The organism is Chryseobacterium sp. Leaf180 (genome assembly GCF_001424585.1).
Lineage (GTDB): Bacteria > Bacteroidota > Bacteroidia > Flavobacteriales > Weeksellaceae > Chryseobacterium.
In genome coordinates this window covers 1-461,373 of the sequence record NZ_LMPJ01000001.1, presented here as the reverse complement: position 1 = coordinate 461,373, position 461,373 = coordinate 1, and the positions used below count along the sequence as shown (strand labels likewise).

The 461,373-nt window shown below is 38.4% G+C and carries 410 protein-coding genes, 5 tRNA genes, 1 other RNA gene and 3 pseudogenes (1 of these 419 only partly in view); 142 read left to right on the top strand and 277 right to left on the bottom strand.

Features of this window, described 5'->3' with window-relative positions:
- Positions 1-527, bottom strand: the start of a protein-coding gene (locus ASG01_RS02075; RefSeq protein WP_055859202.1) for a BamA/TamA family outer membrane protein. The gene continues 2,074 nt to the left of window position 1, outside the view; the window shows 527 of its 2,601 coding nt (coding positions 1-527); its start codon is at positions 525-527; its stop codon lies beyond the left edge, outside the window.
- Between ASG01_RS02075 and ASG01_RS02070 the strand changes: the two genes are divergently transcribed.
- A complete protein-coding gene (locus ASG01_RS02070) occupies positions 513-1,238 on the top strand; it encodes a TrmH family RNA methyltransferase (RefSeq protein WP_055859199.1) in 726 nt (241 codons plus the stop codon). The two genes, ASG01_RS02075 and ASG01_RS02070, sit on opposite strands and share 15 nt — an antisense overlap.
- Before the next feature lie 47 nt (positions 1,239-1,285).
- Here ASG01_RS02070 and ASG01_RS02065 read toward each other — a convergent pair whose 3' ends face one another.
- The 5 genes from ASG01_RS02065 to porQ all read right to left on the bottom strand — a co-directional run bounded on the left by ASG01_RS02065 (position 1,286) and on the right by porQ (position 4,321).
- Positions 1,286-1,783 carry a hypothetical protein gene (locus ASG01_RS02065; RefSeq protein WP_055859197.1) on the bottom strand — a complete coding sequence of 166 codons (498 nt, stop codon included), beginning with the start codon at positions 1,781-1,783 and terminating at the stop codon, positions 1,286-1,288.
- 3 nt (positions 1,784-1,786) lie between these two features.
- Entirely contained in the window at positions 1,787-2,095 is a 309-nt protein-coding gene (locus tag ASG01_RS02060; protein WP_055859194.1) for a hypothetical protein, read from the bottom strand.
- A 74-nt stretch (positions 2,096-2,169) separates the two neighbouring features.
- Entirely contained in the window at positions 2,170-2,520 is a 351-nt protein-coding gene (locus ASG01_RS02055) for a YtxH domain-containing protein (RefSeq protein WP_055859190.1), read from the bottom strand.
- A 90-nt stretch (positions 2,521-2,610) separates the two neighbouring features.
- Positions 2,611-3,282 carry a (d)CMP kinase gene (cmk, locus tag ASG01_RS02050; protein ID WP_055859187.1) on the bottom strand — a complete coding sequence of 224 codons (672 nt, stop codon included), beginning with the start codon at positions 3,280-3,282 and terminating at the stop codon, positions 2,611-2,613.
- Positions 3,283-3,328: 46 nt separating this feature from the next.
- Positions 3,329-4,321, bottom strand: coding sequence for a type IX secretion system protein PorQ (gene porQ / locus ASG01_RS02045; protein ID WP_055859184.1), 993 nt, complete (start codon positions 4,319-4,321; stop codon positions 3,329-3,331).
- A gap of 168 nt (positions 4,322-4,489) precedes the next feature.
- Between porQ and pyrH the strand changes: the two genes are divergently transcribed.
- Together pyrH and frr are read left to right on the top strand one after the other, a co-directional pair.
- Positions 4,490-5,197, top strand: a complete 708-nt coding sequence (pyrH, locus tag ASG01_RS02040; protein WP_055862062.1) for a UMP kinase — start codon at positions 4,490-4,492, stop codon at positions 5,195-5,197.
- An 80-nt stretch (positions 5,198-5,277) separates the two neighbouring features.
- Complete coding sequence (frr, locus tag ASG01_RS02035) at positions 5,278-5,832, top strand: ribosome recycling factor (protein WP_055859181.1); 555 nt, start codon at positions 5,278-5,280, stop codon at positions 5,830-5,832.
- A 58-nt stretch (positions 5,833-5,890) separates the two neighbouring features.
- On the opposite strand, the gene ASG01_RS02030 is transcribed toward frr, so the two are convergent.
- The 3 genes from ASG01_RS02030 to ASG01_RS02020 all read right to left on the bottom strand — a co-directional run bounded on the left by ASG01_RS02030 (position 5,891) and on the right by ASG01_RS02020 (position 8,930).
- Positions 5,891-6,523, bottom strand: coding sequence for a hypothetical protein (locus ASG01_RS02030; RefSeq protein ID WP_055859178.1), 633 nt, complete (start codon positions 6,521-6,523; stop codon positions 5,891-5,893).
- A gap of 73 nt (positions 6,524-6,596) precedes the next feature.
- Complete coding sequence (locus ASG01_RS02025; RefSeq protein WP_055859176.1) at positions 6,597-7,391, bottom strand: hypothetical protein; 795 nt, start codon at positions 7,389-7,391, stop codon at positions 6,597-6,599.
- A gap of 84 nt (positions 7,392-7,475) precedes the next feature.
- Positions 7,476-8,930, bottom strand: coding sequence for an LptF/LptG family permease (locus tag ASG01_RS02020; protein ID WP_055859173.1), 1,455 nt, complete (start codon positions 8,928-8,930; stop codon positions 7,476-7,478).
- 192 nt (positions 8,931-9,122) lie between these two features.
- Here ASG01_RS02020 and ASG01_RS02015 point away from each other — a divergent pair, with 192 nt between their 5' ends.
- Positions 9,123-11,669 carry a M4 family metallopeptidase gene (locus ASG01_RS02015; RefSeq protein WP_055859169.1) on the top strand — a complete coding sequence of 849 codons (2,547 nt, stop codon included), beginning with the start codon at positions 9,123-9,125 and terminating at the stop codon, positions 11,667-11,669.
- Between the two features lie 170 nt (positions 11,670-11,839).
- On the opposite strand, the gene ASG01_RS02010 is transcribed toward ASG01_RS02015, so the two are convergent.
- Both ASG01_RS02010 and ASG01_RS02005 read right to left on the bottom strand, forming a co-directional pair.
- On the bottom strand, positions 11,840-12,487 hold the full coding sequence (locus tag ASG01_RS02010; RefSeq protein ID WP_055862059.1) for a LolA family protein: 648 nt from the start codon (positions 12,485-12,487) through the stop codon (positions 11,840-11,842).
- A gap of 140 nt (positions 12,488-12,627) precedes the next feature.
- On the bottom strand, positions 12,628-15,120 hold the full coding sequence (locus ASG01_RS02005) for an FtsK/SpoIIIE family DNA translocase (RefSeq protein WP_055859167.1): 2,493 nt from the start codon (positions 15,118-15,120) through the stop codon (positions 12,628-12,630).
- A gap of 245 nt (positions 15,121-15,365) precedes the next feature.
- On the opposite strand from ASG01_RS02005, the gene ccsA reads away from it, so the two are divergent.
- Positions 15,366-18,710, top strand: coding sequence for a cytochrome c biogenesis protein CcsA (gene ccsA / locus ASG01_RS02000; RefSeq protein ID WP_055859164.1), 3,345 nt, complete (start codon positions 15,366-15,368; stop codon positions 18,708-18,710).
- A gap of 86 nt (positions 18,711-18,796) precedes the next feature.
- On the opposite strand, the gene ASG01_RS01995 is transcribed toward ccsA, so the two are convergent.
- Positions 18,797-18,994, bottom strand: coding sequence for a hypothetical protein (locus tag ASG01_RS01995; protein WP_055859161.1), 198 nt, complete (start codon positions 18,992-18,994; stop codon positions 18,797-18,799).
- A 133-nt stretch (positions 18,995-19,127) separates the two neighbouring features.
- Between ASG01_RS01995 and ASG01_RS01990 the strand changes: the two genes are divergently transcribed.
- The 22 genes from ASG01_RS01990 (at position 19,128) to hisIE (ending at position 40,483) form a co-directional block, all read left to right on the top strand.
- Positions 19,128-20,678: an aldehyde dehydrogenase family protein gene (locus tag ASG01_RS01990; RefSeq protein WP_055859158.1), complete on the top strand. Its 1,551-nt coding sequence runs from the start codon at positions 19,128-19,130 to the stop codon at positions 20,676-20,678.
- 78 nt (positions 20,679-20,756) lie between these two features.
- Entirely contained in the window at positions 20,757-22,082 is a 1,326-nt protein-coding gene (lat, locus tag ASG01_RS01985; protein WP_055862056.1) for an L-lysine 6-transaminase, read from the top strand.
- A gap of 62 nt (positions 22,083-22,144) precedes the next feature.
- Positions 22,145-22,375: a DUF2007 domain-containing protein gene (locus ASG01_RS01980; protein ID WP_055859155.1), complete on the top strand. Its 231-nt coding sequence runs from the start codon at positions 22,145-22,147 to the stop codon at positions 22,373-22,375.
- A 139-nt stretch (positions 22,376-22,514) separates the two neighbouring features.
- Positions 22,515-23,030, top strand: coding sequence for a GNAT family N-acetyltransferase (locus ASG01_RS01975; protein ID WP_055862053.1), 516 nt, complete (start codon positions 22,515-22,517; stop codon positions 23,028-23,030).
- Positions 23,031-23,091: 61 nt separating this feature from the next.
- A complete protein-coding gene (locus ASG01_RS01970; protein WP_055859152.1) occupies positions 23,092-23,556 on the top strand; it encodes a hypothetical protein in 465 nt (154 codons plus the stop codon).
- A 1-nt stretch (position 23,557) separates the two neighbouring features.
- Positions 23,558-24,745 carry an efflux RND transporter periplasmic adaptor subunit gene (locus tag ASG01_RS01965; protein ID WP_055859150.1) on the top strand — a complete coding sequence of 396 codons (1,188 nt, stop codon included), beginning with the start codon at positions 23,558-23,560 and terminating at the stop codon, positions 24,743-24,745.
- On the top strand, positions 24,745-27,891 hold the full coding sequence (locus ASG01_RS01960; protein WP_055859147.1) for an efflux RND transporter permease subunit: 3,147 nt from the start codon (positions 24,745-24,747) through the stop codon (positions 27,889-27,891). The genes ASG01_RS01965 and ASG01_RS01960 overlap by 1 nt, the downstream gene beginning before the upstream one ends.
- A gap of 24 nt (positions 27,892-27,915) precedes the next feature.
- On the top strand, positions 27,916-29,331 hold the full coding sequence (locus ASG01_RS01955) for an efflux transporter outer membrane subunit (RefSeq protein ID WP_055859144.1): 1,416 nt from the start codon (positions 27,916-27,918) through the stop codon (positions 29,329-29,331).
- A gap of 183 nt (positions 29,332-29,514) precedes the next feature.
- Positions 29,515-29,588, top strand: a tRNA-Ala gene (locus ASG01_RS01950).
- Between the two features lie 30 nt (positions 29,589-29,618).
- A complete protein-coding gene (locus tag ASG01_RS01945; RefSeq protein WP_055859141.1) occupies positions 29,619-29,990 on the top strand; it encodes a hypothetical protein in 372 nt (123 codons plus the stop codon).
- 48 nt (positions 29,991-30,038) lie between these two features.
- Entirely contained in the window at positions 30,039-30,656 is a 618-nt protein-coding gene (locus ASG01_RS01940; protein WP_410492789.1) for a C40 family peptidase, read from the top strand.
- Between the two features lie 96 nt (positions 30,657-30,752).
- Positions 30,753-31,565: a 2,3,4,5-tetrahydropyridine-2,6-dicarboxylate N-succinyltransferase gene (locus tag ASG01_RS01935; protein ID WP_055859136.1), complete on the top strand. Its 813-nt coding sequence runs from the start codon at positions 30,753-30,755 to the stop codon at positions 31,563-31,565.
- A 7-nt stretch (positions 31,566-31,572) separates the two neighbouring features.
- Positions 31,573-32,247 carry a glycosyltransferase family 32 protein gene (locus tag ASG01_RS01930; protein WP_055859133.1) on the top strand — a complete coding sequence of 225 codons (675 nt, stop codon included), beginning with the start codon at positions 31,573-31,575 and terminating at the stop codon, positions 32,245-32,247.
- A complete protein-coding gene (locus tag ASG01_RS01925) occupies positions 32,231-33,331 on the top strand; it encodes a glycosyltransferase family 4 protein (protein WP_055862050.1) in 1,101 nt (366 codons plus the stop codon). Before ASG01_RS01930 ends, ASG01_RS01925 begins: the two co-directional genes overlap by 17 nt.
- A gap of 247 nt (positions 33,332-33,578) precedes the next feature.
- Positions 33,579-34,436, top strand: a complete 858-nt coding sequence (gene hisG / locus ASG01_RS01920; RefSeq protein WP_055859130.1) for an ATP phosphoribosyltransferase — start codon at positions 33,579-33,581, stop codon at positions 34,434-34,436.
- A gap of 13 nt (positions 34,437-34,449) precedes the next feature.
- Positions 34,450-35,733, top strand: coding sequence for a histidinol dehydrogenase (gene hisD / locus ASG01_RS01915; protein ID WP_055859127.1), 1,284 nt, complete (start codon positions 34,450-34,452; stop codon positions 35,731-35,733).
- Complete coding sequence (gene hisC, locus ASG01_RS01910; RefSeq protein ID WP_055859124.1) at positions 35,730-36,755, top strand: histidinol-phosphate transaminase; 1,026 nt, start codon at positions 35,730-35,732, stop codon at positions 36,753-36,755. The genes hisD and hisC overlap by 4 nt, the downstream gene beginning before the upstream one ends.
- Before the next feature lies 1 nt (position 36,756).
- Positions 36,757-37,851 (top strand): bifunctional histidinol-phosphatase/imidazoleglycerol-phosphate dehydratase HisB, encoded by a 1,095-nt coding sequence (gene hisB, locus ASG01_RS01905; RefSeq protein ID WP_055859121.1) that lies wholly within the window; start codon positions 36,757-36,759, stop codon positions 37,849-37,851.
- On the top strand, positions 37,851-38,429 hold the full coding sequence (gene hisH / locus ASG01_RS01900; RefSeq protein ID WP_185097213.1) for an imidazole glycerol phosphate synthase subunit HisH: 579 nt from the start codon (positions 37,851-37,853) through the stop codon (positions 38,427-38,429). The genes hisB and hisH overlap by 1 nt, the downstream gene beginning before the upstream one ends.
- A 2-nt stretch (positions 38,430-38,431) precedes the next feature.
- Positions 38,432-39,154 carry a 1-(5-phosphoribosyl)-5-[(5-phosphoribosylamino)methylideneamino]imidazole-4-carboxamide isomerase gene (gene hisA, locus ASG01_RS01895; RefSeq protein WP_055859115.1) on the top strand — a complete coding sequence of 241 codons (723 nt, stop codon included), beginning with the start codon at positions 38,432-38,434 and terminating at the stop codon, positions 39,152-39,154.
- Positions 39,147-39,902: an imidazole glycerol phosphate synthase subunit HisF gene (gene hisF, locus ASG01_RS01890; RefSeq protein ID WP_055859113.1), complete on the top strand. Its 756-nt coding sequence runs from the start codon at positions 39,147-39,149 to the stop codon at positions 39,900-39,902. The genes hisA and hisF overlap by 8 nt, the downstream gene beginning before the upstream one ends.
- Positions 39,896-40,483, top strand: coding sequence for a bifunctional phosphoribosyl-AMP cyclohydrolase/phosphoribosyl-ATP diphosphatase HisIE (hisIE, locus tag ASG01_RS01885; RefSeq protein WP_055859109.1), 588 nt, complete (start codon positions 39,896-39,898; stop codon positions 40,481-40,483). The genes hisF and hisIE overlap by 7 nt, the downstream gene beginning before the upstream one ends.
- A gap of 35 nt (positions 40,484-40,518) precedes the next feature.
- Here hisIE and ASG01_RS01880 read toward each other — a convergent pair whose 3' ends face one another.
- From ASG01_RS01880 to ASG01_RS01835, 11 genes are all read right to left on the bottom strand, one after another.
- Positions 40,519-41,427: a M28 family metallopeptidase gene (locus tag ASG01_RS01880; RefSeq protein ID WP_055859106.1), complete on the bottom strand. Its 909-nt coding sequence runs from the start codon at positions 41,425-41,427 to the stop codon at positions 40,519-40,521.
- A gap of 8 nt (positions 41,428-41,435) precedes the next feature.
- A complete protein-coding gene (locus ASG01_RS01875) occupies positions 41,436-42,611 on the bottom strand; it encodes a M28 family peptidase (protein ID WP_055859104.1) in 1,176 nt (391 codons plus the stop codon).
- Between the two features lie 105 nt (positions 42,612-42,716).
- A complete protein-coding gene (rplT, locus tag ASG01_RS01870; RefSeq protein ID WP_055859101.1) occupies positions 42,717-43,061 on the bottom strand; it encodes a 50S ribosomal protein L20 in 345 nt (114 codons plus the stop codon).
- Positions 43,062-43,182: 121 nt separating this feature from the next.
- Entirely contained in the window at positions 43,183-43,380 is a 198-nt protein-coding gene (gene rpmI / locus ASG01_RS01865) for a 50S ribosomal protein L35 (RefSeq protein WP_055859098.1), read from the bottom strand.
- A gap of 316 nt (positions 43,381-43,696) precedes the next feature.
- Positions 43,697-44,197: a translation initiation factor IF-3 gene (gene infC, locus ASG01_RS01860; RefSeq protein WP_055859094.1), complete on the bottom strand. Its 501-nt coding sequence runs from the start codon at positions 44,195-44,197 to the stop codon at positions 43,697-43,699.
- A 142-nt stretch (positions 44,198-44,339) separates the two neighbouring features.
- Entirely contained in the window at positions 44,340-46,268 is a 1,929-nt protein-coding gene (gene thrS / locus ASG01_RS01855; RefSeq protein WP_055859091.1) for a threonine--tRNA ligase, read from the bottom strand.
- A gap of 133 nt (positions 46,269-46,401) precedes the next feature.
- On the bottom strand, positions 46,402-46,578 hold the full coding sequence (locus tag ASG01_RS16080; RefSeq protein WP_185097212.1) for a hypothetical protein: 177 nt from the start codon (positions 46,576-46,578) through the stop codon (positions 46,402-46,404).
- Between the two features lie 3 nt (positions 46,579-46,581).
- Positions 46,582-47,193 (bottom strand): DUF4230 domain-containing protein, encoded by a 612-nt coding sequence (locus tag ASG01_RS01850; protein WP_055859088.1) that lies wholly within the window; start codon positions 47,191-47,193, stop codon positions 46,582-46,584.
- A gap of 2 nt (positions 47,194-47,195) precedes the next feature.
- Positions 47,196-47,762, bottom strand: coding sequence for a thioredoxin family protein (locus ASG01_RS01845; protein ID WP_055859085.1), 567 nt, complete (start codon positions 47,760-47,762; stop codon positions 47,196-47,198).
- 1 nt (position 47,763) lies between these two features.
- Positions 47,764-48,231 carry a nucleoside triphosphate pyrophosphohydrolase family protein gene (locus ASG01_RS01840; RefSeq protein WP_055859082.1) on the bottom strand — a complete coding sequence of 156 codons (468 nt, stop codon included), beginning with the start codon at positions 48,229-48,231 and terminating at the stop codon, positions 47,764-47,766.
- A 137-nt stretch (positions 48,232-48,368) separates the two neighbouring features.
- The gene (locus tag ASG01_RS01835) at positions 48,369-49,508 is read right to left on the bottom strand and encodes an acyl-CoA dehydrogenase family protein (protein ID WP_055859079.1); all 1,140 of its coding nucleotides are present in this window, start codon (positions 49,506-49,508) and stop codon (positions 48,369-48,371) included.
- A gap of 190 nt (positions 49,509-49,698) precedes the next feature.
- On the opposite strand from ASG01_RS01835, the gene ASG01_RS01830 reads away from it, so the two are divergent.
- The 5 genes from ASG01_RS01830 (at position 49,699) to purF (ending at position 55,322) form a co-directional block, all read left to right on the top strand.
- Positions 49,699-51,594, top strand: coding sequence for an endonuclease (locus ASG01_RS01830; RefSeq protein WP_055859076.1), 1,896 nt, complete (start codon positions 49,699-49,701; stop codon positions 51,592-51,594).
- 87 nt (positions 51,595-51,681) lie between these two features.
- Positions 51,682-52,287, top strand: a complete 606-nt coding sequence (locus ASG01_RS01825; protein ID WP_055859073.1) for a SatD family protein — start codon at positions 51,682-51,684, stop codon at positions 52,285-52,287.
- Between the two features lie 7 nt (positions 52,288-52,294).
- Positions 52,295-52,990 (top strand): DUF3307 domain-containing protein, encoded by a 696-nt coding sequence (locus ASG01_RS01820; protein ID WP_055859070.1) that lies wholly within the window; start codon positions 52,295-52,297, stop codon positions 52,988-52,990.
- A gap of 55 nt (positions 52,991-53,045) precedes the next feature.
- Positions 53,046-53,768, top strand: coding sequence for a phosphoribosylaminoimidazolesuccinocarboxamide synthase (gene purC, locus ASG01_RS01815; RefSeq protein WP_055862047.1), 723 nt, complete (start codon positions 53,046-53,048; stop codon positions 53,766-53,768).
- Positions 53,769-53,822: 54 nt separating this feature from the next.
- The gene (gene purF / locus ASG01_RS01810) at positions 53,823-55,322 is read left to right on the top strand and encodes an amidophosphoribosyltransferase (protein WP_055862044.1); all 1,500 of its coding nucleotides are present in this window, start codon (positions 53,823-53,825) and stop codon (positions 55,320-55,322) included.
- Positions 55,323-55,397: 75 nt separating this feature from the next.
- Here the strand turns inward: purF and ASG01_RS01805 are convergent, their stop codons facing one another.
- Together ASG01_RS01805 and aroB are read right to left on the bottom strand one after the other, a co-directional pair.
- Positions 55,398-56,051, bottom strand: coding sequence for a porin family protein (locus ASG01_RS01805; protein WP_055859069.1), 654 nt, complete (start codon positions 56,049-56,051; stop codon positions 55,398-55,400).
- A gap of 227 nt (positions 56,052-56,278) precedes the next feature.
- Positions 56,279-57,325, bottom strand: a complete 1,047-nt coding sequence (gene aroB / locus ASG01_RS01800) for a 3-dehydroquinate synthase (protein ID WP_055859066.1) — start codon at positions 57,323-57,325, stop codon at positions 56,279-56,281.
- Positions 57,326-57,425: 100 nt separating this feature from the next.
- Here aroB and ASG01_RS01795 point away from each other — a divergent pair, with 100 nt between their 5' ends.
- Entirely contained in the window at positions 57,426-58,595 is a 1,170-nt protein-coding gene (locus tag ASG01_RS01795; protein WP_055859064.1) for a pseudouridine synthase, read from the top strand.
- A 34-nt stretch (positions 58,596-58,629) separates the two neighbouring features.
- Here ASG01_RS01795 and pncA read toward each other — a convergent pair whose 3' ends face one another.
- Complete coding sequence (gene pncA, locus ASG01_RS01790; protein ID WP_055859061.1) at positions 58,630-59,235, bottom strand: bifunctional nicotinamidase/pyrazinamidase; 606 nt, start codon at positions 59,233-59,235, stop codon at positions 58,630-58,632.
- A gap of 86 nt (positions 59,236-59,321) precedes the next feature.
- Between pncA and ASG01_RS01785 the strand changes: the two genes are divergently transcribed.
- Genes ASG01_RS01785 through ASG01_RS01770 form a run of 4 tightly spaced genes read left to right on the top strand, consistent with a single transcriptional unit; the run spans position 59,322 to position 61,325 of the window.
- Positions 59,322-59,921, top strand: coding sequence for a hypothetical protein (locus ASG01_RS01785; RefSeq protein WP_055859058.1), 600 nt, complete (start codon positions 59,322-59,324; stop codon positions 59,919-59,921).
- Positions 59,899-60,357 carry a DUF1569 domain-containing protein gene (locus ASG01_RS01780; protein WP_082498274.1) on the top strand — a complete coding sequence of 153 codons (459 nt, stop codon included), beginning with the start codon at positions 59,899-59,901 and terminating at the stop codon, positions 60,355-60,357. The genes ASG01_RS01785 and ASG01_RS01780 overlap by 23 nt, the downstream gene beginning before the upstream one ends.
- Positions 60,354-60,731, top strand: a complete 378-nt coding sequence (ytxJ, locus tag ASG01_RS01775) for a bacillithiol system redox-active protein YtxJ (RefSeq protein WP_055859055.1) — start codon at positions 60,354-60,356, stop codon at positions 60,729-60,731. The genes ASG01_RS01780 and ytxJ overlap by 4 nt, the downstream gene beginning before the upstream one ends.
- 3 nt (positions 60,732-60,734) lie before the next feature.
- A complete protein-coding gene (locus tag ASG01_RS01770) occupies positions 60,735-61,325 on the top strand; it encodes a Crp/Fnr family transcriptional regulator (RefSeq protein ID WP_055859052.1) in 591 nt (196 codons plus the stop codon).
- A 16-nt stretch (positions 61,326-61,341) separates the two neighbouring features.
- Here ASG01_RS01770 and ASG01_RS01765 read toward each other — a convergent pair whose 3' ends face one another.
- Both ASG01_RS01765 and ASG01_RS01760 read right to left on the bottom strand, forming a co-directional pair.
- Positions 61,342-61,683: a hypothetical protein gene (locus ASG01_RS01765; RefSeq protein ID WP_055859049.1), complete on the bottom strand. Its 342-nt coding sequence runs from the start codon at positions 61,681-61,683 to the stop codon at positions 61,342-61,344.
- A 42-nt stretch (positions 61,684-61,725) separates the two neighbouring features.
- A complete protein-coding gene (locus ASG01_RS01760; protein ID WP_055859048.1) occupies positions 61,726-62,232 on the bottom strand; it encodes a pyridoxamine 5'-phosphate oxidase family protein in 507 nt (168 codons plus the stop codon).
- Positions 62,233-62,447: 215 nt separating this feature from the next.
- Here ASG01_RS01760 and ASG01_RS01755 point away from each other — a divergent pair, with 215 nt between their 5' ends.
- Complete coding sequence (locus tag ASG01_RS01755; RefSeq protein WP_055859045.1) at positions 62,448-62,948, top strand: CinA family protein; 501 nt, start codon at positions 62,448-62,450, stop codon at positions 62,946-62,948.
- A 345-nt stretch (positions 62,949-63,293) separates the two neighbouring features.
- Positions 63,294-63,635, top strand: coding sequence for a helix-turn-helix transcriptional regulator (locus tag ASG01_RS01750; protein ID WP_055859041.1), 342 nt, complete (start codon positions 63,294-63,296; stop codon positions 63,633-63,635).
- Here the strand turns inward: ASG01_RS01750 and pdeM are convergent.
- The 8 genes from pdeM to ASG01_RS01710 form a co-directional block, all read right to left on the bottom strand.
- Positions 63,623-64,267 (bottom strand): ligase-associated DNA damage response endonuclease PdeM, encoded by a 645-nt coding sequence (gene pdeM / locus ASG01_RS01745; RefSeq protein ID WP_055859038.1) that lies wholly within the window; start codon positions 64,265-64,267, stop codon positions 63,623-63,625. The two genes, ASG01_RS01750 and pdeM, sit on opposite strands and share 13 nt — an antisense overlap.
- 21 nt (positions 64,268-64,288) lie before the next feature.
- Positions 64,289-66,700: a ligase-associated DNA damage response DEXH box helicase gene (locus ASG01_RS01740; RefSeq protein WP_055862038.1), complete on the bottom strand. Its 2,412-nt coding sequence runs from the start codon at positions 66,698-66,700 to the stop codon at positions 64,289-64,291.
- A gap of 86 nt (positions 66,701-66,786) precedes the next feature.
- The gene (locus ASG01_RS01735; RefSeq protein ID WP_055859035.1) at positions 66,787-68,367 is read right to left on the bottom strand and encodes an ATP-dependent DNA ligase; all 1,581 of its coding nucleotides are present in this window, start codon (positions 68,365-68,367) and stop codon (positions 66,787-66,789) included.
- Positions 68,364-69,383 carry a ligase-associated DNA damage response exonuclease gene (locus tag ASG01_RS01730; RefSeq protein ID WP_055859032.1) on the bottom strand — a complete coding sequence of 340 codons (1,020 nt, stop codon included), beginning with the start codon at positions 69,381-69,383 and terminating at the stop codon, positions 68,364-68,366. The genes ASG01_RS01735 and ASG01_RS01730 overlap by 4 nt, the downstream gene beginning before the upstream one ends.
- Positions 69,384-69,448: 65 nt before the next feature.
- The gene (locus tag ASG01_RS01725) at positions 69,449-69,844 is read right to left on the bottom strand and encodes a DoxX family membrane protein (protein WP_055859029.1); all 396 of its coding nucleotides are present in this window, start codon (positions 69,842-69,844) and stop codon (positions 69,449-69,451) included.
- On the bottom strand, positions 69,831-70,685 hold the full coding sequence (locus ASG01_RS01720; RefSeq protein ID WP_055859026.1) for an NAD(P)-dependent oxidoreductase: 855 nt from the start codon (positions 70,683-70,685) through the stop codon (positions 69,831-69,833). Before ASG01_RS01720 ends, ASG01_RS01725 begins: the two co-directional genes overlap by 14 nt.
- Positions 70,686-70,807: 122 nt before the next feature.
- The gene (locus ASG01_RS01715; protein WP_055859023.1) at positions 70,808-71,818 is read right to left on the bottom strand and encodes an SDR family NAD(P)-dependent oxidoreductase; all 1,011 of its coding nucleotides are present in this window, start codon (positions 71,816-71,818) and stop codon (positions 70,808-70,810) included.
- A gap of 276 nt (positions 71,819-72,094) precedes the next feature.
- Positions 72,095-72,171 (bottom strand) — tRNA-Asp (locus ASG01_RS01710).
- Between the two features lie 257 nt (positions 72,172-72,428).
- On the opposite strand from ASG01_RS01710, the gene ASG01_RS01705 reads away from it, so the two are divergent.
- Positions 72,429-72,929: a hypothetical protein gene (locus ASG01_RS01705; RefSeq protein WP_055859020.1), complete on the top strand. Its 501-nt coding sequence runs from the start codon at positions 72,429-72,431 to the stop codon at positions 72,927-72,929.
- Between the two features lies 1 nt (position 72,930).
- On the opposite strand, the gene ASG01_RS01700 is transcribed toward ASG01_RS01705, so the two are convergent.
- Positions 72,931-73,974 (bottom strand): threonine aldolase family protein, encoded by a 1,044-nt coding sequence (locus tag ASG01_RS01700; RefSeq protein WP_055859017.1) that lies wholly within the window; start codon positions 73,972-73,974, stop codon positions 72,931-72,933.
- An 82-nt stretch (positions 73,975-74,056) separates the two neighbouring features.
- Here ASG01_RS01700 and ASG01_RS01695 point away from each other — a divergent pair, with 82 nt between their 5' ends.
- The 4 genes from ASG01_RS01695 (at position 74,057) to ASG01_RS01680 (ending at position 77,254) form a co-directional block, all read left to right on the top strand.
- Complete coding sequence (locus ASG01_RS01695) at positions 74,057-74,710, top strand: metal-dependent transcriptional regulator (protein WP_055859013.1); 654 nt, start codon at positions 74,057-74,059, stop codon at positions 74,708-74,710.
- A gap of 70 nt (positions 74,711-74,780) precedes the next feature.
- A complete protein-coding gene (locus ASG01_RS01690) occupies positions 74,781-75,572 on the top strand; it encodes a S1/P1 nuclease (RefSeq protein ID WP_055862035.1) in 792 nt (263 codons plus the stop codon).
- 138 nt (positions 75,573-75,710) lie between these two features.
- Positions 75,711-76,577 carry an RNA polymerase sigma factor RpoD/SigA gene (locus ASG01_RS01685; protein ID WP_055859010.1) on the top strand — a complete coding sequence of 289 codons (867 nt, stop codon included), beginning with the start codon at positions 75,711-75,713 and terminating at the stop codon, positions 76,575-76,577.
- 86 nt (positions 76,578-76,663) lie between these two features.
- Entirely contained in the window at positions 76,664-77,254 is a 591-nt protein-coding gene (locus tag ASG01_RS01680; RefSeq protein ID WP_055859006.1) for a hypothetical protein, read from the top strand.
- Between the two features lie 34 nt (positions 77,255-77,288).
- Here ASG01_RS01680 and ASG01_RS01675 read toward each other — a convergent pair whose 3' ends face one another.
- The 5 genes from ASG01_RS01675 to ASG01_RS01655 all read right to left on the bottom strand — a co-directional run bounded on the left by ASG01_RS01675 (position 77,289) and on the right by ASG01_RS01655 (position 85,970).
- The gene (locus ASG01_RS01675; protein WP_055859004.1) at positions 77,289-79,493 is read right to left on the bottom strand and encodes a TonB-dependent receptor plug domain-containing protein; all 2,205 of its coding nucleotides are present in this window, start codon (positions 79,491-79,493) and stop codon (positions 77,289-77,291) included.
- 42 nt (positions 79,494-79,535) lie between these two features.
- The gene (gene kdsA, locus ASG01_RS01670; RefSeq protein ID WP_055859000.1) at positions 79,536-80,345 is read right to left on the bottom strand and encodes a 3-deoxy-8-phosphooctulonate synthase; all 810 of its coding nucleotides are present in this window, start codon (positions 80,343-80,345) and stop codon (positions 79,536-79,538) included.
- Positions 80,342-80,902 (bottom strand): DUF1697 domain-containing protein, encoded by a 561-nt coding sequence (locus ASG01_RS01665; protein WP_055858995.1) that lies wholly within the window; start codon positions 80,900-80,902, stop codon positions 80,342-80,344. Before ASG01_RS01665 ends, kdsA begins: the two co-directional genes overlap by 4 nt.
- A complete protein-coding gene (locus ASG01_RS01660; RefSeq protein WP_055858992.1) occupies positions 80,899-82,383 on the bottom strand; it encodes a hypothetical protein in 1,485 nt (494 codons plus the stop codon). The genes ASG01_RS01665 and ASG01_RS01660 overlap by 4 nt, the downstream gene beginning before the upstream one ends.
- Before the next feature lie 101 nt (positions 82,384-82,484).
- On the bottom strand, positions 82,485-85,970 hold the full coding sequence (locus ASG01_RS01655) for a DUF2723 domain-containing protein (RefSeq protein WP_055858989.1): 3,486 nt from the start codon (positions 85,968-85,970) through the stop codon (positions 82,485-82,487).
- 223 nt (positions 85,971-86,193) lie between these two features.
- Here ASG01_RS01655 and ASG01_RS01650 point away from each other — a divergent pair, with 223 nt between their 5' ends.
- The 5 genes from ASG01_RS01650 to ASG01_RS01630 all read left to right on the top strand — a co-directional run bounded on the left by ASG01_RS01650 (position 86,194) and on the right by ASG01_RS01630 (position 92,392).
- A complete protein-coding gene (locus tag ASG01_RS01650) occupies positions 86,194-87,231 on the top strand; it encodes a PLP-dependent cysteine synthase family protein (protein WP_055858986.1) in 1,038 nt (345 codons plus the stop codon).
- Positions 87,232-87,316: 85 nt separating this feature from the next.
- Entirely contained in the window at positions 87,317-88,579 is a 1,263-nt protein-coding gene (locus tag ASG01_RS01645) for an aminotransferase class I/II-fold pyridoxal phosphate-dependent enzyme (protein WP_055858983.1), read from the top strand.
- Between the two features lie 217 nt (positions 88,580-88,796).
- Complete coding sequence (locus ASG01_RS01640; protein ID WP_055858980.1) at positions 88,797-89,264, top strand: glucosaminidase domain-containing protein; 468 nt, start codon at positions 88,797-88,799, stop codon at positions 89,262-89,264.
- A gap of 120 nt (positions 89,265-89,384) precedes the next feature.
- Positions 89,385-90,734: a hypothetical protein gene (locus tag ASG01_RS01635; protein WP_055858977.1), complete on the top strand. Its 1,350-nt coding sequence runs from the start codon at positions 89,385-89,387 to the stop codon at positions 90,732-90,734.
- Positions 90,731-92,392 carry an MBOAT family O-acyltransferase gene (locus ASG01_RS01630; RefSeq protein ID WP_055858973.1) on the top strand — a complete coding sequence of 554 codons (1,662 nt, stop codon included), beginning with the start codon at positions 90,731-90,733 and terminating at the stop codon, positions 92,390-92,392. Before ASG01_RS01635 ends, ASG01_RS01630 begins: the two co-directional genes overlap by 4 nt.
- Here the strand turns inward: ASG01_RS01630 and ASG01_RS01625 are convergent.
- Entirely contained in the window at positions 92,389-93,714 is a 1,326-nt protein-coding gene (locus tag ASG01_RS01625) for a GDSL-type esterase/lipase family protein (RefSeq protein WP_055858970.1), read from the bottom strand. The genes ASG01_RS01630 and ASG01_RS01625 overlap by 4 nt on opposite strands.
- Before the next feature lie 91 nt (positions 93,715-93,805).
- Here ASG01_RS01625 and ASG01_RS01620 point away from each other — a divergent pair, with 91 nt between their 5' ends.
- Positions 93,806-95,995: a B12-binding domain-containing radical SAM protein gene (locus ASG01_RS01620; protein WP_055862033.1), complete on the top strand. Its 2,190-nt coding sequence runs from the start codon at positions 93,806-93,808 to the stop codon at positions 95,993-95,995.
- Here the strand turns inward: ASG01_RS01620 and ASG01_RS01615 are convergent, their stop codons facing one another.
- From ASG01_RS01615 to atpD, 3 genes are all read right to left on the bottom strand, one after another.
- Positions 95,996-96,817 (bottom strand): hypothetical protein, encoded by an 822-nt coding sequence (locus ASG01_RS01615; RefSeq protein ID WP_055858967.1) that lies wholly within the window; start codon positions 96,815-96,817, stop codon positions 95,996-95,998.
- 80 nt (positions 96,818-96,897) lie between these two features.
- Positions 96,898-97,179 carry a FoF1 ATP synthase subunit delta/epsilon gene (locus ASG01_RS01610; protein ID WP_055858964.1) on the bottom strand — a complete coding sequence of 94 codons (282 nt, stop codon included), beginning with the start codon at positions 97,177-97,179 and terminating at the stop codon, positions 96,898-96,900.
- Between the two features lie 70 nt (positions 97,180-97,249).
- A complete protein-coding gene (gene atpD, locus ASG01_RS01605) occupies positions 97,250-98,758 on the bottom strand; it encodes a F0F1 ATP synthase subunit beta (RefSeq protein ID WP_055858960.1) in 1,509 nt (502 codons plus the stop codon).
- A 201-nt stretch (positions 98,759-98,959) separates the two neighbouring features.
- Here atpD and ASG01_RS01600 point away from each other — a divergent pair, with 201 nt between their 5' ends.
- Positions 98,960-99,880 carry a bifunctional riboflavin kinase/FAD synthetase gene (locus ASG01_RS01600; RefSeq protein ID WP_055858955.1) on the top strand — a complete coding sequence of 307 codons (921 nt, stop codon included), beginning with the start codon at positions 98,960-98,962 and terminating at the stop codon, positions 99,878-99,880.
- A 214-nt stretch (positions 99,881-100,094) separates the two neighbouring features.
- Here ASG01_RS01600 and ASG01_RS01595 read toward each other — a convergent pair whose 3' ends face one another.
- Together ASG01_RS01595 and ASG01_RS01590 are read right to left on the bottom strand one after the other, a co-directional pair.
- Positions 100,095-100,481, bottom strand: a complete 387-nt coding sequence (locus tag ASG01_RS01595; RefSeq protein WP_131725312.1) for a hypothetical protein — start codon at positions 100,479-100,481, stop codon at positions 100,095-100,097.
- An 85-nt stretch (positions 100,482-100,566) separates the two neighbouring features.
- On the bottom strand, positions 100,567-100,920 hold the full coding sequence (locus tag ASG01_RS01590; protein WP_055858949.1) for an MmcQ/YjbR family DNA-binding protein: 354 nt from the start codon (positions 100,918-100,920) through the stop codon (positions 100,567-100,569).
- An 81-nt stretch (positions 100,921-101,001) separates the two neighbouring features.
- Between ASG01_RS01590 and ASG01_RS01585 the strand changes: the two genes are divergently transcribed.
- Positions 101,002-101,658, top strand: coding sequence for an NAD(P)H-binding protein (locus ASG01_RS01585; protein WP_055858945.1), 657 nt, complete (start codon positions 101,002-101,004; stop codon positions 101,656-101,658).
- A gap of 67 nt (positions 101,659-101,725) precedes the next feature.
- Here the strand turns inward: ASG01_RS01585 and ASG01_RS01580 are convergent, their stop codons facing one another.
- From ASG01_RS01580 to ASG01_RS01540, 8 genes are all read right to left on the bottom strand, one after another.
- Positions 101,726-102,304, bottom strand: a complete 579-nt coding sequence (locus tag ASG01_RS01580; protein ID WP_055858941.1) for a glutathione peroxidase — start codon at positions 102,302-102,304, stop codon at positions 101,726-101,728.
- Positions 102,305-102,315: 11 nt separating this feature from the next.
- Positions 102,316-102,978 (bottom strand): hypothetical protein, encoded by a 663-nt coding sequence (locus tag ASG01_RS01575; RefSeq protein WP_055858937.1) that lies wholly within the window; start codon positions 102,976-102,978, stop codon positions 102,316-102,318.
- Between the two features lie 29 nt (positions 102,979-103,007).
- The gene (kdsB, locus tag ASG01_RS01570) at positions 103,008-103,736 is read right to left on the bottom strand and encodes a 3-deoxy-manno-octulosonate cytidylyltransferase (protein WP_055858933.1); all 729 of its coding nucleotides are present in this window, start codon (positions 103,734-103,736) and stop codon (positions 103,008-103,010) included.
- Between the two features lie 8 nt (positions 103,737-103,744).
- Positions 103,745-104,998, bottom strand: a complete 1,254-nt coding sequence (locus ASG01_RS01565; RefSeq protein ID WP_055858930.1) for a pyridoxal phosphate-dependent aminotransferase — start codon at positions 104,996-104,998, stop codon at positions 103,745-103,747.
- Between the two features lie 81 nt (positions 104,999-105,079).
- Complete coding sequence (locus ASG01_RS01560; RefSeq protein WP_055862029.1) at positions 105,080-106,795, bottom strand: phospho-sugar mutase; 1,716 nt, start codon at positions 106,793-106,795, stop codon at positions 105,080-105,082.
- Positions 106,796-106,831: 36 nt separating this feature from the next.
- On the bottom strand, positions 106,832-107,545 hold the full coding sequence (locus ASG01_RS01555) for a head GIN domain-containing protein (protein WP_055858926.1): 714 nt from the start codon (positions 107,543-107,545) through the stop codon (positions 106,832-106,834).
- A gap of 294 nt (positions 107,546-107,839) precedes the next feature.
- Positions 107,840-108,790, bottom strand: coding sequence for a glycosyltransferase family 2 protein (locus ASG01_RS01545; protein WP_055858919.1), 951 nt, complete (start codon positions 108,788-108,790; stop codon positions 107,840-107,842).
- Between the two features lie 17 nt (positions 108,791-108,807).
- A complete protein-coding gene (locus ASG01_RS01540) occupies positions 108,808-109,389 on the bottom strand; it encodes a DUF4199 domain-containing protein (RefSeq protein WP_055858916.1) in 582 nt (193 codons plus the stop codon).
- 132 nt (positions 109,390-109,521) lie between these two features.
- Between ASG01_RS01540 and ffs the strand changes: the two genes are divergently transcribed.
- Positions 109,522-109,619, top strand: an RNA gene (ffs, locus tag ASG01_RS15650) — signal recognition particle sRNA small type.
- Positions 109,620-109,685: 66 nt separating this feature from the next.
- Here ffs and ASG01_RS01535 read toward each other — a convergent pair.
- The 7 genes from ASG01_RS01535 to gyrA form a co-directional block, all read right to left on the bottom strand.
- Positions 109,686-110,372: a metal-dependent hydrolase gene (locus ASG01_RS01535; RefSeq protein WP_055862026.1), complete on the bottom strand. Its 687-nt coding sequence runs from the start codon at positions 110,370-110,372 to the stop codon at positions 109,686-109,688.
- Positions 110,373-110,712: 340 nt separating this feature from the next.
- On the bottom strand, positions 110,713-111,642 hold the full coding sequence (menA, locus tag ASG01_RS01525; RefSeq protein ID WP_055858910.1) for a 1,4-dihydroxy-2-naphthoate octaprenyltransferase: 930 nt from the start codon (positions 111,640-111,642) through the stop codon (positions 110,713-110,715).
- A gap of 6 nt (positions 111,643-111,648) precedes the next feature.
- A complete protein-coding gene (locus ASG01_RS01520) occupies positions 111,649-113,130 on the bottom strand; it encodes a PH domain-containing protein (RefSeq protein ID WP_055858907.1) in 1,482 nt (493 codons plus the stop codon).
- On the bottom strand, positions 113,117-113,665 hold the full coding sequence (locus ASG01_RS01515; RefSeq protein ID WP_055858903.1) for a PH domain-containing protein: 549 nt from the start codon (positions 113,663-113,665) through the stop codon (positions 113,117-113,119). The genes ASG01_RS01520 and ASG01_RS01515 overlap by 14 nt, the downstream gene beginning before the upstream one ends.
- A complete protein-coding gene (locus ASG01_RS01510; protein WP_055858900.1) occupies positions 113,666-114,502 on the bottom strand; it encodes a 1,4-dihydroxy-2-naphthoyl-CoA synthase in 837 nt (278 codons plus the stop codon).
- A gap of 154 nt (positions 114,503-114,656) precedes the next feature.
- Positions 114,657-115,688 (bottom strand): tetratricopeptide repeat protein, encoded by a 1,032-nt coding sequence (locus ASG01_RS01505; RefSeq protein WP_055858899.1) that lies wholly within the window; start codon positions 115,686-115,688, stop codon positions 114,657-114,659.
- A 17-nt stretch (positions 115,689-115,705) separates the two neighbouring features.
- The gene (gyrA, locus tag ASG01_RS01500) at positions 115,706-118,297 is read right to left on the bottom strand and encodes a DNA gyrase subunit A (RefSeq protein ID WP_055858896.1); all 2,592 of its coding nucleotides are present in this window, start codon (positions 118,295-118,297) and stop codon (positions 115,706-115,708) included.
- 149 nt (positions 118,298-118,446) lie between these two features.
- Here gyrA and ASG01_RS01495 point away from each other — a divergent pair, with 149 nt between their 5' ends.
- Positions 118,447-118,764 (top strand): DUF4286 family protein, encoded by a 318-nt coding sequence (locus tag ASG01_RS01495; protein WP_055858893.1) that lies wholly within the window; start codon positions 118,447-118,449, stop codon positions 118,762-118,764.
- Positions 118,765-118,797: 33 nt separating this feature from the next.
- Here the strand turns inward: ASG01_RS01495 and ASG01_RS15950 are convergent, their stop codons facing one another.
- The 6 genes from ASG01_RS15950 to ASG01_RS01470 all read right to left on the bottom strand — a co-directional run bounded on the left by ASG01_RS15950 (position 118,798) and on the right by ASG01_RS01470 (position 125,181).
- Positions 118,798-118,935 (bottom strand): hypothetical protein, encoded by a 138-nt coding sequence (locus ASG01_RS15950; protein ID WP_157844170.1) that lies wholly within the window; start codon positions 118,933-118,935, stop codon positions 118,798-118,800.
- 82 nt (positions 118,936-119,017) lie between these two features.
- A complete protein-coding gene (locus tag ASG01_RS01490) occupies positions 119,018-119,512 on the bottom strand; it encodes a GNAT family N-acetyltransferase (protein WP_055858891.1) in 495 nt (164 codons plus the stop codon).
- Between the two features lie 2 nt (positions 119,513-119,514).
- Entirely contained in the window at positions 119,515-120,027 is a 513-nt protein-coding gene (locus ASG01_RS01485) for a DUF421 domain-containing protein (protein WP_055862024.1), read from the bottom strand.
- Between the two features lie 92 nt (positions 120,028-120,119).
- Positions 120,120-120,524 (bottom strand): hypothetical protein, encoded by a 405-nt coding sequence (locus ASG01_RS01480; RefSeq protein ID WP_055858888.1) that lies wholly within the window; start codon positions 120,522-120,524, stop codon positions 120,120-120,122.
- Between the two features lie 253 nt (positions 120,525-120,777).
- Positions 120,778-123,606 (bottom strand): excinuclease ABC subunit UvrA, encoded by a 2,829-nt coding sequence (gene uvrA / locus ASG01_RS01475; protein ID WP_055858884.1) that lies wholly within the window; start codon positions 123,604-123,606, stop codon positions 120,778-120,780.
- Positions 123,607-123,771: 165 nt separating this feature from the next.
- Positions 123,772-125,181, bottom strand: a complete 1,410-nt coding sequence (locus ASG01_RS01470; RefSeq protein WP_055858881.1) for an APC family permease — start codon at positions 125,179-125,181, stop codon at positions 123,772-123,774.
- A 128-nt stretch (positions 125,182-125,309) separates the two neighbouring features.
- On the opposite strand from ASG01_RS01470, the gene ASG01_RS01465 reads away from it, so the two are divergent.
- Positions 125,310-125,816 (top strand): DUF4920 domain-containing protein, encoded by a 507-nt coding sequence (locus tag ASG01_RS01465; protein WP_082498273.1) that lies wholly within the window; start codon positions 125,310-125,312, stop codon positions 125,814-125,816.
- A 45-nt stretch (positions 125,817-125,861) separates the two neighbouring features.
- On the opposite strand, the gene ASG01_RS01460 is transcribed toward ASG01_RS01465, so the two are convergent.
- Positions 125,862-126,962: a M14 family zinc carboxypeptidase gene (locus ASG01_RS01460; protein WP_055862019.1), complete on the bottom strand. Its 1,101-nt coding sequence runs from the start codon at positions 126,960-126,962 to the stop codon at positions 125,862-125,864.
- Positions 126,963-127,502: 540 nt separating this feature from the next.
- On the opposite strand from ASG01_RS01460, the gene ASG01_RS01455 reads away from it, so the two are divergent.
- The gene (locus ASG01_RS01455; protein WP_055858878.1) at positions 127,503-127,994 is read left to right on the top strand and encodes a helix-turn-helix domain-containing protein; all 492 of its coding nucleotides are present in this window, start codon (positions 127,503-127,505) and stop codon (positions 127,992-127,994) included.
- A 158-nt stretch (positions 127,995-128,152) separates the two neighbouring features.
- Here ASG01_RS01455 and ASG01_RS01450 read toward each other — a convergent pair whose 3' ends face one another.
- The 31 genes from ASG01_RS01450 to ASG01_RS01300 form a co-directional block, all read right to left on the bottom strand.
- Complete coding sequence (locus ASG01_RS01450) at positions 128,153-129,166, bottom strand: T9SS type A sorting domain-containing protein (protein WP_055858875.1); 1,014 nt, start codon at positions 129,164-129,166, stop codon at positions 128,153-128,155.
- A gap of 138 nt (positions 129,167-129,304) precedes the next feature.
- The gene (locus ASG01_RS01445) at positions 129,305-130,474 is read right to left on the bottom strand and encodes a proline dehydrogenase family protein (RefSeq protein ID WP_055858869.1); all 1,170 of its coding nucleotides are present in this window, start codon (positions 130,472-130,474) and stop codon (positions 129,305-129,307) included.
- 63 nt (positions 130,475-130,537) lie between these two features.
- Entirely contained in the window at positions 130,538-131,473 is a 936-nt protein-coding gene (locus ASG01_RS01440; RefSeq protein WP_055858867.1) for a UbiA family prenyltransferase, read from the bottom strand.
- A 5-nt stretch (positions 131,474-131,478) separates the two neighbouring features.
- On the bottom strand, positions 131,479-132,405 hold the full coding sequence (locus ASG01_RS01435; protein WP_055858865.1) for a mevalonate kinase: 927 nt from the start codon (positions 132,403-132,405) through the stop codon (positions 131,479-131,481).
- 77 nt (positions 132,406-132,482) lie between these two features.
- Entirely contained in the window at positions 132,483-133,961 is a 1,479-nt protein-coding gene (locus tag ASG01_RS01430) for an MFS transporter (protein WP_055858863.1), read from the bottom strand.
- Positions 133,962-134,062: 101 nt separating this feature from the next.
- Positions 134,063-134,272 carry a hypothetical protein gene (locus ASG01_RS01425; RefSeq protein ID WP_055858860.1) on the bottom strand — a complete coding sequence of 70 codons (210 nt, stop codon included), beginning with the start codon at positions 134,270-134,272 and terminating at the stop codon, positions 134,063-134,065.
- A gap of 7 nt (positions 134,273-134,279) precedes the next feature.
- A complete protein-coding gene (locus ASG01_RS01420; protein ID WP_055858858.1) occupies positions 134,280-135,461 on the bottom strand; it encodes an acetyl-CoA C-acyltransferase in 1,182 nt (393 codons plus the stop codon).
- Positions 135,462-135,498: 37 nt separating this feature from the next.
- On the bottom strand, positions 135,499-135,900 hold the full coding sequence (locus tag ASG01_RS01415) for a hypothetical protein (RefSeq protein WP_055858855.1): 402 nt from the start codon (positions 135,898-135,900) through the stop codon (positions 135,499-135,501).
- Entirely contained in the window at positions 135,897-136,277 is a 381-nt protein-coding gene (locus ASG01_RS01410; RefSeq protein ID WP_055858850.1) for a hypothetical protein, read from the bottom strand. The genes ASG01_RS01415 and ASG01_RS01410 overlap by 4 nt, the downstream gene beginning before the upstream one ends.
- Before the next feature lie 335 nt (positions 136,278-136,612).
- Positions 136,613-137,935, bottom strand: a complete 1,323-nt coding sequence (locus ASG01_RS01405) for a nucleoside permease (RefSeq protein WP_055858847.1) — start codon at positions 137,933-137,935, stop codon at positions 136,613-136,615.
- A 16-nt stretch (positions 137,936-137,951) separates the two neighbouring features.
- Complete coding sequence (locus tag ASG01_RS01400) at positions 137,952-138,554, bottom strand: bifunctional nuclease family protein (protein ID WP_055858844.1); 603 nt, start codon at positions 138,552-138,554, stop codon at positions 137,952-137,954.
- Positions 138,555-138,732: 178 nt separating this feature from the next.
- On the bottom strand, positions 138,733-139,680 hold the full coding sequence (locus tag ASG01_RS01395; protein ID WP_055858841.1) for an electron transfer flavoprotein subunit alpha/FixB family protein: 948 nt from the start codon (positions 139,678-139,680) through the stop codon (positions 138,733-138,735).
- A 38-nt stretch (positions 139,681-139,718) separates the two neighbouring features.
- A complete protein-coding gene (locus ASG01_RS01390; protein ID WP_055858837.1) occupies positions 139,719-140,465 on the bottom strand; it encodes an electron transfer flavoprotein subunit beta/FixA family protein in 747 nt (248 codons plus the stop codon).
- Between the two features lie 138 nt (positions 140,466-140,603).
- On the bottom strand, positions 140,604-141,308 hold the full coding sequence (locus ASG01_RS01385) for an SDR family oxidoreductase (RefSeq protein ID WP_055858834.1): 705 nt from the start codon (positions 141,306-141,308) through the stop codon (positions 140,604-140,606).
- A gap of 76 nt (positions 141,309-141,384) precedes the next feature.
- Complete coding sequence (locus tag ASG01_RS01380) at positions 141,385-142,329, bottom strand: T9SS type A sorting domain-containing protein (protein ID WP_055858829.1); 945 nt, start codon at positions 142,327-142,329, stop codon at positions 141,385-141,387.
- Positions 142,330-142,421: 92 nt separating this feature from the next.
- Positions 142,422-143,810, bottom strand: coding sequence for a dipeptidase (locus ASG01_RS01375; protein WP_055858827.1), 1,389 nt, complete (start codon positions 143,808-143,810; stop codon positions 142,422-142,424).
- A gap of 119 nt (positions 143,811-143,929) precedes the next feature.
- Entirely contained in the window at positions 143,930-144,208 is a 279-nt protein-coding gene (locus ASG01_RS01370) for a hypothetical protein (protein WP_055858824.1), read from the bottom strand.
- Positions 144,209-144,262: 54 nt separating this feature from the next.
- A complete protein-coding gene (locus ASG01_RS01365; RefSeq protein WP_055858821.1) occupies positions 144,263-145,411 on the bottom strand; it encodes a class I SAM-dependent methyltransferase in 1,149 nt (382 codons plus the stop codon).
- The gene (locus ASG01_RS01360; protein WP_055858818.1) at positions 145,412-146,563 is read right to left on the bottom strand and encodes a methylmalonyl-CoA mutase family protein; all 1,152 of its coding nucleotides are present in this window, start codon (positions 146,561-146,563) and stop codon (positions 145,412-145,414) included.
- Between the two features lie 27 nt (positions 146,564-146,590).
- Complete coding sequence (locus ASG01_RS01355; protein ID WP_055858816.1) at positions 146,591-146,947, bottom strand: FtsB family cell division protein; 357 nt, start codon at positions 146,945-146,947, stop codon at positions 146,591-146,593.
- A gap of 3 nt (positions 146,948-146,950) precedes the next feature.
- Positions 146,951-147,565: a uridine kinase gene (gene udk / locus ASG01_RS01350; protein ID WP_055862016.1), complete on the bottom strand. Its 615-nt coding sequence runs from the start codon at positions 147,563-147,565 to the stop codon at positions 146,951-146,953.
- A gap of 99 nt (positions 147,566-147,664) precedes the next feature.
- On the bottom strand, positions 147,665-147,976 hold the full coding sequence (locus ASG01_RS01345) for an ATP-dependent Clp protease adaptor ClpS (RefSeq protein ID WP_055858815.1): 312 nt from the start codon (positions 147,974-147,976) through the stop codon (positions 147,665-147,667).
- The gene (locus ASG01_RS01340; protein ID WP_055858811.1) at positions 147,976-149,334 is read right to left on the bottom strand and encodes a hemolysin family protein; all 1,359 of its coding nucleotides are present in this window, start codon (positions 149,332-149,334) and stop codon (positions 147,976-147,978) included. The genes ASG01_RS01345 and ASG01_RS01340 overlap by 1 nt, the downstream gene beginning before the upstream one ends.
- A gap of 96 nt (positions 149,335-149,430) precedes the next feature.
- A complete protein-coding gene (gene atpG / locus ASG01_RS01335) occupies positions 149,431-150,300 on the bottom strand; it encodes an ATP synthase F1 subunit gamma (protein WP_055858808.1) in 870 nt (289 codons plus the stop codon).
- An 84-nt stretch (positions 150,301-150,384) separates the two neighbouring features.
- On the bottom strand, positions 150,385-151,962 hold the full coding sequence (gene atpA / locus ASG01_RS01330) for a F0F1 ATP synthase subunit alpha (RefSeq protein WP_055858805.1): 1,578 nt from the start codon (positions 151,960-151,962) through the stop codon (positions 150,385-150,387).
- A 33-nt stretch (positions 151,963-151,995) separates the two neighbouring features.
- Positions 151,996-152,478 (bottom strand): hypothetical protein, encoded by a 483-nt coding sequence (locus ASG01_RS01325; protein WP_055858802.1) that lies wholly within the window; start codon positions 152,476-152,478, stop codon positions 151,996-151,998.
- Positions 152,479-152,493: 15 nt separating this feature from the next.
- Positions 152,494-153,033: an ATP synthase F1 subunit delta gene (atpH, locus tag ASG01_RS01320; RefSeq protein WP_055858800.1), complete on the bottom strand. Its 540-nt coding sequence runs from the start codon at positions 153,031-153,033 to the stop codon at positions 152,494-152,496.
- A 2-nt stretch (positions 153,034-153,035) separates the two neighbouring features.
- Complete coding sequence (locus ASG01_RS01315; protein ID WP_055858798.1) at positions 153,036-153,530, bottom strand: F0F1 ATP synthase subunit B; 495 nt, start codon at positions 153,528-153,530, stop codon at positions 153,036-153,038.
- Between the two features lie 107 nt (positions 153,531-153,637).
- The gene (locus tag ASG01_RS01310; RefSeq protein ID WP_055858794.1) at positions 153,638-153,856 is read right to left on the bottom strand and encodes an ATP synthase F0 subunit C; all 219 of its coding nucleotides are present in this window, start codon (positions 153,854-153,856) and stop codon (positions 153,638-153,640) included.
- A gap of 39 nt (positions 153,857-153,895) precedes the next feature.
- The gene (gene atpB, locus ASG01_RS01305; RefSeq protein ID WP_055858791.1) at positions 153,896-155,047 is read right to left on the bottom strand and encodes a F0F1 ATP synthase subunit A; all 1,152 of its coding nucleotides are present in this window, start codon (positions 155,045-155,047) and stop codon (positions 153,896-153,898) included.
- Between the two features lie 82 nt (positions 155,048-155,129).
- On the bottom strand, positions 155,130-155,399 hold the full coding sequence (locus ASG01_RS01300; RefSeq protein ID WP_055858788.1) for a hypothetical protein: 270 nt from the start codon (positions 155,397-155,399) through the stop codon (positions 155,130-155,132).
- Between the two features lie 105 nt (positions 155,400-155,504).
- Between ASG01_RS01300 and ffh the strand changes: the two genes are divergently transcribed.
- Positions 155,505-156,866, top strand: coding sequence for a signal recognition particle protein (gene ffh, locus ASG01_RS01295; protein WP_055858785.1), 1,362 nt, complete (start codon positions 155,505-155,507; stop codon positions 156,864-156,866).
- A gap of 75 nt (positions 156,867-156,941) precedes the next feature.
- On the opposite strand, the gene ASG01_RS01290 is transcribed toward ffh, so the two are convergent.
- The 4 genes from ASG01_RS01290 to ASG01_RS01275 form a co-directional block, all read right to left on the bottom strand.
- Positions 156,942-157,565 carry an outer membrane protein gene (locus ASG01_RS01290; protein WP_055858782.1) on the bottom strand — a complete coding sequence of 208 codons (624 nt, stop codon included), beginning with the start codon at positions 157,563-157,565 and terminating at the stop codon, positions 156,942-156,944.
- 312 nt (positions 157,566-157,877) lie between these two features.
- Positions 157,878-158,378, bottom strand: coding sequence for a hypothetical protein (locus ASG01_RS01285; protein ID WP_055858779.1), 501 nt, complete (start codon positions 158,376-158,378; stop codon positions 157,878-157,880).
- Positions 158,379-158,498: 120 nt separating this feature from the next.
- A complete protein-coding gene (locus tag ASG01_RS01280) occupies positions 158,499-159,173 on the bottom strand; it encodes a porin family protein (RefSeq protein WP_055858776.1) in 675 nt (224 codons plus the stop codon).
- A gap of 89 nt (positions 159,174-159,262) precedes the next feature.
- Entirely contained in the window at positions 159,263-160,228 is a 966-nt protein-coding gene (locus tag ASG01_RS01275; protein ID WP_055858771.1) for a PhoH family protein, read from the bottom strand.
- Positions 160,229-160,355: 127 nt separating this feature from the next.
- Here ASG01_RS01275 and ASG01_RS01270 point away from each other — a divergent pair, with 127 nt between their 5' ends.
- The 5 genes from ASG01_RS01270 to rplI all read left to right on the top strand — a co-directional run bounded on the left by ASG01_RS01270 (position 160,356) and on the right by rplI (position 164,070).
- Positions 160,356-161,183, top strand: a complete 828-nt coding sequence (locus ASG01_RS01270; protein ID WP_055858768.1) for an S-adenosyl-l-methionine hydroxide adenosyltransferase family protein — start codon at positions 160,356-160,358, stop codon at positions 161,181-161,183.
- Between the two features lie 61 nt (positions 161,184-161,244).
- Positions 161,245-162,561 carry a dihydrolipoamide acetyltransferase family protein gene (locus ASG01_RS01265; RefSeq protein ID WP_055858765.1) on the top strand — a complete coding sequence of 439 codons (1,317 nt, stop codon included), beginning with the start codon at positions 161,245-161,247 and terminating at the stop codon, positions 162,559-162,561.
- Positions 162,562-162,711: 150 nt separating this feature from the next.
- Positions 162,712-163,053 (top strand): 30S ribosomal protein S6, encoded by a 342-nt coding sequence (rpsF, locus tag ASG01_RS01260; RefSeq protein WP_055858762.1) that lies wholly within the window; start codon positions 162,712-162,714, stop codon positions 163,051-163,053.
- A 30-nt stretch (positions 163,054-163,083) separates the two neighbouring features.
- Complete coding sequence (gene rpsR, locus ASG01_RS01255) at positions 163,084-163,386, top strand: 30S ribosomal protein S18 (protein ID WP_055858759.1); 303 nt, start codon at positions 163,084-163,086, stop codon at positions 163,384-163,386.
- A gap of 156 nt (positions 163,387-163,542) precedes the next feature.
- Positions 163,543-164,070: a 50S ribosomal protein L9 gene (gene rplI, locus ASG01_RS01250; RefSeq protein WP_055858756.1), complete on the top strand. Its 528-nt coding sequence runs from the start codon at positions 163,543-163,545 to the stop codon at positions 164,068-164,070.
- A 64-nt stretch (positions 164,071-164,134) separates the two neighbouring features.
- On the opposite strand, the gene ASG01_RS01245 is transcribed toward rplI, so the two are convergent.
- Positions 164,135-164,722 carry a thioredoxin family protein gene (locus ASG01_RS01245; RefSeq protein WP_055858754.1) on the bottom strand — a complete coding sequence of 196 codons (588 nt, stop codon included), beginning with the start codon at positions 164,720-164,722 and terminating at the stop codon, positions 164,135-164,137.
- A 78-nt stretch (positions 164,723-164,800) separates the two neighbouring features.
- Between ASG01_RS01245 and ASG01_RS01240 the strand changes: the two genes are divergently transcribed.
- Genes ASG01_RS01240 through ASG01_RS01230 form a run of 3 tightly spaced genes read left to right on the top strand, consistent with a single transcriptional unit; the run spans position 164,801 to position 167,231 of the window.
- Positions 164,801-165,685 (top strand): lysophospholipid acyltransferase family protein, encoded by an 885-nt coding sequence (locus ASG01_RS01240; RefSeq protein WP_055858751.1) that lies wholly within the window; start codon positions 164,801-164,803, stop codon positions 165,683-165,685.
- On the top strand, positions 165,669-166,664 hold the full coding sequence (locus ASG01_RS01235; protein WP_238584492.1) for a glycosyltransferase family 2 protein: 996 nt from the start codon (positions 165,669-165,671) through the stop codon (positions 166,662-166,664). Before ASG01_RS01240 ends, ASG01_RS01235 begins: the two co-directional genes overlap by 17 nt.
- Positions 166,665-166,676: 12 nt before the next feature.
- Positions 166,677-167,231 (top strand): 3'-5' exonuclease, encoded by a 555-nt coding sequence (locus ASG01_RS01230; RefSeq protein WP_055858745.1) that lies wholly within the window; start codon positions 166,677-166,679, stop codon positions 167,229-167,231.
- Positions 167,232-167,234: 3 nt separating this feature from the next.
- Here ASG01_RS01230 and apaG read toward each other — a convergent pair whose 3' ends face one another.
- The 7 genes from apaG to glgB form a co-directional block, all read right to left on the bottom strand.
- Positions 167,235-167,621 (bottom strand): Co2+/Mg2+ efflux protein ApaG, encoded by a 387-nt coding sequence (gene apaG, locus ASG01_RS01225; RefSeq protein ID WP_055858742.1) that lies wholly within the window; start codon positions 167,619-167,621, stop codon positions 167,235-167,237.
- Positions 167,622-167,701: 80 nt separating this feature from the next.
- The gene (gene odhB / locus ASG01_RS01220) at positions 167,702-168,955 is read right to left on the bottom strand and encodes a 2-oxoglutarate dehydrogenase complex dihydrolipoyllysine-residue succinyltransferase (RefSeq protein WP_055858737.1); all 1,254 of its coding nucleotides are present in this window, start codon (positions 168,953-168,955) and stop codon (positions 167,702-167,704) included.
- Between the two features lie 37 nt (positions 168,956-168,992).
- Positions 168,993-171,809: a 2-oxoglutarate dehydrogenase E1 component gene (locus ASG01_RS01215; RefSeq protein ID WP_055858734.1), complete on the bottom strand. Its 2,817-nt coding sequence runs from the start codon at positions 171,807-171,809 to the stop codon at positions 168,993-168,995.
- 125 nt (positions 171,810-171,934) lie between these two features.
- Positions 171,935-172,975, bottom strand: a complete 1,041-nt coding sequence (locus tag ASG01_RS01210; protein WP_055858731.1) for a hypothetical protein — start codon at positions 172,973-172,975, stop codon at positions 171,935-171,937.
- Between the two features lie 69 nt (positions 172,976-173,044).
- A complete protein-coding gene (locus ASG01_RS01205) occupies positions 173,045-174,313 on the bottom strand; it encodes a glucose-1-phosphate adenylyltransferase (protein ID WP_055858728.1) in 1,269 nt (422 codons plus the stop codon).
- Positions 174,314-174,358: 45 nt separating this feature from the next.
- Positions 174,359-175,765, bottom strand: a complete 1,407-nt coding sequence (locus ASG01_RS01200) for a glycogen synthase (RefSeq protein WP_055858725.1) — start codon at positions 175,763-175,765, stop codon at positions 174,359-174,361.
- The gene (gene glgB / locus ASG01_RS01195) at positions 175,762-177,735 is read right to left on the bottom strand and encodes a 1,4-alpha-glucan branching protein GlgB (protein WP_055858722.1); all 1,974 of its coding nucleotides are present in this window, start codon (positions 177,733-177,735) and stop codon (positions 175,762-175,764) included. The genes ASG01_RS01200 and glgB overlap by 4 nt, the downstream gene beginning before the upstream one ends.
- A 190-nt stretch (positions 177,736-177,925) precedes the next feature.
- On the opposite strand from glgB, the gene ASG01_RS01190 reads away from it, so the two are divergent.
- From ASG01_RS01190 to ASG01_RS01155, 8 genes are all read left to right on the top strand, one after another.
- Positions 177,926-179,044 carry an alpha/beta hydrolase-fold protein gene (locus ASG01_RS01190; RefSeq protein WP_055858719.1) on the top strand — a complete coding sequence of 373 codons (1,119 nt, stop codon included), beginning with the start codon at positions 177,926-177,928 and terminating at the stop codon, positions 179,042-179,044.
- A 6-nt stretch (positions 179,045-179,050) separates the two neighbouring features.
- Complete coding sequence (locus ASG01_RS01185) at positions 179,051-180,463, top strand: M17 family metallopeptidase (protein ID WP_055858715.1); 1,413 nt, start codon at positions 179,051-179,053, stop codon at positions 180,461-180,463.
- 141 nt (positions 180,464-180,604) lie between these two features.
- A complete protein-coding gene (locus ASG01_RS01180; protein WP_055858711.1) occupies positions 180,605-181,816 on the top strand; it encodes an acetyl-CoA carboxylase biotin carboxylase subunit family protein in 1,212 nt (403 codons plus the stop codon).
- A gap of 21 nt (positions 181,817-181,837) precedes the next feature.
- Positions 181,838-182,551 (top strand): alpha/beta hydrolase-fold protein, encoded by a 714-nt coding sequence (locus tag ASG01_RS01175; RefSeq protein ID WP_055858708.1) that lies wholly within the window; start codon positions 181,838-181,840, stop codon positions 182,549-182,551.
- A gap of 31 nt (positions 182,552-182,582) precedes the next feature.
- Complete coding sequence (locus ASG01_RS01170) at positions 182,583-183,542, top strand: RimK family alpha-L-glutamate ligase (protein WP_055858706.1); 960 nt, start codon at positions 182,583-182,585, stop codon at positions 183,540-183,542.
- A gap of 18 nt (positions 183,543-183,560) precedes the next feature.
- Positions 183,561-184,679: a carboxylate-amine ligase gene (locus ASG01_RS01165; protein ID WP_055858703.1), complete on the top strand. Its 1,119-nt coding sequence runs from the start codon at positions 183,561-183,563 to the stop codon at positions 184,677-184,679.
- A 30-nt stretch (positions 184,680-184,709) separates the two neighbouring features.
- Positions 184,710-185,537 carry a type 1 glutamine amidotransferase gene (locus ASG01_RS01160; RefSeq protein ID WP_055858700.1) on the top strand — a complete coding sequence of 276 codons (828 nt, stop codon included), beginning with the start codon at positions 184,710-184,712 and terminating at the stop codon, positions 185,535-185,537.
- Positions 185,538-185,556: 19 nt separating this feature from the next.
- Positions 185,557-186,738 carry a hypothetical protein gene (locus ASG01_RS01155; RefSeq protein ID WP_055858698.1) on the top strand — a complete coding sequence of 394 codons (1,182 nt, stop codon included), beginning with the start codon at positions 185,557-185,559 and terminating at the stop codon, positions 186,736-186,738.
- 48 nt (positions 186,739-186,786) lie between these two features.
- On the opposite strand, the gene cphA is transcribed toward ASG01_RS01155, so the two are convergent.
- The gene (gene cphA, locus ASG01_RS01150; RefSeq protein WP_055858695.1) at positions 186,787-189,417 is read right to left on the bottom strand and encodes a cyanophycin synthetase; all 2,631 of its coding nucleotides are present in this window, start codon (positions 189,415-189,417) and stop codon (positions 186,787-186,789) included.
- Between the two features lie 196 nt (positions 189,418-189,613).
- On the opposite strand from cphA, the gene ASG01_RS01145 reads away from it, so the two are divergent.
- The 3 genes from ASG01_RS01145 (at position 189,614) to ASG01_RS01135 (ending at position 191,704) form a co-directional block, all read left to right on the top strand.
- Entirely contained in the window at positions 189,614-190,498 is an 885-nt protein-coding gene (locus ASG01_RS01145; RefSeq protein ID WP_055858691.1) for a cyanophycinase, read from the top strand.
- Positions 190,499-190,519: 21 nt separating this feature from the next.
- A complete protein-coding gene (locus ASG01_RS01140; protein ID WP_055858688.1) occupies positions 190,520-191,362 on the top strand; it encodes an isoaspartyl peptidase/L-asparaginase in 843 nt (280 codons plus the stop codon).
- A 99-nt stretch (positions 191,363-191,461) separates the two neighbouring features.
- The gene (locus tag ASG01_RS01135; RefSeq protein ID WP_055858685.1) at positions 191,462-191,704 is read left to right on the top strand and encodes a YtxH domain-containing protein; all 243 of its coding nucleotides are present in this window, start codon (positions 191,462-191,464) and stop codon (positions 191,702-191,704) included.
- A 29-nt stretch (positions 191,705-191,733) separates the two neighbouring features.
- On the opposite strand, the pseudogene ASG01_RS01130 reads toward ASG01_RS01135, so the two are convergent.
- The 4 genes and pseudogenes from ASG01_RS01130 to ASG01_RS01115 all read right to left on the bottom strand — a co-directional run bounded on the left by ASG01_RS01130 (position 191,734) and on the right by ASG01_RS01115 (position 194,868).
- Positions 191,734-192,528, bottom strand: a pseudogene (locus ASG01_RS01130) (class I SAM-dependent methyltransferase).
- Positions 192,529-192,546: 18 nt separating this feature from the next.
- Positions 192,547-193,926 carry a histidine--tRNA ligase gene (gene hisS, locus ASG01_RS01125; RefSeq protein WP_055858682.1) on the bottom strand — a complete coding sequence of 460 codons (1,380 nt, stop codon included), beginning with the start codon at positions 193,924-193,926 and terminating at the stop codon, positions 192,547-192,549.
- A 114-nt stretch (positions 193,927-194,040) separates the two neighbouring features.
- Positions 194,041-194,499 carry an HRDC domain-containing protein gene (locus ASG01_RS01120; RefSeq protein WP_055858680.1) on the bottom strand — a complete coding sequence of 153 codons (459 nt, stop codon included), beginning with the start codon at positions 194,497-194,499 and terminating at the stop codon, positions 194,041-194,043.
- A 36-nt stretch (positions 194,500-194,535) separates the two neighbouring features.
- On the bottom strand, positions 194,536-194,868 hold the full coding sequence (locus tag ASG01_RS01115; RefSeq protein WP_055858677.1) for a single-stranded DNA-binding protein: 333 nt from the start codon (positions 194,866-194,868) through the stop codon (positions 194,536-194,538).
- Positions 194,869-195,040: 172 nt separating this feature from the next.
- Here ASG01_RS01115 and ASG01_RS01110 point away from each other — a divergent pair, with 172 nt between their 5' ends.
- The 6 genes from ASG01_RS01110 to ASG01_RS01085 all read left to right on the top strand — a co-directional run bounded on the left by ASG01_RS01110 (position 195,041) and on the right by ASG01_RS01085 (position 198,536).
- On the top strand, positions 195,041-195,637 hold the full coding sequence (locus tag ASG01_RS01110; RefSeq protein ID WP_055858674.1) for an HPP family protein: 597 nt from the start codon (positions 195,041-195,043) through the stop codon (positions 195,635-195,637).
- Positions 195,638-195,640: 3 nt separating this feature from the next.
- Positions 195,641-195,988 carry a hypothetical protein gene (locus tag ASG01_RS01105; RefSeq protein ID WP_055858671.1) on the top strand — a complete coding sequence of 116 codons (348 nt, stop codon included), beginning with the start codon at positions 195,641-195,643 and terminating at the stop codon, positions 195,986-195,988.
- A 1-nt stretch (position 195,989) separates the two neighbouring features.
- On the top strand, positions 195,990-196,898 hold the full coding sequence (locus ASG01_RS01100; RefSeq protein WP_055858668.1) for a TIGR01777 family oxidoreductase: 909 nt from the start codon (positions 195,990-195,992) through the stop codon (positions 196,896-196,898).
- 2 nt (positions 196,899-196,900) lie between these two features.
- Positions 196,901-197,479 (top strand): hypothetical protein, encoded by a 579-nt coding sequence (locus ASG01_RS01095; protein ID WP_055858666.1) that lies wholly within the window; start codon positions 196,901-196,903, stop codon positions 197,477-197,479.
- A gap of 2 nt (positions 197,480-197,481) precedes the next feature.
- Positions 197,482-197,994 (top strand): hypothetical protein, encoded by a 513-nt coding sequence (locus ASG01_RS01090; RefSeq protein ID WP_055858662.1) that lies wholly within the window; start codon positions 197,482-197,484, stop codon positions 197,992-197,994.
- A gap of 95 nt (positions 197,995-198,089) precedes the next feature.
- Entirely contained in the window at positions 198,090-198,536 is a 447-nt protein-coding gene (locus tag ASG01_RS01085; protein WP_055858661.1) for a KTSC domain-containing protein, read from the top strand.
- A 70-nt stretch (positions 198,537-198,606) separates the two neighbouring features.
- Here the strand turns inward: ASG01_RS01085 and ASG01_RS01080 are convergent, their stop codons facing one another.
- The 4 genes from ASG01_RS01080 to ASG01_RS01065 all read right to left on the bottom strand — a co-directional run bounded on the left by ASG01_RS01080 (position 198,607) and on the right by ASG01_RS01065 (position 204,934).
- A complete protein-coding gene (locus ASG01_RS01080) occupies positions 198,607-201,792 on the bottom strand; it encodes an efflux RND transporter permease subunit (RefSeq protein ID WP_055858658.1) in 3,186 nt (1,061 codons plus the stop codon).
- Between the two features lie 4 nt (positions 201,793-201,796).
- Entirely contained in the window at positions 201,797-202,858 is a 1,062-nt protein-coding gene (locus ASG01_RS01075; protein ID WP_055858655.1) for an efflux RND transporter periplasmic adaptor subunit, read from the bottom strand.
- Between the two features lie 44 nt (positions 202,859-202,902).
- Complete coding sequence (locus ASG01_RS01070; RefSeq protein ID WP_055858652.1) at positions 202,903-204,255, bottom strand: TolC family protein; 1,353 nt, start codon at positions 204,253-204,255, stop codon at positions 202,903-202,905.
- A gap of 85 nt (positions 204,256-204,340) precedes the next feature.
- Positions 204,341-204,934: a TetR/AcrR family transcriptional regulator gene (locus ASG01_RS01065; RefSeq protein WP_055858649.1), complete on the bottom strand. Its 594-nt coding sequence runs from the start codon at positions 204,932-204,934 to the stop codon at positions 204,341-204,343.
- A gap of 166 nt (positions 204,935-205,100) precedes the next feature.
- On the opposite strand from ASG01_RS01065, the gene ASG01_RS01060 reads away from it, so the two are divergent.
- Positions 205,101-209,021, top strand: coding sequence for a T9SS type B sorting domain-containing protein (locus tag ASG01_RS01060; protein WP_055858646.1), 3,921 nt, complete (start codon positions 205,101-205,103; stop codon positions 209,019-209,021).
- 41 nt (positions 209,022-209,062) lie between these two features.
- On the opposite strand, the gene ASG01_RS01055 is transcribed toward ASG01_RS01060, so the two are convergent.
- The 5 genes from ASG01_RS01055 to recQ all read right to left on the bottom strand — a co-directional run bounded on the left by ASG01_RS01055 (position 209,063) and on the right by recQ (position 215,274).
- A complete protein-coding gene (locus ASG01_RS01055) occupies positions 209,063-209,887 on the bottom strand; it encodes a S1 RNA-binding domain-containing protein (RefSeq protein ID WP_055858644.1) in 825 nt (274 codons plus the stop codon).
- Positions 209,888-210,016: 129 nt separating this feature from the next.
- Entirely contained in the window at positions 210,017-211,420 is a 1,404-nt protein-coding gene (lpdA, locus tag ASG01_RS01050; protein WP_055858641.1) for a dihydrolipoyl dehydrogenase, read from the bottom strand.
- A gap of 126 nt (positions 211,421-211,546) precedes the next feature.
- Complete coding sequence (locus tag ASG01_RS01045) at positions 211,547-211,900, bottom strand: hypothetical protein (protein WP_055858639.1); 354 nt, start codon at positions 211,898-211,900, stop codon at positions 211,547-211,549.
- An 11-nt stretch (positions 211,901-211,911) separates the two neighbouring features.
- Entirely contained in the window at positions 211,912-213,000 is a 1,089-nt protein-coding gene (locus ASG01_RS01040; protein ID WP_055858637.1) for a glycosyltransferase, read from the bottom strand.
- Between the two features lie 69 nt (positions 213,001-213,069).
- Entirely contained in the window at positions 213,070-215,274 is a 2,205-nt protein-coding gene (gene recQ / locus ASG01_RS01035) for a DNA helicase RecQ (protein WP_055858633.1), read from the bottom strand.
- Between the two features lie 157 nt (positions 215,275-215,431).
- On the opposite strand from recQ, the gene ASG01_RS01030 reads away from it, so the two are divergent.
- The 4 genes from ASG01_RS01030 (at position 215,432) to ASG01_RS01015 (ending at position 220,980) form a co-directional block, all read left to right on the top strand.
- The gene (locus ASG01_RS01030; RefSeq protein WP_055858630.1) at positions 215,432-216,391 is read left to right on the top strand and encodes an SIS domain-containing protein; all 960 of its coding nucleotides are present in this window, start codon (positions 215,432-215,434) and stop codon (positions 216,389-216,391) included.
- 92 nt (positions 216,392-216,483) lie between these two features.
- Positions 216,484-217,302 (top strand): twin-arginine translocase subunit TatC, encoded by an 819-nt coding sequence (tatC, locus tag ASG01_RS01025; RefSeq protein WP_185097211.1) that lies wholly within the window; start codon positions 216,484-216,486, stop codon positions 217,300-217,302.
- 124 nt (positions 217,303-217,426) lie between these two features.
- Complete coding sequence (locus tag ASG01_RS01020) at positions 217,427-219,055, top strand: M1 family metallopeptidase (protein WP_055858627.1); 1,629 nt, start codon at positions 217,427-217,429, stop codon at positions 219,053-219,055.
- Positions 219,056-219,123: 68 nt separating this feature from the next.
- Positions 219,124-220,980, top strand: coding sequence for a PDZ domain-containing protein (locus tag ASG01_RS01015; RefSeq protein ID WP_055858624.1), 1,857 nt, complete (start codon positions 219,124-219,126; stop codon positions 220,978-220,980).
- Positions 220,981-221,045: 65 nt separating this feature from the next.
- On the opposite strand, the gene ASG01_RS01010 is transcribed toward ASG01_RS01015, so the two are convergent.
- From ASG01_RS01010 to ASG01_RS00995, 4 genes are read right to left on the bottom strand one after another with little or no spacing between them, the layout of a single operon-like run.
- Positions 221,046-221,945, bottom strand: coding sequence for a GLPGLI family protein (locus ASG01_RS01010; RefSeq protein WP_055858621.1), 900 nt, complete (start codon positions 221,943-221,945; stop codon positions 221,046-221,048).
- Positions 221,946-221,947: 2 nt separating this feature from the next.
- Entirely contained in the window at positions 221,948-222,769 is an 822-nt protein-coding gene (locus ASG01_RS01005; protein ID WP_055858618.1) for a GLPGLI family protein, read from the bottom strand.
- Between the two features lie 9 nt (positions 222,770-222,778).
- Complete coding sequence (locus tag ASG01_RS01000) at positions 222,779-224,518, bottom strand: M56 family metallopeptidase (protein ID WP_055858615.1); 1,740 nt, start codon at positions 224,516-224,518, stop codon at positions 222,779-222,781.
- A 1-nt stretch (position 224,519) separates the two neighbouring features.
- Positions 224,520-224,885: a BlaI/MecI/CopY family transcriptional regulator gene (locus ASG01_RS00995; protein WP_055858612.1), complete on the bottom strand. Its 366-nt coding sequence runs from the start codon at positions 224,883-224,885 to the stop codon at positions 224,520-224,522.
- 294 nt (positions 224,886-225,179) lie between these two features.
- Between ASG01_RS00995 and ASG01_RS00990 the strand changes: the two genes are divergently transcribed.
- The gene (locus ASG01_RS00990) at positions 225,180-225,752 is read left to right on the top strand and encodes a hypothetical protein (protein WP_055858609.1); all 573 of its coding nucleotides are present in this window, start codon (positions 225,180-225,182) and stop codon (positions 225,750-225,752) included.
- A 97-nt stretch (positions 225,753-225,849) separates the two neighbouring features.
- On the opposite strand, the gene ASG01_RS00985 is transcribed toward ASG01_RS00990, so the two are convergent.
- From ASG01_RS00985 to ASG01_RS00975, 3 genes are all read right to left on the bottom strand, one after another.
- Positions 225,850-225,925: transfer RNA gene (locus ASG01_RS00985), tRNA-Met, on the bottom strand.
- A gap of 38 nt (positions 225,926-225,963) precedes the next feature.
- Positions 225,964-226,036: transfer RNA gene (locus ASG01_RS00980), tRNA-Met, on the bottom strand.
- Positions 226,037-226,076: 40 nt separating this feature from the next.
- Positions 226,077-226,149 (bottom strand) — tRNA-Met (locus ASG01_RS00975).
- A gap of 101 nt (positions 226,150-226,250) precedes the next feature.
- Between ASG01_RS00975 and ASG01_RS00970 the strand changes: the two genes are divergently transcribed.
- Genes ASG01_RS00970 through prmC form a run of 3 tightly spaced genes read left to right on the top strand, consistent with a single transcriptional unit; the run spans position 226,251 to position 228,496 of the window.
- On the top strand, positions 226,251-226,868 hold the full coding sequence (locus ASG01_RS00970; RefSeq protein ID WP_055858608.1) for an L-threonylcarbamoyladenylate synthase: 618 nt from the start codon (positions 226,251-226,253) through the stop codon (positions 226,866-226,868).
- Positions 226,869-226,889: 21 nt separating this feature from the next.
- Positions 226,890-227,648 (top strand): YaaA family protein, encoded by a 759-nt coding sequence (locus ASG01_RS00965; protein ID WP_055858605.1) that lies wholly within the window; start codon positions 226,890-226,892, stop codon positions 227,646-227,648.
- Entirely contained in the window at positions 227,648-228,496 is an 849-nt protein-coding gene (gene prmC / locus ASG01_RS00960; RefSeq protein WP_055858602.1) for a peptide chain release factor N(5)-glutamine methyltransferase, read from the top strand. The genes ASG01_RS00965 and prmC overlap by 1 nt, the downstream gene beginning before the upstream one ends.
- A gap of 3 nt (positions 228,497-228,499) precedes the next feature.
- Here prmC and ASG01_RS00955 read toward each other — a convergent pair whose 3' ends face one another.
- From ASG01_RS00955 to ASG01_RS00940, 4 genes are read right to left on the bottom strand one after another with little or no spacing between them, the layout of a single operon-like run.
- Positions 228,500-229,153, bottom strand: a complete 654-nt coding sequence (locus tag ASG01_RS00955; protein ID WP_055858599.1) for a rhomboid family intramembrane serine protease — start codon at positions 229,151-229,153, stop codon at positions 228,500-228,502.
- A 9-nt stretch (positions 229,154-229,162) separates the two neighbouring features.
- The gene (locus ASG01_RS00950) at positions 229,163-231,745 is read right to left on the bottom strand and encodes a DNA gyrase/topoisomerase IV subunit A (RefSeq protein ID WP_055858596.1); all 2,583 of its coding nucleotides are present in this window, start codon (positions 231,743-231,745) and stop codon (positions 229,163-229,165) included.
- Complete coding sequence (locus ASG01_RS00945) at positions 231,742-232,227, bottom strand: hypothetical protein (protein WP_055858585.1); 486 nt, start codon at positions 232,225-232,227, stop codon at positions 231,742-231,744. The genes ASG01_RS00950 and ASG01_RS00945 overlap by 4 nt, the downstream gene beginning before the upstream one ends.
- Positions 232,228-232,243: 16 nt before the next feature.
- Positions 232,244-234,130: a DNA topoisomerase IV subunit B gene (locus ASG01_RS00940; protein ID WP_055858582.1), complete on the bottom strand. Its 1,887-nt coding sequence runs from the start codon at positions 234,128-234,130 to the stop codon at positions 232,244-232,246.
- Between the two features lie 480 nt (positions 234,131-234,610).
- Here ASG01_RS00940 and ASG01_RS00935 point away from each other — a divergent pair, with 480 nt between their 5' ends.
- The gene (locus ASG01_RS00935; protein WP_055858579.1) at positions 234,611-235,759 is read left to right on the top strand and encodes a methionine aminotransferase; all 1,149 of its coding nucleotides are present in this window, start codon (positions 234,611-234,613) and stop codon (positions 235,757-235,759) included.
- A gap of 31 nt (positions 235,760-235,790) precedes the next feature.
- Here the strand turns inward: ASG01_RS00935 and ASG01_RS16285 are convergent, their stop codons facing one another.
- The 24 genes from ASG01_RS16285 to ASG01_RS00825 form a co-directional block, all read right to left on the bottom strand.
- Positions 235,791-235,922 carry a hypothetical protein gene (locus tag ASG01_RS16285; RefSeq protein ID WP_262483853.1) on the bottom strand — a complete coding sequence of 44 codons (132 nt, stop codon included), beginning with the start codon at positions 235,920-235,922 and terminating at the stop codon, positions 235,791-235,793.
- A 175-nt stretch (positions 235,923-236,097) separates the two neighbouring features.
- Positions 236,098-236,691, bottom strand: a complete 594-nt coding sequence (locus tag ASG01_RS00925; RefSeq protein ID WP_055858574.1) for a hypothetical protein — start codon at positions 236,689-236,691, stop codon at positions 236,098-236,100.
- A 73-nt stretch (positions 236,692-236,764) separates the two neighbouring features.
- Positions 236,765-237,856, bottom strand: a complete 1,092-nt coding sequence (ychF, locus tag ASG01_RS00920) for a redox-regulated ATPase YchF (protein ID WP_055862010.1) — start codon at positions 237,854-237,856, stop codon at positions 236,765-236,767.
- A gap of 146 nt (positions 237,857-238,002) precedes the next feature.
- A complete protein-coding gene (locus tag ASG01_RS00915; RefSeq protein ID WP_055858571.1) occupies positions 238,003-238,554 on the bottom strand; it encodes a ferritin in 552 nt (183 codons plus the stop codon).
- Between the two features lie 149 nt (positions 238,555-238,703).
- Positions 238,704-240,284: a glycoside hydrolase family 10 protein gene (locus ASG01_RS00910; protein WP_055858568.1), complete on the bottom strand. Its 1,581-nt coding sequence runs from the start codon at positions 240,282-240,284 to the stop codon at positions 238,704-238,706.
- Between the two features lie 71 nt (positions 240,285-240,355).
- On the bottom strand, positions 240,356-241,465 hold the full coding sequence (locus ASG01_RS00905; protein WP_055858567.1) for a M23 family metallopeptidase: 1,110 nt from the start codon (positions 241,463-241,465) through the stop codon (positions 240,356-240,358).
- A 97-nt stretch (positions 241,466-241,562) separates the two neighbouring features.
- Positions 241,563-243,368, bottom strand: coding sequence for a translational GTPase TypA (gene typA / locus ASG01_RS00900; protein WP_055858564.1), 1,806 nt, complete (start codon positions 243,366-243,368; stop codon positions 241,563-241,565).
- 210 nt (positions 243,369-243,578) lie between these two features.
- A complete protein-coding gene (locus ASG01_RS00895; protein ID WP_055858561.1) occupies positions 243,579-244,127 on the bottom strand; it encodes a type 1 glutamine amidotransferase domain-containing protein in 549 nt (182 codons plus the stop codon).
- Between the two features lie 110 nt (positions 244,128-244,237).
- Positions 244,238-245,968, bottom strand: a complete 1,731-nt coding sequence (locus ASG01_RS00890) for a sensor histidine kinase (RefSeq protein WP_055858559.1) — start codon at positions 245,966-245,968, stop codon at positions 244,238-244,240.
- A complete protein-coding gene (locus ASG01_RS00885; protein ID WP_055858556.1) occupies positions 245,968-247,092 on the bottom strand; it encodes a histidine kinase in 1,125 nt (374 codons plus the stop codon). The genes ASG01_RS00890 and ASG01_RS00885 overlap by 1 nt, the downstream gene beginning before the upstream one ends.
- 11 nt (positions 247,093-247,103) lie before the next feature.
- Complete coding sequence (locus tag ASG01_RS00880) at positions 247,104-248,183, bottom strand: porin (RefSeq protein WP_055858554.1); 1,080 nt, start codon at positions 248,181-248,183, stop codon at positions 247,104-247,106.
- A gap of 67 nt (positions 248,184-248,250) precedes the next feature.
- Positions 248,251-248,808 carry a K(+)-transporting ATPase subunit C gene (locus tag ASG01_RS00875; RefSeq protein WP_055858551.1) on the bottom strand — a complete coding sequence of 186 codons (558 nt, stop codon included), beginning with the start codon at positions 248,806-248,808 and terminating at the stop codon, positions 248,251-248,253.
- 14 nt (positions 248,809-248,822) lie between these two features.
- Complete coding sequence (gene kdpB, locus ASG01_RS00870) at positions 248,823-250,832, bottom strand: potassium-transporting ATPase subunit KdpB (RefSeq protein ID WP_185097210.1); 2,010 nt, start codon at positions 250,830-250,832, stop codon at positions 248,823-248,825.
- A gap of 13 nt (positions 250,833-250,845) precedes the next feature.
- Complete coding sequence (gene kdpA / locus ASG01_RS00865; RefSeq protein ID WP_055858544.1) at positions 250,846-252,537, bottom strand: potassium-transporting ATPase subunit KdpA; 1,692 nt, start codon at positions 252,535-252,537, stop codon at positions 250,846-250,848.
- A 138-nt stretch (positions 252,538-252,675) separates the two neighbouring features.
- On the bottom strand, positions 252,676-252,753 hold the full coding sequence (locus ASG01_RS16360; protein ID WP_117613401.1) for a potassium-transporting ATPase subunit F: 78 nt from the start codon (positions 252,751-252,753) through the stop codon (positions 252,676-252,678).
- Positions 252,754-252,858: 105 nt separating this feature from the next.
- Complete coding sequence (locus ASG01_RS15945; RefSeq protein WP_157844169.1) at positions 252,859-252,996, bottom strand: hypothetical protein; 138 nt, start codon at positions 252,994-252,996, stop codon at positions 252,859-252,861.
- 14 nt (positions 252,997-253,010) lie between these two features.
- The gene (locus ASG01_RS00860; protein ID WP_055858543.1) at positions 253,011-253,370 is read right to left on the bottom strand and encodes a hypothetical protein; all 360 of its coding nucleotides are present in this window, start codon (positions 253,368-253,370) and stop codon (positions 253,011-253,013) included.
- Positions 253,371-253,525: 155 nt separating this feature from the next.
- Positions 253,526-254,878: a sigma-54-dependent transcriptional regulator gene (locus ASG01_RS00855; RefSeq protein ID WP_055858540.1), complete on the bottom strand. Its 1,353-nt coding sequence runs from the start codon at positions 254,876-254,878 to the stop codon at positions 253,526-253,528.
- 156 nt (positions 254,879-255,034) lie between these two features.
- Entirely contained in the window at positions 255,035-255,967 is a 933-nt protein-coding gene (locus tag ASG01_RS00850) for a hypothetical protein (RefSeq protein ID WP_055858538.1), read from the bottom strand.
- A 133-nt stretch (positions 255,968-256,100) separates the two neighbouring features.
- Positions 256,101-257,276, bottom strand: coding sequence for a DUF3570 domain-containing protein (locus ASG01_RS00845; RefSeq protein ID WP_055858534.1), 1,176 nt, complete (start codon positions 257,274-257,276; stop codon positions 256,101-256,103).
- Between the two features lie 16 nt (positions 257,277-257,292).
- A complete protein-coding gene (locus ASG01_RS00840) occupies positions 257,293-257,517 on the bottom strand; it encodes a DUF4266 domain-containing protein (RefSeq protein ID WP_055858531.1) in 225 nt (74 codons plus the stop codon).
- A 51-nt stretch (positions 257,518-257,568) separates the two neighbouring features.
- A complete protein-coding gene (locus tag ASG01_RS00835; RefSeq protein WP_055858529.1) occupies positions 257,569-258,495 on the bottom strand; it encodes an FAD:protein FMN transferase in 927 nt (308 codons plus the stop codon).
- Positions 258,496-258,498: 3 nt separating this feature from the next.
- On the bottom strand, positions 258,499-258,945 hold the full coding sequence (locus tag ASG01_RS00830; protein WP_055858526.1) for a thioredoxin family protein: 447 nt from the start codon (positions 258,943-258,945) through the stop codon (positions 258,499-258,501).
- A 60-nt stretch (positions 258,946-259,005) separates the two neighbouring features.
- On the bottom strand, positions 259,006-259,395 hold the full coding sequence (locus ASG01_RS00825) for a hypothetical protein (protein ID WP_238584491.1): 390 nt from the start codon (positions 259,393-259,395) through the stop codon (positions 259,006-259,008).
- A gap of 256 nt (positions 259,396-259,651) precedes the next feature.
- Between ASG01_RS00825 and ASG01_RS00820 the strand changes: the two are divergent.
- Positions 259,652-261,675 (top strand): annotated as a pseudogene (locus ASG01_RS00820) (BCCT family transporter).
- 16 nt (positions 261,676-261,691) lie between these two features.
- Here the strand turns inward: ASG01_RS00820 and ASG01_RS16160 are convergent.
- The 7 genes from ASG01_RS16160 to nhaA form a co-directional block, all read right to left on the bottom strand.
- Positions 261,692-261,847, bottom strand: a complete 156-nt coding sequence (locus ASG01_RS16160; RefSeq protein WP_410492787.1) for a DUF1622 domain-containing protein — start codon at positions 261,845-261,847, stop codon at positions 261,692-261,694.
- The gene (locus tag ASG01_RS16355; protein WP_410492786.1) at positions 261,835-262,053 is read right to left on the bottom strand and encodes a hypothetical protein; all 219 of its coding nucleotides are present in this window, start codon (positions 262,051-262,053) and stop codon (positions 261,835-261,837) included. The genes ASG01_RS16160 and ASG01_RS16355 overlap by 13 nt, the downstream gene beginning before the upstream one ends.
- Before the next feature lie 57 nt (positions 262,054-262,110).
- Positions 262,111-262,995 (bottom strand): GLPGLI family protein, encoded by an 885-nt coding sequence (locus tag ASG01_RS00810; protein WP_055858522.1) that lies wholly within the window; start codon positions 262,993-262,995, stop codon positions 262,111-262,113.
- A gap of 48 nt (positions 262,996-263,043) precedes the next feature.
- Positions 263,044-263,397, bottom strand: a complete 354-nt coding sequence (locus ASG01_RS00805) for a VOC family protein (protein WP_055858519.1) — start codon at positions 263,395-263,397, stop codon at positions 263,044-263,046.
- Between the two features lie 99 nt (positions 263,398-263,496).
- Positions 263,497-264,234: an SDR family oxidoreductase gene (locus ASG01_RS00800; protein ID WP_055858512.1), complete on the bottom strand. Its 738-nt coding sequence runs from the start codon at positions 264,232-264,234 to the stop codon at positions 263,497-263,499.
- Positions 264,235-264,292: 58 nt separating this feature from the next.
- Entirely contained in the window at positions 264,293-264,688 is a 396-nt protein-coding gene (locus ASG01_RS00795) for a VOC family protein (RefSeq protein ID WP_055858509.1), read from the bottom strand.
- Between the two features lie 155 nt (positions 264,689-264,843).
- Entirely contained in the window at positions 264,844-266,025 is a 1,182-nt protein-coding gene (gene nhaA, locus ASG01_RS00790) for a Na+/H+ antiporter NhaA (protein ID WP_185097209.1), read from the bottom strand.
- 984 nt (positions 266,026-267,009) lie between these two features.
- Between nhaA and ASG01_RS00780 the strand changes: the two genes are divergently transcribed.
- A complete protein-coding gene (locus ASG01_RS00780) occupies positions 267,010-267,552 on the top strand; it encodes a hypothetical protein (RefSeq protein WP_055858503.1) in 543 nt (180 codons plus the stop codon).
- A gap of 632 nt (positions 267,553-268,184) precedes the next feature.
- Here the strand turns inward: ASG01_RS00780 and ASG01_RS00775 are convergent.
- On the bottom strand, positions 268,185-268,703 hold the full coding sequence (locus tag ASG01_RS00775) for a hypothetical protein (RefSeq protein WP_131725310.1): 519 nt from the start codon (positions 268,701-268,703) through the stop codon (positions 268,185-268,187).
- Between the two features lie 337 nt (positions 268,704-269,040).
- Between ASG01_RS00775 and ASG01_RS15940 the strand changes: the two genes are divergently transcribed.
- On the top strand, positions 269,041-269,202 hold the full coding sequence (locus ASG01_RS15940; protein ID WP_157844167.1) for a hypothetical protein: 162 nt from the start codon (positions 269,041-269,043) through the stop codon (positions 269,200-269,202).
- 3 nt (positions 269,203-269,205) lie between these two features.
- Positions 269,206-269,346: a transposase gene (locus tag ASG01_RS16280; protein ID WP_082498306.1), complete on the top strand. Its 141-nt coding sequence runs from the start codon at positions 269,206-269,208 to the stop codon at positions 269,344-269,346.
- Positions 269,347-269,620: 274 nt separating this feature from the next.
- Here ASG01_RS16280 and ASG01_RS00765 read toward each other — a convergent pair whose 3' ends face one another.
- The 12 genes from ASG01_RS00765 to ASG01_RS00710 all read right to left on the bottom strand — a co-directional run bounded on the left by ASG01_RS00765 (position 269,621) and on the right by ASG01_RS00710 (position 281,091).
- Positions 269,621-271,093: a serine hydrolase gene (locus tag ASG01_RS00765; RefSeq protein ID WP_055858494.1), complete on the bottom strand. Its 1,473-nt coding sequence runs from the start codon at positions 271,091-271,093 to the stop codon at positions 269,621-269,623.
- Between the two features lie 170 nt (positions 271,094-271,263).
- On the bottom strand, positions 271,264-271,782 hold the full coding sequence (locus tag ASG01_RS00760; protein WP_131725309.1) for a hypothetical protein: 519 nt from the start codon (positions 271,780-271,782) through the stop codon (positions 271,264-271,266).
- Between the two features lie 171 nt (positions 271,783-271,953).
- Positions 271,954-272,490, bottom strand: coding sequence for a hypothetical protein (locus tag ASG01_RS00755; RefSeq protein WP_055858488.1), 537 nt, complete (start codon positions 272,488-272,490; stop codon positions 271,954-271,956).
- 197 nt (positions 272,491-272,687) lie between these two features.
- Positions 272,688-273,254 carry a hypothetical protein gene (locus ASG01_RS00745; protein WP_131725308.1) on the bottom strand — a complete coding sequence of 189 codons (567 nt, stop codon included), beginning with the start codon at positions 273,252-273,254 and terminating at the stop codon, positions 272,688-272,690.
- A gap of 219 nt (positions 273,255-273,473) precedes the next feature.
- Entirely contained in the window at positions 273,474-274,007 is a 534-nt protein-coding gene (locus tag ASG01_RS00740; protein ID WP_055858479.1) for a MepB family protein, read from the bottom strand.
- A gap of 198 nt (positions 274,008-274,205) precedes the next feature.
- Positions 274,206-274,601, bottom strand: coding sequence for a hypothetical protein (locus tag ASG01_RS00735; RefSeq protein WP_131725307.1), 396 nt, complete (start codon positions 274,599-274,601; stop codon positions 274,206-274,208).
- Positions 274,598-274,876, bottom strand: coding sequence for a hypothetical protein (locus ASG01_RS00730; RefSeq protein WP_055858472.1), 279 nt, complete (start codon positions 274,874-274,876; stop codon positions 274,598-274,600). Before ASG01_RS00730 ends, ASG01_RS00735 begins: the two co-directional genes overlap by 4 nt.
- A 173-nt stretch (positions 274,877-275,049) precedes the next feature.
- On the bottom strand, positions 275,050-276,600 hold the full coding sequence (locus tag ASG01_RS00725) for a HEAT repeat domain-containing protein (RefSeq protein WP_055858468.1): 1,551 nt from the start codon (positions 276,598-276,600) through the stop codon (positions 275,050-275,052).
- Between the two features lie 169 nt (positions 276,601-276,769).
- Complete coding sequence (locus ASG01_RS00720) at positions 276,770-277,303, bottom strand: SMI1/KNR4 family protein (RefSeq protein ID WP_055862000.1); 534 nt, start codon at positions 277,301-277,303, stop codon at positions 276,770-276,772.
- A gap of 154 nt (positions 277,304-277,457) precedes the next feature.
- Positions 277,458-278,057 (bottom strand): hypothetical protein, encoded by a 600-nt coding sequence (locus ASG01_RS00715; RefSeq protein WP_055858466.1) that lies wholly within the window; start codon positions 278,055-278,057, stop codon positions 277,458-277,460.
- Between the two features lie 187 nt (positions 278,058-278,244).
- Entirely contained in the window at positions 278,245-278,487 is a 243-nt protein-coding gene (locus ASG01_RS16150) for a tyrosine-type recombinase/integrase (RefSeq protein WP_262483859.1), read from the bottom strand.
- Between the two features lie 150 nt (positions 278,488-278,637).
- Positions 278,638-281,091, bottom strand: a complete 2,454-nt coding sequence (locus ASG01_RS00710) for a fibronectin type III domain-containing protein (RefSeq protein WP_055858461.1) — start codon at positions 281,089-281,091, stop codon at positions 278,638-278,640.
- Positions 281,092-281,371: 280 nt separating this feature from the next.
- Here ASG01_RS00710 and ASG01_RS00705 point away from each other — a divergent pair, with 280 nt between their 5' ends.
- The gene (locus tag ASG01_RS00705; protein WP_055858458.1) at positions 281,372-282,388 is read left to right on the top strand and encodes a sodium:calcium antiporter; all 1,017 of its coding nucleotides are present in this window, start codon (positions 281,372-281,374) and stop codon (positions 282,386-282,388) included.
- A 28-nt stretch (positions 282,389-282,416) separates the two neighbouring features.
- On the opposite strand, the gene ASG01_RS00700 is transcribed toward ASG01_RS00705, so the two are convergent.
- The gene (locus ASG01_RS00700; protein ID WP_055858455.1) at positions 282,417-283,325 is read right to left on the bottom strand and encodes an NAD(P)/FAD-dependent oxidoreductase; all 909 of its coding nucleotides are present in this window, start codon (positions 283,323-283,325) and stop codon (positions 282,417-282,419) included.
- Between the two features lie 81 nt (positions 283,326-283,406).
- Here ASG01_RS00700 and ASG01_RS00695 point away from each other — a divergent pair, with 81 nt between their 5' ends.
- Positions 283,407-283,799, top strand: coding sequence for a Fur family transcriptional regulator (locus ASG01_RS00695; protein WP_055858451.1), 393 nt, complete (start codon positions 283,407-283,409; stop codon positions 283,797-283,799).
- Positions 283,800-284,023: 224 nt separating this feature from the next.
- On the opposite strand, the gene ASG01_RS00690 is transcribed toward ASG01_RS00695, so the two are convergent.
- The 16 genes from ASG01_RS00690 to ASG01_RS00615 form a co-directional block, all read right to left on the bottom strand.
- Positions 284,024-284,719, bottom strand: coding sequence for a 2'-5' RNA ligase family protein (locus tag ASG01_RS00690; RefSeq protein WP_082498270.1), 696 nt, complete (start codon positions 284,717-284,719; stop codon positions 284,024-284,026).
- A gap of 58 nt (positions 284,720-284,777) precedes the next feature.
- Positions 284,778-285,053, bottom strand: a complete 276-nt coding sequence (locus tag ASG01_RS15630; protein WP_082498269.1) for a DUF1294 domain-containing protein — start codon at positions 285,051-285,053, stop codon at positions 284,778-284,780.
- A 204-nt stretch (positions 285,054-285,257) separates the two neighbouring features.
- Positions 285,258-285,797, bottom strand: a complete 540-nt coding sequence (locus ASG01_RS00680; protein ID WP_131725306.1) for a hypothetical protein — start codon at positions 285,795-285,797, stop codon at positions 285,258-285,260.
- An 18-nt stretch (positions 285,798-285,815) separates the two neighbouring features.
- A complete protein-coding gene (locus ASG01_RS00675) occupies positions 285,816-286,421 on the bottom strand; it encodes a LytR/AlgR family response regulator transcription factor (RefSeq protein ID WP_055858441.1) in 606 nt (201 codons plus the stop codon).
- Complete coding sequence (locus tag ASG01_RS00670) at positions 286,421-287,647, bottom strand: McrC family protein (RefSeq protein WP_055858438.1); 1,227 nt, start codon at positions 287,645-287,647, stop codon at positions 286,421-286,423. Before ASG01_RS00670 ends, ASG01_RS00675 begins: the two co-directional genes overlap by 1 nt.
- Positions 287,640-290,168, bottom strand: a complete 2,529-nt coding sequence (locus ASG01_RS00665; RefSeq protein WP_082498305.1) for an McrB family protein — start codon at positions 290,166-290,168, stop codon at positions 287,640-287,642. The genes ASG01_RS00670 and ASG01_RS00665 overlap by 8 nt, the downstream gene beginning before the upstream one ends.
- A 279-nt stretch (positions 290,169-290,447) precedes the next feature.
- Positions 290,448-293,624 carry a type I restriction endonuclease subunit R gene (locus tag ASG01_RS00660; RefSeq protein ID WP_055858432.1) on the bottom strand — a complete coding sequence of 1,059 codons (3,177 nt, stop codon included), beginning with the start codon at positions 293,622-293,624 and terminating at the stop codon, positions 290,448-290,450.
- A 4-nt stretch (positions 293,625-293,628) separates the two neighbouring features.
- Positions 293,629-295,782 carry a DUF262 domain-containing protein gene (locus ASG01_RS00655; protein WP_055858429.1) on the bottom strand — a complete coding sequence of 718 codons (2,154 nt, stop codon included), beginning with the start codon at positions 295,780-295,782 and terminating at the stop codon, positions 293,629-293,631.
- Positions 295,763-297,640, bottom strand: a complete 1,878-nt coding sequence (locus ASG01_RS00650) for a DUF262 domain-containing protein (protein WP_131725305.1) — start codon at positions 297,638-297,640, stop codon at positions 295,763-295,765. Before ASG01_RS00650 ends, ASG01_RS00655 begins: the two co-directional genes overlap by 20 nt.
- Positions 297,641-297,642: 2 nt before the next feature.
- Positions 297,643-298,944, bottom strand: coding sequence for a restriction endonuclease subunit S (locus tag ASG01_RS15935; RefSeq protein ID WP_055858423.1), 1,302 nt, complete (start codon positions 298,942-298,944; stop codon positions 297,643-297,645).
- Positions 298,941-300,548: a type I restriction-modification system subunit M gene (locus tag ASG01_RS00640; RefSeq protein ID WP_055858420.1), complete on the bottom strand. Its 1,608-nt coding sequence runs from the start codon at positions 300,546-300,548 to the stop codon at positions 298,941-298,943. Before ASG01_RS00640 ends, ASG01_RS15935 begins: the two co-directional genes overlap by 4 nt.
- 119 nt (positions 300,549-300,667) lie before the next feature.
- Positions 300,668-301,561, bottom strand: a complete 894-nt coding sequence (locus ASG01_RS00635) for an exonuclease domain-containing protein (RefSeq protein WP_055858415.1) — start codon at positions 301,559-301,561, stop codon at positions 300,668-300,670.
- A 312-nt stretch (positions 301,562-301,873) separates the two neighbouring features.
- Positions 301,874-302,914, bottom strand: a complete 1,041-nt coding sequence (locus ASG01_RS00630) for an alpha/beta hydrolase (protein ID WP_055861994.1) — start codon at positions 302,912-302,914, stop codon at positions 301,874-301,876.
- A 4-nt stretch (positions 302,915-302,918) separates the two neighbouring features.
- A complete protein-coding gene (locus tag ASG01_RS00625; protein ID WP_055858412.1) occupies positions 302,919-303,422 on the bottom strand; it encodes a cupin domain-containing protein in 504 nt (167 codons plus the stop codon).
- 12 nt (positions 303,423-303,434) lie between these two features.
- Positions 303,435-303,902 (bottom strand): cyclophilin-like fold protein, encoded by a 468-nt coding sequence (locus ASG01_RS00620; RefSeq protein ID WP_055858409.1) that lies wholly within the window; start codon positions 303,900-303,902, stop codon positions 303,435-303,437.
- Between the two features lies 1 nt (position 303,903).
- Positions 303,904-304,473 carry a sugar O-acetyltransferase gene (locus tag ASG01_RS00615; RefSeq protein WP_055858405.1) on the bottom strand — a complete coding sequence of 190 codons (570 nt, stop codon included), beginning with the start codon at positions 304,471-304,473 and terminating at the stop codon, positions 303,904-303,906.
- Between the two features lie 119 nt (positions 304,474-304,592).
- On the opposite strand from ASG01_RS00615, the gene ASG01_RS00610 reads away from it, so the two are divergent.
- Entirely contained in the window at positions 304,593-305,411 is an 819-nt protein-coding gene (locus tag ASG01_RS00610; protein ID WP_238584489.1) for an AraC family transcriptional regulator, read from the top strand.
- A gap of 1,908 nt (positions 305,412-307,319) precedes the next feature.
- Here ASG01_RS00610 and ASG01_RS00605 read toward each other — a convergent pair.
- On the bottom strand, positions 307,320-308,387 hold the full coding sequence (locus ASG01_RS00605) for an SDR family oxidoreductase (RefSeq protein ID WP_055861992.1): 1,068 nt from the start codon (positions 308,385-308,387) through the stop codon (positions 307,320-307,322).
- A 221-nt stretch (positions 308,388-308,608) separates the two neighbouring features.
- Here ASG01_RS00605 and ASG01_RS00600 point away from each other — a divergent pair, with 221 nt between their 5' ends.
- The 6 genes from ASG01_RS00600 to ASG01_RS00575 all read left to right on the top strand — a co-directional run bounded on the left by ASG01_RS00600 (position 308,609) and on the right by ASG01_RS00575 (position 315,484).
- The gene (locus tag ASG01_RS00600) at positions 308,609-309,550 is read left to right on the top strand and encodes a helix-turn-helix domain-containing protein (protein WP_055858397.1); all 942 of its coding nucleotides are present in this window, start codon (positions 308,609-308,611) and stop codon (positions 309,548-309,550) included.
- Positions 309,551-309,632: 82 nt separating this feature from the next.
- Positions 309,633-310,391, top strand: a complete 759-nt coding sequence (locus tag ASG01_RS00595; protein ID WP_055858394.1) for an SDR family NAD(P)-dependent oxidoreductase — start codon at positions 309,633-309,635, stop codon at positions 310,389-310,391.
- A 406-nt stretch (positions 310,392-310,797) separates the two neighbouring features.
- On the top strand, positions 310,798-311,478 hold the full coding sequence (locus tag ASG01_RS00590) for a response regulator transcription factor (RefSeq protein WP_055858390.1): 681 nt from the start codon (positions 310,798-310,800) through the stop codon (positions 311,476-311,478).
- A gap of 208 nt (positions 311,479-311,686) precedes the next feature.
- Complete coding sequence (locus tag ASG01_RS00585; RefSeq protein ID WP_055858387.1) at positions 311,687-312,043, top strand: four helix bundle protein; 357 nt, start codon at positions 311,687-311,689, stop codon at positions 312,041-312,043.
- A gap of 126 nt (positions 312,044-312,169) precedes the next feature.
- The gene (locus ASG01_RS00580; protein ID WP_055858383.1) at positions 312,170-313,453 is read left to right on the top strand and encodes a sensor histidine kinase; all 1,284 of its coding nucleotides are present in this window, start codon (positions 312,170-312,172) and stop codon (positions 313,451-313,453) included.
- A gap of 60 nt (positions 313,454-313,513) precedes the next feature.
- Entirely contained in the window at positions 313,514-315,484 is a 1,971-nt protein-coding gene (locus tag ASG01_RS00575) for an LTA synthase family protein (protein WP_055858379.1), read from the top strand.
- Positions 315,485-316,198: 714 nt separating this feature from the next.
- Here the strand turns inward: ASG01_RS00575 and ASG01_RS00570 are convergent.
- Entirely contained in the window at positions 316,199-317,809 is a 1,611-nt protein-coding gene (locus ASG01_RS00570) for a Na+/H+ antiporter (protein ID WP_055858376.1), read from the bottom strand.
- A gap of 394 nt (positions 317,810-318,203) precedes the next feature.
- Between ASG01_RS00570 and ASG01_RS00565 the strand changes: the two genes are divergently transcribed.
- From ASG01_RS00565 to ASG01_RS00550, 4 genes are all read left to right on the top strand, one after another.
- On the top strand, positions 318,204-318,677 hold the full coding sequence (locus tag ASG01_RS00565) for a Dps family protein (RefSeq protein WP_055858373.1): 474 nt from the start codon (positions 318,204-318,206) through the stop codon (positions 318,675-318,677).
- A gap of 98 nt (positions 318,678-318,775) precedes the next feature.
- Complete coding sequence (locus ASG01_RS00560) at positions 318,776-319,471, top strand: LytR/AlgR family response regulator transcription factor (protein WP_055858370.1); 696 nt, start codon at positions 318,776-318,778, stop codon at positions 319,469-319,471.
- A gap of 351 nt (positions 319,472-319,822) precedes the next feature.
- A complete protein-coding gene (locus ASG01_RS00555; protein ID WP_055858369.1) occupies positions 319,823-322,039 on the top strand; it encodes a hybrid sensor histidine kinase/response regulator in 2,217 nt (738 codons plus the stop codon).
- Positions 322,040-322,050: 11 nt separating this feature from the next.
- The gene (locus ASG01_RS00550; protein ID WP_055858365.1) at positions 322,051-323,109 is read left to right on the top strand and encodes an NADH:flavin oxidoreductase/NADH oxidase; all 1,059 of its coding nucleotides are present in this window, start codon (positions 322,051-322,053) and stop codon (positions 323,107-323,109) included.
- 261 nt (positions 323,110-323,370) lie between these two features.
- Here ASG01_RS00550 and ASG01_RS00545 read toward each other — a convergent pair whose 3' ends face one another.
- The 10 genes from ASG01_RS00545 to ASG01_RS00500 all read right to left on the bottom strand — a co-directional run bounded on the left by ASG01_RS00545 (position 323,371) and on the right by ASG01_RS00500 (position 331,378).
- The gene (locus ASG01_RS00545; protein WP_055858361.1) at positions 323,371-324,069 is read right to left on the bottom strand and encodes a hypothetical protein; all 699 of its coding nucleotides are present in this window, start codon (positions 324,067-324,069) and stop codon (positions 323,371-323,373) included.
- 84 nt (positions 324,070-324,153) lie between these two features.
- The gene (locus ASG01_RS00540; protein ID WP_055858356.1) at positions 324,154-324,975 is read right to left on the bottom strand and encodes an alpha/beta fold hydrolase; all 822 of its coding nucleotides are present in this window, start codon (positions 324,973-324,975) and stop codon (positions 324,154-324,156) included.
- 543 nt (positions 324,976-325,518) lie between these two features.
- On the bottom strand, positions 325,519-326,034 hold the full coding sequence (locus tag ASG01_RS00535) for a DsbA family protein (protein ID WP_055858353.1): 516 nt from the start codon (positions 326,032-326,034) through the stop codon (positions 325,519-325,521).
- Positions 326,035-326,037: 3 nt separating this feature from the next.
- Positions 326,038-326,499, bottom strand: a complete 462-nt coding sequence (locus tag ASG01_RS00530; RefSeq protein ID WP_055858351.1) for a redoxin domain-containing protein — start codon at positions 326,497-326,499, stop codon at positions 326,038-326,040.
- A gap of 4 nt (positions 326,500-326,503) precedes the next feature.
- Positions 326,504-327,208 (bottom strand): YoaK family protein, encoded by a 705-nt coding sequence (locus tag ASG01_RS00525; protein ID WP_055858348.1) that lies wholly within the window; start codon positions 327,206-327,208, stop codon positions 326,504-326,506.
- Positions 327,209-327,233: 25 nt separating this feature from the next.
- The gene (locus ASG01_RS00520) at positions 327,234-327,968 is read right to left on the bottom strand and encodes a M17 family peptidase N-terminal domain-containing protein (RefSeq protein ID WP_055858345.1); all 735 of its coding nucleotides are present in this window, start codon (positions 327,966-327,968) and stop codon (positions 327,234-327,236) included.
- Positions 327,969-328,013: 45 nt separating this feature from the next.
- Positions 328,014-329,054, bottom strand: coding sequence for a cupin domain-containing protein (locus ASG01_RS00515; RefSeq protein ID WP_055858342.1), 1,041 nt, complete (start codon positions 329,052-329,054; stop codon positions 328,014-328,016).
- Between the two features lie 293 nt (positions 329,055-329,347).
- A complete protein-coding gene (locus ASG01_RS00510; protein ID WP_055858338.1) occupies positions 329,348-330,316 on the bottom strand; it encodes an NAD(P)H-quinone oxidoreductase in 969 nt (322 codons plus the stop codon).
- Positions 330,317-330,337: 21 nt separating this feature from the next.
- Positions 330,338-330,769 carry a lipocalin-like domain-containing protein gene (locus tag ASG01_RS00505; protein WP_157844166.1) on the bottom strand — a complete coding sequence of 144 codons (432 nt, stop codon included), beginning with the start codon at positions 330,767-330,769 and terminating at the stop codon, positions 330,338-330,340.
- A 51-nt stretch (positions 330,770-330,820) separates the two neighbouring features.
- A complete protein-coding gene (locus tag ASG01_RS00500; protein ID WP_055858330.1) occupies positions 330,821-331,378 on the bottom strand; it encodes a hypothetical protein in 558 nt (185 codons plus the stop codon).
- Between the two features lie 452 nt (positions 331,379-331,830).
- Between ASG01_RS00500 and ASG01_RS00495 the strand changes: the two genes are divergently transcribed.
- The 22 genes from ASG01_RS00495 to ASG01_RS00395 all read left to right on the top strand — a co-directional run bounded on the left by ASG01_RS00495 (position 331,831) and on the right by ASG01_RS00395 (position 355,532).
- Positions 331,831-334,320 (top strand): ATP-dependent Clp protease ATP-binding subunit, encoded by a 2,490-nt coding sequence (locus ASG01_RS00495; protein ID WP_055858326.1) that lies wholly within the window; start codon positions 331,831-331,833, stop codon positions 334,318-334,320.
- Between the two features lie 9 nt (positions 334,321-334,329).
- A complete protein-coding gene (locus tag ASG01_RS00490) occupies positions 334,330-335,169 on the top strand; it encodes a transglycosylase SLT domain-containing protein (protein ID WP_055858323.1) in 840 nt (279 codons plus the stop codon).
- A 12-nt stretch (positions 335,170-335,181) separates the two neighbouring features.
- Entirely contained in the window at positions 335,182-335,622 is a 441-nt protein-coding gene (locus ASG01_RS00485; RefSeq protein ID WP_055858320.1) for a GPW/gp25 family protein, read from the top strand.
- Between the two features lie 10 nt (positions 335,623-335,632).
- A complete protein-coding gene (locus ASG01_RS00480) occupies positions 335,633-337,510 on the top strand; it encodes a type VI secretion system baseplate subunit TssF (protein WP_055858315.1) in 1,878 nt (625 codons plus the stop codon).
- 10 nt (positions 337,511-337,520) lie between these two features.
- Complete coding sequence (locus tag ASG01_RS00475; RefSeq protein ID WP_055858312.1) at positions 337,521-338,465, top strand: type VI secretion system baseplate subunit TssG; 945 nt, start codon at positions 337,521-337,523, stop codon at positions 338,463-338,465.
- A gap of 35 nt (positions 338,466-338,500) precedes the next feature.
- Entirely contained in the window at positions 338,501-339,418 is a 918-nt protein-coding gene (locus tag ASG01_RS00470; protein WP_055858309.1) for a TssN family type VI secretion system protein, read from the top strand.
- Positions 339,415-340,560 carry a hypothetical protein gene (locus ASG01_RS00465; protein WP_055858306.1) on the top strand — a complete coding sequence of 382 codons (1,146 nt, stop codon included), beginning with the start codon at positions 339,415-339,417 and terminating at the stop codon, positions 340,558-340,560. Before ASG01_RS00470 ends, ASG01_RS00465 begins: the two co-directional genes overlap by 4 nt.
- A gap of 196 nt (positions 340,561-340,756) precedes the next feature.
- Complete coding sequence (locus ASG01_RS00460; protein ID WP_055858302.1) at positions 340,757-341,791, top strand: hypothetical protein; 1,035 nt, start codon at positions 340,757-340,759, stop codon at positions 341,789-341,791.
- A complete protein-coding gene (locus tag ASG01_RS00455; RefSeq protein ID WP_082498268.1) occupies positions 341,781-342,509 on the top strand; it encodes a DUF4280 domain-containing protein in 729 nt (242 codons plus the stop codon). The genes ASG01_RS00460 and ASG01_RS00455 overlap by 11 nt, the downstream gene beginning before the upstream one ends.
- An 18-nt stretch (positions 342,510-342,527) precedes the next feature.
- The gene (locus ASG01_RS00450; RefSeq protein WP_055858300.1) at positions 342,528-344,927 is read left to right on the top strand and encodes a peptidoglycan-binding domain-containing protein; all 2,400 of its coding nucleotides are present in this window, start codon (positions 342,528-342,530) and stop codon (positions 344,925-344,927) included.
- Positions 344,914-345,795: a hypothetical protein gene (locus ASG01_RS00445; RefSeq protein ID WP_131725304.1), complete on the top strand. Its 882-nt coding sequence runs from the start codon at positions 344,914-344,916 to the stop codon at positions 345,793-345,795. The genes ASG01_RS00450 and ASG01_RS00445 overlap by 14 nt, the downstream gene beginning before the upstream one ends.
- A gap of 196 nt (positions 345,796-345,991) precedes the next feature.
- The gene (locus ASG01_RS00440) at positions 345,992-346,732 is read left to right on the top strand and encodes a hypothetical protein (RefSeq protein WP_055858293.1); all 741 of its coding nucleotides are present in this window, start codon (positions 345,992-345,994) and stop codon (positions 346,730-346,732) included.
- A gap of 2 nt (positions 346,733-346,734) precedes the next feature.
- A complete protein-coding gene (locus ASG01_RS00435; protein ID WP_055858290.1) occupies positions 346,735-347,316 on the top strand; it encodes a hypothetical protein in 582 nt (193 codons plus the stop codon).
- 34 nt (positions 347,317-347,350) lie between these two features.
- Positions 347,351-348,034, top strand: a complete 684-nt coding sequence (locus tag ASG01_RS00430) for a hypothetical protein (RefSeq protein ID WP_055858287.1) — start codon at positions 347,351-347,353, stop codon at positions 348,032-348,034.
- 1 nt (position 348,035) lies between these two features.
- The gene (locus ASG01_RS00425; RefSeq protein ID WP_055858283.1) at positions 348,036-348,629 is read left to right on the top strand and encodes a hypothetical protein; all 594 of its coding nucleotides are present in this window, start codon (positions 348,036-348,038) and stop codon (positions 348,627-348,629) included.
- Between the two features lie 38 nt (positions 348,630-348,667).
- Entirely contained in the window at positions 348,668-349,678 is a 1,011-nt protein-coding gene (locus tag ASG01_RS00420; protein WP_082498267.1) for a DUF3828 domain-containing protein, read from the top strand.
- A 414-nt stretch (positions 349,679-350,092) separates the two neighbouring features.
- Complete coding sequence (locus ASG01_RS00415) at positions 350,093-351,001, top strand: hypothetical protein (protein ID WP_055858276.1); 909 nt, start codon at positions 350,093-350,095, stop codon at positions 350,999-351,001.
- Positions 351,002-351,279: 278 nt separating this feature from the next.
- A complete protein-coding gene (locus ASG01_RS00410) occupies positions 351,280-352,326 on the top strand; it encodes an SH3 domain-containing protein (RefSeq protein ID WP_082498266.1) in 1,047 nt (348 codons plus the stop codon).
- 112 nt (positions 352,327-352,438) lie between these two features.
- Positions 352,439-353,611: a hypothetical protein gene (locus ASG01_RS00405; protein ID WP_055858270.1), complete on the top strand. Its 1,173-nt coding sequence runs from the start codon at positions 352,439-352,441 to the stop codon at positions 353,609-353,611.
- Positions 353,612-353,707: 96 nt separating this feature from the next.
- A complete protein-coding gene (locus ASG01_RS15880) occupies positions 353,708-353,899 on the top strand; it encodes a hypothetical protein (RefSeq protein WP_131725302.1) in 192 nt (63 codons plus the stop codon).
- Between the two features lie 232 nt (positions 353,900-354,131).
- On the top strand, positions 354,132-354,746 hold the full coding sequence (locus ASG01_RS00400) for an SH3 domain-containing protein (protein WP_055858266.1): 615 nt from the start codon (positions 354,132-354,134) through the stop codon (positions 354,744-354,746).
- A gap of 135 nt (positions 354,747-354,881) precedes the next feature.
- Complete coding sequence (locus ASG01_RS00395; protein ID WP_131725301.1) at positions 354,882-355,532, top strand: hypothetical protein; 651 nt, start codon at positions 354,882-354,884, stop codon at positions 355,530-355,532.
- A gap of 840 nt (positions 355,533-356,372) precedes the next feature.
- Here ASG01_RS00395 and ASG01_RS00390 read toward each other — a convergent pair.
- The 17 genes from ASG01_RS00390 to ASG01_RS00310 all read right to left on the bottom strand — a co-directional run bounded on the left by ASG01_RS00390 (position 356,373) and on the right by ASG01_RS00310 (position 374,850).
- A complete protein-coding gene (locus ASG01_RS00390; RefSeq protein ID WP_055858261.1) occupies positions 356,373-356,834 on the bottom strand; it encodes a hypothetical protein in 462 nt (153 codons plus the stop codon).
- A gap of 56 nt (positions 356,835-356,890) precedes the next feature.
- Positions 356,891-357,580: a hypothetical protein gene (locus tag ASG01_RS00385; protein WP_055858258.1), complete on the bottom strand. Its 690-nt coding sequence runs from the start codon at positions 357,578-357,580 to the stop codon at positions 356,891-356,893.
- Positions 357,577-358,911, bottom strand: a complete 1,335-nt coding sequence (locus ASG01_RS00380; RefSeq protein WP_055858257.1) for a hypothetical protein — start codon at positions 358,909-358,911, stop codon at positions 357,577-357,579. The genes ASG01_RS00385 and ASG01_RS00380 overlap by 4 nt, the downstream gene beginning before the upstream one ends.
- A gap of 259 nt (positions 358,912-359,170) precedes the next feature.
- Positions 359,171-360,430 (bottom strand): hypothetical protein, encoded by a 1,260-nt coding sequence (locus ASG01_RS00375; protein WP_131725300.1) that lies wholly within the window; start codon positions 360,428-360,430, stop codon positions 359,171-359,173.
- An 87-nt stretch (positions 360,431-360,517) separates the two neighbouring features.
- Positions 360,518-361,180: a hypothetical protein gene (locus ASG01_RS00370; protein ID WP_055858249.1), complete on the bottom strand. Its 663-nt coding sequence runs from the start codon at positions 361,178-361,180 to the stop codon at positions 360,518-360,520.
- Between the two features lie 23 nt (positions 361,181-361,203).
- Positions 361,204-362,595: a hypothetical protein gene (locus ASG01_RS00365; protein WP_055858245.1), complete on the bottom strand. Its 1,392-nt coding sequence runs from the start codon at positions 362,593-362,595 to the stop codon at positions 361,204-361,206.
- An 11-nt stretch (positions 362,596-362,606) separates the two neighbouring features.
- Positions 362,607-364,568, bottom strand: coding sequence for a type VI secretion system Vgr family protein (locus ASG01_RS00360; protein WP_055858242.1), 1,962 nt, complete (start codon positions 364,566-364,568; stop codon positions 362,607-362,609).
- Between the two features lie 159 nt (positions 364,569-364,727).
- Positions 364,728-365,135, bottom strand: coding sequence for a type VI secretion system tube protein TssD (gene tssD / locus ASG01_RS00355; protein WP_055858239.1), 408 nt, complete (start codon positions 365,133-365,135; stop codon positions 364,728-364,730).
- Positions 365,136-365,262: 127 nt separating this feature from the next.
- Positions 365,263-365,706 carry a hypothetical protein gene (locus ASG01_RS00350; protein WP_055858232.1) on the bottom strand — a complete coding sequence of 148 codons (444 nt, stop codon included), beginning with the start codon at positions 365,704-365,706 and terminating at the stop codon, positions 365,263-365,265.
- A 75-nt stretch (positions 365,707-365,781) separates the two neighbouring features.
- The gene (locus tag ASG01_RS00345) at positions 365,782-367,137 is read right to left on the bottom strand and encodes a DUF5458 family protein (protein ID WP_055858229.1); all 1,356 of its coding nucleotides are present in this window, start codon (positions 367,135-367,137) and stop codon (positions 365,782-365,784) included.
- Between the two features lie 8 nt (positions 367,138-367,145).
- Positions 367,146-367,592, bottom strand: coding sequence for a type VI secretion system contractile sheath small subunit (locus ASG01_RS00340; RefSeq protein ID WP_055858226.1), 447 nt, complete (start codon positions 367,590-367,592; stop codon positions 367,146-367,148).
- A gap of 56 nt (positions 367,593-367,648) precedes the next feature.
- On the bottom strand, positions 367,649-370,024 hold the full coding sequence (gene tssR / locus ASG01_RS00335; protein WP_055858221.1) for a type VI secretion system protein TssR domain-containing protein: 2,376 nt from the start codon (positions 370,022-370,024) through the stop codon (positions 367,649-367,651).
- A 16-nt stretch (positions 370,025-370,040) separates the two neighbouring features.
- Positions 370,041-370,961 (bottom strand): PKD domain-containing protein, encoded by a 921-nt coding sequence (locus tag ASG01_RS00330; RefSeq protein ID WP_055858218.1) that lies wholly within the window; start codon positions 370,959-370,961, stop codon positions 370,041-370,043.
- 11 nt (positions 370,962-370,972) lie between these two features.
- The gene (gene tssO / locus ASG01_RS00325) at positions 370,973-371,497 is read right to left on the bottom strand and encodes a type VI secretion system TssO (RefSeq protein ID WP_055858213.1); all 525 of its coding nucleotides are present in this window, start codon (positions 371,495-371,497) and stop codon (positions 370,973-370,975) included.
- Positions 371,498-371,507: 10 nt separating this feature from the next.
- Positions 371,508-372,041, bottom strand: a complete 534-nt coding sequence (gene tssO / locus ASG01_RS00320; RefSeq protein WP_055858210.1) for a type VI secretion system TssO — start codon at positions 372,039-372,041, stop codon at positions 371,508-371,510.
- A gap of 5 nt (positions 372,042-372,046) precedes the next feature.
- Complete coding sequence (locus ASG01_RS00315; RefSeq protein WP_055858207.1) at positions 372,047-372,718, bottom strand: LuxR C-terminal-related transcriptional regulator; 672 nt, start codon at positions 372,716-372,718, stop codon at positions 372,047-372,049.
- A 599-nt stretch (positions 372,719-373,317) separates the two neighbouring features.
- A complete protein-coding gene (locus ASG01_RS00310; protein WP_055858204.1) occupies positions 373,318-374,850 on the bottom strand; it encodes a SulP family inorganic anion transporter in 1,533 nt (510 codons plus the stop codon).
- A gap of 355 nt (positions 374,851-375,205) precedes the next feature.
- Between ASG01_RS00310 and ASG01_RS00305 the strand changes: the two genes are divergently transcribed.
- Complete coding sequence (locus tag ASG01_RS00305; RefSeq protein WP_055858200.1) at positions 375,206-375,586, top strand: hypothetical protein; 381 nt, start codon at positions 375,206-375,208, stop codon at positions 375,584-375,586.
- 14 nt (positions 375,587-375,600) lie between these two features.
- Here ASG01_RS00305 and ASG01_RS00300 read toward each other — a convergent pair whose 3' ends face one another.
- Complete coding sequence (locus ASG01_RS00300; RefSeq protein WP_055858195.1) at positions 375,601-377,640, bottom strand: ATP-binding protein; 2,040 nt, start codon at positions 377,638-377,640, stop codon at positions 375,601-375,603.
- A gap of 286 nt (positions 377,641-377,926) precedes the next feature.
- Between ASG01_RS00300 and ASG01_RS00295 the strand changes: the two genes are divergently transcribed.
- The gene (locus ASG01_RS00295) at positions 377,927-378,283 is read left to right on the top strand and encodes a response regulator transcription factor (RefSeq protein WP_055858192.1); all 357 of its coding nucleotides are present in this window, start codon (positions 377,927-377,929) and stop codon (positions 378,281-378,283) included.
- Positions 378,284-378,297: 14 nt separating this feature from the next.
- Here the strand turns inward: ASG01_RS00295 and ASG01_RS00290 are convergent, their stop codons facing one another.
- Positions 378,298-378,837, bottom strand: coding sequence for a GNAT family N-acetyltransferase (locus tag ASG01_RS00290; RefSeq protein ID WP_055858189.1), 540 nt, complete (start codon positions 378,835-378,837; stop codon positions 378,298-378,300).
- Positions 378,838-378,967: 130 nt separating this feature from the next.
- Here ASG01_RS00290 and ASG01_RS00285 point away from each other — a divergent pair, with 130 nt between their 5' ends.
- The 3 genes from ASG01_RS00285 (at position 378,968) to ASG01_RS00275 (ending at position 382,395) form a co-directional block, all read left to right on the top strand.
- On the top strand, positions 378,968-379,168 hold the full coding sequence (locus ASG01_RS00285; RefSeq protein WP_055858186.1) for a DUF2945 domain-containing protein: 201 nt from the start codon (positions 378,968-378,970) through the stop codon (positions 379,166-379,168).
- Positions 379,169-379,695: 527 nt separating this feature from the next.
- Positions 379,696-381,819, top strand: coding sequence for a Tex family protein (locus ASG01_RS00280; protein WP_055858183.1), 2,124 nt, complete (start codon positions 379,696-379,698; stop codon positions 381,817-381,819).
- A gap of 9 nt (positions 381,820-381,828) precedes the next feature.
- Positions 381,829-382,395 (top strand): RDD family protein, encoded by a 567-nt coding sequence (locus ASG01_RS00275; protein ID WP_055858179.1) that lies wholly within the window; start codon positions 381,829-381,831, stop codon positions 382,393-382,395.
- Between the two features lie 49 nt (positions 382,396-382,444).
- On the opposite strand, the gene ASG01_RS00270 is transcribed toward ASG01_RS00275, so the two are convergent.
- From ASG01_RS00270 to ASG01_RS15930, 6 genes are all read right to left on the bottom strand, one after another.
- The gene (locus ASG01_RS00270; protein WP_055858175.1) at positions 382,445-383,278 is read right to left on the bottom strand and encodes a GLPGLI family protein; all 834 of its coding nucleotides are present in this window, start codon (positions 383,276-383,278) and stop codon (positions 382,445-382,447) included.
- Positions 383,279-383,281: 3 nt separating this feature from the next.
- A complete protein-coding gene (locus ASG01_RS00265; RefSeq protein ID WP_055858172.1) occupies positions 383,282-384,424 on the bottom strand; it encodes a hypothetical protein in 1,143 nt (380 codons plus the stop codon).
- A gap of 228 nt (positions 384,425-384,652) precedes the next feature.
- Positions 384,653-384,829, bottom strand: a complete 177-nt coding sequence (locus ASG01_RS00260; protein ID WP_055858170.1) for a histone H1 — start codon at positions 384,827-384,829, stop codon at positions 384,653-384,655.
- Between the two features lie 147 nt (positions 384,830-384,976).
- Positions 384,977-385,804, bottom strand: a complete 828-nt coding sequence (locus tag ASG01_RS00255) for a Cof-type HAD-IIB family hydrolase (RefSeq protein ID WP_238584488.1) — start codon at positions 385,802-385,804, stop codon at positions 384,977-384,979.
- Positions 385,805-385,938: 134 nt separating this feature from the next.
- Complete coding sequence (locus tag ASG01_RS15620) at positions 385,939-387,195, bottom strand: DUF892 family protein (RefSeq protein WP_117613371.1); 1,257 nt, start codon at positions 387,193-387,195, stop codon at positions 385,939-385,941.
- On the bottom strand, positions 387,188-387,325 hold the full coding sequence (locus tag ASG01_RS15930) for a hypothetical protein (protein WP_157844165.1): 138 nt from the start codon (positions 387,323-387,325) through the stop codon (positions 387,188-387,190). The genes ASG01_RS15620 and ASG01_RS15930 overlap by 8 nt, the downstream gene beginning before the upstream one ends.
- Before the next feature lie 380 nt (positions 387,326-387,705).
- Here ASG01_RS15930 and ASG01_RS00240 point away from each other — a divergent pair, with 380 nt between their 5' ends.
- Positions 387,706-387,906, top strand: a complete 201-nt coding sequence (locus tag ASG01_RS00240; protein WP_055858164.1) for a hypothetical protein — start codon at positions 387,706-387,708, stop codon at positions 387,904-387,906.
- 20 nt (positions 387,907-387,926) lie between these two features.
- Entirely contained in the window at positions 387,927-388,778 is an 852-nt protein-coding gene (locus ASG01_RS00235; RefSeq protein ID WP_055858160.1) for a cyanophycinase, read from the top strand.
- Between the two features lie 12 nt (positions 388,779-388,790).
- Here ASG01_RS00235 and ASG01_RS00230 read toward each other — a convergent pair whose 3' ends face one another.
- The 8 genes from ASG01_RS00230 to ASG01_RS00195 form a co-directional block, all read right to left on the bottom strand.
- A complete protein-coding gene (locus tag ASG01_RS00230; RefSeq protein ID WP_055858157.1) occupies positions 388,791-389,840 on the bottom strand; it encodes a UDP-glucose--hexose-1-phosphate uridylyltransferase in 1,050 nt (349 codons plus the stop codon).
- Positions 389,827-391,008: a galactokinase gene (galK, locus tag ASG01_RS00225; protein WP_055858152.1), complete on the bottom strand. Its 1,182-nt coding sequence runs from the start codon at positions 391,006-391,008 to the stop codon at positions 389,827-389,829. Before galK ends, ASG01_RS00230 begins: the two co-directional genes overlap by 14 nt.
- A gap of 25 nt (positions 391,009-391,033) precedes the next feature.
- Positions 391,034-393,067 carry an alpha-glucuronidase gene (locus ASG01_RS00220; RefSeq protein ID WP_055858147.1) on the bottom strand — a complete coding sequence of 678 codons (2,034 nt, stop codon included), beginning with the start codon at positions 393,065-393,067 and terminating at the stop codon, positions 391,034-391,036.
- A gap of 117 nt (positions 393,068-393,184) precedes the next feature.
- Complete coding sequence (locus ASG01_RS00215; protein WP_055858143.1) at positions 393,185-394,159, bottom strand: glycoside hydrolase family 43 protein; 975 nt, start codon at positions 394,157-394,159, stop codon at positions 393,185-393,187.
- Between the two features lie 43 nt (positions 394,160-394,202).
- Positions 394,203-395,321, bottom strand: coding sequence for an endo-1,4-beta-xylanase (locus tag ASG01_RS00210; RefSeq protein ID WP_055858139.1), 1,119 nt, complete (start codon positions 395,319-395,321; stop codon positions 394,203-394,205).
- A 130-nt stretch (positions 395,322-395,451) separates the two neighbouring features.
- A complete protein-coding gene (locus ASG01_RS00205; RefSeq protein ID WP_055858136.1) occupies positions 395,452-396,906 on the bottom strand; it encodes an MFS transporter in 1,455 nt (484 codons plus the stop codon).
- A 34-nt stretch (positions 396,907-396,940) separates the two neighbouring features.
- Positions 396,941-398,857: a sialate O-acetylesterase gene (locus ASG01_RS00200; protein ID WP_082498264.1), complete on the bottom strand. Its 1,917-nt coding sequence runs from the start codon at positions 398,855-398,857 to the stop codon at positions 396,941-396,943.
- 151 nt (positions 398,858-399,008) lie between these two features.
- Positions 399,009-401,378: a glycoside hydrolase family 127 protein gene (locus ASG01_RS00195; protein WP_055858133.1), complete on the bottom strand. Its 2,370-nt coding sequence runs from the start codon at positions 401,376-401,378 to the stop codon at positions 399,009-399,011.
- A 536-nt stretch (positions 401,379-401,914) separates the two neighbouring features.
- On the opposite strand from ASG01_RS00195, the gene ASG01_RS00190 reads away from it, so the two are divergent.
- Positions 401,915-402,601 carry an NUDIX hydrolase gene (locus ASG01_RS00190; protein ID WP_055858128.1) on the top strand — a complete coding sequence of 229 codons (687 nt, stop codon included), beginning with the start codon at positions 401,915-401,917 and terminating at the stop codon, positions 402,599-402,601.
- Between the two features lie 68 nt (positions 402,602-402,669).
- Here the strand turns inward: ASG01_RS00190 and ASG01_RS00185 are convergent, their stop codons facing one another.
- The 31 genes from ASG01_RS00185 to ASG01_RS00030 form a co-directional block, all read right to left on the bottom strand.
- Positions 402,670-404,397 (bottom strand): sodium:solute symporter family transporter, encoded by a 1,728-nt coding sequence (locus ASG01_RS00185; RefSeq protein ID WP_055858125.1) that lies wholly within the window; start codon positions 404,395-404,397, stop codon positions 402,670-402,672.
- A gap of 2 nt (positions 404,398-404,399) precedes the next feature.
- Positions 404,400-405,557: an aldose epimerase family protein gene (locus ASG01_RS00180; protein WP_055861978.1), complete on the bottom strand. Its 1,158-nt coding sequence runs from the start codon at positions 405,555-405,557 to the stop codon at positions 404,400-404,402.
- A gap of 20 nt (positions 405,558-405,577) precedes the next feature.
- Positions 405,578-407,074: an L-arabinose isomerase gene (araA, locus tag ASG01_RS00175; protein ID WP_055858121.1), complete on the bottom strand. Its 1,497-nt coding sequence runs from the start codon at positions 407,072-407,074 to the stop codon at positions 405,578-405,580.
- A gap of 41 nt (positions 407,075-407,115) precedes the next feature.
- Positions 407,116-407,814, bottom strand: coding sequence for an L-ribulose-5-phosphate 4-epimerase (locus ASG01_RS00170; RefSeq protein ID WP_055858118.1), 699 nt, complete (start codon positions 407,812-407,814; stop codon positions 407,116-407,118).
- A 268-nt stretch (positions 407,815-408,082) separates the two neighbouring features.
- Positions 408,083-409,780 (bottom strand): ribulokinase, encoded by a 1,698-nt coding sequence (locus ASG01_RS00165; protein ID WP_055858115.1) that lies wholly within the window; start codon positions 409,778-409,780, stop codon positions 408,083-408,085.
- Positions 409,781-409,988: 208 nt separating this feature from the next.
- Entirely contained in the window at positions 409,989-411,971 is a 1,983-nt protein-coding gene (locus tag ASG01_RS00160) for an alpha-L-arabinofuranosidase C-terminal domain-containing protein (protein WP_055858111.1), read from the bottom strand.
- A 102-nt stretch (positions 411,972-412,073) separates the two neighbouring features.
- Positions 412,074-414,695: a beta-glucosidase gene (locus ASG01_RS00155; RefSeq protein ID WP_055861975.1), complete on the bottom strand. Its 2,622-nt coding sequence runs from the start codon at positions 414,693-414,695 to the stop codon at positions 412,074-412,076.
- Positions 414,696-414,880: 185 nt separating this feature from the next.
- Complete coding sequence (locus tag ASG01_RS00150; protein ID WP_055858108.1) at positions 414,881-417,625, bottom strand: T9SS type A sorting domain-containing protein; 2,745 nt, start codon at positions 417,623-417,625, stop codon at positions 414,881-414,883.
- A 74-nt stretch (positions 417,626-417,699) separates the two neighbouring features.
- Positions 417,700-420,228, bottom strand: coding sequence for a glycosyl hydrolase 115 family protein (locus tag ASG01_RS00145; RefSeq protein WP_055858104.1), 2,529 nt, complete (start codon positions 420,226-420,228; stop codon positions 417,700-417,702).
- Positions 420,229-420,495: 267 nt separating this feature from the next.
- The gene (locus ASG01_RS00135; protein ID WP_055858098.1) at positions 420,496-422,439 is read right to left on the bottom strand and encodes a glycoside hydrolase family 97 protein; all 1,944 of its coding nucleotides are present in this window, start codon (positions 422,437-422,439) and stop codon (positions 420,496-420,498) included.
- A 6-nt stretch (positions 422,440-422,445) separates the two neighbouring features.
- On the bottom strand, positions 422,446-423,810 hold the full coding sequence (locus tag ASG01_RS00130; protein ID WP_055858094.1) for a glycoside hydrolase family 43 protein: 1,365 nt from the start codon (positions 423,808-423,810) through the stop codon (positions 422,446-422,448).
- A 6-nt stretch (positions 423,811-423,816) separates the two neighbouring features.
- Positions 423,817-425,220, bottom strand: a complete 1,404-nt coding sequence (locus ASG01_RS00125) for a glycoside hydrolase family 43 protein (protein ID WP_082498263.1) — start codon at positions 425,218-425,220, stop codon at positions 423,817-423,819.
- A 15-nt stretch (positions 425,221-425,235) separates the two neighbouring features.
- Positions 425,236-427,818 carry a TIM-barrel domain-containing protein gene (locus tag ASG01_RS00120; RefSeq protein WP_055858088.1) on the bottom strand — a complete coding sequence of 861 codons (2,583 nt, stop codon included), beginning with the start codon at positions 427,816-427,818 and terminating at the stop codon, positions 425,236-425,238.
- Between the two features lie 22 nt (positions 427,819-427,840).
- Entirely contained in the window at positions 427,841-429,847 is a 2,007-nt protein-coding gene (locus ASG01_RS00115; protein ID WP_055858084.1) for an NPCBM/NEW2 domain-containing protein, read from the bottom strand.
- Between the two features lie 49 nt (positions 429,848-429,896).
- On the bottom strand, positions 429,897-431,273 hold the full coding sequence (locus tag ASG01_RS00110) for a glycoside hydrolase family 43 protein (protein WP_238584487.1): 1,377 nt from the start codon (positions 431,271-431,273) through the stop codon (positions 429,897-429,899).
- An 89-nt stretch (positions 431,274-431,362) separates the two neighbouring features.
- Positions 431,363-433,291 (bottom strand): alpha/beta hydrolase-fold protein, encoded by a 1,929-nt coding sequence (locus ASG01_RS00105; RefSeq protein WP_055858077.1) that lies wholly within the window; start codon positions 433,289-433,291, stop codon positions 431,363-431,365.
- A gap of 330 nt (positions 433,292-433,621) precedes the next feature.
- Positions 433,622-435,235 carry a glycoside hydrolase 43 family protein gene (locus ASG01_RS00100; protein WP_082498262.1) on the bottom strand — a complete coding sequence of 538 codons (1,614 nt, stop codon included), beginning with the start codon at positions 435,233-435,235 and terminating at the stop codon, positions 433,622-433,624.
- A gap of 187 nt (positions 435,236-435,422) precedes the next feature.
- Entirely contained in the window at positions 435,423-437,141 is a 1,719-nt protein-coding gene (locus ASG01_RS00095) for a glycoside hydrolase family 43 protein (RefSeq protein ID WP_082498261.1), read from the bottom strand.
- A gap of 14 nt (positions 437,142-437,155) precedes the next feature.
- Positions 437,156-439,621 carry a glycosyl hydrolase family 95 catalytic domain-containing protein gene (locus ASG01_RS00090; RefSeq protein ID WP_055858074.1) on the bottom strand — a complete coding sequence of 822 codons (2,466 nt, stop codon included), beginning with the start codon at positions 439,619-439,621 and terminating at the stop codon, positions 437,156-437,158.
- 17 nt (positions 439,622-439,638) lie between these two features.
- On the bottom strand, positions 439,639-440,931 hold the full coding sequence (locus ASG01_RS00085; RefSeq protein WP_055858071.1) for an MFS transporter: 1,293 nt from the start codon (positions 440,929-440,931) through the stop codon (positions 439,639-439,641).
- Positions 440,932-441,567, bottom strand: coding sequence for a bifunctional 4-hydroxy-2-oxoglutarate aldolase/2-dehydro-3-deoxy-phosphogluconate aldolase (locus tag ASG01_RS00080; protein ID WP_055858066.1), 636 nt, complete (start codon positions 441,565-441,567; stop codon positions 440,932-440,934).
- A gap of 36 nt (positions 441,568-441,603) precedes the next feature.
- Positions 441,604-442,596: a sugar kinase gene (locus tag ASG01_RS00075; protein ID WP_055858061.1), complete on the bottom strand. Its 993-nt coding sequence runs from the start codon at positions 442,594-442,596 to the stop codon at positions 441,604-441,606.
- Positions 442,597-442,730: 134 nt separating this feature from the next.
- Positions 442,731-444,149 (bottom strand): glucuronate isomerase, encoded by a 1,419-nt coding sequence (gene uxaC / locus ASG01_RS00070; RefSeq protein WP_055858059.1) that lies wholly within the window; start codon positions 444,147-444,149, stop codon positions 442,731-442,733.
- A gap of 53 nt (positions 444,150-444,202) precedes the next feature.
- On the bottom strand, positions 444,203-445,018 hold the full coding sequence (locus ASG01_RS00065; RefSeq protein ID WP_055858057.1) for an SDR family oxidoreductase: 816 nt from the start codon (positions 445,016-445,018) through the stop codon (positions 444,203-444,205).
- Positions 445,019-445,058: 40 nt separating this feature from the next.
- Entirely contained in the window at positions 445,059-446,237 is a 1,179-nt protein-coding gene (gene uxuA, locus ASG01_RS00060) for a mannonate dehydratase (protein WP_055858054.1), read from the bottom strand.
- Positions 446,238-446,330: 93 nt separating this feature from the next.
- Positions 446,331-448,274 carry a RagB/SusD family nutrient uptake outer membrane protein gene (locus ASG01_RS00055; RefSeq protein ID WP_055858051.1) on the bottom strand — a complete coding sequence of 648 codons (1,944 nt, stop codon included), beginning with the start codon at positions 448,272-448,274 and terminating at the stop codon, positions 446,331-446,333.
- A gap of 11 nt (positions 448,275-448,285) precedes the next feature.
- Positions 448,286-451,162, bottom strand: coding sequence for a SusC/RagA family TonB-linked outer membrane protein (locus tag ASG01_RS00050; RefSeq protein ID WP_055858049.1), 2,877 nt, complete (start codon positions 451,160-451,162; stop codon positions 448,286-448,288).
- Between the two features lie 76 nt (positions 451,163-451,238).
- Positions 451,239-452,567, bottom strand: coding sequence for a xylose isomerase (xylA, locus tag ASG01_RS00045; RefSeq protein WP_055858045.1), 1,329 nt, complete (start codon positions 452,565-452,567; stop codon positions 451,239-451,241).
- A gap of 110 nt (positions 452,568-452,677) precedes the next feature.
- Complete coding sequence (locus tag ASG01_RS00040) at positions 452,678-454,162, bottom strand: xylulokinase (protein WP_055858041.1); 1,485 nt, start codon at positions 454,160-454,162, stop codon at positions 452,678-452,680.
- A gap of 23 nt (positions 454,163-454,185) precedes the next feature.
- Positions 454,186-454,908 (bottom strand): NUDIX hydrolase, encoded by a 723-nt coding sequence (locus ASG01_RS00035; RefSeq protein ID WP_055858038.1) that lies wholly within the window; start codon positions 454,906-454,908, stop codon positions 454,186-454,188.
- 552 nt (positions 454,909-455,460) lie between these two features.
- Positions 455,461-456,225, bottom strand: a complete 765-nt coding sequence (locus tag ASG01_RS00030; RefSeq protein WP_055858033.1) for a hypothetical protein — start codon at positions 456,223-456,225, stop codon at positions 455,461-455,463.
- Between the two features lie 522 nt (positions 456,226-456,747).
- Here ASG01_RS00030 and dapB point away from each other — a divergent pair.
- Together dapB and ASG01_RS00020 are read left to right on the top strand one after the other, a co-directional pair.
- Positions 456,748-457,548, top strand: a complete 801-nt coding sequence (gene dapB, locus ASG01_RS00025; protein ID WP_055861967.1) for a 4-hydroxy-tetrahydrodipicolinate reductase — start codon at positions 456,748-456,750, stop codon at positions 457,546-457,548.
- A gap of 268 nt (positions 457,549-457,816) precedes the next feature.
- Positions 457,817-458,878 carry a hypothetical protein gene (locus ASG01_RS00020; protein ID WP_131725299.1) on the top strand — a complete coding sequence of 354 codons (1,062 nt, stop codon included), beginning with the start codon at positions 457,817-457,819 and terminating at the stop codon, positions 458,876-458,878.
- Positions 458,879-459,322: 444 nt separating this feature from the next.
- Here ASG01_RS00020 and ASG01_RS16145 read toward each other — a convergent pair.
- On the bottom strand, positions 459,323-460,069 hold a 747-nt coding region (locus tag ASG01_RS16145; protein ID WP_055861964.1), incomplete at its 3' end, for an alpha-ketoglutarate-dependent dioxygenase AlkB family protein.
- A gap of 106 nt (positions 460,070-460,175) precedes the next feature.
- Positions 460,176-460,940 carry an XRE family transcriptional regulator gene (locus ASG01_RS00010; RefSeq protein WP_055858025.1) on the bottom strand — a complete coding sequence of 255 codons (765 nt, stop codon included), beginning with the start codon at positions 460,938-460,940 and terminating at the stop codon, positions 460,176-460,178.
- Positions 460,941-461,001: 61 nt separating this feature from the next.
- On the opposite strand from ASG01_RS00010, the pseudogene ASG01_RS00005 reads away from it, so the two are divergent.
- Positions 461,002-461,373: pseudogene (locus ASG01_RS00005) on the top strand (DNA polymerase IV); the annotation flags it as partial.

Sequence of the window (461,373 nt, the reverse complement as noted above, 5' to 3'; positions counted from 1 at the left end):
TCGAGGTCTTTTTTATATTTCACATCAGCGTCCCAAAAACCTCTGTAGGTAAGTCTTTTCTTAACAGATTCGGCGCTTTTTATCGTTCTGCTTTCATCCCAGATTACTGGCGGCGTTCCGAAATTATGATACAGTCTGTCTATGAAAAGTCTTTTGCCAACACTTTCGGGCATATTGTATTTAACGAAGAGTGAATCACGCAGTTTCTGGTTACGCATTTCTCTCGGAAAGGTCATATATTCATTAAAAACAGTATCGTATTTTGGGTTTGCTGCATTGTAGAAAAACAAGCCTAAAGGCAGAAAAAGAAGATCTTTTTTGTTGGGTTTTTGCTGAACATAATCTTTAAGCTCTGCATCGAAAGATTCTTTCTTATCGCTAAATTCAAAACTGTTTTTAGTAAGCAGATATTCGCCTTCGGGCACCTTTTTCGTGGTGCTGCAGGCGTAGAGTATGACAGCAATTGTTGCAAGTGCGAGAATTTTATAATATTTTTGGGAAGAATTCTTAAAATGCTTACAGCTCATACAATAAAAGTTTTACAGTCTTTAGATAAAAAGAAGTTCAGGCAAAAATACAATTTGTTTTTGGTAGAAGGCAACAAAATCATTTCTGAGCTTGCCAATTCTCCGTATAAAGTGAAAGAAATTTTTTCACTCAACCCAGAAGATATTACTGTAAAAGATGTTCAGGTTCATCAGATTTCGGAAGCTGAATTGAAGAAAATAAGTATGCTCCAAAACCCGAAAGATTCTGTGGCGGTTTGTTTTTTAAAAAATGAAAGCGATTTTTCTGAAAATAATCTGCAGTTGGTTTTAGACGGAATTCAGGATCCGGGAAATCTCGGAACAATCATCCGTCTTGCTGATTGGTTCGGCATTGAACAGATTGTTTGCAGCAATGATACGGTCGATTTTTACAATCCGAAAGTGATCATGGCGACAATGGGCTCATTTACCAGAGTGAATATCGTTTATAAGGATTTGCAGGAGTTTTTCTCAAAAACAGAAAATCTGAATATCGGAACCGATATGGATGGGGAAAGTATTTACGAATTTAAAAGAAGAGATAAAATGAATATCATTCTCGGTAATGAAGGTAATGGAATCCGCGATTTTACCGAAAGTGTTTTAAATCATAAAATCACGATCCCAAGATTTGGGAAATCTCAGTCGACAGAGAGTCTGAATGTTGCAGTGGCTGCAGGAATAGTTTTGGGACAGCTTTTTTCAAAATAAAAAATCAGAAACTTCTGACGTTTTTAGCCAGAAGATCCTGATAGAATTTATATAAGCTGCTCCATACTCGAAAGGCTTTTTGACCTTTGGTAATTTTCCAGCCGTTTTCTAAGAAATTTCAGCGCGCTCGGAACTAAGTAAATTATTACCGCACCCAAGACTTTTTTCTTCCAGTTTGAACTTTTAAAGTTCTTCTTGGCATAGCTGGCAACAATTCCTGTCACTGCTAATTTTACGATGCCGTCGATCGCATTTCCGTTAAAAGCAGAATTTGCAATTCCCATCGCAGCGTCTTTATTCAAAAACATCCCTTTCAGCTGCGAGGTAAACTGTTTTGCAATTACATCTTTTCTGATCACGGTTTTCTCTTCTCCATCGGGTTCTTTCACGTCCTTCAGATACTGATCGGTAAGTCCGTTTGTAAATGCGCTTAGACTTTCTTTAGTATTTTTAAACGTCAAAAGACCTTCTAAATCACTGATCTCGGTGCGCAACAGGTTTTTCTTTCTCCGCAATTCTTCAAGGCTGTCATATTTTCTTCCCATAATCTAGTGGTTTATAAATTTCACAACTTTATCAGCAATCATATTTATAATACTTTTTTTCATGATGATTAAAATGATCATGATTAAAAGATAAAAACCAGCAACAATAAAGAAGCCGTAAGCCGTCGCTCCAAGAAGTTTTCCTATAAAATAAGCGACACCAATATTGAAAAGTATAATAAAAAATGTAAATGCAACAAGCATCAGCACAAGATAAGTGATAATTCCTGCTGATAACGAAGCTTTTTCCGTGGCGAGAATCTTTACCAAATCCAGCCTTTTGGAAGCATATTCTTTTAAAGTTTCTATCATGTCGAGATTTTAAAAGTTACAAAAAAAGGAACTTTAATGGCTCAAAGTTCCTTTTCAATTTATATTAAATTTGATTATGGTTTTAGATCGTTAAGACCTTTTTCCACATCTTCTGCGATGTCGCTGGTTTTAGACACGATTTGATCTTTGTATTTATCGTATCCGTCTTTTACTGTGTTAGCTACATTTCCTGCAGTATCTCTGAAGGTAGACGAAATATTGTCATACTGACCTTTTACTTTTTCTGAAACTTCAGAATACTTGTCTTTAGCCTGATCTTTCAGATCGTTTGCTTTGTCTTTAATTTTTTTTCTGGTCTCTTTACCTTCTTCCGGAGCGTAAAGCATACCAAGTATAACACCTGCTGCTGCACCGGCTAGCAAACCTGCCAAAACACCTGCTGTATTGTTTTCTTTTCTAGACATTTCTCGTTTTTTTAATAGTTAATGTTTAAAATAATTTGTTTTTAAGGTTACAATTAACATACCAAAAAGCACATAAATGCCGAATTTGTCTCACTTTTTAATGAATGAAAGAATCTTTTCTATCGTCTCATTTTTATTAAGAGATGTGTTATCGATCTCAATCGCGTTGTCGGCTTTCTTTAAAGGGGCAATTTCACGTTCGCTGTCGATTTTGTCGCGTGTTATCAGATTTTCCTTCACGGTTTCAAGATCTGTTGTCATGCCAAGGCAGATCATTTCCATATAGCGGCGTCTGCTCCGTTCGTCAATACTTGCCGTCAGGAAAAATTTATAATCTGCATTTGGTAAAACCACGGTCCCAATGTCGCGCCCGTCCATGATGATTCCGCCTTTTAAGGCTAAACTTTGCTGGGTTTCTAGAAGAAAATCCCGCACTTCTTTCTGTTTGGCGATAAAGCTTACATGGTCAGCAACTTCTTTCGTTCGGATTTCTTTGGATACATTGATGTGATTCAGATATAAAACCAGCTCGCCTTCGTCGTTTCTAAACTCCAGATTAATCAATTTAAATGAAGCAAATAATTCTTCCAGATTGATCTTCTGATCATCATCTATACAGTTTTGAATCGCAAACCATGTAATGCCGCGGTAGAGTGCTCCGGTATCAAGATGTACGATGCCCAGACGCTTGGCAATGATTTTTGAGATGGAACTTTTTCCTGTGGAAGAAAATCCGTCGATGGCAATGACAGGTTTATTCATGCTGCAAATGTCACGAATTTTTGTTTAAAATAAAAGCTCAAATAAATTATTCGCCCCGTCGGCTGGTAAGATCTACCGAAACTCCGATCTGGTTTACGTTTGCCGAATTGTGATAGCGAACGTGTGCATAATCGAGTTTAAATCTTGAAAGTTTAATTCCGAAACCGGCAGAAAGTCCGGAAAAGTTTCGCTGGTCGATCACCGCAAGTTCACTTCCTCGTCTCACATTATATCCGAAACGCACATTAAAGCTGCGCTCAGGAAAAAGTTCGGCTCCGATCGAGAAATGATCAGCAATTTTTCTTCCGATATTTACTTCCTGACCGTTTACATTTAGATCTGAAGAAATATTTGGCTGTTGAAGGTCGTGTGCCGTAACTGTTACTGCCAAAGGGAAGTTTTTCAGAATTCGGGTGTAACCCAAATCAATTCTAAAGGGAAGATTTTCCCGCGTTCCGTTAAAGGATTTAAACTGATATCCGAAATTTCTGAAAACTACAGAAAGTGCTTCTTTGTTTTTCTTGTGATGGTAGGTGACTCCGGCTGTTCCGCTGATCGCTGACGAAGAATAGGTGTCGATTTTTGAAGTAATGAAATTAATTCCCCCACCAATCGTCCAGTTTTCTTCAAACTGATAGGCATAACCTGCACCCACAGAAACATCGGAGGCAGTAAACTCTCCCATTTCGAAACCACTGTCATCAGTTCTTGGGATATTTCCGTAATTCATGTAACGACCGTTGATGGTTACCATGTGGCCGTTATCCAAATCTTTGGCGTAAGCAACTGTACCGTATTTAGAGTCTGCAAGATACATTGCGGCATTCAGAGAAAGCTGACCGTCAGAATCTTTATTAAGAAGGGAAGGATTGGCAATTGCAAAAGCCACATCACTGTCTCTGATGCTCATCGCATCGCCACCCAGCGCCGCCTGTCTGGCAGAAACCGGAATATTGAGAAAAGGATAAACACTGGTGCCGGTTTGGGCAAAAGAAAAAAATCCTGAAAGAAACAGCGAAATAATTAAAGCTTTCTTCAAAATGGTTATTAATTAATGCAAAAATAATTCTTTTTCGTACGTATCAAAATTTTTACAGGATTATTTTAGAGGTAAAATATTTTCTTTTTTCAACCTCTATAATGTTTATATTTGCACAACCATTTTTCTGAGGAAATCTGGGCTTTTTTAAACAATCTACTACCGGAAATGAAATATAAAAGAATCCTACTAAAACTGAGCGGTGAGGCGCTGATGGGCAACAGACAATACGGAATTGATACAGACCGTCTTACAGAATACGCACTCGAGATCAAAAACGTAATTGATATGGGCTGCGAAGTTGCTATTGTTATAGGAGGAGGAAACATATTTCGCGGCGTAGCTGGCGCTGCAAAAGGTATGGACCGCGTACAGGGCGACTATATGGGAATGCTCGCAACCGTCATCAACGGGATGGCTTTGCAGGGCGCTTTGGAAGATGTTGGTGTTTTGACGAGACTTCAGTCTGCAATTGAGATGGATAAAGTGGCTGAACCTTTTATTAAAAGAAAAGCTGTACGCCATCTTGAAAAAGGCAGAGTGGTAATCTTTGGGGCCGGAACAGGAAATCCTTATTTTACAACGGATACGGCAGCGACTTTGAGAGCAATTGAAATTGATGCTGATGTCATTCTTAAAGGAACTCGTGTAGACGGAATTTACGACAGCGATCCTGAGAAAAATGCAGACGCAGTGAAATACAACTCACTTTCTTTCGACGAAGTGTATGCTAAAAACCTGAAAGTGATGGATATGACCGCGTTTACTTTGAGCCACGAAAACAGACTTCCTATCATCGTTTTTGATATGAATAAAGACGGAAATCTCGTGAAAATTGTGGAGGGAGAAGATGTTGGAACTTTAGTTAATATATAATATTTAAAAATTGTAAGACGGCTTTATTTAGACCAAATCTTACAGAAAGGATGTGCAACCTATCAAATTTTCAATATATAATGGAAGAATTAGATCTTATTATAGAATCTGTACAGCATGATATGCAGGCCGCAATTAAACATTTGGAACACGCTTTCCAGAAAATCAGAGCGGGCCGTGCGTCTACAACGATGGTTCAGGACGTGATGGTAGAATATTACGGTGCGCCTACGCCAATTAATCAGGTAGCGAATGTTTCGGTTCCAGATGCGATGACCATCGCGATTCAGCCTTGGGACAGAACAGCGATCGGAGCTATAGAAAAAGCCATCATCAATTCAAATCTTGGTTTTGCACCCTCTAATAATGGTGAAAACATCATTCTGAATGTTCCGCCATTAACGGAAGAACGCAGAAGAGATTTGGCAAAACAGGCAAAATCTGAAACTGAGCAAACCAAAATCGTTGTGCGAAATGCAAGACAGGAAGGTATTAAAGAATTAAAGAAACTCGAAGGTGTTTCTGAAGATGCTATAAAAGGTGCAGAAGCTGAAATTCAGGAGCTTACCGATAAATACGTGAAAAACTGCGACGAGCATTTGAAAACGAAGGAGGCAGAAATCATGAAAGTTTAATCTATCAGAAAAATATAAAAAAAGTGATCAAACAAATTGTCTGATCACTTTTTTTGTTTCAAAAACATCCGATCGTCTGTTTTTTATTTTGACTTTTAAGCTTCTCAAAGTTTTTCAGATATTCTGAAACGTCGCATTTTGAAAGTTTTTTATTTGGGACATTTTCACTTTTTGGGTTGTCTTTTTTAGCTGAAAAAATAGTGTATTTTTTTTCGAAACATTCAAACGTAGAATTGTTATTCAGATAAAATCTTTTCTCAGTAATATCGTCTTTGGTTTCCGGCTTTTCTGAAGTACCACCGTCAAAACTCCAACCAGTTTCTGTCACGAAAATAAAAAACGGTTTGCCTTCTGCAACGTAATATTCTTCCACAGAAGTAAAATGACTGTCGCCACTGTCAAATTTTAAAAGTTTTAAAACGCCTTTCTCTGAATAATAAATGGCGGTCCCTGAACGTTCCTCACATTCAAATTTTACTGCAGCAGAATCGAGTTTTTTCAGTTTCAGTTCATTTTGAATAACCGCATATTCTGCCCGAATTCCTTCAACCGTTTTCAGATCATTTTTCTTTTCCGGAGTTGTGCAGTCAGCGTTTGTTTCAAAATCACTTTTCTGTGTTACTTTTTTCTCATTTGACTGCTTACAGGAAAAAAGTAATAGCATTAAAACAGCGGTGAAAATATTTTTCATAATTAAGTTTAAAATTTCTTCAGCAATAATTATACAAAAAAAGCCGCTCAACAGCGACTTTACATTTATAAATTTATTTGCAGCTCTCGTTGTAGTCCACGATCACCTCATCTACAATCCCGGGCATATCAGACATCACATTGTCGACCTGCTTTTTTATGAAAGATCCCAGACCACTTCTTTGTTTCGTGTCGGTTTTCAGCGTGACATAAGAGCCTTTGGTGATTTTTGTTTTTACAACCGGGCAGTCTGCCGTGATGATTTTCGTTTCATTTATGTTCAGTTCTTTCAGCTTACTGCCTTTTTTGGTGTAGATGTAAGAAGGGTTTTTTCGCATTCTGTCGGTCTCTGCATCGGCTTCATCAATCTGACTTTGTCCGGCTGCAAATGTCGTCGGATAACCGTAAAGTTTATATACTTTAATTTTTCCGTCGGTCACCACTTCCGCAAACTGGTTGCTTTTTGTAAGATTATTAAAAGCTTTGATGTTTCCGCTTAAACCGCCGGTCGCCGTGTTGAAACCTTCTTTCGCGTTGGTATATTTTACAACCTGAAAACGTCTTGCGCGGTTGCTCTCATCATACGCTACATATTCTGTAAGATCGTCGCTGTCGTACGTTTTGAATTTCTGTTTTTTCTTCGATTTGTCGATATCTGTAGAAGCAACAAATTTCACTTTTTTCTGATTTTGCCACGGATCTCTGTCGCTGCCGACCAAACGGACAATTCCTTCCGTTTTCTTCCCGGATTTATCTACGATATAGCCAAATTTTTCTTCAGTTCTCAGCGCATAATCATTGGTGTCATCCTGTGCGTAAACAGTGTTCACTGCAAGACAGAAAATCCCGGCGAGTAGAAGTTTTTTCATAAAATATTTTGTTTAAAGTTTTAAATTATAGAAAGCCAAATTAATGATTTATCTGAAACTATTTTAAACTAATATTTTCACAATTTACTGATACCGTTTGTGCTCTTTGTCTTTTACAAAAAGTTTGGTAACAGGCTTCAGGAAAGCTTTGTATTTTTCAGAATCAAAAAGCTGAGAATCGGTGAGCGCCTTGTACGTCATCAAAACGCCAAACGGAAATAAGATAATATTCGGAAACCAAGCAGCCAGATACGGATTCATATTTCCTGCCCACGCAACGTTTTCAAATCCGACATTTATGATGTAAAATACGATGAAAATAACGATCGCGACAATTACCGGAACGCCCATTCCGCCTTTTCTGATGATCGATCCGAGACTCGCACCAATCATAAAGAATATAATACATGTAAACGAATAGGTGAGAATTCTCTGCTGATAAATGATAATTTTGCTGAAATATTTTACACTCGGGTCGAGTTCGTTTTTCTTAGTGTCAAGACTCGTTTTCAGATTCTCGATTTTGTTATACGCGTTGTAGAGAATCTCGAGTTTTTTGTCAGTTTTTACCGTATCAAATTTAAACTGATTCTTTGCAACCGTTTTTTTCTTGCCTTTGTCGAGATATACGATGCTGGTGCTCGTTTGGTTAATGAGATCTGCGCTAAGGGTTTCAACGGTTTTCGTATTATTTTTCTGCGTTTCGCTGATCGTCGTATTTAACTCACCATACGTCTGAAAACGGTAATCGTCTGTGATCTGTTCTTTTTCAATAGCTTTATCAATAATTTCGCTGACATCAAAATGCGAAACAAGAGAATCAAATTTCACAGCCTGATCAGGTTGCTTTACGCGCACATTATCGCTTCTTCCGGCAATCGCATCTTCGAAAACATAGCCGTTGTATAAAACCAAACGCAGATAATTTGGATTTGCTGCCTGTACAAATTTTCCTTTTTCAGCAACAATTGACTGTTGGTTCTCAAATGTGCTTGCTTTTTTGTGAATAAAGACACCTTCGATATTTTCGTCATTTTCTCCTGTGATTTTATCAAATTTCACCATATAACCAGGAATCTGATCAATGAACTGTCCTGGTGTAAAATTGAGCGCAGGCTTTGTCTGCGCAATATTGAAAAGCATATTTTTCGCTTTCTTCTGAAAATCGGGGATAATATTATTTGAAAAGAAAAAAAGCAAAATTGACAGTAAAGCCGTGATTCCCAAAAGCGGCATCATTACCCGCGTGAGTGAAATTCCGGCAGCTTTCATAGCGGCAAGCTCGTACCGCTCGCCAAATTCGCCAAAAGACATGATGCTCGCAAGCAAGATCGTCAGCGGCAAAACCATGCTTATAACATTTACACCAAGATAAAACAGAAGTTTTAAAATCTGAAATGTGGTAAGACCTTTACCTAAAAACTGCCCGAGCTGAATCCAGACAATATTCACAATAAAGATAAAAAACAGCACGCTGAATATAAATAGAAAAGGCCCAAAAAAGGTCTTTATGATGTAGCGGTCTAAGATTTTAAACATGAGGCAAATTTATAAAAAAACGAATGATGATGTTCAAGAAATTATTTTGTATTGATTACTGTTTAAAAATTTGAATTTCAGCATAATTAGCCCCAGTTTTTAAAAAATTTTTAATCTTACCAATATTATTGTTGCAAATTATTCATTTAATGATATATTTGCTAATCTTAAAATATAATACCGTTTCCTTTAATGAAAAAAATAGTTTGCACACTTTTCACTGCTGTTTCGCTAATGACATTCGCACAGCAGGAAAGCACTCTGCAGGAACTTAAGAGAAATTTCGGCGCTGAAATTTCTCTTAACCAAAACACTTCAGTACCCAATTTTATCAGATTTACTTCGAAACCGCTTCATCTTAATGCTGCAGACAGCAAAGCAAAGGCGGAAAAGTTTATAGCAGATAACTACAAAATCTTTAAACTTTCCTCACCTCAGGATTTGATCTTTCTACAGGAATTTACCGACAATTACGGATTGAAAAATGTGGTTTTTGCTCAGAAACACAAAGACATTGCGGTGTACGACGGTGTTTTGAAATTTCATTTTAACAGCAATGGCGATTTAAACTCAGTTAACGGAAACATTATTCCTGATATTGCAGATTCCGGGATTGCCGAGATTTCTAAAAGCAAGGCAGCAGATCTAGCCAAACAAATCGTAAAGGAACAGAATTTAGCTTTCAACAAAACGCTTCCGTTAGAAAACAATGAGCCGACGCTTTTCATTTTTCCTAAAGGATTGGCTCAGGATAAAGAAATTGAAACTTTTCTTGCATACGAAGTTGAAGTAACGAATAAAAACGACGTCAGAGAATTTGTCTTTATTGATGCACACACCGGAAAACTTGTTGAGCAGTTTACCGGAATTCATAATATTATCGACAGAAAGCTTTACGAAACAAATACAAACGCAACCAATCTGAAATGGTCTGAAGGAAACGCATTCCCCGGAATATTAACGATATGGCAGCAAAATGAAGTGGTAACTTCTGAGCATGTTTATAATTTCTTTAAAAATGCTTTCAATTACATATCGTATGACAATGCTGATCATGCGATGATTACCATTAATAACAACCCAAATATCAACTGCCCGAACGCAAACTGGAATGGTACAACTGCCAACTATTGCAACGGAACTGCAGCGGATGATGTTGTCGCTCATGAATGGGGACACGCCTATACATCGTACACGAGCAAACTTTTGTATCAGTACCAGTCGGGAGCGTTGAACGAATCGTATTCAGATGTTTGGGGTGAAACGATTGACCTTTTAAACAATTATCAGGATACAGGAGAAAATCTTGCTGTGCGTACAACTACAGCCTGTACCGGAACTCAAAGATGGAAAATAGGCGAGGACGCAACAGCTTTTGGTGCGCCAATCCGTGATATGTGGAACCCTAACTGTAACGGAGATCCTGCAAACATGCTGGATGCAAATTATCATTGCGCTTCTACAGACAGCGGTGGTGTGCATATCAACTCAGGAGTTGGTAACAGATTATATTCTCTTTTGGTAGACGGCGGAACGTACGGCGGATATACAATAACACCTATTGGTTTTGTAAAAGCAGCACACCTTTGGTGGAGAGCGCAAAACGTGTATCTCACAGCAACAAGCGGCTACGAAACTTTTGCAAATGCTCTTGAAGCGTCTTTTGCAGATTTAGTGGGAACAAACCTTCAGGGATTATCAACGACAACGACGCCAGCGGGACTTTCAGGACAAAGTTTTTCAGCAGGTGAACTTCAGAATCTTCAGAACGCCCTGCTTGCTGTGAAATTAAGATCTTCCCCTAATAATCAGTGTGGTTTTACACCACTTTTGGCTGCGACTCCTGCACTTTGTAATGTAGCAACAGCCGCACCTTTGTTACAGGAAAACTGGGAAAACGGTTTAGGAAACTGGACGGTTTCAAATGTTGGCGCAACGGCAACATGGACGGCAAGAAACTGGGTAATCGATACAACTTTACCAAAAGGCAGAACTGGAAAAGCGATTTTCGGAACTGATCCTTCTTTAGGAAACTGTTCTTCAAACTTCCAGAATGGTATTATAAGACTTGAGAGCCCATTGATTACTTTCCCGGCTTATTCTGCTGGCGGTTATGAGATGGCATTCAATCATTTGGTAGCGACAGAAGAAGATTATGATGGTGGAAATATTAAATACAGCTTAAACGGTGGCGCTTGGACGATCGTTCCAAGTACAGCTTTCACTGCAAATCCTTATAATCTTACACTGGCTATTACAGGGAATGATAACCCAATTAAAGGTCAGGAAGCATTTTCCGGCGCTGATGAGGGCGGACTCGAAGGTTCTTGGGGACAAAGTATCATTAATCTTACTGCGCTCGGAGTAACGCCAAGTTCAAATATCAAATTCAGATTTGAAATGGGAACCGATGGTTGTGGCGGATTAGATGGCTGGTACATCGACGAAATCTATGTGTACAACTGCAGCAACGTTCTCGGTACTCAGGAAACGGAAAAAATGACAGGACTTTCAGTTTATCCAAATCCAACCTCAGGAATTGTAACCATCAGCAACGGTAAAAATATCGATCTTAAAAATGCTGAAGTCTATAATGTTACCGGCCAGCTGGTTTCCAGCATTACTTTAGGCCGTTCAGGAAGCAATAAAATCGATCTTACACAGCTCGTGAAAGGCAATTACATACTGAAAGTGAACTCAAAAGATAAAACGCAGAGTTTCAAAATTATCAAAAAATAAAAAGCACGCCTGCTTTCACCCAAAAGCCCGCCACCTTTTTCAAAAAGCAGGCGGGCTTTTTCATGAATCGACGAAAGCTATTTATTAAAACTTAAAATCGCTTCAATAAAAAAAGAAATCCGACTCACAGATGAGCCGGATTTCTTTTTAACTTTAAAAGTAATAAAACATTACAATTCTGTTACCAGATAGTTTTTGAATTTACTTTTATCGAAAACAAACATCCCAGGATCGAGCTGCTGATTTTCTTTATATTCTTTGATATCGATAATCGAAAGATCTTTATTAGTTCCATGCTGCTCCAGTTTCAGCATTTGCTTTTTAGTAGAATCAACGAAAATGTATACGTATTTTATTCCGTTTGATTTCACCGGAGTCAATTTGATGAAATCTGCATTCACACCATCAATAGTCTTTTTTCCGGCATATGAAACGTTGTAATCTTTGCGGTACGAAGTCAGATAATTAATTGGTGAAAACATCTGGCTTCCTGAGTTTGGCTTGGCAACCGTTACTTCAGATTCTTCAGCATTAATGTTGTATATTTTATTTCCGTCGAAAATCTGTTCCGTCCCCATGATTTTCAGTTTGTACTTATCGCCTGCAGCGTAGTAAATTCCGGGTTCTGTTTTACTGATATTTCCGTTGGCACCGCTTGCGAAAGCAAATTTAAAATAGGTATTGTTTTTTGATTTATAGTTTGCGGTAATGTCATCCAGAATCTTTTTTGCTTTGGCATCGATTTTCTGTGCATCAGCAAAATTAACTGCTCCGAGAACTATTGCCGACAAAGCGATTTTTGTGAATGTATTTTTCATGTTTAAAATTCTTCTTTTTAGACTTAAAAATCTATAGATGGTTAAAATCCTTTTAATAATCTTCGCGAAAGCAAATTTCAAAAACCATTCCAAGAAAAGCCAAATTTGTCTTAAATAAAGGGTTTCTGCTTGTTTTAAATCTACAAATCTTCCAGAAACTGCTCCAGAGAATGCAGATCGCTTATTAAAACTTCACGGGCTTTTGCGCCATTAAATCCGCCAACAATTCCGCTCGCTTCCAGCTGATCCATGATTCTTCCGGCACGGTTGTAACCCAGTTTAAGCTGTCGCTGCAACATTGAAGTTGAGCCTTGCTGGGTAGAAACCACAATTCTCGCTGCATCTTCAAACAGTGCATCTTTTTCGTTGGCATTGAAACTTCCAACGGTACTTATTCCCTCGTCAGAAACATATTCCGGAAGCATAAAAGCAGAAGCGTAACCTTTCTGCTCGCCTATAAATTCTGCCAGTCTTTCGACTTCTGGTGTATCAACAAACGCGCACTGAAGGCGAAGAATTTCATTTCCGTTAAAATAAAGCATATCACCTTTCCCGATCAGCTGATCAGCGCCTGTAGAATCTAAAATCGTTCGCGAATCTACACTTGAAATCACCCTGAATGCTGCTCTTGCAGGGAAATTCGCTTTGATCATCCCTGTAATTACATTTACGGAAGGTCTTTGCGTCGCCACAATTAAATGAATTCCTACCGCACGTGCCAACTGTGCTAATCTTGCGATCGGAAGTTCAACTTCTTTACCGGCGGTCATGATGAGATCGGCAAATTCGTCAACCACAAGCACGATGTAAGGTAAAAAACGGTGACCGTTATCTGGATTCAGTTTTCGCTCGCTGAATTTTTTGTTGTATTCCTTTAAATTTTTACAGAAAGCATTTTTAAGCAAATCATAACGCTGATCCATCTCGATGCAAAGCGAATTCAGCGTGTTGATAACTTTATTGGTATCGGTAATAATCGCCTCTTCAGAATCCGGAAGTTTAGCCAGATAATGTCTTTCGATTTTTGAATAAAGAGAAAGTTCCACCTTTTTCGGGTCGACCATCACAAATTTAAGTTCGCTCGGATGTTTTTTGTAGAGTAGGGAAGTGAGAATCGCGTTAATGCCGACGGATTTTCCCTGTCCGGTCGCACCGGCCATTAGCAAATGCGGCATTTTTGAAAGGTCGGCCATGAAAACTTCGTTGGAAATCGTTTTCCCGAAAACCACCGGCAAATCCATATCTGTATTCTGGAATTTCTGCGAAGCAATCACCGATCTCATCGAAACCATTGTTGGATTTTTTCGTGGAACTTCAATTCCTATGGTACCTTTTCCCGGCATTGGTGCTATAATTCTGATGCCAAGTGCTGAAAGATTTAAGGCGATATCATCCTGAAGTTTTTTAATGGAAGAAACCCGTATTCCTGCTTCCGGAACGATTTCATATAAAGTTACTGTCGGCCCGATCGTGGCTTTAATCTCAGAAATTCCTACATTAAAATTTTTGAGAAGTCCGACAATTTTATTTTTATTTTCCTCTAATTCTTCTTTGTTAATCGATATTTCTTCGTTCCCATAATCTTTCAAAAGATCAATGGTCGGCATCTGAAATTTCGCCAGATCAAGTTTATGATCGTACAAACCGTGTTTTTCAACAAGTTCTTTACTTTGTCTGTCAGAATCGTCTAAAATTTCTTCAGCAGCAATTTCCACTTTAAAACTGATATCTTCAACTGCAGCAGGTGACTCAAAAGCCATTGCAGGCGCAACCGCAGGCATCACAGGTTTTAGCGGCAGAGAAAGTGGCTGAGAAACATCTTCCACCGTGATTTTATTTTCGTTGAAAGAAGTCTGGTTCGGCGTCACGATTTTTCCTGCCGCGGGATCTTCTTTAATTTCTGCAGTTTTGTTTGGCTTTAAAGGAAAGTAGGTTTTCCTTTCTTCATATAAAATTTCGTCTGATAAAATTTCTTCTTCAAGCTCTTCATCGGCTTCAAATTTCCCATCCGAACTTGGCATCATCGCGCGAACCCGCCCAACCGTATTTTCATTGATTTCGTTAAATCTTGCTTTAACAGAACTTGGTCTCAAATTAAATTCAAGAATAAAATACAAAGCAATGCTTACCACCAAAACCACCCAAAGGCCGACGTCGCCGATGATAGAGTTTAAAGAATCCATAATTTGATAACCGTAAACGCCGCTTAAGACGCCGCCCGTTCCCTGACCTTTCGTTACTGCACCAAATAAAACCGGAAGCCAGCAAATGAAAAATAATGAGTGACCGAAAGTTTTCCAGGGCTTGAAAATTCGCTTTTTAAGAATCATCGTTCCGAAAACCACGAAGAGAAACGCGACGATAAAAGACGCCACGCCAATGCTTTCAAAAATAAAAATATTCCCGAGCCAGTCGCCCAGTTTTCCGAAGACGTTTGAAGATTTTATCTGCTTGTCGAGCATTGTTCCGGCCTGGCTTTGATCGGCTTTCCAGTTCATGAGAAAAGAGATAAACGACAGCGCGAGAACGCCCGACAGCACAATAAAAAGTAGCCCGAAAAATATGCGGGGTTTTGAAAGTATTTTACTTTTTTCCGGCTGCTCGGCTTTAGCCTTGGTAGTTTTCTTTTCCATAATAACGATGTGCGCAAATTTAGTTTTTTTTTATTCTTGTGCTCTTATATTTTGCGAAAATAGGAAGTTAAGAATACCTCGTTTTTGAGCAAAAAAATTGATTTTCAATGAGATTATGATCAAAGAAAAATTTTAATTAAGAATGATTCAAAATATTAAACTCCTATTGCAAGATGACAAAAAACATCTTTTTTTATCGGGCATTCGTTTTTTGATCCTTATTTTTGCAAGCATAGTAAAAATATATGAAAAGGATTCAGGATATTCTCATTTCTACGCGTACGATGGCCGTGTTGCTGCTCTCTTATGCGTTTTCGATGGCGTATGCCACATTTTTGGAGAACGACTACGGAACGCCGACTGCAAAAGCACTGATCTACGAGGCCTGGTGGTTTGAGATGATCATGGTTTTATTGATCATTAATTTCATCGGAAACATCGGCAGATACAGACTTTGGAAAAAAGAAAAATGGCCGGTTTTGGTTTTTCACCTTTCATTTATTTTGATTTTTCTTGGCGGAGCGATTACGCGTTACATCAGTTTTGAAGGCACGATGCACATCCGCGAAGGTGAGAGCTCGAGAGAGATTGTTACGGATAAACATTTCTTTAAAATTCAGATTGAAGAAAACGGTGATGTTTTGAATTATCAGGACGTGCCGTATATTATGTCGCCGCTTCACAAAAATTTTTCGGCTAAATATGATTTTCACGATAAACCGATTACAGTAAAAACTTTAGACTACGTTCAGCGCAAAAAAGACAGTCTGGTGGCTGATGCAAACGGCGCTGAATATCTTCATTTAGTTTCCACGGGCGATACAGGAAGACAGAATATTTTCATTAAATCCGGGGAAACAAAATCAATCAACGGAACTTTGGTAACTTTCAACAGAGCAATAGACGGCGCGGTAGAATTTAAAAATGAAAACGGAAAAATTTTCATTAAAACTCCAGTTGATGCCAATTATATGACTATGGCAACGCAGGCGACAGGAACGACTGCAAAAGATATTTTCCAACCTTTGGTTTTGCGTAGTTTATACAGCATTAATGAGCTTAAACTGGTTGTTCCGGAAGGTTTGCGGAAAGGAAAACTTACTGCTTTTGAAGGCGACCGGCAGAAAGATAAAAATGTTCCGGATGCGATGACGATTGAAATCGACGGACCAAAAACGAAACAGGTGGTCGAACTTTCTGTGGAAAAAGGAAATCCGAATGCGTACAAGCAGGTAACGATGGATGGTTTAAACATCATGGTCGGCTTCGGTCCAAAGATTTACAATACGCCATTTGCATTAAAACTCGATGATTTCGTGATGGAAACTTATCCTGGAAGTTCATCGCCGAGTGCGTACGAAAGTCATGTGAAAGTGATCGACGGCGGCAAGCAGATTCCGCATAAAATTTATATGAATAATGTCTTAAACTACGACGGATACAGGTTTTATCAGGCAAGTTTCGACCCAGACAGAATGGGAACAGTTCTTTCTGTAAATCACGATTTCTGGGGAACTTCGATCTCGTACATCGGTTATACATTTTTGTTTTTAGGAATGTTTATCATTTTCTTCTGGAAGGGCACGCACTTCTGGAAACTCAATAAAATGCTGAAAGAAATCAATCTGAAAAGATCGATGATGGTTTTGGTGTTTTTATTCAGTTTAAATCTTGGCGCACAGAAAATCGAAATGCACGGTAACACCGACGGCAGCGCAGAACATGTGCACAAAGAAGGTGATGATCACAGCCACGAACCGATGCCTGCAACTGCACAGCCACAAGGCAGACCGCAGCAAAACAGTCTTGCAGCACCGCTTTCGAAGATGAGAATTATTTCTCCCGATGAAATTATTGCGCAGAATAAAATCAGTAAAGAACATGCCGATAAGTTTGGATATCTCTTGGTGCAGAACTATGAAGGCCGAATTGTTCCGATCAACACGCAGGCACTGGAAGTTCTTAGAAAATTATACAAGAGAGATAAATTTAAAGGTAGCGACGGCAAATATCTTACGGCTGAGCAGTGGTTTTTGTCTATTAATACCGATACACCGAGCTGGACAATGGTTCCGCTTATCAAAGTGGGTGCAGAAGGCGGAAAAAAACTTGCTCAAAAAGCAGGCGCTAATGAAGAAGGTTATACAACTTTGATGAGTCTTTTCCCGGCAGATGCGAACGGAAATCTGACCTATATTTTAGATGAAGAATACAATACTGCTTTCCGGAAAAAACCGGCGGAGCAGACAGAGTATGATAAGCAGGTCATTAAACTGAACGAGAGAGTTCAGATTTTCAATGAATTTTTCAGCGGACAGTTTATGAGAATTGTTCCTGTGAAAAATGACCCAAATCACACCTGGAATTCTTGGCTTGATCAAAAAATGGAACCGGATATGGAATCTCAGAAAGTGATGGGACCATATTTCGCAGAAGTGATACAGGCGCAGCAAAGCGGAAACTGGTCGAAAGCAGATGCCGAACTGAAAAAGCTTTCAGATTACCAGCAGAAATGGGGAAAAGCCGTTGTACCTTCTGAGAATAAAGTTGATCTGGAAGTTTTTATGAACAAAGCTGATCTTAATTTTAAACTTCTCATTTTCTACACACTTGTTGGAGGTTTACTTTTGATTTTAGGTTTTGTTGAATTATTTAAACCGAACAGAATTTTAAATAAAGTTATAAAAGCCATCATTTACATCGGCGCGGTTGGATACATTTTCCACTTTTTAGGTCTGGTTGGGAGATGGTATATTTCCGGTCATGCACCCTGGAGCAACGGTTACGAAGCGACGATATTTATTTCGTGGGTGGGAATTTCTGCAGGTCTGATGTTCTACTTTGGATTTGGAAATACGAGCAAGTTACAATTAGCTAATCAAGCTTTAGCAGCAACACTAAGATTTTCTGGAAATAAAAATCATTCCAACGCATTAATTCCTGCAGCAGGATTTATGGTGGCTGTGGTTATCATGGGATTTGCGCACGGTGCATCTTCTTTAGATCCGCAGATTACGCCGCTCGTTCCGGTTTTGAAATCGTACTGGTTGATCGTTCACGTAGCGATTATCACATCGAGTTACGGTTTCTTCGCGCTGTCAATGATCATCGCAGTGATTTCGCTTGTATTTTACATTATTACTGATAAAACCAGTTTTAAAATTCACAACGATTCTACATTAAAAGAGTTGGCAATAATCTCAGAAATGTCAACCACAATCGGACTTTACGCACTTACCGTAGGAACTTTCCTCGGCGGAATCTGGGCGAATGAATCCTGGGGAAGATACTGGAGCTGGGATCCGAAAGAAACATGGGCATTTATCTCGGTGATGGTTTACGCGTTTGTTTTGCACATGAGACTCGTTCCCGGTTTGCGCAACAGATGGGCATTTCACGTGGCTTCAATGTTCGCTTTTTGCTCGATGGTAATGACATATTTCGGGGTAAATTACTACCTTAGCGGACTTCACTCTTACGCGGCGGGAGATCCGGTTCCGGTTCCGGCTTGGGTATATATCGGTTTGTCTGTGATGCTTTTGCTTGCAATTGTTTCTTATTTAAAATTCAGAACATTAAAAAAGATTTAATTCAAATTCACATAAAAGAAAATCCGCATCAATAAAATGATGCGGATTTTTTTTGTCTTAAATCTAAGTTGAATCTAAATTAAATTTTAATTGAAAAGATTGCTGAAATAATTGCTGATCACGTTCCAGAAATTTTTACCCAAAAAATAAATAAGGGTAGTGGTAATGATACCTTTGACAGTAAAAAATATAATTCCGCCGATCCCAAATTTCTTCAGAAGCTGTTTCCATCTCGATTTTTTCACCTCAGAATTTTCTTCCGGTTGCGGCGTCTTCTCCATCATTATTTTACTTTCGGATGCAACACAAATATAAGAATGTTTAGATTCATTCCAGATAAAAATAATATTAAATCGCTAAAATTTCATCAGTCTAATAAATATTTTTACCTTTAGAGAAATCGAAAAGTATCAATATATGTCAAAACAAATGAAGGATTTCGGTATCGAGAAATCCTTAGAAAATCTTGGAATAAAAGCCGAAAACAAAGGAACTTCTACTGGCGGAAAATTTTTTGCCTCGGGAGATACAATCGAAAGTTACTCGCCGTCTGACGGTCGTCTTATCGGGAAAGTACAGACGTCTGCAGCGCAGGATTATGATCAGGTAATCGAAACTGCTCAGAAAGCATTCTTGGAATTCAGAAGCATACCGGCGCCGAAAAGAGGCGAAATTGTGAGACAGCTTGGGATGAAACTTAGAGTATATAAAGATGATCTCGGTAAACTTGTTTCGTACGAAATGGGAAAATCTTTGCAGGAAGGTCTTGGCGAAGTACAGGAAATGATTGACATCTGCGATTTTGCTGTGGGACTTTCGCGTCAGCTTCATGGGTTTACCATGCATTCTGAGCGGCCAGGACACAGAATGTACGAGCAGTATCATCCACTGGGAATTGTCGGAGTTATCACCGCTTTCAATTTCCCTGTTGCTGTTTGGGCATGGAATTCTGCACTTGCCTTCATTTGTGGGAATGTTACGATTTGGAAACCTTCAGAGAAAACGCCTTTCTGCGCCATCGCATGTCAGAATATTATGATGGAAGTATTGCGCGAAAACGATCTTCCGGAAGGTATTTCCAGTATCTTGGTTGCAGATCATGTCATCGGACAGAAACTTGTAGAAGATAAAAGGGTTTCTTTAATTTCATTTACAGGTTCTACACGCGTGGGACGCATGGTTTCCTCTAAAGTTGCGGAGCGTTTCGGTAAATCTATCTTAGAATTGGGTGGTAACAATGCCATTATTATATCGAAAGATGCTGATCTTGATATGTCGATCATCGGTGCTGTTTTTGGCGCGGTAGGCACGGCCGGTCAACGCTGTACTTCGACTCGCCGACTGATTATTCATGAAGATGTGTATGACGAAGTGAAAAACCGTTTGGTAAAAGCGTACGGACAGCTGAAAATCGGAAATCCTCTTGACGAAAATAATCACGTCGGTCCGCTTATCGATGTTGATGCTGTTAATCAGTATAAAAAATCAATTGAAGAATGTAAAAAAGAAGGCGGAAAATTTGTCGTAGAAGGCGGCGTTTTGGAAGGCGATAATTACGAATCAGGCTGCTATGTAAAACCATGCATTGCCGAGGTTGAAAATTCATTTAAAATCGTACAGCACGAAACTTTTGCACCCATTCTTTATTTGATTAAATACAAAACTTTAGAAGAAGCAATCGAAATTCAGAATGATGTCCCGCAAGGTTTATCGTCTGCAATTATGACACAGAATCTGCGTGAAGCTGAGCTTTTCCTTTCTCACAGCGGCTCAGATTGCGGTATCGCAAATGTAAATATCGGAACATCCGGTGCGGAAATCGGCGGTGCTTTTGGTGGTGAAAAAGAAACTGGCGGCGGAAGAGAATCTGGTTCTGATGTCTGGAAATATTACATGAGAAGACAGACCAACACGATCAATTACACGGCAAGTCTGCCTTTGGCTCAGGGAATTAAATTCGATCTTTAAAAAACTTGGTGTTCTTATAATTTAGGAAAATAATTTTATTCCTGAATTTTTAAGATGCTCCATCACAAAATAAAAAAAATGGAAAATACGTTAGATTCAAAGATAAATAAAGTAAAGGATACGATCGGGAAACACGTTCTGGCAGACGGTTTTGATTTCGTGATGGATATCGAAAACTCACATGGCTCGTGGATTCACGATTCGGTTTCCGGGAAAAATTTCCTGGATATGTTTTCGATGTTTGGTTCAGCTTCGATCGGATACAATCATCCGCATCTGGTGGAAAACTCTGACTGGCTCGGAAAAATGGCGGTGAATAAACCGACGCTTGCTGATGTTTATTCTAAAGAATATGCTGAGTTTATGGAAACTTTTGAGCGTGTTGTCATGCCGAAAGAATTGCAGTACGCATTTTTCATCGAAGGCGGCGCGCTGGCAGTTGAAAACGCCATGAAAGCCTGTTTCGATTGGAAAACGAGAAAAAATTTCGAGAAAGGCGTAAATCTGGAAGCAGGAATCTGTATTCACTTTAAACAGGCTTTTCACGGGAGAAGTGGTTACACATTAAGCTTAACCAATACAACAGATCCTAGAAAGTATCAGTATTTCCCGCTTTTTGACTGGCCGAGAATTATTAATCCTAAACTTACATTCCCGATCACTGCAGAAAATCTTCGTGAAACGGAAAATAACGAAAGTTTGGCACTTTTAAATATTACAGAAGCCATTATTGCCAACCCAAATAAAGTTGCCTGCATCATCATAGAGCCAATTCAGGCGGAAGGTGGCGACAACCATTTCCGGGACGAATTTTTTGTGCAGCTGCGAAAAATCTGTGATGAACATGAAGTACTTTTGATTTTTGACGAAGTGCAAACAGGAATCGGAATTACCGGAAAAATGTGGGCATACGAACATTTGCCAATTGTTCCGGACATTATTTCTTTCGGAAAGAAAACGCAGGTTTGCGGAGTTTTGGCCAACCGTGAAAAATTCGATGAGATCGAAGACAACGTTTTCAAAGAAAGTTCCAGAATCAATTCAACTTTTGGCGGAAATTTCACCGATATGATGCGTTTTAAACTCATCATGGAAGTGATTGAAAAAGAAAATCTGCTTGCAAATGCCGAGAAAGTTGGAAAATATCTTTTGAAGGGTCTGCAGGAATTAGAAGCCAAATATCCTGAGAAACTTTCTAATGCACGAGGCAAAGGTTTGATGTGTGCTATTGATGTCCCGTCTGGTGAGCAGCGTGAGCATTTGAGAAATGCTGTTTACAGTGACGGTTTGATATTGCTGGTTTGCGGTGAAAAATCGATCCGTTTCCGTCCGCATCTTACGGTGACTGAAGAAGAAATTCAGATGGCCTTAGACCGAATAGAAGCGAATATTAACAAGATTTAAAATAAATCGGTTTGCATTTCTGTAAAAAGTTTTGTACATTTAATTACTCAAAATGAAACATTATGGAAAGACAAACGCGTGTGTCAGTATTTGAAAGTGATAATCAGTCGGAGATTCAACTTATAAAATCCAAACTTGATGAAGGAGAAGTAGTAAGTGAGGTAGAAAATAACTATCTTACATTTACGACAACGCCGACGGCAACTTCACTGAAATTAATGGTAGATCTTCAGGACGAGAAAAAAGCTTTTGATATTATCGATTCTTATCTGCAGCAGGCAAATAAAGATTAGCACATACAAATTTTATTTTACTATTTATCAACCGAAAATTAATGAACTTAATTTTCGGTTTTTTTGTTAAAAACTTTTTTGGCTGACGATTTGCTTGGAAATTTTTAAAATTACTGAGAGAAAGGCAGCGATTATTTTTATGAAAACAAACGAATTACAGTTTCGGCTGGCAAGAAATGAAGATCATGCTGCGATCTGGAAAATTATTCAGCAGGCCATCGACAGGAGAAAACAGGAAGGCAGCGAACAGTGGCAATCGGGTTATCCGAATGAAGGTACGATAACTGAAGATATCACTTCAAATCACGGATTCGTACTGACTTCAGATGGCGAAATTGCAGCTTACACCGCTTTAATTTTTAATGATGAACCGGCTTACGCTGACATCGATGGAAAATGGCTTACAGACGGAGATTTTTTTGTCATTCACAGAGTGGCAGTTTCAGAAAAGTTTGCCGGGAAAGGTTTGGTGAAAATTCTTTTTGATCAGATCGAAAATTATGTGAAATCTCAAAATGTGCCCAGCATTAAGGTTGATACAAATTTTGACAATCCTGCAATGATCAGCATTATCGTGAAAAAAGGCTATCGTTATTGCGGTGAAGTGATGCTTGCTGGCGGAATGAGAAAGGCATACGAGAAAGTTTTAAAATAATTTAAGAATGTTTGTTTGTTTTGTTCCGAACTAATTTTATACTTTTGCTGAAAATTATTTTATGCAGGGAAACTTAGAGGTTGATGAAAAACTGTTCTGCGAAACGGCGAAGTTTTACGGAGAGCTTTTTGCATTGCCGCCACTTGCATCAAAAATTTACTCGTATCTGATTTTCGATTTTGAGCGGAAAGGTATTGCCTTCGACGAATTTGTGCAGGTTTTCTGTGCTAGTAAAAGTTCGGTTTCTACAAATTTGGCTTTACTTCAAAAAGCGCAGTTGGTTATTGATATCAACCGTATTGATGAGCGCAAAAGATATTTTTACGCTAATGAAAACTATAAGAAAATCAGGTTTGATAAAATCATGCAGCGGATGCACACCGAGCTGAAAATTATGGATGATCTTAAAGATTTCAGAAACAGAATTCAGAAAAAAGATGATGAACATGACGGAAAGACCGATGTCTATCAATCGCTTTTGAAAAAAAGCATAATCAATATTCAGGAATTAATTAACAAACTATAAAATGACAAAAAAGCTTATTCTCTTTACTGCAGCGGCACTTACGATAGCTTCCTGCAAAAAAAAGGAAGAACCGAAGCAGGAAGGTCCCAAGCCTTATCCGGTGGTGACTGTCGAAACACAAAATGTGGTCGGATACAATACATTTCCGGCAAGCATTCAAGGTCGGGTAAATAACGATGTTCGGGCAAAAATACAGGGATATATTACGCAGGTTTTGGTGGATGAAGGACAATATGTGACGAAAGGTCAGCCATTGTTCCGTCTGGAAACCAATATTCTAAATCAAACTGCTGCAGCAGCAAAAGCATCTGTAAGTGCGGCGCAAAGCAATATTGTTGCGGCTCAGGCAGCAGTAAAAGCAGCTCAGGTTGAAGTAAATAAACTTCGTCCTCTTGTCGAAAAAAATATCATCAGCAATATTCAGTTACAGACAGCTCAGGCAAATCTTGCCAAGGCTCAGGCGCAGCTTCAGCAGGCTGTTGCAGCACGTGAGCAGGCTTCAGCAGATTATAAAGGTGTAGAAGCAAATATTGATTATTCGGTTATCCGCGCGCCAATTTCCGGTGTGATTGGTAAATTACCATTAAAAGTAGGAAGTTTGGTTGGACCAAGCGATCAGAGTGCGTTGACGACCATTTCAGATACTTCTGAGATTTTCGCATATTTTTCAATGAATGAAAAAGAATATTTTGATTTCCTTGAAAAAGCACCAGGATCATCTATGTCAGAAAAAATAAAAAATCTTCCTATGGTTGAACTTCAGCTTGCGAATGGAAGTATTTATCCTGAGAAAGGTAAAATCGAAACGGTAACCGGATCGATTGATGCAACAACAGGAACAATTCAGTTTAGAGTTGAATTTAAAAATCCACAAAAAATATTAAGCAACGGTAACAGCGGAACAATCAGATATCCAAAGAGATTTGATAATGTTTTGGTCGTTCCGGAAAGTGCTACTTACGAGCAGCAGGGAATTGTTTACGTGTATAAAGTTGATAAAGATACTGCGAGAAATGTCGTGGTAAATGTGATTGACCGTATTGATAATCTTGCACTCATTGAAAAAGGTGTGAAAAAAGGGGACAGAATCGTGGCGGCAGGAATTTCCGGTCTGAAATCGGGCGCTGCAGTAAAACCGCAGCCTGTGAAGATGGACAGTCTTGTGCAATCTATTAAACCGAAATTCTAATGATTAAAAATTTTATTAACCGACCGGTTCTTTCGACGGTGATTTCCATAATGATCGTCATCCTCGGCGTTTTGGGTCTCATCGCGCTTCCGGTTACACAATATCCCGACATTGCGCCGCCTACGGTCAGCGTAACGGCAAACTACACCGGAGCAAACGCAGAAACCGTGATGAAAAGTGTCGTAGTTCCTCTGGAAGAGCAGATCAATGGTGTGGAAGGGATGGATTATATCACTTCTACTACAGGGAACGACGGTTCGGCAAATATTCAGGTGTTTTTTAAGCAGGGAATTGATCCGGATATCGCATCTGTAAACGTTCAGAACCGTGTGACTAGAGCGACGCCACTTTTGCCGAGTGAGGTAACCAGATCTGGAGTTGTAACGCAGAAACAGCAGACGAGTGCACTGATGTACATGTCTTTTTACTCTGAAAATAAAGATTTAGACGATGTTTATCTTCAGAATTATCTGAATATTAACGTAATTCCGAATCTTAAAAGGATAAACGGTGTCGGTGATGCGAACGTCTTTGGCGGAAAAAATTATTCGATGCGTGTTTGGCTCGATCCTGCGAAGATGGCAGCGTACGATCTTACACCAGATGATGTTACTGCAGCGATCAACGAGCAGAGTAGAGAAGCGGCCGCCGGATCGATCGGGCAAAATAGTGGAAGTTCTTTTGAATACATTATTAAATATGTCGGAAAATTTAATGAGAAAGAACAGTATGACAATATTATCATCAAATCGCTTCCCGGAGGACAGAATTTGATGCTGAAAGATGTTGCAAAAGTTGAATTGGCAGGTTTATCTTACAGCGGAGTCGGTGAAAACGGAAATTATCCTGCGATCAGTATGGGGATTTTCCAGACGCCGGGTTCCAATGCTCAGGAGATTATCAAAAACATTAAATCGTATCTGAAAACTTCAGAAAAAGATTTTCCGGAAGGTGTTAAATATACTTTCAACTTTGATACGAATGAGTTTTTGGATGCTTCTATCGAAAAAGTTGTGCATACTTTGATTGAAGCATTTATTCTTGTTTTTATCGTAGTATATATCTTCCTGCAGGATTTCAGATCGACGTTAATTCCGGCGATTGCAGTTCCCGTTTCTATTGTAGGAGCATTTTTCTTCCTGAATCTTCTCGGTTATTCATTAAACCTACTGACGCTTTTTGCATTGGTATTGGCGATTGGTATTGTCGTCGATGATGCGATTGTCGTCGTCGAGGCCGTTCACGCCAAGATGGAAAACGGTATTTCTGATGCTAAAAAAGCGACTGTGGAAGCAATGGACGAAATTACCGGTGCGATCATCTCGATCACTCTGGTAATGGCCGCAGTTTTCATTCCGGTGACATTTATTACAGGTCCGACAGGAGTTTTCTATCAGCAATTTGGTATTACGCTGATTATCGCGATTATTATTTCTGCGGTAAACGCTTTGACTTTAAGTCCGGTTTTGTGTTCCCTGTTTTTAAAGCCACATGATGCACATCACGAAGATTATAAAAACAAAAATTTCATTCAGAAATTCTTTTACAAATTTAATATCGCTTTCCAGACTACAACGCAACGCTATGGTCGTGGATTTACATTTTTACTGAAACATAAATGGGTGACGCTGGTAATTTTTGCCGTGACAGGTTTGATTCTTTTCTGGGCCAGTACGACTATGAAGAAAGGATTTGTACCGACAGAAGACCGCGGAATTATCTTTACCGATGTTCAGCTTCCACCGGGAGCGTCGATGGAAAGAACTTATAATGCTTTAAAAACTCTTCAGGCAAATGCGATGAAAATTCCGGGCGTTTTGAACGTGACGATCAGTACCGGACGGGGATTTCTTTCCGGAAACGGAAGCAGTAACGGTTTGGCTTTTATTAAATTAAAACCATTTGACGAACGTAAAAATGATAATTTAACCTCAGAAGATATCACGAAACAGCTTTTTGGAATTTCATCTAAAATTCCGGATGCTAAAATTGTCTTCTTCCAGCCACCAAGTGTACCAGGTTTTGGTAGCAGTGCCGGTTTTGAGATGGTTCTTCTGGATAAATCAGGTGGAGATTATTCTGCTTTAGATAATACAGCAAGCGGATTTATCGCAAAACTGACCGAAAGACCCGAAGTTGAATTCGCGCAGACTTCTTTTAATACGAAGTTTCCGCAATATCAGATGGTGATTAATGTACCGCTGGCAAAACAGCTTGGCGTTTCCATTTCATCGATTTTAAGTACGATGCAGGGTTATATCGGTGGAGTTTATGCAGCCGATTTCACCAAATACGGAAAACAGTTCCGGGTAATGGTGCAGGCGCTTCCGGAAAACCGCATGAATATTAACAATCTTAATGAGCTGTACGTAAAAACTTCGACCGGAGCTATGACACCGATTTCGCAGCTGGTAACGTTGACGAAAGCCTACGGACCGCAATCTGTAAGCCGTTATAACTTGTTTACCTCAGTAAAAATTACGGGTGGAAACTCTGCCGGTTACAGTTCCGGTGATGCAATTACGGCGGTACAGGAAGTAGCTAAACAGTCTTTAAGTCAGAATTACGATATTGAATTTACAGGTTTGACGAGGGAAGAATTAAATGCAGGATCTCAGACTTTAATGATTTTTGCTTTGAGTCTCGTATTCGTCTATTTTATCCTTTCTGCACAGTATGAAAGTTATATTTTGCCGCTGGTAATTGTTGTTTCATTGCCTTTGGGAGTGATGGGAGCATATTTCGGACAGAAAATAATGGGACTTGAAAATAATATTTATTTCCAGATCGCTTTGATTATGTTGGTCGGATTATTGGCTAAAAATGCGATTTTGATTGTTGAATTTGCCGTACAGCGCAGACATCACGGTGAAAGTATTCCTGCAGCGGCAATTAATGCGGCTAAAGCACGACTCCGACCGATTCTGATGACTTCACTCGCATTTATCTTCGGACTTTTGCCTTTGGTTTTAGCAAGCGGAATTGGTGCCGTCGGTAACCGATCTATCGCAACAGGGGCAGCTATCGGTTTGTTGATCGGAACTATTTTAGGAGTTTTTGTAATTCCTGTTTTGTTTGTAATATTCCAGAGTCTTCAGGAAAAAGTGAAACCTATTAAACAAAAAGAAGTCAATTTAGCAGAATAAAATCTTCAAAAGACTTTAGAGAAAATGAAAAAATTATCATTTAATATAAAAAGCGTTGCTTTTATGATCCTCACATTGGCAGTGATTACTTCCTGCTCGGTAAGGAAAGACTATGAGCGACCAAAAAATGTCGTAGAGGAAAATCTTTACCGAACCGACAGGCTGCCGAAAGACAGTACCGGTTTTGGCAATCTTTCCTGGAAAACTATTTTTACCGATCCGGTTTTGCAGAAACATATTGATAAAGCTTTAAATAACAATATTGATATCAGAATTGCGCTACAGAATATTGCTTCTGCAGAGGCGTATCTACGTCAAAGCAAAGCAGCGTATCAGCCGACACTTTCTGTCGGTCCGGGATATACTTTTCAGACGCAGTCGATTAATACGCAGTTTGGGCAGATCATTGGTGCAAGAAGGTATGTAAACCAGTTTGATATTACGGCGAGTGCTGCGTGGGAAGCTGATATCTGGGGAAAACTGAGATCTCAGGAAAGAGCGCAGCTGGCGACTTACCTCGGGACTGTTGCCGCACACCGCGCTGTGAAAAGCAGTTTGGTTTCTTCCATTGCATCATCATATTTTCAGATTCTGACGCTTGATGATCAGAAAAGAATTATTGAAGAGACAATTAAAGTTCGCGAGAACAATTTAGAAATTACAAAAGCGTTAAAACAGGCCGGAACTTTGACCGAAGTAGCTGTACAGCAAAGTGCAGCTTTGGTTTACAACGCGCAGTCGATGCTGATTGACATTGAAACACAGATTCAGCAGCTGGAAAACACGATTAGTTTGCTGATGGGAGAATCTTCGCAAAGTATTGAACGTTCAACGCTTCAAAATCAGGTAATTCCCAAAACAATATCGACTGGATTGCCGGCAAATCTTCTGGCTAACCGTCCGGATGTGATGGAAGCAGAATACCGTTTGATCAATGCTTTTGAACTTACAAATGCGGCTAAAGCACAGTTTTATCCGACTTTGAGGCTTACTGGAAGCGGAGGTCTGCAGTCAGTTGACATTGATCATTTGTTTAGCGTAAATTCATTATTTGCATCTGTAGTCGGCGGTTTGGTTCAGCCGATATTAAACCGCAGACAAATCCGTACAAACTACGAAGTCAGCCAGGCTAACAAAGAAATTGCCTATCTTGAATTCCGGCGAACTGTTTTGACAGCAGGTAAGGAGGTTTCTGATGCATTGCGCGTTTTCTCGGTACAGGATCAGTTTATTGATTTAAAAACAAAAGAATTAAATGCCTATTCAAAATCTGTAGAATTTTCTCAGGAATTGGTAAATTACGGTTTAGCAAATTATCTGGAAGTTTTAAACGCTAATGTAAACGCTTTAAATGCCGAACTTAATATTTCAAATGCAGAATATACCAAGCTGAAAGCTGCCGTAGATTTATACGAAGCTCTAGGCGGAGGCTGGAGATAAGCACCAATAAATATTTAAAAGAACGCATTCCTCAGGTTTGCGTTCTTTTTTTATCATATTTAAAAATAAAATTGCTGATTGTTAGCGATTTTAGATAAATATTAAATATTACTTTACAAAATATTTGCAAATTTGGTTTTATTACTTACTTTTGTACCGCTTCGAGTCAAAAAGGAGTTAAAAGGGGAATTAGCTCATCTGGCTAGAGCGTTAGACTGGCAGTCTAAAGGTGACGGGTTCGATCCCCGTATTCTCCACGAAGATTAATAACCATGTTTTTTTAAGTTATGAAAAGAATTGTACTGCTTTTAATGACCACTTTCTTTTTGATCGGATGTAATACTGATGATGATACCATCTACGATTATATCGGAACATGGTCTGGAACCTATCAGGGAAGTGCCGAAAAGGGAAATTTCAATTTTGTGGTTGCCAATGACGGCAAAGTGACAGGAACGATGCACTCTGATACCAACAACGAGAATTATTATTTCACAGGAAGACTTGAAAGAAGCGGACAGCTGAATACAGAACTTGGCTATCCGCAAAAAGGAACTTTCAGCGGACAGCTTGCTGATAAAAAAGGAACCGGCGACTGGAAAAATCAATTGCCAAACCCGGCGAGAAGCGGCACTTGGACTGCTGAAAAAAATAAATAATATCAACCTGCTTCGGCAGGTTTTTTTGTTTTTATGCGCGAGATCAAAATGAAGTCTGTTATATTTGCATCGTCTAAATTTCTAAATACGATGATCTACTGCAAATCATTTTCTGTAAAAAATTTACTGAAAACTTTTACTTTAGCAGCTGTTATTTCAGTCACCACAATTTCATGTGGAAGCAGCAAAAGTGTTTCATCATCAAAGAAAAATTTGCCGGCAAAAGGCATTGCTAAAGACAATCTCCGTTCTTTAGATTCAGATTTTTCAGGTTCGATTTCAAATAATATCACTGAGCTTTTAAAAGATGCTGACAAATATTTGGGAGCACCCTACAAATTTGGTGGTGATACTTCTGCAGGTTTCGACTGCTCTGGTTTTGCGTTAAAAGTTTTCAATGAAAATGATATTAAACTGCCACGGAGATCTTCCGATCAGGCGAATACCGGTGATGATATTCGTGTGAAAGAAATAAAACCCGGGGATCTTTTATTTTTTGCGACTTCCGGCGGAACAAAAGTTTCTCACGTAGGCATCGTACATTCCGTGGAAAGATCCGGCGAAATAAAATTTGTTCACGCATCAACCAGCAAAGGCGTTATTATTTCTTCTCTTCACGAAAATTACTGGAACAAAGCCTTTCTTCACGCAAAACGTGTTTTATAAATGATAATATTTACGCTGTTTTAAGATGATCTGAATTAAATCTTACTTCTTAAAATTTGTATATTTGACAACAAAATTTTAGCGAAAAAAAAACTCATGACATTACAGGAAACGATAGAAAATATTTGGGAAAATAGAGAATTGCTTCAGAACGAAGACAGCAAAAAAACAATCAGAGAAGCGATCTCAATGATTGATAAAGGTGAACTGCGATGCGCAGAGCCTACAGAAAACGGCTGGCAGGTGAACGAATGGGTGAAGAAAGCCGTGGTTATGTATTTCCCTATTCAGAAAATGGAAACGATTGAAGTTGGACCGTTTGAGTTTCATGATAAAATGCCATTGAAAAGAAATTATGCTGAAAAAGGTGTGCGGGTTGTGCCACATGCAGTTGCAAGAGAAGGTGCTTATATTGCTCCAGGTGTGATTTTGATGCCATCTTACGTAAATATTGGTGCTTACGTAGACTCAGGAACGATGGTTGATACTTGGGCTACTGTTGGGAGCTGTGCGCAGATTGGTAAAAATGTCCATTTAAGTGGTGGTGTCGGTATTGGTGGCGTGTTAGAACCGCTTCAGGCAGCTCCGGTGATTATCGAGGATGACTGTTTTATAGGTTCTCGTTGCATTGTTGTAGAAGGCGTACACGTTGAAAAAGAAGCCGTTTTGGGCGCAAATGTTGTGCTTACCGCATCCACTAAAATTATTGATGTTACAGGTGATTCGCCAGTTGAAATTAAAGGCAGAGTTCCTGCAAGATCGGTTGTGATTCCTGGAAGTTACACGAAGCAGTATCCGGCAGGTGAATATCAGGTTCCTTGCGCGCTGATTATCGGACAAAGAAAAGAATCTACCGACAAAAAAACGTCTCTTAACGATGCTTTAAGAGAAAATAATGTAGCGGTCTAAATACTTTATGGCGATTCCAAAACAGATTTTTCAGACCTTCAAAGATGATAATCTTCCGTGGCTTACCAAATTTCATATTGGCAGAATGCGGAAGAAAAATCCTGAGTATGCATATCATTTTTATACCGATGCGCGAATTCAGGAGTTTTTGGCTGAAGAATTTCCTGCGGAATATTTAAAATCATATAACAGACTGACGATCGGCGCAGCGAAAGCAGATTTTTTCCGTTATGCAATTTTATATAAAAAAGGTGGCGTTTATCTGGATATCGACAGTGGAATTATCAAGCCATTGCGCAGTTTTATCTTTGAAGATGATCATGCATTGGTTACTGACGAAATTCCTCCAACATATTATGTTCAGTGGGGATTGGTGTATGAAGCTGGACATCCTTTTCTCGGAAAAACCTTGGAAAATGTGATGGCTAATATAGCTGAAAATCCGCATCCGCATAATGTACACAAGACAACCGGTCCGACCGTTTACACAGATTCTATTAAACAATGTTTAGCTGAAAATCCTGAAATTCCGCACCGTTTCATGAAGCCACATTATGATGGCTGCATGCAATTCAAGTATAAAATGGGCAAATTTTTTCTGTATTCTGATAAATCTGAACACTGGAAACGCAAGCAGTTGACGCAAAACATTATAAAACCCAATGATGAAAATCGCATTTGATGCCAAACGGTTTTTTCACAATACTTCCGGATTGGGAAATTACTCGCGCGATCTTGTCAGGATCTTATGTGAATATTATCCTGATAACGAATATTTACTTTTAAATAAAAATTATTCGGAGCGTGGCGGTGAAATTCTAGCGCGTTCAAATGTACATTATCATCCGACATCAAAAGGAAATTTTGCCCGCCAGCTTAAATTGGGTATCGATGCGCAGAATCTTGATGCCGATATTTTCCATGGACTTTCCGGTGAATTGCCATTGAAATGGAACAGCAAACCGATCAGGAAAGTGGTCACAATTCACGATCTGATTTTCATGCGTTATCCTGCATATTATTCTTTTTTTGACCGCAAGATTCACCTATGGAAATTTAAAAAAGCGGCGCATTTAGCAGATAAAATTATTGCGATTTCTGAGCAGACAAAGCAGGATATTATTCAATATCTAAAGGTTTCTGATGATAAAATAGAAGTTATATATCAAGGCTGTCAGCACGCTTTTAAGGAAAATCAATCCGAAAATTTCATTCAGAAAACAAAAGAAAAATTTGCTTTACCGGAAAGATTTATTTTAAATGTCGGAACGATTGAAGCCCGAAAAAATCTTTTAAATATTGTAAAGGCGATCCATAACACAGAAATTCCGCTTGTAGTGGTTGGCAGAAAAACAAAATATTATAAAAAAGTTCACGATTTCATCAAGAAAAATAAAATGGAACCGCAGGTTTTTTTTCTTGAAAATGTTTCGGTGGATGAACTTGCGGTTATCTATAAGCTTGCCGATATTTTTGTTTATCCAAGCTTTTTTGAAGGTTTTGGAATTCCGGTTATTGAAGCTTTATTTTCTAAAACGGTAGTTATTACGAGCAATACAAGCTGTCTTCCGGAAGCTGGCGGAGAAAATTCTGTGTATATAAATCCGGAATCTGTAGAAGATTTACATTCAAAAATAAAATATTTGTGGGCAAGCTTATCTGAACGTGAACGCCGTGCAGAAAAGGGTTTCGAATTTGTTCAAAAATTCACAGACGAGCGTATTGCTAATGAACTGATAAACTTTTATAAAAAAATAATTTCATAAATATTTGGAAGTTTAAAAAGAAGTATTACATTTGTACCACAATATTTCAACAATGACAACTAATTTTTTCACAGTACATCATCTTCATCATCGCTGCTAAGACGGAATGATTGATCGATGACTATGTTAAAAATCAAAATATTATCAACCGTCTGAGTATACAGACGGTTTTTTTTGTTTCTAAATTCTACCCACAAAATTTAATCAAAGACGACTGTAGGTTTGCTCAGACACTAACAAAAGTGAAATGAATAAACTGAAAATAGCCATACAGAAAAGTGGCAGGCTTTACGAAGAATCTCTTCAGCTACTGAAAGACTGCGGAATTAATATCAGCGACGGAAAAGATCAGCTTAAAGTGGCTGCACAAAATTTTCCTTTAGAAGTTCTGTTTCTTCGAAACTCGGATATTCCTCAATATCTGGAAGATGGTGTCGCTGACATCGCGATCGTCGGAGAAAATCTTCTACTTGAAACAGAAAAAAATGTAGAGACTGTTTATCAGTTGGGCTTTTCAAAATGCAGGGTTTCTCTCGCGGTTCCCAAGGAGATCGAAGACAACGGTTTGCAGTATTTTAACGGAAAAAAGATTGCCACTTCATATCCCAATACACTTCAGAAGTTTTTAAAGGAAAATAATATTCGGGCAGAAATTCATACCATTTCCGGTTCGGTAGAGATTGCTCCGAACATCGGTTTGGCCGACGGAATCTGCGATATCGTGAGTTCGGGAAGTACTCTGTTCAAAAACGGATTGCGTGAAACGGTTACGCTTCTCACATCGGAAGCTGTTTTAGCTAAAACTTCGAAATTGAACGATGAAAAAGAAGAACTTCTCGAACGTTTACTGTTCAGAATCAAAGCAGTTTTGAGGGCGAAAAATTCAAAATATATTCTGATGAATGTTCCGAACGAAAAGATTGATCTGATCTCAAAAATTCTTCCTGTTTTGAAAAGTCCGACTGTCATTCCTCTGGCAGAAAAAGGGTGGAGCAGCATTCATTCGGTGATCGATCAGGACCGTTTCTGGGAAGTTATTGACGAATTAAAACAAAATGGCGCTCAGGATATTCTGATTATTCCGATTGATAAAATGGTGATTTAAAAAAGCTTTGAAAATGAAAATATATAAAAATCCATCAAAGGAAATCTATCAGTACTTAATACAAAGGCCAACTTTACAGAGAGAAAATCTTGATCAAATTATAGAAGAAATTTTCTCTGAAGTAAAGAAAAACGGTGATCAGGCTCTTATAGAGTACAACAGAAAATATGACGGCGCTGAGATTTCTCAACTCAAGGTTTCAAAAGAAGAAATAGACCTAGCTGAAAAAACAGTTCCTGAAGAATTGAAGATTGCAATTCAGCAGGCAAAAAATAATATCGAAATCTTTCATGCTGCTCAGATTCCGGCAATTAAAAAAATCGAAACGACAAAAGGGGTCGTTTGCTGGAGAGAAAACCGGGCGATAGAAAAGGTTGGAATTTACATTCCCGGAGGTACCGCACCACTTTTTTCGACGGTTTTAATGTTGGCAGTTCCGGCAAAACTAGCCGGCTGCGGTGAAATTGTTCTTTGCACACCGCCCGATAAAAACGGAAAAATAAATGATGCGATTTTGTACGCAGCGAAACTGTGCGGAGTAACCGAAATTTTCAAATGCGGCGGTGCGCAGGCGATTGCAGCGATGACTTTTGGCACTGAAAGTATTCCGAATGTGTATAAAATTTTTGGTCCTGGAAATCAATATGTGGTTGCCGCTAAAGATTTCGCCCAAAAGTTTAATGTAGCGATTGATATGCCAGCCGGACCGAGCGAAGTTCTCGTCATCGCCGATGAACAAGCGGTTCCCAGCTATTGCGCTGCAGATCTTCTTTCGCAGGCCGAACACGGAAGCGACAGTCAGGTGATTTTTATTGCAACAGATGAAAACGTTCTGAATGAGACATTTTCTGAAATCAAAAGTCAGGTTGAAATGCTTCCGAGAAAAGAAACTGTGGTTTTAGCGTTGCAAAACAGTCGATTTATATTGGTAGAAACGGTAAATGAAGCTATTGATTTCAGCAATAGTTATGCACCGGAACATTTGATTTTGGCGGTAAAAGATGCTGAAAATTTTATTTCAAAAATAAAAAATGCCGGTTCAGTTTTTCTTGGGAATTTCAGCTGTGAAAGTGCGGGTGATTATGCCAGTGGAACAAACCATACGCTTCCCACGAACGGATTTGCTAAAAATTACAGCGGCGCTTCTCTTGACAGTTTTGTGAAGAAAATTACGTTTCAGAATCTTTCTGCTGAAGGTTTAAAAAATTTAGGAAAAGCAATCGAAATCATGGCTAATGCAGAGGGTTTACAGGCCCACAAGAATGCCGTCAGCATTAGATTAAAAGATTTACAATGAGAAGTTTTGATATAGAAAAACTGGTACGGAAGAATATCCTGAATCTAAAACCCTATGTGAGTTTTCGTGATGAAAGCAAATTGCAGAATGCTGTTTATCTGGATGCGAATGAAAGTCCGTTTGGCAAATTAAACCGTTATCCGGATTCTACCCAAAAAGATTTAAAGCAGAAACTATCACTGTTTAAAAATATTTCTGTTGATCAGATTGCTTTGGGAAACGGCAGTGATGAACTGATTGATTTAATTATAAAAATTTTCTGTGAACCGAAAGTGGACACGATCATGGTGATGAATCCTTCGTTTTCGATGTACAGTTTTTATGCTGAAATCAATGAGACTCACGTGATAAAACTTGATCTTGATGAAAATTTTCAGATTAAAAAAGAGTTGTTTTTAAAAATTTCACAGGAGAATGGTACAAAGATCTTTTTCATTTGTTCACCAAATAATCCGACTGGAAATACAATAGAAAATATTGAATTTTATCTCGAAAATTTTAACGGAATTGTGGTTGTGGATGAAGCATATATAGAATTTTCAAATCAGCCTTCTGCTATTAATTTACTGAGAAAATATTCAAATTTAATTGTAATGCAGACATTTTCGAAAGCGTGGGGAATGGCTGGCGCGCGGGTTGGAACAGCGTATGCAAGCAGTGAAATCATTCAGCTGATTAATAAGATTAAGCCGCCTTACAACGTGAATACGATGAGTCAGGAGGAAGTCTCTGAAGCGCTAGATAATGTCCAAAATTTTCAATCAAATGTCAGGGAAATTTTAGCTGAAAAAGAATGGTTAGAAAGAGAATTAAAAAATATGAAAGCCATAAGTAAGATTTATCCGTCGGAAGCAAATTTCTTTTTGACTGAATTTAATGATGCTGAAAATGTGTATCAGAATTTAATTAATAGTCAAATTCTTACCAGCAAAAGAAGTCCGCAAATTAAAAACTGCATCAGAATTACAGTGGGAACGCGGGCAGAAAATGAAAAATTGCTGGCCGTTTTAAAAAACATTTAAAATGAAAAAAGTATTATTTATAGACCGGGACGGCACGCTGATCCTGGAACCGGCGACAGATTATCAGGTTGACTCGCTAGAAAAACTTGAGTTTTATCCGGGAGTTTTTCAGAACTTATCGAAGATCGCGAAGGAAATGGATTTTGAACTGGTAATGGTGACCAATCAGGATGGGTTGGGAACGGATAGTTTTCCGTATAAAGATTTTATCGCGCCGCATGAAAAAATGCTGCAGGCTTTTAAAAATGAAGGAATTGTTTTCAGTGATATTCTCATCGATAAAAGTTTTGAAAATGAAAATCTTGAAACACGTAAACCACGAACGGGTATGCTAGGAAAGTATATTTACGGCGATTACGATTTGCAGAATTCGTTTGTGATTGGCGACCGTAAAACCGATGTTTTGCTAGCAAAAAATTTAGGTTCGAAAAGTATTTTTTTAAATAAAGAAAAAACTGCTGACGCGGATTTTATTACCGAAAGCTGGAGCGAAATTTATTCATTTTTAAAAAATATTCCACGAAAAGGAAATGTATTAAGGAAAACAAATGAAACAGAAATAGAGATCGAACTGAATCTTGACGGAAGTGGAATTTCGGAAATTTCAACTGGACTGCATTTTTTTGATCACATGCTCGAGCAGATTTCAAAACATGGAAATTTTGATCTGAATATTAAGGTTAATGGAGATTTGCAGGTCGATGAGCACCACACGATTGAAGATACGGGAATCGTTTTGGGTGAAGCATTTATCAAAGCTTTAGGCTCAAAAAAAGGAATTGAACGCTATGGATTTCTGTTACCAATGGACGACTGTCTTTCTCAGGTAGCGATAGATTTTGGCGGAAGATCATGGCTTGTTTGGGAAGCTGATTTTAAAAGAGAAAAAATAGGTGATATGCCAACGGAGATGTTTTATCACTTTTTCAAATCATTTTCTGACGCTGCAAAATGCAATCTCAATATAAAATCTGAAGGCTCAAATGAGCATCACAAAATAGAATCAATCTTTAAAGCCTTCGCAAAAGCTTTGAAAATGGCAGTTGCGCAAACCGACCAAAATTTTAATTTACCATCTACAAAAGGAATTCTCTGATGATTGCAATCGTAAAATACAATGGCGGAAATGTACAGTCGGTACAGAATGCATTAAAAAAAGTAAATGTTGAATCTGTGGTAACGGACGAATTTGATGTGATAAAAAATGCCGAAAAAGTGATTTTTCCGGGAGTTGGTGAAGCTTCTTCGACCATGAAAAATCTGAAAGAAAAGAAACTTGATCTGCTGATTCCCAGCCTGAAACAGCCGGTTTTGGGAATCTGTCTTGGGATGCAGCTGATGTGCACACATTCTGAGGAAGGTGATACAGCCGGACTCGGTATTTTTGACGTGGAGGTGAGGAAATTTCCGAATGAAGATATTGTTCCGCACATGGGTTGGAATTCTGTTTCAGATACGAAATCTATTATGAAAGAAGAATCATTTAAAGATGGTGATCTTTATTTTGTGCACAGTTATTATTGTGAAATTTCAGAATATACAACAGCAACCTGCGATTATATTTTGCCGTTCAGTGCGGCTTTGCAGAAAGATAATTTCTACGGAATGCAGTTTCACCCTGAAAAATCGGGCAATGCCGGACTTCTGTTATTAGAAAATTTTTTAAAAATTTAAATATGAAAATTATTCCAGCCATAGATATTATAGACGGAAAATGTGTGCGACTTTCAAAAGGAGATTACGGTACGAAAAAGATTTATCATGAAAATCCGGTGGAAGTTGCGAAAGAATTTGAAAATTACGGAATTAAATATCTGCATCTGGTGGATCTCGACGGCGCAAAATCGAAACAGATTGTTAACCATAAAATTCTTGAAAATATTGCAAAAGAAACGTCACTAAAAATTGATTTCGGTGGCGGACTTAAAACTGAAAATGATGTGAAAAAGGCTTTTGAATATGGAGCTGCGCAAATCACCATTGGAAGTCTTGCTGTGCAAAATCCTGTAATCTGCTATGAATTGATTAAAACTTTTGGTTCAGAAAAAATTATTCTCGGAGCCGACTGTGAAAACAGAAAAATAAAAACCGCTGGCTGGCTTGCTGAAAGTGATTGGGATGTTGTCGATTTTATCAGCTTTTATCAGAAAAAAAATATTAAAAATGTCATCTGCACCGATATTTCAAAAGACGGAATGCTTGCCGGAGCTGCAAGTGATCTTTACCGGGAAATTTTAGATCAAACGGACGTTACTCTTATTGCAAGTGGCGGAATTTCCAGTATGGATGATGTTTATGAGATGAAATCGATTGGATGTGCCGGAACCATTATTGGGAAAGCGATTTACGAGGGAAATATAAGTTTAGATCAGCTTAAAAATTTTATTGAAAATGCTTAAAAAAAGAATAATACCGTGTCTTGATATAAAGGACGGCAGAACGGTAAAGGGCGTAAATTTTGAAGGCTTGAGGAATGCCGGGGATCCCGTTGAACTGGCAAAAAAGTATGAAACTGAAGGCGCAGACGAGCTGGTTTTTCTTGATATTACAGCAACTTTAGACGACCGGAAAATATTTACTCATCTTGTTTCAAAAATCGCAAGGGAAATCAGTATTCCGTTCACTGTTGGCGGGGGAATTTCATCCGTTGATGACGTGCGGAGACTTTTGGAAGTTGGTGCTGATAAGGTAAGCATAAATTCTTCCGTCGTAAAAGATCCTGAGCTTATTTCTCTGCTGGCAAAAGAGTTTGGAAGTCAGTGCGTTGTTGTCGCGGTTGATACTAAATTAATTGACAATGAAGATTTTGTTTTTGTAAAAGGCGGAAGAGAAAACACCAATATTAAAACACTGGACTGGGTGAAAAAAGCAGAAAATCTTGGTGCCGGAGAAATTTTGTTAACTTCGATGGATGGCGACGGAACGAAGAAGGGATTTGATATTCGCATTACAAAACTTGTATCAGATTTAGTTAATATTCCTGTTATTGCCTCTGGTGGTGCAGGAATTATCATGGATTTTGAGGAAGTTTTTACTGCAACCAAAGCGACCGGCGCTTTGGCAGCGAGCATTTTTCACTTTGGTGAAGTGAAGATTTCAGAATTAAAGAAAGAATTATTAACAAAAAATATTGCAGTACGATGCTGATTGATTTTAATAAAAACAAAGACGGTCTGGTTCCTGTGATTGTTCAGGACGACCGAAGTCTGCAGGTTCTAATGCTTGGATACATGAATGAAGAAGCATTTCTGAAAACGCAGGATGAGAAAATTATTACGTTCTACAGCCGTTCAAAAAACCGCTTGTGGACAAAAGGTGAGGAATCCGGGAATTTTTTAACGGTGAAAAATATCGCTGTTGATTGCGACCAAGACACGATTCTAATAAAAGCCGTTCCAAAAAAAAATGTCTGCCACACCGGAAGTTTCAGCTGTTTTGGCGGGAAAGAAAACAAAGGATATCTGTACGAACTTGAAGATAAAATCCACAAAAGAATCGACGGAAAAATTTCAGATTCTTACACGTATTCGCTCTATCAAAAGGGCATTAACAAAGTTGCCCAAAAAGTAGGAGAGGAAGCTGTAGAACTCGTGATTGAAGCAAAAGATAATAATCAGAATCTGTTTAAAAATGAAGCGGCAGATTTGCTTTACCATTTTTTAATTTTATTGAAAGCTAAAAATTTTACTTTGGAGGAAATTGAAGAAATTCTTCACGAAAGAGCATAAAAAAACCTGCGCAATGCAGGTTTCTATTTTTTAAATTACTTGCCAGCTCCGGCAAAGTGCTGTAGTGCGCCGAGCGATGCTTTACCAATGTTGAATATGTATTGTATATCAGTATTAGCAAATGTATCGTCTTTCGTATGTGGCAATTCACTGCGTAGATATTCGAAAAATCCGGTGATGACATCGCCTTTCTTTTCGAAAGAAATATAGTCGCTATGCTCCGCAGGATCGACTGCAGCTTTCAAAGGCGAATAAAATGCAACATATTTCATCAGATCTTTCGTTGCCTGCGTAGAAGCAGCATTGTTTTTAGAAGTTCCTCCCTGATCTTCATCGCAGAAAACCGTATCGTTGAACATTCCTTTTTTACCACCAACCTGATCGAGATTGAATACCATTTTAATATCGATCTTTCGTTCTTTTCCATTGAAAACAACATCATTTACATAATGTCGGCTTCCCCATAAACCCTGTTCTTCTCCGGAAAAATGTATAAATTTAATGGAGTAATCCGTCGGAATATCTTTCATAATGCGCGCAGCTTCCAGAATAATCGTTGTACCACTTCCATTGTCATTTACTCCCGGACCATTAATACTGTCGAAATGTCCGCAGATAATCACATATTTGTCCGGATAGATAGTGCCTTTTTTGGTAATAATCAGATTTTTAGAATTAGTTCTGCCAACAGAAAATGGATCTTCCATCATTTGATCGTCGCTGTAGCCATAAGCTAAATATTTATCTTTAAGCCATTTCAGAGCGTTCTCATTTTCTGGTGAACCCGTAGTTTTGACACCCAGTTTTTCAAATTCGCGTAGATTTTTGGTGATGTTATCTTTTGAAATCTGATCAACACGACCCTGATATTTCTGCACGAAGACCTGAGAAGAAATTGAGTTTGCTAAAAAGATGAAAAAAATGGTGATTATAAGTTTCTTCAAAGTTAATTTTATTTTTTTACAACAAATTTTCTGCTCACCGTCTGATTTCTAAGATTAATATTGGCAATGTAAACGCCTTCAGTTAAACTGGAAATATCGATGCTTTTTTGGTTTTCAACACCGAAAATAGTTCTCCCACTTGCATCAGAAACAGAAACTGAAAAATCTTTAGCATCTTTCGGAAGTTTTAAGTTTAAAACATCTTTTGCAGGATTTGGATAAATTTCAATCTGATATAATTCAGAAGATGAAGTTTCAGAAGTTGAAAGATTTTGTGTGGATGCTACCGCAAAGTGCTGCAATGCACCAACAGCCGCTTTACCGACATTAAAAACATAAACCGGATCAACATTAACAAAAGTATCATTGGGTGAATGCTCGTTATAACTTCTTGTAGTTTCGTAAAAACCGGTAATAATGTCGCCTTTGTTTTCAAACGGAACATAATCTGACGAAAATGCATTGGAAAGCGTCGTCTGAAGCGGAGAGTAGAGACTTGTGCAAACCGCAAGCTGATTGGTAAATGTCTGCGAAAGCGCATTGTTTGTGGCAACCTGTCCGCCCTGGTCACTTTCACATTTGATGTTGTTATTTACATTTCCGAGCTGCCCGCCGACCTGATCGATATTGATGACCAACCGGATATCAAACTGCCTGATATTATTCTGGAAAACTACATTATTCACATAATGGGTGCTCCCCAAAAGTCCCTGCTCTTCACCTGAAAAATGAATAAATTTGATAGAATATTCAGTCGGGATATTTTTTAAAATTCTTGCTGCTTCCAGCAAAATCGAAGTTCCGCTTCCGTTATCACTCACGCCCGGCCCGTTGATCGTGTCGTAATGACCACAGATGATGACGTAAGTATTTGGATAAACAGTTCCCGTTTTGGTAATAATAAGATTTTTCGAAGTGGAACTTGCAAAAGTAAAAGTATCTTCTGTGATCTGACTGTTTGTATAGCCAAGCGCTATATATTTATTTTTAAGCCAGTTCAGGGCATCTGTATTGGCTGCACTGCCGGTGGTTTTTACGCCTAAATTTCCAAATTCCTGCAACAGTCCTGTGATATTACTTTGGGTAACCAGATTGGCTCTGTTCTGATAAGCCTGAATAAAACTTTGCGCCGAAACGCTGCAAAGACTTCCGGAAAAGAGTAGAAGTGTAAGTATTTTTTTCACTTTTAGATAAAGATTTTAGATGATATCTTAGGGTATCAAAGTTATACAATAAAAAAATCCCGAGCAATAAAGCGCGGGATTTTATATTGATAACAAAATTTTACATTATTTTACTTGATCTACAACTGCTTTGAAAGCTTCAGGATAATTCATTGCAAGATCTGCAAGAACTTTTCTGTTCAGCTCAATGTTGTTCTTTTTTAGAGCTCCCATAAACTGAGAGTAAGACATTCCGTGCTCTCTTGCACCAGCGTTGATACGCATGATCCAAAGAGATCTGAAGTTTCTCTTTTTCTCTTTTCTACCACGGTAAGCATATTGCATTGCTTTTTGTACCGCGTTTTTAGCAACAGTCCAAACGTTCTTTCTTCTTCCGAAGAAACCTTTGGCTTGTTTCATAAGTTTTTTTCTACGTGCTCTGGAAGCTACGGAGTTTACTGATCTTGGCATAATTTAAATTGTTTTTTTGAGATGTGCGGCAACCTGTTTCATTGCACTTAGCTGCTCCATATCAGGGTTAAATTGTTGAATTTTTTGTGAATTCCTATAAACCGAAAAAGATTTATAAAAACTAACGGAGTGCTAATTGACGTTTAACACCTTTTTCGTCCACTTTCGCAACGTAAGAAGTCGTCGTAAGATTTCTCTTCTGCTTCGTTTCTTTTTTCGTCAAGATGTGGCTTTTATAAGCATTCTTTCTTTTGATCTTTCCTGTTCCGGTAAGAGCAAAACGCTTCTTAGCACCAGATTTCGTTTTTAATTTTGGCATTGTCTTGCTTTTTATGTTTTGTTATCAATATCATTAATTCTCAGCTAAAAGTTTTCGACTCATAACTTTTTTGGGCGTATCCCTTGCTCGCTCATTCCGCTTCACTTCATTCCTCACTCAGGTCGGGCTCTTCATTACAAGTCCTCGCGCCGCGCTGTTTCCATCGCTGCTGCGGGCTTTTTATTACGATCCCTCACGCAATAATTGCGGTTGCAAAATTACTGAAAATTATCATACAAAAAGAGACTTTCATAAGAAAATCTCTTTTGTCTATGTCAACATCCGAAAAATAAACTTTCAGATGGTTTCTCTGAACTTATTTAACCGATTTTTTTGGGCTCATCATCATAATCATCCGCTTTCCTTCAAGTTTAGGAAGCTGATCTACTTTTCCAACATGCTCCAGTTCCTGAGCAAGTTTAAGAAGTAAAATTTCTCCCTGATCTTTAAAGATGATCGAACGACCTTTAAAAAACACGTAGGTTTTCAGTTTAGACCCTTCTTCCAAAAACTTCTCAGCATGCTTTTTCTTAAACTCATAATCGTGTTCGTCAGTCTGAGGCCCAAAACGGATCTCTTTCACAACCACTTTTATCTGCTTAGCTTTAAGCTCCTTTGTTTTTTTCTTTTGCTCGTACAAGAATTTTTTATAATCTAAAATTCTTGCGATAAAAGGTTCAGCTTTATCTGAAATTACCACCAAATCCAATTCCTGCTCTTTTGCAATCTGTCTTGCTTTATCGATCGGAAAGATTCCCGGTTCTACGTTATCGCCCACCAAACGAAGTTCTCTTACACGAATCTTCTCATTGATCATGTGTGCATCCTCTTGTACAGGACGTCTTTGTGGGCCTCTGTTGTTAAATCTTTGTGCTATCGCTTTATATTTTATTGGTTAATATCACTTACTGAAGATTAAAAATCAAACTATGATTCAATCCTGATCTTAATTTTACTCTTTAAATCTTTTCTATTGCAGACTCTTTCTTAAAATAAGAAATAAAATCCTCAAGACTCATGGCGCCTAAATCGCCTTCTCCACGTCTGCGTACAGAAATTGTGCCATCATTTTCCTCATTTTCTCCTACCACAATCATGAAAGGAATTTTCTTCAACTCAGCATCACGGATTTTTTTGCCTGTTTTTTCGTTCCTGTCGTCTATCAATCCGCTAATATCGTGATTTTCTAAAACTTGTGAAACTTTTTTAGCATAATCCACATATTTTTCACTGATCGGCAAAATCGTAAACTGATCCGGTGCCAGCCAAAGTGGGAAATCACCTGCAGTATTTTCGAGCAAAATAGCGATGAAGCGTTCCATTGAACCAAAAGGTGCTCTGTGAATCATCACCGGCCTGTGTTTTTCATTATCGCTTCCGATGTATGTTAAGTCGAATCTTTCCGGCAAATTATAATCCACCTGAATAGTTCCTAACTGCCATTTTCTGCCTAATGCATCTTTTACCATGAAATCGAGTTTCGGACCATAGAAAGCCGCTTCACCGTATTCTGTAATGGTGTTCAAACCTTTTTCTTTGGCTGCAGTTACAATTGCATTTTCAGCTTTTTCCCAGTTTTCATCTGTGCCGATGTATTTTTCTTTATTATCAGGATCTCTCAGAGAAATCTGCGCTGTAAAATCTCCAAAACCTAATGATCCGAAAACATACAATACAAGATCGATCGTCTTTTTAAATTCATCCATCAGCTGATCCGGCGTACAGAATAAATGCGCATCATCCTGAGTAAATCCGCGAACCCGTGTCAAACCGTGAAGTTCGCCGCTTTGTTCGTAGCGGTAAACCGTACCAAATTCAGCATATCTTTTAGGCAAATCACGGTAACTCCATTGCGAAGTTTTATAAATTTCACAGTGATGCGGGCAGTTCATCGGTTTCAGCATAAATTCTTCCCCTTCATTCGGGGTTTTTATCGGCTGAAAACTGTCTGCACCATATTTGTCCCAGTGACCAGACGTCACATATAATTCTTTAGCACCAATGTGCGGTGTCATTACAAATTCATAACCTCCTTTCTTTTGAGCATCAGACAGGAAATTTTCAAGTTTTTTTCTTAAAGCGGTACCCTTTGGAAGCCAAAGTGGCAATCCGGCACCCACTTTTTCTGAGAAAGCAAAAATGCCTAATTCTTTACCTAATTTTCTGTGATCTCTTCTTTTTGCTTCTTCAAGCAATTCAAGATATTCTGTCAGTTCTTTTTGCTTCGGAAAAGAAATTCCATAAACTCTTGTCAGTTGAGGGTTTTTCTCGTTTCCTCTCCAGTAAGCGCCTGCTGCATTGAGAACTTTAAAAGCTTTTACGATTGAAGTATTAGGAATATGGCCGCCGCGACAAAGATCTGTAAAGTTATCGTGCGTCACAAAAGTGATTTCGCCATCGTTTAAATTTGAAATCAATTCTACCTTATACGGATTGTCAGCATAAGTTTTTAAAGCTTCATCCTTAGAAACGGAATACAGCGAAAAAATCGAACCTTTTTTAGCATTCTCCAAAACCTTTTTCTCGATTTTTTCGAAGTCTTTTTCAGATAACGATTCAGTACCAAAATCTACATCATAATAAAAACCACTCTCAATTGCAGGACCGATAGTCAGCTTAGCATCCGGATAAAACTCTAAAATCGCCTGCGCCAAAAGATGAGCAGAAGAGTGCCAGAAGGCTTTTTTACCAAGATCATCATTCCAGGTCAATAGCTGTACGGTGGCATCTGCTGTAATCGGCGTGGTTGTTTCAACCTGTGTGCCGTTTAAGACTGCGGAAATGGTATTTCTGGCCAATCCCTCGCTTATAGATTTTGCCACATCCAAAGGAGTAGTAGCTCCTTCAAATTCTCTGACGCTGTTGTCTGGAAGTGTAATTTTTATCATTGTTGAGTACCAAAATTTAAGATGCAAAAATACGCATTTTATCTGGTTTTCGAAAATACGGTTTGTTTAATGTTAAAAAGGGTTTTAAAGCAATTAAATAAATTATGTAAGCACAAAAAAAACCAAGTAAAAATTACTTGGTGTTATCTGTTTTTCCGGATTTGTTTTCGGATGATTTCTGTACATCTTTTTTATCGATATCTGGTGGATTTTGTTTTTCAGAAGATGCCGGCACGTCCCGGAAATCTTCATTCTGCTTTTTCGTTTCTGCGTTGTTAGCAGATTCATTCTGATTTTTATCTTCGCTCATAATCTATAATTTTAAAATTCCCAAAGTTCCCGTGTTATCTACAATCTCGTACTTCAAAGCTTTTGCCAAAACAAATATTGAGTTTAGATTCGTCATCAGTTGCTGCTTTCCTTCTGTTTTCAGTTTATCCTGATTCACTGATTTTATTCCTGCATTTTTTGCCCGCTGAGTAGCATTTTTTATATCTTTTTCAGAGATTCTATTGATAAAAGAATCATCCATGGCCTGAATTTCTACGCTTGGTGTAACTTTTATTACTGGATTGGGAAGTTCGCGAATGATGAGTTTTTTGTTGATAGTATCAACATCTATTTTCATCTTATTTAAATCGTACGAAACCTGTGCATTGGTTTTTGTAAAAGTTATAATGTTCGTACTAGAAACCTCACTTCCAAAAACTTTATAAGCGATTTTGGTTTTCTGCATTGCTGAAAGATCCTGTTCCAAAACCACCATTTTATTCAGTTTAGAAATCTGGTTGGTGAGAATGTAATAATCTGTGCTTTCTGTTTTCTCATTTATTTTAAAATCGAAACACGATCTGAAACTGAAAAATACAGTTATCATCAGAATAATTCCGAACAAAAAACCTAATAATCCTTTTGCGTTTTTCAAGTCTATTTTTTAAATATTTCTTTAATTACCGAGCTGTCATCTTTCTTTAAAATGTCTACAAGATCTCGCTCAATGTAGCCGGTAGTCGGCATTTCTATGATTCTACCAATTTCCTTGCCATATTTTTCAACGATCATCGTAGGTACTTTATGCACGTTATAACGCACTTCATCGCCCGTCGGAGATTCTTTTTTTCGGTTTACTGCGATGATTGTCAGATTATCCATCGGATAATTAATGGCTTCCAAAATCTTCATAAAACGCGGAAAATCACGGTGACTGTCTTCGCACCACGTTCCCATGAAAACTGTCAGTTTGTACGTGAAGAGTTTTGCTTTTTTAAGCTGTTCGATTGCTTTCATATCCAAAGCATAATCGTCGTGTTCTTTTACGTACCAGTTTGCGTAAGGCTCTTTCAAAAACTGATCGGCGAGCTGATGGCCGAGAAGCATTTTTCCGTCTTCGGTGCTTTCAACTTCTCTGTTGACAACAGTTTTCTGTGCCATAAAGTTTGCAACTGACAATATGATCAGCGATGCTGTAGCAGCTTTTTTAAATATATTTTTCATTCTAATTTTCTAAAATAGTTTTCAAATCGGCAGGCGAGTAGTACTTATTTTTCAAAACTTTGTGGTCTGCTTTTCTGTATACATTATATTTTTCACCAGATTTTTCGTAGAAAGATTCCACGCCTTTTTCATCATAAAATTTCACAGTTTCTGCCGCCTGTTCTTCATTATCACAGGCTTTAGACATATTTGAACGCTGTACCTCATTAAAAAGTGTCACAAATTTTTCGCCTAAACCAAATTCTAAAACAGCGCCGCTCAAAACATATTGCAAGTCACAAAGCGCATCTGCGATTTCGGTTAAATTTTTATCTTCAATCGCCTGCTTCAGTTCGTTCAGTTCTTCCTGCAAAAGCTCCACTCGCAAACTGCATCTTTCAGGAGAAGGAATTTGTGGCGTATCTAAAATTGGTGCTTTAAATGTTGTGTGAAATTCTGCGACCTGATTGAGGCTGTCTATTTTTTCCATGAAATCTTAAATTTAAGCAAATATAACGATTGATGACAGAAAAGAAAAACAATAGCGTTTTTGAATTTCGAATGCAATATTTTTAAAACGAAAAAAAACGCACCGAAATGCGTTTTTAATATTTTTTAAGAGGAAAATTATTTAGTAATATCTCTTCCGATTACCAGTCTCTGGATTTCTGAAGTTCCTTCACCAATGGTACACAATTTCGAATCTCTGTAATATTTTTCAGCAGGGAAATCTTTCGTGTAACCATAACCACCGAAAATCTGAACTGCATTGTTTGCAATTCTTACACAAGCTTCAGAAGCGTACAATTTTGCCATTGCACCTTCTTTTGTCATTTTCTGCTTCGCGTTTTTCAGTGTAGAAGCTCTCTGAATCAATAACTCTGCAGCGTCAATTTCAGTTGCCATATCTGCCAACATAAAGTTGATCGCCTGGAAATCTGCAATCGATTTTCCGAACTGTTTTCTTTCTTTCGCATATTTCAAAGCTGCTTTGTAGGCACCTTTTGCAATTCCTAAACTCAATGCAGCAATAGAAATTCTACCGCCGTCAAGAATTTTCATGGCCTGCTTGAAACCTTCTCCTACTTCGCCCAAACGGTTTGCATCTGAAACACGAACGTTATCAAAAATTAATTCGGCAGTTTCTGAAGCTCTCATTCCAAGCTTATTTTCTTTTTTGCCTGACGTAAAACCAGCCATTCCTTTTTCTAAAACAAAAGCTGTAGAATTATTTTTAGCACCGATTTCTCCAGTTCTAGTCATTACGACTGCAATGTCACCAGAAATTGCATGCGTGATGAAGTTTTTTGCTCCGTTAATAATCCACTCATCGCCGTCTTTCACCGCAGTTGTAGACATTCCGCCTGAATCTGAACCTGTATTATGCTCAGTCAAACCCCACGCACCGATTACCTGACCTGAAGCCAGTTGTGGAAGCCATCTCTGTCTTTGCTCTTCATTTGCAAATTCATAAATATGATTGGTACATAGTGAATTGTGTGCTGCTAAAGAAAGCCCGATTGAAGGATCTACCTGTGAAATCTCGTCTAGAATCGTCACATATTCATGATAACCAAGACCAGAGCCGCCATACTGCTCAGGAACGACAATGCCCATAAAACCCATCTCACCAAGCTGATGAAAAAGCTCTTTCGGGAAGGTCTGGCTCTCATCCCAATCCATAATGTTTGGTCTGATATTTTTTTCAGCAAACTCGCGCGCCGTCTCTGCAATCATCTTAATATTATCAACCGTTTCAGTGTTCATAAGGAATATTATAGTTAAGCTGTAAAGATAATCAATTTACAGAAAAACGGAAATAAAATATAAAAAACCGATAATCATTTTGCAGTTGTACGTTTATGAAACTGAGCAGAGCATTCATTTAACCATTTTTTAATATAAAATGAAATGCAGATACGCCGTTATTCTTAGCTTTGTATTACACAAATTCAGTATGAAAAAATATCTACTCTCTGCCGTTTTCGCTTCTGCAATTGCAAATGCTCAGATTCCTACAGGATATTATGACGGAACTTCAGGGCTTTCAGGCTATGCTTTAAAAGAAAAAGTACATCAGATTATTGCTGCGAAAAATATCAACTGGAATTATGGCGATCTTCCGAATTTTTATAATCAAACCGATTTGGATAAATATTATGATCACGGCGTTTCAAACACGACATTTCTGCTTGATATTTATTCTGAAATTCCAACAGGGCCTGATGCGTACGAATATACTTCTGCAAATTTGATTGCTGGCGCAGGAGCAGAAGGTTTGGGCTACAACCGCGAGCACATGATGCCGCAAAGTACTTTCAGCACAAGTTCCGCGATCAGTGATTATCCCATGTATTCAGATCTACACTTTATCATTCCCGCGGATGCGAGAATCAATACGCTTCGCAACAATTATCCTTACGGAGTCGCTGGTTCTACAATTTATTACACTTTTACCAACGGTTCAAAAATTGGAAATGCGGCGATCCCGAATTATCCGTACCTCGGCAGAGTGTATGAACCGATTGATGAATTTAAAGGTGATGTTGCGCGTACGCTGCTTTATTTTGCCGTTCGTTATCAGGGAAAACTTTCTTCCTTTAATACAGCATATACAACTTCAAGTACCATAACTCCGGCGACCGATCAGTGTCCGCTTGACGGAACCGAAGAGCGCGCGGTGGATTTAAATTATATCGCTATGCTGAAACAATGGAACACGCTCGATCCGGTTTCGCAGAGAGAGATAGACCGAAATAATGCAGTCTACAATCTTCAGAAAAACAGAAATCCTTTCGTTGATCATCCGGAATGGATTAATATAATCTGGTCTGAAACCCCTGATAATATCGCTCCCGATGCACCAACTTCTTTAGTTTCAACACAGCAAGGCGCTTATTTTGTGAATTTGCAGTGGAGTGCAAGTATAAGCAGCGATGTCTTAGGATACCGAATTTATGTAAACGGTTCTACAACGCCGAGTGCGGTTACAAAAAATAATTCTGTGACGATCGATCATCTTTTGCCTGGAACAAATTATACCTTTGCCGTAAAAGCTTTCGATAAAGCTTATCTGGAATCGGTTTCTAATCAGGAAATCACAGTTGCGACTACCGCATCTGGGAATTTTGCAAAAGATCTGATGATCACAAAATATATTGAAGGAACTGGTTTCAACAAAGCCATAGAAATCACCAATAAAACCGGTCACGCGGTTAATCTTAATAATTACAGACTGAATATTCAGTTTCAAAACACAACTTCCGGAAGTTTTTACAACGGCAATACGTACGAACTCGAAGGCAGCATCGAAAACAACGAATCTTTTGTGATTTTAAATCCGAATTCTGCATTGGCATGTTACACAAATTCTACTTCTAAATTTGTCACGGCTTCTGACCCGATGATTTTTTCCGGAACACAATACGTAGAGCTTGCATATAATAAAACCATTGCGGTCGATGTGATCGGAAGTAAATTCGTTAGCAATACCAATGCAGATGTCAGTCTTTATCGCAAAAATACAGTTACCCAACCATCATCAACTTTTTCGCTGACAGAATGGGATTCTTATCCGGTAAATTTCTGCCAGAATGCAGGTTCGCTGGCAGTAGAAAATATCGGTAATTCTGACAGTTCATTAAAAATTTATCCAAATCCGGTTCATGACGTTTTAAATATTCAGGCAGAAAATAATTTGGGCAAAATTGAAATTCTAGATTTTTCAGGAAGAGTATTAAAAAGTTTTAATGAAAAAAAGGTTAAAAATTTACAGATTAATGTTTCTGATCTTTCTCCTGGAGACTATATTTTAAAAGTTGACGGATCAAGTTTTAAATTTATTAAAATATAAAAAAGGAAGAATTTTATCATTTAAAATTGATCTTACAATTCGTTTCTGCATATTTTATTTGTAAGTTATTATCCTTATATTTGCAGAATGATAGCGGTCATCACGGGTGATATTATTAATTCTGAATCTGCAGACACCAAAGTCTGGATTACTAAGCTAAAAAATCTGCTCAGCACGTGGGGAACTTCGCCACAAACCTGGGAAATTTACCGCGGAGACGAGTTTCAGATCAAGTGCAATATCAACGAAGTTTTTTCGCATGCCCTCGCTATTAAATCGCTCCTCAAAACACAGGAAAACCTCGACGTACGCCTTGCCATCGGTATTGGTGACGAAAATTATTCTTCAGAAAAAATCACAGAATCCAACGGGACAGCTTACATCAACTCAGGAAGACTGCTTGATGATCTGAAAGCAAACGGCTGCACAATCGCAGTAAAAACGCTTAACGAAAGTACGGACCGAGATCTGAATATTGTCCTGAAATGGGCTTCCAAAGAATTTGACCGCTGGTCTGTAGCCACTTCAGAAATTGTTTTTGAGATGCTCACCAATGAAGAAAAAACGCAGGAAAATCTGGCAAAAAAATTCAATATTTCTCAGTCGTCGGTGAGTCAGCGCCTGAAGCGCGCCAGCTACGATCTGATTGTAGAAACCGACCAGTATTTCAGAAAAAAAATCTCACAGCTATAATTACAGGATGATATTTTTACCTCTCATACTTGCGCATCTGATCGGAGATTTTGTTCTTCAGCCGCAGTCATGGGTCGCAGATAAAGAGACTAAAAAGCTGAAAAGTAAGTATCTGTATTTCCATATCATCATTCATCTTGTCTTAAATTTAATTTTTCTCTGGAATTTTGATTTCTGGTGGATTGCTTGTGTGGTTGCATTTTCGCATTTTATTATTGATGCGTGCAAACTTAGTTTTCAAACTTCTTCGACTAAGAAAAACTGGTTTTTTATTGATCAATTGTTGCATTTTGTAGTGATCATCGGGTTAAGTTTTTTAATTGAAAAACCAGATTTTACTTCTTATTTTACTACAGGAAATTTTAAAATGCTGGCTGCAGTTGTTTTTCTTACAACGCCCGCTTCTATCTTTATCAAAATATTGTTATCATCCTGGAGCCCGATTCCACAGGATGAGAACTCGGTTCAAACAGAATCGCTTACTGATGCCGGAAAATATATTGGTATCCTTGAGCGTTTAATGGTTTTCACGTTTATCGCAGTCAATCACTGGGAAGGAGTGGGATTTATGGTCGCAGCGAAATCGGTTTTCAGATTCAGCGATTTGGCGCAGGCAAAACAGAGAAAGCTTACAGAATATGTTCTGATAGGAACTTTGCTTAGTTTTGGATTCGCTGTTTTTGCTGGAATTTTAATTAAATAAAATCTAATAAATAAATCTTCAGACAGTAAAAATGTCTTTAAAAAAAGTAAAAATTATGAGTCAGAAAAAAGAAATGTTGTACGAAGGGAAAGCAAAACAAGTTTTTGCAACCGATCATCCTGAAGAAGTTGTGGTACGTTTTAAGGACGATGCAACGGCTTTCAATGCGCAGAAAAGAGGTTCTGTAGATTTGAAAGGAGAGATGAATAACGCCATCACAACCCTTATTTTCGAATATTTGAACGAAAAAGGAGTAAAGACACATTTCATTAATAAAATTGACGAAAGAGAGCAGCTAGTAAAAAAAGTAGACATTATTCCTCTGGAAATGGTCGTGAGAAATTACTCTGCAGGAAGCATGGCTCAGCGTCTTGGCGTAGAAGAAGGCATCAAATCTCCGGTTACGATTTTTGATATCTGCTACAAAAAGGATGAGTTGGGAGATCCGTTGATTAATGATCACCACGCAGTATTCCTGGGAGCAGCGACGTATGAAGAGCTTCAGGAAATGTATGCTTTGACGGATGAAATCAATAAAATCCTGATCGATCTTTTTGATCAGATGAATATAATCTTGGTTGATTTTAAAATCGAACTGGGAAAAACAGCAGATGGAGAAATTATTTTAGCTGATGAAATTTCACCTGATACGTGTAGACTTTGGGACAAAGACACGATGAAAAAACTGGACAAAGACCGTTTCAGAAGGGATCTTGGCGAGGTGACAGAAGCCTACGTGGAGATTTACAACCGTCTGAAAAAGGTTTTAAATAAATAATTTAAGAACTCAGATCTGGAAGCTGAAATTGTGCTTCTAATCAAAATGAATAAAATGAAAAGTTTAGACATTCAGAAAAACGAATATTTAAAGCAGTTTGAAACCGAAATCTACGGCCGCAATCTTTTCCGTACGAAGGAAGAAGAGCGTCTGGATGCGCCAAATGAAGAGTGTGGGATTTTCGGGATGTATTCGGATAACGATCTTGATACGTTTTCGCTGTCGCAGTTCGGCCTGTTTGCGCTTCAGCACAGAGGTCAGGAAGCGTGCGGAATTTCAGTGCTCAAGAATGGTAAAATTACCAATATGAAGGATGAAGGATTGGTTTTGGATGTCTACAAAGAAATCAACGATCCGGAAACTTTCATGGGTAATTCGGCGATCGGACACACAAGATACACGACTGCAGGAGATAAAAAGAAGTATAATTTTCAGCCGTTTTTCGCAAAAAATGAATACGATCAAATCATTCTTTCCATCGCCCACAACGGAAATCTGACCAACGCCAAAGAACTTAAGAGAGAGCTTGAGGCGGAAGGTGTGGTTTTCCGAGCAACGTCAGACTCTGAGGTGATTTTAAGACTGATTCAGAAAAATCTTGATCTTGGTTTAAGAGGCGCGATCAAAGCGACGATGGAGAAAATCGAAGGTGCATATTCTGTTGTGGGGATGACGAGAAATAAGTTTTTCGCCTTCCGTGATTTTAACGGAATCCGTCCGCTTGTTTTAGGAGCAATTGACGAAAGGTCGTACGTTGTAGCTTCCGAATCTGTAGCTTTAGATGCAGTCGGTGCGCAATATGTACGCGATGTTTTGCCGGGAGAAATCATTTACACCAGTGAAAATGAGCCTGGAAAACTGCAATCTTACATGGCAAATGAACAAAAAGGAAAACAGAGAATCTGTTCTTTTGAATATATTTATTTTGCGCGTCCAGATTCGACTTTAGAAAATATAAATGTTTACGAAATTCGTGAGAAATCTGGTGAAAAAATCTGGGAACAGGCGCCTGTAGATGCAGATATTGTAATTGGTGTTCCGGATTCCGGAGTTCCTGCAGCAATAGGTTTTTCTAAAGCTTCCGGCATTCCTTTCCGTCCGGTTTTAATTAAAAACAGATATATTGGAAGAAGTTTTATCGTTCCTACACAAGAAATGCGTGAGCGCGTTGTCAATTTAAAACTTAACCCGATTATCTCTGAAATTAAAGGAAAAAGAGTCGTGATTATAGATGATTCTATCGTACGTGGAACGACTTCGAAACGTCTGGTGAAAATTTTAAAGGAAGCCGGCGTGAAAGAAATTCATTTCCGTAGTGTATCACCACCGATTATTGCTCCGTGTTATCTGGGAATTGATACGCCTTCAAAAGACGATTTGATTTCTGCCAACATGACGACCGAGCAGTTAAGAGATTATCTAGGTGTAGATTCTCTGGAATTTTTAAGCACTGATAATTTAAAAGAAATTTTAGGCTCTTCCAACCACTGCTTTGGATGTTTTACAGAAGAATATCCTGTAGCAAAAGGAGAAGAAGTCGATTTATTTAATTGATTTTAAATTCTATCAAAATAAAAAAGGTCAGATTCATACGAATCTGACCTTTTTACTGAAATTAAAATGTGTATCTTAGAATTTGTAAGCCAAACCTACCTGGAATACATTGTTTCTGATTGCATCACGGTTTGCCGGTCTGTCTTTAGCTAAATCTGTAACACCAGCTACATATCTTGCAGTTACACCGATGTTATCTGTGAAATAATAACCTGCACCAATACCGATACCGAAGTTAAAAGTATTTAATGAATCTTTGTAGTTATCAGATTCAGTAATTGTGTTGTTGTTTGTTTCGTTTTTAGTTTTGTTTTTAGCGCTTACTAAGAATCCGAATTCAGGACCTGCTTCTAAATAAAAGTTAGGTATAAAGTTGTACTGGAACATTACCGGTACAGCGATATAATCTAGATTTCTTGCGAAAGAATATCTGTTACCCAAAATTACCTGGTCATACTTATCTCCATACTGAGTATATAAAACCTCTGGCTGGATGCTGAAAGATTCTGCTACAGGAATTGTTGCGAATACACCAGCGTTAAAACCGATTTTTGATCCTTGATCTTCCAATCCAGCATCGTTAGTGATTGATGAAACATTCATCCCAGCTTTGATACCAAATCTTACATCAGACATTCCCATTGAAGAGTTTGAAGTCGTTGTCGGAGTTGTCTGTGCAAATGCAATTGCTGAAGACATTACTGCGATTCCTAAAATTAACTTTTTCATAATTCTAAATTTTTAATATTTACTATTCTTGTTTTTAAGTCTATATCCCACGATTTTCATCGGGACGATTTTCCTACGTTCAAATTATTTGCCAAAACCATTTCTGAATCGCTTTTTGGGAGAATATCATGTTTTCAAATTTTACTTAAACGTTCAAATTCTTAAAAATCAACTTATTAATAAATTTAAATTTGTTATGCGGTAAATAATAGAAATTTTTTATTTTTCTAAAAACCGCTGTTTTTGACATATGTTTTTAATGAATCGATGACAGTTTGTGTAGATATTGACTGATCAAACAGGCAAGATCCGATCTCTGAGATAATCGAAAACCGTATTTCACCATCCTCATTTTTCTTGTCATTCCGCATTAATGCCAACAATTCTTCGTCAGAAAAACCGGTCAAATCGAGCATCGGAAAATGCTTCGCGATATTTAAAATGATGTTTTCGCAGGTTTCTTCATCAATTAAATTTTCAGATAGAGAAATGTACGTTTCGCAAATCATTCCAGCAGCGACGGCTTCACCGTGCAGAATTGGGGTTTCTTTAGCTAGAAATAAACTTTCAATCGCGTGACCGACAGTATGCCCGAAATTCAGTGTTTTTCTTAAGTTTTCTTCGTGAAAATCTTTTTCTACGATTTTATGCTTGATCTTTACAGAGTTTTGAATGTGATCTGCAATGCTTTCGGCATCAATTGATTGTAATGAAATAAGATCTTCCCAGTGATTTTTATCGGCGATTAAGCCATGTTTTAGCATTTCGGCAAAACCGCTTTTTAATTCGCGTAAAGGCAAAGTTTCCAAAAATTTTGGATAGATAAAAGTTTGTTCGGCTGCGGTAAAAGTTCCGACCATGTTTTTGTGATGAGCAAGATCAATCCCTGTTTTGCCACCGACAGAAGCATCGCACATTGCCAAAAGAGTAGTGGGAACATTGATGAAGCGAATTCCACGCTTGAAAGTCGATGCAACAAATCCGCCTAAATCTGAAATCACACCGCCACCGAGATTCATCATTAAAGCTTTTCGGTCGGCCTGCATTTCGGTGAGGATTTCCCAAAGCTGAACGGCGGTTTCAATATTTTTCATTTCTTCCCCGGCTTCAATTTCAATTATCTCAAACTGAAAATCACCGGAAATATTTCCCAGCAAAGTCGGGAGGCAATATTCATGGGTGTTTTCGTCGACAAGAATGTATATTTTGCTGAAAACAGTATTGCTTAAATAGTCATTAAGCTGACTGAAATCCTGATCCAAAAAACTAATCATATATATAAGGTATAATGTTGCGGGCTTCAGAGAATGACAAAGTTATGATTCTAAATGTTTATCTTCTGGGTAAATCACTATCTTTGCAAAAATATTTAGCATGAGCAGTAGAGATCGAAACAATTCAGAAAGGCCAAAAAGAACCGGAGCTTCGTCGAGAAACTCAGGAAGTTCTCGTACGCCAAGATCGGGAAACTCATCAGATTCTAAACCTTTTAAAAAGCCATTCTCAAAAGACAGCAGCTCGCGACCTTTCAAAAAATCAGAATTCAGGCCTTACGGAAATGATTCTGGTGAACAAAAAGAAGGTGCAAATGAGGGCGAGAAAAAATCTTACGTAACCAACCCAAGCGAGGAAAGAAAATCTCAGGGCCGCGGAACTGGCGGCAACAAACGTGGTGGAAACAACGCCGGGAAATCTTTCGATGTACGAAATAAATATGAGCGCGGAAGCTTGAAATACGGAAGAAAACCCGGCGCTGAAGGTGACCGAGATGATGACCGTGCACGTTCTTTCGTTCAAAAAAGGAGGTTAAAGAAAGTCGAAAAAGACATTCATAAAGACACAATCCGTCTTAATAAATATATTGCGAACTCAGGGATTTGCAGCAGGCGAGAAGCTGACGATTTGATTACGCAGGGACTCGTTGAAGTAAACGGAAAGGTGGTAAACGAAATGGGTTACCAGGTTCAGAAAAGTGATAAAGTTGTTTTCGACGGACAAAACATCACTCCGGAAAAACCTGTGTATATTCTTTTAAATAAGCCGAAAGGTTATATTTCAACCACAAAAGATGATAAAGCAAGAAAAACTGTAATGGATTTGGTTGCGAATGCGTCGCCTTACCGCGTTTTTCCTGTTGGAAGATTAGACCGATCAACAACTGGTGTAATTTTGCTTACAAATGACGGTCACATGACAAAAAAACTGACGCATCCTTCATTTGATGCCAAGAAGATTTATCATGTTACTTTAGATAAAAAACTGACAAACGAAGACATGAAACTGATCGTTGAGGGCATTCGTCTGGAAGAAGGTGTTGCCACGGTTGATCAGATTTCTTTCATCGAGGGAAAACCGAAAAATGAAATCGGAATTGAAATTCACATTGGCTGGAACCGTGTTATCAGACGTATTTTCCAAAGATTGGGTTATGAAGTGGAAGCTTTAGACCGTGTAATGTTTGCCGGGATGACCAAGAAAAACATCAAGCGTGGACACTGGAGAATTCTCACAGAACTTGAAGTGAATAACTTAAAAATGCTTTAAAATAAAAGAGACGCACATAAAGCGTCTCTTTTATTTATGCTAAAACGGTTACCCCTTTTTCAATCATGTCGTAAATCGCATTTTTCCCGTTCTCGGGTTTCGCATTTACCGCACGCGTTCCGTTGAAATGCAGGCAGGTAATATATCCGTTTGAAACGGCATCCTGACAGGTAAATTTTACACAGTAATCGGTAGCAAGACCAACAATCTCTAGTAACTGAATCTCGTGAAACTTTAAAAAATCATCGAGTCCGGTTTTCATAAAATGATTATTATCCTGAAATGCGCTGTAACTGTCGACCACTTCATTTTTACCTTTTTGGATAATGTGCGTCACTTTTGAGCGGTCAAGATCTGGATGGAATTCTGCACCCTTAGTTCCCTGAATACAATGATCCGGCCACATAAACTGCGGAATTTCATTCAAAATAATCGTTTCACCGACCTGTCTGCCATTATTGCTTGCAAAACTTTTATGGTGTGCCGGATGCCAATCTTGTGTCAGAACGATCTGATCGTACTGATTTTCTTTTGTCAGAAGATTGATATAGGGAATGATTTCGTTGGCTCCAGGCACAGCCAATGCGCCGCCTTCGCAAAAATCATTTTGAACATCGACTATTATTAATGCTTTTTTCATAAGTTATTCGTTCTAATTTTCGATAAATTTACCAAAACCAAAAGTCAAAAATTCATCCAAACAAAAAATATCTGACATATAGACACATGAAAGAATTTGAATATATAACCGGAGTATTTGATCTCAGGAAAAAGAAACTGATTATCACAGACGGTGAAATTCTGATGAAAGTAGGTAAAAACAATATTCAGACTATTAAAAAAGATGATCTGGAAAGTGTAAGATATGGAGTCGAATTTATAAAAGGTCTTGAATTATATATCGGCAGGGAATATCTTTTTTACTTTAAACCGAAACAGGGTAAACAAATTAAAGTTAATTTCAAATCTTTCTACCGCTATAAATTGAAGGAGAAACATCAGCTTTATAATGATATTATCAACACCCTTTGGGATGTTCATTTATACAATCTTACCGATGCTATTATAAATAAAGTTCTTAGTGGAGAAGTTGTTACGATTTCAGGGGTTTCTATCTCTATGTCCGGAATTTCTATCGGAAAGGAAATTATCAATTATAAAGATCTTCAGATAAAATACTTTTACGATTATCTTGCAGTTTCTTCAGTGTCAAAACCAGATATTTGCAGGCTTATGTACTTTTCAAAAGATGAAAATGCAGTTGTTGCTGGTGATATCCTGAGTTACTTAATTAAAAAATCAAATGAAGAAAAGTCTGCACAATGATGGTGACGTTAAAGAAATTTTAGACAGAATTAATTTTTTATCTATAAACCATAAATCAAAATGGGGAAGAATGAACGTCGCGCAGATGCTGGAACACTGCAGTTTGATTCTGAAAATTGCGACGGGCGAAATCTGTATAAAAAGTTCCAATTTTGTGATTTGCACGCTCGGTGCTGCTGCAAAATACGAAATGCAGATTTTCAACAGCGGAATTCCACACAATATGCCTACTTTTAAAAAACTTATCGTTAATTTTGATTGTGATTTTGAAAGTTCAAAACAACATTTAATACAGTCGATTAAGGATTATTTAGAAATTTTCAAATCGCAGAAACTTCCGCACAGTCATCCGCTTTTCGGAAAAATGACGGTAGAGAGTTGGGGATTTTTTGAATATAAACATCTTGATCATCACCTAAAACAGTTTAATATATGAGCATTTTTGATAAAATATTTGGCGGAAAAGAAGAGGAGATTCAGACAAAATCTTTCTGGAATAAAATAAATACAGAAGAAGATCTGCAGCAGGCAATCGCCGAATCCAAGAATCAGAAAGTGGCAATTTTCAAACATTCTACAAGCTGTTTTATCAGTAAAACAGTTTTAAGGAATTTTGAAAAAGAAATTGAAAACGCTGATAAAGTGGATGCGAAACTTTATTTTCTTGATCTTCTCGCTCACCGTTCAATTTCAAATAAAATCGCAGAGATTCTTGGCGTACGTCATGAAAGTCCACAGCTTATTGTGCTGGACAACGGCGATGTGAAAGATCATGCTTCGCATCAGGCAATCAGTTTAAATCTTATTTAAAAAATGAGTTTTCTGAATTTTTATCTTTCGAAAATCCTGGAAATTCCGGAAGACCGTCTCAATCTCTGCGGCGTGCAGTACGAAACGCGCGATATTTCAAAACATGATTTTCTTTTGCAGGCCGGGGAAGTCTGCAAATATACTTTCTATGTGCAGAAAGGTTTACTGAGAATGTATTCGATCGATAAAAACGGAAAAGAGCACATCATTCAGTTTGCGCCTGAAAACTGGCTGATTTCTGACCGAAGCAGTCTTCATTTTCACGAAAAATCGGTGTATTATATTGAAGCTGTGGAAGACTCTGAAATTCTTTTTTTACCTGAAGATTTTTTCAATAAACTGCTGAATGAATTTCCAAACAGCATTGAAAAAAATAATCTTATTTTGCAGAAACATGTAAAAAGCCTGCAGGACAGAATCAATTCTTTACTCGGAGAAACCGCGGAAGAGCGCTATTTAAAGTTTATAAAAATGTATCCTGATCTCATGATGCGAGTTCCACAGTGGATGATTGCATCATATTTGGGCATAACTCCGGAAAGTCTAAGCAGAGTGCGTAAAGAACTTGCGAAGAAAAAGTTTATTGCAGATTAAATAAAAAACACTGAATTCAGAAATTCAGTGTTGCAATGATTTTGTTTAAATATTCCTGTTCTTTTATAACTTTAATGTAAGAGTTTTTTGCATTTTCAAAATGCATTTCTGTACTTCGCAAATTTTCATTAAAGATATTTGCTGTTGAAGAATAGGGAATATTCGAAATGTATTCAGTAATAAAAGAATCAATTATCTTTCTTCTGATTTCGCAAACGGTACTTATTTTCAAACGTTGCAGAGAATTCAGAATAAAAGATTTCTCCTCTTTAAAACTGATAATCTGATCTTCCGATACTGAGCTTTGATTGATTACAAAACTTTCCTGAAACGTTACATTGTTGTCATCTTCATTCATCTCGCTTTCAGTTTTACAGTTAGATCAGATTATCATTCTTTTTTACACTTGCGCCAATCCTTCTACACCGTCAGAATTATCTGTTTTCTTTCCGGTAACGGCTGCCGCAACAAAGCTTAAAAGCGTAACTAATTTACCGGCTTTTGTATCCCAGTAATACGTTTCTCTCGGCTCTACACGAATAATAGACACTTTAGGATCGTCTTTTCCGTCGAACCAGGCGTTCGCCATCGGAGACCACTTTTCTTCAATGGTTGAGCGGTCTTTGTAGATCGTCGCTTCACCATAGATTGAAAGATATTGGGACTTTCCATTGTTCATGAAAAAAAGCTGAACTCTTTTATCTTCTTTTATTTCAAAATTCTTATTACTTGCTTCACTGCTTATGAACCAAAGATTTCCCTGCTCATCGGTTTCCTGAAGACTCATAGGTCTTGCATTGATTGGAAGACTGTCCAATTCTGTACAGAACATACAGATTCTGGCATCTTCAGACAGTTCTTTAATTTTTTTCACAGCGTCCTGTTGTGATAAATTTTCTGTTGACATAATAATATATTGTTTGGATTTATTTTTTTGATCGAAGACTTTAGTTTAAATCTTAAAAATTTAACTTCAAAAATCTCACCAAAAAATCAACAATTCAAAACAATATGATAAATATTTTTTGTTTTAACCTGATAATCTGGGATATGGCATGAATAGTGATCGTTACAAAATTATAAGCAACAGTCATGTTGCGTAAACTTTACACCACAAGTCACATGGAATTTCAAAAAAAACTTTTAGACTTTATAAGTCAAACGATGATCACCTCAAAGGAAACAATTTCTGTAGCCGAAAGTGTAACATCAGGTTTGCTGCAGCTTGCTTTCTCTCAAATGCCGAATGCTTCTTCATTTTACAGTGGCGGACTGACTGCCTTTACGCTTGAGCAGAAAGTAAATCTTTTAAAAGTAAATGAAAATGCGGCAAAGAAATCAAACTGTGTAAGCGAAGATATTTCCGGTGAAATGGCTTTGAACGTCGCAAAAATTTTTAAAACCGATTGGTCAGTTGCCGTTACGGGTTATTGCTCTCCAGTAAAAGAGTCGATTGACAAAATTTTTTCTTACTTTTCTTTTTCCTACAAAGGTGAAGTGATTTTATCTAAAAAACTCGAACTGCATCCGCGTACGGAATCACTCGATGCGCAAATGTATTTCAGCGAATTCATTTTAGGATGTTTAAAAAGTGAAATGAGAAGAGCAATAATTTTAAGATAACTCTACTATTGTTTAAAAATTAATGACTGGCTTTTGCCGGTCATTTTTTTTGCAAATAATTTTAAACGTGAAGGTTACGATTCTTTTATGTTCATAAAAAGGGGGACTAAAAGGAAAAAATATAATAAAAATTAAAACCTGTGACTACGATCATAAATTTCACTGATTTAAAAATACTATTTTTGAGATGTTAAGCAATATAACTATAGATGTTGTGGTGGAAAATTGATTTAGTAGAAATAAAATATAATATATTTGTTACGAATTTTTAATTTTTAGTCTTATAATTTTAGTGAATATTGTGCAATTCTGATTTTATATTAAACCTTACAAAATAAAACTAAAATGAAGTACAATACTGCTGAATACAGCCAAAACCTCACCGGAGACGAGGAAGAAGTGATGAGGCTTGCCCGCGAAAATTCTCCGCGTTTGCTAAGCAAATTCAAATCGACTTATCCTGAGTTTTTCAAGAAACTGGATACCATCTATCCTGGTCTTCAAAATTCTGAGTTAACTTTCTGTATCTATTTACGTTTGGGAATGTCTACAAAAGAGATCGCAACATGCACTTTTGTTACTCCTAAAGCGATTCAGAACAGAAAAAACAGAATCAGAAAGAAACTGAATATTCCTTCCCGTGGCGACATTTATCAGTGGTTCAGAGAAGTGAATCAAATCTCATGAATCTCTGACGGAGTAAACACGTAATAGCGGCCTTTCTTTGGAATACTTCGCGTGTCTAAACCAGTGAATTCACTGAAAGCGGGCAGAAGCAGCTGCTTTTCTGTGTGCACAAAACAAGGAAGCTTAATCCGCGAAACCGCAGTGCGAAGCATATAACCTGGATGAATATGTCCCGTTATCTGAAAAATTTCCTTTGATTTATCAAAATCATGTACAAACAGGATTTTATTAATTTCTAGCTTATCACACCGTATATCCAGACACAATTTGTCTTCAAGTTTTTTGGATATACGGTCGTGATTACCTTCTACAAGACAAAACTGAATATCGGAAAATTCTTTTTTCCAGGAACAGAATTCGTCTACTTCAGAATTGGATCCTGCATGAAGCAGATCGCCGACAATAACAAATTTTTCCGGTTTAAATATCTGAATAAGATTTGCCAATCTGTCAAGATCCGCAGACATCATATGACTTGCGATTGCAATACCGTTTTTCCTGAAATGCGCCGCTTTTCCGATGTGTAAATCTGAAAAAATCAGCGTTTTTTCGCTTTTCCAAAATGCCGCCCGCTGATTGGTCAGTTCAAATTCTTCTCCTCCCGCATGAATGATTTTACTCGCTATCTGCACTTATTAATTCTCATTTTTACATTAAACTTCATCGACAATATTTCTCCCGGATTGTTGCAGAAGTCTTTTGATTCTTGCGTCCAAACCTTCACTGGAGAGCGTTTGCCGTAAACTGTCAATTTTTATCGGGAAACTAAGTGGTGTAAAATGCTTGGCTTCCTTCAAAATAATTTTAGATTTTTCAATTCTTTTAAAAGCCTGTACCAGACGCTGCTCCTGAAGCTGCATATTAAAAACTTCAGTATAAGCCTGTCTCACAAGAAAATGGTTGGGATCGTGATCCTCCAAAACCTTAAAAATCAATCCTGCCGAGCTCTGAAGCGATTTATTGGTTCGCTGTCTACCCGGCATATTCTGAATCACCATTCCGGAAATTACTGCAATATCGCGAAACTTTCTGCTTGCCATTTCTGCTGAATTAATGCTGGAAATAACATCACTCATCAGATTTTCACGCGAAAGAATTTTTTCTAAATTATCTGCAGACAAAGGTATGGCTTTGTCGCTGAATAATTCAAAACCATAATCATTCATCGCCATTGAAAATGAGATTGGCGCCAGTTTAGAAATCCGATAAGCGATAAGCGCTGCCATTACCTCGTGAACCAATCTACCTTCAAACGGATACATGAATACGTGAAAACCTTCGCGGTTTTTTATCATTTCAACCAAAAATTCATCAGCGCTTGGAATGTGCGACCGCGCTTCCTGATTAACCAGAAGCGGATGCAAAAAAGTCAATTCTTTTTCAGTAGATTTTGGATTGAGCGCACCGGAGAGTTTTTCGCGCAAGAACTGACCGAGATTTGAACTCAGAGGCAACCTTCCGCCGAGATAACTTGGTGCATATGCTTTCCCTTTAGACATGCGTACAAAAACCGTCATATCTTTCACCATCGCAACTTCCAAAACGCGGCCGGCAAGAATAAATTTATCGTCTTTTTTTAGTTTTGAAATAAAATATTCTTCCACCATTCCGATATATCCGCCGGAAATAAATTTCACTTTTAGCATCGCATCACTTACTATAGCACCCATATTCATCCGGTGAAGCATGGCGATTTTTCTGGAAGTTACTTTATGCAAACCATCTTCCATCACAACGACTTTGTGATATTCTTCGTAGCTTTTCAGCGCGCTGCCGCCAATGGTGAGAAATTCGATAATGCTTTTCCATTCTTGCGCAGTCATTTCCTGGAAAGAATATACTTTTTTTACGCGTTCGTAAACTTCATTCGGAAAAAAGCCGTCGCCGACTGCTAAAGTCATAACAAACTGTACAAGAACGTCGAAACATAAAACCTGGGGTTCACGTGGTTCGTTGACTTTTTGTTTTACGGCTTCTTTTAAAGCGGCAACTTCGATTAACTCTAATGAATGTGTGGGAACGCAGTAGATTTTGGAAGTTTCAAAAGGAGAGTGGCCACTTCTTCCGGCACGCTGCAGAAAACGTGCGACTCCTTTCGCAGAACCGATTTGAATCACTGTATCAACAGGTTTAAAATCGATTCCGAGATCAAGCGATGAAGTAGAAACGACCGCTTTCAGTTTACCTGAACTTAAATTTTCTTCAATCCAGATTCTTAAATGTGCATCGATCGAACTGTGGTGAATTGCAATTTGTCCGGCAAAATCAGGATAAGCATTCAGTAAAAGTTGATACCACATTTCGCTTTGGCTACGTGTGTTTGTAAAAACGATTGTCGATTTTGATTCTAAAATAATCGGAACGACTTTATCGGCTAATTTCTGTCCGAGATGTCCAGCCCACGGAAGAATTTCCACTTCATCGGGAAAAACGGAGAGAATCTCAATTTTTTTCTGCTCTTTCGCCGTTATTTTTGTTTTCTTTTCATCATAAGGAATTAAAACATCCATCGCTTCCTCCAGATTTCCAATGGTGGCAGAAATTCCCCAGATGCGCATTTTCGGAATATAAAATTTCAACTGAGAAATGCACAGTTCGACAATAACACCACGTTTAGAACCGAGAAGTTCGTGCCATTCATCTACTGCGATGCATTTTAAACCTGTAAAAAACCGCTGATTGTTTTTCTGCGCCAATAAAAGCTGAAGACTTTCTGGGGTTACGACCAAAATTTCAGGCATATTTTTCACCTGCTTTAATCTTTCTTTCGGATCAGTATCACCATTTCTTACGCCAACTGCCCAATCGAGACCAATCTCATCAATCGCTTCCTGCATTGCTTTTGCAATGTCTTTTGCCAGGGATCGGAGAGGTGTGATCCAGATCATTTTCAGACCTTTTTTATACTGCTCGGGATGTGTAAGAAAATCAGAAATAAGAGCTAAAAAAACTGAAAAAGTTTTCCCAAAACCAGTTGGCGCCACGACCATACCGCTATATCCGTTTCCAAACTTCTGCCAAGTATCGACCTGAAATTTAAACGGAGTATTTCCTTTTTCCTTCATCCAGTTTTGAATGATTTTATAGCCTTCGGTATGTTCGTAGTTGCTCAAATTTAGTTTTTATTGGAAATTCAGATGAGATTTAAAATTTACTGTATCAGCTTTTTAATTTCTTCAATATCATCAATATCATTCACTGTCTTGTCTTTACGCCATCTCAAAATCCTGGGAAAACGCAATGCCACACCGCTTTTATGACGGTTGCTGAAACCGATTCCTTCAAATGCAATTTCAAAAACCAGTTCAGGTTTTACCGTTCTTACCGGACCAAATTTTTCAAGCGCATTTTTGTTGACAAACTTGCTGACTTCCATGATTTCTTTATCGGTAAGACCTGAATACGCTTTGGCAATTGTAACCAGTTTATCGCCACTTTTCACGGCAAAACTATAATCTGTATAATACGCACTTCGTCTGCCACTGCCTTTTTGAGCATAAATGAGAACGGCATCGATCGTCAGCGGATTGATTTTCCATTTCCACCAATCGCCTTTTTTTCTTCCCGAATGATAATGTGAGTTTTTACTTTTCAGCATCAAACCTTCACTGTTGATTTCGCGTGAATTTTCTCTTATTAAATCAAGATTTTTCCATTCATCAAACTCGATGATTTGGGAGAGATGTATTTTTTCTGATGGATTATTGAGCAAAAGTTCTTCAAGCATCGCACGTCGCGCAGACATAGGTTTTTCACGGAGATCGTTTCCTTCAAGCTCCAGAAGATCATAAGCAAAAAGCTCGATCGGAATTTCGCCGAGCATTTTCTTCGTTAAAGTTTTACGGTTTAGACGCTTCTGGAGTTCATTAAAGTTTAAAACATTACCTTCATGAACCGCCAGAATTTCACCGTCAATCACAAAATTTCCAGTCATTTTCTGTACATCTTCCAGTATTTCCGGGAACTGTTCTGTAATAAGTTCTTCACCGCGGGACCAGATAAAAACCTCGTCGTTTCTCCGGATTACCTGACCACGAATGCCGTCCCATTTGTACTCAATCTGCCAAGAATCAGGCTCTCCAAGTTCTTCAAGATCTTTTTCCAGCGGATAGGCGAGGCAAAAAGGGTAGGGTCGCGAATTGTCTGTATTAACTTTTTCAGCAGAAATAAGTTCCTGGAAAGTCACTTCAGAAGGCAGCCACTTTCCCATCATGCTGTGCATCAGCGAACTCGCCTCATGCCCGGAAAATTTAACCAAAGCATTAATCAGCGTTTTTGAAGAAACACCGATTCTGAAACTTCCGCCAAGTAATTTATTGAAAATTAACCGTTCGGTATAATCCAAACCATCCCAAGAATCCAAAACAAAATCTTTTTTTTCTTGGTCAGATTTTATTTTAAGATTGATGATTTCATTCATCCATTCTGAAAGCGATTTTTCGATCTTGTGGGTTGGTGCAGGAAGAATCAGCGATAAAGTTTCGCCTAAATCTCCCACCGCGGAATAACTTTCCTGAAAAAGCCAAAACGGGATATCCACAATTTCTAGTGCCCATTCTTTAATATAATTTGAATTGATGTTGCGTTTCGGTCTCTTGCCCGTAAATAAAGCAATAAACCAGACTTTATCTTCATCCGGTGCGCGTTCAAGATAATCGATAATGGCATCAATCCTCGCATTTGTCTTGTTGGTGCTTTCTACGGCGTTGATCAGCTCGGCAAAATGTCTCATTCTTCAGTAGTTTTCGCGGTTTCTTTTTCAGTTTCCTCTTCATCACCAAACTGCGTTTCGACAACGTCTGCTTTAATCCCGATTTCATTTAAATATTTTGAAAAAACTTCGGTCTGACCGTGCGTTACATGAACGAGTTCAGCTTCTGTCGCTTTTATGGCCTTTAAAAGCCCATTCCAGTCAGCGTGGTCGCTCATCGGAAAACCTGCATCCGCACTTCGCCAACGCCGCGCACCGCGCACCTGCATCCAACCAGAGCAAATCGCAGTTGCTGCATTTGGAATTTTTTTTATAACATTTGAATCTAAAAGCGCCGGCGGAACGATGACAATTTCGCCCTGCGTATGTTTGATGCTTTCCCGAAAATCCGGCATTTCGTAATCGGGAAGTTTAATGCCTACTTCTTCAAAAGCTTTATTAAGTTTTCCGATCGAGTAGTGAACATGAATTTTAGAAATGCCTTCGACTGCTTTCATCACACGCTGCGCCTTCCCTAAAGAATAGCCAATAAATACTGAGGTTTTTCCGTTTTCAATATTTTTCAGAACCCAGTTCTGCATTCTTTTATTGAGATCTTCGACCTCGAGCCAGTTGTAAATAGGCAGTCCGAACGTACTTTCGGTAACAAACTCATTACATTTTACCACTTCAAAAGGCGTACTTAATCCATCATACTGCACTTTATAATCTCCGGAAATTACACTTACATAACCTCTATATTCCAATCTGATCTGCGCAGAACCAATAATATGACCCGCAGGATGCATCGATAATTTTACGCCGTTGATGTCTAAAACTTCACCATATTGTAGAGTCTGACACTCAATATCGGGCGAAATTCTTTGGTGCAGTATCGGTTTTGTGAAATGATGACAGAGGTATTTTTTCATTCCCCACCGCGCGTGATCGGCATGACCATGCGTAATGACGGCGAGATCGACAGGCCGCCACGGATCAATGTAAAATTTTCCCTGCGGACAGTAAATTCCCTTATTAGTAAATGTAATTAGTTTCAATAGCTGTGGTTTGGACGTTTTAGCATTCAAAAATCCAACCAAATAAACTTTGAAAACGAGTGAGATTAAATATCAGAAATTTTAACCAAAGGCTTTACCTGATTTATAAAAATGAGCAGTGCAAAAAGGTACAGACAGTGCAGAATCTGCGAACTTACCGTATCCCAGTTTTCAATGCTGCAGCTGCCGACAATCAGAATTGACATCAAGGTGATCGCAGCAAAAATTACTTCCTGACTTCTGTAGCCAATCAGCAGAAGAATTCCGATAATCGCTTCGAAAAAGGGTAGTGCGTAACTGAAAGGCAAAGTAATAATCTCTGGAATCATCGATTTTTCCATAGTTTTCATCATCCAACCGCTGAATTCCTGCAGTTTCGGAAGCCTTACCAATCCGTGAAATGCGAGAGAAACAGCAATAGGTAGCCGCGCAAAAAAGAATAAAGTTTTAAGATTTTTCATTCGTTTTTTTTAAATAATTAATAATTCCGATTACATCTTCTTTACCAAAACCTGCTTCGTGTGCGCTTTGATAGGTTTTTTGTAAAACTTTAGAAAGAGGAAAATCTGCACCGGCATCAACTGCAAGTTTTACATCTTTAAGCATTAAATCCAATGCAAAAGCAGGATTAAATTTTTGCTGAATTAAAAGGGGAGTTTTTACTTTGGTAGCACCATTTCCGGTCGCGCTTTCGTTGATAATTTCGAGCATATCAAGACGGTCAAGACCGAGTTTATCAGAAAATAAAATGGTTTCGGCCAAGCCCTGATAGATTGTTGAAAGAAAGTAATTAATCGCCAGTTTTGCAGAAATTCCTTTACCGTTTTCGCCTGTATGAACGATTTGTTTCCCTAATTTTTCGAGGTATGGCGTTGCGCGATGCAATTCTTCACCGCTTCCGCCAACCATTATGATTAGTGTAGCGTCTGCTGCTGGTTTTGTGCTTCCGGCAACAGGCGCGTCGAGAAATCCTGCTTCTTTTACAATAACCGCTGAAGCAATATATTTTGAAGTCTCCAGCGAAATCGTACTCATGTCGATAAACAGTTTTTCTGAAATATCTTCCTTTAAAATCTGCGCGTATACTTCGCGAACTGCCTGATCGTCAGTAAGCATCGTAAAAATAATATCTGAAGATTTCACCAATTCCGGAATGTTTTTGGCGACAACAGATTCCTTACTGAAATCATCTGTCTTTTCTATAGACCGATTATAAACTGTCAGTGGAAATCCTGCTTTTTCTAAATTTTTAGCCATCGGATAACCCATATTTCCAAGTCCGATAAATCCTAATTTCTCCATTTTATATTTATAATTTATTTCAGCAAAACAAAAAACCTACCACTTAAGCACGAAAATATTCCCGCCGAAATTTTCATAAAAAAAAACGGCTTAATGCCGTTTAATGATTGAAGTAATTTTTTTTAATTTTCAGAATCTTTCGATTTTGACTTTCCGGAGGTGAAATACATGTAGGATAAGCCTAAGACCAAACCGGCAGCCATTGCCATTTTTGTACGCTTTTGCGGAACAGGCAAAATCGTTTCACCATAAATACGGCGCGGTTCAGATGACGGTTCGAAAACATTGCCGGGATCTGCAGGAGCATTTTTTAATTTCATTAAAACGCGCATTCCTGCGGATGCTGTATTGATAACGGTTTTAGGGAATATTTTATACATTCCTGTAAGAAGTTTAGACGTAAAATCCGGGAAGAATTCTTTTTTTGGATTTTTAGCAAGCTGAAGAATTTTTTCTGCAGTATCTCGCGGATCTGCAGCAAAAGGCGGAATTTTAAAATCCAAACCGGAATACTTTGCTGAATGTGTATTTCCTGTAGACCGCTGAATCTGTGGATATAAATTTGAAATATGAATATTTTTAAACTCAGAAATCTCACCCTGAAGACATTCCATCATACCACGAATTCCGAATTTTGAAGCAGAGTAGACCGCGCTGTAAGGCGCCGGCATAAATCCGCCAATAGAAATATTGTTAATTAAAATTCCTTCATTCTGTCTTTTAAAAAGTGGCAAAACGCTGTACGCACCGTGCATATAACCGAAAAGATTTGTTTTTACAACCTGCTCGTGCAGTTCTAAAGGGATTTCGTCAAATTTTCCGCTCGCCATAACGCCAGCATTATTAATGAAAATGTCTATTCGGCCAAATTCTTCAACGGCTTTCTCAATCAAATTATCCATTTCAGTTCCGACAGATACATCGGTAGGAACCGCTAAAGCTTTTACACCCAATTCTTCACAAATTCTTACGGTATCGTTCAAAGCTTCTTCACCGCGTGCAGCGATGACAATATTACATCCTTCGAGAGCAAAAGCTTCTACGGTTGCACGACCAACGCCACTGGAACCTCCGGTAATCACTACCGTTTTTCCTCTTAACGTATGATCTTCATTATTTTTCTGTGAGTTCATATCAAAAAGTTTATTGATTTAGTATCATAAAAGACATCTATAATTGCACCAAATCAAGTTTTTGATATAAATTTATTAATAATTTTGAAGTAGATGAATAGACTGTGATTTTTGGATTGATAAGAGTTTAAAAGGGTTTAATAAAACGTAACAAATATCCGATTTAACATAATATAAATTATAGGATATTTTTATAAAACTCTTTCAGAAGGATCTGATCACTTTGTAAAAGTAAAAATGCTCTAAAACTAAAAGTCTTAAAGCATTTTTATTATTTGGCGATCCGGACGGGACTCGAACCCGCGACCTCCGCCGTGACAGGGCGGCATTCTAACCAGCTGAACTACCGGATCTAAAACCGAAATAAACATTTTACCGTTCATTTCTCCTGCAAATATATAGTATTCATCGGCTATAACAAACTTTTCGTGATGATTTTGTTTTCAAAAATCGCAAGCCTATGGTTTTCAAAGCAATTATTTTTCACGGAGATTACATTAAATTTCTACATGTTAGATTTTATTTGAGAGCATAAAATTCATTTCTAATTTGTTTTACTCGCTGATTAATGACTAATTTTAGCCAGAATTATCCATAACAAATATTTAAAATGAAAAAATTATTCATTCCTTTTATCTTGGTTTTAGGCTTAATAAGCTGCAATAAACAGGAAAAAAAAGTACTAGTTCCGGAAAATAAAGACACAACTTCTGTCAAAGATATGTCGCCACAGGATCTGGAAATCAAATCGATGTGTTACGTCGGAAACACCGGTAAAGACAGTGTTTTTGTTAGTCTTGATGATAATCTCGGAACGGTTACCGGTAAAATATTTTATAAAAATAACGAAAAAGACAGCTCAAAAGGTGACGTCGTTGGTTTTAAATCTGGTGATACTTTGAAACTCACGTATGAATTTAAGTCGGAAGGCACGACCAGCAAACGCGATATCTTCTTTCTCCAAAAAGATGATAAACTCATTGAAGGAATTGGAAATGTGAAAGAAGAAAACGGCCAGACGATGTATGCAGACGAGAAAAAAATTGTCTACAAAGACGGCGGCACGCTAGAAAAAGCAGACTGTCTAATCGTGATGCGCGCTTTAAAATAAGTCAGCTTTTCTCCATAAAATATTGCTGAAAAGTTTCAATAAAATCGTTTACAGCTGCGTCGGGTGTATTCCAAGAAGTAATGATTCGGATGGCAGATTTTTCTTCGCTGATTTTTTTCCAGACGTAAAATTCAAATTTTTCGGCTAATTTCTCAATCAGATCATTTTTCAGAACCGGGAAAATCTGGTTTGTAAATGTATCAGATAAAAACTCGGTCTGGTTTTCCAGCATCGAGTTTTTTATTTTCATCGCCTGAAGATTGGCATGTTTTGCCAGTTCAAAATAAAGATCATCCTGCATTAAACCAAGAAACTGTATTCCCAGCAGCCTACCCTTCGCCAGTAACGCTCCTTTCTGTTTGATATTAAAAGCAAAATCCTGCTTTAAATTTTCATTTAAAATGATGATTGCTTCGCCCAGTAACGCTCCATTTTTTGTGCCGCCGAGATAAAAAACATCGACTAACTGCGCCAAATCTGAAAACTCAAGATCATTTTTTTCTGAAGTCAATGCCTGACCAAGCCGCGCACCGTCCAAAAATAAATACAGCCAATTTTTTCGGCAAAAATTAGAAATTTCTGTCAGTTCCTGTTTGGTGTAAACCGTTCCGACTTCCGTAGAATTTGAAAGATAAACGAGTTTAGGCATCACCTGATGCGGAATATTTTGATGAGCATCGAGCACATTTTGAATATCCGAAACCCAAAGTTTTCCGTCACCAGAATCGACACTTATAATTTTATGCCCAGTTGCTTCAATTGCGCCGGTTTCATTATTTAAAATATGTCCGGAAGACGCCGAAATTGCACACTGATAAGGCTTTAAAAGTGAAGAAATAACGATGAGATTTGCCTGTGTTCCGCCAGAAACAAAATAAATGTCTGCCAATTGATCATTCAGTTTTTTGCGAATTAAATGCTTCGCTTCAACAGAATATTGATCTTCACCGTAACCAGCTTGCTGAATATCATTCGTTTCTGTAAGCAGTTTTAAAATATTGGGATGGCAGCCTTCTGCGTAATCATTTTTAAAGGAAAATTTCATCTGGTAAAAATAAAAAACAAAAGATTCTGCAGAAAATTTTATTTTAAATTTTGTTAGATTTGTAATTAAAAGAATCTAACTTTTGAAAAATACGCTTACAGAAGAAAATTATCTGAAGGCACTTTTCCATCTGGTGGACCCAAACGGAAACGTGACGATCAATGAGCTCAGCAAGTTTCTTGATGTGAAAATGCCGAGTGTGAATAATATGATGAAGAAGTTTTCAGAGAAAAACTGGGTTATTTACGAATCGTACAAACCTTTGAAAATTACTGAAAATGGTCACCGTGAAGCAGCCTTGATCGTAAGAAAGCACCGTTTAACCGAAATGTTTCTGGTGAAAAAAATGAATTTCGGTTGGGAAAATGTCCACGAAATCGCGGAACAGCTTGAGCATGTACATTCAAAACTGTTTTTTGACAAAATGGATGAAATTTTAGATTATCCGAAATTTGATCCTCACGGTGAACCTATTCCTGATAAAGACGGAAATATTATTGCTCAGGATTTAAGAAAACTCAGCACCTGCAAAACCGGTGAAACTGTCATTTTCAAAGCCGTTACGCTTTCGGATGATGCGCTTCTCAATTATCTCACAGAGCGCAATCTCCTACTCGATACTGAGCTGAAAATCGTAAAAATTGAAGAATTTGACCGTTCGCTTCAAATAGAAATTAACGGTAAGAAAGAAATTTTAAGCAAAAAAGCAGCAGAAAAAATTCTGGTAAAAAGCTGATAAAAGTTTAAGTTTAATTTACATAAGATTGTCTTCTGAAGTTTATCTTTGCACACAGAAAAATAAAAAAATGAACAATATTCAGTCGAAAATTCTCTTTGCTTTTTGCTTCATCGCGTCGGTCTATTCGTATGCATGGGGACTTACAGGGCACAGAATTATTGCAGAAATTGCAGAGAACCATCTTTCCGGAAAAGCCCGCAGAGAAATCAAGAAACTTCTCGGACATGAAAAAATGGCATATTGGGCCAACTGGCCGGATTTCATAAAGTCTGATACGACGGGCGTTTACAAAGAAACTTCAGCGTGGCATTATGTAAATATTGATCCGTCTAAAGATTTTCCTTCTTTCGAAAAAAATCTTAATGCGCAGGCCGGGAGCAATCTTTACAGCCAGATAAAAACGCTTTCTGCACAGATCAAAAATCCGGCAACGGCAGAAAAAGACAAAAAAATTGCTTTGATTTTCCTGATTCACATGATGGGAGATTTGTCGCAGCCAATGCATACAGGAAGATCTGAAGATTTGGGAGGAAACAAAATTCAGTTGACGTATTTTGGTGAGAAAACGAACCTTCATTCTCTTTGGGACGGTAAACTGGTTGATTCTCAGAAATACAGCTATACAGAATATGCAAATCTTCTGGACATTAAAACAAAAAATGAAGTTTCTCAAATTCAGTCAGGAACTTTGGAAAACTGGCTTTTTGATTCTCATCAGATTGCCAATAAAATCTACGCTCAGACGCCTGCAGACTCTAAACTTTCTTACGATTATCAGTATAAATTTAATGCAATCATGGAAAGGCAGCTACTCTACGGCGGTCTCCGTCTGGCAAAACTGCTGAACGATATATTGTAAATTTCATTATGAAAATCATATAAAAACAGGACTTCGGTTCTGTTTTTTTTGTCCTTTAAAAATAAATTAATAAGACTGTAACCTTTTCGCCGTTGTGAACGTATATTAATATGTAACTCTTTTTGAGACAAAATAAGAATGAGACAATTAAAAATAACAAAGCAGGTTACCAACAGGGAAACTGCATCTTTAGACAAGTATTTGCAGGAAATTGGTAAAGTTGAACTGATTACGGCAGATGAAGAGGTAGATTTAGCTCAGAAAATCCGTGCGGGTGACCGTGCCGCTTTAGAAAAACTGATTAAAGCTAACCTTCGTTTTGTGGTTTCGGTTTCGAAACAGTATCAGAATCAAGGTCTTTCTCTTCCCGATTTGATCAACGAAGGAAATCTTGGTTTGATGAAAGCTGCAAAAAGATATGACGAAACGAGAGGTTTCAAATTTATTTCTTATGCGGTTTGGTGGATTCGTCAGTCGATTTTACAGGCTTTGGCAGAACAGTCGAGAATTGTAAGATTGCCATTGAACAAAATTGGTTCAATCAACAAAATCAACAAAGCGTACGCACACCTTGAGCAAGAAAATGAAAGACCACCTTCTCCGGAAGAATTGGCTGAAGTTTTGGATATGAGTGAAGAAGACATCAAAGAATCAATGAAAAACTCCGGAAGACACCTGTCGATGGATGCTCCATTGGTAGAAGGTGAAGATTCTAACTTATATGACGTTTTGCGTTCTGGGGAATCGCCAAGCCCGGATAAAGATCTGATGTTGGAATCTCTTCAGATTGAAATTGAAAGAGCATTGAACACTTTGACGCCAAGAGAGGCTGATTTGGTAAGACTGTATTTCGGACTGAACGGAAAACATCCCATGACTTTGGAAGAAATTGGTGAAACTTTTGATCTTACTAGAGAAAGAGTTCGTCAGATCAAAGAAAAAGCAATTAAAAGACTGAAACACAATACCAGAAGTAAGATTTTGAAGTCTTATTTGGGTAAATAATTTCAGATTAATTTGAATAAGAGAGCTTGATTTTTTCAGGCTCTTTTTTTTGTATTTTTATTTTTAAAACTTAAAGTTTAGCATAAATGAAAATTACAGTCGTTATCATCTCATTTTTATTTGTTTCGAGCTGTCGTCAGAAAGATAAAGTGACGGCTACGAAAATAGTAGAAACCGCTTCTAAAGGCACATCATCTGACTTTCCAATTAAAAGATTAAGAAATACCCAAGACATTGTCAACGGAATGTATTCTGAAATTTCCGAGAAAAATAAGCAATTAAAAGATCTTGATGAGAAAATTGTGCAGATTCACGATGACAGTAAAATTATGAATGATCTCTATAATGAAATGATTAATAACTCTAAAGATTATTATCTGGAGGCATATAGAAAAATTTCGAACTTACATGATCCTGTTGCAAAAAAAGAAGTCTTAAAAATAATGGGTGCAAGCTCTGAGAAGTTTGAAAATAAAATTTCAAAACTTAAGAAGCTCAAAGATCAAATGAGATTCAACAATCATAAGATTTATGCATATTATAACCTTCTTAAAGTAAGAAAAACGCTTCCCGAAATCGAAAAATATCAAAATGCGCATCCTTTGAAAACTGACAGTCTTGAAAAATTCATTATAAAACAGAATAAACTTTTGAATGAACTTAAAACCTTGAAGTAAGACAAAAAAAAGAAACCCAAATCGGGTTTCTTTTTTATTTAATTTTAAATTCTAATCTCACATTAAAAAACCGTCCTGTAAGCCGCACCGGAACCGGATACATCAGATTGGTATTAGCATCGGTTATCCACTGATTTGCGACGGTGTTATTGATGTTAAAGGCATTAAAAACCTGCACGCCCAAAATAATTTCTTCAAAATTACTCCAGAATCCGTAGGTCTGTTTTTTCTCTTTCGAATCGATAAAAACTTTCGAAAGTCCGATATCTACTCTTTTATACGATGGCAAGGTTTTCTGATACTGATAAGGGTCTGTGAAAATCGGCGCACCATTTGGCAATCCCATTGCATAGGTCAGCGTAAGATTGACGCGCATTGAAGGGAATTTAGGCATATAATCTTGGTAAAACATCGAGAATCTTAAACGCTGATCTGTAGGTCTTGGAATATCACCCCGACCGTCAATGTTCTCAAAAACCCGAGCGTAACTGGCACTTAACCATGAATCAATACCGGGAACAAATTCGCCAAAAAGTCTCGCATCTATGCCATACGCATATCCCGTTGCATTATTTTTCCCGGAATATCTGATTCTCACATTATCCATGTAATACGGAATGAGGTTATCCAGCTTTTTATAATACAGTTCAGTTGTCAGTTTAAAGGGACGGTTATCAAAAGTAAATTCATAATCATTCGCCAGAATCGCCTGTATCGACCGCTGAGATTTGATATTTGGATTGAAATTTCCCTGAAGATCTTTAATTTCTTTATAAAAAGGTGCCTGATAATAAATTCCACCTGAAAGCTTGAAAAGCATGTCGGTATTCCAATTTGGTTTTATCGCAAACTGCGCACGTGGAGAAAAAATGGTTTCATTATTAAAACTCCAATGCGCGACTCTCGCTCCGGCGTTGACAAAAACTTTGCTTTCACCCCAGAAAAATTTCTGCGAATACTGTGCGTAAGCAGACATTCTGGTCGGTTGAATATGATTATTTCCCTGAATGCTGTAAAATAGATCGAGATCGGAAACATCCGGAAAACGCGGATCATCCGGTGGTCGCGGTACGCTGTAACCTGATGAATCGACTAATTTATATTCATTCGTCAGATCGCGCAGATTTTCTTTTTCATATTTAAATCCAACCTCGATATCCGTATTTACATTCGGCGAAAAACGAGTTCTAAACTGTGTTCCATACGTTCTTACAAAAAGATCATTTCGTGCATGCTCGATCTGTCCGCCCACATCGTAGGACGTAATTGGTTCACCTGTAATCGGATTAAAAGTCTGTAAAATATAGCTTGAAGCGACTGTATAATATTCTCTTTCACGGTTCTGATAAGAGAAACTGTCGAGTGTGAAACGCCATTTATCTGAAGGTTTGTAGTTCATCGAAAAAGTTCCCATCATGTTTTTGTACATGTCGTTTTCTTTTCCGTTGTAAAAAACATTCAGGTTTATCGGTCTTTGAACGGTTCCAAAATCTACACTTCGCTCTTTCGGAATCATTTCATAGTCATTTTTCGAATAATATCCGATAAATGAAAACGTGAATTTATCGCTCAGATGGTAATTTAGATAGGTCTGAAAATCGTAATATACCGGATTAAAATCCGTGTCTTCATTCAGTGTATTTAAAACAAGATTCGTATTCCTGAATCTACCTGAAAATAAAGCGGTCAGTTTTTTGTTTTTCGTTGCCAAACCTGCAGAAAGCCTTCCACCAATTAAACTTGCTTCTCCGGAAACTTCAGATTTTTCAGGTTCGCGGTAGTAAATATTTAAAGCCGAAGACATTTTATCGCCATATCTTGGCTCAAAACCTCCGGCAGAAAAATTGACCGTAGAAACCATATCGGGATTGATGATACTTAAACCTTCCTGCTGAGAATTTCTGATCAGAAAAGGACGGTAAATCTCAATATCATTGATGTAAATAAGATTTTCGTCGTAGTTTCCGCCACGCACCATATATTGCGAAGAAAGCTCTGTATTTGAGTTTACAGACGGCAAAGTTTTTAAAATTCCTTCGATTCCTCCGGAAATACTCGCTACATTCTGCGCATCCTTGGCAGAAATTTTTACGGTCGTGAGATCATTGGTCTGTCCCACTGCTTTTTTCTGGAAGACCACTTCTTCAATATCAGAGGTTCTTGCTGTATCTCTTTTTTTTTGCTGAGAAAACAGGAACGTGGGAACCGCAAGAATAAGCGGGAGAACTATTTTTTTCAAAAGAACTGTTTTAGAATTCTAAATTTAAGTATTTTTTAACAATTACAATATAGATTCACGAACTCTCGTGAGTTTTTGTAACAAATCTTCTAAAAGATCGAGTCTCAGCATGTTTGCACCATCAGAAAGTGCTATTTCCGGTGTTGGATGTGTCTCAATAAAAATTCCGTCTGCGCCAACTGCGATTCCCGCTTTTGCAACAGTTTCGATCAGTTCGGGTCTTCCACCGGTAACGCCTGAACTTTGATTTGGCTGTTGAAGAGAATGTGTCACGTCTAAAATCACAGGCGCATAATCGCGCATGGTCGGAATTCCGCGGTAATCTACAATAAGATCGGTGTATCCAAATGAATTTCCACGCTCGATAATAGCTACTTTTTCATTGTTTGAATCGGTGATTTTCTGAACTGCAAATTTCATCGATTCAGGAGACATAAATTGCCCTTTCTTCAGCGTTACACATTTTCCTGTTGCCGCTGCGGCCACCAAAAGGTCGGTCTGACGAACCAAAAATGCAGGAATCTGCAGAACATCCACATACTGTGCAGCCAGCGCTGCGTGGTCGTTTTCATGAATATCTGTCGTCGTCGGAATATTGAACTTCTCTCCCACTTTTCTTAAAATTTCAAGCGATTTCTCTTCGCCAATCGTTGTGAAAGAATCTACTCGGCTTCGGTTAGCTTTTTTAAAACTTCCTTTAAAAATATACGGAATATTAAATTTGTCCGTCAGCGAAATCACTTTTTCCGCAATACGCATTGCCATATCTTCGCCTTCGATAATGCACGGACCGGCGATTAAAAAAAAGTTTTTAGAATCTTTGTGCTTTATATTTTCTAAATGCTGAATCATTTTTTATCAGATTTTTTATTATTAAAATGGATTGAAATTTTATTTAAAATTTTTTCAAATGTATTGATATTTCTGCTGGTAAACTGATCTCTCAGATTTTTCCTGCCTAAAATTTTCCCGAATTCTGAGTTTAATGTATTGCCTTTTGCAATCTGCCAGTAAAAATTATTGGCAACAATTTGCGCTTTTTCAGAATCATCATGCGATGTCTTTTCAAACTCGTTTAGGAGAATTTTCTCGATTCCGTCATTGCCCACAAACGCATACTGATGAAGTTCTGCGTTTTTGTCAAAAGAATTATTTTTGAGAATTGCATTGATCTCTTCGTCAGATTTAATGAATAGAAAAGCTTCATAATCAAAATAGTCTGACAAGGCTTTTTCAAGAATTTTTTTTAAAATTTCTGGATTATCGTCTGAAGAAAAAATAATATTCCCGGAAGCCAAAACCGATGAAACGTCAGACATTCCGGCGTCAGAAAAAACGGTGCAGACTTCGGCCATTTTCATGGATGTTCCTTTCACGTTGACGCCGCGAAGAAATGCGCAATATCTCATTTTTTGATGTATAAATTATAATCGGTTCCTGAAGGTTTCAGCCGGTAAATTTTCTCCAGAATTTTATTTTCGCTTTTCAGATGATCTTTAATTCTAAATTCTTTTAAAAGACGATAATTTTTCCTGTAGAATTCGCCATTTACTCCATCAAAAAGATTTTCGTAGGACAAAAGATATTTTGGCTGACGGTTTTTTACTGTATTAATCCAGTAATTCTTTTTGTCTTTTTTAATTTCCTGCTGAATTTTCTGATCAACCAAACCTACTTCATCAATTGTTTTTAAACCAGAAAAATAAGGAACATAACCCGCAGGTTCGAGCAGAATCCATTGGTTTTTATCTTTTTCAAAATGATTTAAAAACAAACCAATCGAGCGTCTGTAATTCCATTCGCCGTTTCCTGTCGCGATAGAATGAACCGTCTGAAAAGCTAGCATCGGAACGATATAAAACATAATCAGCGAAGCAAGCCACCAGTTTCTCCGCGTCTTTTGTTCAATGACAAAAACTAAAACAGGAACGAAAAGTAAAATCTGCGGGACCCAGTAATACCAGTCGAAAAGACTTTTTTGCGACATGAAAATTATCTGCTTCGTCCACGCGAAAACAAAGAGAATACAAAGGAAATAATTTCTGCTCTTTTTCTGACGAATGAGATAAATAAAACAGAGAATTTCGAAGAACGCGATGACAAAAAACAGTGGATTAAAATCACCGGGAAGTTTGACCATCGACCAAAAATTACTGAAATTCAGCCTGAAATAATCCCAGTTCTGACTTGCCGTAAAATTGCTGTCGTAACGAAGTTTTTTAGCCACAATCGTATTGTTGACAATTTCACCGAAATAAAACCAGTTGAAAGCAATTGTAGCTGCCAAACCTAAAATTCCTCCGAAAATATAATTCCAGCGGATTTTTTTTGTCCAGAAAACATCGATCAGAAAAACGATTCCAAGAAAAATAACGGTATCGATTCTGGTAAATAAAATGAGAATTGGCAGAATAATAAGCGCCCATTTTTTCTCTTTTTGAAAGCCAAAATAAAGCAAAGCCATTTCCAGAAAGAAAAGAATACCGTATTCCATTCCCAGAACAGAAATTTTTATGGAAGGTGGCAAAATTCCAAAAAGAAAAATGAAAATTGCCTGGTGCCAGAAATCTTTTAAAATAAGTTTTGCCAAAAGCCAGCTTCCTAATGAAAATAGAATGGTATTGAAAACGAGAATCGGAATGATAAAATACGCTTTCCCAAAAATTAAATTAAAAATGAAAGAAACAAAAACATAAAGATGCGTGGTGGAAGCCGAAATTTTTGTCTCGCCATTGAAGCCGATCACACCGTAATCTAAAAGATTCTGCGCCACACGCCACGTGATAAAAGCGTCTTCCTGAATGTGATGCGTGAGCAAAAAAAGCAGCTTCACACAAATGCCCAGCACGACGGCCAGCAGGGGAAGATTCCGGTTTTGAAAAATGGTCATTGTTGTTTTTTGTTCAACAAATATAATAGGAAAATTCAGGATTATCAACATAAAAAAAACGGAGCCGAAACTCCGTTTTTTTATTGATTTAAAATAAATTCCTACTGTGTCACGCGCATGATGGCACGTGTAATCTGATCTTCTTTTTCTTTTGAATAGGTTGAATCATAAGGCTCCATTATATCAAAAAGATACTGATAGAAAGGCGTGATTTTCTGTACATTTTCAGACTCAGAAATTGCTTTTTCTTTTCCAATCTGCTGAAGTTCTTTGATGAAATCATTAAACTTCCTGTCGATCGGCTCAATGGATTTTACCAGATAAGCGTATCCTTTCTGCTCCTGCCCGATTTTATTGTACGCATCGGTAACCGAGGTCACCACAAGCGAATATTCCATCGGTTTTGAACGCATCTGGCGACCGACAAAACGCTGATCTTCTTTGCTGAGACCTGTGTAATAATCGTATTCTTTGAAAATTTCTTTCTTTAATTTTTCGGCCAGCTGCAGACCTTTCTGTTCCTCGCCTGCGATGATGTATGCAGAAACCATCGAGCTTAAAGAACGCGGATCGTTGTATTTTTCAACAGGAATTTCTTTCGCGGCAAGATTCAGAATCTCAATCGCCTTCGCTTTCTGCCCAGATAAAGCTAATGCTGAAGCAGCTCTGCTCGCCGCTGATCGGTAAGAAATAATATTTGAAGTCGCCGTTTCGTCGTAATGATTTTTTAAATCTTTGAAATTCCCCCAACGGTAATTTTTCACTACGTTATATAAAGATTCAGCGTCTACTCTGCCCAGATCTCCGTCGCTGTTTTTCGGCGTGTAAATCGGCACCAAACGGTAACTGAAACCGTCGAACTGCAGATAATCATCAAGATAGAAAATATTTTCGCTGTCGTAGATTCCACCTGAAGAGAAGTTTATAGATCTTTTCCAGTCGAAATTGGCAAAAATATCAAACAGCATCAGGTTGTTTTTGTAGAGTGTGCTTGCTTTGTAAGAAACTTTTAAATTATCAACTGCATTCGGTAAATCGGAAGCTTTAATAATACCGGCTTTTACTGCGTTTTCTTTATTTACCGGAATCATAAAGTTACGTGTCGGAAGGAAATTATATTTCTCATAACGCGCTTCACCAAAGATCATTTTTTTAATCTCATCTTTCGCAGGAGATTCCATTTTTAAGAAATTCAATGCATCTTTAACCGTCATCGAATCCTGTTTTATATACTTCTCAAGATTTTTATAATCATTGGGATTCATTCCTGCATCGCGAAGATTAGAAATCACACTTTCCATCTCGCCCGGCTGCATCAGATAAATCTGATCATTGACACCGTCGCGGTAATCTTCATGTGTAAGCTGGCTCGGAACCGCCGCTGCATTGTAGGTTCTGCGTTTTACCTGATCGATATTCCAAGGAGTAGAAAGCAGCGTGAAGTTTACAACTCTTACATCATCACGGAAGCGCTCGGTTTCCTGCAATCCCCAAACCGGATAGGTGTCATTATCGCCGTACACAAATAAAATATCATCTTTAGGAAGCGATTTTAAAACTGAATAAGAATAATCGTACGCCGCATACTTTTCACTTCTGTCGTGCACATTATAATTCTGGAAGCCCATCATAAAAGGTACGCCAAGAAGTAAAATTCCGACACCGATGTTGGCTGCTGAAGATTTAACTTTAGTCTGTAAAAACCAGAGAATGGCTCCGGCTCCAAGTCCGATCCAAATGGCGAATGCGTAGAAAGACCCAACCAGTGCGTAATCTCTTTCGCGTGGCTCAAACGGTTTCATTCCGGTGTAAAATACGATGCCAACGCTGGTCAGAATAAATAAAGACAAAACGCTGTAGAATCTTCCGAAATCTTTATTCAGCTGAAACAGGAATCCGATTAAACCTAAAATAAACGGTAAAAAGAAAAATGCTACTGTGCTTTCGTTTTTAAATTTTGCGGGAAGCGTATTCTGATCAGGCAGACGTAGATTGTCGATAAAAGAAATCCCGGAGATCCAGTTTCCTTTGGTATCTTCATACGAACCTTCAAGGTCATTCTGTCTTCCTGCGAAATTCCACATCAGATATCTCAAGAAATAATATCCGTTTTGAAATTCAATAAAATACGAAAGATTCTGTCCCAGAGAAGGTCGCTGAACTTTAATAATATCATATTTCTTTACATTTAAATAATCTTCAGCCTTAATGCTTCCATCCTCGTATTTTGCGCGAAGTTCTTCAAAAATCTGTTTTGCTTCCGGGCTGTTTGCAGCATCTTCATTATAATAGTTAAACTGAAAATCCGGTGCGCCATACATGGAAATATAATTGGCCATCACGTCTTTGTCCTCACTGAACATTCTTGGCATAAAACTCACGTGAGATTTGTTAAAAACGTAATTGAAGCGGTCGCTGGTTTTTATATAACGCTTAGTTTTCTCGTCTTTTTCGTAAACTGCGTCTGTTATTTCGGTTTGATATCCACCATCTTCATTTTTCTCAATTCCGTTGGCATCAAGAAAAGCCGTGTAGTTTTGTCCGTAAATCGTTGGCCAGTCACCGTATTGAACTCTGTTATAATAATCGCGCATACCAATTGCAGTATCCGGATTATTCAAATTCATCGGTGGATTTGCGTTGGCTCTGATTGGAATCACCATCCAGCAAGAAAATCCAATAATCATATAAACTACAGACAAAGCTGCGGTCTGAAAAATATTTCTTTTTGAATTTCTGGCGTATTTTATGGCGAAATAGCAAAGAGCAACCATAATAATAAATCCTGCAATCGTACCTGAGTGGAAAGGTAGAGACAATCCATTAACAAAGAAAATTTCCAGCTTCCCAAACATCGTCATTATCACAGGAAAAATGATTTTGAATACAAATGCTAATATTAAAAGTGTAATTAAATTAGCGATCAAAAAACTCTTCCATGTGAAAGAATATTTTCTTGCGTAATAAACTAAACAAACCGCTGGAAGTGCCAACATACACATCATATGAACGCCTACCGAAAGCCCAATAATAAAGAAAATCAAGATAATCCATCGCTCATTGTCAGGTTGCAGATATTCGTTTTCCCACTTGGTAACGAGCCACAGAATAAGTGCGATGAAGAGCGACGCCATTGAATAAACTTCCCCTTCCACCGCCGAAAACCAGAAAGAATCTGAAAAAGTAAAACACAAAGCACCTATTGCTCCGGCAAAAAGAATGGTAATTTCCTGTGCGGTATTTATTTCATCAAAATCTTTATTGAAAAGTCTTCGAAGGAAATGCGTGATCGTCCAGAATAAAAAAAGAATAGTAAAGGCACTGAAAGTAGCCGACATTCCGTTGATCACGATCGAATACAAATGATCATTTCCAAATGCAAACATGGCCGCGACTGCTCCTACAATCTGAAAAAGTGCTGCACCTGGCGCATGTGTCACTTCAAGTTTTACAGCAGATGAGATGTATTCTCCGCAATCCCAAAAGCTGAGATTGGGCTCTATTGTCGAGAGATAAGTAATGAGTGCAATGGCAAAAATAACCCATCCGAGCGAGGTGTTCCACTGCCTGAAAGTCCAATTTTTCATAGATTTTAAATCAATATGCGCGAAATTAAGGTTTTTACTTCATTTTAAATTCATTTTAACAAAATTTAAAGGCTTGGCGTGCTTTTTGAAAGCCTTTCGCCGCTCGAAAATACAGAGTTATACAGTGATATTCTCGCCTACTCTTGATAAATTATTAAAGTTTTAAAAATTATTTATTTTTTTGTATTTTCGCTGTCAGATTTTTATTGAAAAATAATAAATAATGGGTAATGTTTACGATAATATTCTTGGCTTAATAGGAAGCACGCCGATGGTAAAAATCAATACCGTCACGAAAGATATTCCTGCAACTGTTTATGCCAAGTTAGAATCATATAATCCTGGACATTCGACGAAAGATAGAATTGCATCTCACATTATAGATAATGCTGAGAAGAGAGGCTTGTTGAAAGAAGGTTCTGTGGTCGTAGAAACCACTTCCGGAAATACAGGCTTTTCGCTGGCCATGGTTTGTATAATTAAAGGTTATAAATGTATTCTCGCGGTAAGCGATAAAACAAAACCTGAAAAGATCGCCTATTTAAAGGCGCTTGGCGCTACGGTATATGTTTGTCCGGCAAATGTTCCGGCAGCAGATCCACGTTCTTATTATGAGGTGGCAAAAAGAATCGCTGCAGAGACGCCAAATTCACTGTACATCAATCAGTACTATAATGAGCTGAACATTGATGCACATTACAAGACAACCGGCCCGGAAATCTGGGAACAGACAGAAGGTAAAATTACGCATCTCTTTGCCTGTACAGGAACTGGTGGTACACTTTCTGGTTCTGCTAAATATTTAAAAGAAAAAAATCCAGACATTAAAATTATCGGTGTTGATGCTGACGGTTCCATTCTGAAGAGTTTTCATGAAACAGGTGAGATTCATAAAGAAGATGTACATCCTTACCAGATAGAAGGCATGGGAAAAAACTTAATTCCCTCTGCACTGCTTTTTGATAAAGTGGATGAATTTGTTCGCGTCAATGATGAAATGTCGGCATACCGCACCCGGGAAATTGCTTTGAAAGAAGCTATCATGGGTGGTTATACAACCGGCGCAGTAACGCAGGGATTAATACAGTACGCGCAGTCGCATGAGTTTATGGTAAACGATCTTGTGGTGATGATTTATCCTGATCACGGTTCAAGATATATCACAAAAGTTTACAGTGACAAGTGGATGGAGGAACAGGGTTTCATCAACAACTGTTTTCACAATTACGACGAAGTTTTTAAAACTGAGTTTATAAAGTAAAAGATAATAAACAACTATTATAAAAGCCTTTTCTTCGTGAAAGGTTTTTTTCTTATCATTAATTAATTACATAATTTTCCTACACATGTTAGATATATTTGATCGAATCAGACAAAATCCCGGCCCACTCGGTCAGTTTGCCGATTACGCAGAAGGATATTTTGTTTTTCCGAAGCTGGAAGGACCAATCGGGCCAAGAATGAAATTTCAGGGTAAAGAAGTTATTTTCTGGAGTGCTAATGACTACTTGGGGCTTTGCAACCATCCGGAAGTTTTGGAAGCTGATGCAAAAGCTGCCGCAGAATTCGGAATGTTTTATCCGATGGGCGCAAGAGCAATGTCAGGAGAAACTGCACAGCACCAGCAACTGGAAAAAGAGCTTGCAGAATTCACTCATAAGGAAGCTGCTTATCTACTGAATTTCGGTTATCAGGGAATGGTTTCTGCGATCGATGCATTGGTGACAAGACATGACGTTATTGTTTACGATGCCGATTCTCACGCGTGTATCGTGGATGGAGTTCGTCTTCACATGGGGAAAAGTTTTACTTTTAAACATAACGATATTGAGAGTTTAGAAAAAAACTTAGCAAGAGCTACTAAAGTTGCTGAAGAGCATGGCGGCGGAATTCTTGTCATTACCGAAGGTGTTTTCGGAATGCGCGGTATGCAGGGCAAGCTGAAAGAGATTTGTGATTTAAAATCTAAATTCAATTTCAGACTTTTAGTAGACGACGCACACGGCTTCGGAACTTTGGGTAAAACTGGAGCCGGAGCGGGTGAAGAGCAGGGTTGCCAGGATCAGATTGATGTTTATTTTTCTACGTTTGCCAAATCTATGGCTGGTTTTGGAGCTTTTCTTTCTGGAGACGAAACAATCATCCGTTATTTAAAATATAATCTGCGTTCACAGATATTTGCTAAATCGTTGACAATGCCAATGGTAATAGGTGGTTTGAAGCGTCTTGAGTTATTAAGAACGCGTCCGGAGATTAAAGATAAACTTTGGGAAAACGTGTATAAACTTCAAAACGGACTGAAAGATCTCGGTTTCAACCTTGGAAATACAAACACTTGCGTTACGCCGGTTTTCATTGAAGGTACTACGATTGAAGCAACACTATTAGCAAAAGATTTAAGAGAAAACTATGGTGTTTTTACATCAGTTGTCGTTTATCCAGTAATACCGAAAGGGATGATTTTACTAAGATTAATTCCGACTGCATCGCACACAGATTCAGAGATTAACGAAACTTTAGCAGCATTTGAGGGCATTAAATCTAAACTGAAGTCTGGTGAATACCGTGAAATGGAAAAATCAATGAATATTGAGTATAAGCAGATGTAAATTATGAATTTGCAATAAAATAATAAAAACCGTTACAGTTATTGTAACGGTTTTCTTTTTTAATACCCAAAAATTGAATTATTTATAAATGCAAAATTTTAACTATTTTTAACTATTTGAAAGCATGAGAGCATGATTGGGCGTTATATTCTGTTAAAAATTAGGTGGGTAGAAATGCCCCCTATATATTTGCCCCATCAATTCAGAAAAAACAATTATGAAACACAGCTTTAGGTACTTAAGAATTGTTATTTTGAGTGTAATGTTTAGTTTTACCTCGATTTTATCAAATGCGCAGACGCATTCTTATTTAGAACAGAATAAAAAAATTGCCAATGAGCTTTCCAGCAAATACGGCATCCCAAGCTCAGTGATCCTTGCGATTGCATTCGTAGAGAGCGGCGGTGGAACGAGCAAAAGTTCCAAAACCTACAACAACCACTTTGGTATCGTAGGAAAAAACAATCCAACTTCCAAATACAAAAGTTTTGCCAGCGTGAAAGAAAGCTATGAAGGTTTCTGCAAACTGGTTGTAAACAAAGGATATTATGCAGGGCTTAAAGGCAGCAGCGATGTATCAAAATGGGTTAAATCAATTGCTTCCGCAGGATATTCTACACAGCCAAGAGAATGGATGAGAAGAATTAATCTGATTATGTCTAAATACAAAATGAAGAACGACTGATTTTTCACAGTTGTAAAGTACAGATAAGCACCTTTTCCGGGTGCTTATTTTTTTTAAAATTCATCCTTGTGGGGATTAGCAAAACTGATTAAATTTGCAGCACGTATTCCCTCAAAATTTATGAACCATAATAGAAATTGGCGGGTAGTGACTCTACTCTCCGTCTGCTTCGCCGTCTACATACTGTTTTCGGTACTCGCCTATGCTTTTCATTTTGACTGGAAGCCGTTTAAAAATATCAATCTGATCTCGGAAATTATCAAGCCTGAGCTTATAAATAAAAAGGAAGAAAATTCTAATTTCGCTGATTCCGAAACGAAACAGAATATCAAGAAAAACTTTGAGCTTTATAAAAAAGCCGATTTAATAACCAATTTTTCTGCCGAAACAAACGAAGCATCACTCGTACATCTTGTCGAAAAGCTTGATTCTTTAATTAAAAATAAAAAAGGTAAGATCAGAATTGCTTACTTCGGTGACAGTATGATCGAAGGTGATCTGCTTACTAAAAAACTGCGTCAGTTACTTCAGCAGAAATACGGCGGCAATGGTGTCGGATTTCTTCCAATGCAAAGCAAAGTGGCGCCGATCAGAGAAACGTCTGAGATTAAGGCTTCTGGTTGGTCTGTGACAAATTTCATGGATAAAGGTGCAACTAATATGTACATTTCCGGTTTCAGCTTTAAAGGTGCAGGAAATACCAGTTTTACAGACAAAACACTTCCGCACAATACTTTTACCAGTAAATATTTAATTTTTGGCAGAAATTCTGGCGGTGCGACTGTACGATATGACAGCCAGAATATTGCTCTGGAGAATTCCGGAAACGTAAACCGACAGCTGCTTTCAAAAGATTCACTTCGTACAGTCAGTTTGAAAAGCAATTCGCCCACTACTCCATTCTACGGCATCAGCATCGAATCTGATCACGGAATTATTCTAGACAATTATTCTTTCCGCGGAATTACCGGTGTTGAGTTTAAAAAAATTGATGAAAACTTTTTACAGGAAATTCAGCAGAAAGATCAGTATGACCTCGTGATTATGCAGTACGGCGTGAATCTTCTTTTCCGGCCAGATGATACGGAATATTCTTATTACGTAAAATTGATGACGCCTGTTTTGGAGAAATTTAAAAAAGCTTTTCCGAACAGCGATTTAATGATGGTAAGTACTGCCGACCGTGCTTTCCGATACAATGGAGAATTTCAGTCCGCAAAAGGCGTGAAAAATCTGGTGGAAACACAGGCAAAAATGGCTTTTGATAATGGTTTTTCTTTCTTTAATCTTTTTGAAACCATGGGTGGCGAAAACTCGATCGTAAAATGGGCTTCCATGGAGCCGCCGCTTGCCAATAAAGATTATGTTCACCCAAACGGCAGAGGCACCGACATTCTCGCAAAACATATTTTTGATGCGATAATCGCTGATTATAAAAAATTCACCTCAAAAAAAACAGTTGCACAATGATTCAGATAGAAAATCTGCTTGCCTCCATCGACTGGAACGCTTTTTTGCAGCAGTTTGTGTATGACAGCAAAAATCCGCTGCTTTTTAACAACGGTTTTTTCGTGTATTTTTTCACGCTGTTCATCATTCTGTTTTACATTCTGCGGAATCACATCACGGCACGAAGATATGTTTTTACATTTTTTTCGCTGTATTTTTTTTATAAAGCGAGCGGGTGGTTTGTAGGTCTGGTTATTTTTTCTGCAGTAATAAACTATATTCTTTCTAACTGGATTTTTAAAAGTTCGGATAAAAGCAAACGTTTATTTCTTCTGATTTTAAGCATCATCTTTAATCTGGGATTGCTTTTTTACTTCAAATACACCAATTTTTTCCTCTCCCTTTACAATGATTTTGCAGCAGCAAAAGTGCATCCTTTAAATATCATTCTGCCAATCGGCATCTCATTTTTCACTTTTGAAAATCTGAGTTACACCATTGATGTATACCGCGGAGATTTCAAACCCGCAAAAAAGTTCACAGATTATCTTCTTTTCCTTTCATTTTTCCCCAAACTTATGATGGGACCGATTGTGCGTGCGCACGATTTTGTTCCGCAAATCAACAAGCCGTACTTCCTGTCTGAAAGAGATTTTGCAATGGGTTTTTATCTCATTATTTCAGGTTTAATTAAGAAACTCATCATCTCAGATTATATTACGCTCAATCTTGTCAATTATATTTTTGATAATCCTTCGCTGCATGTCGGACTCGAAAATCTTTTTGCCGTTTACGGTTACGCAATGGTCATTTACTGCGATTTCAGTGGTTACAGCGACATCGCAATTGGTATTGCGCTGTGGCTTGGTGTGAAAATTCCGGCAAACTTTCACTCACCGTATCAGAGTAAAAATATTACAGAATTCTGGCGAAGATGGCACATTTCCCTTTCTTCCTGGCTCAAAGATTATCTGTACATTCCTCTTGGCGGAAACAGAAAATTTTCGGTAGCCTCAATAATTTTTGTTTTGGCTTTTCTCGGCGGAGCGTATTTTATGTCGGTTAAATTGTTCAACTTAAGTACATTATATGCAGCGCTCGTTTCAGGATCATTACTTTTAATATTCCTTTTACCGGCTTTAATAACGAAAAATTCAAAAGGAATTGCTGCGAATTTCAATCTTTTAACGACGATGCTTCTCGGAGGATTCTGGCATGGCGCCAGCTGGAACTTTATTATTTGGGGAGCGATTCACGGCGTCGGTTTAGGATTGCACAAAATCTGGATGCTGACAACTGGAAAAACACTTTCAGGCATTAATAATACTTTTGTTTATCGGGTTTTCATGGGAATCATTACGTTCCACTTTGTTTGTTTTGGGTGGATATTTTTCCGTGCGGAGAATTTTGATGCTGCGATTTCTATGCTTCGTCAGATTTTCTTCAATTTTGATGTCAATGCTTTTCAGCCTTTCTATGAAAATTACCGCGAAGTAATCTGGATGATTGCTTTGGCAATGGCCATTCATCTCATCCCGGAATCTCTTGCTGAAAAAACCATCTTAAGATTGAAAAGAGTTCCGCTGCTTGCCTACATGATCGTATTTTTTGGATTTCTGATTGCTTACGGCTACTTCAAATCTGCCGAACAGGTTTTACCTATTTATCTACAGTTTTAATTATTGTTTGACGAAACATTTTCAAACGCTTTCCAGATCTGCTCCGCCTGAAACTCATAACCCGGTTTCAAATAATGAACGCCGTCGCCACTCGCCTCCTTTCGGGACTGCGCGCGTTTAAAATATCCTTTGCCGCCAGTCGCACTGTACAGATCGAAAAAGGCGGCATTATTCTGCTCTGCACTTTCCTTGATCCAGGAAATGAATTCTACAACACGCGCATTTTTAGGTAAATTGTCTGGAGGAGCGATCAGCAAAACCGGAAGCGCCGGATTTCCCGCTCTGAATTTTACAATCAGGGCTGAAATATTGTTTTGGAGCTCTTCCTTAGTTGTTTTTCCAAAAGCTTCATTGGTTCCCAAAGCAATTACCAAAAGATCTGTCGGAATCGTTTTAAGCTGTTCGGTCTGCAAAGGAAACTTGAGAAAATCCGCATACGTCGCGCCATTCACACCTACAGAATTTAAAACAACTCCTTTCTGAGTATTTTTTAAAAACTGAAAACCGTAAAAAAGATTTCCGCCGGAAGCATTGCTTTTAATTAAAAAAACCTGCTGCGGCGTTGGAAAAGATATTTCAGTTTTAAAATCCGTAAACTTTGCATCAAAAAGTTTCTGAATATTTTTTTCAAATTCCGGGTTGTAGGTAAAGCTGTTTCGCTCGACCAAAAACGAACTTCCGGCTTTTGGCTGCAAAATCCGGTCGCCGTTTAACTGTCGTAGTTTTGTAGTTGTGCTGTAATTTTTTGCGACAATTTCATGAAATGTTTCACCTTCAGTTGCCTGATAATTAATTCTTTCAGACTTTTTCTGTACAAAATTTTTCAGAGAATTTGTTTCAGCATACACTTCTAAAGGCTGTCCGTTCATTTTTTGGTCATTAAAAATAATCACCTTATCAAAACTGTCTTCAGGATTTTTAAGCTGAATTTCAAGAAAAGAATCTGCGTTATTACCAATCACAAAACCACTTGCGCCCAGCTGCAAAAATCTGTTCTGTTCATGAACCAATCTGTAGGTTTCCCAGGTTTGATTGGTCGCAGAAATAACATCTTCGGCACCGTTTGTATTTGCAATCTGCGAAGGAAAAACCAATCCGCGTCCCGCATTTCCATACTTATCCTGAAGTTTTTTTCTCAGATATGCCGTGAGATAATCTGCCTGAATATGCGAATCGCCAAGAAACAAAATCTGCGTCACCTTTTTCTGATTTAAACTTTCGTTAAATGGTTTTAAAGAAGCAGAATTCTCAATATTTTGCGCGGAAATCTGGCTGTTAAGTAGTAGAAAAAGCAATGCGGCAGTCAATTTGGAAATTTTCATACCGTGAAATTATTAAAATTTTGCGAGAGAATACAAAGCTGCAAAACGATTGGCGATAATTTATATAATCTTAACTTTGCAAAAATTTTTCTTGAAAGATCTTCTGCTCATCACTCCACCTTTTACGCAACTCAATACGCCCTATCCGGCCACAGCATACATCAAAGGTTTTTTGAATACCAAAAGTATCTCAAGTTACCAGATGGATTTGGGCATCGAGGTGATCTTGAAACTGTTTTCATCAGAAGGTTTACACAAAGTTTTTGAGGTTCAGACAGATTTTTCTAAAATTTCAGAAAATTCACAGCGGATTTTTGCGCTGAGAAATGAATACGTAAAAACGATAGATCAAGTTATTTCTTTTCTCCAGGGAAAAAATCCGACGTTGGCACGACAGATCTGCTCAATGAATTTTTTACCAGAAGGTTCGAGATTTAATCAGCTTGATGATCTTGATTTTGCGTTCGGAAATATGGGAATGCAGGATAAAGCTAAACACTTAGCAACATTATACTTAGAAGATTTATCTGATTATATTGTTGAAATTGTTGATGGCGACTTTGGATTCAGCAGATATGCTGAAAGATTGGGGAAAAGTGCCAATTCTTTTGACGAACTATATTCAAAACTCAATTCTTCACAGACTTTTATAGACGGTTTTACTTTGGAAATTCTGGAGACAAAACTTCACGAAATACAACCAAAACTGATCTGTTTTTCCGTTCCTTTTCCCGGAAATTTGTACTCTGCTTTTCGCTGTGCAAAACTCATAAAAGAGAAGTTTCCAACCATAAAAACCGCTATGGGTGGCGGTTTTCCCAATACTGAATTAAGAGAAATTAGAGACCTGCGGGTCTTTGAATTTTTTGATTTTATTACGCTCGATGACGGCGAAGTTCCGCTGGAAGAACTTTCTTTTAATATTTTAAATTCTCTAAAAGAACGAAAATACAAGCGTACATTTCTTCTGGAAAATGAGCATGTCGTTTATAAAAATGATTCCACAAAACCAGATTACAAACAGTCACAAATCGGCACGCCGGATTATTCTGATTTGAAACTCGGTGAATATATTTCGGTGATTGAAATCGCCAATCCGATGCACAGTTTGTGGAGCGACGGCCGTTGGAATAAACTGACGATGGCGCACGGCTGCTATTGGGGGAAATGCACATTCTGCGACATTTCGCTGGATTACATCAGGATTTACGAACCTGTTTCAGCAAGAATTTTAGTAGACCGAATGCAAGAACTCATTGCGACAACGGGCGAAACCGGATTTCATTTCGTGGATGAAGCTGCTCCGCCCGCCTTGATGCGTGAAGTTGCTTTGGAAATTTTAAGGCGAAATCTCGTTGTAACCTGGTGGACGAATATTCGTTTTGAAAAGAGTTTTACACGCGATCTTTCTTTTTTACTGAAACTTTCAGGCTGCGTCGCAGTTTCTGGCGGATTGGAAGTTGCGAGTGACCGTTTGCTGAAACTTATTGACAAAGGCGTTTCTGTTGATCAGGTGGCAAAAGTAACACGTAATTTTACCGAAGCGGGAATTATGGTTCATGCATATTTAATGTACGGTTATCCTACGCAGACCATTCAGGAAACGGTAGATTCGCTTGAAATGGTTCGACAGCTTTTTGAAATGGGAATTTTGCAAAGTGGCTTCTGGCATCAGTTTGCGATGACAGCGCATTCTCCGGTTGGAAAAAATCCGGAAGAATTTGGCGTGATTCCTATGCAAAATGAAATTCTTTTTGCCAATAATGATATTGATTTTACCGATAAAACAGGAATTGATCACAGCAAATTCAGTTTTGGTTTAAAAAAATCGCTCTTCAATTACATGCACGGTATTAATTTTGAATTGCCGCTGCAGGATTGGTTTGATTTTAAAATCCCGAAAACCACCGTTCATCCGGATTATATTCACGACTGCCTTTTGGATGAGGAAGAATTTATTTTTAAAGGAAATCTTAAAATCATTTTCTTAACACAAAACTTCATTGTTGAGAATTACCTGAAAACAAAAAAACAGAATTCCTGGCCATACACGCGACTTACCTTTCATCTGAAAACAAACATTGTAAAAATTGAGCTGGAAAAGGAAAAAGCAGAATGGTTACAAAAAATAATCTCAGAGAATACATTTGAAAATCCGAAACGCGTCACACTTCAGCAAATTAAAAATGATTTTGAGAATAGTTTCGATGATTTCGAATTGTTCTGGTTTTCAAAACCTATTCAGCAGCTAAAGGAAAACGGCGTGATTCTCAGTTTATAGCTATTTTTCGATGCCGTCGCGCATCACTTCACCCACGATTACTTTATCCTGAATTTTAATAAAAGTTGGATCCATAATCGCCATACGTTCGGCAATTGCTTTATAAGTCGGAAATTTTAAAAGCGCTGCCTGACCCGACATTTGTCTGTAGAGTGTAAACGTTTTTCCGCCGGCAGATTTGATCTGTTTGGTTGTCGTGATGTATTTTCCGATGAATTTACTTTTGACATCGTAAATTTCGATATCCATAAAAGACTTGTCTGAAACCGTATCTTCGGAGCCAAAACTTACCGGCAGATTGGTAAAATATCCGACGGGAACGCCGTTGCTTAAAATTTCGCCTACACTGTTGACCGTGATATTCAAACGGTCAATTTTACTTCTCGTCGTATAGGCTTCTTTAGTTTTGCTGTCAAGTTTACGTTTGGGTTCTTTTTGAAATAAATCATCCAGATTCTTGATGTTGATGCCTCGCTCATCGATAATTTTCAAACTTTTAATACAGGTGTACACGGCAGATTTTTCTTCACCCGAAAATGCGGAAGGCGAAATGTAATCCAGTTCTAGAATTTTATCGCGGTTGTAGACCCGGTTTATTTTGATGTAACTATCGCGGACAGAATCGACGATGCTTTTATCGATAAATTCAACGGAGAAAATGGGCGTTTCTTTGAGATCTAAAAATGTGTACTGCTTCGCGTGATGCGAAACTTTTGCCACGTGTACGCCATCGATACTTACGATGCCGCGTTTCGTTTTAATATCCTGCGCGATGAAAAATAAGGTGAAAAATGTAAATAAAATGATTAAGATTTTCTGCATGAATCAGTTTTTTACAGGCATAAAAAAAGTGTAACCAAAGTTACACTTTTCTGAAAAATATATTTAGCTTGATATTTTAATTATTCGCAAAGGATAATTCCTTTCTCATGATTAAATTCTACCACACCGCTTTTGATTGGGTAAGAAAAAACGGAATCTTTTTCGTTTTCTTTGCTGAAATTCTTTGCGAAAGGCTCTGAAACTGAGTTGGTGTACAACTTCACTTTTCCGCCAACAAGAGAAGAAACGATGCCCGCGTGATTTTTCATGATGTGAAATTCACCATTTTTACCAGGCAACAAAACCGAATTTACTTCGCCTTCAAAAACTACATGTTCTGGTGTTAAAATTTTTATATTCATTTTAATTTAGATTTGAAGATTTCAGATAACTAAGAAATCTAATGTCTCGTATCTAAGATCTTAGTTCTAATTAAGCGTTATCTGCCAACATTTTCTGTCCGGCTTCGATTGCTTCTTCGATGGTTCCTTTTAGGTTGAAAGCTGCTTCCGGCAGGTGATCAAGTTCACCATCCATAATCATGTTGAAACCTTTAATTGTATCTTTAATATCAACCAAAGATCCAGGAATACCTGTGAACTGCTCAGCAACGTGGAAAGGCTGAGATAAGAATCTCTGAACTTTTCTCGCTCTGTACACTATAGATTTATCTTCTTCTGAAAGTTCTTCCATACCTAAAATCGCAATAATATCCTGAAGCGCTTTATATCTCTGAAGAATTTCTTTCACTCTCTGTGCACAGTCGTAATGTTCGTTTCCTAAAATTTCAGGATTCAAAATTCTTGATGTTGAAGATAGTGGATCTACTGCCGGGTAAATACCCAATGAAGCAATTTTTCTGTCCAATACAGTTGTCGCATCTAAGTGAGCAAATGTAGTTGCCGGAGCCGGGTCAGTTAAGTCATCCGCAGGTACGTAAACTGCCTGTACTGAAGTAATTGAACCATTTTTAGTTGAAGTAATTCTTTCCTGCATGGCCCCCATTTCAGATGCCAAAGTTGGTTGGTAACCTACTGCAGATGGCATACGGCCAAGAAGGGCAGATACCTCAGAACCAGCCTGTGTAAAACGGAAAATGTTATCAACAAAGAAAAGTACGTCTCTACCTTGTCCTGTTTCACCACCGTCTCTGTAGTATTCAGCTAATGTTAGCCCGGAAAGCGCTACTCTTGCTCTTGCTCCTGGCGGCTCGTTCATCTGTCCGAAAACGAAAGCTGCTTTAGATTCTTTCATCACCTCGAGGTCAACTTTAGAAAGATCCCAACCTCCGTTTTCCATAGAGTGCATAAATTCGTCACCGTATTTAATAATACCAGACTCAAGCATTTCTCTCAAAAGGTCATTTCCTTCTCTCGTTCTTTCACCTACACCGGCAAAAACAGAAAGACCACCATGTCCTTTTGCAATATTGTTAATCAACTCCTGAATCAAAACTGTTTTACCAACACCTGCACCACCAAACAATCCGATTTTACCTCCTTTTGCGTAAGGCTCAACTAAATCGATTACTTTAATACCTGTGAATAAAACTTCTGCAGAAGTTGAAAGTTGATCAAATTTCGGAGCTGGTCTGTGAATTGGTAGACCACCTTCCTTAGAAATATTTTGAAGCCCATCGATAGCATCACCAACCACGTTGAAAAGTCTTCCGTTTACAGCATCACCAATTGGCATCATGATCGGATTACCGTATCCCACCACTTCTTGTCCTCTCTGAAGACCATCTGTAGCATCCATTGCGATACATCTTACTGTATCTTCACCAATATGTTGTTCTACCTCTAAGACTACTTTTTCACCGTTCCCTTTGATAATCTCTAACGCATCATAAATACTGGGAATTGCTTCCACATTATTAAAAACGACGTCGATTACAGGACCAATAATTTGAGAAATTTTTCCTTTAATTTGGTTTGCCATTGCTAAATTTTTTCTTGGTGCAAATATAATGATTATAAGCAAACACACAATCCAGTAAAAAAAGATTTTTATCATACTTTTCACCCAGGTTTTCAATCATAATTTTGGATAAGATTTAATTATTTTAATCTTTTAGCAACTGAAATTTTAGGAGAAAAATATTGCGACATTATTTTTATATTTGCACTCAAATTTTTTCAGTTGAAGATCTTCTCAGATTTGCAGAAATATCAGTCAGAAAAACCCTTGGCACTTTCCCTCGGGATGTTCGACGGTGTGCATCTCGGTCACAAAAGCATCATCGACGAACTGATCACAATTGCAGACGAAAAAAATCTTTCTGCCGCCATTCTGACCTTCTGGCCGCATCCACGCTTTGTTTTTAATCCTGACGAAGATTTAAAGCTTCTCAACACACTGTACGAAAAGCAGGAATTGATCGACAAATACGCCATCGATTTTCTTTTTCTACAGGAGTTTGATGAAGATTTCAGAAATCTTACCGGAGAAGAATTTGTCCGTGAGATTCTCGTTAAAAAATTAAACGTCAAATATCTGATTGTCGGTTACGACCATGTTTTCGGTAAAAACAAGAGTGGAAATTTCGAACTTCTTCAGAAGCTTTCTTCAGAACTTGGTTTTGAAGTTGAACAGATGGAAGCCATTAACATTCACGAAAATAATATCAGCTCTACAAAAATCAGGAAAGCACTTTTGGAAGGCAACATTCAATTGGCTAACGAAATGCTCGGTTATGCTTACTCAGTACGCGGAAAAGTGGTTCACGGCAAAAAAATCGGTCGTACGATCGGATATCCGACGGCTAATATAGAGACCGAATCTCTGAAACTTCTTCCAAAAAAAGGTGCGTACATCGTCGAAGTTTTTGTTAAAAATAAATTTCACAAAGGAATGCTAAGCATTGGGACAAATCCAACGGTGAACGGCGAAAAACTTTCTGTAGAAGTATATATTTTAAATTTTAAGGAAGATATTTATGATGAAAATATTACGGTAAAATTCCGCGATTTTCTTCATGAAGAAATTAAATTTGAAGGCCTTGAAAAGCTCATTGAAAAACTTGACGAGGATAAAATGCTGACTGAGAATTTTAAATTTTAATTAAAATTTTTATACAAAAATAATCTGTAACAAATCATCGATTTTAGCAAACAAAATTCCGCTGCTAATAAAAGACAGCAAAATTTTAAATCTTTTATTTTTCTTCAACAAGACTTTCCTTCCTCTTAAATCGTTGTAATGTTCGGTAAGAATTGTTTTTAATCCCAAAACGAGAATTAAAACAATGATGATGATCAGTATTATTTTAATCTTTTCAGTTTTTTATAATCGTCCATGTTCCTGAGGCATTTCCCTGTTTCCAGACTCCGGTTTTTGTCTGCAGATTTCCGTTTAGAATAAATCCTGAACTTGCTGACTGCACAGAATTCAGAACGCCGCTTTCGCCTACTCTTCCATACAAAGTATCAAAACTGTTTCCTACAGGGCGACTCACTTCCACACTTCCAGACTTGTACACGGTCAGCTGAAAAGTGCTCACTTCGCTGTTATTGGTGTATGTGCCAGACCATTTGCCCTGAAAAGGCGAAGTGTAGTTTTCAGACTCATTTCTGTAACGGTTCTGCTCTATAATTCTTTCACATGAAACTGCCATTGCAAAAAGAAAACATAGTAAAAACCGGCAAATTATTCTCGAGAACATACGATTAAATTTTCACAAAGAAAAAGAATTATAAAAAGTGACGAAACATAAACCTTAAAAATTTTGATAAATATTTTATATTAAACTATTTACCCTCAATCTCTTCCCTCACCTTTTTCGTCAGCGATCTGAAAACCAACTCATAAGAATGATCAATCATTTTTAAAATTAAATCTTTTTTTAAACCTTCGAGCAAAACAGAATTCCAGTGGGTTTTATTCATGTGAAAAGCACCTTCGATCTGGGAATGTTTCTCGCGAAGTTCCAGACTCCATTCGGGATCGGTTTTCACGGCGATGCTCAGTGGCTGTTTATCCAGAGACATCAGCAAAAACATCTTTAAACCGACTTTCATCACCAGCGTTTCCTGGTCAAAAGGAAAAGTTTCGGTTACGCCTTTCTTTGCAAGACAATATTCTAAAATTTCGTTGGCATCCATTTCGCAGCAATTTTATAAGTCTAAACTTTTACCTAAGTTTTAAATGACCTTATCAAAAATATAAATTTCAATTTAAATAAAATGAAAGCTTTAATTATCGGAGCGACCGGCGCCACAGGAAAAGATCTCGTAAGTCAGCTTTTAGAAGACGCAGAATTTACCGAAGTTCATGTCTTTGTGCGAAAACCTGTACAAAATTCACATCATAAACTGAACGTACATTTGATCGATTTCGAAAAAACTGAAACCTGGAAAAATCTGGTAAAGGGCGATGTTGCTTTTTCCTGTCTCGGAACGACGCTGAAAGATGCCGGAAGCAAAGAAGCGCAATACAGGGTCGATCACGATTATCAGCTGGATTTTGCGAAGGCTGCGAAAGAAAACGGCGTTGAAGATTATATTTTGGTTTCTTCTTACGGCGCAGATCCTAATTCGAAGATCTTTTATTCGCGGATGAAAGGCGAACTCGAAACTAACGTAAAAAATCTCCATTTTGAAAAAATCACCATCTTAAAACCCGGAATGCTCGAGCGTAGAAATTCTAAAAGAACAGGTGAAGTTTTAGGAAGCCGCATTTTGAAATTTGCCAATAAAATAGGTTTGTTTGAGAGTCAGAAACCTTTGCCCACCTGTATTTTAGCAAAAGCAATGATTAACGCTGCAAAGATAAAAAGCAACGGATATTCGAGCATAAAACTCGGAAATATTTTCGCTTTTGCTGAAAAAACAGATCATTGAAATCAAACATTTATAAATAAAAACTCCGCTAAGATTACTCTAAGCGGAGTTTTTATGTGACATAAAATTATTTCAAATGTTTTGTAATAGAATCTGATGTCGGCTTTGTTGTACTTACATAAGAATCGATAAGTTTTCCATTTTCGTCAATTAAAAACTTTGTGAAATTCCAAAGAATCGTCGTGTTTTTCACACCGTTTTCACTTTTTTCTGTTAGATACTTAAAAATCGGTGCAGTATCGTCACCTTTCACAGAAACTTTAGACGCTAAAGGAAAAGTTACACCATAATTTTTCTGACAAAAAGCGCCGATTTCAGCGTTCGATCCCGGCTCCTGTCCGCCAAAATTATTAGCAGGAAATCCTACTACCACAAGTTTGTCTTTATATTCTTTCGAAAGTTTTTCAAGATCTGCATATTGTGGCGTAAACCCACACTCTGACGCTGTGTTTACAATTAAGATTTTTTTTCCTTTGTAATCTGCAAAATTAATTTCTTTACCTTCTTCCAACGCAGGAACTTTGAAGTCGTAGATTGATTTCGTCATGGCTTTTTTACTTTTTTCGGTTGTCGATCCTGTTTTTTTCTGTGCACAGCTGTTGAAAAACGCTGCGAAAGAAAGCATAACGATGAACATTTTTTTCATAATGAATATTTTTAAAATTTAAATGTGTTGTCGGGAAACACTTTATTTACCTCAATTTTATTGATCAAAATAACGTAATCTCCGTCCTTTTTCGGGCTCGCTGCCTCGATGCGGAAAGGCATTTGCAAATTCCCTACCTTTTTGTAATCGCTGTACAGCAAAGTTTCATCTTTTTTTATTTCTTTGATCAGCATATACGTTTTCGTATCAAAAAAATAATAGTTTTTGTTAACGTTCTTAGTCAGCTCAACCTTGTGGCAGTACAGATTCCCGATTTTTTCTTTGCCTAAATATTTTGCTTCAAAACCTTTGTTTTCCCAATCAATAAAATCGTTATCAAAACTTTCAGAAATATATTCCGGGTAAACCTGAAGTTTGTTGGTGGCATAATTCATCGCGTAACCTTTTTTGCCGTCGTAGCCTTCAATAGCTGTTTCTTTATTGGCAATGGTAAGAACGGTTTTGGTAAGATTGGGGCGCTGTTGAAATATTTTTACAGGATATTCATCATTCACTCCCAAAATCACTTTCCCCTGAAGCATCACCGAATTCAGAAGTTTCCAGTTGGTCAAACCACCCGAAAGTTCGATATTTGTATCAATAATTTCTTTAGCCGTCTGCGAAAAAAGAAGATGCGAAAAACACATCGCAAAAATCATCAGTAGTCTCTTCATTAAATCTTATTTTTCTGGTCTAATATTATTTATTCGCCAATCAACTGTCTTGCTTTATCCAAATCTTCCGGCGTATCAATTCCTACTCCTACAAAATAGGTTTCAATCATCTTAATTTTCATGCCGTATTCAAGATAGCGGATGCACTCAATTTTTTCTGAAATCTCAAGCGGTTTCATTTCCAGCTGAGAAAATTTCAGCAAAGCATCTTTCCTGAAAGCATACACACCTATGTGTTTATAATAATCAATATTTGCCGAATTTTCCCGATGATAAGGAATGACCGAGCGGCTGAAATACAACGCAAAATCCTGATTATCCGTAATCACTTTTACGTTATTCGGGTTTTTTATTTCCTCCTTTTCATTCAGCTTAATTTTCAGTGAAGCGAGAGAAATTTCTTTTTTAGAATCTTCTTTAAAAGCCAAGATCAACTGCTGTAGCGGTTCAAGTTTTAAAAACGGTTCGTCGCCCTGCACATTGATCACGATGTCGCAGGCAATGTTTTTTACCGCTTCTGCAATTCTGTCGCTTCCCGTTTCGTGCTGGCCGGTCATTACTGCTTTACCGCCGTTTTCAGCAATTTCATTAAAGATAATTTCAGAATCGGTCGCCACAAAAACTTCATCGAAAAGATGTGTTTCCACGACATTTTGATACGTTGTGGTAATCACCGTTTTGTCGCCCAGCATCTGCATCAGTTTTCCGGGAAAACGGCTGGCTTCATATCTTGCAGGAATTACGGCTATGATTTTCACTATACTTATTATTTTAGTTTGCTCAACGCCTGTTCAAGTTTAGGCATCATATTTTTAATCTCATCGACCGGCAATCCGCCGACTGATGCTCGGAACCAAGGCTCAGATTTGTCTTCGCCGAAAGCCGAAAATGGTACAAGCGCCACGCCCGCTTCATTAATCAGGTAAAAAACGAGATCTGATGAAGTTATAATTTTTTCGCCGTCAGGTTTTGTTTTTCCAATGTAATCGAGTTTTATGGTCAAATACATCGCACCCATCGGCTCTATGCTGTCCACCGACAAACCGTTGTTCTTCAAATCCTGAATTCCCTGATGAAGAACTTTCAAGCTTTCTTCCAATTTATGTTTAAAATCATTCACAAAAGAATTTACATTTTCAGGATCTGCATAAAATTTAGCGGTTGCTTCCTGCTCTGGTTTTGGTGCCCAGGCTCCGACGTGCGTGAGAAGCGCTTTCATTTTATCCATGATATGTGTGGGACCAAATCCCCAACCGACACGAACTCCCGTTGCCGCAAGACATTTTGAAATTCCGTCGATATAAACGGTGAATTCTTTCATTTCAGGATAAAGCGAAACCGGATCTACATGCACATTTCCAAACGTAAGATTAGAATAAATCTGGTCATACATCAGATACAAAGGCTTTTTATCTTCGCTTCGGCCTTTGTTTTCTTCCAAAATAATTTCGCAGATTTCCCGAAGCTGAGTTTCTGTAAACATCGTTCCCGTCGGATTTAAAGGTGAACAAAGTGATAGCATTACAGCGTCTTTCAAATGAGGTTTGATCTGCTCTGCCGTCGGAAGAAAATTATTTTCCGGAGTAGTTTTAATTTCAACCGCATCTGCTGAAGTCAGGTAACAATAATGGTTGTTATTCCAAGAAGGAATCGGGTAAATTACTTTATCGCCGGCATCTACAATTGTTTTATAAACAGCATAAATAAGGGGTCGCGAACCGGCAGTCACCAAAATGTCATTCGCAGAATAATCCAAATTCCAGCGGGATTTTAAATCTTCAGAAACGGCATTCCGCAGAGTAGCCAGACCATTTGCCGGCGGATAATTGGTTAAATTATTTTGATATGCCAACTCAATTTCCTCTTTCAGTTTTTCAGGAATCGGATACAGATTTGAATCTAAATCTCCAATAGTTAAATTGGCAATCTGAGCACCTTTCGCCTTCAGATCATTCACTTCATTTCCTATTTTTACAATTTCCGAACCGATAAGATTGGCTGCTAATTTTGAAACTTTCACTTTTTTACTTTAAATAGATTTATCAATACTTTTCAGTTTCCAGAAAATTCAATTTTCAGAATTTTTTCTTCATTTTTAATGTTATCCCAGCTCAAGATCTCTGCGCACGGCTTCAATTTTCTGCTCCAGTTTTGCCAGCGTCGGCTCAAAATCTTCTTTTGAACTCAACTGAGTTTTGACTGAGACGTAAAATTTAATCTTCGGCTCTGTACCTGAAGGTCTTACGCAAACTTTCGTTCCATCTGCGGTATAGTAAATCAATACGTTAGATTTAGGAATATCATCCATCACCGCTTTTCTGTTTTCGGCAACGATGAAGTTGGTCTGTTCTTTAAAATCTTTCACTTCAGCTACAGACGATCCTGCGATCTCTTTTGGCGGATTTTCACGGAAGCGCTTCATCATATTTTCGATTTCTACGGCACCTTCGCGGCCTTTCCTCACGATATTAATCAAACCTTCGTAGTACATTCCGGTTTCCTGATAAATTTCGATCAGATATTCGTACATCGTTTTGCCGTTTGCTTTGCACCATGCAGCGATTTCACAAGCCAAAACGATGCTTCCGCAAGAATCTTTATCGCGTACAAAATCTCCGGTCATGAAACCGAAACTTTCTTCGCCACCGCAGACAAATTTTTCTTCACCTTCAAAATCACGGATCATTTTTCCGATCCATTTAAAGCCGGTAAGCCCCACTTTGCAGTCAACATCGAATTTCTGAGCAATATCAAAGAAAATATCAGACGTCACAATTGTAGAACCGATGAATTCTTTTCCGGTTATTTTTCCCTGTTTTTTCCACTGCTCAAGAATATAATACGTGAGAATCGTATTGCATTGGTTTCCGTTTAAAAGCTGAATTTCTCCGGCAAGATTTCTTACCGCAATTCCCAATCTGTCACCGTCAGGATCTGTTCCGATGACGATATCTGCGTTGGTAATTTTAGCTAAATCCATTGCCATTTCTAGCGCTGCAGGCTCTTCCGGATTGGGCGATGCCACGGTAGGGAAATTTCCGCTCGGGATCATCTGCTCTTTTACCAAATCGATTTTTTTGAATCCTGCTTTTTCCAAAGCTTTGGGAACCGTCGCATACGTGGTACCGTGAATTGATGTAAAAACAATATTTAAATTACCTTTTCCGACATCCAGATAAGTAGAATTTGCGATACATGCATCGATATAAACATCATCCTGCTCGTCGCCAATCCATTCAATTAAATCATCATTTCCACTGAATTTAATTTCATCAAATTTCACAGAATACACTTCTCTGATAATCGCTTCATCATGTGGCGGAACGATCTGTGCACCGTCGTTCCAGTAGACTTTATAACCGTTGTACTCCGGTGGATTGTGAGAAGCAGTCAAAACGATTCCACCATGACACTTTTTGTCGCGCACCGTGAAAGAAAGTTCAGGTGTTGGGCGGTGATTTTTAAAAAGTAAAACTTTGATGCCGTTTGCCGTAAAAACATCAGCAACAATTTTCCCGAATTCTTTTGAATTATTTCTCACGTCGTATGCAATCGCCACGCTGATCTGCTCATCCGGAAACTGCGAAATCATATAATTTGCAAGACCTTGCGTCGCCTGGCCAAGTGTATATTTATTAAGACGGTTTGTACCAACGCCCATTACGCCGCGCATTCCGCCGGTACCAAATTCTAAAGGACGGTAAAAAGAATCTTCAAGATCCGGCGAATTGCTTTCTATTAAAAGTTGCACGGCATCTCTAGTTTCTTTGTCAAAAGATTCTTGAAGCCACAGTTTGGCCTTTTCTAAAGTGGACAGTTCCAGCATATGAATATTGTGTTTGTTTATTTGAAATTATTGAAGTTTTTTATTCTCAACGCGCGTCGTTTTTTCAGCTTTGAAAGCCCGAATCGGATCGTTGTAATAAATCAGTTTTGCCGTGTTTTTCACCGATCCTTTGAGGGAATCTTTTACATTTACTTCTGCGTAATTTCCGTTTACCGATTCTATTTTCAGGTCTTGAATTTTCCAGTATGGCGCGATGAGACTTGCAGTGTCTGAGATTTTAATGAAAGCATCTTTCGTTTCGCCCAGAAAATTCGCACGGCTGCTGTTTCGCATTTCCACTTCTGCTCTACGCGTGTTCAGCGAACCCATGAAAGTCGCAGTATTCTGAAGATTCAGTTTAAAATTATCTGTTGTAATCTCGCTCGAAATATTCATCTCTACAGAATCTGAAAGCGAAATTTTCTCAAGATTGTATTTGGAATAAATCGTAACATTGTAGAAATCGACACCTTTAGTTTTTCTTTTTTCGGAGATGGAAAGTGTTTTGTCATCGACTTCAATATCCAGATTATCAGCGATATTCGGATACGTTTCCACTTCTACAAAATTCTTATCGCCACGAGCGTAGAACACACGGAATTTCCCCTGAAGATCAAGATTAACAAACTGATCGACAGGAATTTCTTTCTTTTCTAAATTTCCTTCAGGCAGAACTTTTCCGCATGAAATGAACAATGCAAAAGCGGAAAAAACGAAGAGAATATTTTTTTTAAAATTCATTTAAACAATTCATTTAACGTAAAATAAATAAATGGCGAGATAATTAAAAAGTCTACTGTCAGTAACGCAAATGACAGTTTAAATTTTCTGTTGCCAATTACTTTTTTTTCATAATAAAAATTAAAAATCATTAGTAAAAATAGAAACAGAAACCAAACAATTTCATGCAGAAAAGCTTTGATGAACGATTCCCATCTTCTGAAAGCCCTTTCAATAACTACTGCAAATAATAAAGGGAAGAGTATATTTCCTAAAACCAAAATTGAAGAAAATAGCCACTTCTTTCCCATTAATTTATATTATCTCGTCGATATTATAATTTTTGTGTTCTCTGTTCGTTCGGATGATCATTTCACCTAAAAATCCGGCGACAAAAAGCAAAGTTCCCATCAGCATCATCGTCAGTGCAATAAAAAACCACGGATTATTGGTAATTAAATGACCATAAATTCCACGAGCGACATCAATTAATTTTGAAATTCCGAGCCAGAAAGCTGAGAGAAAACCAACGATAAACATCAGCGTTCCTACCGCACCGAAAAAGTGCATCGGTCTGCCGCCAAAACGGCTAACAAACCAAAGCGTCACCAAATCTAAAAATCCGCGGATAAACCTTTCTGTTCCGAATTTTGAAACACCGTAAGGTCGCGCCATGTGCGGAACTTCTTTCTCTGTAATTCGCCGGAAACCCGCATTGGCAGCCAAAACCGGAATATAGCGGTGCATATCGCCATACACATCAATCGATTTTACCACCTGTTTTTTGTAGGCTTTCAAACCGCAGTTAAAATCGTGAAGATGAACTCCCGAGACTTTTCTCGCCGCGGCGTTGAAGAGTTTTGACGGAATATTTTTGGTCATTACATTATCAAAACGCTTCTTTTTCCAGCCAGAAACGATGTCGTAATTTTCCTCTGTTATCATTTTATAAAGCTCCGGTATTTCTTCCGGAAAATCCTGAAGATCGGCGTCCATTGTGATAATTACATCGCCATTCGTCCGCTCAAAGGCGGCATGCAAAGCCTGCGATTTGCCGTAATTTCTGGAAAATTTAATGCCTTTAATCTGCGGATGCTGCACTTTCAGATTTTCTATAATGCTCCACGAGAGATCGGTACTTCCGTCGTCTATAAACCAGACTTCGTACGAAAGTGAATTGGCGGTGCAGACATCATCAATCCGCGTATATAGCTCCTCCAGAGATTCTTCTTCGTTGAGCAACGGGATTACTATCGATAAATTCATGTCAAAGTTTAATAAAATTATTGATGCACACTTCTTGTGCGGAAGAATGCACCGAAAAATAAAGACAAAACTAAGTAAAATATAAGAATTGCGGCAAAATATCCTGAAAAATGACTGGCCGTCAGCATATCTTTATCTTTAATTTTATCGGGGGCGAAACTTTGTTTTCTTTCCTGATATTTTTTCTCAAGATCGGCAATATCTTCAGGCTCTTTCAGCATTCTCTTCGCTTTAGAATATTCGCTGTCGAGCTCGGTGCGCTGTCTGTTGACGTACTGATAGTTAAGTAGCTTTTTAGCATCCTTATCTACAAAGTTTAAAAACAGAAAAATACTGACAATAGAAAAAATTCCGCCGATAAACATCGGGACAAATGCTTTCTGAAATGCTTCTTTAAATTTTACGGTTTGGTTTTTATTCCAGAACATTTTCACAGACCAAAATGCTGCGCCTGCGTAAAGAATCGGTAAGATGAACGCGTTGGCTTTAAGAGAAGTTTCAAAATATTCTACACCGGAGAAAAAAAAGTATACGGTAAAGAAAATCAGCATGGTAGCGGCGAAAAGCAGCATTCCTAATGTAAAAGGGCTTTTTGTCATGATTGAGTTGGTAAAAAAATTCTTTAGAAAAAAGAGCGCTCGCAGTCAGATTATTAGCTTCATGAAAGGCTCAAAATACTATTTTTTTTATAATTAAATTTTCAATTTTAGTTTTAATTCCTATATTTGCAACGGCAAGTCCTACACAACCAGCTCCTAAAAACCCTCCAGGGTGGGAACGCAGCAAAGGTAATTGGTCGTAGCGGTGTGATGTAGGTAGCTTGCCATTTTTTATTTTTTAAAATGTAAGAGATTAAGCAGATTTTTATAAATTACTTAATCTCTTATTTTTTTGTTTAAATTTCAAAAGATTCGCCTGCTTTAGGTAAAACCAATTCAATATTTTTTACTGCAAAATGATTTTTCGCTTCTTCATGATCGATTGCGATCGCAGGGAAAGTATCAAAATGACAACCAATCACCTTCTTCGTTTTTAATAATTCTGAAGCTGCAAAAGCTGCCTTTCTCGCGCACATTGTGTAATGCCCGCCAATCGGAAGAATACTTACATCTAAATCTCCATACAGTGCCGGAAAAATCTGCATATCTGCCATCACGCCTGTATCTCCCGCCAGATAAACGTTTTTTCCTTCAGGAAGTCTGAAAACATAACCGACTGGCACGCCGCCGTAAGATCCATCAGGGAACGAACTTGTATGATGCGCAGGAACCATAGAAATTTTGAGATCATCGACTTTTGCCGAACCACCAAGATTGACATCGTCTTTATTTTTTGCTTTTTTAAAATACGCACAGATTTCTGGTTGCCCGATTAATGTGGCCTCAGGATGATTTTCCAAAACATCATCTACATCTGCAATATGATCTTCGTGTGCGTGCGTGAGCAGAATATAATCGATTTTCTGCGACTTAATATCAAATTTAGACTCTGCAGCCTGCATTTTGTAAAACGGGTCGCAAAGAATTGTTTTGTCTTTGTAAGTGAACAGAAAACAGTTCTGTCCAAGAAATTGTACTTTCATAATATTTATTTTTTTGGTTTTAATAATTAATACTTCTGTCAACTTTTACCGACATTCCACCGTTGTAATAATAAATTAGGTATAATATGTAAAAGATATTCAGGATTTGAAATATGACGGTAATACGATATGGTTTACTTTTCTGTTTTAAAACTGAGATTGAAAAAATCAAATCAGCGATTAAAATTATTCCTAAAATTATTGGCACGATGCTGATTTCAGATAAATACAAATCTTCAAAAATCAGTTCTTTTGCTAAAATAACAAAGTAACCAACTGCAAATGCAACAGAGATCCAGGGAATAATTTTGGAAAACTTAAAGTATTTCATTCAAAATAATCAGCTGAAAAAATTTAGGCCAACGACAGTCAAAACTGCAATCATTAAAGTTAAAATTCCGACCTGTCGCAGGAACGGATCGAGCTCGCGCGGCTCTTTTACCGACATTATTTTTCTTCGGAGTTTTGCCATCGGAATCAGCAGAATCATGACAATAAAAACATAATATTTCTGCATCGAGACGAAGTTATTTACGCCAAGAAAAATTAAAATTAAAATTAAAGGAAACTGCAAAAGCGTAATCTGGTAAAGCATTGCTTTTCGGAAACCAAGTCTCAGCGCCAGACTTCTCTTCCCGGAAAGCCGGTCAGATTCTATATCGCGCATATTGTTTAGGTTAAGAACAGCAACACTCATCATTCCAATCGCGGATGCAGGAAGCAAAATATCCCAGTCGAAGCTTTTGGTAAAAAGAAAATAACTACCGCAAACCGACACCAAACCGAAGAAAGCAAATACGAAAATGTCGCCTAAACCCATATATCCGTACGGTTTTTTCCCGATTGTGTAGCCAATCGCGGCCAGAATACTCGCAACTCCCAAGCCAACAAAAATGAAAAATTCTTTGGTGTAATCTGGGATAAAAGCGAGATATAAAAGTGCAAATGTGGCCGCCAAAGATAAAAAGGCAAACAGGATCACCGCATTTTTCATTTGTTTTTCGGTAATTCTTCCGGAAGCCACAGCGCGTTTTTCAGCTTCGTCCAAGCGTTTAAGATCGGTACCTTTCACACCATCACCATAATCATTTGCATAATTTGAAAGAATCTGATATAATAATGTGACCAGCAAAGCAAGGACAAAAATCTTCCAGTCCCAGAATTTTCCGTCTTCCGAAAGTCGCCATTTGGCAAGAAAAGATCCCATGATGATTCCGCTCAGAGAAAGCGGTAAAGTGCGCAGCCTCGCGGCTTTTATCCAGTCTGACATATCAGTTTAAATATCTTTTGAAGTTTCAATTTTGAAAAGGGCAAAATTCATCAGTTTTTTCACTTTAAAAAAATCGAGCGCAGACAAACCATAGTTTCCTGCAGAGGTGTAAAAGGTGATTTTGCCGAGATTTGTTTTCCGTTGCCAAAAATACTGAGAAATTTTCACAGTCTGCAATTTCTCAATCTCAAAAGTATGCGTATCGACATCCCAAAGTCCAGATTTTTTTTCGATGAAACGCTCTCCTACTTTCATTGTCAGTTTTTTAAACATTCCGAAAAGTATCGCTTCAGCAAAAATTAATATCAGAATAAATGCTAAAATATTTTCTTTAATAAATTCAGAAAAAAGATAAATCGCAAAAACGGATGGAAAAACAACGAAAATTACGGTATTTAATAAAAGCCAACGGATGTTCGGTTTTAAAATTTCGGTAAAAACAGGTTTTTCTTTCCAGAGCGAAACGAGAATTTGATTTTTCATTTCGTCTGAAATACCGGGAATTTTCGCTGATTTTTTCTCATGTTCATTGCTGCCGATCTGCAACAGTTTTAGAGAAGAGATTTTTAATTTTTTCTGCAGCCAATTTTGCGTTTCGGCTACAACCTGAACTTTTCTTTTGTTGACAATAAAATTCTTGGTACTGAAAAGTCCGTGCTCAAGAGAAAAGCTCCGTTTGTTTTCAACAATTTTAAAACCAAAATACTGAATGATGTTCCGAACCGAATTTACCGTAATTCCAATGATAAATAAAATAATAACAGCAACGGCAACTGCGACCAAAGAGTATTTCAGAATGTCTTCGCGGAAATCTCCGTAATCAAAACGGTCGGCATAATCGCTTTCACGTAAAAAGTTTTCAAGCTTTGAAATGACGTAAATAATGACACTCAGAAAAGCAAAAAAGCTTTGAATATAATTGGCTGTAAAACCGTATCTCAGAAGATTAAAAAACGGGATTTTTTCATTTAACAAATCAAATCTCTCCGCTGGAATATTCTCTTCTGAAATGCCAACTATTTTACTTTCTGTTAAATACAATTTTAAATCGAGCGCATTTTGCCTGCTCAAAGCAGGAATGACAACTTCTTTTTCACTACTTCCGGGGCTGTCGATTTCGAGTTTAAAAATGTTGAAAATACGGTGGGTAAAAGGCTGTGAAATTATGACTTCCTGTACTTTATCGGTTTTAATCCGGGTGACCGATTTATTAAAAATTCCTTTTTTAATGATAAATTCATCCGTTTCATCATCAATCTGATACGTAAAATTATAATATCTTAAAAATGCGGAAACCAACAACAAAACAAAACCTAAAATCACCGCAGTTGCGACAAAAAGCAGATTGAATTTATCTTTCTTAAGCCAGAGAAAAACCAGAAAAAACCACGAGTTTTTGATAACGTCTGCAGCGTTGTAAAGAAAAAGCAGCACAATTCCGATTTTCGACTGCCGCTGCGGACTGAAAAACGAATTATTCTTGTTCAACAGCTGCGTTTTTAGTTTGGGAAACTTTTTGTCCGATAAATTGATTGATGAGCTCTGCTTCGATTTCCGGCAAGCCTTTAATGGTAATATCGCCGCCGTGGCTTCCGGCTGTAAAAACTGAAACCGATTTTAATTTTAGAATTTTCGAAAGCCAGCCCTGCTCTACTTTGATGTGCTGAATCCGGTTGAAAGGAATGATGATGATGCTTCGCTTGATCAAACCTTGCTGGTACATCAAATCGTGTCCGCGCACGGCATATTTCCGGAATTTAAAACCGAGAATTATGTTTATTAAAGAAAATACAAAGATTACCGATAGTGTTGCAATGACTGACCATTTCAATTCATCGGGCAAAACATCTCTTGTCAGGAAAATTCCAGACAAAACGGCACCAAGAAAAATCACAAACAATATGGAAAGATTAAAAAGCAGAATTTTCAAATAGTCTTTGGAAACCGGCTGCAGCTCTACTGATTCGAAATCGGGAGTTTCAAAATCGAAAATCTGGCTGTTGTGAAAGTTTTTTTCTATCATTTAAGAAATCCATTGATCTTTACCGAAATCGGGCTTCCTTTTTTCAAGAAAAGCATTTCTGCCTTCTTTTGCTTCTTCAGTCATGTAGGCGAGTCGTGTTGCTTCGCCTGCAAAAATCTGCTGTCCAACCATTCCGTCATCGGTAAGATTCATCGCAAATTTCAGCATTCTGATCGACGTTGGAGATTTTGCCAGAATTTCCTGTGCCCATTCGTAGGCTGTATCTTCGAGCTCAGCGTGAGGAATTACGGCATTTACCATTCCCATTTCGAGCGCTTCCTGCGCAGAATAATTTCGGCCCAAAAAGAAAATTTCCCTTGCTTTTTTCTGTCCGACCATTTTAGCTAAATAAGCCGAACCGTAACCGCCGTCGAAACTTGTTACATCAGCATCAGTCTGTTTAAAAATTGCGTGTTCTTTGCTGGCCAGCGTCAGATCACAAACCACATGAAGCGAGTGACCGCCGCCCACGGCCCAACCCGGAACTACGGCAATAACGGCTTTCGGCATGAACCGGATGAGACGCTGCACTTCTAGAATATTCAAACGGTGTCTGCCGTCATCGCCTACGTAACCCTGATGGCCACGAACTTTCTGATCGCCGCCGCTGCAAAATGCCCAGCCACCATCTTTCTCACTCGGACCTTCACCGGAAAGCAAAACAACGCCAATTGATGAATCTTCATATGCATCGTAAAAGGCATCGTAGAGCTCAGACGTTGTTTTCGGTCTGAATGCGTTGCGCACTTCTGGTCTGTTGAAGGCGATTCTTGCAACGCCGTTGCACTTTTTGTAGGTGATATCTTCGTATTCTTTTGCCGTTTTCCAGTCGATCATTTTATGAGTAATTTTTCTCAAATATACGGATTTGCCTTAAAAATTTAAGAGCGAATGGAAGCTAATTTTCCTAAAATGTTTTGTCTTAAATTTAATTTTTAACCGTAAAAAAACCGGAACATTTCTGCTCCGGTTGGTCTGAATTTAACCTGAATTATTTTGGCTGTTTTGCTGCAAGTTCAGTTTCCTTTCCCTGCATTTCTTTCATTTTCGCCTGATTTTTTGTGATGCTGTAAATTTCCTTTAAAGTCGTTACCGCATTAATATCAGTCGGCATTTCCTGATACCACTTTTCAGCATAAGGCAAAGCTTTGTTGAAACGTTCTTTTCTCGCTTCAATCATTGTTGTCGCTTTATCAGGATCAGTTTTTCTCAACGCATTGATATCTTTCACCGTTTTTTCTTCGTCGCCTAGAACGGTATAAACAATATTCTGATATGCATTAGAATTCTTAGGATTTAGCTGGATTGCTTTCTGGAAAGATGTTATTGCCTGATCTGCCATCGCAGGATCTTTTGACTGCATCACACCAAGATTGTACCAGCTCTCAGCATTATTGGGGTTTTTAGTCACCTCTTCCTTCAGACTTGCCATGAACTTTTCATTATTGCCCGCCTGATAATATGCAGTACCCAAATAACTTTTCAATTTAGCATTGTTTGGATATTTTGCCAAACCTTTTTCTATCAAGGCTACGGCTTCGTCGTTTTTCTTTGCATTCAGATATAAAGTCGCAAGTGTCTCATACAAATCCGGCTCAATACTTGGTGTCTGCTCAGATTTAAAATCGGTGTAATCTTTCGACTTGCCTTTCATCAAATCCCATGTAGCCTTATCCAAAGGTGTAACTTCTCCTGTTTTTACATTTTTTGCAGTGTAATTGGTTTGAACTCCTGTATAACCAGAATTAATCAATTCGCTGTAAATTTTTACTGCTTCATCTACGTTATTCGACAGAGCATAATTTAAACCTGCGTAATAAAGATAGATTTTATCATCCTGCCCGCTGGTTTTTAATAAATTATAAACCTCCATAAATTTTGGAGCCGCTGAAGTGTAATTTTTTGCGTTGTAAGCATCCATAGCATCCTTATTTGCTGCCTGAAGCTTTGCATTTACATCATCTTTCTGTGCGAAAATGAATGTAGATGCCATCAATGATATACCTAAAATAAGCTTTTTCATAAATGTAATTTTAAAATTTAATTATCGTTTTCTTCTTGTTCTTCATTATCTGATGAATTTTCGGCTGAACTATCATTCTGTTCGCTTTCATCTGTACTTTCCTGAGGAATTACTGCTATCTCCGTATCGCCTAAAATTTCTTCCTCATCAACCACATCTTTATCCATCTCCACTTTAGCTATTGCTGCGATCTCATCACTTTTCTTCAGATTGATCATTTTTACACCCTGCGTATTTCTTCCCATCACGCGCATCTCATTCATATTCATACGAATGGCCACGCCGGATTTGTTGATGATCATCAGACCATCTTCATCTGTGACATTCTGAATCGCAATCAAATGTCCTGTTTTTTCGGTTATATTTAAAGTAATAACACCTTTACCGCCACGGTTTGTTTCACGGTAATCAAGAACAGCTGTTCGTTTTCCGTATCCCTTTTCTGAAACTACCAAAACCGTATCATTCTCAAGATCATTTACAACGATCATTCCAATCGCTTCATCATCATCTTCCATGCTGATTCCACGAACACCGATCGAACCTCTGCCCACTTCTCTTACTTTTTCTTCCGGAAAACGGATACATTTTCCGTTCTTGGTAGCGATCATGATTTGTGAAGTTCCGTTGGTAAGATAAGCACCTAAAAGCTGGTCATTATCACGAATTTCGATGGCATTTACACCATTTACACGAGGTCTTGAATAAGCTTCAAGAGATGTTTTTTTGATGGTTCCGTTTTTGGTCACCATCACGACGCTCATCTGATTAACGTAATCAACATCTTTTAAATTATTCGTTCTGATATACGCTTTAATCTTATCATCCGGCTCGATATTGATCAGATTCTGTACGGCTCTTCCCTTTGCCGTTTTAGATCCTTCAGGAATTTCAAATACCCGCAGCCAATAACATTTTCCTTTCTCGGTAAAGAAAAGCATATACTGGTGATTGGTTGCAGAAACAATATATTCCAGGAAGTCTGAATCTCTCGTAGTCGCAGCTTTATTTCCAACGCCACCTCTGCTTTGAATTTTATATTCTGAGAGCAACGTTCTTTTCACATAACCTGCGTGAGAAATCGTAAGTACAACCGCCTCGTTCGGGATGATGTCTTCAATAGACATTTCACCTCCAGAATAATCAATTTCTGTACGTCTTTCGTCGCCGTATTTTTCTTTTATCTCTGCTAATTCTTCTTTAATAATCAGGAATCTTCTCGGCTCATTGGCCAAAATATCTTCGAGATTATTAATTTCTTTCATAATGGCATCGTACTCCTCGCGGATTTTATCGAGCTCCATTCCGGTAAGTCTCGCCAAACGGAGATCTAAGATCGCCTGAGCCTGAATATCTGAAAGTTCAAATTCCTGAATCAAACCTTCTTTTGCAGCCTGCGGATTGGCGCTGTGACGGATAATAGAAATCGCTTTGTCGAGAGAATCCTGAGTGCCGATCACTTTCATGAAACCTTCTAAAATATGCGCTCTCTCACGGGCTTTTTTCAGCTCGTATTCTGTACGACGCACGATCACTACATGTCTGTGCTCTACAAAGTGATGTATAATATCTTTCAGATTCAGCTGCTCTGGTCTTCCGTGTACCAATGCAATATTATTGACACTGAAAGAAGTCTGGAGTGAAGTATATTTATATAAAAGATTAAGGACAACATTAGGAATTGCATCATTTTTCAGCTCGTAAACGATTCGCATTCCGTTTCTGTCAGACTCATCGCGGATCTCGTAGATTCCCGGAATTTTTTCGTCCTTTACTAGTTCAGCAGTTCTGGCAATCATCTCCGCCTTGTTAACCTGATACGGAATCTCCGTTACGATGATCGCATTTCTGTTGTGTACTTCTTCGAAATTAACTTTTGCACGCAAAACCACGCGGCCACGGCCTGTATGAAAAGCATCGCGTACACCGTCGTATCCGTAAATAATTCCACCTGTAGGAAAATCGGGGGCAATGATGTGTTGCATCAATTCATCGATGGTAATTTCGCGGTTATCAATATACGCAGTGATGGCATCAATGGCTTCAGAAAGATTGTGGGGAGCCATATTTGTTGCCATACCGACGGCAATACCAGAAGTACCGTTTACCAATAGATTCGGAACTTTAGTTGGCATCACCGTTGGCTCCGTTAAACTGTCGTCGAAGTTATTCTGAAAATCAACCGTTTCCTTATCTAGATCAGCGAGAATTTCGTCTGATATTTTCTTTAATCTGGCTTCGGTATAACGCATGGCTGCAGGCGGATCACCGTCCATAGAACCGAAATTCCCCTGCCCGTCTACCTGTGGATAACGTAAACTCCAGGTTTGGGCCATTCTTACCATCGCATCGTACACAGAAGAATCTCCGTGAGGGTGATATTTACCCAAAACATCTCCAACGATTCTTGCCGATTTCAGATACTTTCTGTTAGAAAAAACGCCCAGACCGTACATACCGTAAAGTACGCGCCTGTGTACGGGTTTCAGGCCATCTCGCACGTCTGGTAAAGCTCTGGAAACAATTACCGACATCGAGTAATCGATGTAAGACGATTTCATTTCATCAACGATGTTGATGGGAATCAGTCTTTCTCCTTCTTTTTGCATATAAATTTTTATTGTAATGATTTTCAGCTTTTTAAATAAATCGCCGAAAACATTCTATTTTCAATAATTAATAACGGGCTAATTTACGAAATTTTTGCCGAATTTTGTGCAAATAGAGAATCCTAAAAATTCATAAAATAATAATAAAAATGAGCGCACTAAGCATAACATTTCACTTTACAGAAGCCAAAATACACGAGTGGAATAATAATCTGCTTCATTCTCTTGAAAGCCTTATTAAAGACAGCCTACATATTAAAAATTTTATGATTTCTGAAGTACACACCGAGTATCTGAATGAAGGGAAAAACTACAATGTTCTGCTTTTCTTTGCCGATCTTTCTGACAGAGAAAACTTCATGAGTGGGAAACTCGCGTCGCTGGATCAGGAAATTGAGCAGCAGTTTGGAAATGAAATTATGCTTTTTGTAACGCCACTCAACAAAATCAGCTCAAGTTTCAAATAGAAAAAACTCAGAAAAATCTGAGTTTTTTGTTTATTATCTTGGTGGCCTTGGTGGCGCAGGTCTTCCGGCAGCTCCCGGCGGCATAGGTCTTTTTGGTGGTCTTGGCGGTACACACGACGCCAAAAATGCGGAAACTAAGACAAGCGCAATGCCTTTTTTAATCAATTTCATACAAGTTTTTTTAAATTTTAATAATTCAAGAGCAACAATCCTAATGCCATTGAGTTCCTGGAAAAAATTATAATCTAAAAATTTAAATAATATTAGGACTTCGTCTTTCGAGCATTACCAAATCTTTCCATTCGCCGTGCAGTTTACCAACCTTTTCTCTTATACCAACCTGCCGAAATCCGTTTTTTAAATGAAATTTTACAGATGATTCATTTTCCGGAAAAATATTGGACTGCAACGTCCAGAAACCATGATTTTCGCTGTCAGCAATCAATTTTTTCATCAGCATATTTCCGAGGCCTTTATTTAAAAACTGTTTATCAAGATAGATGCTTACTTCGGCAACGCCGCTGAAACATTCTCTTTTGCTGACAGGTTTTAATGCGCACCAGCCAATTACATTATTGTTTCCATCTTCCAAAACCCAGCGGCAGTCATTTATAAAAGATGTTTCCCAGACTTCTTTTGGCGGTAGAATGGTATCGAAAGTCGCGATTCCGCTGTCTATTCCCTGCTGAAAAATTTCCAGAACACGAGTTTCGTCTTCTGGCCGCATTTCCCGGATTTCGTAATTCATTTTTAATGATATTTTCTTTTATTTTTTCTTTTAATTCTCGAATATTGGGTCTGTCCGCTGTCATGATCCTGAGAAACCACGCTGATATTTCCATCTACTTCCAAAATGGCTAATTTTACATCTTTGCAGGTTTCCAAACCGTGCTCACGTACTGATTCATCGAGTTCATCGGTACTAATTTTCACACGGTTCAGTGCAGCATGATCAACAACACCGTCTTTCACAAGAATCACCGGATCTTCTTCCATAAATTTGCCAAACCGCTTGTATCGAAACATAAACCTTTTGAGTGTAAAATTGGCCACGAAAAGTACGAGCGCTGCTACAATTCCGCCCTCGAGAGAAGTATTTTGTCCAACCATTGCATTCTGCACTGCATTTGAAATCAGCAGCAACAAAACAACATCGCCTGCATTGAGCTGTGAAAGCTGATTTTTGCCGAAAAGCCGTATCGCAACAATCATAAATAGATAAACGCAGACCGACCGCAAAACAACATCTAAAATAGCATTCACAAGCTCGAAATTAATGATCAAAAGTAATTAAATAATGGCAACAAAAAAACTGCTTTTGCAAGCAGTTTCTGTATAAATATGGCTAAAAGCATTTACCTGTCGGTAATCGCAACAGTTACAGGCATCACGTACGATGAAGCCAGCAAATTGCTGCTGAGTTTTTCTTTGTCTAATCTATACTGTAAATGAGAAAGTACGTTTTCAATTTCTTTGCTCACCACCTTGCAGTCGCCTTTTGAGCGCACATTCACGATTTTACCTTTTTCTGATATATCGAATTTTACTTCAGAATTAATAATTCCAGGTGTATAATCTGAATTGGTAAAATCAAAATTATCAATTAAAAGATTTCTGATCTCTGTGAAAGCATCCTTTTTATTTAACTGAACTTCGGGAATCACATTGCTCTGTGAAGTCTGTGCATTTACATTTCCGAAAAAGGCCGCTGCGGCAAAAAGAAATAAAGAAGCGGATAAGATTTGTATTCTGTGTTTCATAACATTTGATTTTTAAGTATTTACGCTGTGTAAATGTTTCTAAATCAAATATACGAATTTACTTCATACAAAGTTCATATTCAGTTAACATTTGGTTAACATTAAAATATATCTTATTGATTTATAATATATTAAATTTCATTAACAGTAGTTCTAAAAGTATATATTTATCTAAAAGGAGAACTTTTATAAATCTTTTCCCGAAAATTTTTGCAAAAAAAAGAATCTGCTTTTACAGATTCTATACTTTCGTTTACATCTCTTTTTTCAGATACTTTCCTGTCAGAGATTTTTTAGATTTAATAATTTCCTCAGGTGTTCCTTTGGCGATGATTTCTCCACCATGTTTTCCGCCTTCCGGACCGACGTCGATGATGTGGTCAGCAAGTTTTATGACATCCATATTGTGCTCAATAATAATGAATGAATTACCCAGTTCAACCAGTTTATTTATTGCATCCATTAAGACTTTTACGTCTTCAAAGTGCAGTCCAGTTGTAGGTTCATCGAGAATATAGAGTGTATTTCCGGTTTGCCTTTTTGCCAGTTCGGTAGCGAGTTTTATACGCTGCGCTTCACCGCCAGAAAGCGTAGTCGACTGCTGTCCCATCGTGATATAACCCAATCCAACATCCTGTAAAGTTTTCACACGTGAAAAAATCTTCGGAATCGGCTGGAAGAAATCCACAGCTTCATCAATCGTCATTTCCAAAACATCAGAAATCGATTTTCCTTTATAGCGAACTTCCAGCGTTTCTCTGTTGAATCGTTTTCCGTTGCATGTTTCGCAGTGAACATAAACGTCTGGTAAAAAATTCATTTCTATCACTTTTAAACCGCCACCTTGGCATGTTTCGCATCGTCCTCCCTTTACATTAAAAGAAAATCTTCCAGGTTTGTAACCGCGAATTTTACTTTCTGGTAATTCTGAAAACAGATTTCTGATGTCGGTAAACATTCCCGTATAAGTCGCGGGATTTGAACGCGGCGTTCTTCCGATCGGCGTTTGATCAACATCCACGATTTTATCAATATGCTCCAGACCTTCAATTTTTTTGAAAGGCAAAGGTTCCTGCACCGCGCGGTAAAAATGTTTATTGAGAATCGGATATAATGTTCCGTTGATGAGTGAAGATTTCCCGCTTCCTGAAATTCCGGTCACCACGACGAGTTTTCCCAGCGGAATATCCAGCGTGACATTTTTAAGATTATTTCCTGTCGCGCCTTTCAGGATAATATTTTTTCCGTTTCCTTTTCTACGCTCGGCCGGAATTTCAATTTTTCTTTTTCCGTTAATATAATCTGCGGTAATGGTGTCAGCTTTCAGAAGATCTTTCGGTTTTCCCTGCCACAGAATCTCTCCGCCAAATTTTCCCGCGCGCGGACCGATGTCCAAAACCTCGTCGGCCTCCATGATCATATCTTTGTCATGCTCTACCACCAGCACAGAATTTCCGATGTCGCGAAGATTCTTTAATGATTTTATCAGTCTTTCGTTGTCTCTTTGGTGCAAACCGATACTTGGTTCATCAAGAATATAAAGAACATTCACCAACTGAGAACCAATCTGAGTGGCGAGACGAATTCGCTGCGATTCTCCACCCGAAAGTGTTTTTGAACTTCTGCTTAAACTTAAATATTCTAAACCGACATCCAATAAAAACTGAAGTCTGGTTTCGATTTCCTTTAAAATTTCGTGTGCAATAATTGCTTTTTTCTCTGAAAATGTACCGCGAACTTCAACAAGCCATTCTTTAAAATCTGAAAGGCTCAGGCCGTTTACTTCAGCAATGTTTTTTCCGTCGATTTTAAAACTCAAACTTCCAGGCTGAAGACGTGCACCTTTACAATCGGGACAGGTTTCTTCCGTCGTAAAATGTCTTTCCAGAAGAACACTTTCATAAGAATCTTTGTCTTCAATAATTTCTTCCATGAAAGGAATTAAACCGTCGAAACTTATTTTTATTTTCTTTGAAATTCCGGCGTATTTCAGGTCTTTATTAAATTCTTTATTGCAGCCGTTGTACATATAATCGAGCGCTTCTGCCGGCACATCTTTCATCGGTGTTGCCAGGCCAAGCCCGAAAATCTCCAAAATATTTTTGATCTGTGTAAGAATCCATTTATTTGATTTCAGATCTTCCAAAGGCAGCAAACCACCTTGGTTAATCGACAGTTTCGGGTTTTCAACAAAATAATCGGTGTTGATTTTTTTAATGGTTCCTAAACCTTTACAGCTGGGGCAACTTCCCTTTGGTGAGTTGAATGAAAACGTATTTGGTTCCGGAAGCGCCAACGAGTGTCCGGTTTCGGCATCCATCAAATTTTTGGAGAAATATTCAATTTCAGTTCCGCCGAGTTGCTGAATTCCGATTGTACCCTCGCCCATTTCCATGGCGGTTTTCAAAGATTTTTCCATGCGGTTTTCTGAGGCAGATTCTCCGATGATCCAGCGGTCGATAACGATGTCGATATCGTGGGTTTTGTATCGGTCGAGTTTCAGATCGTATTCGATATCCGTCAGCTCGCCGTCTATTCTCGCCTGTCCGTAACCTTTTTTCGCCATCTGCACAAAAAGCTCATGATAATGACCTTTTCTTGATCTGATAACCGGCGCAGTAAGCATTATTTTTTCGCCGCCGTAATTTTTTTTGATCGCTTCTAAAATCTGCTCTTCTGTGTAGCTGACCAGTTTTCGTCCGGTCGTAAGTGAATACGCATCACTCACGCGCGCAAAAAGAAGCCGCAGATAATCGTATAATTCGGTAACTGTTCCTACAGTTGAACGCGGATTTTTGTTTGTAGTTTTCTGCTCAATGGCAATTACTGGTGACAGACCCTCAATTTTATCAACATCGGGACGCTCAAGTCCGCCAAGAAACTGACGCGCATACGCAGAAAAAGTTTCGATATAGCGGCGCTGGCCTTCAGCAAAAATAGTATCGAATGCGAGGGATGATTTTCCGCTTCCGGAAAGTCCGGTGATGACAACGAGCTCGTTGCGCGGAATTTTGACATTAATATCTTTCAGGTTGTGCTCGCGGGCACCGTAAACTTCTATATATTCTGTGGATTTACTCATATTTTAAAGCAATTCTATGACGAAATTGCATTCTGTAAAAATACGGAATTTTCTTAAATTTTACCTGATCTGATAGCCCCGATTGCAACGGCATCCTTTTTCTTGCATTGAGAAAGCTAAGGAAGAAAAAGATACAGTGGAAAGCGGGAATTGCTCCTAAAAAAATTATGCAGATTTTTTTCTGTTGATAAAATAATACACGGGAAGTCCCAGCAATACGATAATGAAGCCCGGCCATGTGTACTGTTGTTTGTAGATGAGCAGCAAAATACAGAATGCGGCACCGATGACCAAATAAATAATTGGCGTAACAGGATAAAGCCAGGTTTTGTATGGTCTTTCGAGTTTTGGCTGTTTGATGCGCAGATAAATGACGCCGAAAACAGTAATCATGTAAAACAATACGATGACGAATGAAATCATATCAAGCAGATTGCCGTACTGCCCGCTCAGGCAAAGCAGTGAGGCCCAGATTCCCTGCATCCAAAGTGCGTTGGAAGGAACACTGTTTTTGTTATTTTCACTTGCAGATTTGAAGAACAAACCGTCTTTTGCCATCGTCTGGAAAACGCGCGCACCGGCGAGGATGAGACCATTATTGCAGCCAAATGTGGAAACCATGACGAGAACGGCGATAATTACAGTTCCGGCATTCCCGAAAATATTCTGTGAAGCGGCGACTGCTACCCGATCGTTTGCAGCAAAAGCGATAGCATCTCTGTCAATAGCATTAAGGTAGACAAAATTGACTGCGATGTATATAATCATCACAGCAGAAGTGCCAAGAATCATTGATTTTACAACGTTTTTTTTTGGATTTTCAATTTCACCGGATACGAAGGTTACACTTTCCCAGGCGACTGAACTGAAAACTGACCCGACCATTGCCGCAGCGATTCCGCCCAAGAGTGTCATGCCGCCGATAGGTTCCCAACCTGTTTTTAAAAGATTTCCTGCAGAATCTTTATCTAAATTATTAAAAGCTTCCTGACCGAAACTAAAATTTTCTGCCAGATGAGAAACATCAACTAAAATAAAACCTGCCGCGATCAATCCAAGCAACGCAAGAATTTTTGAACCCGTAAAAAGGTTCTGTAATAACTTCCCGCTTTCTACGCCACGCGTATTTATATAAGTCAGCAAAAGAATGATAATAATCGCGAGCATCTGAATCCACGTGATCTGAAATTCTCCGCTTTGAAAAATAGGTTCGGCATTATTTAACGAAGGAACCAAATACGCTGTAAATTTTCCAAAAGCCATGGCAACTGCGGCAATTGTCCCGGTTTGAATGACGGTGAACAATCCCCAACCGTAGAGAAAACCCATTTTTTTACCGAAAATTTCAGTGAGATAGGTGTATTGTCCGCCTGCTTTTGGGAAGAGCGCTGAAAGTTCGCCATAACTGATCGCGGCAGAAACAGTCATAATTCCTGTGATGATCCAAACAACAATCATCCAATAACCGGAGCCAAGATTCCGCATCATGTCTGCGCTCACGATAAAAATTCCGCTGCCGATCATTGAGCCCATTACGAGCATGGTCGCATCCCAAAGTTTTAGTTTTTTCTGCATATTCAGTTATTGCTTTCAAATATAGAAAATAATGCAGAGTAATCGTATTTAAAGATGATTCTTGCGAAGTTTTTATGATCATTTTGCCATTCCGAATAAATGTTTAATTTTGATAAAAATTATTTCAAATGAATTTTAAAGCATTCTTTTTCACTGCCGCTCTGGCAACTGCAAGTTTAATTTCTGCGCAGGAAGGTAAAAAAATGGGTCCTCCGGAAGGAAATGCGCTGGTTGGCGACACATACGGAGCTGTTGTAACAACGCCGGAATCAAAGGCAATCTCTGTAGAGAAGCTTTCAAAAAAATTAAAGAAAGACAATAAAAAAGTGGAGAACGTGGCCATCACCGGAAAAGTGACCGATGTTTGCGACAAAAAAGGTTGCTGGCTAACAATAGAAACCGAAGATCAGTCTAAATTTTTCGTGAAAATGAAAGATTATGGGTTTTTTGTTCCGACTGCTCTGAAAGGTAAAAATGTAGTTTTGGAAGGAACTGCCGAGCGAAAAGTGATTTCTGTAGATGAACAGAAACATTACGCAGAAGATGCTAAGAAATCTGCTCAGGAAATTGCAGCGATCACCAAACCACAGGAAGAAATACGATTTTTTGCCGATGGTATAAAAGTGGTAAAATAGTTTTAATTGTTATAACGGAAAGCGAAACGAGAGTTTCGCTTTTTTTTATTCTATTTTAAATGAGACTGGTTGGTCGAGCTTCGGATATTTGGTTTCACAAATAAATTTTTTTCCTATACAGTCTATTTCCTCCCATCCTTTTTTATTTTTCACATTGCCGACTTCGACAACGAAAGGGATAAATGAAATTTCCTCGTCGCCCGGTTTTATTTCTTCTTTAAACTGAACCGCGATATCCAACACGCAGTGATGATTTGTGTTGAGTTTTACATTCCTATATATAATGTCATAGTGTGTTTCTCTATTTTCCGGAATTTCAAAATACTTTTCCCACCCTTCTGTGCTGGTATTTAAATCTGCAATTGCTTTTAATGCATAGTAGAATGCAATTGTATAAAACTTGCGAGTTTCTCTTCTTAAATAATCGTTTTCAAAATGTCCACCTTCAAACAGTATCGTCGGCAAACCTTCCCTGATAAAATTGTCGCCCGTAGCATTAGGATAAAATTCATCGGTGTATCGTGCGATACGATTTGGCAGAATATCTTTCATGTTATCAAAAACAGAAGAAATCACCGCCATACTTTGTTTGCGGTTATCTGTAACCGATCTTTCAACACTTTCAGACGGTGCAAGGAAAGATAGAGTAGCGGGGTGGGTGCCGTCTGTCGTGAAAATAGTCCGCTGCTCATGAAGATTTAGTGCATAATGATAATTGTTTTCCTTTACCATTTTTTTTAGAAATTTCAACTCTGCGCCAGCTTCTGCATGGAAATCCCTGTTTAAATCTAAATACTGAGCATTCAAACGTGTCCATTTTTCAGAACCGTCAGGATTTAGCATAAAAATAAAATCAAGGGTAATTTTTTGACTTAGATCTTTTGATAATTCTGGATAGCGTTTCGACGTATGGAGAAAATCGAGCATTGCGTGTGTCGCGTTCGATTCATTACCATGCATTTGTGACCAAGCTATAATCTTAGTGTTTCCCATTCCCAATTTAAATCGATAAATAGGTTGTCCCAAAAAAGATTTCCCTATTTCTAAAAGTTGGTCAGCAAATTCCGCTTCTAAATATTCAAAAAGCTCCACCGGCCAAATATATCGGTTTTCAAATACAGGATTATGTGTATACAAATGTTCCATCATCTATTTCATCAAATTATAGTTTACAAAAATACTCCAAAACACTTACAATTTAACTGTTTACAAAAGTAAATCTATCAAACAACTTACAATGACGTTTTGTCTGTTGAAAAAATTGTGGATTGCATATAATTTAATTAAATATATCTAAATAACTATAATTGAGCAATATATATAATTTATATAAAGTAGTTAATTAAATTTAGTTTAAGTAAATATTTTAAAGAATTGTCTATCTATGAGCATTTACTATAAACAAATTTTGAAAGAGAAATATAGATCACTGTGTTATTTTTTTGAGAAAATGACGTCAATTTATCTTTATTAGAAATATAACGCCATTATATTCGTATAAAGGTGATGTATAGAATAGATTACAAATGTAATAGAACTAATAATTTTTAAAATTAATTACTATATGTTTATAATAATATGTTTAGCAATATGTTACTAGTACAGATACATTTGTAATTGACATTATTCTAGTATTTTTACAATTGTGTATTGTTATAATGTGGAGATTAATTACATTTGTTCATTATGAATATCAACGAGAGAATTACAAAAGTAATCCAGTATTCGACATTCACATCTTCGGAATTTGCTGATGAGATTGATGTACAGCGCTCGTCTGTTTCACATATTACATCAGGGCGAAATAAACCGTCGTTAGAATTTATTACAAAAATAAAATCTCGGTTTCCCGAGATTGAATGGGATTGGTTAATTACAGGAATTGGTGAAATGCTGATAACTAAGAAGTTGTCTGCTGATGAAATTACTGAAGAAGTTCAAAAGCCTACATCACTACCCGATCTCTTTAGTATTATCAATGAAGAAATTGAGCACGAAATTCCTACAATCGCTGAGAGTGTTTCTGAAAATCGTCCTGAGGAAAAAAAAGAAATCAAGAAAGAAAATATGGGAATCTCAGAAGCTACACAAATTGAAAATATTGTCGGGGCAAAATCCAATATCAAAAGAATTGTTATCTTTTATAACGACGGAAAATTTGAAAGTTTTGAACCATAAAAAATGTTTCACAGATTATTCATAGTTTTCTCGGACTGATATTTGATTTTATTAAATTATCAAATGGATCTGTCGTGAGAATTATACTATCATACACTCCTAATAAAAAAATCCCAAAAGTTTAAAACTTTTGGGATTTACCATTAAATGATTTAAAACTATTTTTTAAGCAGTTTAGTCATTTTTGTGACTTCACTATTCTTAATGAGCAGATAATAATTACCTGAAGGAAGATCGCTCACATTGTATCTATCAGCAGGCTTCATACTTCGGACTAACTTTCCGGAAACATCCATAATCTCAACCGTGCTAATCTTTAAATTTTCGACATTACTGATCTGGAAGTAATCTTGTACCGGATTCGGATAAACCTGTACTCTATTATCATACTGTTGCACTTCACCAGTTGATAAGTTGGATGTATACGTAATTATAAAAGGCATATCCATATTAACGGGCGAAGCGCCCGACGTTCCCAGGTCAACCAAAGGTATCCATGTTCCTGCTACCGCATCATTTTGTTTAGCATTAAATGCGGCTAATCCTCTGCTTCCCGGTATGGTAACTGCAGGTAAAAAGCCCGCATTTGCCTGGACAACATTTTGAAGTTGATATTTAATCCAATATGTTCCTGAAGTCAATGTTACCGGTGTCGAAGCCGTAGTTTTCCAAATTCTTCTGGTTGTACCTGGAACATTGGCAGTAGTAGGCACCTGACTGTTAAAAATTCTGTACATTAAAGCATCAACGCTGGCACTGAATCTGTTCGTTGTGTCATTTCCAAAAACGCTTGTCGCACCGGAAACTGATGGATCTGAACTAAAAATATTTACGCGAACCGTAGTAAAAGGTGAAGTTGTTCCTGTATATCCGGTTTGATAGGAAAAAAAATCAATTGAGGTAATCTGCCAGGTTTGACCTGCCGGTACGACAAAATTATCAGCTAAAAAAAAATTAGCTGTTGCTGAACTGCTCATGCCACCATATCCTGCATTCGTATTAGATTCAGCCGTATTTCCAGTATCATTTTGAAGTTCAGACCAGGTGTAACCTGAAGGCGCGACAGTACCGACTTTTGCCGTCGTCCCGGTACTTAATCCACCGTTATTGTACGTTTGGGCGGCTGCTACTAAAGATAAGGTAACAGCTGCAGTAAGTAAAAGTTTTTTCATAATATTGATGTATTGATTAGATAATAAATATACGCAATTTTATTATATCAAATACCAAAACCGAAAAAACCTTGTTGATCGAATAATTTTTAAGTAAAAAGATCTGACTATGATTTAGTCAGATCTCTTTTTTTAGATTTATTTATTTTTCCGACGGTCCAGTTCTTTCTGAATCAATCTTAATTCCCGCCCGGTTTGTCCTGCGACCGAAGTATTTTCACGAGCTCTCCTGGTAAGGTACGGAACAACATCTTTTACGGGTCCATAAGGAAGATATTTCGTGGCATTGTAGCCTTTGTCGCTCAGATAAAATGTTATATTATCACTCATACCATACAACTGGCCAAAAAATACGTGTTCAGAATTGTTCTCTAAAGATCTCTGCTTCATTTTATCCATCACGAGTTCAGAAGAAATCTCATTGTGTGTTCCGAAATATCCACTGACAATATTAAGATGATTCATAATGAAATCAATACCTGCATTGTAATTATTATCAGTCGCATCTTTTGTTGGCTGAATAGGATCTGCATAACCTTTCGCAGAAGCGCGCGCACGCTCTTTTTCCATATACGCTCCACGCACGATTTTATAACCGATAAAATATCCCTTTTCTTTTGCACGGGCAGCATGAGCTTCCATATATTCCAATCTTCCTGTTCTGTACATTTGAATGGTATTCCAAACGATAGGTTTTTCACGGTTGTATTTTTCCATCATCGTTTCGCAAAGATGATCTGCTGCATCCTGCATCCAGGTTTCTTCGGCGTCAATCATTACTTTTTTGTCATGATCAAAACACATTTTGCAAACGTCTTCAAATCTTTGCACTACCCTTTTCCATTCTTCTTTTTGGCTTGTCGTCAACTCGCTGCCCTTTCCTACCGCTTCATACAAATCGATTCGTCCAAAAGCTGTAGGTTTAAAAACAATAAAAGGAAGCGCCGGATTTCCAACAGAAAACTGCACAATATCCTGAATTTCGTGGCAAACTGCATCAAACGTAGCTTCATCTTCTTTGCCTTCAATTGAATAATCAAAAATACTTCCTACGCCTCTTTTGTAAAGCTGTGTGACAACTTTTAGGCTTTCTTCACGTGTTTCGCCACCCACAAACTGTTCAAAAAGTGTTTTTTTGACTATGGTATTGACAAACGGAAAATTGTTATGAACAGAAAAATTAAGAACAGACGTTCCAATATTTGTAAGGGCGGGCTGTTCAATCATTTTAAACATCCAAAACGCTTTCTTCAGCTGCGCATCGGTTTTGTCGGCAAATGCGACTTTTGTATCATTAAAAATGGACATTTTCAGTAATAAATTTAAAGTGTAAAGTTACAATTTAGAACGCTTTTCGGGAGTATTTATTTTCTATAAATTTCCTTCAATTCCGCTGAGAAGCATAGAGATAATTCCGACAAAAATCCAGAGTCTTAAAATATTTAAAACCGCAAATTTCGAGTTTCTAGTATATTTGAAAATAAAATAAATACTCAGCAATAGCATCGCGATTCCTATAACAAAATAGTAAAACATCACGCCGGAAATTTCAGTTTTTAAAATAATTCTTACCGAGATTAAAATTGTTAAAACTATAATCGTTATTAAAATCGACTGAGATTTTGCTGCATTTAAAGTATTTGGAATTGTATTGTAGCCAAAGGTTTTGTCTATTTTTCGGGTGAGCGTGTCTTTTGTGATATCAATTGCCAGCAGATTTAAGAAAAGAAAAACAGCAAGCAAAAAAATTTTTTCGGAAAAAGTCTGATAATAAACCAGCATGCCAAAAAACGGATAAAGCGTAAGACTGACAAACGTGAGATTATTAATGATGAAAATACGGCTCAGTTTATGGCTGTAAAACCACATGATAAACTGATAAATCAGAAAGAATATTATTACGCGATAGGAAATTAAACTCGCAATTCCCAAGCTTAAAATAGTTAGTGCAAGATATGCGTAGAGATAATATTTTTGTTTAATGAACCGCTGAAACCGGGTGCGGAAGGGTTTTACAAGATGATCTTTTTCAAAATCATAGAAATGATTGATGATGCCACCCGCAAAAATAGTGAGAATGGTGCATAAAATAATACCGTGAACTTTAAAATCGAAAACGAAATTTCTTAAGTTTTCCTCTTTGTTAAAAAGAAAAAAAGTAGATACGTATAATGCAAAAACAAGAAGAATGGCAACGAAAAAGCGCGCTCCCAATAAAAAACCTATCAGCTGAAAAATCCTGTAAAAGAAAGATTTCGGCGCAGTTTTGTTCTCACCAAAAGTTTCTTTGTCAGGAAATTCGATCATAAAATTTAGAAACGGTAAATGACTTCTTTGTGAAAACCTTTGAGCATTTCCTCTGCTTTGTCGTAATCTTTTGTAAAGCCCAGAATGTAGCCTCCGCCTCCGCTTCCGCAAAGTTTCAGATAATAAGCATTAGAATCGAGACCTTTTTTCCAGACATTAAAAATACTTTCCGGAATCATCGGACGGAAATGTTCGAATGCCCAGTTTGAAAGTTTTTTCAGATTTTTGAAAAACGGATTCATATCCTTTTTTAAGAAGGCTTCAATACAAGCATTATTGTAACGGATAAATTCTTCTTTTAAAGTTTTTCTAAAACCCTCAGTCTTCATTTTTTCGAAAAAAATCTGCACCATCGGTCCTGTTTCTCCCGTCATTCCGGAATCTATCAAAAAGATCGCCCCTTTTCCGGCAACACTTATAGGAATTGAAACTTTATCTACGCTTTCACGGTTTTCAATCAAAATTGGTAGATTCATGTAGCAGATCAAAGGATCAATACCTGAACTTTTTCCGTGAAAATAACTTTCCATGCTCCCAAAAACTGATCTGAGATTTTTTAATTCATCTTTAGAAATGGTTTCAGGATTTCTTTTTGATACCGAATATTTTTCAAATATTGCTGCAACCAATGCGCCGGAACTTCCTACGCCATAACCTTGCGGTATATTACTGTCGAAAAATAAACCTTCAGAAATATCCATCTTAAAAGCGTTAACATCAATTTTGAAACCTTCAGGAAGTTGTAAATTTTTAAGATAATCGGAATAATTAATCAGATGCTGATTGGATTTTTTCTCAAAATCAGAAACAAGATCAGAGAATTTTAAGGTTCCTTTATAGAAACTGTACGGCAACGTCAAACCCTGAGAATCCTCAATGATTCCATATTCGCCAAACAGCAAAATTTTAGCATAAAATAAAGGATTCGTCATTTGTGATGTATTGTGTTCTGCAAAGATAAACTATTCGCATCAACATTAGCAAATGCTGCGCCTAAGCATGATTTAAATCAAATTTTTGTGCGTAAAAAACGAATTAAAATCGCTCCTATTGTGAAAAAACCAGACATTGCGATAAATGCGTACTGCATATTACCGAATTTCTGAATGAAAATACTGAATATCACCATACCGCAAATGATCGCGAGTTTCTCTAAAACATCATAAAAACTGAAGAACGTCGTATTCTCCATCGAGTTTTCAGGTAAAAGTTTTGAGTAGGTTGATCTTGACATTGCCTGCAGACCGCCCATTACCAAACCAATCATCGCCGCCAAACCATAGAACAATTCTTGAATATATGGATTTTCTTTATTAAGCAGAAACGCACACAAACAGCATCCTATCCAGATTACAACAGCAATCGTAATAACATTTCTGTTACCAATTTTTTTTGATAATCTCGAAAAAATAAATGCACCGACGACCGCAATCAGCTGAATAATTAAAATTGTAACTATTAATTTATATTTTTCATCACTTTTAGGGAAAACGACTGTGCTACCAAAAGGTGTTGCCATCAGGAAAATCGTCTGCATGCCTACACTGTAAAAGAAAAAACTTGACAGGAAAAATTTAAGACTGCGGTCAGCAAAAAGTTTCTTACCCACGCTGAAAAGTTCTCTGAAACTTTCCTTTAAAATATCTGTATAAAAACTGATGTTATCTTTTAAAACTTCAAAAAAACCACCTTGCTCTTCGTGAGGTTTAAAGATATTTTTATAATTTAAAAGGACAAGATCTTTCGGTAATTTATCTTTCACATCGCCGAATTGAGGTAAATGTTTAAATGTATATTGCGAGAAACCAAACCACCAGGCACCTGTGAGAAGGAAACTGATTCTTATGTAAATATTCTGCTGATATGCGCCTTTTGCCACAACCTGCACCAAAATCAGACAGATAATTAACAGAACAACTGATCCTAAATAACCGTAGATAAATCCTTTTGCAGAGAGCGCATCCTGTTTATCAGGAGTCGCAATATCAGGCAAAAACGAATTGTAAAAAACCAAACTTCCCCAGAAACCGACACTCGCCGTAATGCTGAAAAGAAGCCCGAGGAAAACATTGTTCATTCCTGTAAACATCGCCAATCCCATACATGAAGTTGCGCCAAGATAGCAGAAAAACTGCAGAAATGATTTTTTGTTTCCTATGGTATCAGCCAGAGATGATAAAAACGGAGAAAGCAAAACGACAAGAAAAAATGAAATCGCATACGATGCACTAAGAATAGCATCCGGCTCGTAGGTTTCGCCAAAAATTCTGATTAAATGCCGTACCGGAATTTCCTGCACTTCCCCCGCAGAAGCCACGTACTCCTTTTTATTAAAAGCAGTTGTGAGAATCGTATAATAAATCGGGAAAATCGCTGAAGTGATAACCAGAGAATATACAGAATTTGCCCAGTCGTAAACGGCCCAGGCTTTCATGATTTTCGGATTATTTTTTATGATCGCTGGCTGTGGTGTTTCGGTTTGAGACATTCTTAAAGCTATTAGTTGCACAAAAATAGAAAAACCATTAAGATTAAACTAAAAAAAGTATAATTCTTAATGGTTTTGAAATGTATTGATAGAAAGCTTCTTTACTGATTTAAAAATTCTTTAAACTTTTTGAATTTAAAAATTTTATAAATGATAAACAGGATTGCCAAAATCTGCAGAAAACTTCCAAGAGTAAAAACTATATTGGCGTTCACTGTTCCAAAGGTGATGTGAGTGATTTTCAGCCAAGCACCAAAAATATCAATCACGAAACCTGCAAGAAAAAGAATCAATCCGTATTTTGCTTTCATATTTTAATTACTGCATGTTTTCAATTACAATCGCCGAAGCACCGCCACCGCCATTGCAGATCGCTGCAGCACCGTATTTGGCATTATTTTGTTTTAAAACATTAATCAAAGTCACGATAATTCTCGATCCTGAACTTCCCAGCGGATGACCAAGCGCCACTGCTCCACCATTCACATTCACTTTTGAAGAATCTAAACCTAAAATTTTATTATTTGCCAGACCTACGACAGAAAAAGCTTCGTTAAATTCGAAGAAATCGATATCAGAAGTCTGCAAACCTGCTTTTTTCAAAGCTATTGGAAGTGCTTTTGACGGCGCTGTTGTAAAGTTTTCAGGCTCCTGAGCAGCATCTGCATAAGAAATAATTTTCGCTAAAGGTTTTAAACCCAATTCTTCCATTTTTTCTTTTGAAACCAAAATCAAAGCAGAAGCACCGTCATTTAACGTTGAAGCATTCGCCGCAGTTACAGTTCCTTGCTCTTTTTTAAATACTGTCGGAAGCGTAGGAATTTTATCAAATTTCACCGCTTTATATTCTTCATCTTCACCAAAAACTACAGGCTCGCCCTTTCTCTGAGGAATATTTACCGGAACTACTTCGTCAGCAAATTTACCGTCGCTCCAAGCTTTTGCAGATCTTTCGTATGACTGAATTGCGAATGCATCCTGATCTTCTCGGGAAAAATCGTAAGCTACAGCACACTTTTCTGCGCAAACTCCCATATGAACTTTATTGTAAACGTCTGTCAAACCGTCGAGAATCATTCCGTCCTGCATTTTTACGTCACCCAATTTAGCCGCATTTCTTGCATTGTAATAATGCGGAACCATCGACATGTTTTCCATTCCGCCTGCGACAATGATGTCTGCATCACCAGCCTTGATTGCCTGTGCAGCCATGCTCACCGCCTTCATTCCGGAAGCGCAGACTTTATTTATCGTTGTCGCTGGAGTCTCGTTTGAAAGTCCGGCAGCGATAGCCACCTGTCTTGCAGGCGCCTGACCTTCGCCAGCCTGCAAAACATTTCCCATGTAGATTTCCTCAACCTTATTTGGGTCTAAATTTATTTTTTCTAATGCTCCTTTGACTGCTGCTGCTCCAAGCTGTGTTGCGGGAACCGTTGCCAGACTTCCCATAAAACTGCCGATTGGCGTACGTACTGCGGAGACAATGAATACTTCTTTCATATCAATTAACTATTATTTTTATCTTAAATTCTAAATTTTATTCTGTTTTCTGAAGCACAAAATCTTCAGATTTATTATAGAGATCAGTTTTTACCCGAATGAGGTCGTGATCGGTTTCTATAATACTGTATCTAACAACATCGCCGATCCTCAACATATTTTTGCTGTCCGATTTAGATGTGACAGTCGCTGTAAAATGACAGTCATCCTCAAATTTCAGCTTGTATTTTATATACGTTTTGCTGTTATTTAAATATTCTTTCAGCAAATCTTTAGAGATCAGCATATTCCAAACTCTACCCGGAATATCCTGCTTTACAAATTTACCTTCTTTTATTTTATAGCACTTCGGTGGATTGTCAGGTAAGAGAAAACCTTCCTGCGCATTAATACCAACGTAGAAAATCAAACAATAAAATGTAAAAAGTTTTCTAATCATTTCTTAAAACTGGCTATTAATAAAATAATGGTGCCTGCAAATTCGACAATCCATCCCCACTGGAATTTCACCGTTCCCGCCATAGCTTTCGTCCAGGATTTAGAAGGAAGAAAACTGAAATAACTGCTCGTCTGGTATTTCACGGCAGCCATGGTAAACAGGAAAAAAAAGATGAGTACAAATCCAAGAGATTTTACAAGCGCAGAATGATCTCCAAAAATACCATAAACAGCCACCAGACAAAGCATCCAGCAGAAAACTGCGAGATAATTATTGAGTTTCCAGTAATTCCAGTTACCGATTACAGGCACATGTACCAGCGGCAGAAAACTTCCGAGAAGCACAATGGCTATACCTAAAAGCTGAAGATCTTTCATAATTCTTAAAGTACCAAATTACAAAAAAAAACACACTTAGTATCAGTATGTTTCATTCGAAATAATAATCATTGAAATATCAATAATTATTAATACCGTGTTGTATTCACTGTAAATTATTAAATTAAATCGCAATTGTTTTAAAAAATAAAAATAAATAATCGAAAATTATAATATCAATTACAAACCAAATTAATAACGTACAAAATAGAATTTTGAAAAACTGAATCACAAGTATTGTTATACATAACCAGATATGCTGTAGATTATTGATAATTTTTAAAAAAAAATTGCATGCTTTGGTGCGATGCAATTTTAAATGAGTTTAAAATATTTTAATGAGTGACTGTTACGATTTTCTTTGGATCATGTTTGTGTTTGAAAAAGATAGCGAAAAGAACCGTAATCACCAAAGCATATAAAGCAAAATACAGCCAGATCTCGTGCCACATTTTGTTTCCGGAAGCATCGGTAAAATATTGTGAAATCATCCATCCGCTTACCGAACTTCCTAAGATGGCTCCAAAACCGTTTGTCATCATCATGAAAACGCCTTGAGCGGATGAACGTATCTTATTGTCTGTAGTTGTTTCCACAAAAAGTGATCCTGAAATATTGAAGAAATCGAAAGCCATTCCGTAAATAATATTTGAGAAGATAATCAAAATCAACCCTAAACCTTCAGGAGCTCCAAAAGAGAAAAATCCGAACCGGAGAACCCAGGCAAACATGCTGATGAGCATTACATTTTTGATTCCGTAACGGCGTAAAAAGAAGGGAATGGCAAGAATAAATAAGGTTTCAGAAATCTGGGAAATGGAAATAATCATCGTAGAATACTGCACCACCGCAGAATCTTTATACTGCGCAAAGTTTCCAAAATCTTTTAAAAAAGCGTCTCCGTACATATTGGTCAACTGAAGTGCCGCTCCCAAGAACATAGAAAAAACGAAAAATAAAGCCATTTTCTTTTCCGCGAAGAGTTTGAAAGCATCCAAACCAAGCTTCTGAACCAAAGTTGCATCTTTGCTGATCAATCTTGGCGGCGGACATTTAGGCAAAAAGAAAGAATAAATACCGAGGAAAATAGCTACAGCTCCAGCCAGATAAAACTGGTTAGCATTAACCGAATTTCCAAAAATACCGGCGATTTGCCGGCCTACTTTTTCACCAAATTCTGAAAAAGTCTGTTCATCACTGAAAATATTGGTACACCACATGGCGACGATAAAACCAATCGTTCCCCAAACTCTGATCGGCGGAAAAACTTTCACAACATCATATTTGCTGTCATTCAAAAGTTTATACGAAATCGAGTTTGAAAGTGATAAAGTCGGCATGTAAAAACACATTCCAACCAGTAAAATCCAGAAAAAATCGGTCGGGTCGTTGGTTTTAGCCAATAAAAAAAGGCTGATTCCGTATAGAATATGAAGGCTTCCGTAGAGTTTTTCGGCATTGATCCACTTATCAGCAATGATTCCCATCAGAGCTGGCATAAAGATCGAAGCCAATCCTAATGTGGAAAATACAGCACCAAACTCGGCACCACTCCACTGTTTATAGGCAAAACCGTACGTTCCTAATGTTGTAAGCCAAGCTCCCCAAACAAAAAACTGGAGAAAACTGAGCAGTGTAAGGCGAAGTTTTAAATTCATCAAATATCAGTGGTAATTAATCAATATTTTTTTTACGCTTTTTCAGCTCTTCCTGAATTTCCAGCGCGGTATCAAAATCTTCTTCCTTTACTGCATTCTCAAGAAATTTCTGCAATTCTTCGGTAGAAACGTGATGCAGATTTTCGGAACCAGATTCTGTTTCCGAGAAAACATCGTCCTCTTCTTTTGAATTGTCGTCGATTTCGAGCAAAATTCCTGCTTCATTCAAAACCTGTTGTGTCGTATAAATTGGTGCATCGAAACGAACTGCCATCGCCACAGCATCTGAAGTACGCGCATCAAGAATAATTTCTTCCTGCGAAATTTTATTTTTTAAATTGATGTTAGAAAAGAAAACACCGTCTACGATCTGATAAATTACCACCGAAATCAATTCGAAATTGGCGGAGGTAATAAATTTACTGAAAAGATCGTGCGTGAGCGGTCTTGGCGGATGAATATCCTTTTCGAGACCTAAAGAGATCGATTGCGCTTCAAAATTTCCTATCACTACCGGTAGTTTTATATGCGTTTCTTCATGTTCCAAAAGTAATGCATAAGCTCCAGATTGGGTCTGGCTGTACGATATTCCGCGTATGATAAGCTGTCTGTAATCCATAGCTACAAATATAATTGAATTTTTTTTTCAGGTTTCAATTTTTTAAACAAAATAAAAGCCCGGATGCCGAGCTTTTATTATTTATCGTTAGTTTTCAAAAGTGAAAAGCTAATTTTCTCTAAAATTAATTTAATTATCTTAAAAATTTACTGACAGAGAAAACTTACTATTTACTATATTATCCTTTTAAGGCTTTGATTTTTTCGGTTAAAGCAGGAATAATCTGAAAAGCATCACCTACAACACCATAATCTGCCGATTTGAAAAAAGGAGATTCCGGATCGCTGTTTACAACCACAATTGTTTTAGATGAATTCACACCTGCCAAATGCTGAATTGCTCCTGAAATCCCGACAGCGATGTACAAATTTGGTGAAATTGCTTTTCCTGTCTGTCCAACGTGCTCTGTGTGAGGTCTCCAGCCGATATCCGAAACCGGTTTTGAACAAGCTGTTGCTGCACCCAAAACCCCGGCAAGATCTTCAATCATTCCCCAGTTTTCAGGACCTTTCATCCCACGACCTGCAGAAACTACTATTTCAGCTTCTTTTAAATCTAATTTTCCTGAACTCTGTTCGTGCGAAATCACTTTCGTGTCTTCATTAGAGATTGTCAGCTCTTTTACTTCTTCAGTACCTGAAGCGGCATTTTCCTTCACACCAAAAGCATTCTGAGAAACTGTGATGATCACACCTTCGCCTTCAGCTTTAGCATGCATAAAACCTTTTCCTGAAAAAGCTCTTCTTTTAACCTGCAAAGGAGACTGGCTTTCTGGAGCCTCCAAAACATTAGTGATCAAAGAAAAATTCTTCATCACTGCCAACATTGGTGCTACAGAAGAAGCGTCAGTTGTGTGAGGAAAAACGATAATTTTACCATCAATAACTTCGCTCAAAGCCTGTGCATAAGCTTTAGCGGAGAAATTCTTTAAACCACCATCTTTGATGTTGATCACTTTCGACGCACCATATTTGTAAAGAGCATCAGAAGCATCTGTAGGATTTATGGAAATTGCCGTTACGGTGTCACCGTTTTGATCTGCAACTGCTTTCGCATAAGAAACTGCTTCGAAAGCTGCTTTCTTGTACACTCCATTTATATTTTCTGCGTATACGAATACTGCCATGATTTAAAAATTTAAAATTTAATATTTGCGATTTAAAATTAGATTACTTTCGCTTCTTCATGAAGCAATCTTACAAGCTCATCTAAATTATCCGGAGAAACCATTTTTACAGCCGCTCTAGGTGGAACACTGTCATAAGAAACGCCCTCAACTTTTACTTCAGAAGAAGTGGGTTCAGAAACCTGCAATGGCTTTGTACGGGCAGACATGATACCACGCATATTTGGAATAATCAAATCTTTTTCGTCTACTAAACCTTTTTGTCCGGCAATTACCGCAGGAATTTTCACGGAGATTGTCTCTTTTCCACCTTCAATCTCGCGTATCGCTGTTGCTTCGCTTCCGTTAATATCCAAACCAACCGCTGCGTTTACGAAAGGAAGATCAAGAAGCTGCGCTACCATTCCGGGAACAGAACCGCCATTGTAATCGATAGATTCTTTTCCACAAAGAATCAAATCATATCCACCGTTTTTAGCAACTTCTGCAATTTCTTTGGCCGTAGAAAAACTGTCTTTTGGATCAAGATTTACTCTGATGGCATCGTTCGCACCGATTGCCAAAGCTTTTCTCACTACCGGTTCTGTAATTGCATCACCCACATTCAGAACCGTAACAGTTGCGCCTTGTGAAGTCTGAAGCTGAATTGCCTTAGTTAAGGCAAATTCATCCAGCGGATTAATTACCCACTGAATTCCGTTTTTGTCGAAAGCAGATTTGTCTGCTGTAAAATTAATTTTCGAAGTAGTATCCGGAACACTACTGATACAAACTAATATTTTCATTTTTTAAGTATATTTTAGACAATCATCCGGTCCCTGCAACCGGTAAATGTTATTTTAATGTGATGTAAATATAAAAAAAATATATATTATGCATGCATAATATATATTTAATTATTATTCAGAACATTATATCTGAAATTACTTAGGTTGCGATGCCCGAAACTCTATTTTACTTGGCAAAACACGCGGATTGGTTTTTAAAAGATCGAGTATCAGATTTCCCATATCTTCCGGCTGAATTTTCCAGCTGTCTTTGTCATTCGGAACATGATCGTTAAAATTTGTTGCCACAGATCCAGGCATGATAACAGTAGATTTAATGTTGTATTTTCTTAAATCGATCATAGCAGCCTGTGTAAAACCTACAACTCCGAATTTCGACGCGTTGTAGCCGGCTCCGTTCTCAAAGAAATTCGCTCCCGCAAGACTTGCAACGGTAATATAATAACCTTCTGATTTTTTTAATTCTTCAACTGATGCCTTAAGAGTATAGAAAACGCCAGTCAGATTGGTTTCAATCATTGAGTTCCACTCTTCAACCGACATTTGATCAATCGGTTTGAAGTGTCCTAAACCGGCATTTGCAATAATATAATCTAATCTTCCGAATTTGTCTACAATCTGCTTAACCGCGTTTTCCTCGTCTTCAAATTTTCGGACGTCAGAAACGATTCCCAAAACATTTTCACTGATTTTTTTCAAATCATTTTCTGCATTTCTAACATCTTCTTCTTTGCGACCAGAAAATGCGACAGAAATTCCATTTTCAAGTAAAATTTTAGCAGTGCCAAAACCAATTCCTTTGGTTCCGCCTGTAATGTAGGCAACTTTATTTTCAAACATAATAGAATATTTTTTTTGGCTAAAAAGCAAAAAACGCTCCGAAAGAGAGCGTTTTTAAATTAAATATATGCTGAAATTAATCCTTAATAATCTTTTGCGTATAAAGCTTACCATCGTTAGCTTTAATCTTAAGAATATATGTTCCTTTAGTGAAATCTGATACATTCACTTCATTTACATTTTTTGAATTGCTGACACTGGTTACTATTCTTCCAGCCATATCAAAAATTTCGATGCTTTCTGATTTCAAATTGCTTCCTAACTTAAATTTTAGAACATCCTTCACAGGATTTGGATAAATCTGCACATCTCGTGAATTGATAACCTCAGTTACACCAAGTGTTGCATTTTGCCCAGTTATAGTCATTACCCATTTAGCAGAAGGAAACCCAGCTAAAGCACCTGTTCCCGTTGCAATTGGAGTCAGAATCTGGCATGTCTCTGAAGATAAGTAAGATAGACCTGTCTGAGTTCCTGGTTGAGTACCCATATAAAATCTTTCGAATGGAGATGCTGTCGTACCAGCTTTACCTGTATTTCCATCATGAAAGACTTCAACAACAAAATTGGATCCAGCTGGAATAACTTGATTAACAGAAGTACCTGTATTAACCATTGCAGCATTATTAGCTGAAGAGACATTTACAGTTGTCAAAGGATTTGTTCCTGAAACTGAGATCAACGCAGTCGGTGTTGTACTTGCTGTCGTATAAACCCAAACTTCTACAGGAAAAGTACCACCAATATCCGTACTTGACCCCGATATAGTTCTGGCTGCTAATTGTACACCGAAAGCTATGTTGGTTATTTTGTAATTATAAGTAATTCCGTAATCTGACAATTTAAATAATCTCATATATGAGTTATCTCCTGTATAATAATCAGTACTAGTAGAAGAACTTGCACATGCAACTGAACCAGTAGCAACAACAGTATTAGGTACTGAATTTTGAGTTATTACTTGTGAATTTATCACACTTAATGAACTTAAGACTGCTAAAGACAATAGAATTTTTTTCATAATATTTAATTTAAATAATTTTAGTAAAAATAATAAATTAATATTTAACAATCTAGCTATGAGGTATTTCAAAAGTGTTTTTTAACACTAATCTAATGATTATTTCTAGCATAGTTTTCAAAAAACTGTGGAATACTTTCAATTCCTTTATAGAAATTAAATAAACCATAATGCTCGTTTGGTGAATGAATCGCATCAGAATCAAGACCAAATCCCATTAAAACTGATTTTGCTCCCAAAACCTGTTCAAACATCGCAGTGATCGGAATACTGCCTCCACCTCGATAAGGTAAAACTTCTTTTCCAAAAGCACTTTCCATCGCATTCTTGGCGGCAGAAAATTCTTTTGTATCCGTTGGAAGAACGTAAGGCATTCCGCCGTGATGTGGCGTAATCTTCACTTTTACATTATCCGGAGCAATTTTTTCAAAATATGTAGTGAATTTTTCTGTAATTTGTTCCGGAGTCTGATATGGAACCAAACGCATCGAGATCTTAGCAAAAGCTTTAGATGGAATCACAGTTTTCGCACCTTCGCCTGTGTAACCACCCCAAATTCCGTTGCAGTCAAGCGTTGGTCTGATCGAAGTTCTTTCCAAAGTCGTAAAACCTTTTTCACCTTCGACATCATTTAAACCAATTGATTTTTTAAACTCTTCAGGATTATCTTTCAGCTTATTCATCTCTGCACGTTCTTCTGTAGAAACAGCTTCGACATTATCATAAAAACCGTCAATTGTGATTCTTCCGTCATCATCGATCAGTTTCGCGATCATTCGGCTCAAAACATGAATCGGATTTGGAACCGCTCCACCGTATAAACCGGAATGTAAATCTCTGTTCGGACCTTCTACTTCAACTTCCACATAGCTTAAACCACGTAAACCTGTAGTAACCGTCGGCTGCTCATTGCTGTAAATATGTGTATCAGAAATCAAAATGCAGTCACATTTCAGTTTTTCAGTATTTTCTTTCACCCAATCTCCAAGGCTTACCGATCCAACTTCCTCTTCGCCTTCAAAAATAAATTTAATATTACAAGGCAAAGAATTCGTCTGCATCATCGCTTCAAAAGCTTTAATCTGCATAAAAAACTGGCCTTTATCATCTGCCGAACCTCTTGCGAAGATTGCGCCTTCTGGGTGAATCTCAGTCTTTTCGATATATGGCTCAAAAGGTGGCTTCTTCCAAAGCTCTAAAGGGTCTGGCGGCTGCACATCATAATGTCCGTATACCAAAACCGTCGGAAGATCTTTGCCAATTATCTTTTCACCATAAACGATCGGATAGCCTTTTGTCTGGCAAACTTCTACCTGATCTGCGCCTGCTTTCTGAAGAAAATCAGCAACTTTATCAGCGCAAGTAAGCACCTCATTTTTGTACGCAGGATCTGCTGAGATCGACGCTATTTTTAAAAGTTCAAAAAGTTCATCTACAAAACGCTGTTTGTTTTCCGAGATGTATTGTAATGTGTCTTGCATGTTCTTTATTTATTTTTAGCTTGAAAAAGTAAGACAAATTACTCCAAATATTTAAAAGCAGCAAAAAGTCTCAACAAAAAATCCCGCTCGAGGCAGGATTTAAAATATCTTTTTATTAATTAATGAGCCGGCGTCGTTGGCTTCTTCTGATCAGAAGCAGGTTTTACAGCTGCTGTGTCAGTTCTTGGCGCAACTGCTTTTGCAGAATCTGCAGTTTGAACTTCCATTTTGTGCGTCGCAGCATTCAGATCTTCTGCGTGGCCGCTGGTCTGCTCATCGTCAGAATACCTTTCCACACCCTCCTCAAGCTTGATCACACCATGGTTTCCACCCGCCTGAATCTTTTTGCAGCTTACCGCAACAGCAGCGATGGCTAAACATATAATTAATTTTTTCATTCCTAAATTTTTGATTGTCCAAAAGTAAGAAATCCTGCATTTTTCAGCAACATTTTACATAGATTTTAGTATGATTTTTCCCTTTTTAGACTGTGTGAAAATTAAATACGCTTCTCCTCCATCCAAAATGCCGTATTTTTTCCTGATTTCTTCCGGTTTCAAAGGATAATTTTTTGAGATGACATTGTATTTTTCTTTTTTTAAAATCTCTTTTGCCGAAACCGTTTTCATATGCAAAATCCTTCCCGGGAAATGATCAATGCGATTCTTTGAAGTGTAAATATGCGTATTTGGATGCAGTTTCTTCAGCTTAAATTTTTCAGAGATCAGATTAAAAATTCCTGCTTTTAATATTGAATTATTGGGAAGATAAATATATTCATCCGGTTCACCATATTCTGCTTCTGCGTTTTTTTCTTCACCCGATGTAAAAGAAAAATCATCTTCTTCACTTTCGAGATTAATGCAGTTGCAGATAATTTTACCGCTTTTGATCTTATTTAAATAAATCACGACTTCTTTTACATCGTTTTTTACCGCAATAATTTCAATTTTAAAAATATTCTTTATTTCAGAAACAAGATATGTTAGGTCGATAAGAGGCGAAAGTTTAATAATTACCTGTTCAGAAATATCTAAAAGCTTTTTTTGTATTTCAAGAATATTCGGTGACAGATCTTCCAGTAGAAAAACTTTGTTTTTGCTTTCATCTCGCCGCGCCGGATCGAGATAAATGACATCAAAAGTTTCTTTATTTTCTTCCAAAAAATTTTCAAGCCTTTTATTGACGAACGTTGCTTTTCTTTCTAAAACATTCCAGTTGTGCCCTACAGTTTCTATAAGATCGCTGTTTTTCTCAACTAAAACAGCTTTTTCAAAGTTCTGGGATAAGTAAAAAGCGTCAATTCCGAAGCCACAAGTCAGATCCAAAAACTTTTCTCCAGAAAGATTCTGAGCTTTGTAAGCTGCCGTTTTTTCTGAAGAAGACTGTTCGAGATTCAGCTGTGGCGGAAAAACAATGCCTTCTTTCAGCAAAAACGGAAACTTTCTCTGGGCGACCTGTTTTCCTTTAATTTGCTGCGCAATTTCCTGTATAGAAACATTTGGAAACGGCGATTTTTTTAATAATAAAGAATGCAAATCTGCATGAAGATTTGCATTGATAAAATTTTTTACTACAGGATTTAAAATATATTGATTCACTTATTCAAACATTTCTGCCCAATGCACCGCTTTGATTATTTTCTCATCATAAAGCTCTGAAATATTTTTTTTCACATCCAGTTTAGGATATAGATTGACGCCAATAAGTTTGATCTTTCCCTCTTCAACCCACCTCTGTTCCTCAGTTGCGTGATTATAAATCATCTTTTGAATGTTTCCATTCTCAATATTTTTCAGATAACCTCCATTTTCTTCAATCTTTAGAAATTCCTGCCAAGATTTTTGTGCGATCTGTTCGGTAATGTCCTCCACAAAATAACTTCCATTGGCCGCATCTTCAAAAACGTTAATGATGCTTTCATAGGCGAGAACGATCTGCTGTTTAAAAGAGATTTCAGCTGTATTCGCAGAAGTTATGCCAATCGAATAATCATTACTAAAAACAGCATCTGCACCACCAATCATGGCTGCCGCAAGCTCAAGTGTTGACCGGATAAGATTATTTTCGCTGTCGTTTACAGACTTATTTCTGAATGAAGTTTCAGCAAAAATATATGGAACAAGATCTAAATGATATTCTTTTGACAGCTGATTAAACAAAATTTTCAGAGCGCGGATTTTCGCGATTTCAAAGAAATAATTTGCTCCTATTGCCACACGAAAAATAAGTTTATCTAAAATCTCCCCGCCGTAAATTTCACACAATTCCTTGGTTTTTGCCAGAGCAAAAGCCATCTGCTGGATGATAGACGCGCCGGCGTTTTGATGTAAAGAAATATTTACACAGATCGATTTCTCAAAGTTTTTTGCCTGTAATTCTTTTACCAACTGATCCTCAATCTGAGATTCATCCGCAGAAAAAACATCGATGAGAGAAAAATAACGGTTGGTATCTTCAAGTGAAATATGTTCTGCCAACTTCAGATCATCGACAAAAATTGATTTTTCACTGAGATTTTCAACATTTTCTGTCAGCAAAAAAGCATAAACATCGTCCTCAAGACTTTCGTGATAATGAGAAACCAAATGTGTACTTTCCTCAGATCTTGGCAAAACGGGAAGTTTTTTCTTTAAAGAATCGTAGAAAGGTTTTACCTTAATTCCTTCCAGATTTGGCTTGCTTAAAACTGAATAAATATCATCAGTTTTCAGCTGTTTTTTAACTAAATTTTCCCACGTTTCAATTGCCATACATCAGTTTATTTTTGAAAATCTGTTTTACTTTTTTGCGATATTACTGCTGTCTACAACCAAGATAAAAATTTCTTCATTCGGTTTCTTCATAAAATAATTTTCGCGCGCATATTTTTCTTTCTCCGATTTATTATTCATCAGCTTTTTATAGAAAGCATCATTTTTCTCGTACTCGGCTTTGTAATACCCGAGCTGTTCTTCGTATTTATTGATTTCTCCGTTCAGTTCATGAATGACAAGAAACGATGTTTTGTCGAAAAAAATCATCCACACCAAAAACAAAAAGATCGTCACGGTATATTTATTCAGCACATATTTCTGCAGAAACTTTACGGTTTCAGATTTGGGCTGAATGTTTTTGATTAAATTTTTTTCTTCCATCTTTTAATGCTTTTTTAAAGAATTCCGGATCACCGTGGTAAGGAAATCAATGGCAACAGAATTCTGTCTCATATTTGGAATAATCAGGTCTGCTTCATTTTTTGAAGGCTCAATAAACTCCTGATGCATTGGTTTCAACGTGGTCTGATATCTGTGAAGAACTTCATCCAAATCACGGCCTCTTTCCTGTGTATCTCGACGGATTCTTCTGATCAGTCTTTCGTCTGAATCTGCATGAACAAAGACTTTCAGGTCAAACTCTTTCAACAGTTCTTTATTGGTCAGCACAAGAATCCCTTCTACGACAAGCACATTTTTCGGCTCCACAATCACGTGATCTCCAGTTCGCGAATGCGTCACAAAACTATAAACAGGCTGATCAATCGATTCATTATTTTTCAGCGCTTTGACGTGCTTCAGCATCAGTTCAAAATCGATCGATTTCGGATGATCGTAGTTTAAAGCTTCACGTTCTGTAAGCGTAAGATTGTGATTGTCATGATAATAATTGTCCTGCGAAAGAATGTTCATTCCTTCAATATCAAGCTGCTGAATAATTTTATCAACAACCGTAGTTTTGCCTGAGCCTGTGCCACCGGCAATTCCTATTACGAGCATCTGAAAAGTTTTCTGCAAATATAAAGGTTTTTGACGCAACATTTAAGCAGAAAATTATGCTGACTTTTCATAAAAAATCCGGCGCCGGCCGGATTATATTTAAACGATTTCGCTGGTTAGACTTCGCGCAATCAATTTTTCGTGCATAGGTTTCAGAAGATCCATCGAACCGGTTTTCACCGTACATTTTCCCTTGTAATGTACCAGCATCGTACATTGCTCGGCCTGCAGAAGATCATGATTACAGATCTCAATGAGCGCATTGATCACTTCGTCAAACGTATGAATATCGTCGTTGTGAAGAATGAGTTTATAGACATCATCCACTTCATCCAAAACAAGAACATCTTCTTCATACTTTCTTTTCGGATCTTCGTAATCTCTGATGGAATTTTGAATAAAAGTCGCCATTAATCGTCAGTGAATTTATCTAAAAGATCGTCGACAATGCTTGGACCTTTGTACGTAAGCTCGACAAGTTCAACGCTTTTATTATTCATTTTTAAAATCTTAAAATGATAATTTTCAAGGTCAAATTCCTGGTTTTCCTCCGGAATATCTTCTAAAGCATGTAAAATAAATCCAGCAAGTGTGTTGTATTCACTTTCCTCAGAAAGTGTAAGCTTTTTAGGTAGAGAATCATTGATTTCATCCAAAGGCTGCGTAGCCTTCACCCAAAAAATATTATCTGCGATTTTATCTACAAGCTTCTCTTCATCATCTTCTTCATCCTGAATTTCTCCTACAAGTTCTTCTAAAATATCTTCTAGAGTAATAATTCCTTCAGTCCCGCCAAATTCGTCGATTACGATCGCTAAATGTTGCTTTTTCTGCTGGAAAATTTTCAGTAAATCTGAAATTTTCTTGCTTCCGACCACGAAGAAAGATTCACGCATCAATTCACGAAGATCTTCATGACTCAAAACGCCTTTTCTCTTCACAAACTCACGGATGATTTCCTTGGTATAAAAAACACCGATAATATTGTCGATTGAATTTTCGTAAACCGGAATACGCGAATAGCCGCTTTCCATGATTTTATTGATGATTTCATTTAAATCTTCAGCAAAATCGATCGATGTAATATTCTGTCTCGGAACCATAATCTGTTTTGCAGAATGGTCTGTAAAATCGAAAGCATTTTTAATGATCTCGTAATTCTCTTCTTCAATTTCTCCGCTGTCGGCAGATTGTTTCACCAAAAGCTGCAGTTCTTCAGTTGAATGAATTTCCTGCTCTGAAGCCGGGTGAATTTTTATTAATCTTAAAAAACCGTTAGACATTAAATTCATCAACCAGATAAATGGTTTGAAAACGGTGTAAAATACGCGTAAAGGCACTGCTGTAGCCATTGTAGTAGCTTCAGATTTCCTGATGGCAATTGATTTTGGAATCAATTCACCAAAAACGATGTGCATCACGGTAATTATCAAGAAACTGATGACTACAGAAATGGTAGTGACAGTTGCTTCACTAAAATCGATGCTTAAAGATTTAAACAGATTATCAATTACATGATGCATCGCACTTTCACCAACCCAACCTAAAGCAAGTGAGGCTAATGTAATCCCCAACTGTGTAGCTGAAAGATATTCGTCTAAGTGTTTGATAATGTGCTCTGCCTGCTTTGCCATGGCGTGGCCATCGGCAGCTTTTAGCTGAATTTGAGAATAACGAACTTTAACAATTGAAAATTCTGCGGCTACGAAAAAGCCATTTAATAATACAAGTACCAAGGCTAAAAGTAACCTGACTATGTCCGAGTCCATTTAATATAATATAATTTGTCGTACAAAGATAGCTAAAATAAAAAGAACAAAAAAAGCATCGTGGTAAACGATGCTTCAATATTTATGTTTGATTTTTTACGAACCTTTCAATGCCTCAGCACCGGAAACGATCTCCAAAATCTCATTGGTAATCGCTGCCTGTCGGGCTTTGTTGTAGAAAATAACCAAATCATTTTTAAGTGCCTGAGCGTTATCTGTTGCTTTATGCATCGCCGTCATTCTCGCGCCATGCTCTGATGCTACAGAATCTAAAACCGCCTTGAAAACCTGAGTTTTAATTGATTTTGGAATTAAATTATCCAGAATCTCTGCTCTGTTTGGTTCAAAAATATAATCGGTTTCTACAGGTTTTTCTTTAGTCTCAGTTTGAGCCATAGATATCGGCAAGACTTTTTCTGCCATTACTTCCTGCGTGGCAGCGTTGATAAATTTGTTATAAATAACATACACTTCGTCAAAATCGCCTTCACGGAAACCAGTCATTACCGTTTCTGCAACATTGGCAACTGCTTCAAAGCTGAGTTTATCAAAAATTCCGCTCTCGTTAGAAAACACTTTGCGTGATCTTCTTACAGCGTCATAGGCTTTTTTACCAATTGTAAGGACTTCGATCTGATACTGAGCGTTTTTTTGAAACTGCAGATTCAGTTCTTTTGCAACGTTTGAGTTGAAAGCACCGGCCAAACCTCTGTTTGAAGTTACGGCGATGAAAAGTATTTTTTTCACCTCTCTCTTCTGCGCGTAGATCGAAACCTGATCCGGATCTGAGCTGGAGTTTACATTTTCAATAATCTCCTGAAGCTTTTCAGAGTATGGTCTCAGCATTACGATGGCATCCTGTGCTTTTTTAAGTTTTGCAGCAGAAACCATTTTCATCGCACGCGTGATCTGCATCGTAGATGATATTGAAGTGATTCTTCCTCGTATTTCTTTTAAGTTTGCCATATGCTTTAGTTGTTGGTTGTCGGTTGTTGGTTGCTAGTTTTAGAAAATTCTGTCAACTATCAACCAACAATCATCAACTAATTTTTAGTTATATTTAGAAGCCAAATCATTCGCAGCCTGCTTCAATACGCCAGTGATAGAGTCATCGATTTTACCGCTTTTCAAAGCAGCCATGGTTTCAGGATGTTTTGATCTTAGGAATGAAATATATTCTACCTGAAATTCTTTAACCTTATTTAAAGGAACATTTCTCATTAAGTTTTCAGTACCAGCATATATCATCGCTACCTGACTGTCTACAGGAAGTGGAGAATTTACCGGCTGCTTAAGCAATTCTACGTTTCTTTCACCTTTAGAGATAACAGCAACGGTAGAAGCATCGAGATCAGAACCGAATTTAGCAAACGCTTCCAGTTCTTTATACTGAGCCTGGTCTAATTTAAGTGTACCGGAAACTTTTTTCATCGATTTGATCTGAGCATTACCTCCAACACGCGACACAGAAATACCTACGTTGATTGCCGGACGTACACCAGAATTAAATAAATCAGATTCAAGGAAGATCTGTCCGTCAGTAATTGAAATTACGTTCGTTGGAATATACGCAGAAACGTCACCTGCCTGCGTTTCGATAATCGGAAGTGCAGTTAAAGATCCTCCACCTTTTACAATTGGTCTAAGTGATTCTGGTAAATCATTCATCTGAGAAGCGATTGTATCGTCAGCAATTACTTTTGCCGCTCTTTCCAATAATCTTGAGTGCAGATAAAAAACGTCTCCAGGATAAGCTTCACGGCCCGGTGGTCTTCTCAAAAGCAGAGAAAGCTCACGGTAAGCAACAGCCTGTTTAGATAAATCATCATAAATGATCAGAGCCGGTCTACCAGTGTCTCTGAAGAACTCACCAATAGAAGCACCTGCCATTGCAGAATACACCTGCATTGGAACCGGATCTGAAGCGTTCGCAGCAACAATTACGGTGTAAGCTAGCGCCCCTTTATCTGATAAAGTTTTTACAATCTGAGCAACTGTAGAAGCTTTCTGCCCGATCGCTACATATATACAATATACTGGCTGACCAGCATCATAAAATTCTCTCTGGTTGATGATTGTATCAATAGCAACAGTCGTTTTACCGGTCTGTCTGTCACCAATGATCAACTCTCTCTGGCCTCTTCCTACAGGAATCATTGAATCAATTGCAACGATACCCGTTTGTAAAGGTTCAGTTACCGGCTGTCTGTAGATTACGCCTGGAGCTTTTCTTTCCAATGGCATTTCGTACAATTCACCTTCAATCGGTCCTTTACCATCGATAGGATTTCCAAGAGTATCAACTACTCTACCCAACATACCTTCTCCTACTTTAATAGACGAAATTCTATTGGTTCTTCTTACAGTATCTCCTTCTCTTACCAGTTTACTTTCCCCCAAAAGAGCCACACCTACGTTGTCTTCTTCCAAGTTGAGTACGATACCTTCAACATCGCTGGCAAATTTTACCAACTCACCGTACTGTACATTTTCTAACCCGTAAACACGGGCAATACCATCACCGATGGTTAAAACCGTACCTACTTCTTCCACGTTTGACTGCGTGTCGAAATTGGCCAACTGTTGTTTTAAGATCGCAGATACTTCTGCCGGATTTATTTCTGCCATTATATGGATGTTTTTTTCTTAATTAAATAATTTTTATCTTCCGAAACCTACACCGACATTAATTCCTCTCCTCGGGGTAGCCGGAGCCGTCTGATTTTGATTTACTATAACTGTAGTATTTACAGGTTTTGGCTCAATATGATAACGGGATTTAAATTCTGAAATCTTTTCAAAGTTAACTTCACAATTTTTTGGATTCAAAACTTCTTCGGTAATCAAATCTTTTATAATTCCTGCCCTGAAATTCATCGATGTAGAATTTAATCTGATCACATCTTCACTTCCAACAAACTGCAGTTTGAAATGCGCATCTGAACTGTCATCAGTAAGAGCATCCAAATAAAACATTTTTTTATCTTCCAAATTATAAAAAGTATTGCTCGAGCTAAGATTTTTGGAAGTAAACTTCATGCATTTAGTATCATCAACCATTACATAATCACCTTTAAGCTTTATTTTCTGACATGTAGCAGAAAAAGAGATCAAAACGATTAAAAGCAAATATATTTTATTCATCTAATTTGTCTTAAATCAGTTTAAATGAAAATCTTTCTTAATGTTATTCAGCTTCGATTTTACTGATGCATCGATCTGCTGATCACCTACTCTCAAGATATATCCGCCCAAAAGATCCGGGTTGATGTTTCTTTTCAAATCAAATTTTGAATTGTGATTAACAAGATTGGTAGACTTTAAAATCTGATCAATATTGCTGTCTGAAATCTCTGTCGCAGTTGTAAGCGTGATTCTCTGAATACCGTTGATATCTTCAACTTTCTTGATGAATTCCTGTGCAATGTTCTTCAAATGAGCTTCACGACCTTGCTTGATCACGAGTCTGATCAGATTTTGAGAAACCGGTGATAGACTTTTAAAAATCATCACGGCAACTTCTTCTTTCTTCTTGGCATCGATATACGGCGTCGCGAAGAATTTATTCAAATCCTGAGACTCAGACATCAGCTTTGCCACATCTTTCATTTCAGAAAACACAGCATTGGTTTGCCCGGATTCGTTTGTGAAATCCAGTAAACCCTGTGCGTATCTTTTAGCTACTTTGGAGGTAAGCATTCTTAGTTAAGATTTGATTTGTTTAAATAATTTTGAACCAGTTCGTTCTGAGCCTCAGAGTTATCAAGATTTTTCTGAAGGATAGATTCTGCGATATTTACAGAAAGCGCTCCGATCTGCGTTCTGATATCAGACATTGCCGCATTTTTTTCAGTTTGAATCGTCTGTTTAGCAGATTCAATCATTTTGTCGCCTTCCGCTTTTGCAGCATCTTTCGCTTCACCTACGATTCTGTCTTTAATCTCTCTTGCTTCTTTCAAGATTGCATCTCTTTCAATTTTGGCTTCGCGGATGATTCTTTCGTTATCAGATTTAAGGTCTTCCATTTCTTTTTTAGCCAGTTTTGCCTGATTCAAAGCGTCGACAATAGAAGCTTCTCTGTCATTCACTGCGTTTACAATTGGTTTCCAGGCAAATTTAGCAAGGATAAACAACAGGATCACAAAAGTAAGTGTCATCCAAAACAAAAGGCCAATTCCAGGTTCTATAATTCCCATATCTGTAATTCTTTTTTTTAAATGTAATATTATGGATAAGTTTTAAAAAAATCCTCAGCAGCAGCCAACCGCTTCACTGCTGAGAATAGTTCTCTTCTGAGGATAGATTACTTGATGAAAGCACCAAAGATAATCGCGATAAGACCAGCACCTTCAATAAGACCAGCAGCAATAAGCATTGCTCCCTGAATCTTACCAGCTTGCTCAGGTTGTCTAGCGATCGCATCCATAGCGTGACCACCGATTTTACCAATACCCATACCTACGCCAAGTACTGCCAAACCGATTCCTACGTAAATTAATCCTGCTCCAGTTGTGATGTCCATAATAATTAAATATTTAGTTAAAATAATTTTTTTGTTTGATTAGATAACAACCGTATCATGTCCTACGCTGTCGTCATCGTTGTGTGCATGATCGTGATCGTGATCAGCAACCGCAATTCCGATAAATAATGCAGAAAGTACGGTGAAAATATACGCCTGTAAAGCCGCTACCAAAAGCTCCAGTACTGAAACAAATAAAGCCAGTGGTACAGATGCAAAACCTAAAAAAGGTGATTTGAAAATAAAAATCAATGAGATAATTGCCAGGATCATAATGTGACCTGCTGTAACGTTTGCAAAAAGTCGCATCATCAACGCAAAAGGCTTGGTGAAGATTCCAATAATCTCAATCGGAACCATAATCGGATACAGCAAGATCGGAACCGGCGGCATGAAAATATGTTTCCAGTAATCTTTGTTTGCACTGAAAATGGTAATCAATAAAGTAATGATCGCTAAAACTGCTGTGATCGCGATGTTTCCTGTTAGGTTTGCTCCAAAAGGAAAGAATGGAACCAACCCGAAAAGGTTATTAATCCAGATAAAGAAAAATGCTGTTAATAAATACGGCATATATCTTTTATATTTTACTGATCCGATATTTGGGATCGCCACTTCGTCTCTGATGAAGACAATAACCGGCTCCATAAATTTCCCAACACCTTTTGGCAGCTGAGATTTTTTATAATTCCTTGCCATTCCCAGGAAAATCACCAACATAAAAACCACAGAGATTAACATTGAAGCGGCATTTTTTGTAATTGATAGATCAAAGAAAACCTGATCTGCTTTTTGTTTTCCTGCGATCATCGCGAAAAGCGTTGCTTTTTCTACACCTTTTGTAGAAACCAACTGTCCGTCGTGCAATGTGTAGCCGTCGTGCTCGTGACCGTGAGCGATATCTTTAGAAAGGAAAGTATGCCAGCCTGTATTATCTTTAATAATAATCGGCAACGGGATAGACGTGTGATGCTCTTCTCCATTTTCATCTTTGGTAGTCCACAAATGCCATTCGTTAGAATCGCCGATGTGCTCCATAATCATTTTGGTAGCGTTGAATTTTTTACCATCCTCCAACTTTTCTACCGCTTCTGCAGTTTTCACGCCTTCAGATTCGTGCTGAGCAAATGCCATAGCACTCGTAAACACAAATAAAAACGCGAAAAATAACGAAGAAAATTTTCTGTTCATATCTCTTTTTTAACCGTGTGCAAATATATTGATTTTATTAAATCCCACCAATATTAAAAATTGATATTTATCATCAAATAAATCATGATTTATTAATTCTTCGGATGACCGGAAAATAGATGGCCAAAGAAGAAATTATAAACAGTAAAACCAGCAGGAAAAAGTGAAGTTTTGTTTTTTCTAAAATTAATATGGATGCTACAATCCATACCAAATCTTTAAAAATATTCACGACGAGAAACTTCATCGCTGCCTCGGATTTGCCAAGCAAAAACCTTTTAAATATATAAAACGTCACCACATTGAGAATGGCTACACCTGCGATAATACTGAAAAACGCTGCTGCATTCATTATGCAAAAGTATATTAATATGCAGACAAAACAAAACTACCGCTATCTCGCGTTTCCTTATTACTAAAAAATCCTTATTTTTGCACATTATAATTTACAAATACTATGTTCAACAGTTTACAGGATAAATTAGACAAAGCACTTCACAATCTTTCCGGCAGAGGAAAGATCACCGAAATCAACGTGGCGGAAACCGTAAAAGAGATCCGCAGAGCATTGGTAGATGCCGATGTGAATTATAAAGTTGCAAAAGATCTTACAAAAAGAGTTCAGGACAAAGCTTTAGGTGAAAATGTTCTTACTTCACTTACTCCGGGACAATTGATGACTAAGATTGTTCACGACGAGTTGGTGGATTTGATGGGCGGTTCTCAGGAAGGCATTAATCTTTCAGGTAAACCTTCTGTGATTCTGATTGCCGGACTTCAGGGATCCGGTAAAACAACATTCTCCGGGAAACTTGCGAATTATCTTAAAACAAAAAAAACAAAAAAACCTTTATTAGTAGCCTGTGACGTTTACCGTCCGGCGGCTATTGATCAGCTTAAAGTTCTTGGCGGACAAATCGGTGTTCCAGTTTTTACAGAAGACGGTTCATTAGACCCTGTCAGCATTGCGCAGAAAGCTATTGAATTTGCAAAAGCTAATGGGCATGATGTGGTTATTGTGGATACAGCAGGTCGTTTGGCAATCGACGAACAGATGATGAACGAGATTAAAAACGTTCATGCGACCATCAAACCAAATGAAACTTTGTTCGTTGTAGATTCAATGACAGGTCAGGATGCTGTGAATACGGCGAAAGTATTTAATGATACTTTGAATTTTGACGGAGTTGTTTTAACTAAATTAGACGGTGATACCCGTGGTGGAGCTGCTTTAACTATTCGTTCGGTAGTTGAAAAGCCTATCAAATTTATCTCAACTGGAGAAAAAATGGAAGCTTTAGATCTTTTCTACCCGGAAAGGATGGCCGACAGAATTCTTGGAATGGGTGACGTTGTTTCCTTAGTAGAAAGAGCTCAGGAGCAATTTGATGAAGAGGAAGCAAAAAAACTTCACAAAAAAATTGCTAAAAACGAATTTGGTTTTGATGATTTCTTAAAGCAGATCAACCAGATCAAAAAAATGGGTAACATGAAAGACCTTATGGGTATGATCCCTGGCGTTGGAAAAGCCATTAAAGATGTTGAGATCAGTGATGATGCCTTTAAACATATTGAAGCGATTATTCATTCGATGACACCAGAAGAAAGGAGAACACCATCCATTATCAATACGCAGAGAAAAAACAGAATTGCGAAAGGTGCCGGAAGAAAAATTGAAGATGTAAATGCTCTGATGAAACAGTTTGACCAAATGGGAAAAATGATGAAAATGATGCAGGGACCTCAAGGAAAACAGATGATGCAGATGATGAGCAAAATGCCAAATATGCCGGGAATGGGCGGAATGTTTGGTAAATAATTTAGAAACCGATAAAATAAAATCCGACTCAAAATTTTGAGTCGGATTTTTTATATAAAATAATTTTAGCAAAAACTATTTATCTGATTTCTGGCTTTTTCCTTTGATGAAATAAGAAATACCTGCATTTACACCGAAAGTATTTACATTGGTTTTCACTTCAGTTCCGAAATATGTTTCTTTGTTAGCAAACTGATCGTAAGAAACGCCAAGATTAATTCCTAAAGAAGTTGTAGCCATGTATGTTACACCTCCTTTCACTTTCCATGCAAGACCGTCTGTTGTAAAAGATTGAGAAATATTGTTAAAAGTTTCTTTTGTAGTGATTGAAGCATAACCAATACCAGCACCCAAATAAGGAACAAGTTTACTGCTGTTAGCAAAATAATAAGTTGCAGTTGGCATTACAGAGAAATTTGAAAGAGTTGACTTATCACCTTCTTCTTTCGTCGTGATGCTTGTAAATCCTAAATCAATACCTACAGCTAATTTATCAATCACAAAATAACCTACAGAAGGCGTCACAGAAAAAGTACTGATCTTCGCACCTTCAAATGATTGACCCTCAGCTTTATATTTTGTCTGTACACTGTTAAAACCCAAACCGGTATTTCCACTGATTACCCAGTCACCTTTTGTCATTTGTGCATTTGAAAGTCCGAAAAGCGCAATTGCACCTGCTGCTAATAATTTTTTCATGAATAATAATTTTTTTTACTTTATCAGCGGCAAAAATAACACAGTGAAATCATTGCTGGAAATTTCTGTTGGTGATTAATATCAGCGGTAAACATTAGGATTTTATATATATACATCGCACTTCGCAGGAATGAAAAACTCCTATAATTATATCTTTAAAATTCGGATTAATCACAATTATTAGAGGTGAAAAGTCTATTTTTTTAAAATTTTTAAATAGATTAAGTCTTTATTTGATTAAAAGAAAAAAGTGACTCTTTCGAATCACTCTTAAATTTAAAAATGTAATATAAAGCTTTTTAATCTGGATTATTATTTACCTAAGAAAAAATTCACACCCAGATTCACAGCGCCAAAATTATTTCTGATTCTTTCTCTTCCAAAATCTCGTCTGCTTCCAATGTTCTGGATTCCCAAGAAAATCTCTGCTTTAGAAGCCTGATAGCCCACTTTTGGATAAGCATATAGACCGCTGTCCAATCCGTTACTTGTTGAGATCGCGCCACCCAAATCTAAACCTACAAACAATGGCACTGTAGCAAATTTGTATTTAGCAGAAGCCGCCACAGGAATAAATCCAAAATCATTAAAACGGTCTTTACCGATAAAATGTGAGTAACCTGTAGCCACACCAACATCAAGACCTTTTATGATATTCCACATGTAAGCTCCATCAATGCCTAATGTGAAAGATGAATAATCGCTGGCATCACCCAGCGGTGCACCGATATGTCCGCCAATTTTCAATCCCTGTTGTGCATTGGAAAAAACTCCAAATAATGTAAATGCACATGCAAAAAGTAAATTTCTCATAGTTTATTTTTTTTAAAAATTAGAATTGCCTTTAAGTAACAAATAAAATGCCATCAGAATTTCGCGTATAAAAAAAAGCAGGAAAAATTCCTGCTTTAATGTTTTTGAAAGTTCCAATTTCTAGTTTCCACCAAACTTAAATCCGATACCAACCTGTACAAAACTGTTCTTTACAGTTTCGTTGCTTGTTTTGCTAAGATTAGAAACCCCAAGATTGTATCTCGCGTCGAAGAAAAGTCCGTTTTCCAGAGTATACTCTGCTCCGATAAAAGGCGCAAGATTTAAAGAATTAATCTCATCTTTAATGTCTACTTTACCAGCCTGAGAACCGCTTACGTTTTGTCCGCTTCCGTCGGAAACACTTCCGGATACATCAAATTCACCTTCTGCAGTTGCAATGATTCCAACATTTAAACCCAATGCCAAAGCGAAGTTTTCAGTTGCAAAATATTTAGCACCTACGGGAATCTGTACTGTACCGAATGTATATTCAGTTTTTGCACTTGCAGTAACAACCGCACCGTTTATAACAGTAGTGAAAGTTTCATCCTGCTTACCACCAAGTTGAGAATAAAGTACTTCAGCCATGATCCCTACTTTATCGCTGAATTTATATTCAACAAAACCTCCTGCATAGAAAGATGATTTAGGATCTAAGTTCATTTTCATTCCATCAGTCTCTGCTTTAAGCATCGATAATGAATAACCTGCTTTAGGACCAAATCTAAATTCCTGAGCGTTTAAAGCTGAAAAACCAGACAATGCCAAGGCTCCAACCAATAATAATTTTTTCATAGTAAAAGTTTTTTTAACAAATTTTAAGACTCCAAAAATATCACTTTTTCTGGATTAACCAAATTATTTCTAAAAAAAACTTAAAATCTTTATGAATTTGTTTCCCGGGTGCGTTTATCTTCTTCGTTATAAGCGAGAATAATTTTTTTCACAACCGGATGTCTCACTACATCTTCTTCCGTTAGATACACAAAACCAATTTCGTTCACACCTTTCAAAATACGCATCGCTTCTTTCAAACCTGAATGCTGTTTTGGCGGAAGATCAATCTGTGTAGGATCGCCTGTGATAATGAATTTTGCATTCATTCCCATTCGGGTTAAAAACATTTTCATTTGCGCATGTGTTGTGTTTTGAGCTTCATCAAGAATTACAAAAGCGTCATCTAACGTTCGGCCACGCATAAAAGCCAAAGGCGCCACTTCAATCACTTTTTTCTCGATAAAACCTTCCAGCTTCTCATGCGGAATCATATCGCGCAGCGCATCATACAAAGGCTGCAGATAAGGATCGAGTTTTTCTTTAAGGTCTCCGGGTAAGAAACCAAGGCTCTCTCCTGCTTCTACTGCAGGTCTGGTCAGTACAATTCTCTTCACTTCTTTATCACGCAAAGCACGTGCAGCAAGAGCAACACTGGTGTACGTCTTTCCCGTTCCGGCTGGGCCAATGGCAAAAACCATATCTTTTTTCTCGCTTTCTTTCACCAGTTTTTTCAGATTGGTGGTTTTGGCTTTTATTATTTTTCCGTTAACGCCTTTTACGATGATATCCTGATCGAAAACAAGCTGCTTCTCGTTTTCGTCTTTTAAATTCAGAATATTTTCTACGTCTTTAAGACTGATAGCGTTATTTTTAGAAATAAAACTGGTAATATCTTCGAGTTTTGCTTTAAAAATATCGAGAGCTTCCTGATTTCCCATGGCAAAAATATAATGATCTCTACCTGTGATTTTTAATGTTGGAAAGCTGGATTTTATGAGATTGAAAAACTGATTATTTACGCCGTAAAAGCTTTTGGCATCGATGTGCCCAAGATCATATGTCAATTCGAACATGCAAAATAGTTTATTATTTAGATTTTAAATGTAGATGTTTTTTTTCAAATACATGTCAAATTCTTCACCAAAACTGTGAAGTCTCTTATTTTTATTTTAAATAAATTTGCAGCGATTCTCAACACAAATGCCAGTAATAACGCTCACCTCAGATTTTGGAAACCTAGACTACCGTGTCGCGGCGATGAAGGGTAAAGTAATTTCTCTCAACCCAGATCTGAACAGTGTAGATATCACCCACGATGTACAGGCATTTAATCTCATACAGGCATCATACATTGTGCGGAATGCTTACAGATATTTCCCGAAAGGCACGATTCACATTATTTCTGTCGATAGTTTTTTTCATAAATCAAGAAAAAATATATTGTATAAAGCTGACGGATCGTACTTTATCGCGGCTGATAACGGCATTTTAAGTCTGATTTTTTTTGATATTAAACCGGAAGCCATTTATGAAATCACGCTCAACAACCGTTTTGATGATGTTGTAGCATTTACTTCAACTGATGTTTTTGTGCCGGTTGCAGTACATTTGGCGAATGGCGGATTGCCGGAGGTAATCGGCAGAAAAATAGACACCGTAAAAGAACTTCTTTTTCCCAAGTCAGTTTTTAATGAAAATGAAAAAATGATTATAGGAGAAGTAATGTATATCGACAATTACGGCAATATTATTTCGAATATCAGCAGGGATTTTATAGAAAATTGTGGTAAAGGTTTCGAGAAGTTCACCATCAAATTCCGGAATTTAAGTCTATCTAAAATTTATTCAAGTCATACCGAAGTGGTAGAAAATTGGAGCCGCGAAACCGAATACCACGGCCAGTCTGCAGCCATTTTTAATGACAGCAATCTTCTCGAACTCACGATCTATAAAGGAAGTAAGACCAACGGTGCCAATACCCTTTTTGGGATGAATGTGGGCGAAAATATCTATGTTGAATTTCACTGATTATCTATTCCGTAAAAAAACCGTTTTTTTTTATATATTTGTCAAAATCTAATTTTCGACAATGGCAGAATATAAATTATTGCTTCCTTCGATGGGTGAAGGCGTGATGGAAGCTACAGTGATCACTTGGTTGTACAATGAAGGTGACAGCGTGAATGAAGACGACTCGGTAGTGGAAATCGCCACCGATAAAGTAGATTCTGATGTACCGACGCCGGTTTCAGGGAAAATTGTAAAAATCTTAAAGCAAAAAGACGAAGTTGCGAAAGTAGGTGAAGCGATTGCTATTCTGGAAGTTGCAGGCGAAGGAGAATCTGCTCCTGCCGAAGAAACCAAAACCGAAACTTCAGCGCCGGATGCGGAAACAGTTCAGACTCTTGAGCAACCTTTAAAAACGGAAAATACTCAACAGGAATTCTCTGGAGATCTTTATCTTTCGCCGCTTGTGAAATCTATTGCCCAGCAGGAAAACATCTCAGAATCTGAGTTGAAAACCATCAAAGGCAGCGGTATGGAAGGCCGAATTACGAAAGAAGATATTCTGGCTCATGTTTCAAACAGAGGATCTCATCCACAAGCTCAGGCGCAGCCACAAAAAGAAAGCCAGCCTGCTGCACCATCAACTTCTGCTTCAGTTTCTGCTCCGGCAACAACGGTTACTGCAGGAAAAGGCGAAGAAATAATCCCAATGGACCGAATGAGAAAAATCATTGCGGAAAATATGGTGAAAGCCAAGCAGACTGCTCCACACGTAACTTCTTTCATTGAAACTGATGTGACGAACGTAGTAAAATGGAGAAACAAGCACAAAGATATTTTCGAAAAGAGAGAAGGTGAAAAACTTACTTTCATGCCGATCTTCGTGAAAGCTGTTGTAAAAGCAATTCAGGATTATCCGATGATTAATGTTTCGCTTAGCGGAGATAACATTATCAAAAAGAAAAATATCAACATTGGTATGGCAACAGCTTTACCTGATGGAAATCTGATCGTACCGGTGATCAAAAATGCAGATCAGTTATCACTTTCAGGTTTGGCAAAAGCGATCAACGATTTGGCTTTCCGTGCAAGAAATAAAAAACTCAGACCTGAAGATACACAGGGCGCAACATACACGATTTCTAATGTTGGAAGTTTTGGAAACCTGATGGGAACACCAATTATTCCACAGCCTCAGGTTGCTATTCTGGCAATTGGAGCGATTGTGAAAAAACCTGCTGTTTTAGAAACGAAAGACGGCGATGTGATCGCGATCAGAAACCTGATGTTCATGTCTCACTCTTACGATCACAGAGTTGTAGACGGTTCTTTGGGCGGAATGATGCTTAAACATATCCACGATTATTTGCAAAATTGGGATTTGAATACTGAGATTTAAGATCAATAAGTTTTAATATCTAAAACCTCCGACATTTTTCGGAGGTTTTTATTTGATTTAAATTTAAGACAATATGTGTATATATATTGTATATTAGAATAATAATCAATACTTTTGCACCTCGAAATAATTAATAAATTCATTTACATTATGAACAATTACGAAACTGTTTTCATTTTAACTCCCGTTCTATCTGAATCTCAGGTGGAGGAAGCAGTGAACAAGTATGTAGATCTTTTGAAAGAAAAGAACTGTGAAATTGTCACTAGAGAAAATTGGGGATTAAAAAAACTAGCTTATCCGATTCAGTTGAAAAAGAACGGATTCTACACTTTAATCGAATGGCAAGGTGAAGGTACTGTGGTAGCTGATCTTGAATTGGCTTTCAAGCGTGACGAGAGAGTAATCCGTTACCTTACAACAAAACTAGACAAGCATGCGATCGATTACGCTGTGACTAGAAGAGCTAAACTAAAAGCTTCAAGAGCTTAATTCTAACCCAAATTTTAAAAAAGACAAGACATGGCAATAGATGATATGGCTAAACAAGCCTCAGCCGGCGGAGAATCTGAAGTAAAATTTCTTACTCCACTTGATATTAATACAAAAACTGATAAAAAATACTGTAGATTCAAAAAATACGGAATCAAGCATGTAGATTATAAGGATGCAGACTTCTTGCTACAGTTCGTGAACGAGCAGGGTAAAATTTTACCAAGAAGATATACTGGTACATCTTTGAAATATCAGAGAAAAGTTTCTGCGGCGATCAAAAGAGCAAGACACCTTGCAATGATGCCTTACGTAGCAGATTTATTGAAATAAAAAAATTGCAATTAGCCATTAGCTTTTGGCTTTTGGCTTTTTGTTGCTGAATACTTATTTAATTCTAACTTGATTTTAGATTTCAGATTTCAGACACAAGGCTTTTCAGTCTAATCTTATTTCTACCTTCTAAATATCTAAAAAAGGACAACAACAATGGAAATTATTCTAAAAAAAGACGTAGAAAATTTAGGTCTTGAATTTGACACAGTAAACGTAAAACCAGGCTATGCAAGAAACTTCTTGTTGCCACAGGGTTATGCGCTTCTTGCGACACCAAAAAACAAAGCATCTCTTGAAGCTACTTTAGAGTCAAGAAAAGAAGAAGAAGCTAAATTGGTAGCTGACGCTAACGGTAAAGTTGATCAGTTGAAGAAAACAAAAATCACTATTCCTGCAAAAGTAGGTTCTGGTGACAGACTTTTCGGATCTATCAACAATGCAGATCTTTCTGAAGCTTTATCTAAAGCAGGTGTACAGATCGACAAGAAATACATCAAAATTCCTGGTAATACAATCAAGAGAACTGGTACTGCATCAGCAATTATCAGACTTCACAGAAACGTAGAGCACAACTTCGATTTTGATATCGTAGACGAAGCTCCGCCAGCACCACCGGCGCCAAAAGCAGCTCCGAAAGCTAAAGTAGAAGATACTGAAACTGCTTCTGAAGAGCAGGCTTAATTTTTCCAGCTAAATAAAAAACCACTTCAATCTGAAGTGGTTTTTTGTTTTCTCGTGTTATTTTTTAAGACTTGCCGGTTCCCCATTTAGTCAGAAACTCACTCACGCGGTCTTTGCTATAGCCTTTACCTTCCTCTAAAATCTCGCTCGACTGAACGTGAAGAATCTCCCCTTTGCTGTCTAAAATAATGAAAACCGGATAACCAAATTTTTCACCGGGATTTCCGTATTTCGCGAAAACTTTTTCGTTCTTGTTTTCCGGAGAATAATTCAGGTGATAATATTCGTAATTTTTATCAACGATCGCTTTCAGTTTAGGATCATTCATCACGAAGTTATTAAAACGCAGACACCAGATACACCAGTTTCCACCCGCCTGAATCATAATGTTCTTATTCTCTTTCTTAGCCTTTGCCATCAGCATTTCCAGGTCTTTTTCAGCATTTGCTTTAGGATTATAAGGTTTGGCAAACTTTGCTTTCTCTTCAGCAGCGGCTTTTTTCTGTTCGTCAGTCGCTTTACTGTCTACTGCTACAGCAGTTGACTTTTGTGAATCTGTCTTGGCTACGGTATTCTCAGTTTTTTGAGCGCATGCTAATGTGCTCAAAACCGCAAATCCTATGATCGCCAGTTGTTGTGAAATCTTTTTCATTAGATAAATGTATAAAAAAATCTTTTATTCTTCATCAAAAATTAATACCTAATTTATTTATCACTAAATTTGTGCTTCATGAATTTTCTGATTAAAATACTTTATCTTATTTCGAGATTGCCGCTCAGCATACTCTATATTTTTTCAGATGTTCTATTTTTTCTGAATCATTATATTATAGGATACCGGAAGAAAATCATTACCCAGAATCTCCGCAATTCTTTCCCCGAAAAGTCCAATGCTGAAATCGATGCCATCCGGAAAAAGTTTTATCTAAATTTTTCTGATTATCTGGCAGAAACAGTAAAATCTTTCACGCTCTCTGAAAATGAAACGAAGTTCCGTTTTCAGCATATCAACCAAAAAGTCTTTCACGATGCAAAGTCTGAAGGCAAAAACATCATTCTTCTCGCGGGTCACGTTTTCAACTGGGAATGGATGAATGCGCTGGCGACAATTGTTCCGCAAAATCATACGCATCCCGTTTACCGTAAAGTGAACAGCAGCTTCTGGGAAAATCAGATGAAGAAAATCCGCAGTAAATTCGGTAATGAAGCGCTGGAAGCAAACGAAGTTATTTTAAATATTTTCAGAAATAAAAACAACGGTGATTCGATTTATCTATTTGTTGCAGATCAGACGCCGCACGTCGCGCATGTGAATTATGGTTTGGAATTTTTAAATCAGAAAACTCCGGCTTTTATCGGTTATGATAAACTGGCAACGCGGATGGATATGATTTTTATTTACTGTGAAATGAAAAAGGTGAAACGCGGATTTTATCAGATAAATTATCACAGAATCGTACCTGAAGGAGAAAAATTTATTGAAAATGAAGTCGTGAAAAAATTCCACAGATTACTGGAAAACACCATCAATAAACGTCCTGACAATTATCTTTGGTCGCATAGAAAATGGAAATATCAGGATTCCATAAAAAACTTTGATGCGCAGAAACTCTGATATGCAGGAAAAACTCGCGATCGCAATTCTCAACTGGAACGGTAAAAACTGGCTCGAAAAGTTTCTGCCAAATGTTCTGATGAAATCACAAGATCATTCTGTTTTTGTGATCGATAACGCATCGACTGATGGTTCTGTAGCTTTTTTAAATGAGAAGTTTCCCTCTGTAAAAGTTATTCTGAACGATAAAAACTATGGCTTTGCAGAAGGTTATAACGTCGGTTTAAAGACTATTCACGCAGAAATTTACTGTCTACTGAATTCTGATGTGGAAGTCACTGAAAACTGGACTGTACCGGTAATTGCACTACTCGACTCCGATAAAAATATTGCAGCGGTACAGCCTAAAATTCTATCTTACGAAAACAGAGATTATTTTGAATTTGCAGGAGCTGCCGGTGGTTTAATCGACAATCTTGGCTATCCTTTTTGCCGAGGCAGAATTTTCGATGATGTAGAAAAAGATGCAGGACAGTACAACGATGAAATTGAGATTTTCTGGGCTTCCGGGTGTTGTTTTTTTATCAAGTCAAATGATTTTTGGAATCAGAAAGGTTTTGATGAAAGATTTTTTGCGCATCAGGAAGAAATTGATCTTTGCTGGAGGTTGATCAACGTAGGAAAAAAGATTTTTTACACAGGAAAATCGACCGTCTATCACGTTGGTGGTGGTACTTTAAATAAACAAAATCCGAAAAAGACATTTCTCAACATCAGAAATAATCTCTCGATGATGGTTAAGAATCTACCATTCCCGATGATGATTTTCATTATATTTTTAAGAATGATTCTCGACGGTGCGGCAGCAGTTTTTTTCGGTTTCAAATACGGATTTCCACACTTTTTAGCGGTGATCAGTGCACATTTTTCTTTTTATTCGCAAATTCCGGAATCGGTAAGAAGAAGACAGAAGCATCAGATCAGTGATTATTATGCTGATAGATGGCTGGTTTTTAAACAGTTTTTAAATAAAAAATAATCTGAGATTTGTATGGATTTTTGTGCAATCGACTTTGAAACGGCTACACACGAACGTAATTCTGCATGTGAATTGGGAATCTGTGTCGTAGAAAATTCGCAAGTCATAAAAACAAAAACCTGGTTGATTAAACCACCAAGTTTCCCCTATTTCAATCCACGAAACATTGATGTTCACGGTATTTTGCCTCAGGACGTGAAAGATGCGCCCACATTTGACGACATATGGTACGAAGCTGAAGAAATGATGTACGGCTCGCTAATGATGGCGCATAACGCTAGTTTTGATGCGGGAGTTTTGAGAAGCTGTCTTGATTATTACGGACTTTTCACACCCAAACTAAATTATCTGTGCAGTATTCAGCTGGCCAAAAAATCCTGGAATTATCTGCCAAGATACGGCTTAAAGCATCTCGCAGAATATCATCAGATCAAATTTAATCATCACCTTGCTGGCGACGATGCAGAAGTTTGTGCAAAGATCTCTTTATTAGCTTTTGAAAGATTATTAATCACAGAGAATGATGAAATTTCTTTAAATTTTGCCTCTAAACTTAAAAAACTATAAAAATCAGTTACTTAGAACTTGAGATAAAAGATTAAATTTTGGAATATCTATTTCAAACGAATTTTTATCTTCTTCGTTTTCAACCAGATATTTACCGCTCATACTTCCTACGCCAGATCGCAACATCACATTAGAAAAATAAGCAAAGTTTTCGCCAGGTAAAATTTCCGGTGTAAGACCGATTATACCATCGCCCACCACTTCTGTAAATCCGAATCCAACATCAAAAATCAGCCACTTTCTCTTTAAAATTTTAATAGGAAAAATGCTGTTGTTTTCGATCAGAATATTATACTTGAATACATGACGGTTTTCAGCAGGAAAGCTGTTTTTTACGTCGTACTCAGGTTCTACGGAAACTTTGATATTTTCAGTGATTTTCGAAAACATGTCGTTGATTTTTAGATTTAATACAAAAATCTCGCCTTTTGAAAGGCGAGATTATATAATATGAAATATTTGTCAGAATCTTAAAGCTCCAATCCTCTTTTTTCATCACCGCCCATCAGGAATTCAACGGGATTGTCGATTCCTTCTTTTACAGCAACCAGAAACCCTACAGACTCTTTTCCGTCTATAATTCTATGGTCGTAAGACATCGCTACATACATCATAGGTCTGATAACAACCTGTCCGTCAACGGCAACCGGCCTCTGGATGATATTGTGCATTCCTAAAATTGCAGACTGTGGGGGATTGATAATCGGCGTAGAGAGCATCGATCCGAAAGTTCCGCCGTTGGTAATGGTGAAAGTTCCGCCAGTCATTTCGTCTACCGTAATTTTTCCGTCTCTTACTTTTGTAGCCAAATCTTTAATATTGGCTTCAATACTTCTGAAAGACATATTTTCAGCATTTCTTAAAACCGGAACCATCAATCCTTTTGGTCCTGAAACCGCAACTGAAATATCGCAGAAATCATAATTAACTTTGAAATCTCCGTCGATAGAAGCGTTCACATCAGGATACATCTGCAATGCTCTGGTCACCGCTTTTGTAAAGAACGACATGAAACCTAGTCCAACCCCGTGTTTCTGTGCAAATTCGTCTTTATACTGTTTTCTCAATCTGAAAATTTCAGACATATCAACTTCATTGAAAGTTGTAAGCATCGCCGTTTCGTTTTTAACAGAAACCAAACGCTGTGCAATTTTTCTTCTTAAAACAGAAAGTTTTGTAGTCGTTGTAGATCTTGAACCTGTTGCAGATAAAGAGCTTCCGCCCATTGCAGGCTTAGCTGCTAATTCAGCATCAGATTTAGAGATTCTGCCGTCTCTGCCAGAACCTAAAATCTGTGAAGCTTCGATCCCTTTTTCATCAAGAATTTTCTTGGCTGCTGGAGAAGGAGCGCCAGTCGCGTAAGATGTTGCAGCTGGTTTTGGAGCTTCCTCTTTTTTAGGCTCCTCTTTTTTCGGGTCTTCTGCTTTCGGAGTTTCCTCTTTTTTCTCTGCAGGTGCAGCAGCTTCGCCACCCGAAGGTTTTGCAGCATCTCTGTCAATTAAACAAACAACCTGGCCCACCTGCACCACGTCGCCTTCTTCAGCTTTTAAAGTGATCACACCGCTTTCTTCAGCTGGCAGTTCGAGCGTCGCTTTGTCTGAATCTACTTCAGCAATTGGCTGATCTTTTTCTACGTAATCACCATCTTTTACAAGCCAAGTTGCAATTTCAACTTCTGTAATTGATTCGCCCGGCGAAGGAACTTTCATTTCTAAAATTGACATATGAGTATTTTTTATTTTTTATTGGAAATTAATTTTATTAGGCTGTAACAGGTCTTTTTGACGGAGCATCATCTCTGTCAAAAACTCTGTTGATTACTAAGTTTTGGTTTTTCTCAAACATTTTGTGACTTCCCGGAGCCGGAGCACCACTCGCCACTGGAGAAATTACCTGAATTCCTGTCTCTCTGAAGTTTCTTAAAATATAAGACCATGCACCCATATTTTCCGGCTCTTCCTGAGCCCAGATAATCGATTTTACATTGCCGTATTTAGAGAAAATATTTTCTATCGCATCCTTCTGCAAAGGATAAAGCTGCTCGAAACGCACCAGAGCCACGTTATCGCAGTTCAGTTCTTCTTTCTTGGCCAAAAGCTCGAAATATAATTTACCTGAACACATCACCAACTTCTCAATTTTTGAAGCTTCAGCATTCGGATCATCTAAAATCGGCTGGAAAGTTCCTGTTGAAAAATCTTCCAAAGGAGAAATGACTTTAGGACTTCTTAAAAGAGATTTCGGACTCATCACGATCAATGGTTTTCTGAAATTCCACTTAAGCTGTCTTCTCAGTAAATGGAAATAGTTGGCAGGTGACGTAATGTTTGCCACAACCATATTTTCATTGGCACAAAGCGTTAAAAATCGCTCCAATCTTGCCGACGAGTGCTCTGCTCCCTGACCTTCAGAACCATGTGGTAAAAGCATTACCAAACCATCCTGAATTTTCCATTTCTCTTCTGCAGCTGCCAGGTATTGGTCAACAATAATCTGTGCGCCGTTTACGAAATCACCAAACTGCGCCTCCCAAATTGTCAGAGTATTCGGTGAAGCCATTGCGTAGCCATAATCGAAACCTAAAACACCATACTCAGAAAGATGCGAATTATACACATCAAATCTACTTTCTGAAACATGTCTTAAAGGAATATATTCTTCTTCTGTATCTTCGGTTTTTACAACTGCATGTCTGTGCGAAAAAGTTCCACGCTCAACATCTTCACCAGAAATTCTTACGTTGTAACCTTCATTTAAAAGTGTCGCATACGCAAGCCATTCGCCCAAAGCCCAGTCGAGAGCATTTGCATTAATCGCTTTCACACGGTTTTCAAACAACCTTGTTATTTTATTAAGGAACTTTTTATCAGATGGCAAAGTAGACATTTCCACCGCCAGCTTTTTCAGTTTTTCAAGGTCAAATTTTGTATCAACAGAATCCTGAACGGCACCTCTTTTTGCCAACGGATAATCGGTCCAGTCATCAGACATAAACAGATCCATCGCATTTTTTTCAATCTCTTTTGAAGCATCAAAATCTTTATCAAGAAGCGATTTAAATTCCGTTTCCATTTTCTTCAAAACATCATCAGAAATTACGCCCTCTGTGATCAATTTATCTTTGTAAATCTCTCTCGGATTTGGATGTTTTGAAATGGCTTTATATAAATTAGGCTGCGTAAATCTCGGTTCATCACCTTCGTTGTGACCGTATTTTCTGTAACCTAAAAGGTCGATATAAACATCTTTTCCAAATTTCGCACGGTAATCTGCCGCGAAATGAATCGCATGAACAACCGCTTCAACATCATCTGCATTCACATGCATAACCGGACTTTCAGTCACTTTAGCAATGTCTGTACAGTAGGTTGATGATCTTGCATCAGCATAATTTGTGGTGAAAGAAACTTGATTGTTTACAACTATATGTACCGTTCCACCAGTTTTATATCCTTCAAGATTCATCATCTGGGCGACTTCATAGGCAATTCCCTGACCTGCAATCGCGCCGTCTCCATGAATAATAATCGGTAAAACTTTCGAGAACTCACCTTTGTATTTGTCATCCACTTTCGCACGGCAAATCCCGACAACCAAAGCGGCAACTGTTTCCAAGTGTGATGGATTTGGCGTTAAATTGATCGAAACTTCTTCACCTGAGGCAGTCTGCACTTTTTTAGAAGAACCTAAATGATATTTTACGTCACCCGAAAATACGTCTTCTTCAAATTCTTTCCCTTCAAACTCTGAGAAAATCTGCTTGTAAGATTTCCCGAAAATATTTGATAAAACATTCAGTCGGCCACGGTGAGCCATTCCCAAAACCACTTCGTCAACGCCAAGCTGAGAAGATTTTGAGATCAATTGATCCAACGCAGGAATTAAAGTTTCACCACCTTCCAATGAGAATCTTTTCTGACCAACAAATTTCGTGTGAAGATAATTTTCGAAAGCAACAGCTTGATTTAATTTAAGTAAAATCTCTGTCTTTTCTTCCGTTTTAAGAATCGCATGGTTTTCATTAACCTGAATCCACTGTTTGATAAATTCTCTCTCCTTGATATTTGTGATATACATATACTCAACCCCAATAGAATCGCAGTAAATGTTTTCTAAATGGGTGATTAAATCTTTCAGCGTAGCCGGACCCTTCATCCCTGTTTCTGCTGCGCTGTTGAAAGTCGTATTCAGATCTTCTTTTGAAAGACCGAAATTTTCGATATCTAGCGACGGCTCATAATGTCTTCTCTGACGAACCGGATTTGTTTTTGTGAATAAGTGACCGCGTGTTCTGTACGCCTCGATCAGATTTACCACTTTAAATTCTTTTTTGATGTGCTCCGGAACTTCACCTCCGGCCACTGCCTGCGAGATTTGCTGTACCGCCGGCGCAGTGTTTCCAGACGCTTTTACCATCTGAATATCCTCATCGTCGCCATAATTCTCTAAGGCAAAATCAAAACCCTGGAAAAATGCTTTCCAAGAAGGCTCCAGTGAATCCGGATATTTTAAATATTGTTGGTATAAATCCTCAATTAACTGAGAATGGGCTGCGTTTAGGAATGAAAATCTGTCCATTATTACAGTTTATCTTTTATTTAATATTATTATTCGAATGAATCCTCAAATTTAATAAAAAAAAACCGAGTAGCCTGCCCGCATAATCGTTAAAAAGTATTAAGACCGCATGACGAATCTCATGTTTAGCGATAAACTGATAATGAGAGTTTTAGATTTACGAGATCAGCTTCAGTTGGTGCCTCCAAAAAGGTCTCATAGATGTCGCCGTAACGCATTTCTTCTTTTCGCGCTTTTTCCATGAGACGCTGTACCGCTTTTAATCGCCCGGAATAGTTGCCTCTGTAATACATCACGTAATTTTCTGTCGGACTTACCGACCGGAAGCTGAAATTATTATCCGAAATTCCTATTTTTTTTGATAACGGAATTCCCAGAAAGTAAGAAACTTCTCTGTCTTTAAAATTATCAGGATCAGTAATCAAAACCGGATATCCGATTTCGTCATTTTTCTTACCAAGATCCATTGTCGTAAAATTGTAAACCTTATTGTAATTGATGAGAACGTTTCTGTAAAGCGCATCTTTTTTGTTTGAAGTGCTGACATTGATTCCTAAAATCATCTGCGCATCTTCCTTCTCGACCATTAAGCTGTCGTATTTTATGGACGCTAAAAGATTGTCTTTCTGTACTTTATTACCTAAAACATTGCTCAGGTTACCCATGCTTTTATCGATATTTTCCGCAAAACGGTCTTCTGTCCAGAAGTTTTTTGCCCGCGCCCATACCGATAATTTAGGTGTATGAATAAACCATTGTATCTTGGTTTTCGTGGTTGAAACGGGAATAAATTTAACATCAACAAGCGTTGGATTTTCGTTTTCGTGTTCGAAAAGCTGATATCGTAATGTTTTATTTTCATTCGCGTACCTTATGTACATTTCGCCGCTTTCATCCTTCAAAGGATCAGCGTAACTGATCGCGCTGCCTTTTCCTTCATAAGGCGTGTAAAAATCGATTAGAACCGTTTTCGAACTGCTGAAAAAGTTATTCCACCGCGTGAAATTCTGAAAATTACTGAACTGGTTATATACTTTATCAACGGGGTAAGCGATTTCTTTTTCTACCGTAAATTCTTTGCTTTCTTCAACCAAATAGTACATCGCTGCAGCGTAAGCACCGAGCAGAATCAACACAATGAAAGCAGTAATTTTAAAAAATCGCATGCGGCAAAATTAAGCTAAATAAAAAAAGTGACCAATATAACTGGTCACTGTATATTAGGTTTAAAAATCTTATCCGATGTGTGTTCCGGCCATTATTACTGAGCCTTTTTTCACAACAACAATTCCATCCTGTACAGAATGCGTTCCATAATCACCATCCGGAATATGTCTTCCTCCAATGATACGCACATTATCACCAATGCTGCAGTTTTTATCCAAAATTGCACGTTCGATGTAACAGTATTTCCCGATTCCCATGTTTGGAATTCCCTTGCTGTCGTTATCTACAATCTCGGTGGTTTTCTGATAAAAATCAGACCCCATTACGTAAGAACTTACCACTGTACTTCCTTTATCGATTCTTGTTCTGTTTCCGATTACTGAATTTTCAACCTTATCAGCCAAAATAATACAGCCGTCACCAAAAACCGCTTTGCTAACATAAGAACCGTTTATTTTCGACGGTGGAAGCATTCGTGCTCTTGTGTAAATGGGTGACGAAGAAAACAGATTAAACTGTGGGAAATCCTGGCAAAGATCAAGATTGGCTTCGTAAAAAGATTCAATCGTTCCGATATCTGTCCAGTAACCTTCATACTGATAGCTTAAAGTGGTGTATTTACCAATAGAACTTGGAATAATATCTTTACCGAAATCATCGCCGGCGCCATCTTCAAACATCTTTTTCAGAATGCTTTTTGTGAAGATATAAATCCCCATAGATGCCAGATATTCTTTTCCTTTGTATTTATTGTCATCAGAAACTTCAGACTGTAATCCATTTAAAGAATCATAATCAGGTTTTTCTACGAAAGAAGTAATATTTCCTTCGTCATCGGATTTTAGAATACCAAAACCGGTTGCGTCTTTGGCATTTACAGGAATTGTCGCAATCGTTACATCACCTCCCCGGTCGATATGAAACTGCAGCATTTCCTGAAAATCCATCTGATACAATTGATCTCCTGAAAGAATTAAAATATATTCATAATCATACTTTTCAAGATGCTTCATCGACTGTCGTACGGCATCAGCAGTTCCCTGAAACCAGCTGTCGCTGTCTACATTCTGCTCTGCCGCAAGAATATCTACAAAGCCTTTGCTGAACGTATCAAAGTGAAAAGAGTTTTTTATATGTGAATTTAATGAGGCAGAATTAAACTGCGTGAGGACAAGAATTTTATTAAGTCCGGAATTCAGACAGTTTGAGATCGGAATATCTACCAATCTGTATTTTCCCGCGATCGGTACCGCAGGTTTTGATCTTGAATACGTTAAAGGAAAGAGTCTTGTACCCCGGCCTCCGCCTAAAACGATTGAGATAACATTTCGATTCATCTTTATATTTTATGATTTTTGAGTTTGTAATTCATTGCGAACTGCTTAGTTTTTATATAAATCAATGTAGATTTGCGCAGATTTTTCCCAGGCAAAATCAAAATTCATATTTGCCAAAACCAGATTTTTCATAAGAGTTTTGTTTCCATAGATCGCTGTCGCCCTTTCCATCGAATGTATCACGTCATCCGTTCCGGCATTTGTGAAATTTAACCCTGCTCCTCCAGTCGAAATATCCTGAACGGTATCGCGCAGTCCGCCGATATATCTCACGACAGGAATTGTACCGTAGCGCATCGCATACATCTGGTTTAAACCACAAGGTTCAACCCGTGATGGCATCAACAAAAAATCTGCCGAAGCATAGATTTTATGGGAAAGATGTTCTTTATAACCCAAATCAAGCGCAAAATTAATATAAACATTATCGAGTTCACGCAGACGGTTTTCGAGCTGTGGATTTCCTGAGCCTAAAATGATGATATTTAAAGAGCCTGAACTTTCTGTAATACTCCTCCAAACCACGTCTGGTAGAAGATCTGCGCCTTTCTCGGTGGCAAATCTTCCTATGAATGCAAAAAGCGGCAAATCTGGGTTTAGATTATACTCTTTACAAAGACTTTCCTTATTCTTCTTCTTAGTTTTTACTGCATTTTTTTTATTGAAATTAAAATCAAGCATCGGATCGGTTTCCGGATTCCAGACTTCAGTGTCTATGCCGTTGATGATGCCGAAAGATTTTGAAAATTCCTGACGGACGAGATTTTCCAAACCATGAAAGCTTGTAAATAATTCATCCAGATAACCACCGGAAACTGCCGTGAAAGCATGACAGCATTTAATCATCGACGCCAGCGGATTGATAAGACCGCTCCAGTCGAGAAGTCCCCATTTATAACCATCAAAATCCGGCATATAACGTACCATTTCCCAACTCATCATTCCCTGATATTCGCCATTGTGAATCGTACCGATGGTTTTTACGCCTTTTAAAAATGAAAATTCCGCACAGTTTTCGACCATAAACGGAACCAATCCGGTGTGATAATCGTGACAGTGAAGCACGTCTGGACGAATCTGCATTGCGCTTAACCAGTGTAAAATTCCATGCTGAAAACCTAAGAACTGATAACTTTCGTCCTGATAACCGTAAGGATTATCGCGATCTAAAAGCCCTGGAATTCTCACCAGGAAAAGTTCAAAACCAAGTTCTTTAGATTTTTCTTTTAAAACCTGAACCTGCAGCATATTTTGACCCTGATGAATAAATCCGTCAAAAACCACATCAAAATCGTGCTCGTGCACAAATGGTTTGTTGTACCAAGGCATCACGACTTTTGCGTAGATTCCCTCGATCTTATTCTGATATTTCGGCAGCGCGCCCACAACATCGGCAAGTCCGCCCACTTTGGCGACAGGGTAACATTCTGTGCTGAGGTGATAAATTGTCATTTATATAATTTCTTTAATTTAAATATTCTGTTTTTGGCTGATTTTTTCTTTGAAGCCGAATAAGTTTTCATCTTCAGAACAATTCCGGAAAGTGGCGGCAGATTAACCGATATCGATTTTGAATATCCCATCCAGCTTTCACTATCTTCTTTGAAAATCGTCGGAACGACTCCGCCTCCGGCAAATTTTTTGTCATCAGAATTAAAAATCACCTTCCATTTCGAAGATCTTTTCACCCCAATTTTATAATCGATAGCTTCCGGTTTCATATTTAATATGATCATTAAAACATCGCCTGCCACTATTCCTTTCCTTAAATAAACGAAAACTGATTTTTCAGCATCATCAGCTTCCACCCACTGAAATCCGTAAGGATTAAACTGATTTTCGTACAGCGCTGTTTCTGTTTTATATAAACGGTTTAAGGATTTTACCAGATTCTGCAAACCGCTGTGAACATTGTGTTCCAGAAGATTCCAGTCAATACTTTTCCTGAAATTCCATTCAGAAGTCTGCCCGATTTCGTCGCCCATGAAGAGAAGTTTAGCACCGGGATGCGTAAACATATAGACAAACAACGTGCGCAGATTGGCAAATTTCTGCCACTCGTCGCCCACCATTTTATAAATGAGACTCGCTTTTCCGTGCACCACTTCATCGTGAGAAAGCGGCATCATGTAGTTTTCATTATTAACATACATCGACGCAAACGTGATTTTGTGATGTACGTTTTTTCGGTCAGAGTAATCAGTTTTAAAATATTTGAGCGTATCGTGCATCCAGCCCATCATCCATTTCATCCCAAAACCGATTCCGCCGTCGTGAACGGGTTTTGTCAGCATCGGAAAATCCGAACTTTCTTCGGCAATTGTCATGATGCTGTCGCCGAATTCTCCGTAAACGGCCGTATTCATTTCCTGAAGGAAAGATTTTGCTTCAAGATTTACGTTTCCGCCAAAGATATTGGGTTCCCATTCGCCTTCGTTTCTCGCATAATCGAGATGAAGCATCGATGTCACCGCATCTACGCGAAGGCCGTCTGCGTGATATCTTTCGAGCCAAAACATCGCGTTAGAAATCAAAAAAGAGTGCACTTCATTTTTTCCGTAATCGAAAATGTATGATTTCCACTCCGGATGAAAACCACGCTTTGGATCGGGATGTTCGTAAAGACTTGTTCCGTCAAAAAGATGCAGTCCGTTGGCGTCACCCGGAAAATGCGAAGGAACCCAATCGAGAATCACACCGATATTATTTCTGTGCAGTTCGTCAATCAGAAACATCAGATCCTGCGGCGAACCGAAACGAGAAGTTGCAGCAAAGAATCCGGTAATCTGATAACCCCAACTCGGCTCATAAGGATATTCCATCACCGGCATAAACTCGACGTGTGTAAAGCCCATTTCGAGAATATAGGGAACCAGTTTTTTGGCAATTTCTGTATAATTTAAAAACTTTTCAGGATTATTTTCGTCCCGAATCCAAGAAGCTAGATGAATCTCATACACTGAAAGCGGTGCAGAAAGACTGTTTTTCTGTTGGCGGTTCTGCATCCACGATTTGTCTTTCCATTCATACCAGGTTGTCGAAATCTGCGATGCCGCCTGAAGATTCTGTTCCCAGCTTACGGCAAAAGGATCGCTTTTTTCTAAAACTTTTCCGTCCGCTGTTTCGATCTCATATTTGTATAGATTTCCCCACTGAAGATTCGGGATAAAGCCTTCCCAGATTCCAGAGCCGTCCCACCTTGGGAACAATTCGTACTGCGAGGATTTCCAGTCATTAAAATCTCCGATGACCGAAACTTTTTTCGCGTGAGGCGCCCAGACTGAAAAAGAAAAACCCTTCTCACTGCCATTTTCAGCAGCATGCGATCCCATCTTATCATACAATTTAAAATGTTTGCCTTCCCTAAACAGGTAAACATCATGCTCTGTAAGCAGCGAAAACGGCTGAACCAAATTTTTCATAAGTGCAGACCAGTGGTCAGAATTTTTTTGTGTTTTAAAAATAAGTTGTCGCAGATATAAATGTGAAAATCCCGCAACGGTTATAAATGTATGAATATTAACTTGTAAAACGCATGGTTTTTGTTAATTTTGCGTAATACTTAACAAAAAATTTTTACCAATTTTAATGCCTATACGGCAAGCAAACAATATGAAATTTACCGTAAAAACTGCTGAAGATGATGCACGACCTGTCTACATTACGGGAAATTTTAATGCCTGGAATCCAAAAAACGCTGATTTTCAGCTGGAAAAAACCGACGGAGAAACTTTTCAAATAGAAATCGCCGACGAAGTTCTCCCAGATCTTATCGAATACAAATTCACGAAAGGCGGCTGGGAAAATGTGGAACTAGACATCGCAGGAAATATCACCCCGAACAGAAAAATGCAGAAAAATGCAGAACCAATTTTTGATTTCGTTGAAAGATGGCGTCTGAACTGGGGACCTTTCAAAGAAGAATTTTTTCCGATTACCGAGATTATTGCGGAAGAATTTTATATTCCACAACTTGACAGGCACCGAAAAATATGGGCACTTCTACCCTATGATTATCATACATCAGACAAGAAATATCCTGTGCTGTATCTGCACGATGCGCAAAATCTTTTTCAGGACGGAAGTGATTTTGGCAACTGGGAAATTGACCGGAAACTGGCACTTCTTGCAGAATACGGTCGTGGCGACATTATTGTAATTGCAGTGGAACATGGCAGCGAAGACCGAATCCGGGAGTACATTTTTGACAATGATCACGTAGCAAACGGTTCTGAAGGTAAAAAATACATCCGATTTCTAACCGACACTCTCAAACCTTACGTTGATCTTCATTTCAGAACAAAAAAAGACCGAGAAAATACAGGAATTGGCGGAAGTTCGCTTGGTGCTTTAATCAGCATTTACAGCGGTTTTCTTTATCCCGAAGTTTATTCAAAACTATTGATTTTCTCACCATCACTTTGGGTCGAACCGGATAATAATTTTCCAATGATGAGTTTCCGAAATCCATTTAAAACTAAAATATATCTCTACGGAGGCGAAAAGGAAGGCGCAAAAATGGTTAAAAGAATCGGCGTTTTTGAAAATTATCTGAAAGAATGGGAACGCATGAACAGGTTTTCGTTTGAAGTTCGCACGCACATTAACCCAGACGGTACACACAATGAGCATTACTGGTCGCAGGAATTTCCGCGCGCGATCGAATGGCTTTTTTACAACAACACCGAAAATCCTGTGGAAGTAAAACCAACACAAACCATCAATCAATAAATATATATGAATCAACCTGAAACGCAATACAGCCAGTTTCCTCAGACTTTCCATGTTTTTTCTGAGGAAAGCTGGAACAGTAATAAACAGAAATTCGGTGAACCAATAAGCGGTTTCTTTTCCGGAAAGAAAAGTGAATTTTTTGTCGATATAAAAGAAGGAAGCGTTAATTTTCTCATTGGAATCGGAAAAAAAAATATTCCTGATCATGAACTGCAGCGCATCGCGATGAAGTTTTCGCATCACTACCGAAAAAATATTCTTGCAGATAAAACTGTTTTTAATGCCGAAGATTTAAGCGAAAATCAGTTTGGCAGTTTCTATAAAGGATTATTTCTTGGAACATATGAATATCCTTTTAAAAAAGATCATCCGGTCTTAAAAAGCGAATTTTCACTTTATTATAAAGCCGAGAACATTTCGGAAACAGCAACTCATCAGGAAGCTTCTGCATTGCTCGATGCACAGTCGCTCTGCCAGGAATGGCTCAACAAACCTGCAAATTTTAAAAACCCGGATATTCTTTCAAACTTTCTGAAAGATTTTTCAGCGGAAAATAATTTAAAACATACAGTTTTCAACAGACAGAAATGCGAAGAGCTTGGTTTGAGCGCTTATCTCGCCGTGAATCAGGGTAGTCATTATGAAGCGGCATTTACGATTCTGGAATATAATTCTGAAAATAAAAACGCAAAAACCATTGGACTTATCGGGAAATGCGTGACATTTGATACCGGCGGGATTTCCATTAAAGGTTCGGAAAATATGCATTATATGAAGTCTGACATGGGCGGTGCAACAGCGGTTTTGGGTGCACTTGCATATGCTTCAAAAATGAAATTTCCGGTAAATATTGTTGCGATTTTACCTATTACAGACAATGCAGTTTCAGAAAAATCGTATCTGCCGAGCGATGTAGTAAAAGCATACAACGGCAAAACGATTGAAGTTTTAAATACGGATGCCGAAGGCAGAATGACGATGGCAGATGCACTTGCATATCTGTCAAAAAATCATGAAACTGAAGTTTTAATCGACCTTGCAACGCTTACAGGAAGCGCTGTGCGGATGTTTGGCGACACGTGTGCTGCCATGTTTTCAAATAACAGTTCTTTGCGCGATTCTATTATTTTTTCCGGTGACAAGACCGGGCAACGTGTATGGAATTTACCGCTATGGGACATCTGGAAAGAAGACTTTACTTCTAATGTTGCAGACTTCAAAAACATCTCTTCAAAACCGATTGGCGACTGCATCGTGGCTGCGAAATTTTTAGAGCAGTTTATCGGTGATCATCCAAACTGGGCGCACCTTGATATTGCTGGTGTAGCCTTCGGAAATGTTGATTATTCAAAAGAAAAAGCGGCGACCGGATATGGCGTTCAGCTTTTGATTGATTTAATGCAAAATTATCTGTAAAAATTAGTTTTTTCCGAAATTTCTCTGTATCATTGATAGTCAATTTCATTTAATGAACCATGTGGATGCAATTTGATGTGAATTTATTAATCTTAATGTTTATCATTTAAGACTAATCCACCAAAAACTAAAAATCATTGTATGGAGGGGAAAACGCTAGTCTGCCTGTCATGTTACTTCAAAGGCTATGATTTTATGGATGAAAGTAAAAAACTGGGCAACAGAATTATTCTCATCACATCTGAAAATCTAAAAGATAAAAACTGGCCTTGGCACGCTATCGATGAAGTATATTACATGCCTGAAGTAAAATCTTCGGTCTGGAATCTCGATCATCTTACGCAGGGATTTTCTCACCTGATGAGGTCACAGAAAATTGACGCAGTCATTGCGCTCGACGATTATGATGTTGAAAAAGCAGCGATGATTCGTGAGGTTTTCCGTATTCCCGGCATGGGACAGACAACACACAGATATTTTCGTGATAAACTGGCGATGCGTCAGAAAGCATTGGATGAAGGAATTCTCGTTCCAGAATTTACTGCGATATTTAATGATGAAGCTGTTAACGATTTTGCTGAACGCATTTTTCCTCCCTGGGTTTTAAAACCGCGTTCTGAAGCCTCTGCTTCAGGAATTAAAAAGTTAACTAACAAAGAACATCTTTGGGAAGCCATTCATAAACTTGGTGAGGAAAGACATCTATTTCTTCTTGAAAGCTTCAAACCAGGAGATGTATATCATGTAGACAGTCTCACTTTTAGAGAAAAAATCGTCTTCACCTCTGCATCAAGATATCTGGCTCCGCCAATGCAGGTTTCGCATGAAGGTGGCGTTTTCAGAACAAAAACTTTAAGCCGGAATTCTGATGAATACAAAGCTTTAGACAAGGCCAATAAGCAGGTGATCGAAAGATTTAAACTTGTAAACGGCGCAACACACACCGAATTTATCCGAAGTAAAGATGACGGAAAATTTTATTTCCTTGAAACTTCTTCGCGTGTTGGCGGTGCTCATATTCCTGACCTTATTGAGGCCAGCAGCAACATTAATATCTGGCGCGAATGGGCTAAAATCGAAGATGCCATTCTAAGAAATACTGCATATAAAATTCCAAAATCGACGGCCTATTTTGCTGGGTTGATCATTGCGTTAATTAAACATAAATCGCCAGAAAACAGTCTGTTTGAATGTGAGGAAGCCGTCAAATTTCTTCCGATAGATTATCATGCAGGAATTGTCTATAAATCCAAAGATGAAAAAATAGTCGAAAAACGGCTGAATGAAGCAGCAGAAATTATTCAGAATGAACTGTTAAGCATCATTCCGCCAACAGAAAAACCAACATCCTAAATCACTTTTAAAAACGAAAATATGCCGCAGATTCAGCATACAGATTACTATTCGCACATCTTACAGACGAGTTTGAAAGTGGAAATCACCGGCCATTACGGTCATCCGATCATCATGTTTCCGACCTCGCAGGGATCGTATACTCAAAATCACGATTTTCACCTGAACAGCAGCATCGACTGGTTTGTAAATAGCGGAAAAGTGAAACTTTATAATATCGAAACGATAGATGGCTGGAGTTTTTACGATAATAGTATTTCGCCTCAACAGCGCATCAGAAATTACGAGAAATATGTACAGTTTCTCATTCGCGAGTTTATTCCGTACATTCAGAAAATACATCAGACTGAGCGCGTGGCCGTAGCAGGAGCGAGTTTTGGAGGTTATCATGCAGCTAATTTTGCTTTTAGATTTCCTGGTGTGGTTTCGCATCTTTTTGCGCTTTCCGGTGCGTTCAGCATCCGTAATTTTATGGATGGCTACAGTGACGATCTGGTTTATTTTAATTGTCCGCGCGAATTTGTGAAAAACGATGCTCCCTGGAAATACAATCATATGCACATCGTTCTGAGCACTTCAGATGAAGATATCTGCCGGGACAAAAATCTTGAAATGGCTCAGATTCTTACTTCCAGAGGAATCAATTTCTGGTACGACGAGCAGAAATGGATTAATCATGACTGGCCTCTCTGGCGTATGGTTTTCCCGAAATTTATAGGTGAATTTTTCTCTTAAAACTATATTAAACAACTGATAAAAATAAATTATGGCAAAGAAAGTAGGTATTTTATTTGGTATGGAAGACACGTTTCCGTGGGCTTTTATCGATAAAGTAAATGAATTGGGAAAAGGTGAGATCATAGCTGAACCGGTGACAATCGACAAGCTTGAGCAAGGTGCAGATTATGGCTATGCTGTGATTATTGATAGAATTTCGCAGGATGTTCCTTTCTACAGAGCATATCTTAAGAATGCTGCGCTGAACGGAACGTATGTGATTAATAATCCTTTCTGGTGGAGCGCTGACGAAAAGTTTTTTAATAATGCTCTAATGAGCAAACTCGGGATTCCTTTGCCAAAAACGGTTTTGCTTCCTTCACACGAGCGTCCGACAGACACCAGTGAAAAATCATTCAGAAACCTCAAATTTCCGCACGACTGGGATTATATTTTTGAATATGTAGGATTTCCTGCTTATATGAAACCTCACGATGGCGGAGGCTGGAAGAGTGTTTACCGCGTTGATTCTCCGGAAGATCTCTGGAATAAATTAGGCGAAACGGGTCAACTTGTAATGATGGTTCAGGAAGAAATTATTTTTGAAGATTATTACAGAGTGTACTGTTTAGGTCAGAAATATGTACACATCATGCCTTACGAGCCAAGAAACGAACCGCATTTACGCTACGCTACAACACATAAAACATCGGGCAATGAGCAGAAAAAACTTCTGAAAACCATTACCGATTATACTTTAAAGATGAATAAAGCTTTAGGTTACGATTTCAATACGGTAGAATTTGCAGTGCGTGACGGTATTCCTTATGCGATTGATTTCTGTAATCCAGCTCCTGATGCCGACAAAAATGCTGTTGGAGAAGAAAATTTCGCATGGATTGTAGAGCATTCAGCAAAACTGGCCATCGAAAAAGCGAAAGAATACGTTCCGGGAAAACAGAATATCTCTTGGGGAACTTTCGTAAAAGATTCTTTAAAAAAGGTTTAACCTATTAAGAAACACAAAATGCACACCTTTACCATCGGGATTGAAGAAGAATATCAGATCATAGACGTCGAAAGCCGCGATCTTATTTCCCATGTTTCCAAAATTATTGAAGGCGGAAAAGCGATTCTCAGCGAAAATCTCAAATACGAGATGCACGAATCGATGATCGAGATGGAAACCGGAATCTGCCAGAATATTCAGGAAGCCAAAGCGGAACTTACCCAGCTTCGGAAACATCTCATCAATACAGCGCACGAGCAGGGCTTACGTGTTTGTGGCGGAGGAACGCATCCGTTTTCGAATTGGGAGCACAATACGATTACCGACGGCGAGCGTTATAATAAAATCGTGGACGATATGGGCGATGTCGCCCGTGGAAACCTCATTTTCGGACTGCATGTACATATCGGAATCCCAAACCGTGAGGAAGGTGTACGCATTCAGAACGTGATGCGGTATTTTCTTCCACACGTTTACGCTTTATCAGTGAATTCTCCTTTTTGGATCGGCCGTAAAACAGGTTTTAAATCTTACAGACAGGAGATTTTTGTTAAATTTCCGCGTACGGGAATTCCCAGTTTTTTCAATTCTCTTGCCGAGTTTGACAGCTACGTGGATCTTCTGGTAAAAACCGGAACCATCGATAATGCAAAAAAAATCTGGTGGGATTTACGCGTACATCCGTTCTACCCTACCATCGAATTCAGGATTTGCGATATGCCGTTAAGGTTAGACGAAACCGTTTGTTTGGCTGCTATTATGCAGTGTCTCGTGGCCAAAATTTATAAACTTCATCAGCAGAATTTAAGTTTCAGAAGTTATCGTCGACTGCTTTTAAATGAAAATAAATGGCGTGCTTCGCGGGACGGAATTCACTCACATCTTATCGATTTTGGTAAAGAAGAATCTGTACCTTATGCTGATTTATTGAAGGAACTTTTAGAGTTTATCGATGATGTTGTGGATGATCTTGGCTGCCGAAATGAGGTAGAATATGCCTGGAAAATTATTGATCACGGAACCGGCGCCGACCGTCAGTTAAAGGTGTATGAAGAGACCGGCGATTTGACGAAAGTGGTCGATTACATGATCAAAGAAACAGAATACGGAATCACACACATGGACAGTGATTTTTAATATGCATAAATTTGCGGCAAACAAAGTCAGATGAAATCTATTAAAATTGCCCTGCTAGACATGAATGATAACCGTGTCAATCAGGGTTTTAAAAATATCAAAGAAATTGCAGAAACATTTTGCAGTGGCTGTGACGTGCCTGTTTCAGTAGAAAGTTTTGATGTCCGGTTTAAAAATGAAATGCCTGAAGTTGAGGATTACGATATTTTCATTTCATCCGGCGGGCCGGGAGATCCACATCCCGTTGGTGAAGTTTGGGAAAAAAGGTTCGCTGATTTTTTAGATAAAATTTACAGTCTCAACGAAAACAGTGTAGCAAAAAAACATGTTTTTTTGATCTGCCATTCATTTCAGATGGCGGCAATTCACTGGAAATTGGGTGATGTTACCTTGAGAAAATCATATTCCTTCGGCATCATGCCTGTACACAAAACTGAGGAAGGTGAAAATGATTTTATTTTTAAAAATCTACCCGAGCCGTTTTTCGCCGTTGATTCGCGTGCATATCAATTTATTCATCCAGATTTTGACCGTTTTGAAAAATTAAACATGCAAGTTCTTGCCATCGAAAAACTTCGTCCGTATGTAGATCTCGAACGAGCCGTGATGGCGGTAAAATTTTCCGAAGAAATTTACGGCACACAGTTTCATCCGGAAGCAAATCCTGAAGGAATGCTTGAAAACCTGAAAGACGAAAAAAATAAACTTGCCATGATTGAGAGTTTTGGGATGGAAAAATATCTGGAAACTGTTACACGAATTCATGATGATGATAAAATAAGACTGACGCAGGCGCATATTTTACCGAAATTTCTCCAGCGCGCGAAAGATCAGATTTTGGAAATGCAGGCAGTTTAGCAAAAATTAAAAATTACAGATGATAAAAAAATACCGCGACGAATTTAATGTGCAGTTTTCTCAGGAAAAATATGCGCTGATGAAAAGCAAACTGAAAGAAAAATCAGGAAGTGAGCCTGGATTCCGGTTGTCTGAAAGTCCGATTTTTTTATCTCAAGAATTTAAGAAAAAACTTACTGACGCGAGCGACAGTATTATCGATCAGATAAAAAATATTCCGGATGAGCTTCTTTTAAAGTCAATTCCAGAAAATTGTTTTGTCCCGAATGACAGCAAACATGCTCATTTTTTCACGATCGATTTTGGAATCTGTAAATCTGTAAACGGAGAGATTGAACCACGACTTATTGAGTTACAGGCATTTCCCTCGCTATATGCTTTTCAAAATGTATACGAAGAAACTTTCTGCGACGTTTATCCTTTTTTAACTGAAATTAAAAATGATATTTCGCCTCAAGAATATCAAAATCATCTTTCTGAATTAATTATCGGCGATGAAAATCCTGAAAATGTTATACTTCTGGAGATTTACCCCGAAAAACAGAAGACCGCAATTGACTTTGCATTAACGGAAAAACTTTTAGGAATCAAAACCGTCTGCCTTACCAAAGTAATAAAAGAAGGAAAAAAATTATTTTACGAAAATGACGGCCGGAAAATCGATATCAGAAGAATTTACAACCGCGTGATTTTTGATGAACTTGATAAAATTCCAAATCTGAAAACCGAATTTGATTTTAAAGATGAGGTTGATGTGAAATGGATTACGCATCCGAATTGGTTTTTTAAGATTTCGAAATATCTTTTACCTCTGCTAAAGCACAGTTTTGTGCCAAAAAGTTATTTTCTGAATGAATTTCCGGAAGATGAAAATCTGGAAAATTTTGTTTTGAAGCCGCTGTTTTCTTTTGCGGGAAGCGGCGTTGATCTTCACCCCACATTAGAGAAAACTAAAGCAATACAGGATCCTGAAAATTTTATTCTTCAGAAAAAAGTACGGTACGAACCAGTTTTTAAAGACATCAACGGTGAATTCTCGATGGCAGAAATTCGGCTTTTATATATCTGGAAAGAAAATGATGAGCGCCCAATTCTTCTGCAAAATCTCGCCAGAATGACTAAAGCGGCGATGGTAAATGTTGATTTTAATAAAAAAGACGCGATTTGGATTGGCAGTTCGCACGCATTTTTTACACCATAAAAAAAACTCCGGCAGTTCCGGAGTTTTTTGTTTTACTTTCTTTATCAGTTAATTCATTTTATCGTCTTCCATCAATTCTCTAGTCTGATATTCCTGAACCAAATCGATTGCATTTGATATCACATCACTCAGTGCTGTAATAAAAGTACCTTCTTCGGCCATTCCCATCGCATGTTTAAGTGCTTCAATTTCCTTAGGAATGATTTCATAACTCACATCTCTTCCGGAAGCCTGCATTCCTTCTATAATCAAGCTATTAATTTCTTCTTCAGTTCTACCACGAAGGTGTTTTTCATTTCGGATAATAATGTGGTCAAACATTCTTCCTGCGATTTTTCCGCAGAGTTTAATATCTTCATCGCGGCGGTCACCAACTCCGGAAATAATACCTATTTTCTTCGTCGATTCAACATTTTTCAGGTAATCTTCAATCGCTTCATAACCTGCAGGATTATGAGCAAAATCAATTAAAACTTTAAAGTTTTTAAAATTAAAAATATTTAATCTTCCCGGCGTCAGCTGTGCACTTGGGATAAATGTTCGGAGTGAATTTGAAATATCTTCTATGCCAAAACCATACAGGTAACATGCGAGACTTGCGGCCAGCACGTTATCAATCATAAATCTTGCTTTTCCTTCCATCGTGATTGGGAAATCTTTCGCTTTTCCGATTCTGATTTTCCAGTCGCCTTTTTTAATTGTCACAAATCCTTCCTCATATACGCAGGTAATCTTTCCTTCGCGAGCAAATTTTTTGATATACGGATTGTTTTCATCCAAACTGAAAATCGCGACATTGCTTGGCAAATCATTGATGATGCGCATCGAATATTCGTCTTCGGCATTCAAAATGCTCCAACCGTTTTTCTTTACGCTGTCAAGAACTACACGTTTAACTTTTGTAAGGTCTTTCAGATTGTGAATATCATTCATTCCCAAATGATCTTCTTTAATATTCGTCAAAACGCCAATGTCACATTGTGAAAAACCCAGACCGGAACGGAGAATTCCTCCACGGGCTGTTTCTAAAACAGCAAATTCTACGGTTGGATCTTTAAGAATAAATTCAGCAGAAACCGGTCCTGTCGTATCACCACGCGTAAGCATTGTGTTTTGAATATAAATTCCGTCTGAAGTTGTAAAACCTACACGGTAGCCGTTATTTTTTACGATATGAGAAATCAATCTTGTCGTTGTCGTCTTACCGTTGGTTCCAGTAACCGCGATAATCGGAATGGTGAACGGTTTTCCTTGTGGATACAACATATCAACAACCGGTGCGGCAACGTTTCTCGGTAAACCTTCGCTTGGCGCCAAATGCATTCTAAAACCGGGTGCAGCATTCACTTCGATAATTGCGCCACCGCTTTCCTTTAAAGGCTGTGTTAGATTTTCAGCCATAATATCAATTCCACAAACATCAAGACCGATGATTTTTGAGATTCGCTCAGCCATTGTCACGTTTTCCGGATGAACCATGTCTGTGACGTCGATTGATGTACCGCCAGTGGAAAGATTCGCGGTCGATTTAAGATAAACTACTTCACCTTTTTGCGGAACAGATTCCAGTGTATAATGCAACTTTTCAAGAAGTTCCGTTGTGTCTTTATCAACACCAATTTCCGTTAAAACATTTTCGTGCCCATAACCTCTTCTTGGGTCAGAATTTTCTTTTTCAATTAAAGCCCGAATGGTCATTTCGCCATCACCTACCACATGTGCGGGAACCCGTCTGGCAGCCGCTACCATTTTATTATTGATCACCAAGATTCTGAAATCGTACCCTGTGATATATTTTTCAACGATAACTTTAGGCGAATAAATTTGTGCATATGTAAGACCGGTTTTCGCAGATTCCCAATCGTTAATATTAATAGAAGAACCTTTACCGTGATTTCCATCCAAAGGTTTGATTACAATAGGATAACCGATTTTCTGAATTACATTTTCGAGACCAAGTTCGTCAATAATAAGTTCACCTTTAGGCACAGGAATCGCGCTGTCGTGCAGCATTCTCTTCGTCAATTCTTTATTACAGGCAATATCAACTGCAATGCTGCTGGTATTTCCCGTTATTGTTGCCTGAAATCGCTGCTGATTCACACCATATCCAAGCTGTACAAGTGAGTTACTACCCAATCGGATCCATGGAATTCTTCTCGACAAAGCTTCTTTTACGATACTTCCAGTTGAAGGACCAAGCCGGACTTTTTCGCGGATTTCCTTTAAAGTCTGAATACACGCATCAATATCGTAATCGTGGCCATCGATAAGAGCCTGCGCTATTTCAACCGCCTGTTCGGCAGCATAAATTCCGGCATTCTCTTCAACATAATGGAAAACGACATTGTAAACTCCTGGAGATTTTGTTTCTCTTGTACGTCCAAAACCCGCTTCCATTCCTGCGAGAGACTGTATTTCTAAAGCGATGTGCTCGATCACATGTCCCATCCAGGTTCCGGTTTCTATGCGGTGAAAAAATCCACCTTCTACACCTTCGCTGCAACGGTGTGTGATGAGTGAGGGAAGCAGTTTTTCGATTCTCTCACGGAAACCTTCAATTTTATTGGTCGGAAAATTCTCCATTTCTTCAAGATCCAAACGCATCTGTATCAAATTTTTTCGTCTGATACTCCAGATATTGGGACCTCTCAACGCCTGAATCTTTTCAATTTTCATAGTTTATTCTGAGTATTTAGTAGTGGTAAAATTCCTTGTTTAATCAAAGATAATGCAAAAACAGAGAAAAATATGCGGCACTATTAAAGATTTGCTAAAAAAATAAGATAATATTTTTAGCACAAGAGAGTTAATATAATTTTAAAAAAGCCGATCTTCTTTTCTGTACATTAATAATTCTTTAAATTTGCAAGCTATGAGACCTGTTGGAAAATTAATCATCATCGGTGGCGCTGTGAATAAAGGCAGCTTCGCTGAAACAGAGTACGATCAAAATATCGAAAAAAATCTTAATTTTTTTGAAAGAGGTATTTTGCGTAAAATCATCACAGAATCTAAGCACAAAGAAGATTCTATCATCGAAGTCATCACTACGGCTTCACAGATTCCGCAAATTGTGGGTACAGAATATAAGAAAGCTTTTGAATTTTTGGGTGCTAAAAATGTCAATGTTCTTGATATTCACAACCGCGATGAAGCCAATTCTGATGCCATTGTGGCACGTGCAAATGCGGCCGATGTCGTTATGTTTACTGGTGGAGATCAGCTCAGACTTACCTCTATTCTTGGCGGAACGCGTTTTCACGACACGATTCTTTTAAAATACCAAGAGCAGGATTTTATTTATTCCGGGACTTCTGCTGGTGCCGCAGCTGCGTCTGAAAACATGATTTATCAGGGAAGCAGTTCTGAAGCTTTGCTGAAAGGTGAAATCAAAACTACGCAAGGTCTTGGACTCATCGATAATGTAATTATCGATACGCACTTTGTACAGCGCGGAAGAATTGGTAGACTTTTTCAGGCAGTTGTAAGCAATCCCCGAACTTTAGGAATTGGCTTGGGTGAAGATACAGGACTATTCATTCACAACGAAATTATGACCGCGGTAGGTTCCGGTCTTGTAATTATTGTCGACGGAAGATTTATAAAAGACACCAATCTTACCAATATTAATCTTGGTGAACCGATTTCTATTGATAATCTGACGGTTCATGTGATGTCAATGAATGATCATTACGATCTTCAGAGCCGAAAACTGACCATCGAAAACTCACAGTTTAACCCAATTCCACAAGAATAATTTTTTACACCAAATCAAACTATGAAAATTATCATTCACGGCGGTTTTTTCTCAGAAAGTGACCAAAATAAAGAAACTAAAGTTGCGAAACAGGAAGCTTTAAAAGAAATTATCGAAAAATCTTTTTCATTTTTAAATGAGAATTCAGCTTTTGACACTGTTGCTTACGCCGTTTCTTTACTGGAAGACAATCCTTTATTTAATGCAGGAATCGGTTCACAAATTCAAAGCGATGGTGTTATCCGAATGAGCGCAGCGATTATGGATGGCGAAAGTCTGAAAATGAGTGGCGTAATTAATATTGAAAATGTTAAAAATCCAATTATGGTTGCTAAAAACCTGATTGGGGAAGACGACCGGGTTTTAGGCGGAATCGGTGCTAAAAGATATGCTGACGAAAATGGTTTCGAAGATTTTTCAACTGAAATTCCGCAGCGAAGAGCTGAGTACGAGGAAAAATTGAAAACCGGCGGAAAAGGAACAGTAGGTTGCGTGGCTTTAGATTCTTCCGGAAGACTTGCTGTCGCTACTTCTACAGGCGGAAAAGGTTTTGAAATCCCCGGAAGAATTTCCGATTCTGCGACTGTCGCCGGAAATTTTGCGAATGAATTTTGTGCGGTAAGCTGCACCGGCGTTGGGGAAGATATTGTAACAAACGCTACGTCTGCAAAAATTGTGACGCGCGTCACAGACGGACTTTCCATTGAATCTGCATTTGAAAAAACTTTTAGCGAAATTAAAAAAAACGACGGTTTTGTAGGCGCAATCGGAATTGATAACCGAGGAAATATTTTCCATCAGGATTCCTATCCGACAATGGTTTACGCTTTACATGATGGCGACAAAACGGAACTATTCAAATAAAAATTTAACAATTTTTATCATATCTTCTAATTTTTCTGGCACGTATTTTACATAGTTAGAGTTATAATAATTTAATTCAACTTTTAAAAATCAGAAATCATGGGAAATAAGACAAATGGTATTTTAGCCTTATTAGGAATCGGAGCTTTAGCGTATTACAGATACAAAAAATCGACTCCGGAAGAAAAACAGGCAGTGAAAGATAAGATCAATACTGCAAAAGATAACCTGAATAAATGGAGCGGAGATTTGAAAAATAAGGCAAATGATTTTTCTTCTCAGGCACAAAACAAATTTGAAGAAGCGAAGTCTAAAGTGGAAGAATCTGCTTCAGGTATCTAAGCTAATCAGAATAAAAAAAAAGTCATCGGTTACGATGACTTTTTTGCTTTCAGGGGATACACCATTGGCATCTTGTCACCAAATTTTTTAATACGCCACTTCCCTTTTTCAAATTCTTCAATTTCATTAAAGCAGGAATACGGCGAATAATTAAATTCCTGAAAATTTTGCAGAATTAGATTTTTATCTAAAAGACTTTGCAAAACCTCGGAAAGTGGATGATTCCATGTGACATAAGTTTCATAAATTTCTGCTTTCCGATCAGCATAGGTTCCGTTTTCTGTTTCAGAAATTTCTTCATCATTGAAATATGAATATTTTATATCTTTAAAATCATCATCATACATCTAGACAAAAGGATGAAATTCTGCCATCACAAAAATTCCCTTCGGTTTCAGAAAATGACTTACAACTTCTGCCCAACGATCTAGGTCCGGAAGCCAGCCAATTGTACCGTAACTGGTAAAAACAATATCAAATTTTTCGTCTAAAACATTTGGCAGTTCGTAAATATCTGAACAGATAAATTTCGCTTCTACTCCGCATTTTTGAGCAAGGTCATTGGCTGCATCAATAGCTTTATCTGAAAGATCAACGCCTGTCGCATCAGCTCACATTCGTGAAAACGAAATTGTGTCCTGCCCAAAATGACACTGCAGATGCAAAACTTTTTTTCCCTTTACATCACCTAAAAGGTCAAGTTCAATCGAGTTCAGCGAATTTTTGCCTTTAATAAAATCTTCCACCGCATAAAATTCTGACTGCAAATGCGGTTCTACTTTTGAATTCCAGGCTTTTTTGTTTATTTCAATATAGTTTTTCATCGCAGTATTTTTTAGATTTTACACTGATTGTAGATTTAAAAACTCTTGCACAGAAACTGTTTTTTGTTCTCCAGCTTTAAGATTTTTCAATGTTACTGTTCCGTTTTTCAATTCTTCTTCACCCAGAAAAACTAGGTTTTGAATTCCTTTTTTCTCTGCATAGGTAAACTGCTTATTGATTTTTGCATTTTCAGGAAAAAGCTCAGCGGAAATTCCGTTCTGTCTTAATTTGGCAATTATTTTTAAAGCTTCAATCGTTTCATTTCCTCCAAAATTGGCAAACAGATAATCAACTTTTGAAGTGGCATCTTCAGGGAAAAGATTTAGCTCTTCCATTACTAAGTAAATTCTGTCAAGACCAAAAGAAATTCCGATTCCTGGAATATTTTTCACACCGAAAACTTCTGTGAGGTTATCATATCGTCCGCCGCCGCCAATTGATCCCATCTGCGCATCGTTTGCTTTAACTTCGAAAATCGCACCCGTGTAATAATCGAGTCCGCGTGCTAACGTGATATCAAAAACTAAATTTTTCGCATCAATTCCCAGATTTTGACAATTTGTAATGACAAATTCCAATTCTTCAACTCCTTTCGAACCGATTTCGTTTCCGGTGAATTTTTCCTTTAACTGATGAAGATTTTCCAGAGCGTCTGCGGACTGATTAAAAAGAAAATCAAGTTTATCAATCGATTCCTGCGCGATTTCTTTTTCTAAAAGTTCGTTTACAACGCCGTCTTTTCCAATTTTATCTAACTTGTCTAAAGCGACTGTAAAATCGATGAGTTTGTCGGTAATTCGTGCATATTCTGCAAGTCCGGAAAGTATTTTTCTGTTGTTTAAATGAATTGTAACTGCAACTTTTAATTCTGCAAAAGATTTTAAATACAGCTGAACAAGTTCAACTTCCTGCCATAGACTCTGGCTTCCCACAACATCAGCATCACACTGATAAAATTCTCTGAATCGGCCTTTCTGCGGTCGGTCTGCTCTCCAAACCGGCTGAATCTGATAACGTTTATAAGGAAAAGTAAGTTTGCCATGATTCATCGCGACAAATCTTGCAAAAGGAACTGTGAGATCGTAGCGAAGCGCTTTGTCGGTTAAATTTTCTGAGCTGAATGGTTTTTCTAAAGCCTTCTGAAAATCCTGAGTCATCGAAACTTTTTTTTCGTCTTTTGCTTCGTTGATACTTGAATTTAAAATTTTAAAGATCAAGCGGTCACCTTCTTCTCCGTATTTTCCGGTCAATGTTGAAAGATTTTCAAAACTTGGCGTTTCCAGAGGCTGAAACCCGAAAAGTTCAAAATTTTTCTGAAGAATATTGATAATGTATTTTCTGCGCGAAACTTCGTGTGAAGTAAAATCTCTGGTTCCTTTGGCTAAACTGGGCTTCATTGCTGTTTCTATTATTTTTAATCGCAGCAAAAATAATATTTAAATACGACCTAAACTAAAAAACCGAAGAATACAATTCTCCGGCCTCCTCATCATCACCTGTGTTTTCATTTTTTATACTGAATCCAAAATCAAAAGAATTTCTTCACCGTAGTTTTCTATTTTGTGTTTTCCAAAACCTTTTATATCGCACAATTCTTCTTTTTTCAGCGGTTTAAATTTCGCCACAGAGAAAAGTTCTTTGTTGGTTGCTATAAAATACGTCGGTAGATTCTGTTCCCGTGCTTTCTCTGAACGCCAGATTTTCAGTGCGTCTAAAATTTTAATTTCATTCTCTGTCAGAACTTCATCATCAGCAGAATATTTTGGAGTCTTAGAATCTTTTACTGTATTTTTAGAAACAGAATTTTTGATTTCGTTGTAATACATGAAAACTGACCATACTTTTTCGTCCGCTAAAAAAGCAGTCTCAACGTTGATAATGTCATGCTTATTTAGAAAATCATCAATACTTTTTTGATCTTCTTTCACCAAATCATCATCGATCCGCACTTTGAAAATTTTGATTTTCATTTTTGTGTTTTTAGATTAGATTAAATCATCAGAATTCTATTTGCTTCCTAATAAAAGCAGTTCATCCACACGAATCTCTGTGATATTTCTTTTTACTCCATCTTTATCATCGTACGATCTGTACGTAAGTTTTCCTTCAATCGCAATCTCTTTCCCTTTTGGCACATACTTCTGAAAAATCTCTGCTGTTTTTCCAAAGGCAATCAAATTGTGCCATTGCGTTTCTTCCACTTTTTCGCCTTTTGCATTTGTATAGTGATCATTTGTGGCCAGAGATACAGTACATTTTTGTGTTCCGCTTTCAAAGGTGATCATTTCTACTTCTTTTCCTGTAAACCCGATCAGGGTTACTTTGTTTCTTAGTGACATAATTTTAAATTTTAATTGTTTTACTTCTTAATCAAAGACGCTCACATTTCTCTTTGATTTCTGTAGCAAAGTTGCTGTCTGCGAATCATCAAAATCGGTAGTAAAACAATTAAATACATTTGTAGTCGTTTGCAAACGAATATTTTGTATATTTATTTATCATTAATTATTTGTGAAAAGAAATTTTAAGAGAACGTTACGCGTTTCAAAATACATCATTTACCGCGAAACTCTTGTAGACTACAGAGAGCATTTTTTCTCATTTCTCGGTGCATTTTTTGGCATCGGAATTATTGCATTTATTCAATCGCATTATCTTTTTGAAAACGAAAACATTTTTTTGATCGGTTCTTTCGGAGCTTCCAGCGTTTTAATTTATGGCGCGATCCAGAGTCCGCTCGCGCAACCGAGAAATCTAATTGGAGGACACGTAATTTCTGCTTTTGCAGGAGTTTTGGTAGCAACCCTTTTACCTGATATTATCTGGCTAAAAGCTCCGTTGGCAGTTTCATTAAGCATCGTTTTAATGCAAATCACAAAAACTTTACATCCGCCAGGCGGCGCAACTGCACTTATAGCGGTTACATCCTCCGGAAAAATCGCAGATTTGGGTTTTTGGTACATTCTCTCGCCAGTACTTTCGGGCTGTCTCATTTTATTGACTGTTGCTTTGATTTTTAATAATTTAACCAAAAACAGACAGTATCCGGCAAAATTTTTCTGGCGAAATAAAATTAGAGCAAGAAAGATTCACAAAATAAAAAGCTAAACCATGGAATGTCTGGAATGTGGCGACAAAATCATCGGAAGATCTGATAAAAAATTCTGTAACGACGCCTGCAGAAATGCTTTCAACAACAAGCAAAACAAAGATTCCAGTAATCTGATGCGCAACGTAAACAACAAACTGCGCCGCAATTATCGCATTCTTTCTGAGGTAAATACCGAAGGAAAAACGAAAATCTCAATAGCAAAACTTAGTGGCTTAGGTTTTGATTTTAATTTTCTCACGCAGATCAAAGTGTACAAAAACGGATCTGAATACCGGTTTATTTACGATCAAGGCTATAAAGTTTTAGATGCCGATTACGTTCTGCTGGTAAAAAACACAAATTCTTAAAATGAAAGAAACTATTCTCATCACTGGCGCGAACGGAAGCGTCGCCAAAAATCTATCAAAACTTCTTCAAAATGATTACGAAATACGTTTTCTGACAAGAACCAAAAAAAATGCAAACGAATTTGAGTGGAATATTGAAAAGAAAACCATCGATGTCGCTGCTTTAAAAAATGTATCTCACATCATCCACCTCGCCGGAGCCAATGTTGCCGAAAAAAAATGGACTGATGAGCGAAAAAAAGAAATCTTTACCAGCCGCATCGATTCCGCAAAGCTGATTCTTGATACTTTAAAGCAAAATAATTTTAAAATAAAATCGTTTATATCTGCATCGGCGTCAGGTATTTACGGCTCCTTCACATCTGAAAAGATTTTCGATGAAAGCGGACCTTATGGAAATGATTTTCTGGCAGAAGTCGTAAAAGCCTGGGAAGCTGCAGCAGATGATTTCAAAAAAGGAAATATCGCAGAGCGCGTCGTGAAAGTTCGCACGCCAATTGTGCTTGCAGAAGATGAAGGCGCTCTAAAAAAGATGTCAGTTCCTGTTAAGATGGGCTTTGGATCGCCGATCGGAAGCGGAAAACAGTACATGCCTTGGGTTCACATCAACGATCTCAGCAGAATGTATAAATTTGCCGTTGAAAGCGAGATTGACGGAGCATACAACGTGGCTTCACCGGAACACGTGAACAGCAAACAGTTTACAAAAGCGATTGCAAAGGTTTTGGATAAGCCTATGTTTATGCCGAATGTGCCAGCTTTTATGCTGAAATTAATTTTCGGCGAACTCTCCGTGGTTTTGCTGGAAGGCTCAAGAATTTCCTCCGAAAAACTGCAGAAAGAAGGTTTTAAGCTTGAGTTTCCAAACTTGGATTCTGCATTGCGCGATCTACTTTTAAAAAAGAATTAAAAATGAAAAAAACAATATACACTCTGGTTTTTCTGACGATTTTCTGCGTTTCTTTAAACGCTCAAAAGACAGAACCCATCTCAAAAAAAGATCAGCAGATTGCAACAGCCATTGCGAAAAATTATAAAAAGAAAAACTACAAAAAATTTGACGGCAAAATCGTTTTGCGTGATAATGTCCTGCAGTTTAACGATAAAAATATTTTTTTCGAAAACGGAGATCAGCTGACTTTGGACATTCTGCATCAGGGTTTGGTTTATCCGCAGTTGCTGACCGATTTTCAGATGGAAAAATTCATTGAAGAAACGACCGACCGTACGCAGAAAAGATTTTTGAAACTTCAGAAAGATCCACGTGCGGGTTTTGATGTGAATAATATTACAGCGAAGATTTCAGAACTGAAACTTCCAAATTCTAAAGATTCTATACGTCGGTATAAACTGGTAACGCGTAACAAAAGTTTTTCAAATTCTGTGACGTATTATTTTGAACTGGCGAACAGCAAAGCGACAAAAAATACAGTTTTATCAGATTTTCTAAAAGATGCAAAACTGACTTTTGTGATGCAGGAAAAAGTTTAAGGTTGAAAATCGCCGAACTTTTTAATGAAATCTGTGAGTTTAAGCAAATTGAGAAAAGCGAAAATTATCCGGATAAAAACATCAGAGATTTACTTAAACTTATTCAAGAAGAATTTAAAAATCATTTTTCTGGAGTTGAAGGTCAAGATTTGAAAGTCAGAATTCCAGGATATTTCGGACATCTTCCCAACGTTTTATATGTCTGTATTTTACCGGAAAGGCAAATGGTTTCGAACGGAATTTACGCAGCAATCTGCTTTGATGTGAAAGGTCGCGGCGCTTTGGTCGGCTGTGTCGGTTCGAAAAAAATTTCACAAAATATTAAAACTGTGATCAGAAAAACTAAAAATGCTTCTTTGAAAATAGATGTTGATGGTGCAAGCGAAGCCACGAAGTACAACAATAATTTTGTAAATCCTGCCGAATTTTTCTATCCTTTATCAGGTGAAAATAATCTTATTCAGCATTTAGAAGAATCTTTACAAATTGCTTTCTCCCTTCTAGATGAAAACTGAAAATCATAAAATTTCTTAATAATAAATTAATAATGAATATGTTATGGTTTTTCAGGATTTTAAACGTACTTTTGCGCCCGTAAAATATTAGTTATATGAAAAGAATTGGTGAACACAGAAAACTGCTGGGTGTAGATAAAACGGCAACGTTGAAGGATCTTAAAACCATCTACAGAAACGCCATGAAAGAAACACATCCTGATAAATTTATCGATGATGAGGAAGGGAAAAAAGAAGCGGAGATCAAGAGTAAATCAATTATTGAGGCGTATCATTTTTTGGTAAGCATCAACGGAGAAACTCAGGAAAAATATAAAGAAGAATACACAGAGACCATCACCAAATCGAATATTGCTGATTTTTATCTTGAAAAATCAATTTTAAAAGTACAGCATTTGAACGGAAATATGTACGAGTATATAGGCGTTCCGAGAAACACATATATCAAAATGGTAAACTCGGATTCTCCAAGCCGTTTTGCAAGAAGACATATCTACGGAAATTTCATCTACAGAAAATCCGGTGAGGTAATGGCAGATTAATTTTTGCTGAAACCTAAATAAAAAAAGCGCATTCTTTTCAGGATGCGCTTTTCTTTTATTTGATTTAAATTTAATTATGCTTCGGCGTGTAACCGTCTTCGCTTAATTCTTTATGTTTATAATCAGCGTGCATTTCTGCTTCGTAATCTATTTTTTCGCCTTTGTTCACTCGTCTGATTAATGAATCAAAAAGAGAATAAACAACAGGAACGATAATCAAAGTCAGGAATAATGACGAAGTCAAACCACCGATAATCACCCATGCAAGTCCGTTATTCATTTCTGCTCCGGCACCTTTTGCCAATGCAATCGGCAACATCCCAAAGATCATTGCAATCGTCGTCATCAAAATCGGACGGAGACGAGCGTGATTAGCCTGAATAAGAGCATCATGCGTAGTCGCACCGGCAGCTTTTCTCATATTTGCAAAATCGACAATCATAATCGCATTTTTCGCGACAAGACCAATAAGCATGATCATCCCCAGCATAGTGAAGATATTTAATGAATTTCCGGTGATCGCAAGAATGACCATAACACCGATCAATGCCAAAGGAATTGAAAATAAAACTACGAACGGATACACAAAACTGTCGTAAAGCGAAACCATCACGAGATATACGAGAACTATCGCTGCCAAAAGTGCAATTCCTAACGTTCCTGTTCCTTCACTTTGATTTTCGATATCACCGCCCCAAAGATAATTTACACCTGCAGGTTTCGTTTTTTCGTTGTCTAAAAACTGATCAGACCATTCTTTTGCCACGTCACCGGAAGGCCGACCGACAACTTTAGATAAAACCTTCACGGCAGCTGTTTTGTCTCTTCTCTGAAGCAAACTCGGGCCAGAACTCATATCTACATTTGCAAACTGGCTGAGACGGATCTGCTGCCCCTGCGCGTTTGTAAAAATCAGATTCCTTACGTCGTCGATTGATTTTCGGTCGTTGTCAGCAAATCTGATGTTAATATCATATTCGTATTCTCCCGCACGGAATTTACCGTCTGTATTTCCGTTAAAAGCAGTCTGCATCGTTTGGCCAAACTGTGAAAGATTTAAACCTAAAGCCGCCATTTTATCACGGTCAACATTCACACGCACTTCAGGATTTCCGGTGTCGGTCGAAAGCTCTGCATCCACAGATCCTGGAACTTTTTTAAGTAAAGCTAAAATTCTGTTCGCTTCTTTTGTAGCAGTTTCGTTATCCGGAGCCGTTACGGTCATTTCAATTGGCGCGTTATCGGCACCCATCAAACCAATCGGAGCGGTTTTAAATTCAACTCCCGTAAATTTCTTCTGAAGATCACGTTTAAACTTCGCGGCAATAATATCGGTACTTTCTGATCTTTCAGATTTGTCAACGAGTTTCACCTGAACTTCTGCCAGATAAACGGTCGCCTGAGAAGCTCCAAAACCTGATGACTGCTGACCAACGGTGGAAATCATATCAACCACATCTTTATCTGAACGCAGAAATTTTTCGACATTTAAAGTCACCTGATTCGTTTTTTCAATCGTTGCATCTTTGGGAAGTTCGATCTGAACTAAAAACTGCCCACGGTCCATTTTCGGGAAAAATTCTCCACCGATGAATCCGAATATTACTAATAAGAATGAAGATATAAGAACTAAAAACGTTACCAAAACCGTTGAAATTTTTCTCCATCTTGTTTTCAGACACCACTCTAAGATTCCGGTAATGTATTTTGTGAATTTATCCAGTTGCTTTTCAAACCAGAGAATAAATTTTTCGAATGGATTTTTCCCGGTTAAATGAACCAGTTTTCCAAATCTCGAAGAAAGCCAAGGAATAATCGTAAATGATGCAAGCAAGGAAAGCAAGGTTGCCATAACTACCGTCACACAAAACTGCGAAAGAATGTCTGAAACCAAACCTGAACTCATTGCAATGGGTAGGAAAACCACCACGATTACCAAGGTGATTGCCGTTACAGTAAAGCCAATCTCAGAAGCACCGTCGTAAGCCGCACGAATTCTGCTTTTTCCCATCTCCATGTGTCGGTACACGTTTTCGAGTACCACAATCGCGTCATCCACGAGAATCCCGACAACGAGCGAAAGCCCGAGTAAACTCATTAGGTTTAACGTATAACCCATCAGATACATTCCGATGAAAGTCGCCACTAATGAAACCGGAATGGAAACCATTACGATAAACGCATTTCGAATGTTGTGAAGAAATAAAAGCATCACAATTGCAACGAGAATCACCGCTAAAACAAGGTCAAAAATTACGTGATCAGCAGCTTCCAAAGTAAAATCTGTACTATCGTCTACGGTTTTAATTTCGATTCCCTGTACTTTGAAGTTTTCTTTTACCTGGGCCATGGTTTTCTGAACACTCTCAGAAACGGCAACCGCATTTGCATCAGACTGTTTTTTAACCTGAATTAAAATCGTCGGAATCTGATTAAATCTTGCCAGTTTTTCAACATCCTGTTGTGTATCCAAAACTGTTGCGATATCAGAAAGCCTTACCTGCGCACCATTTTTTGAGGAAATAACCAAATTATTCATTTCCTGCACCGAACCGTATTTCCCGGAAAGTCTGATGGTTGCTTTCGACGTTCTCGATTTTAAACTTCCCGTAGGAAAATCAAGGTTTGAAGAAAGAATCGCCTGCTGCACATCGCCAATCGACAAACCGTAACCTTGAAGTTTGGTTTCGTCGATATTTACCTGAATTTCTCTTTCCTGTCCGCCCACAAGATCAACCTGCGCTACTCCATTTACACGTGAAAAAATCGGCTCAATTTTCTTGTCTAAAAGATCATAAAGCTGCTTGCTGTTCAGTTTATTACTCGAAACACTCATCGTCATGATCGGAAGATCGTCTAATGAGAATTTATTAAGCGAAGGTGCTTCTGCATCATCAGGAAGTTCAGAAAGAACCGCATTTACTTTTCTCTGAGCATCATTTAACGCATAATTTACATCTGCCCCTGTATTCAGCTGGACCATAATCACTGAAAGACTTTCGTATGAGGATGATTCTACTTTTTTTACGTTTTCTAAGGCACCAACGGCATCTTCGATTTTTCTGGTCACTGAAGTTTCAACTTCACTCGGCGAAGCTCCCGGATAAATCGTGGAAATCGTTACTACATTCGTTTCAAATTTCGGAATGAGCTCGTAGCCCATCATCGAGTAACTTAAAATACCGCCCAGCGTAAGAATCGTAAAGAGTACGATGACCAGCGACGGTCTTTTTATTGATATTTCTGCTAACTTCATTTTTCTACTTTACGATATTGATTTTCGAACCATTATCAAGGTTGATCTGTCCGCTGGTAATCACCTGTTCGCCACCATTCAGACCACTTACGATCTGAACTTTGTCGCCATATACTTTTCCGGTTTTTACATTAATAAGTTTGGCAGTTCCGTTTTGAACAATAAATAACTGTGCAGAGCTTACGCCATTCACAAAAGCTTCTGCAGGAATTGTAAGCATATTCTGATTTTCGGCACCGTTATTTGTTTTAAATGTTGCAGTCGCGTACATTCCGGCTTTCAAATTTCCTTTGTTTACAACTTCAATTTCAACCGGGAAATTTAATGAAGCATCACTTTTCGGAGCGATAAATGTTATTCTACCCGAGATTGTATCGCCTTCCAAAGCATTTACAGTAATCGAAACATCCTGGCCAAGCTGAAGTCTTCCGATCTGGCTTTCATCTACCAAAACAGATAGTTTCAGCGTGTTAATATTTACAATTTCAAATAATGGCGTTCCCGGAGCGACAACAGTTCCCGGCTCTACCATTCTCTTATTAACCGTTCCGCTGATTCCTGCTCTGATGCTCGTATCATTTACACGAACTCCTTGAGCTCTGACAGCAGCCTGCGCGTTTTTCAGCTGAAGTCTTGAATTGTCAAGCTGCTGTTTTGTAACGCCACCGGTTTTAAAGGCATTTTCGTAACGCTGATTATCGATCACCGCATTTTGCAATGAGTTTCTGGCCTGCGTCACGTCAACTTCAATCGCATCTCTTTTGATAGTTGCTAAAGTCTGTCCCGCAGAAACACGCGAACCTTCTTTCACCAAAACATTGATCACGCGGCCGGCAATATCCGCCGACTGATTCATTTCCTGTTTGGGTATAAAAGTTCCGTTTGCGGTGTAATCTGTATTCACATTGGTACGCGAAGCCGTCACTACGTTTACGTTTATTTTGTCAACCTGCTGTGCTACTTCTTTCACTTCGGTTTCCTGTTTTTTCTTATTATCTATAATTTTGTACGCGGCCAAACCGACCAGCAAAGCAGCTACGATGATGTATATGATTGTTTTTTTCATTAGTCCTGATATTATTTTCTACAGTTTTTATTTTAAAATTGATGTTACTGATTTTGTAATGAGGGCAGTTCACCACGCGCTTTAAGGAGTTTTACTTCTGCCTGTTTATAGTCGAGAAGTGCAGTTGTATAATTCTGCTTGGCATTGGTAAGCGCATTTTCTGAGTCTAAAACTTCAGTAAGCGTCGCCAAACCATATTGATAGTTTGCCTGTGTATTTTTCTGCACTTTCTCGGCGAGCGTCACATTACTTTCCATGCTTTCGATGTTGATCAAAGCATTTTCCATGTTTGTAATGGCATTTTTGTATTCTAAACTCAAGCTCAGCTGCGTATTCTGAATATCCTGATCAAGATCCAGAATATCAATCTCTGCCTGCTGAATCTTAGATTTTGTAGATCCGCCAGTAAAAATCGGAATATTTACATTTAAGCCAATTGCCGAATAATCACTCCACAGAACGCCGTTGTTTAATCCGTTGGTAAGCGGAAATTTTGTTCCCTGCCCAGCCCAGCCGTAGTTTGCCTGCAATCCTACTGTCGGATACAAGTATGCCTCAGTCGCCTTCTTATTATACACGAGAAGTTCTCTGTTTTTTTCCAAAACTTTAACTTCGGTTCTTGCATTAAGGTTAACATTTCCGGCAATAAGTTCAGGTTTCGGCTGTATATTACGGTCTTCGAGCACTATTGGCGTTTCGATCGGAATTCCCATATAAAATTTAAGCGAATTTTTGGAAAGCTCAACCGCATTCACAATCTGCTGGCGGTTTGCGCTGATATTAGTCAGCTGCACATTGGTTCGGTCGAGATCGATGCCTTTTGCCAAACCGTTGTCAACCAGACTTTTTATCACGTCGCGCACTTTTTCGGTGTTTCCGTAGCTTACAGTCAGGGTTTTTAAATTTTCTTCCTGCACGTATACCTGATAATAGGCCGTCGCAACGTTTTCTATAATCTGCTCGTTGGTAAGCTGGGCATTGAGAACATAAAATTCACGGGTAGATTTTGCCGCCTTCAAACCGGTAAAAACACGCTGATCGAAGATCGCCTGATTTACGGTGACTACGGCCTGCGAAATCCACGGTTGTCCCAGCTGCGCACGGATTCTCTGTCCGCCAAACTCAAGAAGAGATTCCTGTATAACCGGATTGTACGTTAAACCCGCTGAAGCATTGATCTGCGGCAGCGCGTTGGCTCTCGCTTCTGCGATTTTGTACTCCGCTTTTTTGATCTGAAGAGCGGCTTTCTTGGCTTCCGCTTTATTTTCCAAAGCCAGTTTTATGGCTTCGTGAAGGGAGATCTGCTGCTGCGAAAAGGCAGAAGTCGATCCGAAAATCATGAATGCTGCGGCCAAACCTATTTTTAGCTTTTTTGCCGTCATGCGTTTTGTGTTCATATAAAAGTTTGATTATTTGTAAAATTTTGCGGGAAACCGTCTTGCAGACTGACGCCCGACTACTGAAAATACTTTAATTCTCAAATTATTTTTTGAAAAGCATATTGAGGATGATATCTTTTCTGTCAGAGATCAGCCGGTCAAATTCTTTATCATCGATCATCATATTTTCCATCAGAAGCGGACGTACCGCACTCGGGAAAATCAGCAGCGAAATCATATTGAAAATAAACTGCACAGGTTCCATTTTTTCAATATTCCCACTGTCCATTTCAGTCTGAATATCTTTAAGAATCTGTTCTTTCTGACTACGCTCGATCTCACTTTTATGGCAAATACCTTTATTGATTTGCGAAACGATATACGTTTCGAGATAAGGATATTGTAAACTGGTTGAAAGACTTCCTTCAATAAAAAGGCTGATTTTTTCTTTAAAAGGCAGATCAGAATTCATGATTATTTCAGATTTCTCTTTCTCAACGCGGTCGGCTTCATCGAAAATAATCTGTACAAGATTATCGCGAGATCTAAAATAATAATTGATCAAAGTTCTGTTAAGTCCCGCTGCATCGGCTATTTCTTGCGTAGTCGCATCAAATTTCCCCTGCACGAAGAACAGATTTTTTGCAGTTTCTTTGATAAGTTCCTGCGTCTGATCTTTTTTTTCCTGTTTTGACATTTTTGTTAAACAATTTTGTGCAAATATAAAGCGTATTTTATTTTTGACAAAATTGTTAAACAAAATAATTAAAAGATTTCATATGACATGCATCAGTTTCACATGAAAAAGAATTATTTAGCAGATAACTGGATGATTTTAATATATTTGCGCAAACTAAATACTGATGAAAAATTCTATATTCTTTTTGTTTCTTTTTTTCTCAACATTGTTATATTCACAGCAAAAACTTTCAGGACAGAATAATTTTCTTTTTTATGAAAACATAGGGCAAATAGTTGATCAGCAAGGAAAGGAAAACAAGAATGTAAAATATCTTTTTCATTCACCCGGTCTAAATGTTCAGCTTCGCAATCAGGGATTTTCATACGATGTCTATGAAATCAAGAAAGCTAAAAATCCTAATTTTAAAAAAGACACTGCAAATCAAATTCCTCAACCTCCAACATTTTCCGCAGACGAATTTCTTTATGAAAATCTTTTTCACAGGATAGACATTGAGCTAATAGGCTCTAATAAGAATTCAAAGATAATTGCTGAAGGAAAATCCAAAGATTTCGAAAATTATTATAATATTTCAGAAAAGCCTAAAGGAATAACAAATGTTCACCGATACCAAACAATTACTTATAAAAACATTTACAATAACATTGATCTGGTGTTTTTTAAACCACAAGACAGTCTGAAACCAATTGAATATAATTTCATTGTTAATCCTGGCGGAAAAATTTCAGATATAAAAATGAAATTTTCTGGCGCAGAAGTCAAAATAAAGGATAAGAAACTTTTAATGTCTGTGCGGTTTGGTGAGATGGAAGAAAGTATTCCGCACAGCTGGATTCAAGATAAGAGTTTCAAAAAAGATTTACAGGTGGAATTTAAAGATCTCGGAGACAATATTTTTGGTTTCAAATCACCTGTAAATACAGCAGATAAAAAAATAATTATAGATCCTGTCCCTACGAGGATTTGGGGAAGCTACGTTGGTGGGGCTGCCAATGATTATGGCAGGTTAAAAGCAGATATACAAAGCACGGTGTATACATATGGTTCTACATCTAGTGCTACAAATTTTGCTACGGCGGGAACTTATCAACAGAATGTTGCAGGTCAGACAGATGCATTTTTAATGAAAGTAACCAAATTTGGTCAAAAATTGTGGGGCACATATTATGGATTTAACTACACTGATTATTTCTCAGATGTTACTTTTGACGAAAATTTTAATATTTATGCTGGTGGGATTGTAGAAAGATCTTCATTCGGAAATAATTCAAATATAATTGTAGTAAGATTTGATAATAACGGTTTATTGCAATTTCAAAAGGAGTTTTTATCTTCCAGAAAGGAAGAGTTTCAAACAATCTCGTATAACGATGGTCATGTCTATTTAGGTGGAAATACTTCAAGCGAGGACTTTCCTACAGTTAATGCTATGCAGCCAACAAAGGCCACTGCATTAGGATTGACAGATGGTGTTTTAGCTTCTGTAAATGCATTGAATGGTAACGTAGATTGGGCTACTTATATCGGTTTTGCTGACGGCTCATCTGGTATTTATGAAATTTTTGATTCGTCAACAAATCTTCAGATTATTGGAGCAACTCGATCTGTTAACTTTCCTATGATTAATGCATTTCAACCGATTAAACTGGGATTAAACGACGGAATTTATCTTGTCATGCCGAAAACGGGCAATGGTTTTTTGCGCACAAGTTATTTCGGAAACGAAGGTCAGGAAAGAATCTTCAAAGCAAGAATTAATAATAACACTTTAATTTTAGGCGGTGAATATTCTACTTCAGCAGCATCTGTTAAGCCCGGAATCTGGAGGATAAATCTTTCCAACAATTCAATCTCAAAAACATATTTTAATTTTGATATGGATATTCAGCCTTTTGCGTATCCAGATACTTTTGGAAATGTTTTTTTCTGCGGATTACACAGTAATAGTAACGGTCAGGCAATAGTATCGACACCTGGAGCTTACCAGGAAACACCTACGGCTTATACAACTTCATTTTTAATTAAGATAAATCAAAACGATGTTAAAGAATGGGGGACATATTATCAAGGTAATGGCGCAACACAACTTGCTGAAGTCACAAAAGATGCCGAAAATTATATTTATATGACCGGACAATCAAGTGGTAACACTACAGGTATCGCTACTCCCGGGACTTTTCAGCAGACCATGGGCGGACAAAATGATATGTTTATCGCCAAGTTTCAGGATTGTACTTCATCAGGCACAGTTTCCTCAAATTCACCTGTCTGTATAAACTCAAATATACAACTCAATGCATCTGGTGGTTTAAATTACAGCTGGACTGGCCCGAATGGATTCACATCAAATCTACAAAATCCAATCATCTCTAATGTCTCATCAGCAAACGCAGGTCAGTATACTTGTTCTATTACAGGATCTGGCGCTTGCGATGGAAGTTTTACTTTAAATGTGATTGTAGGTGACAATATTGCTCCTGTTGCAAATATTACACAGCTGCCCGATGTTACAGGATACTGTTCTGCAACAGTCACCACCATTCCTACCGCGACCGATAATTGTGCTGGCCTGATAATGGCGACGACAGTTGATCCTCTATCCTACTTCATCCCCGGATCTTACACCATCCACTGGGTGTATAATGATGGAAATGGTAATACTTTGCAGCAAAATCAGACCGTTTTAATTTCTGCTGCGTCACTTCCAACGACAAACAGTTCAACGCAGACTTTTTGCAAAACCGATTTACCAACAGTTGCAAATCTTCAAATCGCCGGACAAAATATTAAAGTATATAATGCAGCAGGGATACTTCTGCCGCCTGCAACATTTTTGATCACCGGAAATTACTACGCAACACAAACAATAAACGGATGTGAGAGCACGCAGATTATTATTCAGGTTGTTGTAAATGAAACACCGCTGCCGACTGCGAACGCGACTCAGGATTTTTGTCAGTCAGCTAATCCAACTTTGGCTAATTTGGTAATAAACGGTACTGGAATTATTTTTTACAATGCGGCAGGAATTGTTTTACCACTTAATACACCTCTTGTAAATAATCAGACTTATTTTGCAAGTCAGACAGTGAATGGCTGCAAATCTGAAAAACTTCCGGTCTTGGTGACGCTTTCGCAAAATAATGTGCCTGCAGGAAATTACCGCGCCACATTCTGTAATACTACAGTCGGTAGTACAATGGTTGTGAATCTGAATTCTTATCAAAGCAATATCATCAATAATCCTTCAAATTACATATTCACCTTCACTGATCAAAATGGAAACGTGATTACTAATTCTTCCGCATTTACCATCAATACAGGGAGTAATATTATCAATGTAAAAGTAGCGACTGCTGACGGCTGTTTTAAAAATGTTATTCTGGAACTTGTCTTAAATCCAAAGCCGATTATAAACTTACCTGAAGATTTTTCTATCTGTAAAGGGAAAAATATTACTTTAGATGCCGGCACGGGTTTTACATCATATTTGTGGAGCAATGGTGCGGCTACACAGAGTATTTCGGTATCCATGGCTGGCACGTACACAGTTAAGGTTACGAATAGTTTTGGTTGCGAAAATACAGACAGTGTCACAATATCATACTTAGTTTTGGGCGAAATCGCATCCATAAATATCAATTCTTCAGCAGCAACAGTTCTGATGTCGGTTCCCGGAGATTACGAGTATTCTTTGGATAATAATACATGGCAAACATCAAATATTTTTCCGAATCTTTCCATGGGTCAGTACACCGTTTACGTGAGAACAAAACAGGGTTGTATCATCGGTGAAAGTGGATTTTCAATATTTAATATTCCAAATATGATATCGCCAAACAACGACGGCATCAATGACAAATGGCGCATTGCAGGTCTGGAAAACTATCCGGGAACTATTATTTATATAGTAGACAGAAAAGGCTTTACTGTTTTTAAGCAAACGACGACAAAAGCCGTTTTCCATTGGGATGGCGCATACAATAAGACACCGTTGGCAACAGGAAATTACTGGTATTCAATTAAAATTCCCGATGGCAGAATTTATACAGGTTGGTTACTGATCAAAAACAGAGAATAACAAAAAAGAGCAGAAATTATTTCTGCTCTTCTTAATTTATATTAAACCAACCGAATCTTATCTGCCATAATCTCTACAATTTTATCTTTATAAAGACCGCCGAGCGCTTTCTTGAAATTTTTCTTGCTCATCTGTAGAGCTTCCCTTATTTCTTCCGGTGAAGATTTGTCTGAAAGATGCAGCAGACCAAAGTTTTCTTCCAGCTTGGTTATAATTTTCTGTCTAAATTCGTCGATGTTCTCGAAACCTTCCGGCTGAAGCGAAACATCAATTTTCCCGTCCTCGCGAATCGCCTTGATGTACCCTTCTTCCTCAGACAGCGGATATACTTTTTTATAAACATCCGACGCGTAAATCAGGCCAATGTATTTCTTATTAATAACCACATTCCACCCCAGTTCGCTCTCGTTCATCATAATCAAATCCACCTTATCTCCTTTCTGGAAAGGCAAATCTTCATACTGCGGATTTCTCTTGAACTTTGTTGTTCCTGTAATTAACTCCAAATCATCATCAATGTATAAATATACCAGATAACGCTTTCCTTCGATGATTTTTGTCTTCTGCTGTTTATATGGAATAAAGAGATCTTTAATAATTCCCCAATCCATAAAAGCGCCGCTCGGAAGACTTTGAACGCAGGTCATTACCGCAAATTCTCCCACTTCAGCCAGCGGAATTTCTGTAGTTGCCTTCAGTTTATGATCATCCTGATATACGAAAACTTCCATTTCATCACCGATTTCCTTTTCATCGCGCACGAAAACTTTAGGCAAAAAAGCTTTTTCGCCGTTATCGGATTCAAGAATCCATCCTGAATTATTTTTTTCTGAAATCTTTAAAGTCTGCGTTTTTCCGGGTTGCATTTATGATATTTTAAGCGGCAAAGATAACAAATTTAAATCTTGACGTTTAGGATGTTTTAAAATTAAAAAAGAGAGACAAACTGCCTCTCTTTCTATTTAAATATTGAAATATCTTATACTAAATCAATCTTACATATGAATTGGTCTCTTTCCGGTTGCGTCCAAAGCTGCTTCTTTTATAGCTTCAGCATACGTAGGATGTGCGTGCGAACTTCTCGCAATATCTTCAGCACTCGCCCGGAATTCCATAGCAATCACGCCTTCTGCAATAAGATCTGCCGCTCTCGCTCCAATAATGTGAACGCCTAAAACTTCATCTGTTTTTTCGTCGGCTAAAATTTTCACCAAACCATCGATATCACCGCTGGCACGGCTCCTACCCAACGCTCTCATTGGAAAAGAACCTATTTTATACGTTGCGCCTTCTTCCTTCAGCTGCTCCTCAGTTTTGCCAACTCCGGCTACTTCAGGCCAAGTGTAGACAACACCAGGAATAAGATTATAATTCACGTGAGGTTTTTGTCCGGCCAAAACTTCAGCCACAAAAACGCCTTCTTCTTCCGCTTTGTGAGCGAGCATTGCGCCTTTTACAACATCACCAATTGCATAAATATTCGAAACATTAGTCTGCAAATGATCGTTGGTTTTCACTCTTCCTCTTTCATCAAGTTCAACACCTGCTTTTTCAAGTCCGAGACCGTCAGTGAATGGTTTTCTGCCAACTGAAACTAGACAATAATCGCCTTCAACAGTTACTTCTTCGCCTTTTTTGTCTTTCGCTGTAATTTTTACTGAATCGCCGTTTCTTTCTACTGCCGAAACAGCAGTTGAAAGCATGAATTTCATTCCCTGCTTTTTCAAAACTTTCAGCAGTTCTTTGCTTAAAGCACCATCCATCCCAGGAATAATTTTATCCATAAACTCAACGACAGTTACCTGAGCGCCCAATCTTAGATAAACAGAACCAAGCTCCAAACCAATTACTCCACCGCCAATTACGACCATGTGTTTCGGAATTTCCTTTAAATTCAAGGCTTCTGTGGAAGTAATAATTCTTTCTTTATCTAAATTAATAAAAGGCAGAGAAGCTGGCTTTGAACCGGTTGAGATGATGATATATTTTGATTCGATCGTTTCAGAAGTACCGTCATTTTTAGCAATATTCACCTGAGTTGCAGATTCGAAACTTCCCAATCCTTCAAAAACCGTGATTTTATTTTTGTTCATCAGATAGCTGATGCCGTCTGTATTTTGTTTGATCACCTCGTTTTTACGCTCGATCATACGGCCAAGATCTGCCTGCGGCTCGTTAATGATAATTCCGTGAGATGCGAAGTTATGTTTGGCGTTTTCAAAATGTTCAGAACTATCTAAAAGTGCCTTTGACGGAATACAACCTACATTCAGACAAGTTCCGCCCAAAGTAGAATATTTTTCAATAATAGCTGTTTTAAAACCCAACTGTGCCGCACGGATTGCCGCTACATAGCCACCAGGGCCGGAACCGATAACGGTAACATCGAATTGATTCATTATATTTGTAATTTTTTATTGAATACTAATGCTTACAAATTTACTGATTAATTGCCACTCATGAAAGTGAGTTTTATCAAGTTTCATAACAAGTTCACATTCCAAAATGTTTTAATTTTTTAGAGTTTAATTTTCTAAAAAGTCAAGTTTTCCTTCAGAGAAAACTGCTTCATTATCGAAATAATTTCCCCCGCAAATGTACCATGTAAGGCTTTCTAAATATTCAACTGCATCTTCCGGCTTCAAATCGGCGACTTCTTTTTTGGCAATAATTCCTTTAAACCACCGGTTCTGTTCAAAATTATTTTCAGACAGAAATTCATATTTTAACCAAATCCGCTGGCAGAGTTTGCATTGAATAATCGATACTTCGGCATTTCTTCCGTCGGTGGTATCTTTTCCAACAACTGAAGTTCGGTATTCAGATGGAAACAAATCGTGCTGTTCACAGGCGCAGCCAAGTTTCGGGAGTTTTTTCATAAATTTTTTCTCTATTTTTTATTTGCGAGATCCAGCAAAACTCTTTCGTATTTATCTAAAATAATTTCTTTTGAAAAACGGTCTTTTATACTGTTTTGAATGTTTTCCTCATCAAATTTATGCTGTAATAGATGAACAATCATTTTCGAAAAACCTTCAGAATCTTCAATATTGGAAATCTCACCGTTAATTCCGATCTGAATAATTTCTCTGATGCCGCCCGGGCAGTCATTTGCCAGCGAAAATGTTCCGCAGGCACCGGCTTCCAGCAAAACATTAGGGAAACCTTCGTAGCGCGAAGACAACACAAAAAGATCTGCAAACTTCAAAAACCGGTACGGATTTTCCTGTCGGCCATGAAAAATCACATTGTCCAGATCAAGCATCGATTTCATCTGTTTCAGCATTTCAGCATCTTTTCCGTCACCCAAAATATGAAGCAGAATATTTTTATCTTTTAAATGACTGAAAACTTTTAAAAGCTGGTCAAAACCTTTACGGGACGAGAGATTTCCGATCGCTACGACATTTTTATAGTGTGAAGGAAAAGATTCGGGTTTAGAAATATTCTTAAGTTTTGCATTAATAAACTGAAAATCTACCGGATTGTTGATCTTAAAAATTTTCTCTTTTTTGATGTTGAATTTATCCGTTAGATCATTTTTCATGTCGTCGCTCTGCGCGATAATCTGATCATAATTATTGTAAAATTTATAGAAAAACCGGATTTCTTTGCGCTTCACGTGCTCAGAAACCACGTTTGTTTCTCTCGCGATAAATTTAATATTCGGAAAAACTTTGATGAATAAAGAGAGATATGCATTTACTTCTCCAAACCCTGAAAATACGATATCCGGTTTTCTTTGGTAGATAACTTTTAAAATCGGCTGCAACGAATTTCTGATTCTTTTGGTATTGATATCGATAATTTCGACATCTTTTTTCAGATATTCCAGATATCCGCCCTGTTTCCTGAGCAAAAGAATTTTCGGCTCGAAAATCGCTCGCGAAAGATGATTCGCAATAGTCGTCACTATTCTTTCTGCTCCGCCAGTTTCCAGATCCGGAAGGATAAATAGGATCGAAATTTTCTTTTTCATATTTTAAAAAAAATGCTAAAATATTACTTTTAGCACTTTGTATTTTAGATTAAAAAAAGGTTGAAACCTTTAATTTGCCACATCGCTGATAAATTTTATCCGCAGCATCCTCACTTCCTCATCAGAAAGTTCATCGCCAAATTCATCGAGTAAAACTTTCATACTGTCGCTCTCAGATTCGTTCATAAATTCCATAAACTCGTCTACCGTATCTTCATCAAAATTATCTTCGATGTAATAATTAATATTAAGTTTAGTTCCCTGATAAACAATACGTTCCATTTCTTTCAACAGATCCGTCATGGAAAGATTTTTTGCGCGTGCTATGTCTTCAAGATCAATTTTTTTATCAGTGCTCTGAATGATAAAAACTTTATGACTCGATTTATTGGCAACCTGCTTCAAAACCATATCCTGAGTACGCTCGATGTTATTTTCCTCTACATATTTTGCGATAAAATCTGCAAATTCTTTTCCGTATTTCTTGGCTTTTCCTTCACCAACACCATATATCTTAGCAATTTCATCGACACTTACCGGATACTGTACTGTCATATCTTCAAGACTCGGATCCATAAAAACCGTATATGGTGGAATTCGATGTTTTTTAGCCACTTTTTTCCGAAGTTCTTTCAGCAAAGCGTATAGATTTTGATCTAATCCTCCGCTGCTCTGCATTTGCACCTGATCGCTTTCTGCTTTGGTCTGCGAAAGATCAAACTGGCGGTCTTCAGCGATGAGAAACGGTTCTTTCAAATCTCCTTTTAGAGCAGCTTTTCCTTTTTCAGAAATTTTTAAAACGCCGTATGTTTCAATATCTTTTAAGAGAAAATTCTGCACAGTAGCCTGTCTCAAAACGGTTTTCCAATAGTTTTCAGATTCATTTTTACCCAAACCAAAATGCGAACTCTGATCAAGTTTGTATGATTTAGTTACCGCATTTTCTTTTCCGACGATTACGGAAATCAAATCTTTCGATTTAAATTTTTCGTTATTTTCATCGATAAGTTTCAAAGCTTTCATTAAATCGTCAGTAGCTTCTTTCAGTGTCGGAGGATTGGTAGAATTGTCGCACATAGATGCGCCATCACCTTTTACAGGATCAAAAACTTCCCCAAAATAATAAAGAATGTACTGTCGTCGGCTCATCGTTGTTTCTGCGTAACCGACCACTTCATTCAGCAACTGCAAACCAATTTCACGCTCAGAAACAGGTTTCTGCGCCAGAAATTTTTCGAGTTTTTCAATATCTTTTGGATCGTAAAATGCCAGACAATGTCCTTCGCCACCATCCCGCCCTGCGCGACCGGTTTCCTGATAATAACTTTCAAGTGATTTCGGAAAATCGTAGTGAATCACAAAACGTACATCAGGTTTATCGATTCCCATCCCAAAAGCGATTGTAGCAACAATCACATCGGCATCTTCCATCAGAAATTTATCCTGATTCATCACGCGCACTTTTTGGTCTAAACCTGCGTGATACGGCAAAGCATTAATTCCGTTTACCTGGAGCAACTGTGCAAACTCCTCCACTTTTCTACGGCTGAGACAGTATACAATTCCAGATTTACCTTTATGTTTATTGATAAATTTTACAATTTCTTTATCAACATTTACTTTAGGGCGAACCTCATAATATAAATTCGGCCGATTAAAACTCTCTTTAAAAACAATCGCATTCGTCATGCCCAGCGTCTTCTGAATATCATCCTGAACCTTCGGTGTGGCCGTTGCGGTAAGCGCAATTACAGGAACATCCGCGATTCTGTCGATGATAAATTTAAGATTTCGGTATTCTGGCCGGAAATCGTGTCCCCATTCTGAAATACAGTGCGCCTCGTCTATTGCAAAAAATGAAATTTTAACTTCTTTAAAAAAATCAAGATAATCTTCTTTAATAAGAGATTCGGGAGCTACATACAGAAGCTTCGTTTTTCCGCTGCGTATATCGTCAAAGACCTGTTTGGTCTGAGTTTTGTTAAGAGAAGAATTTAAAACATGCGCGACGCCGCTCTCAGACGAAAGCCCGTTTACGGCATCTACCTGATTTTTCATCAAGGCTATCAGAGGAGAAACCACAATAGCGGTACCTTCTGAGATCAGTGCCGGAAGCTGATAGCAAAGCGATTTGCCACCGCCTGTTGGCATCAGTACAAAGATATCTTTGCCTTCCTGCAGATTTTCGATGATCTGCTCCTGTTGACCTTTGAAGGTCGAAAAACCGAAGTGTTTTTTTAATTCACCCGATAAATTGGCTTTTTTTGCACCCATCTAATTTTGTATTGCTAAATTTGCATCTATACCAAAGTTATAACATTTTTGTTTAAAAAGAAAGTCTGACGATTTTTAATTCACAAAACTTTCCTAATCAAAGATGCCGTAAAATTATCTTCAAAACAATATCTTAAGCTAAAAAAGAGTGAATTATATGAGCGGTGAAAACATTATCTCTGTCGCAAAACAAACATTATCAATAGAAATTTCAGAACTAAAAAGATTGCAGGACAGGATCGGCATCGATTTCGAAAAGGCGGTGCAGATCATTCACAATGGTGAAGGAAAACTCATTGTCGTAGGAATTGGAAAATCTGCGCACGTAGCAAATAAGATTGTTGCCACTCTCAATTCTACCGGTACGCCTTCGCAGTTTCTTCATGCGTCAGAAGCGATTCATGGTGATCTTGGTGTGATTCAGAAAAAAGATATTGTACTTTGCATTTCAAACTCGGGAAGTTCACCGGAAATTGTAAACATTGTTCCCTATCTGAAAGAATACAGTTCTGCTCTCATCGCGATGACAGGAAATTTTACCAGCAAACTTGCCGAAGCTGCAGATGTGATTTTAAATGCAGAAATTGAGGTGGAAGCCTGCCCGAATAATCTCGCACCGACCAGCTCGACGACTGTACAGATGGCGCTTGGTGATGCCTTGGCAGTCTGTTTAATGAGTCTGAAAGATTTTAAAGACCGCGATTTTGTGCGTTTTCATCCGGGTGGAAGTCTAGGTAAAAATTTAACCGCGAAAGTTGAACAGTTCTTATCATCCAAAAAACCACATGTTTCGCCTGAAGCTTCGGTAAAAGAAGTAATCATTTCGATAAGCAGCTCAAGCCACGGAATAACAATCGTAACAGAAGGTACTGAAATTATCGGTGTGATTACCGACGGTGATCTTCGGAGAATGCTTTTAAATACGACAGATTTCAGCGAAATTTGTGCGCGCGATATCATGTCATTAAATCCAAAAACAATCGAGAAAACTGCGCTGGCAAAAGAAGCCATGAAAATTCTGAAATATTATAATATCGGTCAACTGATTGTGACTGAAAATGCAGAATATTTCGGCATTATCGATCTTCATAAGTTGCTTGATGAAGGAATCAACTAAATATTTATATCTAAAGAACATCATAATAAGCGGTTACGGAATGCCGAAATCCGTGCTTTTTTCATACATTTGAAAACATTAAATAAAAACCGGTGAGTGAAGGTAAAGACATGTCCTTTTTTGGGCATATTGGCGAACTGAGAGGACATCTGATCCGATCGATAATCGCTATTGTAATCGCATCTTTTGCGGTGGGATATAACATTAACTGGATTATGGATCATGTTTTTTTTGGTCCGACACGTAATGATTTTCCGACTTTTAAAATTGTCAACCATTTTTCGAGAATGCTTTTAGGCTCAGACAGTATCGAGCTTCCAAAAGAATTTCCGGTGCGTGTGCAGCGTCTGTATCAGCAGTTTAACGTGATGATTGCGGTTTCAATTTTTGGTGGTTTGGTGATTGCATTTCCTTTCATCGTCTGGGAACTTTGGAGATTCATCGGACCGGCATTACATCCAAATGAAAGAAAAAATTCGATTTTTATTATTAATTCGGTTTGGATATTATTTGTAATGGGCGTAATGTGCGGCTATTTCCTGATCTTACCTTTTGCCGTCAACTTTGGAGTCATCTTTAAAATTTCAGATATTATTATTCCGCTCTACGATTTGAGTGATTATACAGCACTTTTCCTCCAGGTTGTCATCGGTATGGGAGTAGTTTTTCTCTTTCCGATTCTTATTTATTTCCTCACGATTGTCGGTATTCTGAATCCAAAATTCATGAAAAAATACAGACGTCACGCAGTTGTTTTGATTATGGTCGTTGCGGCAATCATTACGCCTGCAGATGTTTTAAGTATGATTATGGCGGCACTTCCACTTTTGATTTTGTATGAAGTGAGTATCATTATGTGTCATTATACTTTCAAAAAACTACAGAAAAGAGAAGCCGGACTTCAGGTTTAAAACTTTATTTTTAAATTATACCGTTTCGGCGCCGAAAATCTTCGATTTTCGCGCCGAAACTTTTTATCACATTTAAATTCAGATCGCGGTTTTTATCTTATTTTTGAGAAAATTAATCGCGGCCATGAAAAAACTTACGTACGCCATCATTCTCTGTTCCGGACTCGCTTTCGGGCAATTTTTTGAGAAAAATAAAACTTTCACCAAACAAGATTCACTGAAAGGTTCCGATACCCAATTCAGGAATTTCTGGGATGTAAAACGCTACGATCTTTCTGTAGAACCCGATTTTAAATCAAAAAGCATCAGCGGACACAATCTGATTACGTTTACTTTGACGAAAGATGTTATCGATCCTGTTTTTCAGATCGATCTCCAGCAACCGATGAAAGCGGACAAGGTAGAATGCAGTTTCCCGTTAAAAGGTGATTTTAAGAGAGACGGAGATTTCATATTTATTTCTGCCAAAAAAAGTTTTAAAAAAGGAGAAAAACATACGATTGACGTTACATACAGCGGAAATCCGGTGATTGCAAAACGTGCTCCCTGGGACGGCGGCTGGGTTTTCACCAAAGATGAGAAGGGAAATCCCTGGATGAGCGTGGCGGACGAAGGCATTGGCGCTTCGGTCTGGCTTCCCACAAAAGATATCTGGAGCGATGAGCCGGATGAAGGCATTACGATGAAAATCAGTACGCCACAGGATTTGGTTGGTGTCGGAAACGGTCGGCTCACCGAAAAAAAAACAGAAAACGGAAAAAATACTTTTACGTGGGAAATTAAAAATCCGATCAACGCCTACTCTATCATTCCGAATATTGGCAAATATGTCAATTTTAAAGATTCTTACATGGGCGAAAAAGGAAAACTGGACCTTGATTATTGGGTAATCGATTACAATTTGGATAAAGCAAAAAAACAGTTTCAACAGGTACAGCCTATGATGAAAGCCTTTGAATACTGGTTTGGACCGTATCCATTTTATGAAGATTCTTATAAACTGGTGGAATCGCCTTATCTGGGAATGGAGCATCAGAGCAATGTCGCGTACGGAAACGGATATGAAAATGGATATATGGGACAGGATTATTCCGGAACGGGCGTTGGTCTGAACTGGGATTATATTATCATTCACGAAAGTGGACACGAGTGGTTTGCAAATAATATTACGGCGAAAGACCAAGCTGATATGTGGGTTCACGAAGGTTTTACGATGTATTCTGAAGTGCTTTTTACGGAACATTTTATGGATAAAAAATCGGCGGATATTTATGCGCAGGGAATTCAGAACGGCATTCAGAATGACATTCCGATTATCGGGAAATATGGCGTGAGAAATGAAGGCAGCGGCGATATGTACCCAAAAGGGGCGAGTTTGCTGCACACGATACGCCAGGTGATTAATAATGATGAAAAATTCAGACAGATTTTACGGGGTCTAAATAAAGATTTTTATCATCAGACGGTGACGACACAGCAGGTTGAAAAGTACATCTCTGAGAAAGCCGGAATTGATTTCTCAACCGTTTTCGATCAATATTTGAGAACTGTAAAAGTTCCTGTTTTGGAATATTCTCAAAAAGGAAACGAACTTAAATTCAAATACAGCAACACGGTTCAGAATCTGAAACTTCCGGTACGAATCGGCGATCAGACAATTAATCCAACAGCAGAATGGCAGACGCTAAAACTGAAAAGCAGCGTTCCGGTTGAGTTTAACAGGAATTATTATATCATGTTTAAGAAAGTTTAACATCAAATCAGAAATTTAAGCTGTAACAAAACCTAAAAACCATCAACTACTTAACTAAAATAAACCTAATGAAAAAAATACTTTTCAGCATTGGTATTCTTTCGGCTGTGTATGTTCAGGCGCAGTCGATGAAGACGACGATCGATCTTACCTCCGTGAAAGATGATAAAATTCCGGTGAAAATTGCAGTTCCAAAAATGAAAAATGGCGATGCAAAATTTCATTTTCCGAAAACTGTTCCGGGAACATACTCAGTAGACGACTACGGAAGATTTATTGAAGGCATCAGATTTTTAGATGCAAAAGGGAAAGAACTTGCTTTCACAAAGGTGAACGACAATACCTACAGCCTGAAAAATGTGCAGAATCTTGCTGAAGTTTCGTATTTCGTAAATGACAGTTTTGATGACGAAATGAATGCTGAAAAGCACAAAGCAGTATTTTCGCCCTCTGGAACCGATATTGAAGAAGGGAAAGTGTATCTCATCAATACACATGGTTTTGTCGGCTATTTCGACAGTATGCAGGATGTTCCGTATCAGTTAATTATCAAAAAACCAAAAGATTTTTACGGCACGACCGCTTTGGTAGATCAGGATAAATCTGAAGATACCGACACATTTACGCTCGCCAATTACGCGAAACTCACCGATTCTCCGCTGATGTACTCCAAACCGGATTTTATTACGTTCAATGCAGGCGGAATGGATCTCGTTTTAGGCGTTTATTCACCGACAGGAAAATATAAAGCGGCTGATTTTAAAGAAAATTTAGAGAAAATGGTGATTGCTCAGAAGAAATTTTTGGGTGATATGAATACCAATAAAAAATACGCGATCATGCTTTATCTTGCAGGTACCGACGGGCCGCAGATCAAAGGTTTCGGAGCGCTCGAGCATCACGAATCGACAAGTGTGGTTTTGCCTGAAATGATGCCGAAAGAAGCCATCGATGAGACTTTAACTGACGTTGTTTCACATGAGTTTTTCCATACGGTAAATCCGCTGAAAACGCATTCTGAAGAGATTCATTATTTTGATTATGCCGATCCGAAAATGTCTCAACACCTTTGGATGTATGAAGGCGGAACAGAATATTTTGCCAATCTTTTCCAGATTCAGGAAGGTTTGATTACCAAAGAGCAGTTTTTACAGAGAATTTCAGATAAAATTAAAAACTCGAAAAACTACGACGACACGATGCCATTTACCGTGATGAGCAAAAATATTCTGCTTGATCAGTACAAAGATCAGTACCGCAATGTGTACGAAAAAGGAACGCTGCTCACAATGTGTCTGGATATCGAACTCCGCAAACTTTCAAACGGCGAAATGGGCTACCGCGATATGATTCGCAAACTGTCTCAGCGTTTCGGCGAAAACAAACCTTTTAAAGATGATAAACTCATCGACGAACTGGTTACGGTTACAGGTTATCCTCAGATTAAAGATTTTTACAGTAAATATATCGCCGGAAGCGAGCCGACGCCATACGAAAAGTATCTGAATATGGTTGGTGTGGAAATAAAAAAACAGGAAACGCCACCGATTTTGTGGTTTATTAAAGATCCCAACCAAACCGGATTTAACGAAAAAAACAGCACTTTTATCTTTGATGAAAGCACGCCGCTTTCTACTTTTGCTAAAAAGATCGGGATGAAGATCACCGATGAAGTGTATGCTATCAACGGTAAAACAATTGACATTCAAAAAGTTCAGGAATTGATTACGTATGTACAGTCGATCAAACCAGGCCAGAATGTAACGGTTACTGTTCTACGGAAAAATGGCGACAAAACCGACAAAATTGATCTTAAAGGTCAGGCTGTGATGGATAAGATGACGCTGGAAACTTTAGATTTTAAAGCAAATCCAACTGCGGCAGAGCAGAAACTGCAAAACCAATGGCTGACAGGAAATAAATAGAAGATAGAGAAAGGAGCGGGAAAATTTTCCCGCTCCTTCTTTTTCAGCACTTGTGTTTTCGTTTTTTATTTCCCGTATAGTTCCGGCTCAATCGGATTGTTGTTTTTCTTTAAATTTTCTTTCGTTCTTTTTTCAATTTCTCTGAAAACCTGATTAGGATCTGATATTTCTTTGCCGTCTGCACTGGTGGTTTTAAAAACCACTTTGTTGTTTTCGTTATTTTTCATCATCATCTCGCGCATATTTTTTGTAGGATCATTTACGTAAGATTTCCACGCTTTGATAAACTGATTTTTATTGATCATCACCTCTTTTCCGCCCATCCCGTAAATCTGAACTCCTCCAGGCGTTTCCACATCTTTTTCTACACGCATCGGCATCTTTTTATTACCAACCAAAGTCATGTTGTGCGATCCTGTTTTATCTTCAATTTTAACAATCAAACCCGGAAGTCCGTAAAATTTGTATGGTCCGTCCTGAAACGGAAGTTCAGTGGTAAACCAAGCCGTCCATTCCCTTCCTCCGAAATTTGTCGTAGCTTTTTGGGCGCTATAAGACCCTATTTTCTGCTTTTCGGCAAGAATTTTCCATTCCGGTTTTTTATCTTCTTCAATTTTGTACATGTCCGAAGAAATTCTTGTAAAAAGATAAGTCTTAAAATCTGGATAATCTTTTGTCACTTTATAAGCAACCTGTCCAGGTTTTTCCCGGCGGCTTAATGTAAGATTTGTAGATCCCGTTTTGATCTGTTTTTCGAGATCCGCCTGAGAAGTCGAGTCTGATAAAAATTTATCCTGACTGTAATATTTTGAGCCTTTTTCATCAATATCCAAAAGCATCATTTCTGTTTTCACATCAGCCCTGTTGGTGGAATCGGGTATGAATTTATACTCGTAAAAAAATCGGTTCTGTGCAAAAGTGCTGAAGCAAATCAGTACAGCACACAATGTGAAAATTTTCTTCATTTTTAGTTTTTGACAAGTTCAATCTGATTATTATTTTTTTTAATTCTTTCCTTAATTCTCGCTTCCTGCTCTTTGGTGTGCTTTGCATTACCATCAGCCATAATCATTGTTACAGCGCCCATCTGCATCTGTTTTAAGCCTTTTGTAGGATCGTTTTCGTAATCTTTCAGGAGTTTTGAATACTGCTTGGCATTAATATCAATCTCTTTTCTGTCCCAAATATTTCCCGGAATCTGATCTAAATTTTTCACAGCATTCAGTACAAAAACATGCGATTTCGAATTGTCTTCCAGCGAAACAATCAATCCCGGCAAACCGTGAAATTTGTACGGTCCATCCTGAATCGGAATTTCTGCAGCAAACCAAGCCGTCCAGTGTCTCCCTGCAAAATCAGTTTCTGCTTTCTGAACATTCCAGTCGCCTGTTTTCTTTTTTTCGCTTGAAATTTTCCAGTTTAACTTCCGCAAATCTTTTATTTTATACTGATCTGCAAAAATCTTTGTATGGAGAAAAACATCATACTGCGGATACGTTTTCGATATTTGATCTTTCACCAAACCTTTGTACATATCTGGCGTGATGTTGATCATTCCGGTCGCCGCAATCTGCTTTTCAAGATTTATTTTCATGGCAGAATCTGACTGATAAATGGTGTAGCTGTAAAACTTCGATCCTCCAGGAGAAGTATCAAGATTCATGATTTCTTTTTTAATATCAGCAACATTCGCAGAATCTGGCACGAACTGATACTCATATACAAATCGCTGGTTTTGCCCGAAGACACACGCAAAATTTATTAGGAAAATAAAAATAAAAGTTTTCATGGTTTGTTTTTAATCTTTGGTAGTTATTGCGATCTCGTCAGCCTTTTTTGCAGTTAGACTTTTCTTCCTCACATCGACACGTGAAATCTCAGATGGTGATAGAGCTTCTGCTTCCGCTTTTGTTACTTCTTTACCGTTAATAAGATATCTCAATAAGGATCCGGAACGTGAATTTTTATCTGTAGTAATACTCATTTTTCGCGCATAAGAAATTTTCTCGTCTCCCACCCTTTCGATGATCATTTTTTTGATCTTGTGATTCCCATTTTTCAGATCTTTATACTCGGTCTGAAACTTTAGAAAATCTTCTTTCGAAACTCTTTTACCGTTGATAAAAAGCTCGTCCGCATCAACAGACATCACTGAAATCTCAGATTTTACCGGGGCTGGCTTTTGCTTGATTATTTGTCCGTTGCGATCGAAAACTATGGTTTCAAAACCGTCAGATTGAAATATTGCCATATTGCGTGCACCAGACCCGGATATTTTTTGGGTGTTTTTCAAAATTTCATCCGCGTCTTTTTTCAGCATCTCAAATTCTTTCTTGCTTAAAGGTTCTTTCTCATAATTCCTGTTTTTGCTGAAAATCTCATCAAAACTCTGTGCATTTCTTCGCTCGCGGATGGTTGTAAGCATTTTTTCTTTTTCAGACTGTTGCTTTTCTCTCGCAGACTCTCTTTTTGCCAAGGCAGTCCGGTAGAAGAGTTCGTATTCATTTACCGTTGAATCTGTTTTTGCGTTAAAATCTTCAGTCAGGGTTTTTGCGGAATCACCTTTCGTCATATTTGGCTTAATTACCGTATCCTGAAGAGTTTTTACATTCTCAAAATTATTTTTAAAAATTTCTGCTGCTGCGAAATCTGCCTGCTTGTTTACTATTTTGATTTCGCGGTTTTTAGCATTCACTAAGTAGGCAAATACCATCAAAAATAAAATGGGCAGTACACATATTCTTCTTAAATAACCGAATTTGGTCTGAGGTTTTTGGATCATTTTGAGTCTTTTTTTTAAGTTTGAACTTAAGAATGGATTGGTTCCCGGAAGAATATCTGCCGAGAAATTTCCTGCAAGAAGCATTTGCGCAAAAGCTTTCGTGTCGCTTTGTTTTACGGCTTTTTTATCAGCAAGATATTCATGAATAAGAAAAAGCTCTTTCTTCATAAAATAGAATACCGGATTAAACCAAAACATACCGCTCAGCAGTTCCATGAAAATTTTATCATAAGAATGTTTTTGCTCAATATGCACCATTTCGTGCTTCAGAATCTGCTTTCCGAGATCTGAATTGATTTCCAGAGAATGCTTCCAGAATAGATTTTTAAAATAAGAAAAAGGTGCGTCATCAAGATTGGTCTGATAAAAATTAATGCCTTGCAAAGTTTCTTTCTTAAATTTTCTTCGGATGCTTAAAATTTTAAAAATCCCTACAAAAAGCCGGACTACCAGAAAGACAGAAACCAGTGCCAGAGCTGAAAAACCAAGTGTAGAATAAATGTGATCATCGTTTATAGTGTTTGTAGTTTTAATATTTTGAATTTTTGTCAATAAAAAATACAGATCAGCATCTACTTCGACTGTAAAATCTTCCACCTTTAAAAGCGGCAAAAAAAGCGAAATTACCGCGGCAGAAAGAAGATAAAAACGGTTGTAATGGTGAAACGTCTTGTCTTTTAAAGACAACTGATAGTAAAGAAACAGTACACCAGAACTCACAAAAACTTTAAAAAAGTAAATAAAAATCGCTTCCATATCAGTTTTCTTTTTTTATTTCTTTGAGAAGCATTTCCAGATCTTCGACAGACATTTCGTTTTTCTCCACGAGAAAAGAAACCGCACTTTTATAAGAACCTTTAAAATAGTTTTTCACCAGGTTTTTCATTGTCTTACCAGAATATTGATCTTTTGTCACCAAAGGAAAATATTCATGCTGGCGGCCAAACACCCAATAATCTACAAAGTTTTTCTCCTTCAAAACTTTCAGAATCGTTGATACAGTATTCGTATGAGGTTTTGGCTCCGGAAAAAGGTCTAGAATATCTTTCAGAAATCCCTTTTCAAGTTTCCACAGAAGCTGCATGATCTGTTCTTCTGCTTTAGTAAGATGTTCGATTTTCATTTTAATTATTATAACTAATTAGTTAGTGATACAAATCTAAATATAATTTTTATTTGTTCACTATTTTTTTAGTGATAAAAATCAATTATTACATAAACAGCTCATTATCAGAGAATAATTTTTTAAATATAAATACACATCTAATTAATTCTTCAGTAAGTGATGAATAAATGATAGTATTTAAATAAAATTTTCCTGAATTTGCCAAAATTTTTAAGATATTGTTAAATAAAACACTGCATAAATTGCAGAAAATCAGAAAATATATTTATTTTAGTGCTTTAAAAATTTCTCATGAAAAGATATCACTTACTGATTGTATTATTCTTATTTGTATTTAATGTAGCTTCGGCACAGTCTTCATCAGTTTTCGGTTCTCTTACCGAGGCAAAATCTAAAATTGAGGGCACTGTTCCTGTAGTTTTGGAGCATCTGAAAAAAGTTAGCGAAAAACAGGGCGACGATACCGTTTATAATAACGGAAAGGAAGCTTTGAAAAAGCAGTACGATGCTGTAGCACAGGAATTTGATCTGTACAAAGGAAATATGGCAAACTGCATTGTAGACAAGCCCAAAAAAGCCAACAAATGCATGAATTATCACACGCAGTATTTTAGAAATACGCTGACGATTTATGACAATTACATTACGTATGTCACAAAGAAAAACGGTTTTCTTGGTGTAACAGACGAGGCAGTAAAAAAAGATTTTAAACCTACAGAAATCGCGACTACCATCGACAAAGACTTTATGGCAGCGACTGGAGCAGTGAAAAAGATGAAAGGCAACAACAAACTTTCTTACTTTGAACAGCTAAAATCAGACGAATTAAGTCTGGCAAAATTTGATACTCTGGAAAAAGAATAATTCAAAGAAAAAAAATGAAACCGCTCTGTTGAGCGGTTTTTTTTTGCGATATATTATACATAAAAAAAGGAGAACCGCATATCTGCAATTCTCCTGTTGGTAGCGGGAACCGGACTCGAACCGATGACCTTCGGGTTATGAGCCCGACGAGCTACCTACTGCTCCATCCCGCGGTGTATTTTTGAGTGCTTACCGACAGCACTGATCTTAGTAGCGGGAACCGGACTCGAACCGATGACCTTCGGGTTATGAGCCCGACGAGCTACCTACTGCTCCATCCCGCGGTATATTTTTTGAAACGTTACCGACAAACGTTTTACTTAGTAGCGGGAACCGGACTCGAACCGATGACCTTCGGGTTATGAGCCCGACGAGCTACCTACTGCTCCATCCCGCGATATTGGACTGCAAATATACGATTAATTTCCGAATGACCAAATCGAAAATGTAAATCAATGCTTTTCGTAGTATATTTTTAAATTTAATTATCTTTGTGCTATGGCTAAAATACTGAAAATCTACCCTGAAAACCCTCAGGAAAAGGCAATTGATGAAGTGGTTAAAACGCTGAATAACGGAGGAATAATCATTTATCCGTCTGATACAGTATATGCTTTGGGCTGTAATATTTTTGATATTAAAGCCATGGAAAAACTGGCTCAGATAAAAAAAACAAAACTGGAAAAAGCACAGTTTTCGATTATCTGCAACGATCTCAGTCATCTTTCAGATTTTACGAGACCTGTAGATACGTCTGTTTTCCGTTTTTTGAAAGCACATCTTCCCGGGCCGTTTACCTTTATTCTTGAAGCCAATAAGAGTTTACCCTTAGCTTATAAAAATCACAAAACCATTGGAATTCGTGTTCCAAATTATTCGATTCCGCAGCTTATTGTAGAAAAATTAGGTCACCCGATCGCTTCAACTTCTATTAAAGATGATGATGAGATTATAGAATATTCTACAGATCCTGAACTTATCGCCGAAAAATATGATCATCTGGTCGATCTCGTAATTGATTCAGGTTATGGAGACAATGTTGCGTCGACGATTGTCGACCTGACATCTGGCGAGCCAGAAATTATCCGTCAGGGGAAAGGTGAAATTTTAGCCTAAACATTTTTAAACCAGACACAAATGAAAATTATCTCGTCGCCGGCAAAGCTGATGAACATTGAGAACAGCACAGATTTGCTGCGCTTAACAACTCCGAAATTTATCAGAGAAGCATCATTTATTCATCAGCATTTAAAAGAAAAAACACCAAAATATCTCTCGGATTTAATGGAAATTTCGAAAAAGCTGGCCGATGAAAACTGGGAAAGAAACCAGAAGTGGAAATCGAAACCATCTGCAAAAGAATCGGCTCCCGCTATGTTTGCTTTTACCGGTGAAGTCTATCGCGGTTTAGATGCAAAAACTCTCGATAAAAATGCAGTTGATTATCTTCAGAAAAACTTCAGAATGCTTTCCGGTTTGTACGGAATATTGAAACCATCAGATAAAATCATGCTTTATCGGCTGGAAATGGGCAGACCTTTTCATTTTGACCAATACAAAAATATCTACGAGTACTGGACGGAAAAAGTTACTGATGCTCTGAAATCTGAACTGAAGAAAACAGAATTTATTTTAAATCTTGCGAGCGCAGAATACGGAAAAGTTATTGACAGAAAAAATCTTGAGCAGAAAATGATTGATGTTGAATTTCTGGAAATTCGCGAGGGTAAGCCAAAAAATATCGTTGTTTACACTAAACATGCGCGCGGAATGATGGCAAGATTTTGTGCTGAAACCAATGCGAAAACACTGAATGACGTCAAAACATTTAACAGAGAAGGTTACAGAATTGATGAAGCAGCTTCGACCGGTGATAAACTAATTTTCACGCGGTAATGGTTTTTAGTGAAGTTAAAAAAAGCTTTACAGAAAGGCTTTCAGGAAACTATTCTCAGGAAGAAATTAATATTTTATTTGAAATTTTCGCTGAAAATATTTTAGAAATCAACAGAATTCAGCAGCGAAGTTTCTCGGATCAGGAAATCTCGACTGAGAATCTTAAAAAATTTATAGAAGTGATCATTCAGCTTGAATCGGGTAAACCTTATCAGCAGATTTTGGGTGAAACTGAGTTTTACGGAATGAAATTTTTTGTAAACGAACACGTTTTGATTCCCAGACCTGAAACGGAAGAATTGCTTGAAATTGCCATTGAGAAAATTTCAAAATCACACGCTCAAAACACCACATTAAAGATTTTAGACATCGGAACCGGAAGCGGAATCATTCCATTGGTTTTGAAAAAACATTTTCCTAAAGCTGATATAATATCGATTGATTTCTCTGAAAAAGCTTTAATGGTTGCCCAAAGAAACGCAGACTTTCATCAGTTGAAAATCAATTGTATTCATGCTGATTATCTTAAAATTGATTTTAAAGAAAATTTTGATATAATCATTTCAAATCCGCCGTACATCGGAATTAACGAAGAAATTGAGATTGCTGATTCAGTGAAAGAGTTTGAGCCGAAAATGGCGCTTTTCTCACCTACGTCAGATGCCCTTATTTTTTACCGGAAAATTGCCGAGGACTGCGAAAAATATTTGATTAAAAACGGACTTTTATTTTTAGAAATTAACCAAAAACTCGGCAAAGAGACTTTAGATTTATTTAAAAACTTTTCGGAAAGTGAACTTAGGAAAGATCTCAGCGGCAATGACCGTTTTATAATTGGAATCAAATAAATCTTATCCAATTCTTTTGCGGATAAATATTTCGTACGATAAATAAAGTAGCGGTAAAGACATGATCGAGATGTAAAAAATATTCTGAAAAGCCATTTCAGGCTGATTCGCTATTGCATAAACCAGTCCGAAAAACGCACCACCTAAATGCGCAGCGTGGCCGAGATTATCCCACTGTTTAGGGTTGAGCATCATGTAAACTGAATATCCAAAATATAATGTTCCGAAAATAAATCCTGGAATGGGAATGGGAATAAAAAACAGATACAAGCCTAGATTTGGAAGCAACGCAATCGCTGCAAACAAAACTCCGGAAACTCCACCACTCGCTCCTATTGCTGAATACCAAGGTTGTTTCTGATAGATAAAAAGAGAAAAAATATTTCCTAAAAGTATTGACCCGATATAAATTATCAAAAAGCCTGCAACACCAAAACCCTGTAAAATGACCGGCCCAAAGAAATAAAGCGTCATCATATTAAACAGCAAATGCATAAAATCTGCATGCAGAAAACCCGCAGATAGCAGTCGGATGTATTCTTTTCGGTTTCTGATGGCTCCTACATTGAATTTATACTGCTCAAAAAGCGGCTGATTATTAAACGCAATAAAACTGATAACCGAGGTGATCGCGATGATGATAATGATGATATTCATTCTTAAATTTTATTCATTTTTCGGGTCAACACTTCCAAAAAGACTGCCAATAGTGCCGCCGTCATCTTCCGTGGAGATGTTTTCTTCTGGCTCAGATATTATTTCCGGCTCTTCTATTGGTTCAGGAACGGTAACGTTTATGGTTTTAACTTTAAATTTTGTAAACTGATTTCCGATGGCTTTGATACCCTTAACGGATATAAATTCATCTATAATAACCATTTCCGGTTCGCGGTCTTTGCCTTTATCTTTTGCGAAAATAATCTCTGCAGTCGCCCCGTCTGAGACGATGATGCGCTCAATAAAAGATTTCGGATGCTCGCTCGGCATAAAAGTCTGCACGTTGGTCGTATTTTCAAGAAGGAATCTTTTGATAAAATACATGTCTTTTTCGCCGTCGTAATAAATGCAGGTGATCGGCTGAGCAGGCCGCCATTTTTCGAGAACGACAAACTGATCATCAAATCTGTTGCTGAGATCAAATGTCAGAAGTTTTGCCTCACCCTGAGAATTAATGGTCAGAATTTTATCATCACCTTTAAAATTTCCCAGAAGCGTACCGCGTGCGTCGGCATTCAGACGTCTCACCGTTTCATCAAACCATATTTTTCGCGGCGCCAAAGTAGATACACCTTCCTCTTTCATGTCCACTTTTTTCACGGCAAATTTAGTCACCAGATTACCCTTGGAATCTCTTCCTTTAATGCCGATTTCGGAAAAATCAATTTCCATTTTATTTTTTCTGATGCGCGGATTTGGCTTTAAAAGCACTGTTACCACTTCCGCTTCACCATTAGGATTTGCCGAAAAATAAAGCATTTCAGAACCCTTTGCGTCCGAAGCCAGCGGATAATCTGTATTTCGCGTAACGCCGGTCACCGAGAATCGTTTCATATAAAACGGACCTTCACGACCTTCGCGGTAGATCATATTGTACACCGTTCGTTTATCGTTTTTCTTCCAGATGGCGACGTGCAGAATGTCTTTACCGATAAAAGTTTTCGCTTCGACTTTTACCACTTTCATGTTTCCGTCTTTCCGGAAGGTGATGATGTCGTCGATATCCGAACAGTCAAATAAAAACTGATCTTTTTTTAATGAAGTTCCGATGAAACCTTCCTCGAAATTGGCATAAAATTTCTCATTCGCCACAGCAACTTTTGTCGCATCAATCGTATCAAAAATGCGCAGTTCTGTTTTTCGTTCTCTACCTTTTCCGTATTTTTTCTGAATATTTAAATAATAATTGATCGCATAGGTTACCAGATTTTCAAGATGATGTTTAGTCTGCTCAATTCTGCCTTCAAGTGCAGCAATATTTTCTTTAAATTTATCTAAATCGAAACGCGAAATTCTTTTAATTCTTATCTCTGTAAGCCGCAAAATATCTTCTTCAGTCACCGCTCGCAAAAGGTGCGTCGTGTGTGGTTTTAAACCAACAGCAATGGTTTTTAGCACTTCATCCCAACTATTTACCTCTTCAATATCATGGTAAATTCTGTTTTCAATAAAAATTCTTTCCAAGGAAGAGAAATGCCAGTTTTCCTGAAGTTCATGGAGCTCAATTTCCAATTCTTTCTGTAAAAGAGAAACCGTATGATCGGTGTTCATTCTTAAAATCTCAGAAACGGTAAGGAACATCGGTTTATCGCCGACAATTACACATGCATTAGGGGAAATTGTCACCTGACAGTCTGTAAAAGCGTATAAAGCATCAATCGTTTTATCCGGCGAAACTTCGTTGTGCAGGTAAATTAAAATCTCAACTTTGTCTGAAGTGTTATCTTCAATTTTCTTGATTTTAATTTTGCCTTTTTCGTTGGCCTTAATAATGGAATCGATCAGATCGCCGGTATTTTTAGAAAACGGAAGCTCTGAAATTATCAGTGTATGCTTATCAACCTGCGAAATTTTCGCACGTGCACGGACTTTTCCGCCACGGTGGCCGTCGTTATATTCAGAAACATCCAGAAATCCTGCCGTAAGAAAATCCGGGAAAAGCTCGAATTTTTTACCTTTTAAATAAGAAACAGATGCCGTGATTAACTCATTAAAATTATGCGGAAGAATCTTAGTGGATAGTCCGACACCAATCCCCTCGACGCCCTGCGCCAAAAGCAAAGGAAACTTTACCGGAAGATCGACAGGTTCATTATTTCTGCCGTCGTATGATTTTGCCCAAACCGTAGTTTTAGGATTAAAAACAACTTCAAGCGCAAAAGCCGTCAGTCTCGCTTCGATATATCTCGCCGCGGCAGCAGAATCGCCGGTATAAATATTTCCCCAGTTTCCCTGCGTGTCGATAAGCAGTTCGCGCTGCCCAATTCCCACCATTGCATCGGTGATCGAAGCATCGCCGTGCGGATGATATTTCATTGTATTTCCAACAATATTGGCAACTTTGTTGTAACGTCCATCTTCCAGTTCGCGCATAGAATGCATGATTCTACGCTGTACAGGTTTGAATCCGTCAAACACCGACGGAATTGCCCGGTCTAAAATTACATACGACGCATAGTCTAAAAACCAGTCTTTATAAAGCCCTGAAACTTTTTTCAGACTTTCTTCTTCGTGAGAAAATTCTTCTGTCATGCTTTATCTTCGCTCGTTTTTTGTCGGTTTGCCTGTATTATTTTGTTTAATGATCTTTTCAGATCGCTGATGTCTTTTTGCCCTAGGTACGAGATCTCATACCGCAGAACCAGAGATTTTGACGTTTTACTTGAAATTCTCACAAAAAGTCTCTTGTAAAATAAAAACCTGAAAACATCGTAATTGATGATCTTGTATTTTGGAAACTCATCGCTGAGCGGTCTTATGAATGGAACAATACTTCTGTTTTTAAAATGTACTGCTTCTCCATCGCTGTCGTATTCAAAGATTTGCCTGCCAAGAATATAAAAAAAACAGAGTAAAACCGCAGGAGCGATAAGTACAGCATAAATCTCGTTTCCGAAAATATCAAATTTGTAATGTTCTAAAATAAAAGCCAGAACACCTGCTGAAAAAATCATCCAAAGCAACGTGTGCACAAAATTGTAGATCGGAATTTTCTTTTTATTATTAAATCTCATCAGAATGTGTATAAAACTACTCGCTTTCCGCGGGTTCAAACGTTTCTTTGCTCGCGATATCGGTTTCTTCCACTACCAGATTTTCCAGAATAAAGAGCTGCCGGTCTGGTGTGTTTTTTCCCATGTAAAACTCCAGAAGCTGCTCAATCGTCTGCTCTTTTCCCAAAACTACAGGTTCCAGGCGAATATCTTTCCCGATAAAATTTTTAAACTCATCCGGCGAAATTTCACCCAAACCTTTAAAACGAGTAATTTCAGGATTTTTCCCTAGTTCATTCAACGCTTTCACACGCTCGGGCTCGCTGTAGCAATATCTTGTTTCTTTTTTATTCCTAACTCTGAAAAGCGGCGTCTGTAGAATAAAAAGGTGTCCATTTTTAATTACATCCGGGAAAAACTGCAGGAAAAAAGTAATCATCAAAAGTCGGATATGCATACCGTCTACATCAGCGTCAGTCGCAATAATTACCTGATTGTACCGAAGATCTTCCATACTTTCTTCGATATTAAGTGCAGCCTGAAGAAGGTTAAATTCTTCATTTTCATAAACCACTTTTTTAGTTAAACCGTAGCAGTTCAAAGGTTTTCCTTTCAAAGAAAAAACGGCCTGCGTTTCTACATCACGCGATTTTGTAATCGAACCAGATGCAGAATCACCTTCTGTAATAAAAATCTGCGTTTCCGCTTTTCGTTCTGCTTTCTGATCGTTGTAATGTTGCCGGCAGTCGCGAAGTTTTTTGTTGTGAAGCGATACTTTTTTCGCACGCTCGCGAGCCAGTTTCTGAATTCCGGAAAGTTCTTTTCTTTCACGTTCAGAAATCATTATTTTCCGCTGAATAGCTTCGGCAATATCTTGGTTTTGATGTAAAAAATTATCGAGTTTATTTTTAAGAAAATCAATGATAAAGGTTCTTACGGTTGGACCATTCGGGCCAATGTCATTAGAGCCCAGTTTGGTTTTCGTCTGAGATTCAAAAACCGGTTCTTCCACATTGATGGAAATTGCCGCCACAATCGCTTTTCGGATATCTGAAGCGTCAAAATTTTTACCGTAAAACTCGCGGATGGTTTTCACAAAAGCTTCACGAAATGCATTGAGATGCGTTCCGCCCTGCGTCGTGTTTTGTCCGTTTACGAAAGAAAAATAGGTTTCAGTCTGCGATTTGTCGGTATGCGTGATTGCAACTTCAATATCATTATCTCTCAGATGAATGATCGGATATAATGTTTCACTTTCCAGTTCTTCTTCCAGAAGATCCCGAAGGCCGTTTTCAGAATAAAAAGTTTCGCCATTAAAAATTATCTTCAAACCCGGATTCAGATATGCGTAATTGCGCAGCATTCTCGCGATGTATTCTTTCCGGTATTTAAAATTCAGGAAAATACTCTCATCGGGGACAAAAGAAATTTCGGTTCCGTTGCGGTCTGAAGTTTCTTTTTCTTCGTGATCTTCAGTAATCATTCCACGCGAAAACTCAGCGATTTTCATTTTTCCATCCCGGAAAGAACGGACTCTAAAATAATCAGAAAGCGCATTTACCGCTTTAGTTCCGACACCGTTTAATCCAACCGATTTTTTAAAGGCTTTGCTGTCATATTTCCCGCCGGTATTCATTTTAGAAACAGCATCAACTACTTTTCCAAGCGGAATTCCGCGACCGTAATCACGAATCATTACTTTGCCCTCATCTACTTTAATCTCGATTCTTTTGCCCGATTTCATCCGGAATTCATCAATCGAATTATCCAGAATTTCTTTCAGCAAAATATAAATACCGTCATCCGCGGAAGAGCCATCACCCAGTTTTCCGATGTACATACCGGGACGAAGGCGTATATGCTCCTGCCAGTCGAGGGTTCGGATATTATCTTCGGAATAAATAGGTAGATTTTCTTGTGACATAGATGTAAACAGCAAACACACAAAAGTACGAAAATGATACCTTATTTCCGAATTTTTTTGAATGATAATCTGTAGAAACGATTCGTTTTTAGTGTATATTTTTAGATTTATCAGATAAGATTTTCAGTTTAATAAATTATTTTAAATTTCACATAGTTGAGATCAAAAAAGCATTATTTTTACTTTCTTAAACTTTTACTTCAAATCTTTTTACACTAAACACGATTTAAAAATTATGGAAACTACGGTTATAGAACCCGGAAACGTATTGATTATTTGGCAAATTGTTTCAGTTGTTGTTATTTTATTGCTCGCCATTGTTGCATTTAAGATTTATAAATATGTAAAAAGTAATAAATGATTTTGTGGTTTAAAAGATTTTTACTGAAGCTTTTTTTCATTAAAAAACTACATTTATTTTAAAAATGAAATTTGGGAAAACATATGAAATATATTATCTTCGGGTAATATATTTCTCACATGATACAGCTTCCGATTTCAAAATTATCCAGCGTCGGCACCACGATTTTCAGCCAGATGACGCAGCTTGCCAACGAAAACGAAGCTATCAATCTTTCGCAGGGCTTCCCGGATTATATGCCGGACCAAAAACTCACTTCTCTCGTCAGCGAATTTATTCAGAAAGGATTTAATCAGTACGCGCCACTCGGTGGAATGATGTCTTTGAAAGAACAGATCGCCAGAAAAATCGAGAACGCTCACAAAACAACGTATGATCCCGACACCGAAATTACCATCACCGCAGGCGGAACGCAGGCGATTTTCACAGTCATAGCAAGCTTTGTGAAAAAAGATGATGAAGTGATTATTTTCGAGCCCGCTTATGACTGTTATGAACCGACGGTTGAACTTTTTGGAGGCATCGTAAAAAGATTTGTGATGAAGTCTCCAGATTTCGCGATTGACTGGCAAAACGTGAAAAATCTGGTCTCAGAAAAGACAAAAATGATCATCATCAACAATCCGAATAATCCTTCCGGAAAAGTGTTGAATGAAAATGATCTGAAAGAATTAAATGCAATCGTAAAAGATTCTTCGATCCTGATCTTAAGCGATGAGGTGTACGAAAACATTATTTTCGACGGAAAGCAGCATCTCAGCGTGTGTCGATTTCCGGAATTGAAAGAACGCAGCTTAATGATTGCCTCTTTCGGGAAACTTTTTCACGTTACCGGCTGGAAAATAGGTTATTGTGCCGCACCAAAAAATCTCACTGACGAATTCAGAAAAGTGCATCAGTACAATGTTTTTTCCGTTAATACGCCGATGCAGCTGGCACTTGGAGAATATATGAAAGACGATTCTCATTATCTCCAACTGAGTCAGTTTTTCCAGGAAAAAAGAGATTTTCTTCAGGAAGGTTTAAAAAATACTCGCTTTGAAATTCTTCTCTGCGAAGGAACCTATTTTCAGGCTTTAAAATATGACAAGATTTCAGAAAAAAACGATCTGGAATTTGCTAAAGAACTTACTCAGAATCATAAAGTAGCAACAATCCCTTTTTCTTCATTTTATAAAAATTCCGAAGGTGAGAATGTAATACGGCTTTGTTTTGCCAAGAAACAGGAGACTTTAGAAAAGACGATCGAGAATTTGAGGAAATTATGATTTTTTTTAATGTAGAAAAGATTTAACAAAATCAAATATCATATCCGCCAATAGTCGTTAAAATCCATTTTCCGTTTTTATATTCTGCCGCGTAATCTTTGGTACTGCTGTTATCCCATTGTGAAATGTAAAAAACATTTTTATCCTCTTTACTTTTTCGCATTTTACTGATGCCATAGATTGTAAGATCGTGAGATCTTAAAAATGGCGTGTGCACTTTCCCATCCGTTCTTGTAAACAGAACTCTATATTGTGGTCTAATTTTATGAAAGTAATCGCAATCAGATTCAAAAACTAAAAACGAGTAATTCGTGTTCTTCAAATTATCACCGCCAAAATCAGGTAACAGCATTTCGTAAAGCTGGGTCGATCCGAAACAATTTACCATCTTCCGTTGCTGAGAAACCTTTATAACCTGGCAGACCTTCTACATCCTCAATTTTCACAAAACTTCCTTCCAGTTCAAGAAATCCTTTATTTATAATTGGCTTTGTCTGAGTTGTATTTATATAGTATCGGCTCAAACTTAATCCAAGAAAATAAGCCGCCGTTTTATCGGAATCAATTTTCAAAAGCCAGTATCCCAAAAAATTTCTTCCCAGGCAATATTTAAATTTGCCAAATATCTGTACATTAGAAAAAATAAACTGAATATCAAATTTATTTTTAAAATCTGCATATTTTCCTTCTTCCTGACTATTACTTGAAGGATTATACACATTATCAATGCTATCATTTTTAAATGAACGATACTTTTTTAAACTGATTACTTGAAGATATTCAGGATTTTTGTCAAAAAACTGCTCGTCATAAAATGACTTCTTATTTGCAATAGCTATATTTTCATCGCTCTCTATAAAGCATTTTTTGTCTGATGATTTGGAACAGAATAAGAATAACAGCAAGCATAATTGCAGCAGCGACACATTCATGATTTTTTTTATAAATATAAAAAACGCTTCATATAAAAAGAAAGCGTTTTAAGTTTTATTTGAAAGTCTGCCGTTAAACGTTAAATCTGAAATGCATCACATCGCCATCCTGCACGATGTATTCTTTGCCTTCTACAGAAAGTTTTCCGGCTTCTTTTACTTTGGCTTCAGTTCCGTAAGTCACGTAATCATTGTATTTAATCACTTCAGCACGGATAAATCCTTTCTCAAAATCGGTATGAATAACACTTGCCGCTTGCGGAGCCGTCCAGCCCTGACCAATTGTCCACGCGCGAACTTCTTTTACACCAGCTGTGAAATAGGTCTGCAATTTAAGCAGATCATACGCTTTTCTGATCAATCGGTTTACGCCAGGTTCAGTTAATCCCAATTCGTCAAGGAAAATTTCACGCTCTTCAAAAGTTTCAAGTTCGTTGATGTCAGCTTCGATCTGCGCTGCTAAAACCACCACTTCTGCATTTTCTTTTTTTGCCATTTCTTCAATCTTGGCAATCCATTCATTTCCGTTTTTGATCGAATTTTCGTCTACATTACAAACGTATAAAACAGGTTTGTTCGTCAGAAGCTGAACATCGGAAATCACAGATTTCGCGAAATCGTCCATCGGAAATTCTCTTGCATTTTTTCCGTCTTCCAAAAATTTCTCCAGATTCTGAAGTGTTTCGAAAGTCAGAATATCTTCTTTTTTACCGGATTTGATGAATTTCCTGGCTTTTTCTTTAGCCTTTTCAACAGTCTCAAGATCTTTCAGCTGAAGTTCGATATCAATAATTTCCTTATCGCGCATCGGATCTACCGAACCTTCTACGTGAATGATATTTCCGTTTTCAAAACATCTTAAAACATGAATAATCGCTTCACACTCACGAATGTTGGCAAGGAACTGATTTCCTAAACCTTCACCTTTACTCGCGCCTTTTACCAAACCTGCAATGTCTACAATCTCAACCACCGCCGGCAATACACGTTCAGGTTTCACCAGTTTTTCCAGCTCAAAAAGTCGCTGATCCGGAACAGAAACTGTTCCCAGATTGGGTTCTATCGTACAGAAAGGATAATTGGCAGACTGCGCTTTGGCATTACTCAGGCAGTTAAAAAGTGTTGATTTGCCTACGTTTGGTAAGCCTACGATTCCACATTTCATATCTTTATAGCTTTTGCAAGCGGCTTTTGGCTCTTTGCTTTGTTTAAAAAAATTAAGGTGTGCAAAGATACTGATTTTAAGAAAAGGTTCATAATTAAAAAATCTGCCCATAAGAGCAGATTTTAGATGTTTTAACATGAAAGTTTTTAAGGATTTGCGCCTGTTGCATCCTGTGCCGCTTCGGCATCATCAGGGGTAACTTCGAGCGTTTTGTCAAGCGTAAATAATGACTCATCGCTGGCACGGTCACCTCCGGCAATTTTCAGTTTGTCTATCAGATTCATGGCAAAAGTTTCCTCTTCAATCTGCTCTTTTACAAACCACTGAAGGAAATTCCACGATGCCCAGTCTTTTTCTTCAAAGGCAATATTCACAAGATTGTAGATTGATTCTGTATTGTCAACTTCATGTTTGAAAACAAGATCAAAGCAATGTGATAAACTTGAAGGTTCTTCGCCTGGCGATGGCAAAGCAGTGATTCGCGGTTTTCCGCCGCGGTCTAGTACAAATTTCATGAATTTTACGGCATGATCGCGCTCTTCCTGAGCGTGTCTGAAAAGGAAGTTTGAAATTCCTCCATAGCCTTTATCTGCTGCCCAGATTCCGTAAGAAAAATAAGTTCTAGACTGAAGATCTTCAGTATTCATCTGGTCGCTGAGCGCCTGTTCCATTTTTGGCGAAAGTCTGTTGGTATCCATCGTATTTTAAAAGTGTTTGGTTTAATGTCTGTCATAATGCAACAAAAATGATTCCGTGAAGCTGTGAATATTTTTAAATAAAAATTAAAGCATTAAATATCAGCGTTTTGCCTGAATAATTTGGAGTTAATCTAAAAAGACATTGCTGCTCATTTCACTTTTTTTGCTAAATAATCACTTTCATTTCCCAAACGGTCGACCGATTTAATGGCAACAGCAGAAAGCCTTTTACCTTCTTTTATTTTGCTGAAATTTCTCGTTAGATTTTCCTGTGTAAGAATTTCAGTTTCCCAAACGCCGTCATACTGTGCAAAAACAACCCACTGAAAAACATCGGCAAGATTTTTCGAACTCCAGCTTACCTTTACAAAATCTGGCTGCTCATCAATAAAAAGTGAAGGTTTTGCAGGTTTTGCTACTTTTATCCAACTTGACTTTGGAATCAGCGCTTTTTCTTTATAAGGTCCATTTAAAAGCGTCGGCAGCATTGCAGAGTTTTTTGTTAATCCGGCAACACTCCAATGGATTTCTCCAGCGTCTTTACCTAAAATCTGTCGCGTTAATTCTATCTGATTTTTAATTTCGTTTGGTCTGTCAGAAACGCGGACTTCCACTGTATTCAAACCCGGCCAAAGGTGTCTGTTTTGTGTATTTTCAGATTTCCACCAGTTTAAAAGAGCTTCAAAACTTTGACCTTTTGATGCAATCGGCCAGTAAAGTTGCGGAGAAAAATAATCCACCCAACCGTTATTCAGCCACAATTTTGCATCGGCGTATAATTCGTCATATTGTGACGAGCCAACGATTCCTGCAGGATAATTTGGTTTCCAGATTCCAAACGGACTGATCCCAAAACGTACAATATTTTTTGCTGCATGAATTTCTTTATAAATTCTTTCGACAAATTTGTTCACATTATCGCGTCGCCAGTCTGCGCGGGAAAGTGTACCGCCAGAACTTAAATAGGCATTCCAGCTTTCATTGTCAGGGAAATCTGCGCCGCGGTTGTACGTCGCATAAGGATAAAAATAATCATCAAAATGAATCGCATCGAGATCGTATCTCGTCACCAGATCTTTCACGACATTGCTTACATGGCCCTGCGTTTTCGGGCTAGCCGGATCGAGCCAATACATTCCGTTTTTCAGCCTGATCGTAATATCAGAAAACTTTTTCACCATAGACTGATTGCTCACAGTGCCGCCGTTTGAGTGATGTGCACGGAAAGGATTTAACCAAACGTGAAGTTCCATACCGCGTTTGTGCGTTTCTTCAATCCAGAACTGAAGAGGATCGTAGTTTGGAAAAGGTGCACGACCGGTTTCTCCTGTGAGAAAATAGGACCACGGCTCGAGATTGCTCGTGTATAAAGCATCAGCGGAAGGTCTTGCCTGAAAAATAACGGCATTAAAGTTATTTTGCTCGAGTAAATTCAGCATCTGCACCGCTTCAGCTTTTTGCTGCTCAACCGGTAGATTATTCCGCGAAGGCCAGTTGATATTCGCAACAGTTGCCACCCAGGCTGCACGAAACTCACGCGGAATTTCAGGCAGATTTGCTTTAATTGTATCGGTTTCCGGCGCTGCTGTATTTAGAATTTTTGCCTGAACAGCCACTTTTTCCGGGATTTTGGATTTTTCCGGTGCTGCGGCAACCTTCTGAGCGGTACATGAAGTAAGAAAAACTGCCGCCGCAAAAAGCGCTGTGAAATTTATCGGTCGTAAAATCATGTCGCTAAAATACGGGATAATTCATAAATTGTCAATCGAAAACTACTCAAAATCTTCGGTCAATATTGATTTTATTTAAATCTGGTTTTTAAAACAAAAGCTTCCGTACCATCCGAAAGTTTAATATGAACCCAATTGGTGAAGACCGATTTTACCTGAACTTCAGTTTCTTCCTTTAAACTTAAAATGGTTTCAGATTTAGAATCCGGACTTATTTTAATTTCGCTTCCAGATTTTAGTTTTGTCTTTTTAAAATCATTTGAAGCACTTAAATGAGACGGAATTTCACGTTTTCGTATAAAAGGATAAGGATCGACCGCGCCACCGGAAGTGTAAATTCCGAAGTGTAAATGTGTCGCGCCGCCAGCTGCATTTCCTGTATTTCCGACGGTTCCGAGCGTATCTCCTTTTTTGATTTTCTTGCCGTCGGTCGTCATAATACTGTCGAGATGTGCGTAATAAAAGGAGTTTCCGAGAAGTCCGTCGCGCAGCCAAACCTGTTTGCCACCCAAACCCTGATTTCCGGTTCGGCTCACAAAACCGTCAGTCACTGCGACGAGCGGCGTTCCGCGTTTGGCGAAAATATCTACACCCTCATGACTTCTGCCACCTCCGTCACGGCTTGCGCCCCAAAAACTCTGTACATCACGGTTTCCCTTTCCAGCAACAGGAAATCCCAAGGAAGGCTGCGTGTACATTTTGATGCTGAAATTTTTATTTAAAGCAATTTCCGGCTGAATTACAACACGATGGAAACCTTCCTGTTCGATTATTTTTTGTGCTTTTCCTCCTTCTGTTAACTGGCTTTTGAGATTTTCTGTATTTGCTGTTTCAGGGAAAATATCAACAAAGATTTTGTTTTCCGGACTTAGGTTGTCAGTTTCTATGATCAGTAAATCACCGCGTTTTAATTCTATCAAATATCCGACTGCATTCAGTTTTAAAGAATCATTAACAAAGTTAAAAGCAGTTCCGTCTTTTATTTTAAGATTTGATTGTAAAGCCGAGCTGTAATTAATTTTCCACTGTTTTAAAACTTCATCGGAATCTGAAAAATCCTTTTCATAACGCTCACGTGCAGAAGTTTCAAATAACTTTTCAGGCAGCTTAAATCCGTCACAGTTACACAAAATCAAAATGGCAAAAACTGAAAAAACAAAAGGGAAAATCTTTCTTATCATATTGATTTTTAAGCAAAAACTTCGCCGCAAAACTTTTAAGCATAAAAAAAACCTTCCTGAAAAATCAGGAAGGTTTGCGTTTATAAAATGAATCAGATTAAGCTTTTGCGCCTCTTTCAATTCTTCTTCTTTCTTCTTCAGAAAGTACTTTCTTTCTCATACGGATGAAGTTTGGAGTTACCTCGATAGCCTCATCAGCCTGAATATATTCCATACATTCTTCAAGTGAGAATAAGATTTTCGGAGCAACTCCACCATCTTTATCTTTACCTGCAGCACGGATGTTGTTCAGCTGTTTTGCTTCAACAATATTGATGACCAAATCTCCCGGCTTATTCTGCTCACCGATTACCATACCAGCGTAGATTTCCTCGCCCGGATCAACATAAAACTTACCTCTGTCCTGAAGTTTAGCGATAGAATATTCAGTTGCAGGACCCTGGCTTTTACTTACTAAAACACCATTACTTCTTCCAGGAATCGCTCCTTTGAAAGGCTTGTATTCTGTGAAACGGTGAGCCATAATAGCTTCACCGGCAGTAGCAGTCAACATCTGAGAACGCAATCCGATCAAACCTCTTGAAGGAATTTCGAATTCCATATGCTGCATTTCACCTTTTGTTTCCATAATGTGAAGATCACCCTTTCTCTGAGTTGCCAAATCGATAACTCTTGAAGCAAATTCTTCAGGAACATCAACAACCAAAGATTCGTAAGGCTCACATTTTTCTCCGTCGATTTCTCTCAGGATAACCTGTGGCTGGCCAATCGTCATTTCGTAACCTTCTCTTCTCATGGTTTCAATTAAAACTGACAAGTGAAGAATACCTCTACCAAATACAAGGAAAGTGTTTGCATCACCGGTCTGTTCAACTCTCAATGCAAGATTTTTCTCTAATTCTTTGTATAACCTTTCTTTAAGGTGATTTGAAGTAACAAATTTACCGTCTTTACCAAAGAAAGGTGAATTGTTGATTGAGAACGTCATGTTCAGCGTAGGCTCATCAATTGAAGTTCTTGGTAATGGCTCAGGATTTTCAAGATCTACGAAAGAATCTCCAATCTGAAAAGCGTCGAATCCTACAACAGCACAGATATCTCCGGCTTTCACTTCGGTTACTTTTTTCTTTCCAAGACCTTCAAAAACATAAAGTTCTTTTACTTTTCCTTTTACAATTTTTCCGTCGGCCTGCGCCAAACCGATCCACTGAGATTCTTTGATTTCACCTCTGATTACTTTTCCGATTGCAATTCTCCCTAAGAAAGAAGAGAAATCCAAAGAAACGATCTGCATCTGCAAAGGTCCTTCAGATACTTTAGGAGCAGGAACGTATTCCAAAATCCCGTCCAGTAATGGGAATATATTTTCAGTTTGTTCTAATGACGTGTTGAACCAGCCCTGCTTAGATGAACCGTAGAATGTAGGGAAATCCAACTGCTCCTCGGTCGCATCAAGCGCAAAGAATAAATCAAACACTTTATCATGAACTTCTTCCGGACGACAGTTTGGTTTATCTACTTTATTAATAACCACAACCGGTCTCAAACCAAGTTCTAAAGCCTTCTGAAGAACGAATCTTGTCTGAGGCATCGGCCCTTCGAATGCATCCACCAATAGGACTACACCGTCGGCCATTTTCAAAACACGCTCTACTTCACCACCAAAATCGGCGTGACCAGGCGTATCGATTACATTGATTTTTACGTCTTTATAAGTAACAGAAATATTTTTTGACAAAATGGTAATTCCTCTTTCTCTCTCAAGATCGTTGTTATCCATGATGAGCTCGCCACTTTCCTGATTTTCTCTGAAAATGTTAGTCGCATGAATAATTTTATCAACCAAAGTCGTTTTACCGTGGTCAACGTGCGCGATAATCGCAATATTTCTAATGTTTTGCATGAATGAATTTTACGGGTGCGAAATTAATGATTTTTAATGAATTAACCTGAAAAAGTTTTATTATTTAACAATTTCATAATGAGCACTTTTACTAAAATCTCCTTTAATACAAAGTAAGGCTTTATTATATTCTTAAAATTTCTCGGCCTAAGAAGAAAAAAATCCCAAACTCTTAAGAATTTGGGGTTTTTCTATTTTAATAACAAAATCTTACGCGTGCTGCTCATCGTGCTTGCCTTCGTTGATTTCTTCTACCATTTTTTTATTAAAAGCCGGTAAATCTTTTGGCGTACGGCTCGTTACCAAACCATGGTCCGTTACCACTTCACTATCTTCCCAGTTGGCACCAGCGTTTTTCAAATCCTGACTTATAGAATTTACTGAAGTTAAATTTCTACCTTCCACAACGCCTGCATTAATTAAAATCTGAGGTCCGTGGCAAATCGCTGCAACAGGTTTATGCTGCTCGAAAAATTCTTTCACGAAACTTAAAGCAGATTCATTCGTTCTCAGCAAATCCGGGTTAATCACCCCGCCAGGCAAAACCAATGCATCATAATCTGACGCAGAAGCTTCATCTAAAGTTTTATCTACCTGATATTCCTGTCCCCAGTTTTTTTCTGCCCATGCTTTGATGCTTCCAGATTCCGGGCTAACAATATGTGCCGTCCAACCCTGCTGCTCCAAATGTTCTTTTGGTGATTTCAATTCGCTTTCTTCAAATCCGTTCGTTGCAAGAATTGCAATTTTCTTAGACATAATATTATATTTTTTGGTGTTTGATGATATACCGTAAGAAAATATAATGCCGACAGAGTCTTAATAAAAACACAATATCTGTTAAATTGTGGTAACTTTTAAAAAAGTGTCTAAGTCATTAAAGGAATTGTAAAACAGAAAACAGCACCATCCTCTGAATCTTCGAGCCAGATTTTTCCGTTTTGTGACTCGATCAATTCTTTGCTGATGCTGAGGCCAAGTCCGGTTCCTTCTGCCAAAGTATCGGGAACCCGAAAATACCTTTCAAATATCTTTTCCCGGTATTTTTTTCCAATACCACTGCCATTATCTTCTATTCTAAAGACCGCTTCATCCCTTTCGTTTTTAAAAACAGAAACAGATACCTCGCTATTTTCCCGGCTGAACTTAACCGCGTTATTGATCAGATTGTTTAAAACCCAAACCGTTTTATCCTCATCAGCCAAAATTTCAGGCAGACCTTCGTCAATAGAGATTTTAATCTCAATATTTTTCGCCTGCGCTTTTGTTAAATTTGCCGTCACAGCGCTGTCAACAATAGTTTCAATTTTTGCCGGATGAATCTGCAGCTGCACCAGACCACTTTCAAGCTGTGTGATATTAAGCAGTTCGCCTGTGATTTTTAAAAGCCTGTCAATATCTTCCCGAATTCCCGCAACCAGACGCGACTGCTCGATATTAAGTTGTCCCACTTTCTTATTTTCGAGAAGCTGAAGTCCCATTTTCACTGATGAAATCGGCGTTTTGAACTCATGCGAAACCGTTCCCAAAAAACGTGTTTTAGCCAAATCGAGTTCTTTGAAGGGAGTGATATTTCTGAGCATAATCACCTGCCCAATGAGATTGCTTTCCTTTTCGCCAGTGGGAACTACATTGATATCAACAATTTCCTGCTCAAAATAATTTTCTTTTCCCGCAACAAAGATTTTCAGAACGTCCTGCTTGTTTTTTAAATCCTGCGGTGCAATAATTTCAGTTATAATTTTCCGCACAAGATCATTCGTCACCGCAACATCCTGAATCAGCTTTCCTACAAAATTCTCCCTTTTCAAACCGGTAATTCGCAGGGCTTCATCATTTACAAAAAGTACTTTTCGGTTTTCGTCAATGCCAATCACAGCGTCGTGCATATTGTCGATGAGCGTCTCGATGCGTTTTTTTCCTTTTAATATTTTATCCAAACGGCTTTCAGAGTATTCCTGTAGTTTTTCAGCCATCGTATTAAAAGATCTCGCGAGTTCCCCGAATTCGCTGTTTCCTTCAAACTGCACACGTTCCTGATAATTCTGATTGGCAATCTGCCGGATGCTCATCGTAAGTTTTCGGATCGGATCTGCGATATTCGAAGGAAGATTGAGCATTACGATAAACGCGATCAGAAAACAGACCGTTCCAGCAATCGAAATAAAAGCAATCGCATTCTGCGCCGTCAGATTGGCAACGCCACTTTTCGTACGGATCGCGGCCATATTCAGCTGCATGATTTCAGCGATTTCTTTACGGATTGTTGACTGAATATTTACATTTTCAGGATTTTCAAGCAGAAGTTTAAACTGTTCCGAAACACGTTCAGTCGCTTCTCTTTCGCCGTCTTCCGTAATATTGTCTTTCTGGAGTTTCAGGTTTTTCCGGAAAAGTTCGCTGGCGCGCGGCGACGTCTGCAGATCTTCCACCGCGAGCAGCATATTCCGTGAATACTGCAGCGTGTTGTAGTTGGCCACCAGTATATTCTGCGTGTCTTTTTTCAGCTGAAAAATAAACCATCCGCCGAGTGCAGAAAGAATTATAATCATCAGAAACAGCAAACCAACGCCGGCATTGAGTTTCGTTTTTATTTTCATCAGGACAAAATTACTAAATCTATGTTTTGAGTGGAAAGCCTTTTCAGAAGCGTATTAAAAGTATCTGTGGCAAGAATAATCCGCCAGATATCGAGGTGCGGTTTACCGATGCATACGGTGGTGATTTTTTTTTCTTCGCACTGCCTTACAATCGTCATCGCGATTTTACTGTCGGATATTTTGATGATCTCTGCGCCCAATTCTGTTGCCAGCCGGAAATTATTGATCAAATGTCTCTGTTTGTTTAAGGCAATACGGTCAGACGATTCACGCGGAACCTGCACATAGAGTAAAAACCACTGGCTGTTATAATAATTCGCCAGTCTCGCTGTTTTCCGGATGACATTTTTTGCTGTTGTTTCATTGGAACTGATACATGCCAAAAACCGTTCTTTCTTTAAGACTTTCCCCGAAACCACTTCCGTTTCCACTTTTCTGGTCACCTGTGAGGCCACTTCTTTCAGCGCCAGTTCGCGAAGCTGCAGAATATTTTCGGTTTTAAAAAAGTTATTCAGCGCCGACTGCACTTTAGAATGATCGTAGATTTTTCCGTCTTTCAGCCTGGTGATGAGTTCGTCAGCCGTGAGGTCAATATTCACCACTTCATCAGCCGCCGCCAAAACTGTATCCGGAATTCGCTCGCTGACATCAATTCCCGTCACCGATTTTACTTCGTGATGCAGACTTTCCAGATGCTGAATGTTCACCGCGCTGATGACGTGAATTCCTGCATCCAAAATATCCATCACATCCTGCCAGCGCTTCCTGTTTTTGCTTCCTTCAATGTTGGTATGAGCGAGTTCATCAACAATCACGATTTCCGGACGTAACATAAGAATCGCGGAAACATCGAGTTCTTCGAGTTCTTTTCCTTTATAAAAAAGCTTGCGTCGCGGAATTACCGGCAAACCTTCGAGAAGACGCTGCGTTTCTTTCCGCTGATGCGTTTCGGCATAACCTACTTTTACATCAATTCCGTTCTGCAGAAGAACGTGTGCTTCCTGAAGCATCCGGTATGTTTTTCCGACACCCGCACTCATCCCAATGTAGATTTTCAGTTTGCCGCGTTTCGAAGTATTGATGAGCTGGAGAAATTCTTCCGCCGATTTTCGCGATTCATCCATTTTTATCTGATTTAAAATGAAAAAGCAAGTGCCAAAGCCGCAGTCGTACTGTTGGTTTTCAATACATTCTCACGGTTTGAAAAGACGGCATCATGACTGTTTAGATTCCTCAATTCAGCACGGAAAACCAGATTTGGCATCATCAGATAATCTGCGTTAAAAGAATATCCAAAAGTTTTAAAACCATTCTCTGTTCCCGTTGCGATGATCACTTCTTTTTTATCCTGATAATATTCACCACGGCCCGTCAAACTGAATTTTTCATTTACATTAAATTTCGCAATAAGAACCGGTGTGTACCAGATATTATACTGATCGCTTCCCTTCTGCTTCTGTTCTGCGCCAATATCAAAACCTGCTGTTACACCAAATTTCGGAGAAAACTGATACACCGCATACAGATCATGAAAATAACGCATCTGTCGTATGCTGTCGGGTTTGTCGTTCCCGATGAAAGACGAACTGTTCAGCGTAAGTTTTTCATTCGGTTTAAAGGTCAGCTGATGCCCGAATGCTGGCGTCGAGTTTCCGTCTGGCCGCTGAATACGCTGCCATCCGTTTAACACCAAACCGCTCAAAAACCATTTTCCGGAAGGCGACGTATAACTGATTTTTGCGCCTGTCTCAAAGTAGGGAGAATTGTCCGCAGCTATGCTTCGCGTAAGCGTCCAGTTGTCTTTTCCTACGGCACTTTCCCAGCCGATATGCGAAGGTAGAATTCCGGCATCGATCCAGAGGTTGTGTTTTTTAGAAATTTTAAAACCAATGTTTGCTTCGTACAGATTTTTCAAAACGCCCGGCTCAGCAGCATAATTGGCATTCATATAGGTTCCGGCGGCGAGGGAAAGATTTGCGCGCACTGATTTTTCACTGTAATTCGCTTTGATGAAAGCCAGATTTACGTTCACTTCTTTGCTTCTGTTGTGGCTATAGACAAATCCAGGGCGCGTATTGTTCAGCGGATTATTAAAATCTCCGAGATAATATAATTCTGCGTAACCGCTTACTGTGAGTGCTTTTTTTAAAGAATCAGTTTGCGCTTTCGCTAAAAATGCGGATGCAGAAAGCAGTATAAAAAATAGTTTTTTCATAAAAATTGATAAAAGAAGCCGCTGTTTTATCTTACATTTTAAAAGCAAAAACAGCGACAATTTTAGTTTAAAGTGTATCTAAATCAATATTGAGTTTAAGGACGTTTATTTTTTCAGGACCGAATATTCCGAACAGCGGTTTTTCTGTATTTTTTTCTACAAGAGCGAGAATTTTTTCTTCCTTAATTTTTCGGACTGCAGCGATGCGTTTTACCTGAATTTTTGCGGCCTGAATCGAAATATTAGGATCGAGACCGCTTCCGCTTGCGGTAATCAAATCTGCAGGAATATCTTCGCGTTTCAACCCGGGATTTTTCAGCAGTAAAGTGTCAATCCGGGCATTTACTGTTTTCAGATATTCAGGATTGATAGGGCCTTTATTGCTTCCACCGGAGCCTGCCGCGTTGTAATCAACTGCTGATGGTCTCAACTGGAAATATCTGTCTTCTTTAAATGACTGACCGATGTTTTCATAATAGGTTTTGTCTCCGTTTTTTACCATCAAACCTTTGCCTCTATTTGGTGAAAACTGTGCAAAACCAAAAATCAGAACCGGATACGCAACTGCGAGAATGATTAGTAAAACAAAGCTTAAGCGTAAAGCCTGAAAGATATTATTTTTCATAGGATTTTTTTAATTTAAAAGAAAAGTGAAACCAGGATATCAATGATTTTAATTCCGATAAACGGAACGATAATGCCGCCCAAACCGAAGATTAAAAGATTTCTTCGAAGTAAAGCCGACGCGCCAATCGGTTTGTATGCGACACCTTTCAGCGCCAGCGGAATGAGCATCGGAATGACAATCGCGTTAAAAATGACAGCGGATAAAATCGCACTTTCCGGACTGTGAAGTTTCATGATATTTAAGCCCTGCAAAGCCGGAATTGCTGTTATAAATAATGCCGGAATAATCGCAAAATACTTCGCCACGTCATTGGCAATACTGAACGTTGTAAGTGTTCCGCGTGTCATCAGAAGCTGCTTTCCAATCTCCACCACCTCAATTAATTTAGTCGGGTCGTTATCGAGATCCACCATATTTCCGGCTTCCTTTGCAGCCTGTGTTCCGCTGTTCATTGCGACTCCTACGTCAGCCTGAGCCAATGCAGGCGCATCATTTGTACCGTCGCCCATCATCGCCACGAGTCTTCCGTCCTGCTGCTCGCGTTTGATGTAATTCATCTTATCTTCGGGTTTTGCTTCGGCGATAAAATCATCAACACCGGCTTTTTCCGCAATAAATTTTGCTGTCAGCGGATTATCGCCTGTTACCATCACCGTTTTGATTCCCATTTTTCTGAGCCGCTCAAAACGTTCGCTGATTCCCGGTTTAATAATATCCTGAAGTTCGACAACACCCAAAACTTTTTCGTTTTCTGAAACCACGAGCGGCGTTCCGCCGTTTTGTGAAATCTTCCTAACTATTTCTTCCGTCTCCGCCGGAAAAGGATTATTTGCAGACGTTACGATATTCCGGATGGCATCAGTTGCGCCTTTTCTGATTCTTAAACCTTCCACGTTGATCCCCGAGCTTCTGGTTTCTGCCGTGAACTTGATGAATTCAGCATCATTCAGATTAAAATTATTTAAATCTGCCTGCGCCAACTCAACAATCGATTTTCCTTCAGGCGTTTCATCTGCCGCCGAACTCAACACTGCGGCGCGAATCAGATGATCATTTTCAATTCCCGGAGCAGCATAAAACTGAGTGGCTTTCCGGTTTCCGATGGTGATGGTTCCTGTTTTATCCAAAAGAAGAACATCGATATCACCGGCGGTTTCCACGGCTTTTCCACTTTTGGTAATCACATTGGCCCGAAGCGCGCGATCCATTCCTGCAATTCCGATCGCTGAAAGCAATCCGCCGATCGTCGTAGGAATCAGGCAGACAAACAGCGCGATAAACGACGCAATCGTGATGTGCACATTTGAATACTGTGCGAAAGGCTGCAGCGTAACGCAGACGATGATAAAAACCAAAGTGAAACCTGCCAGAAGAATTGTCAAAGCAATTTCATTCGGTGTTTTCTGCCGTGAAGCGCCTTCCACCAAAGCAATCATTTGATCGAGGAAGCTTTCGCCCGGTTTTGTGGTGACTTTTACCACAATTCTGTCAGACAAAACTTTGGTTCCACCTGTTACTGAGCTTTTATCGCCGCCGGACTCACGGATTACCGGTGCTGATTCTCCCGTGATGGCACTTTCGTCAATCGTTGCCAAACCTTCGACGATTTCTCCGTCTGAAGCGATGATGTCGCCGGCTTCGCAGATAAACATATCTCCAAGTTTCAGATTGGATGAAGAAATTACTGAACCGTCGTATAATTTTGCAGGCGTTTCTTCGCGGGTTTTTCTCAAACTGTCGGCCTGTGCTTTTCCGCGGGCTTCAGCGATGGCTTCAGCAAAATTTCCAAAAAGAACGGTGAGTAACAAAATAAAGCAAACTACCGCATTGTAAGCAAAACTTCCCTGAGAAGTTTGTCCGGTAAGCGTAAATATACTTACCAAAAACATTACGGCAGTGCCTACCCAAACCAGAAACATGACCGGATTTTTGATCATCAGTTTTGGGTTTAATTTTATAAAAGACTGTTTCAGCGCGTCGGTTACGAGGTCTTTCTGAAACAAAGAAGTGTTGGATTTCATAATTTAAAATCAATTAATGAGATAAAGAAAAATATTCGGCGATAGGCCCGAGCGCGAGTGCAGGAAAGAATGAGAGGGCAGCAATGATGGCAATCACCGCGAAAATCATCATTCCGAAAGTGGAAGTCTCGGCCTTTAAAGTTCCGTCGCCTTCCGGGACAAACTTTTTCTTCGCCAATAAACCTGCAATGGCCACCGGACCGATGATCGGGATAAATCTTCCTAACAAAAGCACAATTCCTGTCGAGATATTCCAGAAAGGATTGTTGTCGCCCAAACCTTCAAAACCGCTTCCGTTATTGGCCGCAGAAGAAGTGTACTCGTACAGAACTTCACTGAAACCGTGGAAACCGGGATTATTTAAAGTTGAGGTTCCGACTTCGGGAAATGCCGCTGCGATTGCTGTGCCCATAAGAATTAAAAAGGGATGAAAAAGCGCGACGATCATTGCGATTTTCATTTCACGTGCTTCGATTTTCTTTCCTAAAAATTCCGGTGTACGGCCTACCATTAATCCGCTGATGAAAACGGCAAGAATGATGTAGATGAAAATATTGAGAATACCCGCGCCATCGCCGCCATAGAAAGCATTTACCATCATGCCCAGCATCTGCAGCATTCCGGAAAGCGGCATCGTGCTGTCGTGCATCGCATTTACCGAACCTGTGGAAATGACGGTCGTTACAATACTCCAGAAGCCTGAAGCGGCAGCGCCGAAACGTATTTCTTTACCTTCCATCGCGCCGAGTGCAGAACTGATTCCCATTTTTGAAATTTCAGGATTTCCCTGCATTTCCATTAAAACTGCAGGAACAGCGAGCAGTAAAAATCCAACCGTCATCACACCAAAAATGACGTAGCCTAGTTTTTTTCTTCTGATAAAATGTCCGAAGGCAAAAACCATCGCCATAGGAATAATCAGCTGTGCAATCATCTCGATCATGTTGGTAAAGTAATTCGGGTTTTCTAAAGGATGGGCAGAATTGGCTCCGAAAAACCCACCGCCATTGGTTCCCAAATGTTTTATCGGGACAAAAGCGGCCACCGGACCGGTAGAAACGTCGGCCTTCTGACCTTCAAGTGTTACCGTATGAGATTTACCCTCAAACGTCATTGGCGTTCCCTGAAATAGCATGAAAACTCCCATGATTACTGACAGCGGTAACAGAATTCTGGTGATTGACTTAACCAAATAATTGTAAAAATTCCCCAAAAGCTCAGTGCTTTTTTCGCGGAACGCTTTAAAAACAACCACTGATGCAGCCATTCCCGTCGCTGCCGATACGAACTGTAAAAACATCAGCCAGATCTGTCCCAAATAGCTGATTCCTGTTTCGCCGGAATAGTGCTGAAGATTACAGTTTACCAGAAACGAAATCGTTGTGTTAAAAGCCAAATCCGGGCTCATATTCGGATTTCCATCCGGGTTGAGCGGCAGATTTGCCATATTCATTAAAATTATCATGCTGAGCAGAAACCAAACGAGATTAATTTTAAGCAGCGATTTCAGATGCTGTTTCCAGTTCATTTCCTGAAGCGGATTAATGCCGGAAATTTTATAGAGGATTTTTTCAAAAGGATTAAAAACAGGATCGAGAAAGGTTTTTTCGCCGGCATACACTTTAGAAATATAAATTCCTAAAGGGATCGCGAGCAGCAGCGAGATGAGAAACATGGCAATGATGCCCAAAATTTCAGTATTCATAATATTTTATTCAGATTAAAATGCAAATGACCGCAACCAGAAAATCAGCCATATAAAAGCGATCACAAAGCCGATCCAAAAGATCATTTCAGCAAATTCTTTTATTTTATTTGCAGATTTTGGAGTCATTGTTTTGATTTAAAATTTTTCAGGTTTTATCAGTACGTAGCCGATGTAGCCAAACATGGCGATGGCAAGAATTAATAGAAAGAGCATATTTTTAAGTTTAAATTTTTTCGAAATAATCGGTGAGCCAGTAAAAAGCCGCAAAAAATGCAAGTGCGACGGCGATGAGAAGAATGGTAATCATGATTTTAAATTTTAAAACTGGAGAATATAAGCGGTGACAAAAACGGTGATGGCAGCAGCGATTTTTACGTAAATTATTTCGCGGTCATGCTGTTTCCGTATGGTTTTCCAAGCAGACCAGCTGCCGGTTTTTCTGATTTTATTTTTCATTGTTTAAAATTTTTTTAAAGTCCGGATTTGTACACCTGTTTCAGATAGATCAACTGCAAAGGCTGAGAAAGTTTAGAGAAAATAATTTTGCGGACACCCGATTCGCAGGCAAAAGTGAGCGTGTCGAGTGAATACACAAATGTGTTTTCGATGGCATTTTTTAAAGCCAGATCGCCGAGCAGATACAGCCGGTTGACTTCTGAAAGTGATTTGAAAATCTGCGGACGGTTGCCGCTTCTGATGTTTTCACGAATTCTGTTTGTAAGAAGTCGGATTACTGAACTTGCAGATGATGAGGTTTTAATTTCGCGGAAATCTTTTCTACATTCCGGCAACTGGTGAATGATGTCTTTTACGGCTTCACGGTGATTCATATCTATTTATTTTCCGCGACTATGCCAAGATATATTCCTAAAAAAAATATTTAAACTTAACTCATTAGATTATACTGTTTTAAGACAGATCCTGAATATTCAGCACAACAAAAAACCCTATCAAAATGATAGGGCCATTATCAAAACAGAAGTGGTTACTGTATTCTGTATTCTTCGAGTTTACGGTAAAGGGTGGCAATTCCTATTTCCAGCAGGCGTGCGGCTTCTGCTTTATTGCCTTTGGTGTGATTGATTATTTTCTGAATCTGCATCTTTTCAGCACTTGCCAGCGAGAATGCCGACAGCATTTTTCCCTGCGCAGCGGTTTCAGAGAATGCTTCCGCCAAAATTTCGGCCGGAAGACTTTCCGGGAGAATCTCTGAGGTTTCACTTAAAATCACACTGCGTTCGACAATATTCCTGAGTTCGCGGATGTTCCCTTTCCACTGGTGATTACTGAGAATTTTAAGATATTCCGGAGAAAACGAAAGCTGGTGATTTCCGCTTTTTGCAGAAAACTTCTTTAGAAAAAAATCTGCAAGTAACGGCACATCTTCTTTCCGCTCACGCAGAGAAGGCAGCTGAATCGTAAAAATATTGATCCGGTAAAAAAGATCTTCGCGAAAGTTTCCCTGCGCAATTTCCTTTGAAAGATCGCGGTTTGTTGCGGCGATAATCCTGACGTCGGTTTTTGTCGTTTTGCTGTCGCCCACTTTTATAAACTCGCCGCTTTCGAGTACACGCAGCAATTTAGCCTGAAGATCCAGCGGCATTTCGCCAATTTCATCCAGAAAAACTGTTCCGCGGTTCGCTTCTTCAAAAATCCCCTTGCTGTCTTTCATCGCGCCGGTAAAAGCGCCGGCCCTATGCCCGAAAAGTTCATTCTCCAGCAAATCTTTCCCAAATGCTGAGCAGTTGACGGCAATGAAATTTTCTTTATTTCTCGCTCCGGAATGGTGTATTGCCTGTGCAAAAACCTCTTTCCCGGTTCCTGTTTCGCCGGTCAGCAAAACGGTAGCGTCGGTCTGTGCGACTTTTTTAGCAGCAGAAATAGCTATCTGCAGCGCCGTCGATTTCCCGATGATGCTGTCGAAAGACTGTTTCCGGTTGAGTTGTTTTTCTAGCTGAAGCACGCGGCGGTTAAGCGTCACTTTTTCGGCGGCTTTGTAGAGCAGCGGAAGAATTTTCATGTTGTCGTCACCTTTAGTGAGGTAATCGAAAGCGCCGTTTTTGATGGCCGTCACGGCATCGGCAATCGTACCGAAAGCGGTGAGCAGAATAATTTCGATGTGCGGAAAACGGTCTTTTATGGTTTTAGAAAAATCGACGCCGTTGCCGTCGGGAAGTTTCACGTCACAGATGACAATGTCTGTTTCGGTGGTTTCAAGCTTTTTCAATCCGGCTTTGAGGTTGGCGGCTTCAGAGACTTCAAAACCTTCCAGCGCGATAATTCTGGAGAGCAGCGTGCGTATTTTTTCTTCGTCGTCGATAATCAGGATGCGGTTCACCTTTGTGTTTTAAAGCCTCAAAGGTACAGAAGAATCGATTTTGTTTTACGGGAAATCAGAAAATATTTTGTGGATTAATCTAAACTAAATATGAACAGTAAGCAAACTTTTTGAAACACGCCCAGCTATGTATTATAGTTTTTATTAAAAGAAAATCTAATCTCCCATTAATTTTTTCTTGAATTCTTCATAAGCAAGCGAGGGCATGCCGATGGCTTTTCGGTTGGCGTCGATTCTTTTTCTGTCGTCGGTCGCCGCTACCGGAATGATCACGTGATAATCGATTGGCTGTTTGGTAATTTCATTGCGTCTGTCGATCATCATCGCGTAGTTGTAGGGATCACAGGTTCCGTTTCTGATAAACTCCGGCAGTTTCTTTTTAAAATATTCAAAATCGCCGTTGTACGCCATGTGGTTGAAAATCTGTGAAAGGAAAACTTCAGAGTTTGGCTGACCTTCCAGCGTGTAACCGCCGATCATTTGATTATTTGGAAAACCTTTTGTCTCAATGATTTCTTTGAGCCGCTCACTGTGCTGCCAGTCGACCTTCTGAATGCTGTCGTAGTTCATCGTGCGTCGCACTTCCTGATCTCTCAGCGTCATTTTTCCAAGTTCGTTGCGCAGGCCGATATCGATTTTGGCGACATTTTTTGCCACTGTTTTTTCAACCTGAGTTTTGTCTATCTTAAATTCATCAAGAAATTTTACAATGAACTGATCGCGCATCACGCCATTTACATGATACGCATGATCAAGATAATTTTCAATATCTTTCTTTTCAACCTTTGAAACTTTGCTTTTAGTCACCAGATAATTTCGCGGCACGTTCACCATCCACGCGTTTACCGGCCTATATTTCTTCAGCAGAGCGTCTAAAATCCGGAAGGATTCTGCGTAGTTTTTGGTCAGCATCAGGCTGTCGGCCTTATACACCGCAGCGTAATACGGAATATAACTGACTTCATCCTGACGGTTTCTATTCTCAGATTTAACGACCTGTGCAGACCGCACCGATTCTGCATTACGGCTTCCGCAACTTACGATGAATACAGCAAACAACGCGAAAAGAGACAGCTTAAAAAAATTCATATGTGTTTTACATTATATCCGCTAAATATAGTTTAAATTAAATAAAAATCCGTTCGGAATTATCTGCCTGTGGTGAAATTACTGACTTTTAAAAACAAAAACCCTGACTGTTCAGGGTTTTTCTTATTAAATTTTACCGGAAACCGATATTTAAAGAAATGATATCCGACTGCATGCCGACCGATTTGGTATAATGACCGTAGCGCAGCTCCAGCACATTCAGCCTCGAAACGCCAAAGAAGCCGTTTTTCGGGGTGATGCGGATTCCGGCGCCGTAAAAATGGCTGGAAAATTTTGAGAGATCATAATTGCTGGTGTAAAAATCGTCAAAAGCGGTGTGCTCCTGATACGGTGCGAAATATCTCGCCGCCGACTGCTGATAAAAGCGGTAAAAAGGCGTCACCGAAACAAACGGAGAAACCTTTACCGGCGTTTCCAGACTTGCGGTACTCGAGCGGATTCCCCAACTGTCGCCGTAATACCGGTAATATCCCCGAAGAATAAAACGGTCACCGAGGAAATAATTCGCACGAATTCCTACCGGAATTTTTATCCGCGTATCGGGAAGCGCTTCCTGATGTACCGAGCCATCGGTAAAATACACGCGGTGAAAAGGCAGACTGAGATATCCGTTCTGCTGAATTCCATCTGCCAAAAGTTCGATCTGAAAATTGCGGCTGATGATCTGCGAATATGCCATAGAAAGCGCAAAGGTATTCCTCGCCGCCATTCCTGCAGTATCGTCGCCACCCGGGCGAAGCTCGACCGGTGCAATGAGTTTCACCTGATCGGCAAACGCCTGAAACTTAGCGGTAAACTCTCCCATCCTGTTCTTCGTCTTCTGCGAAAAACCGATCTGCGCGCCCAGAGACTGATAATCATATTCGGTGGAATACAATACACCCGCCGTCACGGTCGACCCTTTTTCTTCATTTTCGCGGCTCCATGTCAGCGAAGGATAAATCCTGTTATCTGAACTTGACGCAGAAGAATTGGCTTTAAGATCAATCTGATCGCTGGATGCCGAAGTGTAATGATCGAGACCGACACTTAAATCCAGTCTGTTTTTTCTGGCTTTTTGATCGTATTTCAAAACAGTCACCTCGATGGTATTCGAGATATCGTCGAGTTTTTCCGTTCCGATTCCGCCGGTCACTGCCGAATTGTTGCCGTCCTGTCTGTAATAACTTGAGACGAGATTTATCTCTTCAATTTTTAATTTTCTTGACGGCGTGGCTACAGAGTCCTGTTGAGCCTTTCCCTGAAGCGACGCAAAAAGCGCGATAATGCTGACAATAATCTTTTTCATTTAATTCGTTTAAAGATTAGTTGCATCCGCATCCACCGCCTACTTTTCCGGCGTTGGCTCCTGAAGAACCTTCGCGGTAGGACTGAAAACTGAGTTCGGTTTTTTCCACTTTACGGTTTCCCAAAGCCATTTCAGAATCGTTGAGTCTGTTCTGATCATAGGCTTTCACCGTCGTGCAGGAATTCAGCACAGCGGAAATTACTACCGCTGAAACAGCCGTTATTTTAATAATATTTTTCATCTAATTTTTTGATTTTTAAATCTGCAACAGCAGAGATTTTGTTTAAAAAAATTATCTCAGACGGATGTTGTCCGAAACAAAGAGCTGGTCATCATCGTCGATGATGATGCATTCGAGATCTTTTATCTGATTGATCAGACCAAGTGCTTCCCGCCTGTCCATAATGCTTATTGGCGTCGCCATCGCATCCGCAATTTCTGCATTCGGACAGAAAACCGTAGCGCTTTTCACGCCATGCGCGGGCATTCCGGTTTTCGGGTGAATGGTGTGCGAATATTTTTTACCGCCGATCTCTACGAACTTTTCGTAGTTGCCGGAAGTCGCAACCGCCATATTGCTGATGTTTAAATATGAAAACGGAAGTCCTGCAGAATTGGGATCGGCAATCCCGACCGTCCATGGTTTTCCGTCGGCCTGTGTTCCCCAGATGCTGAGGTCGCCAGCGGCATTTACGATTCCTGAGGTCACGCCGCGGCTCTCTAAAAGCCGTTTCGCCATTTCTGCCGCGTAGCCTTTCCCGATGCCGCCAAAACCGATGCGCATTCCTTTATCGAGAAGAAAGACCGAATGATCTTTTGGGTTTAAAATGATTTTACGGTAATCAACAAGCTTTAATCCTTCCCTCATCTTTTCAATATCGGGAAGTTTGGTCATCGTGCGGTCGAAATTCCAGAAGCTGCGATCGATTCCGCCGTAAGTAATGTCGAAAAAACCATTGGTAACGCGGCTGATCATGAGACTTCTTTCGATCAACCCATACACTTCCTCCGCTACTTTTACCGGCTGAATTCCTGCATTTCTGTTGATGTTCTGCGTGTCGCTTTCTTCGTTAAATGTTGTGAGCAATGATTCAATCCGCCTGATTTCGTTAAAAGCCTCTTCAAGGTTCTGTTCTGCCAACTCTTCATTTTGACCAACAACGGTGATCTGAAAAGCGTTGCCCATCAGTTTTCCGTTTTTTCTGAATTCGTGAAGCATGATTTACTGTTTTTGAGCATCTTTAAACGCTAAAATCGCACTGGTAAACTCCGCCGCAGATTCTGCGGGAAGTCCCTGCCAGGTTTTGAGAATTCTGCCCTCGCCATTCATCAGTATCGTGTACGGAAATAAGCCTTTCGGATTGTAACGGTCGGCAAGCATTTCGTTTTCTTTCCTGATGTCTGCTGCAGGCTGATTCTTCTTACTGCGTGGGAAATCCGCATTTAAGTATAGCAGTTTATCATCCGTTTCCAGTTTTTTGAATTCGGGAGATTCGATGATATTTTTGTGAAGCTTAATGCAGGGAACGCACCAGTCGGAACCTGAAAAATTCAAAAGAATCAGTTCGTTATTTGCTTTTGCCAGTGTCCGGGCTTTTTCTAAGCGGTTCTGTGCCGAAGTATAAACGGCAAATACAGCCAGCATGAAGGCTGATAAGATTATTTTCATTGGGAAATTAAGATTTAGTTAAAAGGAAATCAGACTCAAAAACCTTTTGAGCCAAAGCATTCAGACTGAGAAACCTCTGGGCGGTTCCCACGCTGAATCGGTGAATCCTTTTAAACTTACATCTTCATCAGAAAAAGGAATTTTCTGGGCATGATGATAAACAATGACCCTCTGGAACGTGAGACTGCATTTATTCTGAACAATAAATACCAGCGAAAGTGTTTTCGCGTGCATCACGAAAGGCAGTTTTTGATCGGTGCCTGCGTCTTTATCATTTGCAGGATGAGCGTAATGCGCGTTGATAAAAGCCATTAATGGCATTTCGGGACTGAGCTGTTTGTGTTCTATGTAATGCTGCACCAGAAGCGGCATCTTCGCAAGCTGATACAGCTCCGTGGTGGAGAGCAGATAGAGTGCGATTAAGAGAAAAGAAAGCAGCTTTTTCACCATTCAAAAGTAAAAAATGTTTTATAAACAACGGATTTTCAAACGATAATATTCTGTTAAAAACTGTCATGACTTATTAATTTTAAAAATAACTGTCTGACTGCCTTAAAAACTGATAGAATTCCTATACATTTTCAATAATTTTTTCCGTGCGAAAACACGGCGTCATGCCACCTGCGATCTGTGGCTGCACATTTGCTTTGCTGAAGATACATAAAATATGATTTCAGACATATCCGTACCCTCTTATTTTTAAACCATGAAAAACCCATCTGCAGCGTTACCGAAATCTACTTTCGACCGCAAGATTACGATTCCCAGTCTTATTTTTATTATCGGCGTCTGCCTCTTTTCGGTGTTTTTTCCGAAAGAAGTCAACCGGGTTTTAGATGTTATCAAGAATTTTATTTTCGTGAATCTCAACTGGGTCTACGTCTGGTGCGTGACGATTTTTGTGATCTTTCTGGTGTTTCTGATGTTCAGTAAATTCGGAAAAATAAAACTCGGAAGCAACGACAGCAAACCCGAACATTCGTTTTTTTCGTGGATCTCTATGCTTTTCGCCGCCGGAATGGGAATCGGGCTGATGTATTTCAGCGTTGCCGAACCGATGTCGCACTATTCTACCGATGTTTTCGCAGATGATCATTTCATCAACCGCGCGAAAAATGCGCAGCTCTACACTTTTTTCCACTGGGGCATTCATGCGTGGGCCATCTACGGACTGGTGGGTTTGACACTCGCCTATTTCGCGTACCGTTACCGTCTGCCGCTTTCTCTCCGCAGCGGACTCTATCCTTTATTAAAAGAAAAAACCAAGGGCCGCTGGGGTGATCTCATCGATATTTTTGCGCTCTGCAGTACATTTTTCGGTATTACCACGACGCTTGGCTTCGGTGTTGTGCAGATTAATTCCGGACTGGAACATCTGAATATTCTTCCAGCGGCTTTTTTTATCAGGTGTTAATCGTTCTGGTTCTGGTGAGCATTGCTGTTATTTCTGCGACTTCGGGTGTCGAAAAAGGTGTAAAACTCCTCAGTAATATTAATATCACTGCCGTAATTGTAATTTTGATTTTCATTCTTATCCTGGGTCCGACCGTTTACCTGATCGGAAGTTTTACCAACGGGCTCGGCAATTATATCAATAACTTTTTCGATCTGACTTTTAACACCCATGTTTACGAATCGAAAACGCTGCCGTGGTTTTATAACTGGACGATTCTGTACTGGGCATGGTGGATTTCGTGGTCTCCTTTTGTCGGACTGTTTATTGCGCGAATTTCCAAAGGTAGAAGCATCCGCGAATTTATCGGCGCCGTGCTGATTATTCCGACTTTATTTAATTTTATCTGGATGTCGGTTTTAGGAAATTCAGCCATCTGGATGGATGTTAATGTCGCACACGGTGCATTGAGCAACCTGGTTTCAGATCCGGGCGGACTGATGTTTAAGTTTCTGGAATATTTACCACTGGCAAAAGCATTAAGCTACATGGTCATCGCCATTATTATTATCTTTTTTGTCACCTCAGCCGATTCCGGAATTTTAGTTATGAACAGCATATCGTCTCAAAACGCTGCCAGCAGTCCGAAGTGGCAAATGATCTTCTGGGGTTTTCTGCTTGCTGTTTTATCGCTGATGCTTCTGAATGCGGGCGGACTCGAAGCGCTGCAAACGATGACGCTGATTACCGCGCTTCCGTTTGCTCTCGTCATGCTGATGTTTACGGTTTCGCTGACCAAAGCGCTGCTGATCGATTATAAATATTATGAAAAAGGAATCTCGGTTTCTACGATTCCGTGGTCTGGTGAATTCTGGAAATCAAGACTGAAACAGATGGTTTCTTATCACACGAAAGAAGAAATTGCCACACTGATCAGCACCAAAGTAAAAACTGCTTTTGAAGAACTGCAGATGGAATTTTCATCCAACGGTATTGTAAGTGAAGTACAAGAAGATTCTGAAGCGCAGACCATTGAATTTGTTATTAAACATGAAGAAATCAACCGTTTTATGTATGGCGTGAAGATGCATTCGCAGCAGGTTTCCGACACTATGATTTCTGAAAACAATCTTCCGGAAATGCATACAAGACTGCGCTATTATCCGAAAACCTATTTTGGAGATTCACGTGAAGGTTATGACATTCAGTATTTTACCCAAAACGAACTTATCAGCGATGTGCTGAAGCATTATGAAAGGTTTTTAAGCATTGTTGCTGAAGAATCCAATGAGATGTTTATCAGCAGCGAAAACAACGATGCCGGAAGTCAGAATTAAAATATTTAACAGCGTTTTATTCAACCTCTTTTCTGTCTTCCTCTCTTTTCTGCCACGGGAATTTTCCTTCCAGTTCGACCTGAAGCGAAAGACTCAGAAATGTGCGGATGATCACAATTAAACCCAGAATAGAAACCGATCTCATGGTGGGTTCTGTAACTACGGTGGCCATAATATCGGCGCGATGAGTATTTCCAAACCCAGAAGAATTGATTTTCCGACCGCCTGACGAAGTTCGATATATGTCATGCTCCGGCTGCCTTTAAGTTTACCTAAAAACTTAGCGATCGCGAGAACGGAACCGAGAAAAATAGTCAGTACGCCAATCGCTTCGGTGATTTTTGCAATATAATCGATATAGATTTTGATGAATTCCATTGTTTGATTTTACTGTCAGATACAATAATGATGCGAATGGAGGCTGTTTATCCTGATTTATTTCTGATCTATACGGTACAGTTCACATTCGATGCAGAGATTGGTTTCGCTGAGGATCTTTTTCATGCCCTGTTCTTTATTTCTGATCACGGTTTCTTTTGACATGGGCTGACCGGTATCGCTGTTGTAAATAATGGTTTCACCATACCCGGAAGAAGAATGGGTTATTTTGATGTTTCTCGCTGGATCTTTAACATACTCATTCCACAAGCGGTTGTATTTCTTCGGATCAACGTAAACACGCTGATAGTCTTTATCTTTCAGCGATATATTTTCTGCCAGTTTCCGGCTGCCGACAAACATAAATACATGATACTTATGATCATCTTCTGCCTGCAGCACCAAACCCGGAAGTCCGGAAAATTTGTACGGACCGTCGTGAATCTGGATTTCCTCGGTAAACCATACCGTCCAGTTTCTTCCTTTGTAAAAAGTCACGGCTTTCTGTGCTTTAAACCCTTCCAGGATTTTTGTTTCAGGAACTATTTTCCATTCAGGCAAAAGCGTTTCCTTCACTGCAAGATTCACCGCATTTACATTTCCATGAAATTCCGTCTGCATGGCAGGATACGTTTTGTCAATTCTCCAGTTTACTTTAGGCTTTCTGATCGTGCGCAGATCAATATGCATACTCTGGCCGCGTTTTCCTTTTTCAAATTCTGCTGCAAACATTGAATCCCGCGCATTGAGTGCGGCACTGTAAAAGTAGGAACCGTCTGCGTTCACATCCAGATTCATCAGCTCTTTCACGGTTTTATCCTGCTGCAGCGTATCCGGTTTAAAGGTGTATTCATAGGTGAAGCGCTGACTTTGTGCTGATGTGATGAATGGAACAAAAAGAATACAATTCATTAAAAAGATTAACAGCTTTTGTCTGAACATTTGACTTTAAATTTTTGAGAAGATACTATCGAACAGGAACCGACCTGTCTAATTACTGACTGAAGGTTTACTTTCTGCAAAAGCAATCCTGTTATTTTCCGGATCATAGATTACCATTGTTTTTACAAAATCACCCTCATTTATCCCTTCCGTTTCAATTCCCTTAGCGTTTAGGTCTCTTTTAAGTATTTGTAAATCTGATACAAAGAAATTAACCGATGAAAATCCTGCTCTATCTTTATCCTCAAACAACTGCATCCCACCGCCATCCGGAAAATGCCATTCGTACAGTGAAGGCATCGGATGTGTATCATGTATTCTACCAAAAACCTCTGAATACCATTTTTTTGACGATTCAATGTCTGACGTCATCACCGCTGAAAATGTTTTTTCAATGTTCATATCTTAAGTTTTAATCGGTTCAAAGTTCTTCAAGATCAGTCTTCGGTTGCTGCCTTTTATATACTACTATAAACAGTAAACTTTTCAATTTTCAATTCTTTATGAGTCCGGATTCAGCATTTGAAACAAACCTTCGCGCTCAGCCTGAAGTTTTTCGGCCATGCCAATGCCCAGTTCGTACTCATCGTTTTCCAGCCTGTGAATGCAGTCGTTTGTGAAATCTTCGAGTTTCATGGCCATGCTGCGATTCTGCTCATAACCATCCGATTTACCAAGATCTGTGGCGACGGCCGGCGGAATAATTTCAAACACTTTTACGGACGTCTCTCTTAACTGATGACGCAATGAATACGTAAATGAATGCAGCGCCGCTTTGGTCGCACAGTAGACAGGAACCGTTGCCAACGGCGTGTAAGCAAGTCCGGATGTTACATTGACGACTGCGGCATTTTCCTGCTGCTGAAGATGTTCTGTAAACAGAGACGCGAAATGAACAGGCGTCAGCAGATTCACGGTGATCTCTTCCGCGATCTTTTCAAACGGAACCTCAGCAGTAAAATCGGAAACCTTCATCAGACCTGCATTATTGATCAGGATGTTCAGCTTAGGATATCTGTTAATGGCCCATCCGGCGAGCGCAACTCTTCCGTCTTCCTGCTGCAGATCGCAACAGAAGGTGTCCATTCGAGGATAATGAGCAGCAATTTCATCCAGGCGCTCCTGTTTTCTGCCGCTGATGATTACGGTATTTTTCATTTCATAAAGTCTTGCTGCGAGGGCGAGACCTATTCCTGAAGTTGCACCGGTAATGAGAACAGTCTGTTCGGTAAGTTTCATTTAATTTTTTGGTTGGTGTGGGTTACTTAACGGTCCAAATTTTTTTTCTGCGGGATGATTACATATAAAAAACATTGTAAGCATGCCCATCGGGATCAGCAAAGGTGAAGCCGTAAAATCCGTTTCCAAATCCCAGCGGTTCAGAAATTATATCAGCACCTGCGGCCTTTGCTTCTTCTGCCCATTCATCGACTTCACCGCGGCTTTCCGCAGAGATGGTAAACAAGACTTCGATTCCGCTTTTCCCGTCTGACATTTTCAGGCTGGTATTGGCTTCAAACTTTTCTTTCTGAAAGAAATTGATGACAAATTCATCATCGCCAAACGAGAAACTCACCAGATCTGCGGGTTCGGGCATTCCGGTGTTCTGTTTAAAATTAAGGGCGGTATAAAAAGCGGCAGTGCGCTTGAGATCTGCTACGGTCAGGTTGGCCCATATTTTTTTCGGTTTCATCAGCGTCGGTAAATTATTTTAAAGATACAATTTTCATCTTTTCATTTTACACTACCCTACTCATTTATTTCGGCATGGCTCAACACCCAAGTTTTAAACCGGATCACCTTTCATTCTGCTACAGTCGGTATATTTTCACTTCCAAAACTGCACATTTATGCCTTTTTGCGGTGCGATGACAATTTCAATACGATAAATCCTGCGATACCCGCCATCAGAGAGGTCAGCAAAACCGAAAGTTTAGCCTCTTCCACATGCAGCGGACTGTTAAAAGACAGAATGGAAATAAAGATCGACATGGTAAAGCCGATTCCTGCCAGCAACCCAAGGCCCAGCATGTGAAGAAAGGTACTGTTTTCGGGAAGCTGACCGATTTTCAATTTTGAACAGAGAAATGACGCGGCGAGAATCCCTACGGGTTTCCCGAACAGGAGACCGAGTGAAATCCCTAATCCCAGCGGTGATGTGAGGCCTTCCACCATTTCCTGTTTAAGCACTATATTGGTATTGGCAAAGGCAAAGAGGGGAACGATGAGAAGATTTACCGGCTTCAGCAGCACATGTTCTAACTTTTCGAGCGGCGATTCCACATCGGTGTCATTGGTGGGCAGCGTCATGGCTACCATAACGCCGGCGATGGTCGCGTGAATGCCCGAGTGGTGCACAAAATACCAGATAAAAATACCCGGAATCAGGTACAGGAACGGATTTTTTATATTAAATCTGTTCATCAGAATCAGGATCAGCATCCCAATTACCGCTGCTCCCAAGTACATCCATTCGATGCCTTCAGAATAAAATATCGCGATCACCAGTATGGCAATGAGGTCATCTACAATGGCCAAAGCGGCCAGAAATATCTTTAAACTAGCCGGAATCCGTTTGTCGAGAAGAGAAATTACTGCCAGTGCAAAAGCAATGTCTGTGGCCATGGGAATTCCCCATCCCGCTGACGTGTCTGTTCCCCCATTGAAGAAAAAGTAGATGAGCGCGGGAACTGCGGCACCTCCAAACGCTGCGATCACGGGTAATACTGCTTTTTTAGGCGTTGACAGTTCGCCCTCCACGATTTCCCTTTTGATCTCCAGCCCGACGAGCAGAAAGAAAACGGCCATCAGTCCGTCGTTGATCCACATGCCTACTGAATATTTCACATGCACCGTATTGCTTTCAAAACCCCATTCAGAATCCAGTATCTTTTTCACCGAATCACTGAAGCCTGTATTGGCGAGAATCAGTGACAGGATTACCGCCATGAAAAGCAGCAACCCACCGAGATTACCGGAGCTGCTGAATTTTTTAAATACACTGAGATTAATTCCCTTTATTCCTGCCATCGATTTACCAATTAATCCTGTAAAGATAGAGAATCCGCCAATTTTCCCAAGGTATCGGGAGCCTTTTGTCTCTGTGTAGGAATACGGTATCCGTGTTTACCTGAATGATATTGTGTCTCTAAGAATACACACCACTACATTACCCGCTGCTGGCTGTGTTTCAAAAATCATCAATTTTGCGGATTTCATAAATTTTTGAAAATATTTTTAATAAATTTCAAACAGCAGGCACTGCATTCAGCCATACACTATCCATGCTTTATCTATGCTTTATCTACGCTTTATCCATACACCATCCTGCCATTAGGAAAAAGACAATCTCCTGCATTTAATTTTATCAAATTTACAATCACCTTTAAAACCTGTTCAGATTCGTTTCGGAGCCCGTTTTTTTCAAATTATTCAGAGGAAATAGGTCAGGTGCGGTATGCCGTTTTCCGGCTTTTCTGCTCTCACCACTGACATCTCACCCTGTTCATGATAACAGAAAAATTACAAAATCCATAATCTCAGCAGCAGTACTTTTCAGTGATCATTACCGTACTGTACTTTTATGTCAGAATATAAAAACGTTTTTTGCCAGACACATCTTGTGTAGAGTCAGTTATCTCTCAAATCAAACATTCAAAAATGATCAAGTCATGCAGTAAGATAATTTCAGCGTACTTTACGGTACAGCTATCCTTTATCTTCTGCACGAAAAACCAGATGCATTCCCACAGGTTTCTGAGAGACCTGCTTTATCTTTTCAGTGACTGCATGACGGCTTCAAAGTTTAACAGGTTATTATCATGTACTCAAAACTAATATTGGTTCACACCCAGCGCATGACCGGACATCATATCCCACGAAAAAAATTTTAAACCATTATTCTGTTTATTCTTATCCTTACGGAGGGATTTTTGCAGCAGCGTACGGCGCAGTTCTATCAGTTATCTTTTTTTTATTAACTTCGTATTTATCGGCTAACTATATAACCTTATTATGAAGTATATTCTAAGTTTTATCCTATCCCTGTTTTACGGTATTCTCTGTTATTCGCAGACAAAAGAGGATTTAAACCGTATTTCTTCAGGACAGTGGGCTTTTGATGTGAATCCGAATCTTTTTGTTCTACATTATCAAATGGATTTTTTCTTATCTAAGGACGAACATAAAAAAGTTTCAATTCCAGAGCTCTTAAAAAGAGAAAACACAGATTTAAAAGAAAATTCCTATAAAAAATTTAAGTACGATGGTGAAGATTATCTTGTGACAAGAAAAGACATCAAAAGTGACCCAAGGATTTTTAAAATCCTTAAAGAAAACGAAACTTTTTTTATCTTATGTGCTGAAAAAAGATCGCTGTGTGACTGTAAAGCGGAAACCTTTACCTATTTTAAACCTACAAATCAATTGCAGAGGATTCAAAAGCCATTTTCCCTGTCTCTAAAAAACAATTTACTCGATCGGTTAAAAGAACTGAGCGCAGACACGTCAACTACCGAAAATTCATCGTTCTGTCAGATCTTAGAAACCATTCAATGAATTTATTAAATACATAAAATATTATTCGGTGCAGAAATGACACCTTAAGATTTACCAGAGCGGCACCAAACGATGCACCAAGAATAAAGATACCTCCTCAGAAAGCACCAGGGAATAATACGTAAAAGACTTTTCAGGAGCAGAAGCTGCGGTTTTGAATTAATTGAAGTGCAACATTAATTACGCTAATTTAAAAGGTTTGAAAAAAGTAAATGGCGAACACAGTTTGATCATGTTGATTTACAACATCAAAGGTGCGGTGAATATTCTGGGAGTTGCGTAATTATCAGCCAAAGTCAAGACCTGGAAGTCACCTTACAAAAGGAAAGTCTTGTTTTTGCTGATCACAGCTTCTTTTAAGCCGAAATGGGCTCTTGATTTTCAGACAGAAAAATTGGCTGTCTAAAAAACCAGGATCGTTCAAAGAGTTTAAAAGTCTTTAGAAGAGCTCCCATGATGAGTTTTTAAAAGGAATTTTGGTTTTTTCACAGTCTGACGTTTCGAGGCTTTGCGATGGTGCGAATTAATATAAAAAACCTTTCTATTATTAACTAATTTTCAAAATATCTAAAATCTTTAAATTTGCGAAAATCCCGCACTATTATAAAACCGCTATTATGCGACGTTTTTTTTTACGCCATTCCTGCAATGTTTAAAACTTCAATTTTACCTGAAGTTAAATTAAGTTGAATAAAGATATTGCAATTGCCTCCGTCACTCCTTGATGTTAAGTAGTATTCGTAATTTTCCATCATGTCAGTATCTTTGCAAAAACAATGTATGTAAATAATATTTTCTCCGCTTTTACTTTTGAAGGATTCAACTTGTTTAAAATATTCTTTAAAATCTCTCGCCTTCTTATTTTCTTTGAAGGTTTGTTTGAGAATATTGTCTATTTTTATTAATTCGTCAGTTGTTAAATTTTGGTTTTTAAAATCTTTTTCATCCGGTGAATTTTTAAAATTATTGTAGAAAGTAAATACTGAATAATCTTTAAAGTTCTTAAAATCAATAAAGTTTTTAACTGTTAATGATGTTTTTTTTATTTTCATTCTATCTGGATATTCACCGTCAATAAATTCGACAAATCCATTTTTTAGAACTGCAAATTCACTTCTATTGTATTTTAATCTAAATGGAAAAAATTTCAAGGTGTCATTTATAATTTGTGTTTTCCCCTTCCAATTTTCTATTTTATTATGATCTTCATCGACAATATTTTCAGTAAAAATATATGTGCTATCCTCGAAAATTGTAAAAGTTCGAGTGATTTTATTAAAGTTAGTAAATTTCTGAAATGCTGAAAATATTATTTTTTTTCAGGTTTTATTTGAGAATTGTCAGATTTTCTACAACCTGATAAAATCAAGATAAAAACTATAAATTTTATTGATATAACCACTCTCATAAAATGACACATAACGACAGTCTGTGAAAAAACCTCTGTTCATCTAATCAAAAGTAGCAAAAACATTTCAGTTGCGGGAGATGAAAGCCGTATCTTTAGTGATGCAGCATATCACAAGAATTGCCCGCAACCAGATGATTTTTACGAGTTTAGAACAGAATAGTACGAAAGATAATCCGGTTCGTTTCATCGATGCTTTTGTAAAGAATGTTCAATTGGGAGCGTTGGGTTTCGAGCTTTAGACCCTGAAAAAAGAAGTCAGACCGTGTTACAGCACAGAGATATTCCTCAAGATCCATCTGTACGGTTACCTTAACGGACTTCTCAGTTCCGGAAAGCTGGAAAAAGAATGTGTCCGCAAAATCGCTGATCACAGCTTATTTTAAGCCGAAATGGACTTTTAATTTTCAAATAGAAAAATTAGCTGCATAAAAAATCGGTGTCACTCAACGAGCTTAACCATCTTGAGAAGAGCTCACATGATGAGTTTTTAAAAGGGAATTTCTGGTTTTTTCACAGTCTGATGTTTTGGGGCTTTGCGACTGTTGCGGCAATTGAAGCGCAAATGTTCAGTTTTGTACAAAAGTTCAATCGAAGAGCTGAGCTTGAATTTAACACTAAACCCGCCATTTTGCAAAACTGCTGTTAGCTGTTGTTTTTCTATTTCGTCTCTATGTCAAATATTTTTTGTCCGTTTTCTCCTAAATAATGTTTCAATAAATTTTCGAAAACGCTTCCGCCTGTGTCTGAATTTGTGAAAATCAAAAGTCCTTGTTTTGTTTTTGGTAAAATAAATACAATTGTTTGGACACCATTGTCTGAACCGCCGTGAGACAAAGCTATTTCACCATTTCCTAAATCATAAATTTCAAAACCTAAACCAAAATGCTTTCCTTTTGTACTTGCTACTTGGTTTTTGGTCATTTCTTCAAACACAATTTTTGATAAGCCATCGCCGTTCGTTACACTCACCAAAAATTTGCTGTAATCTTCAACAGTTGTCAATAAATCGTCTGCGGCATTGGGTATTTTATTCTTTACAATTTCGTACGCTTTTTCATCTCTATCATAACCAATTGCCAATCTTGTGGTGTCCACATTTTTGTCCCAAATATATTTTGTATCAGTCATTTTTAATGGTTGAAAAATAAGTTCATTAGCCAATTGTTGTAATGATTTTTTAAATTTCTTTTCCAATGCTTTCCTCAAATACTCCATTCCCTCGCCCGAATATTGATAATTCGTTCCTGGTTCAAACTGAAAATTGAGTTTTTTATTTTCATTCATATATCGCCAGTTCGGGAAACCTGTTTGATGGCTCAAAATAATCCTTGTTGTCAGTCTCCTATTTCGTGGGTCGTTGCCAATATCTGGGTCAGTCCAATAGTTGTAAACAGGTTCGTCTAAACTCCATTTTCCCAAACTTACCAACTTTAACGCAACCATTGCGGTAACAGGTTTAGTTAAAGAAGCAACATTGAAAATAGTGTTGTACGGTGCAGAAATTCCTTTTGAAATTTCGCCAAAAACTTTTACCTGTTGCAGTTTACCATTTTCAATAACGCCAATGCCCAAAGTTGGTACTTTGTTCTCTTTCAACCATTTTTCAATTTTAGTTTCGTTGTCAAAAATTGATTTTTCAGTTTTTTTATTTTCGTCAGCTTGATGATCAAAACTAAATGAGGAAGTTAGTTTCCATTCGCTATTTTCTAATTGCCAAACGTTGGTGAACTTTGCGATTCCGCCTTGACTTTCTCTTTTTTCTGAAAATTTATGTTCGCCATTCTGAACCGCACCATAAAGAACGCCATTTTTATACAGTGGAAATATTTCGGTGCTTTCTTTTACCAAAAATCGCTGAACTTGGCGATTAGATTGGTTGTTGCAAATTCCATTTTTTAAGTCAGTCAGAAATTTTGTTTTGTCAGAAATACCATCTTTGTCATGATAAAATTTAAGGTTGTCGCTCAACAAGTTTTCAAACTGTTTGATGTCGCAAGTATTAAAACCAACATCAAAAAGCAAACTGTCTTTTGAGAGAATGGTTTTATAGAGGTCTGAATTTTTGTCAACCTGTGCAAATGCAGAAAAAGTTGTCAAGAGAATAGAAAGGATTGTAAAAAGTTTCTTCATTTATTTTTGTCGTTCAGTTTTGCAGTGTCGTTTGTTAAAATAACAGCTAACGTTTCGGGGCTTTGCGATGGTGGGGCAATCGAAGCACAAATCTTCAATTTTATACAAAAGCTTAATCGAAGAAATACAGTTAGACTTCGCAGTTTCGCCCCACTATTACAAGACCCTTGTTAGCAACAGGTATTTTTATCGTTATATCTATTTAATGAAATCCAATACACTCCCATTTGTCCTCTTGTTTTCATTTCTTCCATATCAATTGAGTTCGGCATTTCAGTTTTTTCTGTTGTTAGTTTTGTGTAAAATGATTTGTAATTTCGGAATTGTTCGAAAGCAAATTCAAAATTTGAGTAATAACTCAACATCCAGTCGAGTTCATAATCTGTAACATTCATATTTATCCGTATGTCAAGTGTCTCAATTATTGCTTTTTCAGCGTCTGGGTCTAAGTCTGCAATTCCGGTATAACAAGAAGATTCTGTTCGAGCATACCAAATTAAAAATAAACCTCTTTTTAATGCTTCTAAATCACTTTTGTTTAGTTTTGCATAGTCTGAATGTATTTTTTTATATTGTTCTGAATATCCCAAAATCTTAATCTGCTCGGTTTTTTCTTCCATAGTTCCACTTAGGGAAATTACAGAAGAATAGAGTTCTAATTCTTTGTGTCCTAATTCTTCTACTGTCATTTGTCATTTATACCTGCTGCTAACGTTTCGGGGCTTTGCGATGGTGAGGCAATCGAAGCACAAATCTTCAATTTTTGCACTAAGTTGAACCGAAGAATTACCCTTAAGCTTTGCAGTTTCGCCCCACTATTGCATGACACTTCCTATGTTGTGCGTTTTTTTTTGTTAAATTTATTCATTTATTGATTTCCAAGTTCCTTTTTTAAAATACATATTATTGAATTTGTCAGAATGAAACACTAAATAGAAACTCCAAGCACTTCTATAAATTGTTGGATTAGTTTTCAGTATATGAATTGTTGGTTGTTCCATTTTTATGACAAGTCTTTCTGAGCCATATGGTGACAATGTTGAAATTGTTCCACTATATGTTTTCACTATTTTTTTTTTGTCAGTAACGTAAAAATAGATTTTATCGTCATTTTTTATTTCAAATCTAAAATTTTCATATTGCCAATTCGCTTGTTTGCCAGGAAAAAAATCTCGGTAAATAATATAACTTCCATAATAATCCTTTTTTTTTAATTCCTTTTTCGCAGTCAAAGTTTGTGCTGTCAGAGAGAATATAATAAGTCCAACTATGCCAAGCCAAATAAATCCAAGTGTCTTCCCAAATATTTTGTTTTTTGAAAATATCCATACAGACAAAAGAATCACAGACAAAGGTAAAACGACAAAAATCACAAATAAATTAAATCCAAATCCCATTTTATCTCACTTTTTTAAAATCATTTTCTTTCATTTTGGTTGTCGTTATAAGCTGACGGACAATGATTTTCAGCTTGGCGAAGTGGCGGAAATCAAAGCAAAAAAGTTTAATTTTGCAAAAAAGTTCAATCGAAGAACTGCCGTTGAACTTGCAGTTTCGCCCTACCATTGCAAAACCACTGTTATCTGTAGGTATTTTACTCATTTATTTCCTCAAAAGTGAGCCTACTTTGTTTTTTATCTACTTCTATCTTCCTATAAGTCGGAGCATACCCTTGTCCATTAGGTTGATAATATTCTCTTACATACAGTCTGTCACTTTCATAATTTTTTGTCAATTTATTCCCCTCATAACGGTCATCTGCCGAACGAAATAAGTCTTCTTTTTTATCTCTAAATCCTTTAAAATCTGGAGAATTTTTTATTTGATTTATAATTATCTGCCTGTCTTTTTCAGAAATGTCTAAGGTAAATGTGTGGTAATAGTCACCTATTGCTGACATTGATTCATTTTCAAGAATTTCAAATTTGTCTGCTAAGTTAATGTCTTGTTCAATTAATAATTCTCTTGCGTCTTTTTTTGAAAAAAGTTGATCTTCGAAAATTGTAATTATGGTCAGCCAAACAAAAAAAAGTCCAACAAGTATAGCTAGATATTTTCCAACTTTTGGATAACCCAGTTTCTTTGGAACGAGATAAATTAAATAGGTCAAACCAGTCAATAAGGTTATAACTACAAGTCCAATTATTATAAATATTCCCATTCTTACCTATCTATTTGGTTTTCGTCATATTGTCTGTTTTGTCGTCTATAAAATTACACATACCATTTTTGGGATTTACGATGGTCGGGCTATCAAAGCAGAAATCTTGAATTTTATGCAGTTTAGTCGAAAAACTGCCGTTGAATTTTGCACTTCAGCCCACCTGACACAAAAACCTCAATAGCTGTCCGCTGTTATTCCCCGTCAGTTTTGTTTGTTTTACTGTCTTAATAATTTTTTTGTCAATTCAAGGTCGATTGAGTTGTTATCTTTAACTGTTGTAAAATATTCTGTCTGCCAACTTTGCGTTTTCCCCGCCTGTTCGTTAGTTGTCACATCCCAAACAGGATAAATTCTAATTCCACGTTTTCCGGTTTTCCCGTTTCGTGTTATTATTCCTTTTTCAGCCAACACAGATTTTGGAAAAATAAATTGTCCGAACTTTTCCTCATTTCTTGCCGTGATAATTAAAAAATCAAAATCGTCTGAGATGTCAAATGGTTCCGTTATTCCGTCCCTGTTTCGTTTCCAAAACGTTACAAATTGTCCCGTTTTTGCCGGTGTAATTTTAGAAACTCGCTGTTGAACTGTCTTTCCGTTAAGTTTAAAAGAACAAGCTCCGTATTCTTTACTTTCGGTGCTCTGCTTCAAGTCTGTCAATTTAAAACCACATTTATCATACACCAATTCTTTCATGGCTTTCAAGTCGGTATGAATTGAACTTAGAAGTATCAACGTGTTTTCAGTTGTCATTTTTTTCGTGTCAATATTTTGTTAGTTCATTTTTTTGCCGGTCGTTTTACAATGACAGCTAACGTTAAAGCATCGGTGTTGTGGCGCAATTAGAAGGATGTACTTTCATTTCAGCACCACTTCTCATTTGAAAACCGAACGTTAAATTCAGCACTGGAAACCGGCATTTTGCCAAACTGCTGTCAACAGCAGGCAAATTTAGTCGTAACTCCATCCTTTATCAATTCGGATTATTTTTCCAATTGAATCAAAATGTACACTTGAACGATACCAAGCAAAATCTTCAATGTCATAATTTCTATTGCTTTTTCGTCTTAAGAAACCGTCATTTGTATATGTAAGTTCAATTTCTCCGGTCAAAGTATCTCGATGAATAAACAGGGGTTTTCCAACTGTTTTTAAAACTTCTTCTTCTGTAAATTCTTTGTTTATAAGCTCGAATTTTTCTGGAGTGTAATTTTCTCCAAATTCTGTGTCAATGTAAGGTTCAAAAATATTGTAACCTTCTATTAACGAAATTCTTCCCAATATAAATAAAATACAAACAGTCGGGATCAATAAAATTAGAGCAGATATTTTGTAAACTGTTTTCATTTTAAGATAATTGGTTGTAAGGCAGTATATAAGTATCCCAAAATAACAATAAATGAGCTTACACCGAATGACAATTCAAGGCTATTCAAAAAAGCAGTTTTTGTAGCTTTGTTTGTCCAAGCTGCATAAGTCAACGAAATAACAAAGCCTCCAAACGCAATTAAAATAATTGAGACTAATACTATTTTTCCTCCTGATGAAGCTGACATCACCGTCAACATTACCGCTATGATAAATGCTATTACACTAAAAGTTATTTTTATAGTTTTTCTCATTTAGGGTGTATTTTAGATTGCTTGCTGTTATAGTTTCTCGGCTTGGCGTCGGTAAGCCAACCGAAGCACAAAAGTTCAGTTTCGCACAAATGCTCAATAGAATTACTAATGTTGAGTTTTGCACGTGAGCCCCAACTATTGCAAAACCCTTATTGGTGGCTGGCTTTTTTGGGTTATCTTAAATAGAAGTCAATTCCTTTCAATGGATTTTGGTTAAAGTATTTCTTTTCTTCATGTACTTCAAAAGCAAACCTAAACATTTCATTTGCTCTTTCAAGCTCTCCTTCTTTAGGTTGCGTAAAATAGCGTGTTGCTTTATTTCGCCATTGCTGTAAATATCCCAAACTCAGCTGCCTTATATTTTCGTTTTCGTCAATAGTTCCAATTATAATATCTGCGATAGCCGTCCATTTGCCAATTTTACTAAATAATTTGAGCATTGATTTCCTTAATTCGTATTGGCCGTCCGTATATATTTCTCTTGCTTTTTGTAAAACTTCTGTTGTCGCAGTGTCGGCAAAATAATCAATAATTATATTTCGTATTCCGATGTACTCACTGTCTAAATTCTGCAAAGCAAAACTGTAAGCTTTGTTATTGTCTAACTGTTTAAGCGCTAAAAAAGCTGCTTTTCTAATTTTTATTTTTGGGTCATTCAAAAAAGGAACAACAGTTTCAACGAAATCCTTCCCGTTTGTTTCGGCAAGTCCACTTAAAGAACCAATTATTTTTTTTCTGTTTAGTAAATTATCATTATAAATTGTTGCAAAGTCAGAAATATTATTTTTCAATTCGTAGCGAGCAAAGTCACGGACAGAAGCCGAATTGTCTGAAAGAAATGGGAAAACTAAGTCTGAAAAATTTTCTTTGTCTTTCAAACTGTAAAGTGTTCGCATTCTAATTCGTGCAGATTTGTCCTTTAAAAGATTGTCAATTTCAGCCTGCGTTAATTTGTCGAAATGAGATAAGGCAAAATTGCGAACCAAAAAATGCCTGTCGCTTAAAAATATTTTTAAATCTTCACGTTTAATATCCTCTGAATCTGCAATTTGCTTTGCAATCAGAATTCGTGTTCTGTCGGTAAATGTTTTAAAGTTTTCAAATACATATTTTTTATTCTCTACAACCACAAAATTCATTATGTCTGAGTGAACTGAACTCAGATCTGTTCTCTGAACTTTCTGTAACCATTCAAAAATTGTAAGATTGTCAACGAGCGCATTGATGAATTTTGGTTTTTTGAAATTCTCAATACTTTTCAAAGCAGCTTGTCTAACGGCCTGAACCCAGTCAGCCAATCTGTAAACAATAAATGGAATGGCTTTTTCGCTGTTGCTTTCAGCAAGTTTTTTAATGGCTTTTTCTCTTATATATCCATTACTATTAAGTGTTGCAATCGAGTAAAGTATTGTACAATTTTCGTCTGAGAAGGTTTCACTATAAAAGTCAATGTCTGATTTTGAAATGTCGCAATGTTTTAATGTGTCGTAATAACCTTTTTTAGTTTCAATTTTTTTAAATAACTGAATAATTACACTGCACGTCGTATGCTGAATTTCTTTGCTTTCGTCTGTGAGAAATGGAATTAGGTTTTGAATTGAACTCGGATAACCCAATTCTAAAATTTTTGCCAATGCAAAAAGTCTTTCCTCAAGGTTGTCCTTTCTGAAAGGCCAACCTTGTTTCTTCTGTCCTAAAATCTGTAAGTAATTCCAAAGTTCCATTTCGTTTGTTTCTTTCTTGTGGTGACATCGGTTAAGCTTGCGACCATCGTTTTGAGTATTACCGCAGGTGAGGATATTCCGCACAAATGTTCAACCGAAGAAATGCCGTTGAGCTTTGCAGTTTCACGCCACTGTTGCAAAACCCGTGTCACCTAATGTTTTTTCTTTCTTATTCGTCAAGTTTAGTAATTAAGTCATAAAAATCCTTGGAAAAGTCTTGAAACTCATTTGCATTTTCGTGGTCCCACAATACAACTGGATAGTTTTTGTCATCTTTGTTTCTGTTAGTGTCAAAACATAGTAAACCCCAATCGCTCCAATTTATAAATGGGATATAACCTTTGTCAATTAGAAATTCGGTAGGATAACCATCAAAAATCATTTCTGTAAGGCTTGCTCTCCAAGTGTTTAAAGGATGTTCGCAAAATGAAGCTTCTGAAATCTGAAGTTCGTAAAAGTGCTTATGTTTCAAGAAAGTTTTATAGTCACTTGGAAATTTGTGCCCAATTCTGTTTTCCATTTCCTCAATTTCAGCATCTGTCACTTTACTGTCGATAGGAAACCAATTACGCCACTCCTCATTCTTGTCTTGATTTGGGTCAGCCATATCAGGTTCGACGTCAATTGGCGTACTATTAAGTTCATTGTCAACCCATTTTTTCAAGTGGAAGTCAACTATGTTTTTAATTGTCTGTTCTTTCATTGGTGTATCGTTGATTAGAATATCAGCTAACGTTTCGGGGTTTTGCGATGGTGGGGCAATCGAAGCACAAATCTTCAATTTTTGCACTAAGTTGAACCGAAGAATTACCCTTAAGCTTTGCAGTTTCGCCCCACTGTTGCAAAAATCTTGTCAGCTACCGTACTTTTCTGTTCCAAAATGAATTCATATTAATATTTTTCATTTCAATTGCTGAATGAATTGGAAAGATGTCACGTGCTATTCCTTTAGATAAATTTTCTGCCCAGATGATCATATCATTACCATACATAGATAAAATTGCCCCTTCATTGTCTAATATTAAAAATCTATGCCCTAAATAAGGAATAATTGAAGGTGCATTTTGAGTATTGATAATTTCATCAGTCACCTTATTGTCTTCAAAAATCCATTTGATTTGTGATTTTATTCTCTCAATATCTTCAGGATATCGATAAAATGTCGTTCCGAATTCGATTGCTCCTTCTCCACCATTATTATTTATTCCAGGTTTATCAAGTCCATTCATGGTCCGATAGTAGTTTTTTAATGGCTCAGAAAAAGCTATTCCTAAATTTTTCTGAAAATCTTCCAATTGAGGTTCAGATAAACCTTTTTTCCATTTACTACCTTCTTGAATTTGAAATCCCCAAAAGACGTCCAAATTAACCTGTTCCCAATATTCTTCACTTTCCCTTTTTATAAACTGAAAACTTAATACTGAACAGTCTAATTCTTTATATCCTTTCTCTGTCATATGCGTTCTTCCAGTATTATAGCTTACTTATATATATTTCGGAAAAAATCAGACCGATACACCTATTTTTAGACGGCTTGATCTGACAAATATCATCCTTCGTATGATATCAAATGTATTAAAAAAATAATTACAAGTCATCAAACAGAATACTTATTTGCTAACTGGATTTAATGCTTACGTACGTCTAAATCTCCGTTGTCATGCTGCTGCGGTGTCCAAACAATTCCTTTATGTAGCGAAGATCTGTCCCGCTTTCCACCAGATGTGCAGCGTAACTATGTCTAAGCCGATATAAAGAAACGGGTTTTGTCATACTCCACTTTTTTACGGCTTGTTTCAAAACACTTTGCAAACTTTTTTCAGAATTCACCGTGATCTTTTCGTGGCCTATAAAAAGTAAGTTCGCAGTATATAGCCTATATGATATCTGCTCATTTTTAAATACAGGCTGTACATGAAAACATAACCTTTCAGGCAGATGATTGAAAGAATTTTATAACTTAACCCATTCCCGGTTACATCATAAAAAAAAGCTGTCTCCGAAGAGACAGCCTTTAGATATTCAAATCAAGGATTTCTATTTTTTAACCGCTTTAATGGTTTTTGTAAATCCGTCTTTGTATTTCAGGGTAATCATGTACAAACCTGTATTCAGTTCACCCAAATGAAGCTGTGCCTCAGGCTTGGCAATGGTTTTTACCAGTCTTCCGTTCATGTCATATACCGCTACCGCTGTCAGATCTTTAACATCTGAAATATTCAGTACATCAGAGAAAGGATTTGGATACACCGATACTTCTTTTTTAGCCGCTGAAGTCTCCGTCGTTGCTAAATTTGCATTATATGCAGACACTTTTATTGGTCCGTCACTTCCTACATTACTATATCTTGCAACGCTTACGTATAATGTCTCACCAGGTGTTCTGCCTGTAACGGCTACTCTTGAGAAAATATTTGATCCTGAAGTAATGTCATCATTACAGCTTACCTGTGTCAGTATTCCGCAAGATCCGCTGAATACCGTCAAAACTGAGTCTGTAAACGGCGAACCTGTAGCTGCACCCGTCTCAACAGTAACGCTTCCTGAAGCAGGAACCACTACTTTAAACCAGATGTTATTGACAGAACTTGAGGCTGCACATGTCGAAGAAGTAGTATCCGTTGTTGCTCCAGAGTTACTTGCTGTGATTTCATTCTGTGCAAAACTGCTTCCTACCGTCAAAGTCACTGCTCCTGAACACACGTCATTTACCGGTGCCGGTGTAATGGTTGTAAATGATACCGGACCTGTCCATGTACTTTTTGATCCGTTCGAACAAGAAGAACGTACCCAGAAATAGTAGGTTGTACCATTCAGCAAATTGGTAAGATTGGTTCCGTTTGGTGTGTCGCTACTTGTAGGGTTGGTGGTTGCTGTCGGAGCGGTATTCGCTGTTGACAAATAATGCTCATAAGATACCGGAGTCGGTGTCTGCAGTGCCCAGGATACGGTTGCTGAATTTGCGGTAACGTTTGATGAAGCCAAACCTGTAGGTTCCACACAAGCAGGAATCGCTTCCACTGTCACATCATCAATGTAAATCGTACGAGATGTACCTCCTAATCCATGTCTGAAAGCCAGATTAAGATTGGTCCCCGCAGGAATATTTACGGTATATAAAGAATGCGTCGTCGTGAGAGAGATCGGGCTTCCAATCGCAGTAAATGTACTGGCATCAGCGGCGTTCGAAACCGTTCCGACTTCCAGCGTATAATTGGCTGCACTGCCTTTTGCATAGAATTTCACTCTGTTCAGACCACTTGAAAGCGCCGTTGTTGTCGGTCCTACCAACATTCCGTTGCCAGTCGTTGCTGAGCTGTTCGCAAGGATGTATGAATTTGGAGCACTGTTCGCATTGGATGCAGAAACATATCCTGAACCCGGGAAACCTGAAGTTTCCAGATAATTCCAGCAGCTTGGTGCATTGGTTGCGGTCGTTGAGCCTGTAGCTGTCGTATCAAAATTTTCCGAATACGGAACTGTAAATGCAGAACAAAGCGTTCTGAAAGATGTTCCGTAAGACCATGTCCCTTTTGTGGTTCCACAAGATCCACGTGTCCACAGATAATAAACTGTGTTTGAGTTCAGATTCGTTAACGTTACCGTTGTGGCAGAGATGCCTGAAACCGTTGCCGGAGCCGAATCAAAAGGTACTACCGGTGAAGTTGTATAATACACATCATACGACGTAGGCGCTGTAGAAGGCGCCGTCCAGTTGACCACTGCAGAGGTTGTACCCAGAGATGCCGCAGGAGCCGTAACCGAAGTTCCGGCCATACATGGGCTGTATTTATCTACAGAAATACCGAAAATATTTGCAAAACCTTCCACTGCAGGCTTGGCAAAGCTGATGCTGGTGATGGTCTTGCTCTGGTTGGCGGCAGTAATGGTAATCAGACTCTGATAAATTTTTGGGTTGGTTGCAGTACCTTCAGTTGCGTTGGTCGCTCTTCCCACTCTTCCTACTCCCTGAACCACAAATTCATTATTACTATACCAGTCACTTAGTGTCACCGATGCAGTCTGTGTTGTACCGTCTGAAAAATTCACCGTCGCGTTGAGTGATGAACTTCCGCTTCCGCTGGTTCCGATCACATAGACTTTGGTTGCCGCAGTTGGAGTCGCAAACGTCAGCGTTCCGGTTGATCCTGCTGCCACCATTCTTAAACTGTTATTGGCTGAGTACGACTGCAGCTGTACCGGTAACCACGGCGTGGACGTCACTGCTGAGTTATAATATCCGTTCACTGCAAGACCATACGCAGGCGCCGGCGTAGCCTGAAAATCTTTGGAATAATACGCAAAGTTTGCTCCATTGCCCGTATCGTCGATACTGCTGGTGGTGGTGACCGATGCCAGACCGGCTCCATTGGCAATTACGTCGTCAGTAAAACCGGCCGCCGTCAATGGAACGGACTGGTAATACTGAGCAACAGACAAACCCGACATCATGCTGCACAGCATGCCTGCCAAAAGTAATTTTGTTTTCATAAAAGAATTGGTTTTAAATTTCGGTTAAATATAGAAATTTATTACCGTTTTAATAACAAAACACTTTAAATATTTCCAATTAAAACGATTTAAGCACAATATACCTCATAGTCCGCAAGTCAAGTCGCTGATATTCATTTAAAATGATTCACAATTTTATACCACCCATGCATTATTGTCTGCAAAATGTCTTTATTTGCTGAACAAAACAGGCAAACACGTCACAACGGACCAGCTGACGTTATATGCCTATTTAAGTTGACCAATTATACCTAATTCAATGAATTTCACCATCGGCTTTCAGTACAGCATCTGGATCTTTATCGTCTCTGCAGGCCTGCTGTGGATTTCAAGCAACCGACTCTCGAAGGTCGTCAATTTTATCGACGAAACTTTTCAGCTCGGCAGTTCATTTGGCGGCACCCTCATCCTGTCCGTCGTTACGAACCTTCCGGAAATTGCCATTACCGTGAACGGCGCGCTGAAAGGCGATACCGCGCTTGCCATAGGGAACATTCTCGGAGGCATCGTTATCCAGTCGGTACTGCTGGTGCTGTTTGATTTTGCTTCGCGGAAAGAAAAAAAGCCACTCAGCACCCTTGTGAGCAACAAATCGAGCCTGATACAGGGGCTCTTCCTCGTGTTTATCCTTGCCCTGGTCATTCTCGGGAAGCAGATGAAAGAAACCCAAATCTTTTTCCGGAGTACCGTTCCTGAACTGATGATTGTTTTTTCGTGGATTGCCAGCATTGTGATCCTCAAAAAAATCCAGCAGAGCAAAACAAAGGATGAACCGTCGGAATCCGAGAAAGATCAGAAATCACCGTATACAAAAAGATCGGCCATTATCTGGCTCACCGGCATTTCGCTGATTATCCTGGTATTCGGGGTGCTGCTGGAAGTCACCAGTGACGCTATTGCCTCTCATTTTAAGATCAACGGTATTATCTTCGGGGCTACCGTACTGGCAGTGGTCACCTCGCTGCCGGAGATCTCGGGCGGACTGGCATTTGTAAAGGCCAAAACCTATCAGCCTATTATCAGCGATATATTCGGTGGCAATTCATTTTTACCCGTCCTGTTCCTGGTTGCCACGGTAATCAGCAGTGATGCCCTCCTGCCCAACGCGGCCAAGACCGATGTGTACCTAACGGTGGTCGCGATGATGATTACCCTGGTTTATCTGACCGGAATGGTGCTGAAGCTGCCCGACCGCAAAAAAGGTCTTGGAAGAGATTCGTGGGTGGTACTGATTCTGTACCTGCTCTCGGTGCTCGGACTCTTTTTTGTTAAATGATCTAACCTTACTGTACTCCAGCAAAACCTTACCTGGCAAATGCCTCTTCCGTCATGCGGTTGTTGAGCATTGCGCCGGCAAGGTTTCCGGAATAAATGGCGGCGGCTACCGAACGGAAAGGCGTCGCGCAGTCGCCACAGGCCATCACGTTTTGCAAGGTAGTTTTCTGAAATGCATCCACGGCAATCAGTCCGTGCTCCGTCATTTCACATCCCAGCATCTCCGGAACTGTACAGTGCTGTTCGGAAGGTGGTCTTGAATACATCGCTTTCAGCTCCTCCACCGATCCGTCGCTAAAAACCAATTCGTGAAGCATCCCTTCATGATGACTGATCTTCTGAATTTCCTTTTCTATAACGGGAATGGAATGCCTGCTCAGGATCTCTGCCTGCGCCGCGGTGAACGCTGATGTTCCGTTGGTAAATATTGTTAAGTCCTCAGACCAGTTGCGGATCAGCTGGGCGTAATGAAAAGCCGCATCGCCATTGCCGAGAATGCCTGTTTTGGTATTTCTCACTTCATAGCCGTGACAGTACGGACAGTGAATTACGCTGATGCCCCAGCATTCGGCAAATCCCGGAATATCAGGCATCAGATCTTTTACGCCTGCCGCAAAAATCAGCTTTTCTGCCATATAGACCTTTCCGCTCCGGGTTCCGATCTCAAAACCACGGTCGGTTTTTCTTCCGTTGACCGCTACATCGTTAATTAACTGCACCGTCGGATACTGCAACACCTGATCGCGGGCTTTCGCAGCGATATCCGCCGGCTTTTCACCATCCAGTGTGATGACGTTGTGTGATTGCGGGGTCTGACGGTTACACGGCAAGCCGCTGTCGATGACCAGAACATTGCGCATTGCACGTCCCAGAGACATGGCCGCGGAAAGTCCGGCATAACTGCCGCCGATAATGATGACTTCAAACTGACTTTTCATAATATATTTATTAATGCAACATGGTTGCAAAAGTAATCATTATCTTTGTATCTGCAACACCGTTGCATTAACAGATTAAAAATGAAGACGAAAAATACCCGAAATACCGCTGCCCGGAGTGAGATCGAACAGCTTTTAACGGAATCAAAAACCGCCTTATCGCCTGCCGAACTTAAAGACCGGATGACCGAAAGCTGCGATCGCGTAACCGTCTACCGGATTCTTGACCGCCTGACCGGGGAAGGTCTGGTTCATAAGGTTATGACTGCCGACGGTGCTGTCAGATATGCTGTCTGTCATTCATGCAGCGACGCGCACAGCCACGATCACATCCATTTCAGCTGTGAACAGTGCCATTTGGTGACGTGTCTTGAAGAGGTAAAACCGACGTACCAACTTCCGAAAGATTACACCGTCCGTGAGATGCAGTTTACGCTTTCAGGCATTTGCAGGGAATGTTCGGACAGGCGGTAGAAGAAGGAGGTAGGCTGTAAGGGAGTGATGAATTATTAATTATTAATTATTAATTATTAATTATTAATTATGAGTAATGCGTACGTAAAGCAATGCGTGGAGGGTGATGAATTATTAATTATTAATTATTAATTATGTGTAATGAGTACGTAAAGCAATGCGTGGAGGGTTTTGAAATATGAGTTGTGAACTGTGAATTATGAATTATTAATTATGAGGAGTTATTACTTTAAAGCGAAACGATGAAGGGTTCTGACGATGTCTTTTTTCTGATACCAATCGTTGAACACCAGATCCAGTGAGGATACCGTGATTTCTCCAAAATCAAAGTTCCGGAAGCGCTGCAGTGCTGCCGCATATCCGGAGGGTACGTTCAGTTCTTTGCGGAAACGGACCGCGGTAATGTGAGCCGTAGTTATTTTGTAGCGTGAATCGACGGACTGCTGCAAGGACGTTTTTTTTAGATTTGTTCTGAGCCGTTCCCTGATTATTTCAAGGCTGTCATCCTGCGGAAATCCCTGAATCATCACGGCATCTTTTGAAGCCGTAATGCCTCTGAACCGAATACTGAATGGACGGATATTCAGTACACTTTCTGCGATGATCTCCATATAGTCCTGTACGTGAATATCATTCAGACTGAATCCGGCATAACAGGAAATCAGTGACAGGATGGTAAGGTGCAGATCGGCAGACGGCTGCTCATACTGATGCTGATCTATCTGTCTCAATTCATTCTGAAACCGTTCAATGTTTTCAATCACCGGCTGTGAAAGTCTTGTCAGCAAGGTAATGCCGCGCCGCGTATCGTTTATGCCGTCAATCATCGGATCCACCTCCACTTTTCCCTCCTCAATCGCAGGGATGGACTTTTCAAACAAACCGTCGTATATTCCGGAGACAGGATGGGTGTGCTTCATTATAAAAACGTTTTGTTATGAACGGATGTTTCAACAGAAAAAAGAATACCTTTTTTCCTCAGCGGGGCTCTGTGAGATGTTCTTTGAGAATAAAGACCAGTGCCAGTTGGGCCGCGATGACGAGCACCAGTTTGAGAATAAAAGTTTTCTTTGCGTATTTGTGTTTAAAAAACGTCATCCCAAAGAGGGCCCCAAAAGTACCGCCAAGAAACGTCAGGATGAGCAGGACACTTTCGGCGAGACGCGGTTTTCCGTTTTTTGCCAGCCGTTTGTCCCACCCGAACGCGAGGAAGGTGATGACGGTGATGAGGATGAGGTAGTATTTGGTGGCCATAGTGTAGTAAAGTCTGCAAGGTAGCGAATTGAATGTTTTAAGCTTTACCAATGACCGTTTTATTTAAAACAAAAAACCTGAGCGTGAAGTGCTTTAAGCAGAAAAATATTTTTACGATATAAGTGTAAGCGGTAAGGTTTATCTATGGAGCTTTACTACAAATCTAATAGATGTCAAAACAAATTTTTAATTAATTGTAAAAATTCATTCTTTTAAAATCAGAGAAAAATTTATTCCCAGTCCTCTTTCTACATAAATTCTAACATCATTTAATTTTGCCATAAAACAGTATTCTTCAATCAAATCTATTTTTCGTTGTGATAGTCCACTGATTTTCGAAAAATCTTTTTTTGATATGTTACGTAAACCTTTTAGTTTCAAGCCAATTGTAAATGTTTTGTATTCATAATCAAAAATGGTCTTATCTAATCCTAAATTTTTAAGAAGACTTATTTTCAAGTTTTCCCAGTAGATCTTAGATTCGTCATTTGGTATACTAAATAAATCTTTCTGAATGGAAAAAGCGAATCGCGTGTAATGTAAATAAAACTCAGTTCGTATCTGCTTGTCAAAACCTATATTTTGGTAATCCGGATAAGTGCCGAAATTTGTATCATAAATAAAGTTTTCGGAAAGGTTTTGGTAAGCCTCGATCATAAATAAGATTCTTTTTTGCTTCATCTCTTTTAAGCTTTTGACAAAAACTAAAAAAGATTCCATGGAAAAGTTATAATAAGTATTCATGATTAATTATTTATAGAATTAAGATTTATGAATGGTGACAAATTGAGATTTCAATAGTCCATGCTCTTCCATTTTTGTAAACGAAAAGTCAATAAGTGTGGAAGGCTTTCTGTTGATGAAATGAATTTGCTTGTTATTAGACTCGTTTTTATTGGCACAGAGGTAAACGATATCATCAATACGAATACGGTTTTTTTTGGTCTTCTCAAAATCCAGATAGACATATTGTGGCGGACTGAAAAAAGCGACTTCCTGAAGAAACCGTTTGAAACTTTTTACAAACTGCTCCTCACTGAAAGGCTTGGTGATATGATCAACGCAAATCTCGGCATCGCGTTTCAGATCTTCAATATCCTCCACATATTCAGAAGTATTGACGCTCGCGAAAAATACCGGAATTTTAATTTCCTGAGCAACCTCCATCCCTGTCATACTGTCATTTCCCAAATCTAAATCAGCAACCAGAATATCAAGCTGTATGGTCTTTAACTGTTCAAAAAAATGGTCTGAACTTTTACTTTTTAAAACAATTTCGACATTAGGAATTTTTGCCAGATAAGATTCCAGTTTTTCCAGCTGTCGTGGGTTGTCTTCAAGTAGGGCGATGTGGTAGATGTGGATCATTATAAAACAGATTCTAAAATATCGTATCCCAGGTTTTCATTCAGTAAATCGTCAGCGTTCAGCACGGAAACTTTTCCCAACATACAGCAATGGTTTTCTTCATTTTCAATCGCTACGAAATTTTTGTACTGATCTTTCGCAATGCCGCTTTCTTTGGCAGGATATAAAAGTAGAGAGTGCGAACTGCTCCAATATCTGTTATAGACATACATCTGGCGAAGATCATGGGTGGAAGGTGCTGAATAGTCGATATTCTTCCATTTGGTATCGATAATCAGTTTTACTTTACTGTCCTGTTTTATCACTATATCCGGGCGGATGCTGTTGGTTTCCCAAAAAGTCTTTTTTTCCTGTCCGGTCACTTCTACATTAAATTGCTCCGCTGCCTGCTGCAGTCTGATCAATACACACTGCTCCCATAAACTGTTCATATCAAAAAGTAAAGCCAGCATTTTTTCCGAACCGCTGGATATATTGGGCGCATAGTTTAAGATGATCAACCGAGCTATTGCCAGTGCTGTTTCGTATGGTGCCGTTTTTCTTAATTTGGGAATTTTAGTGAAAGCATTTTCATTCGCATTAATCTTTTTTACTTCCGGAAAATTGAGCTGTACCGTTTTACATCTGCTAAAGAGGTAATTTCCTTTTGATAATGTGGCTATAATTTCCAGAGCCTGTCCTAAAATCTGGTGAAGCAAATGGTCTTTATCGTACTCCTGATGCGTGGTGTAAAATCTTTCTTTATGCACCAGATTCTTCTGAATATGACCGGCAAATTCCAGCTTTCCTTTCAACGCTTTTACGTTTCCGGTTTCTTTGTAATATTGTTTTATTAATCCCTGATGAATCAACAATTGCACTTCATTCAGAAACCATTCGAAATAAATATCTAAAAGATGGATCGACTGCCGTGAAACATTGGCCTGACCGACCTGTTGTACCTGCAGTTTTCGGGTCACCCTCAGCATTTCAATCAGCACCATTTGCCAGATTCCTTTCCTGTCCTCAGACTCGTGCACATCAATCTTCGGCAGAATTTCAATTGTAAGTCCTTCTACCTGAATCACTCCGACATACTGTTTAAAGACCACTCCATTATGTTTGAGGTCAAAATACTGAAATCCATGGATGTCATTCAGTTTTGAAAGTGCCACAAAATGACCTTTTTCAAAACCCGACTCACCTACCGCTAAAAAACTGTGTTCGTACACCTGAATGCTACGCATTTGTAAGCAACGGTTTTTTCATTAATACATTGAGTGCATCCGTAATCGGAAAGATATCATCGATACTTTTTAGGCGTTTGAAACTGCCCGGTTCCGGCCGATTCTGAGTCGTGAAATCAGCGAACAGACTCTGATCATATTTTTCAGCAGCATCAAAAAAGCCACTGCCTAAAATCAATCCTATTTTGTCGTAGTCACCGTAAAAGTATTCCTGCAGTAATGGGATGATATTATTTTTGAAGGTATTTCGAAGATCATGCTCACTTTCTACATTGACAAAATACGAGTGGCCGATCGTATGATCACGTCCCAACAACACTTCTATTCTTCTGTTGATTGTTTCCAACAGATAACGCAGTACGATTCCATTTACTGATTTATCTTTCAACACATTCAGATCCGGCATCATTTCCACAAAACTGAAGCGTCTTCTGAGTGCGGTATCCAGTGCTTCCACACTGCGGTCTGCCGTATTCATGGTTCCGATAATATAGAGATTTGAAGGTACTCCGAATTTTGATTTACTGTATGGCAACATAACCTGTAATTCTTCGGTATTTCCTAGCCGTTTGCCTTCCTCAATTAGTGTAATAAGTTCACCAAATATCTGTGATACATTTCCGCGGTTGATCTCATCGATAATTAATACATGAGGCAATGGTGGTAGAACTTTTTCCTGCGTTGTTGAGTTTTTCTCGGAATTTATTTTATTGTTGATGTAGTTGATGACTGACCAGTAAGCTGTAGAGTTTGAACCACCAATAACTGCTCTGAACTCCTTATCAATATTCTTAATCACAGACAAATCTGGAAAAGCTTCTTGCAGTAATTTTGTTCTGGAATAAGAAACAATATATTCCTTTGCCTCTTCTGAATACATAGGTTTGAGTTTTAAATTTCCTTTTTCCGTAACATCTACTATTTTTAAACCTAAATTTGGAGTTTGAATTGTTAGCTGAAGAGGATTGTTGTTATCTAAACCGATACTGGCTTCATTAACTATTGAACCCCACGCATCTTCAAAAGTAAACTGATGATAACTGGTTTCTTCACCCAGTCTTTTTTCCTGAGCTTTTGATGAGATTAATTTAAATACCCCGTCTTTAATTTCATAAATAACATTTTTGTTTCCGTCCGAATCTTCTTCAATCTGGGGCTTTATACCTTCAACGAAATCTTCGTAACTCATACTCTGATGGAAAGTTGTGAACACAATTTGTTCCGCTTCTACCAAACGATCGTATTCTTTCTTTAAGATTTCCCTGTCTTGATTTAAATTAAAATCTGGATTGGCAATGCTGATAGCCTTATTAATAGTATTGTATGTTTTACCTGTTCCGGGAGGACCATAGAGGATTTGGTTGAGAGGGATATTTTTCATACCGTTGGTTTCTAAAAGATCATTAAGGTAAATTTCAAAACGCGGCAGAATAGAATAATCAAATTCTGACATACTTGTTTTTATTAATTTTATAGTTGGAAGTTTACACTCAATAATTTCTCGCAGACTGAGAACCTCATCCTTTATTAATCTCGAAAGCATAACGTTAAGTGTAATAATATCAACTTCATGTACGCCGGTTAAATAATTGGCATCGTGCCAGGCCGTAAAGTTTGTAATTAATTTATATATGTGGTACTCATCTGATTCTACCGGTAATGTCTCAAAAATTAATGTTCTAAAATTTTCATCAAAAGCCATCCGCTCAAAAAAGGCACTATTATATTTATAATAACCTGACTTCTTCGTTTTTCGCAATTCTTCTTCTATTGACTTTAAAATATTTTCACTATTTTTTATAATCGAATTATAATTATCTGTGTCATTAATAAACCTGTTTTTTTCAGATTCAAAAACTTCAATATTATCTCCAAATTGAATGTCGGAAATTGCTCGATATCTATTTTGTTTTTTTTCTTCTTTAAGGCACCAAACGTATTTTTGTCCAACAGTAAAATTAATTTGCTTTGAAGATTGATTAAATACAAAACGATCATCATTCTTTTTCAGATCAAACTTCTCAATGATTCTGCTGAGAAAACCATAAAAATTCTTTAATTCATTGGTTGAAAAGTGAAGTAAGCTTCCATCGTGAATCCCACTGAAATCATCTCTGTAGCCTACAAACAAGATATTCTGAATCATCAAATTCGTATCATCCCAATCTGGTTGGGGATAATAATGTCGGTAAGTTTCAATAAAATCTTCTCTTTCCCTAATCACGGTCTTGAATTCGGATAGAAGAGTCATCAACTCTAAATAATTATTTTTTTCTACTACTTTTCCTTCAAGGTCAAATTCAGCTTTTAATTTTGAATAAAAACTGTACATATAGAAAATATATTTCTCTGGATAACGGAAGCTTAAATAGACACTGATGGTTCTTTCGTCCTGCTGAGCATTAAATTTCTCTTGTTGCAGAAACACCTTAAGTTGTTCACGAAGTTCTTCAGCCTTATCCTGGAAATTTTTCATACGAATTTCTAAGTCTGTATTTTCATCGTATAGATCAATAAACATTGATCTGGTAATCTCAGGAAAATGTTTGGCACATTTGTCTATAAAACCCCAAGAATTCTGATAAAAAAGATTTTCTCTTCTGGCAAATGAGTTTCTGAACATCTGATGAAAATCTCCCTCAGCAATACTCCAGTTGCTTTGAAAATGGTTGATGGCATCATATTTATATCCTTCTTGAGGATCACCAATAACATTTTCTATATCGAGATACCGGTCGATTAGTAAATTATAATTAATCATTTGTTTTTATTTAGTCCCTTCAAGCTGAGGTAATCATTTCTACTGATACGAATAAGAATACACATGCTGATAAACCGCAATACTTCTCAAACTAACTTCCTCGTCTGTATATTTTTGTTCTGGTAGCCATAACAGCTGATCGTAAATAGCTGTTTTTACACCAGCTTTTAATTCACGACTTTCTTTCCAATTGGGAATGTTGAGCTTTTCTTTTTGAAGGGTTTCTAATGTTTTTTGAGCTACATTTTTCACTTCTTCTCTTTCTGATTTTGTTAAATCTTTATTTTGAATAAGCAAATCAAAAATTGATAAGGTTGGTTGATCTAAATTTTCAGTGTAAGCTCTTTTTTCCTCTTGTGACAAAGTTGCTATAAACGCAGTTAAATTATCAAAACTCCGCTTCAATTCTACTTCACTTTTACCATTATTATAAGCTTCTACAATTTCCTGGTACCGCTCATAAAAATCTAAACGCAAAGGATTTTCTTTTAGCATCTGTTCTAGTTTCTGCTCAACCGCTTTATTTAAATCATACACCAATTCGTTTTTGCGTTGAACTTTTTCAAAAGCCTTTCTTAATTCCTCGAAATTTAATTTTGATAAATCAATTTCGATATTTTTTGGTTCAGCCGTAACGTTGTCAATTACTATAGAATTATTTACTACACTTTGTAATTTGGAGATAATTTCCGTTACATCTGCAGATTTGATTTTTTGATTGAGCTTATTGTAAATAGCGTCAATCGCATTGTATTGTTTGGTAAATTTCTTTGCTTGCTTCTCTGGAAATAAAGCTTTGTATTTGCGAAACACATTGCGGGCTGCAATTTCAAATTTTGCACGGGTTTCATCATTCCTGCAAACAGCATTTGCTCCGTTGTTTACAGCAGCAATTTTTCCCATCGGAACAGCATCAATTAATGTCAGTATATCAAAATCCAAATCTTTCAACATTAAAATAACCTCATCGATGGCTTCTTTGATTTCGGTTGCCATTGACTCCAATTGCTCGAAAGGCTTTTTATCATCTTTATCGTTTCCTGCGCCTGCGCCCTTGGAACCTTCACCATAAACGGAATATGCTTTTTCTAATTGCTGATATACATTTCCATAATCTACAATCAGCCCATTTTCCTTTTCATCATCATAAACCCTGTTTGCACGGGCAATGGTTTGCATCAAAGTATGACCTTTAATAGGTTTGTCTAGATAAACGGTGGAAACCGATGGTGCATCAAAACCTGTAATCCACATTGCACAAACTATTGCCAAACGAAACGACTTATCTTCATCTTTGAATTCTTTTTCAAGATTACGTTCCACCATTCTTCTGCGATGTGGCTCTATATCTAAGTTCATTTTTCTGAACTTATCCATTTCATTTTGCTCTGAACTTATCACGACACAAACTTCTGTGGAGGAAACCAAATTGTATTTTCTTTGCATTTCCTGTTCTTCCTGAATATCCTTCGATTTCTTAATTTGATTTTGTAAGTCAAGTAAATATTCCGGCAAATATTCCATTACATAATCATACATACGCACTGCAGTTGGTTTGTCTAAAGCTACAAACATTGCTTTACCTTGATAACCTCGTTCATTGAAATGCCAAACCAAATCTTTGGCAATGGCTCGCAAACGATGTTCTGAAGTGAGGATTGGATATTCCTTTTTAAACAGATAAGCCAATTTCTTTTTTTGATCTTCGTCTAAATCTTCTGCCTCAAGAATTTCAGCCATTTGCTCATCTAATTCAGGATTTTCAATATTCAAACGTTCGCCACGATTGAGATATTTTAATGGCAATGTTGCTTCATCTTCAATCGCTCTTTTAAAATCATAAACGGAAACATATTCACCAAAAATATTCTTAGTTACCTCTTCTTCATCTTTGATGATTGGTGTTCCTGTAAATCCTAAATAAGAAGCATTGGGTAAACCAAAGAAACGCATATTTCTGGCATATTTTCCACCTTGAGTACGGTGTGCTTCGTCGGAAATAACGATAATATTTTTTCTGTCGGTAATTAAAGGATATTCCGTTTCCAGATTAGGATCGATGGAGAACTTGTGAATTAATGAAAAAACATATCGGTGATTTTCACTCAATAATTCGCGCAAATGTTCTCTTCCTGAAATGCCTTTCTTTTTGCCGGCAATTACATTTTTATTCTTTACAATTCCTACTCCCGAAAAAGTATCATAAGCCTGGTTTTCTAATTCTGTACGGTCCACAACAATAAGAAATGTATAGGAACCGCCGAATTTACGATGAATCTTTTCACAGAGAAAAACCATTGAATAGGTTTTACCCGAACCTTGTGTATGCCAATAAACACCTAACTTTCCTTCAAGATCTTCTATATTCTCAACATTATCTAAAACTCTGTTGACACCAATGAATTGGTGGTTTTTAGCCATCAACTTTACGATATTGCCGTTGCTCTCGTCAAACAGCAAAAAGTTTTCAAAAATATCCATTAAGTTGTGAGGCGAACAAACGCCACGAAGCATTGTATCTAAACTTACAATACCTTCTTCATCTTCTGTAATTCTTTTCCAATCCAGAAAATATTTGTACGGACTGGTTATTGTTCCCACTTTGGCATCCGTCCCGTTGGAAAGAATGACAAATGCGTTGTGATAAAACAGATGTTGTATCGTGTCTTTGTAATCTTTCAAATTATCATCATACGCCGATCTCAAATCATTGGCGTGTGCTTTCAGTTCAAAAAACACTAAGGGAATTCCGTTGACAAATCCAATCACATCGGGTCTTCGGTTGTGCAATTCGCCAGTAATTTCTAATTGTCTTACTGCCAGAAAATCGTTGTTGGCGTAATTTTGATAATCAAAAATTCTCAAGGTTTTCTTTATCGTTTTGCCTTCGTCATTGGTAAAAGCAACCTCAACACCATTTTTCAGCAACAGATATTTGGCTTTGTTTTCCTGTGCAATGGTTTTGCCCGCTTCGTGCTGTACAATTTTTTCAACCGCACGTGTATAAGCCAACTCGGGCAAATCTGGATTGTACTTTTGCAATGCTTTTCGCAATGCTTTCTCTAAAACAACTTCGGTTTTATTATCTCGTCCCAACAAACCATCTTCCCCAAAAGTCTCATTTTGCCAAGCCGTAATTACAGTCCAGCCCAATTCTTTGAGAACGTCTTCGGTTGCTTGCTCTATGAGTTGATCTTCGGAGTATTCGTAGGACATAATTTTAGTTAAATAATGGTTGGTAGAATTTATTTAAATGCTTTTTGTTATCATCAAAATAATTATATTCGGCACCTTGCCATTTTAGACGATAATGCTGAAATCTAACATTTGTATTAAAAAAAGAAGTGTGTTTTTTCGGTTTTAGATAGACCCCAAAATTTTTCCCTTTTCCAAAATCCCATTTATTTTCAGGTTTTAAGCACCTATAATAAAAATAAATTTGATGTTTATAATCTATTTCTTCAGAAAGATTTTCTAATGAACTATAATTTGATATTAATAATTCGAAAATATTTTGAAAATAACTATTAGCAGAATCATACTTTGAAATTTCAAACAATTTGCATAAAAACAATTTGTTTCTTAATAACTCAAAATCATCTGGAGTTAAACAACTCACAGTACTATGGTTTTCGTTATAATATTTCAAAGAATAATAAGGAGTCAGAAGCATTGATGCCCAAATATTATCTGACAAATGATTTTGATCTTCTTGAGTCAATTTAAAAAAGTTACTAAGTAGCTCTTTAAAATGATTGATATTAAATTCGTTACTAGAGTACTCACTAAAATTTTTCGAATATTCAAAATTCTCACAAGATTTAGAATCATAGTAACTTATTTGTAGAATTGGTCCAATTTTACCATTGAGTATCTTATGATCTTCTGCCAACCAAAAAGCAGATTCAACATCTTCACGATTTTTAGAATTTAGATAGATACTAAACTTACATCTTTCCTCAAAAGTCAATAATGTTTTTGATATTCCTTTATCCTCAATTTTTATAACATTGGCAATATCCGAATCTTGATTTAGCAAAATATCAACTAAATTAATTGCGTTAATTACCTGCTTGTTAATTGTTTTTGTAATTGTTCTATCTTTTCTAAGATTATTTAAATATTTAATTAACCTAAATAGTTTTTGTGGTTCTATTCGTTTATTATCAGCGTCTTGTTTAAGTACATAGTATAAAACTGGCAAAAATCTAAATGCATCAATCTGGCTTATTGTCTTTTCAGCAGGACATAACCATTGCTTTCTAATTAAATCAAAATTTACATTTTCATACTTTTCCTGAAAATTTACATCATTATAATAATCTTCGAATATATACTTAACAGCCTTAAAATACTTTTCAATTTTATCAATGGAGAAATACTGTTTATCTAACTGTATATGTTCTCCTTGAATTAATGTGATGATTTTTTTCGCAAACGATTCGTCAGAAATTTTCTCATCTTCATTAGCATCGGTTTCTTTATCAATTAAAGTCATTTCAATAATTTGAATCCACCTCAGAAATTCATTAAATCCAACATCTGCATTTGATTTAGGATTTGTCTTGTCTCTATTCTTCCAAAAGAAATCTTGCCATTCTTCCCATTTTGCACCGAATTCGAATAAAGAAATTTCATCAAACATCAAAGCAGCTTTGTTCTCTTCGTTTTTAGATAATGCCTCTCCTCTTGCATTCATTGTAATGTACAATTCCTCCCCTTGATTGGTGGCTTCTGTCTTAAAATGATAAAATTTAATGTTATTTAGTAAAAAACTAAAGTACTTTTCTTTTCTTGTTTGAAACTTACTATCAATTAATCGTAAAGCATTTAGCATTGATAAAACTGTAACATCTTTATTAAAATCATTTAATAACCAAGTTGTTTTTGAATCTAATACTTGGTTTAGTTGTTCTAAAGTTGAAACGTTGCTAATTAGGTCTAACAAAAAAATATGAGTTAAATTTCGGACCTTATAGTCAAATGCCATTTCTTTTAGTTCATCGTATCGAATTGCATCTGTAAAATCTTCGATTCTATTTTCTTTTAACGATGTGTAGAATAATAGCAGGAATAAAGTAGTAAAACGCTGTTGTCCATCAATTAAATTTTCATCTAAAAAACGTTCATAACTGTAACTTATATAACTTGGTTTATAAGTATAAAGAAACCCAACATTGATTTTCGACTGCATTTTGGGATTTCCACAATCATCACAAGTTTCACCTATTTTATCAATTATAGAATCTAAAAAACGATTAAGAACATCACTATTATTTCCCCAAACATATTCTCTCTGAATTTCGGGAACGATAAAATTGTTTTGTGACAATAAATATAATAAACTCTGCTCTTTAAGCTGTTGGTTCTTCATCCTCTATTTTTTTTAAATCAAAAAACACTCTAATTTTTTCTTCAATACTATCTGCGTTCTCACAAATATCAGCAAAAGTCCAGTTATTAAGATTGATGGTACTTGACCTTCCTTTTACAAAAACACTTAATGTATGTTGTCTCACATATTCTCCATTCTGAACATTGTTGACAACAGAAGCTCTTTTGTCTATATAATAATCATTACCAAAACCTCTATTGATAGAATAATGCAATAAAACAAGGTTTCCTAAGGAATTAATGGGTGTAAGCTGATGTATTTTACTTTCTAATTCTTTTAAAAAATCTTCTTTTTCAAAATCAGATTTGGTTTTCCATTGTTTTTCACTAAAGGGAAATAATGCTGTATCATTAAGATTAGATTGTTTTAAAAAATTATTAATTGCATCAAAATCATTGTCGCTTTTACCTAATTCTTTAATGTTTTTAGGTGTACACGGATAGATATGCTCTTTATCCTCGTTGTTCTTTTTAAAATGAAGTGGCGACAAAAAAGGAATTGATGGGTTTTGTGAAATCTCAATTACATCAATTAATATCAGAAATTTTTCTAATTCTTTTAAATCATACCAATTGGTTTTATTTTCTCCTTCGTAATTTTTTATATGTTCTCGCCAATAGATCGACCCACTTTTGTCTTTATCTTCTTGCCCAAAAATAAACAGCTTAATATCTTTCTTTAATTCAATCAAGAAATTTTGCCTCGTTTCTTCAGGTTCAAGCCAACGCTCATAATATTTTTGAAAAGCAAATCCTCGCGAATTATTAGCTAATATTCCCAGATAATGATAAATTTCTCTATCCTCGAACCAATCTTTTAAAGTTCTATTCAAAAAAATCAATTCTCTATATAGTTCTAAAGAGCTAATGTTTCCATTTTCAAATAATTTTAAACGTAACTTTTCCTTAGGCTTCACCTTGGTTTCTACCCACAGTTTATATAAGATGTTGATTGGATTGATTTCTTCATCAAATTGAATGGTTTCTTGCGGATCTGTCTCTATTTTTACAAAGGGGCTAAAGTAGTGTTTCACCTTCTCTTCAGACCACCATTGATTCAGCTGATCCAATTCCCAACCAATTCTTGTTCTTTTTTCATTGAGTCTTACGATGTCTTTTATTACATCATTTCGATAATTTACCATTTCTTCCTTCGCAACTCTCGTTATGATAATTGCTCGTACCAAGTCTGCACCATCTAAAGGAACTTTCCCAGTATTAAGATTCATAAATAACTCTTGCTCCTTTATATTAGAATGAATTTCATTCACAATAAATTTTACATTATGCTTCAATTTCTCTGTGAATTGTTCTTTTTGGATATTATATTCTGCTGTTAAAAATAAATTATCAAAAGTTTTAATTGCACTATACATATAAAAGATATCTTGATGGTCAAAATCTTCATTGAGTTGTTGATCGCAAAAGTTTTCAAAAGTATCAGATGTTTTTATTGCAACTAAAAAGTCAAGATTGTTGAGCTGTATTTCTTGTATAAACCTATCCGAGCTTGCTCTTACAGCATAAAAGAATTTGTTAGATAAATATTCGTGCAAACCTAAATAACAAAATAGCAAATAAGTGGTTGTAAGTCTTTGTTGACCATCAACAATGTGTAATACTTTTTCATTTTTTGTAGATGGATATAAAGTAATGTTCTGTAAGCAATAGAAGAGATTTTCATCTTCTGTTGCATCGAAATCGTGTATATCTAAAACCAACTGCGCAATTTGTTTATCGCTCCACTTGTAACCTCTTTGATACTCAGGAATCTTAAATGTACGGTCTTTCAAATATGTTGTAAAAACTTCTTTTGTACTATAAATCAACTCTGCCATAATCAATTATATTTTGCTTTTTCTTCTGCCACCATTCCCAAAAAATCTTCCTTCACACTCTTCCCATAGCTTCCCGAAACATCAATCATCCCCATCATCAACCTTGGCAACAAAATATCGCGTGCCTCGCATAAGCGCTGGTTTTGAGATTGGATATTTATTATTATTTTTAGATTACTATTGAAATTATCAGCGAACGCTTGTAGAATTTCTTTTGAAGGAACAGACAATTCAATATCTAAAATTTGTTGAGCACTTATATTTGGTTGGGCAGCACCTCCTGCAATATTGATTACTTGATTAAGACCATAGGTAGAATTAAAAAAACAATTTAAAAATGCAGTATTCTCTGTAACAAATTTTCCAACTCGTTGATTTAAATAAAACCTATCATTTGAATGTGGCATAATACCAACTTTACCTATTGTCGCTCCAGTCATTGCAATTAATAAATCTCCAGCTTCGAGTAAGAACTTATTTTGTTTTGAAGCATATTCATTATCAACGTATGCAACATCAGAAAGGTCAATTGTATTATTTCCAATATTCTTAATCCTAATTACACCATTTCCTTCATGTTTAAAAAGTGCACTTTTGAAAGCGAAACCGCTTAAATATTTTGTTATTTTTTCAAGTGTTCCTTTCTCCCAACCCTCCGGCAAACCATTCTCATCAAAAACCGCAGTTTCATAACCCGGAAAACGCATCCGCACAAACCATTCTTCGTAGGTTTGTTGTGCCATTTCTTCCAAAATTTTTATACGTTTTAGGTTGTTCTCTATCAAATCATCATAACCTGATAAAATGTTGGCGATTTTGCGCTGGGTGGAAAGTGGGGGAAGAGGAATTTTAATCTTCTTTACTCCATCTATTGTCAAAGCTTTTTGTGCGGCTCCAATCATCATTGATTCGATTGCTTTTTCCCCTCCATCGGATCTCAAAAAAAACTCTAAGTATTTCGAATCTAATTCATCAGCAAAATCTTTCATCCAAATTAAATTTCCATCTTTAAAATAGAAATCGTATTCTTCTTTTACAAAATAGGCTATGCCTGACCTATTCCCCACTGAAGAAAGTAGAATATCACCTTTTTTAGGTGCTCCAAATTTATTTTTAAAATCATTAAATCTTTCCTCAGAGATATAAACTTCAGCTCCAGAAAATACTCCTAAAGCTTTATGTATAATTTCTTTTGAACGATAAAATGGAATTCCTTTTTCTACATAATCACCTGCAAATACTCTTTTGCTAGATAACACTTTACAATGAGTTCCTATTTCAACCTTTTTCCAGCCTTCCATCATAACTTAAAAGCTTGAATTTGATTCATCAATTGATTGGCTTCGGTATTCAGTTCAGCTAATTCGCTGTGCAATTCCTGCATTCGGGTTTTGTAATCAAAATCCATATCAATGTCGATGTTTACGCCAACATATCGTCCCGGTGTAAGGCTGTAATCTTGTTCTGCCATTTCTTCCAAGTCTACCACTTTACACAAACCTTCTACATCACGATACATTCCATCAGGGAAATGTTCATTAAACCAAGCATTGTCTTTAGCAACATTCGGTTTTTCGCCACGGTAAAGCGCCATTATTGCAGTTAGTCCTTCCAACTGTTCCTCAGAAAAATCATTGATGGTGGTGCTTACTTTTCGGTACACATTTCGTGCATCAATCATCAGAATTTTATCTTTTCGGTTGCTGAGCGGAGCCGAAGCGCCTTTATCAAAAAACCAAAGATGACAGGGCAAACTTCGGGTATAGAAAAAATTATTGCCCACCGAAACAATACAATCTACATTGCCGGTTTTTATCAGTTCTTCACGAATTCTTTTCTCGGCATTTCCTGCATCAGTTGCAGAAGAAGCCATTACAAATCCTGCACGACCCGTCGGATTGAGGTAAGACATAAAATACTGAATCCAAAGGTAATTGGCATTTCCAATCGTTCCTTTTCCCGTCAAAGGCGCACCAAAAGGCAAACGTTTATCTTCTGCCAAAAACTTATTTTTAGCATCTACTTTATCTACATTAAACGGCGGATTTGCCATCAGGAAATCACATTTCCCAAACAACTCGTGCGGATCAGCATAAAAGGAATTGTTGTTGGCGATTTTCCCTTCAATTCCGTGAATGGCTAAGTTCATTTTCGCCAAACGCGTGTTGTTGCTTTTGTATTCGGTACCATAAACCGTTACGGCTTGGTTCACACTTTTGTTTTGAGTGTTTTTAATAAAATGTGCGGTTTGCACAAACATTCCACCCGATCCACACGCAGGATCGTGAATAATCCCGTGATCTGGCTGAATAAAATTTACAATCAGCTGTACCAAAGAAGGCGGTGTAAAAAATTCGCCACCTTCTTGCGCACCAGCTCCCATCATCGAGAGTTTCATCAGGAAATATTCATACACTCTACCAAACACATCACCTTTTGCATTGCGCACCGAATCGCTGTTGAAAATACGGATTAAGTTTGCTAAGAGGTTATTATCAGAATCATCTTCGGGCGTGAGTTCCTGATAATTTTTAGGTAAAATACCAGCTAAATCTTCATACTCTGCTTCGATTAGTTTCATTGCGGTATTAATCGCTTCCGCCAAATCTTCGCTTTCGGGCAAACTTGCTAAATAACTATATTGTGCTTTTTCGGGCAATTGCATTGCACCAGCTTGGGCAAAATCGTCTTTTGTAGCTTCACGTCTTTGTTTGGTTCGCGGATTAATGGGTAAAGTTTCTGCCAAATGATCTTTGGCTTCTTCATATTTATTTTCAGCAAAACGGAGCAAAATCAATCCCAATAAAGGATCTTTGTATTCCGCAGCCGTCAGTTTTGAGTTGGCTCTTAATTCGTCTGCGGCTTCCCACAGTTCTATTTCGAGTTGTTTGATACTTTTTTGAGTCATATTTAGTAGTTGGAAATCAGTTGTGTTGATTTCTAAGAAATTTTTCTTAAAATTAATGTTATCTGGTCGAGTTAAAAAGCATTAAATAAACCTTCTTACATATTTAAAATAATTTACTGCTATTCAGTTATATAATCTCTGATAAGAACTAGTAGCTCATCTTCATTCATCACTGCAATATTTAGCGAAGTTATTTTTTCCAATTTTTTAGGTCCGGCACCATTGCCTACCAATACCAGATCGGTATTTTTTGAAATTGCAGTATTGATATCTGCGCCACAGTCAAAAAGGATTTGAGCGAGTTTGTTCCGCTGTTTCGGGAAAGCAGAGAACTCTCCGGTAATCACCACTTTCTTGGAGTAGAAATAGTGATTTTCATATTTGGGTTTCTCAGTCGGATAAATCAGGGAAGAATCAATCTTCTTTGATGAAAAAGTATCGGTGAAAAAATCTTTATTTGAACTTTCTTTCCTGATGTTATGATCTGGCGTACAGCTACTGTTCAACTTAAAAAACTGATTCATCTTCAGAAAAATAAGCCCGCAGACTTCAGCATCATACAGCGCATTGTGATGCAGGTTTTCACTGAAAATCAGACTGAACAGTTCCGCCAAAGTAGATAATTTATGATTGTTCAAGTATGGAAAAAGCTGTTGGGAAAGCTGTAAAGTACAAATGCCGCTATATTCAGGTACACTTATTCTATAAAAATGAAATAGACTTTCCAAAATAGGAAATTCCACAGTACATCCATTGTGCGCCACGACAGTTTCACCCTCAATGTACTTTTGGATTGAATTCCATACTTCCGGAAATGCCGGAGCATTGCAGGTGTCTTCCGCAGTTATTCCGTGTATTAAAGTATGAAGCGCCAGGTATTCGTTGTCGGGTGGCTGTACCAAATAATTTTGGGAATGAATAATGCTTCCGTTTTCAAATACCGCAATCCCGATACTGCATACCGAACAGGAATTATTGTTGGCTTTCTCAAAGTCTATGGCGGTAAATCTCATAGTTGTGTTTTTTAGTTTTGATAAATATAAATAAAAAACACAATTCTACCTTACGGGAAACCTTTATGAAGTGATTTAAATCACAAAAAAAAATCTCCACCCTTTTTGAGGATGGAGATTCAGTCTTACAGCACGGTGACCGTGCCGAGGTAGGGGGAGTTGAAGGCCAGGGTTTCGGCCTCGTTCTGGAAGTAGACGTAGGCTTCCACATCGAGTCCGGCGCAGTAGGTCGGAAGAGTGACGGTGGCCGTGAGGTCGTCGCGTTCGCCGATGTTTTCGTAGATCTCAAACAGTCCGGATTTTCGCTATCTTTTATTTCAAATTAGTTCTAAAGAAAGTGTCCATCTTATCAAACGGAATGACCTCTATTTTATCATATAAATCGGTGTGAACAGCATTGGGAACGATGATTAATTCTTTTGGTTCGTTGGCATTTTGAAATGCGGTTTCACTAAAATATCTTGAATGTGCATTTTCGCCTGCAATAATTAAAAGAGGTCGTGGCGAAATTTCTTTGATATATGTCAGGATAGGCATATTCATAAACGATATAGGCGTAGTTGCCGTCCAGGAATTTCCTGAATTTACCGAACGCTCGTGATAGCCTCGCGGTGTGCGGTAATAATCGTAATATTCTTTTACAAACTGTGGGTCATCATCTTTCGGCGCTTTATTGTATTCCGGTCCATAGACAAATGTTCCTGCTTCGGCATCTTTCCAACGCTGTTCACCCAACTGTTCCAAAGTTTTGGTGCGCTGTTCTAATGTAGTTGCATCGTTATAACCTTTAGACATTAATCTGGTTATATCGTACATCGTAGAAGCTACAACGGCTTTTATGCGTTTATCAACCGCAGTAGCGTTTAGGGCAAAACCTCCAAAACCACAAATTCCGATGATGCCGATTTTTTCCCTGTCCACATTTTTTTGAAGTCCCAGAAAATCAACTGCTGCACTGAAATCTTCGGTATTCATTTCCGGCGATGCCAAATTTCTCGGTTCGCCACCACTTTCGCCCGTGTACGACGGGTCGAATGCAACAACGGCAAAACCACGTTCCGCCATTTGATTGGCGTATAAACCAGACGACTGTTCTTTTACCGCACCGAAAGGTCCGCTGATTGCCAGTGCTGACAATTTTCCGCTTCCAGCATTTTTCGGAAGATATAAATCGCCCGAAAGCGAGATGCCATACCGGTTTTTGAAAGATATTTTCTGACGGGTAACTTTATCACTTAATTGAAATGTATAATGTTCTTTTGATGTATTCATTTTCTTTGAATTTTTATTTTGTGCAAATGAATGTCCGATGGTCATCATTAATGCAATGGCAATAACTGCTATCTTTTTCATCTGCTTATTTTGATTTTTCAATGGAATATTGCTCATCCGTTACCGCCTCGTTCCAATTGACAATTCCTTTTTCGGTATTCGGAACGATGTATAACTGCTGTAAACCCACATCCGCACTGGCTCCGTGCCAGTGACGAACATTGGGCGGACATTTTACAACGCTTCCTTTTTTAATAATTTCAATGGGTTGACCTTCTATCTGATGGTAGCCAATTCCATCCGTGATGATTAAAATCTGACCGGCAGGATGACTGTGCCAATTGCTTCTTGCACCCGGTTCGAAATACACATTTCCAACAGCAGTCGTGAAAGTGGAATCTGCCTCTACCAGACCAATATTATAAGCATTTCCGGTAAATAAATCTTCTGAGCCTTTTTCGCCTTTCGGGAAAATTGCTTGCAGTTCATTTGTATCTGTTTTCATTTTTTCCTGATTTTTATTGTGGCACGACAGTGTGGTAATTGCGACAACGATCATTATTTCCACTGTTTTTAAAGAATTTTTCATATTAATTTATCGCTAATCAGTTTCAAATTTGACAATCAAATTTCCATTGCCCAATGCCGTTGCAAGTCCGGTTGGGTTATCAATGTAACCCAACTTTGTATAGCTGTATGAGGTGTTGAAACCTTTGTAAAACAACACCAAAGTATTAGTTCCGTAAAGTGTTAAATCGCCTGCTTTAATATCGCCGCCAACGGACGCATTTGTGGGAAGTGGGTTGGGCAAGTCGAAGTACTTTTCGTTGTTGTTTAAATCCGTCATATTGACGGTAAGCGGGAAAAGTGCTTTAAACGCCGTTGCACCCGGATTATCGTATAAGGTTGCGGTAAAAACTGCGGTGCCAACTGTAATTTTCATTTTAGTGGTTGAAGGGTTATTATTCGTGCTGCCATTATTCCGTATGGGCGTTGTGTCATCATCTTTACTGCAGGCAAAAAGAGAAATGCAGGTAAAACACATAAAAATGGCTGTGGCTATCTTCATCTTACACTGATTTAATTTCTTTAATAATTTTTGCAGGAATTCCGCCCACCACTACATTGTCGGGCACATCTTTTGAAACCACAGAACCCGCTGCAACCACTGCGTTTTCTCCAACCGTCACGCCTTGCAAAATGGTGGCGTTTGCTCCAATCCACGCATTTTTTTTGATGTGAATGGGTTTCGGAATGAGTGACTGTCTATCGGCAGGATGTAACGGATGACTTTCGGTAAGCAAACTCACTTTCGGGGCAATCTGTACATTGTCTTCAATGGTTATTCCGCCTAAATCCAAGAACACACAATCGAAATTGATGAATACGTTTTTACCGATTTTGGTATGTTTTCCGTAATTGATGTGCAAAGGCGTAAAAACCGTGACCGTCTCATCGATTTCAGTTGCGGTGATTTCACTCAGCAATGCTCTGACTTCACCTGGATCTTCGGTGTTGTTCATCTTAAGCAATAATGCTTTTGTGGCGAAAGAAGCTTCACGCATTTTATAGGCCTCAGAATCGTCTGAAGAAATGATTTCTCCGTTTTGTAATCTTTCAAAAATATCTTTTCGTTGCATTTTTCTTTATTTAATACAGCAAAGTTAGAAGAATCTGAAAGGTGTTTTGTTACAATTACAGCGCAAATAATGTCAGATATTACCTATTTTTGTTAAGCGTTTTTTAAATCTGAATAAATATGGCAGAACATCAAAAAGTAATCCTGCATAAAACAGCATCCATTGCTCAGTTTCCCAAAGATTTTCAAACTCAGTTTCATACCCATATTTACTGCCAGAGCGGAAGTGTGAAATTCAGTTTCAATGGCCGGCAATTTCACTGTAAAAAAGGAGAATTTATTTTTTGGCTCGCTGGACTTTCTATAGATGATTTATCTTTTTCGGCGAATTTTAAAGCTACAACGCTGTTTGTAGAAAAGGATTTGTTGACTCAAAATTTGCCGAGTGCCAATGCGAGTATCGACAGTTATACTCATTCCAAGGAAAATCCAATTCTGCATCCTGACAAAGACGATAAAGAAAAGATTTTAAAAAATTTTCAGTTGCTGTACGATCAATCACAGGAAACAAACCACCGTTTTTATAACGAACTGTTGAAACTACAAATGCAAATTTTCCTGTTGGAGATGTGGCATATTTTTGAAGATGAACTCGACCGGAAAAAGCGAAGTCTGCAAAGCGGAACTTTGTACCAACGGTTTTTACTATTGGTTCAGCAACATTGTATGAAAGAACGGGAAGTGCGGTTTTACAGCAATCAACTGAATATTACACCCAAATACCTCAATTATATCTGCAAGGTTAATACCCGAATTACCGCTTCGGAATGGATACAGCGTTATGCCAAAGAACGGATCATCCTTCTGTTGCAGAACAGAGAACTTAATATCTCCGAAATTGCCGATGAAATGGATTTTTCAAGCCGTTCGTTTTTTACGAGGTATGTGAAAAAGGTTTTGGGTGTCAGTCCGAGTGAGTTTCGAAACCGTGTGGGTTAAGATCGCATCGTTTTCAGTTTTCCTTTTAAATGCCCTGACTTTGGGTTAATTTTCGACACCGTACCGGGAAGTGTTTTTATTTTTATTTATTTACTTTAATTTTTTTTTTGAATCGTTGAATTTCTTTGAGATGTGACTCCTTTCAGTCGTCGAACCACTTCGTTAGGTTTGCCTTGAAGCAAAAGCAACCAAAAGATCAAGACCTGGATGTATTTAATGCAATGATAATTTTTATTTTATGTTCTTTTAATTCATTGTTTTTATTTAATTTTTGAATCATTGAACCTCTTCATGGTGTGACTCCTTTCAGTCGTCGAACCACTTCGTTAGGTTTGCCTTGATGCAGAAGAATTAAAAGTTTAAGACCTGGATGTATTTAATGCAATGATAATTTTTATTTTATGTTCTTTTGCCTTGATGCAAAAGGAACCAAAAAATCAAGACCTGGAAACTCAGGCTAAAATTATTTATAAATTTCTAAAAAATCTGAACTTGCGCGGATCTTAAGTTCTTTGCTCATCGTAATGTAAACCCGCGCTTCAAACACCAGATTTTTTTTAACTTGCGCGGATCTTAAGTTCTTTGCTCATCGTAATGTAAACCCGCGCTTCAAACACCAGATTTTTTTTAACGAAATTTCTTAACAATTTCTTAACGCCTTCGATTCCGAAGTCGGTTTTGGTCTATCTTATCAAATATCGTAACTTCGAGTGAAAAACGAAGTTGAGTATCAGGAAGTATTTAATTTTTTCTTGTTCTTTTACTTCAGCATTTTATTTTTATTTCGAATCAGTGAACCTCTTCGAGGTGTGACTCCTTTCAGTCGTCGAACCACTTCGTTAGGTTTGTTTTGAAGCAGAAGAATTAAAAGTTTAAGACCTGGATGCATTTAATGCAATGATAATTTTTATTTTATGTTCTTTTACTTCAGCATTTTATTTTTATTTCGAATCAGTGAACCTCTTCATGGTGTGACTCCTTTCAGTCGTCGAACCACTTCGTTAGGTTTGCCTTGATGCAAAAGGAACCAAAAGATCAAGACCTGGAAACTCAGGCTAAAAATTTAAATTGAATCCTAAAATTCCCAAAACTTGCGCGGATATAATCGATGACCTTATGATCTTAATTTTTGTCGCGCTTCAGACAATGGCAATTGACTCAAATCATTTATTTTTTATTGAATCGTCGAAACAAATGTTTTTTTTAACGGATTAAATTTAAATTTTCTTAGCGCCTTCGATTCCGAAGTCATTTTTCAGTCTGCTTTTTTACACAGCGTCACTTCAAGTAGTTTTGGAAAAATCGTATCGAGAAGTTTACTCTTATTCAGCATTTTTAAGGTTTAAGACCTGGATGTATTGGCTAAAAAATTATAATTATTTTTTTTCTTGTTCTTTTGCCTTGATGCAAAAGGAACCAAAAGATCAAGACCTGGAAACTCAGGCTAAAATTATTTATAAATTTCTAAAAAATCTGAACTTGCGCGGATCTTAAGTTCTTTGCTCATCGTAATGTAAACCCNCTCATTTTGGAACTTTTTGCCTTGATGCAAAAGGAACCAAAAGATCAAGACCTGGAAACTCAGGCTAAAATTATTTATAAATTTCTAAAAAATCTGAACTTGCGCGGATCTTAAGTTCTTTGCTCATCGTAATGTAAACCCGCGCTTCAAACACCAGATTTTTTTTAACGAAATTTCTTAACAATTTCTTAACGCCCTCGATTCCGAAGTCGGTTTTGATCTATCTTATCAAATATCGTGACTTCAAGTGCGGAACTGAATGAGGCGTATCGGGAAGTTTTGTTTGATGTGTCCTTTCATTTAACGAAGTTTTCGATGCCCATTTGTTATCGTAAAAATACCTAGACCGAGGAACAACAATTTGCACTATGCTGTTTTTTATGGCATTACGGGATCAGTTTTTCGAAGAGCAGTTTTTCGAAGAGCTGATAAAAGCTGTCTTCGGTATTCTGATAGGCGGTAAAACCCGCCCTGCGGCTGTTGGTCATATCCGTCATCACTTCGAGCGGTCTTCCGAGATCGAGATCGGTATGCCAGGCAGAAGCCAGGCGGTCGAGAACGGCTTCTTTTAAACTGTACTTTGCGGCTATCTGTTTCCAGAGGTCGGCATCGTTTTTCAGGATCTGTTCGAGCGGCCTGATTTCGCCGTTAAAACCTTCGGCTTCCACTCCAAACCAATCAGCCAAACGATACCAAAGCCATTTCCATCGGAATATATCTCCATTCACGATATTGAATGCCTGATTTTTTGCCGCTTCGGTGGTGGAAGCCCAGAACAGCTGCCTGGCAACCATCCGCGCATCTGCCACATCCGACAATCCGTTCCACTGCGCTTCCGAACCGGGCCAGATCATTTTCCTGCCGGTTTCTTTACAGATGCTTGCGTAGACGGCCAGCGTCGTTCCCATATTCATCTGGTTGCCTACCGCATAACCGATCACGGTGTGCGGACGGTGGACGCTCCACGTGAAGCCCTCTTTTTCTGCCGCTGCATAGACCTCATCTTCCTGGGCATAGTAAAAATTAGGATACGGAAGCCTCGGATGCTCTTCCCTAACCGGTGTTTCGGGAAGCGTTCCGCTGTTGGCATAAGCATCAAAAGGTCCGAGATAGTGTTTAAGCCCAGTCACCAATGCGACATGCTGCACTGATTTTTTAGGAGACAGCACTTCCAGCAGATGACGCACCATGGCTCCATTGACCCGGATATTTTCCTCTTCTGAATCTTTCCGCATCCACGTAGTGAAATACACATGCGTAGGCGCTATATCGTGAAGGGCTTTTTCAAGGCTTTCTTTATCAAGGAGATCTGCCTTTACGGGTATCATTTCCGGAATGCTGTCATCCGGGTTGCGGGAGAGACCGTAGGTGATCATTCCCTGTGCGATCAGTTCCTGTACGAGATTATTTCCGGTGATGCCGGTGGCGCCCACCACCAGTGCTGTGTGTATCATGATCAAATATTTAACCCAATACAGAACGTAAGTCCGTGCCAAACCCAAGATCTGCCGAATGAGTTTTTGGTCATACTGCGTTTTTATGCAATCTGCCAGCATACCGTTTCAATTATCTGAGCATCTTCCTTTATGAACATCAGAAACACCGACTGAAAGTAGGCTTATTAAAACATCTTTAACAATGCGAAATAATATTATCTTTGATTTTTACAAACGCTATGAATTCTATTACCATCAAAGAATTTTACCAGGATATTCTGGGAGACAGCTGTCCGGATATCCATCAGTTTCTGAACGACAATCTTCACAAAGATGTGGGTCACTTCAATGTTTTTGATATTGCGGAGATCGCCAGGACGTGTACCGCTAAAACCGGAATGCCCTACAACCGACGGACGTATTATAAAATAAGCCTCATCAACGGTAAAAACAGAGTGGAATATGCTGACAAAACCATTGAGATTGATGACTGCGCCGTCCTGTTTGCCTCACCGAAAATCCCGTACAACTATACGCATCTCACTACGGAGCAGAGCGGACACTTCTGCGTTTTTACCAAAGACTTTTTGCCGGCTTCAAAAACCGGTCCGGAACTCGATCTTCTTCCTGCGTTTTCGCCACACAGCGATTTTATCTACCATATCTCCACAGAACAGTTTCAGCAATTTGAGGCAGTATTTCTGAAAATGCACAATGAAATTCAGTCAGATTACCTCTACAAATATGACCTTCTGAGAAATTACCTGATGGAACTGATTCACTTCGGGCAGAAACTACAGCCTGTGATGCCTGCCGGAAACAGCAAAACCGCAGCTTCCAGAACGACCACCCTGTTTATCGAACTGCTGGAAAGACAGTTTCCAATTGAAAATACCAGCCAGATTCTGCAGCTCAGAACGCCGGCAGATTTTGCAGGAATTCTTGGCGTTCACGTCAATCACCTCAACCGGGTTTTAAAGGAAACCACCGGAAAAACGACCGGCGAGATCATCGGAAGCCGCATCTTTCAGGAAGGAAAAATGCTGCTGACCCAAACCCAGTGGAATATTTCTGAAATTGCCTTTACTCTTGGCTTTGAAGAGGTTGCCCATTTCTCCAATTTCTTTAAAAAATACAGTCAGCAGTCGCCGCAAAACTTCCGTGAGCTGACAGCTGTTTGATTTTTACAAACTTTGATTTGATTTTTGCAAGAAAGACATGATCTGTTTTACTCAATTTTGTATCATTAATTAAAACAAAAAAATGAAAGCTAAAATCGCACTGGTAACAGGTGCAAGCCGCGGACTGGGAAAAGATTCAGTAACCGCCCTTGCCAAGAAAGGATTTGATATTATTTTGACGTATCAGACCAAAAAAGAAGCCGCTGATGCGGTTGTAAAAGAAATTGAAACCTTAGGACGGAAAGCATTTGCACTGCCCCTGGATATTTCTACAACAGCCGGTTTTGATACTTTTGCAGGTGAGGTCAAACAGCTTTTAAACACCGAATTCGGTTCGGCAAAATTAGATGCTCTGGTGAACAACGCGGGCGTCGGACTCAACAAAAGTTTTGAAACGACCACAGAGGAAATTCTGGATGCAATGACAAACATCCATTTCAAAGGTCCCTATTTTCTGACACAGAAATTATTGCCGCTGATGAATGACGGAGGCAGCATCGTGAACACTTCTTCGGGTCTGGCAAGATTTTCATTTCCGGGCTATTCTGCGTACGGTGCGATGAAGGCAGCGGTAGATTCTCTGTCAAGATACCAGGCTTTAGAGCTGGGAAGCAGAAAAATCAGGGTCAATTCGATTGCTCCGGGAGCCATTGAGACCGATTTTGGCGGTGGTGTCGTACGTGATGTCGCCGAGATGAACCAGCACCTGGCTGCTGATACCGCTTTGGGCAGAGTCGGTTTACCGGATGATATCGGAAGCGTGGTCGCTTTTCTCTGTTCGGACGATTCAAAATGGATCAATGCCCAGCGGATTGAGGTATCCGGAGGATTCAGGATTTAAAAAAAAATGATTGATTATTAATGGCTGATTATTAATGGTTAATGGTCAATGATTAAATATTAATTGTTAATGATCAACTTTTTTAAAGATGAATTATTAACGTTGATGAATGGTAAACGGTGAATAATTGCCTGTGAATTACTGCGCGGCATCTGATGTCTGATGTAATTTGGTAATTTATTCATCATTTACCTTTTTTTCTGATCACTCTTTATCACTAAAGAACATTACCAACTTTCACCATTAACCACTCATATTTCACCTTTCATCATACATTACTAACCAATCATATTTAACCCCTCATTATTAATCATTAATAACTCTTCATTCATAACTCTCCGTTGAACGGTACACTATTCAACTCTTTTTCTTATTTTCACAGGACAAATGATGAAAACCCTCTCTGTTGAAAATACTGATTATTGAAGACGAACCGGAGCTTGCCCAAAGCATCTCCCAATACCTTTCTGCAGACTTCTACCGCTGCGAAATGGCCGCAACATACGCCGAGGCGGTGGCAAAAATCGAAACTTTCCGCTACGACTGTATTATTCTTGATCTGATGCTTCCCGACGGCAACGGCCTCCAAATTCTCGAAGCGCTTAAAAACATGAATCAGCAGGAAGGTGTGATCATTGTTTCTGCCAAAAATGCCCTGGAAGATAAAATCACCGGACTCCAGCTGGGTGCCGATGACTACCTCACCAAGCCTTTTCACCTTTCCGAGCTCACTGCCCGCATTTACTCGATCATCCGCCGGAAACATTTTACCAGTTCGAACATCATTACCCAAAATGAAATTGCCATCGACCTGCAGGCTAAAACCGTCACCATTCACGACCGCGTGGTGCCCCTTACCCGCAAAGAATTTGATCTCCTCCTCTACTTTATCGGAAACCGCCACAAGGTGATTTCCAAAAGCACACTGGCCGAGCACCTTTCCGGTGATTTTGCCGATATGCTAGACAACCACGATTTCGTCTATGCCCACATTAAAAACCTGAAGAAAAAACTGCATCATGCAGGCTGCCTGCCCTACCTGAAAACCGTGTACGGAACGGGATATAAGTGGGAAAGTAATGGTTAATGTTTAATGTTTAGTGATTAATGATCATTGAATTTAACGGTATACTTTTAATGATCTATAATTTAATAAGAAACGATGTACATTTTTTAATTTTATAATGAAAATAAATGTTTAATGATCAGTGAATTTAACTGTATTTTTTTGATGATCTATAATTTAATAAGAAACGATGCATATCTTTTAATTTTTTACTGAAAATAGGTGTTTAATGAGAGATAATATTGTGAAGCAAAAAAGTTTTCTATTTGCAGTGAACATTGTGAATCTGTACAAATTTCTGATTACTGAAAAGAAAGAATACGTCATGTCTAAACAGATGCTCAGAAGCGGAACTTCTGTCGGTGCAATGATTCGGGAAGCTGAATACGCAGAGTCTAAGAATGATTTTAAACATAAAATGGCCATCGCACAAAAAGAAATCAATGAAGCCCTGTATTGGATTGAACTTTTGAAAGCGACTGACTATCTTGATGATAAATTGTTTACCATCATCCATACCGATGCTGTCGAAATTATTAAATTAGTTACTGCAATTCTCAAATCAGCTAAATTCAATTCGCCCTGAAAATTCTTCGTATCGAAATATATTTATCATGATGTTATCAATAAATAAATCTATCACTGATATTTAACCATTAAATTGATCATCAGACATTAAACATTGATATTTAACCATTAAAAAATTAAAATTTTGCTCCCACTGCTCAGTAAAACGACAAAACCTTTTATTATCTACGTGCTGGTGGTGCTGGTGGTGAGTATTCCGGTGTATTATCTGGTGGTGGATGCGGTGTGGACGCATGAGCTGGATGAGCACAACAAAATCGTCGCTGAGAAAACGTCGAACCAGATTAACCGGCTGAAACTTCCGGAAGATGAACTGAAGAAAACAATTGAACTGTGGAATGCTGTGCAGCCGACAACGAATATTCAGATTCCAAAAAAAAATGACGCGCTGACAGACAGCCTCTTTACGGTAGAAAAACCCCACGGCTTTCTGCAGTTTGAAGAGATCGACCGCTTCCGCTGCCTCTCGAAAATTATTCACCTCAACGGTAAACCTTACCGCTTCCGCGTAGAAACAAATATTGAGGAAAGTCAGGAAACCTTATTTTTTATCTCAGCAACAACGCTTTTGCTGTTCCTGATCATGGTCGGTGGCCTGTTGATTTTAAACCGGAGGCTTTCGGGTTCGGTTTGGAAACCTTTCCGCAACACGCTTGATCAGCTGAAGGATTTCAGCCTGAACCGTCAGACAGAAATTGCTTTTGAGCGTACCCAGATTCTGGAATTTGAGGAGCTGCATGATCGTCTGAGAAAAATGATCCGAGACAGCATCCGCATCTATGGCGTGCAGAAAGAATTTACCGAAAACGCCTCGCATGAAATGCAGACACCCCTCGCCATTATTAAAAACAAAGTAGATCTTCTCCTGCAAAGTGAAAATCTTACCGAAGCGCAATATCTGATTGCCGAAGACATTAACCTTGCCTTATCCCGAAGCGCGCGGATCAATAAAAACCTGTTGCTGCTCGCTAAAATCGAAAACCGCCAGTTTGAGCTGTCGGACATTCAGTTTGATAAGCTGTTGCGGGAAAATCTGGATCTGCTTGAAGAACATTTTTCACAGAAAGATCTGGTTCCTGAACTAAATATTTCTGAAAATATCTGCAGGAAAGGTAATGCCGGACTTACCGAAGTGCTGATCAGCAATCTGCTTCTGAATGCCATCCGACACACGGCAAACGGCGGAACGGTTGCTGTTTCGCTGACGGAAACTGCATTTTCTGTCGCCAATTCAGGAAGCGCCGAACTGCCCGGTGATATGCTGTTCAGAAGATTTTACCGGATGTCTCAAAACAACAGCGGAAGCGGTCTGGGACTGGCCATTGTGCAGGAAATCTGCCGTTCGCAGCACTGGACGGTTGGCTATGATTTTAAAGACCAGCAGCATATTTTCTCGGTACATTTCTGAAAATTCAGAATTTCTACAGAATTGAGGTTTAGTTTTGTCCGTTTTTAAAACGCACAAATTATGATCTTCTCCCGCAGCCGCTCATTTGCTAAAAGCCGCTTTTCTGTACTGATTTCGGTATTAAGCATCTACCTGATTCTTTCTACGCTGATCCGTCTTGTTTTTATCATCTGGTCGCACAGCGATGCTGATCTTAAAGCCGGTTCGATAGCACGTGTTTTCTTCACGGGATTCTGCTTTGATTACACTGTCGGTGTCTATTTTCTGCTGCTCTACGGCATATATCTCATGATCTGCCCGAAAAGATGGATCGGATCACGTTTTGACCGGATTTTCACATACGCCTATCTGGCAGTTGTGCTGCTTATCATTTATTTCAGCCTTCTCGCAGAGATTCCTTTCTGGGATGAATTTGGGGTTCGGTTTAATTTCATCGCCGTCGATTATCTCATTTACACGTATGAAGTGATTTCAAACATCAATGAGTCGTATCCGCTACCGATGATTGTTTTGATTCTGCTGGCGCTTATTGCAGCGACTTTCTTTATTTTCAAAAAACAGCACCGTTTCAGCGATGCTTTTTCAGATGCCATTCCTTTCAGACGGCGCCTGAATCTTTTCACCGCTGTCGTTCTGCCTGCACTGGCACTCTCTTTTATCCTGAAAAATAAACAGGCTGATTTCGGCAATAACCTCGTGATGAATGAGGCCGGAAAGAACGGTACCTTTTCTTTCTTTGCCGCTTTTAAATCGAATGAGCTCGATTATAAGACGTTTTACCCAACGATGGACGACCGGAAAGCCTATTCTTTGGTAAAGAAAAATCTGCAGCAGGACAATCAGAAATATGTGAGTCCAACATGGGATGACCTGTCCAGATTAACAGCCGGAGCCAACGAGCAGCATCCGAATGTGATTCTCATTGCAATAGAAAGTTTCAGCGGCGATTTCCTGAAAGCCTTTGGCAATACCGAAAATCTGACGCCCAATTACGACCGCCTCGCCAACGAAAGCATTTTTTTCACCCAGCTTTACGCGACAGGAACCCGCACCGTGAGAGGCATGGAAGCTTTAACCCTGTGCGTGCCGCCAACTCCCGGAAACAGCATTGTGCGCCGTCCCAACAATCAGAATCTTTTCTCCGTAGCTTCGGTTTTCAGGCAGAAAAATTACCATCCGTATTTTATTTACGGTGGCGACGGATATTTTGACAATATGAATACATTCTTTGGCGGACAGGGGTTTGATATTGTCGACCGCAACCGCGGGAATCCGCTTTCTGAAGACATCACCTCGCACCGGTATGCGATTTCGGATCAGGAAGTGAGTTTTGAAAACGCCTGGGGCATCTGCGATGAAGATCTTTACCGACAGTCGATAAAGTATGCAGACCTCAGCAGCCGTCAGCAAAAACCCTTCTTCCAGTTTGTCATGACAACCTCGAATCACAAACCTTATACTTTCCCAACCGGAAAAATCGATCTGCCACAGGGTGAGCGCAATGCTGCCGTGAAATATACCGATTACGCATTAGGGAAATTCCTTGCTGATGCCCGAAAAAAGCCCTGGTTTAAAAACACCGTCTTTGTCATCGTCGCAGACCACTGTGCGAGCAGCGCCGGCAGATGGGAAATCAATATTGACCGCCATCACATCCCGGCCATTATCTATAATCTTCCCCAGAAAGCGGAGCGTATCGACCGCCTGGCGTCGCAGATCGACCTGATGCCTACTCTCTTTGGCTACCTCGGCTGGCAGTACAAGACGAGTCTCTACGGTAAAGACATCAACCATACGGCAGCTGGCAGTGAGCGTGCTTTTATCGGAAATTACCGTACCCTCGGATTTTTAAAAGGTTCGGTCTTTACCCAGATTGATGACCGCAAACATGTAAAGCAGTTCACCGTTAAGAATGCCGGTGCTTCGATGACTGACATACCGCATAAAAACCAGCCGCAGATCGATGAAACGGTTTCCTATTACCAGACGGCGAGTGAGCGTTTTAAGAATGGGAAAATGAAAGCAAAGTGATGAATTAATGATGAATTATAAATGATTAATGATGAATGATGAATGATAAATTATAAATGATTAGTGATTATTGATAAATGATTAGTGATGAATGATGAATTATAAATAATTACGAGTATTTGAAGGGGGAAGCGGGAAACGCAATGCAGAATTTTTAGACAAATGGTTTATTGGTAATGGGTAATTATTAATGATGAATGATGAATGATGAATTATAAATAATTAGTGATTAGTGATAAATGGTGAATGATGAATGATGAATGATGAATTATAAATGATTAAGGATGAGTTTTTGAAGCGGGAAGCGGAAAACGAAAGGCAGAATTTTTAGACGAATGGTTTATTGGTAATGGGTAATTATTAATGATGAATTATAAATGGTTAATGATGAAATATTTTATGACGAATTATCGATGATGAGTCATGGGTTTGCTTCAAATGTTAATTGTGAATGGTCAATTTGAAACTGATCCCAATAATATAATCCTGAAACCGATATTTGAAAAGCGTTTTTGATACAGAACTTTCGACCTCTGATGATCAGCCAGATATTTCAAGGGCACAAGTGAAATGAACGGCTTGAAAGTAATTTTATAAGCTTCGTGTGAGCAGGGAATTATTTCCTTCCACTTACTATGCATTCTGACTTTTCTTTTCAAATATTCTCATATTCAGCAGCTAAAAGTTTAAATAAAAATATTGTGGGATTAATTGCTACATGTATTTATTTCCGGTTATTTTAAGCTCATTCAGGTCAAGATGAGATTCTGCTTTTCTTATTTCATCATCGCTGAATTCTTTTTCACGTTTCATTCTGAAGAGTTCCTTTCGCTGCTCTGAAAAAATATTCAGCATGACTTTATGATACTCATCAAGATCATTGCGTCTGTTGGTGCATGTCTCCAGCGATTCCAAATGACTTCGCTGCTGTACAATGTCGTTTTGAATACTTTTTTTATAATTTTCCAGCAAACTGTTTGTTTCTAAATTTGAAATGTATTTTTCATTCAGTTCTCTTACCGCAAGATTATCCAGCCGAATCCTTATGCTTGCCTGTTGCTCGTGCGAAGGCAAAATGGGGTCGATCTCGCCAATATCTGTGAATTTAATAATCAGTGGAAGCGTCAAACCCTGAAAAACCAGCGTTACAAAAATGACCACGAATGTGATCAGAATAATCAAATTCCGCATGGGAAAATGCTGCTGGTCATTCATCATTACCGGAATCGACAGGGCGGTTGCCAGCGAAACCACACCGCGCATCCCTGCCCAGCCAATGATCAGCGGATTTTTCCATCCCGGGCTTGGATCTTTTCTCACCTTTTTGCTGATCCATCTCGGAACGTGCGCAACAGGATAAATCCATAAAAGCCGCACTGCGATTACAATTAAACTTATAATCAAGCCATATCTGATGCCTTCCATTACCGTATTTTCGCCCAAACCGTTGATGATATCCGGCAATTCCAATCCGATTAATACGAAAACCAATGCATTCATCACGAAAACCAATGTGCTCCATACACTCGTCATGTTGATTCTTGTGATGCCTGTTTTAAAAATTTCATGCGAACGAAAAGACATAAACAGACCCCCACTGACGACAGCCATCACGCCGGAAAAATGAAAATGCTCGGCACCTAAAAACAAAATGTAAGGCGTCATTACCGTTAAAGCTGCATCAATGGCGGGCGTGGTTGGCAGGTATCTGTGTATTAAATAAATCAGGTGTGCCCCGAAGACGCCTACGACAATTCCCATCCCTGCTACCAGAAAAAACTGTCCTGTAGCATCTTCAACCGAAAACATTCCGGTGATCACAGCAGCCAGTGCAAACCTGAACACAATAAGCGAAGAGGCATCATTGATCAGACTTTCCCCTTCCAGCATTGCTATGGTGCGTTTTGGCACCTTTAATCCTTTCAAAACGGTTGTTGCAGCGATCGCATCAGGTGGTGAAACAATTCCGCCGAGTAAAAATCCCATCGCCAGAGTGAATCCGGGTATCAAAGCCTGAGAAGCAAAAGCCACTACGACGGAGGTGATAAAAACCAATCCGAAAGCCATTAATCCAATGGTTCTTTTCCATTTCCAGAAGTCGTTCCACGAGGTGTACCATGCAGCTTCGTATAACAGCGGCGGAAGAAATATCAGAAATATAATTTCGGGATCCAGTTTTAAAACAGGAACTCCCGGAATGAAGCTGATTCCCAATCCTGCGACCACCAAAAAGATGGGATAGGCAATTTTGATGCGCTGTGCCAGCATTACCAGCATCATTACGACCAGTAAGAGGCCGAGAATAAGAAGCAGATCTTCATGCATATTGTATACTTTTTATTTAATTTCTTATATTTTAAATATCTCCTGCCTTTCAGTTAATGCTGAGCTTACTTAAAAATGTCAGTATCATTACTTCTCAATATTCCTAACCTCTATACTTTTTAAAAAAACAGTATTCGATACAGCAGAATTCAGCAGGTAATATCAACATTCAAAAATACATGATTCTCTAATGAATTGTTAAACCTGATTGCATTTTAAGTGATTCAATATCATCTTTCCTTCAAATTATGATGGCCGATCATATTTATCACCTTTTCACCGATTCGTTTTGCCCGTTCACCGAAAACCTTTTTATTTCAGCAGGATTCCGGCTGATCTTTACATCAGAAAACAAGCAATAAAGCTTTTTACTATCACTTAAAATTATACTGTTATGAAAACAAAAATCGGAATTACAGAAAAAAACACTCAGGCTGTTGCAGATCAACTGGCAAAACTTTTAGCTGACGAAACGCTACTTTACATCAAAACAAGAAATGCGCACTGGAATGTTACGGGAGATAACTTCCACGCCAACCACATTTTTTTTGAAGAGCAGTACAAACAACTGGATGAAATGATTGACAGTGTTGCCGAACGCATGCGTAAAATCGGTCATTTTGCACCTGCTACAATGAAAATGTATCTTGAACTGACGCATCTTACCGAATACAGCGACCGAAACAATGATGGTTTAGGATATATGAAAGATCTTTTGGCTGACCACGAAAGCATCATCGAATTTCTGAGAGGAAACATCACACCTTTTGCAGAAGAATTCAAAGATTACGGAACCAGCGACTATATCACGGGTCTGATGGAAACCCATGAAGAAATGGCCTGGATGATCCGTTCCTACTTCAGATAAAAAGTTAATTCGCATCGATGACCATTTTAAACTGAATTTAAAACGGCTGCAAGGAAAAGGAATAATTATATTTGTGTAAACCATAAAAAAACATTCCTATGAAAGCGATTATCGTCGATGACAACGACATTGCAAGAACCACTCTGGCACATCTGGCAAAGCAGATTCCGAATCTCACGGTTGCCAGAGAGTTCAGCAATGCCATCGAAGCGTACCACTACCTGCAGTTTAACGAAGTCGATTTGATTTTTCTCGATATTGAAATGCCCGAAATGACCGGAATCGAACTGACAAAAAACCTTTCAGGAAAAGACACGCTCATCATTTTCACGACTTCAAATAAAGACTATGCACTTGAAGCTTTCGAACTCAACATCGCAGATTATATTCTGAAACCGGTGATGCCTGCAAGGTTTTTGCAGGCCGTCAGCAAAGCTCAGTCGATTCTTGAAAGCCGGAGGGAAAACGTGGAAATGACCAAAGATGAATTTTTGTTTGTGCGGGATTCCAATATTACAAGACGGCTGAAACTTGACGATATTCTGTACGCGGAAGCGATGGGCGATTATGTGAAGTTTTACACAAGAGAAAAAATGTTTGCCATTCACGGTAAAATGAAAACTGCTGAAGAACGTCTTCCGAAAGACCATTTCATCCGTGTACACCGCTCTTTTATCGTGTGTGTCGGAAAAATTGATACCCTTCAGGACGGTGGAATTATGATCAGCGGGAAGTTTATTCCTGTGGCCGATGCGTACAGAAAAGCACTGAATACCAGAATGAATGTTTTTTAGAATGATCATTATTATTTGTCTTCGTTGAAATACTTTGTCAGGTTTGGGAACCTGTCTCCACACTGAGTTTATCCTGAACCTTTCAGAGGGATCACAGTCTTTTTTGCAGACGATTCCGTATTTATCGGAATCTGAGCATAAGAAAAAACATTTCCGCTCAAGCCGTGCTGCAGGTTCAGTGTTACCATTCAAAAAATTTCCTGCTTTGGAAAGCTGTGAACAAGCGTCACCGAACGATTAAATAAATAAAAAATGATGAGGCACTTCCGGATAAAATTTAGAGAATTTTTTACAGGTGGTTTTTACAATGCTCAAGTCAGTTCCAACAATTCCAAATAAGTACAGGCACTTATGAAAAAAATAAGCTCAGTAATGGACAATAAGCGCTTCAGCTATTTCATTATCCTCACCTTTATTGCGGGTTCGTTGCTGCTGATCGCTGTTCAGATCAATTCTGCCAACAATACAAAGTCGCTTATTAATAATAATAATCTGTTGCTGAATGAGCTCCGTTCCAGCAATCATCTGCGGCAGATAGACCGCGATATTCTGGGTGTGGAAAGCAGAATCCGGGCATCTATTGCTACCAATGACACGACTCATCTTAATGGTGTTGATCAAAAAATAGATGAAGTAGAAAATTTTCTCGATTCCATTTCAAAAGACACTCAGGACAGCGGACTGGAAAAACTCATTCACAGACTCAGTATTCTGGCGATGGAGAAGAAACTGACCAAAGAAAAACTGCTGTTGCGGTACAACACTTTGGGAAATCTGGATGACCAAACGTCCATCGCCAATCCCAGAGCCCGAAAAATATCCAACGAAATCACGAACATCACGGCCAAAATTTATGAAACGCGACGCCTGGATATGGTGAACCTCAGCAAACAGAGTGAGCAAATGGGCCGAAAAGCCAGACTGTATGATGTATACATTTTGGGTTTGCTCGTTTTAAGCGGCGGGATTGTCGGTTTTCATATTCTCCGTCAGTTCAAACGTCAGAGATTACTGATACAGGAACTGGCTGTTGCCGAGAAAAGAGCAAGCGTCGCAGCCGAAACCAAAGAAAACTTTCTCGCCAATATGAGCCACGAAATCCGTACGCCTCTGAGCGGAATTTTAGGTTTCACCAATCTTTTGCAGAAAAGGAATTTAGACGCGACCTCTGCAGAATTTGTCTCGTCCATTCAGCGCTCGGGAGAAAATCTGATGGCGATTATCAATGATATTTTAGACCTTTCAAAAATCGAGGCGGGAATGATGAGAATTACTCCCGGCATTTTCAGCATCAATGGTTTGGTCAATTCTGTGGAGACTTTTTTTATTGAACGGGCGAAAGAAAAAGGGTTAAGTATTTCCAGCAACATCGATTCTTCTATTCCGGACACTTTGAATGGCGACGCCACGAGGCTTACGCAGATTTTGATCAATCTTATCGGAAATGCCATCAAATTTACGCATCAGGGCAGCATCAGTATCGAAATTTATAACAAACAGCATACGGAAAAAGAAGTAATCATCGGTTTCAAAATTTCTGACACCGGAATTGGAATCGATAAAGATAAACTGAATGAAGTTTTTGAGAGATTTAACCAGGGCGAAGAATCCACCACCAGAAACTTTGGCGGAACCGGCCTTGGTTTATCCATCGTGAAAAGTCTCATCCAACTGCAGAGCGGAAATATCGAAGTCACGAGCGAACAAGGCAAGGGAACGACTTTCGATTTCTTCATTCCGTATCAGATTGCTGAAAAACAGATTACTTCCACCTCTTCTGCTGTGAACACCCGATATTTCAAAGATACATCGAATGCGCCGTTGAAAGTTCTGGTTGTGGACGACAATTCTATCAATCAAAGTTTAATGAAACATCTGCTATCGCAGTGGAATATCGATTTTGAAACCGCTTCGAACGGTCTGGAAGCGGTGGAATATCTTCGAGATAGCGATTCCGATTTGGTTTTAATGGATATTCAGATGCCCCAGATGGACGGTTATGCAGCCACGCAAAAGATCCGGGAAGAGCTGAAATTAAACATTCCCATCATCGCGATGACGGCGCACGCTCTGGCCGGCGAACGGGAAAAATGCCTGAGCCGCGGCATGAACGAATATATTTCTAAACCCATTAAAGAGGAAGAATTATTTAAGCTCATTTCAAATTTCGGATTGCAGGAAAATGAAAAAAAGAATGTGAAAACTGATGACCTGGTTTCAGACTACAAAATCATTGAACTGAACTATCTGAAATCCATCAGCAATGGCGACAGAGATTTTGAAAAAACGGTTACCCAACAGTTTTTAGACAAAGTTCCGGTGCATTTGCAGGAAATGAACCTGGCGTATCAAAATAGAGATTTCAAATTATTAAAACTGCGGGCACACGACCTGAAATCGAGTGCTGCAATAATGGGATTACTGCCATTATTAGAAGAAAAACTTAATATCTTAGAACTCACCAATGAAGCAAATAAAACATCAGAAAAAGTTTTGGAAGAGATTCAGAATATCTTACTCAAATCGTTTTTTGAAGCGAAACTATTTTTACAGTCATTATCAATCTAAAATCCAATACAATGAATTTATTCTCAACTTTAAATCTCCGACAGCTTACCTTAAAAAACAGAATAGCAGTTTCACCCATGCAGCAGTACAGCGCTAAAAACGGCATCCCCGGAAACTGGCATCTTGTACATCTTGGAGGAAGAGCCGTTGGCGGAGCGGGTCTAATTATGACCGAATGTACCGCCGTTTCTCCCGAAGGTTTAGCAACTCTGAGCGATGTCGGAATCTGGAATGACGAACAGAAAAATGCATGGAAAACCATCGTAGATTTTGTACACGGGCAGGATGCAAAGATTGGCATTCAACTGTGGCATTCGGGTGGAAAAGGAAGTCTGAAACATCCCAATGAAAAAATGAAACCACTCACCCAGGAAGAAGGTGCCTGGACTGTAAAATCATCGTCGGCACATGATTTCAACGGTGTTTTGGCCGAAGAACTGACCGTGGCGGAAATTCAGGAATTAAAAATAAAATTTGTGGAAGCCGCAAAAAGAGCTGTCGATGCAGGTTTTGATACGGTAGAACTGCACGCCGGTCACGGGTATCTGTTCCACCAGTTCTACTCTGCCGTGATCAACAAAAGAAATGATGAATACGGTGGAAGTCTGGAAAACAGAATGCGTTTTCTTGTAGAAACTGTGGGCGAAGTACGCCGGGTAATTCCCGACGGAATGCCGCTTTTGGTAAGAATTTCAGCAGTCGATTATCTGGAGATACCGGATGCATGGACTTTGGATGACAGCATTATTATGGCAAAGATTCTGAGAAAAAATGGCGTCGACCTTATTACGGCTTCCGGCGGAGGATTTGCCAATGTCAGCAAAGACCATGTTTTCCCGGGTTATCAGGTTCCGTTCTCATCCATTATCAAGCAACAGACGAAGATTGCAACCGGCGCGGTCGGGATGATTACCGAAGCTGTTCAGGCTAATGATATTATTGTCAACGACGAAGCAGATCTAATTTTCATTGCCAGAGAACATTTACGCGACCCGTATTTTGCTTTACATTCTGCACAGGAACTTGGACTGGAAACCGACATTCCGTGGCAGTATAAAAGGGCTTTTTAAATAAAACTCATGGTCAAATTAAATGCTAACAAAAGGGCGTCTGTATAGATTACGCATTAATTTTCAGAAGTCATAGATGCCGAAAATGAAGACAGCTGCAACCGGTTTGTTTTGTACCGTATTTAACTTTTTGAAATAGTCTAATGAGATTTGCATTTTTTAAGCTCTTACGGTAATCTTCTCTCTCACATTTCGACTGGCTGGTCTTAAAGTTTTTAAGAGAAGGCTATTAGTTTGAAATAAGAATAGAAATCTACTGTTTCAACAGATCAGCAGCAACCGATATTCGCCATAATTTTCTTTGGGAGCGCGATGTATGCACGGTAAAACCATATGGCCGGGATGATCCACGGAAAGTTTCCAGAGGTTTCTTTTTCCCAAATTAAAAGGTTTTGCATTGGGTTTTGCCTCAAAATGAAGATCGAAGTAGTTTTCAGTTAAAAATGTTTCAAAATCATCTGCACAGCCCTGATGCAGCTTTTTAAGATTTTCGCGTATTTCCGGAATTAAAATTTTCTGAATGGCTTCATCATTGCCTATGATGTCGCCTGCTGCACCATCATATGTACACAAAAATGTGGAAGTGGCGACCGGAGAACGGTCTACGTGATAAGAATACACATCGGTTGAAATGAAATCAAACGCATCATCCCTTTCGTAATTTTTAATCAGATTGAGCACAGGTTGTGCACCAGATTTTGTCAGAAGAGCCAGATCGTTCAGAATAATTTCACGCGCCTTTGCGCCATCGTCGGATACCTTCAGTGTCAGAAGATCCTGTTGGGAAATTTCTGTCACATTCTCCTTCAGCTGAAGTTTTTCTGCAATTTCTTTAAAATTTCCCCGCGGGTTCCGTTGCCAGCAAACTGCGTTCTGCATACCTGAAAAACCGGTACTGACAAGTTCAGAAAAGCTCGAAACCATTTTCACCTGCCCGTTCTCACAAATTAAATTGCCCATAACGTATGATCTGATCTTATACCAATACAAAAATAAGGGTAAAATTATAAATTTTCCCTTACTTACATTTCAAAAGCGTATGCTCTATGCTTCAATAAACTCCAAAAGATCCTTATTAATCGTCGGAGCTTCCGTAGTAGGCATTCCGTGAGGGAAACCAGGGTATGTTTTCAGCGTTCCGTTTTTCAGTAATTTTATTGATTTCAAAGCTGCATTTTGGTAAGGCACAATCTGGTCATCTTCGCCGTGAAGCACCAGAACCGGAATGTCTGTGTTTTTCAAATCTTCGGTCTGATCGGTTTCAGAAAATGCTTTTATTCCGTCGTAATGAGCAACGATTCCGCCCATCATTCCCTGTCTCCACCAGTTTCTCTGCACACCTTCTTTTACATCCGCGCCTTCTCTGTTATAGCCGTAGAAAGGGAAAGTCAAATCAATATAAAACTGATTCCTGTTGTTCAGAGTCTGGTCTCTGATACCATCGAAAACCGACATCGGAACACCATCAGGATTGCTGTCACTTGCCACCATAATTGGCGGAACTGAGCTGATTAAAACTGCTTTTTTCGCTCTTCCGTTCGCATATTTCGCTACATAACGAATCACTTCGCCACCACCAGTTGAGTGACCGATGTGAACCACATCTTTCAGGTCTAAGAATTCTACCAATTCCGCGGCATCAGAAGCATATTGATCGATCGTGTGTTTGTAAATATCCTGGCTGGAACGGCCGTGACCTCTTCTGTCGTGCGTCACCACTCTGTAACCTCTTTGCAGAAAGAAAATCACCTGTGCATCCCAATCGTCTGATGATAAAGGCCATCCGTGGTGAAACATCAAAGTTGGTCCTTCGCCTTGGTCTTTGTAAAAAATCTCTGTTCCGTCTTTTAATTTTAGTGTGCTCATAATTGTTTATTTTTAATGTTGTGATAATTTTATTTTAATATTTTTTTTTCTTAATTCTCTAGCAAATGTAGGATGCTTGAATTCTTTTCCAGTTAATCTAGTTTAACATCGTACATTTTTTGATAATTTTTATTTGACGACGTCGAACCACTTTGTTAGGTTTGGGCAGCTTAGAACTTCGTTCGTAAACTTCGACAAAAGCCTTCGCTTTTTTCTCATTTATGCCTTCCGTTCCCAATCTTTTTTGCCTTTGCTTTTCCATCCACAAAAAAAGGATTTCCACTCAAACCTAACGCAGTGGTTCATCGATTCAAATAAAAAAATAGAAAAGATGAGATAAGTCGGGCTGCAGATTCGGTGTAAATTCACGTTGGCCGTTTCTCTGTCTTAACTGTTGTAAAACTACTGCAGATTATAAAGTTTTTGATTCCACTTTCGACGAACAGGCAAAAATTGTCGTTGAGTTCAGGAAACAATTAGTTGCAATTATTTTTTAAAGATTTCCTGAGAAAAAATGTTAGTATTAATGGCAAGCTTCCAACGTTACTTCACGTTTTCCCGTACCAATTCTAAAAGATTTTCCGCTCCACCATCGAATTTCTTTCCATTCACAAAGAAAGAAGGTGTTCCGTTCACGCCGCTCATAATTCCGCTTTCAAAATCTGAATCTACTTTGTCAGCCAGTTCTGTACTTTCCAAATCCTTTTCAAATTGAGGAATATTCAGTTTTAACTGTTCCGCCAGTTTCATCAGTAAATTTTCATTCAGATCTCTCTGGTTTTCATAAATCGCATCGTGCATTTCCCAGAATTTCCCCTGAAGATTGGCTGCTTCCGCTGCGATAGCTGCCGGTCTTGCATATTGATGCATTTCAGACAATGGGAAGTTTCTGAAAACAAATTTGATCTGGCTTCCAAATTCCTTCATCAATTCCTTCAGAACCGGGCAAGCGGCACCACAATAAGGGCATTGATAATCTCCGTATTCTACGATAACGAGGTCGGCATTTAAGTTGCCTTGTGCGTGGTCAGTCTGGCTGACGTTTGGTTTTAGTGACATAATTTATTTGGTGTTAAGGGTTTCTAAAGCGTCTAAAATTCCGTCTGCTCCGGGATTAATTGCGGTTGGTGACAGATAACTCCATTCGATGACACCATCTTTGTTGATAACGAAAAGTGCGCGTTTGCATTCTCCTTCTTCATCGTCATAAACACCATATTTTTTTGCGATTTCGCCTTTCGCCTCAAAATCTGCGAGTAACGGGAAATGTAGATTTCTGTTTTGTGAAAATGCCAGGTGGCACCATTTGCTGTCGACGGAAATTCCGAAAATCTCTGCATCGTATTTCTTGAAAAACTTCAAAGTTTCATTATATAAAGCCATTTGGTCACTGCAAACCGGACTCCAGTCGGCTGGATAAAAAGCGAGGATCACATTTTTTCCTTTGAATTCGGAAAGCTTAATTTTCTGGTCAGGCGTTGCATACAAAGTGAAATCCGGAGCAACATCGTTTTTTTGTAACATACTATTAGTTTTTAGTGTTGATTTTTGAAATAAATAATCCGCAAATTATCAGTAAGAATGCAGGAAAAATCAAAGTCCATTTTCCAAAATAATTGAGAAGGAAAGGAGCAATAAAAGCACCTGCTAAAAAGCCAAACCATAAGAGCAAAAGATGAATGGCATTCGATTTTGATTCTTCTTTTTCTGCTTTATCAGTGGTCATCGTCATTGTTGCAGTATTTCTGGCCAGGCTGTTCAAAGTTCCGGTTACGAAGTCTGTATTTATTTTTTGTTTGCCTACAGAAGTTACAATCGTGTTCATTATTCCCATTGAAAATCCAACCGTTGCAACAGATACCACATTATTGATCATATAAAAATAAGCAATTATTGTATAGAAAATAAGAATTCCTGCAACGAGGTAAAATGTTAATATTTGGTTCTTAACTCTCTTCCATAACGAAAGACAGGTTCCGGCATAAATTCCTAACAGAAAACAAATTATAACAGTAAATGAAGTGATAATGATTCCCAGTTTACCGGTTGAAACTGCCGCTCCAAGTGAAGTCGTATTCCCACTCATAAAAGAGACGTAGGTTTTCCACTGTATCAATCCTGTTGCATCCACGTAGCCTGCAATCAACGCGAGGAATATGGCTAATCTTTCCTGCATTTTTACTGACCCGGACAGAGCGGTCATCTTTGGCGAGGAAATGATTGGCTGTTCCATTGTTTTACCTTTTAAACAATTCGTTTTATTTGTTTAATGCTCCAATGGCTTTCGTAATTCCTTCTCCTGCAGTGGTGAAAAACGCTGGTCCGGCAAGCAATGTTATTTTCTCAATCGGCTTGAATGAAGACATTTTTTTATCCTTTAAATAAAGCTCAGTTCGGTACGCATTGATGGCTCCGGTCACGCCGTATCCCGCAACTTCAGCGGTTGGCGAATCTATTCCCGCATCTTTTAAATCGGTTGCAAAACCATATTTGGTGACACCCAGGCGCAGTGCTTCTTCCATCCCGACACTGGCAACCTGCTGCATCAGTTCTGGTGTGAATTTATTCCGGTCTCCCAAACCGATGAGTAACAGTTTCTTTGCTCCGATAGTTCCGGAAGGTGGCGTAATCAACAGTGTTTCCAGAGAATGTCCGGCAAATTTCCCGGATTTTCTGAGATCTGTAATGAGGCCTTTCAGACTTTCATCGAGGTGAACCATTCCGTTTACAGCTGCCGGAAGAGCCGGTGGTGAATTGAAAATATCACCTTCTGTATATTCAAAGACGCAGGCGATCTGTAACGGTGCAATCTCTGTGGAAGGTCCCTGTACCATTCCTTCGATGGCGATTCCGTCCACTTTCCCCCAGATTTTTGATGTGTTTGCAGGCGTTGTCTGAACGGTTGTCTGAGCAGAATATATTTGTGGAGTGGAAATAAATATTGATGCAAATAAAAATATTTTTAGCGTGTTTTTAAGATTTGTAGTTTTCATAATATTAAATTTTTAGATGATTAAAGTGATGAAATGTGTTTTTAATTAAGGTTTAATGAAAATTTTCTCTTTCGGAAATTTCTCTATTTCGCCCTCTTTCAGACCAAAGTTGGTTACAACTACATCTTTCGGATTTCCGGATAACCATTGGCTCAAATCAATTGATTCATAATGACCGCTATTGAAACCAATCAGAATTCTGCAAACCGTGTCGCCTGTATTTTTGATGTAATGTCCGGCTCCCATTGGAACGTAGCCCACATCGCCGGCACTGAACTGCTCTGTAACGCAGGTCGATTCTGCCAGGAAAACCGACATTTCTGCCTGTCCGGAAATAAAATATTGCCATTCGTCCGCATTCGGATGCCAGTGCATTTCTCTCAAAGCTCCGGGTTGCAATTCCAAAACAGACCCCGACATTGTACTGCTGATTGGAAATTCTTTACTCGTCACCAATCTCTGCAAACCTCCGCCGGGAACAATTCTCGGCTGTTGGGAATGCAAAGGATAACGGTGAAAACTTGTGAGTTCGATATCAGATTCACTCGGACGGGCTTCAGCAGTAAATGACATTTCATCCGGAACAATTCCCGCTGCGAAATACGCTTCCTTCTGAGGTAAAGCCGCCACTTCTTCCAATGTTAATCCTAAATTCTGAGCAACAATTTCAGGCGGAACAGACGAAACAAAATCTGTCACGCTGAACGTATGGTCTTCAGAAAAATTACCGTTATCGAAAATTAAAATGAAATGACATTCTTCGGTTCCCGTCGCCTGAATCGAATGACCGTAACCTTTTGGAAAATACCAAACATCGCCCGGCTCAAAATTATCTGTATAACTGTGTCCATCAGGATGAATAATGGTGGTGCGAACTGTTCCTGAAATTACATAAGCCCATTCGGCGGCGTTCGCGTGCCAGTGAAGTTCTCGCATACTTCCCGGCTGCAGTCTCATAGAAACGCCGGCAATACCGATAGAAGCAGGGAAATCTTTTACAGAAGCTCCTCTTGTAGTTCCGCCATCATTGGTTCTTGGTTCTTTTTTTTCCAGTTCGTATCTGAAACTTAATGATTCGTTTTTCATAATATTAATTTTTATAGTTGATGATAGTTTGTCATTATTTCTACTGTAAAGCTACCCCGAAATGACTGTTTTTTGAAGTGCTTTTCGGTGAACGGGCAAAATGAATCGGTGGGAATTTGAAAGTGGTAGATGGTTGAGGAGAGGATAGAAAAAAGAGTAAAGAATAAAGACTTTCGATTTGATTTTAGTAATTACAGGAGTCGTAAGCAAGTCAATATTAGTAATAAAAAAAATCCTTCGCAATTTAGATTGAGAAGGATTTAGGTTTGATTTAAATAAAAAAGGGTGGAAATTTATCTCACCAAAATAATTTTTCCCGTGTGACTGCCGTCTTCAAGCAACCGGTGCGCTTCTGCAGCTTCCGAAAAAGGAAAGGTTTTGTAAATCACCGTTCTGAATTTTCCGGATTCTATCAAAGGCCAGACATTCTTTTGAATTTCTTTGGCCAATTGTTTTTTGAACTCATATTCACGGCTTCTCAAAGTGCTTCCGGTGACGGTCAGGCGCTTGGTCATCACTTTCCAGATATCCAAGTCTACACGGCTGCCACTTACCGCATTGATGTGAACGAGTCTGCCTTCAGGATTCAGAATGTTGATGTTTTTGGCTAAATAATCACCGCCAATCATATCGAGAATGACGTCGACACCTTCGTCCTGCAGTTCAGTTTCGAAATCCTGAGTTTTGTAATTGATGTAAGAATCGGCACCCAGCTCCAGACAATTCTGTCCTTTTTCATCAGAACCAACGGTGATAATTACTTTTGAACCCAACGCGTGTGCAATTTGAATTCCCGTAATCCCAATTCCGCTGTTTCCGCCGTGAATCAATAACGTTTCTCCGGATTTTAAATTTCCTCTCTCGAAAACATTCGACCAGACAGTGAAAACGGTTTCAGGCAAACTTGCCGCTTCCGCAAAACTCAAATCTCCCGGAATGGGTAAACATTGACCTTCTCTTACTCCAACATATTCTGCATAACCTCCGCCTGCTAAAAGTGCACAAACTTTGTCGCCCACTGTAAAATCTTTCACATCAGGTCCGCATTTTACGACAGTTCCGGCAAGTTCCAACCCCGGAATTTCTGCGGAAGCTCCTTTTGGCGCAGGATAATTGCCTTCCCGCTGAAAAACATCGGAACGGTTGAGCCCGGCTGCTTTTACTTCAATCAATACTTCGTCTCCGGAAATCTCGGGAGTCGGCAAATCCTTTACTTTCAAGACGTCGGGACCACCGTATTCTGTAATAACAATTGCTTTCATTTTATAATTTTTAAATTTATTTTAAACCCTTTTCCAGGTCAGCCGATGCTTTACCATACGCGAATTCCGGAGGAATGGTTTCTCAGTTTCGAGGTACAGAAATTCATCTTCAAAGCGGACATTTCTCTTTTGTGTTTCTCCAGTCCAGCTTGGGAAAAGTGAAACAAACATTTTGTGGCTTACCGTCTTTTTTTTGTCATCCGTTTCGAAAGGTCCAGAATAGGCAAGATAGTCCGAAGTTTCTTCTGTGTTTTGCTCAGAATGATGTTTCAGGTCAGCATTTTTTCGGTTAAGATTCATAATCTGTGCCGACATAAAACCATCAGCACTGTACATAATCAGTCCTTTTGGATTTTCGCCCATCGGATGGGAATTTTCGCCACCATTTAAAGGAATTTCGATGAGCTCTACCAAAGTCCAGGTTCCGATCAGTTTTTGAAAAAGTGTTTCCATACCATTTACAATGAAATGAGCGTACCGAAATACGCTCATTAAGTTTTTAATTTAGAAAGGCTGATTATATTTCCCTGTCAGAGCCTTGTTTTCGATGCTTTTTGCAAAGTTGGGCGTTTCTTCGTGGTTGTGTGAGTCGGAAGCGGCCTGTCTTGAAGCGGCTGCATCAGCAAGATTCACGTTGTGTTTTTTCAGATATTCAAACATTTCCGGCGTTGCTGTCGCGTGAATTTCGTTAGTGTACAAAGTTGTCTTGTCGTCGATTTTTGTTGCTTTCAATTCCCATAAAACCTGAACTTTTGTTCTGCCGTTTTGAGTAATCGAATCTGAAATAGAGAGCATTCTGCAGTAATCCGGACGGTGAATAACTGCGACATAATGCTGAACCATCAATGCATCTCCGATGGTTTCAACATTCAGAGAAACAGGTTCGCCATCGTAAGTGGAAGAGATTGCCGCGCCGATATGCTGCGTAGAACATCTTTGATATTCCGCATCAGGAAGGTTGAGCAGCCAATCTGCGATATTTACTTTTTCAATTGGAGCATTGATAATCGCTGTAACGGTAGAATGGGACAATGCGTTTTCGGGTGTTTGCAGGATTTCCATAATTTTTTGATTTAAGTTGTTTGATTAATTTGTTGATGTAAAGCTATCATCAGAGAAATTCAAAATCAATCGATGTTCGGTGAAAAGGCAAAAGGAGTCGGTGGAGTTTACAATTTAAAGATTGCAGTTGCACAGCGTGTCCATTCTGTTAGAAAACCCTCTAAATTTACCGTTGAAATTTTCTCATTAAAGGGTCCGCTTTAAAGAAAATAAAAAAGAACTGTGTGACGCTCATACAAAAAATTCTGACCTATTTCAGTCTGAGTAAATTCTCCATTATCCTGATGAAGAGTGAGTTCATTTTTTTAGCATTAATTAATGGTAAAATGTGTACATTTATGCTTTGCTGGCACCATTTTTTCTCGATATTGCAGAGGTTATTGCTGATTATTAACAATACTGCATTAGATAAAACCAACATAAATACCTTTATCTTCATCAAAATCTAAAATATGAGTGTATTAATTACCAATGAAACCACGAAAGAGGTTTTCCATATTGCTAAATCCATAGCGCGTGAGAACTATAATGCTACCTACGGAGCCGCACATATCTTACAGGCCGTTCTGCACAGCAGCTTTGGTTTAAAAGAATTTTTAGTGGGCATTGATAAAGATCCGGGGTACATTTTTGAGTGGGCTGAGGTGCGCATTGAAGAGTATGTAAAAACAACGCATCTGCCGGAGGAGATTTCACAGGATGAAAAGGTCGGCCGTGTTCTGGATGAAGCCGATGACATCAGATCAAAACTGGGATTGGATGAGATTTCTCCATTGTGCTTACTGGCTTCGATTTCCAAACCGAATGTCACCTATTCTGTTCAGGAATTAAAATCTTTTCCGCTGCGTGAGCATGAAATTCTCAATGTTTTCAGAGGTGAAGAAAAGAAAATAAATATTGAAGAAAATAAATTAACCGGCAACCGGTCACAGGACAAAAGTACGTTTCCTGCCATCAGCAGCTACTGTGTTGATAAAACAGAACAGGCCAGAAATGGTAAACTCGATCATATCGTAGGCCGCGATAAAGAACTGCGGATGCTGATTGAGATTTTATGCAGACGCACCAAACCCAACGTGATTATTGTCGGAGAACCCGGCGTTGGTAAAACCGCTTTACTCGAAGGCTTTGCAATAGAAATTAATAAAGGCAATGTTCCTGAATTACTGAAAGAAGCCACACTCCTGGAACTCGATACCGGCGCTTTACTTGCCGGAACTTCCTATAAGGGCGAAATCGAAGACCGCCTGAAAAAAGTAATAAATGAATGCAAAAGCATTAATAAAGCCGTGCTTTTCATTGATGAAATCCATTCGCTGTTAGACAGCAAAGGAAGTGCAGGCAATGTTGCCAATCTTTTAAAACCCGAGCTGGCACGTGGAGAAATCACCGTCATCGGCGCCACGACACAGGAAGAATACCGCAAAATTATTGAACCGGAACGCGCATTCGACCGCCGTTTTGAAGTATTGAATGTTGAAGAACCAGATGAAATTACCTGCGTGAAGATGATTGATGTTTTGCTGGACGGTTACAAAGATCACCATAAAGTAGAAGTTGACAGAAGCGCTCTGAAAGACTGCGTGAGTCTTGCCAAACGGTATTCTAAAGGTAAAAAACTTCCGGATTCTGCGATTGATCTGCTCGACAGAACCATGGCTTCTATTAAAATGCTTGATGAACTTTCTGAAAACGAACTGAAAACCTGGAAAGAAAACTACGATCAGATTATTGCCGAAGGTGATGCTGAAGATCCGCTTTTGGCAGACGAACTCATCTGGAATTTCAATCTTCTTCAGAATAAACTGAGCCCTATTCTCTGGGGATCGCTTTCTGAGCAGCACACGCTCGAAAACTCAATGGGAATTGCTCACATCAAAGAAATTATTGAAAAAACCTTTTCTGAACTAATTCAGCTGGCTTCCATCAAAAGAGAAAAAGTCGGGAAACTTGAACTGGCCGCTGTGATGGCATCAAAAACGGGAATTCCGATCGGTAAAATTCAGGCGAAAGAAAAGGAGAAGCTTCTGAATATGGAAGAAATGCTCATTAAAAGAGTCGTGGGACAGGATCATGCGTTGAAAACCCTCGCTGATGCGATTGTCGAAAACCGAAGCGGACTTAATAAACCAGGGCAACCGATTGGATCATTTTTTCTTCTCGGGCCTACCGGTACCGGGAAAACAGAACTGGCAAAATCTGTCGCCGAACTGCTGTTCAATGATGAATCTGCGATGATCCGTTTTGATATGTCTGAATTTAAAGAAGAACATTCGGCGGCACTACTTTACGGTGCGCCTCCTGGATATGTAGGATATGAAGAAGGCGGAATGCTCGTAAATAAAATCCGTCAGCAGCCCTACTCTGTTGTTCTTTTTGATGAAATTGAAAAAGCACACAGTTCGGTTTTTGATGTTTTTCTCCAGATTATGGATGAAGGAAAAATACATGATAAATTAGGAAAAGAAGGTGATTTCAGCAATTCTCTTATTTTATTTACATCAAATATCGGCAGCGAAGAAATTGTGAAGCATTTTGAAAAAAATGAAATTCCAACGTCCAAAAATCTGATGAAGATTATGACGGAATCAGGCAGATTCAGACCTGAGTTTCTGGCGAGAATTACGGAGATTATTCCGTTTGCGCCGATCAATGAAGATATGGCCGAAAAGATTTTCAGCATTCAGCTGAAGTCACTGCGAAAAGCGCTGACAAAACTGGGTATTGATTTCAACATCAGTGGCGAAGCCATAAAAAATCTGGCACTGAACGGTTTCAGCAGTAAATATGGGGCACGTCAGATTTCAGGCGTTATACGTGCGCAGCTGGCAAGACCGATTTCTAAAAAAATAGTGCGTGAAGAAGTGAAAGCAGGGCAAACAATAAATGTCGGCTGGAATAAGGAAAACGAAGAAGTAACCTGGGAAACACTGTCAAATTAAAATTTACCATTGAAAAAGATCATTCTTTCTATCTGTCTTTTCTGTGCTGTACAATTTTCAGCGCAGGGTCTTGCACCTTCTGACACTTCTGAAAAAAGCGTAATGCGGTATAAAGCGATGCTGAAAAGTAACAGGCAGCTGATTGATTATATCGAATATACTTTCGTTAATAAAGGAATTCCGCGCCATCTGAAAAATCTCGCGGTGATAGAATCCGGTTTAGACCATACACAGACTTCCAGCGCAGGAGCGAAAGGATTATGGCAGTTTATGAGCGAACATGCCAACGGATACGGACTTTCTGATGAAAACCGTTCTGATATGTATCAAAGCACAAAAACTGCGGCTATATCTTTAAAAAATCTGTATAAAAAATACGGAAACTGGATTACCGTAGTGGCGGCTTATAACTGTGGCGAGGGAAATATACAGAAGGCGATGAACAGAGCCAATTCCAGGGTGTATACCGATTTTGACCAGTATCTGCCGGCTGAGACGCAGAATCATGTGAAAAAATACCTGAATGCCTGTTATGCTTCTGGTGAGCTGCAGCAGGTTTTGAATGATTATAAAAATTTTACCGGAGGTAAGAATGCTCAAAAGCCTTTCAAATCAGATTTTTCAGCTTCGCAGGAAGATTTGGTTGAGACCAGATTAAACGGTGCGTTCAAGATCGAAACCATTGCGACTTCATTGGGTATTAAAAAAGAACAGATCCTTGCCTGGAATCCTAATATAGAACAGAAACTGAACGAAAAAGGCGAAAGCGAATTTTATCTTCCACAGGATCTGATGGTCAATTTTTTGATGAATAAAAACCGGATATTATCAAGCTCTCTTAAAAACTGATCTGCCAAAAATATGGAAAGTCAAAACTACAGAATTCCCTTTAATCCATCTACCTTAATGACCAGCAACGGCCAGATAGAAACGTGTGATATTGCGGAAAGTATTGCACAGAATATCATGCTTCTGATCATCACCAAAAAAGGTGAAAACCGCTACGATGAAAATTACGGTAATGACGTATGGAGCGTGGAATTTGATAATGGCGTTACACCCGCAAAATGGGAAAATCTTTTTGTAACCAGCCTCCAGAGACAGATTTTGGAGCATGAACCAAGACTCACAAATGCAGTGGTGCAGGCACATATTAATTACGTAGAACACAGCTATGAAACACGAGGATTCAGTGAAGTAAAGAAAAAAGTAAAAGTGGGCATCAATGCGCAGCTGGAAGCTACCGGTGAGCGGTTCAACTTTTCTACCGAATTATTTTTGAGCCCCATGTCAATCGATTAAATTTAAAATTATGAGTTTCGACCAGCAACATACTTTTTCGAAGGAAGTCATCAAGGCAAGAATGCTGCAGAATGCGACCAAACTTTGGGGGCTGAAAAGCATACAGTCTCTGGATCCCTTTGTAAAACTGCTTATTGATGCGTTCAGTACGGAAGTTTTTAAAGCCAATAATGAAATTCAGACCATCAACGGCAGAATTCTCGAGCGGCTCGCCAAACTGCTGACGCCGACCAACTATACCCATCCGACGCCTGCACACGCTGTTGCGTACTGTATGCCCGATGAAGACACGGAAATTCTGATGGAACATTCTGAATTTTTCTTTAAAAAGCATCTGAATTCTTTCCGGAAGACGCAGTCTGACAAGCAGGTAGAAATTCCATTCACGCCTGTAGAAAATGTAAATCTTGTAAAAGCACAGACCGTTCTGATGGTGGCCGGAAACACGGTGTACCATATTGATGAGCAGTTAAATAAAATTCCTATCCAGCGGATTTCTGCAGATGTTGCAGATTACCGAAATGTGATGATCGGCATTGATGTCAGCAATTACAGCGCAGATCATTTCCCGGAAAAATTCACTCTTTACTGCTCAAATCCTACCTACGAAAAAGTAGATTTTGTGTACCGTCTTCTGCCTCACATTAAAATATTTCATCAAAATATCCCGCTGGAAGTTTCTGCGGGAATCAGCTATAATGAAATGCCTGAGATTGAAGGCTACGAAGGCATATTTGAAGAAAGAAGCATTCGCTATAAAATAAAAGAAGATGTAAAAAATCTTTATCACCATAAATTCATAGAGGTCAGCGGCATCTATCCTACCCTCTTTAAAAAAATCCAGAACGGGTTTCCTGAGAATATTGACGACGGAAGTCCGGCTTATGATCCTTTCAGAAACAAAAAAATTCTGTGGCTGAAAATGGAGTTTCCACCGCAGTTTACGTCAGAGATTTTAGAAAACTTTTCGTTTATACTCAATGCTTTTCCGGTGTACAACCGAGGCTGGAAAAAAACGGAATACAATCTTGATATCATGGGAAACAACATCCCGATGGAAACCAGCGATGAAGAATTTTTTCTCTATGTGGAAGAAGTGGTCGACGGCATGGGAAAACGCTATTCAGAGATTCCTTTCACGCCCAATGATGAGATCGAAAAAGGACTTTTCACTGTAAGAAAAGGAGGAATGGAGCGGTTCACACAAAGGAATGCGACGGATCTGATGTCTCATGTGATGGAACTTCTGCGGGATGAGGTGGCCGCTTTTGCAATCATCAACCGCGATAAGGTGAAAGATGTTTTGGGCGAAATTTCATCTAAAATGAAAGGTCTGATGAAAAAAGTTGATCAGGCAAATAAAGAATTAAAAGAAGACGTCAATTATGTAATTATTGAACCGCTGGATAATTCTGTACATACCTACGCTTCTTTCTGGGTTTGCCACTCCTCACTGGCCAACAGCATCCGGCCGGGATCTGAACTGAATTCACAGAAGAAATTCCATGTCATTACTTTACTAACCGAAACCACCGGCGGCGCTGAAGAGAAAAAACAGTCTGATACTATTCTTGCGTACAAATATGCCCTTACAAGCCGTGATAAGATCATTTCGGCTGAAGATGTGAAAAATTACTGTAAAATGATGCTGAATTCTGAGCTGAAAAATGTCACCGTAAAACGCGGAACGATGATCAGTGACAAGCCGAGAGAAGGTTTTGTACGGACGGTAGATGTAGAGATTTTGCCTCATAACTATTCATTTTACGGAAGGAAATACTGGGACCATCTTGCTGATGTTTTAAAAAACAACATCAAAGCAAAAGCGATCGACGGTGTAGAATACCGTGTAATTATCGTAGAAGATGCAATGCATCTGGAGGTTTAATTTTTATAATATGGCAAAATCATTACATGTTTCAGAGCTGAAATACAATAAACTCAGCACAGATTTTAAAATAGAATCTGTCGCCGCAAATCTTCTAAAGTATTACAACAGCAGCTCAAGTATATTCATTAAAAAAGTCGGTATCAATGACCGGCCTTATCTTAAAGATATCAAAAATATATACTCCACGTATTATGGTCTGGATAATGAAACGATCATTATGGAAACATACCGCGAGAGTATTTACGATTATCTTCCGGAAGGGCTTTTTCATCCGCCATCGCTCGGAACGGCTTCTAAACGCGGTGTCGAGAGTGTTGTAAAAGAAATCCGCAAGCAGAAAGAAGTTGAGGAAAACGCCAGAAATTTCTTTCAGCCTTTTGAGCAGGAGTTTTTCTATACCGAAGTTTCTGCTTTGCTTAAAGAAACTGAGTTTGATATTGCAGATCAGTCTGACACTTTAATTAAAGTTTTTAAAGAAATCTGGCCCTTATTAGAAAAGGTCGATCTGGAAACGGCAAAGATCTTCTTCTACATTCTTCCGTTTCTGCATGAAGTGAGAGGCAAAAAACGATGGATTGAAAGATTTCTCACCGCTTTTCTGAGAATGCCTGTCAAAATCGATTTTGTTCCGAACAGGATTGACAATAAAGATGATGAATCCGGAATTACGTCTCTCGGAACTGCAAAACTCGGTATCACGCTGATACCAAACGGAAAGCATATGGACGGCGAAAGAAACTGGGAAATTACGATCGGGCCGGTTCCGTATGAGGAGATTCACAGATTTGTAGAAGGAACCGATTTCCGCAGGCTTCTGGAAAGTATTTACGACTATCTGATACCTATTTCTGTAAAAATCGAAGAAAAATTTATTACAGAAAAAAAAGACAATTCTTTTATCATAAATGCGGGTGAAAACACAAACCGTTTAGGCTATTCCACGTATATTTGATATATAATTAAAAAAAACAAAAACAACCTCAAAACATGGAATTAGGTTCTGTCAAAGGAATATTTTTACGGTATCTTCTGATGCCCATCATCACGGGAATTCTTGTGTTTATTCTCGCGATGATCCGCAGAGGGAAACCCGCTATCAAGGTAAAACATATCATTTTATATGTTCTTATTGCCGGTCTCTGTCTCGCTTTGCCCGGATTTTTAGGATTTTCGGGAAACCTTTTCAATCCATACTGGTATCTTTTTTCGCAGCTTGTTTTTCTGGCATTGGGCGTTCTTCATGTCAACCTGCTCCATCATTATTTCAGAAAGCATATTGACAAACTGTGGATGAGTATTTTATTTGAAACGGTTTTAAGTTTCACCTGCATTTTATTCGGAGGGTTTATTTTTACTCTGATTTTCAGCTGGATGAGCAAGGGTCTCGGAAACGAATATATGGCGGCAACAAGCCTCGTTATTTTTATCGTTCCGCTCATTTTTTATTACTGCTACATACAGTTTATCAGCATTCCGTTTGATATTTATAAAACATGGAGATTTGATCCGGATAAAAAGCCTCACAATTTTCAGGGTGTTGATTTTGATAAATTAATGGTATTAAATGTTGAGCTCAGCAAAAACTCAGAAGATCAGCAGCGGTTTATCGTAAAAGCTAAAACGCTACCCACAGGCATCACTTTTGGTGACTGGTTTCACCGAGTGGTTGATGATTACAATCACAAAAACCCAAATGCGACAATTAAGCTTATCGATGCAGCCAACGAGCCCTATTACTGGATTTTTTACATTAAGCGTTCGTTTTTCAGCATCAGAAAATACATCGATTTCGAACAGGATATTAACGAAAACAAGATTACCGAAAACCAGACGATTATCTGCAAAAGAGTAATCAGACATCAGGAAGAAGGTAATATTGCCAACCAAATAAGCACGACATTATGATACAACCGATAAAACATTTCGCCGTCAACTGGGTAGACGGGATGAAAATTTCAAAAGATCACCTTGTACAGCAGGAAGATTTTGTGATCGATTCGATCAGGGATTCAAACTCACTTACTGTCAATTCTTATAATTTTGGACTGCTTCCGATCAATGACCGGTTTGGCGACAAAACCATATTTGAACTTCAGAATACGGCAACCAATGATGCGCAGCTGATCATCAAAAAATGCACAGCGATTACTTTGGCCGGTTACCGTATTGAGCTATTTGACCATAAAGTCAACATCAGGAATCTGGCTAAAAACATGACTCAGGACCAGGAAGAAATGGATGGTGACTTTTATATTCTTGCCTCTGTAAATCCTTTTGATCATGTTTCTTTCGGTGATATTGACGCAGATGAAATCCCGCCGAGACATCCTTTTACCAAACCCAATTACCGAATCGAGCTTGTTGATGTTTCTATCCTGAACAGCAGCTATTCCGGGGGGAATTATCTCGTTTTGGGTAAAGTTTCGATGCGTTCCGGAATGGCACAGATCGATGCTAATTTTATTCCCCCGTGCAACACGATCGACAGCCATCCGAAACTGATTGAATATTACGGAAGCTTTTCCAATTCGCTAGGTAATCTTCGCCAGTACGCCTTCAAAATCATTCAGAAAACAGCCCATAAAAACCAGAATATTGCACTGGCAGATAACGTGAAAACGCTCTGCAAAACCATTATTAAACATCTGGGCGAAAACTACTTTATGTTTAAAAATGTGGTGACCGAGCAGCCGCCGATTTTCCTGATTAACATTTTTTCCAAACTGGCCCTACAGCTGTATAACGACACGCAGATGATGATACAGGCCGAACTCGAAGAAATGCTGAATTACAGCCTTGAGTGGAGCGAAATCACGCCACATTCCATTTTAAATCAGCTCACCACCACGGCAGAAATTACGTATGACCATCACAATACGGGCGAATATTTCTTTAATATAAACCAGATGATGAAAAGTCTTGAACTGATCTTCGGAAAGCTGAGCGAGCTCGATTATATCGGTCAGAGAAAAGAAAATATCATTGTCAACGAGCAGGAAATTATTTCAAACAACGATCCGAAGAAAGGCTGGAGCGTTATTGATTAACCCATTTGTATCATTACAGTTTAAATAAAAAAATATAAATCCCTGAGAATCATTTTTTGGGGATTTTTTATTAATTCTCCTATGTCGTAGAATTACTACACTTTTTTAAATGGTATTTTTTCTGTGGGATTATTTGAAATAACTTTTTTAAATTTATAAGAATGAAAACTCTTATTCCAAAAAACAACGAAAAAGTATGGTTGAAGATATTCTGATATATGATGTACAGTCTGGCGAGACGCTGGATACGATTGGTCAGAAAGTAGGAATGACAGGTGATCAGCTGAAAGAATTTCACAATGCCAACTGTGAAAAAATGGATAAGCTCTGGTTTAATAATCTTGTGGGTGTGAGGCAGATCATCATCCCGAAAGAATATAAAAATCCTGAAGAAGTACGAAAAGAAAAAGCCAAAGAACTTCCTCCAGCAAGTGTTACGAGAGATTTTTACGCTAAAAAATACAATATAAAAGAAAGCTTTTCAGGTCTGACTGAAAATACTTTCGAACTCGAATATTCAGTTGACGTTAATTTCAGAAATAAGGAAAATAATCTGCCGGAGGAAATTGCAGAAGTCCGCTGTTATGACTTCAAAAAAAACGACAATACGCCCGATGATAAAATGAGCTCTGTGGCGCTGGCGTGCATGGAAAGCATCTACCCGATTGCGTTTCTCGTGCCGATGCAGGGAAAAATCTCAGGTATTTACCTTTTTGAAGATTTAAAAAAGAGATTTGACAATAAAAGACCGGATCTTGAAGATTTTTATGTGGGAGAAGTTTATCAGAAATATTTAAATAAATTCAATCAAAGTTTAAGCAATGAAGAATTTACTGTAAAACAGCTTTCCTCTACTTTGCTTTATCAGCTTCTGTTTCCGAAAATGGAATGGTTTCACAAAACAGGAAACTGGACGGAAGCGTTTTATCTGATTCAGAATTCATTTAAAATAAAATGTGAGATGTCTGCAGAATATGATCACACAGACAGCGAAATGGTACAAACTTTTATTAGAGGAAATATCAGCGACCCACTCAGCCTCCAGGAATTGCTGCGCGGAGTACGTTTTGATAAGGAGCCCGAGGAACCTGCTGATGGTGAAATCGACTTCAGATATACCACCAATAAATTCACCAAAAAAATGACTGAAGCAGAGGTTTCTTTGGTATTGAAAACTGATAATGAACTTTATAGCAAACAAATTTTAAAACTGACGCAAAATGCCCAATAACTCTGATCTTTTTAACAGCAAAGACAATCAGTCAGCATTTTCTTCTCAGAAAAATGACTATGATCTGTCAGTTGACCATTTCCATGAAAGTGATTTTGAGGAAGAAGGGACGACCTACGTAGAAGTGCCTGGTGACAGTGCTTCCACGGAAAAAAGTTCAGAACAGAAAGAAGAAACTGAAGATAAAAAAGAAGAACAGGAAGAGGAGAAAAAGGAAGATAAAAAGAAGGAGGACAGCAAAAGCGAGCACGACGATAAATATTTTGTGATACAGAAAGGAATGGCTTGTTGCGATAAAGGCGCCAAATTTCCGAAATTTAAAGTGACGAGTCACCAGAAACATTACTGGAATGACGCAAATGGCGAAGCTGATTTTCTGGCGGTGACCGAAGATGATCTTACTTTTAATCCGCCGGCAACACCGTTTGGAACATGCGGCGTAAAAAACGGGAATCCTTGTTCGTACGCTCCAGCCGGAAAATGGAAAAAAACCTACGAGAAGATAAAAATCATGGGTAAAAAGCCTCTTACCGAAATTTCTGAACTGATGTGCACCGTTGGCGGAAAAATCACGGTGATGAAACACGGGCAGCAAAGTCAGGCCGGAAAAGGCAGCGTGAAAAAAGCAGATCCGAAAGAACAGCGCACATACAATCCTATTATGGATTTTGAAGAATTTAAGGAAGAAATCAACGGTAAAGAAGGAGAAGCTTGGTAAATTATTAAACTACACAACATGGCTAAAAAAGGAGTTTCATCGGTCTCGGGAGTTACCAATCCATCAGTTGGTGAGAAATACACTTACAATGTTGTAAGCTGGTATCCGGCAACGCCTGATTCTGAAAAGAATCCGGCAAATGTGACGTGGGAACTTTTTAAAAAGAGAAAAGACGGAAGCTTCACGAGCACCAATATCAAAAAGAAAGGTACCAGCGATTTTACTTTTGGAGAAGCTGCAGCAGGTGAAACCTATAAACTTCAGGCTTATCTTTACGAGCCCGAAGACGGCGGTCTGATTATTACGCCCAAGCCTGCGAATATCCCAAAGATCAATAAAGTAGAATTATTTTACGTCGATGATACCAAAGGAATGCTTTTCAGTTTTATGGAAACGCTCAGAGCCAGAGCCAACTGCATCAATATGCTTGGAAAAGAACTTTTATTTACCCTTTGGGAAGATGATGCAAAAGGCGCAGGCCATAGATCTAAAAACCTTCCGGTAGCCACAAAAAAAGCACGGGTTAATAAAGATGGTGTGGCTGCGGTAGACTTTTCTCTTTCTCCGCTGATGATGCTTAAAGCTTCAAGGGGCGAACAGGATTCTAAACTGGAGTTTTATGTAACGGTGGAATATTTTAAAAATAAGAAACATGCTACCGAAAATGTTGAAGTCAGAAATCCGTTTCCACAAACACAAACGCCTACGCCGAAGGCTCCACCCGTGAAACCAGCGCCTAAACCCGCTTCTGCGAAACCAGCCGCACCTCCAAAAGCCAAAGGCTCTCCCGCTGCTGCCAAACCGGCGAGCCAAAAGGAGGAAAAAGGCATCTGGGACAGCATCACAGAAACCGTTACCCAAAAAGGTGGCGAACTCTGGGACTGGGCAGAAAGTGTAGGAACTGCTATAAAAGATAAACTGCCGACTTTGCCTTCGTTTGGAGTTAAAAGCCCGGTGGTGGAGAAAGGTAATAAAGGTACTGCAAAAGACTGTGGTGGCAAATTCTGTATAAAAAGAGGTGATAAGAATGAACTTGTAAGAGAGATTAACATCCGTCTGGCAGGATTTGGTGGAAACGTACCGACTGATGAGTTTACAGAGCGTACTGAAAAAATGGTCAAACAGTTTCAGCGCGATTATATGAAAATTCCGGAGACCGGAAAGGTTTGCGGAAATGTTCTCCGTGCCATTGATGAGTTTCAAAACAGATTTACAGTAAATTTCACAGAGATCGCATGTAAATGCGGGAAATGTACCGGTTATGGTGACGGCAGCCACAAAGGGCAGTATTTGAGGGGAAGTGCTGAAGCTCATCACCGGTATGAGTATCCGGGTGTCCATAGATCACTTCTTTCTTCTTTGCGCAGTGTGAAATTTTATCTTGCTAAAGACGGCAGATACAATTTTAATAAAGTTAGTTCAGGCTACAGATGCAGGTTTCACCCAGAGTATCTGAAAAGGCCGACCACAAACCATATGGGCAAGGCGTTGGATCTTCATTTCAATAACAGTAAAGGCAGAACCCGAGCCGTATCTGATATAGAAACCATAAGAAAGGATATCTTTAATAAATATCTGGGCGCAAAATGGGATTGGCGTGAAGGAAATATATTTAATCTGGAATCCACCCGGGTAGGTGCAACCACATGGGTGCATTATGATGTACGTGAATTTGACACGGTATATCTGGAAGATAAATTTTTTGCAAAAAACATTAATGATTTAAACGGAAAAAGTATCGTTGCCCTTGCAGCTGAACTTGGTTTCAGAGAAACGTGTAACTGTCTAGGCGGTGGTGCAGCAAAATCTCAAGTGAGAGATACAACTAACAGTAACAATAAATACCGATGGGCTCACAGTGAATTTGGCAATCTGATTGCGCAGGAAGAATCGGGTAATGATTATAATATCTGTAACAGAACGAAGGGTGGCTTACAGGTCGTGCGGGATGTGATAGTTGTTGAACATACGATCAGTGAAATTCAGCAGAAACAAGCTGACAGAGATGTGTTTGCTGTAGGAAGATATCAGCTGATTCCAAACACTTTTAATGGTGCAGTGACCAGTTTAGGACTGGATGGTAACACAAAACTTGATGAAGAAACGCAGGATCAGATTTTTGATGAATATCTGATTAAAGTAAAAAGGCCTAAGATCACTGCTTATCTAGAAGGAGACGGAACCGTGGAAGATGCCATGTATACAGCAGCTCAGGAATGGGCCAGTATAGGTGTAGAAAAAGGAAAAAGAATAAGCGATAAAGTAGTAAAAGATAAAAATGGTAAGGTGATCTCTCGAACGGCACGTTACGCGGAAGGAGGAGAATCATATTACGCGGGTGACGGTTTAAACAAATCTCATATCAGCCCGGAACAAATTAAAAACGCTCTAATAAATTCAAAAAATGCTAACAAATAGAATCTTGCTTTATTTACTTATGTTTCTCTCAATACAAATTTCATGTAAAAAAGGAGAAATAAATTCTGAGATCAGCAATTCTGATACAGTACAGAAAGACAGTGCAGAAACTGCTACAATACAAAGTAGCAGAGAAACTAGTGAAGAAGAATCTAAGTCATTTGTCATCAGCTGTGGTTCGGGATGTGCTATGACGTATAACGCAGAAAGTGTCACCGGAAAACTGCCTGATCTGAAAGTTAAGTTTAAGGTGGAGATGTATGTAGATGAGCAACTGAATGATACTTACAATGAAGTTTATCTTTTTGAATACAATCAGTCGAATGAAATCGAAAATATACATCTGGAAGGTAAAAAAGACAATGTTTTAAAAACATTAATGCCTGATGCCCAAAGGTCCTTCAAAGAATTTGCAGAGGGGCTGATTAAAAAAAACAGTAAAGATTCGCCAGTTTCTGTATCCGAAACATCGACATTTATTTACAACAAAAAAACTGACCCAAACACGGCTGCTTATCAGACCATGGGCACGTCTTCTGTGAAAGGACTTCAAAAGTACAGCTGTAATCAGAATAAAATCAGATACGTGGCGCTTCCTGCAAAATCTGATGTACAACTGTTATTAGCACCTCAAGACTGTGGGGATTTTCAGTACCGGTATTATTTAATTGCTGTTACTAATAAAAAAGTGAGCGGTGAACTGTATGTTGAAGGTGAATGGTATGAGCCAGATAATGAAGAAGAAAAAGAAGTAAGAACATTTTCTATAGACCGCAATTTCAATATAAAGGTAACTATTAAAACACCGGATTCTTCAATCGTTGAAAATTATGTGATTACAGATGATGGTAAATTTGTGAAAATGTAAATTCGTTTTTACATAAAAAAAGTAATCAATTCAATTTATCTGATTAACTGAAATTTAAACTTGTTAGATTTCAATAGCAGTTCTTGAGACCGATCTTCATTCTAAAAAAATCAACCCATTTGGCCGATCATAATCATCATTTACACATCCGCAGAGAAGGTTATAAACCAAATTTTAAAGAAGTAAAGCATTAACTATGAAAAGTATATTATTTATAATTATTTTTTTTCCTTCCATTTTCATGTCTTGTGATAAGACAAGAAAAGAAACCACTGCAAACTACAAAAATTTAAATCCTGATACTACTATGCGACAGGCAAAATCGTCCGTAGATGTCAAAAGAGACTGTCCTATAGATTCTGCTACGATGCTGACGTCTGAATATAATGGGATACGATTTTTTACAGAAAATAATTTGCGAGGAAATGGTGTGGTAACAATCTCTCTGACAAAGAAGCTAGAAATTTTGAATTTAGACAAAACAATTTATGGTAATATTTCAATGAATAACGATGAAGAAATGTCATTGGAAATACAACTTCCTAAAACAGTGATTGCCAGGGAAATAATTCCAAATTCTGAATTCAAAATATTTAGTTTCGATGCAGAAAATCCGGAAACTGATGAAAATTACTTGATGATCTTTATAAACAAAGAAAAAAAGCTTATTGAAAAGAAAGGCAGTAATTACACTTTTTATTCTTGGGATAAATACACTAAATCAGCATTTATACAAATAACGTCCAGAGTTCCGAATACAACTGAAAATGAAAGGCTGAACTTGTATAAAACCTTAGAAATCAAGGATGACTCTATGAAAATCAAGTCTGTTCAAAAAACTGAATGTGATTACGTTGAGAACTATAAAGCCATCACTAAATGGATAAGATGGAAGGATAAAAATTGCAAATTAATCAATTACAAATTTTGTTACTAGATATGAAAGCACAAAATTCAATCCTTTCAGTACTTACGGTTATAATTTTTGGAATCTCCTGCAAGTATGAAAAAAAAATTCCTCCGGAACATAATCAAAACTATTTTGGTAATGAAAACATTGCTAAAATGTCATACTTTAAAGAAATAACAGGTAAAAGCGGTTATGATATTTTGAAAAAACAGAATGACAGGTACTCAGCATTTTATGTCAACTTCAAAAATACTAATGATTCTAAGGCAGGAATTTTCAGGTTTAAAAAACAATCCCTAGACGACAAGAAAAATTATAGGATAGTCCTTTACACTTTTGTTAACAATATCAAAAAAGATTCACTTGAGTTTTACAGGAATTCTATAGATTCTGACTATGAACCAAGCGAGTTTACTTGTGTATCATATTTAGATTTAAAAACAAATAAAGTATGGCAGCTAAAATATTTTTCTTCTGCAACCGACAGGTCTGTTAATTTTGTTTCTTATCAAAAAAGCAGCATTATAAATGGGGTTATTAAAAGTGATTCTTTATATTATTTAGATGAATCTTTGGATGTAGAGATGGATAAACGTAATCTCTATTACTAATTTAGGAGATGATTTTGAAATTTTAAGATGGCGAATGAAAATGTATCGAATTTTATTAGGCTTATTCAGCATTATATCTTGTCAAAAAAACATTGATCTCCATTTACAAAATAATTCATCTGACAACGAAAAATCTAAAAATGAAGATTCTACTTATCTTTTCAAAACTATCGGAGTCGGTAGTTTAAAGAATTATAACTTTCCTAAAGAATGGCGGGTAAATACTTATGACGATGAGAACAGTCAGGTAAAAAAGGAAGATCTTGATGCACAAAAAAGACTTGAAGAAATAGATTATTTTAATACAATAAAAGGTGTAAAAAATGAAGTGTTGAATGTGAATTATTCATCTTTTATTAAAAAAGACAGCGTGCTGAATCTTGCTAAAGTTGATTCTTTATTTGTAATTGATTCCAGAAAAACACTGAATAATAAGGAGATCAAAATATTTAAAACCGTTGCCACTCTGAATAATGATCAATACGACTCGCCTATTAATATTTATAAAATTGATTTGGTTCTTTTCAACAAAAATAATGTCGTAAACAGTATCAATATTTATTCAGAAATAGATTTTCCATATTCTACAAAGCAAAACATTTGTTATTTGGATGAGACTGGACAATTATTTTGTAGGAAATTCAGCATTGGAGAGGAAAAGGTAATTAATAGCGGTTCTTATAAAGTTGATTCAAAAAAATTATTTAATATCAAATAAAATGAAAGTTACAATCCAAAATATTTTAGGAATGATGTTATTTTTTTTCAGCACAGTTTATTTCTGTCAGAGCACGGATCCTAAGCTGAAAAAAATATCGGACAACACCAAAAAGTCGATGCAGATGGACTATACACTGCAGAAAGAAGAAATCTGTGATTTGAATAATGATAAAAAAAAGGATGTCATTCTTATATATCAACCGAAGAATGTTGATAAAGAAATGGAATCTTTTGATACTCCTGTTGTTTTATTATTAAGTCAAAATAGTGATTATATCAAAATTGAAAACAGTAATATACTCTATTCTTACATTCCAAATAGTTCTGTTTTAGATAATAATTTAGTTGTGAAAAACGAATTTTTCACATTAGAACAGACGGAAGGTAATGGCAACAATAAGAGGAAAACATATATAACTTTCAGATATGACCAAGATACCAGACAGGTATTTCTCAGCAAATATGGAATTGAAACATCCTTTCCTGGCAAGACTAAGAACATCACAAAAACTAAACTTTTTTCGTCAAAAGATTTTGGTAAGATAAAATTTAACGATTTCAATACCGAAACCATTTCATCTTCCTTAAAGTAGTTTAATAAAAGCTCATTGAAGTTAAAGCTTTAACAAATATGAAACGAAAAAATACAGTATTCATCTTTCTTATTTGTTTATTATTGTCAGCTTGCAAAAAAGAGACGAAAACGAATGGTATTGCGCAAGTCAATGACAGTTTGCAAATCAAAAATAATTCAGAGAAAGCAATCGCAACTATAAAAGATTTCTATTTCTCAGTTTATGGAAATGATGAAAATAATGCGGACCAAAAGAAAAAATATCTGTCTGAAAGAGTTATAAAAAGAATTGACAGTCTGACTTCTGACAGTGAAAATCTCATTTTAGATTACGACCCTTTTATAAACGGACAGGATTATGACGGAAAAACCATAAAAAAAACCTTGCAAATTGAACCACTGAATGATAATGAATACAGGGTAAGTTTTTTTCAATTTGGACAGAAAAATGAAAAACGGACAACAATAGATTTTTTGCTCAAGGAAATCTCCGATGGTAATTTCCTGATTGATGGATTATTAAGCAATAATTATCTCAACTTTGGCTCGCCCAGTCAAATCACAAAAAATATTTCGCAAAAGATTATAGATTCTATTTCCGGCAAAAATTATTCTGTAGTTGAGAAAAAAGAATGTGATTTGAATAATGATTCTTTTAAGGATTTGATAGTCGTTTTTGCAAATAATAAAGAAATCAATCCGCAAGACCCGGATACTAAAATTGCTCCTATTGTCGTACTTATCAATCAGAATAATACAAGTTATAAAGTTTTTAGCAATGAAAACATATATCCAAACAGTTTTGCTGACGCATTTAAAAATCTTGTCATAAAAAATTCTTTTTTCACGGTTGAATTGACTAATGAAGTTCCAGATAACTACACCTCTGACAAGTATATTACTTTTAAATATGATGCAGCCAAAAACAATATTTTTCTATCAAAATATGGTGAAAATATTAATTGGAGTGACTCAAAAACAACTGCTAAAATTTGTACGTCCAAAGATTTCGGCGAGATTACATTTGAGAATTATAATTCTGATAATATTCGAAATTTCTGCAAATAGGTTAAATTCAGAAAAAATAAAGGTTTACAATACAGATGTTTGCTGCATAGCAAAATCAAAGTCATTCCTTTAAAAATTACTAATAAAAGCATTAAAAAACCGTATTAAAGCTTCAGCCGAAAATACAAATGTAAGAAAGGACAAGAACACAAATTCTGATGTTATGCAGAAAATTATTTCTGGAAAAAATTGGGTATTAAATTATTCAGATAATTGGTCTTTTATTAAACATAGAATAAAAGAAGAAATATATATTTATAAAAGTAGAATTTAGAAACTGAAAACTGCGTCCATATTTTTTTTGAAAAGGAAAAACATTTTAAAAATACTGACTACATACATTGATTTTCGTCTGAAAATATTAATGTATCACTACATGAGGCGGACAATCTTAATGCTATATTAAATAAAAAAATGCGAACAAATAAAATTTTCCTGTATTTACTGATATTTCTCTCGATTCAGATTTCCTGTAAAAAAGGAGAAATAAATTCTGAGATCAGCAATTTTAATAAAGGACAGCAAGACAGCGTAAAAATTTCGACGATAGAAAGTAATAGAGAAGCCAGTGAAGAAGAATCCAGGTCATTTGTCATCAGCTGTGGTTCGGGATGTGCGATCCGCTACACATCAAAACAGATTACTAAACAGGGCAGCGACATTAAAGTTACATTTAAAGTGGAGATGTATGAAGATGAAGCATTAACTGATGAATATGATGAAACCTATATTTTTTCTTATTCGTCTGCGTTAAAACTGGAGAAAATTACAAGAGAGGGCGAAAAAGGCAATTTTTTAAACACCCAAATGCCTGATGAACAAAAGTCTTTTACTGAGTTTGCTGAACGTCTGGCCGGTAAAAAAGACCTGAATAAAACAGACGTATCGACCGGTAATTTATTTATAAAGAACAAAAATCCAAAAGTTATCAGTCTGCCTTTTGGTTTCAGCCAGTATTTTGACGACGGTTTTTCAGAGGTGATGAATCCACATTATCCACTGACCGAGAATCTCATCAGCTATCTCAAATCAAAGGGCTACGATGCAGAATCGTTTAAGGCTTTTGTCCTCCGCAATGAAAAAGATATGATGGTCCTGCTCGTATCGGTACAAAGAGGTGACTCAGAATATTTTGTGATTGTCACCACTAAAAATGATAAGATTCTCGATTTCAAGGAAGTCGGTTCTGTGGGTAGTGATAATCCTGTAACCTTCAATATTCTCCCCAGCCTGATCATTGAAACCTACAATGGATCCGGAAACAGCGCACTCCTTTCCGGTAAATTTAAAATTTCTGGAGAAGGAAAAATTATCAGGCAATAGATAATGACCAAATTTCAAAACGAATTTATTATGAGAAAAATACGAAGGTTTTTTGCTATGATCTTCTGAAATCGTTTGTCGCTCGACGTTAACGTTAGAAGACTGGAAATCTTAAGAACAAAACAGAAGCGGAGAAAAATTATTTATTCAGCTACACTAAACATATGATGAAATTAGGAAAAGGCGGATACCAACACTAACACCATCTGCATTTACCAGCTTTTGATCATTCAATACTGAAACCATTTAATCATTGATAAAGTAGTCTTTACAAAGCCATGAAAAATCATACAACAATACTTTTGCTACTATTTACAATGTGTCTATCGGTAATTGGATGCAAGGACAAAAATGACAATATTAAAAGTAAGGAAGTTTTAACTGCAGATGATAGACTACAGGACGGCATAGATATTTCCACATCATTTATACAAAAAATCGAATATAAAAAGTACAAATATGAAGGTCAATACATCGAGCAGATCAAACTCAGCTCGTTAGAAAACAAAGAGTTTCTTACTGCTTTTTTAAAGTATTTAGGAAACAGAAATTTTGATCAAGATCAATATGAACAGATATTTTTCATCAAATTATTATTGGTCCGTACTCAGCAATTGGATGATCTGAGATCATATTATTTACTGTCATCAATATTTGATGATAAGGACTTAAGCTATTATTTGGAAGACTACGAATTAGAACTTTTCGAGTTATTTTTATACAAACCTTACTTTTTCATTAAAGGAGAATATAAATATAAAGAAAACGGTCTTAATCAGTATATCAATACAAACCTGCCTTCTGCCTTTTTAACAAATGAATCCTATTTTGAAAATAATATTGTCGAAATTCAATTTCCGAAGAATGCACTCTTAATCAGCAAGGATAGACTTGAAAGCTTTAAAATTGACGCTTTAAAAACCCAGCTTGCGAAAAAAAAACAAGTTGTTGAGGCCATCTACTCGCCGTCTCTGGAAACAGGTTGGCAAAATAAAACAGTTATCTACTACAATATTTATAATTATCTGAATGAAACTCTTAGGAAGAATCTAAACAAAAATGAAATTTTATTATACGATAAAAGCTATAAACCTTTCTTCAAACAATATTTGATAAACGGAGGAAGTAACACATACTCAATTCACGATGAAGATGGATTTACTAATTTGCGAAAAGACAAAAATGCTTCGTCAGAAATTTTACAAAAAATACCGTCGGGACAGCAAATTGAAGTTCTGGACGATTCCGGAGACTGGTTTCTAATTAAAACAAAAGAAGGTAAACAAGGATTTGTGCACAGAAGCAGAGTGAAATCTGGCAAATAAAAAGATTATATCTTTAATTATTAATCAGAAAAAATTCAATTGAAATCCCTACATCGAAAATGGTTTTTAGGCAATAAAAATGATACTTATTAACTAATCATAAAGTGAATATATGAAAATACAAATCATCGCTTTTTTATTATTCCTGGCAAGTTGCGATGGGCAATCAAAAAAAGTTAGCTCGGAAAGTATTAAGCCCGTTACAGAAGAAATGGGTGAAAAGCCTCTCGACTTAGAACTGCTTAGAAGCATTATCGATAAACAAAAAAATGTGGAAACTGAGGAAAACGAGCCGGAACAACCTTACAGCCTGTCCAAAAATGATTTCGAAATTTCAAATGATATTGTAGCAAACGGTCTTAAAAAAGCTGGCTATAAAGTTATTTTGGAAGAAGAGTTTACCAAAAAATTATCTGAAATTTTCAAAATCAGCACAAAGTCCAATTGTGGAATGATTTTATCGGTCAATGATCAGATCACTCTTTTTGGCAATGCTATGGACGGATCAAAAGAGACAAGAATAAAAAATCAGTATGATCTATATAGCGATACACAAAATCTTTTTATTATTCCAAATAGAAAATTCTTAACCCAGATGTTTTTGGTAAAAGATCTGGTGAAAATAGATGACCAATCTTTCAGCGTTCAGCTTCCACAATTTGTTATTGCCCGGAATAAATATCTCTTCAATGACAGCAAAGCCGATTTGGTCTGGCTACTTTCTAACGATCAGGCTTTTTTGAAGAGGTTAGTTACTGATTTTGGATATGACAAGGAAGAAAAAATAAACAAACTTGTTTTAGAGAATCTGTATAAAGAATATTCAAACCCGAGCCATAACATCACTGAAAAACTTGGCGAAGTATTTTTCACTAAAAATTGTGAAGGGAAATTACAAATTCAGCAGGGCTTGTTGGACTTTGTGTCACAGCATACAACAAAGGATGATGACCGGTTTATTTATGCCCTGGGAAACTATTTGGATTATCTCTTTAAGGACGATAAGGATAGTACCTTTACGGAATCGCCTGGCAAAAAATTCACGATGGAAGAGAAAGCAAAAATAGTGGCGTATGTTGCCAACATCGAAAGTCCAGCCTTCTACAAATTTAAACCTTTAAACAGTCCGATGGCATGGCACAACGCAGGAACTTCCTTATACAATATTACCGCAGCTCATCCCGAAATACTGAAGATTATGGAGAAAAATAACTATTACGGACTTAGTTCACTAAAAAATATAATTGAAAGTACAGAATTTGAAGAAGAGGGATCTGAAAATTAGAGATTTATAAACCGAAAATATAGTTTTTACATTTTATTAAACACATTTAAAAAGTCAATCCGTTATCAAATACTCTTAATTATTAAACCAATTAAAATGAGAATACAGATAATCTTGCTTTGTTTTCTGATGGTAACCAATTCCTGCAATGGACAGAAAAATGAAAAATGTACGGATGATGAAATCATAAGTAAAATAAAAAAGCTGCCACAGACGATAAAAGATAGCATTCAACTTTCTAAAGAGAAAAAAACCATTATTTATCAGACCTATACGGATACAAGGTAATGTTTACAAAGTTTTTAAACAGGCTGCAAATGATGAGTTTCACATCTCAACGCTTAATCTGTATTATGCTGACAAAAATTGCAATGTTTTCCTGTACGATACAGTTGAGGATAAACTGATACCAATTGACAAAAAAATTAGTCATAATAAAAAGCAAAAGACAGCAAGTCAAAACGTAAAATTTTCTGACATTTTTAATGAAGGAACGATAATCAAATTTGCTCCTGATGATTTGACGGATAACACGGAAGAGATAAAAGTCTTTAAAACAAAGCTGCAGATATTCGAAAATGAATATCCTACGACAGAAGATTTTGATATCGGAAACTTGACTTATCTTATCAATAACGAGACATTTTTTGATGTGCAGTATTATTCAGACAGCAGTTGGCTGCAGTATTTCATTTCCAAATATAAAATAAATGCCAACCGCCTAAACCAACTAATGCATTTCGCTATCCAACAGGAAGATATGGATGCAGTGAAAGTTCTCATAAACAACCAATATATCATTTCTGAAAAAGAATTGCTCATAGCTTCGGAAACTAAAAAAAACTCTGAAGAAAAAATAAAAGAAAATAAACAGGATGGTTATGAAAGCTACCTAAAGTCCAAATCAAAAATAACGGAGATCTCGACTTTAATGGAAAAATATTTTGCTGACAATAAGATTCAGGATCCCGATGGATATACGAATTTAAGGAAAGATAAGGATAAAAGTTCTGAAATCTTAGAAAAGATAAAATCCGGTTCGCATATCCAGGTTTTGGATAATTCCGGAGATTGGCTTCTGATTAAAACAAAAGAAGGTAAACAAGGATTTGTGCACAGAAGCAAAATAAAATAAGAATAACAGGAAAAGCGACAAATGTAGATCAAGATCATTCCCATTGAGGCTACAGATAATTAAACATTGAGGTAATGAAAAAAAATCACCATCATTTACACCTACAAAATTTTTCTCCTAATCTTAAAGAAATAAATGATGAAAAATTTAAACATATTATTTTGCACTATTTTGATAATGTTTTTTTCCTGTCAGGGAAATAAAACAACTTCAAACATCCACGCTAAAAAAGATAACCCGGCAAAAGTAGAAACAATGAGTAATAATTTGCCATATACTTCAGATGAAGTTAAAAAATATTACAGATCTGACATCACTTCCAGCGATCCTGTAATAAACAGTAAAAAACTGGTTGAGCATTATTTCTCTCCCGAGGAAATACCCTTACCATTGAAAGAAAATGACTTTGAAATAAAACCGTCAGCTAAAGATAAATATTACGATTTGGAGACTTTCAATTTCCCAAATCAGAACAAATGTCAACTGATTATATATAACACTTTTGGCGAAAATGATTCCAAAATATTAAATATCCAGTTAAACAGTTTTGTTAAAGATCGATTGGTTGATAAATTACTTTTGGACAGTAGATTTACATTCGAAACAGAATACTACAGAAATTTTAAGATTAATCCGGGTGGAACCATAGAAATTACAAAATTTTCAGTGGATAAATTAGTAGTTAATGAAGCAGGAGATATCGTCGGTGAAAATGAAAATCCTGTTCCTAAAAAGCAAATTGTGAGATACAAGATAAATTCTGAAGGGAAATTCATTAGACTTTAACTAAAAAAAAATGTCTAAATAGTTACTTAAAAATGGAAAAAATATTTTCTTTGTTATTTTTTTAAATAATTTTATCGTCATGAAAGTATGGAGATAAAACAACACTTCCTAAAGTTCGAAATTAAATAGATCATTTTTAATTAATCGTAATTATAATATTACGTTGAATTCAAAAACGGTCACCTCTATAATCTTTGAAAATCAGTGGATTAAAGATGAAGTAAATATCTGAAAATGTAAATTTTGCTTTAAACTAAAAAACACCTGTAAAATCGATTTATTCGCTTACCTGTAAATTTACCAAATTTCTTTTACAGCCTTTAGGACAGATCTTCAGCGTACAACCATTTCATTGCCACTTTTTTACCAAAAAATCAAGAATTTTTTCTTTCCCATAATTTAAAGCTCTGATAAAAAACCACAGAAATTACAATTCCACCAAAGATCAAATAAAGGTAAGATTCAAAGAAAACTGACAGCAACTCATCTTCTGTACTGTACGAACTCCAGGATGATTCCCGATCCTGAAAAATACTGAGATTGATAAAAAAGACGATTAGAACAAAAAAATTCCTGTCACCAGAGATGTCAAAATAATTCCAATTTTATATTTTTTCTGAAAAAGATTTACTACCGGAATGACTAATATGGAGATGAGGGAAAATACCAAACATCTTTCAAATACGAACATTCCACACATGATGACGAAGGCTGTGAAGATAGATATATCATAGAAAGATAGGCGTGTGCAAAGACAAAAGCAAAAAATAAAAGACTCGCGACGGCTGTTTTTGCGTAGTTCATATTACTGTTGCAATTTTGTGTGTCTTTATAATGTAATCAATTTAAATATATCTTCAAAATATTATTACGTGAATCCGATATCTTTGCTCCGTTAATTTGCGCTGTTGAAAAACGACAAATCTCAATTTTTTTATGATTCCTGCTGTCTAATGCGCTTTCCGTAATGTTCTTAAAATCGTAAATTTTAAAACTTTTGTTATTAATGATACACTCGAGAGTATCGCTTAATTTAATTTTCTCTGAGATAAAAAAACTGGTTTTGGTTAAATCTGTTTCTTTTTTTTCAGGAAAAAATTCCTTCTCACCAAGTCTAAATAAAATGTCACTTTCATTTATATTTTTCAAATAAATGTCTATGTAAAATCCACCTTTCGCAGCTACATATCTTTCACAGTCTGTTTCATTATAATTTTTTACCGCTGTCTTTTCGCAGGATACAAAGGTTATTATAATTAGAAAACAAGAGATTATATTATTTTTTGGTGCAGTCAGTTTCATTCTACAATTTATTTCTGCTTTTTAAATTATAGATTATGCAGTTATACAATTCAGCATTATCTAATTTCTTTCACAGTTCCTGATACCGCATCTATTTTGAAAACTTTCTCATTTACCGATTCTTCATCATGCAATCTGTAATCTCGGATCACTTCCCAAAACGGATTTTCTCCCGCCTCGTATTTCAGTCTGTTAAAGACCATTTCTTTTGACTTCAAAGTTTGATCATGAAACCAGACTGACAGTCTGTGCTTTGCCGGATTATCAGTATCAAATATCTTATTATCTTTTAAAATCTTAAAAAGTACCTCAGGATTCACTTTTACATTCTGATACACTTTTGCATAATCAGTCTCGTTATTAAGTTTAGAATTTTTGTCGTATTCATATACTTTTCCCCAAGGGGCAAAACCATCTATGTAACTTACGAGCATCTTAGACGCCAATTTTTTCAGATTTCCGTCTTTATAAAATTCTTTATAAATGCCGAAAGGCTCTTTTTCGGATTCTATTTTTTCGATATAGAACTCATCAGATAATATTCTGGTTCTGATTCCGTCTTTCACCGTATCTGTAGCCGAAGCCGAAGTCATTGTGTCACCGTCATAAACGGTCGTTCTATCCCGGTCAAACTGAACAATATCAAATTTTTCTGTCATTGATTTGTTTTTAGATTCTTTTTTTTCCTGTCCGTTACATCCTGTAAGAAAAAGGATTACAATAAAAGTTGCTATTTTATTCATCATCTTGCCACTGTTTTATAACTTCCCAACCTGCCTTGCAGTAATCTCCACTGCCAGTGTGTTGTAGAAATTCTGTTAATATGGTTCCAATGAGAGTAATCCATTACATTATCCAAAACCGCCCTTTCAAAAGTAAAGGCAGAATCATTATCGAAAGTATGAAACAGACCTATCGCATGAAGCATTTCGTGCACGGAACTTCCTAAACTCGGATCACTGGTCAATCTGCCAGGAAAAACAATCGCACTTTTTACGTGACCGACATCTTCTGCGATGCCATTGAGGCCTCCTGAAGAGGAACCGAATACGTAAATCTTGAAATAATCTCTGTATTTATCGTTTTTGGAATGTATTTTTTCATTCAGATACTTGTGAAGTTCGTGCGTTTTCACCTGACCGTTCTGTGTGTACCACCAGTTGAACCAGCTGGAAGCAAAAAAACCGGAAAGATCCAAAGTGTCTTCTTCAACATTACTTTCAATATAAGACTGAGCCAAAACCTGTTTAAGCTTTATTTTTTCAGCATTAGCCACAGTTCCCGTCTGTACAGCCCCGTTGATTTTTGTAGTCACTGTTACGAAAACGACTTTTAAATTATAACTGAAATTATTGGGTAAAATGTTCAGTTTTCCACAAACCTGTTTATCTGCGAGAATTGTTATACTTTTTTGAATATTAAAGATATTTTTGCATTTGATCTTAATAGGAATTGTCCTGTTTCCTTTGCTTTTATTCGTAATTTCATCATTCTGAAAATCACTGATTTCGAATACAGACTTATCATAATCCAGTTTCAGTTCCTTTGGTGCCTCATCTATTTTAATTTTAAGGATGAGATCTGCCGTTTTATCTTTTCGCAAAGTCATTTTTGGAACATAATAAACGTGATCAGAATTGCCTGCATTTTTTTGTGCCTCCAAAACTAATCTTTCGAATGTGCCGGTAATCTTATTAAATTCCTGAGCACTTTTCAGAAAAACACCGTTGTAATAGACTTGTTTAAGTTTGGTATTATCACCAGGATCTCTGTACTTACCAACATAATTCAAATACCAGACATCACCCGCATATCCTGTATCTGCTATTCTGATCCAGTCGAATCCAAAAGCCGGTGCATTTTTATAATTCTGATCCGTCCGGAAATGTATCACACATTTAGCTTGGGTACTTGGTGGAAGAGGTTTCCCCGGATTTCCGACGTGCGAGATTCCTTTGGTACTTTGTTCTGCATAAGTTTCGGAGGCAATTTCTGTAATATCCGCTTCCGAATAATACTTCAGATCGCCGCCAATCTTCTCATAAATCTTTCCCTTTACAATTCTGGTTCTGCTCATCGGATCGTTTTTAATGTGACTTCCCTTTTTTACAATGCGGTTATTTATACTTCCCTACGCATCTTTTATTATTAAAGGGGACTTTCTGACAATTTTAGAAATTTGCCTTCAGTGGTATTTATTTTCTTCTATAAAATATATCCTATCATATTGTCGTTAAGAACATATTTTTGTCTCTGCACTTTCACGAAGTTTAATAATTCGCTCTTTCTGTAACTTGCTCTAATCATACGTCTTCGAATTATGCATCTATCATTTGTCAATAAGAATAGTATTCCACCGTCATTCCTCTATTTTTATCAGTAGTTTCTTTTTTTATAATTTTCCCGGAATTATCAAATGAAAATTTAATAGATTCTGCATTGCTGAGATCCTTTTCTAATTTTGCTTTACCATCAACAACTCTGTTGGCAAAATTAAAATGATTAATACTTACAATGATGCTGTCTTCATTGTATTTATATAATCTCTCAATCTCCGTAGTTGGCATCTCGTTAGTATCATTTAATTTTTCCCAAGCCATTTTTCGTTGCTGATCAATATTTAAGGGCTGCCATTTTTTATTGACCAAAATAGAAGCGTTCACGATTTGATATTCATAAACTTTTTCTTCTGCAAGCTTTTCGTTGGCGTAATGATATGTTTTTTTTACAAAAATATTGATCAGTTTATCAGGATTATCTTTGTCTATTTCTGCCGAATATTTCACAAAATTAATAATCCGGCCATTCGAATCGTATTGAAATTGTTCAACAAAATTAGAATCTTTGCTCTGTTTTTTGTCAATTTGCCCTGCTTTATTGTACTCATAATTAAGTGTATACGATAGGTCACTTTTAATTCGTCCATTAGGCGCAATTTTTTCTTCTTTGATATTTTCTTTTAAAATTCTGCCTTCTTTTCCGTAGATCAATTCCTTTTTTGCTATTAATTCTTCATAATTTTTTTCCTGAAAAATAAGTCTTCCGTTTTCATCATACTTATTTTCCAATAATGTTTTATTTAAGAGTTTATCTTCAAAAATTCTTAATAATTGAGCAAATTTATTGTATGTGTAGATATATTTATGATTAGCACTCGGCAGATTTTTATCAATACTTTTTATTAATCCTAATTCATTGAATTCTATAGTCGTAAAAAAATCTCCACCTGATGTGCCGCTTTGGCCTATAGGATATTTATAAAAAGTCGAATATTTTTTTGGTAAAAAATAATTGAAATCGTTAATTTGGAGTAAATCTTCAGCAGGAAATAAATCGACATTATTTATTTTATATTGATTGGTTTTATGATTAATTTCTGCATAAATCAAATGTTCGTTTGCAGCGTTGTAAAAAACAGTTTTTTCGCCACTTTTAGTAAATGCAACTTTGTTATTTGGATAAAGTTCAGATGAATTAAACTTTTCAACTTCTTTATTGTTTTCCTGCATATTTTGGCTATTTGAATTACAACTTAATAACGTATTAGCTAATATAAGCGCTTTGATTAATGTAGAAAATTTATTATTAAGTTTCATTATTAATTGATTAATCTATATCTTTCATATCTGTGTCATTATGATTTCCTACTGCACAAAATCCGATTAATAAAAATTTGCTAAGCCTTATTTTATTTCTTCAACTTTGCCGGTTTCTCCATCCATTTTATACTCCAAATCAACAAAAGCCACGGGTTCTCCTCCACTAAAATCAGGATTATCGTTTTTCTGTCCATTTTTAATCGAAATGATCCATTCCTTTCTGCCATTTTTATCATCAAAGGCCAATTCAAATTTTGGCCTCTCATCTTTATCAAATTTCCCGTCTCCAGTTTTGGTGTTGATAATACCTTTCTGTTCTAAAAACTGCAATACTTGCGGATATTTTACTTTTCCAAATTTTTTATCTTCATCCACTTTTTCTACATTTCCATCATTATCATAATATTCTGATATGCCGACTTTTGTGCGTTCGCCGATATATGTTTCCTTCTTTTTGATAGATCCATTGCTGTAAAACTCTTTATAAATGGTCAAGAAAGATGGTTTCGGAGGGATTTCAGTGTAGGTTCCAATTTTGTTTTCAATGAAGGTCATTTCAATAATGGTATCATTTTTTGTAATTCTGTGAACAGCAGACGTTCTCTTTTCATACGCTTTAAAATCAAATTGTTCTGTCATTTTATTTTTTGCTTTATGATCGGTTGAATTGTTATTTTTATTTTGTCCGTCACATGAAATTAAAATAAAGATGAGACTTACATAAATCATTTTGTTAATTACTTTCATTGTTCAGATTTTAAAAATTACTTTTAAATTTTGATCCTTTTATTTAAGACATTCCACTGCCAGATAAATAAACAAAATCTTTCAATTCCTGCTAAATGGCTGTAATCCATCAAATTATTAGTGTTTTTTGCTTTGTAGGTATATTTTCTTACAGCCTTATCCTGATCCACACTTGCAAAGGTGTGAGGCAGATGAAGGGCGTGTATGGTTTCGTGGGCAATCGTCGCCTTATTATGGGTTGCAAACTGAACGCAGGTTGTCCATCCGTAATTTGAAAAACCGTTCCATTTTGATTCTTCTCCTATAAAGTAGAGCACAAAATAACCTTTATACTTATCTCCGAACTGATCTTTGAGCTTGCCCTCCAGATAATCTTTCATCCCATCACTGCTGGTGACTTTTTGACCTGGTTTTCCATTTTGCAGTACAGACGGACCGGTAAATTTTGACTTGAATTTATTAAAGAATATATTTCCGGTACAGTCCAGCGGCGTTTTTTCTTCGATAATGTTTGGGATCAACAATGCCTGATTGCAACAATTGATAAAAAATTCTTTCCCCCCCGCAACAGGACGTCCCGTTTTTATGACACCTGAAATATCTGTGCTGACATTAAGGAAAACCACATTGATATTTTTTAGGAAAGCACTTGAATTTGGGTGTATTCTGATCGCTCCACAAATCTCCCCATCTGCTTTCACGTAGAGAAATTGTTCCTGATCAAAACTTTTTTTACAGGTGATTTTAAAATAATTATACTTGTCATATTTTCCTTTTCGCACATCACCTATCTCTTTGATATTTAGACTTAAGTAATCTTCCGCCTTTTTATCTTTAAACTCAAAAGTTAATTTCTTTGGTTTTTCCTGTATTTCGATTTTTAAGTTAAATAAAGCAGATTTTCCTTTCAAAAGGGTGAGCGTTGGTATAGGATACAAGTATGGCTTTTTATTGATTTTTTTCCAAGAAATTGTAAAGCTTTTATAACTTTTTAATTTTTTGTCATACATCGCCAAATCTTTCTTGAAATATCCATCCGGATTTTGTTTTCCATTCCTGCTCCAGGCATTAGTATCTTTATATGGTGTAATACAACTCGCTTCTTCATAATGCAAGCCCATAATTTCTCCAAACCAATTGTCTCCTTTTTGTCCGGAATCGCCGGATCTCAACCAGTCAAAGCCAAAATCAGGTTTATCTTTATAGAGATCGTGAGGGCGGAACATCACCAAACATTTCGCTTTTATTTCGCCGGCAGTTGGTTTGCTGGGATTTCCTGTATGAGAGATTTCTTTACCACTTTGCTCAGCGTAGGTTTCGGAAGCAATTTCTGTAATATCCGCTTCAGAATAATACTTTAGATCGCCGCCAACTTTTTCATAAATCTTTCCCTTTACAATTCTGATTCTGCTCATAGGAATAATTTTTAATGTGATTTCCCTATTTCTCCACTTCGGTTATCAATCGTTCCCTGCGCATCTTTATTTATTTGTCCGGCAGTGTAAGTTTCTATTCCGCCTTCATTATTTACAACAGTTTTGCCTTGTTTTGTTTCACTGTGGACGTCGCCGTCGATCATTTCAGTCAGTTTTCCGGTGATGAAGAGACTTGTGTCACCAATAACGGTTGTCATTTTCATTGCTCCGACACTTTGAGTTGCATTAAGGCCAATACTCTGGCTGCTGTTCATTCCAATGCTTTCACTGGCATCCATTCCTACAATTGTTGTCATGTTTTCTGCCACATTGATGTTCATATTCCTGCAGTTCAGCGTCATCGTTTCCGGTGCCGTAATATTAATATTGCTTCCGGTAGTATCCAGATGGATTTCGTTTCCTGACTTATCAGTTATGATAATACTTTCATCTTCCGTAAAAACAATTCTGTGGCCGCTTCTTGTCTGAATCGATTTTACACGGTTATCCATTCCACCACCAAGTCCTACGCCTCCATGAAACATTCCGCCCATCACAAAAGGCCGGTCCGGATGATTGTGAACAAAACCCACCATTACCTGATCTCCAACTTCAGGAATTGCCACATAACCTCTGTTTTGGGTAATCTGATCTGTTCCACCAGCATCGGGGCTCATCATTCTGATAAAATTTGTAGTGTCGTGAAGCTGCCAGTCGAATTTTACGGCCACCCTTCCCTGTCCCTGAGGATCTGTATTGCTTACCACCGTTGCAATCTGTGGCTGAGCAAGGGGAAGATAAAATATCGGTTTTGGAAGAAATCCGGTATCGCTGGCAATTGCTTTAAAGGTTCCTTTATAGTGCCCGAGCGTATCAACTTCATGTGTTGTTTCCGTTACCATAATTCTGGTAAAATAACTTGTCTGGCTGGTGTCGGGTTTTCGCATTTCTAAATCTGCGACACATCCGGGATACAAAAATGGGATTGAAATATGACCGCTTACCGTAAAAACTTCCACTGCTTTACTTCCTGATGCGCTTTGCTGAGAATTAACGACATCTTTATCTGTAATTGCCTTTATGGGTGCAACCTGCAGAGATTTCGTCTGGAAAATATCGCTCTGGCTTTTGGCATATGCTGTTTTAGCCAAATCACTTTTATGTTTTACTGATGTTTCACCGGAAGTTAGTTTTGAATTCTGGCTGCTGTTGTATCCGTAAAATTCAGGCTTCGTGTGAACTGCATTCAATTCTACGCGAATATCACTCACGTTGCTGCCGTAGATTAATTTTAACGGAGGATTTTGAGGCGGAAGTTTCCCAAAATGCAAAACCTCACCGTCGTAATAAAACTGCTCTCCATACGCTTCGGCCATTCGGGCCAGATAATTGAAATGCGTTTCGTTATACTGTACACTGAATGGAATTTCAGAATAATCATTGGCATCAACCCGAACATCATATTTGCTGCTTCCCAAACCTTCTTTAATGAGTTGTGCAGCAATTATACTGAGATTTACGGGCGCTTCACCACCAAAGCTCTGTACAGTCGGTGCAGCATCAAGCAATACCGTCGGACTGAAACCACTCAGAACAATATTTGGCAGTCCGCCCTTTTCCTGGCTATAACCAACTTTTGTAATGACGCCAACAAAAGTTCTTTCCGGGCTGTCTGGTACGTCTTTATATTTCTGAACAACCGTAATTCTTTTCCCTAAAAATTCATTACTGGAAGCCAGATTATGATCTTCATAATTTCCAAGGGTATCATGGGCTAAAGTGAGTTCAAACTCATGATGTTTCTGAGCACTTTGCGAAAGGGTAAAATCTTTGTAATGAGAAATGACTTTTCCTTCAATTACAATATTCAGTTTTACAAGCCTGTTGATTCCAAAAATCTGGTTGGCTGAAATAGAATTGGCACTGTTATCAGGTTTAAAAGAAGGTCTTACCGGCGTATTTGGGCTTTCCATAATGGATGATTTTAGTAATTACACAGTAGAAATTTAAGCAAAAAAAAGTGGTTGATCGACAAAAATTCGCAATAAAAAGCAATCCTGACGAATAATACCACATTGGATCTTCATCAGGATTGAATTTAATGCTCCTGTCTATGCTTTGTAAACGTAGGATTATTTTGCTCCTGGCCAGATTCCGTCGTATGCTGAGTTGCCATAGTCGATTTTTTCTGCACTTACTACGAAGCTGATGAACATGTTATCTTCATTCAAAGCATCATAATCCACTTCGTGCTGAATTACATATCCGTTGTCCCACTTCAAAGTTGTCAATGTACCTTCTTCATGAGATTTGTTGAAAGTAACTTCACCGGAAGTAGGTTTGTATTTTCCGTTTAACAGACTTTCCAGAATCCCGGAATCTTCAGTAGCTTCTACTGTAATTTTGATCAATGCATTAGAAGGATCTGATGCTACTCTACCTGAAACATCGGTATTTCTGGATACACCGTAATTTAGTTTTAGGATTTTCTGCTCTGCTCCACCGTTAAATTTTAAAACAGCTCTTGAATTGTTTGCCATGATTTCTAAATTTTAATATTAGTATTAATGATTTGTTTCTCACTTCTGATATACCAAAGATAGAACCAGCTGATGAAATTTACTATCGTAGAATTACTACACTTTTAAAAAATCAGAAAATTATTTTTTAAAAATTCGGAGCTAGCGGCACCGTCTGATAACTGACACCAAAATCTTTAATCAATAATTTATAAGACGTTGGTTTTACGAGATAAATAGTCGCTGAATCTTCTTTTTTTCTTTTCGAAAAAAGATCATAATCTGAAATAATCCGTATTGGAAAATCCACTGAGTCATTCCTACTTTTCAAAATTTCCCCGTCGGCAATTTTATAGACAAAAACGGATCTGTTATTTATTTTTGGATTTCCAAGCAGTTCGGTTTTATCTGTTTTTAAAACCAGAATGCTTTTTTCTAAAGCTTCTTCAGCGGTCAGCATTCTCTTTTTCTGCTCATTTCTTTCGTTTTCGAAAAGATCGACAGAATAATGATCTGGTCTTTCATATTTTTTTTCACAGGAAAAAATGAAAATAAATGCTGTTGCAACCGAAATTAAACATAGAAATTTCATGATATACTATTTGCATAAAAAAAGGGAACACGCAAATTTTGCGAAAATTCCCTTTTCTGTTTTAATAAATAAAAATTATTCCTGCTGATATTCAGCATCCCATTCGTTTCCATCATCACCTTTGTGACCGTCTAGTTTTATCACAAAACTTTTAGTTGGGAAATACGGCGTCATTCTGATATCAAGCCAAACGCGGTCTTTATTAAGTTTATCTTGCTCAAAACGGACAATTTTAAATTTCTCGATTAATTTGTCCGGTCCTTTAATACCATCCAGAAAAGTAACAATCTGCCTTCTGAGGTCATCTTCATTTCTCGGATTCCAGTTTTCAAACGCTCTTCTGTTTAAGAAATCCAACAGCACTTTAGTAACGTAATCAAAAACCCTAACTACAGAATAAGTCTGCAAGCCGATATTATCTCCTGTGAACAGAGTTTTCGCCGAGAATGCCATAATTTTTCCGTACTCGTTGACCATAGGTACCAATCCCATTTTCTCCAGCTGCGAAATTTCACTTTTCTTCAGGTCGAATTTCACGGCATCCACCTCGTTGATATTACCGTGCTTTTTACCGGCAGCAACCTGTGACATCAATGTTTTATAAATTTTCCCTGCCATAGAAGTCGATGGCGGAAGATCAACATTTTCCTCTTCGCCAACTTCTTCAGCGCGTCCGCGACCGACTAACCAATTGGTCGTCATAATCACATTACTCCTGTGAAGCTCGCCACCGGTAAGATTTGCAGAGTGAAATAAATCTACAACATCATCCGGTTTATCAAGATTGGCAAAATCGGTCACGAGCATTACTTTATTCTCATTACATATTTTCGCCCATTTTTCCACCACTTTATTTGAACCCAAATATCCAGGAATCGCCAGTATTGAATAGTTATCCCGAAGATCTAATCTGTCATAATTTTGCTTGAATTCATCTGCAATCGCATCAATAAACAGCGGATTATCCAAATCTTTCATCTGCTCCAGCGAGGCATTTACAATGCTTACATTATCCACCTTATCAAGTTCAGTATTTTTGAAAAATTGAGACATCGTACGGTAAGAAGTTTCCAGCTGACGGATTTCAGAAAGTGCGTTTTTAAGATTTACTTTAAGATTATTTTCCGCTGAAATCGCTTTCGTCTTGCAGGTTTCAGCCATTTCATCTGCCGTTTCATTGTTTTCCAATAAAGAAATCCAGAGATTCAGTTTTTGGGCCAGATCTTTTCTTTCGCTCTGCTTGTTTGAATCGTTTAAGAAAATCTCCTTCCTGGCTTTTCTTGTAGGATTCATGTTGGCGATTCCGTCTACAACGGTTTCAATGAAATTAAAACCGCCAACTTTATTCAGGTCATCCAGAGCAGCGCCCTGTCTGCGGTCTTGCTGCTGCCCAGATTGTTGATTTTGCTGAGCCTGTTGTTTATTATCCATGGTTATTTTTATTTTTCAAGTTCGCCTGCTACTTCTTTCAACACTTCAATCAAAGCTTCCTTTGTCTGCGGATTTTCAAGAATATTTTTCAGGATTTTATTGTTTTTCAGCTGTCTCAAAATCTTGTTGTACTGCTCCTGCTCTATGCTGAGCGTTTTCAGATATTCCGAATTTTTAGTAAGATTTTTTGGGGTGAAATCTCCCAGCTGCTGAAATCTGAATTCTTCGTCTACATAAGTGCCGTCCTCAGTCGTATGCTGTACAGAAATTGCCGGTTGAAAGTGTTTGAAAACATCATCCATAGATTTCAGACCTTTGGTAATCTCCGGAATAAACGGCTCATCAGCAGTCAGTTGACTTACAATAAGAGATCTGTTTTGCTGGATTTCCTGTATCGCTTCGTTGGCATCGACTTTTACCTCGTTTCCGCCGACACCATAATTAAACATTGCCATATTATCAAGTTTTGTATTTATTATTTTATAATGTAAATTTTAAAAACCTGTAAAAATTAAAGAGATTCTACCGGTTGTGTAGTCGGCATAAAATATCGGTTGAGCCAATACAATTTTTCGCCGTTCTGGGTGATGATGATCTTCGGATTGCTTTTGTTATCCAGCAATCTGTCTGCCAATATTTTATATTGTTTGAAATAATTTTTTACGATTTCCGGCGAAATAACTTTTGCCTGTTTCCAGCCGCTGAGTTTGAATTTTGAAAGCGTTTCTTCCGAAGAATTATCAAATCCCGTACTTACTGCGACGGAATATGCCATCGGTTGATCCTTCAGCTTCGACTTATCAAATTTACCATCGCCGGAATAATATTTTTTTAAAACAGATAAATAATTATTTACCGCTGAACCCTGGCTGAATGACGGACTGAAACTTTCTGTTTCTCTGTAAACTTCCTGATAAAAAGCCCTCAGTTTATCATATTCGGTTTCCGAAAGTAAAACTCCTTTTTCTACCGCAGGATAATTTTCCTTAAACTCTTCCGTATACACTCCTCTTGTAAGAAAAGGATAATTATAAGATATCAGCTGTGACGAAGTTTCTTTCGGTGTAAGCGCCGGTGCATTAGCAAACTGATTTCGGAAATCCGGTCTCAAAGTCGTTCTTGAACTTCCTACAGGCGATTTGAAATAACCGGTCAGCGATGCATTCATTCTTTGATTATAATCTGTAACCTGTGCCAGAAGACTGTCGAGAGATTTAATCAGTAAATTACTTGAACTGATTTCACCTTTTTTAGGATAAACTACGAACCCCTGCGACATACTTCCGTTCGGATAATCCAGAGAATAAAAACCTTCTTCACCCATCACCAGGTTATAATTGTTTTTATCCAAAATCATTTTTTGATCAACAATTTTTTCTTTATCAAGTTCAGCAATATTTCTTGCCGTTCCCGTCAAAACATTTTCAGAAAATAAAACGAAATTGTTATAATAATCTGAAGATCCGGATGCAGACTGGAAAAACAGCATTTTTGCTCTTCCCATAGTCAGGTTTCTTAATGCATTATTCAAACCACCGTAGCTGCTGGCGGTCGATCCCACGACAACAACAATATTGGTTTCATCCGGAACGTGACTTATCAACGCTCCGCTTGCTTCCAAAGCTTCCTGAAGAGGCTGTGCACCAGAACTGCTGCATTCCGGATTCTTAGTCTGCAGATCTATAAACGTATTTATTTCCTCGAAATTATTGGTCAGTGCCGAGGTCATCACATCGTCGCCGCACGTATTGTTTTTATAAAGTACAGCGCCATATTTTATATTATGATAGTATTTTAACTGATCTTTTTTAAGCTGAATGTCCTGAAAAACAGATTTTGCCAACGCAGAATTCTGAATATTTTCTCTGCTGATATCAACCGTAAAAATAATATTGAGATTTTTACTTCTGTTGACAATTTCTTTGTAACGGTCAAAATAGACCGGCTGACCCAAAACATTATCGACAAAATTTTTGCTGTAATCTAGGGCGTTGGTAAAAAATTTCGCTTTGTTTGAAGGATCGACTGTTGTAGGCGTAATAGAAACCAAATTTTCAACCTGGGTTCTGTCGGCGGCATCTGCGAGAGCAAATTTTGTCGCGCTCGTGCTTCCGTCCTGCGACTGTTTTGTAATGGCCGAAGTTCCGGCATTTGCATAATTAAAATCCGATGCCACTTTTAAAGCGCTTCTTTCGCCCCAGTTTGCCACTACATTTGAGCTCACCCAGCCATACATATCTTTTGAGATACTGTCTAATTTCAGCGATGGCGATTTCCCGATTAAATATCGGTTATTGGATTCAGATTGTTTATAGATGTACACAAACTGACCTAAAGGAAGTTTTTTGCTCGTTGGTTTCGTCAGATCCGGAGAAGTAAATACGATTACCGAATCATTTTTCAAATATTTGGCACCATCTTTCAAAACATCAGAATGATTTGGAGACAGAACAGCTTTTACAGTGAAACCATTGTCACTTCTTTTTAAAGAATTTGTCCACAGAAGAAGCTGATCTTTAGGAATCCAGCCATAGGTTTTTACAGATTTAGATGAAATCTTTTTTAATAAAGCATCAGGCTCATACTGCGCAACTTTGATGAGATTTTTTGAAGTATTTTCTTTAATAACCAAAAGTGGCTCAAGAAATTTGATTTCCTTCGGCGACTTCTCATCACCTTTGTCTAAAAATACAGAGTTATTATCCCGGTCTGAAACGACAACCCACGGCTCTGAGTTTTTAGGATAACCGTCGCTCACTTTTACCTGATCTACATAACCATAAAAACCGGATTCCGGCGTATCTTCAGAAGGAATTCTCACCTGACAACCAACTAAAAAGTAAACTGCAGCGGAAGCATAGATGACATTTATAAAGTTATTTTTCATAATTTATTTTTAGTTTTTATAGCTTGCTTTGCTTCACTTCCACTTTGATGACGCAATTCTGATTACTGTCAAGCGTTGTTTTTACTTCTAAAATATTGTTCTTTTTGTCGAACTGAAGACCTGTACAGTAATAGTAAAAAGAATTATTTTTATCATTCACCGTAACCGGAATATTGTCTTTGTTGCACAGATAGGTTTTAAGCAGATAATTATAATGCGTATTAAAACTGTTTCCTTCTGCAATCTGCTGCAGATGATATTTAAAATCATCATTTATTTTCCCATAAATATCAACAACGGTTGGCTCTGCAATCACTTCATCATCAAGTTCTTCATACGCCGGTAAAATTTTAATCATGTGCTGAATCGGCTCCTGATCTACATCCGTATATAATGTCACAATGTAATTTCCCGGATTTTTGAAAGCGTAAGATGCCATTTTTTCTTTTGCATCGATATTTCCGGTTTCTCCAAATTTCCAGGTGAAATTTTTTGCATCATTTGAATTTGCGGTAAAAACCACATTTGCGAGCTGCATCGCCTGGCTTGGTGCATCAATCGTAGTCGGAATCTTCTCGGCATCAACGACTTTCGGAACACCCGCAGAAACCAAAACAGGAAAAGACTTTGTATATTTATTATCAATAATAAGTGAAACCTGATAGTAACCTGGTTTTTTGAAAAAATGAACGCCTTTGTTTTTCTGTGAATTAAAACCGTCACCAAAATCCCATTTTCTTGATTTTCCAAAAGATGTTTTATCATCAAACGTAAGCGTATCGCCCACATTTAAAGAAGTCGGATACACCGTTGCCAGAATATCATCCGAACTGTGGATCACCTTCCGCTGCAGCCAAAGAATGATGATTGCCGCTACCAGCAGAAGACTTACCACGGCAATAATAATATTCTTCCTGTTTTTCTGAATGTAATTCATGATTATACTGATTAGTTATTTTTCATAAGCATTGCATTGTCTCTCTGCAGTTTCTGATTTTTTCTTTCCTTAAAACCGATCGAACAATCTTCAAACTGTTTGGTGAAAATTTTAATGTTTTCATTTTTTTTGCCTGCTACATATTTGTCTTCCATATACATTTTATAGAACTGAGCGATTTGCGCATAAGAACCTTTTCGCGGATCATTGATATTAACCGTTTCAAAAATATTGGCGATATCATTAATGCTGTAGCGGATTTCATTCTCTTCCAAAGGATTATTATTATCTACCGAAACTTTATCAATCCTGTGAAAAGTGCTGTCGATAACAGGCTGCGCAACCTTCTGTCTTTCATCAAATTTTGCTTTTTCCTGCAAAGCCTGAATAGCCAGAATATCAGAATTATTAAAAGGAGATTCGCTTCGGTACAAAACAACAGCCGAGATGAGCAAAACAGCAAAAAAAAGCAATCCCAAAAGGTATAGGAAATAGTATCTTTTTTCTTTTTTCGAAAGGGTAATATTTACTTGCATTAGCTACTGTTTATTTCAATCTCCTGGCGATTCTTCCACTCGGAGCGCTGGTTTTCATTGATGTACTGATGCGGTCTACTTTCCCCATACATTCGTTCAGACTCCGCATTGCATTCTGTTCTTTTGCTGTAATATTGATCAGTTCATTTTTGAAAACTGTCATTTTACCTATATTTTTCGTCAGCGTTGCGTATTGCCTGAAAGACGTCGAAGAATCCGCTCCCATTAGATTTCTCGTGTCACGAAGATCTTCAAGTATCGAATTTCTCAAAAAAATGTCGTTCTCCACTTTATTGGAATTCAGAAGACTCATTTTATAATAAATGGTATCCATTTTAATTTTTAAAAATTCGTTTCTATTCAGAATACTTTTGTAATCATCCAGTTCTTTCTGAACCTGTCTTTTCTGAATATCAGAACTTCTGAAAAACAAAAAAACAGTCAGAAAACTGATCAGAACCAAGACACCAAACGAAAGAGCGAAGCGGATGATTCCGTTTCTCACATCTTCTTTATTTAATTTTTTCTGTCCGTACTCTTTCATTTCAATTAAATACTTGAATTATAATATCCATTTTCCACACAGAATCGCGCAAGATCCAGTTTGCTTTTTAAACCCAATTTATCCGTTAGACGTGTAATATACGTGTCAATCGTTCGCGAACTCAAATTAATCCGATCCGCAATTTCCTTATTACTAAAACCTTCATAACACAGTTTAATGATATGAATCTCGGTAACGCTGAGATCTTCCTGTTCTTTTTTCTGGCGGTCCATATAATTTTTCACCACTTCATCCTGCATCGCCCACTCTTTTTTGTAATCCTGGTAATTTGAATTTTGGCTGAGAATACAGTTCTGAAGAAGATCTTTTATAATAATGCTGTTTTTCTGACAGTAATACGTATTTGGAATATCGTCGATCGTTCTGGCAATATCTTCCTGAAAAGTCGCAGAATACGTAAGAATAGGAATGGTTTTGTTTGTCTGGCGGATGTATTTGATGGCTTCAATTCCGCTGAGGATCGGCATAAATAGATTTATGATAAAAACATCTTCCTGCTTTCTGTACAGTCTGTTGATCAGTTCGTTTCCGTTATTGCAATCGTTAACTACCGAAAACTGCGGGTTTTCTAAGAGCATTTTCAGCAGAAACTGCTTAAAATAGAAATCGTTTTCTGCAATAGAAAACCGGGTTGTTTTAGTAGAATTTTTATACATATAAAACTTATCTGTACTGTATTTTATAAAAACTAAATATCACAAATTCATATCCGGATCAGCTCTTTTTAAGATGAACTTTTCTTTAAATATTAATTCAGACTGGAATGGATTTCACAAACATTAGACATTTACGAAAATAGATTAAAGAAATGGTAAAAAAATCATTTTACATTAACTTTTTTATGTTTAAATTACAAAATCCAGCAAAATAAAAATTTAATTATATCTGCTAAAAAAATGAAGTGGTATTATAAAAATTCAATATTAACTGCTATTTCCTCAATATACCACAGCGATATTTACAGATGTGCTAACAGCAAATATTTTGCCAAGGATGTGTAAAATTAACAATTGTTAACAAAAATTAAAAGCAGGAAATTTTAGAATTAAATAAATTGAAATGCGGAATTTCTCTATATTTTCAGAAGGTTGTGAAACAGGTTTCGAAACCAACAATTGTCTGGTAAGTATTTAGCTAAATTCTGATTAAGATTACGTTATAAACTGCATCAATGCAACTTAGACAAACAAGTTATCAGATCATCATATAATGTAATGAAATAATAACTAATACATACTTCGGTTTAAGTTTAAAATCATTTCTCCATCACCCGATATTCCGGATCTTCCTGAATATTTACTTCGATAATACTTTCCGCATTTTGTAAAAGCTTTCTGCATTCAGGGCTAAGGTGGCGGAGATGAAGAATTTTACCTTGCTGTTGATATTTTTCGGTTATTTTGTGAAGTGCATCGATGGCTGACATGTCGGAAACGCGGCTTTCAGAAAAGTCGATAACGACTTCCTGCGGATCGTTCATAACATCAAATTTCTCTGTAAACGCAGAAACCGAACCGAAGAATAACGGTCCGAATATTTCGTAATGCTTTACGCCATTGTTATCTATGAATTTTCGGGCACGAATTCTTTTCGCACTTTCCCAAGCGAAAACCAAAGCGGAAATAATGACTCCGACTAAAACAGCCAAAGCGAGATTGTGCAAAACCACGGTAATAACTGCGACAAGAATTCCGGTAAAAATATCGTGTTTTGGCATTTTATTGATAATCCGAAAACTTACCCATTCAAACGTACCAATCGCTACCATCATCATCACACCAACCAGCGCTGCCATAGGAATCTGTTCAATAACAGAACCGCCGGCAAGAATCACAAATAAAATTGTGAGCGCACCAATAATTGCGGAAAGTCTTGTCCGGGCACCGGCACCAATATTCACTAAAGTCTGCGCCACCATAGCACAACCTCCCATTCCGCCAAAAAAGCCATTGGTCATATTGGCAATTCCCTGCGCTACGGCTTCGCGGTTGCTGTTGCCTTTAGTCGCGGTAATTTCGTCCACCATATTTAAAGTCAGCAAACTTTCTATGAGACCAACTCCGGCCATAATCATAGCATAAGGGAAAATAATTTGAAGTGTTTCCAATGAAAAAGGGATCTGCGGAATATGAAATTTAGGAAATGAGCCGCTTACAGAAGCTATATCTAATACTTTTTTGGTATCAATTCCCACGAAAAACACCAATGCTGAAACAACAATAATTGCGACTAATGATGCTGGAACAGCTTTTGTGAATCTTGGAAGAAAAAATACGATGGCAACCGTAAGTAAAGTGAGTCCCATCATTATATATAAAGACATTCCATTCATCCAACTTTCGATGCCGTCCGAAACGATTTTAAACTGTGCTACCTGTGCCATAAAAATAATGACTGCCAAACCGTTTAGAAAGCCGTACATAACAGGCTGCGGAATGAGCCTTACAAATTTTCCGAGTTTAAATGCACCCACCAGAATCTGAAATATTCCGGCAAGAACGACCGCAGCAAAAAGATATTCAACACCATGCGCTGATGCAAGCGCGATAAGCACAACCACAGTCGCTCCTGCTCCACCGGAAACCATTCCCGGCCGGCCGCCAAAAACAGCTGTAATCAATCCCATTAGGAAAGCGGCATACAATCCTGTAAGCGGCGACAGTCCGGCAAGAATCGCAAAAGAAAGCGACTCAGGAATCATCGTCATTGCAACGGTGAGGCCAGCCAGAATTTCGTTTTTATAATTGATTTCCTGTCTGAAATCGAACAGGCTGATAATTTTCTGCATGAAAATATTTTTGGATAAACTTTGTTTATATAATGATGTTAAAATTAACTTCAGGAACAATTTTGCCTTAACAATCCGATCAAGAATGAGGCTTTAACCAGAAAACAAATTTATGGCTTATAAATTTAAAATCACATTTAGTTGAAGTGATGCCTAAATTAAAAAATATACTACACACTGTAGGAGTTATTACCAAGTATGGGCGAGGTCATAATTTTGCTAAAAAATACCCAGCAGAAAATAAATTTATAACATAATAAATCGAAATTTAATATTAAATAAATACAATAATTATACAAACACCTATTATGTATTAAATCTTATTCTTATTTTAGCAGTAAAGTAAAACATAAAAATGGCAGTACAGTTTGGGATTTTTGAAGTAAATGAAGAGGGAATAAAGGTCGAAATGCCCAATAATCTCTCATATAAAATTAATAAAAACTCGGTTTTTGAAGTTCAGTCATATAAAGAGCGGTTTGTTTGGCACTGGCCACTGATGATGATGACAAAACCATGGGTTAGTGAGCCTGATCTGATGCATTTCAATACCGCTTTTTTTTTCGCGCTTGATTATTTTTCCGAAGAAGATTCAGTAAAAAATGTAGTTTCTACCTACAGAACACTGCTGATTCAGAAATGGCTTCTTAACAATAAAAACTGCGTCGGCGCCGATTGTCTGGATGACCTTCAGCAAGTTTTCGAACAGCGGCCAGAGTATCAAAAGAAGATTTAAAAAGTCTTCTTTTTTTATTTATTTACAGGAAGAGTGAACCAGAACGTACTTCCTTCGCCAATAGTACTTTCAACCCCGATCTCACCATTGTGACGCTCAATTATTTCCCGGCAGATGTATAATCCCATTCCGAAACCTTTTTTATTCTTCATTTCTTCGCTATCCACGCGGTAATAACGGTCAAAAACAAAAGGTTGATCTTGAGGAGAAATTCCCATCCCGTGATCTCTTACGGAAACACAGGCGACACCATCCCGAATTGCACCCACTACCTTAATCTCGGTATTTCTCGGTGAATATTTTACTGCATTATTGATGAAATTAGTAATCACCTGCTCTATTTTTTCTCGGTCTGCCAGTAAAGTAATTTCGTTCGAAATATCAAAATTTATTTCATGCGATGTGATATTTGCCAGACATTCTTCTTCGGTAAATTTTAAAAGCTCAGAAAGTTCAAACTGTGTTTCATTTAACTGAATTTTTCCTTCACCTAATCTCGCTACATCCAGAAAACCGTTTATGAGCGCTTCCATCCGCTTGATCTGTACACTGATTTTTGCCGAAATATTGCATGTAAAAGCATCTTCTTCTTTGGAAGCACGTTTATTTAAAATATATGTATAACCGTTAATCGCTGTGAGTGGATTTCTCAGTTCATGGCTTACCATTCCTACAAAATCACTGCGTCGCTGCTCATCGAGTTTTCTTTCTGTAATATCAGCAATGGTTCCAGAAAAATGGGATATTGAGGGATCTGACGGGTTTTTATAAAGTTTTCCGGTGGCATGAACCCAGCGAAGTTTCCGGTCACGAAATCCTATGACAGGAAATTCGACCTGATAAGACTGGCTGCTCATCATTGCATCTGAAACAGTTGTCATTACTTTCTCACGATGGGACGCGTCGATCTGAGCTATGGCTTCATGATAGGTCATTTCTTCGTCTTCATGATAACCAAAGAGTTCTTTCAACCTAGTCGAAGGCGTAAAGAATTTATCTAAAGTATTCATATGCCATGTCCCGAGATTGGCAGAAGTGATCGCCATTCTGAGACTCTCTTCCCGCTCTTTTAGTTGCTGCTGTAGGAGATAACTTTGGGTAATATCTGCAAAATTGGCTACTGCTCCTGTTACTTTTCCGTTTTCATCAGTAATCGGCGCGGCATTCATTCTTAAATACAGCCGCTTGCCGTCGCGGTCGCGGACAAGAAACTCAAAATTAAGAACAGGTTTCCCGGTTCGGACGGCGATACTTACCGGATGTTCTTCACGCGGAAGAAGAGATCCATCCAATCTGCGGTTGTCCCACAACGATGAACCGTTTTGTAGAGAAAGCATATGACCTTCTTCTATTTTAAAAATTTCGCGATTTCTTTTATTTGTATAAACAATATTCCCTACTTCATCGGTAATTCCGATGCCTTCGCCAATGATATCAAGAATGGTCTGAAGTCTCACTTTGCTGTTGTGAAGATTGGTATTGCTTCTTTTAAGTTCAGCTTCCGTTTCGCTCAGCTCACGGTTAGCTTCCGTAAGTTTTTGGTTAGCCTGTTCTAAATCGTAAGCATTTTTTCTTAAAAGCAGTTTGTCAATGACCTGATTGGCTAAAATCCGCAGTGCATTTTTCTGAACTTCGGTTAGTGTTTTGGGTTTCTCATCGATTACACAAAGAGAACCAAGCGCCTGACCGTCTGGATCTACAAGCGGCATTCCAGCATAAAAACGGATATTTGGACTTCCGGTAACCAATGGATTTTCTGAAAAACGGAAATCAAGCTTCGCGTCATTAATTTCCATCAATTCTTTGGGCTGAAGAATAGCGTGTGCACAAAAAGAATGGCAGCGTTCGGTTTCCAGAGCATCAAGACCGTGACGCGATTTGAACCACTGTCTGTTTTCGTCTACAAGGCTGATGAGCGAAATAGGCGTTTCACAGATTGCGGACGCCAACTCAGTTATATCATCAAAATCTTTTTCGGCAGCAGTATCTAAAATATGATAGGATTGCAGAGATTGAAGTCGCTGCTGCTCATTTGTGTCTGTTTTTTCCGGCATAGAATGTTCGGTACGATATTTTTAAAAAATAATATCCGGTCGCAAAGGTATAAAATTATTTTCTGCTGATTTTAAGATTAACTGAACAACCTAAAATACCACTCAAATCGATACTAAAAGTAAGAGAATTTATTCATTAAAAATTTATTACATAATCTCATGCTACATTAAATATGTTCTACAATGAATCATCACGCAAAATCACAAAAAATACTAATTAAATGATTTTATTACACTTATATGGATGTAAGTTAAACATTGGTGCAGTTATTGTTAAATTACGTGCATGAAAACGATTTATATCGTCGAGGACGATGACGCGATACGCGAAATTCTTGAAGTTTTTTTGGAAAGTGAAAATTACGATGTACAATCTTTCGGATCTGCGACTGAATTCAGCAACAGAGATTTATCTTATACGCCTGATCTTTACCTATTTGATGTTCGCTTGCCAGATGGTTCAGGAATTGAACTTTGCCAGCAAATCAGGGAGGAAAAAGTAAATGAGGGTGTTCCTGTTTTTATTATGAGTGCGCACGCTCAATACGGAGAAACGCAGATTGCCTGCCGACCGGATGCTTTTATTGCAAAACCTTTTGATATAAATTTGATGCTGGAGAGAATTCAGTATTTTGTAAACTGATCTTTATATCATTCTTAATATTTTTTAGGAAGCCAGTTTTCTTTTTTAATCTCATACACAAAGTTTGTTTTGGGAGATTCACCAAAATAAGCGACTTCCTCCTCTCCTGTTTTTTCCGCTCCCAATCTTTCCATCGCGATCTGTGATCTTATATTCTGCGCTCCAACATGAAAAATGACTGTATCTAAGTATTTGTAAGCTTCATCAAGCATCATTTTTTTTACCCTCGAATTCAAAGATTTTCCCCAAAATTCTTTTGCATAAAAAGTATAGCCAATCAGTACAGATTTCTGCAATTCATCAAGATCATAAAAGCGTGTACTGCCAATCACTTTTCCAGTTGATTTTTCGGTTACGGTGTACGCGCCACCACTTTGCAATGCCCCTTCAAAGAAATTTTCAAAAACAGTTTTCTGCCAGCGGTCTTTATTCGGATGCTGGATCCAGATTTCAGGGTCTGAAGCGGCTTCATATAAGGCTTCAAAATCATTTTTTGTAAGCGGAGAGAGACGAACGACATCGTCTTCCAGTATTTTTTGAGGATTAAAATTCATGAGCTTAAATTTAAAAATTAAAACACGAATTCCTGTAGACTGTAAATTATTTTCCTGTTAATTTTAATTAGTATCATTTTTGTTTACATGAAAATACCATTACAAAATACTAATATAATAAGGAAAGATTATGTTTAAAAAAGGCGATCACGTAAAATGGAAATTTCAGAACGGAGAAACTGAAGGGAAAATCACAAAGGTGCATACGGAAGATTTTACTTTTATGAAAAAAGACCGAAAAGCTTCGAAAGATGAACCACAGTATGAAGTGGAAAGTGACAAAACCGGTGAAAAAGCGGTGCATAAAGCCGACGCGCTGACGAAAAAGTAAAATGAAAAAAGGAATATCGCTGATGTGATATTCCTTTTTTTTGGTCTTTAACTCATCCAAACGGTAAAGACTTTTGTCAAGACAGACATTATTTTTTCTCAGCTTTCTATCAATACTTTAAATACGGTAGTTTGTAGACAATGACAGAAAGAGTCAAAATGAAACTTAGCAGAAAACCTTCGCCATTACGAAGTACTTTTTGCAATGATTGATGAAACGTTACCTGGTCTGCAAAGCATTTTTACAAAGAAAAATTGGCAGCGAAGCGGTAAAAGTGATCGCTATCTACATAATATAATTCCGCAATATTTCGACGAGTTGTATCCATCTTTTACCAACAGTGGTTTGTTTTAACAAAGGAAAAAAATCTGCCGAGATTCTGACTGAAAACGTCAACAATAAAAGCAAAATACGAAAGCAGAAGATTTTTATCTGCAGCCTTGCTGTACATTTGTATATTTAAATTCCTTATTAAATTTAAAAACAACGACAAAATTCCACTATTTTAGCGGCTTCAAAAATTCTGCATGACCGCTATTCAATTCATTCAAAATACACTTCCTGTTTCCGAAAAAAGCATTGCTGCCACGCTTCAACTTTTGGCTGACGACTGCACGATTCCGTTTATTTCGCGCTACCGGAAAGACGCTACCGGAAATCTCGACGAAACACAGATCGAACAGATTGATTTGCGTAAAAAGCAGTTCGACGAGGTGATCAAAAGAAAGGAAAGTATCATCGGCGCGATCGAAATGCAGGGTCAGATGACAGATGATCTTCAAAAAAAAATATCGGAAAGCTTTAATCTGACCGAACTTGAAGATCTCTATCTTCCTTTTAAAAAGAAGAGAAAAACCAAAGCGGATGCTGCCCGCGAGAAAGGATTAGAGCCTCTGGCCAGAATAATTATGAGCCAAAACGCCCGTGATATTGAGAATATTGCTTTAAAATATGTGGGTGATAAGGTCGAAACAACCGCGGAAGCCCTTCTGGGAGCACGCGACATCATGGCGGAATGGATTAATGAAAACGCGTATGTCCGTAAGAATCTGCGCCGGATGTTCCAGAAAAAAGCGGTGATAACAGCTAAAGTCGTCAAAGCAAAAGCCGAGGACGAGAATGCACAGAAATTTAAGCAGTATTTCGACTGGCAGGAACAGCTTAACCGCATTCCTTCGCACCGACTGCTGGCGATTCTTCGTGCCGAAAGTGAAGGGTTTATCAAAACTTCTGTCGATATTGATTTGGAAGAAGCCATCGAATTTATAGAAAATGCTTTAATCAAATCAAAAAACGAATGCACGTCACACATAAAAACTGCAATACGCGATTCATACAAAAGGCTGCTGGAGCCGGCACTTTCCAATGAAACTTTACAGGAAGCCAAGGCAAAAGCCGATGAAAAAGCGATTCATATTTTCTCTGAAAACCTCAGCCAACTGCTTCTGGCTCCGCCTTTGGGAGAGAAGAGAATTCTTGCGATCGATCCGGGTTTCAGAAGCGGATGTAAAGTGGTTTGCCTCGACGAAAAAGGTGATCTTCTTCATAATGAAAATATCTATCCGCATGCACCGCAAAACGAAACCGGTATGGCGATGAAGAAAATCCGGTCGATGGTAAACGCATATCATATTGAAGCGATTTCTATCGGAAACGGCACTGCGAGCCGCGAGACCGAATTTTTCATTAAGAAAATTGCTTTCGACAAACCGATTCAGGTTTTTGTGGTTTCGGAAGCCGGCGCATCGGTTTATTCTGCAAGTAAAATTGCAAGAGATGAATTCCCGACATATGATGTTACCGTGCGTGGTGCCGTTTCTATCGGAAGACGGCTTGCAGATCCGCTGGCCGAACTGGTAAAAATTGATGCTAAATCTATCGGTGTCGGGCAGTACCAACATGATGTAGATCAGTCTAAACTTAAGAATGAACTCGATTCTACCGTAATGAAATCGGTGAATGCGGTTGGCATCAATCTGAATACCGCAAGCAAATCTCTTCTCAGTTACGTTTCCGGAATTGGTGAGAAAATGGCCGAAAACATTATTGCATTTCGGGCAGAAAACGGTGCATTCAAAAACAGAAAAGATTTAAAAAAAGTTCCGCGGCTTGGAGAAAAAGCTTATCAGCAGGCGGCGGCATTTGTAAGAATCACCCACGGAGAAAATCCGCTCGATAATTCTGCCGTACATCCGGAAGCTTATAAAACCGTAGAAAAAATGGCAAAAAGTTTAAATATTAAAACACACGAACTGGTTGCCAATAAAGAAAAAATTGCGCTTCTGAAAGCTGAAGATTTTACCACCAACGAAATCGGAATTCTCGGTATTCAGGATATTTTAAAAGAACTGGAAAAACCGGGACTGGATCCGAGGAAAGCGGCAAAAGTTTTTGAATTTGACCCGACAATCAAAAAAATCTCAGACCTCAAAACAGGCCTGATCTTACCGGGAATTGTCAACAACATCACGGCATTTGGCTGTTTCGTAGATTTGGGAATTAAAGAAAGCGGACTGGTACATATTTCTCAGCTGAAAGAAGGTTTTGTTTCGGATGTAAATGAAGTGGTGAAGCTGCATCAGCACGTTCAGGTAAAAGTGACGGAGATTGACGAGCAGCGCAAAAGAATTCAGCTGAGTATGATTTTGTAAATTGCTTTTATGAAAATTTCCGAATTAAAAGAACGAAAAATTCTGCGCAGAGCTACAGGAGATTTTGACATATTCGGAAGCCGAGTGTATAAGAAAATTGAATATTATCTGCCTGTACAAACCGACTTCCCGAAAAGTGACAGACAGCGGCAATGGGCAAAAATTATAGACATCATTCCCACTTTCATGCTGACATATCTTATTTTTCAACACATGCTTCTTGCTTTTGTTGCGGGCATTCCTCTAATGATGATCACAGGAGCTTTTGCTGAAACACAGTGGGGAAACAGCTTGGGAAAGAAGATTTTTAAAATAAAAGTTATTGACGAATTTGGAGATTATCCTGATTTCAGTACTTCTCTAAAAAGAAACATGTTGATCCTGGCCAATTTTTATCCAAGCTTTTCAGAAAAAACAGTAAAAGATATTGCTTTTGGAACGAGAACTTTTTATGAGACTTCGATGAGTATGAAGATGAATAATAAACTTTGCAAAACATACACTGTAAAAGAAAATATGATGTGGACACTCAGAAAAATGCTTGATCAGCAAAAGATTGATTCGCGGATCAATTAATAATTACAAGAAAAATCCGCAGTTTGCATGATGAGCTGCGGATTTTGTTTTAATTCGGATATTTTATCGCTTTACCTTTCTCAATAGGATTGTTGTATTTCCTAATCGCTTCCCTCAGAAGTTCGTTGACTTCCCGTGTATTTTTTGCGGTGACACGCGTGCCGTCATTCAGGAAAAAATCATCGGTCGATTTTGTTGCGCCGTGGTTGTTACGCAATGCATTTACCGGCGCATCGTAGTAATTGAGTTTTGTAATTTTATTCTTGGTTTCATCTACCGGAACTGCATTTTGCAAAACATACGATATGTACTGATTGCTGTACGTTTTTTCTATTTTCTGCATTTTTACCAGTTCGAAACGGTAATTGTTTTGATCATCATAAAGTTCGGTAATCAGACCAGGCAAGCCGTGAAATTTGTATGGGCCTTCCTGAAAAGGAATATCAGCGGTAAACCAAGCTGTCCAGTTTCTTTTGCCCCAAGTCGTCGTTGCTTTCTGCAGATTTAAATCTTTCAGTTTCTTCTTTTCGCCGGTCAGTTTCCAGTTTTGATGAGCATCTGAGGAAAGTTTCAGCACAATATTTTCCAGAAGATCATACGCTTCGTACTGCTCCGTTCCAAGTTTATGTGTAAGAATACTCGACGTATTAAATTTCTGTTCTTTGGGGAATTCAACATTGTGAACCACCATGGAATCTCCAACGAAAAAATCGCGCGGATAATATTTTACGTCCCTCGCATCGATATCGAGATGATAATTTTCTTTCGTAGTCGCTGTTGATGTAGAATCTTTGCGGTATTCGACGTCATAGATAAATCGGTTGGTCTGCGCATTCATCGCCATTGAAACAAAGATCACAGCAAAAGTAAAAATTCTATACATGGTTTAGTTTTGATTAATAAAATTCTGCTCTTCTTCCGAAAGTAAAATCACGGCTTCTTTACTGTCTTTTACTTCGGCAGCCGAAAGTAAATTTTTTGAAGAATCTGCTTTTTTATCCAAACCGGCACTGGTACTTTTTGCGAAAGTGTTGTAATAAACTTCACTTGCTGTTTTTGAAGTTACTGTTTTATCTTTATAGAAGAGCACATAACGATCGCCTGTCTGACGAAACATACCAGGAACATAAAAGTCGTCTTTTTTATAAAAATCATAAACAGTTGTAGCGACACCAAATTTGTAAGTGAATTCTTCACCGTTACCGCTTTGCATTTTTTTTACCGGTAATTCTTCCATATCATAATTAACCTCAATATACGTGATGACTTTATCTTTCTTATTGTATTTAAAAATACCATCCAGCTTCACACTGCGATCAGTATTGGTTTTAAAACTGATTGTTTGCTCACCGTCAGCTTCTGCCAGCAATCTTCCGGAATATTTGCTGTTTCTTATGTTTGAAAGTAACCTCGTAAGTTCATAATTAAAAAAATAAGAGCCGTAATAATCTCTTTCGAATTCTTTATTTTTCAAGGAAGAAGCAGAATCCGCATCCCCTTTTTTCAGAAATTTCACCTTATTGAGCTGCATCTGTATCATACTCCCATAATCTTCTTTGTACGCGCTTTTATAATTAAACATACTGCTGCTCATCCAGATTTTTGCTTCAGCGATAGACATTGAGGCAAGTTTTTCGTTTCGATAACTTTTACGTCGAAAGACTACATCATACACCGCCGGCTTATTGTAATATATTTTATGATAATTTTTTAAAACATCATTAAAGATCGGCTGTACATCAATACTGATGATTTTAACTTCCTCAATATCTTTCACAGTTGGCTGCAAAGCAATCACATTCTGGAAATGCGAAATCTGCTGCCTTTTATAACCGCCGGCAGAAACTTCAAAAGGCTTTCCGTTTGTCGGAAATTCGATAAGACCATCTTCGTTCGCGTACAGCGCGAGCTCGTCAGAAACAATTCTGGCGTTGGCAATCGGTTTTCCGGTTTCACCGTCGGTGATTTTGATTTTTTGCGCAGAAAGCGCGAGCGAAGTCAGCAGAAATAAAAAAGAGAGTTTTCTCATATAGTTTAGTTGTTTTTAACGTCGCAAATATAAACTGCATCGCAATACAACTCAACAGCAAAAGAATTATTTAATATAAATTGGGAGCAATTTAACGAAACACGAATCGTTTTTAAGATTTACAGAAAATTGTTGTCACCTTTTAACACAGAAAAAACGCCGGAATCAGCGTTTGTGAAATGTAAAGACCAAAAAAAACCGGCTTCTTTCGAAAGCCGGCGGTGTTTTTTATTTCTTAGATTCTTCTACAGAAACTTTTCTGAAATCTTTAAACATTTTGCTCAGTTCCAAAGCAGATTTACGTGCTCTTGTTCCTGCAGCTTTGTTTCCTTTTTCAGCCTGCTGGTTCGCTTCTGTAGTAAACGCTTCAAATTCTGCGTTAATTTTTTCAATAAGTTCTTTCATGTCTATTAAAATTTAGACTACAAATATAACTTTTCAGATGAATTCAGCCTAATATCACAAAAAAAAATCGCTGTGAAATACCGAATTTATTTACAATCTGGCATTTTTCTTCCGAAAAAAGGTTTTGCTATTTAAATTTTTTAAAATTTACAGTGCTAACTCTGCAGAGAGATAGTCTTTAATCGTTGCTAAAACCCCAAAACTATTGTTGCATGAGGCTTGAAACCGTGCCGCTTCCTTTACAGAAGGATGAGCGTTTTCCATTGCGAAAGAATAATGGGCTTTTTTAAGCATTTCGATATCATTCATGTAATCTCCAAAAACCATGGTCTCTTCCGGTTTGATACCCAAAGATTGCTGCAGTTTTTCAAGAGCCTGACCTTTGTTGATATCTTTATTCATAATGTCAAGCCAGTTTTTGCCTGAAACCACTACTTTGAGATTATACTTTTCGTATTCTTTTAAATACGGATAAAGATGCTCTTCCGCACCTTCAGGATGATGAATGGCAATTTTAAAAACATCATTATTCCGGTTGCTCAGCAAATCATTGATCTTTTCATTTTCCTTGTAAAACTGCGAAACATAATCGGCAAATTCCTGATTATCTGTTTCAAAATATGCTTTCTGCTTTCGTGAAATTACCACCGTAGCGCCATCAATATTCCTTATAATATTAATAATCTCCGGGATATGCTCCTCCGAAAGATGATCTGCAAAAAGTTCTTCGTTCTGATATTTTATGTAGCCTCCATTTTCGGCGATAAAAGCCATTTCGTTTTCGTTTTCGTTAAAAAACTGGGTGATGCCAAACATCTGGCGACCGCTCGCGGGAACGAAGAGGATGTTTCTTTTTTTCAGTTCATCGTAGATTTCAGGAAATTCCGGGCTCATTTCATGCTTAGAATTCAGAAAAGTGCCGTCCATATCAGTGACGATCAGCTTAATATTTTTCATAATCTGTCTGTAACTCATTTTTCGAAATATAAAGGTAGGCTTATAAATCGATTTTGGATTGAATGTCATGTGACGATTATGTGTAAGCAAAAATCACGGCAGTTTTTTTTAGGAAAAAACCACATACAAATTCTGTATGTGGTTTCACTGTTTTAATCTTCCTGTTCAGCCTCGAAATTAATATAATTCTCGGCAATTTCGGTCAGCTCATAGTCGGTTTCTTCCTCTTCCTGCAAGGTGCGGTCGAGAAGGTCGGCTGCTTTATCGTGTCCCATTGTCAGGGCAAGCTGCACAAGACCACCGTAGCTGGCAATCTCGTAATGCTCCACCTTCTGTGCTGCGATGATAAGTGCCGCGTCACGGGTCATACTTCCTTCTTCGGTAGATTTAATAATTTCTTCACCTTCTTTAATAATGCCTTCTATCGCTTCACATTTTTTCTTTTCCGGCTCCATCTCAAGAGATTTGAAAACTTTCTCAAGCCTGCTGATGTGCTTTTTAGTCTGAAGCTGATGATCTTCAAAAGCTTCTTTCAGTTCTTCGGTGGTCGCTGCTTCCATCATTTTTCCAAGTGCCTGCAAGATGGCTTCTTCAGCATAGTAAATATCTTTCAGAGAATCGACGAAAAACTTGTGCAGCGGCGCATTTTTCATATCTTCTTTATCGACTTCTGCGTTGCCCATTTTTATCTGATCTTTTTCTTCTTTGTTTGCTTTTTTATCATAATTATTTTCTTCTGAAGTCATTATTTTCTGGGTGACTTCATCATTTCCTGCAGAAGTTTCTACAGTATTGTCGGTTTTTGTTGCCATTATTTTTTCAATTTTAAAATTAAAAACTGCTGCCTCCGAAAAACTCCGGAAGCAGCTGTCTAAAACTATGAATTTCTTCTGCCTCCAAAGCCTGATTCCGGAACCAGAATTGGAGCCACGCCCGCCGCCATGTGATGCCTGACCGCCCATCCTGGCGATTCGCGTACGTTCTTCTTTGCTCATCGATGCAAATCCCTGTCTTCCGGAACCGGAGTTTCCGCCCTGTCCTCTTCCACCAGAATTTCCGGAATTCCCTCTCCCTGAGCCACCATTTGATCCGCCGGAATTTCCACCACGGCCGCTGCCGGAATTTCCACCGCCACTGTTTCGGCCTCTTCCGCCATGTGATGCCTGTCCGCCCGTTCTTGCGATTCTGGTTCGCTCGTCTTTACTCATAGATGCAAAACCCTGTCTTCCGGAACCGGAATTTCCACCGCGACCACCCGAACTGTTAGATTCGCTACGGCCACCTCCGGAATTTCCTCTGCCGCGATTATCGTCATCTCTTTCATCATCATCGTACTCACTATCGCCGTACACATCATAATCATCTTCGTCATCAAAATCATCTTCAAATTCTGAGAAATCATCATCCATACTCCTCGTCCTCAGATGCATCGCTGAAGCCGTGATCGTAACCTAACTGATAGATCTCTTCATATGTAGATCTGTTCCCCTGAGAAGATCTGTTTCCTGAACCGTTTCGGTTTGAATTTCTGTTGTTCATTTTAAAATTTTTTACAATTAATATTAAGTTTTGTGAAAGCCCTTGACTAGTATTCGGGTTTTCTGAAACTTTAAAAAATGCCGTGTTTTCTGCCAAGAAAAACATCATCACTTTCTAAAATATTGATTTGGATATGTCAAAATTAAACAGATCAAAAAGCAGAATTTATGAGCAAAGTCATTTTTAAGTGATTTTTTTTTCGTGAAATAATTTTTGAAAGTTTAAAATTCATTTAGTCATAAATACAATTATCTGCAAATTTTTGAATCATTTATAAGTCGTTAACCAATCTCATAATAAAGGAAATCACCACTGTATGATTGCTGTCATAAGTGAATTATCTGTTCTGATGTACATTTGATTAACAAAATTTATCAACTATGAAAATCTTAATTCCGGTCTTGACCACTGCACTTCTATCCTTTGCGTGTAAAAAGGAGGAGACGCAATATATTGATCGTGAAAACCGCCGCGAGTCTGTAAACAACCCGCAGTCTGACACGATCAAAACGCTTCAGGAAAAGGCTGATACTTTAAAAATGAACACTCATTACCGCGACGTAAAAACCGATAACGAATAACCAATCAATTACTTTCAGATATGAAAATACCAAAAGGAAGACTGCTGATTATTGGTGGAAAGGAAGATAAAGAAGGTGTAAATTCGGATATGGAGAAAAATAATTCTGATTTTATTCCTAATGAAATTTTGAAACTGCTTGCGAAGTCTAAAGACAACCGCATAGAAATTATTACCACTGCGAGCGAAGAGCCGGAGGAAGTGCCAGAAACGTACAGCAAAACGCTGGAAGAAATCGGCTACACCAATTTCAATTTTCTTGATATTTCAGATCAGGAATTACACTCTGACCATCATCGGAAAAGAATTAAGGCTGCAAAAACCATATTTTTTTCCGGTGGCGATCAGAACAGAATTTTCGAAACTTTAAAAAAGTCAGTTCTCCACAAAATGATTCGGGAGAAGTTTGAAAACGAGGAAGATTTTACCATTGCAGGAACAAGTGCAGGCGCAATGTGTATACCAGATCTTGTGATTCTGGAAGCTGATAATGGCGAAGCAATGCTGGAAGATGACATCGAAATCGCGGAAGGCTGGGGATTTCTGAAAAACTGTATTGTTGACACCCATTTTGTGCACCGCGCGAGATTTGGAAGGTTGGCACATGCAGTAATGCTGAATCCTAACTGTTGGGGAATTGGTCTTGGCGAAGATTCTGCCTTAATTATCAACGAAGGAAAAACTGCCGTCTGTATCGGATCAGGGATGGTCTGGATGATTAACGGAAGTGAGATCAAACAAACCAATGTAGATTCTGCAGAAAAATGCTCCGCTATTTATGCTGAAAATCTCAAAGTACATATTCTCAGCAACGACTGCACATTCGATCTGGAAAAAAATATCTTTACAGGAACCGAAGAAAACGGAAACTAAATATAGCGAAGTTTAGTGCTGCGCTTTATAATGTTTTGTCGGTTGTTTTTTAAGCAAATCTGCACTTTGTTCCGGTGTGATGTCGCGTTGCGGTTCGGCGAGCATTTCGTAGCCAACCATAAACTTTTTTACCTCGGCACTTCGCAACAACGGCGGATAAAAATGCATGTGAAAATGCCATTCAGGATGGAGGTTTCCGTCGGTCGGCGACTGGTGAATGCCTGAAGAATACGGAAAAGAAGTTTCAAAAAGATTATCATATTTCGCCGTCAAATCTTTTAAAATTTCTGCAAATGAAAGTTTTTCAGACTCAGAAAAAGAAATAATATTTTCCGCTTTCCGCTTGCTGATAATCATGGTTTCGAATGGCCAGATGGCCCAAAAAGGAACTAATGCAACAAAATTCTGGTTTTCAAGAATAATTCTTTCACCGGAAGTTAATTCTTTTTGGAGATAATCTTCAAGCAGAGAACGCTGATGTTTTTGGTAATACGCGGCGAGATTTTTCTGTGTTTTTTCAACCAGCGAGGGCACAGACGACTGCGCCCAAATCTGCCCGTGAGGATGTGGATTGCTGCATCCCATCACCTGACCTTTATTTTCAAAAATCTGAACGTAATTGATGTACTCTAAATTTCCCAGTTCTTCATACTGCAGCTGCCAGACATCTACCAATTTTTTAACGTCGTCAATTTCCATTTCCGGAAGTGTGAGACTGTGATTTTCAGAAAAACAGATCACACGGTTGATTCCGCGTTCAGGTTCTATTTTAAATAAATCCGATGAATTTTCAGTCTTTTCAACCGTATTTTTCATTAGAGATCCGAAGTCGTTTTCAAAAACAAAAACACCTTTGTAATCAGGATTTTTCTCGCCATTCACACGGATATTTCCTGCGCAGAGATAACATTTTTCATCATGTGAAGGCAAATCTTCATGTTCAGTTTTCTCGGTCTGTCCGTGCCAAGGGCGATTTGCACGCTGTGGTGAGACCAAAACCCATTCATCTAAAAGCGGATTATATCTTCGGTGCGGGTGGAGTTTGGGATCAAATGGCGTCATCGGTACATTCTTTTATTCCGTCAGAAATTTTCACTGGATAGACTTTCATTTCTATGCCAAATTCTTTCAGGTAAAGTTCTTTTATATTTTCGGAAACCCTGTCGACCGCATCTTTTTTAATCAGATTAATACTGCAACCGCCAAAGCCGCCGCCCATCATTCGCGCGCCCAAAACGCCTTTATTTTTTGATGTTTCTGAAACCAAAAAATCCAGCTCGTCGCAGCTCACCTCAAATTCTTTCGAAAGACCTTCATGGGTTTCTGTTAAAAGATTTCCCAAGGTGATCATATTGCCTTTGGAAAGTGCAACAGCCGCCGCTTCTACTCTTTTTATCTCTTTTAAAATATAAAAAGTCCGTAAGTACGGCTGTTCGCCAATTTCTTCTTTAATATTATTCAGCATCTCAAAAGTCGTATCTCTGAACTTTAAAACCTGCGGATATTTTTCGTTAATGATTTTTTTTGCTGCCTCAACATCTTTTCTGCGGTCGTTATAGCCTGAAGTCAAGTGTGAATGTTTCACACAACTGTCGAAAAGTACCAGTTCAAAATCGCCAAGCTCTGCCGGGAAATATTTGTGGTTAAGCGAATGACAGTCGAGCATCATCACGTGATCTTTTTTCCCGAAAACGGAAGCAAACTGATCCATAATTCCGCATTTTACACCCACAAACTCGTGCTCTGCCTGCTGACCGATGAGAGCGAGTTCTTTTTTAGTGAAATTTAAACTGAATAAATCATTCAAAATAAAAGCAAAACCACACTCAAGTGCTGCAGACGAAGAAAGCCCCGATCCCATTGGGATATTGCTGCTGAAAGCGATCTGGAAACTTTTCAGTTCTGCGCCGCGCTGCTTCATAGCATGGCAGACACCCAAAAGATAATTGGCCCAGTGTTTCTCAGCCGGAACTAATTTATCATAGATATCAAAAGAAAATTCATCATCAAAATCTGCTGCGAAAAAGCGGCTTTTCTCATTTTGACCGGACGCTTTTACGACAAAGCAGATATATTTATCGATCGAAGCGGGCAATACAAAACCGTCGCTGTAATCGACGTGTTCGCCAATCACGTTGATTCTTCCGGGTGCCAGAAAAACGCGTTCTGCATTGCTGCTAAATTGTTTTTTAAAAGCGCTTTTAGTCGCAGAAATTAACTGTTCAGACATGTTTTAAGTCAATATGCAAAAATACTTAATTGTGGTGGCCCATGTTGAGTTTTATCTTCTTTAAATCTTCAAGTTTATGAACCGGTTTTTCGATCTCTGCCGGAATCGGTCTTTTGGAAAAAGTCTGGAAGTACTGCAAACACGCGTCTTTCCACCAGACTGCATCTTCCTGCTGAATTTTCAGTTTTCCCTGAACAGCAGAAAATCTTTCGGCATCGATGTAAGGTTTGATTGAATCCCAGGTATTTTGGTAATTCCGGACTTCTTTTACGCCAGAATCATATTTGAAACAGAGCTCATTCCACATCGTCTTTCCGTTTTTCATTTGATAATCCCAAGGGACATGGTGAAACCAAAGAATGAGATTCTCCGGAGTCGTTTTAATATTTCCATAGATCTCATTTAATGGAGAAAAATACTGCGAAACTGCATTGCTGCCGGTTTTTGTACGGTCGAAACCTAAACCAACCCTGTCAGCCTGATGATAATAAACCGGTGACCAGTCGGGTCTTCCGCCTTTGTAATTGCCCCACGGTTCGGGACCGTAATGATGTCCGTTGGCAAAAATATGATGCAGACCAAGCGGCATCATGTAATCTACTGCCGTTTCGCGGGAAGTCAGCATGATTTTTTTTACCGGATTTACAAATTTCTGATCATCTGTAAACGTCATTTTCAGCCATTCGTCGGCGATTTGATCTGAGCTCAAATTGTGGTTCCAGGCGAGTCTTCCGAAAGCATACCAGTTGGCCTGCGCAAAGTGATGGCCGGTCCAGTTTGTGTCTTCTCCAATGTTGGCAACGCCGGCAATCGCGGTCATTTTCTCAGGTCTCAGACTTCTATCGGTTAATTTTGCAATCGTAGAACCTTTACCGTCGGCGTACGTGTCGCTGTCTAAAGTTTCTTTAAATAAAGGCGCCAGAAAAACGAGATGATTAGAAAATCCTAAATACTCCTGCGTAATTTGAAATTCAACCATCTGCGGCGTTTTTTTCATTGCTCCGAAAAGCGGATTGAAAGCTTCCCGAGGCTGGAAATCTACAGGACCGTTTTTAATCTGAATAATAACATTTTCTCTGAACTGCCCGTCGAGCGGCGTGAATTCAAGATAAGCCTGTTTTGCACGGTCTTCTTTGCTCGGACTGTACACAAAAGCTCTCCACATCACCATTCCGCCGTACGGTTTCAAAACATCAGCCATCATATTGGCGCCATCGGCGTGTGTTCTTCCGTAATCCTGCGGTCCAGGCTGACCTTCAGAATTGGCTTTTACCAAAAATCCACCGAAGTCAGGAATTATTTTATAAATTTCAGAAGCTTTGTCTTTCCACCATTTCTGAACATCTTTGTTAAGTGGATCTGAGTTTTCCAATCCTCCCAAAACTTTTGGTGATGAGAAATTAACTGATAAATAAACCTTAATTCCGTAAGGTCTGAAAATATCTGCCAGGACTTTTACTTTTTGAAGGTAATCTTTACGGAGCATATTCGGCGAAGCATTCACGTTGTTGAGAACGGTCGCATTAATCCCGATTGATGCATTGGCTCTTGCATATTCCCCATATCTTGGCGAAATTTTATTCGGTAAATCTTCCCATTTCCAAAGTGAATGTCCGGCGTAACCTCGCTCAATAGTTCCATCCAGATTATCCCAGTGATTCAGAAAACGAAGATCGTAAGAAGGTTTTTCGGTAATATTTAATTTAGATAAATCTACTTTGGTCTGCTGCAGACGCAAAATATGATACACGCCATACAACAAACCATTTTCCATGGAAGATGAAATAACAGTTGTATTTTTAACCGATTTTATCGTATAACCGTCTTTCAGGTTTTTCAGTGAAGGATCAAGGCGAAGCTCAACGGCAGAACCAAACCAATGACTGCTCAGTTCTTTTTTGGCAATATTAATGGTCGCGCTGTTGCTTTTGGTAATGATTTTTGAGGTTGAAATCCCGTTTTTTGCCGGAAACCGAAGCCACAGTTTGCTGCCATCTTCAGCGAAAACCGCAAGCGGAATCATGAGAAAAAGAAAAAGATATATTTGAAGTTGCTTCATCGTGGCTTATTTTAGATTATTTTTTTAGCATTAAATAAAAAAACTGTGATCAGATCTATATAAAATCAAACTTTGTCAGAACAATAAATTCTGACAGAGCTTAAAGAATATTACAGATTAAAGACTTTCTACAGCGCCTTCAATCGTTTTGATCTTTCCGTTTTCATCGTATTCAAGCTCTGCAACCTTCATACTTCGCAGCCAGGTTTTTCCGCCGCTCGGTAAAGAATCATGGAAAAATAAATACCATTTTCCTTTGAATTCTGCGATGCTGTGATGCGTTGTCCATCCTTCAACAGGTGTCAGAATTTCACCCTGATACGTAAACGGACCGTACGGATTGTCGCCAGTGGCATAGCAAATCAAATGCGTATCGCCGGTAGAATATGAAAAATAATAAACTCCGTTGTACTTATGCATCCAGGATGCTTCGAAAAAGCGGTGTTTGTCGCCATGCATCAAAGGCTTTCCGTTTTCATCTAGAATTAAAAGGTCTTTCGGTTCTTCACCGAATTGAAGCATATCTTCACTTAAAAGCGCTACTTTTGAAGCGATCGCTGCTTCATTTTCTTCAGGCATCAAGGCTGATTCCAGTGCTTTATTATTTCTGTAGCGCTGCAATTGTCCGCCCCAGATACCACCAAAATACATGTAATGTTTGCCGTCTTCCTCGAAAATACAGGGATCGATGCTGTAACTTCCCATCATTGGATGCGGCTCCGGCACAAACGGCCCGGAAGGTTTATCGCTTACCGCCACACCGATTCTGAAAATATCATTCTTATCTTTTAAAGGAAAATACATGTAATATTTTCCGTTTTTGTGTGCTACGTCACAATCCCAAAGCTGCCTGCCAGACCATGGAATATCTTTCACTGAAAGCACAACGCCATGATCTGTAATTTCTCCGTTTTCGATATCGTCAAGCGAAAAAACGTGGTAGTCATTCATGTCAAAATGGTCTCCATTGTCGTTTTCCTCGATGCCGCTTTCGCGGTCGTGCGACGGATAAATATAGATTTTACCTTCAAAAACATGTACGGAAGGATCTGCCATATAATCTTTCGGAAACAGATATTTTGCTTTCTTCATTGTATAAAAATAGATTTTAAATAATAGATTTCAGATAACAGACTTACTTTGATTTTGTTAAATCAATGATTTTATCAACAACAGGTTTTGCCTGATAGTTACGGTCAAAAAGCAACGGATAATCTGTGCGGCCTTTAACCGGAAAATCATTTTTCCACGATTGATTATCGGTTACGCCCCACAAAGTCACTCGTCGGATTTTATCCTGATGTTTAAGGAAAAGGTTGAAGAAATCGAGGTATCGGTTTTCCCATTCTGTCTGTACATTTTGTGGTAAACCTTTGGTGTAAGGATTCATTTTCGCATCATACGCTACTTTGTCGGCCACGTTTGCAGAAGTTCCCCAAGGTGACGGCAGCGGACTGATTTCCATTTCGGTGATGTTGACTTTTACGCCAGCCGCCGCATAATCTGTGATCGCTTTTTCATATTCCTGAAGCGCCGGCGTATCGAGACCAACGTGCGTCTGCATGCCTACTCCATCGATTCTGATGCCTCTTGATTTTAAATTTTTTACGATTTTCACGACCGTTTTTACCTTCTCGGGGTACCATTCGTTATAGTCGTTATAATACAGTTCGGCATTTGGATCAGCTTCCTGCGCGAACTGAAATGCCAACGGAATAAATTCTTCACCCAGGATTTCGTAGAATTTACTTTTCCGGTAGCTTCCGTCTTCCATGATGGCTTCGTTTACCACATCGTACCCTTTCACACGGCCTTTGTAACGGCCCACTAATGCAGAAATATGGCTTTTCATTCTCTGTTTTAAAACTTCTTCCGAAACTTCCTTCCCGTCTTTTCCGATGAAAAACCATTTTGGCAACTGAGAATGCCAAACCAGCGTATGACCGATGATGAACATTTTATTTTTCTCTCCAAAAGCCACAAATTTATCTGCGTCGTCAAAGAAAAACTTGCCTTCTTCAGGCTGAATAAACATCGATTTCATACAGTTTTCAGCAACGACTGAGCTAAAGTGTTTTCTGATGATATCATCAGACTTCACATCGGTGCCGTGAATCTGTGGAAGATCCATCGCGGTTCCAATATAGAATTTGTTTTTGTACGCATCTTTCAGAGAATTGCCTGAAGATGACTGCGCAGTCTTGCATGAAACTGTAAGAGCAAGAATTCCTGCTAAAGCGATTATTTTTTTCATAACTAAATAGTATACAAAATAATGACAGCGAATCTGATGCAGCCCGACCTGAGTGGAGCTCTTTTTGCCGGAGCGGAGCGGAGGCAAAAAAGCGGGAACGGAGGACGGAAAAAGCTGCCCAAAAAAAAAATTAGATGCCGTTTCCTCTTCTTTCCTTCAGATCCTGCTCGATCTGATTTTCCATTTTTTTGTTGATTTCGTAGAACATGAGCAGTCCGCACGCTGCAAAAAACGGAATAGCGGGATAAATGCTGACCAGAAGTCTGGCTCCGGCGGCGACGGTTTCGGGCTGAATAACATTTACCGAACCTTCAGATGAAATATAGCCGAAGTGCCCGATGATAGAAGAAACAAGCGAACTTCCGATGCTTAAACCGACTTTCAAACCCACCATCATTGCAGAGAAAATAATTGCGGTGGCGCGGCGGTTGTTTTTCCATTCTGAATAATCGGCAACATCAGCGATCATTGCCCAAAGCAGCGGCGTGCTGATTCCGTAGAAAAAGCCGTGTACAATCTGAGAAAGAAACATAAGGCCAACCGATTTTGGCGGATAAAACATGAACGCTACAATGAACAGAGTCGAAATAAAAAGTGATGCGATAAAGGCGTCTCTCTTCCCGTATTTGTCGGCGAATTTTTTTGAAAAGGTTATTCCTATGATCATCATGATGATTCCGCCAGCGTTGAACAGGCCGAAACCTGCTGAACGCGGATCTTCACCAAAGAAATTCATCCCAATCGAACTGAAAAATGCGGTGATAGGAGAAATAAAAGTTTTAAGTGAATCTTCATCCACATAATTATTAAAATAATAAACATAAGAACCACCTTTCATCGCTAAGGTAATGAAAATCAAAGCCGTTACGACAAGCATAATGATCCAGGGTCTGTTCTTTTTCAAATCTTTGAGATCGGTACCAAAAGAAGATTCCTGCTCCTGTTTTGGAATTACACGTTCTTTCGTTGTGAAGAATGTGATCAGCAACATCAAAGTACCGATAATCGCCAGCCATGTCATTACGATTTCGATGCCGACTGCTTTATCGCCATCTCCTGCAGATAAAATTATCGGTAACATGAAAACCTGAACAAAAAACTGTGCAAACATAACCGCTACAAAACGGTAAGACGAGATGCTGTTTCTTTCCTTCATATCGCCGGTAATTACGCCTGAAAGTGCCGCATACGGAAGATTATTGGCTGCGTACAAGAGCAATAAAACCGTGTACGTGCCGGCTGCGTAAATCATTTTTCCCTGATAAGAAAAATCTGGCGTGCTGAACGCGAAAAGCGCAGCGGCTCCTAAAGGAACGGCAGAAAATAAAATCCACGGACGGAATTTCCCCCATTTTGTCCGCGTACGGTCAGCTAAAGCGCCAACCAAAGGATTAAATCCAAAGCCTGCAATTAAACCGACCACCAAAGTGATTATTGATGCATTTTCGGGTTTTAAGCCATAAATATCGGTGTAAAAATAGGCCAGATACGTTACCAAAGTCTGAAAAACCAGATTGGCAGCCAAGTCTCCCAAACTGTAGCCGATTTTTTCAACGACCGATATTTTCTGAGAAGTATTGTTCATTTTAAATTGATAAATGATTATTAGATTATAAAAATTATTTTTCTGTAGTAAAAGGCGACGCCGGCAAATCTGCTTTATTTCTCAGGTTTCCATCTGGGTTGTCTGCCCAGTCGTACCGCACGGCAACAGGATTTTTTACCTCATCATTCCAAACCACTACATTTTTACCGTCAGTTTTTGCTTTTGCCCAATAGTACTTTCCGTCTTCAGATTTTACGGCAAAACCTTTCAATGTGTTTTGCGAAATTAAATCATCAGTTCCGGATTTGAATGTCAAAATTATTTTATTCCCGTCCTTTTTCATCGACTGATAAACCGGTCCGTCGGCCACGATTTTTCTTCCGTAAGCGACTTTCATCGCCTGAAGCGCCAAACGGTCGCCTACTGTTTTTTTGTCCAACGGATGAATATCATTCCACTCGCCAGCATCGATGATCACTGCAAGTCCAGTATTTGGTACGGTCTGCGAAATTTTGAACTGCTCATTTCTAAGTTCTGCCCAGTTACTTTCGACAGGCTCAGATTTCGTTTCCATAAAATTGGCCAGCTGAACCGTGAAAAAAGGCATATCTTTCTGGTTCCATTTACTTCTCCAATCGGCAATCATCGTCGTAAGAAGATCGCCATATTCTTTTGGATTTCCAGTGTTGCTTTCGCCCTGATACCAAAGCGCACCTTTAATGTTGTAGTTAATCAGCGGATTGATCATCTGATTGTACAGACCGGTCGGTTTCCAGCGGATAAATGTCGTTCCGGGTGACATTTTTTCCATTTTAGTTCCGATTTTATATTTCCAGTCAGACTTCAGATCGATTTTCTGTCCGTCAATTTCCAGATAATATGGTTTGTCTGCAATGAACTGTCCTTTTCCGCTTCCGTTGGTGATTCTTACAGCAATTATGTTTTTTCCTTCTTTTAAAACTCCAGCAGGAACGTCGTACCATCGCGGCGGATATTCATACGTTACATTTCCTACTTTTGTTCCGTTAATGTACGTTACATCAGCATCTTTTATTCTTCCTAAATTTAAAAATGCTGCTTTTCCTGCCTGATTTTTCTTCAGATTAATTTCTTTTCTAAACCAAACCGTTCCGTCAAAATTCCCTTCTTTGTCTTCCCAAGATCCGGGAATTTGCATCGTTTTCCAATCAGAATCATTTAAATCAAATTTTTCCCAATGCTGACTGAGCCCGAGATCCGACTGATCGAGTTGTGCGTACCAAGCACGACTGGCTGACTGTTCGCTGCTTTCGGTTGATTTAATTAAATCATCGTTTTCCCATTTTTTGGCTTCATCAAGATATTCAGGATATTTTTTCAGTGACTTTTCGTCCATCCATGCCTGAATCGGAGAACCGCCCAAACTTGAATGGATAATTCCTACTGCCACTTTTTCTTTTTCACTGATATCTTTCGCGAAGAAATACGCAACGCCGGAAAAATTGAGAATCGTCTGAGAATTTACGGCTTCCCACTTTCCTCCGCCGAGTTCGGTCTGGGGCGCTTTAAAATTGTATTTCTGAGGAACGGTAAAAAACCGGATGTTCTGGTTGTTCGCATTTTTAATTTCGTTCGCATAAAGTGGCGTCAGTCTGCGCATCGGCAGTTCCATATTCGATTGTCCGGAAGCGAGCCAAACATCGCCAATCAGAATATCTTTCAGCGAAATTTCGTTGATGGTCATTGTATACGGTCCTCCCGATTTCTGTGCGGGAAGCACAACTTTCCAGTTTCCTGACTTATCTGCGATGGTTTTGTACGTTTTATTTAAAAATTTTATCTCTACTTTTTCACCGGCATCGGCTTTTCCCCAAAGATTCAGTTTTTGATCCCTCTGCAAAATCATTCCGTCTGAAACCAGTGCCGGAAGCGTAATTTTTGCTTCTGCCAGCAAACTGCATAATGCGAAAATGCAGAGCGTAAGAATTTTGGTGATATTTTTATGATTCATTTTAGGTTACTGAATTTTATTGCTTATTAATATGTTTTTCGAATCTCGCGCAGCCCGGCTTGAACGGAGCTCTTTTTGCGGAGCGAAGCGGAGCAAAAAAGCGGGAGTGGAAGACGGAAAAAGCTGCCCAAATCAAAATAATTTTTCATTTTTATTCTGGTTTGTTTTTTAAAAGTCTGGCTTCGATAATTTTTGGCGTGAGCGATTTTTCTTTGGTGTAAAACTTCACGATAAGCTTTTCTTTTTTCTTTTCTGAAACCGGAACCGGAATGAGTAAAGTCTGCGCAGAACTGCCGAATTTTCCTTCAAAATCCTGCGAAAAAACTTTTATTCCGTTGATTTCTACAAAAAGATTTCGGTTGTTGTTGGCATCGAAATATTGCAGAAAAAGGAACTCAGCATTTTTATCGGAATTCCGCATTTCGTAGCTGAACCAACCTTTCGCGTCTCGGAAATGACGGTCTTCCATATAGCCGTCAAACGCTTCGCTGCTGGCAAAAAAATGATCAGATTCCGGTTGCTGCTCGCCGAGCTGAATTTTATCAACGGTGATGTTATCCAGTTTGCGCACAGCTTCTTCTTCCTGCTTTTTTTTCTGCTGAATGATTTGAATTTTATCCTGCGTCGCCTGCGGAAAATACATAATGTAACGCTCTTCCTGAATCTGATAGAAAGGCACGAGTTCTAAACCCGAAGCGAATTTATTCTGAGGATACAGACCGTTTATTTTGAATGATAATTTCTCTTTGTTTACAGTTTCAACATGATTTAAAACTGAATCTGAACTTCCCAAAACCACCGGAATTTCCTGCAGCGGGATCTGCGGACCGTGTGCAATGTGACCGCCGCGGCTTTCATCAGCAAACAATCCGGTTTGGTTTTCTGTACCGTATTTCGCTGCCAAAACAATCGGACCATATCTGAAAGCATAATAGTCTGACTGATCCGGAAGCTGCTCTGCGCTGAGATGCATCGGCATTTTTATCTCCACCATATCGCCTTTTTTCCACTTCTTTTTTATGTTTAAAAATCCGTCGGCATCAGGAGAAATTTTTACACCTTTATTATTAACTGAAACATAAATTTCAGAAACATTTGTCCATTCCGGAGCGCGAAGTTTTAGATTTAATTCAGATTTTGGTGCGACATCAAAAATAAGTCTGGTGGAAGCATTTTGCGGGAAAGTGTTTTCCTGACGAATAACCGCTTTTTTCTCTGCCCATTTTAAAACGGATGGAATAAAAAGGTTTACGTACAAATTATTTCCTGAATGGGCATAAATCATTTCGCCATATTTCGCATGATTTTCCATCCCCGAACCTACGCAGCACCAAAAGCTGGTTTCCGGCCGCGAATAAACTCGGTAATGCCCGGGACGCATCGGCGTAAAATACACAAAGCCACCTTTTTCAGCATTCTGTGTCGATAAAATATGGTTATATAACGCTCTTTCGTAATAATCGAGATACGAAGATTTTGGCTGTGTGGCAAAAAGCTGTTTCGTGAGTTTCAGCATATTGTACGTGTTGCACGTTTCCGGGCCTTCAATACTTTTTATCATTCCGCTGAAATCGCTGGTCGGATTAAAATGCTCACTCACACTGTTCCCACCTATGGCGGACGATCTTTTCTGTGTCACATTTGACCAGAAAAACTGAGCAGCATCACTCCAGTTTTTGTTTTGCTCGAGATCAGCAATTCTTTTATAACCAATTACTTTGGGAATCTGCGTGTTGGCATGCATTCCCGTAAGTTTGTCTTCCTGATTTAATAGTGGTTCCAAAACGGCGAGATGCGAAAACCGCTTGGCGAGTTTCAGATATTTCTGATCTTTTGTAATATCGTACACATCGGCAAAAACTTCATTCAATCCGCCGTGCTCACTTCGCAGCATATCCTGAATCTGCGTATCAGAAAGTTTTGAAACTTCGTTTGCCATCCAGTCCGTAAGTTTAATAAGCATTTTTTTTGCCTTTTCACTCTCGCCAAACCAATACGCATCGCGCAAACCGGAATATATTTTATGAATATTGTACAGCGGAACCCATCGGTCATTTAAGCCAAAACCTGAAGCGCGGATGTTGCCATCCGCAATTTCCTGCCAGACTTTTTTACCGTTTGGAACGCCGGAAAGATATCCGTTTCCTGCAAGATTCTGACAACGCTCGAGTTCATCAATCATGTAATCGAGTCGCTTTTTTACGTTTTTATCGCCTGTCGACGCGTACATCAGCGACAAAGCGGTGATGTAGTGTCCGCCAACGTGACCGTCAAGTCCGGTATTTTCCCAGTTTGGATAGTTGCTTTTTTTCGGGTCTAAACCTGCTTCTTTTAAATACGGCGCAAGAAGACGGTCTGCATCCATCGACATGATGTAGTTTTTGTCGGTGTTCATCGCCCTGCTGAAAACACTTTCGGAAAGCGCTACCTGATTCAGCGGAAAATATTCAGCAGTTTTACTCATCTGCGCAAAGGCAAACGTGCTGGCACCATAAAAAGCTAAAATAAAAGTCTTCCGCATAAAATTCTTCTTTTGCAACAGTTTTAAAAGTAACAGAAAGAATCAATATGACCAAGAAAATCGGCTCAGATAAGAATTCGGATCGTGATTTTCAATAAAAAAAACACTTCATTTATCATTAAAACATCTGACCTTATCATAAAAAATAAGAATATAAAATACACGACAGAATAACGTGTAGGCGGATATTTGAAGTATTCCAATTGAAGAGCAAAGATTTTTATGATGAAAGTTTCAAAACTGTTTCCACCTTATCGTATTTTTCAGATTAAGCCTTATTAAATAATTGATTAAAACTCATTTCGCGAAACTCTCGTACTTTAACATATTTTTAACATTCAGTTCATTATAAATTCATCTCATAAATGAATTTTTTACATAGATATTACCTAAATTTTATTCCCAAAACAATCGCCAGCGTTCAGAAAAACTTAAAAATTACATTTTAAAAGTTTTAATTTTTACCACATTATTGATAGGATTTACGGTAAAGATTTTCACCTCAATTAATTATCTTTGTGTAAAACTACAAACACATGACGAAGGATTATTCCCAGTATTCTAGGCACTTGGTAGCGGTTGACTGTATTATTTTCGGTTTCGATGGTGAGAATCTTAAAATTTTGCTCGCGCAGAGAAATTTTGAACCGCAAATGGGAAAATGGTCGCTGATTGGCGGTTTTGTTTCCGACGACGAATCTGCGGATGAGGCAGCGCAGAGAATTCTCTTCACACTTACCGGACTTGAAAATATTTACCTTGAACAGTTGAATTCTTACACCAAAACTGACCGTGAACCGACTGCAAGAATTATTTCTATTTCACATTATGCACTGATTAATATTGAAAAAGATATTGAAATTAATGATCAGTACAGTGCGCAGTGGTTTGATCTGAAAGATTTTCCGCACCTGATTTTTGATCATAATGAAATGGTGGAAGATGCAGTTTTGAGACTTCGCCGCAGAGCTTCTACCCGACCGATCGGTTTTGAATTGCTTCCCGAAAAATTTACCATGAAAGATCTGCAGAATCTGTACGAAGCGATCTTTGATGAGCAGTATGACAAACGTAATTTCATCAGCAAAATAAATGCACTGGACGTTCTGCAAAAGACCGAACTGAAAGACATGACATCATCAAAAAAAGGTTCTTTCCTCTACCGTTTCGACGAAGATAAATACAGGAAAAAACTGGCAGATGGATTTTTGTTTAAGATTTAAAATAGATAATAGTTAAAATAAAAAAAAGGATGTCAATTGACATCCTTTTAGATTTAGAATAAAAAGTTTTACCAGAATCTTACATACAATGCGGTAAGCATCAGCAGCGTAACAACGATTAAAACCATCGTTCTGTTGTCAACTTTAAACATCGATGAGTCGATGGCAAACGCTTTCGGATTGACTTTTGGTCCGGCCAAACTGATAAGAATCATTACCACAATTGTGATGAAGAATGACCAACCCATATTGATCAAAAACGGAATTTCTGTGATCGTATGAACAACCCCGTTTTCTAATTTTTCATAGGTAAATGCAGTGTATAGCCAGGTTTCTTTTCCGAAAATATCAACCGCAAGACTGTTGAAGAAAATCGCCAGTAAGAATCCTAAAAGAACGCCGACCAATGCTGCCGTTCCTGTAGTTCTTTTCCAGAACATTCCCAAAAGGAACATTGCAAAAACGCCCGGACTGATAAATCCTGTATATTTCTGGATAAATGTGAAACCGCCTTCTCCGCCAATTCCCAGAACATCTGTCCAGGTAAATGCAAGCGCCAGAAACATCGCGATGATAATTGCCCATCGACCTGTCCGTACCATTTCGATTTCGGTGGCGTCAGATTTCAGATATTTTTTATAGATGTCTAAGGTAAATATTGTAGAAATACTGTTCACTTTTCCAGCTAAAGATGCAACGATCGCTGCTGTTAAAGCTGCTACTGCAAGGCCTTTCAGTCCTGTTGGAAGAAAACCTAAAATCGCAGAATAAGCACCATCTTTCACGCCATTAAAACCTGGAAGATGACCTTTAGAATGAAGAACGTACGCTGCAATCCCAGGAAGCATTACGATAATCGGCATAAATAATTTTAAAAATCCTGCGAATAAAATTCCGGTTCTGGCGGTTTTCAAATCAGCTCCCAATGCTCGCTGCGTGATGTATTGATTGCAGCCCCAATAATTTAAGTTTACAATCCACTGCCCCGCAAAATACATCGCCAATCCTGGGAGAACGACATATTTCTGAACATCTAAATTTTCAGGCATTGCCAAAGTCGTTGTCGTTGTCGTTGGTTTATCTAAAATCAGTTTAAAATGCGACGGCGCTTCGTTCATTAAAGTATTAAAACCTGCAAGAGCGTTTCCAACCGCAGCACCATTAATCCTCTGATCAACAATCTGTAAAGCCATATACACCGTTGCAAAACCTCCGATAATCAAAACTGCCACCTGAATAACGTCGGTGTAACCGATCACTTTCATCCCGCCAAGACCGATCAGCAAGGCCATCAGCAAAAGTCCGATCATAATGATGTGAAGATTGTCGCCACCGAGCAGTGTGTTGATCGCCACGGCGCCCAGATAAAGAATTGAAGTTAGATTTACAATCACATATAAAAACAGCCAGAAAACGGCCATAATCAAAGAAACCGACTTATTGTAGCGGGTTTCCAGAAATTGCGGCATCGTGTAAATCTTATTTTTTAGATAAATCGGGATAAACCAAACGGCAATGATAATCAATGCAATTGCGGCAATCCATTCGTAAGCTGCAACCGCAACTCCTACGAAAAAACCTTCGCCGGACATTCCTATAAACTGTTCTGCGGAAATATTGGAGGCAATTAAACTCGCTCCAATCGCCCACCAGGTAAGCGAACCTTCAGCCAGGAAATAATCTTTACTGCCGGAAGAGGCTGATTTTTTTCTGTTGTAAATCCAGATTCCGTAACCGGCTACCACCACAAAATAAATGAGAAATATGATGATATCGATAGTTGCTAAATTTCCCATAACTATTTTTTAACTGAGAATTTATAAATCGTTTTAGTCTGATATTTTTGTCCGGGTTTCAGCTCCGTTGTAAGAAATGACGGTTGATTCGGGGAATCCGGAAAGTGCTGGGTTTCCAAACAGAAACCTGTTCTGAATTCATTTTTCCTACCGGTTTTGGTATCAAATTTTCCATCCAAAAAATTTCCTGAGTAGAACTGAACGCCCGGTTCATCGGTCAAAACTTCCATCACTCTTCCTGATTCAGGATGATATACTTTAGCAATGCTTCTCATTCCGCTTCCGCTCAGAATCCAGTTGTGGTCGTAGCCTTTTCCTTTTTTAAGCTGGTCATCATTTGCGTTAATATCTTTTCCGATTGCTTTTGAAGCTGTGAAATCAAACGGAGTTTCTTTCACGGATTTCTGCTCACCAGTCGGGATCAATGTTTCATTGACAGGCGTAAACTGATTTCCATTAATCTGCAATTCGTGATCGAGAATTGTTTTTGTAAAGTTCCCCGAAAGATTGAAATATGAATGTTGCGTTAAATTCACAACCGTCGCTTTGTCCGTTGTCGCTTCGTAAGAAATCTCCAAAGCATTGTCGTCTGTCAAAGTGTAAAGAACCGTTGTCGACAATTTCCCAGGATAACCTTCTTCGCCGTCAGCACTTGTATAAGTGAGTTTCAATGTTGGAAATTTGGCATCTTTTACAGGTTCGATATTCCAGAATTTGGTATGGAAACCTTCCTTTCCACCGTGAAGACTGTTGGGTCCGTCGTTTTTGTCGATGTCGTAGGTTTTGCTTTCTAACGTGAATTTGGCATTCGCAATTCTGTTTCCGTAACGGCCAATCAAAGCTCCAAAATAATAAGGATTTCCGTTGAAATAATCTTCAGGCTTCTTAAAACCCAAAACGACATCTTCATATTTTCCGTTTTTGTCGGGAGCAGTGAGTGAGGTGATGATTCCGCCAAAATTGATAACTTCTACCTTCATCCCGTTCTTGTTGGTCAGCGTAAATTTTTTGATAGAATCTCCTTTCGCTGTCACGCCGTAATCTGAAACCTGTATATTCTCCATATTCTCTTTTTGAGGCTGATTATTATTTTCTGTTTTATTGCATCCGAAAATACTCAAAAGCGCAACAATAATCAGGTTATAACTTATTTTTTTCATAGTCTGAATGATTTTCAAGATTAACGATAATAAATTTCATTCCAGCGAAGTGTATTTTTGAAATCGCGGATTTTGGTATCTTCATCAATCACAAGAGATTCAATTCCTGCCATTTCTGCAAAATCTTCCAACATCTCTGCACTGATATTCTCACTGTAACAGGTGTGGTGCGCTCCACCCGCCAAAATCCAGGCTTCAGCAGCAGTGAACAAATCCGGAAGCGGTTTCCACAGAACTCTTGCAACAGGAAGTTTGGGTAATTTTTCGGTAATTTCCAATGCTTTTGTTTTGTTGATTAACAGCCTGAAATGATTACCGAAGTCCATCAGAGCGGCATTCAGAGAATCGAAATTTCCTCTTGAATTGAAAACCAAACGAACAGGGTCTGCTTTCCCGCCAATTCCCAGCGGATGAATTTCGCAAGAAGGTTTGTCAACTGCTAAAACAGGGTCAACTTCCAGCATATGCGAACCTAAAACTGAAGGATTTGAAGGGTTTAAATGATAGGTGTAATCTTCCATAAAAGCGTTTCCGCCCTCAAGACCTTGTCCCATTGTTTTCATTGCACGAACCAAAGCTGCGGTTTTCCAGTCACCTTCTCCGGCAAATCCGTACCCTTTTTCCATTAGTCTCTGAACGGCGATTCCCGGAAGTTGTTCCAAACCGTGAAGATCTTCAAAAGTATCTGAGAAACCTTTGAAATTTCCGTCTTTCAAGAATTTTTCTAAACCTAATTCTATTCTTGCTGCTGATTCAAGTGATTTTCTGTTGCTTCCGCCTGAAAGAAGAGATTCTGCCATTTTGTATGAACTTTCATATTCTTCCATCAAAGTTTTGATTTCGCCATCGCCGATTGAATTGACAACACTTACCAAATCTCCTATTCCCCAGGTGTTTACCGAAAATCCGAATTTGGTTTCTGCTTCTACTTTGTCACCATCGGTTACGGCAACGTTTCTCATATTATCGCCGAAACGGGCGAATTTGGCACCTTGCCAATCGTCCCAACCTGCTGCCACTCGTGACCAATCGCCAATTTGTTTCAGAACTCTTTCGTCAGCCCAATGTCCCACAACTACTTTTCGGTTTTTACGAAGTCTGCTCACCATAAATCCGAATTCACGGTCGCCGTGAGCAGCTTGGTTCAAATTCATAAAATCCATATCCATCGTAGACCAAGGAATATCCTGATTGAACTGGGTATGCAGATGGAGCATTGGCTTTTGCAAAACGGTCAGTCCACGAATCCACATTTTTGCAGGTGAAAACGTGTGCATCCAGGTTACAATTCCGATACAGTCTTTCGCAAAATTGGCGGCTGTAAGCGTTTCAAAAATTTCTTCTGTAGTTTTTACCGTTGGTTTTAAAACCACTTTTACCGGAATCGATGAAGAAGCATTCAGTGCTTCCACGATTTTCTTTGAATGTTCGGCAACCTGAGCCAAGGTTTCAGGTCCGTATAAATGCTGGCTTCCTGTGATAAACCAGATTTCTTTCGTATTGAGGGGTGTTAACATAGTTTTTATAATGATGAATTATGAATGATTAATTATAAATTTTATTGACCGTAATAGGCGTCTTTGCCGTGTTTTCGCTCGTAGTGTTTCTTGATGAGGGAATCTTTCAGGCGCGGAGCATTCGGATTAATTTGTCTCGTTCGATACGCCATTTCTGCAATGGTTTCGAGAACTTTGCTGTTGTAAACGGCTTTGTCTGCATTTTTGCCCCAGGTGAACGGTCCGTGATTTCCGATGAGTACCATTTCCACTTCTTCGTAAGACAATTCTTTTTCTTTGAAACAATCCAAAATCTGGATTCCGGTGTTGTATTCGTAGTTTCCTTCGATTAAATCATCGTGCATTGGCGGTGCGCAAGGAATATCAGTAGTCAGATGGTCGGCGTGTGTCGTTCCGAAAATCGGAATATCGATTTGTGCCTGAGACCAGGCGACTGAATAAATAGCGTGCGTATGTGAGATTCCGCCAATGTTTTCCCAGTTTTTGTAAAGATAAGCGTGGGTTTTGGTGTCTGACGACGGTCTTAAATTTCCTTCGACCACATTGGCATCGAAATCTAAAATCACAACGTCTTCGGGTTTTAAAAGCTCGTAAGGAATACCACTCGGTTTGATGGCAAAGATTCCTTTGTCACGGTCAACTGCACTTACGTTTCCGAATGTGTAAACGACCAGCTTCAAAGCATCCAACTGCATATTGGCTTCGTAACATTCTCTCTGGAGTTCTTTATAGATGCTCATTTTATTTTTATTAAATGATTGAAAGATTAAAAAATTATTGACTGCTTTTACTTCTTTTACGGCGACTTGCTCGCAGCCCGGCTTGAGCGGAAATCCTTTTTTGCGTTGGGAAAAGCTTTGGCAAAAAGATTGGGAGCGGAAGACGGATTAAGCTGCCATAATTATTTTAGTTGATAGTTTTTGGTTGATGGTTGTTGGTTTGCAATGGTTGAATATTTAACAGGGCGCTCCTACGGAGATATCAAAGTCGGATAGCAATTTCTATCAACTAAAAACTGTCAACAATCAACTTCTTCTTTGATGTGATATTATTTTCAGTGAAATCTGCGAGAATCTGGTATTGGTTCATTAATTCGGCATATTTTTCCACGTGTTCTGTCTGCGGGAAATATTCGGCTTCGAAATCGGAGCCCATTTTCTGGCTTGCTTCCTGAACATTCGGATAAATTCCTGCGGCAACGGCGGCATAAATTGCGGCTCCCAAAGCCGGAGCTTGATCAGAAGCTGCCACAACAATCGGCATATTGAGAACATTTGCCAAAGTCTGCATAATGAAAGGCGATTTTCTGGCAACACCGCCGATTCCGATTACTTTTTCGATTTTCACGCCTTCTTCTTCGAAACGGTCAACGATTTTTTTTGAACCGAAACAAATGGCATTCACCAAAGCTTTGAAAATATGCGGTGCTTTTGTGCCTAAAGAAAGATTGCTGATTACCATTTTCAGCTCCTGATTGGCATCGGGCGTTCTCCGGCCGTTAATCCAGTCTAAAGCGATGGGAACTGATTCTGACAACGGAATTTTTTCTGCTTCCTGCGTCAGATTTCGGATGAGATGATGCTCTATTTCTTCTTTTAAAAGTTGTTTTTGGTTTTCATCAATGATGTGAGAATTCATCAAAATATTTTGAGTCGGCCACATCAGAATATCTTTGTACCACGCCAACAAATCGCCGAACGCTGACTGGCCTGCTTCCAAACCAATCAATCCGGGAATCACCGAACCATCGACCTGTCCGCAGATTCCTCTGACGGTTTTTTTTCCAATAATCTCGTTGGGTGCCACCATAATATCGCAGGTTGACGTTCCCATAATTCGGATGAGCGTGTTCTCCTCCACTTTTGCGCCAACGGCTCCTGAATGTGCATCAAAAGTTCCAACAGCAATCACGGTGTTGGTTGTTAATCCCAATTTAACAGCCCATTCTTGATTTAAATTTCCTGCCACCTCATCCGAAGTGTAAGTTTTATCGTACAATCTGTCTCGAAGTTCGGCTAAAGAAGGGTCTAATTGCGAAAGAAAATCTTTGTAAGGCAATCCGTCCCACGACTCGTGCCACATTGCTTTGTGACCCGCGGCGCAACGGCTTCTTTTGAAAGTTGCCAAATCCTGATGGTCGGAAAGAAGAAATGTAATATAATCACAATGTTCCATCCAGCTGTGAGCCGCATCTTTAACATTTTCATCGATTCTGTTGATGTGAAGAATTTTAGCCCAAAACCATTCCGAAGAATAGATTCCGCCTTCAAATTTGGTGTAATCTTCGCCGCCCCAGTTTCTCGCCAAATGGTTGATTTCTTCAGCTTCATCAATTGAAGTATGATCTTTCCACAAAACCATCATCGCATTGGGATTTTGTTCAAAACCGGTAGTTAGTGACAACGCAACACCGTCTTTATTTACCGGAAGCGGCGATGAACCCGTGGTATCTATACAAATGCTGACAATGCTTTCCGGTTCTACTCCACTATCCTTTACCACATCAGAAATGGTTTTTTGTAAACCTTCGATATGGTCTAAGGGATGCTGACGGAACTGGTTTTGTTCCGGTTGGCAGAATTTTCCTTCTTTCCATCTTTGGTAATAGCTCACGGATGTTGCGAGTTCGGCTCCGTTTTCTGTATCAATCAGGACTGCACGAACGGAATCTGTTCCATAATCTAATCCGATAACATATTTCTTCATTGTTGCGATGAATTAATTTTTAATTAATTTTTATTTTAGTAGAACCTTCTACAGGATCAGGGTGACATCTCTAATACTAAATTTCTAAAGTTGAATGAAATCGTTGCATTTCTATTCAAGAGATTAAAACAAATATAAATTTTTATTTTAAATAAATGTAAATACTACACTTAATTTTAATTTTTCTTTTATTGATGGTGCTTAACGGCTATTTTACTTTTAGAACAACCAAAGCATTAGGTGGGATTTGAACAGAAAACTTCCCTTTTTTTATCAAAGAATTCTCTTCAAGAGGTTTTATGTTTTCTGTCTGGAAATTATTTTCGGCAGAAAGTTGTGAAGATGTCAAGGTTGTTTTGGTTAATTTGCTTCCTAATTTGATGTTTCTCGGATTGATTTCAACTGATTTTTCCTGAGAATCTGTATTGACTATTTTGATGATTGTTTCACCTTTTTTGCTGTCTAGAACTGCAGATGCAAAGAGTTGATTTTGACCTTTTACTGCGTTTCCATTTTCCGAGATTTTAATTAAATCTGTTCCTTTATTATTTGAAAACAATTTTTGAACATAATAATTTGGTGTTGCGTAAGACTGTAAATTATTAAACCAAATTAAATCCGGTGTCCATTGCCAACCGTCTGCGTGTGCCAGAAGTGGTGCGTAGGAAGTCATCGTCACGACATCTGCGTTTCTTTCCAATCCGGTCATAAAAGCAGCTTCCGATAAAGCTGTCTGCCAGTTATTTTTATTGTCCTGTTTTACGACACCAACTGACTGAGCAGCATATTCTCCGGCAAAAACTTTTGGGCCTCTTCGGTCATATTTATCATATCTGTCGGCGTTTTTTAAAAACCAGTCCGGTGAATTGTAGTAATGTTCATCTACGATTTGTGCATTGAGTTTTTTGAGCTCTTTCCATCCGTATTCGAAAAATTCTCCGTCGGGCGACGGGCCGCTTCCTGAGATGATTTTGATGTTGGGATATTTACTGTGAATGGCTTTTTCAAAAACTTTGTACCGTTCGATATAATCTTCGCCCCACTGTTCGTTTCCAACACCGATGTATTTCATATTAAACGGTTTGGGATGTCCCATTTCAGCACGGATTTTTCCCCATACCGTGGTTTGATTTCCGTTTGCAAATTCAATTAAATCCAGAGCATCCTGAACAAATGGGTTTAATTCTTCCAAATGCACCAATTCTCCTGTATTGAATTGGCACGCCATTCCGCAACTCAAAATCGGTAAGGGTTCTGCTCCCAAATCTTCGGAAAGCTGGAAATATTCAAAAAAGCCTAATCCGAATGATTGATAATAATCTGGCGTAAGACGATGTGCAAAACCTGAACTCCACTTGTTGATGAGATATTCTCTGTCTGCCACATTTCCCAATGTTTTTTTCCACTGATATCTTTCGGCAAGTGTCCTGCCTTCTACGATACAGCCACCGGGAAAACGTAAAAATCCAGGTTGCAAATCGTATAATTTCTGAACTAAATCTTTTCTTAAACCGCCTTTTCGTCCTTTCCAAGTATCTTGCGGGAAGAGCGAAATCATATCCATATTGACCACACCTTTTCCGGTAAAAGTGAGCTGTAATTTTGCTTTTTCAACCGTTTTCGTTGGTTTAAAAACGGCGGTATAATTTTGCCAGCCTTTTCCTTTGATGAGAATTGGAGCTGTTGAAATCAAGTTTCCGTTTTCGTTGACTAAACTTGCTTTGACTGCAGAAATATATCCGGACACATTTTCGAGGTTGAAACTGAAATCATATTTTTCACCCTGATGAAGTCCGATTCCTCTAAAACCTTCATTTTCTAGAATATAATTTTTATCATTGTAAATGGTGATTCTTGCGTAGTTTTTGTTGGTTTTGGAATCATCCGAATAAATGGTTAGAAAACCTGAATCTAAATTTGGAGAAAGCGTTTTTGTATTTTCCTGCTTCCAACCCGTCAACGGTTCATCAAATTCAAAACTTCTGTTTTTGATGAGTTCTGCATAAATTCCGCCATCGGCTGCAAAATTGATGTCTTCGAAGAAAATCCCGTACATCGTCGGCTGAATTTTGATATTGGTGGACGTTCCGTCTAAATTGAGAAAGTGCTTTGTGATATTTCCTTTTTGTGCGGAAAAGAAAGCTACGCTTAAAGAAAATGCGGTTGCGAATATTTTGGATTTTGTTTTCATTGGTAGTTTTAAGTTAGACGACATTTGCTCTCGCAGATTTTTTGATTTTACAGATTTTAAATTCCTGATTTACTCTAAAAAGTTTTGATTTGATTTCAGAAGTTATTTAACCTGTAATTTGAGGCTTTTCAAACCTGATTCGTCCGAAGTTCCACCGTAAAAAATCGTGTAATCTCCAGGTTTTGAAGCCAGATCATCAGCTTTTTCATCATAAAATTTAAATGAATCCTGAGAAATCGTCAGTTGGATATTTTTTGTTTCATTTGATTTAATCAAAACTCTTTCAAAAGCTCTCAAAGTCTTTACCGGCGCGGTAGCATCATTGTTCCTTTTTACATAAACCTGCACTACTTCTTCACCATCTCTTTTTGAAATGTTGGTAACAGGAATGGTTATAGTTAAGTTTTCCTTCGAGCTGATGGAATTTTGGTTCAATTTAGCCTGACCATAATTGAATTTTGAATAGCTCAAACCGTGACCGAAAGCATATAATGGTTTTTCTGTCATATAACGGTAGGTTCTACCTTGCATATCGTAATTTTCAAAACCCTGATGTTTGCTGGTTTTCGATAAATTATTGTCGAGTTGTTCCAAATTTTTATAAAACGTTACCGGCAGTTTTCCTGAAGGATTGTAATCTCCCGCCAAAACATCTGCAACGGCTGTTCCGCTGGCCTGTCCGCCATACCAGGCATTCAATAAAACATCATAATTTTTTTCGTCCTGTTCGAGACCAAGTGAACTTCCTGTGCAAAGCACAAAAACGACTGGTTTTCCAGTTTTTCTCAATTCTGCGAGCAATTCACGCTGCACTTTCGGAAGTTCTATCGAGTTTTTATCACCACCTCTGAAACCTTCTGCACTTACCAGCATTTCTTCGCCTTCAAGACTTGGAGAAAGCCCGCCAGCGAAAATAATAACGTCGGCATCTTTTATTTTTTCTTTTACTGAAGCAAAATTTACCGGATCTTTTTTATAGACTTCAAAAACAATACTCACATATTTTCCTTTTTGGGAATGGCGAAGTTCTATTTGATATTCTTTTTCTTTCTCCATTTTCACTGGAAATTCTGATGGATGTCTTGCGTCTGGACCTTTTCTGGTGGCGATTTCCTTTCCATCAACAGACAGCGTGTAGACATCTGATGTAGCTGCTGAAAAAATGACCTCGCCTGTAAAATTACTTTTGAAAATACCCGAAATTCTTGCTGAAGTATTTTCTCTGGCAACTCCTGCAGCAAGCTGTGTTCCGCCAAAGCTGTTGTACGTAATTGAAGTATTATTAACTGATGTATTGACAGGCTGACCTTTGAATTCATTATTGTTAAAAAATTCCACCTTCATTCCTCTTTGTCCGTTTTTCTCACTGATGAAATTCTGGTAAAGCGAAGTTCTTGCAGTAGGATCTGCGACTTCACTTCCTTTTTCATAGATAATTTCGGCATTCGGAAATTTGGTTTTAATTCCATCTAAGACCGTAACTGTAGAAGAAGGTGTTCCGTTGTAGTTTCCCAGTTGCATAATTCCGTCATCTGCATTCGGGCCGACTACTGCGATTTTTTTGATATTTTTATTTAAAGGAAGAATATTCTTCTCATTTTTCATCAGCACGATTGACTTTTGCGCCATTTTCAAAGCCTGTTTCCTGTGTTCATCCGAATCTACCACCGAATAGGGGATTTGGTTCCAATGAACAGACGATTTTGGATCCAGCATTCCCAGTTCAAACCAGCCCTTCAGAATTCTTCTCATTGAAACATCAAGATCTTTTTCTGTGATTAAACCGCTGGCAAGAGATTTATTTAAATTATTATAGGTGTCGCCACATTCCAGATCTGTAGAATGTTTCAGTGCATCTGCTGCGGTTGTTTTTTCATCGGGATGGGTTCCGTGGTACTTTTCCTGATAGAAATCTGCCAAAGCCCAACAGTCGGAAACAACCATTCCGTCATACTTCCATTTTCCACGGAGAATCTCTGTGAGCAAGGTATTGTTGGCGCAGCACGGCTGTCCGTCGAAAGCGTTGTAGGCACACATCACTTCTCTTACATTTCCTTCCAAAACCAGTGCTTTGAAGGCCGGAAGATAGGTTTCGTACAAATCTCTTTTGGAAACTTCAGCGTTGTAAGAATGACGGTTCCATTCCGGACCGCTGTGGACGGCAAAATGTTTGGCGCAGGCGTGTGTTTTAAAATATTTCGGGTCATTTCCCTGCAAACCTTTTACGGCCGCAACACCCAGAACAGAGGTTAAATAAGGATCTTCTCCATAAGTTTCCTGACCTCTTCCCCATCGTGGATCACGAAAAATATTGATATTGGGAGTCCAGAAAGTCAGTCCTTCGTAACGTCCGGTTTTACTTGATTCGTCGAAAGATTTATTGTATTTTGCTCTGGCTTCATCAGAAATCATTTCAAAAGTTTTGAGATGTTCCGGAACATCCCAGGTTGCCGCTAAACCAATAGCCTGAGGAAAAACCGTAGCTGTTCCTGCCCTTGCAACGCCGTGGAGCGCCTCATTCCACCATCCGTAAGCGGGAATTTCCAGTCGGGGCACCGCTTTGGAATTATCCATCATCATCCCTATTTTTTCGTCCACGGTTAGCAAACTGAGAAGATTATCAATTCGTTTTTCAACAGGAAGTTCCGTATTCCGGAAAGGAAAATTTTGCTGTGCTTTCCCCAAAAAAGAAAGAAAAGCGGCTACAAAGAGGAGTTTTTTCATGGCCTGAATTTTAAAATCAAACTTTACCGATTTGTGTGACAAAAATGAATTCGGTTGGATTAAAGCAAATATATTATAATATGCTTAATAAATGTATAATCAACACTTATATTTTATTAAAAAAAGTTTAAAACAAAAGCCATCAGAAAATCTGATGGCTTGAATAAAGATTAATAAAAATGAAATTATTTCTTAATCATTTTATGTAGAGACGTTTTTCCAGAAACGGTTACTTCCACAAAGTACAGTCCTGAAGGCAGATGAGAAGCTTCAATTCTGTTTTTACCTGATGAAATTTTTGTTTTGGAAATAATCAGACTTCCTTTCGCATCGTACATGGTATAGAAAGCGTCGCCTTTATTCACATCGATGAAAAACTCGGTCTTAACCGGATTCGGATACACTTTTACCTCATCTGCTGAAACTGGAGTTTCCGCAGTTGCCAGCGTTGCAAAACTTAGCGGTAAAAACGCAGCCGTAAACTGATTTCCTTCTGTAATATATGCCTGGAAAGGATTGATCGTCGGTTCGCTTCCTGCTACAACTTTGTAAAAACCGGTTACACCGTTTTCTGTTTTTAAAACGTAGGCGCCCGCGTACGCTTTAATTTGCTGATACACTCCGTTCACCTGATTTACAGTAATCGCTTTTGGCGTAGAAACGCTTCCTGATCCTGAAAATGTAATATTTCCAGTTGCACTGATTAAAACCGGGGTATTTGCAGGAATCGTTCCTGTGATCTGCGTACAAACCACATTTCCTGAATTTGGAATCATTGTATACGCAGTGACATTTGGAGGTACTGCCGATGAGAATGGCAGTAAAACTACGCCATAACCATTGAAATTTCTTGTATATGTTGCTGCATTTGCCGTAAAATCAAACGGAACCTGCAGATCTTTTCCCTGCTCAGAAAGCGTTAGGGTTGTACAGTTTGTCCCTGAAATTACATTCGTGTTCGTATTTGTTACGCTGCTGTTTACGTAAAAAATACTGTTGCTGTTTTCAGATCCTGCGATCCAGCTTGATGTCGGCGTAAGACCAGTGACTGTTCGGAAATCGAGCGATGTATAATGATTATTTTCCATCGCATCCAGGAGGTTACTATCTGTCGAAGCATATACGCCGGTGAATTTTGCAGCTCTTTCGTTTCCGACATTGAAGTAAACATCACCAAGATTTAAGGTTAAAACAGAACTGTAATTTCCGCTTCTCAATCCTAAAATTCCCTTACATCCAAAAGGCAGAGTCGCGCGGGAAAGATCAAAAACAAGATTAAAACTGCCTGATCCCGGCGCGGGTAAATTCACACTTCCATAATTGTAATTTCTCACAACATTATCATTATCAACATAATAAAGCGTCGTGTTTGAAGATGACTGGCCAAGCGTTGTGGTATAGCTTAAAATATTTAAAACCAATTTATTGTAACGGTCATTCAACGCGATGTAGCCATTTGCCGCGGTCATATTCTGGCTGAAAAGCGGTGTCGAATTGTAGAAAGTCACCGTTTGCCCAGAAATTTGATGCGCCGTCCCAAATGCCGGATTTGTTGTTGCCAATGTTTCAATTTTATTGTAATGAACTTCGGTTCCTGTCATATTGGAAACCGGTCTTTCACCACTTTTTGTAAACACAAAAGTCATTACACTGGATGGCGTCACAGAAACTTGCGGTCTGAAAGTATCGGTCGCAAAGGTGAACGCCGCTGAAGTCATATTCTGCGTTTGTGAAGTCGTAATGCTGTTCCCTGAATTGGTGAAAAAAGGAAGATCCACTTTCAGATTATACGTATTCGCTGACGTGTTGATCACCATTAATGTCACCTGATTTCCGTCAACAGAAATATAAGACGAACCTTCCAAACTTCCGGTGGATACTTCCCATTTGGTGTCTATTCTGTTTTTATTGGTCGTTGTTTTTGCATATTGCGAAAGGATGTAACCGCGCTTGGTCATTTCGCCGGCAACTGTTCCGTTGCTGCCGTCACCCATCAATCCATAATACCTTTTTGAAGCATAATGAATCCACGCATTTACATTTCCGAGCATGGCATTATTAACAGCTTTCGCGAAAGAAAAGCCATCAATCGACCAGCTGAAATCTCTTGCAGGAATAGTGGAATTAGAATTCCAGTTGATCAGATATTCGGTCTGCCAGATCTGTTTATTGTTGTTTTGAAACTGTTTATAAGCGGACTGCATGCTTCCGTACTGATGTCCTCCATAGACTTCAAAATTTGCCATCGTGGCTGCATTCAAAAAAGCATTCGCGAAATTATCCGTAAAACCAACACTTTCAGGGGCAATCACACTGCAGTTAATCAGCTGACCGTAATCTTTCACAAATGTGGCAATCTGCGTCGGCGTCCAGATACAGCCTGCGTACTGTGCCATTTCATCCGGTTCATTTTGAATCGAAATGTAATCGAGCGCGACACCGTTTGTTGCCAAATACGTCACGAAACTGTTGAGGTGCAAAGCGTAATCCTGATAGTGTTCAGGCTTCAGATAACCGATCTGTTGCACGCCATTCGCATCCACAAAAACTGCATTTGAGTTGTTATTGGTTTTCCACGCGGCAGGCATCGTCCACGGACTTGCAAAGACAATCAGCCCCATTGCTTTTGCCTGCTGAGCAGTTGCCAAAACCTGCGGCCAGTCCGCTTGATTTTCAGGAATATACAGTCTCATAATATTGTAACCAGCTTCGGCCGCGCCGGTTCCCCAAAGTTTCTGAATCTCTGCAGTCGTCATGTGATTGTACGCAAACTGCGGGCTGCACACAAAACCGCCGAAACCGGTAACTTTCTGATAAACAATATTTTTGTCGATTTTCACTTTTGCAGGCAGTGGAGTCTGTGCATGCGCAAATTGGGAACAGGTGATGCCAACGGCCAGCGCGATCATCCGGTTTAAAATTTTTCTCATAATAATTTGAAATTAAAATTGTTACATAATATCTTATAGTTTAAAAGATTCGTGGTTATTGGTTTTTTTTAAAATTATTTAGCGTGATAATCGCTTTCCGGCGCTCCCAGATAACTTGGTTTCAGTCCGCCTGTGTTAATTAGAATCTTTTCTAAAACAATTCCAGGTTCCAAAACTCTGAAACGTAACGTATGTTTTCTGGGCTGTGAAATCTGGTGCTTTGTAATTGATTTTATAATATGTTCCGCTTGCCATTGTCCCAATTCGCCTTTATAATGACCGTTAAAATTGACGGTTTGTGGCAATTGTCCGTCGAAAGAAATCTCGTAGCGAAGTCCTTTGTTGTGGTTGAAATTTAAAGTTGGAGCTAAAAGAAGCTGAACCTCAATTTCACCTTTAGACTCGAAATTAATATCGTATTCCAGATAGATATTTTCGTCAGATTTTGGATAGGCATTCTGTGGAAAAGTCGTAATACTGGATTTTGTTTTTCCAAAGTCAGGAATCACTTCCCAATGAATTTTGTCTGAATTATTCATTCGTGCAAAATTTTCCGCTTCGATAGAAACATAACCGTCTTTCTCCTGAAACACTTTATTTTTCGGAACATTTGCTTCAGAAACATAAGTGACTTCAGGCATTATATTTTCCTTTCCATCTGCCCAACTTTTGTATCCTATTTTCATCTGATCCATCATGTGCGTCCATTTTCCGCCCGCAATTTCATTGTTGTATTTATTATCGAGATAGGCATTTCTTTCGAAGCATTGTTTTGCTTTATCTGCATAATAATTAGCCTGCAAATCATTTTTCGCTGCCAGCTCTTTGTTTTTCGCCACTGCATAATACATTTCATACAAATTGCTGCACGCATCTATTGGATAAAGCACAAGCTGATAATACGCATCCTGATATTCTGCCGGAATCTGGTCTTTTAAACGTAATGCATCCACTGCCAACGCTCTGTAATCATTCAAAACGGTTTCAAATTCACTGTAATTTTCGAGGCTGAATGTTTTGCTGTCCAGCGTTTCAGGCGTTACTCTGCGGTTGTATTTTGCATAAAGATTAATCATTCTGGCAATTTCCTTTGAATGTTTTTCGCCAAACTGCTGTGCCGACCATTTCTCAGTGTATTCCAAAAGGTTTTTAGAATTAAACTGTTTCGGGTTCCAGGCCATTTCCAAGAAAAAACTGATTGGGAATTCCATCGGTTTCAAATCACCAACGTTAACCACCCAAACTTTATCTACGCCGTGTTCATAAGAAAGATTCATCTGTTCCCAAACTCTCTGAATGGGACTGATGTTAATCCATTTGGAATTTCTCGGTCCGCCTACGTAATCAAAATGATAGTACATTCCGTAACCGCCCTTGTGTAAAGGTTTTGAAAGATCCGGAAGCTTTCTCACATTGCCCCAGTTGTCATCACAAAACAATAAAATCACATCATCCGGAACTCTCATTCCTTTATCGTAATAATCCTGAACTTCTTTGTACAAAGCCCAAACCTGCGGTGTTTTATTCGGATTTTCACCAGTAACATTCAGGATGATTCTGCGCTGATCTTTAACGATGTTCTCAAGTAAAGAAATATTGGTTCCCTCTCCCATCGCTTCATCACCGTCGCCACGCATTCCTACCGTTACAAGCTTTTCCCAGTTTTTGCTTCTTACAATTCCGGCTTTCCAGAAATCCTGCAAGACTTTTGCATTTTTAGAATAATCCCAAACGTTCGGAAGATTGTTTTTTTTGATATATCGGTGCCAGTCTGCTTGTGCCTGAGCCATTGGTTCGTGGTGCGAAGTTCCCATTATAATTCCCATTTCGTTGGCCAAAGGTCCGCTCAAAGCATCATCGTCGTAAAAAGCTTTTCCCCACATTGCAGGCCACAGATAATTGGCTTTGGACCGTAGAAGCAGTTCAAACACTTTCTCATAAAACTTAGAATTAATCCCACCAAAAGTTGTTCTTGCCCAACCACCGAGCGAAGGTTCTTCATCATTCAGGAAAATGCCGCGGTATTCTACAGCCGGTTCTCCATCGGTATAAATTCCTTTTTTGAAGTATAAATTTTCTTTCTTTTCTACTGGAACATCTGCCCAATAATGCCAGGGCGAAACACCAATCTGCTGAGAAACTTCATAAATCCCATAAATCGTTCCCCTTTTGTCGCTTCCCGCAATCACAATGGCTTCCGAAACTCCGGGAAACGGATCGGTGATATTCTGAATAATATATTTCTCGTTTTTTCCTGCTAAAGATTTTCCGTCGATCTTTTTCTGTTTGATTAAATCGTCAATGACCGATTTGGTTCCGACCGTTCCGATGATGATTAATGGAGAATTCATTCCTGAAATCTGATTTAAAAGCGTTGGCTGATTGCCTGTGACTTTCTGGAAATCGGATTGCAGGTTTTTGACAGCTCTTAATATTCCTGCATCGATATTCCTGTTTGTAAATATTGAAATGCTGACTGATTTATCTTTCAGAAGAATGGCATCATCGCTTTTTTTCGTTGTGATAAATGGTTCGGTTGCCTGTACATTTAAGCAAGCACTAAAAAATAAGACAACGAGAAATAGTATCGGTAATCTGTTCATAATCTTTATTTTATTTTGATTCTTTGGCTTTATAATTAATTGAACCCTTTCAGGGGTTCGCCTTTTGTATGTTTTCTGTTCCATAGGTTTGGCTTCGCCGAATCTTGTTCCTCGATTTCACCTACGGCTATTGATATTGAATCCTTCGGATTCTCCTGTTGCGGCGAATCTCCCGCAGCCCGACCTGAGTGGAGCTCTTTTTGTGGAGCAAAGCGGAACAAAAAGCGGGAACGGACGGCGGATAAAGCTGCCCAAATCATTCCAGTGTTAGTTCCTCAAAACAAACCCTCCATTTGGCTGAATTTCTACTTTGAATTCTCCTTTGTCATTAACTTTCACTTCTTTTTCAGATGAATTTCCCTGAGCATCGTCATTGATGAGTTTCACGGTTTTCCCGGCAAACATTGGGAGCTTAATTTTCAGTTTTTTAACCGTTTTTTCTGCATTGATTCCCGCAACAAACCATTGATTCTGATGTTTTCTTGCAATCACAGAATATTTTCCGGGATAGCCGTCGATGAAAACCGTTTCGTCCCAAAGCGTGGGAACTTCTTTCATGAAATCAATCTGGAATTGTGGAACATCGGTAAGATTATTGGGCATCACTGCAAACATCTGAACCGGATTCTGAAACAGAACAGCCGTCGCCAATTGGAAACCGTCTGTGGTGTGTCTTTTATTTTTGTCTTTATTTGATTTTTTTAAAAATTTATTGAGGAAAGTTCCGCCAAATTCCATACTTCCGACAGTGTTTCTGATGAAAGGATGCAAAGTCGCAAAAAATGCTTCCTGCTTGCGGACATCCTCTGAAAAATAAAGCATTTCTGAGGCTAAAACAGCTTCGCTTCCGGCATAATTCGGGTACATTACCTCCCATCCTCGCGGCAAAGTGGCGCCGTGGAAAATAATGGTGAGACCAAAATCATTGGCATCCGACAAAATATCTTCGTACAGACGCATTGTTTCCTGCTTGTCTCCCCCGAAGAAATCGACTTTAAGACCTTTTACGCCAGCTTCTTTCAGCCATTTCATTTCTTTTTTCCGTTCCACCGAACTACTCATTTTGTTTCTAGGTCCCATTGGCGCATCATTGGCGGCTCCGTTTGAATTGTACCACAGCATCACCTCCACATTTTTGGATTTTGCGTATTGAATTAGTTCTTTCATTCTTTCTTTGCCAATATTTTTATCCCAAAGAGCATCAATTAAAATGTATTCATAACCGAGTTTTGATGCCAAATCAATAAACTTAGTTTGGTCTTCATAATTCATACTGTTATCCTGCCACAGAATCCAGCTCCAGGTAGATTTTCCGAACTGGTATTTTTGAGAAGGCTCATAAAGCGGGTCGACCACATCAAACGGAATTGTTGTTTCAACGATTGGTTTCAGAGAATCGCCGATGGTGATGGTTCGCCACGGAGTTGTTCCCGGAAGAGAAATCGCTGCTCCGGAACTTCCGAAACCGTTGTTTTCTGCCATATTAGGATAAGCTACTTTATAAAGATTTTTTTCAGAAGTTGTATCCAGATGAGAAGCGCAGTATAAACTGCTTACTCCAGTTTCAGACAGTAAAATCCAGCTGTCATTCCCATTGTGAAAAAGTCCTGGAAAAACGTAACCATAATCGGCTTTCATTCCTAATTCTGCATCGGCTTTGTAACCACTTTCGTAGCTCGGTGCTGTTCGGGCAAAACCTGTCATCGGCTTCATCATTGGTGAGAGGAACGTTGTGGTTTGAGACGGAAATCTGTACCCTGTAATTTCTGACTGTACTACAACGCTGAGGCGGTCTTTCATTGGTTCAATACTGTAGCGAAAAGCAATATTGTTATCGCTTACTTGAAATTCAATTTCGAGGTCAAAATCGTAGGCATTTTTAAAACTGACAGTCAGCACATTAGCACTATAATTAACCTTTGATTTTTTGATTTTTTCGTTGGAATAGGTTTTGGCAAAAACATCTTTTTTGCTGTTAATGAATTTTAAATTTTTAGAAAAATCAGACTCATTGGTGATTAAACCTAACGGCGATTTTTCCAGCATCATTTTTCCCTGAAAAGTGACGGAGTACAAAGCATTTCCGTTCTCTGAAAATACATTCAGCTTCAGTTTTCCATCGGGACTTGAAACTTCTGCAACCTGCGCTTTAAGTTTTGATAAAAAACAGAAACTTATTAATGATATAAATAAAAGTGTAAATTTTTTCATTTTAAATTATTTTGAAAACATCCAATAATCGAAAAACATAATATCTTTTTCTGCTTTTCCGTTAAACACAAAAAATACATCGTGAACGCCACTGATTTTTTCTTTTAGTTCAGCTTTCACATTTTGCCAGCGGTCGTCTCCACCAGTCAGCGGAACTTTTACCGTTGCAATTACTTTCCCGTTTAGACTGTCCAAACGAACATCAAGCGTCACTTTGCTGTTATGCGTCGTTCCTACTCTTGCAGAAAATTCGGCTGCACCTTTTTTACCGAAATCAACATTTTTCACGCTCGTGTAAGCACCGTTTTTTTTGGCTTTAATAAAAACGCCGGCTTCTTTATTCTGATATGACTTTACATTTTCCGACCAAGCCATCATTTCAGCCTGATTGAATGCGTAAGGATTAACGGTTGCAATAGCTTTGGAAATCCCAGTCGTCATTTTGAATGGAGAAATAGAGCCATCTTTGTTAAATTCTAATTCCTGCACACTTACCGAACGTGTAAATCCGCTACCGCCCGGCAACGCACCGTTGTGGTAGAAAAAATAGGTTTTCCCTTTAAAATCAATAACGCCGGGATGGTTGGTGAAAGATTTTCCTTCCGCAGGCATTACGATTCCGCCATATTTCCACGGACCTTGCGGACTTTTGCTGGTAGAATATCCGATGAATTCAGGAAGCGGACCACCCGGCCAGAAGAGATAATACAGATTTTTTCGTTTATAAAGCCAAGGTCCTTCCTCGTATTTCGTTGGTCTTTCCGGATTTCCTTCCCGCTTTCCGAAAGATTCTTCAGTCATCGGAACCTCAACAATATCGCCGGAATAGGAAATCATATCCTGATTCAGCTTCACATATTTCAATTTTGGATTTCCCCAATACAGATGCGCCTGTCCGTCATTATCCACGAAAATAGTTGGATCAATATCGCCCCACTCGCTCTGTACCAACGGTTTCCCAAGCGGATCGTGAAACGGACCAAACGGACTGTCGCCAACCGCAACGCCAATCGCGCCTTTATTATTGGTTTTCGAAATCATCGGCACGTACATAAAAAATTTGCCGTTTCTTTCAACACATTGTGCCGCCCACGCATCCCGCTTTGCCCAATCAAAATCTTTGTAGGAAAGAATTGTCCCGTGGTCCGTCCAGTTCACCATATCGTTGGTAGAATATACTTTCCAGTCGTTCATCGTAAACCAGGTGGAATCGTCCTCGTCGTGTGTGGTATAAACGTAAAGCCTGTCATTATAAACCATCGGTGCCGGATCTGCGGTGTAATTGGTTTGGATAATGGGATTCTGCGAAAATAACATTCCCGAAAATCCTATTAGACAGACATTTATGATTGATTTTATTGTTATTTTCATATTGATTTACTTTTTCTGAAAACTCCAGTGGTCGAAATTGAAAAGCTTTCTACCTGCCGTGATATTTTTTCCTTTAAATACAAAATAGACATCGTGGACGCCTGAAACGGATTCTGTTATTTTTGAAGTCAGCGTTTTAAACTCTTCCCAACCGCCAGTTCGTGGAACCTCGATTTCAGCTAATTTTTGTCCGTCTGTTTTATCAAGTCTGACTTCTAAAATTCCGCCATCAAGTCCTGCTGCCACAGAAGCTGAGAATTCCGAAACTCCTTTTCCAAAATCTACCGCACGAACTTTTATGTAACCTCCAACTCTTATATCAGAAACAAAAACACCTGTTTTTTTGTTCTCTGAGGTGCTGCATTTCTCCGACCAGGCAATTGTCTCCGCTTCATTTCTTTGGTAAGGATTTAATATTCTGACAGGATTTACGCCCTCTTTCGTCATTGTGATTTTAGGAATGGTTCCGTCTGCATTGTACTTAAATTCTTCAATCGCAGTCGATCTGCCATAACTTCCTGCACCGGGCAGCAATCCTGTATGATAAAACAGATAGGATTTTCCTCTGAAATCAATAATTCCGCCGTGGTTGGTAAAGCTGTTGGTTGGCTGGTCGGTCATTATTTTTCCCTGATATTTCCACGGTCCGGTTGGCGAGGAACTTGTTGAGTAGGAAAGACATTCCGTGCGGTCTGTCATTCCTGCGTACATCAGATAATATTTTTTGTTTCGTTTATAAAACCAAGGCCCTTCTACATAAACATCATTAAATTTTTCCTGTTTCTGCAAAACGTCTTCACTTTTTCCCGGACGTCTCAGTCCTCCGAAAGCTTCCACCGATTGCGGAACTTCTGTGATTTTATCATCATAAGAAGTCATATTTTTATTGAGCTTCACATAAAATAATTTGCTGTTTCCCCAATAGAGATAAGCCTGTCCGTCATCATCAATAAAAACGGTCGGGTCGATATTATCCCAGGTTCCCGTTGTCACCAAAGGTTTTCCCAAAGCATCTTTGAATGGGCCGGTCGGACTGTCGGAAACTGCAACGCCAATTGCCATATTGTTATCAACCGTCTGAGCACAGATGTACCAATAAAATTTACCGTCACGCTGAACACATTGTGCTGCCCAGGCGCGGTCACGAGCCCAACTGAAGGATTCTAAGGAAATCGGAACGCCGTGATCTGTCCAGTTGACCATATCTTCGGATGAATGAACTCTCCATTTCGTCATATAATAAAAATCATATCCCGGAATATCGTCGCCTGTGTAAACGTACATTTTATCTTTATAAACCATTGGCGCAGGATCTGGTGAAAAATGCGTCTGGATAACAGGATTTTGGGCAAAAGCATTTGCACTTAAACTGCAAAAAGCAAGACCGTTTATTATTTTTATCTTTTTCATATTCAATTTATTTCTTTAAAATCTTGACATAACAGCACGACCATCATACAGAATTTTTCTGCTGACTATTTTACCATTCAAACCGATTAAGCTGATATTGAAAATTCTTTTTTCTGTAATTCCTTCATATAAACCTTTCCGCTCGCCAATCTTCAAAGTTTTGTTTTTCTCGTTCCAGGAAAATGGAATCAGGCTGTAATTTCCTTTTTCATAATTGTAATTATCGCCTTCATCTTCATAAAGTTCAAAAAAACCGTTTTGTCCGGCATACACTTTAATGGTCAATGCATCATTTGATTTTTCGGAAGAATATTGCATTATCGGTCCGAAAGGAATAATAGATCCTGATTTGACGAACAGGGGAATTTTGTTTCCAGAAGCATCAGCCGTTATATCTTGTCCGCCGTCATAGCTTTTATCCGTCCAGAAGTCGTACCACGAAGTTCCGTTTGGAAGATAGACTTGCCAGTTTTTTGCTTCCGGCATTGTGACAGGAGCAACCAAAATCGATTTTCCAAACATATACTGATACGCCTGTTTCACTGCTTCCGGATCATCTTTGAAATCCATCACCATCGGACGCATTATTGTAGAATTATTGTGAGAAACTTCCCAAGATTGAGAATAAATATAAGGCAATAACTGATACCGAAGATTGATTAAATCCCGCATTTCGCCTTCCACTTTATCGCCATATTTCCAAGGTTCAGTTTCCGATTGGTAACCGTGAGTCCTGAAAATCGGGCAAAAAACTCCCCATTGAAACCAACGCATCAATATGTCGTGGTATTTTGGGTCGGTATATTGAGAAGAACCCGGTCGGAAAAAGCCACCGATATCGGTTGTCCAATACGGCATTCCGGTCAATGAATAATTAAGTCCGGCGACGATCTGTCTTTTGTAAGTATCCCAATCCCAGCCGATGTCTCCCGACCAGTTGATGGTTCCGTACCGCTGCTGACCGGGGAATGCAGATCGTGTTAAAATCACCACTCTTTTCTCAGGATTTGTTTTTCTCTGTCCGTCATAAACCGCCTGGCTCACAAATAAAGGATACGTCAATCTGTAAAATTCTCCGGCTCCGAAATACGTTTTTTTCCCCGCCAATGCATCGTTTTCCGGTTCTGTCGCATCCATCCACCAGGAATCAACACCATATTTAAAAAGGTTATCATTCAAGGCATTCCAGTGTACATTTTGTGTTTTCGGATTATAAATATCAATCCACGGACTGTCCGGAATGTAAAGACCTTGATAATCTATCGCAACATCTGATTTTTTATCTAAATTTTCCCATACGGATACGGAGAATTTTGAATTTAACTGATGTAATTCTTCAATGAACTGTTCCGGGTTCGGATAATTCTTTTCATCAAATTTCGGAACGCCCCATCCGTATTTCCCCCAATACTGCCAATCCTGAACGATGACATCCATTGGCAATTTTCTTTTTCTAAATTCTTTCACAGTCTCCACAAGCTGCGAAGCTGAAGTGTATCTTTCCCGGCACTGCCAATATCCAAAAGCCCATTTCGGAAGCATCGGAACCTCACCGGAAAGTTCTCTGTAAGCCTCTATCACTTCATCGGTATCATTCCCGGCAAAAAAAACATAATCCAAGGCTTTGCTGTTAGGCGAACGGAAAGTTGTGACATCACCTGCTTCGCTCCATTTTAAAACTGGTGTGTTGGAGGCTTTACAGACAACCTCAATCTGATGTTCACCAGCTTTCAAACTAATTTTTGTGCTGACAGCTGGAGGCAGCCAAAGGTTGGATTGGTCAATCACCGGTTTTCTGTCAATTATCAGTAAATGGCGGTTATCCATATCGCCCAGATCGAGCATAAAAGTATAGTCGGAATCTTTATTTAAAGATAATTTGCCTTTGTAGAAGGCCTGCTGCTGGGAAACCTTCATCGTTCCGCTGGTTGTGGTCACTTCTTTTTCTTCTCCTTTGGAAGACGATTCTTTTTTCAGTTCCACATTATTGTCCGCCGGATTGAACCACGATAAGCCGTACTGATGCCACAAAATACCATACCCTTTTGATGAATAAAGGAATGGCAAGGCAATCTGGCTGTTGACCTGAATGAGTTTTCTGCTGATATTTTTCAGATTATAATGACCGTCCTGAAACTGTCCCAAGCCAAAAAGATATTCATCAGATGGTGTTTCAAAACCCTGTTCTGCTATGTAGCAAGGCTGGGATGAAACGGTGTTGTCGGTTAATTTCCGACTGTATATCGCTTCAGACAGCAACACTTTTCCTTTTTTATCAAGAAATTTTAGTCTGGAAGTTTTCTTATCGAACAAAACCGTCACATTTCCTGATTTAAGTTTTAAAAAATCTTTATCCTCCGAACATTTGAATTTTGGAATTCCCAGCTTATTGATCAACACAAACTCAAGTTCTTCCGCGGGTAAATCTTTTATCCATTGTATTCTAACCGCATTTTTATGAACAGGATTTAGTTTCAAAATACCTTCTGACAGCTTTACCGTCACACCATCTTTATTGACGATATGACTGAGGTAGGTTTGTCCGCTTCCAAATAAGGGAAACAGAATAAAAAGGCAGATGATTGTTTTCCAATTCATATTAAAGTATTTTAAAATGTGATTATTTACTTCCGATAAACCTGTAATAAGCGACACCGTGGGCCGGGATTTCCAATGGCAGGCTTTCGTTTACAGTATTTAATTTCGCAATATCTTTCTGTCGCCAGAGATCACGGATTGTTTGTTTTCCTGATATTCCAAGTTTTGAAAAATCTTTATAATTCATACTCACTTGTTCTCTTCCGAAATTGGCAAATGCGACCGCTTTGCTGCCGTCTTCCAGTTCTTTTACATAGATTTTAAGTTCGCCGACTGTCTGAAGGCAAACGCCCTGTTTTCCCAAAGCATCCTGATTCACAGCAATTACCTCATCATTCGTTAAAAGATTTAGTGTGAAATCATTAAGTTTTTCCAGGTCGCAACCAATAAGAAGCGGTGCTGAAAATATGCTCCAAAGGCTGATGTGAAGATATTGCTCATCGGGTTTCAAACGGCTTTTGTGCGGATTTCCCCAGCCGACTTCACCAACTACCAGCATATCAGGATCATTCCAGTTGCCCGGTTTTGCGAACGGGGCGGCTTTATCTTGAGCCAGTGCAATACTTTTCACACTCGCCCAGGTATCAGTAATATCGTTGGTGGTTCTCCAGGATTGCGCTTCAACCTTATCTCCCCATTTCCAGACATCGCCCATCCCGTATTGGCAAAGATTGTAGACAATATCGCGTGGCTGCTGACGGAGTAAATCACCCATCAGTTTGAAAGGTTTTACGCCTTTCTCCGGATCGCCTCCACCCTGAAATGCCAAAGAAGGAACTTTAAAAGGATCGTTTTCCGGCAGACCGTCGAGGACACCTCCATAGCTGCACCAGTCGTATTTCAAGTAATCGATTCCAAATTTTGAATAGCTTTCGGCATCCTGTTTTTCGTAGCCGTAACTGCCGAGAGATCCACCGCAGGTCCACGGACCGGGAGAAGAATAAATTCCTATTTTCAATCCGTTGTTGTGAACATAATCTGCAAGGCCTTTTATATCAGGAAATTTGGCATTGGGAATAATAAATCCTTTTTCATCACGCATCTTAGGATGACCTTTGGAATCCCGGTTATACTGCCAGGAATCATCGATGTTGATGTAGCTCCATCCGTGGTCTGCCAATCCGCTTTTAATCAGAGCATCCGCAGCGCGTTTTACTTTATCGGCCGAGACTTCAAGTCCGAAACAGTTCCAGCTGTTCCAACCCATCGTTGGCGTGAGGGCAATCTTTTCGCCGCAATTTATTTTAAATTTTTTCGAAGTTTTTCCTTTTGCATTTTTGGCGGTCAATTCCACTTCATAAATTCCTGTTTTATCCAGTTTTCCTGTGATAATTCCTGTTTGATAATCTAATTTTAATCCTCTTGGAAGACCTTTTACAGAGAATGTCATTGGTCGTTCCCCGGTTGCAGGAATCCTGAACAAGAATGGAGAACCTGGACGAACGCCGAAAACTGCTGCCGAATTGATTCTTGGCGTTGCAGGAGATTTTGGCGTTAAAATATATTCTTCGGATGAAATGGGATTGAATGTTTTTACGGTAACCGCACCGTCAGTTTCAAATTTTGCTTCAACCCAGTTGGCGTGGTCATAATAAGGACCATTGCCGCCGTCGGTGACCAACAATTCTAATTGTTTGATGCCTTTTAGTGAAACAGAAAGAGGTTTAGCTTTGTCTCCCAATTTCATAATTCCACTTGACCAGAGCTTTCTGTTGTCGCCATAAATCTCAAATTCCACGGCTGGATCTTGCCCCTTCACTTCATCATCCAGACCTACTAACGCAGTGAATTTTGATGCTTTTCCGTCTAGGTTGATCAGCAAAGAACTTTCAGCGTGCGTGCCAAATCCTCTTTTGAAAACTTCGCCTGCAATCGTCAGCGGTTTTCCCGCAACTGAAGTATTGATGCCAGGCGTTCCGTGACCCTGCGTAGAAACACTAAGGTCGAGCTCATCCAGCCAAACGACATTCTGCGCATTTAACCAACATCCGGTGAAAAAACTTAAAATAAAAAGTTTAAATCTGTACATTTTAAAAGTTTAAGCGAAATAAGAAACTTTTTAAAGTTTAAATAAAGCCCTATTTAGAACTGAATTTCCACCAGTCAAAATAGAAAAGGTCTTTGTTTCCTTTGAACACAAAATATAAATCGTGAATTCCTTTTACATTTTTAACAGGAGATTTGATAGTTTTAAAAACATCACCTTCGGCTTTTCCGACAACTTGAACAGTTCCTAATAGTTGTCCATCCAATGAATCTGTATGGATTTCTATCGTCCCGCCATTTATTGATGCAACTGAGACTTCCAGGAGTTTACTTCCTTTAGAAAAATCAACGCCCTGAACTTTAAGGTAATCGCCATTATTGATAGATGAAACCACCATTCGGTCAGTAATTTTTTTGCCCGTGTCGTAGGGATTATTTCTTTCCCATTCGGTCATTTTTTCTGTTTTTAAACCTTCACTGTAAGCAATCGTTTCGGCTTCCACCTTTTCATAAGGATTCAAAGTCGCAATTCTTTTTACGCTTTCAGGATTCCAAAACGGTAATTTTTGAATGGTACCATCGGTATTGTAAATAAGTTCGCTCACACAGATGGAACGGCGTTCATAATGCTTGCTGACTGACTGTTTTCCAAGATTATAATTGAAACCGAAAACGTAAGATTTACCCTTAAAATCAATAATTCCAGGATGATTTCCGTTGGAACGTTTGTCGCTGTCCATAATCATTCCTTTAAATTCCCACGGACCGGTTGCCGATTTGCCCATTGCATAACCAATTCCCTCCGGACAGCAAGTTGAGGCATACGCCATATAAAAATTTCCGTTTCGTTTCCAGGCCCAAGGCCCTTCCTGATAATGGAAAGGATCCGGCGAGCCTTTCACTTTTGCAATCGACTGATCTTTTACGATTGGCCCATCAACAGAAATCATATCTTTATTCAGTTTTAAATACCAAAGATTGGGATTTCCCCAGTACAGATAAGCCTGTCCATCATCATCAATCAAAACTGTCGGGTCGATATCGTCACTTGAATTTTTAACCAGCGGTTTTCCGATAGGATCTTTGAACGGACCATACGGACTGTCGGCCACCAAAACTCCGATTCCTCTTTGTCCGGGCATTGGGCAATACATATAAAACTTGCCGTTTCTTTCTATAACCTGAGGCGCCCAAGCCCCGTTTTCCGGGTCTGTCCATTTGAAATCCTTTAATGAAGCCACCACGCCCTGATCTGTCCAGTTGACCATATCGGTTGAAGTGTACAACAGCCAGTCTTTCATTTTAAATCCGAACGCGTCATCCTCGTCGTGACTGGTGTACAGAAAAACGGTGTCTTTGTAAACCATTGGCGCAGGATCGGCCGTGAATTTGGTCTGGATGATGGGATTCTGGGCAGAAACTAATGTTCCTATCACGGTTAAGCTTACTTTAAAAATATTTTTAACCATCGTTTTCATAATAAAAATTAAATAGTGAGTGGTATTCGGTGATCAGTTCAGATGATTGTCTTTTTGTGATCGTTCTTAATTAAATTTTTTTAATCCTTAAAAAGCAATTGAGCAAACTGATACAAATTATTTCTCCAAACCGGCCAGGTATGACCGCCGGGATATTCGGAATAGGAATATTTAATGCCCAATCCATCCAGTTTCTTCATCATTATCTGATTGTTCTGATACGCAATATCATTTTTTCCGCCCATCGCAATCCAGAAATTCTTAATATTTGAATTGAATTTCACTTTGTTATCAGCTAAAAATTTGTACTCATCATCAGCCACTTTCTGAAGCGTCGGCAACATCCATCCCGAACTGAAAACGCCTAACGACGAAAACATTTCAGAATTCTGAATTCCTGTATAAAGCGTATATATTCCGCCCATTGAAAGTCCTGCCAAAGCTCTGTTTGGCGCATCTTTTTTAATTCTGAAATTCAATTCTGCAAAAGGAATGACCGATTCTTTGAGTTCTTTTTCAAACATCTGAAGATTTCTAACCCCAAAATTTCCGAATCCGGCGGGACCGATATTTGCATCCGGCATTATTAAAATCATTGGTTTTGCTTTGCCTTCTGCAATCAGATTATCAAGGATCAAATTGGCTTTTCCCTGATTTGCCCAACCGCTTTCGTCCTCGCCACCACCGTGAAGAATGTAGAGCGCAGGATAATTTTCATCCACATTTTTGTCGTAACCGGGCGGCGTGTAGATGAAAACTCTTCTCCAGGAATTGGTCACTTTTGAAAAGAAATTCTGGATCCTGATTTCGCCGTGAGGGACGTCTTTTAATGCATAATAATCATCGCCCGCAAAAGGAATTTCGATTCCGCTGGCGAATCTTCCCATTCCGTAAAATGATTTGCTTGACGGATCTGCAAGCGCTACATTATCAATCAATAATGAATAATAATGAAAGCCTTCGCTTAAAGAATCTGTGGTCGCTGTCCACACTCCGTCTGATTCTTTTTTGAAATCATATTTTTTGCCTAAATCGATCTGAACTTTCTGTGCATCGGGAGCTTTTACTTTAAACATTGCTTTTCCGTTGGGTAAAATCTGTGGAAACTGGGCATTTCGGATGTTAGATTCGGGTGGTGTTCCAAAAACCGTAAATTCCGAAAATTTGGATTGGTCGACAGGTTTAAAAATCAATTGGGAAAAGATGTACAGATCATTTTTCCAGACTTTGAAATCGTGACCGCCCGGTTCGATGTAAAAAATGTGAGGGATTTTATTTTCTGTCAGATAATCACTCGTTCTTTTGCTGAAAGGCATCAATCCGTCCTGGTCGCCACAGGAAATGAAAATCAGTTTCAGTTCTTTGGCTCTTTGCGGATTTGGAAGCAATTTTTGAGGTTCTCTGGTGTTGGGAGCCGATGAAAATCCGCCAACCCAGGCGAATTTGTCGATATTTCCGAGTCCGAAATTCAGGGTTTGTCCGCCACCCATTGAAAGTCCGGCAATCGCGCGGTTTTCTCTGTCTTTCTTTACAGGATATTTTTTTTCGATAAAAGGAATCAGGTCGGTCAGCAAATCTTTTTCAAAGGTTGCGAACGCTTCCACTTTATCTTTTGCCATAATATTTCCGGTAGCGCGGTCGTCTTTCATCGCTCTTCCATTGGGTAAAACGACAATCATCGGCGTGAGTTTTCCCTGTGCGTAAAGATTGTCGAGAATAATTTGTGGTGTTCCGTTTTTGTACCACTCTTTTTCGTCGCCGCCAATGCCGTGAAGAAGATATAAAACCGGATATTTAATTCCTTTTTTATATCCCGGCGGCGTGTAAATCAGAGCTTTTCTTGTAGTTCCGACTGTTTTTGATGCATATTGAACCGAGTCAATTTTCCCGTGCGCAATATCTTTTTTTTCAACATCGAAACCTTGCGGAGCCTGTTTATCAAAAGTTTGTGCAGAAATAAACATTCCTGACAAAATAAAACCTAAAGCAAATACAACTGAATTTCGCATAATTTTTTATTTGTAATTTTTACACTTATTATTTTAGACAAAAAAATAATACCTGCACTGGTTTATCTTTTTTTCATTTTTCCTGGTCAACTTTCGTAATCTTAATTGGCAGGTCGCCTCTACGAGGCTTTGGTTTGGTGATGCAACTTTTTGCTATTAACAGCTTGCTCCTACGGAACAAATTTTTTTTTATTACGCCGAATCACTCGCAGCCCGAGCTGAGTGGAGCTCTTTTTGTGTAGCGGAGCGAAACAAAAAAGCGGGAACCCTTCGACTAGCTCAGGATAAACTCGCGCGGATACAGCTGCCCAAAACCTACTTCCATTTCTTTTACTCGGAACTTTTATTCACCCTGAAAAAATCTACGTCTACAAAACCTCCTGTACTTTTCGTGGCATAATTGAAAATGGCAAATTTGGAGCCCATAAACAATCTTCGGTAATCGAAAATCATTTTGTAATCTTTCGCCATCTCCGTCCAGATTTTCTGATCGGTGCTGTACGAGAAATTGGCCAGATCTTTTCCGAGATTGAAATCGACGTCAATTTTAAAATAAACCTTGTCCGAGTTTAATGGAAATCTCTTCTTTTCGTCTTTTTTAACACCCAAAATTGCTTTAGTTTTATTGTCTAAACTTACCTCATCTGTTTCAAAAATGACAAACTTTTTACTGCCTTCCATTACCACCGACAAAATCCCTGAATCTCCGTTGAACGCACTGAAACCTGTAACATCGCCATCTTTCATACCTTTCAAATCCAGAGCAACAATCGCGGTAGATTTCGGGCCTTCCATTCTTTGGGTTAAAGTATTGGGAGCGGCATAGAGATTATCTACAATTCTACCCGTTTTCAGTCTCATAAATCCTTTTCGATCGGATAAAGACCAGGATTCATTCACCGGATTATGATTCCACTGCCACTGGATTTTTAACTTATTATCTGAAAACTCATCGCTCTCAACGATGCTATTTTTAGGTTTGAAGGGAGGAAGCGGAACTTCACCATTCAAAGGAATTTTTCCGTTGTCACCTAAAACCGGCCAACCGTTTTCCCATTTTACAGGAATTAAAATCGGAACACGTCCAACTCCACCTCTATCCTGAAAAATTAGCGAATACCAATTTCCGTTTTTATCATCAATCAAAGCACCTTGTCCTGCATAGGAAAATCCGAGGAAATTGTCTTCCAAAATGATTTTTTTCTCGTAAGGTCCGGTCGCCTGATCAGCTCTGTAAACTTCCTGACGGCGTTTTCCACCTCTTGGCCAGGAAATCATCATCATATAATATTTTCCGTCTTTCTTTATAATTTGATTGCCTTCCAGAAGTCCGGTTTCCGAAGCATCTTTTTTAAAAACCACCGTTCCTTCAGGATTTCCGATGACTTCTTTAAAATCTGGACTTAATTCAAAAACTTTGTTGGACGTGAACACGTAAACCCTGTCGTCATCATCAAAAAGCAAAGATGCATCGTGAAAATGTCTGGTTCTGGTAATCAGTTTCCAGTTTCCTTTTTCAGGATTGTCGGAAACATAAAAATAAGATTTGAACGGCTCGTCATTCGGGGAAAACAAAACGTAATATTTCCCTTTATGAAAGCGGATTGACGATGCCCATTGCCCGCGTCCGTAAACAGTTCCGTTTATCAAATCGTATTTAGAATTGTCATTTAACATGTCAAATACATAACTTGCCATTTCCCAGTGAACCAAATCTTTGGAATGCATCACCGGAGCGCCCGGCATCAGGTGCATTGTGGTGCTGATGAGATAAAAATCATCGCCGTTTCTTGTGATCGATAAATCCGGCGCATCGGCCCAAATGATTGGGTTTGTAAATGCTGTCTTCTGTTGTTTCTCAGTAGGATTTACCTGAGCTGAAAGTAGATTCAGCCCGATAAATCCGAAAAGAGAAACTATATAAAATGGTTTATTAATTTTCACGGTTTTGATATTTTATTGTCTGTAATATTTTGGAACGCTGCATAAAAGCAGCCCGACTTGAGCGGAAATCCTTTTTGTTATTGCGATTGATGAAAAGTTCAACAGATCGCTTCACATTGTTCGCAATAATAAAAAGATTGAGAGCGGAAGGCGGATTAAGCTGCCAAAAATATTTTGATTTTAAAATTTAGTTAGGGACAATATCGTTAGAAGACGTGCTGTACAAACCAATCAAACTTCCTGTAAAACCGCCTGCCACATCAGTAGAAAGGATATCTCCGGAAACCGGACCACCAAGATTCTTGAAGTTTTTACCGTCCACAGCGTAATTGAAATTGAGATCATCTTTTTCGCCAACTACCTGCAATTTGATGGTTTTTGAAAGGGCAATCTTTTCGCTTGCAATCAGTTTTGAACTTCCTTTTTCGGTTCTTTCCAGAACGATATAATAGTCTTTGCCTTTTTTGATAATTCCGAAAACGTAGTTGAATCTTTCGCTCTGATAACAAGTGATTCCGGCTAATTCTTTTTCAGATTTTGGTTTGAAATCAAGTGTTACTGAAGTTTCAAAATCTTCGTGCTGTAATCTGTGGAATAATGCCGAAACCGGAGCCAATGCTTTGATATTCGTTTCCATAGGATTCACTTTTACGCCATATTTAGTAACCGTAATGAAATTTTCGCGAGGTCCACGCATTGCAATCCATCGGAAATCAAGATTTTTGTCTGTCAGTTTATCGTTGTATGTGAAATTTCCGTTCGGGAAAAATCCGTTTTCTCCGGTTTGATTTTTTACGCCTTCCGGTAATTTCAATTTTGGCTTCATTGGAACTAAACCGTTTTCAAAAACAGGATATTTACCACTCCAGTCTACGGGAAGAATGAAGGTTTCTCTTCCGTGGTTCACACGACCTTTTTCGTTGGGACGAATGGCCAAAAACACGCCGTAATATTTTCCATCAGGCGTTTCCACCAAATCGGCGTGACCAGCCCAATCTACTTTATCTTTTCTGTCTTTCGGAAAATATCTTTGAGTTAAAATAGGATTATTTTTCGCAGGAATGAAAGGCCCTTTCGGAGAATCTGACATAAAAATAACTTCACTATGGTTACCGCCAGTTCCGCCTTCTGCGCACATCAGGAAATATTTTCCGTTCTTTTTATATAAATGTGGACCTTCTATCCAGATTGGTTTTTGGGAAAGATCCACGCCACCGTTCACAATAATTTTATCTGAACCAGCCACAACCTGATCTTTTTCCAAATCATAATCCCACATTTTGATGACACGGTGACCGTTGTACTGCTCTGTTCCTTTTGGTGGTGCATCATTGTGAACAATGTAGGCTTTACCGTCGTCATCAAAGAAAATGGCAGGATCGATTCCGTCGAAATTCAGTTTCTTAACTTCACTCCAGCCTTTTGCAGGATCTTTTGTTTTCACGACCATATTTCCGACTCCGCCGGCAATCTGGGTGGTAATCATATAAAACGTGTCATTGTACTTGTTGTATTTGATATCCGGCGCATAAATTCCCTGAGAGACGCCTCCTTTTTCTACTTTAAGCTGAGAAGGTCTGTCGAGAACGTGACCAACCTGTTTCCAGTTTACCAAATCTTTAGAAGTAAAAATCGGAACGCCCGGAAACATTGAAAATGAAGAATTCACCAGGTAATAATCGTCTCCTTTTCTTGTAATACTCGGATCGGGATAACAGCCCTGAAGAATTGGAGTGTAAAACTCGTTTTCTTTGAGAGGATTGTTTGCGTAGATTTTATCATTTCCTTTGTAGGAAAAGTCCGTGAAGGTTTGTGCTGAAAAACTGCTTACCGAAAGTAAAGCGAGAGCAGCAAAAATGCAGGTTCTGTTTCGAACAAAATTGGGATTCATTGTTATCTTTTTCATTGTTATATTTTAGATTATGATTTAATTTTTAAAGTGTAAGTTTTGCCTGCTTCTGTCGGAAAATCGTACTTGAATTCTTCCTTCATTTTGACCGCATTCAATTTTGCTTCCGGCGAAATTATCGGGTTTTTAATTTCAGGAGTTTCAAAAAAAGGATTTGTGTTTTTGCCTTCTGATTTTTTGAGTTTCGATTTTCCTTTTAATTCCATTTCATTGGGAACGCTGATTCTGCAATTTCCGCCAAGAGTCGACTTGATAATTACTTCCGTCGCCTGATGATCTTTCCAAACAATGCTGATCTCGAAACCGCCATATGCTTTCAGTCCGGAAATATTTCCATTTTTCCATTCGTCGGGAAGTGCGGGTAAAATGTCGATGCTTCCGTTTTGGGTCTGCAAAAGCATTTCGGTAATTCCTGAAGTACAGCCAAAATTTCCGTCAATCTGAAACGGCGGATGGGCATCAAATAAGTTTGGATAGGTTCCGCCATTTTGTCCCCGACCGTCTTTTTCCACCAAAGTCAATTGGTCTTTTATTAATTTGTTGGCGTGATTTCCATCCAGAAGTTTAGCCCAGAGATTGATTTTCCAGCCCATCGACCAACCTGTGGAAACGTCGCCACGGTGTAATAAAACAGTTTTTGCAGCATCAAAAAGTTCCGGTGTTGTGACAGGATTGATTTGATTACCTGGAAACAATCCGTACAAATGCGAAACGTGTCTGTGATTGTCGTTCGGGTTGTCCCAATCTTCCATCCATTCCTGCAGCTGCCCATAGCGGCCGATTTTCATTGGTGGTAATTTTGAAATGATATTATTCCAGACCGAAATTTTATCTGAATCTACATTTAAAATCTGTGCAGCTTTTTTAGTTTTGTTAAATAAATCAAACATCAGCTGGTTATCCATCGTATTTCCTGCTGCCAAAGCACTTCCTTTGTTTCCCTTAGGAATATTTTCGGGAGACATCGACGGACTCACTACGAGCCATTTGTGTGTAGGTTCTTCTATCAGGAAATCTTCGTAGAACTGTGTCGCGGATTTCAGAACGGGATAAATAGATTTTAGATAATTTTCATCTCCATTATAAAGGTATTTTTCCCACAAATGCTGAGAGAGCCACGCGCTTCCCATCGGCCATTGTCCTGCATTGGCGAAATCGACAACACCTGTAATTCTCCAGATATCCGTGTTGTGATGTGCGACCCAACCTCGGCTTTTGTACATTACTTTTGCTGTTTCTGCTCCGGTTACGCTCAAATCTTTGATCAGTTGAATCAGCGGTTCGTGCATTTCCGGAAGGCTGGTCTTTTCTGCCGGCCAGTAATTCATTTCCGTATTGATGTTGATGGTGTATTTGCTGTCCCACGCCGGTTTGTTGGAGTTGTTCCAAATCCCCTGAAGATTGGCAGGCTGTCCGCCCGGTTGCGATGAGGAAATTAAAAGATAGCGTCCGAACTGATAATAGAGTGAAACGAGCTCAGGATCGTAAGTTGTTGCAAAGTTTTTAATTCGAATATCTGTTGGAAATTGTGATGCAGGAGAAGTTCCAAGATCTAGCTCTAGCCTTTTGAAATAATTCTGATAATTTTTGAGATGATTTTTAAATAAAGTATTGAAATTTTTAGTTTCTGATTGTGCAATATATTTTTTGCTTTTGGAAACTTCATCTGTATTTAAAGTTTTGTAGTCTGTGAAATTGGTGGCGATTGAAATAAGAATCATTACTTCATCGGCATTGGCAACAGAAATGCCGTTTCCTAAAATAGAAGTTTTTCCGCCTTTGGTAATGAATTTCGCCAGTGCATTGAACTTCACTTGTCCCTGAACACCGTCCAGCGTGGAAGAAAGGCCATTCATCTGCAAGGTATTGGCATCAATCGCATTTGCATTTTTTTTGAGTTCGCTGTCGAATCCGGCATTGAAAGTCAGTGCATTTTTTTTGTCTGAACTCAGTTTTATCACAATAACCTGATCCGGAATTGACGCAAAAACTTCTCTTTTATAATGAATTCCGTTGGAAGAAAAAGTGGTTGTTGTGATTGCTTTTTCAATATCAAGTTCACGGTAATAATCTTTAACATCGCCAAGATTATTAAAATCAAGATTCAAATCACCGATATTCTGAAATGCCGAACCGTGAAGTGTTTTTGCCGTTAAGCCTTTATTGGAAAGGATTTCCGCTCTTTTGTAATTTCCATTAAATAAATAATAGCGGATAGAATCCAACACTTTGGGACCATCCGGATTATCATTTCTTGAAGGACCGCCCGACCAAAAAGTTCCTTCGTTGAGCTGCAGTTTCTCTCTGTAAGGATCTCCAAAGACCATCGCTGCCAGTCTGCCGTTTCCAATCGGTAACGCTTCCACCCATTGAATGGCAGGTTTATCATACCAAAGCTTATATTTCCCTCCTTTTTGGGCAAAGGAAAATGTGGTTAGGAAAAGACACAAGGTTAATATGGAAAACTTCAAGTTCATATTTCATTTTTAAAATGTCAAACCGATTTTATCTGATTTTTCGAAGGTTTTCTGTTAATGATCCAGATGATTCCCCATGCCGCGATGTAAGACATTCCTGCAATAAAGAAAATGATGTTGTAACCGCCGTTGATGTTGCCTGATTTTTTGAAAGTATCAAGCACAATTCCGATGAATAACGGGAAAATAATTCCTGCGACTGAACCGAGCATTCCGCCAAAACCGATCACAGAACTTACATAATTGTTTGGAAGTTTATCGCCAACCGTCGTCATCAGATTTGCACCCCAGCCCTGATGTGCGGCCGTCGCAAAAGCAATGATAATCGTGATCATCCACATATTGTCGACATATTTTGAAAACATGACCGGCACAACCATCAGTGCAAATAAGAGCATCGTAACGCTTCTCGCTTTTTTGATTTCCCAGCCTTTTTTAATGAGCATTGAAGAAAGGTAACCGCCGCCAATACTACCGAGCGTCGTTCCACTATAAATAATGATTAAAGGAATCGAAGGTTTTGATAAGTCCATTTTGAAAACATCCGCAAAATATGCCGGAAGCCAAAACATGAAGAAATACCAGATCGGGTCGGTCATCACTTTTCCAATCGCAAAAGACCATGTGACTTTATATTTTAAAATTTCGGAAAGCGGCACTTTAGACTGCTCTTCAGTGATTCCTGCCTGATCGCTTTTTATGTATGCGAGTTCTTCTTTGCTGAGTTTATTTGTCTTTTCCGGGATTTGATAAAATCTCCACCACAGAACAATCCAAACCAAACCAATCGCACCAATCCAGACAAAAGTCTGTCTCCATCCGTAATTAGCAAGGATGAACGGCACGAGAAGCGGCGCTAAAATTGCTCCGACGGTCGCTCCGGAATTAAAAATTCCTGTCGCTAATGCTCTTTCTTTTTTCGGAAACCATTCGGCAACTGATTTTATCGCCGCCGGAAAATTTCCTGCTTCGCTGATTCCGAGTGTACTTCTCGCAATTAAAAATCCGACGGTGCTTTTTACAAAACCATGACCGATAGACGCTAAACTCCATACAATCAACGAAACTGCGTACCCGATTTTTGTCCCGACTCTGTCGATGAATCTTCCCATCGCCAGATATCCGATGGCATACGTCGTCGTAAAAGCCATTACAATGTAGCTGTAATCCTTTTCGTCCCAGTTAAATTCCTTTTCAAGAACAGGTTTCAGCAAACCCATCACCTGTCGGTCGAGATAATTGATGGTCGTGGCGAGAAAGACCAGCGAAAGCATAAACCACCTGATATTTTGGTTTTTTGGAGCCTGCATTTAGTTCTGATTTAATTGTTGTAATAGTTTTTTTACTTTTTCTGTAAGTTGTTCTGTTGAAAGATCAGATTTCATAAGCGAACTTCCCAAACCAACAGCAACTGCGCCGCCTGCAAGCCATTCTTTGATGTCCTTAAGATCAGCATCTACGCCCCCAGTCGGCATAAAATTCATTCCCGAAAAAACCGGCTGAATTGATTTAATATAATTTTTTCCAAGCGCATCGGCAGGGAAAATTTTAACCATTCTAAGTCCGTTTTGATACGCGATATTAACTTCGGAAGGCGAGAAACAACCTGGAATCATCAGAATATTTTTAGCTGCAGATTCTTTTACCAAATCTTCATTCATAATCGGTGTGATCACAAAATCGGCTTTCGCATCAATGTAATTTTGTAGCTCTTCTTTATTTTTAATCGTTCCGATTCCCAATAAAAGTCCCGGGAATTCTGACGCTGAAATCTCTTTAAGTTTTGTGAAATTTTCAAGAGCCTTCGCACCGCGGTTTGTATATTCAATCGCGCGAATTCCTGCGTCATAAAGAGCTTTCGTGAGATTTTTAGAAACTTCAAAAGACTCGTTGTAAAAAAGCGGAAGAATTTTTTGATCTTTTATGGTTTGAATAATCGCATACATGGTGTAAAGTTTTTTTAAATGAAGAGGAAGGAAAATTTATTCAATTGAAATAGAAGCATCGATCGTATCGCCTTCCACAAAAAGTTTTTTGAAAGCAACCTGCGTCGCATCTTCGAGAATTTGCTGATTCGGATTTTTTCTAATGTGGCCGTGAATAAGCGCTGCCATGAAAGAATCGCCGCTGCCCACGCGCTCTTTTATTTCTTCGGAATGGTATTTTTTTGAAACCAAAAGCTGGTTTTCAGAAAACATTGTCGCCGAATAATTAACTGTATTTCCATCAGTAAACCGAAAAGTATTGGCAACCGTTTTTACATTCGGATAGCTATTCTGAACTTCTTTAGCCGAGTTTTCAGCTTGTTTTAAAAGATTTTCATCATCAAAATTTCCGTTGAGCTCGTGCTTAATTGGGATTTCCAGAAACTGCTCTACCGACCAGATATTCCCCATCAAAACGGTAACGTAAGGCATCATATTTTTGACTCTTTCAGCCGGATTTTTTCCCTGCCAAAGTGAGGCGCGGTAATTTAAATCAAGCGAAACGCGAATATTTCTGCGCGCTGCTTCTTTCATCAAATCAAGACACTTTTTATACGCGTTTTCGCTCAAAGCTGGAGTAATCGTACTGATGTGAAGCCACTGAACATCGCTAAAAATTTCGTCAAAGCTAAATGCAGAAAATTCTGATTCAGTGAAAACTGAAGGAAAACGGTCGTAAACAACCTGCGCATGCTGCATGTCGCCATCTGAAGACAGATAAAAAGTGCCCATTCTACTGCAGTTTTTTTCGGCAAGAACTTCAATATTTTTATTTTCTAACTGAGATTCCAGCTGGTTTCCGATAAAATTTTCTGGTAAAGCCGTAAGCATTTTTACAGGATGATTCCACTGAGAAAGTGCAGATGCGACATTGTACTCCGCGCCGCCCAAAAAAACTTTCATGGCCTGATGATCAAACCAATTTCCAGAAGAATCCGGAGCAAAATGAAGGAGTAATTCTCCAAAGCAAAGTATTTTTTGTGAAGCCATCTTTAGTTTTTCAAGTTAATCTCGATTGGTAAGATCAAGATTTTCAGTTATAGAATTACATCTTCATTATCTGCAGGAATTTTTCTCAAAACTCCTGCGCGATAACTTCCTTTCATTAGATTTACTTCAAACTTTTAAAATTTGAAATAGTTTTTGACATTATGATAGCAAATGTCCTGTATAATTTTTCCGATCCATTCTTCGTCATTAGGCAAAAGTCCGCGCTCCATTTCAGAACCAAACATGTTGCAGAGAAGCCGGCGAAAATATTCGTGTCGAGAGAACGACAGAAAGCTGCGGGAATCGGTGAGCATTCCGATAAAAGTGCTGATCAACCCGAGGTTTGAAACGGCGTTCATCTGTTTTTCCATGCCGTCGAGCTGATCCATAAACCACCAAGCGGCGCCAAACTGCAATTTTCCTTTAATGCCTCCTTCGTTAAAATTTCCGGCCATCGTTGCCAAAACTTCGTTTAATACCGGATTTAAAGTATAAATAATTGATTTTGCTAAAAGATTTTCGCGGTTGAGCCCGTCAAACATTACGCTCATCCTCTGCGCAAAATACGTTTCACCAATCGCGTCATAACCGGAATTAGCACCGATTTTCTGAAGCATCTGCGAATTATTATTTCTCGTCGCACCGACGTGAAACTGCTGCACCCAACCTTTCGCTGCGTACATTTTGCAAAGCTCTTTCAGAAGAAAACCTGTAAGCGCTTCAGGATTTGAAAATGATTTTTTATTTCCAGCTAAAAATTCGCTGAATTCTTTATTTAAAGTTTCATTCCACAAATTGGTATCGGGGAAATACTCGAAACCGTGATCGGAAATTCCCGCCCCGTTTTCATGGAAATAATTAATTCTGTTTTGTAAAGCTTCGAGTAAATCATCCGCTGAAAGAATATTTTTTCCTGAAGAAATTTCAAGCTTTTGGAGATTTTTACGATAAATTTCCGCGTCGGTAATCGCGATATAAATATCGGGTCGAAAGGCCGGAAAAACCTGTGTCTGAAAATCAGATTTTTCTATATTCTGATGAAATTCCAGCGAATCTGAAGGATCGTCGGTTGTACAAAGGGTTTCAACCTTAAATTTCTGAAGCAAGGCCTGCGGACGAAAACCATCAGACTGCAGCGCTTCATTCATTTTATCATAAACCGATTCCGCATTTTTTGAAGAAAGATATTCTGTAATTCCGAAAGGATTTTTAAGTTCCAAATGCGTCCAGTGAAACAGCGGATTTCGAAGCGTATACGGCACAACTTCAGCCCATTTACTGAATTTTTCTTCGTCCGTTGCGTCTCCGGAAATATATTTTTCTTCAATACCAAAATTCCGCATCGCGCGCCATTTGTAATGATCGCCATCCAGCCAGATCGCCGTCGGTGAACGGAAATTTTGGTTTTTTGCAATAACGTCAGGCTCCAGATGATTGTGATAATCGATAATCGGAAGATCTTTTGCATAACCGAAATAGAGTTTTTGCGCCTGCGGCGATTCAAGCAAAAAAGCGTCTCCGAAAATCTCTTTATTAATATTAAACTCGCTCATATTTTCCTTTCTACATTCGTCTGAGAATTTTTTCTATAAACTGATTTCTTGTTTTAAACGCCACTGAATGCGCTGAAACCACCATCAACAGGTAGCAAAGCACCTGTGATAAAACTCGCTGCATCCGAACATAGAAACTGTACCGCACCGTTGAGTTCTTCCACATCACCGAAACGTCCCATCGGTGTTTTGGCAATCACTTTTTTGCTGCGGTCGGTCAAAGAACCGTCTGGATTAATCAGAATTGCACGGTTTTGGTCTCCGATAAAAAATCCGGGAGCAACCGCATTTACACGTATTTTATCGCCAAATTTTAAAGCAACATCAGACGCAAGCCATTGTGTAAAATTGGTAATTGCTGATTTTGCAGCAGAATATCCCGCCACTCGCGTGATCGCAGAATACGCAGCCATCGAAGAAATATTCACGATGCTTCCACTTCCCTGCTCAGCCATTACTTTACCAAAAACGTAGCTTGGATACACGGTTCCGTTAATATTTAAATCAGTCACTTCGTTCCAGCCAGACATATCCATATCGAAAAAAGACTGATCTGCGGACAAAGTAGCTGTCGGAATATTTCCGCCGGCGATATTTAAAAGGATATCAATTTTCCCGAATCTTTCTTTGATTTTTTCAGCGGCATTTTCAAGGCTTTCAATGTTCATCACATTCGCTTCCACCGCTAAAACATTGTCCTGATTTTGGGTAAATTCTTTTACAGAGGCATCAAGTTTTTCCTGATTTCTGCCTAAAGCCACGACTTTTGCGCCGGCCTGCAGAAAACTTTTCGCAAGACTTCCACCCAATACGCCGGATGCGCCGGTGATGATGGCCACTTTATCTTTTATGCTGAATATTTCGTTCATTTTTTTAGGTTTTAAATTTAAATCTGATCGAAATTTTTATCTAATTTTTCTTTGACATTTCGTTCTGCACCGCTGCCATCACGCCTTCAATCTGACCTAAAGCAAGCATTCTTCCAAGAAAAGAATATCCAGGATTGTAACCTTTACCTATGTCGTCAGTGAGCAGTCTTCCGTGATCAATTCTCATTGGCAATGCTGGGTTTTCTTTCTCAAAAACAAGAATCACTTCAATCAGCTGGCCTCTTCCGCCCAAATGGTGCGCTTCGATGAAATCTCCGTTTTCGGAAACTTCAGTACTTCTTAAATGGACAAATTTTGTACGCTTAGCAAATTTCTGAGCTAAAGCCGGAACATCGTTCTGAAGATTTGCGCTAAGTGATCCGGCGCAGAATGTGAGGCCGTTGTGCGGATTGTCGACGGCGTTTAAAAGCCAGTCGATGTCTTCTTCATTGGTAACAATTCGCGGTAAACCAAGCAAAGAATATGGCGGATCGTCGGGATGCACGCACATCTGAATATCGTATTGCTCGCAGACCGGCATTATTTTTTCGAGGAAATATTTTAAATTTTCGCGTAGCAGATTTTTATCGATTCCTGTATAAAGAGAAAGCAGATTTTTGAATTTTTCAACAGGGTTGAGTTCGCCTTCTTTTATGTTTCCATTAACGAAACCCTGTGTTTTCACGATTACAGAATCAATGAGATCTTCCTTATCTTTTTCGGTAAGCGATTGTTTCAGCTGATCAACTTTGTGAAGAATTTCCTGTGTGTAATCTTTCTCGGCGCCTTCTCTTTTTAAAATATAAATTTCGAAATAGGCGAATTTAGCCTTATCAAAAAACAGCGATGAAGAACCGTCTTCCCATTCATGGAAAAGGTCGGTACGCGCCCAATCGAGCACGGGCATAAAATTGTAGCAAACGGTTTTAATACCGGCTTTACCGAGATTTTCTAAACTTTGGATATAATTTTCAATCAGTAAATCCCGGTCTTCACCTCCGTATTTGATTGCCTCACTTACAGGAAGACTTTCAACTACCGACCAACGAAGACCGTGATTTTCTATATTTTTTTTATAATCAAGAATAGCATCCAGTGGCCAGATTTCACCATTTGAAATATCGTGCAGCGCAGAAACAATGCCTTCTACACCAATCTGACGAAGCATATTGAGCTGAATTTTATCTTTTTTGCCAAACCATCTCCATGTTCTTTCCATAAAAAATGTCGTCTAATTTTTAATAGTAAAAACAAAGCAGATGCGTAGCACATCTACTTTGTTCAATTTAATATGAAGTAAAAAATAATTCAATTAATAACCAGGATTCTGGTATTTTGCCTTGATATCGGCAGGAACCTGCATTGCATCAAGCTGAGACTGAGGAATTGGTCTCAAATAATGGAATGGCTGAATCGTTCTTGTAACTGTCTGAGGCGTGTGATCCCCGTAATTAGAGCCACCAATCTGATAAGTTGTAGAATAATCTTTCCATTTCTGAGTACGTACCAAATCGTACCATCTGTAGAACTCGCCGTAATATTCTCTCGATCTTTCTGCAAGAATATAATCGATAGTGATCGTTGCTGGAGTGGCAGCAATCATTGCAGCGCTGTTATCTGCTACAAATGGTGCGTTTTGAGCATTGTTAAATTTCCATTTTCCTGCTCTTGCACGGATTACATTAAGTAAATCTCTCGCAGACATTGCACCTGAAGCACCTTTTACAGCAGCTTCGGCAGCGATAAAGTAGAATTCTGAAAATTTAGCTACGTTGAAAGGTCTCGTCAAACCGGCATTCGGATATCCTAAACCATTCGGATCATCTGTACGGTAAGTACCGATTTTCCAAAGACCCGGATACATCATACGGCTGATCCCGTTTGGAGCAACCACCCAGTCAGCTCTTCCTGGAAGCGTTCCGGCGCCTACTCCGCTTTGCCCTGCACCGGCAGGATATGTAGGCAATACAGAATCATCATTCAAGAAGGATAAAATTGCTCCGCCTGGAGTTACAGGTAAATTATTGGCATTGTATAGAACGGAGTTTGTAACGCCACCTTTGTTCCAGTTTCCTCTGTATGTAGTAACAAAAGTACCGTCGTATCTAGAGTCTGTCGTTTTATCTGAGAATGTATTTTTGATTACCCCAATCGGTGGTGCCATACGAACCCATGGTCTGCCTAGAGACTGCGCTGCTTCACGCTGTACAGAACTTACTGTATTTGTATATGATGTTGCAGAGGTGCTTGTTCTGATTGCTGTGTAGTTCCAGGTCTGCATCCAGGCCGCGAAGTTATCCGGCGCCCAGCCTGAGCCAAAACCTACAGGATCACTTTCATTGTAAAATGCACTTGCCTGGGTGTGATCTGCATACAGCATGCATTCAGAATTTCTATCATTAGACCCGACATTTACATCATAAAATGTGGGCTGTAAACTGTATGGCCCTGGCGACGCGATACCGGCCATCGCTACATCGTATGCCTGCTGAAAATAATATGCAGCATTTTTCCCGTCAGGATCAACTCGTGGTGTATCAGGATAAGTAGGTATATTTCCTGGATTTTGAAGCCACCATCCATACGTCAGGTAAGCTTTGGCCAAAAACAATCTGGCTACGTTTTTAGTTACACCTCCGGTAACTCTAGGGCTTGCGGGCAAATTATCTATTGCCTTTTTCAAATCTGGGAAAATCGCCTTTGTATACACTTCCGTAACAGTATTTCTCTTAGAAGAAGTAGTTGGATTAACGTTAAAAGCAAGTTCGCCAGATCCAAGATCTAACGGCACACCGCCATAGGTCTGTACCAGCATAAAATAATCAAAAGCTCTGAAAAATCTCGCTTCTGAAACAATTGATTCTGCTACATTAAATTTTGGACCTCTTTCTATAATCGCATTAGCTGTATTAATATTTGGAAATACAGAATTCCAGATCATACTTGGCGGAAAAGTATTTGGTGTAATATTCCCATTTCCAGACATATCCAGTTCACGGAAGTTACCGTCGGCACTCTGCGCAAAAGTAGATTCATCTGTACCATTCTGACAGTTGCTCATAAAATATCCATTACCATAGAGCAGTCTCAAATGACGGTACATAGAAGGTAAACTTGCATTGATACCATCGGCAGTATTGAAATAATCTACGGTGTATGTGGCTCTAGGCTGCTCATCAAGTATTTCGTTACATCCTGTAAAAGTCAGGGAAAGAAATACTGCACCTAAAATCAGTTTTTTATTTAATTTTATCATGACTTTGTATTTTAGAAAGTTAAATTAATTCCAATAAGATAATTTCTTGATGATGGATTATTGGCTCCCACGATCAATTGACGTACATTATAATTGGTATTCACTGCTTGGTTTTCGTTTCCACGTGAATTTGGCTCAGGATCCATACCTGAAAACTTGTGATATGGAGAGAATAAAACTAATGGATTTGTAACGGTGCAGTATAATCTTAATGCACTAATTTTTAAATTATCCATTAACTGTTTATCAAAATTATATCCCAAAGTAATTGTACGAATCTTCAGATAAGAAGCATCAAACATTGCAAGTGTTGAGGCGTACTTTGGATTATCACCGCTTAAGTGTCTGCCAGGTCTCGGGAAATAAGCTCCAGTATTATCTTCAGTCCAGTAATCAACCTGTACGTTGTTTCCTCTACCAGTAAGTCGGTTTAGGTAGCTGGATGGACCATATAATGCACTGATCAAAATTCCGCCGCTCTGAAATGCAGCCACAGTACTCAAATCAAAATTCTTATAGGCAAATTTCATATTGAAACCACCCTGAAACTTTGGCGCCGTATTGAAAACCTGTCTATCAGATTCATTAATCGCTCTTACAGGTGTACCATCTGCATTGTAACCTCCTGTATAAAGAACTTTAATTGAACCGACAACATCTGCAGCAGTACCAGGCTCTAAAATATTTTGGTAGGCATCACCAGCCTGCCAAAGACCAACATATTTATAATCATAGATCGCATTAATATTATACCCTACAAACCAACCATTTATAATGTCTCTGGTAGTACCATCAGCTAGAGCAACGATTTTATTTCTGTTTGTGTAGAGATTTCCTCCAACATCCCAGGAAAATCCTTCAGGATTATTGAAGATAGATGCATTAACTGCGAATTCCCAGCCTTTGTTTTCTGTTTCCGCAACGTTTTCTGTAATAATTGTTAAACCAGAAGAAGCGGGAAGCTGTTTTGGATTTAAGAGATCCAGAGTGTTCGTTTTGTAATATTCTACACTACCCGTAATTCTATTATTGAACAAACCGAAATCTACACCATAATTTTGAGTTTTAGAGTATTCCCAACTAAGATTTGCATTTGGTGCCTCAGTAACATAAACACCTGTTGTATTTGTTGTACCAAAATTATAAGGAACAACTCCAAGTAATCCCAAAGTAGAGTATGGTTTAACACTTTGATTTGCAGTTTGTCCAATACCTGCTCTTAGTTTAAATAGATTCAGAGCCTTTATGTTTTGCATAAAAGACTCATTTGTGACTGTCCAGCCTACAGAAAGTGCAGGATAAGTATGCCATTTATTACCTGGAGCCAAACGTGAAGATCCGTCCGCACGCAGTGTTGCAGTGATCATATATTTGTTATCAAACGTATACATCGCTCTTCCCATCCCAGATATCAAACCAAACTGTCTGTATGCCTGATTTGAAGGATTTATCTGAATGTCTGCCTGCGGCGCCTGACCGATATTATAATATTGGAAAAAATCTGCAGGAACATTTCTGGCACTTATAAAAGAGCTTACAAATCTGTTTCCCTCAGCGGAATATAATCCAACTGCATTGATTTTATGCTTACCAAATGTACGGTCGTACGTTAAAAGGTTTTCAATTAGCCAGTGATATGTCTGATTATTACCTTTCCCGGCACTTGAAGGTCCCAATGGATTGGTATTGAAAACGCCCATACCCACATAACTACCGCTGTTTGATGTACGATAATCTAAACCAACATTTAACTTATATTTTAAACCATTAATGATGCTTACTTCGCCGTACATATTATTATATGATGCGAAATCTTTAATCTCATCAACATATTTATCGCCCAGACCTTCGAGACGTTGTCTAGTATATACCCATGACTGATCAATTCCTCCGGCAGTTGTTACCACAGATTTTAAACTTCCATCTGTATTATAAGGGTTGATTAAAGGTGAATAGCCTAAAACAGCGCCTGGACTTATACCATTAGCCGCAGTTTCTGAGTAGTTTGTATTTGTAGTAAAACCAATTTTAAATCTTTTGCCCAATTGCTGATCAACTGCCATTCTTAAAGCAAATCTCTCGTAGCTCTGTAGCGGAATAAGTGCATCCTGTTTGAAATAAGATAATCCAACATTATAATTACCACCCTCGGAACCACCAGAGATACCAATATCATGGTTCATGATCATTGCCGGTTTGTAATATAATTTTTGCCAGTCAGTATTTGTATTTACGTTCTCGTCTCCGTTGGTTGTATATATACCAGCATAACTTCTAAGTTTAGCGAAGGACGGACCGTCCATCATAGGATAACGGGAAAATAAAGTCTGCACTCCGTTGAAAGAGTTATATGAAAATCTTGCTTTCTGACCTCTGCTGCCTCTGTTTGTTGTTACCAAGATTACCCCGTTTGCTCCTCTTGATCCGTAAATCGCCGTTGCAGAGGCATCTTTTAAGATATCAATACTTTTAATATCAGATGAACTGATATCGCTTAAAGATCCCACAAACGGTACTCCATCAAGAATTACCAGAGGATCATTGCCATCAGCCTGGAAAGATCGTACACCACGTATTCTAATTTGAAGCGCCGCTCCGGGTTTTGTAGAATTCTGCTGGATGTCAACACCCGCGGCACGGCCCTGTAAAGCCTGCGTGATGTTTGCTGAAGGCACTTCGCGCAAAGCGTCGCCTTTTACCTGTACTACAGATCCTGTTACCGCTTCTTTTCTCTGTGTACCATACCCGATTACGACAACCTCCTCAATTTTCTTTTCTTTCTGAATCGTATCATTTCCACTCTGAGAATAAACCAAACCCGTAGGTAATAAGGTCATGGCAAAAAATAATGCCGCCTTATTGTTTTTACTAAAATAAAATAGGTTCATAATGATTATAATGTTTTTAAAGATTATTAAGCAGAAAAGCAGCATACAGATGCAGATTGCTTTTCTGCCGATTTTTTTAGAGAGACATATTCACGATCGATTCAAAAAGCTCCTGCTTACCGCTTTTCGGCTGAGGCTCGCCCATCTCGTGTGCGATTTTTTGCAGATCTTCTAAAGTAAGATTTCCGTCTTCGAAAGATTTCCCGTTGCCGGAATCGAATGAAGCATATCTTTCTGTTCTCAGTTTTTTGTAATCTGAATTTTCAAGAACGTCTGCTGCTGCAGAAAGTCCTTTAGCAAAAGCATCCATCCCTGATACGTGTGCGATAAACAAATCATCAGCATCAATAGAATTTCTTCTGATTTTTGCGTCGAAGTTTACACCACCATTCCCAAGACCACCGCCTTCAAGAATCACCAACCAAGCCTGAGTCAGTTCAAGATAATCAATCGGAAATTGGTCTGTATCCCAACCGTTTTGATAATCTCCTCTGTTGGCATCGATGCTTCCCAACATTCCTGCATCAACAGCTGCCTGAAGTTCGTGCTCGAAAGTGTGACCCGCCAAAGTAGCGTGATTGACCTCAAGATTTAATTTAAAATCTTTATCTAAACCGTAGTTTTTAAGAAAACCGATTACCGTCTCAGCATCGTAATCATACTGATGTTTTGTAGGTTCCATCGGCTTTGGCTCGATAAGAAAAGTTCCTGTAAAACCTTCTTTTCTTGCATAATCGCGGGACATCGTGAGGAATCTTGCCAGATGCTCTTTTTCACGCTTCATGTCTGTATTCAAAAGGCTCATATAACCTTCTCTACCGCCCCAGAATACGTAGTTTTCTCCGCCAAGAGCGATTGTAGCGTCAATTGAATTTTTAACCTGAGTTCCGGCGCAAGCCACCACATCAAAATTCGGGTTGGTAGAAGCTCCGTTCATGTATCTTTCGTGTGTGAAAACATTGGCAGTTCCCCAAAGAAGTTTGATGCCGGTTTCGTTCTGTTTTTCTTTCGCGAAATCTGTGATTTCCTGAAGATTTTTCTCGTACTGTCTCCAGTTATCGGCAGGATCTACCAGGTCGATATCGTGAAAGCAATAATATCCAAATCCCATTTTCTGCATAAACTCGAAGCCCGCATCCATTTTATATTTCGCACGCGAAATTGCATCTGCACCGCCAGCCCAAGGATGTTTGATGGTAGGAACTCCGAAAGGATCGCTGCCGTCTGCGCACAAGGTGTGCCACCAAGCCATTGCAAAACGCATCCATTCTTTCATCGGTTTTCCCATCACGATTCTGTCGGCCTCATAATGACGGAAAGCCATCGGATTTCTGCTTTCTGTGCCTTCAAATTTTATCTGATCAATTCCTGGGAAAAACGCTTTGGTTTCTGTTAAAATATTCATGTTTTCGTATATATTATTTTAAATTTAATTCTGATTTTGATATGAAAATCTCCTGCTCACCGCTTTATTTTGCTTCGGTAAGCTTTATTTTTTCCTAAAAGTTTTGTGTTTTACATGATCTCACTGAGGTGCTTCCTCCACCTTGTATAGGCTTCCATGTACTGATCGCGCTTCTCTGTTTCGGGTTCTATGACTGCGATTTTTTCGAGAGATGCAAAGGCTTCGTTGGTATCAGCATAAAAATTAATTCCGATTCCTGCTGCTCTTGCGGCACCCACGGCACCGTCTGTATCGTAAAGCTCGATCACCGCATTGCTCACACTGGCAAGTGACTGGCGGAAGAGCGAACTCAAAAACATATTGGCATTTCCAGCTCGGATAACCTGAATATCCATTCCCATTTCGCGCATGATGTTCATCCCATATTCATAAGAAAAAACAATGGCTTCCTGAGCCGCACGAAGTACATCGCCTTTAGAATGAATATTAAAATTAATTCCGTGAATTGAGCAGCTGGTATCGCGGTTTTCTAAAACTCTTTCGGCGCCATTACCAAAAGGAATAATACTTAAACCTTTAGAACCGATGGTTGAAAGTGACGCCAATTCATTCATATCGCCGTATGAAGAAAGCGACGTGGCGAAATTATGTTTCAGCCATGAATTTAAAATCCCGGTACCGTTAATGCAAAGCAAAACGCCTAATCTGGTTTGCTCTTCGGTATGATTTACGTGAGCAAATGTATTTACCCGTGAAAGTTTATCGTAATCCAGCTGATCCAAAACGCCGTAGACAACACCCGAAGTTCCCGCTGTGGAAGCGATTTCACCCGGATTAAATACATTCAGCGAAAGTGCATTGTTTGGCTGATCTCCGGCTCTGTACGAAATCGGGGTTCCTTCTTTTAAACCTAATTCGGCAGCTGCTGAAGCAGAAACTGTAGCCTGAATACCAAAAGTCGGAACAATCTGCGGGAAAAAGCTTTTGGGAATTCCGTAATAATTGATCACGTCCTCAGAAATGCAGTTGTTTTTAAAATCCCAAAAAATTCCTTCAGACAAACCTTCTACTGTGATTCCTATTTCGCCGGAAAGTTTCATCGCGATGTAGTCTCCCGGAAGCATTATTTTATCAATTTTCTCAAAAATTTCCGGTTCGTGCTCTTTTACCCAAGCCAGTTTTGAAGCGGTAAAATTCCCAGGAGAATTTAGCAGATGCGAAAGACATTTTTCTTCTCCTATCTCTTTAAAAGCTTTTTCGCCATAAGGTACTGCACGGCTGTCACACCAGATAATAGATGGTCTTAGAAGATTCAGATCTTTATCTACCAGAATAAGACCGTGCATCTGCCAGGTAATGCCGATGCCTTTGATGTCTTCTGGATCTACACCAGAATGATGCATCACAGATTCGTGCGCCAGTTTCAGATTCGTCCACCAGTCAGCAGGATTCTGCTCTGCCCAACCCGGATTGGAGGCAATAATTTTCATCTCTTTTTTCGGAGAAAAGTCTGAAGCAATGATTTTTCCGCTGGAAGCCTCAATGAGACAAACTTTTACAGAAGAACTGCCGATATCATATCCTAGCAAATACATTTTTTATAGAAGGCTTTTTTGAATTAAATTAATTTTGAAGTACTTTTTTTGTACACTTTTGCGTCGAACTTATAATATCTCGCGGCTCTGTGCGATACGTTTTTCTCGATTTCTTCCAAAGGAATGATGTGATGAAACGACGATATTTTTTTATGAAAGTTTTTTATATCTATATACTTTTCGCTCAGCGCCGTATATAACTGATACAGCTGTCTGATGGTAAATTTCTTCGGAAGAAGCTCAAAAATAATGGAAAAGTCAGATTCTATCCATTTTCTAATCTCTACGAGAGATTCTTTGATAATCTTATTATGATCAAATGGCAGCTCCGGAATCTGATCAACCGGATACCAATCTACCGTGCTGTACTTACTGCTGTTAATCTTATGATCTATTTTGCACAAAGACAAATATGCTACAGTGATAATTCTGTCGATATCATGCTGATATTCGCTATCCATCCACTGTCTGTCACGGTCGCTGCTCGCTCTCATTGGATCTGCAAAACATTTGAACTGTTTCAGCACCATTTTTCTGATACCTGTCAGCTCGTGCAAAACGCGTTCTGCAGCATCATCTACATCTTCTTCGCTGTAGATAAGGCTGCCGGGAAGTTTTATCTGACTTTCCTGATTTGGGTTTGTTTCGTGCTTCTGCACCAGCAATACGTTGAGTCTGTTTTCCAGATCATATCCAAAAACAACACAGTCTACAGAAACGTACGTATGAATAAAATTTGATCCCATCTGAATGTTAACATTTAGGTAACATTACAAATATAAAAATTCATATCAATAAAAAAAATAAAATTATCATTACCTACTGCATATCAGTACATTACATATCTATTTTTTATGATAAGTATATAGTTAGTTTTATGATAAGCTTATCATATATGAGATACAATTAACATTTATAAATATTAAGTTAACAATCCTTTATGAAATTCACAGGCGTCATAGAGCATTGAGAAATTGCTCAAATTTTAATGATAAGGAATATGGGAATTATGAATAAAAAAAAATGAGGATAAGTGTAAAGAATTACATTTTTCAATAAAAATACGGTTGAAATACAGAATAATTTTTACCGTTTCTTAGGGTATAGAATATAATTCTTGAAAAAGTCAAAATATAAGCCAAAGTCTTTTTGTTAACTTTTAATGAAAAAATTGTTACGAAATTTTATAAAAAGGTTCGTAATAAAATAATGTAGTGATCAACTCCTGCATTTGGTTTAAAAAAAAATCCAGAACAACATTTAGAAGTTCTGGAGTTTTCTTTCAGAGTACGGCAGTTTTAAAACACCGCTCTTTTTCTGAACAATCTCAAAATAATATTTAATGCTACAACCACAGCTGCAATTATCGCTGCGATATAAACAATGTAATTTTTATTCTGATTGGCGACAGAAATTGCGATAAGCGCCCAGACAGCAACGACGGCAAATGCGTTCATATTTCTTTGCCAGATCATATATAAATGAAGGATCGTGGCGATGGTAATCATGGTCAAAGTCCAATACATTTCAGAAATACCGAATCCGTCCCACTCTATTTTCTTCAGATACGTCGCGATGTCTGCAATCAGCGCTACAGAAATCCATCCGGAATAAATATAAAATGGCAGTCGAAGAAAAAGTGTTGTTTTGAGATCACGTGATTCGATAATTTCATGATTATTTAAGATGATTTTTAATAAAGAAATCAGCAGCACAATCATAACCGGAATTGTCAGGAAGAGATAACCGTTCAGCCATGTGAAGATCCACATACTGTTTGCAAGACAGGAAACGATGAACCACCAGCCAATATTCAATACCGTTTTTTCTTTAAGATCTGTATTTTTTGTAAACGGGCCGTAATATATGGCAAAACCCAAAAGCAAAGTATAGATAAGTCCCCAAATGGAAAACGCATAACCAGCCGGTGTAAAGAGATTCCGGTAATCTGCTGAAACACTACCAACGGTTTCATCATTGATAATTCCAGTATTTGAAAGGTAATTGATGCCAACTGTTGCCAACAAAGCGATCAAATTTAAAATCTGTAACTGCTTAACCATAATTTAATTTTAAAAAGTTATGACATAAATAAATTTCATGTTTTGTCTTTAACAAAAAACGCGCAGTTTCATCTTATTTTTTTGGAAATCAAAGTATTTAATGTGTTGAATGACCTCTGGATTGTTATTTTAAAGGTGTGGAAGGATATGCGATTCAAAGTTCGGAAGATATCAGCTATAATGACATTGCAATTTAAATGAGTTAATTGACAGGCAAACCGATCCGTTTTTCAGCAGGTTTCAAATCAAAACTATATTACAACACTGTTCGGGATAACACCACAATTCGGAAGCTTTTGCAGATTCGTTTACTGAGATGTTGATGGCAATTGGTAAAGTTTGTACGATGCTGAACTCAAAAAAGATGATAGTACAACAACTGTTAGGAACTGGTTACAGGAAAATGTAGTTGATAAAATAAGGCCACGCGGATGTACTAAACAGGCAGATGGCATCTGTTCTGCATCACTTAGCAAAGTCAAGTAAAATAAATAGAATAAATACTAACAAAACATGGCGAATATGATAAAAGTATGTATTGCAGGCGGCACCGGTTGGGCAGGTTCTGAATTGAGCAAAGGCGTTTTTAAACATCCAAATATGGAATTGGTTGGAGCAATTTCGAGAAAGCACAAAGGAGAAAATTTAGGTAATGTTCTTAAATTAGGTTACGCAGACATTCCAATTTTTGGTGATATCGAAACTGCATTAAAAGAAATTGATTTTGATGTACTGGTAGAATATACGAAGCCAGACATCGCAAAGAAGAATATTGTCTCTTGTCTTAAAAAAGGTAAAAATGTAGTTATCGGCACTTCGGGGCTTACAGATGAAGATTATTCAGAAATAGAAAAAACAACAGACGAAAACAATGCCTCTGTATTGGCTGTAGGAAACTTTGCAATCACAGTCGTGTTGCTTCAAAAGTTTTCTGAAATGGCGGCAAAATATATCCCAAACTTTGAGATTATAGATTATGCCCAAGAGGACAAGATAGATGCACCAAGTGGAACTGCACGGGAACTGGCCTACCGACTTTCAAAAGTTCAGAAACCAAATCAATATGTTACCGAAGAGGATCTGATTGGCGAAAAAGCCAGTCGCGGCGCAAAACTCAATGAAGTTCAGGTGCATTCCGTGAGACTTCCGGGTCATGTAATTTCTATTGAAACAATTTTTGGATTGAAGGATGAAAGGCTGTCCATTCGTCACGATTCAGGATCAAGTGCAGAACCTTATGTAAAAGGTGGACTTTTAGCAATTGAAAAAGTGGGAACCTTCAAAGGATTAAGAAGAGGTCTTGACAGTGTGATGGAATTCTAAACCAATGCACTGGGATTTGAGCATTCTGTAAATTTGATTAAAAATTGCTTAATATCAATGTGCATTCTTTTTCACTTTTTTCCTATTAAGAAACGATAAGTTTTTATCTTTTAAGCGAAGCAGATTAATATAAAATGCTGAACTAATGTTTAACGAGATCGTGATTCTTTTAGTAAATAACTTGAGCAATGTAGTATTGATTGAATATTTTTAAATCCTCGTATTTGTGCGGCGTACTTTTTGACATGAGATCAACAAATTTCCTACTATGAAACTTCGATCTCTATTTTATACTTCCTCCATTATATTGCTTGCAGGTATAGCGTCAATACAGTGCCGGTCAAGTGATGACACTAATGACTCTGATAATTCAAATTCCGCAGAACTCACAGTGTATGCCGCAGGCCGCGAAGGATATAAAGCCAAATACTGGAAAAACGGAACTGCAATGATGTTAAGTCAAGGATCAGGCAGCTCGGACGTTAGAGGCATGGTCATTGTCGGAGATGTTGTGTACAACGTAGGATACGAAGTCAACGCTAATGGAAAATATGTGGCCAAGTTGTGGAAAAACGGTGTGGCTACAGATCTGACGGACGGATCAAGAGACGCTTATGCAAACGACATTTTCATCAGCGGAAATGATATATATGTCGCAGGACAGGAAATGAAGACTGGTGAAACGACATATGAGGCAAAATACTGGAAAAATGGAGTGGCAGTTAATCTTACAGATCAGGCGCAAAATGTTATTGCCACAGGTATAGCGGTAGTTGGAAACGATGTATATGTCATTGGTGAGCGCAGAATGCAGAATTGGATTGCGCCTGTTACCTGCTACTGGAAAAACGGTCAGAGAACAGATCTTTCAGATCAAACCACCACGCCAGATGACCAGGACATTACGATATCGGGCAACGATGTATACATGATGTGGTCAGTTTCTTATAACAGTTTTGGACAACTGCAAACGAGGTACTCTAAAAATCTGGCAACTCCTACACTAATTCAGGATGGAACTTCTTATGCTGGTGGAACCGCCATCGCAGTTAAAGGAAATGATGTCTATATTGCCGGAACCGGCATCTTACCTAACAGCCAGTCTCTGGTAGCAAAATACTGGAAAAACGGTTTGCCTTTTACGCTGGGTTCCGATGGTTCTGCGGCATTAAGCATAGATATATCCGGTAAAGGTATTTATGTGGGAGGATATCAGCAAGTTTCGGGTGGAGGATCTGAAGGTGTATATTGGGCAAACGGTAAAACTCAGCAGATTACAAGTGGGACAGGAAGTGGAATGATCAGACAGATATTCGTTAAAGAAAAGTAATTTAGAGAAGCTTCAAATTTTCGCTATAGAATTTATAATCGTACAAGTGCCTCATATAACTGCTGTGTAATCTGTCATAAATCTGCATCGCTAATAGTAAGAATATATCCACGCAACTCGAAGATATTGAGAAGAACAAAAATAGCAGATGAAAGAAAACAGTTATTTTTAATAAACAGCATTAAGATCTACCTCTGATTATATTTTGAAAAAATTCTGATAAAATTTAAAATTACTTTAAGGGAATAAAATTAAATACTTATTGAATAAAGTGTTGATGTATCGCAATACACAATATGATTATACTGTTTTTACTTAGATCTCCTCCACCCATCGAAAAGTCAGATTAATCCGCTCTTTCATCGGTAAGCTCGATTTTGCGATACGGTGCTCCCAATACTCCTGAAGATTGCCCTTCATGAGCAGCAGCGATCCTTCAGGCANATTAATCCGCTCTTTCATCGGTAAGCTCGATTTTGCGATACGGTGCTCCCAATACTCCTGAAGATTGCCCTTCATGAGCAGCAGCGATCCTTCAGGCAATGGAATCGAATACCTGCTTTGATGATGGTCTTTCTTTCTGAAATCAAACTTCCGGGTTTGTCCCATACTTAAAGAAGCAATCACAGGACGGTCACCAAATCTACTGTCTTTATCCGTATGCCAAGCTACGGAATCGTTATTATCACGGTATAAATTAAGCAGCACAAAATTAAATTTTAGACCGATAACATTCTCGATGCGATTCTTCAGAGCCAACAATTCAGGAGTCCAGTCGTTCACCTCACATTCTTTTCCACCCAACCGGTTTGAAGTAGCCTTATCACGCCAAGCTACGGAATCGTTATTATCACGGTATAAATTAAGCAGCACAGAATTAAATTTTAGCCCGAAAACATTCTCGATGCGATTCTTCAGAGCCAACAATTCAGGAGTCCAGTCGTTCACCTCACATTCTTTTCCACCCAACCGGTTTGAAGTAGCCTTATCACCATACCATTCGGTCAGCCGCGGCGTCAGGACTTTTCTATCATACATACTCTGCGTACTCTGTTTCCATGGTGTACTGGCCAGAAGATCATTAAATATGACACGGGATTCTTCTGATGACAGGAAATGTTCCCTGAACTCCAGAAGATCTTCGGGAAAATTATAAAACTCCTCTGCGCTGAATAAACTGAGCTGACCCATATTTGATAACTGTTTTTTCTATTTACTTGATTCCGCAACGGGAGTTACTCTTCCCTATGTTGTAAGATTTATTGCAGAAATCTTTTTTTCTTCAGCCATTAAAGGCTTACTGCACTCGTTTATCCTGACCTCTGATCTCCGACCTTAATTCCTCGAACATGCTTCTGATCTCCTGATATTCAATATTCTCAATTCGCAGCTCCTTCGTATTGATGCTGCAGGCAAACTCCCATATTTCATACACTTCAGACCATTTAATTTCGTAAGGTTCATAAAAAGAGTTGTCAGAGCTCACGAAACTTCCCGAATCATTCTGCTTTGAATATCTCTTGTAAACAATACCGTCTTTTGTGATAAAGATGTAGGTCTTCCCTTTTTTCAGATCTTTTTTATCTTCCAGGTATTTACCGACAATATAAGTTCCGTCATTATAAGGCGGCATCGAGTCTCCATCTGCAGGAAAAGCCCTGAACTTTCCGTTTCTTAAAAACGGAAGTGAAAGATGCTGCAGACCTTCTACAAATTCCGGATCGTTATATCCGTTGAGATATCCCATACTTGCTTTTTGCGGAACGATTTCTATCCGGTTCTCCCCKGTCTGATCCACTTTCATCGGAAGTAATATTCTGTTGTTTGGAAGATTCACAACATCATCCATCGGATACTTCCGCAGATCCACGGTCAGCAACAAATCAATACTCACTTTATAGTATTTAGAAAGTTTGACAAGAATCTCAATTGGAGGTTCCGACCGACCGTCTTCATAAGTTGCATACCTTCCCCGGGTGATCGATATTTCATCGCTGACCTTTTGCTGAGATGCTTTCATCTTATCTCTTAAAAACCTGATGTTTTCTGAAAAAATTGACATTGCTATAAATTATAGCAACAAATATACATAATTCTGCAATAAAACGTAATAATTTTACGGGATGGAAAGAGCAATTGTGCATATGGATTTGGATACGTTCTTTGTTTCCTGCGAACGGCTGAAAAACTCCGAACTGGAGAAAAAGCCTGTAATCATCGGAGGCGGAGACCGTGGTGTGGTAGCATCCTGTTCTTATGAGGCAAGATTTTTCGGGGTGCGGAGTGCCATGCCTATTAAAATGGCGTTGCGATTATGTCCTGAAGCAAGAATTATCAGAGGGGATATGGAAATGTATTCCAAAGTGTCGCATCTGGTTACAGAGGTCATTCAGGAAAAAGTGTTTGTTCTGGAAAAAGCAAGCAYCGATGAATTTTATTTGGATCTGTCAGGCATGGATAAATTCTTTGGATGTTACCGTTGGACCAATGATATT

Excerpts from the sequence above, each read along its gene's own strand:
- ASG01_RS02070 (WP_055859199.1), top strand. The coding sequence starts at position 513 with ATGCTTACAGCTCATACAATAAAAGTTTTACAGTCTTTAGATAAAAAG.
- ASG01_RS02065 (WP_055859197.1), bottom strand. The coding sequence starts at position 1,783 with ATGGGAAGAAAATATGACAGCCTTGAAGAATTGCGGAGAAAGAAAAAC.
- ASG01_RS02060 (WP_055859194.1), bottom strand. The coding sequence starts at position 2,095 with ATGATAGAAACTTTAAAAGAATATGCTTCCAAAAGGCTGGATTTGGTA.
- ASG01_RS02055 (WP_055859190.1), bottom strand. The coding sequence starts at position 2,520 with ATGTCTAGAAAAGAAAACAATACAGCAGGTGTTTTGGCAGGTTTGCTA.
- cmk (WP_055859187.1), bottom strand. The coding sequence starts at position 3,282 with ATGAATAAACCTGTCATTGCCATCGACGGATTTTCTTCCACAGGAAAA.
- pyrH (WP_055862062.1), top strand. The coding sequence starts at position 4,490 with ATGAAATATAAAAGAATCCTACTAAAACTGAGCGGTGAGGCGCTGATG.
- frr (WP_055859181.1), top strand. The coding sequence starts at position 5,278 with ATGGAAGAATTAGATCTTATTATAGAATCTGTACAGCATGATATGCAG.
- ASG01_RS02030 (WP_055859178.1), bottom strand. The coding sequence starts at position 6,523 with ATGAAAAATATTTTCACCGCTGTTTTAATGCTATTACTTTTTTCCTGT.
- ASG01_RS02025 (WP_055859176.1), bottom strand. The coding sequence starts at position 7,391 with ATGAAAAAACTTCTACTCGCCGGGATTTTCTGTCTTGCAGTGAACACT.
- ASG01_RS02020 (WP_055859173.1), bottom strand. The coding sequence starts at position 8,930 with ATGTTTAAAATCTTAGACCGCTACATCATAAAGACCTTTTTTGGGCCT.
- ASG01_RS02015 (WP_055859169.1), top strand. The coding sequence starts at position 9,123 with ATGAAAAAAATAGTTTGCACACTTTTCACTGCTGTTTCGCTAATGACA.
- ASG01_RS02010 (WP_055862059.1), bottom strand. The coding sequence starts at position 12,487 with ATGAAAAATACATTCACAAAAATCGCTTTGTCGGCAATAGTTCTCGGA.
- ASG01_RS02005 (WP_055859167.1), bottom strand. The coding sequence starts at position 15,120 with ATGGAAAAGAAAACTACCAAGGCTAAAGCCGAGCAGCCGGAAAAAAGT.
- ccsA (WP_055859164.1), top strand. The coding sequence starts at position 15,366 with ATGAAAAGGATTCAGGATATTCTCATTTCTACGCGTACGATGGCCGTG.
- ASG01_RS01995 (WP_055859161.1), bottom strand. The coding sequence starts at position 18,994 with ATGATGGAGAAGACGCCGCAACCGGAAGAAAATTCTGAGGTGAAAAAA.
- ASG01_RS01990 (WP_055859158.1), top strand. The coding sequence starts at position 19,128 with ATGTCAAAACAAATGAAGGATTTCGGTATCGAGAAATCCTTAGAAAAT.
- lat (WP_055862056.1), top strand. The coding sequence starts at position 20,757 with ATGGAAAATACGTTAGATTCAAAGATAAATAAAGTAAAGGATACGATC.
- ASG01_RS01980 (WP_055859155.1), top strand. The coding sequence starts at position 22,145 with ATGGAAAGACAAACGCGTGTGTCAGTATTTGAAAGTGATAATCAGTCG.
- ASG01_RS01975 (WP_055862053.1), top strand. The coding sequence starts at position 22,515 with ATGAAAACAAACGAATTACAGTTTCGGCTGGCAAGAAATGAAGATCAT.
- ASG01_RS01970 (WP_055859152.1), top strand. The coding sequence starts at position 23,092 with ATGCAGGGAAACTTAGAGGTTGATGAAAAACTGTTCTGCGAAACGGCG.
- ASG01_RS01965 (WP_055859150.1), top strand. The coding sequence starts at position 23,558 with ATGACAAAAAAGCTTATTCTCTTTACTGCAGCGGCACTTACGATAGCT.
- ASG01_RS01960 (WP_055859147.1), top strand. The coding sequence starts at position 24,745 with ATGATTAAAAATTTTATTAACCGACCGGTTCTTTCGACGGTGATTTCC.
- ASG01_RS01955 (WP_055859144.1), top strand. The coding sequence starts at position 27,916 with ATGAAAAAATTATCATTTAATATAAAAAGCGTTGCTTTTATGATCCTC.
- ASG01_RS01945 (WP_055859141.1), top strand. The coding sequence starts at position 29,619 with ATGAAAAGAATTGTACTGCTTTTAATGACCACTTTCTTTTTGATCGGA.
- ASG01_RS01940 (WP_410492789.1), top strand. The coding sequence starts at position 30,039 with ATGAAGTCTGTTATATTTGCATCGTCTAAATTTCTAAATACGATGATC.
- ASG01_RS01935 (WP_055859136.1), top strand. The coding sequence starts at position 30,753 with ATGACATTACAGGAAACGATAGAAAATATTTGGGAAAATAGAGAATTG.
- ASG01_RS01930 (WP_055859133.1), top strand. The coding sequence starts at position 31,573 with ATGGCGATTCCAAAACAGATTTTTCAGACCTTCAAAGATGATAATCTT.
- ASG01_RS01925 (WP_055862050.1), top strand. The coding sequence starts at position 32,231 with ATGAAAATCGCATTTGATGCCAAACGGTTTTTTCACAATACTTCCGGA.
- hisG (WP_055859130.1), top strand. The coding sequence starts at position 33,579 with ATGAATAAACTGAAAATAGCCATACAGAAAAGTGGCAGGCTTTACGAA.
- hisD (WP_055859127.1), top strand. The coding sequence starts at position 34,450 with ATGAAAATATATAAAAATCCATCAAAGGAAATCTATCAGTACTTAATA.
- hisC (WP_055859124.1), top strand. The coding sequence starts at position 35,730 with ATGAGAAGTTTTGATATAGAAAAACTGGTACGGAAGAATATCCTGAAT.
- hisB (WP_055859121.1), top strand. The coding sequence starts at position 36,757 with ATGAAAAAAGTATTATTTATAGACCGGGACGGCACGCTGATCCTGGAA.
- hisH (WP_185097213.1), top strand. The coding sequence starts at position 37,851 with ATGATTGCAATCGTAAAATACAATGGCGGAAATGTACAGTCGGTACAG.
- hisA (WP_055859115.1), top strand. The coding sequence starts at position 38,432 with ATGAAAATTATTCCAGCCATAGATATTATAGACGGAAAATGTGTGCGA.
- hisF (WP_055859113.1), top strand. The coding sequence starts at position 39,147 with ATGCTTAAAAAAAGAATAATACCGTGTCTTGATATAAAGGACGGCAGA.
- hisIE (WP_055859109.1), top strand. The coding sequence starts at position 39,896 with ATGCTGATTGATTTTAATAAAAACAAAGACGGTCTGGTTCCTGTGATT.
- rplT (WP_055859101.1), bottom strand. The coding sequence starts at position 43,061 with ATGCCAAGATCAGTAAACTCCGTAGCTTCCAGAGCACGTAGAAAAAAA.
- rpmI (WP_055859098.1), bottom strand. The coding sequence starts at position 43,380 with ATGCCAAAATTAAAAACGAAATCTGGTGCTAAGAAGCGTTTTGCTCTT.
- infC (WP_055859094.1), bottom strand. The coding sequence starts at position 44,197 with ATGATCAATGAGAAGATTCGTGTAAGAGAACTTCGTTTGGTGGGCGAT.
- thrS (WP_055859091.1), bottom strand. The coding sequence starts at position 46,268 with ATGATAAAAATTACACTTCCAGACAACAGCGTCAGAGAATTTGAAGGA.
- ASG01_RS16080 (WP_185097212.1), bottom strand. The coding sequence starts at position 46,578 with ATGAGCGAAGATAAAAATCAGAATGAATCTGCTAACAACGCAGAAACG.
- ASG01_RS01845 (WP_055859085.1), bottom strand. The coding sequence starts at position 47,762 with ATGAAAAATATATTTAAAAAAGCTGCTACAGCATCGCTGATCATATTG.
- ASG01_RS01840 (WP_055859082.1), bottom strand. The coding sequence starts at position 48,231 with ATGGAAAAAATAGACAGCCTCAATCAGGTCGCAGAATTTCACACAACA.
- ASG01_RS01835 (WP_055859079.1), bottom strand. The coding sequence starts at position 49,508 with ATGAACACTGAAACGGTTGATAATATTAAGATGATTGCAGAGACGGCG.
- ASG01_RS01830 (WP_055859076.1), top strand. The coding sequence starts at position 49,699 with ATGAAAAAATATCTACTCTCTGCCGTTTTCGCTTCTGCAATTGCAAAT.
- ASG01_RS01825 (WP_055859073.1), top strand. The coding sequence starts at position 51,682 with ATGATAGCGGTCATCACGGGTGATATTATTAATTCTGAATCTGCAGAC.
- ASG01_RS01820 (WP_055859070.1), top strand. The coding sequence starts at position 52,295 with ATGATATTTTTACCTCTCATACTTGCGCATCTGATCGGAGATTTTGTT.
- purC (WP_055862047.1), top strand. The coding sequence starts at position 53,046 with ATGAGTCAGAAAAAAGAAATGTTGTACGAAGGGAAAGCAAAACAAGTT.
- purF (WP_055862044.1), top strand. The coding sequence starts at position 53,823 with ATGAAAAGTTTAGACATTCAGAAAAACGAATATTTAAAGCAGTTTGAA.
- ASG01_RS01805 (WP_055859069.1), bottom strand. The coding sequence starts at position 56,051 with ATGAAAAAGTTAATTTTAGGAATCGCAGTAATGTCTTCAGCAATTGCA.
- aroB (WP_055859066.1), bottom strand. The coding sequence starts at position 57,325 with ATGATTAGTTTTTTGGATCAGGATTTCAGTCAGCTTAATGACTATTTA.
- ASG01_RS01795 (WP_055859064.1), top strand. The coding sequence starts at position 57,426 with ATGAGCAGTAGAGATCGAAACAATTCAGAAAGGCCAAAAAGAACCGGA.
- pncA (WP_055859061.1), bottom strand. The coding sequence starts at position 59,235 with ATGAAAAAAGCATTAATAATAGTCGATGTTCAAAATGATTTTTGCGAA.
- ASG01_RS01785 (WP_055859058.1), top strand. The coding sequence starts at position 59,322 with ATGAAAGAATTTGAATATATAACCGGAGTATTTGATCTCAGGAAAAAG.
- ASG01_RS01780 (WP_082498274.1), top strand. The coding sequence starts at position 59,899 with ATGAAGAAAAGTCTGCACAATGATGGTGACGTTAAAGAAATTTTAGAC.
- ytxJ (WP_055859055.1), top strand. The coding sequence starts at position 60,354 with ATGAGCATTTTTGATAAAATATTTGGCGGAAAAGAAGAGGAGATTCAG.
- ASG01_RS01770 (WP_055859052.1), top strand. The coding sequence starts at position 60,735 with ATGAGTTTTCTGAATTTTTATCTTTCGAAAATCCTGGAAATTCCGGAA.
- ASG01_RS01765 (WP_055859049.1), bottom strand. The coding sequence starts at position 61,683 with ATGAATGAAGATGACAACAATGTAACGTTTCAGGAAAGTTTTGTAATC.
- ASG01_RS01760 (WP_055859048.1), bottom strand. The coding sequence starts at position 62,232 with ATGTCAACAGAAAATTTATCACAACAGGACGCTGTGAAAAAAATTAAA.
- ASG01_RS01755 (WP_055859045.1), top strand. The coding sequence starts at position 62,448 with ATGGAATTTCAAAAAAAACTTTTAGACTTTATAAGTCAAACGATGATC.
- ASG01_RS01750 (WP_055859041.1), top strand. The coding sequence starts at position 63,294 with ATGAAGTACAATACTGCTGAATACAGCCAAAACCTCACCGGAGACGAG.
- ASG01_RS01740 (WP_055862038.1), bottom strand. The coding sequence starts at position 66,700 with ATGAAGGAAAAAGGAAATACTCCGTTTAAATTTCAGGTCGATACTTGG.
- ASG01_RS01735 (WP_055859035.1), bottom strand. The coding sequence starts at position 68,367 with ATGAGACATTTTGCCGAGCTGATCAACGCCGTAGAAAGCACCAACAAG.
- ASG01_RS01725 (WP_055859029.1), bottom strand. The coding sequence starts at position 69,844 with ATGAAAAATCTTAAAACTTTATTCTTTTTTGCGCGGCTACCTATTGCT.
- ASG01_RS01720 (WP_055859026.1), bottom strand. The coding sequence starts at position 70,685 with ATGGAGAAATTAGGATTTATCGGACTTGGAAATATGGGTTATCCGATG.
- ASG01_RS01715 (WP_055859023.1), bottom strand. The coding sequence starts at position 71,818 with ATGAACTCACAGAAAAATAATGAAGATCATACGTTAAGAGGAAAAACG.
- ASG01_RS01705 (WP_055859020.1), top strand. The coding sequence starts at position 72,429 with ATGAAAAAATTATTCATTCCTTTTATCTTGGTTTTAGGCTTAATAAGC.
- ASG01_RS01700 (WP_055859017.1), bottom strand. The coding sequence starts at position 73,974 with ATGAAATTTTCCTTTAAAAATGATTACGCAGAAGGCTGCCATCCCAAT.
- ASG01_RS01690 (WP_055862035.1), top strand. The coding sequence starts at position 74,781 with ATGAACAATATTCAGTCGAAAATTCTCTTTGCTTTTTGCTTCATCGCG.
- ASG01_RS01685 (WP_055859010.1), top strand. The coding sequence starts at position 75,711 with ATGAGACAATTAAAAATAACAAAGCAGGTTACCAACAGGGAAACTGCA.
- ASG01_RS01680 (WP_055859006.1), top strand. The coding sequence starts at position 76,664 with ATGAAAATTACAGTCGTTATCATCTCATTTTTATTTGTTTCGAGCTGT.
- kdsA (WP_055859000.1), bottom strand. The coding sequence starts at position 80,345 with ATGATTCAGCATTTAGAAAATATAAAGCACAAAGATTCTAAAAACTTT.
- ASG01_RS01665 (WP_055858995.1), bottom strand. The coding sequence starts at position 80,902 with ATGAGATATTGCGCATTTCTTCGCGGCGTCAACGTGAAAGGAACATCC.
- ASG01_RS01660 (WP_055858992.1), bottom strand. The coding sequence starts at position 82,383 with ATGACCATTTTTCAAAACCGGAATCTTCCCCTGCTGGCCGTCGTGCTG.
- ASG01_RS01655 (WP_055858989.1), bottom strand. The coding sequence starts at position 85,970 with ATGAAAAATTGGACTTTCAGGCAGTGGAACACCTCGCTCGGATGGGTT.
- ASG01_RS01650 (WP_055858986.1), top strand. The coding sequence starts at position 86,194 with ATGGGTAATGTTTACGATAATATTCTTGGCTTAATAGGAAGCACGCCG.
- ASG01_RS01645 (WP_055858983.1), top strand. The coding sequence starts at position 87,317 with ATGTTAGATATATTTGATCGAATCAGACAAAATCCCGGCCCACTCGGT.
- ASG01_RS01640 (WP_055858980.1), top strand. The coding sequence starts at position 88,797 with ATGAAACACAGCTTTAGGTACTTAAGAATTGTTATTTTGAGTGTAATG.
- ASG01_RS01635 (WP_055858977.1), top strand. The coding sequence starts at position 89,385 with ATGAACCATAATAGAAATTGGCGGGTAGTGACTCTACTCTCCGTCTGC.
- ASG01_RS01630 (WP_055858973.1), top strand. The coding sequence starts at position 90,731 with ATGATTCAGATAGAAAATCTGCTTGCCTCCATCGACTGGAACGCTTTT.
- ASG01_RS01625 (WP_055858970.1), bottom strand. The coding sequence starts at position 93,714 with ATGAAAATTTCCAAATTGACTGCCGCATTGCTTTTTCTACTACTTAAC.
- ASG01_RS01615 (WP_055858967.1), bottom strand. The coding sequence starts at position 96,817 with ATGCAGAAAATCTTAATCATTTTATTTACATTTTTCACCTTATTTTTC.
- ASG01_RS01610 (WP_055858964.1), bottom strand. The coding sequence starts at position 97,179 with ATGAATATAAAAATTTTAACACCAGAACATGTAGTTTTTGAAGGCGAA.
- atpD (WP_055858960.1), bottom strand. The coding sequence starts at position 98,758 with ATGGCAAACCAAATTAAAGGAAAAATTTCTCAAATTATTGGTCCTGTA.
- ASG01_RS01595 (WP_131725312.1), bottom strand. The coding sequence starts at position 100,481 with ATGTTCTCGAGAATAATTTGCCGGTTTTTACTATGTTTTCTTTTTGCA.
- ASG01_RS01590 (WP_055858949.1), bottom strand. The coding sequence starts at position 100,920 with ATGGATGCCAACGAAATTTTAGAATATTGTCTTGCAAAGAAAGGCGTA.
- ASG01_RS01585 (WP_055858945.1), top strand. The coding sequence starts at position 101,002 with ATGAAAGCTTTAATTATCGGAGCGACCGGCGCCACAGGAAAAGATCTC.
- ASG01_RS01580 (WP_055858941.1), bottom strand. The coding sequence starts at position 102,304 with ATGAAAAAAATGTTCATCGTTATGCTTTCTTTCGCAGCGTTTTTCAAC.
- ASG01_RS01575 (WP_055858937.1), bottom strand. The coding sequence starts at position 102,978 with ATGAAGAGACTACTGATGATTTTTGCGATGTGTTTTTCGCATCTTCTT.
- ASG01_RS01555 (WP_055858926.1), bottom strand. The coding sequence starts at position 107,545 with ATGAATTTTAAAAAAAATATTCTCTTCGTTTTTTCCGCTTTTGCATTG.
- ASG01_RS01545 (WP_055858919.1), bottom strand. The coding sequence starts at position 108,790 with ATGAATTTATCGATAGTAATCCCGTTGCTCAACGAAGAAGAATCTCTG.
- ASG01_RS01540 (WP_055858916.1), bottom strand. The coding sequence starts at position 109,389 with ATGACAAAAAGCCCTTTTACATTAGGAATGCTGCTTTTCGCCGCTACC.
- ASG01_RS01535 (WP_055862026.1), bottom strand. The coding sequence starts at position 110,372 with ATGAAAGTACAATTTCTTGGACAGAACTGTTTTCTGTTCACTTACAAA.
- menA (WP_055858910.1), bottom strand. The coding sequence starts at position 111,642 with ATGTCAGACTGGATAAAAGCCGCGAGGCTGCGCACTTTACCGCTTTCT.
- ASG01_RS01515 (WP_055858903.1), bottom strand. The coding sequence starts at position 113,665 with ATGATAGAAAAAAACTTTCACAACAGCCAGATTTTCGATTTTGAAACT.
- ASG01_RS01510 (WP_055858900.1), bottom strand. The coding sequence starts at position 114,502 with ATGATCGACTGGAAAACGGCAAAAGAATACGAAGATATCACCTACAAA.
- ASG01_RS01505 (WP_055858899.1), bottom strand. The coding sequence starts at position 115,688 with ATGAAAAAGCTTATTTTAGGTATATCATTGATGGCATCTACATTCATT.
- gyrA (WP_055858896.1), bottom strand. The coding sequence starts at position 118,297 with ATGCAAAAAGAAGGAGAAAGACTGATTCCCATCAACATCGTTGATGAA.
- ASG01_RS01495 (WP_055858893.1), top strand. The coding sequence starts at position 118,447 with ATGAGCGCACTAAGCATAACATTTCACTTTACAGAAGCCAAAATACAC.
- ASG01_RS15950 (WP_157844170.1), bottom strand. The coding sequence starts at position 118,935 with ATGAAATTGATTAAAAAAGGCATTGCGCTTGTCTTAGTTTCCGCATTT.
- ASG01_RS01490 (WP_055858891.1), bottom strand. The coding sequence starts at position 119,512 with ATGAATTACGAAATCCGGGAAATGCGGCCAGAAGACGAAACTCGTGTT.
- ASG01_RS01480 (WP_055858888.1), bottom strand. The coding sequence starts at position 120,524 with ATGAAACACAGAATACAAATCTTATCCGCTTCTTTATTTCTTTTTGCC.
- uvrA (WP_055858884.1), bottom strand. The coding sequence starts at position 123,606 with ATGAGTAAATCCACAGAATATATAGAAGTTTACGGTGCCCGCGAGCAC.
- ASG01_RS01470 (WP_055858881.1), bottom strand. The coding sequence starts at position 125,181 with ATGCAGAAAAAACTAAAACTTTGGGATGCGACCATGCTCGTAATGGGC.
- ASG01_RS01465 (WP_082498273.1), top strand. The coding sequence starts at position 125,310 with ATGAATTTTAAAGCATTCTTTTTCACTGCCGCTCTGGCAACTGCAAGT.
- ASG01_RS01460 (WP_055862019.1), bottom strand. The coding sequence starts at position 126,962 with ATGGAACATTTGTATACACATAATCCTGTATTTGAAAACCGATATATT.
- ASG01_RS01455 (WP_055858878.1), top strand. The coding sequence starts at position 127,503 with ATGAATATCAACGAGAGAATTACAAAAGTAATCCAGTATTCGACATTC.
- ASG01_RS01450 (WP_055858875.1), bottom strand. The coding sequence starts at position 129,166 with ATGAAAAAACTTTTACTTACTGCAGCTGTTACCTTATCTTTAGTAGCA.
- ASG01_RS01445 (WP_055858869.1), bottom strand. The coding sequence starts at position 130,474 with ATGTCCATTTTTAATGATACAAAAGTCGCATTTGCCGACAAAACCGAT.
- ASG01_RS01440 (WP_055858867.1), bottom strand. The coding sequence starts at position 131,473 with ATGATCGAATTTCCTGACAAAGAAACTTTTGGTGAGAACAAAACTGCG.
- ASG01_RS01435 (WP_055858865.1), bottom strand. The coding sequence starts at position 132,405 with ATGACGAATCCTTTATTTTATGCTAAAATTTTGCTGTTTGGCGAATAT.
- ASG01_RS01430 (WP_055858863.1), bottom strand. The coding sequence starts at position 133,961 with ATGTCTCAAACCGAAACACCACAGCCAGCGATCATAAAAAATAATCCG.
- ASG01_RS01425 (WP_055858860.1), bottom strand. The coding sequence starts at position 134,272 with ATGAAAGCAAAATACGGATTGATTCTTTTTCTTGCAGGTTTCGTGATT.
- ASG01_RS01420 (WP_055858858.1), bottom strand. The coding sequence starts at position 135,461 with ATGAAAGAAGTATTCATTGTCTCCGCAGTACGTACGCCAATCGGCAGT.
- ASG01_RS01415 (WP_055858855.1), bottom strand. The coding sequence starts at position 135,900 with ATGATTAGAAAACTTTTTACATTTTATTGTTTGATTTTCTACGTTGGT.
- ASG01_RS01410 (WP_055858850.1), bottom strand. The coding sequence starts at position 136,277 with ATGAAAGATCTTCAGCTTTTAGGTATAGCCATTGTGCTTCTCGGAAGT.
- ASG01_RS01405 (WP_055858847.1), bottom strand. The coding sequence starts at position 137,935 with ATGAATTTAAAACTTCGCCTTACACTGCTCAGTTTTCTCCAGTTTTTT.
- ASG01_RS01400 (WP_055858844.1), bottom strand. The coding sequence starts at position 138,554 with ATGGATTACAGACAGCTTATCATACGCGGAATATCGTACAGCCAGACC.
- ASG01_RS01395 (WP_055858841.1), bottom strand. The coding sequence starts at position 139,680 with ATGGCAGTATTCGTATACGCAGAAAATATAAATGGAGTGTACAAGAAA.
- ASG01_RS01390 (WP_055858837.1), bottom strand. The coding sequence starts at position 140,465 with ATGAAAATATTAGTTTGTATCAGTAGTGTTCCGGATACTACTTCGAAA.
- ASG01_RS01385 (WP_055858834.1), bottom strand. The coding sequence starts at position 141,308 with ATGTTTGAAAATAAAGTTGCCTACATTACAGGCGGAACCAAAGGAATT.
- ASG01_RS01380 (WP_055858829.1), bottom strand. The coding sequence starts at position 142,329 with ATGAAAAAAATTCTATTGTCTTTAGCAGTCTTAAGTTCATTAAGTGTG.
- ASG01_RS01375 (WP_055858827.1), bottom strand. The coding sequence starts at position 143,810 with ATGCAAGACACATTACAATACATCTCGGAAAACAAACAGCGTTTTGTA.
- ASG01_RS01370 (WP_055858824.1), bottom strand. The coding sequence starts at position 144,208 with ATGAAAAAATTAATTATATGTTTAGCCATCGCTGCTGTTGCGGTAAGC.
- ASG01_RS01360 (WP_055858818.1), bottom strand. The coding sequence starts at position 146,563 with ATGGCAATTGAAACGTGGGAAAATTTAGTTAAAAAACAGCTGAAAACT.
- ASG01_RS01355 (WP_055858816.1), bottom strand. The coding sequence starts at position 146,947 with ATGGAAGAAAAAAATTTAATCAAAAACATTCAGCCCAAATCTGAAACC.
- udk (WP_055862016.1), bottom strand. The coding sequence starts at position 147,565 with ATGCTCGTAATAGGAATTGCCGGTGGCACAGGCTCAGGCAAAACTACG.
- ASG01_RS01345 (WP_055858815.1), bottom strand. The coding sequence starts at position 147,976 with ATGGCGACTTTTATTCAAAATTCCATCAGAGATTACGAAGATCCGAAA.
- ASG01_RS01340 (WP_055858811.1), bottom strand. The coding sequence starts at position 149,334 with ATGGACTCGGACATAGTCAGGTTACTTTTAGCCTTGGTACTTGTATTA.
- atpG (WP_055858808.1), bottom strand. The coding sequence starts at position 150,300 with ATGGCAAACTTAAAAGAAATACGAGGAAGAATCACTTCAATATCATCT.
- atpA (WP_055858805.1), bottom strand. The coding sequence starts at position 151,962 with ATGGCAGAAATAAATCCGGCAGAAGTATCTGCGATCTTAAAACAACAG.
- ASG01_RS01325 (WP_055858802.1), bottom strand. The coding sequence starts at position 152,478 with ATGAATAAAATATATTTGCTTTTAATCGTTTTGATCTCTTTTTCTGCT.
- atpH (WP_055858800.1), bottom strand. The coding sequence starts at position 153,033 with ATGCTTACCTCCAAAGTAGCTAAAAGATACGCACAGGGTTTACTGGAT.
- ASG01_RS01315 (WP_055858798.1), bottom strand. The coding sequence starts at position 153,530 with ATGGGAATTATAGAACCTGGAATTGGCCTTTTGTTTTGGATGACACTT.
- ASG01_RS01310 (WP_055858794.1), bottom strand. The coding sequence starts at position 153,856 with ATGGACATCACAACTGGAGCAGGATTAATTTACGTAGGAATCGGTTTG.
- atpB (WP_055858791.1), bottom strand. The coding sequence starts at position 155,047 with ATGAACAGAAAATTTTCTTCGTTATTTTTCGCGTTTTTATTTGTGTTT.
- ASG01_RS01300 (WP_055858788.1), bottom strand. The coding sequence starts at position 155,399 with ATGAATGCAGCAGCGTTTTTCAGTATTATCGCAGGTGTAGCCATTCTC.
- ffh (WP_055858785.1), top strand. The coding sequence starts at position 155,505 with ATGTTCAACAGTTTACAGGATAAATTAGACAAAGCACTTCACAATCTT.
- ASG01_RS01290 (WP_055858782.1), bottom strand. The coding sequence starts at position 157,565 with ATGAAAAAATTATTAGCAGCAGGTGCAATTGCGCTTTTCGGACTTTCA.
- ASG01_RS01285 (WP_055858779.1), bottom strand. The coding sequence starts at position 158,378 with ATGAGAAATTTACTTTTTGCATGTGCATTTACATTATTTGGAGTTTTT.
- ASG01_RS01280 (WP_055858776.1), bottom strand. The coding sequence starts at position 159,173 with ATGAAAAAATTATTATTGGTTGGAGCCTTGGCATTGTCTGGTTTTTCA.
- ASG01_RS01275 (WP_055858771.1), bottom strand. The coding sequence starts at position 160,228 with ATGTTCGAATTGACATATGATCTTGGGCACATCGATGCCAAAAGCTTT.
- ASG01_RS01270 (WP_055858768.1), top strand. The coding sequence starts at position 160,356 with ATGCCAGTAATAACGCTCACCTCAGATTTTGGAAACCTAGACTACCGT.
- ASG01_RS01265 (WP_055858765.1), top strand. The coding sequence starts at position 161,245 with ATGGCAGAATATAAATTATTGCTTCCTTCGATGGGTGAAGGCGTGATG.
- rpsF (WP_055858762.1), top strand. The coding sequence starts at position 162,712 with ATGAACAATTACGAAACTGTTTTCATTTTAACTCCCGTTCTATCTGAA.
- rpsR (WP_055858759.1), top strand. The coding sequence starts at position 163,084 with ATGGCAATAGATGATATGGCTAAACAAGCCTCAGCCGGCGGAGAATCT.
- rplI (WP_055858756.1), top strand. The coding sequence starts at position 163,543 with ATGGAAATTATTCTAAAAAAAGACGTAGAAAATTTAGGTCTTGAATTT.
- ASG01_RS01245 (WP_055858754.1), bottom strand. The coding sequence starts at position 164,722 with ATGAAAAAGATTTCACAACAACTGGCGATCATAGGATTTGCGGTTTTG.
- ASG01_RS01240 (WP_055858751.1), top strand. The coding sequence starts at position 164,801 with ATGAATTTTCTGATTAAAATACTTTATCTTATTTCGAGATTGCCGCTC.
- ASG01_RS01235 (WP_238584492.1), top strand. The coding sequence starts at position 165,669 with ATGCGCAGAAACTCTGATATGCAGGAAAAACTCGCGATCGCAATTCTC.
- ASG01_RS01230 (WP_055858745.1), top strand. The coding sequence starts at position 166,677 with ATGGATTTTTGTGCAATCGACTTTGAAACGGCTACACACGAACGTAAT.
- apaG (WP_055858742.1), bottom strand. The coding sequence starts at position 167,621 with ATGTTTTCGAAAATCACTGAAAATATCAAAGTTTCCGTAGAACCTGAG.
- odhB (WP_055858737.1), bottom strand. The coding sequence starts at position 168,955 with ATGTCAATTTTAGAAATGAAAGTTCCTTCGCCGGGCGAATCAATTACA.
- ASG01_RS01215 (WP_055858734.1), bottom strand. The coding sequence starts at position 171,809 with ATGGACAGATTTTCATTCCTAAACGCAGCCCATTCTCAGTTAATTGAG.
- ASG01_RS01210 (WP_055858731.1), bottom strand. The coding sequence starts at position 172,975 with ATGCGATTTTTTAAAATTACTGCTTTCATTGTGTTGATTCTGCTCGGT.
- ASG01_RS01205 (WP_055858728.1), bottom strand. The coding sequence starts at position 174,313 with ATGAATCGAAATGTTATCTCAATCGTTTTAGGCGGAGGCCGGGGTACA.
- ASG01_RS01200 (WP_055858725.1), bottom strand. The coding sequence starts at position 175,765 with ATGACAATTTATCACCTCAGCACAGAATGTTACCCTGTCGCCAAAGTG.
- glgB (WP_055858722.1), bottom strand. The coding sequence starts at position 177,735 with ATGAAAAATTTGGTTCAGCCGTTTTCGCTGCTTACAGAGCATGATGTT.
- ASG01_RS01190 (WP_055858719.1), top strand. The coding sequence starts at position 177,926 with ATGAAATTTACCGTAAAAACTGCTGAAGATGATGCACGACCTGTCTAC.
- ASG01_RS01185 (WP_055858715.1), top strand. The coding sequence starts at position 179,051 with ATGAATCAACCTGAAACGCAATACAGCCAGTTTCCTCAGACTTTCCAT.
- ASG01_RS01180 (WP_055858711.1), top strand. The coding sequence starts at position 180,605 with ATGGAGGGGAAAACGCTAGTCTGCCTGTCATGTTACTTCAAAGGCTAT.
- ASG01_RS01175 (WP_055858708.1), top strand. The coding sequence starts at position 181,838 with ATGCCGCAGATTCAGCATACAGATTACTATTCGCACATCTTACAGACG.
- ASG01_RS01170 (WP_055858706.1), top strand. The coding sequence starts at position 182,583 with ATGGCAAAGAAAGTAGGTATTTTATTTGGTATGGAAGACACGTTTCCG.
- ASG01_RS01165 (WP_055858703.1), top strand. The coding sequence starts at position 183,561 with ATGCACACCTTTACCATCGGGATTGAAGAAGAATATCAGATCATAGAC.
- ASG01_RS01160 (WP_055858700.1), top strand. The coding sequence starts at position 184,710 with ATGAAATCTATTAAAATTGCCCTGCTAGACATGAATGATAACCGTGTC.
- ASG01_RS01155 (WP_055858698.1), top strand. The coding sequence starts at position 185,557 with ATGATAAAAAAATACCGCGACGAATTTAATGTGCAGTTTTCTCAGGAA.
- cphA (WP_055858695.1), bottom strand. The coding sequence starts at position 189,417 with ATGAAAATTGAAAAGATTCAGGCGTTGAGAGGTCCCAATATCTGGAGT.
- ASG01_RS01145 (WP_055858691.1), top strand. The coding sequence starts at position 189,614 with ATGAGACCTGTTGGAAAATTAATCATCATCGGTGGCGCTGTGAATAAA.
- ASG01_RS01140 (WP_055858688.1), top strand. The coding sequence starts at position 190,520 with ATGAAAATTATCATTCACGGCGGTTTTTTCTCAGAAAGTGACCAAAAT.
- ASG01_RS01135 (WP_055858685.1), top strand. The coding sequence starts at position 191,462 with ATGGGAAATAAGACAAATGGTATTTTAGCCTTATTAGGAATCGGAGCT.
- hisS (WP_055858682.1), bottom strand. The coding sequence starts at position 193,926 with ATGAAGCCCAGTTTAGCCAAAGGAACCAGAGATTTTACTTCACACGAA.
- ASG01_RS01120 (WP_055858680.1), bottom strand. The coding sequence starts at position 194,499 with ATGAAAATCAAAATTTTCAAAGTGCGGATCGATGATGATTTGGTGAAA.
- ASG01_RS01115 (WP_055858677.1), bottom strand. The coding sequence starts at position 194,868 with ATGTCACTAAGAAACAAAGTAACCCTGATCGGGTTTACAGGAAAAGAA.
- ASG01_RS01105 (WP_055858671.1), top strand. The coding sequence starts at position 195,641 with ATGGAATGTCTGGAATGTGGCGACAAAATCATCGGAAGATCTGATAAA.
- ASG01_RS01100 (WP_055858668.1), top strand. The coding sequence starts at position 195,990 with ATGAAAGAAACTATTCTCATCACTGGCGCGAACGGAAGCGTCGCCAAA.
- ASG01_RS01095 (WP_055858666.1), top strand. The coding sequence starts at position 196,901 with ATGAAAAAAACAATATACACTCTGGTTTTTCTGACGATTTTCTGCGTT.
- ASG01_RS01085 (WP_055858661.1), top strand. The coding sequence starts at position 198,090 with ATGAAAAGAATTGGTGAACACAGAAAACTGCTGGGTGTAGATAAAACG.
- ASG01_RS01080 (WP_055858658.1), bottom strand. The coding sequence starts at position 201,792 with ATGAAGTTAGCAGAAATATCAATAAAAAGACCGTCGCTGGTCATCGTA.
- ASG01_RS01075 (WP_055858655.1), bottom strand. The coding sequence starts at position 202,858 with ATGAAAAAAACAATCATATACATCATCGTAGCTGCTTTGCTGGTCGGT.
- ASG01_RS01070 (WP_055858652.1), bottom strand. The coding sequence starts at position 204,255 with ATGAACACAAAACGCATGACGGCAAAAAAGCTAAAAATAGGTTTGGCC.
- ASG01_RS01065 (WP_055858649.1), bottom strand. The coding sequence starts at position 204,934 with ATGTCAAAACAGGAAAAAAAAGATCAGACGCAGGAACTTATCAAAGAA.
- ASG01_RS01060 (WP_055858646.1), top strand. The coding sequence starts at position 205,101 with ATGAAAAATTCTATATTCTTTTTGTTTCTTTTTTTCTCAACATTGTTA.
- ASG01_RS01055 (WP_055858644.1), bottom strand. The coding sequence starts at position 209,887 with ATGCAACCCGGAAAAACGCAGACTTTAAAGATTTCAGAAAAAAATAAT.
- lpdA (WP_055858641.1), bottom strand. The coding sequence starts at position 211,420 with ATGAATCAATTCGATGTTACCGTTATCGGTTCCGGCCCTGGTGGCTAT.
- ASG01_RS01045 (WP_055858639.1), bottom strand. The coding sequence starts at position 211,900 with ATGAAAAAACTCCCGAAACTTGGCTGCGCCTGTGAACAGCACGATTTG.
- ASG01_RS01040 (WP_055858637.1), bottom strand. The coding sequence starts at position 213,000 with ATGAAAAAGAAAATTTCGATCCTATTTATCCTTCCGGATCTGGAAACT.
- recQ (WP_055858633.1), bottom strand. The coding sequence starts at position 215,274 with ATGGGTGCAAAAAAAGCCAATTTATCGGGTGAATTAAAAAAACACTTC.
- ASG01_RS01030 (WP_055858630.1), top strand. The coding sequence starts at position 215,432 with ATGAGCGGTGAAAACATTATCTCTGTCGCAAAACAAACATTATCAATA.
- ASG01_RS01020 (WP_055858627.1), top strand. The coding sequence starts at position 217,427 with ATGAAAAAACTTACGTACGCCATCATTCTCTGTTCCGGACTCGCTTTC.
- ASG01_RS01015 (WP_055858624.1), top strand. The coding sequence starts at position 219,124 with ATGAAAAAAATACTTTTCAGCATTGGTATTCTTTCGGCTGTGTATGTT.
- ASG01_RS01010 (WP_055858621.1), bottom strand. The coding sequence starts at position 221,945 with ATGAAGAAAATTTTCACATTGTGTGCTGTACTGATTTGCTTCAGCACT.
- ASG01_RS01005 (WP_055858618.1), bottom strand. The coding sequence starts at position 222,769 with ATGAAAACTTTTATTTTTATTTTCCTAATAAATTTTGCGTGTGTCTTC.
- ASG01_RS01000 (WP_055858615.1), bottom strand. The coding sequence starts at position 224,518 with ATGGAAGCGATTTTTATTTACTTTTTTAAAGTTTTTGTGAGTTCTGGT.
- ASG01_RS00995 (WP_055858612.1), bottom strand. The coding sequence starts at position 224,885 with ATGAAAATCGAACATCTTACTAAAGCAGAAGAACAGATCATGCAGCTT.
- ASG01_RS00990 (WP_055858609.1), top strand. The coding sequence starts at position 225,180 with ATGAAAAGATATCACTTACTGATTGTATTATTCTTATTTGTATTTAAT.
- ASG01_RS00970 (WP_055858608.1), top strand. The coding sequence starts at position 226,251 with ATGGCTAAAATACTGAAAATCTACCCTGAAAACCCTCAGGAAAAGGCA.
- ASG01_RS00965 (WP_055858605.1), top strand. The coding sequence starts at position 226,890 with ATGAAAATTATCTCGTCGCCGGCAAAGCTGATGAACATTGAGAACAGC.
- prmC (WP_055858602.1), top strand. The coding sequence starts at position 227,648 with ATGGTTTTTAGTGAAGTTAAAAAAAGCTTTACAGAAAGGCTTTCAGGA.
- ASG01_RS00955 (WP_055858599.1), bottom strand. The coding sequence starts at position 229,153 with ATGAATATCATCATTATCATCATCGCGATCACCTCGGTTATCAGTTTT.
- ASG01_RS00950 (WP_055858596.1), bottom strand. The coding sequence starts at position 231,745 with ATGACAGAAGAATTTTCTCACGAAGAAGAAAGTCTGAAAAAAGTTTCA.
- ASG01_RS00945 (WP_055858585.1), bottom strand. The coding sequence starts at position 232,227 with ATGAGATTTAATAATAAAAAGAAAATTCCGATCTACAATTTTGTGCAC.
- ASG01_RS00940 (WP_055858582.1), bottom strand. The coding sequence starts at position 234,130 with ATGTCACAAGAAAATCTACCTATTTATTCCGAAGATAATATCCGAACC.
- ASG01_RS00935 (WP_055858579.1), top strand. The coding sequence starts at position 234,611 with ATGATACAGCTTCCGATTTCAAAATTATCCAGCGTCGGCACCACGATT.
- ASG01_RS16285 (WP_262483853.1), bottom strand. The coding sequence starts at position 235,922 with ATGCGAAAAAGTAAAGAGGATAAAAATGTTTTTTACATTTCACAATGG.
- ASG01_RS00925 (WP_055858574.1), bottom strand. The coding sequence starts at position 236,691 with ATGAATGTGTCGCTGCTGCAATTATGCTTGCTGTTATTCTTATTCTGT.
- ychF (WP_055862010.1), bottom strand. The coding sequence starts at position 237,856 with ATGAAATGTGGAATCGTAGGCTTACCAAACGTAGGCAAATCAACACTT.
- ASG01_RS00915 (WP_055858571.1), bottom strand. The coding sequence starts at position 238,554 with ATGGATACCAACAGACTTTCGCCAAAAATGGAACAGGCGCTCAGCGAC.
- ASG01_RS00910 (WP_055858568.1), bottom strand. The coding sequence starts at position 240,284 with ATGATTTTACGACCGATAAATTTCACAGCGCTTTTTGCGGCGGCAGTT.
- ASG01_RS00905 (WP_055858567.1), bottom strand. The coding sequence starts at position 241,465 with ATGATAAGAAAGATTTTCCCTTTTGTTTTTTCAGTTTTTGCCATTTTG.
- typA (WP_055858564.1), bottom strand. The coding sequence starts at position 243,368 with ATGCAAAACATTAGAAATATTGCGATTATCGCGCACGTTGACCACGGT.
- ASG01_RS00895 (WP_055858561.1), bottom strand. The coding sequence starts at position 244,127 with ATGTCTAAGAAAATTGCAATTCTTGCAACGAACGGATTTGAAGAAAGC.
- ASG01_RS00890 (WP_055858559.1), bottom strand. The coding sequence starts at position 245,968 with ATGAAAATAAAAACGAAACTCAATGCCGGCGTTGGTTTGCTGTTTCTG.
- ASG01_RS00885 (WP_055858556.1), bottom strand. The coding sequence starts at position 247,092 with ATGGATGAATCGCGAAAATCGGCGGAAGAATTTCTCCAGCTCATCAAT.
- ASG01_RS00880 (WP_055858554.1), bottom strand. The coding sequence starts at position 248,183 with ATGAAAAAACTATTTTTTATACTGCTTTCTGCATCCGCATTTTTAGCG.
- ASG01_RS00875 (WP_055858551.1), bottom strand. The coding sequence starts at position 248,808 with ATGAAAAATAATATCTTTCAGGCTTTACGCTTAAGCTTTGTTTTACTA.
- kdpB (WP_185097210.1), bottom strand. The coding sequence starts at position 250,832 with ATGAAATCCAACACTTCTTTGTTTCAGAAAGACCTCGTAACCGACGCG.
- kdpA (WP_055858544.1), bottom strand. The coding sequence starts at position 252,537 with ATGAATACTGAAATTTTGGGCATCATTGCCATGTTTCTCATCTCGCTG.
- ASG01_RS16360 (WP_117613401.1), bottom strand. The coding sequence starts at position 252,753 with ATGCTCTTTCTATTAATTCTTGCCATCGCCATGTTTGGCTACATCGGC.
- ASG01_RS15945 (WP_157844169.1), bottom strand. The coding sequence starts at position 252,996 with ATGAAAAATAAAATCAGAAAAACCGGCAGCTGGTCTGCTTGGAAAACC.
- ASG01_RS00860 (WP_055858543.1), bottom strand. The coding sequence starts at position 253,370 with ATGAATCACCGTGAAGCCGTAAAAGACATCATTCACCAGTTGCCGGAA.
- ASG01_RS00850 (WP_055858538.1), bottom strand. The coding sequence starts at position 255,967 with ATGAATTTTTTTAAGCTGTCTCTTTTCGCGTTGTTTGCTGTATTCATC.
- ASG01_RS00845 (WP_055858534.1), bottom strand. The coding sequence starts at position 257,276 with ATGAAAAAGATTATTGTCAGCATTATCGCGCTTTTTGCGTCGCTTCAG.
- ASG01_RS00840 (WP_055858531.1), bottom strand. The coding sequence starts at position 257,517 with ATGAAAAATATTATTAAAATAACGGCTGTTTCAGCGGTAGTAATTTCC.
- ASG01_RS00835 (WP_055858529.1), bottom strand. The coding sequence starts at position 258,495 with ATGCTTCACGAATTCAGAAAAAACGGAAAACTGATGGGCAACGCTTTT.
- ASG01_RS00830 (WP_055858526.1), bottom strand. The coding sequence starts at position 258,945 with ATGAAAATAATCTTATCAGCCTTCATGCTGGCTGTATTTGCCGTTTAT.
- ASG01_RS00825 (WP_238584491.1), bottom strand. The coding sequence starts at position 259,395 with ATGGTGAAAAAGCTGCTTTCTTTTCTCTTAATCGCACTCTATCTGCTC.
- ASG01_RS16160 (WP_410492787.1), bottom strand. The coding sequence starts at position 261,847 with ATGGCCACCGTAGTTACAGAACCCACCATGAGATCGGTTTCTATTCTG.
- ASG01_RS16355 (WP_410492786.1), bottom strand. The coding sequence starts at position 262,053 with ATGGAATTCATCAAAATCTATATCGATTATATTGCAAAAATCACCGAA.
- ASG01_RS00810 (WP_055858522.1), bottom strand. The coding sequence starts at position 262,995 with ATGTTCAGACAAAAGCTGTTAATCTTTTTAATGAATTGTATTCTTTTT.
- ASG01_RS00805 (WP_055858519.1), bottom strand. The coding sequence starts at position 263,397 with ATGAACATTGAAAAAACATTTTCAGCGGTGATGACGTCAGACATTGAA.
- ASG01_RS00800 (WP_055858512.1), bottom strand. The coding sequence starts at position 264,234 with ATGAAACTTACCGAACAGACTGTTCTCATTACCGGTGCAACTTCAGGA.
- ASG01_RS00795 (WP_055858509.1), bottom strand. The coding sequence starts at position 264,688 with ATGAAACCGAAAAAAATATGGGCCAACCTGACCGTAGCAGATCTCAAG.
- nhaA (WP_185097209.1), bottom strand. The coding sequence starts at position 266,025 with ATGGCAGGAATAAAGGGAATTAATCTCAGTGTATTTAAAAAATTCAGC.
- ASG01_RS00780 (WP_055858503.1), top strand. The coding sequence starts at position 267,010 with ATGAAGTATATTCTAAGTTTTATCCTATCCCTGTTTTACGGTATTCTC.
- ASG01_RS15940 (WP_157844167.1), top strand. The coding sequence starts at position 269,041 with ATGAAAGCCGTATCTTTAGTGATGCAGCATATCACAAGAATTGCCCGC.
- ASG01_RS00765 (WP_055858494.1), bottom strand. The coding sequence starts at position 271,093 with ATGAAGAAACTTTTTACAATCCTTTCTATTCTCTTGACAACTTTTTCT.
- ASG01_RS00760 (WP_131725309.1), bottom strand. The coding sequence starts at position 271,782 with ATGACAGTAGAAGAATTAGGACACAAAGAATTAGAACTCTATTCTTCT.
- ASG01_RS00755 (WP_055858488.1), bottom strand. The coding sequence starts at position 272,490 with ATGGGATTTGGATTTAATTTATTTGTGATTTTTGTCGTTTTACCTTTG.
- ASG01_RS00745 (WP_131725308.1), bottom strand. The coding sequence starts at position 273,254 with ATGGGAATATTTATAATAATTGGACTTGTAGTTATAACCTTATTGACT.
- ASG01_RS00740 (WP_055858479.1), bottom strand. The coding sequence starts at position 274,007 with ATGACAACTGAAAACACGTTGATACTTCTAAGTTCAATTCATACCGAC.
- ASG01_RS00735 (WP_131725307.1), bottom strand. The coding sequence starts at position 274,601 with ATGAAAACAGTTTACAAAATATCTGCTCTAATTTTATTGATCCCGACT.
- ASG01_RS00730 (WP_055858472.1), bottom strand. The coding sequence starts at position 274,876 with ATGAGAAAAACTATAAAAATAACTTTTAGTGTAATAGCATTTATCATA.
- ASG01_RS00725 (WP_055858468.1), bottom strand. The coding sequence starts at position 276,600 with ATGGAACTTTGGAATTACTTACAGATTTTAGGACAGAAGAAACAAGGT.
- ASG01_RS00720 (WP_055862000.1), bottom strand. The coding sequence starts at position 277,303 with ATGAAAGAACAGACAATTAAAAACATAGTTGACTTCCACTTGAAAAAA.
- ASG01_RS00715 (WP_055858466.1), bottom strand. The coding sequence starts at position 278,057 with ATGACAGAGAAAGGATATAAAGAATTAGACTGTTCAGTATTAAGTTTT.
- ASG01_RS00710 (WP_055858461.1), bottom strand. The coding sequence starts at position 281,091 with ATGAAAACAAAATTACTTTTGGCAGGCATGCTGTGCAGCATGATGTCG.
- ASG01_RS00705 (WP_055858458.1), top strand. The coding sequence starts at position 281,372 with ATGAATTTCACCATCGGCTTTCAGTACAGCATCTGGATCTTTATCGTC.
- ASG01_RS00700 (WP_055858455.1), bottom strand. The coding sequence starts at position 283,325 with ATGAAAAGTCAGTTTGAAGTCATCATTATCGGCGGCAGTTATGCCGGA.
- ASG01_RS00695 (WP_055858451.1), top strand. The coding sequence starts at position 283,407 with ATGAAGACGAAAAATACCCGAAATACCGCTGCCCGGAGTGAGATCGAA.
- ASG01_RS00690 (WP_082498270.1), bottom strand. The coding sequence starts at position 284,719 with ATGAAGCACACCCATCCTGTCTCCGGAATATACGACGGTTTGTTTGAA.
- ASG01_RS15630 (WP_082498269.1), bottom strand. The coding sequence starts at position 285,053 with ATGGCCACCAAATACTACCTCATCCTCATCACCGTCATCACCTTCCTC.
- ASG01_RS00680 (WP_131725306.1), bottom strand. The coding sequence starts at position 285,797 with ATGAATACTTATTATAACTTTTCCATGGAATCTTTTTTAGTTTTTGTC.
- ASG01_RS00675 (WP_055858441.1), bottom strand. The coding sequence starts at position 286,421 with ATGATCCACATCTACCACATCGCCCTACTTGAAGACAACCCACGACAG.
- ASG01_RS00670 (WP_055858438.1), bottom strand. The coding sequence starts at position 287,647 with ATGCGTAGCATTCAGGTGTACGAACACAGTTTTTTAGCGGTAGGTGAG.
- ASG01_RS00665 (WP_082498305.1), bottom strand. The coding sequence starts at position 290,168 with ATGTTTATTGATCTATACGATGAAAATACAGACTTAGAAATTCGTATG.
- ASG01_RS00660 (WP_055858432.1), bottom strand. The coding sequence starts at position 293,624 with ATGTCCTACGAATACTCCGAAGATCAACTCATAGAGCAAGCAACCGAA.
- ASG01_RS00655 (WP_055858429.1), bottom strand. The coding sequence starts at position 295,782 with ATGAAGAACCAACAGCTTAAAGAGCAGAGTTTATTATATTTATTGTCA.
- ASG01_RS00650 (WP_131725305.1), bottom strand. The coding sequence starts at position 297,640 with ATGGCAGAGTTGATTTATAGTACAAAAGAAGTTTTTACAACATATTTG.
- ASG01_RS15935 (WP_055858423.1), bottom strand. The coding sequence starts at position 298,944 with ATGATGGAAGGCTGGAAAAAGGTTGAAATAGGAACTCATTGTAAAGTG.
- ASG01_RS00640 (WP_055858420.1), bottom strand. The coding sequence starts at position 300,548 with ATGACTCAAAAAAGTATCAAACAACTCGAAATAGAACTGTGGGAAGCC.
- ASG01_RS00635 (WP_055858415.1), bottom strand. The coding sequence starts at position 301,561 with ATGAGATTTACCGCCATAGACTTTGAGAAAGCCAACAATAATTCCTGT.
- ASG01_RS00630 (WP_055861994.1), bottom strand. The coding sequence starts at position 302,914 with ATGAAAAAGATAGCAGTTATTGCCATTGCATTAATGATGACCATCGGA.
- ASG01_RS00625 (WP_055858412.1), bottom strand. The coding sequence starts at position 303,422 with ATGAAAAATTCTTTAAAAACAGTGGAAATAATGATCGTTGTCGCAATT.
- ASG01_RS00620 (WP_055858409.1), bottom strand. The coding sequence starts at position 303,902 with ATGAAGATAGCCACAGCCATTTTTATGTGTTTTACCTGCATTTCTCTT.
- ASG01_RS00615 (WP_055858405.1), bottom strand. The coding sequence starts at position 304,473 with ATGCAACGAAAAGATATTTTTGAAAGATTACAAAACGGAGAAATCATT.
- ASG01_RS00610 (WP_238584489.1), top strand. The coding sequence starts at position 304,593 with ATGGCAGAACATCAAAAAGTAATCCTGCATAAAACAGCATCCATTGCT.
- ASG01_RS00605 (WP_055861992.1), bottom strand. The coding sequence starts at position 308,387 with ATGATACACACAGCACTGGTGGTGGGCGCCACCGGCATCACCGGAAAT.
- ASG01_RS00600 (WP_055858397.1), top strand. The coding sequence starts at position 308,609 with ATGAATTCTATTACCATCAAAGAATTTTACCAGGATATTCTGGGAGAC.
- ASG01_RS00595 (WP_055858394.1), top strand. The coding sequence starts at position 309,633 with ATGAAAGCTAAAATCGCACTGGTAACAGGTGCAAGCCGCGGACTGGGA.
- ASG01_RS00585 (WP_055858387.1), top strand. The coding sequence starts at position 311,687 with ATGAGAGATAATATTGTGAAGCAAAAAAGTTTTCTATTTGCAGTGAAC.
- ASG01_RS00575 (WP_055858379.1), top strand. The coding sequence starts at position 313,514 with ATGATCTTCTCCCGCAGCCGCTCATTTGCTAAAAGCCGCTTTTCTGTA.
- ASG01_RS00570 (WP_055858376.1), bottom strand. The coding sequence starts at position 317,809 with ATGCATGAAGATCTGCTTCTTATTCTCGGCCTCTTACTGGTCGTAATG.
- ASG01_RS00565 (WP_055858373.1), top strand. The coding sequence starts at position 318,204 with ATGAAAACAAAAATCGGAATTACAGAAAAAAACACTCAGGCTGTTGCA.
- ASG01_RS00560 (WP_055858370.1), top strand. The coding sequence starts at position 318,776 with ATGAAAGCGATTATCGTCGATGACAACGACATTGCAAGAACCACTCTG.
- ASG01_RS00555 (WP_055858369.1), top strand. The coding sequence starts at position 319,823 with ATGAAAAAAATAAGCTCAGTAATGGACAATAAGCGCTTCAGCTATTTC.
- ASG01_RS00550 (WP_055858365.1), top strand. The coding sequence starts at position 322,051 with ATGAATTTATTCTCAACTTTAAATCTCCGACAGCTTACCTTAAAAAAC.
- ASG01_RS00545 (WP_055858361.1), bottom strand. The coding sequence starts at position 324,069 with ATGGGCAATTTAATTTGTGAGAACGGGCAGGTGAAAATGGTTTCGAGC.
- ASG01_RS00540 (WP_055858356.1), bottom strand. The coding sequence starts at position 324,975 with ATGAGCACACTAAAATTAAAAGACGGAACAGAGATTTTTTACAAAGAC.
- ASG01_RS00535 (WP_055858353.1), bottom strand. The coding sequence starts at position 326,034 with ATGTCACTAAAACCAAACGTCAGCCAGACTGACCACGCACAAGGCAAC.
- ASG01_RS00530 (WP_055858351.1), bottom strand. The coding sequence starts at position 326,499 with ATGTTACAAAAAAACGATGTTGCTCCGGATTTCACTTTGTATGCAACG.
- ASG01_RS00525 (WP_055858348.1), bottom strand. The coding sequence starts at position 327,208 with ATGGAACAGCCAATCATTTCCTCGCCAAAGATGACCGCTCTGTCCGGG.
- ASG01_RS00520 (WP_055858345.1), bottom strand. The coding sequence starts at position 327,968 with ATGAAAACTACAAATCTTAAAAACACGCTAAAAATATTTTTATTTGCA.
- ASG01_RS00515 (WP_055858342.1), bottom strand. The coding sequence starts at position 329,054 with ATGAAAAACGAATCATTAAGTTTCAGATACGAACTGGAAAAAAAAGAA.
- ASG01_RS00510 (WP_055858338.1), bottom strand. The coding sequence starts at position 330,316 with ATGAAAGCAATTGTTATTACAGAATACGGTGGTCCCGACGTCTTGAAA.
- ASG01_RS00505 (WP_157844166.1), bottom strand. The coding sequence starts at position 330,769 with ATGGAAACACTTTTTCAAAAACTGATCGGAACCTGGACTTTGGTAGAG.
- ASG01_RS00500 (WP_055858330.1), bottom strand. The coding sequence starts at position 331,378 with ATGGAAATCCTGCAAACACCCGAAAACGCATTGTCCCATTCTACCGTT.
- ASG01_RS00495 (WP_055858326.1), top strand. The coding sequence starts at position 331,831 with ATGAGTGTATTAATTACCAATGAAACCACGAAAGAGGTTTTCCATATT.
- ASG01_RS00485 (WP_055858320.1), top strand. The coding sequence starts at position 335,182 with ATGGAAAGTCAAAACTACAGAATTCCCTTTAATCCATCTACCTTAATG.
- ASG01_RS00480 (WP_055858315.1), top strand. The coding sequence starts at position 335,633 with ATGAGTTTCGACCAGCAACATACTTTTTCGAAGGAAGTCATCAAGGCA.
- ASG01_RS00475 (WP_055858312.1), top strand. The coding sequence starts at position 337,521 with ATGGCAAAATCATTACATGTTTCAGAGCTGAAATACAATAAACTCAGC.
- ASG01_RS00470 (WP_055858309.1), top strand. The coding sequence starts at position 338,501 with ATGGAATTAGGTTCTGTCAAAGGAATATTTTTACGGTATCTTCTGATG.
- ASG01_RS00465 (WP_055858306.1), top strand. The coding sequence starts at position 339,415 with ATGATACAACCGATAAAACATTTCGCCGTCAACTGGGTAGACGGGATG.
- ASG01_RS00460 (WP_055858302.1), top strand. The coding sequence starts at position 340,757 with ATGGTTGAAGATATTCTGATATATGATGTACAGTCTGGCGAGACGCTG.
- ASG01_RS00455 (WP_082498268.1), top strand. The coding sequence starts at position 341,781 with ATGCCCAATAACTCTGATCTTTTTAACAGCAAAGACAATCAGTCAGCA.
- ASG01_RS00450 (WP_055858300.1), top strand. The coding sequence starts at position 342,528 with ATGGCTAAAAAAGGAGTTTCATCGGTCTCGGGAGTTACCAATCCATCA.
- ASG01_RS00445 (WP_131725304.1), top strand. The coding sequence starts at position 344,914 with ATGCTAACAAATAGAATCTTGCTTTATTTACTTATGTTTCTCTCAATA.
- ASG01_RS00440 (WP_055858293.1), top strand. The coding sequence starts at position 345,992 with ATGAAAAGTATATTATTTATAATTATTTTTTTTCCTTCCATTTTCATG.
- ASG01_RS00435 (WP_055858290.1), top strand. The coding sequence starts at position 346,735 with ATGAAAGCACAAAATTCAATCCTTTCAGTACTTACGGTTATAATTTTT.
- ASG01_RS00430 (WP_055858287.1), top strand. The coding sequence starts at position 347,351 with ATGAAAATGTATCGAATTTTATTAGGCTTATTCAGCATTATATCTTGT.
- ASG01_RS00425 (WP_055858283.1), top strand. The coding sequence starts at position 348,036 with ATGAAAGTTACAATCCAAAATATTTTAGGAATGATGTTATTTTTTTTC.
- ASG01_RS00420 (WP_082498267.1), top strand. The coding sequence starts at position 348,668 with ATGAAACGAAAAAATACAGTATTCATCTTTCTTATTTGTTTATTATTG.
- ASG01_RS00415 (WP_055858276.1), top strand. The coding sequence starts at position 350,093 with ATGCGAACAAATAAAATTTTCCTGTATTTACTGATATTTCTCTCGATT.
- ASG01_RS00410 (WP_082498266.1), top strand. The coding sequence starts at position 351,280 with ATGAAAAATCATACAACAATACTTTTGCTACTATTTACAATGTGTCTA.
- ASG01_RS00405 (WP_055858270.1), top strand. The coding sequence starts at position 352,439 with ATGAAAATACAAATCATCGCTTTTTTATTATTCCTGGCAAGTTGCGAT.
- ASG01_RS15880 (WP_131725302.1), top strand. The coding sequence starts at position 353,708 with ATGAGAATACAGATAATCTTGCTTTGTTTTCTGATGGTAACCAATTCC.
- ASG01_RS00395 (WP_131725301.1), top strand. The coding sequence starts at position 354,882 with ATGATGAAAAATTTAAACATATTATTTTGCACTATTTTGATAATGTTT.
- ASG01_RS00390 (WP_055858261.1), bottom strand. The coding sequence starts at position 356,834 with ATGAAACTGACTGCACCAAAAAATAATATAATCTCTTGTTTTCTAATT.
- ASG01_RS00385 (WP_055858258.1), bottom strand. The coding sequence starts at position 357,580 with ATGATGAATAAAATAGCAACTTTTATTGTAATCCTTTTTCTTACAGGA.
- ASG01_RS00380 (WP_055858257.1), bottom strand. The coding sequence starts at position 358,911 with ATGAGCAGAACCAGAATTGTAAAGGGAAAGATTTATGAGAAGATTGGC.
- ASG01_RS00375 (WP_131725300.1), bottom strand. The coding sequence starts at position 360,430 with ATGAAACTTAATAATAAATTTTCTACATTAATCAAAGCGCTTATATTA.
- ASG01_RS00370 (WP_055858249.1), bottom strand. The coding sequence starts at position 361,180 with ATGAAAGTAATTAACAAAATGATTTATGTAAGTCTCATCTTTATTTTA.
- ASG01_RS00365 (WP_055858245.1), bottom strand. The coding sequence starts at position 362,595 with ATGAGCAGAATCAGAATTGTAAAGGGAAAGATTTATGAAAAAGTTGGC.
- ASG01_RS00360 (WP_055858242.1), bottom strand. The coding sequence starts at position 364,568 with ATGGAAAGCCCAAATACGCCGGTAAGACCTTCTTTTAAACCTGATAAC.
- tssD (WP_055858239.1), bottom strand. The coding sequence starts at position 365,135 with ATGGCAAACAATTCAAGAGCTGTTTTAAAATTTAACGGTGGAGCAGAG.
- ASG01_RS00350 (WP_055858232.1), bottom strand. The coding sequence starts at position 365,706 with ATGAAATTTCTATGTTTAATTTCGGTTGCAACAGCATTTATTTTCATT.
- ASG01_RS00345 (WP_055858229.1), bottom strand. The coding sequence starts at position 367,137 with ATGGATAATAAACAACAGGCTCAGCAAAATCAACAATCTGGGCAGCAG.
- ASG01_RS00340 (WP_055858226.1), bottom strand. The coding sequence starts at position 367,592 with ATGGCAATGTTTAATTATGGTGTCGGCGGAAACGAGGTAAAAGTCGAT.
- tssR (WP_055858221.1), bottom strand. The coding sequence starts at position 370,024 with ATGAAAAATAACTTTATAAATGTCATCTATGCTTCCGCTGCAGTTTAC.
- ASG01_RS00330 (WP_055858218.1), bottom strand. The coding sequence starts at position 370,961 with ATGAATTACATTCAGAAAAACAGGAAGAATATTATTATTGCCGTGGTA.
- tssO (WP_055858213.1), bottom strand. The coding sequence starts at position 371,497 with ATGCAAGTAAATATTACCCTTTCGAAAAAAGAAAAAAGATACTATTTC.
- tssO (WP_055858210.1), bottom strand. The coding sequence starts at position 372,041 with ATGAAAGAGTACGGACAGAAAAAATTAAATAAAGAAGATGTGAGAAAC.
- ASG01_RS00315 (WP_055858207.1), bottom strand. The coding sequence starts at position 372,718 with ATGTATAAAAATTCTACTAAAACAACCCGGTTTTCTATTGCAGAAAAC.
- ASG01_RS00310 (WP_055858204.1), bottom strand. The coding sequence starts at position 374,850 with ATGCAGAAAATTATCAGCCTGTTCGATTTCAGACAGGAAATCAATTAT.
- ASG01_RS00305 (WP_055858200.1), top strand. The coding sequence starts at position 375,206 with ATGGCAGTACAGTTTGGGATTTTTGAAGTAAATGAAGAGGGAATAAAG.
- ASG01_RS00300 (WP_055858195.1), bottom strand. The coding sequence starts at position 377,640 with ATGCCGGAAAAAACAGACACAAATGAGCAGCAGCGACTTCAATCTCTG.
- ASG01_RS00295 (WP_055858192.1), top strand. The coding sequence starts at position 377,927 with ATGAAAACGATTTATATCGTCGAGGACGATGACGCGATACGCGAAATT.
- ASG01_RS00290 (WP_055858189.1), bottom strand. The coding sequence starts at position 378,837 with ATGAATTTTAATCCTCAAAAAATACTGGAAGACGATGTCGTTCGTCTC.
- ASG01_RS00285 (WP_055858186.1), top strand. The coding sequence starts at position 378,968 with ATGTTTAAAAAAGGCGATCACGTAAAATGGAAATTTCAGAACGGAGAA.
- ASG01_RS00280 (WP_055858183.1), top strand. The coding sequence starts at position 379,696 with ATGACCGCTATTCAATTCATTCAAAATACACTTCCTGTTTCCGAAAAA.
- ASG01_RS00275 (WP_055858179.1), top strand. The coding sequence starts at position 381,829 with ATGAAAATTTCCGAATTAAAAGAACGAAAAATTCTGCGCAGAGCTACA.
- ASG01_RS00270 (WP_055858175.1), bottom strand. The coding sequence starts at position 383,278 with ATGTATAGAATTTTTACTTTTGCTGTGATCTTTGTTTCAATGGCGATG.
- ASG01_RS00265 (WP_055858172.1), bottom strand. The coding sequence starts at position 384,424 with ATGAGAAAACTCTCTTTTTTATTTCTGCTGACTTCGCTCGCGCTTTCT.
- ASG01_RS00260 (WP_055858170.1), bottom strand. The coding sequence starts at position 384,829 with ATGAAAGAACTTATTGAAAAAATTAACGCAGAATTTGAAGCGTTTACT.
- ASG01_RS00255 (WP_238584488.1), bottom strand. The coding sequence starts at position 385,804 with ATGAGTTACAGACAGATTATGAAAAATATTAAGCTGATCGTCACTGAT.
- ASG01_RS15620 (WP_117613371.1), bottom strand. The coding sequence starts at position 387,195 with ATGGATGATGATTTCTCAGAATTTGAAGATGATTTTGATGACGAAGAT.
- ASG01_RS15930 (WP_157844165.1), bottom strand. The coding sequence starts at position 387,325 with ATGAACAACAGAAATTCAAACCGAAACGGTTCAGGAAACAGATCTTCT.
- ASG01_RS00240 (WP_055858164.1), top strand. The coding sequence starts at position 387,706 with ATGAAAATCTTAATTCCGGTCTTGACCACTGCACTTCTATCCTTTGCG.
- ASG01_RS00235 (WP_055858160.1), top strand. The coding sequence starts at position 387,927 with ATGAAAATACCAAAAGGAAGACTGCTGATTATTGGTGGAAAGGAAGAT.
- ASG01_RS00230 (WP_055858157.1), bottom strand. The coding sequence starts at position 389,840 with ATGACGCCATTTGATCCCAAACTCCACCCGCACCGAAGATATAATCCG.
- galK (WP_055858152.1), bottom strand. The coding sequence starts at position 391,008 with ATGTCTGAACAGTTAATTTCTGCGACTAAAAGCGCTTTTAAAAAACAA.
- ASG01_RS00220 (WP_055858147.1), bottom strand. The coding sequence starts at position 393,067 with ATGAAGCAACTTCAAATATATCTTTTTCTTTTTCTCATGATTCCGCTT.
- ASG01_RS00215 (WP_055858143.1), bottom strand. The coding sequence starts at position 394,159 with ATGAAGAAAGCAAAATATCTGTTTCCGAAAGATTATATGGCAGATCCT.
- ASG01_RS00210 (WP_055858139.1), bottom strand. The coding sequence starts at position 395,321 with ATGAAAAAAATAATCGCTTTAGCAGGAATTCTTGCTCTTACAGTTTCA.
- ASG01_RS00205 (WP_055858136.1), bottom strand. The coding sequence starts at position 396,906 with ATGAACAATACTTCTCAGAAAATATCGGTCGTTGAAAAAATCGGCTAC.
- ASG01_RS00200 (WP_082498264.1), bottom strand. The coding sequence starts at position 398,857 with ATGAATCATAAAAATATCACCAAAATTCTTACGCTCTGCATTTTCGCA.
- ASG01_RS00195 (WP_055858133.1), bottom strand. The coding sequence starts at position 401,378 with ATGCGGAAGACTTTTATTTTAGCTTTTTATGGTGCCAGCACGTTTGCC.
- ASG01_RS00190 (WP_055858128.1), top strand. The coding sequence starts at position 401,915 with ATGACGAAGGATTATTCCCAGTATTCTAGGCACTTGGTAGCGGTTGAC.
- ASG01_RS00185 (WP_055858125.1), bottom strand. The coding sequence starts at position 404,397 with ATGGGAAATTTAGCAACTATCGATATCATCATATTTCTCATTTATTTT.
- ASG01_RS00180 (WP_055861978.1), bottom strand. The coding sequence starts at position 405,557 with ATGAAAAAAATAAGTTATAACCTGATTATTGTTGCGCTTTTGAGTATT.
- araA (WP_055858121.1), bottom strand. The coding sequence starts at position 407,074 with ATGTTAACACCCCTCAATACGAAAGAAATCTGGTTTATCACAGGAAGC.
- ASG01_RS00170 (WP_055858118.1), bottom strand. The coding sequence starts at position 407,814 with ATGAGCATCTATAAAGAACTCCAGAGAGAATGTTACGAAGCCAATATG.
- ASG01_RS00165 (WP_055858115.1), bottom strand. The coding sequence starts at position 409,780 with ATGAAGAAATATGTTATCGGATTAGATTATGGAACAGATTCCGTTCGT.
- ASG01_RS00160 (WP_055858111.1), bottom strand. The coding sequence starts at position 411,971 with ATGAAAACAAAATCCAAAATATTCGCAACCGCATTTTCTTTAAGCGTA.
- ASG01_RS00155 (WP_055861975.1), bottom strand. The coding sequence starts at position 414,695 with ATGAAAAAACTCCTCTTTGTAGCCGCTTTTCTTTCTTTTTTGGGGAAA.
- ASG01_RS00150 (WP_055858108.1), bottom strand. The coding sequence starts at position 417,625 with ATGAGAAAAATTTTAAACCGGATGATCGCGCTGGCCGTTGGCATCACC.
- ASG01_RS00145 (WP_055858104.1), bottom strand. The coding sequence starts at position 420,228 with ATGAACAGATTACCGATACTATTTCTCGTTGTCTTATTTTTTAGTGCT.
- ASG01_RS00135 (WP_055858098.1), bottom strand. The coding sequence starts at position 422,439 with ATGAAAAAATTTACACTTTTATTTATATCATTAATAAGTTTCTGTTTT.
- ASG01_RS00130 (WP_055858094.1), bottom strand. The coding sequence starts at position 423,810 with ATGAAAATAACAATAAAATCAATCATAAATGTCTGTCTAATAGGATTT.
- ASG01_RS00125 (WP_082498263.1), bottom strand. The coding sequence starts at position 425,220 with ATGAAAAAGATAAAAATAATAAACGGTCTTGCTTTTTGCAGTTTAAGT.
- ASG01_RS00120 (WP_055858088.1), bottom strand. The coding sequence starts at position 427,818 with ATGAATTGGAAAACAATCATCTGCCTTTTTATTCTGTTTCCCTTATTT.
- ASG01_RS00115 (WP_055858084.1), bottom strand. The coding sequence starts at position 429,847 with ATGTACAGATTTAAACTTTTTATTTTAAGTTTTTTCACCGGATGTTGG.
- ASG01_RS00110 (WP_238584487.1), bottom strand. The coding sequence starts at position 431,273 with ATGGTTAAAAATATTTTTAAAGTAAGCTTAACCGTGATAGGAACATTA.
- ASG01_RS00105 (WP_055858077.1), bottom strand. The coding sequence starts at position 433,291 with ATGCGAAATTCAGTTGTATTTGCTTTAGGTTTTATTTTGTCAGGAATG.
- ASG01_RS00095 (WP_082498261.1), bottom strand. The coding sequence starts at position 437,141 with ATGAAAAAGATAACAATGAATCCCAATTTTGTTCGAAACAGAACCTGC.
- ASG01_RS00090 (WP_055858074.1), bottom strand. The coding sequence starts at position 439,621 with ATGAACTTGAAGTTTTCCATATTAACCTTGTGTCTTTTCCTAACCACA.
- ASG01_RS00085 (WP_055858071.1), bottom strand. The coding sequence starts at position 440,931 with ATGCAGGCTCCAAAAAACCAAAATATCAGGTGGTTTATGCTTTCGCTG.
- ASG01_RS00080 (WP_055858066.1), bottom strand. The coding sequence starts at position 441,567 with ATGTATGCGATTATTCAAACCATAAAAGATCAAAAAATTCTTCCGCTT.
- ASG01_RS00075 (WP_055858061.1), bottom strand. The coding sequence starts at position 442,596 with ATGGCTTCACAAAAAATACTTTGCTTTGGAGAATTACTCCTTCATTTT.
- uxaC (WP_055858059.1), bottom strand. The coding sequence starts at position 444,149 with ATGAGCGAGTTTAATATTAATAAAGAGATTTTCGGAGACGCTTTTTTG.
- ASG01_RS00065 (WP_055858057.1), bottom strand. The coding sequence starts at position 445,018 with ATGAACGAAATATTCAGCATAAAAGATAAAGTGGCCATCATCACCGGC.
- uxuA (WP_055858054.1), bottom strand. The coding sequence starts at position 446,237 with ATGGAAAGAACATGGAGATGGTTTGGCAAAAAAGATAAAATTCAGCTC.
- ASG01_RS00055 (WP_055858051.1), bottom strand. The coding sequence starts at position 448,274 with ATGATAAAATTAAATAAAAAACTGATTTTAGGTGCAGTATTTCTTTCC.
- ASG01_RS00050 (WP_055858049.1), bottom strand. The coding sequence starts at position 451,162 with ATGAACCTATTTTATTTTAGTAAAAACAATAAGGCGGCATTATTTTTT.
- xylA (WP_055858045.1), bottom strand. The coding sequence starts at position 452,567 with ATGAATATTTTAACAGAAACCAAAGCGTTTTTCCCAGGAATTGATCAG.
- ASG01_RS00040 (WP_055858041.1), bottom strand. The coding sequence starts at position 454,162 with ATGTATTTGCTAGGATATGATATCGGCAGTTCTTCTGTAAAAGTTTGT.
- ASG01_RS00035 (WP_055858038.1), bottom strand. The coding sequence starts at position 454,908 with ATGGGATCAAATTTTATTCATACGTACGTTTCTGTAGACTGTGTTGTT.
- ASG01_RS00030 (WP_055858033.1), bottom strand. The coding sequence starts at position 456,225 with ATGGTTAAGCAGTTACAGATTTTAAATTTGATCGCTTTGTTGGCAACA.
- dapB (WP_055861967.1), top strand. The coding sequence starts at position 456,748 with ATGATAAAAGTATGTATTGCAGGCGGCACCGGTTGGGCAGGTTCTGAA.
- ASG01_RS00020 (WP_131725299.1), top strand. The coding sequence starts at position 457,817 with ATGAAACTTCGATCTCTATTTTATACTTCCTCCATTATATTGCTTGCA.